The 461,373-nt window shown below is 48.0% G+C and carries 404 protein-coding genes, 11 tRNA genes, 1 other RNA gene, 2 pseudogenes and 1 riboswitch (2 of these 419 only partly in view); of the genes and pseudogenes, 275 read left to right on the plus strand and 143 right to left on the minus strand.

Annotated elements, in window-relative coordinates; genetic code table 11:
- The 8 genes from D0Y50_RS03890 to D0Y50_RS03925 all read left to right on the plus strand — a co-directional run.
- Positions 1 to 319, plus strand: partial view of a LytTR family DNA-binding domain-containing protein gene (locus D0Y50_RS03890; RefSeq protein ID WP_117315614.1) — the 3' end only. Its footprint begins 593 nt before the window's first position; 319 of the gene's 912 nt are visible here — the last part of the coding sequence; its start codon lies off the left edge, out of view; its stop codon occupies positions 317 to 319.
- A 73-nt stretch (positions 320 to 392) separates the two neighbouring features.
- The gene (locus D0Y50_RS03895; protein WP_108568192.1) at positions 393 to 770 is read left to right on the plus strand and encodes a CidA/LrgA family protein; all 378 of its coding nucleotides are present in this window, start codon (positions 393 to 395) and stop codon (positions 768 to 770) included.
- The gene (locus tag D0Y50_RS03900) at positions 760 to 1,500 is read left to right on the plus strand and encodes an LrgB family protein (RefSeq protein ID WP_232366450.1); all 741 of its coding nucleotides are present in this window, start codon (positions 760 to 762) and stop codon (positions 1,498 to 1,500) included. The genes D0Y50_RS03895 and D0Y50_RS03900 overlap by 11 nt, the downstream gene beginning before the upstream one ends.
- 165 nt (positions 1,501 to 1,665) lie before the next feature.
- On the plus strand, positions 1,666 to 2,661 hold the full coding sequence (locus tag D0Y50_RS03905) for a response regulator (protein ID WP_108568193.1): 996 nt from the start codon (positions 1,666 to 1,668) through the stop codon (positions 2,659 to 2,661).
- On the plus strand, positions 2,662 to 3,153 hold the full coding sequence (locus tag D0Y50_RS03910; protein ID WP_108568194.1) for a PAS domain-containing protein: 492 nt from the start codon (positions 2,662 to 2,664) through the stop codon (positions 3,151 to 3,153).
- 72 nt (positions 3,154 to 3,225) lie between these two features.
- The gene (locus tag D0Y50_RS03915) at positions 3,226 to 4,950 is read left to right on the plus strand and encodes an Lcl C-terminal domain-containing protein (RefSeq protein WP_117315616.1); all 1,725 of its coding nucleotides are present in this window, start codon (positions 3,226 to 3,228) and stop codon (positions 4,948 to 4,950) included.
- On the plus strand, positions 4,950 to 5,459 hold the full coding sequence (locus tag D0Y50_RS03920; protein WP_108568196.1) for an Lcl C-terminal domain-containing protein: 510 nt from the start codon (positions 4,950 to 4,952) through the stop codon (positions 5,457 to 5,459). The genes D0Y50_RS03915 and D0Y50_RS03920 overlap by 1 nt, the downstream gene beginning before the upstream one ends.
- 107 nt (positions 5,460 to 5,566) lie before the next feature.
- Positions 5,567 to 6,355, plus strand: a complete 789-nt coding sequence (locus D0Y50_RS03925) for a YggN family protein (protein ID WP_117315618.1) — start codon at positions 5,567 to 5,569, stop codon at positions 6,353 to 6,355.
- Here the strand turns inward: D0Y50_RS03925 and hemW are convergent.
- From hemW to D0Y50_RS03945, 4 genes are all read right to left on the minus strand, one after another.
- On the minus strand, positions 6,352 to 7,491 hold the full coding sequence (gene hemW, locus D0Y50_RS03930; protein WP_117315620.1) for a radical SAM family heme chaperone HemW: 1,140 nt from the start codon (positions 7,489 to 7,491) through the stop codon (positions 6,352 to 6,354). The genes D0Y50_RS03925 and hemW overlap by 4 nt on opposite strands.
- The gene (gene rdgB / locus D0Y50_RS03935; RefSeq protein WP_117315622.1) at positions 7,484 to 8,086 is read right to left on the minus strand and encodes an RdgB/HAM1 family non-canonical purine NTP pyrophosphatase; all 603 of its coding nucleotides are present in this window, start codon (positions 8,084 to 8,086) and stop codon (positions 7,484 to 7,486) included. Before rdgB ends, hemW begins: the two co-directional genes overlap by 8 nt.
- A complete protein-coding gene (gene srmB / locus D0Y50_RS03940; protein ID WP_117315625.1) occupies positions 8,087 to 9,325 on the minus strand; it encodes an ATP-dependent RNA helicase SrmB in 1,239 nt (412 codons plus the stop codon).
- 86 nt (positions 9,326 to 9,411) lie between these two features.
- The gene (locus D0Y50_RS03945; RefSeq protein ID WP_117315627.1) at positions 9,412 to 10,530 is read right to left on the minus strand and encodes a CCA tRNA nucleotidyltransferase; all 1,119 of its coding nucleotides are present in this window, start codon (positions 10,528 to 10,530) and stop codon (positions 9,412 to 9,414) included.
- A 139-nt stretch (positions 10,531 to 10,669) separates the two neighbouring features.
- Here D0Y50_RS03945 and D0Y50_RS03950 point away from each other — a divergent pair, with 139 nt between their 5' ends.
- A complete protein-coding gene (locus tag D0Y50_RS03950) occupies positions 10,670 to 11,581 on the plus strand; it encodes an ExeA family protein (protein WP_117315629.1) in 912 nt (303 codons plus the stop codon).
- On the plus strand, positions 11,574 to 12,806 hold the full coding sequence (locus D0Y50_RS03955) for a general secretion pathway protein GspB (RefSeq protein ID WP_117315631.1): 1,233 nt from the start codon (positions 11,574 to 11,576) through the stop codon (positions 12,804 to 12,806). The genes D0Y50_RS03950 and D0Y50_RS03955 overlap by 8 nt, the downstream gene beginning before the upstream one ends.
- Here the strand turns inward: D0Y50_RS03955 and D0Y50_RS03960 are convergent, their stop codons facing one another.
- The 9 genes from D0Y50_RS03960 to mutS form a co-directional block, all read right to left on the minus strand.
- Complete coding sequence (locus tag D0Y50_RS03960) at positions 12,807 to 13,964, minus strand: HD-GYP domain-containing protein (protein WP_117315633.1); 1,158 nt, start codon at positions 13,962 to 13,964, stop codon at positions 12,807 to 12,809. It abuts the gene before it with no gap.
- A gap of 181 nt (positions 13,965 to 14,145) precedes the next feature.
- Positions 14,146 to 14,754, minus strand: a complete 609-nt coding sequence (leuD, locus tag D0Y50_RS03965; RefSeq protein WP_108568204.1) for a 3-isopropylmalate dehydratase small subunit — start codon at positions 14,752 to 14,754, stop codon at positions 14,146 to 14,148.
- Positions 14,755 to 14,758: 4 nt separating this feature from the next.
- Positions 14,759 to 16,156: a 3-isopropylmalate dehydratase large subunit gene (gene leuC / locus D0Y50_RS03970; protein ID WP_108568205.1), complete on the minus strand. Its 1,398-nt coding sequence runs from the start codon at positions 16,154 to 16,156 to the stop codon at positions 14,759 to 14,761.
- Between the two features lie 8 nt (positions 16,157 to 16,164).
- Positions 16,165 to 17,262: a 3-isopropylmalate dehydrogenase gene (leuB, locus tag D0Y50_RS03975; RefSeq protein ID WP_108568206.1), complete on the minus strand. Its 1,098-nt coding sequence runs from the start codon at positions 17,260 to 17,262 to the stop codon at positions 16,165 to 16,167.
- Complete coding sequence (leuA, locus tag D0Y50_RS03980; protein ID WP_108568207.1) at positions 17,263 to 18,822, minus strand: 2-isopropylmalate synthase; 1,560 nt, start codon at positions 18,820 to 18,822, stop codon at positions 17,263 to 17,265.
- Positions 18,823 to 19,113: 291 nt separating this feature from the next.
- Complete coding sequence (locus D0Y50_RS03985) at positions 19,114 to 19,812, minus strand: hypothetical protein (RefSeq protein WP_147318223.1); 699 nt, start codon at positions 19,810 to 19,812, stop codon at positions 19,114 to 19,116.
- A 60-nt stretch (positions 19,813 to 19,872) separates the two neighbouring features.
- Positions 19,873 to 21,165: a phosphopyruvate hydratase gene (gene eno / locus D0Y50_RS03990; protein ID WP_117315637.1), complete on the minus strand. Its 1,293-nt coding sequence runs from the start codon at positions 21,163 to 21,165 to the stop codon at positions 19,873 to 19,875.
- Positions 21,166 to 21,228: 63 nt separating this feature from the next.
- A complete protein-coding gene (locus D0Y50_RS03995; protein ID WP_108568210.1) occupies positions 21,229 to 22,860 on the minus strand; it encodes a CTP synthase in 1,632 nt (543 codons plus the stop codon).
- 206 nt (positions 22,861 to 23,066) lie between these two features.
- The gene (gene mutS, locus D0Y50_RS04000; protein WP_117315639.1) at positions 23,067 to 25,628 is read right to left on the minus strand and encodes a DNA mismatch repair protein MutS; all 2,562 of its coding nucleotides are present in this window, start codon (positions 25,626 to 25,628) and stop codon (positions 23,067 to 23,069) included.
- 117 nt (positions 25,629 to 25,745) lie between these two features.
- On the opposite strand from mutS, the gene D0Y50_RS04005 reads away from it, so the two are divergent.
- From D0Y50_RS04005 to D0Y50_RS04015, 3 genes are all read left to right on the plus strand, one after another.
- A complete protein-coding gene (locus D0Y50_RS04005; RefSeq protein WP_108568222.1) occupies positions 25,746 to 26,276 on the plus strand; it encodes a CinA family protein in 531 nt (176 codons plus the stop codon).
- 149 nt (positions 26,277 to 26,425) lie between these two features.
- Positions 26,426 to 27,493, plus strand: a complete 1,068-nt coding sequence (recA, locus tag D0Y50_RS04010) for a recombinase RecA (RefSeq protein WP_108568212.1) — start codon at positions 26,426 to 26,428, stop codon at positions 27,491 to 27,493.
- A 1,318-nt stretch (positions 27,494 to 28,811) separates the two neighbouring features.
- Positions 28,812 to 29,564, plus strand: coding sequence for an SDR family NAD(P)-dependent oxidoreductase (locus D0Y50_RS04015; RefSeq protein WP_108567967.1), 753 nt, complete (start codon positions 28,812 to 28,814; stop codon positions 29,562 to 29,564).
- A 20-nt stretch (positions 29,565 to 29,584) separates the two neighbouring features.
- Here the strand turns inward: D0Y50_RS04015 and D0Y50_RS04020 are convergent, their stop codons facing one another.
- The gene (locus tag D0Y50_RS04020; RefSeq protein WP_108567968.1) at positions 29,585 to 30,160 is read right to left on the minus strand and encodes a TetR/AcrR family transcriptional regulator; all 576 of its coding nucleotides are present in this window, start codon (positions 30,158 to 30,160) and stop codon (positions 29,585 to 29,587) included.
- A 79-nt stretch (positions 30,161 to 30,239) separates the two neighbouring features.
- Here D0Y50_RS04020 and D0Y50_RS19695 point away from each other — a divergent pair, with 79 nt between their 5' ends.
- The 6 genes from D0Y50_RS19695 (at position 30,240) to D0Y50_RS04045 (ending at position 33,096) form a co-directional block, all read left to right on the plus strand.
- On the plus strand, positions 30,240 to 30,719 hold the full coding sequence (locus D0Y50_RS19695) for an alpha/beta hydrolase family protein (protein WP_232366451.1): 480 nt from the start codon (positions 30,240 to 30,242) through the stop codon (positions 30,717 to 30,719).
- Between the two features lie 30 nt (positions 30,720 to 30,749).
- On the plus strand, positions 30,750 to 31,109 hold the full coding sequence (locus D0Y50_RS19700; protein WP_232366452.1) for a hypothetical protein: 360 nt from the start codon (positions 30,750 to 30,752) through the stop codon (positions 31,107 to 31,109).
- A complete protein-coding gene (locus tag D0Y50_RS04030; RefSeq protein ID WP_108569058.1) occupies positions 31,087 to 31,524 on the plus strand; it encodes a hypothetical protein in 438 nt (145 codons plus the stop codon). Before D0Y50_RS19700 ends, D0Y50_RS04030 begins: the two co-directional genes overlap by 23 nt.
- Before the next feature lie 15 nt (positions 31,525 to 31,539).
- Positions 31,540 to 31,971, plus strand: a complete 432-nt coding sequence (locus D0Y50_RS04035; RefSeq protein WP_108569057.1) for a PaaI family thioesterase — start codon at positions 31,540 to 31,542, stop codon at positions 31,969 to 31,971.
- Positions 31,972 to 32,011: 40 nt separating this feature from the next.
- A complete protein-coding gene (locus D0Y50_RS04040) occupies positions 32,012 to 32,485 on the plus strand; it encodes a tautomerase family protein (RefSeq protein ID WP_108569056.1) in 474 nt (157 codons plus the stop codon).
- 287 nt (positions 32,486 to 32,772) lie between these two features.
- Positions 32,773 to 33,096 (plus strand): cytochrome d ubiquinol oxidase subunit II, encoded by a 324-nt coding sequence (locus D0Y50_RS04045; protein WP_232366453.1) that lies wholly within the window; start codon positions 32,773 to 32,775, stop codon positions 33,094 to 33,096.
- A 203-nt stretch (positions 33,097 to 33,299) separates the two neighbouring features.
- On the opposite strand, the gene gdhA is transcribed toward D0Y50_RS04045, so the two are convergent.
- The 3 genes from gdhA to hmpA all read right to left on the minus strand — a co-directional run bounded on the left by gdhA (position 33,300) and on the right by hmpA (position 36,674).
- Positions 33,300 to 34,652, minus strand: coding sequence for an NADP-specific glutamate dehydrogenase (gene gdhA / locus D0Y50_RS04050; RefSeq protein WP_117315641.1), 1,353 nt, complete (start codon positions 34,650 to 34,652; stop codon positions 33,300 to 33,302).
- 25 nt (positions 34,653 to 34,677) lie between these two features.
- Positions 34,678 to 35,079, minus strand: a complete 402-nt coding sequence (locus D0Y50_RS04055; protein ID WP_108569055.1) for a GreA/GreB family elongation factor — start codon at positions 35,077 to 35,079, stop codon at positions 34,678 to 34,680.
- Between the two features lie 404 nt (positions 35,080 to 35,483).
- Positions 35,484 to 36,674, minus strand: coding sequence for an NO-inducible flavohemoprotein (gene hmpA / locus D0Y50_RS04060; protein ID WP_108569054.1), 1,191 nt, complete (start codon positions 36,672 to 36,674; stop codon positions 35,484 to 35,486).
- 197 nt (positions 36,675 to 36,871) lie between these two features.
- Between hmpA and norR the strand changes: the two genes are divergently transcribed.
- On the plus strand, positions 36,872 to 38,452 hold the full coding sequence (gene norR, locus D0Y50_RS04065) for a nitric oxide reductase transcriptional regulator NorR (protein WP_108569059.1): 1,581 nt from the start codon (positions 36,872 to 36,874) through the stop codon (positions 38,450 to 38,452).
- A 67-nt stretch (positions 38,453 to 38,519) separates the two neighbouring features.
- Positions 38,520 to 39,425 (plus strand): HPP family protein, encoded by a 906-nt coding sequence (locus D0Y50_RS04070; RefSeq protein ID WP_117315643.1) that lies wholly within the window; start codon positions 38,520 to 38,522, stop codon positions 39,423 to 39,425.
- A 41-nt stretch (positions 39,426 to 39,466) separates the two neighbouring features.
- Here D0Y50_RS04070 and D0Y50_RS04075 read toward each other — a convergent pair.
- Positions 39,467 to 39,682 (minus strand): annotated as a pseudogene (locus tag D0Y50_RS04075) (IS3 family transposase); the annotation flags it as partial.
- Between the two features lie 271 nt (positions 39,683 to 39,953).
- On the opposite strand from D0Y50_RS04075, the gene D0Y50_RS04080 reads away from it, so the two are divergent.
- Positions 39,954 to 41,114 carry an IS30 family transposase gene (locus D0Y50_RS04080; RefSeq protein ID WP_108569053.1) on the plus strand — a complete coding sequence of 387 codons (1,161 nt, stop codon included), beginning with the start codon at positions 39,954 to 39,956 and terminating at the stop codon, positions 41,112 to 41,114.
- 366 nt (positions 41,115 to 41,480) lie between these two features.
- On the opposite strand, the gene D0Y50_RS04085 is transcribed toward D0Y50_RS04080, so the two are convergent.
- The 7 genes from D0Y50_RS04085 to D0Y50_RS04115 all read right to left on the minus strand — a co-directional run bounded on the left by D0Y50_RS04085 (position 41,481) and on the right by D0Y50_RS04115 (position 51,677).
- Positions 41,481 to 43,673: an AAA family ATPase gene (locus tag D0Y50_RS04085; protein ID WP_117315645.1), complete on the minus strand. Its 2,193-nt coding sequence runs from the start codon at positions 43,671 to 43,673 to the stop codon at positions 41,481 to 41,483.
- Positions 43,670 to 44,107: a VPA1267 family protein gene (locus D0Y50_RS04090; protein WP_108568215.1), complete on the minus strand. Its 438-nt coding sequence runs from the start codon at positions 44,105 to 44,107 to the stop codon at positions 43,670 to 43,672. The genes D0Y50_RS04085 and D0Y50_RS04090 overlap by 4 nt, the downstream gene beginning before the upstream one ends.
- Positions 44,107 to 44,784 carry a gamma-mobile-trio protein GmtX gene (gene gmtX, locus D0Y50_RS04095; RefSeq protein ID WP_108568214.1) on the minus strand — a complete coding sequence of 226 codons (678 nt, stop codon included), beginning with the start codon at positions 44,782 to 44,784 and terminating at the stop codon, positions 44,107 to 44,109. The genes D0Y50_RS04090 and gmtX overlap by 1 nt, the downstream gene beginning before the upstream one ends.
- Entirely contained in the window at positions 44,784 to 47,444 is a 2,661-nt protein-coding gene (gmtZ, locus tag D0Y50_RS20080; RefSeq protein WP_170145444.1) for a gamma-mobile-trio integrase GmtZ, read from the minus strand. The genes gmtX and gmtZ overlap by 1 nt, the downstream gene beginning before the upstream one ends.
- A complete protein-coding gene (gmtY, locus tag D0Y50_RS04105; RefSeq protein WP_108568213.1) occupies positions 47,444 to 48,901 on the minus strand; it encodes a gamma-mobile-trio recombinase GmtY in 1,458 nt (485 codons plus the stop codon). The genes gmtZ and gmtY overlap by 1 nt, the downstream gene beginning before the upstream one ends.
- Positions 48,902 to 49,356: 455 nt before the next feature.
- Positions 49,357 to 49,668, minus strand: a complete 312-nt coding sequence (locus D0Y50_RS04110) for an EscU/YscU/HrcU family type III secretion system export apparatus switch protein (RefSeq protein ID WP_117315649.1) — start codon at positions 49,666 to 49,668, stop codon at positions 49,357 to 49,359.
- Positions 49,665 to 51,677, minus strand: a complete 2,013-nt coding sequence (locus D0Y50_RS04115) for a flagellar hook-length control protein FliK (protein WP_108567965.1) — start codon at positions 51,675 to 51,677, stop codon at positions 49,665 to 49,667. The genes D0Y50_RS04110 and D0Y50_RS04115 overlap by 4 nt, the downstream gene beginning before the upstream one ends.
- Before the next feature lie 161 nt (positions 51,678 to 51,838).
- Here D0Y50_RS04115 and ccmA point away from each other — a divergent pair, with 161 nt between their 5' ends.
- The 10 genes from ccmA to D0Y50_RS04165 are packed head-to-tail and all read left to right on the plus strand — an operon-like array spanning position 51,839 to position 59,664.
- Positions 51,839 to 52,459, plus strand: a complete 621-nt coding sequence (gene ccmA / locus D0Y50_RS04120; protein WP_108567964.1) for a cytochrome c biogenesis heme-transporting ATPase CcmA — start codon at positions 51,839 to 51,841, stop codon at positions 52,457 to 52,459.
- Positions 52,456 to 53,124 (plus strand): heme exporter protein CcmB, encoded by a 669-nt coding sequence (gene ccmB, locus D0Y50_RS04125; protein ID WP_108567976.1) that lies wholly within the window; start codon positions 52,456 to 52,458, stop codon positions 53,122 to 53,124. The genes ccmA and ccmB overlap by 4 nt, the downstream gene beginning before the upstream one ends.
- Complete coding sequence (locus D0Y50_RS04130) at positions 53,124 to 53,879, plus strand: heme ABC transporter permease (RefSeq protein ID WP_108567963.1); 756 nt, start codon at positions 53,124 to 53,126, stop codon at positions 53,877 to 53,879. The genes ccmB and D0Y50_RS04130 overlap by 1 nt, the downstream gene beginning before the upstream one ends.
- Entirely contained in the window at positions 53,869 to 54,087 is a 219-nt protein-coding gene (ccmD, locus tag D0Y50_RS04135; protein WP_108567962.1) for a heme exporter protein CcmD, read from the plus strand. Before D0Y50_RS04130 ends, ccmD begins: the two co-directional genes overlap by 11 nt.
- Positions 54,084 to 54,557: a cytochrome c maturation protein CcmE gene (gene ccmE, locus D0Y50_RS04140; protein ID WP_108567961.1), complete on the plus strand. Its 474-nt coding sequence runs from the start codon at positions 54,084 to 54,086 to the stop codon at positions 54,555 to 54,557. The genes ccmD and ccmE overlap by 4 nt, the downstream gene beginning before the upstream one ends.
- Complete coding sequence (locus tag D0Y50_RS04145; protein WP_108567960.1) at positions 54,554 to 56,548, plus strand: heme lyase CcmF/NrfE family subunit; 1,995 nt, start codon at positions 54,554 to 54,556, stop codon at positions 56,546 to 56,548. Before ccmE ends, D0Y50_RS04145 begins: the two co-directional genes overlap by 4 nt.
- On the plus strand, positions 56,545 to 57,129 hold the full coding sequence (locus D0Y50_RS04150; protein ID WP_117315651.1) for a redoxin family protein: 585 nt from the start codon (positions 56,545 to 56,547) through the stop codon (positions 57,127 to 57,129). The genes D0Y50_RS04145 and D0Y50_RS04150 overlap by 4 nt, the downstream gene beginning before the upstream one ends.
- Complete coding sequence (locus tag D0Y50_RS04155; RefSeq protein ID WP_108567958.1) at positions 57,126 to 57,584, plus strand: cytochrome c-type biogenesis protein; 459 nt, start codon at positions 57,126 to 57,128, stop codon at positions 57,582 to 57,584. Before D0Y50_RS04150 ends, D0Y50_RS04155 begins: the two co-directional genes overlap by 4 nt.
- A complete protein-coding gene (gene ccmI / locus D0Y50_RS04160; protein WP_117315653.1) occupies positions 57,581 to 58,861 on the plus strand; it encodes a c-type cytochrome biogenesis protein CcmI in 1,281 nt (426 codons plus the stop codon). Before D0Y50_RS04155 ends, ccmI begins: the two co-directional genes overlap by 4 nt.
- 17 nt (positions 58,862 to 58,878) lie before the next feature.
- Positions 58,879 to 59,664, plus strand: coding sequence for an MlaA family lipoprotein (locus D0Y50_RS04165; protein ID WP_108567975.1), 786 nt, complete (start codon positions 58,879 to 58,881; stop codon positions 59,662 to 59,664).
- Between the two features lie 159 nt (positions 59,665 to 59,823).
- Here the strand turns inward: D0Y50_RS04165 and galE are convergent, their stop codons facing one another.
- From galE to D0Y50_RS04225, 12 genes are all read right to left on the minus strand, one after another.
- Positions 59,824 to 60,843, minus strand: a complete 1,020-nt coding sequence (galE, locus tag D0Y50_RS04170) for a UDP-glucose 4-epimerase GalE (RefSeq protein ID WP_117315655.1) — start codon at positions 60,841 to 60,843, stop codon at positions 59,824 to 59,826.
- Positions 60,844 to 60,845: 2 nt separating this feature from the next.
- Positions 60,846 to 61,148, minus strand: a complete 303-nt coding sequence (locus tag D0Y50_RS04175; RefSeq protein ID WP_108567955.1) for a DUF6170 family protein — start codon at positions 61,146 to 61,148, stop codon at positions 60,846 to 60,848.
- A gap of 87 nt (positions 61,149 to 61,235) precedes the next feature.
- The gene (locus D0Y50_RS04180) at positions 61,236 to 62,750 is read right to left on the minus strand and encodes a peptide MFS transporter (RefSeq protein ID WP_108567954.1); all 1,515 of its coding nucleotides are present in this window, start codon (positions 62,748 to 62,750) and stop codon (positions 61,236 to 61,238) included.
- A gap of 246 nt (positions 62,751 to 62,996) precedes the next feature.
- A complete protein-coding gene (rfbB, locus tag D0Y50_RS04185; protein ID WP_108567953.1) occupies positions 62,997 to 64,085 on the minus strand; it encodes a dTDP-glucose 4,6-dehydratase in 1,089 nt (362 codons plus the stop codon).
- Between the two features lies 1 nt (position 64,086).
- On the minus strand, positions 64,087 to 64,950 hold the full coding sequence (gene rfbD, locus D0Y50_RS04190; RefSeq protein ID WP_117315657.1) for a dTDP-4-dehydrorhamnose reductase: 864 nt from the start codon (positions 64,948 to 64,950) through the stop codon (positions 64,087 to 64,089).
- 9 nt (positions 64,951 to 64,959) lie between these two features.
- Positions 64,960 to 65,505 carry a dTDP-4-dehydrorhamnose 3,5-epimerase gene (rfbC, locus tag D0Y50_RS04195; protein ID WP_108567951.1) on the minus strand — a complete coding sequence of 182 codons (546 nt, stop codon included), beginning with the start codon at positions 65,503 to 65,505 and terminating at the stop codon, positions 64,960 to 64,962.
- Positions 65,506 to 65,507: 2 nt separating this feature from the next.
- Positions 65,508 to 66,392: a glucose-1-phosphate thymidylyltransferase RfbA gene (gene rfbA, locus D0Y50_RS04200; RefSeq protein WP_117315659.1), complete on the minus strand. Its 885-nt coding sequence runs from the start codon at positions 66,390 to 66,392 to the stop codon at positions 65,508 to 65,510.
- Positions 66,393 to 66,397: 5 nt separating this feature from the next.
- Positions 66,398 to 67,516 (minus strand): capsule biosynthesis protein, encoded by a 1,119-nt coding sequence (locus tag D0Y50_RS04205; protein WP_108567949.1) that lies wholly within the window; start codon positions 67,514 to 67,516, stop codon positions 66,398 to 66,400.
- Between the two features lie 4 nt (positions 67,517 to 67,520).
- Complete coding sequence (locus tag D0Y50_RS04210; RefSeq protein ID WP_117315661.1) at positions 67,521 to 68,192, minus strand: ABC transporter ATP-binding protein; 672 nt, start codon at positions 68,190 to 68,192, stop codon at positions 67,521 to 67,523.
- Positions 68,189 to 68,968, minus strand: a complete 780-nt coding sequence (locus tag D0Y50_RS04215) for an ABC transporter permease (RefSeq protein WP_117315663.1) — start codon at positions 68,966 to 68,968, stop codon at positions 68,189 to 68,191. The genes D0Y50_RS04210 and D0Y50_RS04215 overlap by 4 nt, the downstream gene beginning before the upstream one ends.
- Before the next feature lie 2 nt (positions 68,969 to 68,970).
- Positions 68,971 to 70,821 carry a polysaccharide biosynthesis/export family protein gene (locus D0Y50_RS04220; protein WP_117318634.1) on the minus strand — a complete coding sequence of 617 codons (1,851 nt, stop codon included), beginning with the start codon at positions 70,819 to 70,821 and terminating at the stop codon, positions 68,971 to 68,973.
- Positions 70,821 to 71,219: a hypothetical protein gene (locus D0Y50_RS04225; RefSeq protein ID WP_108567946.1), complete on the minus strand. Its 399-nt coding sequence runs from the start codon at positions 71,217 to 71,219 to the stop codon at positions 70,821 to 70,823. Before D0Y50_RS04225 ends, D0Y50_RS04220 begins: the two co-directional genes overlap by 1 nt.
- A gap of 342 nt (positions 71,220 to 71,561) precedes the next feature.
- On the opposite strand from D0Y50_RS04225, the gene wecA reads away from it, so the two are divergent.
- The 5 genes from wecA to galU all read left to right on the plus strand — a co-directional run bounded on the left by wecA (position 71,562) and on the right by galU (position 76,807).
- On the plus strand, positions 71,562 to 72,620 hold the full coding sequence (wecA, locus tag D0Y50_RS04230; RefSeq protein ID WP_108567945.1) for a UDP-N-acetylglucosamine--undecaprenyl-phosphate N-acetylglucosaminephosphotransferase: 1,059 nt from the start codon (positions 71,562 to 71,564) through the stop codon (positions 72,618 to 72,620).
- Between the two features lie 68 nt (positions 72,621 to 72,688).
- The gene (locus tag D0Y50_RS04235; RefSeq protein WP_332308379.1) at positions 72,689 to 73,591 is read left to right on the plus strand and encodes a glycosyltransferase; all 903 of its coding nucleotides are present in this window, start codon (positions 72,689 to 72,691) and stop codon (positions 73,589 to 73,591) included.
- The gene (locus D0Y50_RS04240) at positions 73,588 to 74,445 is read left to right on the plus strand and encodes a glycosyltransferase family 2 protein (RefSeq protein ID WP_170145445.1); all 858 of its coding nucleotides are present in this window, start codon (positions 73,588 to 73,590) and stop codon (positions 74,443 to 74,445) included. Before D0Y50_RS04235 ends, D0Y50_RS04240 begins: the two co-directional genes overlap by 4 nt.
- Before the next feature lie 125 nt (positions 74,446 to 74,570).
- Positions 74,571 to 75,914, plus strand: coding sequence for a UDP-glucose dehydrogenase family protein (locus D0Y50_RS04245; RefSeq protein ID WP_108567943.1), 1,344 nt, complete (start codon positions 74,571 to 74,573; stop codon positions 75,912 to 75,914).
- 2 nt (positions 75,915 to 75,916) lie between these two features.
- Positions 75,917 to 76,807, plus strand: a complete 891-nt coding sequence (gene galU, locus D0Y50_RS04250; RefSeq protein ID WP_108567942.1) for a UTP--glucose-1-phosphate uridylyltransferase GalU — start codon at positions 75,917 to 75,919, stop codon at positions 76,805 to 76,807.
- Positions 76,808 to 76,919: 112 nt separating this feature from the next.
- Here galU and D0Y50_RS04255 read toward each other — a convergent pair whose 3' ends face one another.
- From D0Y50_RS04255 to queF, 7 genes are all read right to left on the minus strand, one after another.
- Entirely contained in the window at positions 76,920 to 77,231 is a 312-nt protein-coding gene (locus D0Y50_RS04255; RefSeq protein WP_218023559.1) for a ComEA family DNA-binding protein, read from the minus strand.
- Between the two features lie 199 nt (positions 77,232 to 77,430).
- On the minus strand, positions 77,431 to 78,438 hold the full coding sequence (locus tag D0Y50_RS04260) for an isocitrate dehydrogenase (RefSeq protein ID WP_108567941.1): 1,008 nt from the start codon (positions 78,436 to 78,438) through the stop codon (positions 77,431 to 77,433).
- A 265-nt stretch (positions 78,439 to 78,703) separates the two neighbouring features.
- Positions 78,704 to 80,365: a hypothetical protein gene (locus D0Y50_RS04265; RefSeq protein WP_117315667.1), complete on the minus strand. Its 1,662-nt coding sequence runs from the start codon at positions 80,363 to 80,365 to the stop codon at positions 78,704 to 78,706.
- A gap of 8 nt (positions 80,366 to 80,373) precedes the next feature.
- Entirely contained in the window at positions 80,374 to 80,748 is a 375-nt protein-coding gene (locus D0Y50_RS04270) for a DUF3192 domain-containing protein (RefSeq protein WP_108567939.1), read from the minus strand.
- A gap of 86 nt (positions 80,749 to 80,834) precedes the next feature.
- Positions 80,835 to 82,199 (minus strand): nucleotide 5'-monophosphate nucleosidase PpnN, encoded by a 1,365-nt coding sequence (gene ppnN, locus D0Y50_RS04275; protein ID WP_117315669.1) that lies wholly within the window; start codon positions 82,197 to 82,199, stop codon positions 80,835 to 80,837.
- Complete coding sequence (locus D0Y50_RS04280) at positions 82,199 to 83,707, minus strand: GGDEF domain-containing protein (RefSeq protein WP_117315671.1); 1,509 nt, start codon at positions 83,705 to 83,707, stop codon at positions 82,199 to 82,201. The genes ppnN and D0Y50_RS04280 overlap by 1 nt, the downstream gene beginning before the upstream one ends.
- Before the next feature lie 70 nt (positions 83,708 to 83,777).
- Complete coding sequence (gene queF, locus D0Y50_RS04285; RefSeq protein WP_117315673.1) at positions 83,778 to 84,617, minus strand: NADPH-dependent 7-cyano-7-deazaguanine reductase QueF; 840 nt, start codon at positions 84,615 to 84,617, stop codon at positions 83,778 to 83,780.
- 101 nt (positions 84,618 to 84,718) lie between these two features.
- On the opposite strand from queF, the gene syd reads away from it, so the two are divergent.
- On the plus strand, positions 84,719 to 85,273 hold the full coding sequence (gene syd, locus D0Y50_RS04290; RefSeq protein ID WP_117315675.1) for a SecY-interacting protein: 555 nt from the start codon (positions 84,719 to 84,721) through the stop codon (positions 85,271 to 85,273).
- On the opposite strand, the gene D0Y50_RS04295 is transcribed toward syd, so the two are convergent.
- On the minus strand, positions 85,239 to 85,550 hold the full coding sequence (locus D0Y50_RS04295) for a hypothetical protein (RefSeq protein ID WP_176582447.1): 312 nt from the start codon (positions 85,548 to 85,550) through the stop codon (positions 85,239 to 85,241). The genes syd and D0Y50_RS04295 overlap by 35 nt on opposite strands.
- Before the next feature lie 222 nt (positions 85,551 to 85,772).
- On the opposite strand from D0Y50_RS04295, the gene D0Y50_RS04300 reads away from it, so the two are divergent.
- Together D0Y50_RS04300 and D0Y50_RS04305 are read left to right on the plus strand one after the other, a co-directional pair.
- On the plus strand, positions 85,773 to 86,132 hold the full coding sequence (locus tag D0Y50_RS04300; protein WP_108567934.1) for a DUF3192 domain-containing protein: 360 nt from the start codon (positions 85,773 to 85,775) through the stop codon (positions 86,130 to 86,132).
- A gap of 241 nt (positions 86,133 to 86,373) precedes the next feature.
- A complete protein-coding gene (locus tag D0Y50_RS04305) occupies positions 86,374 to 87,033 on the plus strand; it encodes a GNAT family N-acetyltransferase (protein WP_108567933.1) in 660 nt (219 codons plus the stop codon).
- Between the two features lie 753 nt (positions 87,034 to 87,786).
- On the opposite strand, the gene D0Y50_RS04315 is transcribed toward D0Y50_RS04305, so the two are convergent.
- Both D0Y50_RS04315 and D0Y50_RS04320 read right to left on the minus strand, forming a co-directional pair.
- Positions 87,787 to 88,092, minus strand: a complete 306-nt coding sequence (locus tag D0Y50_RS04315; RefSeq protein ID WP_108567931.1) for a DUF3301 domain-containing protein — start codon at positions 88,090 to 88,092, stop codon at positions 87,787 to 87,789.
- A gap of 1 nt (position 88,093) precedes the next feature.
- Complete coding sequence (locus D0Y50_RS04320) at positions 88,094 to 89,152, minus strand: DUF3549 family protein (RefSeq protein WP_117315677.1); 1,059 nt, start codon at positions 89,150 to 89,152, stop codon at positions 88,094 to 88,096.
- Positions 89,153 to 89,262: 110 nt separating this feature from the next.
- On the opposite strand from D0Y50_RS04320, the gene D0Y50_RS04325 reads away from it, so the two are divergent.
- The 3 genes from D0Y50_RS04325 to D0Y50_RS04335 are packed head-to-tail and all read left to right on the plus strand — an operon-like array spanning position 89,263 to position 90,790.
- Positions 89,263 to 89,589 carry a YqcC family protein gene (locus D0Y50_RS04325; protein ID WP_170145446.1) on the plus strand — a complete coding sequence of 109 codons (327 nt, stop codon included), beginning with the start codon at positions 89,263 to 89,265 and terminating at the stop codon, positions 89,587 to 89,589.
- Positions 89,582 to 90,325, plus strand: coding sequence for a pseudouridine synthase (locus D0Y50_RS04330; RefSeq protein ID WP_117315681.1), 744 nt, complete (start codon positions 89,582 to 89,584; stop codon positions 90,323 to 90,325). Before D0Y50_RS04325 ends, D0Y50_RS04330 begins: the two co-directional genes overlap by 8 nt.
- Before the next feature lie 15 nt (positions 90,326 to 90,340).
- Positions 90,341 to 90,790, plus strand: coding sequence for a flavodoxin (locus D0Y50_RS04335; RefSeq protein ID WP_108567927.1), 450 nt, complete (start codon positions 90,341 to 90,343; stop codon positions 90,788 to 90,790).
- A gap of 60 nt (positions 90,791 to 90,850) precedes the next feature.
- Here the strand turns inward: D0Y50_RS04335 and dapD are convergent, their stop codons facing one another.
- The 3 genes from dapD to map all read right to left on the minus strand — a co-directional run bounded on the left by dapD (position 90,851) and on the right by map (position 95,359).
- On the minus strand, positions 90,851 to 91,675 hold the full coding sequence (gene dapD / locus D0Y50_RS04340; protein ID WP_108567926.1) for a 2,3,4,5-tetrahydropyridine-2,6-dicarboxylate N-succinyltransferase: 825 nt from the start codon (positions 91,673 to 91,675) through the stop codon (positions 90,851 to 90,853).
- Positions 91,672 to 94,323, minus strand: a complete 2,652-nt coding sequence (gene glnD, locus D0Y50_RS04345) for a [protein-PII] uridylyltransferase (protein ID WP_117315683.1) — start codon at positions 94,321 to 94,323, stop codon at positions 91,672 to 91,674. The genes dapD and glnD overlap by 4 nt, the downstream gene beginning before the upstream one ends.
- A 241-nt stretch (positions 94,324 to 94,564) precedes the next feature.
- Positions 94,565 to 95,359, minus strand: a complete 795-nt coding sequence (gene map, locus D0Y50_RS04350; RefSeq protein WP_108567924.1) for a type I methionyl aminopeptidase — start codon at positions 95,357 to 95,359, stop codon at positions 94,565 to 94,567.
- Between the two features lie 360 nt (positions 95,360 to 95,719).
- Between map and rpsB the strand changes: the two genes are divergently transcribed.
- The 17 genes from rpsB (at position 95,720) to tilS (ending at position 115,429) form a co-directional block, all read left to right on the plus strand.
- Entirely contained in the window at positions 95,720 to 96,451 is a 732-nt protein-coding gene (gene rpsB, locus D0Y50_RS04355) for a 30S ribosomal protein S2 (RefSeq protein WP_108567971.1), read from the plus strand.
- 125 nt (positions 96,452 to 96,576) lie between these two features.
- Entirely contained in the window at positions 96,577 to 97,449 is an 873-nt protein-coding gene (gene tsf, locus D0Y50_RS04360; protein ID WP_108567923.1) for a translation elongation factor Ts, read from the plus strand.
- 184 nt (positions 97,450 to 97,633) lie between these two features.
- Entirely contained in the window at positions 97,634 to 98,371 is a 738-nt protein-coding gene (pyrH, locus tag D0Y50_RS04365) for a UMP kinase (protein WP_108567922.1), read from the plus strand.
- Positions 98,372 to 98,391: 20 nt separating this feature from the next.
- The gene (gene frr, locus D0Y50_RS04370) at positions 98,392 to 98,949 is read left to right on the plus strand and encodes a ribosome recycling factor (RefSeq protein WP_108567921.1); all 558 of its coding nucleotides are present in this window, start codon (positions 98,392 to 98,394) and stop codon (positions 98,947 to 98,949) included.
- An 8-nt stretch (positions 98,950 to 98,957) separates the two neighbouring features.
- On the plus strand, positions 98,958 to 99,737 hold the full coding sequence (gene uppS, locus D0Y50_RS04375; protein WP_108567920.1) for a polyprenyl diphosphate synthase: 780 nt from the start codon (positions 98,958 to 98,960) through the stop codon (positions 99,735 to 99,737).
- Positions 99,738 to 99,787: 50 nt separating this feature from the next.
- A complete protein-coding gene (locus D0Y50_RS04380; RefSeq protein ID WP_108567919.1) occupies positions 99,788 to 100,651 on the plus strand; it encodes a phosphatidate cytidylyltransferase in 864 nt (287 codons plus the stop codon).
- The gene (ispC, locus tag D0Y50_RS04385; protein ID WP_117315685.1) at positions 100,651 to 101,832 is read left to right on the plus strand and encodes a 1-deoxy-D-xylulose-5-phosphate reductoisomerase; all 1,182 of its coding nucleotides are present in this window, start codon (positions 100,651 to 100,653) and stop codon (positions 101,830 to 101,832) included. Before D0Y50_RS04380 ends, ispC begins: the two co-directional genes overlap by 1 nt.
- Positions 101,832 to 103,184 carry a sigma E protease regulator RseP gene (gene rseP / locus D0Y50_RS04390; RefSeq protein WP_117315687.1) on the plus strand — a complete coding sequence of 451 codons (1,353 nt, stop codon included), beginning with the start codon at positions 101,832 to 101,834 and terminating at the stop codon, positions 103,182 to 103,184. The genes ispC and rseP overlap by 1 nt, the downstream gene beginning before the upstream one ends.
- Positions 103,185 to 103,246: 62 nt before the next feature.
- Positions 103,247 to 105,718 carry an outer membrane protein assembly factor BamA gene (gene bamA, locus D0Y50_RS04395; RefSeq protein WP_117315689.1) on the plus strand — a complete coding sequence of 824 codons (2,472 nt, stop codon included), beginning with the start codon at positions 103,247 to 103,249 and terminating at the stop codon, positions 105,716 to 105,718.
- Between the two features lie 51 nt (positions 105,719 to 105,769).
- A complete protein-coding gene (locus D0Y50_RS04400; protein WP_108567915.1) occupies positions 105,770 to 106,285 on the plus strand; it encodes an OmpH family outer membrane protein in 516 nt (171 codons plus the stop codon).
- Between the two features lie 338 nt (positions 106,286 to 106,623).
- Positions 106,624 to 107,073 (plus strand): 3-hydroxyacyl-ACP dehydratase FabZ, encoded by a 450-nt coding sequence (fabZ, locus tag D0Y50_RS04405; RefSeq protein ID WP_108567914.1) that lies wholly within the window; start codon positions 106,624 to 106,626, stop codon positions 107,071 to 107,073.
- Between the two features lies 1 nt (position 107,074).
- A complete protein-coding gene (gene lpxA, locus D0Y50_RS04410; RefSeq protein ID WP_117315691.1) occupies positions 107,075 to 107,845 on the plus strand; it encodes an acyl-ACP--UDP-N-acetylglucosamine O-acyltransferase in 771 nt (256 codons plus the stop codon).
- A 4-nt stretch (positions 107,846 to 107,849) separates the two neighbouring features.
- Entirely contained in the window at positions 107,850 to 109,007 is a 1,158-nt protein-coding gene (lpxB, locus tag D0Y50_RS04415) for a lipid-A-disaccharide synthase (RefSeq protein WP_108567912.1), read from the plus strand.
- Entirely contained in the window at positions 109,000 to 109,569 is a 570-nt protein-coding gene (rnhB, locus tag D0Y50_RS04420; RefSeq protein WP_108567911.1) for a ribonuclease HII, read from the plus strand. The genes lpxB and rnhB overlap by 8 nt, the downstream gene beginning before the upstream one ends.
- Positions 109,570 to 109,592: 23 nt before the next feature.
- On the plus strand, positions 109,593 to 113,057 hold the full coding sequence (dnaE, locus tag D0Y50_RS04425; protein ID WP_117315693.1) for a DNA polymerase III subunit alpha: 3,465 nt from the start codon (positions 109,593 to 109,595) through the stop codon (positions 113,055 to 113,057).
- 87 nt (positions 113,058 to 113,144) lie between these two features.
- Positions 113,145 to 114,101 carry an acetyl-CoA carboxylase carboxyl transferase subunit alpha gene (accA, locus tag D0Y50_RS04430; RefSeq protein WP_108567909.1) on the plus strand — a complete coding sequence of 319 codons (957 nt, stop codon included), beginning with the start codon at positions 113,145 to 113,147 and terminating at the stop codon, positions 114,099 to 114,101.
- A 29-nt stretch (positions 114,102 to 114,130) separates the two neighbouring features.
- Complete coding sequence (gene tilS, locus D0Y50_RS04435; RefSeq protein WP_117315695.1) at positions 114,131 to 115,429, plus strand: tRNA lysidine(34) synthetase TilS; 1,299 nt, start codon at positions 114,131 to 114,133, stop codon at positions 115,427 to 115,429.
- A 309-nt stretch (positions 115,430 to 115,738) separates the two neighbouring features.
- Here the strand turns inward: tilS and D0Y50_RS04440 are convergent, their stop codons facing one another.
- The gene (locus tag D0Y50_RS04440; RefSeq protein ID WP_170145447.1) at positions 115,739 to 116,644 is read right to left on the minus strand and encodes a GGDEF domain-containing protein; all 906 of its coding nucleotides are present in this window, start codon (positions 116,642 to 116,644) and stop codon (positions 115,739 to 115,741) included.
- A gap of 149 nt (positions 116,645 to 116,793) precedes the next feature.
- Between D0Y50_RS04440 and D0Y50_RS04445 the strand changes: the two genes are divergently transcribed.
- Positions 116,794 to 118,764: a monovalent cation:proton antiporter family protein gene (locus tag D0Y50_RS04445; RefSeq protein ID WP_117315699.1), complete on the plus strand. Its 1,971-nt coding sequence runs from the start codon at positions 116,794 to 116,796 to the stop codon at positions 118,762 to 118,764.
- A gap of 305 nt (positions 118,765 to 119,069) precedes the next feature.
- On the opposite strand, the gene D0Y50_RS04450 is transcribed toward D0Y50_RS04445, so the two are convergent.
- Positions 119,070 to 119,306, minus strand: a complete 237-nt coding sequence (locus tag D0Y50_RS04450) for a hypothetical protein (RefSeq protein WP_108567905.1) — start codon at positions 119,304 to 119,306, stop codon at positions 119,070 to 119,072.
- 224 nt (positions 119,307 to 119,530) lie between these two features.
- Here D0Y50_RS04450 and tadA point away from each other — a divergent pair, with 224 nt between their 5' ends.
- Entirely contained in the window at positions 119,531 to 120,064 is a 534-nt protein-coding gene (gene tadA, locus D0Y50_RS04455) for a tRNA adenosine(34) deaminase TadA (RefSeq protein ID WP_108567904.1), read from the plus strand.
- On the opposite strand, the gene D0Y50_RS19855 is transcribed toward tadA, so the two are convergent.
- Positions 120,049 to 120,183 carry a hypothetical protein gene (locus tag D0Y50_RS19855; protein ID WP_269748307.1) on the minus strand — a complete coding sequence of 45 codons (135 nt, stop codon included), beginning with the start codon at positions 120,181 to 120,183 and terminating at the stop codon, positions 120,049 to 120,051. The genes tadA and D0Y50_RS19855 overlap by 16 nt on opposite strands.
- A gap of 211 nt (positions 120,184 to 120,394) precedes the next feature.
- Positions 120,395 to 121,840 (minus strand): membrane-bound lytic murein transglycosylase MltF, encoded by a 1,446-nt coding sequence (gene mltF / locus D0Y50_RS04460; protein WP_117315701.1) that lies wholly within the window; start codon positions 121,838 to 121,840, stop codon positions 120,395 to 120,397.
- A 147-nt stretch (positions 121,841 to 121,987) separates the two neighbouring features.
- Here mltF and purL point away from each other — a divergent pair, with 147 nt between their 5' ends.
- Positions 121,988 to 125,884, plus strand: a complete 3,897-nt coding sequence (gene purL / locus D0Y50_RS04465) for a phosphoribosylformylglycinamidine synthase (RefSeq protein WP_117315703.1) — start codon at positions 121,988 to 121,990, stop codon at positions 125,882 to 125,884.
- A 170-nt stretch (positions 125,885 to 126,054) separates the two neighbouring features.
- Positions 126,055 to 126,192: a hypothetical protein gene (locus D0Y50_RS19465; protein ID WP_170145448.1), complete on the plus strand. Its 138-nt coding sequence runs from the start codon at positions 126,055 to 126,057 to the stop codon at positions 126,190 to 126,192.
- A gap of 66 nt (positions 126,193 to 126,258) precedes the next feature.
- Here D0Y50_RS19465 and smrA read toward each other — a convergent pair whose 3' ends face one another.
- The 3 genes from smrA to D0Y50_RS04480 form a co-directional block, all read right to left on the minus strand.
- A complete protein-coding gene (gene smrA, locus D0Y50_RS04470; protein WP_108567901.1) occupies positions 126,259 to 126,843 on the minus strand; it encodes a DNA endonuclease SmrA in 585 nt (194 codons plus the stop codon).
- A gap of 240 nt (positions 126,844 to 127,083) precedes the next feature.
- Positions 127,084 to 127,159: transfer RNA gene (locus D0Y50_RS04475), tRNA-Arg, on the minus strand.
- A 42-nt stretch (positions 127,160 to 127,201) separates the two neighbouring features.
- The gene (locus D0Y50_RS04480) at positions 127,202 to 128,410 is read right to left on the minus strand and encodes a flagellar assembly protein T N-terminal domain-containing protein (protein WP_117315705.1); all 1,209 of its coding nucleotides are present in this window, start codon (positions 128,408 to 128,410) and stop codon (positions 127,202 to 127,204) included.
- A 280-nt stretch (positions 128,411 to 128,690) separates the two neighbouring features.
- Between D0Y50_RS04480 and D0Y50_RS04485 the strand changes: the two genes are divergently transcribed.
- Complete coding sequence (locus D0Y50_RS04485; RefSeq protein ID WP_108567899.1) at positions 128,691 to 129,161, plus strand: LPP20 family lipoprotein; 471 nt, start codon at positions 128,691 to 128,693, stop codon at positions 129,159 to 129,161.
- Between the two features lie 28 nt (positions 129,162 to 129,189).
- On the opposite strand, the gene flgN is transcribed toward D0Y50_RS04485, so the two are convergent.
- From flgN to flgA, 3 genes are all read right to left on the minus strand, one after another.
- On the minus strand, positions 129,190 to 129,618 hold the full coding sequence (flgN, locus tag D0Y50_RS04490) for a flagellar export chaperone FlgN (protein WP_108567898.1): 429 nt from the start codon (positions 129,616 to 129,618) through the stop codon (positions 129,190 to 129,192).
- A 9-nt stretch (positions 129,619 to 129,627) separates the two neighbouring features.
- Entirely contained in the window at positions 129,628 to 129,969 is a 342-nt protein-coding gene (gene flgM / locus D0Y50_RS04495; protein ID WP_108567897.1) for a flagellar biosynthesis anti-sigma factor FlgM, read from the minus strand.
- A 98-nt stretch (positions 129,970 to 130,067) separates the two neighbouring features.
- Positions 130,068 to 130,877 (minus strand): flagellar basal body P-ring formation chaperone FlgA, encoded by an 810-nt coding sequence (gene flgA / locus D0Y50_RS04500; RefSeq protein WP_232366455.1) that lies wholly within the window; start codon positions 130,875 to 130,877, stop codon positions 130,068 to 130,070.
- A 133-nt stretch (positions 130,878 to 131,010) separates the two neighbouring features.
- Between flgA and D0Y50_RS04505 the strand changes: the two genes are divergently transcribed.
- From D0Y50_RS04505 to D0Y50_RS04665, 33 genes are all read left to right on the plus strand, one after another.
- Positions 131,011 to 131,934 (plus strand): chemotaxis protein CheV, encoded by a 924-nt coding sequence (locus D0Y50_RS04505; protein WP_108567896.1) that lies wholly within the window; start codon positions 131,011 to 131,013, stop codon positions 131,932 to 131,934.
- A gap of 15 nt (positions 131,935 to 131,949) precedes the next feature.
- Positions 131,950 to 132,783, plus strand: a complete 834-nt coding sequence (locus D0Y50_RS04510; RefSeq protein WP_117315707.1) for a CheR family methyltransferase — start codon at positions 131,950 to 131,952, stop codon at positions 132,781 to 132,783.
- 81 nt (positions 132,784 to 132,864) lie between these two features.
- Entirely contained in the window at positions 132,865 to 133,269 is a 405-nt protein-coding gene (gene flgB / locus D0Y50_RS04515; RefSeq protein WP_108567894.1) for a flagellar basal body rod protein FlgB, read from the plus strand.
- Positions 133,269 to 133,691, plus strand: a complete 423-nt coding sequence (flgC, locus tag D0Y50_RS04520; RefSeq protein WP_108567893.1) for a flagellar basal body rod protein FlgC — start codon at positions 133,269 to 133,271, stop codon at positions 133,689 to 133,691. The genes flgB and flgC overlap by 1 nt, the downstream gene beginning before the upstream one ends.
- A gap of 21 nt (positions 133,692 to 133,712) precedes the next feature.
- Positions 133,713 to 134,399, plus strand: a complete 687-nt coding sequence (locus D0Y50_RS04525) for a flagellar hook assembly protein FlgD (RefSeq protein WP_108567892.1) — start codon at positions 133,713 to 133,715, stop codon at positions 134,397 to 134,399.
- A 15-nt stretch (positions 134,400 to 134,414) separates the two neighbouring features.
- Positions 134,415 to 135,800, plus strand: coding sequence for a flagellar hook protein FlgE (gene flgE / locus D0Y50_RS04530; RefSeq protein ID WP_108567891.1), 1,386 nt, complete (start codon positions 134,415 to 134,417; stop codon positions 135,798 to 135,800).
- Positions 135,801 to 135,972: 172 nt separating this feature from the next.
- Positions 135,973 to 136,716, plus strand: coding sequence for a flagellar basal body rod protein FlgF (locus D0Y50_RS04535; protein ID WP_117315709.1), 744 nt, complete (start codon positions 135,973 to 135,975; stop codon positions 136,714 to 136,716).
- Positions 136,717 to 136,760: 44 nt separating this feature from the next.
- Positions 136,761 to 137,549 carry a flagellar basal-body rod protein FlgG gene (flgG, locus tag D0Y50_RS04540; protein ID WP_108567889.1) on the plus strand — a complete coding sequence of 263 codons (789 nt, stop codon included), beginning with the start codon at positions 136,761 to 136,763 and terminating at the stop codon, positions 137,547 to 137,549.
- Between the two features lie 11 nt (positions 137,550 to 137,560).
- Positions 137,561 to 138,241, plus strand: a complete 681-nt coding sequence (flgH, locus tag D0Y50_RS04545; protein ID WP_108567888.1) for a flagellar basal body L-ring protein FlgH — start codon at positions 137,561 to 137,563, stop codon at positions 138,239 to 138,241.
- A 9-nt stretch (positions 138,242 to 138,250) separates the two neighbouring features.
- Positions 138,251 to 139,363, plus strand: a complete 1,113-nt coding sequence (locus D0Y50_RS04550) for a flagellar basal body P-ring protein FlgI (protein ID WP_108567887.1) — start codon at positions 138,251 to 138,253, stop codon at positions 139,361 to 139,363.
- A complete protein-coding gene (flgJ, locus tag D0Y50_RS04555; protein ID WP_108567886.1) occupies positions 139,363 to 140,316 on the plus strand; it encodes a flagellar assembly peptidoglycan hydrolase FlgJ in 954 nt (317 codons plus the stop codon). Before D0Y50_RS04550 ends, flgJ begins: the two co-directional genes overlap by 1 nt.
- A 23-nt stretch (positions 140,317 to 140,339) precedes the next feature.
- Complete coding sequence (gene flgK, locus D0Y50_RS04560; RefSeq protein ID WP_170145449.1) at positions 140,340 to 142,445, plus strand: flagellar hook-associated protein FlgK; 2,106 nt, start codon at positions 140,340 to 140,342, stop codon at positions 142,443 to 142,445.
- Between the two features lie 6 nt (positions 142,446 to 142,451).
- Complete coding sequence (gene flgL / locus D0Y50_RS04565; protein WP_108567885.1) at positions 142,452 to 143,675, plus strand: flagellar hook-associated protein FlgL; 1,224 nt, start codon at positions 142,452 to 142,454, stop codon at positions 143,673 to 143,675.
- A gap of 1,141 nt (positions 143,676 to 144,816) precedes the next feature.
- A complete protein-coding gene (locus D0Y50_RS04570; RefSeq protein ID WP_108567884.1) occupies positions 144,817 to 145,653 on the plus strand; it encodes a flagellin N-terminal helical domain-containing protein in 837 nt (278 codons plus the stop codon).
- 840 nt (positions 145,654 to 146,493) lie between these two features.
- Positions 146,494 to 147,324 (plus strand): flagellin N-terminal helical domain-containing protein, encoded by an 831-nt coding sequence (locus tag D0Y50_RS04575; protein WP_108567882.1) that lies wholly within the window; start codon positions 146,494 to 146,496, stop codon positions 147,322 to 147,324.
- 1,069 nt (positions 147,325 to 148,393) lie between these two features.
- Positions 148,394 to 149,218, plus strand: coding sequence for a flagellin N-terminal helical domain-containing protein (locus D0Y50_RS04580; protein ID WP_108567881.1), 825 nt, complete (start codon positions 148,394 to 148,396; stop codon positions 149,216 to 149,218).
- An 84-nt stretch (positions 149,219 to 149,302) separates the two neighbouring features.
- A complete protein-coding gene (locus tag D0Y50_RS04585) occupies positions 149,303 to 149,734 on the plus strand; it encodes a flagellar protein FlaG (protein WP_232366456.1) in 432 nt (143 codons plus the stop codon).
- Between the two features lie 12 nt (positions 149,735 to 149,746).
- The gene (gene fliD, locus D0Y50_RS04590; protein ID WP_117315713.1) at positions 149,747 to 151,198 is read left to right on the plus strand and encodes a flagellar filament capping protein FliD; all 1,452 of its coding nucleotides are present in this window, start codon (positions 149,747 to 149,749) and stop codon (positions 151,196 to 151,198) included.
- A gap of 16 nt (positions 151,199 to 151,214) precedes the next feature.
- Positions 151,215 to 151,643, plus strand: a complete 429-nt coding sequence (gene fliS / locus D0Y50_RS04595; protein ID WP_117315715.1) for a flagellar export chaperone FliS — start codon at positions 151,215 to 151,217, stop codon at positions 151,641 to 151,643.
- Complete coding sequence (locus D0Y50_RS04600; protein WP_117315718.1) at positions 151,640 to 151,960, plus strand: hypothetical protein; 321 nt, start codon at positions 151,640 to 151,642, stop codon at positions 151,958 to 151,960. The genes fliS and D0Y50_RS04600 overlap by 4 nt, the downstream gene beginning before the upstream one ends.
- 1 nt (position 151,961) lies before the next feature.
- Positions 151,962 to 155,441, plus strand: a complete 3,480-nt coding sequence (locus tag D0Y50_RS04605) for a 6-hydroxymethylpterin diphosphokinase MptE-like protein (protein WP_117315720.1) — start codon at positions 151,962 to 151,964, stop codon at positions 155,439 to 155,441.
- Between the two features lie 11 nt (positions 155,442 to 155,452).
- Positions 155,453 to 156,451 carry a UDP-N-acetylglucosamine 4,6-dehydratase (inverting) gene (gene pseB, locus D0Y50_RS04610; protein WP_117315722.1) on the plus strand — a complete coding sequence of 333 codons (999 nt, stop codon included), beginning with the start codon at positions 155,453 to 155,455 and terminating at the stop codon, positions 156,449 to 156,451.
- A complete protein-coding gene (pseC, locus tag D0Y50_RS04615) occupies positions 156,448 to 157,587 on the plus strand; it encodes a UDP-4-amino-4,6-dideoxy-N-acetyl-beta-L-altrosamine transaminase (protein ID WP_117315724.1) in 1,140 nt (379 codons plus the stop codon). Before pseB ends, pseC begins: the two co-directional genes overlap by 4 nt.
- A gap of 10 nt (positions 157,588 to 157,597) precedes the next feature.
- Positions 157,598 to 158,011 (plus strand): glycerol-3-phosphate cytidylyltransferase, encoded by a 414-nt coding sequence (tagD, locus tag D0Y50_RS04620; RefSeq protein WP_117315726.1) that lies wholly within the window; start codon positions 157,598 to 157,600, stop codon positions 158,009 to 158,011.
- A gap of 1 nt (position 158,012) precedes the next feature.
- A complete protein-coding gene (locus tag D0Y50_RS04625) occupies positions 158,013 to 159,029 on the plus strand; it encodes a glycosyltransferase family 2 protein (RefSeq protein WP_117315728.1) in 1,017 nt (338 codons plus the stop codon).
- A complete protein-coding gene (locus D0Y50_RS04630) occupies positions 159,029 to 160,078 on the plus strand; it encodes a glycosyltransferase family 2 protein (protein ID WP_117315730.1) in 1,050 nt (349 codons plus the stop codon). Before D0Y50_RS04625 ends, D0Y50_RS04630 begins: the two co-directional genes overlap by 1 nt.
- A 46-nt stretch (positions 160,079 to 160,124) precedes the next feature.
- A complete protein-coding gene (locus tag D0Y50_RS04635; protein WP_117315732.1) occupies positions 160,125 to 160,724 on the plus strand; it encodes a hypothetical protein in 600 nt (199 codons plus the stop codon).
- A 29-nt stretch (positions 160,725 to 160,753) separates the two neighbouring features.
- Entirely contained in the window at positions 160,754 to 161,362 is a 609-nt protein-coding gene (locus D0Y50_RS04640; RefSeq protein WP_117315734.1) for a class I SAM-dependent methyltransferase, read from the plus strand.
- Positions 161,363 to 161,368: 6 nt separating this feature from the next.
- Entirely contained in the window at positions 161,369 to 162,595 is a 1,227-nt protein-coding gene (locus tag D0Y50_RS04645; protein ID WP_117315736.1) for a sugar transferase, read from the plus strand.
- 30 nt (positions 162,596 to 162,625) lie between these two features.
- Positions 162,626 to 163,543: a hypothetical protein gene (locus D0Y50_RS04650; RefSeq protein ID WP_117315738.1), complete on the plus strand. Its 918-nt coding sequence runs from the start codon at positions 162,626 to 162,628 to the stop codon at positions 163,541 to 163,543.
- The gene (locus tag D0Y50_RS04655) at positions 163,544 to 164,638 is read left to right on the plus strand and encodes a DegT/DnrJ/EryC1/StrS family aminotransferase (RefSeq protein ID WP_117315740.1); all 1,095 of its coding nucleotides are present in this window, start codon (positions 163,544 to 163,546) and stop codon (positions 164,636 to 164,638) included. It abuts the gene before it with no gap.
- Entirely contained in the window at positions 164,635 to 165,360 is a 726-nt protein-coding gene (locus tag D0Y50_RS04660) for a formyltransferase family protein (RefSeq protein WP_117315741.1), read from the plus strand. Before D0Y50_RS04655 ends, D0Y50_RS04660 begins: the two co-directional genes overlap by 4 nt.
- Entirely contained in the window at positions 165,357 to 166,502 is a 1,146-nt protein-coding gene (locus D0Y50_RS04665; RefSeq protein WP_117315743.1) for a glycosyltransferase family 4 protein, read from the plus strand. Before D0Y50_RS04660 ends, D0Y50_RS04665 begins: the two co-directional genes overlap by 4 nt.
- A gap of 1 nt (position 166,503) precedes the next feature.
- Here the strand turns inward: D0Y50_RS04665 and D0Y50_RS04670 are convergent, their stop codons facing one another.
- The 6 genes from D0Y50_RS04670 to pseF are packed head-to-tail and all read right to left on the minus strand — an operon-like array spanning position 166,504 to position 171,827.
- A complete protein-coding gene (locus D0Y50_RS04670) occupies positions 166,504 to 167,157 on the minus strand; it encodes an HAD family hydrolase (RefSeq protein WP_117315745.1) in 654 nt (217 codons plus the stop codon).
- Positions 167,154 to 168,086 (minus strand): ATP-grasp domain-containing protein, encoded by a 933-nt coding sequence (locus D0Y50_RS04675; RefSeq protein ID WP_117315747.1) that lies wholly within the window; start codon positions 168,084 to 168,086, stop codon positions 167,154 to 167,156. The genes D0Y50_RS04670 and D0Y50_RS04675 overlap by 4 nt, the downstream gene beginning before the upstream one ends.
- Positions 168,080 to 168,994 carry a LicD family protein gene (locus D0Y50_RS04680; RefSeq protein ID WP_117315750.1) on the minus strand — a complete coding sequence of 305 codons (915 nt, stop codon included), beginning with the start codon at positions 168,992 to 168,994 and terminating at the stop codon, positions 168,080 to 168,082. Before D0Y50_RS04680 ends, D0Y50_RS04675 begins: the two co-directional genes overlap by 7 nt.
- 1 nt (position 168,995) lies before the next feature.
- On the minus strand, positions 168,996 to 170,045 hold the full coding sequence (gene pseI, locus D0Y50_RS04685) for a pseudaminic acid synthase (RefSeq protein ID WP_117315752.1): 1,050 nt from the start codon (positions 170,043 to 170,045) through the stop codon (positions 168,996 to 168,998).
- A complete protein-coding gene (gene pseG, locus D0Y50_RS04690) occupies positions 170,038 to 171,114 on the minus strand; it encodes a UDP-2,4-diacetamido-2,4,6-trideoxy-beta-L-altropyranose hydrolase (protein WP_117315754.1) in 1,077 nt (358 codons plus the stop codon). Before pseG ends, pseI begins: the two co-directional genes overlap by 8 nt.
- On the minus strand, positions 171,111 to 171,827 hold the full coding sequence (gene pseF / locus D0Y50_RS04695; RefSeq protein WP_117315756.1) for a pseudaminic acid cytidylyltransferase: 717 nt from the start codon (positions 171,825 to 171,827) through the stop codon (positions 171,111 to 171,113). The genes pseG and pseF overlap by 4 nt, the downstream gene beginning before the upstream one ends.
- Positions 171,828 to 172,091: 264 nt before the next feature.
- On the opposite strand from pseF, the gene D0Y50_RS04700 reads away from it, so the two are divergent.
- From D0Y50_RS04700 to D0Y50_RS04850, 31 genes are all read left to right on the plus strand, one after another.
- Complete coding sequence (locus tag D0Y50_RS04700) at positions 172,092 to 172,889, plus strand: flagellin N-terminal helical domain-containing protein (protein ID WP_108567856.1); 798 nt, start codon at positions 172,092 to 172,094, stop codon at positions 172,887 to 172,889.
- Positions 172,890 to 173,042: 153 nt separating this feature from the next.
- On the plus strand, positions 173,043 to 174,506 hold the full coding sequence (locus D0Y50_RS04705; protein ID WP_108567855.1) for a sigma-54 dependent transcriptional regulator: 1,464 nt from the start codon (positions 173,043 to 173,045) through the stop codon (positions 174,504 to 174,506).
- A gap of 119 nt (positions 174,507 to 174,625) precedes the next feature.
- On the plus strand, positions 174,626 to 175,756 hold the full coding sequence (locus tag D0Y50_RS04710) for a sensor histidine kinase (protein WP_117315758.1): 1,131 nt from the start codon (positions 174,626 to 174,628) through the stop codon (positions 175,754 to 175,756).
- Positions 175,753 to 177,096: a sigma-54-dependent transcriptional regulator gene (locus D0Y50_RS04715; protein WP_117315761.1), complete on the plus strand. Its 1,344-nt coding sequence runs from the start codon at positions 175,753 to 175,755 to the stop codon at positions 177,094 to 177,096. Before D0Y50_RS04710 ends, D0Y50_RS04715 begins: the two co-directional genes overlap by 4 nt.
- Before the next feature lie 269 nt (positions 177,097 to 177,365).
- Positions 177,366 to 177,695, plus strand: coding sequence for a flagellar hook-basal body complex protein FliE (gene fliE, locus D0Y50_RS04720; protein WP_108567852.1), 330 nt, complete (start codon positions 177,366 to 177,368; stop codon positions 177,693 to 177,695).
- A gap of 16 nt (positions 177,696 to 177,711) precedes the next feature.
- Positions 177,712 to 179,412, plus strand: a complete 1,701-nt coding sequence (fliF, locus tag D0Y50_RS04725) for a flagellar basal-body MS-ring/collar protein FliF (RefSeq protein WP_117315763.1) — start codon at positions 177,712 to 177,714, stop codon at positions 179,410 to 179,412.
- 14 nt (positions 179,413 to 179,426) lie between these two features.
- Complete coding sequence (gene fliG, locus D0Y50_RS04730; protein WP_108567850.1) at positions 179,427 to 180,467, plus strand: flagellar motor switch protein FliG; 1,041 nt, start codon at positions 179,427 to 179,429, stop codon at positions 180,465 to 180,467.
- 22 nt (positions 180,468 to 180,489) lie between these two features.
- Positions 180,490 to 181,269 (plus strand): flagellar assembly protein FliH, encoded by a 780-nt coding sequence (fliH, locus tag D0Y50_RS04735; protein ID WP_117315765.1) that lies wholly within the window; start codon positions 180,490 to 180,492, stop codon positions 181,267 to 181,269.
- Positions 181,262 to 182,596, plus strand: a complete 1,335-nt coding sequence (gene fliI / locus D0Y50_RS04740; protein ID WP_108567848.1) for a flagellar protein export ATPase FliI — start codon at positions 181,262 to 181,264, stop codon at positions 182,594 to 182,596. The genes fliH and fliI overlap by 8 nt, the downstream gene beginning before the upstream one ends.
- A gap of 22 nt (positions 182,597 to 182,618) precedes the next feature.
- The gene (fliJ, locus tag D0Y50_RS04745; RefSeq protein ID WP_108567847.1) at positions 182,619 to 183,065 is read left to right on the plus strand and encodes a flagellar export protein FliJ; all 447 of its coding nucleotides are present in this window, start codon (positions 182,619 to 182,621) and stop codon (positions 183,063 to 183,065) included.
- Positions 183,066 to 183,227: 162 nt separating this feature from the next.
- A complete protein-coding gene (locus tag D0Y50_RS04750; RefSeq protein ID WP_117315768.1) occupies positions 183,228 to 185,027 on the plus strand; it encodes a flagellar hook-length control protein FliK in 1,800 nt (599 codons plus the stop codon).
- A gap of 75 nt (positions 185,028 to 185,102) precedes the next feature.
- Positions 185,103 to 185,636: a flagellar basal body-associated protein FliL gene (fliL, locus tag D0Y50_RS04755; protein WP_117315770.1), complete on the plus strand. Its 534-nt coding sequence runs from the start codon at positions 185,103 to 185,105 to the stop codon at positions 185,634 to 185,636.
- Positions 185,637 to 185,649: 13 nt separating this feature from the next.
- Positions 185,650 to 186,708, plus strand: coding sequence for a flagellar motor switch protein FliM (gene fliM, locus D0Y50_RS04760; RefSeq protein ID WP_117315772.1), 1,059 nt, complete (start codon positions 185,650 to 185,652; stop codon positions 186,706 to 186,708).
- Between the two features lie 31 nt (positions 186,709 to 186,739).
- Positions 186,740 to 187,144 carry a flagellar motor switch protein FliN gene (fliN, locus tag D0Y50_RS04765; RefSeq protein WP_108567843.1) on the plus strand — a complete coding sequence of 135 codons (405 nt, stop codon included), beginning with the start codon at positions 186,740 to 186,742 and terminating at the stop codon, positions 187,142 to 187,144.
- 28 nt (positions 187,145 to 187,172) lie between these two features.
- Positions 187,173 to 187,589 carry a flagellar biosynthetic protein FliO gene (gene fliO, locus D0Y50_RS04770; protein WP_408640691.1) on the plus strand — a complete coding sequence of 139 codons (417 nt, stop codon included), beginning with the start codon at positions 187,173 to 187,175 and terminating at the stop codon, positions 187,587 to 187,589.
- Complete coding sequence (gene fliP, locus D0Y50_RS04775) at positions 187,579 to 188,337, plus strand: flagellar type III secretion system pore protein FliP (RefSeq protein ID WP_108567841.1); 759 nt, start codon at positions 187,579 to 187,581, stop codon at positions 188,335 to 188,337. Before fliO ends, fliP begins: the two co-directional genes overlap by 11 nt.
- A 9-nt stretch (positions 188,338 to 188,346) precedes the next feature.
- Complete coding sequence (gene fliQ / locus D0Y50_RS04780) at positions 188,347 to 188,616, plus strand: flagellar biosynthesis protein FliQ (RefSeq protein WP_117315774.1); 270 nt, start codon at positions 188,347 to 188,349, stop codon at positions 188,614 to 188,616.
- 2 nt (positions 188,617 to 188,618) lie between these two features.
- Complete coding sequence (gene fliR, locus D0Y50_RS04785) at positions 188,619 to 189,401, plus strand: flagellar biosynthetic protein FliR (protein ID WP_117315776.1); 783 nt, start codon at positions 188,619 to 188,621, stop codon at positions 189,399 to 189,401.
- A 12-nt stretch (positions 189,402 to 189,413) separates the two neighbouring features.
- Positions 189,414 to 190,541 carry a flagellar biosynthesis protein FlhB gene (gene flhB / locus D0Y50_RS04790; RefSeq protein WP_108567838.1) on the plus strand — a complete coding sequence of 376 codons (1,128 nt, stop codon included), beginning with the start codon at positions 189,414 to 189,416 and terminating at the stop codon, positions 190,539 to 190,541.
- Between the two features lie 95 nt (positions 190,542 to 190,636).
- On the plus strand, positions 190,637 to 192,736 hold the full coding sequence (gene flhA, locus D0Y50_RS04795) for a flagellar biosynthesis protein FlhA (protein ID WP_108567837.1): 2,100 nt from the start codon (positions 190,637 to 190,639) through the stop codon (positions 192,734 to 192,736).
- Positions 192,737 to 192,765: 29 nt separating this feature from the next.
- On the plus strand, positions 192,766 to 194,220 hold the full coding sequence (gene flhF / locus D0Y50_RS04800; protein ID WP_117315778.1) for a flagellar biosynthesis protein FlhF: 1,455 nt from the start codon (positions 192,766 to 192,768) through the stop codon (positions 194,218 to 194,220).
- Entirely contained in the window at positions 194,217 to 195,083 is an 867-nt protein-coding gene (locus tag D0Y50_RS04805) for a MinD/ParA family ATP-binding protein (protein WP_108567835.1), read from the plus strand. The genes flhF and D0Y50_RS04805 overlap by 4 nt, the downstream gene beginning before the upstream one ends.
- Complete coding sequence (locus D0Y50_RS04810) at positions 195,080 to 195,808, plus strand: RNA polymerase sigma factor FliA (protein ID WP_108567834.1); 729 nt, start codon at positions 195,080 to 195,082, stop codon at positions 195,806 to 195,808. The genes D0Y50_RS04805 and D0Y50_RS04810 overlap by 4 nt, the downstream gene beginning before the upstream one ends.
- A gap of 53 nt (positions 195,809 to 195,861) precedes the next feature.
- Entirely contained in the window at positions 195,862 to 196,245 is a 384-nt protein-coding gene (gene cheY, locus D0Y50_RS04815; RefSeq protein WP_108567833.1) for a chemotaxis response regulator CheY, read from the plus strand.
- Between the two features lie 36 nt (positions 196,246 to 196,281).
- Positions 196,282 to 197,031, plus strand: coding sequence for a protein phosphatase CheZ (locus D0Y50_RS04820; RefSeq protein ID WP_108567832.1), 750 nt, complete (start codon positions 196,282 to 196,284; stop codon positions 197,029 to 197,031).
- Between the two features lie 12 nt (positions 197,032 to 197,043).
- Positions 197,044 to 199,305, plus strand: a complete 2,262-nt coding sequence (locus D0Y50_RS04825) for a chemotaxis protein CheA (protein WP_117315780.1) — start codon at positions 197,044 to 197,046, stop codon at positions 199,303 to 199,305.
- A gap of 29 nt (positions 199,306 to 199,334) precedes the next feature.
- Positions 199,335 to 200,471 (plus strand): protein-glutamate methylesterase/protein-glutamine glutaminase, encoded by a 1,137-nt coding sequence (locus D0Y50_RS04830; RefSeq protein ID WP_117315782.1) that lies wholly within the window; start codon positions 199,335 to 199,337, stop codon positions 200,469 to 200,471.
- 27 nt (positions 200,472 to 200,498) lie between these two features.
- Positions 200,499 to 201,281 carry a ParA family protein gene (locus D0Y50_RS04835; RefSeq protein ID WP_108567829.1) on the plus strand — a complete coding sequence of 261 codons (783 nt, stop codon included), beginning with the start codon at positions 200,499 to 200,501 and terminating at the stop codon, positions 201,279 to 201,281.
- Positions 201,271 to 202,032, plus strand: a complete 762-nt coding sequence (locus D0Y50_RS04840; protein WP_108567828.1) for a chemotaxis protein CheW — start codon at positions 201,271 to 201,273, stop codon at positions 202,030 to 202,032. The genes D0Y50_RS04835 and D0Y50_RS04840 overlap by 11 nt, the downstream gene beginning before the upstream one ends.
- Positions 202,033 to 202,055: 23 nt before the next feature.
- Positions 202,056 to 202,547 (plus strand): chemotaxis protein CheW, encoded by a 492-nt coding sequence (locus tag D0Y50_RS04845; RefSeq protein WP_108567827.1) that lies wholly within the window; start codon positions 202,056 to 202,058, stop codon positions 202,545 to 202,547.
- Between the two features lie 114 nt (positions 202,548 to 202,661).
- Positions 202,662 to 203,087 (plus strand): DUF2802 domain-containing protein, encoded by a 426-nt coding sequence (locus tag D0Y50_RS04850; RefSeq protein WP_108567826.1) that lies wholly within the window; start codon positions 202,662 to 202,664, stop codon positions 203,085 to 203,087.
- A 119-nt stretch (positions 203,088 to 203,206) separates the two neighbouring features.
- Here D0Y50_RS04850 and D0Y50_RS20005 read toward each other — a convergent pair whose 3' ends face one another.
- Complete coding sequence (locus tag D0Y50_RS20005) at positions 203,207 to 203,587, minus strand: phage integrase N-terminal SAM-like domain-containing protein (RefSeq protein ID WP_218023560.1); 381 nt, start codon at positions 203,585 to 203,587, stop codon at positions 203,207 to 203,209.
- Between the two features lie 571 nt (positions 203,588 to 204,158).
- Between D0Y50_RS20005 and D0Y50_RS04860 the strand changes: the two genes are divergently transcribed.
- Positions 204,159 to 204,470, plus strand: coding sequence for a hypothetical protein (locus D0Y50_RS04860; RefSeq protein WP_117315784.1), 312 nt, complete (start codon positions 204,159 to 204,161; stop codon positions 204,468 to 204,470).
- Between the two features lie 66 nt (positions 204,471 to 204,536).
- Here the strand turns inward: D0Y50_RS04860 and D0Y50_RS04865 are convergent, their stop codons facing one another.
- Positions 204,537 to 204,818, minus strand: coding sequence for a type II toxin-antitoxin system RelE/ParE family toxin (locus tag D0Y50_RS04865; RefSeq protein ID WP_117315786.1), 282 nt, complete (start codon positions 204,816 to 204,818; stop codon positions 204,537 to 204,539).
- Complete coding sequence (locus D0Y50_RS04870; protein ID WP_117315788.1) at positions 204,815 to 205,099, minus strand: type II toxin-antitoxin system TacA family antitoxin; 285 nt, start codon at positions 205,097 to 205,099, stop codon at positions 204,815 to 204,817. Before D0Y50_RS04870 ends, D0Y50_RS04865 begins: the two co-directional genes overlap by 4 nt.
- A gap of 388 nt (positions 205,100 to 205,487) precedes the next feature.
- On the opposite strand from D0Y50_RS04870, the gene D0Y50_RS04875 reads away from it, so the two are divergent.
- The 6 genes from D0Y50_RS04875 (at position 205,488) to D0Y50_RS19865 (ending at position 211,971) form a co-directional block, all read left to right on the plus strand.
- Complete coding sequence (locus D0Y50_RS04875) at positions 205,488 to 206,861, plus strand: serine hydrolase domain-containing protein (RefSeq protein WP_108567820.1); 1,374 nt, start codon at positions 205,488 to 205,490, stop codon at positions 206,859 to 206,861.
- Positions 206,862 to 207,297: 436 nt separating this feature from the next.
- Complete coding sequence (locus tag D0Y50_RS04880) at positions 207,298 to 210,495, plus strand: hypothetical protein (protein WP_117315790.1); 3,198 nt, start codon at positions 207,298 to 207,300, stop codon at positions 210,493 to 210,495.
- 163 nt (positions 210,496 to 210,658) lie between these two features.
- Positions 210,659 to 211,042: a MerR family transcriptional regulator gene (locus D0Y50_RS04885; protein ID WP_108569078.1), complete on the plus strand. Its 384-nt coding sequence runs from the start codon at positions 210,659 to 210,661 to the stop codon at positions 211,040 to 211,042.
- A 77-nt stretch (positions 211,043 to 211,119) separates the two neighbouring features.
- On the plus strand, positions 211,120 to 211,464 hold the full coding sequence (locus D0Y50_RS04890; RefSeq protein ID WP_108569077.1) for a mercuric transporter MerT family protein: 345 nt from the start codon (positions 211,120 to 211,122) through the stop codon (positions 211,462 to 211,464).
- A 32-nt stretch (positions 211,465 to 211,496) separates the two neighbouring features.
- The gene (gene merP / locus D0Y50_RS04895; RefSeq protein ID WP_108569076.1) at positions 211,497 to 211,772 is read left to right on the plus strand and encodes a mercury resistance system periplasmic binding protein MerP; all 276 of its coding nucleotides are present in this window, start codon (positions 211,497 to 211,499) and stop codon (positions 211,770 to 211,772) included.
- Between the two features lie 115 nt (positions 211,773 to 211,887).
- Positions 211,888 to 211,971, plus strand: coding sequence for a hypothetical protein (locus D0Y50_RS19865; protein ID WP_269748328.1), 84 nt, complete (start codon positions 211,888 to 211,890; stop codon positions 211,969 to 211,971).
- A gap of 31 nt (positions 211,972 to 212,002) precedes the next feature.
- Here D0Y50_RS19865 and D0Y50_RS04900 read toward each other — a convergent pair whose 3' ends face one another.
- The gene (locus D0Y50_RS04900; RefSeq protein WP_117315792.1) at positions 212,003 to 213,043 is read right to left on the minus strand and encodes an IS481 family transposase; all 1,041 of its coding nucleotides are present in this window, start codon (positions 213,041 to 213,043) and stop codon (positions 212,003 to 212,005) included.
- Between the two features lie 305 nt (positions 213,044 to 213,348).
- Here D0Y50_RS04900 and istA point away from each other — a divergent pair, with 305 nt between their 5' ends.
- The 3 genes and pseudogenes from istA to D0Y50_RS20085 form a co-directional block, all read left to right on the plus strand.
- The gene (istA, locus tag D0Y50_RS04905) at positions 213,349 to 214,896 is read left to right on the plus strand and encodes an IS21 family transposase (protein WP_117315794.1); all 1,548 of its coding nucleotides are present in this window, start codon (positions 213,349 to 213,351) and stop codon (positions 214,894 to 214,896) included.
- 14 nt (positions 214,897 to 214,910) lie between these two features.
- Entirely contained in the window at positions 214,911 to 215,666 is a 756-nt protein-coding gene (gene istB, locus D0Y50_RS04910) for an IS21-like element helper ATPase IstB (protein WP_117315796.1), read from the plus strand.
- 30 nt (positions 215,667 to 215,696) lie between these two features.
- Positions 215,697 to 215,840 (plus strand): annotated as a pseudogene (locus D0Y50_RS20085) (GDCCVxC domain-containing (seleno)protein); the annotation flags it as partial.
- Positions 215,841 to 215,872: 32 nt separating this feature from the next.
- Here the strand turns inward: D0Y50_RS20085 and D0Y50_RS04915 are convergent.
- Positions 215,873 to 217,390 carry an ISNCY family transposase gene (locus D0Y50_RS04915; protein ID WP_108569074.1) on the minus strand — a complete coding sequence of 506 codons (1,518 nt, stop codon included), beginning with the start codon at positions 217,388 to 217,390 and terminating at the stop codon, positions 215,873 to 215,875.
- A 252-nt stretch (positions 217,391 to 217,642) separates the two neighbouring features.
- On the opposite strand from D0Y50_RS04915, the gene D0Y50_RS04920 reads away from it, so the two are divergent.
- The 7 genes from D0Y50_RS04920 to D0Y50_RS04950 all read left to right on the plus strand — a co-directional run bounded on the left by D0Y50_RS04920 (position 217,643) and on the right by D0Y50_RS04950 (position 227,212).
- On the plus strand, positions 217,643 to 218,683 hold the full coding sequence (locus tag D0Y50_RS04920) for an IS481 family transposase (RefSeq protein WP_117315792.1): 1,041 nt from the start codon (positions 217,643 to 217,645) through the stop codon (positions 218,681 to 218,683).
- A 63-nt stretch (positions 218,684 to 218,746) separates the two neighbouring features.
- Entirely contained in the window at positions 218,747 to 219,364 is a 618-nt protein-coding gene (locus D0Y50_RS04925) for a hypothetical protein (RefSeq protein ID WP_147318224.1), read from the plus strand.
- 394 nt (positions 219,365 to 219,758) lie between these two features.
- Positions 219,759 to 220,697, plus strand: coding sequence for a homoserine O-acetyltransferase MetA (metA, locus tag D0Y50_RS04930; RefSeq protein ID WP_108566397.1), 939 nt, complete (start codon positions 219,759 to 219,761; stop codon positions 220,695 to 220,697).
- A gap of 3 nt (positions 220,698 to 220,700) precedes the next feature.
- Positions 220,701 to 221,756 carry a homocysteine S-methyltransferase family protein gene (locus D0Y50_RS04935; RefSeq protein ID WP_114332866.1) on the plus strand — a complete coding sequence of 352 codons (1,056 nt, stop codon included), beginning with the start codon at positions 220,701 to 220,703 and terminating at the stop codon, positions 221,754 to 221,756.
- Positions 221,757 to 221,765: 9 nt separating this feature from the next.
- A complete protein-coding gene (gene metH, locus D0Y50_RS04940; RefSeq protein ID WP_117315800.1) occupies positions 221,766 to 224,390 on the plus strand; it encodes a methionine synthase in 2,625 nt (874 codons plus the stop codon).
- A complete protein-coding gene (locus D0Y50_RS04945; protein WP_117315802.1) occupies positions 224,383 to 224,976 on the plus strand; it encodes a DUF938 domain-containing protein in 594 nt (197 codons plus the stop codon). Before metH ends, D0Y50_RS04945 begins: the two co-directional genes overlap by 8 nt.
- Before the next feature lie 214 nt (positions 224,977 to 225,190).
- The gene (locus D0Y50_RS04950) at positions 225,191 to 227,212 is read left to right on the plus strand and encodes a methyl-accepting chemotaxis protein (protein WP_117315804.1); all 2,022 of its coding nucleotides are present in this window, start codon (positions 225,191 to 225,193) and stop codon (positions 227,210 to 227,212) included.
- Here the strand turns inward: D0Y50_RS04950 and D0Y50_RS04955 are convergent.
- Both D0Y50_RS04955 and D0Y50_RS04960 read right to left on the minus strand, forming a co-directional pair.
- Positions 227,193 to 228,107: a LysR family transcriptional regulator gene (locus D0Y50_RS04955; protein ID WP_108566401.1), complete on the minus strand. Its 915-nt coding sequence runs from the start codon at positions 228,105 to 228,107 to the stop codon at positions 227,193 to 227,195. The genes D0Y50_RS04950 and D0Y50_RS04955 overlap by 20 nt on opposite strands.
- A 677-nt stretch (positions 228,108 to 228,784) precedes the next feature.
- Positions 228,785 to 229,741 carry a hydrogen peroxide-inducible genes activator gene (locus D0Y50_RS04960; protein ID WP_108566621.1) on the minus strand — a complete coding sequence of 319 codons (957 nt, stop codon included), beginning with the start codon at positions 229,739 to 229,741 and terminating at the stop codon, positions 228,785 to 228,787.
- A 174-nt stretch (positions 229,742 to 229,915) separates the two neighbouring features.
- On the opposite strand from D0Y50_RS04960, the gene D0Y50_RS04965 reads away from it, so the two are divergent.
- From D0Y50_RS04965 to D0Y50_RS04980, 4 genes are all read left to right on the plus strand, one after another.
- A complete protein-coding gene (locus D0Y50_RS04965; protein WP_108566402.1) occupies positions 229,916 to 230,545 on the plus strand; it encodes a carbonic anhydrase in 630 nt (209 codons plus the stop codon).
- Between the two features lie 412 nt (positions 230,546 to 230,957).
- A complete protein-coding gene (locus D0Y50_RS04970; RefSeq protein WP_108566403.1) occupies positions 230,958 to 231,596 on the plus strand; it encodes a carbonic anhydrase in 639 nt (212 codons plus the stop codon).
- Between the two features lie 18 nt (positions 231,597 to 231,614).
- Positions 231,615 to 233,261, plus strand: coding sequence for a SulP family inorganic anion transporter (locus D0Y50_RS04975; RefSeq protein WP_108566404.1), 1,647 nt, complete (start codon positions 231,615 to 231,617; stop codon positions 233,259 to 233,261).
- 428 nt (positions 233,262 to 233,689) lie between these two features.
- Complete coding sequence (locus D0Y50_RS04980) at positions 233,690 to 234,793, plus strand: mechanosensitive ion channel family protein (RefSeq protein ID WP_232366457.1); 1,104 nt, start codon at positions 233,690 to 233,692, stop codon at positions 234,791 to 234,793.
- 228 nt (positions 234,794 to 235,021) lie between these two features.
- Here the strand turns inward: D0Y50_RS04980 and D0Y50_RS04990 are convergent, their stop codons facing one another.
- The 3 genes from D0Y50_RS04990 to D0Y50_RS05000 all read right to left on the minus strand — a co-directional run bounded on the left by D0Y50_RS04990 (position 235,022) and on the right by D0Y50_RS05000 (position 239,287).
- Complete coding sequence (locus D0Y50_RS04990) at positions 235,022 to 235,267, minus strand: DUF2164 domain-containing protein (protein ID WP_108566406.1); 246 nt, start codon at positions 235,265 to 235,267, stop codon at positions 235,022 to 235,024.
- A 716-nt stretch (positions 235,268 to 235,983) separates the two neighbouring features.
- Positions 235,984 to 238,056 carry a M13 family metallopeptidase gene (locus tag D0Y50_RS04995; protein WP_108566407.1) on the minus strand — a complete coding sequence of 691 codons (2,073 nt, stop codon included), beginning with the start codon at positions 238,054 to 238,056 and terminating at the stop codon, positions 235,984 to 235,986.
- Positions 238,046 to 239,287, minus strand: a complete 1,242-nt coding sequence (locus D0Y50_RS05000) for a GNAT family N-acetyltransferase (RefSeq protein WP_108566408.1) — start codon at positions 239,285 to 239,287, stop codon at positions 238,046 to 238,048. Before D0Y50_RS05000 ends, D0Y50_RS04995 begins: the two co-directional genes overlap by 11 nt.
- A 57-nt stretch (positions 239,288 to 239,344) precedes the next feature.
- On the opposite strand from D0Y50_RS05000, the gene D0Y50_RS05005 reads away from it, so the two are divergent.
- The 9 genes from D0Y50_RS05005 (at position 239,345) to D0Y50_RS05045 (ending at position 247,395) form a co-directional block, all read left to right on the plus strand.
- Positions 239,345 to 239,818, plus strand: coding sequence for a regulatory protein RecX (locus D0Y50_RS05005; RefSeq protein ID WP_232366458.1), 474 nt, complete (start codon positions 239,345 to 239,347; stop codon positions 239,816 to 239,818).
- A gap of 131 nt (positions 239,819 to 239,949) precedes the next feature.
- Positions 239,950 to 242,547, plus strand: a complete 2,598-nt coding sequence (alaS, locus tag D0Y50_RS05010; RefSeq protein ID WP_108566410.1) for an alanine--tRNA ligase — start codon at positions 239,950 to 239,952, stop codon at positions 242,545 to 242,547.
- Between the two features lie 135 nt (positions 242,548 to 242,682).
- Positions 242,683 to 242,880, plus strand: a complete 198-nt coding sequence (csrA, locus tag D0Y50_RS05015) for a carbon storage regulator CsrA (protein ID WP_108566411.1) — start codon at positions 242,683 to 242,685, stop codon at positions 242,878 to 242,880.
- Positions 242,881 to 243,359: 479 nt separating this feature from the next.
- Positions 243,360 to 243,450, plus strand: a tRNA-Ser gene (locus D0Y50_RS05020).
- A 38-nt stretch (positions 243,451 to 243,488) separates the two neighbouring features.
- Positions 243,489 to 243,565, plus strand: a tRNA-Arg gene (locus tag D0Y50_RS05025).
- A 51-nt stretch (positions 243,566 to 243,616) separates the two neighbouring features.
- Positions 243,617 to 243,693, plus strand: a tRNA-Arg gene (locus tag D0Y50_RS05030).
- 413 nt (positions 243,694 to 244,106) lie between these two features.
- A complete protein-coding gene (locus D0Y50_RS05035; RefSeq protein WP_232366459.1) occupies positions 244,107 to 244,409 on the plus strand; it encodes an OadG family protein in 303 nt (100 codons plus the stop codon).
- A gap of 16 nt (positions 244,410 to 244,425) precedes the next feature.
- Complete coding sequence (gene oadA / locus D0Y50_RS05040) at positions 244,426 to 246,261, plus strand: sodium-extruding oxaloacetate decarboxylase subunit alpha (protein WP_117315806.1); 1,836 nt, start codon at positions 244,426 to 244,428, stop codon at positions 246,259 to 246,261.
- A gap of 3 nt (positions 246,262 to 246,264) precedes the next feature.
- Positions 246,265 to 247,395 (plus strand): sodium ion-translocating decarboxylase subunit beta, encoded by a 1,131-nt coding sequence (locus D0Y50_RS05045; RefSeq protein ID WP_108566413.1) that lies wholly within the window; start codon positions 246,265 to 246,267, stop codon positions 247,393 to 247,395.
- A 13-nt stretch (positions 247,396 to 247,408) separates the two neighbouring features.
- On the opposite strand, the gene D0Y50_RS05050 is transcribed toward D0Y50_RS05045, so the two are convergent.
- From D0Y50_RS05050 to pspF, 6 genes are read right to left on the minus strand one after another with little or no spacing between them, the layout of a single operon-like run.
- Positions 247,409 to 248,215 (minus strand): ATP-binding cassette domain-containing protein, encoded by an 807-nt coding sequence (locus tag D0Y50_RS05050; protein WP_108566414.1) that lies wholly within the window; start codon positions 248,213 to 248,215, stop codon positions 247,409 to 247,411.
- Positions 248,212 to 249,207 (minus strand): oligopeptide/dipeptide ABC transporter ATP-binding protein, encoded by a 996-nt coding sequence (locus D0Y50_RS05055; RefSeq protein ID WP_108566415.1) that lies wholly within the window; start codon positions 249,205 to 249,207, stop codon positions 248,212 to 248,214. Before D0Y50_RS05055 ends, D0Y50_RS05050 begins: the two co-directional genes overlap by 4 nt.
- Positions 249,207 to 250,100 carry an ABC transporter permease subunit gene (locus tag D0Y50_RS05060; RefSeq protein ID WP_108566416.1) on the minus strand — a complete coding sequence of 298 codons (894 nt, stop codon included), beginning with the start codon at positions 250,098 to 250,100 and terminating at the stop codon, positions 249,207 to 249,209. Before D0Y50_RS05060 ends, D0Y50_RS05055 begins: the two co-directional genes overlap by 1 nt.
- Positions 250,087 to 251,118, minus strand: coding sequence for an ABC transporter permease (locus D0Y50_RS05065; RefSeq protein WP_170145450.1), 1,032 nt, complete (start codon positions 251,116 to 251,118; stop codon positions 250,087 to 250,089). The genes D0Y50_RS05060 and D0Y50_RS05065 overlap by 14 nt, the downstream gene beginning before the upstream one ends.
- Positions 251,115 to 252,731: an ABC transporter substrate-binding protein SapA gene (gene sapA / locus D0Y50_RS05070; protein ID WP_108566417.1), complete on the minus strand. Its 1,617-nt coding sequence runs from the start codon at positions 252,729 to 252,731 to the stop codon at positions 251,115 to 251,117. The genes D0Y50_RS05065 and sapA overlap by 4 nt, the downstream gene beginning before the upstream one ends.
- A gap of 8 nt (positions 252,732 to 252,739) precedes the next feature.
- Positions 252,740 to 253,846: a phage shock protein operon transcriptional activator gene (gene pspF / locus D0Y50_RS05075; protein WP_108566418.1), complete on the minus strand. Its 1,107-nt coding sequence runs from the start codon at positions 253,844 to 253,846 to the stop codon at positions 252,740 to 252,742.
- A 197-nt stretch (positions 253,847 to 254,043) separates the two neighbouring features.
- Between pspF and pspA the strand changes: the two genes are divergently transcribed.
- From pspA to maiA, 9 genes are all read left to right on the plus strand, one after another.
- The gene (pspA, locus tag D0Y50_RS05080) at positions 254,044 to 254,715 is read left to right on the plus strand and encodes a phage shock protein PspA (protein ID WP_108566419.1); all 672 of its coding nucleotides are present in this window, start codon (positions 254,044 to 254,046) and stop codon (positions 254,713 to 254,715) included.
- Between the two features lie 88 nt (positions 254,716 to 254,803).
- Positions 254,804 to 255,043: an envelope stress response membrane protein PspB gene (gene pspB, locus D0Y50_RS05085; protein WP_108566420.1), complete on the plus strand. Its 240-nt coding sequence runs from the start codon at positions 254,804 to 254,806 to the stop codon at positions 255,041 to 255,043.
- Entirely contained in the window at positions 255,040 to 255,489 is a 450-nt protein-coding gene (gene pspC / locus D0Y50_RS05090; RefSeq protein ID WP_108566421.1) for an envelope stress response membrane protein PspC, read from the plus strand. The genes pspB and pspC overlap by 4 nt, the downstream gene beginning before the upstream one ends.
- Positions 255,490 to 256,091: 602 nt before the next feature.
- Positions 256,092 to 256,901: a phenylalanine 4-monooxygenase gene (gene phhA, locus D0Y50_RS05095; protein ID WP_108566422.1), complete on the plus strand. Its 810-nt coding sequence runs from the start codon at positions 256,092 to 256,094 to the stop codon at positions 256,899 to 256,901.
- Positions 256,902 to 256,979: 78 nt separating this feature from the next.
- Positions 256,980 to 258,536, plus strand: a complete 1,557-nt coding sequence (tyrR, locus tag D0Y50_RS05100; RefSeq protein ID WP_108566423.1) for a transcriptional regulator TyrR — start codon at positions 256,980 to 256,982, stop codon at positions 258,534 to 258,536.
- A gap of 204 nt (positions 258,537 to 258,740) precedes the next feature.
- Entirely contained in the window at positions 258,741 to 259,859 is a 1,119-nt protein-coding gene (gene hppD / locus D0Y50_RS05105) for a 4-hydroxyphenylpyruvate dioxygenase (RefSeq protein ID WP_117315808.1), read from the plus strand.
- A complete protein-coding gene (locus D0Y50_RS05110) occupies positions 259,852 to 261,018 on the plus strand; it encodes a homogentisate 1,2-dioxygenase (protein WP_108566425.1) in 1,167 nt (388 codons plus the stop codon). The genes hppD and D0Y50_RS05110 overlap by 8 nt, the downstream gene beginning before the upstream one ends.
- Entirely contained in the window at positions 261,015 to 262,028 is a 1,014-nt protein-coding gene (locus tag D0Y50_RS05115) for a fumarylacetoacetate hydrolase family protein (protein WP_117315810.1), read from the plus strand. Before D0Y50_RS05110 ends, D0Y50_RS05115 begins: the two co-directional genes overlap by 4 nt.
- A 31-nt stretch (positions 262,029 to 262,059) precedes the next feature.
- Positions 262,060 to 262,719 (plus strand): maleylacetoacetate isomerase, encoded by a 660-nt coding sequence (gene maiA / locus D0Y50_RS05120; RefSeq protein ID WP_108566427.1) that lies wholly within the window; start codon positions 262,060 to 262,062, stop codon positions 262,717 to 262,719.
- A gap of 67 nt (positions 262,720 to 262,786) precedes the next feature.
- Here maiA and D0Y50_RS05125 read toward each other — a convergent pair whose 3' ends face one another.
- Positions 262,787 to 263,254: an Lrp/AsnC family transcriptional regulator gene (locus tag D0Y50_RS05125; protein WP_108566428.1), complete on the minus strand. Its 468-nt coding sequence runs from the start codon at positions 263,252 to 263,254 to the stop codon at positions 262,787 to 262,789.
- 191 nt (positions 263,255 to 263,445) lie between these two features.
- Between D0Y50_RS05125 and D0Y50_RS05130 the strand changes: the two genes are divergently transcribed.
- On the plus strand, positions 263,446 to 264,504 hold the full coding sequence (locus tag D0Y50_RS05130) for a Leu/Phe/Val dehydrogenase (protein ID WP_108566429.1): 1,059 nt from the start codon (positions 263,446 to 263,448) through the stop codon (positions 264,502 to 264,504).
- An 80-nt stretch (positions 264,505 to 264,584) separates the two neighbouring features.
- Positions 264,585 to 264,681, plus strand: an RNA gene (ffs, locus tag D0Y50_RS05135) — signal recognition particle sRNA small type.
- 17 nt (positions 264,682 to 264,698) lie between these two features.
- Here ffs and D0Y50_RS05140 read toward each other — a convergent pair.
- Positions 264,699 to 264,977 (minus strand): late competence development ComFB family protein, encoded by a 279-nt coding sequence (locus D0Y50_RS05140; RefSeq protein ID WP_108566430.1) that lies wholly within the window; start codon positions 264,975 to 264,977, stop codon positions 264,699 to 264,701.
- Positions 264,978 to 265,200: 223 nt separating this feature from the next.
- Here D0Y50_RS05140 and D0Y50_RS05145 point away from each other — a divergent pair, with 223 nt between their 5' ends.
- The 10 genes from D0Y50_RS05145 to D0Y50_RS05190 all read left to right on the plus strand — a co-directional run bounded on the left by D0Y50_RS05145 (position 265,201) and on the right by D0Y50_RS05190 (position 280,032).
- Complete coding sequence (locus D0Y50_RS05145) at positions 265,201 to 266,286, plus strand: tryptophan 2,3-dioxygenase family protein (RefSeq protein ID WP_108566431.1); 1,086 nt, start codon at positions 265,201 to 265,203, stop codon at positions 266,284 to 266,286.
- 185 nt (positions 266,287 to 266,471) lie between these two features.
- A complete protein-coding gene (locus tag D0Y50_RS05150; RefSeq protein ID WP_117315812.1) occupies positions 266,472 to 269,390 on the plus strand; it encodes a TonB-dependent receptor plug domain-containing protein in 2,919 nt (972 codons plus the stop codon).
- Between the two features lie 358 nt (positions 269,391 to 269,748).
- Positions 269,749 to 272,592 carry a TonB-dependent receptor gene (locus tag D0Y50_RS05155; RefSeq protein WP_117315814.1) on the plus strand — a complete coding sequence of 948 codons (2,844 nt, stop codon included), beginning with the start codon at positions 269,749 to 269,751 and terminating at the stop codon, positions 272,590 to 272,592.
- Positions 272,593 to 272,669: 77 nt separating this feature from the next.
- Positions 272,670 to 274,475: a tetratricopeptide repeat protein gene (locus tag D0Y50_RS05160; RefSeq protein WP_147318225.1), complete on the plus strand. Its 1,806-nt coding sequence runs from the start codon at positions 272,670 to 272,672 to the stop codon at positions 274,473 to 274,475.
- Between the two features lie 610 nt (positions 274,476 to 275,085).
- Positions 275,086 to 275,850 carry a DUF3450 domain-containing protein gene (locus tag D0Y50_RS05165; RefSeq protein WP_108566625.1) on the plus strand — a complete coding sequence of 255 codons (765 nt, stop codon included), beginning with the start codon at positions 275,086 to 275,088 and terminating at the stop codon, positions 275,848 to 275,850.
- Positions 275,851 to 275,856: 6 nt separating this feature from the next.
- Positions 275,857 to 277,215: a MotA/TolQ/ExbB proton channel family protein gene (locus D0Y50_RS05170; protein WP_117315818.1), complete on the plus strand. Its 1,359-nt coding sequence runs from the start codon at positions 275,857 to 275,859 to the stop codon at positions 277,213 to 277,215.
- Between the two features lies 1 nt (position 277,216).
- Positions 277,217 to 277,741, plus strand: coding sequence for a MotA/TolQ/ExbB proton channel family protein (locus D0Y50_RS05175; RefSeq protein WP_108566436.1), 525 nt, complete (start codon positions 277,217 to 277,219; stop codon positions 277,739 to 277,741).
- A gap of 11 nt (positions 277,742 to 277,752) precedes the next feature.
- Complete coding sequence (locus D0Y50_RS05180; RefSeq protein ID WP_108566437.1) at positions 277,753 to 278,151, plus strand: ExbD/TolR family protein; 399 nt, start codon at positions 277,753 to 277,755, stop codon at positions 278,149 to 278,151.
- 1 nt (position 278,152) lies between these two features.
- A complete protein-coding gene (locus D0Y50_RS05185) occupies positions 278,153 to 278,764 on the plus strand; it encodes an energy transducer TonB (RefSeq protein WP_108566438.1) in 612 nt (203 codons plus the stop codon).
- Positions 278,765 to 278,766: 2 nt separating this feature from the next.
- Positions 278,767 to 280,032, plus strand: a complete 1,266-nt coding sequence (locus tag D0Y50_RS05190; RefSeq protein WP_117318640.1) for a tetratricopeptide repeat protein — start codon at positions 278,767 to 278,769, stop codon at positions 280,030 to 280,032.
- 1,673 nt (positions 280,033 to 281,705) lie between these two features.
- Here the strand turns inward: D0Y50_RS05190 and D0Y50_RS05195 are convergent.
- On the minus strand, positions 281,706 to 283,796 hold the full coding sequence (locus tag D0Y50_RS05195) for a GNAT family N-acetyltransferase (protein ID WP_117315820.1): 2,091 nt from the start codon (positions 283,794 to 283,796) through the stop codon (positions 281,706 to 281,708).
- A 59-nt stretch (positions 283,797 to 283,855) separates the two neighbouring features.
- Here D0Y50_RS05195 and D0Y50_RS05200 point away from each other — a divergent pair, with 59 nt between their 5' ends.
- On the plus strand, positions 283,856 to 284,278 hold the full coding sequence (locus D0Y50_RS05200) for an acyl-CoA thioesterase (protein ID WP_108566440.1): 423 nt from the start codon (positions 283,856 to 283,858) through the stop codon (positions 284,276 to 284,278).
- Between the two features lie 6 nt (positions 284,279 to 284,284).
- Here D0Y50_RS05200 and D0Y50_RS05205 read toward each other — a convergent pair whose 3' ends face one another.
- The gene (locus tag D0Y50_RS05205) at positions 284,285 to 286,054 is read right to left on the minus strand and encodes a helix-turn-helix domain-containing protein (protein ID WP_170145451.1); all 1,770 of its coding nucleotides are present in this window, start codon (positions 286,052 to 286,054) and stop codon (positions 284,285 to 284,287) included.
- A gap of 253 nt (positions 286,055 to 286,307) precedes the next feature.
- Between D0Y50_RS05205 and D0Y50_RS05210 the strand changes: the two genes are divergently transcribed.
- The 17 genes from D0Y50_RS05210 (at position 286,308) to lysS (ending at position 305,237) form a co-directional block, all read left to right on the plus strand.
- On the plus strand, positions 286,308 to 286,943 hold the full coding sequence (locus D0Y50_RS05210; protein ID WP_117315824.1) for a hypothetical protein: 636 nt from the start codon (positions 286,308 to 286,310) through the stop codon (positions 286,941 to 286,943).
- Between the two features lie 125 nt (positions 286,944 to 287,068).
- Positions 287,069 to 287,168, plus strand: a riboswitch (TPP riboswitch).
- 56 nt (positions 287,169 to 287,224) lie between these two features.
- On the plus strand, positions 287,225 to 289,285 hold the full coding sequence (locus D0Y50_RS05215) for a TonB-dependent receptor (protein ID WP_117315826.1): 2,061 nt from the start codon (positions 287,225 to 287,227) through the stop codon (positions 289,283 to 289,285).
- Between the two features lie 11 nt (positions 289,286 to 289,296).
- Entirely contained in the window at positions 289,297 to 289,569 is a 273-nt protein-coding gene (locus D0Y50_RS05220; RefSeq protein WP_108566444.1) for a hypothetical protein, read from the plus strand.
- Positions 289,566 to 290,183 (plus strand): nicotinamide riboside transporter PnuC, encoded by a 618-nt coding sequence (gene pnuC / locus D0Y50_RS05225; protein WP_117315828.1) that lies wholly within the window; start codon positions 289,566 to 289,568, stop codon positions 290,181 to 290,183. The genes D0Y50_RS05220 and pnuC overlap by 4 nt, the downstream gene beginning before the upstream one ends.
- Positions 290,170 to 290,964, plus strand: coding sequence for a phosphotransferase (locus tag D0Y50_RS05230; RefSeq protein ID WP_170145452.1), 795 nt, complete (start codon positions 290,170 to 290,172; stop codon positions 290,962 to 290,964). Before pnuC ends, D0Y50_RS05230 begins: the two co-directional genes overlap by 14 nt.
- A gap of 94 nt (positions 290,965 to 291,058) precedes the next feature.
- Positions 291,059 to 291,135, plus strand: a tRNA-Trp gene (locus D0Y50_RS05235).
- A gap of 60 nt (positions 291,136 to 291,195) precedes the next feature.
- A complete protein-coding gene (locus D0Y50_RS05240; RefSeq protein ID WP_108566447.1) occupies positions 291,196 to 291,699 on the plus strand; it encodes a hypothetical protein in 504 nt (167 codons plus the stop codon).
- 3 nt (positions 291,700 to 291,702) lie between these two features.
- The gene (gene rimI / locus D0Y50_RS05245; RefSeq protein WP_117315833.1) at positions 291,703 to 292,161 is read left to right on the plus strand and encodes a ribosomal protein S18-alanine N-acetyltransferase; all 459 of its coding nucleotides are present in this window, start codon (positions 291,703 to 291,705) and stop codon (positions 292,159 to 292,161) included.
- Positions 292,162 to 292,400: 239 nt separating this feature from the next.
- Positions 292,401 to 294,350, plus strand: coding sequence for a hypothetical protein (locus tag D0Y50_RS05250; protein ID WP_147318226.1), 1,950 nt, complete (start codon positions 292,401 to 292,403; stop codon positions 294,348 to 294,350).
- A gap of 365 nt (positions 294,351 to 294,715) precedes the next feature.
- Positions 294,716 to 295,015, plus strand: coding sequence for a hypothetical protein (locus D0Y50_RS05255; RefSeq protein ID WP_108566451.1), 300 nt, complete (start codon positions 294,716 to 294,718; stop codon positions 295,013 to 295,015).
- Between the two features lie 285 nt (positions 295,016 to 295,300).
- On the plus strand, positions 295,301 to 297,160 hold the full coding sequence (locus D0Y50_RS05260; RefSeq protein WP_117315837.1) for a DUF294 nucleotidyltransferase-like domain-containing protein: 1,860 nt from the start codon (positions 295,301 to 295,303) through the stop codon (positions 297,158 to 297,160).
- Positions 297,157 to 297,873: an exonuclease domain-containing protein gene (locus D0Y50_RS05265; RefSeq protein ID WP_117315839.1), complete on the plus strand. Its 717-nt coding sequence runs from the start codon at positions 297,157 to 297,159 to the stop codon at positions 297,871 to 297,873. The genes D0Y50_RS05260 and D0Y50_RS05265 overlap by 4 nt, the downstream gene beginning before the upstream one ends.
- Before the next feature lie 526 nt (positions 297,874 to 298,399).
- Positions 298,400 to 299,989 (plus strand): peptide chain release factor 3, encoded by a 1,590-nt coding sequence (prfC, locus tag D0Y50_RS05270; RefSeq protein WP_117315841.1) that lies wholly within the window; start codon positions 298,400 to 298,402, stop codon positions 299,987 to 299,989.
- 9 nt (positions 299,990 to 299,998) lie between these two features.
- Complete coding sequence (gene argS, locus D0Y50_RS05275) at positions 299,999 to 301,732, plus strand: arginine--tRNA ligase (protein ID WP_117315843.1); 1,734 nt, start codon at positions 299,999 to 300,001, stop codon at positions 301,730 to 301,732.
- A gap of 87 nt (positions 301,733 to 301,819) precedes the next feature.
- Positions 301,820 to 302,395, plus strand: coding sequence for an NADPH-dependent FMN reductase (locus D0Y50_RS05280; RefSeq protein WP_108566456.1), 576 nt, complete (start codon positions 301,820 to 301,822; stop codon positions 302,393 to 302,395).
- Positions 302,396 to 302,577: 182 nt separating this feature from the next.
- Positions 302,578 to 303,676 (plus strand): peptide chain release factor 2 gene (prfB, locus tag D0Y50_RS05285; protein WP_108566457.1). Its coding sequence is split into 2 segments (ribosomal slippage): positions 302,578 to 302,652 and positions 302,654 to 303,676, totalling 1,098 coding nucleotides; the frame shifts between segments, so codons are not numbered across the junction.
- 19 nt (positions 303,677 to 303,695) lie between these two features.
- Positions 303,696 to 305,237 carry a lysine--tRNA ligase gene (gene lysS / locus D0Y50_RS05290; RefSeq protein WP_108566458.1) on the plus strand — a complete coding sequence of 514 codons (1,542 nt, stop codon included), beginning with the start codon at positions 303,696 to 303,698 and terminating at the stop codon, positions 305,235 to 305,237.
- On the opposite strand, the gene D0Y50_RS05295 is transcribed toward lysS, so the two are convergent.
- From D0Y50_RS05295 to D0Y50_RS05305, 3 genes are read right to left on the minus strand one after another with little or no spacing between them, the layout of a single operon-like run.
- A complete protein-coding gene (locus D0Y50_RS05295) occupies positions 305,228 to 306,151 on the minus strand; it encodes a ketopantoate reductase family protein (protein WP_117315845.1) in 924 nt (307 codons plus the stop codon). The genes lysS and D0Y50_RS05295 overlap by 10 nt on opposite strands.
- Before the next feature lie 21 nt (positions 306,152 to 306,172).
- Positions 306,173 to 306,856: a TIGR01621 family pseudouridine synthase gene (locus D0Y50_RS05300; RefSeq protein ID WP_117315847.1), complete on the minus strand. Its 684-nt coding sequence runs from the start codon at positions 306,854 to 306,856 to the stop codon at positions 306,173 to 306,175.
- Positions 306,857 to 306,867: 11 nt separating this feature from the next.
- A complete protein-coding gene (locus D0Y50_RS05305) occupies positions 306,868 to 307,410 on the minus strand; it encodes an Hpt domain-containing protein (protein WP_117315849.1) in 543 nt (180 codons plus the stop codon).
- A gap of 244 nt (positions 307,411 to 307,654) precedes the next feature.
- Here D0Y50_RS05305 and D0Y50_RS05310 point away from each other — a divergent pair, with 244 nt between their 5' ends.
- The 4 genes from D0Y50_RS05310 to D0Y50_RS05325 all read left to right on the plus strand — a co-directional run bounded on the left by D0Y50_RS05310 (position 307,655) and on the right by D0Y50_RS05325 (position 313,403).
- Positions 307,655 to 310,534, plus strand: coding sequence for a M16 family metallopeptidase (locus tag D0Y50_RS05310; RefSeq protein WP_117315851.1), 2,880 nt, complete (start codon positions 307,655 to 307,657; stop codon positions 310,532 to 310,534).
- Between the two features lie 93 nt (positions 310,535 to 310,627).
- Positions 310,628 to 312,226 carry a glutamate--cysteine ligase gene (gene gshA, locus D0Y50_RS05315; RefSeq protein WP_108566463.1) on the plus strand — a complete coding sequence of 533 codons (1,599 nt, stop codon included), beginning with the start codon at positions 310,628 to 310,630 and terminating at the stop codon, positions 312,224 to 312,226.
- Positions 312,227 to 312,294: 68 nt separating this feature from the next.
- On the plus strand, positions 312,295 to 312,930 hold the full coding sequence (locus tag D0Y50_RS05320) for a transglycosylase SLT domain-containing protein (protein WP_117315853.1): 636 nt from the start codon (positions 312,295 to 312,297) through the stop codon (positions 312,928 to 312,930).
- Between the two features lie 350 nt (positions 312,931 to 313,280).
- A complete protein-coding gene (locus D0Y50_RS05325; protein ID WP_114332867.1) occupies positions 313,281 to 313,403 on the plus strand; it encodes a DUF3149 domain-containing protein in 123 nt (40 codons plus the stop codon).
- 11 nt (positions 313,404 to 313,414) lie between these two features.
- Here the strand turns inward: D0Y50_RS05325 and smrB are convergent, their stop codons facing one another.
- Positions 313,415 to 313,978 (minus strand): endonuclease SmrB, encoded by a 564-nt coding sequence (gene smrB / locus D0Y50_RS05330; RefSeq protein WP_108566627.1) that lies wholly within the window; start codon positions 313,976 to 313,978, stop codon positions 313,415 to 313,417.
- Between the two features lie 152 nt (positions 313,979 to 314,130).
- On the opposite strand from smrB, the gene prmB reads away from it, so the two are divergent.
- The 4 genes from prmB to D0Y50_RS05350 are packed head-to-tail and all read left to right on the plus strand — an operon-like array spanning position 314,131 to position 318,343.
- A complete protein-coding gene (gene prmB / locus D0Y50_RS05335; RefSeq protein WP_108566465.1) occupies positions 314,131 to 315,066 on the plus strand; it encodes a 50S ribosomal protein L3 N(5)-glutamine methyltransferase in 936 nt (311 codons plus the stop codon).
- A gap of 9 nt (positions 315,067 to 315,075) precedes the next feature.
- On the plus strand, positions 315,076 to 316,176 hold the full coding sequence (aroC, locus tag D0Y50_RS05340; RefSeq protein ID WP_117315855.1) for a chorismate synthase: 1,101 nt from the start codon (positions 315,076 to 315,078) through the stop codon (positions 316,174 to 316,176).
- A 6-nt stretch (positions 316,177 to 316,182) separates the two neighbouring features.
- Positions 316,183 to 317,391, plus strand: a complete 1,209-nt coding sequence (locus D0Y50_RS05345) for an MFS transporter (protein ID WP_117315857.1) — start codon at positions 316,183 to 316,185, stop codon at positions 317,389 to 317,391.
- A gap of 19 nt (positions 317,392 to 317,410) precedes the next feature.
- Positions 317,411 to 318,343 carry a hypothetical protein gene (locus D0Y50_RS05350; RefSeq protein ID WP_117315859.1) on the plus strand — a complete coding sequence of 311 codons (933 nt, stop codon included), beginning with the start codon at positions 317,411 to 317,413 and terminating at the stop codon, positions 318,341 to 318,343.
- 323 nt (positions 318,344 to 318,666) lie between these two features.
- Here the strand turns inward: D0Y50_RS05350 and D0Y50_RS05355 are convergent, their stop codons facing one another.
- The 4 genes from D0Y50_RS05355 to sodB form a co-directional block, all read right to left on the minus strand.
- Positions 318,667 to 320,184, minus strand: a complete 1,518-nt coding sequence (locus D0Y50_RS05355; RefSeq protein ID WP_117315861.1) for a SpoVR family protein — start codon at positions 320,182 to 320,184, stop codon at positions 318,667 to 318,669.
- A gap of 2 nt (positions 320,185 to 320,186) precedes the next feature.
- Complete coding sequence (locus D0Y50_RS05360; RefSeq protein WP_117315863.1) at positions 320,187 to 321,473, minus strand: YeaH/YhbH family protein; 1,287 nt, start codon at positions 321,471 to 321,473, stop codon at positions 320,187 to 320,189.
- 35 nt (positions 321,474 to 321,508) lie between these two features.
- Positions 321,509 to 323,431 (minus strand): PrkA family serine protein kinase, encoded by a 1,923-nt coding sequence (locus D0Y50_RS05365; protein WP_117315866.1) that lies wholly within the window; start codon positions 323,429 to 323,431, stop codon positions 321,509 to 321,511.
- 224 nt (positions 323,432 to 323,655) lie between these two features.
- The gene (sodB, locus tag D0Y50_RS05370) at positions 323,656 to 324,240 is read right to left on the minus strand and encodes a superoxide dismutase [Fe] (protein WP_108566472.1); all 585 of its coding nucleotides are present in this window, start codon (positions 324,238 to 324,240) and stop codon (positions 323,656 to 323,658) included.
- Between the two features lie 394 nt (positions 324,241 to 324,634).
- Between sodB and D0Y50_RS05375 the strand changes: the two genes are divergently transcribed.
- The 5 genes from D0Y50_RS05375 (at position 324,635) to D0Y50_RS05395 (ending at position 332,980) form a co-directional block, all read left to right on the plus strand.
- Positions 324,635 to 324,985: a Grx4 family monothiol glutaredoxin gene (locus D0Y50_RS05375; RefSeq protein WP_108566473.1), complete on the plus strand. Its 351-nt coding sequence runs from the start codon at positions 324,635 to 324,637 to the stop codon at positions 324,983 to 324,985.
- A gap of 345 nt (positions 324,986 to 325,330) precedes the next feature.
- Positions 325,331 to 327,922: a TonB-dependent receptor plug domain-containing protein gene (locus D0Y50_RS05380; RefSeq protein ID WP_117315868.1), complete on the plus strand. Its 2,592-nt coding sequence runs from the start codon at positions 325,331 to 325,333 to the stop codon at positions 327,920 to 327,922.
- 274 nt (positions 327,923 to 328,196) lie between these two features.
- Positions 328,197 to 328,754 carry an RNA polymerase sigma factor gene (locus D0Y50_RS05385; RefSeq protein WP_108566475.1) on the plus strand — a complete coding sequence of 186 codons (558 nt, stop codon included), beginning with the start codon at positions 328,197 to 328,199 and terminating at the stop codon, positions 328,752 to 328,754.
- Positions 328,751 to 329,842, plus strand: a complete 1,092-nt coding sequence (locus D0Y50_RS05390) for a FecR family protein (RefSeq protein WP_108566476.1) — start codon at positions 328,751 to 328,753, stop codon at positions 329,840 to 329,842. The genes D0Y50_RS05385 and D0Y50_RS05390 overlap by 4 nt, the downstream gene beginning before the upstream one ends.
- 255 nt (positions 329,843 to 330,097) lie before the next feature.
- Positions 330,098 to 332,980, plus strand: a complete 2,883-nt coding sequence (locus tag D0Y50_RS05395) for a TonB-dependent receptor (protein ID WP_117315870.1) — start codon at positions 330,098 to 330,100, stop codon at positions 332,978 to 332,980.
- 225 nt (positions 332,981 to 333,205) lie between these two features.
- On the opposite strand, the gene D0Y50_RS05400 is transcribed toward D0Y50_RS05395, so the two are convergent.
- Both D0Y50_RS05400 and rnt read right to left on the minus strand, forming a co-directional pair.
- Complete coding sequence (locus tag D0Y50_RS05400; RefSeq protein ID WP_108566478.1) at positions 333,206 to 333,400, minus strand: (2Fe-2S)-binding protein; 195 nt, start codon at positions 333,398 to 333,400, stop codon at positions 333,206 to 333,208.
- Between the two features lie 566 nt (positions 333,401 to 333,966).
- Positions 333,967 to 334,611: a ribonuclease T gene (gene rnt / locus D0Y50_RS05405; RefSeq protein WP_117315872.1), complete on the minus strand. Its 645-nt coding sequence runs from the start codon at positions 334,609 to 334,611 to the stop codon at positions 333,967 to 333,969.
- 200 nt (positions 334,612 to 334,811) lie between these two features.
- On the opposite strand from rnt, the gene D0Y50_RS05410 reads away from it, so the two are divergent.
- On the plus strand, positions 334,812 to 335,684 hold the full coding sequence (locus D0Y50_RS05410) for a flagellar protein MotY (RefSeq protein ID WP_108566480.1): 873 nt from the start codon (positions 334,812 to 334,814) through the stop codon (positions 335,682 to 335,684).
- Between the two features lie 64 nt (positions 335,685 to 335,748).
- Here D0Y50_RS05410 and glpQ read toward each other — a convergent pair whose 3' ends face one another.
- From glpQ to D0Y50_RS05425, 3 genes are all read right to left on the minus strand, one after another.
- The gene (gene glpQ / locus D0Y50_RS05415) at positions 335,749 to 336,786 is read right to left on the minus strand and encodes a glycerophosphodiester phosphodiesterase (protein WP_108566481.1); all 1,038 of its coding nucleotides are present in this window, start codon (positions 336,784 to 336,786) and stop codon (positions 335,749 to 335,751) included.
- A 13-nt stretch (positions 336,787 to 336,799) separates the two neighbouring features.
- Positions 336,800 to 337,180, minus strand: a complete 381-nt coding sequence (gene gloA, locus D0Y50_RS05420; protein ID WP_108566482.1) for a lactoylglutathione lyase — start codon at positions 337,178 to 337,180, stop codon at positions 336,800 to 336,802.
- Positions 337,181 to 337,546: 366 nt separating this feature from the next.
- Entirely contained in the window at positions 337,547 to 338,257 is a 711-nt protein-coding gene (locus D0Y50_RS05425) for an SDR family oxidoreductase (RefSeq protein WP_108566483.1), read from the minus strand.
- 666 nt (positions 338,258 to 338,923) lie between these two features.
- On the opposite strand from D0Y50_RS05425, the gene D0Y50_RS05430 reads away from it, so the two are divergent.
- From D0Y50_RS05430 to D0Y50_RS05440, 3 genes are all read left to right on the plus strand, one after another.
- On the plus strand, positions 338,924 to 339,247 hold the full coding sequence (locus D0Y50_RS05430; protein WP_117315874.1) for a hypothetical protein: 324 nt from the start codon (positions 338,924 to 338,926) through the stop codon (positions 339,245 to 339,247).
- A gap of 145 nt (positions 339,248 to 339,392) precedes the next feature.
- A complete protein-coding gene (locus D0Y50_RS05435) occupies positions 339,393 to 340,121 on the plus strand; it encodes a class I SAM-dependent methyltransferase (RefSeq protein WP_117315876.1) in 729 nt (242 codons plus the stop codon).
- Positions 340,122 to 340,157: 36 nt separating this feature from the next.
- Positions 340,158 to 340,418, plus strand: a complete 261-nt coding sequence (locus D0Y50_RS05440) for a hypothetical protein (RefSeq protein WP_117315878.1) — start codon at positions 340,158 to 340,160, stop codon at positions 340,416 to 340,418.
- Between the two features lie 149 nt (positions 340,419 to 340,567).
- On the opposite strand, the gene D0Y50_RS05445 is transcribed toward D0Y50_RS05440, so the two are convergent.
- A complete protein-coding gene (locus tag D0Y50_RS05445; protein ID WP_117315880.1) occupies positions 340,568 to 341,257 on the minus strand; it encodes a VIT1/CCC1 transporter family protein in 690 nt (229 codons plus the stop codon).
- Positions 341,258 to 341,369: 112 nt separating this feature from the next.
- On the minus strand, positions 341,370 to 341,681 hold the full coding sequence (locus tag D0Y50_RS05450) for a Rossmann-fold NAD(P)-binding domain-containing protein (RefSeq protein ID WP_117315882.1): 312 nt from the start codon (positions 341,679 to 341,681) through the stop codon (positions 341,370 to 341,372).
- 403 nt (positions 341,682 to 342,084) lie between these two features.
- On the opposite strand from D0Y50_RS05450, the gene D0Y50_RS19705 reads away from it, so the two are divergent.
- The 4 genes from D0Y50_RS19705 to D0Y50_RS05465 are packed head-to-tail and all read left to right on the plus strand — an operon-like array spanning position 342,085 to position 346,421.
- Positions 342,085 to 342,558: a carboxypeptidase-like regulatory domain-containing protein gene (locus D0Y50_RS19705; RefSeq protein ID WP_232366460.1), complete on the plus strand. Its 474-nt coding sequence runs from the start codon at positions 342,085 to 342,087 to the stop codon at positions 342,556 to 342,558.
- Between the two features lie 48 nt (positions 342,559 to 342,606).
- A complete protein-coding gene (locus tag D0Y50_RS05455) occupies positions 342,607 to 344,469 on the plus strand; it encodes a TonB-dependent receptor plug domain-containing protein (protein WP_232366461.1) in 1,863 nt (620 codons plus the stop codon).
- Between the two features lie 15 nt (positions 344,470 to 344,484).
- On the plus strand, positions 344,485 to 345,189 hold the full coding sequence (locus D0Y50_RS05460) for a response regulator transcription factor (RefSeq protein WP_117315884.1): 705 nt from the start codon (positions 344,485 to 344,487) through the stop codon (positions 345,187 to 345,189).
- Positions 345,190 to 345,203: 14 nt separating this feature from the next.
- On the plus strand, positions 345,204 to 346,421 hold the full coding sequence (locus D0Y50_RS05465; RefSeq protein WP_232366462.1) for a sensor histidine kinase: 1,218 nt from the start codon (positions 345,204 to 345,206) through the stop codon (positions 346,419 to 346,421).
- Between the two features lie 331 nt (positions 346,422 to 346,752).
- Here the strand turns inward: D0Y50_RS05465 and nth are convergent, their stop codons facing one another.
- The 9 genes from nth to D0Y50_RS05510 all read right to left on the minus strand — a co-directional run bounded on the left by nth (position 346,753) and on the right by D0Y50_RS05510 (position 354,113).
- Positions 346,753 to 347,385 (minus strand): endonuclease III, encoded by a 633-nt coding sequence (gene nth, locus D0Y50_RS05470; protein WP_108566492.1) that lies wholly within the window; start codon positions 347,383 to 347,385, stop codon positions 346,753 to 346,755.
- Positions 347,386 to 347,394: 9 nt separating this feature from the next.
- On the minus strand, positions 347,395 to 348,087 hold the full coding sequence (locus tag D0Y50_RS05475; protein ID WP_108566493.1) for an electron transport complex subunit E: 693 nt from the start codon (positions 348,085 to 348,087) through the stop codon (positions 347,395 to 347,397).
- Between the two features lie 9 nt (positions 348,088 to 348,096).
- Positions 348,097 to 348,738, minus strand: a complete 642-nt coding sequence (rsxG, locus tag D0Y50_RS05480) for an electron transport complex subunit RsxG (protein WP_108566494.1) — start codon at positions 348,736 to 348,738, stop codon at positions 348,097 to 348,099.
- A 6-nt stretch (positions 348,739 to 348,744) separates the two neighbouring features.
- Entirely contained in the window at positions 348,745 to 349,833 is a 1,089-nt protein-coding gene (gene rsxD, locus D0Y50_RS05485) for an electron transport complex subunit RsxD (RefSeq protein WP_117315886.1), read from the minus strand.
- Entirely contained in the window at positions 349,834 to 352,518 is a 2,685-nt protein-coding gene (gene rsxC, locus D0Y50_RS05490; protein ID WP_117315888.1) for an electron transport complex subunit RsxC, read from the minus strand.
- Between the two features lie 2 nt (positions 352,519 to 352,520).
- A complete protein-coding gene (rsxB, locus tag D0Y50_RS05495) occupies positions 352,521 to 353,090 on the minus strand; it encodes an electron transport complex subunit RsxB (RefSeq protein ID WP_108566497.1) in 570 nt (189 codons plus the stop codon).
- Positions 353,090 to 353,671, minus strand: coding sequence for an electron transport complex subunit RsxA (gene rsxA / locus D0Y50_RS05500; protein WP_108566498.1), 582 nt, complete (start codon positions 353,669 to 353,671; stop codon positions 353,090 to 353,092). The genes rsxB and rsxA overlap by 1 nt, the downstream gene beginning before the upstream one ends.
- A 263-nt stretch (positions 353,672 to 353,934) precedes the next feature.
- Positions 353,935 to 354,011 (minus strand) — tRNA-Asn (locus D0Y50_RS05505).
- 25 nt (positions 354,012 to 354,036) lie between these two features.
- Positions 354,037 to 354,113 (minus strand) — tRNA-Asn (locus D0Y50_RS05510).
- A 367-nt stretch (positions 354,114 to 354,480) separates the two neighbouring features.
- Between D0Y50_RS05510 and D0Y50_RS19875 the strand changes: the two genes are divergently transcribed.
- The 4 genes from D0Y50_RS19875 to D0Y50_RS05525 all read left to right on the plus strand — a co-directional run bounded on the left by D0Y50_RS19875 (position 354,481) and on the right by D0Y50_RS05525 (position 359,656).
- Positions 354,481 to 354,603 carry a hypothetical protein gene (locus D0Y50_RS19875; protein WP_269748311.1) on the plus strand — a complete coding sequence of 41 codons (123 nt, stop codon included), beginning with the start codon at positions 354,481 to 354,483 and terminating at the stop codon, positions 354,601 to 354,603.
- Between the two features lie 544 nt (positions 354,604 to 355,147).
- Complete coding sequence (locus D0Y50_RS05515; RefSeq protein ID WP_408640677.1) at positions 355,148 to 356,512, plus strand: MATE family efflux transporter; 1,365 nt, start codon at positions 355,148 to 355,150, stop codon at positions 356,510 to 356,512.
- Between the two features lie 27 nt (positions 356,513 to 356,539).
- On the plus strand, positions 356,540 to 358,555 hold the full coding sequence (uvrB, locus tag D0Y50_RS05520) for an excinuclease ABC subunit UvrB (RefSeq protein WP_108566499.1): 2,016 nt from the start codon (positions 356,540 to 356,542) through the stop codon (positions 358,553 to 358,555).
- A 174-nt stretch (positions 358,556 to 358,729) separates the two neighbouring features.
- Entirely contained in the window at positions 358,730 to 359,656 is a 927-nt protein-coding gene (locus D0Y50_RS05525) for a LysR family transcriptional regulator (protein WP_108566500.1), read from the plus strand.
- Positions 359,657 to 359,752: 96 nt separating this feature from the next.
- Here D0Y50_RS05525 and queC read toward each other — a convergent pair whose 3' ends face one another.
- Positions 359,753 to 360,412, minus strand: coding sequence for a 7-cyano-7-deazaguanine synthase QueC (gene queC, locus D0Y50_RS05530; RefSeq protein ID WP_108566501.1), 660 nt, complete (start codon positions 360,410 to 360,412; stop codon positions 359,753 to 359,755).
- 84 nt (positions 360,413 to 360,496) lie between these two features.
- Here queC and queE point away from each other — a divergent pair, with 84 nt between their 5' ends.
- A complete protein-coding gene (gene queE, locus D0Y50_RS05535; protein WP_117315890.1) occupies positions 360,497 to 361,177 on the plus strand; it encodes a 7-carboxy-7-deazaguanine synthase QueE in 681 nt (226 codons plus the stop codon).
- A gap of 67 nt (positions 361,178 to 361,244) precedes the next feature.
- Positions 361,245 to 362,078, plus strand: a complete 834-nt coding sequence (locus D0Y50_RS05540; protein ID WP_108566503.1) for a type 2 periplasmic-binding domain-containing protein — start codon at positions 361,245 to 361,247, stop codon at positions 362,076 to 362,078.
- A gap of 277 nt (positions 362,079 to 362,355) precedes the next feature.
- Here D0Y50_RS05540 and D0Y50_RS05545 read toward each other — a convergent pair whose 3' ends face one another.
- The 3 genes from D0Y50_RS05545 to D0Y50_RS05555 all read right to left on the minus strand — a co-directional run bounded on the left by D0Y50_RS05545 (position 362,356) and on the right by D0Y50_RS05555 (position 368,656).
- The gene (locus D0Y50_RS05545; RefSeq protein WP_108566504.1) at positions 362,356 to 364,782 is read right to left on the minus strand and encodes a hypothetical protein; all 2,427 of its coding nucleotides are present in this window, start codon (positions 364,780 to 364,782) and stop codon (positions 362,356 to 362,358) included.
- Between the two features lie 229 nt (positions 364,783 to 365,011).
- Positions 365,012 to 366,685, minus strand: a complete 1,674-nt coding sequence (gene asnB / locus D0Y50_RS05550) for an asparagine synthase B (RefSeq protein ID WP_117315892.1) — start codon at positions 366,683 to 366,685, stop codon at positions 365,012 to 365,014.
- A gap of 309 nt (positions 366,686 to 366,994) precedes the next feature.
- Entirely contained in the window at positions 366,995 to 368,656 is a 1,662-nt protein-coding gene (locus D0Y50_RS05555) for a M28 family metallopeptidase (RefSeq protein WP_117315894.1), read from the minus strand.
- A gap of 70 nt (positions 368,657 to 368,726) precedes the next feature.
- Between D0Y50_RS05555 and D0Y50_RS05560 the strand changes: the two genes are divergently transcribed.
- Positions 368,727 to 369,590: a DUF3025 domain-containing protein gene (locus D0Y50_RS05560; RefSeq protein WP_117315896.1), complete on the plus strand. Its 864-nt coding sequence runs from the start codon at positions 368,727 to 368,729 to the stop codon at positions 369,588 to 369,590.
- Positions 369,591 to 369,606: 16 nt separating this feature from the next.
- Here the strand turns inward: D0Y50_RS05560 and D0Y50_RS05565 are convergent, their stop codons facing one another.
- Positions 369,607 to 370,311 carry a YIP1 family protein gene (locus tag D0Y50_RS05565; protein WP_108566508.1) on the minus strand — a complete coding sequence of 235 codons (705 nt, stop codon included), beginning with the start codon at positions 370,309 to 370,311 and terminating at the stop codon, positions 369,607 to 369,609.
- 168 nt (positions 370,312 to 370,479) lie between these two features.
- Between D0Y50_RS05565 and D0Y50_RS05570 the strand changes: the two genes are divergently transcribed.
- Both D0Y50_RS05570 and D0Y50_RS05575 read left to right on the plus strand, forming a co-directional pair.
- Positions 370,480 to 371,262, plus strand: coding sequence for an ABC transporter ATP-binding protein (locus D0Y50_RS05570; RefSeq protein WP_108566509.1), 783 nt, complete (start codon positions 370,480 to 370,482; stop codon positions 371,260 to 371,262).
- Positions 371,262 to 372,455 (plus strand): ABC transporter permease, encoded by a 1,194-nt coding sequence (locus tag D0Y50_RS05575; RefSeq protein WP_117315898.1) that lies wholly within the window; start codon positions 371,262 to 371,264, stop codon positions 372,453 to 372,455. Before D0Y50_RS05570 ends, D0Y50_RS05575 begins: the two co-directional genes overlap by 1 nt.
- A gap of 126 nt (positions 372,456 to 372,581) precedes the next feature.
- On the opposite strand, the gene D0Y50_RS05580 is transcribed toward D0Y50_RS05575, so the two are convergent.
- The 15 genes from D0Y50_RS05580 to D0Y50_RS05650 form a co-directional block, all read right to left on the minus strand.
- Complete coding sequence (locus tag D0Y50_RS05580) at positions 372,582 to 374,306, minus strand: SLC13 family permease (RefSeq protein WP_108566511.1); 1,725 nt, start codon at positions 374,304 to 374,306, stop codon at positions 372,582 to 372,584.
- Positions 374,307 to 374,325: 19 nt separating this feature from the next.
- Entirely contained in the window at positions 374,326 to 375,741 is a 1,416-nt protein-coding gene (gene cysN / locus D0Y50_RS05585; RefSeq protein WP_117315900.1) for a sulfate adenylyltransferase subunit CysN, read from the minus strand.
- Positions 375,742 to 375,743: 2 nt separating this feature from the next.
- Entirely contained in the window at positions 375,744 to 376,532 is a 789-nt protein-coding gene (gene cysQ / locus D0Y50_RS05590) for a 3'(2'),5'-bisphosphate nucleotidase CysQ (RefSeq protein WP_108566513.1), read from the minus strand.
- On the minus strand, positions 376,532 to 377,125 hold the full coding sequence (gene cysC, locus D0Y50_RS05595; RefSeq protein WP_108566514.1) for an adenylyl-sulfate kinase: 594 nt from the start codon (positions 377,123 to 377,125) through the stop codon (positions 376,532 to 376,534). Before cysC ends, cysQ begins: the two co-directional genes overlap by 1 nt.
- Positions 377,126 to 378,040 (minus strand): sulfate adenylyltransferase subunit CysD, encoded by a 915-nt coding sequence (gene cysD / locus D0Y50_RS05600; RefSeq protein WP_108566515.1) that lies wholly within the window; start codon positions 378,038 to 378,040, stop codon positions 377,126 to 377,128.
- A gap of 340 nt (positions 378,041 to 378,380) precedes the next feature.
- Positions 378,381 to 379,895, minus strand: a complete 1,515-nt coding sequence (gene putP / locus D0Y50_RS05605) for a sodium/proline symporter PutP (protein WP_108566516.1) — start codon at positions 379,893 to 379,895, stop codon at positions 378,381 to 378,383.
- Between the two features lie 145 nt (positions 379,896 to 380,040).
- Positions 380,041 to 380,748: a DUF3379 family protein gene (locus tag D0Y50_RS05610; protein WP_108566517.1), complete on the minus strand. Its 708-nt coding sequence runs from the start codon at positions 380,746 to 380,748 to the stop codon at positions 380,041 to 380,043.
- Entirely contained in the window at positions 380,741 to 381,298 is a 558-nt protein-coding gene (locus tag D0Y50_RS05615) for a sigma-70 family RNA polymerase sigma factor (RefSeq protein WP_108566629.1), read from the minus strand. The genes D0Y50_RS05610 and D0Y50_RS05615 overlap by 8 nt, the downstream gene beginning before the upstream one ends.
- Before the next feature lie 215 nt (positions 381,299 to 381,513).
- Positions 381,514 to 383,370, minus strand: a complete 1,857-nt coding sequence (locus D0Y50_RS05620; RefSeq protein ID WP_108566518.1) for a DUF885 domain-containing protein — start codon at positions 383,368 to 383,370, stop codon at positions 381,514 to 381,516.
- Positions 383,371 to 383,405: 35 nt separating this feature from the next.
- The gene (locus D0Y50_RS05625) at positions 383,406 to 385,097 is read right to left on the minus strand and encodes a BatD family protein (protein ID WP_232366463.1); all 1,692 of its coding nucleotides are present in this window, start codon (positions 385,095 to 385,097) and stop codon (positions 383,406 to 383,408) included.
- Positions 385,097 to 387,073 carry a VWA domain-containing protein gene (locus D0Y50_RS05630; protein ID WP_108566520.1) on the minus strand — a complete coding sequence of 659 codons (1,977 nt, stop codon included), beginning with the start codon at positions 387,071 to 387,073 and terminating at the stop codon, positions 385,097 to 385,099. The genes D0Y50_RS05625 and D0Y50_RS05630 overlap by 1 nt, the downstream gene beginning before the upstream one ends.
- A 2-nt stretch (positions 387,074 to 387,075) precedes the next feature.
- Positions 387,076 to 388,092, minus strand: a complete 1,017-nt coding sequence (locus D0Y50_RS05635) for a vWA domain-containing protein (RefSeq protein ID WP_108566521.1) — start codon at positions 388,090 to 388,092, stop codon at positions 387,076 to 387,078.
- Positions 388,085 to 388,612 (minus strand): DUF4381 domain-containing protein, encoded by a 528-nt coding sequence (locus D0Y50_RS05640; protein ID WP_108566522.1) that lies wholly within the window; start codon positions 388,610 to 388,612, stop codon positions 388,085 to 388,087. The genes D0Y50_RS05635 and D0Y50_RS05640 overlap by 8 nt, the downstream gene beginning before the upstream one ends.
- Positions 388,609 to 389,568, minus strand: a complete 960-nt coding sequence (locus tag D0Y50_RS05645) for a DUF58 domain-containing protein (protein WP_108566523.1) — start codon at positions 389,566 to 389,568, stop codon at positions 388,609 to 388,611. Before D0Y50_RS05645 ends, D0Y50_RS05640 begins: the two co-directional genes overlap by 4 nt.
- Positions 389,569 to 389,571: 3 nt before the next feature.
- Positions 389,572 to 390,528 (minus strand): AAA family ATPase, encoded by a 957-nt coding sequence (locus D0Y50_RS05650; protein ID WP_108566524.1) that lies wholly within the window; start codon positions 390,526 to 390,528, stop codon positions 389,572 to 389,574.
- A 391-nt stretch (positions 390,529 to 390,919) separates the two neighbouring features.
- Between D0Y50_RS05650 and fadI the strand changes: the two genes are divergently transcribed.
- The 3 genes from fadI (at position 390,920) to D0Y50_RS05665 (ending at position 394,945) form a co-directional block, all read left to right on the plus strand.
- Complete coding sequence (gene fadI, locus D0Y50_RS05655; protein ID WP_108566525.1) at positions 390,920 to 392,230, plus strand: acetyl-CoA C-acyltransferase FadI; 1,311 nt, start codon at positions 390,920 to 390,922, stop codon at positions 392,228 to 392,230.
- On the plus strand, positions 392,230 to 394,389 hold the full coding sequence (gene fadJ, locus D0Y50_RS05660; RefSeq protein ID WP_108566526.1) for a fatty acid oxidation complex subunit alpha FadJ: 2,160 nt from the start codon (positions 392,230 to 392,232) through the stop codon (positions 394,387 to 394,389). Before fadI ends, fadJ begins: the two co-directional genes overlap by 1 nt.
- A gap of 346 nt (positions 394,390 to 394,735) precedes the next feature.
- Positions 394,736 to 394,945 (plus strand): hypothetical protein, encoded by a 210-nt coding sequence (locus D0Y50_RS05665; RefSeq protein WP_117315902.1) that lies wholly within the window; start codon positions 394,736 to 394,738, stop codon positions 394,943 to 394,945.
- Between the two features lie 809 nt (positions 394,946 to 395,754).
- Here the strand turns inward: D0Y50_RS05665 and D0Y50_RS05670 are convergent.
- Positions 395,755 to 400,251, minus strand: a complete 4,497-nt coding sequence (locus tag D0Y50_RS05670; RefSeq protein ID WP_232366464.1) for an EAL domain-containing protein — start codon at positions 400,249 to 400,251, stop codon at positions 395,755 to 395,757.
- Positions 400,252 to 400,431: 180 nt separating this feature from the next.
- The gene (locus D0Y50_RS05675; RefSeq protein ID WP_232366465.1) at positions 400,432 to 403,176 is read right to left on the minus strand and encodes an insulinase family protein; all 2,745 of its coding nucleotides are present in this window, start codon (positions 403,174 to 403,176) and stop codon (positions 400,432 to 400,434) included.
- Positions 403,177 to 403,350: 174 nt separating this feature from the next.
- Between D0Y50_RS05675 and sixA the strand changes: the two genes are divergently transcribed.
- Positions 403,351 to 403,854, plus strand: a complete 504-nt coding sequence (sixA, locus tag D0Y50_RS05680; protein ID WP_108566530.1) for a phosphohistidine phosphatase SixA — start codon at positions 403,351 to 403,353, stop codon at positions 403,852 to 403,854.
- 215 nt (positions 403,855 to 404,069) lie between these two features.
- Positions 404,070 to 404,252, plus strand: coding sequence for a hypothetical protein (locus D0Y50_RS05685; RefSeq protein WP_108566531.1), 183 nt, complete (start codon positions 404,070 to 404,072; stop codon positions 404,250 to 404,252).
- Between the two features lie 214 nt (positions 404,253 to 404,466).
- Here the strand turns inward: D0Y50_RS05685 and D0Y50_RS05690 are convergent, their stop codons facing one another.
- Together D0Y50_RS05690 and D0Y50_RS05695 are read right to left on the minus strand one after the other, a co-directional pair.
- A complete protein-coding gene (locus D0Y50_RS05690) occupies positions 404,467 to 405,759 on the minus strand; it encodes an HlyC/CorC family transporter (protein WP_108566532.1) in 1,293 nt (430 codons plus the stop codon).
- Between the two features lie 99 nt (positions 405,760 to 405,858).
- Complete coding sequence (locus D0Y50_RS05695; RefSeq protein ID WP_117315907.1) at positions 405,859 to 406,653, minus strand: cytochrome C assembly family protein; 795 nt, start codon at positions 406,651 to 406,653, stop codon at positions 405,859 to 405,861.
- Positions 406,654 to 406,961: 308 nt separating this feature from the next.
- Here D0Y50_RS05695 and ffh point away from each other — a divergent pair, with 308 nt between their 5' ends.
- From ffh to D0Y50_RS05715, 4 genes are all read left to right on the plus strand, one after another.
- Positions 406,962 to 408,368, plus strand: coding sequence for a signal recognition particle protein (ffh, locus tag D0Y50_RS05700; protein ID WP_108566534.1), 1,407 nt, complete (start codon positions 406,962 to 406,964; stop codon positions 408,366 to 408,368).
- A 269-nt stretch (positions 408,369 to 408,637) separates the two neighbouring features.
- The gene (locus D0Y50_RS05705; RefSeq protein ID WP_117315908.1) at positions 408,638 to 412,324 is read left to right on the plus strand and encodes an ATP-binding protein; all 3,687 of its coding nucleotides are present in this window, start codon (positions 408,638 to 408,640) and stop codon (positions 412,322 to 412,324) included.
- Complete coding sequence (locus D0Y50_RS05710; RefSeq protein ID WP_108566536.1) at positions 412,321 to 412,956, plus strand: condensin complex protein MksE; 636 nt, start codon at positions 412,321 to 412,323, stop codon at positions 412,954 to 412,956. Before D0Y50_RS05705 ends, D0Y50_RS05710 begins: the two co-directional genes overlap by 4 nt.
- Entirely contained in the window at positions 412,953 to 414,173 is a 1,221-nt protein-coding gene (locus tag D0Y50_RS05715; protein WP_117315910.1) for a phosphoenolpyruvate carboxylase, read from the plus strand. The genes D0Y50_RS05710 and D0Y50_RS05715 overlap by 4 nt, the downstream gene beginning before the upstream one ends.
- Positions 414,174 to 414,360: 187 nt before the next feature.
- Here D0Y50_RS05715 and D0Y50_RS05720 read toward each other — a convergent pair whose 3' ends face one another.
- Positions 414,361 to 415,320 (minus strand): LysR family transcriptional regulator, encoded by a 960-nt coding sequence (locus tag D0Y50_RS05720; protein WP_117315912.1) that lies wholly within the window; start codon positions 415,318 to 415,320, stop codon positions 414,361 to 414,363.
- 166 nt (positions 415,321 to 415,486) lie between these two features.
- Between D0Y50_RS05720 and D0Y50_RS05725 the strand changes: the two genes are divergently transcribed.
- Together D0Y50_RS05725 and D0Y50_RS05730 are read left to right on the plus strand one after the other, a co-directional pair.
- Positions 415,487 to 416,308, plus strand: a complete 822-nt coding sequence (locus D0Y50_RS05725) for a DUF4437 domain-containing protein (protein ID WP_117315914.1) — start codon at positions 415,487 to 415,489, stop codon at positions 416,306 to 416,308.
- 747 nt (positions 416,309 to 417,055) lie between these two features.
- Entirely contained in the window at positions 417,056 to 417,463 is a 408-nt protein-coding gene (locus D0Y50_RS05730; RefSeq protein ID WP_117315916.1) for a tellurite resistance TerB family protein, read from the plus strand.
- A gap of 725 nt (positions 417,464 to 418,188) precedes the next feature.
- On the opposite strand, the gene D0Y50_RS05740 is transcribed toward D0Y50_RS05730, so the two are convergent.
- The 3 genes from D0Y50_RS05740 to D0Y50_RS05750 all read right to left on the minus strand — a co-directional run bounded on the left by D0Y50_RS05740 (position 418,189) and on the right by D0Y50_RS05750 (position 424,201).
- The gene (locus D0Y50_RS05740) at positions 418,189 to 421,296 is read right to left on the minus strand and encodes an efflux RND transporter permease subunit (RefSeq protein WP_117315920.1); all 3,108 of its coding nucleotides are present in this window, start codon (positions 421,294 to 421,296) and stop codon (positions 418,189 to 418,191) included.
- Positions 421,296 to 422,336 carry an efflux RND transporter periplasmic adaptor subunit gene (locus D0Y50_RS05745; protein WP_218023576.1) on the minus strand — a complete coding sequence of 347 codons (1,041 nt, stop codon included), beginning with the start codon at positions 422,334 to 422,336 and terminating at the stop codon, positions 421,296 to 421,298. Before D0Y50_RS05745 ends, D0Y50_RS05740 begins: the two co-directional genes overlap by 1 nt.
- Positions 422,337 to 422,485: 149 nt before the next feature.
- Positions 422,486 to 424,201, minus strand: coding sequence for an ABC transporter transmembrane domain-containing protein (locus D0Y50_RS05750; protein ID WP_332308381.1), 1,716 nt, complete (start codon positions 424,199 to 424,201; stop codon positions 422,486 to 422,488).
- Positions 424,202 to 424,503: 302 nt separating this feature from the next.
- Between D0Y50_RS05750 and rpsP the strand changes: the two genes are divergently transcribed.
- From rpsP to tyrA, 7 genes are all read left to right on the plus strand, one after another.
- Entirely contained in the window at positions 424,504 to 424,755 is a 252-nt protein-coding gene (gene rpsP, locus D0Y50_RS05755) for a 30S ribosomal protein S16 (RefSeq protein ID WP_108566545.1), read from the plus strand.
- Positions 424,756 to 424,777: 22 nt separating this feature from the next.
- Complete coding sequence (gene rimM, locus D0Y50_RS05760) at positions 424,778 to 425,299, plus strand: ribosome maturation factor RimM (protein ID WP_117315924.1); 522 nt, start codon at positions 424,778 to 424,780, stop codon at positions 425,297 to 425,299.
- Positions 425,300 to 426,061, plus strand: a complete 762-nt coding sequence (gene trmD, locus D0Y50_RS05765; RefSeq protein ID WP_108566547.1) for a tRNA (guanosine(37)-N1)-methyltransferase TrmD — start codon at positions 425,300 to 425,302, stop codon at positions 426,059 to 426,061. It begins immediately after the preceding gene.
- A gap of 18 nt (positions 426,062 to 426,079) precedes the next feature.
- On the plus strand, positions 426,080 to 426,439 hold the full coding sequence (rplS, locus tag D0Y50_RS05770) for a 50S ribosomal protein L19 (protein WP_108566548.1): 360 nt from the start codon (positions 426,080 to 426,082) through the stop codon (positions 426,437 to 426,439).
- An 83-nt stretch (positions 426,440 to 426,522) separates the two neighbouring features.
- The gene (locus D0Y50_RS05775) at positions 426,523 to 427,038 is read left to right on the plus strand and encodes a maltose acetyltransferase domain-containing protein (RefSeq protein ID WP_117315926.1); all 516 of its coding nucleotides are present in this window, start codon (positions 426,523 to 426,525) and stop codon (positions 427,036 to 427,038) included.
- A 209-nt stretch (positions 427,039 to 427,247) separates the two neighbouring features.
- Positions 427,248 to 428,336: a 3-deoxy-7-phosphoheptulonate synthase gene (locus D0Y50_RS05780; RefSeq protein WP_108566550.1), complete on the plus strand. Its 1,089-nt coding sequence runs from the start codon at positions 427,248 to 427,250 to the stop codon at positions 428,334 to 428,336.
- 28 nt (positions 428,337 to 428,364) lie between these two features.
- Positions 428,365 to 429,507 carry a bifunctional chorismate mutase/prephenate dehydrogenase gene (gene tyrA, locus D0Y50_RS05785; RefSeq protein WP_108566551.1) on the plus strand — a complete coding sequence of 381 codons (1,143 nt, stop codon included), beginning with the start codon at positions 428,365 to 428,367 and terminating at the stop codon, positions 429,505 to 429,507.
- Between the two features lie 374 nt (positions 429,508 to 429,881).
- Here the strand turns inward: tyrA and pheA are convergent, their stop codons facing one another.
- From pheA to yciH, 3 genes are all read right to left on the minus strand, one after another.
- Complete coding sequence (gene pheA / locus D0Y50_RS05790; protein WP_108566552.1) at positions 429,882 to 431,069, minus strand: prephenate dehydratase; 1,188 nt, start codon at positions 431,067 to 431,069, stop codon at positions 429,882 to 429,884.
- Between the two features lie 240 nt (positions 431,070 to 431,309).
- Positions 431,310 to 432,110, minus strand: coding sequence for a response regulator (locus D0Y50_RS05795; RefSeq protein ID WP_108566553.1), 801 nt, complete (start codon positions 432,108 to 432,110; stop codon positions 431,310 to 431,312).
- 69 nt (positions 432,111 to 432,179) lie between these two features.
- The gene (yciH, locus tag D0Y50_RS05800; protein ID WP_117315928.1) at positions 432,180 to 432,503 is read right to left on the minus strand and encodes a stress response translation initiation inhibitor YciH; all 324 of its coding nucleotides are present in this window, start codon (positions 432,501 to 432,503) and stop codon (positions 432,180 to 432,182) included.
- A 188-nt stretch (positions 432,504 to 432,691) separates the two neighbouring features.
- Here yciH and D0Y50_RS05805 point away from each other — a divergent pair, with 188 nt between their 5' ends.
- From D0Y50_RS05805 to D0Y50_RS05840, 8 genes are all read left to right on the plus strand, one after another.
- Complete coding sequence (locus D0Y50_RS05805; protein WP_117315930.1) at positions 432,692 to 432,997, plus strand: STAS domain-containing protein; 306 nt, start codon at positions 432,692 to 432,694, stop codon at positions 432,995 to 432,997.
- A gap of 14 nt (positions 432,998 to 433,011) precedes the next feature.
- Complete coding sequence (locus D0Y50_RS05810; protein WP_108566556.1) at positions 433,012 to 434,676, plus strand: fused response regulator/phosphatase; 1,665 nt, start codon at positions 433,012 to 433,014, stop codon at positions 434,674 to 434,676.
- A gap of 182 nt (positions 434,677 to 434,858) precedes the next feature.
- Positions 434,859 to 435,311, plus strand: coding sequence for a tellurite resistance TerB family protein (locus D0Y50_RS05815; RefSeq protein WP_108566557.1), 453 nt, complete (start codon positions 434,859 to 434,861; stop codon positions 435,309 to 435,311).
- Between the two features lie 45 nt (positions 435,312 to 435,356).
- Positions 435,357 to 437,453: a putative bifunctional diguanylate cyclase/phosphodiesterase gene (locus tag D0Y50_RS05820; RefSeq protein ID WP_117315932.1), complete on the plus strand. Its 2,097-nt coding sequence runs from the start codon at positions 435,357 to 435,359 to the stop codon at positions 437,451 to 437,453.
- 180 nt (positions 437,454 to 437,633) lie between these two features.
- Positions 437,634 to 437,897 carry an EF-hand domain-containing protein gene (locus D0Y50_RS05825; RefSeq protein WP_108566559.1) on the plus strand — a complete coding sequence of 88 codons (264 nt, stop codon included), beginning with the start codon at positions 437,634 to 437,636 and terminating at the stop codon, positions 437,895 to 437,897.
- A gap of 105 nt (positions 437,898 to 438,002) precedes the next feature.
- The gene (locus tag D0Y50_RS05830; protein WP_108566560.1) at positions 438,003 to 439,400 is read left to right on the plus strand and encodes a sensor histidine kinase; all 1,398 of its coding nucleotides are present in this window, start codon (positions 438,003 to 438,005) and stop codon (positions 439,398 to 439,400) included.
- Positions 439,400 to 439,990 (plus strand): YdgH/BhsA/McbA family protein, encoded by a 591-nt coding sequence (locus D0Y50_RS05835; protein WP_108566561.1) that lies wholly within the window; start codon positions 439,400 to 439,402, stop codon positions 439,988 to 439,990. The genes D0Y50_RS05830 and D0Y50_RS05835 overlap by 1 nt, the downstream gene beginning before the upstream one ends.
- Positions 439,987 to 441,339, plus strand: a complete 1,353-nt coding sequence (locus D0Y50_RS05840) for a sigma 54-interacting transcriptional regulator (protein WP_108566562.1) — start codon at positions 439,987 to 439,989, stop codon at positions 441,337 to 441,339. Before D0Y50_RS05835 ends, D0Y50_RS05840 begins: the two co-directional genes overlap by 4 nt.
- Here D0Y50_RS05840 and D0Y50_RS05845 read toward each other — a convergent pair.
- Entirely contained in the window at positions 441,331 to 442,227 is an 897-nt protein-coding gene (locus D0Y50_RS05845) for a DUF72 domain-containing protein (protein WP_108566563.1), read from the minus strand. The two genes, D0Y50_RS05840 and D0Y50_RS05845, sit on opposite strands and share 9 nt — an antisense overlap.
- A gap of 187 nt (positions 442,228 to 442,414) precedes the next feature.
- Here D0Y50_RS05845 and aspS point away from each other — a divergent pair, with 187 nt between their 5' ends.
- The 21 genes from aspS (at position 442,415) to D0Y50_RS05955 (ending at position 460,119) form a co-directional block, all read left to right on the plus strand.
- Positions 442,415 to 444,175, plus strand: a complete 1,761-nt coding sequence (gene aspS / locus D0Y50_RS05850) for an aspartate--tRNA ligase (RefSeq protein ID WP_117315934.1) — start codon at positions 442,415 to 442,417, stop codon at positions 444,173 to 444,175.
- A gap of 5 nt (positions 444,176 to 444,180) precedes the next feature.
- Entirely contained in the window at positions 444,181 to 444,621 is a 441-nt protein-coding gene (gene nudB / locus D0Y50_RS05855; RefSeq protein ID WP_117315936.1) for a dihydroneopterin triphosphate diphosphatase, read from the plus strand.
- Positions 444,621 to 445,139 (plus strand): crossover junction endodeoxyribonuclease RuvC, encoded by a 519-nt coding sequence (gene ruvC, locus D0Y50_RS05860; protein ID WP_108566566.1) that lies wholly within the window; start codon positions 444,621 to 444,623, stop codon positions 445,137 to 445,139. The genes nudB and ruvC overlap by 1 nt, the downstream gene beginning before the upstream one ends.
- 13 nt (positions 445,140 to 445,152) lie before the next feature.
- Positions 445,153 to 445,773: a Holliday junction branch migration protein RuvA gene (gene ruvA, locus D0Y50_RS05865; protein ID WP_108566567.1), complete on the plus strand. Its 621-nt coding sequence runs from the start codon at positions 445,153 to 445,155 to the stop codon at positions 445,771 to 445,773.
- Positions 445,774 to 445,785: 12 nt separating this feature from the next.
- Entirely contained in the window at positions 445,786 to 446,790 is a 1,005-nt protein-coding gene (gene ruvB, locus D0Y50_RS05870) for a Holliday junction branch migration DNA helicase RuvB (RefSeq protein WP_108566568.1), read from the plus strand.
- Positions 446,791 to 447,243: 453 nt separating this feature from the next.
- Positions 447,244 to 447,642 carry a tol-pal system-associated acyl-CoA thioesterase gene (ybgC, locus tag D0Y50_RS05875; RefSeq protein WP_108566569.1) on the plus strand — a complete coding sequence of 133 codons (399 nt, stop codon included), beginning with the start codon at positions 447,244 to 447,246 and terminating at the stop codon, positions 447,640 to 447,642.
- Positions 447,632 to 448,321 carry a protein TolQ gene (gene tolQ / locus D0Y50_RS05880; protein ID WP_108566570.1) on the plus strand — a complete coding sequence of 230 codons (690 nt, stop codon included), beginning with the start codon at positions 447,632 to 447,634 and terminating at the stop codon, positions 448,319 to 448,321. Before ybgC ends, tolQ begins: the two co-directional genes overlap by 11 nt.
- 30 nt (positions 448,322 to 448,351) lie before the next feature.
- A complete protein-coding gene (tolR, locus tag D0Y50_RS05885; RefSeq protein WP_108566571.1) occupies positions 448,352 to 448,771 on the plus strand; it encodes a protein TolR in 420 nt (139 codons plus the stop codon).
- Positions 448,772 to 448,779: 8 nt separating this feature from the next.
- Positions 448,780 to 449,625: a cell envelope integrity protein TolA gene (gene tolA, locus D0Y50_RS05890; protein ID WP_108566572.1), complete on the plus strand. Its 846-nt coding sequence runs from the start codon at positions 448,780 to 448,782 to the stop codon at positions 449,623 to 449,625.
- Positions 449,626 to 449,669: 44 nt separating this feature from the next.
- A complete protein-coding gene (gene tolB / locus D0Y50_RS05895) occupies positions 449,670 to 450,971 on the plus strand; it encodes a Tol-Pal system beta propeller repeat protein TolB (protein WP_218023561.1) in 1,302 nt (433 codons plus the stop codon).
- A 38-nt stretch (positions 450,972 to 451,009) separates the two neighbouring features.
- A complete protein-coding gene (gene pal, locus D0Y50_RS05900) occupies positions 451,010 to 451,576 on the plus strand; it encodes a peptidoglycan-associated lipoprotein Pal (RefSeq protein WP_108566573.1) in 567 nt (188 codons plus the stop codon).
- On the plus strand, positions 451,576 to 452,388 hold the full coding sequence (gene ybgF / locus D0Y50_RS05905; RefSeq protein WP_117315938.1) for a tol-pal system protein YbgF: 813 nt from the start codon (positions 451,576 to 451,578) through the stop codon (positions 452,386 to 452,388). Before pal ends, ybgF begins: the two co-directional genes overlap by 1 nt.
- A 334-nt stretch (positions 452,389 to 452,722) precedes the next feature.
- Positions 452,723 to 452,798 (plus strand) — tRNA-Lys (locus D0Y50_RS05910).
- Positions 452,799 to 452,832: 34 nt separating this feature from the next.
- Positions 452,833 to 452,908: transfer RNA gene (locus D0Y50_RS05915), tRNA-Lys, on the plus strand.
- A 70-nt stretch (positions 452,909 to 452,978) separates the two neighbouring features.
- Positions 452,979 to 453,054: transfer RNA gene (locus D0Y50_RS05920), tRNA-Lys, on the plus strand.
- Between the two features lie 892 nt (positions 453,055 to 453,946).
- Positions 453,947 to 455,008, plus strand: a complete 1,062-nt coding sequence (gene nadA / locus D0Y50_RS05925) for a quinolinate synthase NadA (RefSeq protein WP_108566575.1) — start codon at positions 453,947 to 453,949, stop codon at positions 455,006 to 455,008.
- A gap of 100 nt (positions 455,009 to 455,108) precedes the next feature.
- Positions 455,109 to 455,198 (plus strand) — tRNA-Ser (locus D0Y50_RS05930).
- Positions 455,199 to 456,825: 1,627 nt separating this feature from the next.
- Positions 456,826 to 457,578 (plus strand): aspartate/glutamate racemase family protein, encoded by a 753-nt coding sequence (locus tag D0Y50_RS05940; RefSeq protein ID WP_117315942.1) that lies wholly within the window; start codon positions 456,826 to 456,828, stop codon positions 457,576 to 457,578.
- A gap of 59 nt (positions 457,579 to 457,637) precedes the next feature.
- Positions 457,638 to 458,030 (plus strand): nuclear transport factor 2 family protein, encoded by a 393-nt coding sequence (locus D0Y50_RS05945; RefSeq protein ID WP_108566578.1) that lies wholly within the window; start codon positions 457,638 to 457,640, stop codon positions 458,028 to 458,030.
- Positions 458,031 to 458,134: 104 nt separating this feature from the next.
- Positions 458,135 to 459,148: a zinc-dependent alcohol dehydrogenase family protein gene (locus D0Y50_RS05950; RefSeq protein WP_117315944.1), complete on the plus strand. Its 1,014-nt coding sequence runs from the start codon at positions 458,135 to 458,137 to the stop codon at positions 459,146 to 459,148.
- 557 nt (positions 459,149 to 459,705) lie between these two features.
- The gene (locus D0Y50_RS05955) at positions 459,706 to 460,119 is read left to right on the plus strand and encodes an SRPBCC family protein (protein WP_170145454.1); all 414 of its coding nucleotides are present in this window, start codon (positions 459,706 to 459,708) and stop codon (positions 460,117 to 460,119) included.
- 523 nt (positions 460,120 to 460,642) lie between these two features.
- Here D0Y50_RS05955 and D0Y50_RS05965 read toward each other — a convergent pair.
- On the minus strand, positions 460,643 to 461,373 hold the end of the coding sequence (locus tag D0Y50_RS05965) for a M3 family metallopeptidase (RefSeq protein ID WP_117315948.1). Its footprint extends 1,408 nt past the window's final position; the window shows 731 of its 2,139 coding nt (coding positions 1,409–2,139); its start codon lies beyond the right edge, outside the window — the gene reads right to left on this strand; its stop codon occupies positions 460,643 to 460,645.

The raw sequence follows: 461,373 nt of genomic DNA on the forward strand, positions 1-461,373 counted from the left end.
TAAGGTTACATTTCGCAGTGTCAACGCCTGGCATTGTCTTGATTGTGAAAGCATATTATGGGTGCAGGCGGCGGGGGACTATATGTGTATTTATACGCATAACGAGAACTATATTGTCAGAATTACGTTGGCTGATTTACGGCGGCGCTTGTGCCCCAATCAGTTTGAACAGGTAAACCGCTCGGTACTGGTGAACCGGTCATTTGTTAAGCAGGTAGAACCCCAGGGTCCTCAGACCGCATGGCTGAGGTTGCTGGATGGCACCCGGCTCAAAATCAGTCGGCGTTATTTCACCACTTGCTGGCAACAACTGGGGTAATCATAACCTGGTAGTGGTCGATGTGGCTCTGCTCACGTAACATAGTGGCATGGCGCATTAAAAAGTACGGTCAATGGGCGGATTAATAAACAAACTTCTGGGATTTGTCGGGTTGCTGATATGTTACCTGGCAGGTGAGATGTTGGTGCTGTGTGCAAATTTACCGATCCCGGGCACATTAGCGGGACTGCTGTTATTACTAGGTTTTTTGCTAGTACGCCAACAAGCTCCTGCCGCCCTAAGCGCTGGAGCAGGTCCGCTGCTTAACCACATGACCGTATTATTTGTACCCGCTGTGACGGCAGTTGTACTGTTTTGGAACGATATCCAGGCGCACTGGGTGGGCATTGTAGCCGCTATTGTGGGAGCAACCCTTGGCGCATTGGCTATCTCAGCATGGTTAGCGAGTTATATTTTCACGCCAACCGGGAGGCAAGACGATGCCTCCTGAGAAGGCCCTAGGCCTGATTGCTGAGCGTTTAACCCTGGTGTTTACGAACACCCTGTCAATGGCGGCGGTAGGCTGGATAGTGGCCACTTTAAGCTTGTACGCAGGGGCGCTGGTTATGCATAAAAAAGTTAACGCCCACCCTGTACTCCATCCGATGCTGCTTACGCTGGGCGGTGTATTGAGTTTATTAGCGTTAACCGATACCCCCATAAAGCTGTATCAGCAGCACACTGCGGTAATTCACTGGTTACTGGGCCCGGCAACGGTGGCGTTGGCCCTGCCGATGTACGCGCAGTGGCATAAAGTTCAGCAGTTAGGCTGGCGCCTGGTGGTGGCGGTATTGGTAGCAGGCGTGGTGGCCCCGGTGCTGGCGTGGGGATGTTTGTGGATAACCAATGCCCCTTTGGCTGTACAGCTAACTATGTTGGCAAAATCTATCACCACCCCGCTGGCCATGGAAACCAGTCGCATTATCGGCGGTATCCCGGCCCTGGCAGCGGTGTTTGTTATCGTCACCGGTATTGTGGGGGCCATTGCCGGGCCCGCGACTTTTCGCTTGTTGCATATCACCAATCCCCAGGCCCAGGGAATTGCGCTGGGCGCGGTGACTCACGCTATTGGCACTGCGCGGGCGATAAAAATGGGCGAGGCCCAAGCTGCCATGGCCAGTCTCGGCCTATGCTTAAACGGCATTATGACCGCGTTAATATTGCCGCTGGTAATCCCCTAAAAGAAACGCTTAACCAAATAGATATTCACCTTATGTCCTATGGACTTTTAGCCGATAAGTGCTAATAGTTTAACAACAGTTTTTTAATCTGAAGCCGCAGTATGGTGCTTAGTCTCTATGCTTATCAATCACGGCTTCGGTATGTAGGGATGGTAGATAACCTCGATGTTCTCGGTTTTGGTATGTGACGATTCAATGGTAGCCCGTAAGCAGGTTGCCAAAAGCCTTCCACAGGATTGGCAGGTAGCAGTTCATTTCGCCAAACACGGTGGTGAAGCATTAGCGCTGTTACAGCAGGGCAAGGGAAATTTACTCTTGCTGGACCTTAATATGCCGGTGATGGATGGTTATGAAACCCTGACCGCCATTCAGCAGGCCGGCTTACCGGTAAAAACCATCGTTATTTCTGGCGATATCCAACCAGAAGCGCATCAGCGGGTTACATCTTTGGGGGCGTGTGACTTTATTCGCAAACCAGTGGATGCGCCGTCGCTAAAAGCCATTTTGGTTAAACATGGCATACTGGCGGGCGATAACCAGCACGAAACCGATGCGTCGGGGCTTGACCCGGATATACGCGACTGTTATCAGGAGATAACCAATATTGCCATGGGCCGGGCAGGCGATCATTTAGCACGCATTATGAATGTTTTCGTGCACCTACCTATCCCAAATGTAAACCTGATTGAAGTCTCTGAGCTGCATATGATGTTGTCGGATATTGACAGCCATGAAGAAGTAACCGCAGTGTGTCAGGGGTTCCTGGGGCCGGGGATTCGGGGGGAAGCCTTGTGTATTTTAAGCGATTCCAGCTTTGAGGATGTGGCTAAAATACTGGATGTACAGGGCCAGGTAGATGACCGGATACAGTTGGAGTTACTGATGGACGCTGCCAGCATTCTTATTGGTACTTGTCTGAGCGGGCTGGCCGAGCAACTGGATGTCAATTTTAGTCAGGGCCACCCGGTCGTACTTGGCCAGCATCGTAATATTACCGAGATTATCGCGGCCAATCAGTTGACCTGGCGTCGTACCCTTGCCATAGAGTTGAGTTATGGGCTAGAGGGGTACAATGTGCGCTGCGACCTGATTTTACTATTTACCGAAGACTCCATGGTTACTATGAACAACAAATTGGCCCATTTGTTGGAGGATATTTGAATGAGCGATTCTCTGGAAGAACTACAGGAATTTCACTGGATGATGGATATGTTGCAAACAGTGGATGTAGGTATAGTGGTATTGGATCGTCATTTTCAGATAAAAGTATGGAATGCTTTTATGGAAAGCCACAGTGGCTTGTTACCCAGCGAAGTCCGAGAAAAGTCACTATTTTCCTTATACCCGGATATTGACCCCAGCTGGTTTGGAAAGAAAGCCAAACCTGTATTTGAATTGAAAACCCGCGCATTTATGACGTGGGAACAACGCCCTTATTTATTCAAGTTTCCCAATTACCGGCCGATTACGGGTAATGAGCAGTACATGTACCAAAACATTACGCTGTCACCGCTGACCTCTGCTAACGGCACCGTCGAGAATATCAGTATGATGATTTACGACGTCACTGACATTGCAGGGGGCAAAAAGCAGCTTGAATCGTTGCAGGTTACCCAAAGTGAAATGCTGGAGCGCCAGCAGCGGATGAACTGACTCAATAGCCGGCACGCAGTAGCACACTGTGTTGCTAACTGAATTTTTCATACCAGCAGTTACGGTGTATCTATGATCAGAGTTCAATTCCTGCGCGGTTCAGCCTGCCGCTGGCCATTGTGTGTATTAGTCGGGTTAAGCATCATGCTTACGGCGTGTGGTGGAGGCGGCGGTGATAGCGGCGCAAGTTCAGATAGTACTTTTGCTGTCAATGCCGGCGCCGACGTTCAAACCAGCGAACAAACCACCGTATTTATGAGCGCACAGGTGTCAGGCGCGCAAGACTCGCTAACTTACCAGTGGCAGATTAGTCCTGCTTTAGACATCACTCAGGAAGATAACACCACTGCACAAGCTTCTGTCACCCTGCCGGTACTTGAACAGGATACGCAATACACTGTTCAGGTAAGCGTGACCAATAGCAGCGGCACAACGGTTACTGATGAGCTGATTATTACCGCGGTGGCGCAAAACGACCTGCCGGTAGCTGACATAGCCGTGCCCGATACTGCCGAAGATGATGGACGCTATCCCGCGGGCGTGGTCCTCACGCTAGACGGTTCGGCCAGTACCGATGCCGATGCCAGTGACCCGGACAGTCCAATATCCAGCTGGCAATGGACCCAGTTGGAAGGGGTAGATGTCACCAGCGATGTGGCGATGGACGGCCAAACTATTACGTTTACTACACCGGTGGCCAGTACTGAACAGTTACTGCGGATCCAACTTACGGTTGAAGATGAAGAGGGTGCTACAGGATCGACTACGGTTAGCTTACGGGTTATGGCTGATACCCAAACCAAGCCCACGGTAGACGCAGGATCTAACCAAGGTGTATTTAGCGCCGAACCGATCATCTTAGAAGGTATAGCCGACTCCACCGTGCCTTCTGCACTGCCGTTAACCTATGAGTGGGAAGTCTCGGACAACCAGCAAATTACTATCGAAAATACTGAAGCATTATCAACCTACGCCCGCGCGCCTTTGGTGGATACCGCACAATCCTTTTCTTTTACCCTTAATGTCACTGATGCCAATGGTAACCAGGTCAGCGATAACATTACGGTTCGTGTACGCCCCATGCCAGTAGCCTTATTGAATGATACCGGCGTGATCACCCAGGCAACCGAGTCAAGCCTGAGCAGTACCCAGCAAAATACTTACCCGGGCCAGGACGGGCAGCGCGGCGCAGATATTCTGGCTAGTGCCGGATTATTGGAAAAAGCCGGGCGGGGAGAGGCGGGTTTCGACTTCACCAAGCTCAACGACAACGGCGATGAACAGGATGCTGATGTCACGGATTTTAGTTGTGTACGTGATAACACCACCGGCCTGGTATGGGAGGTAAAAAGCGCGGACAGCGGGCTGCATGGTAGCGCCCATACCTATACCTGGTATCAGGCCGACAATAACGGTGGCACTGAAGGGGACGAAGGTACGCCCGCCACCTGTTCATTTGCAAGTAAGGGATGTAATACCGGCAATTTCGTTGAAGATGTCCGCGATGAGGGGTTGTGCGGGTTTTATGACTGGCGTTTACCAAGCCATCTGGAACTAATGAGTATTGTGCATTTTGGGCAGCAAAATAGGGCGATGGTTGATGCCCAGTATTTTCCCAATACCGGCACTATCAGTAACGGGCCTTTGTGGTACTGGACCTCACAACCTGGGGCGGATGGGGTCATCAGTGATGCGGCCCAGAATGCTTGGGCGGTAGATTACGCCTCGGGCGTGGATAATTTTTTGAATAAAAGTTCAGCAGCCAGAGTTCGGTTGGTCAGAGCGGGGAGAGAATAATGAAACGTTTACAGATTGCCTTACTGGCGTTATTCAGCCCATTTTGCGTCGCTCAGTACTGTCTTACCAGCGGCCTTGAAACCACCCCGGACGAAAATTTAAGCGCGCTGGATAGTGACAGCGTCTTGCATTCCACTACTAATCTGGTGTGGAAACGTTGTGCACAGGGCCAGACCTGGGACGGCACAACCTGCACCGGGGAGGCTAAAAAATACAGCTGGCAGGAAGCTTTGGTAGCAGCGCATAGCGCGAATGACGATAATCAGATGGGCTGGCGGGTGCCGAATATAAAGGAACTCGCTTCAATAACCGACCGCCTGTGTGTACGGCCAGCTATTAACGAAACATTTTTTCCGGCCACGCCGCCAGATGACTTTTGGACATCTACCCCGTCGCTGTCTGACCCACAACGCGCCTGGGTAGTGGCGTTTTTCAACTCGAGCCATTCGATAAAACAAAAAGACCGTTTTATCTATTTACGGCTGGTGCGTACATACACCGGATCTTAAGCGCCAGATTAATCATTTTAGCGGCAGGTTCAACCTGAATATTCGCAAGTTGGACTGATCGTGTCTTTTTATTTATAGTTCTGCCGTCCAAAATAATAATTATGATAATGCAGACATTTTTAAATATTACCCGCGCCGGTGTTCTGGCCCTTGTCTGTTGCCCGTTTAATGCGGCAGCAGAGTTTACCTGTGACATTGATTTTGCCTACGGCCTGGTCGTGAACGACCAACAACTACGGGTAATGGATAAATCCCGCACCGTTATACAAATAAACGAAAAAAATCAGCTTTTTGTTAATGGGCGCTGGCAGCAACTGAATGTCGAACAGCAGGCCTGGTTAGCGGATTATTCCGAAGGCTTACATTATGTGGTACCCAAAATGATTATTTTGGCTACCGAGGGCGTTGACCTTGCGGTAGACACCATCGACCATGTTTATCAGGGCCTGGTGGGCAGCGACCATGACAGCTATGAGCGCCTGCAAGCCGCAATGAGCCGGGTGAAGAACCGGGTAAAAGAAAAATTCAGACATGCTAGCAATCATTATTTTATCGGCCCTGGATCGCTGGAAAGTGTAGATGAATTTGTGGATACCGAGATTGAAGCCCAGCTGGAAGGGGCTATTTCCACCTCTATCGGCGGTATTTTATCGGCCATCAGTGGTATTAATGCCAATAGCAGTGAGGTTGATAGCCAGAAGGTTGCAGAGCTAACGCGCCAGCTTGAGGCGGTGGGAGAGCAGCTAGAGACCGATGTCGGCCCCAAAGCATTAACGCTAAAAAATAAAGCTCACTGGTTTTGTAGCAAACTTAAGCAGCTGGACCAAACCGAAGAAAAGCTGCGAGCTTCAGTGCCCGCCCTCGCACCTTACAATGTTATAACGTCAAATCACTAAACAAACGCTGATAACAAGCTGTTGAGATAACGGCGGCCCTGGTCGGTCACTTGCCAGTGGTTGGGTGTAATATTCAACAAGCCTTGCGTCTGAGCCAGCGCCAGACTGTCCTGCTGTTGCTGAGTTAACGTACTGCCGGTATAGGCTGTAAACTCTTCAATCGGACAGGGTTCCACCAGCCGAAACCGGTTCATAAAATACTCGAACGCCAGGTCCTCGGTGGCAACTGGCTGGGCAGTGTCCAAATACGGCCGGGTTAACTCCATGTAACCTCGGGGGTGCTTAACCTTTACAGTCCGTGTAATGGTTCCTTCAGTAGCTTGCGTAATTTTACCGTGGGCACCACAACCGATACCCAGATAATCACCAAAACGCCAATAATTAAGGTTATGTTGACAGGCATTACCGGGCTTACTGTAGCCCGAAATTTCATATTGGTGATAGCCAGCTTCCCGTAGCTTCTGGTGGCCTGCATCCTGAATATCCCACAAAATATCATCATCGGGCAAAGTGGGGGGCCGGGAATAAAACGGTGTATTGGGCTCTATGGTTAACTGATACCACGATAAATGCGCTGCATTGGCCGCTATAGCTTGTTCCAGATCAGACATTGCATTAGCTACACTTTGTTCCGGTAAGCCGTGCATTAAGTCCAGATTAAAGCTGTTAAGGCCAGCGTCATGGGCTTGCTGAATAGCCTGGTGCGCTTGCTCGGCGTCGTGAATACGCCCCAGCACCGACAGGTGCTTGGCGGCAAAGCTTTGGATACCCACAGAGATACGATTAACACCCGCTTCAACATACCCGCTAAAGCGGTTCGCTTCCAAGGTGCCGGGGTTAGCCTCCAGGGTAATTTCAGCGTGAGTGGCCAAATTAACCCGTTCTGCTACCCCGGCTAGTAACTGCTGTATTGCCTGCTCACTAAATAAGCTCGGGGTGCCGCCACCAATAAATATTGAGGTGACTTCCCGCTCGCCAATACGCTCAGCATCAATGGCTAAGTCGCTTAATAAGTGGGCGACATACTCTTTCTCCGGTAGGGCATCTTTTAACCCGTGTGAGTTAAAATCACAGTATGGGCATTTTTGTACACACCAGGGAATATGGATATACAAACTGAGCGGGGGGTTACGCAAACGCCTGCCTCATTTGTTGCAATAAAAAGGTCATAGCCTGGCCACGATGGCTCAGCGCGTTTTTGGCCTGGCTATCAAGCTCGGCGGCAGTACATTCCTGGGCGGGAACATAAAATACCGGATCGTAGCCGAAGCCGCCATGCCCGCTAACCTGATTGGTAATAAGGCCATGCCAGTGGCCCTGGCTTATCAGGGGGACCGGGTCTTCGGCATGGCGTAAATACACCAGGGTGCAAATAAAGTGCGCGCGCCGGTCAGCTTCGCCGCTCAATCGACTGAGCAATAGCTCGATATTATCAGCATCGCTGGCCCCAGCTCCGGCAAAGCGAGCTGAATAGATCCCCGGTGCGCCGCCCAGCGCGTTTACCACAATTCCTGAATCATCAGCAATGGCCGGCAGGCCAGTATGACGGGCTGCATGGCGAGCCTTAATAATGGCATTCTCAATAAAGGTAGTACCGGTTTCTGGTACTTCTTTTACGCCCAGTTCCTGCTGGCCCACAATAGTCACCTGTTGTTGTGAAAACAGGTTACCAAATTCTTTTAGTTTGCCGGCATTACCGGTAGCCAGCACAATCTTGTCTGGAAAAGCCATTTACTTCCCCCGGTTTTTACGTTTTTTGGCGGGTTTCTTGTTAGTGGTTTTTTTTACAGCCGCTTTCGGCTTTTTCTTTTTATGTGGCACTTTGGGTGTTTTATTGGCTGGGCGCAGGCTATCAATTACCCGGGCTTTTAATGGCTCTTCAGTATAGCGGCTTACCCGGCCAACCATATCAAAGTCATGGGCTTCAACCAATGATATGGCAATACCTTTTGCCCCCGCGCGGCCTGTCCGGCCGATGCGATGGACGTAAGTATCAGCTTTACGTGGCATATCATAATTGATGACATGCGTTACATTGGGTGCATCAATGCCGCGTGCTGCCACATCGGTGGCTAATAAAACCGGTAATTCGCCCGACTTAAAACGCGTTAAGGCTGCATTGCGCTTATCCTGGGGCATTTCACCCTGTAACCAGCACACATTAATGCCCTGACTGGCTAAATAGTCTTTAAGCATTTGCAACCGGTCACGGGTTTTCACAAATACAATGGCGTTATTGATGTCATTTTTCAGTATATGCACCAGTAATGCATTTTTGTGCTTGAGATCATCGGCGTGGTGAAACCATTGTAAAATCTTGGCTTTTTCTTTACGCGATGGGGTGGCCTCGATGACCGCAGGATCTTTGAGTAGTTCGTTGGCAAACGTTCTCACACCCTTACCTTCTAAGGTGGCGGAAAACAGCATATTTTGCTTGCGCCAGCGAGCCTCTGCCGCAATCTGATTAACGATAGTGGTAAAGCCCATGTCCAGCATGCGATCTGCTTCATCTAAAATCAGGCATTCTATGTCCCGGCAGTCGGCGGCTTCGTTTTGAATGTGTTCATACAAACGGCCGGGGGTAGCAACCAGAATATCCAGGCTTTGGCGCAATGTTTCATGGTCGGTGCCATAGTTGATACCGCCGGTAATCACGCCACAGACCAGATCGGTATGTGCTGTGATTGCTTTGGCGTGCTCAAACACCTGAATCGCCAGTTCGCGGGTAGGTGTAAGTATCAGTATCCGGGTAGCCCCAGGCTGGGTGCGTGGGTAGTCGAGCAAAAACTGACAGGCAGGTAACAAAAAGGCGGCGGTCTTGCCGGTGCCGGTAGGCGCGCTGGCCAATATGTCCTTACCATCCATAGCCTCTGGTATTACCATCGACTGAATAGAGGTAGGCTTGTCAAAGCCCATGTCTGCCACTGCGTGACAAAGGGCTTCGTCAAGTTCAAGATCCTGAAATGTCATAGTTCTGCTATTACCCAATACAAAAACGCTATTGTAGCATTCTGGTGGGCTGGGTGAAGCAGCATTCACGCGTTAATTGTGTTGAATCAGTGAAAAATGCGGGCAATTTCCTGTTCACGGGCAGCGTGCAGGGCGGTACGTATTTGGGGACCACGGTGACCGGCTGCAATTATCTGTTGCACGTCAACAGCCTGGGCATGTTGTAATGCCTGTAAAATGGCCTCGTGGGGCCATGTCTGGTGGGCTGTCTGGGCGCTATAAGCGACCACCTCCAATAGCTGATAAAAGCGTTCAGGACGCCGCCATACATCGCATTTATCAAACACTGTCAGTAACGGTGAAGCACCGTCAATCTGCAGCAATGATGTGGCATAACCGGCGCTCATGACGGCAAGGTCGGTAACCGGGTTAGGGCATTTTAGCCGAGTACATAAATGTTGACACTGCGCGACCGTAAGGTGCGGGGTTAAACAAGCGAAGCGCACTTCCACGGAACTATGCTCATCGCACGCGTGTTGCAGCGTTTCACGTTGTTCGGCAATAGCCTGGTCAGCTATTTTGCTGCCACTTAGCGTGAGCTCGGTAAACCAGTCCTGTAATCCGCCTACTTCCTGCAACACGTTAAAAAAAACCGGGGCGTGTGGCTCCATTAAGGCGCGACGGGTTTCCTGCCACACCCGCTCAGCCGTTAGCTCTTTTAGCATACCGCGCTGCGCCATATGTTGCATTAAAGCCATGGTTTCACTGGCTATCGAAAAACCCAGGTAGTGATAACGTGCGGCAAATCTGGCGACTCTGAAGATGCGCAAAGGATCTTCTCCAAAGGCTTCGCTAACATGCCGTAAAAGACGCGCCTCTAAGTCTTGCTGGCCATGATAAGGGTCGATAATCCGGCCCTGATCATCCTGCGCCATGGCATTGATGGTCAAATCGCGGCGCAGTAAATCTTCTTCCAGAGTCACCGCCGGGCCGGCATCGCACTCAAAGCCGGTATAGCCGGTGCCGGTTTTACGTTCAAGGCGGGCTAAGGCGTGTTCGTCTTTGGTGATGGGGTGCAGAAAGACCGGGAAATCTTTGCCCACCTGGGTATACCCTAACTTCAGCATTGTTGCCGCGGTTGCCCCGGTGACCACCCAGTCTTTTTCGGTTACCGGGCGGCCTAGTAGCTTGTCACGTACCGCGCCTCCCACCAGATAGGTTTTCATAGCGCTCCAGCATTATCTATTCAGAGCGTAAATTATGCCTGATACGCGAAAAAAAAGCCCGCCAGGTGCGTGATGTTTTGACATCTGGCCGGGCACTGGTTAGTTTTATCAGCGTTTTCTCATTCATTTAAGACACGGCATGTATCTGAATTACTTCGGGCTGAGCGATAATCCGTTCTCTATTGCCCCGAATCCCGACTATTTGTACATGAGCCCAAGGCATAAAGAAGCCCTGGCGCATCTGACATTTGGTTTACGCGAAAGCGGTGGCTTTGTAATGCTGACCGGCGAGGTGGGGACGGGTAAAACGACAGTCTCCAGAAAGTTGTTGCAGCAGCTACCGGATAACACGCAGGTCGCTATGATACTTAATCCAACGCTGTCAGCGCTGGAGTTACTGGCCACAGTGTGTGATGAACTGGGAATAGACTATGATACCAGCAAATCCAGTCTGAAATATTTCACCGATTGTTTATTAGCGAAGCTGGCGCAAAACCACCAGGCGGGCCTGAATACCGTACTATTGATTGATGAAGCCCAACATTTGATGCCCGAAGTACTGGAGCAGTTAAGGCTGTTAACCAACCTTGAAACCAACCGGGAAAAACTGCTTAAAGTGGTGTTAATTGGCCAACCGGAATTGCAACAGTTATTAAAGCGTAACGAATTACGCCAACTCGCCCAACGCATTACCGCCCGTTATCACCTACTGCCGCTTACAGCGCCAGAGGTCAGCGCCTATATCGCGCACCGGTTAAGTGTGGCAAATGGCGATATAAGTATTTTCAGCCCTTCCGCGCTACGTGCGGTACACCGGATAACCGGTGGCATACCACGGGTTATAAACCTGCTATGCGACCGAGCCCTGACGCTGTCTTTTACCCGCCAGCACAGTGTAGTGCGTAAGCGTATTTTTCTGGCCGGGGCCCAGCAAATTTTGGGTGAAGACGTGGTCGCACAACGTCTTGAAGGCCGCCAAAAGTGGTGGTTGTCACTGGCATTTGTAAGTGCGGTAGTCATTGGCGTCATGATAGGCAGGACACATGTCTGAAATAGTAACTGTTGATGCATTACAACCAGGTATGGTTATTGTACAGGTAACCCGTCAAAACGGCCCGGTAAGAATACGTAAGGCGGGCCTGGTCACCAGCACGGCAATGATTCAAGGCTTGGCTGAGATGGGGGTTCAGGAGGTGGCGATAGATCCGGCGCAAACGGTACATATCGATAACCCGGATGAAGTGCCCCTTACAGAAACGCCACCAGCCGTTGGCAGCACGCAGCCTGCTAGTCGACGTACCCATACGCAGCAGTTGCTGCGCGGAGAACACGACACCCGGGCCGGGTTTGATAGCCAGCTATCGGACCAATTCAACCGCAATTTATTTTTACCGACAGTGCAGGGCCTGCCCTCTGCGTGGCAGACGATCACCAAGCAGACCAGCAAGTATGTGCTGGTGGTATTAATAGGGCTTGGCCTGGGGGTGGCTGGGGGCAGTGCTCCTCGCTGGTGGCCGGCATGGCTGAATACCACATTGGTGGCAGGAGAGTCTGACAACACCGGCGCCCCGGCGGCCATATCAAACCCGGCTCCTGCGCCCTTGCTGGATAATGCGGCCACCGGGGGTGGCAATAAACAGGGCACGTCGGCAGCTGGTGATCTTCCGCTAGCGCTGCCTGCGGGTAGCCCTGCCGAGGCCACACCGGCCCAGCCGTTGGCAGCTACACCATCTACAGCCGGGCAGCCAGCGGCTGCCTCCCAGGACGTAATTACGCAGGCGGCAAACAATCAGTCCGGCACTACCCCGCCGCGTGCTACTGAGCAAACCGCTGGCGCAACCCAGCCCTCAGCGTCGCCCCGTACCCAGAATAGTGCGGAGTATGGGGGCAAGGTGCTCAATGCCCCGGCGCCCGTGCCAAAATCAGCGGTTTCCCAAGCCCTGTTGGATAAATTTAATCAGGCAGTGCAGGAGTTAGATGAGCCTGACGCTCAGGCGCGCAATAGCAGTGATGATATTGCGGTGAACGTAAGCGACGATATTCCCCGGGTAGATGAGTTACCGGTAAGGCTATTAACCCGACTACCCAGTATGAAATTCAGCGCGCATATGTATGCCAGCGACCCGGCTGAGCGCTGGGTGAGGGTGAATGGAAAACAGCGCGGAGAAGGAGACTGGATAGCCGATGAGGTACAAATTGTGAATATTGAAGGCCAACGGGTCATCTTAACTTTTCAGGGCGAAGTGTTTAGCATGGCGGCGCTAACCGACTGGTAGCTAAGCATCAGGCATCTGATGGATAAACACGTCGCGAAAAAAACGTGGTAAATTGATACCAAAGTCATCAGGGCGCACACTGGCCACGATGTCATCATTAGTTTTGGTTAAATCAAGGCGCTTAATTTCACTATAGCTGTCACTATTAATGCTATAAAAGGTCATAACCACCGGCTTTAACATATCTTCCTGGTTGGCCTGGGCCACAATAGCCAGCCGCCCGCTTTGCAGTTTGACCAGTGAGCCCACCGGGTGCACCCCGATACACCGGACGAACTGGCGTACTAATTGTTGGTCCAGCCCGGTTTGCGTCGATAGCCGTTTTAGCGCAACCGCAGGCGCCACGGCGCGCTGATGGGAGCGGTTAGATATCATCGCGTCATATGAATCGACAATAGCGGCCATGCGGGCAAATAGGCTGATACTGTTACCTTCAAGTTGTTCAGGATAACCGCTGCCATCTACCCGCTCGTGGTGTTGCGCTATAATCTGGCGGACATCCTTAGCAATACCCGCAAAGCCATCTACCAGCGCCAACCCTTTTGGTACATGTGACTGAATAACTTGCCACTCGTCGGTGGTTAGCGAGCCTTGCTTAAGGCGTATCAGCTCTGGTATCTGAGCCATTCCTACATCCATCAACAACGCGCCGGTACACAGTTCATCCACCGTTGCGCGATTGAAACTTAAGTGGGTGGCAAATATCGCCATCAGAATGCTGCAATTAATGGAATGCTCAAGCAGATACTCATCGGCGTTTTTAATCATGGCTAAACATGCCATGGCGTTCTGGTTTTCAAATACATTGTCGATAATGTGGCGAGCCAGTTCATCGGCACTATTTAAGTCGCGCGTGGCCCCATTTTTTAACTGCTCCAGCAGGTTTTTTTGCAGGCTAACCGCTTTTGTATAAAGCGCACTGGCTTTTAAAAAGGCGGCCCCGGTGGCCGGTGGTAATGCTTTGTGCTGCTTACTGGTAAGCTTGCTGCGCGCATAATCAATTTCTATACGTACAATACCTTTAGCCCGCAGTTGCTCAATTATTGCCTCGGATTTTACCAGGCCACCCGAGCGGACCCGCATGGAACCGGTTTGTTCCAATACCCGGCTCACGTACATTCCGGGCTGTAGTTCATCAATCGAAATGTCTTTAAGCATAGCAACTCCTTTAGCAATTCCACCTTCTTGGGGGCACCACCAATAATACATTGTCAGTGTGCAAGCCGCTTAATTTTAAGCGCAGAAGGTTACACGTTGGCACACAAAAAAATACCGCGATAGCCGCGGTATTGTGCACAGAAGAACCAGCCCACTGTCTGGCGGGCCGCTGCGACCAACATTACAACCAGGCTGGCTGCTGTTGCTCGTATTGTTCTATCTGCTGGCCCAGCTCCAAAGTCAGGCCAATCGCATCTAAACCTTTTAACAGATTATGTTTATGGTGCTCAGCAATATCAAACGAAAATTGCTGCTGCGCCAGGCTCACGGTCTGCTGGGTTAGATCGATAGTGATACGGGTATCGGGCCGGGCTTTTACCAGCTCGAATAATGTATCCATCTGCGAGCTGGATAACGCGACCGGCAACAATTGATTGTTAATACAATTACCGTAAAAAATGTCGGCAAAACTGGTGGCTATAATCACTTTAAAGCCAAAATCATCCAGTGCCCAGGGCGCGTGTTCCCGACTGGAGCCACAGCCAAAGTTCTCGCGCGACAACAATACACTGGCGCCCTGATATTCCGCCTTATTCAAGGCGAAATCGGGGTTAGGCTCTTGCTCGTGCAAATCCAGATAACGCCAGTCATGAAACAAATGTTTACCGTAGCCGGCCCGCGTTACGCCTGTCAGAAACTGCTTGGGAATGATTTGATCGGTATCGATATTGGCTTCATCTAATGGACATGCTGTACCCGTGTGGGTGGAAAAACCTTGTGGTGCAGTCATAATTTTACTCCTGAAAATCTCTAACATCGGCGAATTTACCGCGCAATGCAGCCGCCGCAGCCATTGCTGGGCTTACCAGATGGGTACGTGCTCCGCGCCCCTGACGGCCTTCGAAATTACGATTACTGGTAGATGCACAGCGATCGTTAGCCTGCAAAATATCATCGTTCATCCCTAAGCACATGGAGCAGCCTGGCAGGCGCCATTCGAAGCCCGCTTGGGTGAATACTTGGTCCAGCCCTTCTTCTTCAGCCAGCCGTTTTACTGCCCCGGAGCCAGGCACCACAATAGCGGTGACCCCAGAAGCAACTTTACCTTGTCGCGCTATATGGGCTGCGGCACGCAGGTCTTCTATACGGCCATTGGTGCAAGAGCCGATAAAGACATGGCTAATGGCGATGTCTGCCAATTTCTGCCCCGCATTTAACCCCATATACCCCAGGGCTTTACGCGCACTTTCCTGTTCCACAGCATCACTGAAGTCGGCCGGAGCAGGAATCGGGGTATCCACCCCAATGACTTGGCCAGGGTTAGTGCCCCAGGTAACCTGAGGCGCAATACTGGCAGCGTCCAGTTTAACCACGGTATCAAAGGAAGCCTCTGCATCACTGTGCAAACTCTGCCAGTATTCGACCGCCGCATCCCATTGCTGGGAAGGGGCAAATTCACGGCCTTTAAGATAAGCAAAAGTGGTTTCGTCGGGGGCTATCATGCCGGCTTTAGCACCGGCTTCGATGCTCATATTACAAATAGTCATGCGCTCTTCCATCGTCAGCGCACGGATGGCTTCACCCGCGTATTCAATAACATGACCGGTGGCACCAGCATGACCAATACGGCCAATGATCGCCAGGATGATATCTTTGGCGGTAATGCCTACCGGTAGCGTTCCGTCTACCTGAATAAGCATACTTTTCGCTTTGCTTTGTTTCAGCGTTTGGGTCGCCAGAACATGCTCAACCTGCGATGTGCCAATACCAAAGGCCAGGGCCCCAAACGCTCCGTGGGTAGCTGTATGAGAGTCGCCGCAGACTACCGTCATACCGGGCTGAATTAAGCCTAGTTCTGGCCCCATTACATGCACTATACCTTGCTTTTGGTGCCCTACCGGAAACAGGCGTATATTGTGCTGCTCGCAGTTCTCGGCCAGGGTGTTAAGCTGCAACGCATTTTGAGGGCCACAGGCGTCCAGTGCCAGTGAACGGGTGGAGATACTGTGATCCATTGTTGCTACTGTTCTATCCGGCCGCCGGACCTTACGCCCTTTGTCATTTAAGCCGGCAAACGCCTGCGGTGAGGTCACTTCATGAATCAGGTGACGATCGATGTACAGCAGGCTGTCGCCATCAACGGTTTCTACCACATGGGCATCGAATACTTTGTCATATAAGGTCTTGGCCATGGGGGGAGTTACTCCTGATTCAAAATGTGGCGAACAATCTCGTCGCCTACCTGGGCGGTGGTGGCAGCCCGTGAACGTTCATTGGCAGGCAATAGCTCGCCGGTTAATACACCCTTTTCCAAGGTGCTGACCACAGCCTGCTCAATAGCATCCGCAGCCTCAGGTAAGTTCAAGCTAAAGCGTAGCATCATCGCCGCCGACATAATCTGGGCTATGGGGTTAGCAATGCCCTGGCCAGCAATATCTGGCGCTGAGCCGCCCGCGGGCTCGTATAGCCCAAAGCCATCTTCATTCATGCTGGCAGACGGCAGTAAGCCCATAGAGCCAGTCATCATGGCGCATTCATCGGAAATAATATCGCCAAACAGGTTTGAACATAGCATTACGTCAAACTGGGCCGGATTTTTCATAACCTGCATCGTGGCGTTATCAATATAAATGTGCTCCAGCTCCACTGATGGATAATCCTGGGCCACTTCTTCGGTTATCTCACGCCATAACCGGCTGGTTACCAGCACGTTTGCTTTATCGACAGACGTTACTTTACCGCGGCGTTTTTGCGCAGCTTCAAAAGCAGCAACCGCAATGCGCCGAATTTCCCGCTTGCTGTAGCGCATGGTATCAAAAGCATATTCTTCTTCGCCCTCGCCATCACGGCCTTTGGGTTGCCCGAAATAAATACCACTGGTTAATTCGCGCACGACTAATACATCAACACCGCTGGCGGCAATATCTGCCCGTAAAGGAGAAAGGTGTTCCATACCCGGGTAAATGCGTGCCGGGCGCAGGTTACTAAATAAGTCAAAATGGCTGCGCAAAGTAAGTAAAGCCGCGCGTTCAGGGCGTTGTTCCAGGGGCAGGGTATCCCACTTGGGGCCCCCGATAGAACCAAACAATATGGCATCGGCATTTTCACAGCCCTGTAAGGTATTGGCAGGCAGCGCTTCACCTTCAGTATCGATAGCATAACCGCCTACCGCATACGCATTACGCGTAAAGCTAACAGCAAACCGTTGCGCAATGGCATCGAGTACTTTATTTGCTTCCTGCATAACTTCCGGGCCAATGCCGTCACCGGCCAGCACGGCTATATTGAACTGGTTCATTTATACTCCTGCTACTCGTTCTTGTTGATTCTTCTGCTGGTCTATCTGGTCAGCAATATGGGTATTATTTAATACAAAGATCAGAGCATTCACCCCGGCTTCTACAATGTCGGTAGCCAGCCCCAGTCCATGAAACCGGCGGCCGCGGTATTGCGCAATAACGCTCACTTGCGCCAGTGCGTCAGCCCCTTCACCCTTGGAGTCAAGTTTGAAGTCGACCACGTTGACATCCTGATGACCCAAAATCTGCATGATGGCTTCATAAGCGGCATCGACCGGTCCATTACCGATAGCGGTACGGGTAACTTCTGCCTCACCTACTTGTAATCTTACCGTGGCACTGGGAATAATTTCGTGGCCGCTATTGGCCTGTAAATAGGTCAGCTTATAATAAGCTTCTTCATGTTTTTGTTGATCAAAAAACAGCAATGCTTCCAAGTCGTAATCGTATACGGTGCCCTTGGTATCAGCCAATTGCAGGAATGACTTATAAATCGCTTCCAGGTCGTAATCTTCCGTTTTATAGCCCAGTTCAGTTAACCGATGTTTAATCACATGGCGGCCTGAACGCGAGGTCAAATTCAGATTATTTTTGTTGATACCAACACTTTCCGGGGTCATGATTTCATAGGTGTTTTGCGCTTTCAGCACACCGTCCTGATGTATACCAGAAGAGTGGCTGAAGGCATTCGCGCCCACAATGGCTTTGTTAGCTTGCACCGGCATGTTGCATAGCTGGCTAACCAGCTTGGAACTACGCGAAATTTCTGTCGAATTAATGTTAGTAGATAGCCCTAACATGGCCTGGCGGGTTTGCAGAATCATTGCAATTTCTTCCAGCGAACAGTTGCCGGCGCGCTCACCAATACCATTTAGGGTACATTCCACCTGGCGTGCACCGGCTTCTACGGCGGCCAGAGAGTTTGCTACCGCCAGCCCCAAATCGTTGTGGCAGTGTACTGATATAGTGGCTTTATCGATATTAGGAACGCGGTTGTACAAGTTAGTAATAATTCCGCCAAATTCGGTAGGCGTTGTGTAGCCCACAGTATCGGGAATATTGACGGTGGTAGCGCCGGCGTTTATGGCTGCCTCGACCATTTTACACAAGTAATCAATATGCGTGCGCCCCGCGTCTTCGCAAGAAAACTCTACATCATCGGTATATTGGCGGGCATGCTTAACCGCAGCCACGGCCATTTCAACCACCTCGTCCTGTGACTTGCGTAGCTTAGCGCCAACATGAATCTCGGAGGTGGCGATAAAAGTATGGATACGGAAGTGGTCGGCAACGCTTAACGCCTGGCCACAGGCGTCTATATCAGCTTTTACCGCGCGGGCCAGACCACATACGGTCGCATTTTTTATTTCCCGGGCAATCAACTGAACTGACTTAAAATCTCCCGGCGAGGAAACCGGAAATCCGGCTTCAATGATATCTACGCCCAGCCGTTCGAGAGCCAGAGCGATCTGTAGTTTTTCTTTGGCACTCAAGCTGGCGGGCAGGGCCTGTTCACCGTCTCGTAAGGTGGTATCAAAGATTTTTACCTGATTCGTCATGGCGTAGTCTCGTGGTTAAATAGTTAAAAAAAAACCCGTGCCTGGCACGGGTTTTTGTGAATGTCATTGCTGGTCGCAATCTACCCGTGCAGTCTGGCTGCCATAAGGAGTAGTAGAGTTAGACGACGTTGTTGCTGCATAAAAGTGATAACTTTTGCTAATTTGCTGACCAGTAGTAGCGGACAATGTAACCAGCATCGCCGGTGAGGTCAACCTTTCTTTACAACCGAGATTTAAAAATTCGCTGAAGGATGGTTGCATCCTGCGATATAAGATGGTTAGACCAGCTGGCTAGCTGGATAAATCTGTTTTATGCGGGTATCTGAACTGGCGCCAGTCCAAATTCGATGCCAGTAATATTTCACGCAGTGACAGGGGCCGGGGAGGGACGCGCCCTTTATGGTTCCACTGATGTCCACAGCAAGCCGCGGTAACCAATGCTTTAGTCGGTTTGCACACTCTGCGCGAAGCATATTGACTTTGTAACGCTGTTTCGGGTTGCCCGTCAAAACCAAACCAGCCATGTTTATTGGTATGTAGTGTGGCGGTGGTATCGACTACCCGATCGACGGAATCAAGCTCAATATGACTGCTTTCCAGTTCAGTCACCACCACACATACGACCAGACCATGGGTAGCATAGCGGGAAAACCACTGCTGGTTATCGACCGCCGTAATCTTACGCGCTGGATTCTGGATGGGTTGGCTGGCGGTCCAGGATGCATTATGGCTATCAATAGCTAAGGGCGTGTAGGGGCCTGACATAAAGTGTGCTGCACGTTTAACGTGGTGCGAAAGACCCTTTAACTTTTGTCTGAGTCTGGCAATATCATCCGGCGCGGTTGCCAGGGCCAGTAATTCTCGTTCGTACAGGGCGGTACAGATCTCTGCAAATTGGGGTGGGGCGGTATCAAGCTTATGTCTTTCGACGAAGAAATTTGTTTGGTTTTTGTCTAAGCCAGATGCCATAGCAGATAAAGGGTTAACCACCGGTAGGGTTAACCTAACAGGAAGTGTGGCCGGTAGCTATACTACCGGCCACAAAAAGTCTTATTGACCTTTAATTTCTGAACGTCCGCGGTAAGCCGCTGAGGAACCCAGAGCTTCTTCAATACGCAGCAGCTGGTTATATTTGGCAACCCGGTCAGAACGACACAGCGAGCCGGTTTTGATCTGGCCGGCTGCAGTACCTACCGCTAAATCCGCAATAGTTGCATCTTCAGTTTCGCCTGAACGGTGCGAGATAACCGCCGTAAAGCCAGCATCTTTAGCCATTTTGATCGCATTCAGGGTTTCGGTTAGTGAACCGATTTGGTTGAATTTAATCAAGATAGAGTTACCGATGCCATTATCGATACCACGCTGCAGAATTTTGGTGTTAGTGACAAACAGATCGTCGCCGACCAGTTGTACTTTGTCGCCAATTTTCTTCGTCAGGCTAGCCCAACCGTCCCAGTCACTTTCATCCAAACCGTCTTCAATTGATAGTATAGGATACTGGTTCGCCAGATCAGCAAGGTAGTCACCAAACGCTTCAGAATCAAAGCGCTTGTCTTCACCTGACAGTACATATTCGCCATCTTTGTAGAATTCAGATGCAGCGCAATCCAGAGCCAGGGTAATATCTTCATTCATTTTATAGCCGGCATTTTCGACGGCTTCAACAATAACAGCCAATGCTTCAGCATTTGAGCTAAGGTTCGGCGCAAACCCGCCTTCATCACCTACAGCTGTATTCAGGCCCTTAGCAGAAAGAACTTTTTTCAATGCATGGAAAATTTCTGCACCCATTCGCAGGGCTTCTTTAAAGCTTGCTGCGCCAACCGGTTGTACCATAAATTCCTGGATATCAACATTGTTGTCCGCATGCTCGCCACCATTGATGATGTTCATCATCGGCACTGGCATAGAATATTGGCCTGGGGTGCCATTTAAATCGGCAATGTGTTCATACAGCGCTACGCCTTTTTCAACCGCCGCCGCTTTGGCGACTGCCAGCGACACCGCCAAAATAGCATTAGCACCTAGCGTTTCTTTATTTTCAGTACCGTCAAGCTTCAACATGATGTTGTCGATATCGCTTTGTGCCAGTGGATCCTGGTCGATAAGCGCCGGGGCAATAACATCATTTACCGCAGCAACCGCTTTGGTCACGCCTTTACCCAGGTAACGGCCTTTATCGCCATCACGCAATTCCAGTGCTTCACGCGATCCGGTAGAGGCGCCAGATGGCGCGGCAGCGCGTCCCATAGCACCGCTATCCAGATAGACATCGGCTTCTACGGTGGGGTTACCACGAGAGTCCAGGATTTCGCGTCCAATAATGCGACTAATCTTCGCCATGTTTTTTCCTCAACGTTTAATGGGGCAACCCACGGGAGAGTAAAGCGCCCCTATTATTAGAAATTAATGATGTTCTTTCTGGTACTTGCCTGCCGCGGCTACAAAGCCGGTAAACAGCGGGTGCCCATCCCGGGGTGTCGATGTAAATTCAGGGTGGAACTGCCCGGCAACAAACCAAGGATGGTCGGGGATTTCGATGACTTCTACAAGGCGTTTATCAGTGGACAAACCACTTACCTTGAGCCCCGCCTGTTCAATTTGTTCACGTAAATTATTGTTCACTTCATAACGGTGACGGTGGCGCTCATAGATGGCCTCATCACCATACAGCTCATGCACTTTGGTACCGGGAATCAAATGACATAATTGACTACCCAGCCGCATGGTACCGCCTAAATCTGAGGCTTCAGTACGCACTTCTGTGCTACCGTCAGCATCCAGCCATTCAGTTATCAGGCCCACTACCGGATAAGGGCTTTGGGGGTCAAACTCGGTGCTGTTGGCGTCCGCCATGCCTGCCACATTGCGGGCAAACTCAATCAGAGCTACCTGCATGCCCAAGCATATGCCCAAGTAAGGCACATGGTTTTCACGCGCATAACGGGCAGCGGCAATTTTACCTTCGATACCGCGTTCGCCGAAACCACCCGGCACCAGGATAGCATCAAGATGCTCAAGAATATGCGCCCCCTTGGTTTCAATATCCTGCGAATCTATATGGTGGATATTAACGGTGAGACGATTTTTCAAGCCCGCGTGCTTTAATGCTTCGTTCACTGACTTATAGGCATCAGGCAGCTCAACATATTTACCCACCATACCTATATTTACTTCGGCAGTAGGGTTAGATTCTGCGTATAACACCTGTTCCCATTCGGTCAGGTCAGCTTCTTTGCATTGTAATCCAAAACGGTCTACCACCAGCTGATCCATTCCCTGTGCTTTTAACGCAGCAGGGATACGATAGATACTATCGACATCTTTCAGGGATATAACCGCTTTGTCGGCCACATTGGTAAACAAAGCAATCTTAGAGCGTTCAGTGGCGGGTAATGCGCCTACCGAACGACACACCAGAATATCCGGCTGAATACCAATAGAGCGAAGCTCTTTTACCGAATGCTGGGTGGGTTTGGTTTTAACTTCCCCAGAAGCAGGCATGTAAGGTACTAAGGTAAGGTGCATGTACATCGCCCGTTCCCGTCCCACTTCAGTGCCTAACTGCCGGATGGCTTCCAGGAACGGTTGTGATTCAATATCACCCACCGTACCGCCGACCTCGACAATAGCCACATCATGACCTTCGGCACCTTCAATTACCCGGCGTTTTATTTCATTAGTAATATGAGGAATGACCTGGATCGTTGCGCCCAGGTAGTCACCGCGGCGCTCGCGGCGTAATACTTCTTCGTACACCCGGCCGGTGGTAAAATTATTCCGTTTGGTCATACGGGTACGGATAAAGCGCTCGTAGTGCCCCAAATCCAGATCGGTCTCTGCCCCGTCATCGGTGACAAAAACCTCACCGTGCTGGATAGGACTCATAGTGCCTGGATCTACATTTATGTAGGGATCCAGCTTTAGCATTGTGACGGTAAGACCACGCGCTTCAAGAATTGCTGCCAATGATGCTGCAGCAATACCTTTACCTAGCGATGATACAACACCACCTGTGACGAAAATATAGTTTGTCATGCGAAACCTAAGGCGTTGGATTATATGGGTAATGAGTGCTGACGGCATTAAGGCTCATCCGCAACACTTGGACGGCGCAATAGTATACCTAAAGACCCCGTTTCAAACAATCTGTTTGCTTTTGCGGGGCGGCGGTATATTTCATTAAGCTTGCATTGTGCGGGTGGCAGGACCTGTGTAGGAGGCTCCGCCACCAACCAACCACGCTACTGCTGGCTAAGCCGCTTTAAGGTATAAATTAAATCGAGTGCTTGTCGGGGGGACAGTTCATCCGGACTAATGTTCGCCATGGCTTCCTGCAGGGCCTGACTGACTGGCTCAAGCGGAAGCTGCGCCTGACCGTTGCTATCAGCGGTAGAGATTGATGGCGACGTCTTTACAGGCGGTTTCGCGGCATCAGCTTTACTGGCTTCCAGTTCGGCCAGTTTTTGTCGGGCCGCCTGAATAACACTGCGCGGGACCCCCGCAAGCGCCGCCACCTGTAAACCATAACTTTGGCTGGCAGCGCCTTGCTCTACGCTATGCATAAAGCGAATGGTGTCCTCATGTTCAATAGCATCAAGATGCACGTTAACCACCCCGTCTTGTTGGTCTGGTAACTGAGTCAGTTCAAAATAATGGGTAGCAAATAAAGTATATGCCTTTAACTGACTGGCCAGGTAATGTGCACAGGCCCAGGCTAACGACAGTCCGTCATACGTACTGGTGCCACGGCCTATCTCATCCATCAGGACCAGCGAGTGCTCGGTTGCGTTATGCAGGATGTTAGCGGTCTCGGTCATCTCTACCATAAAGGTGGAGCGCCCAGAAGCGAGATCATCTGAAGCACCGATACGGGTAAAAATGCGATCAATTTTGCCAATGAAGGCGTTGTGGGCGGGGACAAAGCTACCAATATAGGCCATTAATACAATTAAGGCAGTCTGGCGCATGTATGTCGATTTACCGCCCATATTTGGCCCGGTTATTACCAGCATTCTGCGGCTATCATCTAGGCTAAGGGGATTGGCGATAAATGGCTGATCCATTACCTGCTCAACCACCGGATGGCGGCCTTCTTCGTAACTTATACCAGCGGCGTCGGTAAGGGCAGGCCGATGCAAATCCAGCGCTTCGGCACGTTCTGCCAAACATTGGATAACATCCAGTTTACCCAGCGCCGTGGCGGAGGCTATCAGCGCAGATAACGCCGGTAACATGGCATCAAATAATTGCTCATACAGTTGCTTTTCCAGTGCCAGCGCCCGGCTTTGACTGGTTAGCACTTTGTCTTCGTGTTCTTTGAGCTCAGGGGTAATATAGCGCTCGGTATTTTTAAGTGTCTGGCGACGGATATAGTCAGCCGGCGCTTGGGCGCTTTGAGCACGACTGATTTCGATGAAAAAACCATGCACCCGGTTGTAGCCCACTTTTAATGTACTGATGCCGGTGCGCTCACGTTCGCGTTGTTCCATCTGATCCAGGTAATCCGTGGCCCCTTGCGACAAAGCGCGTAACTCATCCAGCTCGGCATTGAAACCGGGGGCAATAACCCCACCATCCCGTATAACCACTGGCGGGTTATCTATGATGGCATCATTCAGTAATGTCTGTAACTCGGGATAAGTACCTATCTCACTTGCTAGAGAATTAAGTAGCGCGTTATTAAAAGGGGCAAGGGCATCTTGCAATGCGGGGAAACAGTTAAACGCATTGCGCAGACGGGCAAAGTCACGAGGGCGCGCAGAGCGTAACGCCAACCGGGCCATAATGCGTTCAATATCGCCGATTTGCTTCAGTAATTCTGTAACCGTATGCTCAGGCGATGCCATCAACGCAGCAATAGCATCCTGACGGCTAATGAGCTCATGGCGGTCGGTTATTGGTGCATGTAAATAGCGTTGTAGCATTCGGCTGCCCATCGCGGTCGCCGTGGTGTCCAGCACGCTAAATAGGGTATGTTCATGGTTGCCCCCCATATTTTGCGTGATCTCAAGGTTGCGGCGGGTGGCGGCATCTAATTGTACCCGGCTTTCCTGCACATCTTTTTGAATACTGTTTATGTGCGGCAATGCGGTGCGTTGGGTATCCTTTACATATTGTAAAACGCAGCCAGCACTTCCCAGTCCCAGGGTTAAATCCTGAACCCCAAAGCCATCCAGCGCGGTGGTTTGAAATTGCTTGGTCAGCAATTCCGTGGCGGTACTGTGTTCAAATTCCCATTCCGGACGGCGGCGGATGCCTTTACGTCGGTCGATCAAGGGCAGCGCGGTGAAACCTTCTGGGTACAATAACTCGGCAGGATTAATGCGCTGTAGCTCGGCCAGCAATGCTTCATCACCACAATACTCAGCCACCAGAAAACGGCCGCTACTGACATCCAACGTAGCCAGACCAAATTTTTCGACCGTACCACATACTGCGGCCAGCACATTGTCCTGACGTTCTTCTAATAATGCTTCATCCGTTACGGTGCCTGGGGTGACTATGCGTTTAACCTGGCGTTCCACCGGTCCTTTACTGGTGGCGGGGTCGCCTACCTGTTCACAAATCGCAATCGATTCACCCATTTTTACCAGCCTGGCCAGGTAACTTTCTACAGCATGGTATGGTACACCCGCCATTGGAATAGGATCGCCACCTGATTTACCGCGTGCGGTAAGCGAAATATCCAGTAACTGAGCCGCCCGGCGAGCATCATCGTAAAACAATTCATAGAAATCTCCCATCCGGTAAAACAGCAGGATATTAGGATGTTGCGCCTTTATATTCAGGTACTGGCGCATCATAGGGGTATGTGATTCCAAAAGAGCCTCGGTGTTGTTAGTTAGGGTAGTACCACGGATGTGTAATAGGCAATGAAATGGTACACTTCACGCAATCTTTATCAGCGACGTATTATTCCTATGAGTGAGCTTTTTTCAACGCTAAGTGACAGTGACGCCGATGCTGAGTTGAGCCGAATGATAACACGGATAGGCGCAGGATTAAGAGCCCAAAACGGCTCTGTTGCCTGTGCTGAATCCTGCACCGGTGGGGGCGTAGCATTTGCTCTAACAGCGGTGGCGGGCAGCTCTGATTGGTTTAATCAGTCGTTCGTCACGTATTCCAATCAGGCAAAGCAGCAGCTATTGGGTGTAAGCGAGCAAACACTAACTGAATATGGCGCAGTATCTTCACAATGTGTAGGGGAAATGGCTCAAGGAACCCGCCAACGGAGCCAGGCCACCATAGGCATCAGTACCAGTGGCATCGCTGGGCCAGGCGGTGGCAGTACTGCTAAACCGGTCGGTACCGTCTGGTTTGGCCTGGCTATGGATAATGACATCATCACCGTATGCCAGCAGTTCAAGGGCGACCGGGCCGCAGTACGTCACGCAGCAGTGCGGTTTGCTATTGAACTACTGCACAACAGACTAGTTGAAAAGGTAAGCTGAGGCTTATAGGTTAAGAAAAAAGTAACGCTGCTCTTGAAACTGTATAATTATACAGTATAAAATAGCATCATTGAATTTTGAGTTATAAAGCGTGGTCAGCGCATGGGCGCTGGGGAAATGCCACCGCTTCACTTCTAGAGGAAGTTTCTGTGGACGATAATAAAACGAAAGCGCTTACCGCGGCCCTTGGGCAAATAGAAAAGCAATTCGGTAAGGGTGCGATTATGCGCCTGGGCGACAACCAGGCAATGGATATCGAGGCTATTTCTACCGGCTCCCTGAGTATTGATATTGCATTGGGAATAGGGGGCTTGCCGTGTGGGCGTGTGGTTGAAATTTATGGCCCTGAATCATCAGGTAAAACTACCCTGACATTGCAGGTAATTGCCGAGGCCCAGAAAAAAGGCAAAACCTGTGCGTTCGTGGATGCTGAGCACGCGCTGGACCCTATCTACGCTGAAAAGCTGGGCGTGAATATTGATGACCTGCTGGTCTCTCAGCCTGATACCGGTGAACAGGCATTGGAAATTTGCGACATGCTCGTGCGTTCCGGCGCTGTAGATGTAGTTATTGTTGACTCGGTTGCCGCACTAACCCCCAAAGCGGAAATTGAAGGGGACATGGGAGATTCTCACGTAGGTTTGCAGGCACGCTTGATGTCTCAGGCATTGCGTAAGCTCACCGCCAACATTAAGCGCTCGAACACATTGTGTATTTTCATCAACCAGATTCGGATGAAAATTGGCGTAATGTTTGGTAACCCAGAAACCACTACCGGGGGGAATGCCCTGAAATTTTACTCTTCTGTACGTTTGGACATCCGTCGAATTGGTGCGGTGAAAGAAGGTGACGAAGTCGTGGGTAATGAAACCCGCGTAAAAGTGGTAAAAAACAAAGTCGCTCCTCCGTTCCGTCAGGCTGAATTCATGATCCGTTATGGTGAAGGTATTAGTAAGGAAGCTGAGCTAATTGACTTGGGTGTGAAACAGAAATTAGTGGATAAAGCCGGAGCCTGGTATAGCTATAAAGGCGATAGAATTGGCCAAGGTAAAGCCAACGTCATTAATTTCCTGAAAGAAAACCCTGCTATTGCCGCAGAAATTGAAAAGAAAATTCGCGAGGAACTGCTTTTACCTAAAAACGTAAAAGTAGAAAAAGAAGATAAAGCAGGTAAAGCGGGTAAAGCTGAGGCAGTAAAAGACGAAGCGCCCGAATAAAAACGGCTTAGCGCAGCATGTATGCTCGCTGTGGGTAGAGAGAAGGGGGGGCGCCGGGATACGTGCGCACCCTGGGGCAAGAATGAAGCTAGCGGCATACTGATATGCCACACTGGCGGCAGCCGCTCCCATACTATCCTCGGTAGCGTTGCAACAATAATGTTGTAAGGCCCCCTGTACCACGTTAAAAATGCCCGCATATTGGAGTAAAGAGGAAAAACCATGTACATTCGCGAGTGAGTGAGTGGCAGGTCTTGACTAATATAGCTTAAGACTTCTACTTTAAACGTACACACTATGTATAATAGTGTGTACGTTTTTTATATGATAGATGTGATTTCTTAAAAGCGTTTAGCAGGGATGGCTGTGGCGATAGTTGATGTAGCAAGAAATGATGATGCCGCATCAGCAATCTCAGATGGATAAACATCGAGGCGTGGTAACCGCTGCGGCGACTCCTTCCAGTCGTTCCTCGCTCCATGCGCTTCGCGCATCTTTTTCACTTCGATAGCAGATTCACCGCTGTCTAAAGCGTTACCACCAAATCAAGGTGTGGGATAGTAAACCTATCCTCATCTAGATTTCTGAGACAAAGAAGATTGCGTAGCAAAACCTCTACCTTGTCAATGCGTTGATTCGCTTCTAGTAGTTCACTTCTCAATTCATTACTGTCCATAGATGCCTCCAGTCAACTTTATTGCATTCTAACTAAAGCTCTCGGTAAAGCACCTGTGTAATGGTACTGTTTTTGCGGTAGTCGAATTAAAATACGCGCTTATATTCGCCCATTCCGTATTGAAGGTTGCCGGATAGGCATTCATTTTTCTCTATTACTTGCTAAGACAAGGGATGTACCAATAATAAGTTGGATTTGGCTAAACTCGATCGGATACTTATAAAAAGAGCCTTATCTGACCTGGCAAGCAGCTCTGTGACATTTCCTGTCGTTGACTCATAAGAGCTTGAACACCAGCTAAACCATTTAACCTATGTGTTGCATTCATCAATTGAATCCACAACGTGAAGCGGACGGTTAGTTACAGATAGTCACACTATTTTGAAGGTTGCAAAAAACTGATATCCAAGAAAAATGATAAAGCTACAAGAATGTTCCAGAGTGACAGAGAACCTTGCTGATTAACAGAAAAAATAGAATAAACCCAAAAAGAATTGGAAACTTATTTCATTATATTAAGGCCTTAACTAGATGAGAAATGGTGTTTTATGATAACCCTCTATAATTATAACAGTTGTTATATTTATCGCGGGGTGCAATACTAATAGGAGTGGTGCAATAAATACTTACTGGATTTTATACATGAATAATAAGCTCGCTTTAATAGTAGGCGTTGGATATAGAAACGGTGTTGGAGGAGCTTTGTGCGCGAGTTTGCTTCAGTCTGGTGTAAATGTAATTGCAGTAGGACGTTCTCAGGAAAAACTTGATAGCTTGTCACAGGATTTGGCTCAATTGGATTGTAAAGGGAAGTTTTTTACGTTGGTATCAGACGTTTCTAATGAAGAAAAAATAGAGGAGATATTTGAAGCTGTAGACGATAAAGATATGCTATGTGACTTGTTGGTTTATAATGCTGCCGAGCCAAATATTCCGAAAAACTTTCTGGAAATGAAGCCAGAATATCTTAGAAAAATGTGGCACACCAATTGGCTGACCGCTGCATTGGTCTCTCAACAAGCTATTTCAAGAATGCTGCCTAATAACCGCGGTACATTGATTTATACTGGCGCAACGGCTTCTACTCGCGGTAACGCCGGATATTCTGCGTTCGCTAGCAGTAAGTCAGGACTTCGTACTTTGTCACAATCGTTAGCCAAAGAATTCGGGCCTAAAGGGATTCATGTTGTTCACACGATTATCGACGGCATCATCAATGGAACACGTCTAGCAGAATATGGTGATGGAATAGGACAAAAACTATTAAACGAACGCGGACTGGATGGCTCGCTCTCTACCGATGCTATAGCTTCTGCCTATCTTTACTTGTATAACCAAGAAATGTCAACGTGGACTCATGAACTTGATCTGCGGCCATTCTCCGAAAAGTTTTAAAAATATCTCTTAAATAATTTTTAATCACTACTAATTATTAGAGGAAGTGTGTTGATAATAGCGTCGAAGGGCTCCATATTTTGATAACCTCGGCAGAGTATCACGGCCCCTTCTATACAGGAAATGGTTGTGAGAGCGAGCGACTTTGAATACTCTACAGTTTTACCTTGCGACAAGAAATGCTCAATAAGGATTTTCTGCCAACGTCCAAATACATCTGCTATAGCCGTTCTCACATGTTCTTCGTGTTCATTTTGTGAGGCTTCAATTGCCGCAGCAACAATAGGGCACCCTTGCCTAAACGCAGAAGAACGCACGCGTTCATACCATTGCTGAAGAAATAACAATAAACCATTTTTTGCGTCACTAGTCAGACAGTTTTTCATTGTGATGGCTGCCTGCTCACCTGCCCACTCTATCGCCTCGGTAACTATCTGCACTTTACCATCAGGAAAGTGGTGATAAGTAGAGCCAAGTGGAGCATTCGCTAATTTAGATACCTCACGGATACTTACTCCTTTTAATCCTCTCGTAGATAATATTGTTGCAGCAGTCTCAATGACGCGCTTCCTATTTTCAGCCGAATTCTTACTCATGAAAATCTCTCTTGTTATAACACTTGTTATAGGATAGCATCGAAAAACAATTAAGACACTCGTTATAATTTGGTGGGCAATGAAGGCAGTTCAATATGTTACTAGCGACAATTATCGACTCAAAGGTAATAAGTTTGAGGCTAAATGTAGTTTAAAAGGGAGGGTAATAGTTGCCGGAGCAACTGGTGTCCCTCAAGGGTTCTATCGTAGGTTTGCGAATTTTGCCAGTGATCGAGGATTTGAAACGATTACATTTGACTACCGAGGAATAGGCGAATCTAAACCCGATTCTTTAAAAGGCTTCAGAATGAATCTTCTTGATTGGGGTAAGCTTGATTTAGCGGCAGTAGTAGAAAGTGAAAGTCAAGATGATGTTCCTTTGTTTCTTGTTGGCCATTCTTATGGTGGGCATGCTTTTGGTCTACTCCCAAATCATAATAAAATCTCTGGTTTCTATGTATATGGAACAGGTGCTGGCTGGCACGGATATATGCCTCTTTCTGAAAAGCTGAAAGTGCTTACTATGTGGAATATCGTATTACCCATATTGACGTGGTGAAAAGGGTATTGTGCTTGGCAAATATTGGGTATGGGGGAAGATCTACCCCGCAATGTTTTTACCCAATGGAGGCACTGGTGCCGCTTTCCGCATTACTTCTTTGACGACCCGAAAATGGCTGGAATTGAAAAGTTATATGATTCTGTAAGAACGCCAATTGTTGCTGTCAATGCTCTGGATGACCTTTGGGCTTTGCCTCAATCTCGCGATGCGTTTGTAAGGTTCTATTCAAGCGCACCGGTTTCCCGTATTGATCTAAACCCAAATGTTCTTTCTGGCACTGTTGGTCACATGGGGTATTTCAGGAAGAGTGCAGAACCGCTATGGCAAGCTACGTTGGATTGGTTCACCGATATCGAGAGAAAAAATGAAAGTGCTATCCACCCATGATTCTGAATTAAGACTAACGATATTGTTTTGGATAATTATTCTCACCGTTCTGAGTAGTATTTTTCACTACATTGACAACATTGCTTTTTTCTCTGAATACCCTGAACCAACATGGATAAATACACGAATGGTCGATGCTTTTTGGTTCGTTATGACTCCTCTGGCACCAGTCGGCTATTACTTTATTAAAAGGGAAAGGTCTTATGTCGGCGGATCTGTACTCTTAGTTTATGGACTGTGCAATTTATTGACACTTGGACACTACAACTATTCCTCTTTTTTAGATATTTCCTTAAAAATCCATGTATTGATACTGATGGAGGCTTCACTTGGTATTTTATTGACTGTTTATGTTTTAGCTTTTTATATAACAGCCAGTGAACGTAACGAAAGCAAACAAAACCAAAATACTTAATTGAAAGGTAAAAAAATGAAATTAAGTGAAATGTCTGGGCTAGCTCACCTAGAAGCAATTGTCTCAGAAGCTATTCCAGCGCCAACAATTTTCAAAACAATGGGAATGTCCGAACTTAAGGTTCGTGAGGGAAGCGTAACGATAAACTGTCAAGCGACAAAACAACACTGTAATCCTATGGGAGGTGTGCATGGAGGCTTCGCTGCCACTGTACTGGATTCAGTAACAGGATGTGCAGTGCATAGTGAATTAGAGAAAGGAGTTAGTTACGGTACCGTGGATCTAACAGTTAAAATGATGAGGCCCGTTCCCTTGAATGAACCTCTTGTGGCTGAAGCCAGAGTCACTCATATTTCACGTTCTATAGGAATAGCTGAGGGAGTTTTGAAAAATAGTGATGGAAAACTGTTAGCCAGTGGCTACGCTACCTGTTTTATAAAGCGCTAAGCTTACCATTTTGATCACCCGATTTATTCGAGGTTCTATTATGACTATAATTACCGTCACTACTCCCAAAGGCCGCCTGTCATCAGAGCAGCGCAGCCTACTCTCAGAATCGCTCACTGATGCTGTATTGGTACCAGAAGTTGGTCGTTCAGAGCCTCGGGCACGTTTTGGTTTTCAAGTACATTTTAACGAACGTTCACTTGACCGCATAGCCATTGGCGGACGGTTGCTATCTGATTCTCTTGAAGTTCCTGATGTGGCTACTATCGACATCTGCGTAATGGATGCTGCGTGGCCCAACATAGTGCGAAAGCAGATAATTGAAAACGTGCTTTCAGCCATGGCTGACGCCTGTGATATGGAAGAGGCCTCTCCTACATGGTGGACTACATTTCGCGTTATTGAGGAAGGAAGTTGGGGAGCTCGGGGCAGTACACTATCGATCTTAGATCTTCTTGAAACTGGCATTTTTACGTCTGAACGGATTGAGAAAATTCGTGAAGCACTGACTTAAAAAGCAAAATAAAAAGAGGATTTACAAAAAATATTTGGATAGGTACATCGAATACTTAACAAGTTTCTCAGATACTCTCCAACTATGTAAGCTACCAGTGGAAGAGACTAATTCCTTACTGCCTAGCAACAGCAACATATTGAGCGTCCGCTGTTTGTCTTAAGCTGACTTCTATTCTATGAAAGGTGATATTGGCTGGGGGCATTATTGCCGTAAGTTTTTTAAATTTAACGCTGCACGCAGAAGTGCGGGCACTCTGGTTAGAAAGCCCCTTAGGCTTTTTGTTGATGGCTATACCTGTAACGTGTTTTGGTTTACTGGCTTTATGTGGTGTCGTGCTACAAAAGCTGCCGGAGGCGGACGGGAAAGGTGAATGGCTGCCTTTTGCGTTAGCTCTGCTTGTATTTCTGCTATGTTTTGCTGCGTTCGGGATAAGTTACTATCCCTATGTTGTACCGGGTAAGCTCACCATCATGGATGCGCTGGCAGACGCGAATTCTCTTCGTTTTTTGTTGGTAGGTACCGTTGTTGTCGTCCCTTGTATTCTTGCTTACACTGTTATGGTATACCGAATATTTGCCGGTAAATCGGAAAAACTATCTTATTATTAAGAACAGTAAACAGCCTGAACTTTTCAGGCTGTAGATTTGCCTCATCTGTATTTAATAGTAATTAAAGTGATGTTTATAAAAGTCAGCTGCAGTCCCGTCACCGTGACTAGATGATGATGAGGTTCTGATATTTATTTGTTTCTTGCATTCAGACTAGATTTGACATGAATTTCGAGGCGATCTGAATTCACTTTATGCGTTTTTTAAACTACACCTTGCTCAATCATTGCGTCTGCAACCCGACGAAAGGCAGCAATATTAGCTCCTAATACAAGGTTACCGGGCGCACCGAATTCTCTTGCAGTCTCACTGGCTCGTAGATAAATATCCTTCGTTATTTGTAGTAATTGACAATCGACTTGTTCGAAAGTCCATTTTTGCATACTGGCGTTTTGCGCCATTTCTAACTGACTTGTCGCTACTCCCCCGGCGTTAGCGGCCTTACCCGGACCATAAGAAATACCGGCTTTAAGAAAGTACTCTACCGCACCTTGTGAAGCAGCCATATTTGCACCTTCACTAACCAATTTGCATCCATTAGAAACCAGTGCTTCGGCATCACGAGTTGTTAACTCATTTTGGGTGGCACATGGAAACGCTAAGTCTGCCTTGTATCGCCAAATAGTATGTCCTCCTGAAGGATATTCACTGATCGGAATGAACTGTGCCCTGGGGTGAGAATTTAAGTAACGTAAAAGCGAAGTACGTTCTTTTTCTTTGAGTTCCTTAATAAGAGACAGATCCAACCCTTGCGCATGATATAGCGTACCGGTTGAGTCACTACAGGCAATAGGAGTAGCACCAAGTTGATAAAGCTTCTCCATTGCATAAATAGCGACATTTCCAGCACCGGACACGAGGCAACGTTGTCCCTGTAAGTTTTCGCCTCGTGCATTAAGCATGTGATCTGCGAAATATACTGTTCCATATCCTGTTGCCTCCTTTCGCGCGTACGAACCACCCCAAAGCAAACCTTTTCCGGTAAGCACGCCCTCATATTTCCCGGTCAGTCTTTTGTATTGACCGAACATGTAGCCTATTTCTCTGGCGCCTACACCAATATCACCGGCAGGCACATCAGTATTGGGTCCAATATGACGATAGAGTTCGTTCATGAATGACTGACAAAAACGCATTATTTCGGCATCGCTTCGTCCTTTTGGATCGAAATTTGCGCCTCCTTTGCCCCCCCCAATTGGCAGGCCAGTTAACGCATTTTTAAATATTTGTTCAAATCCTAAGAATTTTATAATACTGGCATTGACCGAAGGATGAAAACGAAGTCCTCCTTTGTACGGACCAAGTGCCGAATTAAATTCAATGCGGTATCCCTTATTAATCTGTATATTTCCGCTGTCATCTTGCCAGGGCACCCGAAACATAATTTGTCTTTCGGGTTCAACTAATCGCTGTATAATTGAATGCTTCGCATAATAGTTGTTTTTTTCCAGAACAGGTTCCAGAGTTCGCAGGACTTCCTCAACAGCCTGATAAAATTCAGTTTGTGCCGGACTGCTTTGTTTTAGCTGAGAAATAGTAGTACTTAAATAATTCATAAATCAACCTGTTAATGATTACCTTCTAATCACAGACGAGATAACGGACTTTTCTTTTTACTTCTAATATATCAATTTGTTGTTCGCCACTTTTAGTATTCCAGCTAATTTTTTGACCAGCTCTTAAACCTAGTAATGCCGAGCCAATTGGTGCGAAAATTGAAATGCCGTCTTCGTATTTATGCATATCCAATGGAAGGCAGAGTGTTTTAGTCAAGTATTTATCAAACTTACTTATTTTAAATGTAACCTGAGAACCTATTGCCACCACGTCTGGAGCAAGATCTTTAATGTTAACGACTTTGGCGCGAACTAATTCTTTTTCTAATTCGTCAAACCTTTCAGCCGGTAATTTAATTTTTCTTAGCTGTTCTTCAATATCACTCAAGTCTTCATATGAAATTGTGATGTTAGGTTTTCTTGACATGATAATCCTTCCTCTTTGAATTAAAAATCACCCGCAGGAGAGCCTTCCCTGTGAGGAAATAGAAATTTAATCTATAGCTTTAATTTATTCCGGTACGGAATTTCTGGTTTTAGATAAATAAGAGGCGGCCGAATGCAGAACTGCATCCGGCTTAATTGGGTAAGGTGAGTAAAATGCTCTTGTTGAGATTACAGTGCTTAGTCATGATTTCCTCATTGCTGTCACTGATATTAATACTTAATAAAAAAATAACAAGAACTTTTAAGATTATATCGCTCCGTATTTATGGAATTAGCAGTGAAAAGTTCTGAGTTTTTCGCCATGAGCAATATTTTATTCTTTAAGGTATTTTTTTGGCTGATTTATCAAAGAGTTTATTGGCGTCAATTATCGTTGAAACTTGATTAAACTTCTTGATGCGGTCCGAATAATTCATAATTGATTCGCGATTGACTGACGCCCAAGGCTAATAATTCATGCTTGATAGCAAGCATAAATTGCAAAGGTCCACAGAGATAAAACTCGCCCTCTTTCAGTGGTAAAGAACCTTTAACGTCTTCTATTTTCATTCTTCCGATAGTTTCATTTTGACCACTGCTAACGTCATTTTCATACCACGTGTGCGACTGCAGGTTCAGAGTATTCTTAACACTCTCAACATGTCCTTTGAAAGAATGCTGATTTCGATTTTTACATGCGTGAAGATAGGTCACCGGATGTGCGAAGTTCTCTTTTACTAAAGAATCTAACATCGCTTGCATAGGCGTCAGACCCACACCTGCAGAAATCAATATAACCGGAGTATCAAGTTGTTTTAGATAAAAGTCCCCGGCAGGGGGCATGACCAAGACTTCATCGCCAACATTTATTTTTAAATGAAGATAATTAGACATTACACCACACATTTCACCCAGGCCTTCCCGTTTAACACTAATGCGATAGGATTTTCCATTCGCGGCAGTTGATAGTGAATACTGCCTTATTTCATCATGCTCACTACCATGAGGATGCACCTTTATTCCTAAATACTGGCCCGGTTTATAATCGATAACACTACCGCCATCGACGGGCATTAAGGTAAAACTGGTTACGAGTTCGGATTCGGTCTCTTTTGAGACGACAGAAAAGGCTCTGAAGCCAGACCAGCCTCCTTTTACAGCAGCTCTTTGTTGATACAATTCACTTTCAACTTTAATGAAAATGTCTGCTAATTGACCATATGCAGCTGTCCATGCCTCTTCAACATCAGGAGTAAACGCGTCCGGAGCCAATTCTCTCAATGTCTCAATCAGATGATGTCCCACTATTGCGTACTGTTCAGGCTGGATATTAAAACTGGTATGCTTGTGTGCAATACGCATAACGGCATCTGTCAGTAGCTCTAACTGATCTATGTTGGCAGCGTATGCAGCTATCGCATTAAATAGAGCCGCTGGCTGACGACCTGTTTTCTGATGCGTCATGTTAAATATATTTTTAAGCTCAGGATTATGTAAGAACATTCGGGCGTAAAAATGTTCGGTAATTGCGGTTCCTCCCGAAGCAAGTAGTGGAATGGTCGCTTTGACAGTATCTATATGAGTTTGAGTAAGCATTAACATACCTTTAATGACGTTAAGTATTTGGTAGCTATGAGTAATGCGACTCGTGTGCCAAATTTTATTTCACTTAGTATCAATGTGTTACGAATAACTCTTTAAGCTATGTGTCAAAATGACTCATCACTTAATGGGCTAATTAGGATCGTTTGTGTCATAATGACCTATACTTCGTGTCAATACAAAATGGTCTCATGAGTAAAATATCTCAATTTAGTTTGGTTAACTTTGCCCTTGATCTGTCCGCCGCAGTTTCGATGAATTGTTTTTATGAAAGTTTGATTTCTGCCGTTTGTGCAACTATTAAAGCAGATGCTGTAGCACTATTGATTTTTCGACACGAGACACTTGTTCCCGTTGCGCAGAGAGGGTTGTCCGATGACGTCATGGGGCGACGGTTTATTCCAGAGCAACATCCACGTTTAAAAGCAATCTGTAGCACGAGGGCGGTCACTCGCTTTTCAGCTGATTCGCCGTTACCAGACCCCTATGATGGAATGATTGCAAGTCATAACCATAATATGAACGTACATTCCTGTATGGGAATTCCTTTATATAAAGATGAAACGTTGCTAGGTGTACTTACTCTCGATAGCCTGGAGCCTAATGAGTATGATGCGCTTGATGCCGCTTCAGTTGACACACTGTCCAGGCTGGCAGCCCGGCTTTTATATGCTGCTTTATATATCAGAGAGTTAAATAAACAGAAGACTCATACTCAGCATGTATTACGGGCAATGAATGAGAATAGCTCTGAGCATCATCAGGGTGAAGAAATAATAGGAAATAGTGTTGCGACAAAAAAATTAAAGCAGACCATTCGACTGGCAGCTTCGTCCGACCTCACAATTTTGGTGCAAGGTGAAACTGGTGTGGGCAAAGAACTTGTTGCCCGTGAGCTACATTATCAATCAAACCGGCGGAATAAAACGCTCGTATATGTAAATTGCGCTGCTATTCCTGTTCATCTGATAGAAAGTGAACTCTTCGGCCACGTGAAAGGTGCGTTTACCAGTGCCGCAAACGACCGCGATGGTAAGTTCTTACTTGCTGATGGCGGAACATTATTTCTGGACGAAATTGGAGAGCTTCCGCTTGAAATTCAGGGTACATTGCTGAGAGCAATACAGAATCAGGAAATTCAGGTCGTCGGTCAGGATAAGAGTCGAAAAGTGGACGTTAGAATTATTGCTGCTACGAATAGAGAGTTAGGGCATGAAGTTCAAAATAAACGCTTCCGGGCCGATCTTTATCATCGTCTCATAGTGTTTCCGATATATGTCCCGCCTCTTAGAGACAGACAAAGCGATGTTCCGCTTCTGGCTGGCTATTTTGCAGAGAAAATGCGGCGAAGTCTGGGACTGCAAAAGTTGATACTGGCTAAAGAAGCAATTTATAAACTGACAGTTTATCACTGGCCGGGAAATGTAAGAGAGTTAGAGCACGTAATATCACGCGCAGCACTTTATGCTCGAGAGAAGAATCCAACCGGAAATACAATAATTGAGCCATCTGACATTACCGGTTTAACCGTGTCTTCAGACTCTTTAACAAGTAAAGACACAGATTCGTCCACCGTATGTTTCGAGACCGATAGCCATACCGACTTACGGGAAGCAACAGATAAATTTCAACGTCAACTCATTATCAAGGCATTGCATCACGCAGAAAACAACTGGTCTAAGGCAGCCAGATCTCTGTCAATAGACCGTGCAAATCTTGTCAGACTGGCGAAGCGCCTTAATATCACCCTAGTGAAAAAGATAAGAACGTAGCTTTTCGTTCACAGAAATTATAGATATTGTCTATACGTTTCCTATATCTGACCTTACAAAGGAATATATGTTAAATACGCTAAAACGGTTTTGGGGTTTTCAAAACAACGTAGTTGTATCAGAAAAAGTCGTTGCCACTATCGGTGGAATGCTCGCTATATTCTTATGCTTTTTTCTTACAACATGGTTGCTAGGCACGGAGGGAGCAGCGGCAATTTTACCATCCATGGGAGCGTCAACGGTCCTTCTTTTTGCTGTTCCTCATGGCCAGCTATCGACGCCATGGGCATTCTTCGCTGGCAATATTCTTTCTGCTATTGTCGGCGTTACAAGTGCACAATACATTGAAAATCTCTTTATTGCCGCTCCGGTAGCAGTGTCGCTTTCGATATTTATTATGCACCTATCCCGCTCACTACATCCTCCAGGTGGTGCTACCGCTTTGGCAGCTGTAATTGGTGGGTCTGCGATAACGGATTTAAGTTATTGGTACGTGCTCACTCCAACTATTATCAACTGCATGATTCTGTTTGCTGTTGCGATACTGTTCAACAATCTTTTTCACTGGAGGCGTTACCCGCAAAGTCTTATGCGATATAAGGGGATAGGCTATAACCCTGACACGAGACGCATAAAAATGCGACATATCCATGAGGCAATCAACCGGTCAGAATTGGTTATTGATGCCAGTGACGAGCAAATTAAACATATCATTGACTTAGCTGATACGATTTTACACGAAGAATTAATAGCCGGTTTTGAGCTCGAAATGGGCGCATTCTACACAAATAACCAAACTGGGCGTTTATGGTCTGTTCGTCAGGTTGTAGACGAAAGAAAACATAATAGTAAGCATAAGTACTTGCTTATATATAGGGTGGTTGAAGGTGATGGGAAGGGATTCTCCGATTGCTGTACCTATCAAGAATTTGCCGAATGGGCAAAAATGAAAATGACGCCATCGCAAGTTTAGCATGCTGGTTAATAGTCAAACTGATACTTAGCTTGTAGTGGTCAAGTCATTTTGGCCACATCGTTGTAGCTATTCCAGTAACGTTTCTCCGATTCATTGGGCGTTAAACCACCGTTATATGAATGCGGTCTCAGTCGGCTGTAATAGCCATGAATGTAATCACCAATCTTCTGCTTTGCTTCAGTAAAGTTCCGGTAGCCAGTTGTTGGAATCCATTCGGTTTTAAGGCTTTTGAAGAAGCGTTCCATCGGGCTATTGACGCTCCTATGTCAAGGATGAAAGATCTGAAACAATCATGGGATATAATTCTCGCGCTAAATACCTCTTTAAACATCGCTGTATTTATCTGTCACTTTTTCCTTCTGAGCTGCGACGTTGAACATATTTTCGCGTCCTGACGCATAGGGGGGCTTGTGCCTCATTCTTCGCAAGCTTCTGCGCCGCTTATGAAGGCGTTGAACGTCCGCTCTTTGTCTTGAGTTCAATTGGTGAATGCAACGCTATCCTTATTTAAGGAGGAACGTTGCCATGAAACAAAGAAAGCGCATCTATTATTCACCTGAACAAAAAGCACTTATTTGGGACAGATATAAGCAAGGCGATTCGCTGCATGACATTGCCAGAATGTTTGACCGCTATCATTCTTCAATTATGCCCACCATTTATCAAACTGGTGGGTTTCGGCCACCAGAACGAAAAAGGCATCCACAATCTCTTTCGCTTGATGAAAGAGAAGAGATATCACGGTGCTTAGTCAGTAAACAATCCATTCGAGAAATTGCCAGACGTTTGTCCAGAGCGCCATCTACAATCAGTCGAGAGATAAAACGAAATGGCGGATTGGAGCGCTACCGTGCGGTTAAAGCAGAGCAACGAGCATGGGACGAAGCCCTAAGGCCTAAGCCATGTAAATTAATCGGCTCGCCAGAGTTGTGTAAACTGATAGCGGTTAAGCTTAAAAGAGCGTGGTCACCACAACAAATTGCGGGTTGGTTAAAGCGACTATATCCCGATAATCAGGAAATGTACGTGTCCCACGAAACCATCTATAAAACATTGTTCATTCAGACGCGAGGAGCGTGGAAGAAAGAGCTGCAACGGTGTTTGAGAACGGAAAGAGCTGTCCGAAAGTCTCGTGCATCAACGCTAAAAGGACGCGGCTTAGGCCAAATTCCAGATGCTTTATCAATCAGCGAGCGGCCAGCTTCCGTTGACGATAGAGCTGTTCCCGGGCACTGGGAAGGCGACCTCATATGCGGCTCAAAGAACAGTTATATTGCAACGCTTGTTGAACGCCATTCTCGTTACGTGATGCTCGCCAAAGTGGAAGATAGTAAGTCATCTACTGTTATCGCTGCACTGATTAAACAAGCCCAAAAGCTGCCAAGCGAATTGTATAAATCTCTCACGTGGGATAGAGGCAGGGAAATCAAAGACCACAGGAAGTTCACACTGGCAACTGACATCAAAGTATATCTGTGTGATCCCCATTCTCCTTGGCAACGCGGTTCAAATGAAAATACCAATAGACTGTTGAGACAGTATTTCCCCAAAAGCACTGACTTATCAGTACACAGTCAACAAAAGCTGAGTAGCATCGCAAGGCAACTTAACGAAAGGCCGAGAAAGACGCTAGACTATGAAACACCAGCTCAGAGATTTAACCGGTGTGTTGCAGCTATCAATTGAACTCAAGGTCTTCAGCGGACTTTACTTGGAAGGCAATTAAGCAACGACTCCTCGCGCCTAACTGACTGTAAGGTCGAGTCTGACTTTCTTAACAAAAGTGTCAGATCAAATATGAGTCGCTACAAATAAGTAATCAGTTGTGCCGCAATAGAGACAACTACAATGAATGCTTCATTCATCATTCCCCCTTATCAAACATTTTGTCGACTCTCTTCTTTTCCATCAGACTCTGATACGCTGCCTGAAAGCAAAGGTTACACAGTATAAAACGTATTTCTTGTTCACCAATTCTGCCAGCGAGCAGACATTCCTGGGATTCAACACCACATATACTGCATGATTTCTTGCTACCTTCTTCCACTATCGTTAAGACCTCAGCATTTCAGATAAAAAACTATGTCGCTTGTTCGAATTACTCTCGCTTATCACTGCAAGTTCGAAGTCTTGTCGAGAGCCAACAATGTGGATTTCCGCTTCGGCTCTGGTGATTGCGGTGTAGAGCCACGCTCTGTCTACGATCTTGCCGCTTCGCAGAGCAATGATAATCCTCGGGAATTGAGACCCTTGTGCTTTGTGAAGAGTGATTGCATAACCTAGCTCCATGCAATCGAGAACAGACTGTGTGATCTCAACCTTATCACCCGTATCTAACGTTACTTCACCATAATTTTCACTTGATGATTCAACGCTGGTTAGTACACCAAGGGAGCCATTTTGAATGCCTTTGTCGTAGTGGTTTTGCGTAAATAGAATCGCATCATTCAATCTGAGGTTTTGAAAGAATCTCTCACCGTGCATTTCGAACTCAAGTCTATTTCGATTAAGGTTGACGGCTTCTTGTGTTAGTTTATTAATGTCAGCAACGAGCGCTTTGGTCGGTGCCATAACACGACTGTTTTCAGGTGATTGCTGATACAAGTCGCAACAGACTTGAGCAATATTGTTCTTTGTCGTTTCGTGGAAATGAATAGCGCCCGTACTTAGCTTTTCAGGCACGATGCCTTGATTAATGAGCTTAGAGTATTCGGGAATTCCCGTTGAGCCGTCCTGACGTTTAACGATATCTAGCATGGTGTTGGCAATAGCTTTTGACAGAACGATATCAGCAAGCACCTTGCCGCAACCTATCGGTGGTAACTGGTCTGGATCGCCAGTAAAGATAATGCGAACCGATGGATGAATATGGTTGACCAAGCGATACATAGTTGGTAAGTCGATCATACTGGCTTCATCAATTACTAAAAGGTGCTTTGGTTGTTCTGAACTTGGCTCGATAGGATCTTCACGCAACAACTTAGCAATAGTTGAGGTGAATAATCCGATCGATTCGTGCAAGCGCATAGCGGCTCTACCACTCAACGCCACTGCATGTATTTCAAATCCCATTTGTTGATAAGCACGAAGAGCTGTTCTAAGTACCGTTGTTTTGCCTGTTCCAGCCCCGCCAGTGATGCAACTCACTGCATTATCTAAACATGTTGTTACTGCTTCAATCTGTTTCTTGGTTAGCTTGTATGGCAATTCATCAACCGCAAAGCAATATGCAGAATTTGCATATTCGTCAAAAAGATTGTCTTGATTAGCTAATACTTTAAGTCGTTTTGCAACGACATTTTCCATGAGCAACTGTGCCGTTGGATGATAGGTGCCAGTGACAGGATTAAGGATGTATTGCGCTCTATCGTGACCTGCTTTGAACGCTTGGATCACAAGCTCCTTATCGTTTAACAGTTTAGTTAAATAGGGTCGCAAACTTGCCTGTGTTGTATAAGTGTGACCTTTTTCGATTTCTTTTCGAATAGAAGTTTCAAGTGCCGAGCTTAATCTGCGATGATCACTTTTTGTGATCTTAAACTGGTCGAATTCGACCAGTTTATCGACATCCTTAAATGACATACCAAAGCCAATTAGGACGTAGGGGTTTTGTTTTATGGCCTCAATGGATTCTTCTCCATGATGCTTTAATAAACGTTGCTGAACACTTGCTGGTATCTTGTGCTCGGTCATCCAGTTACAGTAGGCCAGATTTTTATATTTGACGTAACCTTCAAATAGCGCGTTTATAGAACCTTCACTCAGGACGCTTCTAAGCCACTCTCTTGATTCAGGAGTATCTTTTCTAACTATCGAGTGAAAATCCTTACCAAGTAGCTCCCAGAGCGCCCTGGCTTTACTTTCGCCGATACCTTTGAAGTCAACCTCTCTGGCGATAAAGCGAATCAATTGCTCGCCCGTCTCTGGAAGGCTGCATTCGATATGCTCAGGAGATTCGTAGGTATGTTGTTGCATCACGAAATCACCCGTTTCCATTTCCTCTACTAAACGAGTGCCTTTAACTGACCAATGCTGCCCCAGAGCTGGTTGTGCAGGGATGGTATCGGGGTCAGCTTTAATGGTGACGTAATACTTACCGCTGTTGGTTTTGTATGAGTTTTTTGCCAGTGGCACACCACTGAATATCACCATATTGGTTGAGGTGTAAGGGATGCTGGTAACGCGCATTTGGTCTTGATGTAATTGGGCAACAGCTTGTTGCACAATTGGAGCTTGAGCATTCATCGTGGCATGAACCCCATTTCAGATAGGGTCTCAGACAATTCCCCAAATCGCTCTAACTTACTCTCCAACTCCTTAACTTTGGCTTTAAGCTCAATATTTTCAGCTTCTAAGGTAGATACTCGTTTAGAGTCGAGAAGCTTGCGATTTGCTGTGTTGTCGTATTGTTTTGGCTTGTCAGCATTATTCTGCGCTGACTCACTTAGTAGCGGCAACACCCCTTTTTCACGCAAGCTATCTTCTAGCGCCTTGAGCGCATTTCTAAGTGCAGGATTCTGGTTAAGGGCAGACTTGCCGCAACCCACACCTTTTGCCACTTCGATGCGATTGAGTTTGCCTTTAAAGGCGATTTGTTTAAAGTCATCATCAGTTTGAGTGGCTTGCCATACCTCAAATGCTTCAAGGTTTTGTTGTGCTTTTTGCTGCCCATTTGCCATTATTCATCTACCTCGCCTAACAACTTGCGTAGACCTGTCGCAAAGCCTCTAGGGAAGATTTCTGTGTTGTACTCCACGTCTTTTACTTGGCCTGCTTGTGTGGTTTGCCAGTTATGACTTTCCATACATTCATCCGAGATGGCGTAGGCTAAGGCTTTCTTTTCGGATTCTGTCAGGATACCCGATAACGGAGGCAATACTTCAACGCTCGGCTCTGCACTTGTATCAAACTGACGAACAGGACGTTTATCGATGGTGATATTCGCGTGCTGTTTAAGCAGATTGACCTCTTTGCGGTAGCGGTTACGCTCAGCAATGATTTGACCAAACAAAGCTCGCACCGCAGGATCTGGAATACGCTCTAAAAGCTTATTGTCTTGTGGAATAGACCTAGCTCGTGATGTTGCCAATAACGGCTTTTTGGTGGTTGTTTTACTCTTCGCTGCCCACGCCTCAATGAGTTTGCGGTAGTGTTCATTTTTCGTTGCGCGTAATGCCTCGTAACCTGGGCCGCCTTCTGCCGCCGATACTCGTCCCATTTGGGTAATGGAGAAATCACGCTGATCTGATTCTGCATAGGCTTTCAGGATATCGTTAAGCTTATCTAGGTTCTTTTGGGTTCTTGGCACTTTGCCGTCTTTTAGGTCAGCCAAGATCACATCGATATTAATGTCCATTAGCCCTCCAATAGCGTTGGTTGAGAATGGTTTTCTAGGTACAGCGCTTTATCGGTTAGCGCACTCATACCTGCATTAAATAGTTTATTTTCTTCAAGGTATTCACCCGCTTCAATGTAGTTGGCGACTTTGCGGTAGCCTTCTAATTTATCATCAGGGTCAGCGATTTTTGCCATTTGGCGTAGCATGGCATTGGCAGCAATGAGTTGCTGCTTTTCGTCCATTTCCAAGAAGATGGGTTCAAAGCCTTTTTTCATTAGCACGCGGCTGAGTTGCATGGAGCGCTTTTGAATGGCAGGTGTCTTACGAAGTTCGTCCTGTAGGTCAGGGTAGAATTCAGCATCGTCACACAATAACGACAGGTGCAATAGCTCTGATTCGGTTTCCACGAACTTTAAGGCGTAGCTGACATCTTGCTCCGCACCCACGGCAATCAGCTTATCCTTGGTATCACCATCTTTACGCGCTTCTTCAACATGAATGATTTTTTTAATGAGTTCAAAACAAGCAATCCAATCCTTTGTGTATTCGTCTGCTTCAACTTGCTGCTTCTCATAACGGCGGTGTAAGGCTTGTAGCTCACTGTACTTGGTAAAGGGGGTGCCTTGCTCTTCGCAAAAGAATTGCTCGTCCTTCAGCGCTTCTAGCTCAACTTCAACTTCAAGAGACAGGTTAGCGGCTTGATGCGCTTTGTAGCTGAGTTGATTGAAGTGGGCATTGAGTGCAGGTAAGTAGCGTGCCTCGGTAATATACCAGCGACAACGAATACAGTTTTCAGGGCCGTGCGGTACGGAGCCATAAATACGGTTTTGTGCGGCTTGTGCATCCTTAATCAACTCACCGCCGTTCCAACAGCCTCCAAGGGTGCCGATTTCATCTGATTTCACAGTATTGCCCCCCACCAAACAAAGCCCTGTAGCACGCTCTTCCCAACCAATCGGGTTGCGGTTGACTAATGCGGCTTGAACGCTCTCTTCTTTGTGATAGACCATCTTGCATTGGATTTGCTCCATAGATGCGTCTTTTAGAAAATTGCGTACCGATTGCCTGGATTTATCTTCTAGTTGTGCCTCCGCTTCGTTCATCTTTTTTGCCATCGCCGATGGGGTAATTTTGTTGTAATAGATGGTCATTAACAGGCGTGTATGCCCTGCTAATAGCTTTGAAATCACAGGTAGTGGCAATTGTGTATCCATTGTATAGGCTGTGATGAGTGAAACTCGCAGACTATGCAGCGGAAAGTGTGTAGCAACCCTTGTTCCTGCGGGCTTACATTCTGGATAATCCACGACCAGTTTCAAACGCTCGCCGTTATCCAGTGTGCTGCCTTGCTCTGCGAGTTGGTTTTCAAGCGTTAACAGGAGTTGATACCAGAAAGATTGTAATCGACTAAACAATATTGGCTTACATTTATCTTCCCCGCTTGCTGATGCGTCACGAAACAGAAAAGCAATCTCCCCCATGCTTTCTAGTTGCTTCTCCGATTTATTATTACCAGTGTGCTTTGTCAGTAATGTCTTGCAGTCTGCGGGTTTCGCAATTGGATTATACTTTTCTTGCCAATTGCGCAGTTTTTCCAGCCAATACAGCACTTCATCGTTTTGCCAAGGAATGATGTAGCCCCGCTCTAGTTCGTTTTTGTTTTGGTCGGCGGTTTTGTTGGTGTTGATATAAAGCCCCGTCGAATATTGGCCTGTCATGGTGTCGTGAATTCGGCGGAAGATGCCTTTTCCGAACGGGCGTTTTTCGCTGCCAAGTGCAAAATCATGCTGGGCGTTTACCGCCCACTGACCGCTTTCATAGCGCCATGTATCCGCTTCGCCGCTGTCTAGCATACGCACCTGATAGGTACGCAGCGGTAGGTGCAGTTTCATGAATATCGTCATCGCTTTAACGGGCGACCAGATTTGGTGAAGGGTGACTGTTTTACCTTTGCGAGTCACTTTTTTGGTGCGCCACACACAGTCAGGGTCGGATTTATCAATCAGTTCAGGCTCTACTTCAAACCAATCACCACTTTTGGTTTGTCCTTGCCCACTCTGCTGTTGCGCCCATGTCCAGTGTTTGAAGTGGCGATAGTGATAGGGAGACAATAACGTTTCACCGACCTTGAAGCTTTGCTCAATGATGGTGAGTTCGGTTCTATCAGGTAACGGGCATATTATTTGGCGTAAGTCTTGAATATAGCGATATGGCAAGGGGTTACGCACGGTTTCTGTCGCAACAGATTGCCGCTTGATTTTATTGAGCGGGTTTACGAATGCTGGCATCAAGTTGCCGTTATCGTCCTCGACTGAGGCGTGTTTTTCGATAACAAAGTCGATGAATTCGCAAGGGTAGTTCACACCCATTGAAACCGCAGCAGGATAATTGATGGTTTCTCTCAATGTTTTTTCCAACTCTTCACTAGAGCTAAGGTGCCCATTGAACCCCTTAAAAAACAATTCAATATTGCGTATGGCATAAGGCGCACATTCAGCAATATAAGACTCAAAGAAACGTGTTAGTGCATCGCGTTTATGCGAAATCCCTGTATGTTGGTCTGTCATCCATTCTGCTGCTAATTCTTGCCACTGATGCCATTCGGGGCCAAGCGTGGTAAGCATCCATGAGAACGTAAAATCCGTTGTGCGTTTATCTTGTGTTTTTTTCTTTGCCATCACTTACCTCTCAATTTGGGATGTGAACCTGTGAAATAACCTTGCGGGTCGATGTCATCAAAACCATGCTCAACAAGTTCTTTCCAATCGAGTGTTTTGACTTTAGATTCTGGATTTGCCAGTTGCAGTGTCGCTTGGGTCAGTTCATCAGAGATTTCTTGTTGCCCTTTGCCTGTGTAGGGAATTTGAGATTCAAGTGACTTGTGGTGCATACAGCGACGTATCACCAACGCGTTAAGCCCCGAACGCTCTAATCTTCTGCCATAGCTGTGGCGATGCCCGTGTGGGTCTAAACCTTCCGCTTTATTGGGTTCTAAGCCTATGCGTTTTAATCCATGTTCATAAATGTGGTGAAAAGCAGAAATTGTATAAGGGTTGCCCAAAGAGCTGTGATGAAATGCAATGAATGCATACGGGTGATGGCATTCTATGCTGGCTCGATACTTTTGGTAGTTCTTCCATAATGACATAAACACTTTGCCATAATCGGTTGGAAACCACTGAACCTGTATATAGTTATCGCGGTGGTCTACCACGCGACTTTTCCATCCAATGTGCGCTGTGTCTTTCATGCGGATACGAGGAATGCGAGCATATTCTTCTTTTAGATAAGCTTCTCTGGTTCTAACCCCTGAGCGGCTACGCCAACCATAAGGTGCTTTTCCGTCAACTTCGTTGTAAATTCGAACCACCGCTTTTTCGGGGTCATAAGGATCTTCAAGAACGTCTGTCACCCATAAAGTCAGCGCCTCACTCTCACGCAATCCACCACCGTGCATGAGCAGTAGGATCAACTTATCTCTGAGTGCCACACGCGGATCTTTTGCACCGCCGACACCTTCCTTGAAGAAAGCCTCCCAATGCTTATCAGGAAAGGCGATGGCATCATCTTCTGTTTTAGTTAAGGGGGTGCGCCCTTTAATCGTCCGAGCCTTTCGGATCGTCTTATTAACTGTTTTGTCTTCGATATGGCCGAGGAAGTCATTTTGATTTTTTCGATACCAAGCAGCGTAATTCAAACGCTGTTCATGGGGTGTAGCGTCGCGCAGTGGGTTTATTGGCTCTGTACCGTGCTTGTCAGCAAGCCAATCAGTGAATACCGTTAATCGATGGATATGCTTATTGACGGTATCAGTTGAGCTTGGGACCCAGTACAGTCCTGAAGGATCTAAGCCATCTTCCCCGATTGTGCCTGTATACAAGCGTTTAGCAAACGTCTGAAATAGTATATTAGGATCTGCAAACAATCCCTTATTTGCCTCCATGTAATCCAAAAGTAAAGAAGTGGCTTGTATAAACCCATTCATAACGGAATTACTCAAACCTTCCGCTTCCACCTTGAGCAAGTAATCGGTAACAGAGCCAACTTCACCTTGCTCGGTGATCAAGATAGGAAGCTGACTTTTGATGCCCGTATTATCTTCTACGATAGTTGCTTTTACTTTTACAGATGACAATCTGAAACTCCACTATACATATTATACACATAATATACTTTATATCTATTTGATAATTTATCAAATAAAAAGGCAGAAAAATCTGCCTTAATACACAATATACACCTTTTTAGTTACTCTATATAACCAAGTGCGGGCATTTTTGTAGGTAACGAAAAAAAATAACCTAACTTACACCGATGGCAGGGCAATAATGATATAGCCTGATCTTTGGAAAAACTCTGCCGATATATTGCTTACAGGCTAAAGCAGCAAGAGCTGAGCGCTACCTGCTGATGCAAAACGCTCCTGCGTTACTAAAATAATGAATACACACGGCTCGGGGGGAGGCGACATTCCATCCTGGGAGGTACAAAACAGATACCCTTAACTATACCAAACAAATAACCTGTTGAGGCCAGTAACCCGTTCGGGTAATTGTTGTGCAGTGGGACTTTGTTTTGCCCGGCGACAAGCTATATCAGGGTATCGAGATTATCGCCAAAAACATCCCAGCCGGCTGGCTTTTTACCCTGTAAAACATAAGAGTATGCAATGAGCTCAGCAATAACATAATACAATGACTCAGGTATTTCCTGGCCCAAGTCCAGCGTGTTTAAAATATCGCTAAGGTACGGGTCTTCATGCACCAGTATGCCAGATGCCTTCGCCAGCTCGATAATCTCCTGCGCAAGATCGCCATGACCTTTTGCCACTACCTTGGGCGCATCGGCTTTATTCTGACTGGCATATTTCAGCCCTATGGCTTTTTTCACTGGTTTTTTCATACGCGGGTCTCAAAAAGCTGGTAAGGCCGTTTGGCTAAGTGCTCGGGAATTTTGCCCCGTTGCACACTGCTTTTATCAACATGCAGGCCAAGGGTTTCCAACCGCTTGATTAGAAAGGGTAAGGTATCTGCAACCGTGCACAAAAGCACGTCTGTGGAGGTATATAAATTTATGGTCACGGTGTCATGGTGAATGGTTGATTTGGCCAGCAATTGGCCGCGCTCCGCGATATCCAGTTTCATGGTGAGCTGCCAGTTTCGCGTTTTACCCGCGTTGTCGGCCTCGTCCTGGGTGGGATCGTCTTCGCGTTTTATTAATACCTCTGGCGCCGTTTTGTTATGTGAAGCGAAGGGTAAGATAAAATAAAACTGTTCCTGCCCCTGTAAACGCGCTTCGGCATTGGTTAATTTAGTTACCTGATGGTTGGCCAGTAGTGTTTTTATTGCCTCAGAAAGCCCGCCCTGGCGATCGACACTGGCTAATTCCTGACCGGCTCTCATCGCTGCAGCGCTAAAGGCGGGGTTGGTCGAACCGGCTCCGCCAGTAGTACTGGCAGCCATTGCCTGGGCGGTTTCAGTTCTGACCACCGCAGCCTGGCTAGCAGCCTTACCGGTAAGGGTTAATTGCAACAAGCTAACTAACGCAGTAACAAAATTAGTGGGCGTGGACGATGCGCTAAGGCTGGCTGGTGTAACGGGCAGGCTGGTAGCGCTAAATAGCGCCTGTAACTGGTTTATTGAGGGTTGCGACTGCACAGAAGACGGCGAAGGCTGGCCCTTGCTATCCATTGCTGCAGTCGTGTCGGGCGACGTTTTTAGCAGTTGTTCATATTGGCTGAAAAGCTGCCTGGTTTGAATGTCGCTGCTGTTGGCTGGCCCCTTCAATAGGTTAAAAAGCTGATTTAACGCCTGATTGGTAGAGCCGGTATCAGCCAGAAGCCGTCTTGCTAATAGAGGAATTTGCTGTTGCAGCGTATTAGCCTGCTCTCGGGTCAGGTGCAGCCCTTGCAGGCGGGGCTCAGTAGCTAGCGCATCAGCCGTAGCCGTACCAGCGGTAGCGGTTTGACCCTGTTGTGCATGCAATGTGGGCAGTTGTTGTTCGAGCTGCTTGGAAATTGAGGTGGTGGGCAGGGCGGCGAAACTTCCCTCTGGGGTGCGTAATAAAGCGCTTGGTTGCCAACTCGGGTAGCTAACAGAAACCGTGTTATTCATTAAGGAGAGGCTCAGCGGCCCTTTGGCAATTGCCGCGCTCAGGCCGTGAAGCTGCTGTGTAAGCTGCTCGCTGAAGCGGGCAGTGGGCCGCTCGAAATGCATTGCGCTTGTTTTAAGGGTGTGGGCAACCAAGGCCTTATTGAGCATCGTATCGTTAGGGGCAACCTGCTTTACTGTAGCGGGTGTTGTTAGCGTTGGCTGGAATACCTCAAGCGTCTGCGCTTTACTGTTCCATTGAAGGGTGGCGGTGCCGTTATCTATGGCAGTCGGCTGGGCCAGGCTTAAGGTCGCCGGGCGAGCGAGGGTTTGTGCTGTTACGGTTAAAGAAGTCGCAGAATGTACCTGCACCGTCACTGGCAAGCTAAGAAGCGGCTTGGACGACGCTCCTGCAGCGTGGCTCATTTTGGTTAAAAAGTTATTTTTATCAATAGCATCTAAGATAACCGAAAAGCTGTGCGCCTTTACCGTAGAAACCAGCGCCTGATTGTCATTTAAACGGGTTATCAGGCTGTTATCTACGGTGAGCCCCCGCACGGCATTGGCGGTGAGGGTGGCTATACTCGTCTTAGTCTCATTGCCATTTTCCGGGAGGCTTAAAGAGGCCAGTGGTACAGATAATTGGTGTTTTACCCCGGCAATGGTCACTGCCAGCTGTTCGGCGCCAGTAGCAGTTATTCTGGCATTCGCAGGCTGCGCGCTGACCGGTAAAGTAGCCAATAGAGTGCTATTGCTCTCAGTGACCGGGACTGTAGCAAGATGAAGCTGGCCAGCAGAAGGCGTAATTGGCGGAGTATTCATGTCCGGTTATCGACCACAACTTCTGAATGCTTGAGCAATTGATGACAAAACATTAACCAATAAATTCCTTATACCCGGATTTCCCAGATAGTCACGCTGGGTTAATATTATGGTAGACTGACGTTAAATTATCGCTAAGTTACCAGAACGGAAGCGCTTTCTTGTCCCAATTAGTTGCCAGTGAGCTGTCTTGCATCAAACAGGACAGAGTATTATTTGATAATCTGTCTGTAACACTTAGCGCAGGACAACTGGTTCACCTGCGCGGGCCAAATGGGGCAGGCAAAACCAGTTTACTGCGTATTTTAGCTGGCCTGAGTGCTGCTGATTCAGGTCACATTAGCTGGCAGAATCAATCTCTAGGTTCGGACTATTTCACACAACTGGTTTACCTTGGCCATAAAAATGGCTTAAACCTGACCCTGAATGCGATAGAAAATCTATACTACTGGTGCGCTCAGCATGGCGTAAAAATCAGTTCGGCACAACTGTATGACCGTTTGGCTGCATTGGAATTGACCGGCCTGGAAACCTTGCCTGTAAAAGCCTTATCGGCTGGGCAACAACGCAAAGTTGCATTGGCTCGATTATGGTTAAAGCCTGCTATGGTTTGGCTGCTTGATGAGCCCTTTACAGCCTTGGATATCCGCACTATAGGTATGCTGGAAAACGCCTTAAATAATTTTGTTACACAGGGTGGGGCGGTTATGTTGACCTCGCATCATGTTATGACCTCGGCCGTAGGCAAAGTTCAGTCCTTGGATTTGGAGTATCGGTGGTGACAACGCTTTTTTATGGCGTGTTTAAACGGGACCTCGCCTTAGCATTCAGACAAAAAGCCGAGTTGGCCCAGCCTCTTTTATTTTTGCTGATTGTAATAACGTTATTTCCTATTGCGGTGGGCCCCGGGCCCGACATACTGCAGCGTATTGGCCCGGGCGTTATATGGGTAGCGGCTATCCTGGCCTCCTTATTGGGTATGGACCGGCTGTTTAAAGAGGATTTCAACGATGGCTCGCTGGAACAGATGATGTTAAGCGGCCACCCACTTTACCAACTGGTACTGGCTAAAATTACCGCGCACTGGCTAGTTTGCTTTATACCCGTGCTGTTGCTCACACCGCTATTTTCCATCTTACTCAATCAAACCCTAACGATGGCGGTGGCGCTGTTTTTGTCCCTGTTATTGGGTACCCCGCTGTTATCATTGATGGCAGCCATAGCCATGGGGCTGACCGTCGGGGTGCCCAAGGGTGGCCTGCTACCGTCCTTGTTGATGCTACCGGTTTTGATTCCGTTATTGATTTTTGCCACCTCTGCGGTAGAGTCAGCAGCAATGGGTTTGTCTTACACGCCACAACTGGCTGTCATAGGCGCGATGTTTCTGGTTGCGTTGGCACTGGCCCCGTTGGCGACCGTCTATGCATTGAAAGTGAGTCAACACTGATGTTTATGTGGTTACACCAATACGCTAAAACCGAAGCTGCTTATTCGTTGTGTAATCGGCTTATACCTTGGTTTGCTGCTATTAGTATGGGGTGTCTGGTTACCGGCACCGTATGGGGCTTGTTATTTGCACCCTCAGACTATCAGCAGGGCGATGCATTTCGCATTATCTACATTCATGTACCCGCGGCGATGCTAAGCATGAGTACCTATATAGCTATGGCCGTGGCCGCCTTGGTAGGCCTGGTATGGCAATGGCGTACGGCATTTATGGCTATGATAGCTATCGCCCCGGTGGGGGCGGCTGTCACATTTATAGCCTTATTTACCGGCGCCGCCTGGGGTAAACCTATGTGGGGGGCTTGGTGGGTTTGGGATGCGCGGTTAACCTCTGAATTGATTTTACTGTTTTTATATTGTGGCGTGATTGCGCTGTACTGTGCATTTGATGATAAACAACAGGCGGGCAAGGCGGCGGGGGTAATGGCGCTGGTGGGGGTGGTAAATGTTCCGGTGATACATTTTTCCGTGCAGTGGTGGAACACCTTACATCAGGGGGCCACAATTACCCGTCTTGATAAACCGGCCATTGCGACACAAATGCTCTGGCCATTGCTAATTAATATCGTGGGCATGGCGGCGTTTATTTTTACGATCTCTTGTGTGCGCCTTAAAAATGAAATCATCCGCCGCGAGCAGCGCCGGCCCTGGGTACAACAACTGGTACATTCCAACGAGGCGAAAAATGAACTTTGATTCCTTCGCCGAATTTATTGCCATGGGCGGCTATGGTCTGTATGTCTGGCTGTCTTTTGGGGTGTCGTTTAGTGTAATGTTGCTGTTGGTGATAGCCGGCTGGTATGAGCGTAAAATCCTTGATAAAGAGATCCGCCAGGAAGCTTATCGCCAACAACGCATTCAGGTGGCGCGCACGCAGGCCGCGCAGCGAAAGGATACCGTATGACTCCAAGAAGAAAGCAGCGTTTAACGATCATTGCGGCTATCGGCGGGCTGCTTAGTGCAGCGGTGGCTTTAATGCTATTTGCACTCAACGATAATATTGATTTGTTTTATACGCCCAGTGAAATTATTGAAGGTAAAGCCGGCACCAAACCTGCGGTTGGCCAGCGACTACGTATTGGCGGTATGGTGGTACCTGGCTCCGTATACCGCAATCCGCAAACGCTGGAAGTTACCTTCGATTTGATTGATACGGGGCCGCCAGTGACGGTGTCGTATAACGGCATATTACCGGATTTATTCCGTGAGGGTCAGGGTATTGTCGCCACCGGCGTTTTAACCAGTGCTAGCGCTATTGAGGCTCAAGAAGTGCTGGCTAAACACGATGAAGAATACATGCCTCCCGCGTTAGCCGAAAAAATGAAGGGCATTAAACATGTTAAACCGGCGGCCTCGTCAGGCGCGCCCTTATGATCCCTGAGTTAGGCAACATTGCGTTGCATTTAGCGTTAGTCAGTGCTGTATTACTGGCTGTTTACCCGATGGCCGGTGCTACCCGCCAACACCCACGGCTAATGGCCACCGCCCGCCCCTTAGCCGTATCAATGTTTTTGTTTACCGCTATCGCCTTTCTGTGTCTTTGCTACGCCTTTGCCACGGATGATTTTTCGGTGGCATATGTGGCATCGCATTCCAATAGCAAGCTTCCCTTACATTATAAAATCACTGCCGTATGGGGCGGCCACGAAGGCTCTTTTCTGTTATGGGTGTTGATGCTCAGTGTGTGGACGCTGGCGGTTGCCATGTTCAGCCGCAGTATACCGCAGGAGATGGTCGCCAGAGTGTTAGCGGTACTGGGTATTGTGGCGATAGGCTTTTATCTGTTTATGCTGCTGACGTCCAATCCGTTTGACAGTTTACTGCCCTTTTTCCCGGTCGATGGCCGGGATCTGAACCCGTTACTACAGGACTTTGGCATGATTATTCATCCGCCTATGCTGTACATGGGGTATGTTGGATTTGCCGTGGCGTTTGCGTTTGCTATAGCTGCGTTAATCAGTGGTCGGTTGGATTCTACCTGGGCACGCTGGTCAAGGCCATGGGTCATCGCCGCATGGTCGTTCCTGACCGTGGGAATATGTTTGGGAAGCTGGTGGGCATATTACGAGCTTGGCTGGGGAGGCTGGTGGTTTTGGGATCCGGTTGAAAATGCTTCTTTTATGCCTTGGTTAGTGGGCACCGCCCTGATGCATTCGCTAGCGGTTACAGAAAAGCGCAAAGTATTTAAATCCTGGACCGTATTACTGGCGATAGGGGCGTTCTCGTTAAGTCTGTTGGGTACATTTTTGGTGCGCTCCGGGGTGATTGTATCGGTGCACTCCTTTGCCAGCGACCCTACCCGGGGCCTGTTTATTTTAGGTATTTTAGTCCTGCTGAGCGGCGCCGCACTATTGCTTTATGCTATACGTGCCAGCGCTTTGACCAGCGTAGCGCGTTACCAGATGTGGTCTCGTGAAGTACTATTGATGGGCAACAATCTGTTTCTCTGTGCGGCAACTATTGTGGTCCTACTGGGGACCTTGTTACCGCTGGTACATAAAGAGATTGGTCTTGGCTCAATCTCTATAGGGGCGCCGTTTTTCAACAAAATGTTTGTTTATCTTATTGTACCGTTTGTGTTTACTTTGGGCCTTGGGCCACTGACACGCTGGAAAAGTCAGCCGGCGAAAGCAATGATCCGGCAGATGGTTATTGCATTTGGTTTAAGCCTGGCAGCCGCTTTGTTAGTAAATTTCTCTTATTCTCAACCGGCTTACATGGCCGTTCTGGGGATGCTACTGGCATTCTGGATTCTTATCTGTACGGTGCAGGAGGTCATGCAACGGGTTACCAGCCTGAATAAACAATTAAGCGTGACACAGCGGTTGCGGCTACTGACCCGTAGCCACTGGGCGATGGTATTAGGGCATGTTGGCTTTGCCGTCGCACTTATTGGTATTACGCTGGTAAGCAACTATGAACAGGAAAGAGACGTGCGAATGGCGCCCGGAGATTCCATCACGGTAGGCGATTATCGGTTTGTATTTGATAGCCATCGACAGCTTACCGGGCCAAATTATCTGGCTGATGTCGGTCAGTTCAGTGTGTTTGCCAATACGCAATTAATTACCCGTTTGCACCCCCAAAAACGCATATACACGGTGCAAAAAATGCCAATGACCGAAGCTGCTATTGATTCAGGGTTAACCCGCGACTTATTCATTGCGCTGGGCGAGCCATTAGGAGAGGGGGCCTGGGCTGTACGTATTTACATTAAACCGTTTGTAATATGGATTTGGGGCGGGGGCGGTATTATGGCGTTAGCCGGTATTCTGGCAATCAGCGATCGTCGCTACCGACTGACGGCTTCCTCAGGCGGTAAGTCAGGGGCAGCGCCGCGCCAACCACACGCGGAGCACTTATGAAAAGAACCTGGTTAGTAGCCTTGCCGTTGGTAATATTTGTCGCTGTGATAGTGTTTTTGTATCAGGGACTCTCTGCTGACCCCAGAGCACGGGATTCGCAAATTCTTAATCAGCCTTTACCGGAATTTAGTTTGCCCGATCTGATGCACGAGGAACGTCAGTACACGCCCGCCGACCTACAAAGCGAGGTTACCATTCTCAACGTATGGGGGGTGTGGTGTGTTACTTGTGCGGTCGAACTACCTTATTTAACCTATCTGGCAGATAACGAGCGGGTAAAATTTGTTGGCTTGTACTTTGATCAGGATATTGATCCTGATTTCGGCGGGAAAACCATTACTGCGGTACGTAAGGAGGTGCAAACTATGCTGAGCCAGTATGGTAATCCGTATGCCTTTAATATTTACGATGTATATCGAGATATGTCATTAGATTTAGGGGTTACCGGCGCGCCAGAACATTTTGTTATTGACCAGCACGGGGTCATCAGAATGCACCATATCGGCGATATAAACGAGCGGGTTTGGACGACTAAAGTTGGGCCCATGTACCATCAATTGGTCAAAGAGAATACGCCATGAAACTGGGTTTGTTGATAGGGCTGGTGTTACTGGCAATCGTAAGTAAGAGCAGTGTTGGCGCTACCGGCCAGGATAACTATCAATTTGCCAATGCGCAGCAGCGGGAAACGTTTCAAACGCTCACCAGTCAGCTCCGTTGCCCCATGTGCCAAAACCAGAATATTGCTGATTCCGACGCTATGATTGCCCGTGATATGCGGCGCAAGGTGTATCAGTTATTACAGGATGGGCAGTCTGCAGAAGACGTTATTGCTTATATGAAAGCCCGGTATGGCGACTTTGTTTACTACGAACCCCCGCTAACTGTAGCGACTATTTGGTTATGGTTATTACCGGTACTGTTTGCCGGTGCTGGCTTTTGGGTGTTATACCGGCGGCGTAAACCTGCCCCGGTGGAAGATATGGCGCAGCGGCTGGCCCAGGCTGAAAAGCTACTTAAACAGGATAAGCCATGAGCGCTTCCTGGTTTCATTTGGCCGTAAGTGGGCTGATCACCCTGCTATTGCTATTTGCCAGCTGGCCCTGGTTAATGCGTAAGCGACGCTCTGGCTATGAGGAACGAACAAGACTCCAAAACGAGTCAGCTACTGCTTATTCAGGCACTACTTCGAATATTGCTCTCATTCGCCAACGGTTGCTAGAGCTAGAGGAAGAGGCTCGGCAGGGGCTGATTACAGATCAAGACGCCCGTCAGGCCAGCGACGAGCTTAAGTTGGCGCTGGTAGATGAACATCGCGACAGTGCCGCACAGAGCACCCAATCTGCTACAGGCTGGATAGTGGCCGGGGCAATACTGGCGGTGGCGTGTGCAGGCCTTACCTATATTAAAGCTAATCATTTAGGTAAACTGGCCTATAGCGAGCAGGCAGTCGCCGCGTTGCCAGGATTATCCCGAAAGCTGACCGAAGGCAGTGCCCAAGACTTTACCCAGCAAGACCTGAACCAGCTAACTCTGGCTATCCGCCAACGTTTACGCTGGCAGACAGACGATGCCCAGGGCTGGATGTTTTTGGGCCGGATTTATGCGGCTGCCGGCCGTGAAGATGAAGCCAGGGAAGCGCTGAGTAAAGCCTATAATCTGGATAACACCAATGAGCAAATTGTAAGCAGTTACATCCAGGCATTGATGGCTGGCAGTCAAGCCGATAATGTCAGACATGCAAAGTCGTTGTTATCGACTCAGCTCAGTCGTTATCCGGGTAATAATAATTATGCGTTAATGATGGCAGTGGCTGCGGCGCAATTAGGTGATCTTGATACCACTGAGCGGTATTATGCCCAGGTTGAGTCCTTGCTTCCGCGGGATAGCCAGATTCGGCAAAGCTTACAAACGCGGATTGCTGAAATGGGCGGCCAGGTCACTGAGGAGCAAAGCCCGCTAAGTCTGACCATTACGGTTTCGCTGGGGCCGGATATTGATCCGGTACAGCTACCTGAGACAGGCTTTTTAATTGTTTTCGCGCAGCAACAAGATGGATCAAACCGGATGCCCGCAGCAGTCGTAAAACAACCTTTATCAGCGCTGCCGGTCACCGTTACGCTTACCGAAGCCGATGCAATGACGCCAGCTTTTACTCTCGCCCAGCTTAGCAAAGCTAAGTTAGTTGCACGAATTTCTGCTGATGAGGATGTGATGCCAGCCATAGGTGATTTTGAAGGGGTAAGTATGGTGGATCTAACGAGCCAGGGGCATTCTCAGCAATCTATTATGATCAATAAGGAACTTAAGTGAAGAATACCAAACGCGCCATGTTTTTCGGCCTGTTGATGACAGCTGGCATATTGTCTGGCTGCGCCTCCAACACTGCCCAGGAACAAGCCGAGCAGAACAATCCTGCTAATGTATCTGACCCCCGGGATCCGTTCGAGTCAGTTAACCGCGATATTTGGGATTTTAACTGGGAAATTCTGGATGCCTACATACTGCGCCCGGTTACGGTAGGTTATACCACTGTTATGCCTCAATTCGCCCGTACCGGGTTGCTTAATGCGGCAAATAACCTGGAAGAACCAGCTAATTTTTTAAATAATATGTTGCAAGGCGATTTTGACCACGGCATGGATAGCCTTGCACGGTTTTTAATAAATTCCACGGTTGGGCTGTTAGGCACGATTGATGTCGCCAGTAAAATAGGCGTAGAGCGCCAGCGTGAAAGTTTTGGTGAGGTATTGGCGGTATGGGGCGTCGACACCGGGCCATTTTTAATGTTGCCAGGTTTGGGTCCATCGGACCCCAGAAGTTTTACTGGTCGCGTAGCCGATGGGTATTACTATCCCATGTCGATATTAAACACTAACTTTTCTATCGCAACCTTTGTGGTCTCGCTGTTAGAAGGACGCGCGTCGCTTATTGACCAGGAACAACAGTTAGAGCAATCTTTCGATCAGTACTCTTTTGTTAAAAACGCATATTTTCAGAATCTGGAGTTTAGAGTGACGGACGGTGAAGTGGGCGAAAAGGCTATTGATCAAGAGCAGCAACAGGAAGATTTTTCTGACTTTGAAGCGTTACTGGAAGGCGATACTGAACAGTAGGCCATGACGCCCGGCTATCGAGCCGGGCGTATGTGACGAACTTCTTTCATGCTGGCGTAGTGCCAGAGCCTAACCGGGCGGTTTAGCTTTACCCCCTGCGCGGCTGAAGGCGTATAGAGTATGAATTGGCTACACAAAGTTTCATCCGTGCGCTATGTACTATTTTGCATACCCATTAGGGTTCTGTGACTGCCAGTTCCAGATATCTTTACACATATCATCCAGCCCTTTTTCAGCATTCCAGTTCAGCTCCTGGGCCGCTAATGTAGGGTCTGCATAACAGGCCGCAACATCCCCACTGCGGCGTGGGGCCAACTTATAGTTGATAGTCTGGCCCGAGGCGTTTTCGAATGCTTTGACCATCTCCAGTACAGAGTAACCCTGGCCTGTACCCAGGTTGTATTTATCTAGCCCCATATTAAGTGCGATACGATCTAACGCTTTTAAATGGCCATTTGCCAGATCTTCCACATGAATATAATCACGTACTCCGGTGCCATCAACGGTATCGTAGTCGTCACCGAACACACTTAGCTGGGCGAGCTTGCCAGTCGCTACTTGAGAGATATAAGGCATTAAATTGTTGGGAATGCCATTCGGATCCTCGCCTATCTGTCCAGACGAGTGCGCCCCAACCGGATTGAAATAGCGCAGTATGACGATATTCCACTGGTTATCGGATTGGTACAAATCGGTCAGCACATGCTCAACCATCAGTTTCGACATACCATACGGATTCGTCGGTTCCCCGGTGGCCATTTTCTCGTGCAGTGGCAGGGCTACGGGATCGCCGTAGACTGTCGCTGATGAACTGAAAACCAGGTTCTTAACGTTGTGCTGGCTCATCGCCTTACACAGGGTTAGCGTTCCATAGACATTGTTTTCGTAATAATCGAGGGGCTTCTCGACTGATTCGCCTACCGCTTTGAGGCCGGCAAAATGAATCACTGCATCAATATTGTGCTGGCTGAAAATATCATCCAGAACCGGGTAATCACGTATATCACCCTGGATAAACGTCACTGACTTACCGGTTAGACTTTCTACCCTGCGCAGTGACTCGGCGCTGGCATTGACCAGGTTATCCAGCACAATGACCTGTACGTCACGTTCTAGCAGCTGCAGCGTGGTATGACTACCAATATAGCCGGCACCGCCGGTGACAAGAATCGTTTTCATCATTACTCCTTGGATGGGTTCTCAGGCACGTTGATATATTTGGCGCTTAACGAGTACTGCAATGGTTTTACCACCAGTGGATACAATAAAAACACCAGCAATGCCCATAATAGCGATGTCCAGTCGGTAACGGTGCGTAAGATCAACGCAAAGACCGGCACTATCACCAGTAATTTAAGTACATTGAGTAGGGTCTTTTCCGGCGTCGTCAGCCGTTTGGCTGCTTGTTCCAGATAAGCCATACGCTCTGCCAGAGGCAGATGCTGTAAGCCCGGTATATGTCGGGTGGTAAGATAAAAAGCCATAGCCTCTCGAATATAATAGAACGCGGATAGTAATTAATACAAAGAAGCCGGTATTAAACCGGCTTCTTATCGCTTAATGTACCTGAATCAGGCGTGTTGCGCAGCTTTATCCTTGCCTCGGTCAGCAAGTTTTTCCCATTTACGGGTTTTTAATGAAAGCAGCAATACCACAATACCTATTGCAATACTGAACAAACTAATCTGCATAAACAAGTCAGGCATTGTATCAAGCCGCTCAGGATTAAAATTACCTGCCAGTAAGCCAGCAATAACATTACCGATAGAGTAGGTTAATACGAAAACGCCCATCATCTGGCCTGCAAAACGGCGTGGAGAGAGCTTACTGACCGCACTTAATGCCACCGGGCTTAAACATAACTCGCCCACGGTATGCAGGAAGTACGTCATCACCAGCCAGTATGGCGCGACCTTCATACCACTAGCAGCTAGCTGAGCAGCAAAGAACATCACAATAAAACCAGTAGCCATAATGACCAATCCAATAGCACACTTTGCGCCATAGGAAGGGTCAAGCATACGCTTGCCAAGGTTTACCCACAGTGCAGCGAAGAACGGTGAAAGGATAATAATGAAGATCGAGTTAGCTGATTGAAACCACGCAGGCGGGATAGAAAACGCGCCAACGATACGATCGGTATAATCCCGGCCAAACAGGTTAAGCGACGAACCAGCCTGTTCAAAGCCAGCCCAAAAACAAGCTGACGCGATACAGATGAGAAACAGGGCGCCCATTTGTTTTTTCTCGGCATCGTTTAAGTTGCCCAGGAAAAAGATACCACCAAAATACAGTAAAAATATTATCGTAAATGCAATCGCAACGTATTTTGCCAGCTCTACCGGGTTAATCACCAGTACACCCATAGTGGTTGCAGCGGTAACCCCAATCAAAACCAGTAAGAACAAAACAATGCCGGTCCAGCCGCGTTTACGAATGGACGGCGTCAGTTCTGCGGTGGGGCCATCACCGATATCACTTAGGCGATTAAGCGTTAATTTGTACTGAATCAGGCCGATAGCCATACCCACTGCGGCGGCACCAAAAGCCCAGTGATAGCCCATGTTAGGCGCTAGCCATCCGCATACACCGTAACCAATTAATGAGCCTAAATTAATCCCCATATAATAAATGGTATAGCCGCTGTCTCGCCGGGTATCATGGTCAGAGTACAAGCCTCCTACCAGCGCACTGATATTCGGCTTGAGTAAGCCTGTGCCAAGTACTACAAGGATAAGACCAATAAAGAAAGTATTGTGGCTGGGAATAGCCAGCACAATATGTCCTGACATTATGATCAGGCCGCCATACCAGATAGCGCGCTGGCTACCAATCAGGCGGTCGGCTATCCAGCCGCCGGGCAGGCCCATGAAATAAACCGCGCCGGTATACAGGCCATAAATGGCGGTAGCCGAAGCTACCGTAAAGGCGAGTCCTTCTTCTTGCAGCGTCGCGGTCATGAAGAGCACAAGCAGGGCGCGCATGCCGTAATAACTCATTCGCTCCCACATTTCGGTGAAAAAGAGTGTCTGCAGCCCCCCTGGATGGCCGAAGAAACGGGTGTCGTTAGATGATTTTGTCGTCACAATCAGATTCCGTATTATTTTATTTGTAAGATCGTTTTGGAAGTAGACAGCACTGCGTTGTAGCGTGACTTGGGTATATCTACAAGTTACGTCGTTATACTAGAGGAATTCAGCATACACAAGTAAAGAAAAGGTTAACAGCCTTAAGCTACACTTGCTGTAGCGCAGGCGATGACTGACATTCTACATATAAAAAAGCCCGGCTGCGGGCCGGGCATTTGGATTACTTGTATATAAAAAAGGCGGTTAAGCGGTTTTCTCTAACAACGGATACCACCATTGTTGATTATCTAAATACCAGTTCAGCGTTTTACGGATACCAGAATTAAACGATTCAAAAGGAGTATAGCCCAATACTTCCTGAGATTTAGTCGCATCAATAGCATAGCGACGATCATGGCCGGGCCGATCAGTCACAAAACTTATCAACGCTTCACAATTACCTTCGATAGCTTGCTTGGCGAGGGGGAAGCGCGCGGCTAATTCCGGCTCCTGAGCGAATTTATCGTTCATCAACTGACAAATCAGTTTCACAATATCTATATTCGCCCATTCATTATGGCCGCCAATATTGTAGTTCTCGCCAATTTCACCTTGTAGCAGTACTTTTTCAATACCTCGGGCATGATCTTCTACATACAACCAATCACGTATCTGCTGGCCATCCCCATAAACCGGCAACGGTTGGTCGTGCAAAATATTGGTAATAATTAGTGGAATCAGCTTTTCCGGGAAATGGAATGGCCCGTAATTATTAGAACAGTTACTGGTGGTTACTTCCAGCCCATAGGTATGATGATAAGCTCTTACCAAATGGTCGGAAGCGGCTTTGCTGGCAGAATAGGGGGAATTCGGCGCATAGGCAGTCAGCTCTGTGAAAGCGGGGTCTTCCGGGGTTAAGGTGCCATATACTTCATCAGTGGAGACATGGTGAAAACGATGAGTAAGCGCAGGCTTTTCCTGCGCGCGAGGCTCATCCAGCCAAACCATTTTAGCGGCCTTCAATAACGAATATGTACCCAGAATATTGGTTTCAATGAATGCATCTGGGCCGGTGATTGAGCGATCCACATGGGACTCTGCGGCAAAATGGACCAACGTATCAATATGATGATGACGTAACAAATCTACGACCAAATCGGTATCGCAAATATCGCCTTGAACAAAATGAAAATTAGCCCGGCTTTCCAACCCAGCCAGATTTTCCTTGTTGCCTGCATACGTTAGCGCATCAAGAACCACAACAGTATCTTCGCTATGCTGCGCTAACCAAAAGTGTACGAAATTCGCCCCGATAAAGCCTGCGCCACCGGTAACGAGTAATGATTTAGCCATGTTAATTCTCTATAGTAATATCGCTAAGCATAGCGGTTAGTCGGGTTTCCCAATGAAGCTGGGGGATATCAGCAAACGCCGTAGCTAATGAGGCTTTACACAACACACTGTATGCTGGCCGTCGGGCAGGCGTAGGGAAGTCTTCGGTGGTGATTGGCGCAATAGGAATGGCCTTTTCCAGAAGTCCTTTGTGCTGCGCTATACGTTGTATCGCCACCGCAAAATCAAACCAACTGGCCACCCCGGTATCCGTCCAGTGGTGAATCCCACTGATGCGATGCTGCGCGGCATGGACGGCCGCCTGTGCCAAACCCGCAGCACAGGTAGGGGTACCAATCTGGTCTGCTACGATCCCCAACGCTGGCTTTTGGGCCATCAGTTTGAGCATGGTATAAACAAAGTTATGGCCAAACCGGGAGTAGACCCAAGCCGTACGGATAATTGTGAAACTAAGCTTAGGGATTGCTTCTAGCGCGGCTTCACCGGCAGCTTTGCTGGCACCATACACCCCCAGCGGGGTGCGAGGCGTGGCCGGCGTGATAGGGCGATGGTATTGGCCGTTAAATACATAGTCGGTAGACACATGCACCAAATGCAGGTTGTGGGCAGCACAGTACTCGCCGAGCACCGCCACTGCTTCGTGGTTTAATTTATAGGCCGCCACTTCATCGCTTTGCGCCTTATCCACTGCCGTGTACGCCGCTGCATTAATGACGGCTGTAGGCTGGCAAGCAGCCAGCTTATTTGCGACATCTTGCGAATCCGTAATATCAATATCGTTGCGGCCCAAACAGCGTATATCTTCGCGATCAAGGGCCGCCAGTTCCTGCGCCAGTTGACCGCTTTTTCCTATAACAATGATCATACCGGGGGCCTAGAATGAGGGGGCATCAGCAAAGGCCAGGCCTTGCTGGTCTTTAGCTGACAAACTCGGTGCCAGGTCGTTAACCAGTGGCCAGTCAATCCCTACAGTAGGGTCGTCCCAGGCTAATGACACTTCTGATTCAGGATGATAATAGTCGGTACATTTATAGCTAAATTCAGCCGATTCGCTTGTAACATAGAAACCATGCGCGAACCCTGCGGGCACCCACAACATCCGCTTGTTCTGGGCGCTAAGAAGGGCGCCAACCCACTGGCCGTAGGTCTTGGAATGCTTTCGCATATCCACCGCAACATCGAACACAGCGCCATCGGTTACCGACACCAGCTTGCCCTGGGTTTGGCTGAGCTGGTAGTGCATGCCACGTAATATCCCCTGCTTTGAGCGGCTTCGGTTATCCTGTACAAACGTAACGTCTGCACAATTTTCCCGAAACCAGTTGTCTCTGAATGATTCCATAAAGTAGCCGCGTTCATCGCCGAATACTTTAGGCTCAATGATTTTGACATCATCGATAGAAGTAGTAATACATTGCATTATTAAAAAACATCTTCGTTCAAAATGTGGTGTAGATATTGTCCATAACCGCTTTTCACAAGCGGCGTAGCCAACTCTTGGAGTTGCGAAGCATTAATAAATCCCTTACGAAACGCAATCTCTTCCGGGCAGCATATTTTCAGGCCCTGGCGTTTCTCGATAGCCGCGATAAAGTTTGCCGCATCCATCAGGCTGTCAATAGTGCCGGTGTCTAACCACGCCGAGCCCCTGCCCATGACTTCAACATCAAGCCTCTCATGGTGTAAAAACACATTGTTGACATCAGTAATCTCTAACTCACCACGTGGTGAGGGGGCAATAGATTTGGCAATATCGACCACCTCCGGGGGATAAAAGTACAACCCGGTAACTGCATAGCTGGACTTCGCCCGCGCTGGTTTCTCTTCAATACTGAGCGCTTTGCCTGCTTTATCAAACTCAACCACGCCGTAGCGTTCTGGGTCGTGCACATGGTAACCGAACACGGTAGCCCGGTCGTGTTTCGCCGTGGCGCTTTGCAGTGACTTGACCATATCGTGACCATAAAAAATATTATCGCCCAATACCAATGCACTTGGTCGGCCGTTAATAAACTGCTCGCCCAGCACAAAGGCCTGGGCCAGGCCGTCAGGGGAGGGCTGGGCGATATACGATAAAGCTATCCCAAACTGGCTGCCATCCCCTAGCAAATCTTCAAACCGGGATTGCTCCTCAGGGGTGGTTATTATCAGGATTTCCGTAATACCCGCCAGCATCAGGGTAGAAAGCGGATAATAAATCATTGGTTTGTCGTAAACCGGCATAAGTTGTTTACTTACCACTTTCGTCAGGGGGTAAAGACGCGAGCCTGACCCGCCCGCAAGTATTATTCCTACGCGCTCGGCCATGAATTCTATAGCTCCTTAATAGTGGCAATTATGATTCGTCCTATGCCATATATTAAGAATAGGATCACGCCGAATAGCGTTAGATTGTAAAGTACTTCCGGGTATTTATTGCCTTCGGGAAGAGTGGACTGTTCTACAGTGACCAAGTGCTGAATTTTTTGATAGGTTTCTACCCGCGTATTTTCCAGCGTCATCAATGAGGAAGAGTAAGCCTGGATAGCAAGCTGCAGCTGAATTTGTAAATTACTATACTGAGCCATCAACTCAGTCATCGACATGTTCTCGCTACCTTCTACGGTAGCATTATTCAACTCACTCTTTTGGTTACTGACGGCTTGTTGTAAGGCGGTAATTTGGCGTTTTAAGTTACGCATTTCCGGGGCAATATCCGACATCATACCGGTCATGGTTTGTAACTCTGCTTTTTTCTGTGCCAGGGTCGCTTCTAAGGAAAAGGCAATCTGTTGGGATGCGGCGCCCTCTGCCGTAGGGTCCAGTACATTATACTTCGACTGAAACTCCAGCAGTTCTTGCTTTGCGCCTTGCAGCTTGCTTTCAACAATATCATGTTCACTTTTTGCAAAGGTCAGTTTGGATTTAGCAAGGTCCTTATTGATATTATTAATGAAGGTTTCAGCGTGGGCAATAATGGCGGCGTTTAGCTGGTTTGCATATTCAGGTGTAAATGCTTTGGTTTTCAGCGTGATCACTGCTGAACTGGAATCCACAGTTACATCAATATGTTCTAAATAGTAGTTGAACTTATCTTCTTTATTCGCTGAATCAGAAAGTCTGCTGAATAGGTCAGCATCGGCATTCTGGAAATGCAAATTCATTTTGTGGTGCTCGACCAGATGACGGTACATATCCTGCGACTTGATGAAAGCCTCTATTAATACACTATCTGTAGAAAGCGGCGCATCGGTCACAGAAGACATCAACAAAGAGGAGGCGTCAAAAGCACTGCCACCATCTGATTTTTTAATAATTAACTGGCTTTGGCTTTCAAATTGGGGAGAAGCCATCAGCACCAGGTAGAGTGCGTAGATACACCATATAGCGATAAAAGCCCGGCCTACATGCTTAGTCAGAACTTTGAGTTTTTGTTGGGTTTTCTTTAGCACGATATTATTTACCTTTTCCTTTGGACTCAGGATTGGTGTAAGCAGCTATACCTTCTTCAAGGTCCTTGAAATAGGTAAGTTTGCCATTGTTAATTAGTACTGCGGAATGGCAGTATTCGCGAATTTGGTCAAGCTCATGGCTGACCATAATGACGCCACTGGTCAGACTTTTTTCTTTGAGACTTTCTTTCGCTTTTTTACGAAACAACGGGTCACCCACTGATGTTGCTTCATCGATAAGATAAATATCAAAATCAATATTCATGCAACAGGCAAACACCAGTTTGGCACGCATACCTGACGAGTAAGTTCGAACCGGTAAATCAAACTTTTTATTTAGCTCGGCAAATGTTTGTACTTGCTGTTCATATTTACCAAGCGATTTCACATTGTTGATGCGGCCAATAAACCGGGTATTCTCGCGCCCGGTCATATGCGGATGTATACCGGTTTGTAAGGCTACAGGCCATGACATGGAGCGATTCGTGATGACCTGACCGCGGTCTGGATACTCACTTTTGGCTAATAACCGGAAGAGGGTAGACTTACCCGCGCCGTTTTTACCCAAAATAGCTACGTTTCGTTCTGTGGGGAACGCGAAATTAAGGTTCTTGAAAATATACTGGGGGCCGAGTTTACTGGGATAACTCTTCGTTAAATTTTTTATTTCAATCATCTGGATAAGACCTTTTTCCAGGTGAGGTGGTACAGGGCCAGGCCAAAGAACAGTAGTCCAATGGTGGTTGCAGCCGCATATTCGATACTGACGCCTTTGTGCCCGTAGGAGGTATAAAGCGCATAACGGGAAAGCTCAATAAAATGAACCATAGGGTTCCAGTTAAGATAATGCCAGTATTTTTCGGGGATATCCTGAAGGCTGAAAAAAGTACAGGAGATAAAAAACATCGGCCGCATGAACAAATTTTTTACTTTATTGATTTCCGGAACATAGGCGGTGGCAATACCAAACAGCAAACTGATGGCACCACAAAACGCCCATAGCATCAAATACATGGCTATTAATAATAGGGGGTTATCCACTTTATATTCAATTTGCAATAAATAAACGGTGACACACAATAAGAACAATGCGCCCAGCTTAATGGCAAATTCAAGGAGCAAAGCAGTAATCAAAGAAGCAATAGGCTGAACCTGCCTGAATGCATACAAAGGTTTATTCTTTTTTATGGAACCAGAAACGGAACCCAGACTGGTCATGAAAGATTGAATGGAAAGCATACCCACAATCATAAAAATTAAAATAGGCATGGAATGAACTTCCGATCCCGAAATAAAACTTCGGGCATAGGATAAGCCAAAAATAAATACAAACGGTTCAAAGAAAGCCCAGCCGAGCCCCAGCTTATCGTTGAATTTACTTTGCAGTTCACGCAAGAACAAGGCGAAGATCACTCTTCGCCATGCTGCAAGATGTTGGGAAAAGGTGACCATGTTTAATCTAGCGCGACATTGGCGGCCACTGCAATCTGGTACACAATTTGGGTTATATCTTTAATCGCCTGAAGCGATTTCATATCTATTGCAGGCAGGACAATAACCTGATCGCCCGGCTTAAGCTTGGCATTGCCTTCTCTGGCTGAGAAGTTGTAACCATCAATACTATCAAACTCTACAATACCGTTTTTGCGTACAATCAGAATACGTTCATCATCGGCGCGCTGAGTGAATCCGCCCGCCCAGGCAATATAATCAGCCGCGGTCGCATCTGGATTGAATACAATTGCTTGCGGAAGCATGACCTCGCCTCCCACTTGTACTAGGTCGGTAACTGCCGGTACCACCACAGTGTCATTGGGTTCTAATAATACGTTTGCTACTTGTTGATTTTCAGACACCACTACTTTACCCAGCGGTTCTACCTCTCGGGCGCGGGTAATGAAATCTGACACCAATTGCGCTTCCTGTGCGCGTATCGCCCCTTCACCGCTTGAGCTAATAGGGGCAGTAAATACACTGCGTTCTAATTGCTGTAATGAGCGTTCGATAATCTCTTTTTGCTTTAGTGCCACGCTGTCCCGCAACAGATAAATATTATCGACGTCTGAAAGTTCTGGGTTTATGCGTATGTAGTTAAGAACATCACGTAGCCGGGTTCCTTTGTCTACCATAACCTGTGAAGGACCGGTATGACTGCCCTGGATATTGATGCGATAAACCAGCTGCTCATGATCATCAACAAACTCCACGGTATCACCGGCGTTTAGCGAAAATTCGTTAAACTCATTAAGTTTTAGATAACGTGAAAACTGTTGGTTATTGCGCACGCCTGCAACAGAAACATGATTAATAAAATCACGCGGAGTGGCATATTTAGTCAATGTATCGCCAGATAGTTCCCCATCTTTAAATTCAAAGGTAAAACTGTTTCGAGCACCGGTTTGTACCACCACTGTAGCCCCTAATGGGCGAACCATTAGCACATCGCCGTCTTTGAAAGAGATGCCTGGCAACTCACCATTTCGCATAAATTCGTACAAATCGGCAGTGGCTATAATTTTTCCGTCACGTTTGATATCAATCTGACGAAAACTCCCGCGCTGAAAATCTATTCCGCCCGCCCGCTTAAGAAAATAAAGAATGCTATCGGACGCTTGCCCTGCGTACTGTCCAGGCCGTAATACCGGGCCACTGATATATACGGAAACCGGCGTGGACGTTAGCAGGTTGACGTAGACATTGACATCATTGGTATATACTTGCTTTATTTTGGAGGTCACAGTGCTGTTAACAGAGCCGGCCGGGGTATTGGCAATTTGAATAGGTCCGATATTCGGAATGAAAATATTGCCCTGATTATCCACTGTTACTACATCAGAGTAGTTTACCGCGCCCCACATCCAGATAGATATTTTGTCACCCTGCGCAACCAGATAATTGTCGTTTAAGCCATCCGCGCGTTCAGACTCAAACCCACCAATAAACAAATTGGCCGCATAGGGAGGATTTTCCATCGGCGCCTGCGCCGGGTATACGGTGTCTATTGTCGGTTCTCCGGGCAATACCTGGCCGCCCCGCGAGCTATTATAATATTGCCCCGTGGAACCCTCGCCATTATTCATACTTTGAATTGTCCGCGAAGAATTTAACTCAAATGCAGTTACCGAGCCCACCGAGGTATTTGAATTAGTGGTTTGGGTATTCGCACCCTGCCCACTTTGCGCTTGTTGAGCCTGCTGCTGAAGCTGCTGCAAGTCACTTAACGATTGCGCGTTAATATGGCAGCTCGCCAATACCAGCGTTAACAGAAAAGTATACTGAAGCGAACGAAAAAGGCGGAATTTCATCATTGGGCCATTCCTTTATTACCAGCGGGCTGGGTATTCAGTACCGCTGAGTAGCGGACCCACTGGCTATTTTTTTTACATAACAGCTGCTGAGCGCGGGAATAGGCAGGCGTATCAGCCGAGCCCTCAGCATGCACCAGGGGATGACAGCGTTGTTTTGCGGCAGAGTAATAGCCAGGGCCCACTGTCCATCGCTTATCATCAAGTGTAATGACATTACCTGGCGCAATCGATTCGCCAGGCATAATACTTGCACTCGAGCCTTCGATAGCCCCAGTATAATTGGCGTGTACCAAGGGGATATTAGCGACAACCGGGCTGGGGGCGGAAGCGCATCCTGCAAGCAAGCCGACAAAAGCTAAAAACGCAGGCCGAAGAATGTTGCTTTTCACTGACATGGGCTGGTTTAAAATCCTATGGAAAATTGGCCGACAGCATACCATATAAAACACGAATTTCACCTGTGAGGTAGATAACTGATGTTTAGCTGGCGAGAGTCTAATCAATCTTTTTGAAATGTTGACAGGGCATTTCAAAGAATATTTTATCGAAGGGGTGGTCAGTATGAAGAATGTTTATTATCATAATTTAACCAGAGCCTGCTTGTATTTACCGTGCGCTTATAATAATGAGCTCTGCAGAGAACAACAATAATGTTGTTAAAGGATTACCTAATGTTTCCGCGTTTCTCACAATGTGTGATGTATCCGGGCGCCTGCTAACAATGGATTTTTCATAGAATGTTTGATTACCTTCAACTGGTACCGCTGTTTACTGCGTTCTTTGTTGCTTTGATCCTATTAGTGGTTATGACGCCTTTGGCACATCAATTCGGTTTGGTAGACCAACCGAGTCTGCGCAAGCGTCATCATGGGATGGTGCCACTTACAGGTGGCGTCGCTATCTTTATGGCGGTATTGGTAGCCAGTATCGTTACCGACGTATGGATGAAAAACAACCCTCTATTTTTTACTGCCTCAGCATTTATCGTGCTGTTAGGAATGTTAGACGATCGCTTTGAATTAAGCGCCAAGGGCCGGCTGATGTGTCAGTTTGGCGTAGCCGCCATTATGGCGTGGAGTGCGCAAAACTATATTACCTCGCTAGGTAATATTATGGGCCTGGGTGATGTTAATCTGGGGCTGGCAGGCTACTTTTTTACCATCGTTTGCGTGGTGGGCGTTATTAATGCGTTTAATATGATTGACGGTATTGATGGGCTAGCAGGCGGAATGAGCTTGGTGGTGCTGTTGTTTGTAGTGGGCTTACTGGTAGCCAGTGGTAATGGGGGCGCCATAATGGAACCGTTAATTATCGCTGCGGCTATTGTGCCGTTTTTAGCGTTTAATCTGAGTTGGAAAGGGTTCAAAGGCAATAAGATATTTATGGGCGATGCCGGCAGCATGTTTGTTGGGTTAACCATTGTATGGCTATTGGTGGATCATGCTCAAGGTGTAGAAGCGGCATTTCGTCCTATTACCGCCGTATGGTTGATTGGCCTTCCTTTAATGGATATGGCGGCAATAATGTACCGCCGCGCACGCAAAGGTCAATCGATGCTGCGGCCGGACCGCAAACACTTACATAATATATTCATGCGCGCAGGTTTAAGTTCCAATCAGGCACTGCTGGCGATTCTGTTTATGGGTAGCTTGTACTGCATGATAGGCGTATTGGGCGAGCTATTTAACGTTCCTGAATGGTTAATGTTTTGGGGCTTTATTGCCTTGCTTACTGTCTATAGCTTCATTATTCAGAACATCTGGCGCTTCATCAGAAAGTTCAAACAAGTCGCATAGGCCTGATCTTTTCACTTTGTTGAATTGTCAGGTACTATTGCCCACCTTTTATTGATTTTCGGTATCAAGTGTCTGTAAAGAAGCCCTATACATTTCGTTTTATCGTGCCACCTGAAAAGAGCCTTAAGCAGCCTGTTCTGGTGGCGATGTCGACGTACCACAACGATAACGAACAATGGTTAGCACAGGCTATTGACAGTGTTCTGACACAAACCTTTACTGACTTTCAGTTTCTTATTATTGTCGATGGCCCGGTACCTGCTAGTACGACCTCTTTATTATTGACGTACGCCAAACAGGATTCTCGCATCATTGTTGCCCAAAACAATACCAATCTGGGTCTGGCGGCAAGTATGAATCAGGCAATAGCCTGGATGCGGGAAAGTGATGAATTCAGGTATTTTGTGCGGATGGATGCCGATGATATATGTCTGCCGCAGCGATTAGAAAAGCAACAACACTTTTTTGCAACTCACAGCAAAGTTTCTGTGTTGGGCACTGCGCTCACTGAAATCGACGAGCAAGGCAATAAGGTAGGCTCCAGAGTAATGCCAGCCTCTCATAGTGTGATTGTACGCATGTTACCTCGTCGCTGTACCCTCAACCATCCTACTGTAATGATTCGCCGTGAGGTGTTTGATGCAGGTTTTCGGTATGATAACGAGTTGATGAATACCCAGGACTACTTCTTGTGGATTGAGCTGGCTGCCGCCGGCTTTGAATTTAGAAACCTGCGGGAACGATTACTGGAGTTTCGCCGGGTTAATGATTTCTACAAAAGGCGGGGGCTGGTAAAATCTCTCAATGAGTTCAAAGCCCGCTTTAGTGCCATGCGTAAATTGCAGCGCTACACACCGTTTAACGTTATCTACGCCTGTATCGTTTTATTGCTGCGACTTATGCCTGCGCCAGTGGTAAAATGGGCTTACAAGCTGGATCGTGTGCTTTTAGAGAAGATCGGAAAACATTGAAAGTCGGCGCAGTTATCATCTTATACCATCCTACAATAGCGCATCTGGCCTCCATGCTGGAGGCTTTGCACGCGCTTCAATGGCCAGTAGTCCTGGTTGATAATTCCCCTGTACCGCTGGTGGGCCTGACTGATGAGCAGGCCGATTATATCCACTGTCCCTCCAATGTGGGTATCGCTCAAGCGCAAAACGTAGGTTTGGATAGGCTGGTTGAACAGGGGGCCGAGGCAGTATTGATTCTGGACCAAGACAGTCAGCTTAGTACTATTTTTCTACAGCAGTTGTATGACGCCTACGAATATGCGCTCGCCAAAATTGATAAGCTTGCCTGCGTGGGGCCTCAAATTGTATGCGAGTTTATTGAAAAGCCTGTGCAACCTAAGCTACACAGATCGCAACGTATGTGCGACCAGCTAGAGAGCGTCGCGCAAATCATTGCATCAGGAATGATTGTAAATGTTGAGGCTTATCATAGGGTTGGAAAAAAAGACAGTAACCTGTTTATTGATGGCGTAGATCATGAATGGTGTTGGCGTGCGCGGAGTCTCGGATTTCATGTTATAAAAGCGTGCAATGTGAAGATGCGCCACCGCCAAGGCGACGGCCGCCATCGTATTTTAGGACTGAACTTTAAGCGTGGTGCACCAGTAAGACTTTATTACCAGGTGCGCAATGTGCTTATTCTGTCTCGCCGGCGACATGTGCCACTTTACTGGAAATGTCGTCATCTTGTTGCTTTACCAGTTCGCTGGCTGGTTAATCGGTGGTGGTTTCCTGAAGGAAAGCTACGCGGTCATTATGTTCGCCGCGGTTTGATAGATGGTTTAAAAGGCCGAACCGGTAAACTGGACTGACGCTTGCAAGCGTCATCTTAACGTCATTCTTGCGGTGTAAATTTGTATCTTTTGAGATACACCGCGAAAGGCTGTCTTTTGAACTGAAAGTATTTTGTAAAACGGAAAATTTTTAAGGAAGGGTTGTGAAAGTCACAGTTTTTGGAATTGGATATGTTGGGTTAGTACAAGCAGCTGTGCTGGCAGAAGTAGGTCACGATGTGGTGTGCATTGACGTAGACCAAGCGAAAGTGGACAACCTTAAACAGGGTAAGATTCCTATTTATGAGCCAGGTCTTACACCGCTTGTCACCAGTAACTTTGAATCGGGTCGTCTGGTATTTAGTACCGATGCCGCGCAAGGTGTTAAGCATGGTGAATTGATCTTTATCGCGGTAGGCACGCCTCCTGACGAAGACGGTTCTGCAGATTTAAAATATGTGCTAGCGGTAGCGGAAACTATCGCTCAGCACATGGACAACCATAAAATTATTATCAACAAGTCGACGGTACCTGTAGGTACCGCAGATAAAGTTAAAGCCAAGGTGTCCGATACACTGGCCTCTATTAAGAAAGAGGTTAGCTTTGATGTGGTATCAAATCCTGAATTCTTAAAAGAAGGAGCTGCGGTTACTGATTGCATGCGCCCTGACCGAATTATTTTAGGCACAGATAGCAAAAAAGCGGAAGAAAAGTTACGTGAACTGTACTCACCGTTTAATCGCAACCACGACAAAGTCATTACCATGGACATTCGCAGCGCGGAGCTGACCAAATATGCGGCAAACTGTATGTTGGCCACAAAAATCAGCTTTATGAATGAAATTGCTAACCTGGCTGAATTGTTCGGCGCGGATATTGAACATGTCCGTCATGGTATCGGTTCTGATCCAAGAATCGGTTATCAGTTTATTTATCCTGGTTGTGGCTATGGGGGATCATGTTTCCCTAAAGATGTGCAAGCGCTCATCCGTAGTGCAACTAAAGTTGGTTATACCGCTCAGGTGCTTGAGTCTGTAGAAGCGGTTAACTACAAGCAAAAAGAGAAACTTTTTGAATACATCATGTCGCATTTTGACAATGATGTTAAAGGTAAAACCATCGCACTATGGGGCTTGTCATTCAAGCCAAATACTGATGATATGCGAGAAGCATCCAGCCGGGTGTTAATGGAAAAGCTATGGGATGCGGGCGCTATTGTGCAAGCATACGATCCTGAAGCCATGGAAGAAACCCAGCGTATCTACGGTGATAAAGACGAGTTACGCCTGATGGGGACCAAAGAATCAGCACTAAATGGTGCAGATTGTCTGGTTATTTGTACCGAGTGGCAGGTATTCCGTGCCCCGGACTTTGAATTGATTAAATCGAAATTAGCCCAGCCGTTAATTTTTGATGGTCGAAACCTATTTGAACCTAAGCGCATGGCAGAGTATGGATTTGATTACTATGCCATCGGACGCGGATTATCAGTAAAAGGAAATCAGTAATCATGAGTCAGGTAAAAAAAGCAGTTATCCCAGTAGCCGGTCTTGGCACACGCATGTTGCCAGCGACCAAAGCTATTCCAAAAGAGATGCTGCCAGTTGTAGATAGACCGCTAATTCAGTATGTAGTCAATGAATGTGTCGCAGCGGGAATTAAAGAAATTATATTGGTGACGCACGCCAGTAAAAACAGCATTGAAAACCATTTTGATACGTCGTTTGAGCTAGAAGCAACGTTGGAAAAGCGGGTTAAACGTCAGCTGTTGGAAGAAGTGCAGTCTATCTGTCCTAAAGATGTAACTATCATGCACGTGCGTCAAGGCCACGCCGCCGGTCTGGGCCATGCTATTCAATGTGCCCGTCCACTGGTAGGTGAGTCGCCTTTTGCTGTCGTTCTGCCTGATGTAATCATCGATGATGTTGCCAGCGACCCGAAAAAAGACAACCTTGCTGATATGGTAGCTAAATTCAATACCAGCCGGGTAAGTCAGGTAATGGTTGAACAGGTGCCGCGCGAAGAAATCACTAAATTTGGTATCGCAGATCTGGACGGTGAAGATATCGAGCCAGGTGATTCAGCCAAAATTCACCGTATGGTTGAAAAGCCTTCGTTGGAAGAAGCGCCATCTGACTTAGCGATTGTAGGCCGTTACGTGTTATCAGAAAAAATCTGGGATCTGCTAGAGTACACGCCACCGGGTGCCGGCGGTGAAGTACAGCTAACCGATGCCATTGACTCCCTGATGAAGATTGAGCAGGTAGATGCGTATTGCATGAAAGGCAAAAGCCATGATTGCGGTAGCAAGCTTGGCTATATGAAAGCCAATGTAGAATACGCATTGCGTCATCCGTCACTGGGTGAAGAGTTTAAAGAATATCTGGCTTCACTTAAGTAGCCGTCGATACCGATCGCAAAAGGCTCCTTTAGGAGCCTTTTTTGTTTCTGGCAGCCGCTCAATGTGGCGAAGCACCCACGAGCCGGCTACGCTAAGTTTCCAAAGTCAGTGGCTACTCTTCCACGAACAATCGAGCCTTGACCTTAGTAAGCATCTTTTCTCCGATACCTTTTACTTCAGTTAGCTGGTCTACTTCTAAAAAGCGGCCCATCTTCGTGCGGTAGTCGATAATGGCCTGAGCCTTACTTTGGCCGATACCGGGTAGTTGCATCAACTCCTCCTGGGTCGCCAGGTTCAGGTCCATTGGCGCGGATTGATTAAGCAACGTAGTGTCCTGGGTCTCTTGTGCACTCACGACGGCTGGGGTCATAGCACAAGTTAACGCTACAATTACAGCCGCTATAATGTATCTTATATTCTGCATGGTTATTTCCTTATCTGAATCGGGTTATTGCCAGCTGGCGAGATAAGCATAAACAACGCATGGCAGAAATACTGCTGCGCTATGGTGCAGGGTTTGGACAGGTTGCGTGCGATTATCCGCCGTGTGGTGGCAATGACGGAAAATGAAACAAAAAAAAGCACCGCTCAAGCGGTGCTTTATCGCATAATTATCGCGTGGCTTACAGACGCTCTAGCATCGCTTCGGTAAACTCGGTAGTGCCATTTTGACCACCTAAATCACGGGTAGTGCGATCGCCAGACTCAATAACGTCTTTTAACGCAGAACGAATCTTTTCTGCTTTATCGCCCATGTTTAAGTATTCGAGCATTTGAATAGCGGCCAGAATAACTGAGGTTGGGTTCGCCAGGTTTTTACCAGCAATGTCCGGCGCTGAGCCATGTACCGCTTCAAAAATAGCGCAATCGTGGCCAATATTCGCGCCTGGCGCCATGCCCAGACCGCCTACCAAACCGGCACATAGATCAGAGATAATGTCGCCAAACAGGTTGGTAGTCACAATCACGTCAAATTGATGCGGGTTCATTACCAATTGCATACACGTATTATCGACGATCATTTCGGCGCTTTCGATATCAGGGTAGCGCTCGCCCACTTCCCGCGCAACTTTCAAAAACAGCCCGGAGGTAGACTTCAGGATATTTGCTTTATGTACTGCTGTAACCTTTTTGCGCCCTTCGCGACGTGCTAGCTCGTACGCGAATACTACAATTTGCTCGGCACCTTCACGGGTGATCTTGCTCATTGCTTCGGCTTCGTTACCATCTTCGGACACTACCTGTCCCAAGCCAGAATACATACCCTGGGTGTTCTCGCGAACGGTAATGATATCAATGTCTTCATAACGGGCTTTGGTGCCTTTAAAAGACAATACCGGACGGATGTTGGCGTATAACTTAAACTGTTTACGCAAACTTACATTGATAGAGGTGAAGCCTTCACCAACTGGCGTAGTCAATGGCCCTTTCAATGAAACTTTATTTTTAGCGATCAGATCCAGCGTAGACTGCGGTAACAGTTCACCGTGGTTTTCTAGGGCGACCAAACCTGCGTCGGCATAATCATAGGCAAAGTTGCAACCCACTTTATCTAAAATTTTGGTGGTGGCATCAATGATATCTGGACCGATACCGTCGCCGCGAATGACTGTAATGCGTTGCTGAGTCATGGGGGATCCTCTGGTAATATTCGTTTTGTATAGAATTAGGTAACTTGGAAATAGCCAGTAAGGCTAAAATTATGGTGTATCGGTAGCTGTAATTTTATCGCGTCGTAGCGCTAATCATGCGCTGTGACACGCTACACCATAGGGCCAAAATCGCGCATATTTTATAGCAACGTGCAGCCTTCGCCTAGCATAGATTAGCGCAACAGCATTGAAAAAACATTATTATCGTTGAGTAAGACGCCCTGTATTAGCCAAATTCGGATAATTACAACCTATGGGTTATTGGTGTATATAGAGAACTACTAACCTGTGCCTGCAAATGGGCAATAAATTCCGGCTTCAGTTTAAGTATGTGAAGACATTGGCGTAGTGCCTCAATAGACGCTTCATCGAGTTGACCACTAACAAATAACCATTTTCGGCTAAGTAGTAAACTGAGCGAGATAACCGCAAATTCTTTTTGCAGGCCGGGGCTGGCTTGGGCTGGCATTTTACCAAACTGCCTTATAATAGCCTGATGAATTTTAGGCTGATGCCAGTTCGCGGCAAGTTCAGCCGCATAGGCCACGAATTCTTCACCGGTTTTCAGGCTAAGCAGTGCATTAACATCAAACAGTCGTTGCGCATTATGGGGAAAGCGGGCGAGTATCTTTAGGGCTGGCAAGGTAAACACCGGTGCTAGCGAAAACGTGCTCACTAAGGCCGCTGACTGCGCCGATAGGCGGCTGGGCACCTGAGCCGCGATCAGTGATGCCAGCGTTGCACTGGTAACCAGTAAATTCTTACAGCAAGCCCCTAGCGGAAAATAATGCTGCGTCAGTCGCTGCATCAATGCTTCGAGTACCAGCATATCGCCTACACGTTCAGTCCCATAGGTTAATACCGCTTGTTTTACCTCTTTCACGGGCAATTGTAACCGGTTATCCAGGGTGGCTGAATGTTTTAGCGCATCAGCAAAAGCCGGTTCCTGTTCCAGTTCAGCGGCTAACCGGCCAATATCAAGTTCACTGTCTTGCAACATATCGATAATGGTGATGATAGAGCGTGGCGGATGGCTGACCGGGTAGCGTCTTCCTTCAAACTTAAATGCCGCAATCTGTTGCGCGGCCTGGTGAGTTTTAGCGGTAAGCTCAGCCCATTTATTAAATCTTATATAATGGGAAGGCCGTAGCGCAATGTCGGTTTTCCACTCTATAGCCGGGGTCGGTGCAATAGAAGAGGGCAGCACACCATACTGGGAATCCGTTTTATACATTACCGTATGTTTGCCAGACTCTGTGGGAGCCTGAGCGCCAGGCCAGATATCCCCAGGATAGGTTAACCACTGACGTAATGTGGCTTCGTAGCGCACATTCCCCGACAGCGCTAACGGCCGTAATGCAGCATAAAAACTGAAGCTAAAACGAATGCTTAGATGACTACAACAAATTAACCACCATTGCGGGTAATTTATGGCCGGATTGGCCAGATACCGGTGAAAATTAGGTTGGGCTAATAATTTGCCTACCGAAAATACGGAACGCCACAAGGCGAGTTGTGGGCCCCCCAAATGCTTCTTTAAACCCGCCAGTACAGTAGGCTCAAAATGTAATATCTGGGTATCACGATGATACGACGCGGCGCTCAGTAGCGTAAACGTAGCACCGGTAAGGTGTTGCAGGTAATGATCATTTAACTGGCTGCGCAACCCCAGTATAGCCATGATCAGGGCAGCTTTTAACGGTAAAGGATAGGTAAGTGAAGATTCCTGACGAATGGCATTAACGGCTACCAGGGCGGCCTGCGGATGCTGGCGGGCAAATTCGACCACCTGCTTGCCCATAGCCAGCCCGGTATTAGGCACATTGAGCAGCTTTCCCTGGCGTACCAGCGCAGCGGTTGCGCGCTGACTTTGTTGAATAAGTGTCTGGTATGCCGATTCTACCAATTTAGTTCCTAACTTTTGAGGTAACTTTGATAAGCCCCTTCGCCCCAGGCGATAAGTTGTTCGTTTTCAAATAACAACGGAGTACATTCGTCCTGCGTGGTCAATCCATCTGCCCTGACATGCTGGGTGCGATAGAACATCACCTGAATAGCCACTGAGCTATCCATTTTGGCCTCAGTGATATCGGGCGAGCCCAGGCGTGCAAGAACCTCTTCTCGGGTAGTCCCCAGTCGAAGCTTGGTAATTTGCACTTTGTTATATTCTTCTCTGTCTTGCCAGTCCATGTTTTCTGGTTTGTCAGGATAAAACGAAATCACCAGAAATACGAACAGCACGTAAGCCGCGACGCCAAACAGAATCAGCCGGATAACCTTACTATTCATCCTTCTTCACTTGTTATTAAGGGAACACTGAACAGTTTACCTTAAAAGCGTGTAAAGAAGGAATGATAAAATCGTAAAGGAATGCGTCAATCCTGCGGGGAAATAGTGTAGCAGGGTATGTACTCGGAGCCCGGCAATTTCATTCTGCCTTGTGCTACAAACGATTCGAGAAGGGCGTCAATCCGCTGCATTAAATGAACATCTCCACGTAACTGGAATGGTCCCTTTTCTTTAATCTGGCGCACACCTTCTGCTTTAACGTTCCCCGCAACAATACCTGAAAAGGCCTGGCGCAATACCACGGCAAGGCTGGCTACATCTTGTTCCTGATGTAACGGTAATGCTGCCATGGAGTCGTGAGTCGGTATAAAGGGTACCTGAAACGGCTCATCAATTTTTAGCGACCAGTTGAAGCTGAACGAGTCGCCTACCGCCAGGCGATATTGCTCAATTTTTGCTTTGCTGTTGCATAGCGTACGGGCTACTTCTTCAGCATCGTCAATAATGATCTGGTATTTGCTTTGTGCCTGCGGCCCCAGTGTGGCGCCGACAAATTCATCAATAGCGGCGAAATACGCTTCCGCACCTTTCGGGCCCGTTAAAATAACCGGCAAAGGCTGTTGTGCATTGCGCTCGTTCATCAATATCCCCAGCAAATACAGCAACTCTTCTGCGGTGCCGACCCCGCCGGGGAATATCACCACGCCATGGGCAAAACGCACAAAGGCTTCCAGCCGTTTTTCGATGTCAGGCATGATGATGAGCTCATTAACGATGGCATTAGGCGGTTCGGCCGCGATAATACTGGGCTCAGAAATACCAATATAGCGGCCATTTTTATATCGCTGTTTAGCATGGCCTATCGTAGCGCCTTTCATTGGCCCTTTCATTGCACCTGGTCCGCAACCGGTACAAATGTTCATCTCTCTTAAGCCAAGCTGATAGCCGACCTCTTTGGTGTACTGGTATTCATGTTGTTTGATGGAGTGACCGCCCCAGCATACAATGGTATTTAGTTCGTCATTGCCTTCCAGAGCCTGGGCATGCCGCAACATATCAAATACCATGTCAGTAGTACTCAGGCTATCTACTGGCGCTGGTTTATGTACCAGGGCATGTTTGTTACCCATAAACAACATGTCGCGAAGTACGGCGAATAAATGTTCGTGTACGCCCCGTACCAGCTTGCCATCAACAAAGGCAACTTCAGGGGGATTTGTCAGTTCAATCTTAACGCCACGTTCCCGGCGTACCAGTTTAATATCAAAATCCTGATAAGGGGCAAACAACAACTCATAGTCGTCTTCATCAACACCACTGTTAAGTACTGCAAGACAACAATTTTTAAACACATCGAAAAGCTCACTATGTGTAGTGTCCTGCAATTGCGATACTTCTATCTGAGATAGCTGGCTCATCCAGCCAAGCGGATTCAACTGCACTTTTTTCATTAATATCTGTCCTGATCGATAACAACACAATTTCGTCCGGACCGCTTCGCTTCATAAAGCTTTTGGTCGGCTCTTTCAAATACCTGCTCGGCCGTTTCATCCGCAGTAAATGTCGCCCCGCCAAACGAGGCGGTAATGGTTAGTCGTTCCTGTTTGAACTTAAACGGTAATGCCATCAATCTGGTTCGCAATTTTTCCAGTTTCTCAGCCAGCGCGGTAGGTCCGGTATTCTCGTAAACCAAGACGAACTCTTCGCCCCCCCAGCGCGCAATAAACTCACCTTCGTTCAAGCCCTGGGCTAATTGATTAGCCACCACTTGCAGCGTTTTATCGCCCGCGGCATGGCCAAACCGATCATTAATGTTTTTAAAGTGGTCAATATCTAACACCGCCAGACTAAGCGGTTGTTGGCTGGCCTGCGCATGCTGCCAGGCACTGACGATTTTCTCATTATATGCCATACGGTTAGGTAATTGGGTGAGGGGGTCGGTGTGGCTGGCACAATGCTGCTGAGCGAGCTTTTTGCGATAATCGATAGTCTGCCGTTCTAGCGAATCAAGCTGGGTTTGCATACGGCTTAGCAAAGACATGATTTTTTGTTGTTCAGTGCGCTCACTTTCTTTGCGCTGCGCCAGTGTTGAAGCCATCTTTTTAAGATGATAGCGGGTTTGTTCTTTTAACCCGTCCAGGCCAGTATCCGCCGCCACCATGTCCTCAATATCATTGAGTTGCTGTTTAAATACTTCATCTGTTTTCTGGCGGCTGACAAACGCCTGATGGGTATGAACAATGCTTTTTTCCACATTTTTGTTTAATTTACCCAGGGCTTCATGCAAGCTCTGGATAACCTCACCCGACATTGCCGCCTCACCCATTGAGTCTTTGACTATCAGCCTTAAAATAACCAAACAGGCTTGTAACAGATCATCTTCATTGAGCCCCTCTAATAAGCGGTGGCGTAGGTTACCCAACTGTATATTGTCAGGTTGTAGCTGCGTGTAGCTGTCGAGTAAATGCTGTAATTCTTCTTGTAGTGAGCGCGTAATCGAAGGGTTAAGCGGGGCGGTTCGGACTTCTGGAGTCGCAGTATCACAAGGCGTAGGCAATTTTTGAATTAATGACAGGCTATTCAAACAGACTTTCAGCAGAGCCTGTAAGGAATCAGTGGGTTGGTTTGCCAATGTCAGCACACTGGCAGCATGGGTACGAAATTCTGTATCCTGGGCAAAGCGCTGTTGTAGCGTACGCACGCTTTGTTCGATAAGCGACAGACTGCTGGCGGTATAGCGACGTACGTTTTTAATGTCACCTTGAAACAGGTGGTCCAGTTTACCAATGCTTACACTGGCCAGGGAAAAATCCGGGGTGCCTGCCAGATGGCCGCGTAATGTCTGAAGCTCGTTGTCTATGTCGGCTGAATAACCTTCAAAAAACTTTGATAGACGAATGACGGATTGAGCAAGCATTTCATTATGTCGCTGCACTGACTGAAGCTGACTAGAATTCATTAAGTCGTTAATTCCCAATGGATTACGTATCTACACTTCATTGTGGCACAGGTCTGTGTTTTTTGCCCGACTATTGTCGGGCGTTACGTTGGTTGGGGTAGGGGGCTTCAAAGTTAGACCTGAACGGGTTGATATCCAGGCCGCCGCGCCGGGTATAGCGCGCCAGAACCGTCAGTTTATCAATGCCGGGCAACGCCTTTATATCGCAGAAAATACGCTCGACACATTGTTCATGAAACTCATTATGCTGCCGAAAGCCAATCAGGTATCTCAGTAACTGTTCATGATTTAAGGCCTGGCCTTCATACTTAATCAATACACTGGCCCAGTCGGGTTGGCTGGTTATCAGGCAGTTCGATTTCAGCAAATGGCTAACCAGCGTTTCTGATACCTGTTTGTGTTCCGTTCTTAGCAGGTTCGGGTCAGGGGAATACTGGTCTATTTCGATATCTATATCATCAATCACCACGCCTGCTAATTCTGCAGTAGCAAAGCGATTAAACTGATGGGGTAGAAATACAGCCACCGTCACCTGCTCCCCCGCGCAGCGTGACAAATCAGCTTGAAGTGTCCGTTTAACCGCGTCCAGGTCATCAAAATGGGTTTGGTTATAGCTGTTTAAATATAGCTTAAATGATTTTGACTCAATTAAATTGGCCGAGGTCACCGGCACGTGACACTCTACAATCCCTACCTGTGGTTTGCCTTTGGCATTAAGCCAGGACAGCTCATAGCCGGTCCAGGTATCAATGCCAGAAAAAGGCAGGTCCGGACCGCTGATATGCTGTGCGTCTCGGCTTATCGACCTGGCGACGCCCTGCAATAACTCAGGATTGTAGTGGGCGTCATACGCCACTTGCTGACCAAGGGTTAAATTATCCGGCAAATTTGATGAGGCATTGTTTGTCATAGCGACCACTTAAACCGTAAACTTAAAAAAGAAGCAAATGATACCGCGATTGCGTGGGGTTTGCGATTTCACTCAGGTAATACAATGAAAGGAATTTGGTTATGGCTAACCCGGTAGACGCCGCGCTGGACGATTTTATCGCGCGGTTATTAGGTTTAACACAGCAGCACAATTCACCATTAACGGTAACTTATGATAGTGCATGGCCATCCTCTTGCTACCTGGAACGGGTAGATAACGGTCAGCCGGTTACCTGGAAGCCCACCCCACAAGCGCCAGTATTGTCATTTGCAAAGCTGGAACAAGCATTGGAAATTCAGCTAAATACGCAATTTACGGCTTATTTTACCCGCTATTATTCGGAAAACTTGCCGGCAACTGCGGCGCAGGGGGAGTGTGATTTGCTGCAAGTGCTCAGTGCCGAAGATTTTGAGCGCCTACAGGAAAACCTGATCGGACATATTTTGATGAAGCGTCGCCTGCGCCAACCTGAAACGTTGTTTTTTGGGTTGACCAGCGACGACGATTATATCTTAACCATTGATAACAGTAGTGGTGCGGTACTGTTGGAGCAAGTGGGTAAAAAGTCTGACGACAAACTGGCAGATGATTTGGCCGGATTTATTCAGGCGCTGGCGCCCCGGCTTCCGGTATAACGCTGGATATACGTTGCTCAAGCACAGTGATGGCTGCTTCCAGTTCGGCAACCCGTTTTTCCAGTGACTGAATTTTTTGCGCCTCGGTGGGGGGCGAGCCTGCCTCTTTTAGAGCCGGTTTGGCGGCGCTATTGAATCGCTTTATGGCATCAATTGCCTGGGTAATACTGACTTTGCCCGGCGCTTTTGCCCGCAGTAACGCGATATTAGGCGTGGTGCCTTGCTGATAAAGCTGCTGGCATAACGCGAATAACTGGTCTGAATGTGGATTACTCATAAAAATGCTAACTGTGCTACCCAAAACCAGCAAATTACCATGGCGCGGCCTTAAAGCGTAGTTGTTAGTCTGACTAAATAATAGTGTGGTTTGTTAAATAGTGGTAGTTAATGCAATCGGATGTTTGGTTAAGTTATGTAAAATCAATAGGTTAAAGTTGGCCTTAGATTTGATATGTTCAGGTGTACACAACACTCATATAAAATAAAAAGGAATACGCTAATGAAATATTTACCTTTATTACTGGCATTAAGCGCCCCAGTCGTACTTTCGGGCTGTGTTATTTCCGTAGATGGAAATGACAGTAATCACGCCAGTGAGTGGGAAGAGCGGGAACAGAATAATCGAAAGCATATTAGCAACTTAGAGCAGGGAGCAGCGTTTGAGGCAATCGCCAGAAAAATGGGGGTGGCCGATTTTAGCGAAATGCATCAAAAAGATGACGGGGTTTACCGGGTGTTGTATTACCGCACACAGCGCACTATGGATGACGGCGTAACCACGAAAGATGAGTGTACCCCGCTGGTCTTTAAAAATGGTGCTTTAGTGGGCTGGGGAGATAGTGCCTACAGCGCGCTGTAATCATGGGAAAGAGTGCCTACAGCGCGCTGTAATGATGTGGAAGAGTGCCTACAGCGCTCTGTAATAATGTGGAAGAGTGTTTATAGCAATCTGCAGGCATGCGGAAGAGTGCATTTCAGCGCTGACAACCGACCTGGTTTAGTCGTTAACGCCACTCTGCGCTTTTCTTGCTTTACTTTTTAAGGCATGGTGTGGTTAAACTTTGTACATAGCAAATATTTTGCTGGGTTAAGGAGTTACCATGCCATCGTCTACGCCGGTCTCAGTCGATATCCACGCTGTACAAGCCACCTATTTACAAGCTGACGATCTCAACGTCGCCGCATCTATCGCGTATAACGCCTATCACAATGATGCCTTATTCGAGCATATCTTTCAGGCCGAGCGAGAAGGGTATGAGAGCCGCTTACGTCAGGCCATAAAACAAGAACTCACAGCTTGCTGGGACGCCGAACAAATACTGCTGGGCTTGTTTGAGGGAACGCGGTTGCTGGCGGTAACCTGCATTACGAAGCCAAATCAGGGTTTTGTGCCGGGGCGTATGTGGCATTGGCGATTAAAGATGATGCTCACAGCCGGGCTTTTCTCCACCCGCCAGTTTGTAGAAAAAGAAGAGCGGATTCGGGCGCTAATCCCTGCCGAATCCTTTCATATGATTTCGCTTATAGGCGTACATCCCGACTATCAACATATTGGTCTGGGCCACGTTCTCATGGGGGCCATTGATACTATTGTGGCGCAGAGCGAGGAAAGCCAGGGGGTAGGTGTATTTGCCACCGTGCCTGCCTATCGCTATTTTTTTGAAGATGGCGGTTATTCTAAGGTTACTTCGCTACAAATAGCCGGGGTAGAAGGGGACGTTTTGTATAAAAAGCGTTCAAGCGACATTCCTCTGCGATAAATTGCGTGAACTTTATGTCTTATAATCCGACATCCTGTGTAAGACATATCGTACATCTGCGTAAGTTTTAAGGTTATTTTATCTTCCTCGAAACTATACTTAAGTATAAACCTGATGTTTTTATTGAACTTTTTTAATGTTTGATAGCAGTGTCAAAAAACTGTCTTAAAATTTCTTCAAATTGCCTCTCGCAAAGCTTCTTCAAGCCAGTAATATATCAATCGTCACAGGGAAACACGACGAGTCAGGACGGCGCACGATCAGTATTGAAGGATTAAACGGACGAGCCATCTAACACGGATATGTTGCACAGGGATGTAGGAATAGGACAGTTCGAAGGAATCGAACAGTTAGGACATCTTCAGTGACGAAGAGACCACAAGGTGTGGAGTAAGGACAGGGACCCGGTGAATGATTCACCAGCAAACGGACAACATCAACGGATGATGATTTGCGTGACAGGATGTGCGTAAGCAAGGATAGCAGGTAAGGAACCCGGTCAGGAAGACCGCATGGACAACTTCATAGATGAAGAATGTTACACGAATGGGATGTGTAATAGTGTCAGGGAATCAAGGAAAGGGAACTACTTAAGGATAAGTAGCCTGCACAGGATGCGCAGGGCGAAAATGGAAAGGGCATACAGGGATTTGAAACAGGATGATTTCAACTGCAATGGATGGCTGAGAAGGATGCTCAAAATTTGAAAAAAGCGATGACCTTGAGGTTATCGCTTTTTTTGTATCTATCGCTTTAATTTACCCGATACGGCGGTAAATGGGTGCGCAACACCCGTTGTCCTATCAGCTCCATTTCGCCTACGTAACGGTCTTCACCATTTCCCGAAAACTCAAATACAAAAACAGAATGCCAGTCGATTTTCGCGTATTTAAACGATAATCGCGTTTTACGCCGGGCGACCGACAGTAATTGTAGCTGGTGGGTTTGACAATATTGTTGAATATGCAGATTCGCTCGTTCACTAATGCTGCGAATACGCCAAAACTGAAAACCAATCAATAGTAAGCATAAAAACAGGGTAAGTTCAGCCAGGGTCACATTAGTTTCCTCGGGTGGCAGAAAATAACGCGCCAATCGCCCGCGCCAGCGTTTCACTGCGTTCGGTAGAGCGTAGCAAACCAAGTACTTTGGTGCGTAGGATGGGGATGCTGACTAAGTCGGCAAAAAAGCCTTTAAACAGGGCCCCGTCAAACTGTTGTTGGGTGTCTAATTTGGCCGCATGCTCGAAAAACGCGAGTAATAAGGTGTCGTTCAACTGGTTAAAGTGACGAGCCGCAATAACCGATAATACATCCATATTCAGCTCAGAGGCAGCCAGAATAGCAGCCAGACGTTGTTGAATTTCGGGCATAACCTCATCACAACTTAGCGCTCTTAATACCGCTAGTGCTACAGCCGACTCTTCGCTGGTAATACCATGTTTATCCAGCCATGCCAGCAGATAGTTCTGCACAAGCTGGGGCAATGCAACATGTTCTAAAGCACTTAAGTAGGTTTGCTGAAAATCCGCCGCGTACAATGAAAAATGTTGGGTGAAAGGCTGGTCCAACTGGTTTTTCTCTATGTGGTAGGCGCAGTCGGCGATGGCCTGAATCGACAATGTTTGCCAGTCCATTACCGCAGGATGTCGGATATAGCGTTCGACATCGGCCGTGCCTGTTACCGCTGGCTTATTCAATACATGCCGAATGAGCGCATTAAAATGTGCCATTAGTGTTTGTGGCGGCACAAAATTGTAGGGATTGTCTGGCAGTGTTTCCCCTTGTTCGGTGTCGTCGGCCAGGCTGCTACCTAACGCATCCACAATAATTTGCAAAAAGTGATTACGGGTGGCCGTCACCACCAAACCTTGCTCATCAACCGGCAATTTCAAAAACCAGATGTATTCTTTAGCCTGGGTTTGGCTGGTATTCCAAAATACAATTGCGAACCAGGCGTGTTGCTGGCGGGGGCGCGGAACCAGTAATTTGCCGTTTTCCAAATCTAAAAAGGTTTGGGCGTCAATAGGTGTCAGCCCCCGCCCCATATCTACGACTTGAAAGTTTGTGCCTGCGTGAAGCAAAAATTCACTGATTGATTCAATTGTCTGTGCGCCCATTGTTGCCACCTGTACTGCCTTAAAACCTAAGCCGGGTAGTTTACCTGTCTGCCTTCATGTTGACCAGTCGTGGTATACTTGCGCTTTTTAACAAACCAACCACACAAGCTATGACGCACATTCAAAATATTGAAAATACGTTGCTGCAGATCCAGACGTATTTACAGCAATCAGGTTTATGGAGCGATTGCCCGCCGACTGCTCAGCAGTTAACTTCGCAAGCACCGTTCGCGATAGATACCCTGGCTTTTGAACAATGGTTACAGTTTATTTTCCTACCCCAGCTACGCCAATACCTGACCGAACATGGTAGCTTACCGCCTGCTATGGATGTCGCGCCTATGGCCCAACAGGTGTATGAGGGCGAGCATACTCCACTGGTTCATCAGCTTTTGGTATTAGACAATCTTAGTAAAGCTGAGCCGTTCCATGGATGACCGCGCGCCTCTACCAATTGTGTATCAGGATGACACTCTCGTTGCTATCAACAAACCTGCTGGTTTGTTAGTGCATCGTAGTCCAATCGACAAACGGGAAACCCGTTTTGCGGTACAACAACTAAGAGATCAAATTGGCCGGCATGTCTTTCCCGTGCACCGATTGGACCGTCCCACCAGTGGAATTTTGTTGTTTACCTTTGATGGCGTCAACGCCAGTATTCTGGGGCGACAGATGATGGCACGCCAAATTATTAAGCAATATACGGCTATTGTGCGTGGTTTTGTGCAGGCGCCGGGTATGGTTGATTACGCGTTAAAATTTAAAGCAGACAAATTTGCAGATAAAGATCGCGGCGATATTGCACCTCAACCAGCCTGTACGGTCTATCAACCTGAACGTTATTTTGAATTACCAATACAGTCAGACCGTTACCCCACATCTCGCTATACGTTGGTGCGTTTGTACCCGCATACAGGACGCAAGCATCAACTGCGACGGCACATGGTGCATTTGCGCCATCCTATCCTGGGTGACACCAGTCACGGCGATGGTAAACAAAATAAATTTTTACGTGAACGGTTTGATTTTAAGAATCTGGCCTTAAGTTGTACCAGACTTGGGTTTGAACATCCTGCTTCACAGCGCTGGCTGGAAATTACGTGTTCACCTGGGGCGTCAATCGAGCAGCTGCTAAAAGACTGGCAGGTCTATCAGGTTAAGCATAAAGCATAAGAGGTAATATTTACGATGGCAAAATTAGGGATATTCTGTGGCAGTGTATACGGCAACGCTCAGCATGTTGCGGAACAGGTAGAAGAAAGTTTGGCCTCGCAAGGGTACGACTGTGAGCTGTATGAAGATGCTGCGGTAGCTGATTTCACACAAAATGACGCTATTTTAGTGATTACCTCTACTACCGGGCAAGGGGATGTACCGCCTAATCTGGAATTTGTTTTTTCTGATTTGAAAGACGAATTTCCGCTGCTTAATCAAAAGCCTTTTGCTGTAGCAGGTTTGGGTGACAGCAGTTATGATAATTTCTGTGGAGGCGGCCGACATTTTTATGCGTTACTTACTGAGCTACAAGGTAAGCCGGTAGCTGATATGCTGGAAGTTGACGCGATTGAAACCATGGAGCCTGAAAAGGACGTAGTGGAATGGGTAAATGGCCTTAAAGATAAGCTGTTTGTAGAATAACCAGCCCCAACGCCATATAAAACGGCCTGCATTAGCAGGCCGTCGGGTTACCTGGAAAGGTTACTCAACCCCGCGTAATAACTCATTAATACCCACTTTAGCGCGGGTTTTTGCATCAACTTTCTTTACAATGATTGCTGCATAAAGGCTATGGTCGCCGTCTTTGGCAGGCAGGCTTCCGGCCACTACCACCGAGCCCGCAGGTACGCGACCGTAATGAATTTCGCCTGTCTCACGGTCATAGATACGAGTGCTTTGGCTGATATAAACACCCATAGAAATAACCGAGCCTTCTTCAACAATAACGCCTTCCACTACTTCTGAACGCGCACCGATAAAGCAATTGTCTTCGATAATGGTTGGGTTGGCTTGCAATGGTTCAAGCACTCCGCCAATACCTACGCCACCAGACAAATGTACATTTTTACCTATTTGTGCACATGAGCCTACCGTCGCCCAGGTATCCACCATGGTGCCTTCACCAACGTATGCCCCGATGTTGATATACGATGGCATAACCACCACGTTCTTACCTACAAACGAACCAGTACGGACCGCTGCAGGGGGTACGATACGCACACCATCGCTGGCAAATTGCTCTGCTGTGTAATGGCGATATTTCAATGGCACTTTATCAAAAAAGCGACTCTCCGCACCTTCAATCATTTCATTGTTGTGCAGGCGGAAAAACAAGAGTACCGCTTTTTTCAGCCATTGATGAACCACCCACTTACCATCAATTTTTTCTGCCACCCGGGCGGTGCCGGCATTAAGCATATCAATGGCCTGGCCCACTGCATCACGCACATCTTGTGGTGCTTCTGAAGGAGAAAGTGAGTCGCGGTTGTCAAACGCCTGTTCAATAATAATTTGTAGTTCAGTCATGGTATAGTGATATCTTCAAGTTGGTCGAGTTTGTACAGAATCCGTTTTTTCAGGCCCACCTGCTGGTCCTGAGTCAATGCCTTGCCTTCATCATTTGTCACAATAAACACATCTTCGGCACGCTCCCCAATGGTAGCGATTTTTGCCAGTTTAAGGGTGACATTTTTATCTACAAAGGCGTGGCCTACTTTAGCCAGAATACCGGGCGCATCCAACGCTTCAAGCTCAATCAGCGTATATTCGTCGGCGATATTGAAAAAACGTACTTTTGTAGGGACATCAAGCTGACGCATCTGGCGCGGCAACTTGCGTTTATTATCATGGGCAAAGCCCGGTTTATTCAGTTGACTTAAGATGGCTTCTTCCAGGCTGGTGGTACGGTCGATAGAAGATAAGCGAGAGCCATCATTCTCTAATACCAGCATACTGTCAAAGACATAGCCATCCCGGGTTACGGTGATATGAGCATCATGAATTGAACAATTCCGGCTATCTAATACGGAGGCCACCTGGGCGAACAGAGCGCGACGATCTTTACCGTATATCAAAATCTCCGTCCCCCCTTTGGCAATATTGTCATTCGCCCGAATCAGCAGGGTGTCAGGATCGTTCTTAAACAGATCATCTTCAGCCTGGATGATTTCCCGGGTATGCCAGGCGATTTGCGCAGGTTTAAAGCGCACAAAGTAATCATCATCCATCCGGGTCCACAGCACATCGACCTTGATCTGGTCTTCACCACTTTCGGTAAGCAACTGTTTAGCCAGCTGTTTGTGCATGGTAACCCGCTCATCAATGGTAGCCTGGCATTGAAGACCATTATCCAATGCCTTTTGGGTGATCAGGTACAACTCACGTAACAATGAGGCTTTCCAGTCATTCCACAAATTATCATTGGTGGCCCGAATGTCGGCCAACGTGAGGGCATATAATAAGTTTAAATGATTATGGCTACGCACCGCCGTGGCAAACTCATTGATAACGTCAGGATCGTAAATATCGCGGCGCTGAGCCACGACCGACATCAATAAATGATTTTCCACCAGCCAAGCAATGAGCCGGGCATCTTTATCATCAATATCGTGAGAGGCACAGAAGGTCATTACATCTTTTGCGCCCAACACCGAGTGATCGCCATTGCGGCCTTTAGCAATATCATGAAATATAGCTGCTATATAGAGCAATTCCGGTTTGTCGAGGTTACGCGCAATACGGCCGCAGCGCGGAAATTCGCGGTTCTGCGAGCTGAAATAATGGTTTACGTGCTTTACCAGCCGGTGGGTATGTTCATCTACCGTATAGGCATGAAACAGATCAAACTGCATCATACCAACTATTTTATCCCACTCTGGCAGGTACGACTGTAAAATGCCGTACTCGTGCATTATATCCCAGGCAAAGTCAAAAAAACTGGGATGCCGGAACAGCACCATTATCTTATCCCGACAGGCTTCGCGTTCTACAAAATAAACTTTTTCAAAGGCGCGACGGGTATTACGTAATTGCCTGATCGTATCTGTATCAAGGCCTTCAACAGCGGGGGTATCGGCGACTACTTTCAAAAAGTCCAGCACAGCTTCAGGCGAATTAATGACCTGCTCATGCCGTGGGGCAATCATGCCATCCAATAGCCAGTAATTGTCGTCAATAATGTGCTGCTGTTTGACATTTTGATTGAGCATGTCGTATCGGAACCGGTGAAGTAGCATCTTATTAAGCTCACTAACCCGGCGCACGGTGCGAAAAAAGTCCCGCATCATCCGCTCAACCGAAGCTTTGCCTTCCTCGCCGTACCCGAGCCGTGCAGCCACCTCGGGTTGATAGTCAAACAACAACCGGTTTTCACTGCGCCCTGCTGTTAGGTGCAGGGCAAACCGAAGACGCCATAAGTGCATACGACAGCGAATAAGCTCACTGTGTTCATCTTCAGTAAAATAGCCGTGGCCAACCAGATTCCAGCCGTCATATTCTTTAAAGTGCTTTTTAGCTACCCAGCCAATTGACTGAATGTCGCGTAAGCAACCTGGGTTTTCTTTAACATTCGGCTCAAGATTATATGAGGTGCCATTAAACTTCGCATGACGGGTTTTTTGCTCTTCATATTTGGCCACAAAAAACGCCTGACTAGTCCAGGTATTGCGGCCGTTTATCTCTTCGCGTAATGCTTCAAAGACATTTTCATTGCCAATTAATAAACGGCTTTCTACCAGATTGGTGGCAATGGAAATATCTTCTTTGGCTAACCTGACCGTTTCTTTTATAGTCCGAACAGACTGTCCCACATCCAGTTTAATATCCCATAACAGAGTGATAAAACGGCTGACTTTCTCTTGCGAGTCCGGGCTTAGCGTTTTGCGGCTTAAAATTAACAGGTCAATATCTGAATAGGGCTGTAAATGACCGCGGCCGTAGCCACCGACCGCACACAGGGCAATATCCGAAATCTCATCCAACCGCAGCAGATGCCATAAATGCAGTAGCAGGGCATCAGCAAAATGCGCGCGGCCAGTTACCAGCTGATTTACCGGAGAGGTGTCAAATGCTTTATCCAGCCAGCTATAGCTGTCTTTTACGCATTGCTTGATAGCAAGCAAATCCTCTACTGAGGAAATTTGCTCAACCTGAGCGATTAACTTTTGCAGACTCAAAAATGTATCCTCATCATTACGGTATTCAGACCTTAAGGAAGCGATCGTAACAAACGACCCTTACCGGCACACGCACCTTAGCATGAAAGCCTACACCTCGCAGCCGCAAATAAAGCATAAGTTGGAAGGAAAAATGAATAAATATATAGAAAAGTATATGTTCAAATAGCCGATGCCCCCGCCAATGCAACAACGCGCTTAAGCGCGCCCCGGCAAATTGACAAGGGCTCTGCATACGTAATTAGGCGTGGTTGATTACCCGCGGTAGGTCTTCTTCCTCACGCAAAGTAAGTACCTCAACACCGGTTTCCGTTACCAGCAGTGTATGTTCCCACTGCGCACTCAGGCTACGATCCTTAGTTACCACTGTCCATTGGTCGGGAAGCACTTTTGAATAGCGTTTACCGGCATTAACCATGGGTTCAATGGTAAAACACATACCCGGCACCAGTTCATCCCCGGTACCTGGACGGCCATAGTGTACTATTTGCGGTTCTTCGTGGAAGCCAGCCCCGATACCATGGCCACAATATTCCCGTACAATTGAATAGTTATGCGATTCTGCATGGGTTTGGCAAAGGTGACCGATATCCCCTAAACGCATGCCGGGTTTAACTTGTTCGATCGCCTTATATAAACACTCCTGGGTAACTTTCACCAGGCGCTCTGCCAGTATCGAAGGTTTCCCCACCATAAACATTTTTGAGGTGTCACCGTGATAACCGTCTTTGATTACGGTGACATCAATATTAAGAATATCGCCATCTTTGAGTTTCTTATCAGAAGGTATGCCGTGGCAGATACAGTGATTTACTGACGTACATACTGATTTGGGGAAAGGTGGATGACCATAATTGAGTGGCGCAGGCGTCGCCCCTTGTTCATTTACAATATAATCGTGGCAAATGCTGTTTAGCTCGTCTGTCGTTACGCCTTTTTTTACATAAGGTGTGATCATGGTTAAGACGTCAGAAGCCAGCTTGCCAGCCACGCGCATTTTCTCTATTTCTTCAGCGGTTTTGATAATAGCTGCCACCGGAACCCTCAATAGTTAATAGTCAAACTTACCTTGCTTAATATGGTTGCCTATAGCACATATCAAGCCTAATACCCTTTATGGTAACGGTTCCGCCGACTTCTGTATAGGTTGCCAGGCGATAATGACAGGCTATTTAGTGGATCAAATCGGGCGTTTAACTTGAGTTCAAAGTTTGCTCATGGTATAAAGCGCCCGCCTGTTTGTATGGTTGGGGCAAAAGCTGCTGCTGGCAATGCAAAACAAGGTACGAATATATTCATATAACACACATACACCGACACTTGATATCGGGGTGTCCGGGAGACCGGATCGATGCAAGGGGTGTATGGAGGCCTAACCCCATTAGAGGAAAAAATCATGGCTAATGTTTCAATGCGTGACATGCTAAAAGCTGGTGTTCACTTCGGTCACCAAACCCGTTACTGGAACCCTAAGATGAAACCTTACATCTTTGGTGCGCGTAACAAGGTTCATATCATCAACCTGGAAAAAACGGTTCCGCTTTTTAATGAAGCGATGAACTACCTTTCTGGCGTTGCTGCTAAAAAAGGTAAAATCCTTTTTGTTGGTACTAAGCGTGCAGCCGGTGAAGCGGTTAAAGACGCAGCGGTAAAATGTGATCAGTTCTATGTAAACAAGCGCTGGTTAGGCGGTATGTTGACTAACTGGAAAACAGTTCGTCAGTCTATCAAACGTCTGAAAGAGCTTGAGCAAAAAAGCCAGGATGGTACTTTCGAAAAGCTAACCAAAAAAGAAGCGTTGATGTTACAGCGTGAAATGGACAAGCTTGAGAACAGCCTGGGTGGTATCAAAGACATGGGCGGACTGCCTGATGCAATCTTTGTTATCGATGCTGACCACGAACACATCGCCGTAACAGAAGCGCGTAACCTGGGTATCCCGGTTGTTGGTGTGGTTGATACCAACTCTAACCCAGATGGCGTAGATTACGTTATCCCTGGTAACGATGACGCAATCCGTGCAATCCAGCTGTATCTGGAAGCTGCTGCAAGTGCTGTTAGCGCTGGTCGTAACAGCAACCTGGAAGCGCAAGCTGAGCAGGACGACTTCGTAGAAGCTGCTGAGTAATAGCATTCGGCACCAATGACAGCGTCATGCATTGACATGGTGCTGTCATAATACAAGATGAATATCTTTGAAGGGGCAGTGGCCCCTTTTACCATTAGAAAATATTAATGCTGAGGAATTGAAAAATGGCAGTGACTGCAGCACTAGTTAAAGAACTACGTGAGCGCACAGGCGCAGGCATGATGGACTGTAAAAAAGCACTGGTCGAGACTGACGGTGATATCGAACTGGCCATCGAAAATATGCGCAAGTCTGGACAGGCAAAAGCTGCGAAAAAAGCAGGTCGTATCGCCGCTGAAGGCGTTATCCTGACTAAAGTCAGTGGTAATCGCGCGACTATGCTTGAACTAAACTGTGAAACGGATTTCGTTGCTCGCGACGAAGGTTTCTTAAAGTTTGGTAACGAGATTCTAAATGTTGCCCACGAACAAAATATCAACGATATCGATGCGTTGAACGATGCTGAACTGAACGGTAAGAAAATCAGTGAAGTACGTGAAGACCTAATCACTAAAATCGGTGAGAACATTTCTCCTCGTCGCGTAGTTAACGTGGAAGGTGAAAACCTGGGTGCTTACGTACACGGCGGCCGTATCGGTGTGGTATCTATTCTTACTGGTGGCGAAGAAAGCCTGGCTAAAGACGTGTCTATGCACGTTGCTGCTGCGAGCCCGCAGTTTGTTAAGCCAGAAGATGTGCCAGAAGACGTTGTAGAGAAAGAAAAAAGCATCCAAATCGGCATTGCTATGCAGTCTGGCAAGCCAGCTGATATTGCCGAGAAAATGGTTGCCGGCCGGATGAAGAAATTCTCTGGTGAAATCAGCCTGACAGGTCAGCCTTTCGTAAAAGATCCTTCTAACACCGTAGGTGAGTTGCTTAAGAGCAACAACACCGACGTAATTAACTTCATTCGTTTTGAAGTTGGTGAAGGTATTGAGAAGAAAAGCGAAGATTTCGCGGCTGAAGTTGCTGCGCAAATGGAAGCAGCAAAGAAATAAATACTGCCTTCTACTTTTGCATGACGCAATAGTCAGATACACTACGGGCACCTCTTCGGAGGTGCTTTTTTATAAGTAAAATCACGGTAACGGGCACGCAACGCCCAATAGTTAAGTCGTTTTGTCCCATTTCTTGCATAGTGAGAAATATGACAAGCCGAGTTCATATAGGACAAATCAAACAATGAGCATCACACCAAAATCAGCCTATCGTCGTATTTTGTTAAAACTCAGTGGCGAAGCCCTGATGGGCGCCGAAGGTTTCGGCATCGACCCCAAAGTACTTGACAGAATGGCACAGGAAATTAAAGAGCTGGTCGAACTGGGTGTGCAGGTTGGTCTGGTTATTGGTGGCGGTAATCTGTTTCGTGGCGAAGGGCTGGCCAAGGCTGGCATGAACCGCGTGGTGGGCGACCATATGGGAATGCTGGCTACCGTAATGAATGGCCTGGCGATGCGCGATGCGCTTCATCGGGCATTTGTAAATGCGCGTATGATGTCTGCTATTCCTTTAAACGGGGTATGTGACGCGTACAACTGGGCCGAAGCTATTAGTTTGCTAAAATCTGGCCGCGTGGTTATTTTCTCTGCCGGTACCGGAAACCCTTTCTTTACTACCGATTCAGCCGCGTGTTTACGGGGTATTGAGATTGAAGCCGATGCGGTATTAAAAGCCACCAAAGTAGACGGTGTTTATAGTGATGACCCGGCTAAAAATCCTGATGCTCAGCTTTATTCGCAGCTTACTTACGATGAAGTGCTGGAAAAAGAACTCAAAGTAATGGATTTGTCTGCGTTTACGCTGGCGCGCGACCACGGTGTGCCTATTCGCGTGTTCAATATGAACAAGCCTGGTTGCCTGAAAAAAGTGGTAATGGGCGAGCCGGAAGGCACGCTGATTGACCGTGCTGACAAACTGTAAAAGAAAATAGGAACAAAATCGTGATTGATGAAATTGAATTAGATGCGCGTGAGCGTATGGATAAAAGCATCAGCGCACTGAAAAGTCAGTTAAGTAAAATCCGTACTGGCCGGGCGCACCCAAGCCTGCTGGATGGGATTCAGGTATCGTATTACGGTGCTGACACGCCGCTGAAGCAAATTGCTAATGTTATTGCCGAAGATAGCCGAACGCTGGCGCTGACCGTGTTTGACAAAAGCGCCACGCAAGCCGTCGAAAAGGCTATTATGCAGTCAGATTTGGGATTAAACCCAATGAGCGCCGGCACCACCATTCGCATTCCAATGCCTCCACTAACTGAAGAGCGCCGTAAAGATTTGATCAAAGTCGTTCGCGCGGAAGCCGAGCAGGGGCGGGTCGCTATTCGGAATATACGCCGCGACGCCAACAGCGATGTAAAAGAGCTACTTAAGGAAAAGGATATTAGCGAAGACGAAAGTCGCGCAGCAGAAGAAAATATCCAGACCCTGACCAACGACTTTATTAAGCAGGTGGACAGCATTCTGGCGGTTAAAGAAAAAGAACTAATGGAAGTCTAATAGCTGTCATGTTATCTAAGCGGTCACAACCCGCCCAAAAGACCGTGTCGGCCCCGCCTGAACAGGCCGGGCCACGTCATGTTGCCATTATTATGGATGGTAACGGTCGCTGGGCTCAGAAAAAAGGTAAGATTCGTACATTTGGCCATAAGGCGGGTGTAGAGTCGGTCCGGTCAGTGGTTCGGTTTGCTCGGCAAACCGGTATTCAGTCACTTACTCTGTTCGCATTTAGTAGTGAAAACTGGAAGCGCCCAGAGGAAGAAGTCAGCGTGCTAATGGAATTGTTTAATCTGGTATTAAACAGTGAAGTTAAGCGTCTGCACAAAAACGATGTCAGATTGAAAGTGATAGGCGATGTGTCCGCTTTCGACGACAAACTTAAAGCCAAAATTCGTAAAGCCGAAGAGATGACCGCCAATAACAGTGCACTGGTACTGAATATTGCGGCCAATTATGGTGGCCGTTGGGATATTGCCCACGCTGCCCAGACTCTGGCTAAACAGGTACAGGATAATCTACTTGCGCCTGAGCAAATCGACGAAGATAAGCTTGGTCAGTATATTTCTACCGCAGAGCTTCCCGAGCTGGATTTGTTAATTCGTACCGGCGGTGAACGTAGAATTAGTAATTTTTTACTATGGCAATGTGCCTATGCTGAACTGTACTTTACCGATGTGCTATGGCCTGATTTTACGGAACAAGTGTTCCAGGTAGCCGTAGACGATTACAATGTGCGTCAGCGCAGATTCGGCTTAACCGGTGAACAGGTAAGCGTGTCACAGCGCTAGCAGGCTAATCCTGCTAAGCCTGGCTGACAACGAGGAGCCGAAGAGCCGCTATGCTAAAACAACGTATAATAACCGCATTAATCCTGGCGCCATTGGCGCTGTTTGCCATTTTGTTTCTGCCAATCTGGTGGTTTGAAGTCGCCATAGCTGGGGTAATAGGCCTGGGCGCGTACGAATGGGCTAATATGTCTGGCATGACAGCCAGGCCGCAAAAAATTGCCTTAATGGTCGCGGCATTTGCCACTTGTATGGTGCTGTCGGCAATTGTTGATGTAGAAAGAATCTGGTATCAGGGTCAATTACATGGCTTGTACCATTTTATTCTCGGTGTGGCGGCCTTCTGGTGGTTAGTGTCGCTGGTTATGATCATCGCCTATCCCCGCTATTCAGCATTTTGGCGTACCAGTATCCCCATTCGCTGTATTTTCGGCGCGCTGACGTTGATTCCTACGTGGGTGGCGGTGGTAAGTTTGCGTACCAGTTTGCATGACGTTGACCCCTTTTACGGTTCATCCCTTATATTTTACGTCTTAGGCATTGTATGGGCCGCAGACATTGGCGCTTTCTTTGTCGGTGTAAAGTTTGGCCGACATAAGCTGCGACCAAACGTATCACCGGGCAAAACCCTTGAAGGCCTGTTAGGCGGGATAGCGGCTTCATTTGCTATTATTGCGTTTGCCGCTTTGCATTACCACGTCACCTTTTCCCGAATCTGGTTACACTTACTCATTGGTGGTATTACAGTTGCCGTCTCTGCACTGGGCGACCTTAACGAAAGTATGTTAAAGCGTTGCGCCGGCATCAAAGACAGTGGCAGATTATTACCCGGCCACGGTGGGGTGCTGGATCGGATTGACAGTCTGACAGCGGCGTTTCCGGTGTTCGCCTTTTGCTATGTAACCTGGATGGCATAATGCAGACCATTACCATTTTAGGTTCCACCGGCTCAATTGGCTGCAATACTCTGGATGTTGTTTCCCGCCACCCCGATAAATACCGGGTGTTTGCTATTACCGGCAACAGTCAGCTTGATTTATTAGTGCAACAGGCTCGCCAATGTGCGCCACGTTATGTGGTGGTGGCCGATGAGCAGCGCTACAATCAGGCCAGAGCGCTAATGCAGGAGCAGGGGATTGAAGCGGAATTATTGTGCGGGGCACAAGCCCTGGAAGATGTTTCAAGCGCCCCTGAAGTAGATGCTGTTATGGCCGCTATCGTAGGAGCCGCAGGTTTAATGCCTACCATGGCCGCGGTTAAAGCAGGTAAGCGGGTGTTACTGGCGAATAAAGAAGCCCTGGTAATGTCAGGTGATTTGTTTATTGATACGGCTCGTCAGTGTGGTGCCACGATTTTGCCCATCGATAGCGAACACAATGCAATCTTTCAGTGTTTACCGACCAACTTTGAATATGGCAATCTGGCGGCCTCCGGTATCCAGCACTTGCTATTAACCGGTTCGGGCGGACCATTTCGCCAGCGCGAGCTGGCCACGTTTAACGATATTACCGTAGCCCAGGCTTGTTCACATCCAAACTGGGATATGGGGCGTAAAATTACCGTTGACTCGGCCACCATGATGAACAAAGGGTTAGAATTTATCGAAGCCTGTCGTTTATTTGGTACCCGGGCTGACCAAATTACAGTCGTACTGCATCCCCAAAGCACCATCCACTCAATGGTTCAGTATACCGACGGTTCAGTGCTGGCCCAGATGGGACATCCTGACATGCGCACCCCTATTGCATACGGATTGGCTTATCCTGAGCGTATTGACGCCGGGGTAGCGCCGTTAAACTTTGCAACGCTGGCCGACCTGACATTTGATACGCCCTGTCGTGAACGTTATCCCAATCTGTATTTGGCTATTGAGGCGTGTCAGGAAGGACAGTGGGCCACCACCAGTTTGAATGCCGCTAACGAGATAGCGGTAGAAGCTTTTTTACAAGAACAAATTGGCTTTTGCGATATCGCCAGAGTAAATCAGGAAACCCTGAATAAATTGGAACCAATGCCCGTTTGTTCACTCCAACAAATTCTCGAGCAAGACAGAGTCGCGCGCGAGATGGCGACAAGTGTGATTAGAGGTTTGAGCTAGTGTTTTCATTTCTGTGGAGTCTGGGTGCATTTATCGTCGCGCTGGGGGTACTGGTTGCGGTACATGAATGGGGGCATTTTTATGTCGCTCGCTTATGCGGCGTACAGGTCGAACGATTCTCCATCGGTTTTGGCAAACCATTTTGGCGTCGAACTGACAAACATGGCACCGAATTTGTGTTAGCGGCCATCCCATTGGGCGGTTATGTCCGGATGCTTGATGAACGGGTAGATACCGTGGCCGATAATCTTAAGCACAAAGCGTTTAATAACAAGCCCGTAGGCCAGCGAATGGCGATCATTGCCGCAGGACCGGTAGTTAACTTTTTATTTGCTATTGTGGCACTGTTTGTAATGAACCTGGTGGGGTTGCAAACAGTAAAGCCGATAGTAGGGGAAGTGACCCCAGCTTCGGTCTCAGCGCAAGCCGGGCTGGAATCTGGTTCACTTATTACCGCAGTGGGTTCACGGGATACCGCTGACTGGGAAGCCGTGAACCTTGAACTGGTATCTTACATCGGCCAGTCGTCGATACCGATAACCGCCCAAACGGCAAATGGTGATAGTCGATCACTGGAGTTTGATACCAGTAACTGGAACTTTGACCCCGAAAAAGAGTCTGCACTAGACAGTTTGGGAATGCAGCCCTATCGGCCAGCCGCTAAGCTCGAGTTGTCGGTGGTAGCACCGGATAGTCCGGCCAGTAAAGCGGGCTTGCAGGTAGGCGATAACCTGCTCAGCCTAGATGGCGAACCTATCGAAAGCTGGGAAGGTTTAGTTGCTACCATAGGCGAGCGTCCTGGTGAAAAAGTGACATTTGAGGTAAGCCGGGATGGACAATCGAGTACGATCGATGCCACCATCGCCCGCCGGGATACTCAACAGGGACAGATTGGCTACCTGGGTGTAAGCCCTACCTTTGAGCCCTGGCCACAAGGATACGTGTTCGTTCATCAGTATGGCCCGGTAGAGGCACTGGTGAAGGCAGCGGATAAAACCTGGCGGCTGATGACCTTAAGTGTGTCGATGATTGGCAAACTGGTAACCGGCGATGTCTCGCTGAATAATTTAAGCGGACCCATATCAATAGCTCAGGGCGCGGGAGTTAGCGCTGGATACGGGTTGGTCTACTTTCTGAGCTTTTTAGCATTGATTAGTGTCAATCTTGGCATAATCAATTTACTGCCTCTTCCTATGCTTGATGGGGGACATTTAATGTACTTCACCATTGAATGGCTAACTGGGAAGCCTGTTTCTGAAGCAGTTCAGGAATGGGGATTTAGAATCGGCGGGGTAATACTTCTGATGTTTATGGGTATTGCCATCTTTAACGATATTAGCCGCATCGCCTGATAGGGTGCAGCGCTAAATAATCAAATATATTGAAATAACGCGGCGCAGGATAAAAAGAATAGATGAAGTTAAGACAGTTAGTAGCAGCCGGAGCTATTGTATCCAGTGCTAGCTTAGCCAACGCGGCTACATCACAGGAACAGTTCGTCGTAGAAGACATCCGGGTTGAAGGTTTGCAACGAGTTGCGCTGGGCGCAGCGTTGACCTACCTCCCCGTTGAAGTAGGTGACGAACTAAATTCATTTAGGGTGGCCCAGGCTATCCGTTCACTGTATTCATCCACCCATTTTGAAAATGTGGAGATGCTGCGAGATGGTAATACGTTGGTTATTAAAGTCGCCGAGCGGCCTACCATCAGTAATATTATCTTTGAAGGCAACGATGATATAAAAGATGAGCAGCTTCAGGAAAGTTTGGATGGAAACGGTGTGCGTTTGGGTGAACCGCTCGACAGAACAGTCCTTACCTCTATTGAAAATGGCTTGAAAGACTTCTTTTACAGTATCGGTAAATACAATGCTGACGTGTCTGCCATTATTACGCCCTTGCCGCGTAACCGGGTCGACCTAAAATTGTTATTTGAAGAAGGCGACGCCGCCGCCATCCAGCAAATCAATATTGTCGGTAACCAAATATTTTCCGACACAGAATTGATGGAAGATTTGGAGCTGCAATACGATACACCGTGGTGGGACTTTTTATCCGAAACCCGCTATCAGCAGCAAACCCTGCAAGGCGACATGGAAACCGTGCGCAACCATTATATGGACCGCGGCTACCTGCGTTTTAATATCGACTCTACCCAAGTCTCTATGACCCCGGAAAAAGACGGTATTTATATCGCCATGAATGTTTCTGAAGGTGAGCAATACACCATTTCGGGCGTTGAGCTAGTAGGTGATCTGCTGGGTAACGAAGAATATATCGGTAAAGTACTGCCGTTAACGGATGGCGAGCTGTATAACCAGGCAGAGGTCACGTATACCGAAGAGTTTATCTCTAAATACCTGGGCCGTTTTGGCTATGCTTACCCTAGTGTAACCACAGTACCGGAAATCAATGACGAAGAAAAAACCGTCAAACTGACGATTTCTGTAGATCCGGGCAAACGCATTTATGTGCGTCGTATCAACTTCAATGGTAACACTGTTACTGCCGATGATGTATTACGGCAAAATGTTAACCAGATGGAAGGTGCCTGGTTATCTAACAATCTGTTGGAATCTTCAAAGAATCAGCTTTCACGTTTAACCTACATGAAAAATGTCGAATTTGAGTCAACCCGTATCCCGGGCCAGGACGATAAAGTAGATGTCGATTTTAATGTAGAAGAACAGCCGTCCGGTTCGTTTAATGCCGGTATTGGTTATGGCGATCGTACGAAGTTAAGTTTGCAGGCGGGTATTCAGCAGGATAACTTCCTGGGTACTGGTAAGCGAGTAGGCTTAAACCTCAGTACGGTATCGTATCAGCGCTCGGCGCAGATTACCTATAATGATCCCTATTTCACTATTGATGGCATCAGTTTGGGTGGGTCACTGGGTTACAGCGAGTTTGATGGTTCAGACTTTAACGTTATCCAGTATAACTCTAAGCGGTGGTCGATAGGCGCTAACGTAGGCTATCCCATTGATGAGATAAACCGGATTAACTTCGGTATGACCTATTCAAATACCGAGCTGTATAACACCGGTTATTATGAACAGACCGAACAGTTTTATGACCAGTTCCGCGAAGAAGACCCCGAAGCCCCAATTAAATATGATAGCTACCTGGCCAGCGTTTCATGGAGCCGCAGCACATTAAACCGTGGTCTGTTTCCCACCGCCGGATCGTCACAGCGGGCAACATTTAGTATTACCACGCCAAACTCTGACGTAAATTACTTCAAAAGCGTGCTGGATACGAAGTTTTATTATCCGCTATCTCGTAATCAGCGTTGGTCGGTATTAGCCCGTCTGCGGTTAGGTTACGGCAATGGCTATGGGTCTAATAATGGTAATGAGCAAATTTTACCGTTTACCGAAAACTTCACCGCAGGTGGCGCGGATACATTACGGGGCTTTGAAAACAACACGGTAGGACCACGTGGGGTAATATTATCTGCCAACAGCGCAGCTACTGGCCCTGACGGTGAACAATATCCTGGCGACCCAGCAAAAAATTTGGTAGGGGTATCAACCCGTAGCTTGGGTGGTAACGCTATGGCATTAGGTGGTATCGAGCTTATCGTACCAACCCCATTTGTTGATGCGGAAATGGACAATTCAGTAAGAACAAGTCTGTTTGTTGATATAGGTAACGTATGGGATACTGAATTCGATTACGATAAGTATCGCAACTTGCAAGCGGTATCGGGAAGTGATGACGTGTTGGACTATTCCGACTGGACACAGTATCGTAGTTCCGCCGGTTTGTCTGTACAATGGATTTCACCGATGGGGCCGATGGTATTCAGCTTCTCCAGAACCATTAGAGACCGTGAAGGTGATGACGCGAAGTTCTTTACCTTTAATATCGGACAAACATTCTAAGAGTTAACTTTGACGACGACGTCTAATGAATAATTACAAAAGGAGTTCCCTTTGAAACAGTTGGCAAAACATATCGTTGCAACCGCGATGTTAGGTAGTGCGCTGGTAAGCGGTTCAGTTATGGCTGAACAGAAAATCGGTGTTGTAGATGTACAGAGCGTGTTTCAGGCTATGCCACAGGCCGCTGAAATCTCCAATAACATTCAGATGGAGTTTAAAGACCAAATTGATGAAGTTAACCAACTTCAAAAAGACGGTCAGTTCTTTGCGGAGCGTTTACAACGTGATGCGGCGACGATGAGCGAGCAGGAAAAGAAAGAACTGCAACAGAAAATTCAGGGTGTTCGTGAGCAACTGGCAGAAAAAGGTCAGCCGCTACAACAGAACATTCAACGCCGTAGCAATGAGGAAAGAAACAAATTGTTAGGCTTGATCAAACAAGCCATCGACAATGTTGCGAAAAAAGATGGGTATGATCTTATCCTTAGCGCAGGCGCGGTTTCGTATGCTACTGAGCAACATGATGTGTCTGAGCAAGTGCTTGAACAGGTTAAGAAAACTAACTAAAAATTCGTTGCCCTCCAGGCGATGATGAAAACCTGATATGCTGATAACACAGGTCAGACTAGCTCCAGAAGGGGTTGGTCTGACTTGTTTTTTACGTTAAAAAGCGTATGGTTGCCGCCGTTTAAAAATTCCAGCCTGTGTTTTTTCAATAAATATGGCGCCGTTCACGGCCATCACCTCAGGGTATGCAAAAGAACCCGCGGCAGGGTGAGTAATCCTGACCCGCATGAGCCATTGAACGAGCAACAATAATGTAACCACAGGTTGCTGGTGACAACGGCTTTACCGCTTGCCGAACAAACAGTCAGTTACAGCGGTTAGTGGCATAGGAGAGACTTTTGGCCAACTCACTAAACTCTATTGATATTCAGGAAATTCTGGAATTACTTCCACACCGTTATCCTTTTTTGCTGGTTGACCGGGTCACCGATTACACCATTGGCGAGTCTATCAAAGCGTATAAAAACATCACGATGAACGAGCCCTGTTTTACCGGGCACTTTCCAGGACGACCTATTTTCCCCGGTGTGCTGATTCTTGAAGCCATGGCCCAGGCTGCGGGTGTACTTGGTTTTAAAACCATGGGTAAGAGCGATAAATTATACTTGTACGCAGGGATTGACTGCGCACGTTTCAAACGCCCGGTAGTGCCCGGCGATAAATTGGAATTTGATGTAAGCTTACTCAAAGAACGTCGCGGAATATGGAAGTTCAAAGGTACCGCAAGCGTTGATGGCGATAGCGTTTGTAGTGCAGAGTTTATGTGTGCAATTAGAGAGATAGTCTAACGTGATCCATTCTACTGCGGTAATTTCAGAATCTGCCAAAATTGGTAAGAATGTCAAAATAGGCCCGTTTTGTGTAGTAGATGATAATGTTGAGATAGGCGACGGCTGCATACTGGAAAGTCATGTGGTCATTCGTGGTCCTTCTACTATTGGCAAAGATAACCGTTTCTTTCAGTTTTGCTCCATCGGAGAAGACTGTCAGGACAAAAAATATGCGGGCGAACCTACCCAACTGGTGATTGGCGATAACAATGTATTTCGTGAAGGCAGTACCGTACATCGCGGCACTGTGCAGGACGAAGGCATTACCCGGGTAGGCTCTAATAACCTGTTTATGATCAATGCTCACGTGGCACACGATTGTATTTTAGGCGATAACATTATTCTGGCAAATAATGTGTCGTTGGCGGGCCATGTCACCCTGGGCGACTATGTTATTTTCGGTGGCGGTGCGGCTATCCATCAGTTTGGTAAAGTTGGCGCCCACGCATTCGTTGGGGCCGGTGCTATCGTGCTACGAGATGTGCCGCCTTACATTATGGTCAATGGTCAAAAAAATGTGCCGGCGGGGATCAACTCCGAAGGCCTCAAACGCCGTGGTTTTTCTTCCGCAGCGGTGATGGCTATCAAACGCGCATATCGCACTATTTACCGCGCGAATAACACGGTAGAAGAAGCCGTGGCTCAGCTGAAGAGCGTGCAAGACACCCATCCAGAAGTAACGTTGATGGTGACCTTTTTGCAAGAAGCCGAACGCGGCATTATCCGTTGAGCCAATGAGCAGCCAGCCCTTACGCATTGGTGTTGTTGCCGGCGAGCCATCTGGCGATGTGCTGGCCGCCGGCATGATTGCTGAGCTCAAAAGGCAACATCCTGATGCTATTATCGAAGGTATCGGTGGTGACAATATGATTGCCGCCGGTTGCCATTCGTTGTTTGATATGGAAACACTGTCGGTGATGGGGCTGGTAGAAGTGCTATCGCACCTGCCTGCTATCCTCAAAGTCAAAAACGCCCTTATTGCTCACTTTGAAAAATATCCCCCGGATATCTTTATCGGTGTCGATGCGCCAGATTTTAATTTGCGGGTAGAAAAAGCGTTAAAACAAAAAGGGATTAAAACCGTTCATTACGTTAGCCCCACTATCTGGGCCTGGCGAGAGGGACGTATCCATAAAATTGCCCAGGCGACAGATTGCGTGTTGGGCTTATTCCCGTTTGAAGCTGAGGTTTACCAAAAGCATCAGGTTGCTTATCGCTTCGTGGGCCATACCCTGGCTGATGCGATTGCATTAGCGCCGCCCCAACAGCCAGCTCGCCAGGCGTTGGGTTTAGCCAGTAGCGACCCGGTAATGGCGGTGTTACCGGGAAGCCGTAATGGTGAAGTAAGCAAACTATTGCCGATATTTTTAGCCACTATTTATGAAGTGCTAAAACAAAAACCAGGCTGTAAATTTGTTATCCCTGCGGCCAACCAACATCGGTTCGACTTTATCGCCCAATTTCTTCAGGAGCATGCTACCCGTCTTTACGCCGAGGGCACCATCCTGCTTACCAAAGGCAATGCACGCGAAGCCATGATAGCCTCTGATGTTATTTTACTGGCCTCAGGTACTGCCACGCTCGAAGCGATGTTGTGTAAACGCCCGATGGTGGCAGCTTACAAACTTTCGGGCCTGACCTATAAAATCATGCAACGATTATACAAAGCGCCATTTTTTACGTTGCCGAATTTGCTGGCAAAGCGCAAAATAATTCCTGAATTATTGCAAGATGACGTGAACCCACAAATGTTGAGTCAGCAACTGCTTGGCTTTTTAAACAGTGATAATACCGCGTTAATTGAAACCTTCACGCAACTGCACAAAACCCTGGCGCAGGATGCTGATAAAGCGTCCGCAAAAGCGGTGTTGGATCTCATTAATCATGAATAGAAAAATTGCCGGAGTAGATGAAGTAGGCCGCGGCCCGCTGGTAGGGGATGTGGTTACCGCTGCGGTTATCCTTGACCCTAGCCGCCCCATTGCAGGGCTAACTGACTCAAAAAAGCTTAGTGCTAAAAAACGCGACTATTTTGCGCAGGTTATCAAAGAACAGGCTTTGTGTTGGTCCTTCGGGCGCGCGACCCCGCAGGAAATCGATACCCTTAATATATTACATGCCACTATGCTGGCGATGAAGCGGGCCGTAGAAGGGCTTTCGGTACAACCGGATTTTGTTTATGTGGATGGCAACAGACTTCCCGATTGGCACTATAATGCCGAAGCCATCGTCAAAGGTGATAGCCTGCACGCCCAGATCTCAGCGGCATCCATTCTAGCTAAGGTCGAGCGTGACAATGATATGATTGCGCTGGATAAAGAATTCCCCCACTATGGCTTTGCCGGACACAAAGGGTATCCCACCAAAGCACATTTTGCCGCATTGGCTGAGCATGGTGTATTGCCGTGCTACCGTACAAGCTTCAAGCCCGTCCGGGCATTGTTAGACCAATAAAACCGATAACGACAGTAGGTGTTATGACATCGCCCTTTATTCATCTTCGTGTACACAGCGATTATTCCATGATGGATGGCCTGAATAAGGTCAAGCCGATCTTAGAAAAGGTGTGCGAACACTCTATGCCAGCGGTAGCGCTGACCGATCAGATGAACATGTGTGGTCTGGTGAAGTTTTATTCGCAGTGCCACAGCATGGGTATCAAGCCCATTATCGGTACCGATTTCTGGGTAACCAATGACACATTTGGTGATGAACCCTTCAGGCTGACATTGTTGGCAATGAACAATGAAGGCTACAAAAATATCACAGTGCTTATCTCCAAAGCCTATCTACGCGGCCACATTGCCCACCGCGCTGTGATTGACCAGGCATGGCTGGCCGAGCATGCTGAAGGCATTATTGTGCTCTCAGGGGCATTACATGGGGATGTCGGCGTAGCCTTAACAAAAAACAATAATGCTTTGTTAAATGATGCACTGGACTTCTATCAAACCCATTTTGCGGATCGTTTTTATCTTGAATTGATACGGACCGGCCGGCCTGGCGAAGAAGACTACCTGCATCGCGCAGTAGCGTTAGCTGAACAGAGCGGGTTGCCGGTAGTGGCTACCAATGAAGTGTGTTTTGTTAATCAGGAAGGCTTTGATGCCCATGAAATCCGAGTGTCCATCCATGATGGGTATACGCTGGATGATGTGCGCCGGCCAAAAAAGTATAGCGAGCAACAATATCTGCGCTCAGGCCAGGAGATGGCGGAGCTGTTTAGCGATCTTCCCGAAGCAATAGAAAATACCGTTGAAATAGCCAAACGCTGTAATGTAACCGTGCGGCTTAATGAATACTTCCTGCCGCAATTTCCGACTGGCGGCATGACCACTGAAGACTTCCTGGTAAAGCGTTCTCAAGAAGGGTTAGAAGAGCGTCTGGCATTTTTGTTCCCCGATGAAGCCGAGCGGCAGGCAAAACGCCCCCCATACGATGAACGGCTGGAGATCGAGCTTGGCGTTATCAACCAAATGGGTTTTCCGGGCTACTTCCTGATTGTTATGGAGTTTATCCAGTGGAGTAAGGACAACGAAATTCCGGTCGGGCCAGGGCGCGGATCGGGTGCGGGTTCACTGGTTGCCTATGCCCTGCAGATCACTGATTTGGATCCCTTGGAATTTGATCTGCTGTTCGAGCGATTCCTTAATCCTGAGCGGGTATCAATGCCTGACTTTGACGTTGATTTTTGTATGGATCGCCGCGACGAGGTTATCGAACATGTTGCTGAATTATACGGCCGTCAGGCGGTTTCTCAGATCATAACCTTTGGTACCATGGCAGCTAAAGCGGTGGTGCGTGACGTGGGCAGGGTACTAGGCCATCCGTATGGCTTTGTTGACCGCATCTCTAAACTTATCCCCTCTGACCCAGGAATGACCCTGGGCAAAGCCTTCGACGTGGAACCGCGCCTGCCAGAACTATATCGCGACGATGAAGAGGTGAAAGACCTTATCGATATGGCGCGAATTCTGGAAGGGGTAACCCGGAATGCCGGTAAACACGCCGGCGGGGTAGTGATTGCACCAACTACCATTACGGATTTTGCGCCCTTGTATTGTGATGACGAGGGTAAACATCCGGTCACCCAATTCGATAAAAATGATGTGGAAACTGCCGGCCTGGTAAAATTTGACTTCCTGGGTCTTCGCACACTGACTATTATTCAGTGGGCTATTGATATGATTGAAATTGGGCATGGCACCAAAATTGATATCACAGCTATCCCACTGGTCGATCCCAAAAGTTTCCGCTCATTGCAAGCAGCCGAAACCACCGCCGTATTCCAGTTGGAATCGCGGGGTATGAAAGAACTTATCAAGCGGCTAAAACCTGATTGCTTTGAAGATATTATCGCACTGGTAGCCTTATTTCGGCCCGGCCCTTTGCAGTCAGGCATGGTAGATAACTTTATTGACCGAAAACACGGGCGTGAAGCTATCTCATATCCTGATGCCGACTATCAGCATGAGTGTTTGCAGGAAATCCTGGAGCCGACATACGGAATTATCCTGTATCAGGAACAGGTTATGCAGATTGCCCAGGAAATGGCAGGCTATTCCCTGGGCGGCGCCGATTTATTGCGGCGGGCTATGGGTAAGAAAAAGCCAGAAGAAATGGCCAAACAGCGGGCGGTATTTGCCGAAGGGGCCAAGGGAAATAACATTGACCCCGATCTGGCTATGAAAATTTTCGATCTGGTGGAAAAGTTCGCCGGCTACGGGTTTAACAAATCGCATTCTGCTGCCTATGCCCTGGTGTCGTATCAGACGTTATGGTTAAAGGTGCATTATCCGGCCGAATTTATGGCGGCGGTTATGTCCGCGGATATGGATAACACCGACAAAATCGTAACCCTGGTAGATGAAGTCCAACGAATGGGCCTGCAAATTTTGCCGCCTGATTTAAACACCGGCCGCCACAAATTTACCGTGGATGAGAAAGGTCGCATTGTCTATGGCATTGGTGCTATAAAAGGGGTGGGCGAAGGCCCTATAGAGGCAATTATTGAAGCCCGTGAAAATCAGGGCAAATTTACTGATTTGTTTGATTTTTGTGCTAAGGTAGACCTCAAACGTGTTAATAAGCGGGTGTTGGAAAAACTGGTACTGGCTGGGGCTTTAGACAACCTTGGACCGCATCGGGCAGCGCTAATGGCCACCTTACCCGAAGCGATGGCAGCAGCGGGGCAGCATGCTAAAGCCGAGTCGTTTGGGCAATCAGATATGTTCGGGCTGTTAAACAGTGAACCAGAAGCGGTGGAACAGGCTTTTGCCGATGTGCCCAAATGGCCGGAAAAAGTATGGCTTGACGGGGAAAAAGACACATTAGGCTTGTACCTCACCGGGCACCCGATAAACCAGTACGCAGCAGAAATCAGAAATTATGCCGATGGTCGGCTGGTGGATTTAAAACCCACCGGGAAAGAACAAATGGCCACTGCAGTGGGGTTGGTGCTGTCTGTTCGGGTAATGATGAACAAAAAAGGCCGTCGCTGGGCAATTGTGACACTGGATGATAAAAGTGCCAGAATGGATGTGCGGTTCTTTCCAGACGTATTCGAACAATTTGAAAGCATTTTAGAGTCAGACCGGATTTTATTGATTAAAGGACAGGTCAGCTTTGATGATTTCTCCGGGGGCAATACAATCACCGCCCGTGACGTAATGGACATTGTGCAGGCACGGGAGCGAAATGCCCGGGCGCTGCAATTAAAAATAGATACGCAGCAATGGCAACAAGATAAACTGTCTTCGCTACAGGCTATATTGCAACCCTTTACCGGCGGAAGTTGTCCGGTAGAATTGCACGTATTGCACCGGGATGCCGAAGCAATACTGACCTGTGGAGCCCAGTGGTATATCACCCCGGAAGACCAGTTGCTGCATGAATTAAAGCACTGCCTGGGAGAACGGTCCGTAACGCTAAGTTATCACTAGCCTTCTTAATTATAAAATGTGGTCACTAACAAGAAGCGCGAAAACGGTCACTACCTGGCGTGCGACGCAGTAAACATAGGACACAGAATGAGCATACAGTTTTTAGAATTTGAACAACCTATAGCTGAACTAGAAGCAAAAATTGAAGAGCTTAGGTTGGTAAATCAGGGCGGTGAGTTTGACGTCAGTATTGAAGAAGAAATCACCCGCTTACAAGCCAAAAGCGCGGAGCTGACCAAAAAGATATTTTCAGATCTGGGAGCGTGGCAGATTTCGCAACTTGCCCGCCATCCGTTGCGTCCTTATACCCTGGATTATATTGGCCGGGTATTTACCGACTTTGACGAGCTGGCCGGCGATCGGGCATTTGCCGATGATAAAGCCATTATTGGTGGCCCGGCTATGTTGGATGATCAAGCTGTTATGTTGATTGGCCATCAAAAAGGCCGCGATACGCATGAAAAAATCCGCCGTAATTTTGGAATGCCGAAGCCTGAAGGCTATCGTAAAGCTTTGCGTTTGATGAAAATGGCCGAACGTTTCAACATGCCGGTAATTACCTTAATTGACACCCCAGGGGCTTACCCGGGTGTCGGTGCCGAAGAACGTGGACAAAGCGAAGCTATAGCACGTAATCTGATGGAAATGGCGGAGCTGACAGTCCCGATTATCTGTACAGTTATCGGCGAGGGTGGTTCTGGCGGCGCCTTGGCAATCGGTGTAGGCGATCGGGTAAACATGCTGCAATATTCAACATATTCGGTGATCTCGCCTGAAGGCTGTGCTTCTATTTTATGGAAAAGTGCAGAAAAAGCCCCGTTAGCGGCCGAAGCCATGGGCGTTAGCGCCGGGCAGATCAAAGATCTGGGCCTTATCAATGCGATAGTTAACGAACCGTTAGGCGGCGCGCACCGCGATCATGATGGTATGGCTGCTAATCTTAAAGCTACACTGAAACAACAGCTAAGTCAGTTGATGACATTGGATAAAGCTACCCTGATGAGTGAGCGTTACGAGCGTTTGATGTCGTTTGGATACTGTTAATAGCTGATGTACTTTAAAGGGCTGTTATAGTGCATCCCATTGTCAAACAGATACAAACCTCGCTTACCGCGCTACTACAGGCCGGGCCGGATAACGGCCCGGCCTGTTCCGGTTCACTGGTCGTAGCGTTTAGCGGTGGTGTCGACTCTACACTGCTATTGTATGCCTTGTGCACTATACCGCAGGTTGACCCGGCAAAAGTTCATGGGGTGTATGTGCATCATGGCCTGAGCGTCAATGCAGATAACTGGCAAGACCATTGCGCCCGCGTGTGCGAAGCCCTTAAATGTCAGTTTTCAGCGCAGTCTATTAACGTCGCGCACGCTTCCAGAACCAGCATAGAAGCATCGGCTCGGGAGGGGCGCTACGCGGCTCTGTTACGCTATTGCCAGCAGGTAAAGGGCCACTTACTGGTGGGCCAGCATAGCGATGACCAGCTTGAAACCTTTTTACTGCAAGCCAAGCGCGGCGCTGGTCCCAAAGGGCTAGCCGCGATGCCGGTAAGGGTGAAGCGCGACGGCGTGTGGATAATTCGGCCTATGCTGGGTTTAACGCGAAGCGATATTGTTCGCGCCGCGGGTACCCTGGGATTGGATTGGATTGAGGATGAGTCGAATACCGATAGCCGGTTTGATCGCAACTTTCTACGCAATGATATTATTCCGGCACTTACCCAACGCTGGCCTTCTCTGGCTACCACGGTGGCCCGCAGTGCGCAGTTATGTGCCCAGCACAGTGCGTTACTAGATGAAGTGACTGACGAGCGTTTGAGTTCGCTTATCAGTAAGCAAGGTACGCTGTGTCTTCATGGACTGGCCGGGTATTCACTAAAGTGGCAGGCCCAGCTTGTTCGCCGCTGGCTTGAAACGTATCGGCAACCTATGCCGGGACAGGCTCAACTGGCGCAGATCCTACAAAGTATTGACGCCGCCGAAGATTCTCAACCTTGTATTAGTTTAGGCAATGTCGATATTCGACGCTATCAACACGCCTTACATATAGTCCCCCGGCTCCCAGCGCCCCCGCCTGGTGGGATAACCCTGGCATGTAAACAGGAATATGCGGCCAGTTGGTGTGAACCAGTATTTTATTGTAATGCAGAGGTAACCATTGTGGGCGGTATGCCCAAGGTGAGAATTCGCTTAGCTGGCGGCGGCGTTTCAAAAATGCTTAAAGACTGGCTCAAACAATGGCGGGTGCCTGCCTGGCGGCGCCAGCATATTCCATTGGTGTACCTTAACCAACAGCCTGTCGCGGTAATAGTTAATCATAAAGTGCATTATCTGGAACATTGCCCGCCGGATTTTTCCGTAACGCTGGTTAACTAGTAGAGTTTGATATGATGTTACCGGTTTTGCTAAGTGTATCACGGGCGATTGCGTAGTAGTCGCTCGATTCCGGTGAGAATTGTGTCATGCTGATGGGGTCGGTCATGAGACGGGAATCCGGTCGATTGTGGCAAACCGCTAGGGAATTACTGGCTGGTTCCTAGTTAATGTTAGATAGATGCAGCACTGCAGCAAAGTATTAACTATTAAAAGTAGCAAAGCGCGGCCAGCATGACAGGACGGTCAGCTAAGGAAAATAGGGCCAATGGCGGATTACCTGCGGCAAATTACTGCCGCATAACTACCTGATTACGCCGCTTTGAAGGCATTTTTCCCGCTGGTTTTTACCTGGTATAAGGCTTTATCAGCACGGTCAAACAAACTGTTAGTGTCATCTCCCTTACCATACACTGCGCCCCCGATGCTACAGGATATATTCAGCCCAAGCAGATACGGGTTACCTGAAATATGCCGCTGCAGCCGAGCGGCTACCTGGTCAATGCACCGCTGGTCTACACAGTCAAGCAGGCAACAAAACTCATCTCCACCAAACCTGAAAGCGGCATCTTCGCCCCGTAGCGTAGTACGTATTTCCTGGGCCACACACTCAAGCACCTTATCGCCTTCTTTGTGCCCCAGCGTATCGTTCACCTTTTTAAAGTTATCTAAGTCGATAATCAGTAAAGCAAAAAGCTCGTCATAGCGAATTGCCCGGCTCAATAACCGTGCGCAGGCCTCGTTAAAACCGTTTCGATTGCCCAGGCCGGTCAGCGTATCTTTTGTCGCCATTAATTTAAGTTGATTAAAAGCAATAGCTTGCGACAGCTGTTGGGTAAATATGGCATGCAGCTGTTCTAGTAGTTTTCGCTCGCCTCGCGTCACAGATCGTGTAAAGTAGTAGTTAGCATACTGTTCACTCATAGTGATGGATGCGCGATATAGCGGCAAACGGATACATTCTGCGGCAGTCTGTTGACCGTGCGCGGCGCCGAACACCAGCGCAGGCTGCACAGCGGTCAGCGCAAACGCAGATAGCGGGAAATAACACGCTAACTGGTGCTGATAGATAGCCCCTAAACCTGTGATATCCAGGGTAGATAGCAGTTTACTGACAAATGCCTGAAACTGGCTGGTGGTAAGTTCACTCCCACTAGACACCATCATATAAGGGGGACTATCTGGGGTGGTGTCATAATGTGTATTTAGCAAATCCATAACCAGGACCTTTAAAAGCGGCGCACCCAAAGAGCGGATGCAAAATAAACATATAAGGCTGTCAATATATTGCCGTTCAGCCCAATTTGTACAAAACATCAGCAAGAAGTATGCCCGGTTAAAAATATCAGCGTTTATTAGGAGTGATTATGCTGGAACACGGTTTTGTTCAAATCATAATCCTGATGGCTTTGGCGGTCGTCTGTGTGGCCTTTTTCAGGCGTTTTAACCTACCTGCCATTTTGGCCTACCTGGTGGCCGGCTTGCTAGCGGGTCCGGAGCTAACCGGCCTGTTTGATACTCCCCAAGATATGCATTTACTGGCTGAAATCGGTATTGTATTTCTGCTTTTTTCCCTGGGTTTAGAATTTTCTCTGCCTAAACTCATTGCTATGCGTAACCTGGTCTTTGGCGCAGGTGCGGCCCAAATGTGCCTGACGACCGGCCTGTTTAGTACGCTTGCCTGGTTAAGTGGGATAGCGGTGAGTACAGCGGTAATCATCGGTGGAATGTTGGCACTAAGCTCTACTGCAATTGTCATTAAGCAAATTAATGAACTGGGAATTGTGAACCACCAGCGCAGCCAGGTGGCTATTAGTGTGTTGTTATTCCAGGACCTGGCGGTCGTGCCATTTCTAATTGCGATCCCGCTATTATCTTATGACAGTGAGATGGGCCTGGGCCAAGTATTAGGGCTGGCGTTACTTAAAGGGATTGTGGTGGTGGCGTTTTTGTTATCCATAGGTAAATGGGTCCTGCCTTGGGTATTTCGCGAAGTTGCGCGCACCCGCACCGACGAATTATTTGTATTAACCACAATTTTAATTGCGCTGTTAGCAGGCGGTCTGACTTATGTGTTTGGACTATCCATGGCGCTGGGCGCTTTTCTGGCCGGGATGATGTTGGGAGAGAGCCAGTACAAATACCAGCTAGAAGCAGATATTCGACCCTTCAGAGATATTCTGATGGGGCTGTTCTTTGTGACGGTAGGGATGCAGTTGGATATAGCAGTACTGCTTAACGAACTGGGCCTGATTATTGGCGGCGTGGCCGCTATTATGGTTATGAAAGTGTTGATAATGCGAATTTCTGCTGGGTTAGCCGGATGCCCGCCACAGCATGCCTGGTCAGCTGGCTTAAAGCTTTGCCAGATTGGCGAATTTAGTTTTGTTATTGCCGCCCTGGCTACCACCCATGGTGTGTTGACTGCGCAGCAGTCCTCTGTGTTGATCAGTATGGGGATCATTAGCATGGCAATTACCCCCTACCTTATTGGTAAAAGTCAGCAGTTTGCTAACTATATGGGCCGACGCAGCGCATCCACCCCGGTGCCTGATGATAACCCCACCTTTGAAACAACGAGCGGCCATGTGGTAATTGCCGGGTTTGGTCGGGTAGGGCAGTCAGTGGCTAAACTATTAAGAATGGAAGGTATTCCTTTTGTCGTAATTGACGCCGATCCGGTGCGCGTTCACGAAAGCCGCAGCGCGGGTGAACCTATTATATTTGGTGACTGCCGTAGCAAGGATATCCTGGTATCAGCCGGTATCAATAAGGCCCGCCTGGTACTTATCAGTTTTGATAATCCTGGCGAGGTGGTAAAAATAATCAGCGCTACCCGCCAGATCAGCTCCACCCTTGATGTCATGGTACGTACAAAAAGAGACTATGAACTGGATAGTCTTTATCAGGCCGGGGCTTCTCAAGTGGTACCGGAATTACAAGAAGGCAACCTGATGCTGATTTCCCAGGTTCTGCACTATGCCGGGGTGCCCATGTCGAGAATACTTAAACGGGTAAGACAGGAGCGAAAGGGCCGCTACGATCATCTACATGGCTTTTACCCAGGGGAAACCACCGAAATAACCTATGGCACACAAGATAAACTGGAGTTTGTCCATGCGGTTATGCTGGGGCCACATGCTGCGTGCCTGGGCAAAACAATTGGCGATTTGAAACTCACCAAAATGCGCATAGCGGTAAAAGGCTTACGGCGGAATAATCGGGATATTGCGAATCCGGCTCATGATGCGGTGCTAACTGCGGGGGATATTTTAATTGTAGCCGGCAAACCACGCCGTGTAGAGCGCGCTGAGCGTTACTTGCTGGAAGGCAGTTGATGGTGTTTTAAAAGGAGATACCTGATGGTGCTGTTTAGTAAGGCGAGGTAGAGTTAACCAAACTTCACGCGGCGTTAGTTCGCTATTGGTTCCGCTAATGGGGCGTGGTGACTTTTTGGCATAATATCGCTAGCCCATCTATGCCCAACTATGCCCTGCGCCTAGGTTAGCTTTAGCCGCACGGTACAGCCAGTCCCGAGCCCGGACAAGTTGCAAAAGAAAACGGTTATCACGGGTCCTTCCAGACCCACCCATAACCCCCTTTAGGAGGCGGGAAGCGGCGATATCTTACCGGCTAATTTTTGCTAGGCGACCTTGTCGTTTTCTAAATCACGAAACTGCTTTTTTAAATCATAATTCTGGTCAGTAACAATTTTTTCCAACACTTCAACCCGCTCTTTAAGTTGCTCAATCTGCTGACGGTGTTCATCAAGGTTATTGTTGCTAGCCGCTTTTTTTTGCGAAATTCGTCCTATAGCTTTTATAATTTCAACGATAGACGCGGCGACTATAGCTACAATCGCAATGGCAGTTAAGTTCATAATATCCGTTCCTTTAACAAGTGTTACTGGTTTAGTGTAAAATGTTTGCTCGTAAAAAGCTTACTTTTTGTTCAATTATCTATGGGCGGAGTGTTTGCATACCTGCAACGCATCAGCAAACGTTATGACAGCAAAAAATATGCACATATACAAATTTTTATAAAAAACAGAGCGTTATGTTGTTATCAATGGCTGTAGTGAAATGTTAGATAGGTAAAGTGCTAATGAAATCGTCAAATTCGCCACTATCGGTAGCGGCCCAGTTCAGTGATGAGTATTGGATGGAAGCTGCTTTGGCCCGAGCAGCAACCGCACAATCATTGGGGGAAGTACCGGTTGGCGCAGTGGTGGTGGCTAACAACCAGATTATCGGGGAAGGCTGGAATACGCCAATACGCGACCATGACCCCAGCGCCCACGCAGAAATGCAAGCTATTCGAATGGCTGCACGGCATCAGCAAAATTATCGACTGGTCGGGGCTACCTTGTATGTCACCCTGGAGCCTTGCCCAATGTGCGCTGGGGCTATTGTTCATGCCCGCCTGGATCGTGTGGTGTATGGAGCGACCGACTTAAAAACCGGGGCCGCCGGTTCGGCGATGCAGTTGCTAAACCATGCGCAGCTTAACCATCAGCCAGCAATTACCGCTGGCATACTGCACAGCCAATGCTCACAAGTGGTATCGGCCTTTTTTGCCCAGCGCCGGGCGCAGATAAAAGCGGCCAAAAAAGCCCGTAAAGCTCACGGTGCAGATTGAACGGTGGCCAGTAAGTCGCTGGTGACAAACTGACGGCGGCGGTGCAGCATTCTTTGATGAGTGCGCTTAAACATCAATCGGCGATGATTGTTATTTCTTAATACTTTTCTGGTTTTCATTCCACGGTTTCTTTTCATTCACACTCTTACATTTTTACGGGTAAAAAGAGGAGCGACGTTAATTAAACGATTATTTAAAGGGTAAATTCAGGCTTAAAAAGGAAGACAGGGCCCCTGAACAGGGCAGCCATTATAAGTAACGCCACCAGTGTCGTGTAACGACATTTCCACTAAGGTTACAGGTAGGATATTAAGCCTATATGACAGTAATTCAAGTCCCTGAGGGCGTGTTTGGGGTTAATATTTCGGTATTGTTATCCAGGTAAATCAACGTGTCGTAATAACGCCGGATATTTTCTACATAGGCTTTTGCTTCCGTGCCCCGCGCAAAGCCATAGGTGGTTGTTTTATAAAACTGTTTTTGCTCGAGTAAAGGAAGTCTTCGTTTAACATCAACCCAAAGATCGGGGTTGCCTCCTTGCTGTTCTGTCAGCACGCGGGCATCTTCCAGGTGACCAAAGCCTATATTGTAGGCAGCCAGGGCCATCCAGGTCCGATCCGGAGAGCTGATTCGGGCCGGAACGCGTTTCAGTAAGCTGGTGAAATAACGTGCCCCGCCTTCAATGCTACTTTGCGCATCAAGCCGCGAGGCTATATTCAAATCGCTGGCGGTATCCAAAGTTAACATCATCATGCCTTGTACCCCCGTATAGGACACCGCATCGGGCTGCCAGTGACTTTCCTGATAACTCATAGCCGCAATTAAACGCCAATCAACGTCCAGCGCATATTGTTTGAACAGGGGGATAAACGGGGTTAGCTGGGTCGACGCGGCCTGAATAAACGCTCGGGTATCCACATAATTAAATTGTCTGACGTGGCCGAAATACTTGTCTTCCAGCGCTTTAAACACCCCCGACTGATGAATCTCGCCGAAATAGCTAATGACGGCACTGCGTAATGAATCATCTTGCTGGCGGTTCAACAGCCATGCAATACCTTTTGGCTCATCCAGGCCAAAGCCTATACTGAGTTGAGGGTATTGGCGTCGTTGTACCGACAGGGTATTGGTGTCGACCACGGTGTAGGCCAGCGCGCCTTGCGCCACATCGGTAAGTAATTCCCAGATATCTTTATTGTCAGTACTTTGCCATTGCAGGGCAGGCTCATCTTGTACCAGGGCATCGAGCATCTGTTCGGTACTGCTCCCTTTAACCACTAACAAAGGGGCGTCCAGGTCACTGGGCCGGCGCGGCCTCGGCTGACCTTGCTGAAACACCAGTTTATGGGAGACCTGTTGATAAACAGGCCCCACCTTGTACATTTGTTTGTTGTGCGCAGAGATAGCATCGCCCGCGGCCACCACATCAATCCTGCCCTGTTGCAGGTCTTGCATTAATGCGTGATAGGAATAGAACGGTAATAGCTGAAGTTTTACCTTTAACCGCTTGGCAAAGCCCTCGGCCAACTCGTACTCGAAGCCCTCAGGCCCGCTACTGCCATGGTAAAATGTGGTTCTGCCGTAAATGGTGCCGACTTTAAGCACGCCGGCTTGTTGGATCTCGTGTAATTTATTCGGCGGAGGCGCGGGCTGACAGCCGGATAGCAATAATATCCCTGCCCACAGCCATAGCAGCCAGCCTGGAGCCAACCGCAATACGCCCGTTTTAGGGTGGGGTTTCGAGCCAAATGGAGTGAAGTATTGTGTACCAGTCATGCTGCTAAAGGTAAAAAATCCTGCTTAATCATTCATCCGAGGTTATCAAGTAAGCTGATTTGCTCTATAATCCGCGCCGAAACCCGTCAATCAAAAGATAGCAACAATCTTCGACGTTGTTATCAGATAACCATCAGGTAAAGCGATATGTTGGTCCTTCGAGGCGCTCCCGCACTGTCTGAATTTAGACAAACTAAACTTATTGAACGGCTTGGTCAATCAGGCATCAGAATAAACCGAATATATGCAGAACATATTCATCTGGTGCAGACCGACGCAAAACTCAGCGACCAGGATTCAGCTGTACTGGACAAGCTGCTTACCTACGGCCCCAGGCAAACGCACGAATCACCCTCTGGCACACTGTTTTTTGTTACTCCCCGTCCCGGCACCATTTCCCCCTGGTCCACCAAAGCTACCGATATCGCTCACAATTGCGGCCTCACTTCCCTCCATCGAATTGAGCGCGGTTGTGCTTATTACGTGCAAACCGACAGCCCACTGAGCACAGAACAAGCTACCTTGGTGGCTAGCCTACTACATGATCGGATGACCGAATGTGTGTTTGCCGCCCTGGATGAGGCCTCAGCTTTATTTACTCATACCCAGGGCAGTAGCTTTGTTTCGGTGGATATTCTGGGCCAGGGCAAAGGGGCTCTGGAACAGGCAAACATAAGCCTGGGGCTAGCGCTGGCTGATGATGAAATTGACTATCTTTATACTAGCTTTAATCGTTTGGGGCGAAATCCCAATGATGTAGAACTGTATATGTTTGCCCAAGCGAATTCTGAGCACTGCCGGCATAAAATATTCAATGCCAGCTGGACTATTGATGGTGTCGAACAGCCCAAATCACTGTTCAAAATGATCAAAAATACCTTTGAGCTGCTGCCTGATCATGTGTTTTCGGCTTACAAAGATAATGCGGCGGTAATGGAAGGCTGGCCGGCAGGGCGCTTCTTTCCGAATCCTGACAGTCATTGCTACGAATATCATCATGAAGATATCGCCATCCTCATGAAGGTGGAAACGCATAACCACCCAACTGCTATTTCACCATTTGCCGGTGCGGCGACTGGGTCAGGCGGCGAAATACGAGATGAAGGCGCTACCGGGCGTGGTTCCAAACCAAAGGCCGGGCTGGTGGGTTTCAGTGTTTCTAACCTGAATCTTCCTGCGGCCCCGCAGCCCTGGGAGCAACCTTATGGTAAGCCGCAACGCATTGTCAGTGCGCTGGACATAATGCTGGAAGGCCCGCTGGGTGGCGCGGCCTTTAACAATGAATTTGGCCGACCGGCGCTGTTGGGCTATTTCAGAACCTACGAGCAACAGGTTAATAGTTTCAATGGCATGGAGGTGCGCGGTTATCATAAACCCGTCATGCTGGCGGGGGGGCTTGGCAATATCCGCCAGGATCATGTTGAAAAGGGCGAGATAACGGTTGGGGCGAAGCTTATCGTGCTGGGTGGCCCGGCCATGAATATTGGTTTGGGAGGCGGCGCAGCATCCTCGATGGCGTCAGGTCAGTCTAATGAAGACTTGGATTTTGCTTCAGTACAGCGGGACAATCCGGAAATGGAGCGCCGTTGTCAGGAGGTCATTGACGCGTGCTGGCAAATGGGTGAAGCGAATCCGATTCAGTTTATCCACGATGTTGGTGCGGGTGGCTTGTCCAATGCACTACCAGAGCTGGTTAATGATGCCGGCCGGGGGGGCCGTTTTGAGTTACGGCAAGTACTGACCGACGAACCTGGTATGACACCGTTAGAGATTTGGTGTAATGAATCGCAGGAGCGCTACGTACTTTCCGTCGCCCCTGCCGACCTGGCGACGTTCGATGCGATTTGTCGCCGCGAACGTGCGCCGTACGCGGTAGTGGGCGAAGCTACCGCAGAACAGCATTTACATCTACACGACGAGCAATTTGCTAATCAGCCGATCGATATGCCACTGGATGTATTGTTAGGCAAGCCGCCTAAAATGCACCGTGATGTACAGTCATTGATGGTTACCGGCACCGCGTTGGATACGTCTGCAATTAAAGTGGATGAAGCCGCGCAGCGCATCCTTTCATTGCCGGCGGTAGCGGAAAAGACATTCCTTATCACTATAGGCGACCGGTCAGTCACCGGCTTGGTTAACCGCGATCAAATGGTCGGGCCCTGGCAGGTACCGGTGGCCGATGTGGCAGTTACTGCTACAGCGTTTGATACATACCATGGCGAAGCAATGGCCATTGGCGAACGTACACCGGTGGCTTTGTTATCGCATGGTGCGTCTGCCCGGATGGCGGTAGGTGAAGCGCTAACTAATATTGCGGCGGCAAACATCGGTGATATCAAGCGAATTAAGCTATCTGCAAACTGGATGAGCGCAGCCGGACACCCGGGTGAAGATGCTGGCTTATACGAAGCGGTTAAAGCTGTGGGTGAAGAGCTATGCCCGGCATTGGGCCTGACCATCCCGGTGGGTAAAGATTCAATGTCGATGAAAACAGCCTGGCAGGACGCCCAGGGTAATGATAAAGCCGTTACATCACCCATGTCTTTGGTCATTTCGGCGTTTGGTGCGGTTAAAGATATTCGCAAAACCCTTACTCCGCAGCTTAATACGACCTCGGCTGATAGTCGCCTGATGCTAATTGATTTGGGTGCAGGCAAGAACCGGTTGGGCGGAAGTTGTTTAGCCCAGGTTTATGCGCAGCTTGGTGAGCATCCGGCCGATGTGGATAACGCCGAACAGTTGCTGGGGTTCTTTAACGCTATCCAGCAAGCCACTGAAGCGGGTTTGCTGATGGCCTACCACGACCGTTCAGATGGTGGTTTGCTAAGCACTGTCACCGAGATGGCGTTTGCCGGTAAAACCGGGGTATCTGTCAGCCTGGATACCTTGGGCGAGGATGATCTGGCGGTGCTGTTCAATGAAGAACTGGGTGCGGTAGTGCAAGTCGCCGGAACGGATGTGGCGGCGCTTAAGACTATTTTTGAAACCCACGGTATTGCCGCCCTGTGCCATGATATTGGTACGCTGAATGAACACGATCTGGTGGAGTTCACGCGGAATAAGCAAACCGTGTTCGCCGATAGCCGGGTGAACCTGCGCATGACGTGGGCGCAGACTACCTATCATATGCAAAAACTGCGTGACAACCCTATGTGCGCGGAACAAGAGCATATGGCTAAACAAGATGTAAACGATCCCGGTTTGCACGCAAAGCTTAGTTACGATGTTACCCAGGATATAGCCGCGCCGTTAATTGCTACCGGGGTGCGCCCTCAGGTTGCAATCCTGCGCGAGCAGGGGGTTAATTCTCATCACGAGATGGCTGCAGCTTTCACCCGTGCAGGCTTTGATGCGATAGATGTACATATGAGCGATATCCTCAGTGGTCGGGTTCAATTAGATCAATTTAAAGGCCTGGCCGCATGTGGTGGTTTCTCGTATGGGGATGTGCTGGGCGCCGGCGAAGGTTGGGCTAAATCTATTTTGTTCAACAGCCAGGCACGAGATCAGTTTGAAGCCTTTTTCACTCGCAACGATACGTTTAGTCTGGGAGTATGTAATGGCTGTCAGATGCTGTCTAATTTGAAATCACTTATCCCCGGCACGCAACACTGGCCGCACTTTGTGAAAAATTTATCGGAACGATTTGAAGCCAGGGTCGCCATGGTGGAAGTGACGGAATCTCCCTCTGTCCTGTTGCAGGGCATGGTCGGCTCGGTTATGCCGATTGCAGTATCGCACGGTGAAGGTCAGGCGGAGTTCGCCGCTGCAGATGACTTAAATCAGGTGCAACAGCAACAGCAGGTTGCCTTGCGCTATATCAACAATTACGGACAGGTAGCCAGCCATTACCCGGCAAATCCTAACGGATCACCACTAGGTATTACCGGATTAACGTCGGTAGATGGGCGTAGCACAATTATGATGCCCCATCCCGAACGGGTGTTTCGCACGGTGGCCAATTCATGGCATCCGAGTGATTGGCAGGAAGATGGCGCATGGATGAGAATATTCAGAAACGCGCGGGTATTTGTCGACTAATAGCATCATTTTTTGCAAAAAAGGCGTCATTTTATTGAATGGCGCCTTGTTATCTGCTAAGCACTGCTTTAAAGTTGTTAGCGCCAGGATGGCACAAGGAAAAAAAGGACGTCGGGGTAACCGATTATCGCCAGTGCGCGCGATAACTCGCAGGATAACAAGAGACGACTATGAATCGTTCATCACGAGGATTCGGATTAACGGGGGTAGCGTTAGCTGTAATATTCATGATCATTACAGCGGTGTTTAGTTCTTCGGCAAGTGCCGAAGCCATAACAGACCAGGCTATCAACCAATCCACCAAATAATATTAATTTCTTTTGCGTGCAGCTGGAGGCTTATTTGACGCTCCAGGTAGTCTGCACGCACTGAAATTATCTTCTGCGATTTCTTTCCCGATTAATCAGCTTTTGTTCAGGATGTTTTTTCAAAAGGACATAAGTAGCGCCACGACCACCGTGCGCGGGCTGTGCTGTATGGTAGGCAATAACCTCTTCAAGCTCTCCTAGCCAATGTTTTAGATAGCTTTTTTTAAGCGCCGGAAAGGGTTTGCTTTGTTCCCCGGTACCATGCTGAACTAAAATGGTTCTTACCCCTTTGCTATGACTTTTCACAATACACTGATACAACGCATCGCGTGACTGTTCAACAGTCAATCCTTTAAGCGATAACCGTGTTTCAATAGCGTATTTACCCATTCGCAAGCTTTTAAATACGCCATCCTGAATACCTGGCTGCTGATAACTTAAAAAATCATCCGGCGCCACCGGTTTGACGCCCTCCAAACTCAACGGATTAGTTATTTGGTTAAACGCAGGTCTGTTCGCCGCGCGCTGTTGTTTAGCGGCAAGGCGCTGGGCAGGAGAGTAACAATGGATTTTGTCGTCAGCCTGTAAGGGAGTGACATCGCCAATTTCATCCAGAAACACGTGCATGTCATCATTATCCTGGTACTGCATAATGGACCTCTCGAACGCTGGGAATACAACACCACAATACATAGTAAAGGTAGAACCGACTGTGGGTGCATTGTTTTTAACTATACGTGGCTCCGCGTTAACGGACATTCGCTATGTATACTACTTTGGCGCTAACCTTGTTTATTGTAGCGGCTGTGCTTAGCGGGTATACATTAAAAATAATTAAACGACTATGACATAGTGATAGAAGCTGCGATAGCAGCAATGGTTGATGATAAGTGGCGTCCCCACCGCGACTCGAACGCAGATCTAAAACTTAGGAGGTTCTTGTTTTATCCAGTTAAACTATGGGGACTGACCAGCGCATTATAACGAGTTCGCGCGTAAGGTGAAGCCCTTACCGCTTCGCAACGTAATCATTTGGCTGAATATTTATCAACAAACCATCATTAGCCGCCGTTACCGTCGCAGAATTAGCATAAGCGGCCGTCACCTTCACTTTAACCGGATAAAGATTGTATTGCACGTAGGATTGGCCGAAAGGGTCATTGACCTGGCTGGTCTGGTATAAAAATAATTCATCGCCTACCTGAAGGCCCTGGGCCCGGCCTAATGATACCTGTAACTGATTACCGGCTACCTGCAATACTCTGCCTGTGGCGGGCTGACAGGCCAGCGTGGCATCCACATCAGCCACAATGGCGGCCAGTTGGTTGTCGATAGCTGTACCATAGGCAGAGCGCCAGAAACGGTCACCGGCCACATCTAACTGCGCAACCCGGTCAAATTCCCATGGGGCCGTTATCTGGTAAACTTTATCCAATAACGCGCCACCGTGCATTCCATCCAGTAACGATATGGCCACAGAAAATTGCCGCGAAGCGCTACCATCCGACCAGAAGGCTAATGCAGATGCTGGTGTTCGCTCTACGCCTAAATCGATAATGGTGGCCCCTAAGACATACTGAGTATTGTGCTGGCGGGCTAGCGCGGGGGCTTGTTCAATCACCGTTTGTTGGTACCAGTTGGTACTATAAGGCGCAATGGCTTGAATACCCACGGTGGATGAGTGACGTGCAAAGTGCTGCTGTAAGTGGCGGGGCAAAACGTGGGTTAATTTTTGTAGTTGCCCGTCCAGTGCCTGTTGAGGATACTGGATAGGAAAATAGGTGGTAACCAGGGTTTTTTGAAACCCGGCCGCCGCACACTGCTCGGCCTGGGCAAATATGTCGGCCCTGATGCGCACAGTGACATAGTCTTCATGCCATATTTCATCAACTAATTCGAGCTGGTTTACTTCACCGTTAGCCTGAATGCTAAACTCTTGCGGTTGCAATAATCCATTTACCAAGGTTTGCACGCTATGGACGGAAGCGCCTGCAAACATCAACGCTTGTTTAAGCGCTTCTTCCGTTGCCAGGCGTCTGGCCTCGCTTCGTTCAACCCCGGCTACCAACGCCTGGCCTTGGGCTTCAAACCAAGCGGCATATGTTTGCCCCATTGGTATAATCAATAGCGCAGCCATGGCAATAGCCCACCGGGTACACGATAGCCGAAGCGGTTCTGCATTAAACGTATAACGTGTGAATGTGTTGAAAAAGCTCATAGGTATGCCCAATAGGTGTCAGATTATTGCCTCTCGCTGGCTACCTTGCACGTTTTGTTCCTATTTAGCGCATCCCATAACAATACACTGGACATATGAATAAATGGGCATGTTACTTGCTGGGTAACTTACCAGATAGCAGCGGTGAAACAGCAAACAGCGAACATTGCACGGCAATGGCTAGCAATGCGTCAAAAACGCGTCGTCCGGATAGCGATGAAACAAATCGGGCGGCATGCGCTAACCCTGTTTGGAACAAAAATTTACGTGGTAGATAATAATGAATATCAAACACAAGCTTACCCTGGCGGTATTATTAACCGCCGGCCTTGGTTCTGGCTGTACCTCTTTGTTTGACAAACATGTAGAGTGGGAAACCGTAGAACCTGCCAGTTACCCGGTGCTTAAAGCAGTAGGGTATGCCCCGGTAAACGCACAGGCTGGTGCAACCGAAACAGAGCGCACCTTGATGGCGATGAGAGCGTCTAAACTGGATGCTTACCGTGAGTTAACCGAGCAGGTTTACGGCCAGCGTATCAGTGGTGAACAGTCCGTTGCCAATATGGTGGTGGCGAACAGCCAGTTAAAAAGTTCGGTAGAAGGGGTGATTCGCGGGGCCAAAGTCGTCAAGGCTTATCCTGTAGGAGAAGATACGTACGTCACTGAGCTGGAGCTGGATATGCAGCGAGTATACGATATCTACCTGACTACGGCTAAACCTAAACGGGTTCGCGACGTAACCTACTATTGATGGTGGAGCCTATTGATGGCGAAACAGTTTATGCTTGAACACCCGTGCCGGAACGGCCGGAATTAGGTTTACCACTTTTATCGTAGGTTAGCGATTCTTTGGCTCTGACTTCCAGCATAAGATTGCGTAAATGGGTCAGTCTTAACTGGCCTTGTTCCACGGCACGCTGGTTTATCTGGGTTTGATACTGGCATTGTTCCAGCAGTTTTCGAGCTTGTTCAATTAATGGTGCGGCAGCAGCAGGGGCTGCATCGCCGACCATTTGAATCTGGTAGTTTTTCTGGAGGTGGCTATCCGTTTCCTGGATAAGTTCAAGGGTCTGTTCCTTATCACGCAATAATTTCATTAATGCTTCGGCATTGCGTGAACTTATCAGGTGCAGTTCTTTATCAAGCAGGCTGGCCAGCGTTTCCAAATGGGTAATCTGCTTTTCCAACACTGATTGAAGAGACTGCATATATTAATCCTATGATTTTAAGCCGAACACCTGTGATTCCAGCTGCGCAATTTTGCGCGCTAATGACTCAGGGTCAACGCGGTAATCACCGCTCTGCACAGCTTTTTTAAGTTTATCTACTTTTTCCTGATCAACAGGCGCTTCAGCACTTTTCTTTTGCACTTGAGATAACTGTTGGGCAGACTGTGTCAATGATACTGAATCCTGTCGTGGTGCAGTAGCAGCCTGAGTTTTAGCCGCCGCTTCGCGTTGCACCGCAGTTTGATTCTGCTGTTGCTGCTGCGTACCGATTTTTGTGTTGTCTAATGGCGGTTTATTAACCCCATTATTGTTTACATTGTTAAATGCCATAATTAAATTCCACTACCTTTATTACACCTCAATAGGGTTATCGGCAATCTATAAAGGTTCTTTAGCGGTATTTTACACAAAATTAGCCGGCGAGCCTATCAAAGTCTGACTATTACTTCATCAGTTCCAGCCACCTCCGCCACCACGGTTTTACGCGAGCTACTATTGGTCACTTTGATCGTTTCACCAATCACCCCATCTTGCTGTGCGATGCCTGAGGTTTTTACCTGCATTCCACCGACCTGGGCACGAATAGTGATGCGATCTCCCTTACAAATAAAGCATAGCATATTGGCCTGAATGGGCTGCCCCCGGCGGACCCGATGTTTCATTCGGGCTCCCAGTAATGCTTCCACGCTGTGATAAGCCGTATGGCGTAGCTGGTTCGTTTCAACCTGCGCTACCGATAAATTGTCTGCGCCTAATACCGTGCCGGGGCTGATCATACTCGCGGTCACCACCACCGGCTGGGTGCGCAATACTTTGGCATTAGCAAATAAATACCATTGATTGTTATTGCAACTTACCCGCACAGATATGTAGGACTGGCCCAGCGCTTGTTCGTCTGCATAGTAAGCAAAGCCGGCGGCGCAGTCAGGAATTCGGATTCGTTCGTCTATATCGGCCACTTCAATGGTTATTTGAGTTAGCGACGAAGCAGCATCAAATTGACTTTCAAGGTACTTTTGCACCCCGCGCTGGACAACCTGATGATTACTGCTATCTTTCTTTGCAGTTGTGTCAGGCCCGTTTTTTTCGGTTGGCGACGCTGCCTGCCAGGCAAACACATTAGTGCTTAACGTGCAGGCGATTAGCAAGGCGAACAGTTTCCTCAGCATCAAAAACGATCCGGGGCGATAAAAAGCGCCTGATATTGCGTACATATTTTCATGTTCGTTTGTGCTCATGTTGTCTATGCTTAGTAGAGTAGCGTATGCGGCGAAATACGGTGTCACTTTTTTGGCGATTTCAATCCGTGTTTCGTTGTGGCAGTCTAAACGCAATGTTCATGCCCGATTTTTATTTATTTTGAGGTGATGTATGTCTGGTATTCTCGATTCGGTCAACCAACGTACCCAGTTGGTAGGGCAAAACCGACTGGAGCTGTTGCTGTTTCGCTTAAATGGACGCCAACGTTTCGGGATCAATGTATTTAAAGTACGCGAAGTGCTGCAATGCCCGCCATTGACCTCTATTCCCAAACTTAACGCCTTGGTGCGCGGCGTAGCCCATATCCGCGGCCAGACGATTTCTGTTATCGATTTAAGTATGGCCACCGGTGGGCGTAAAATAGAGAACTTGGAAAACGCTTTCATTGTTATTGCAGAGTACAACCGCTCAGTACAGGGCTTTTTGGTAGGTGCGGTCGAACGCATTATCAATACTAACTGGGACGCCATTATGCCGCCCCCGCAAGGCACCGGCCGCGCCAGCTATCTGACAGCAGTGACGGAAATGGATAACGAGCTGATAGAAATTCTGGATGTCGAGAAAATCCTGAATGAAATTTCGCCACTAAACGCAGAGGTCAGCGCAGAGGTAGCCTCTTCATTGACCGTAACCGGTAGCGAAAATAAAATTATCTTTATCGCTGATGATTCGTCGGTTGCCCGTAGCCAGGTGAAAAAAGCGTTGACGACCCTGGGCCTTGAAATAGAAGTGGCAAAAAATGGCCTTGAGGCGCTCAAGCGGCTTAAAGAAATTGCAGCCGAGACAGGTGATGTTACCGATCGGGTAGGTGTTTTGGTTTCAGATATTGAGATGCCGGAAATGGATGGCTACACGCTGACCGCTGAAATTAAAAATACGCCGGAGCTACAAAAACTGCATGTGGTATTACATACCTCCTTAAGCGGCGTATTTAACCAGGCCATGGTGAAAAAAGTGGGGGCCGACGACTTTATCGCTAAGTTTCACCCTGACGAGCTGGCTACGGCGGTACAAAAATGGTTGGTGGAAGCGTAGTGGAGCCTGCTGCAGTTGAAAGTTAAAGACGTTTCGCCCCAGCGCTATCAGCAGTTCGGACAGTTTCTAGAGCAACAGTGCGGTATTGTGCTGGGCGACAACAAGCAATATCTGGTGCGTAGTCGATTGTCGCCTTTGCTATATCAGTACGAATACAATGCTATTGACGATTTGATTGCAGCCACTATCGCGAATAGTAATCGGGCGCTATTGCAAAGTGTCATTGATGCTATGACCACGAATGAGACGTTGTGGTTTCGGGATAGTTATCCGTTCGATATGCTCAAGCAATCCTTACTTCCCAGTTTGGCGACCAAAAATAAACGTATTCGTATCTGGAGTGCGGCTTGCTCGTCAGGCCAGGAGCCCTATTCCATTGCAATGTCGGTACTAGAGTATCAGCGGCAAAAACCTGGCGCCTTTGCGCAAGGGGTAGAAATAGTGGCCACCGATTTGTCGGCCAATATGCTAAGCCGCTGTGAATCCGGCTTATATGACGAACTATCTCTTGCCCGCGGGCTTTCTGCTGCGCGCCGAGAGCAGTTTTTTACGCCTCATTCTAGTGGTCAGATGCAGGTGATTGCCCCGGTCAGGCGTATGGTAAGTTTTCGCTCGCTCAATCTGTTACACAGCTATGCCGGTCAGGGCCGTCTGGACATTGTATTTTGTCGCAATGTGTTAATTTACTTCGCGCCGGAAATTAAACAGCGCATCCTGCAACAAATTGCCGCCCAGCTGCAACCCGGCGGCATTCTTTTCCTCGGCGCGTCAGAATCCATTGGGGCTGCCAGCGAGTTATTCACTATGGAAAAGTGCCCACCCGGGCTCTATTACCAACGAAAATCCTGAAAATTCAACACCTTCATTGACGTCAAAAAAACATTGGCACCTCATTTGCAGTATTCAGCCTGTAAATGAGGAGTGTCAAATATGGCCATCAATCTGAACAAGCTTGTCGGCTTTCATCATCAAGCGGTAAACATACGCGAAGATCGAATGGAAGTGATTGCCGGTAATCTGGCAAATGCTAATACGCCCGGCTACAAAGCAAAAGACATCGATTTCAAACAAGCCATGGCGTCAGCGCAGGGTAACCAGCAATCGTCAATGGTCCGCACCCACGATAAGCATATTGGTGGTACAGCCTCGGCCAGTCCGTTTGATTTGCAATTTCGTATTCCCAGCCAGCCGGATACCGGCGATGGCAATACGGTGGAAGTGCAAACCGAGCGTAACGCATTTTTGGAAAACGGTATGCGCTATCAGGCCTCCTTACAATTTTTAGACAGCAAGCTTAAAGGCATGAAGAAAGCATTAAGTGGAGGGCAGGGTTAATGAGTTTATTTAATGTCATGAATATTTCCAGCACCGGCATGGAAGCGGAAAACCTGCGCCTGAATACCACAGCCAGTAATATTGCCAATGCTAATACGGTCAGCAGTAGTGCTGGCGAAACGTATAAAGCCCGGTATCCGGTATTTTCAGCAGAATTACAAAAAGCCACTGACTACCAGAGCAAAGGGGTCGGGGTTGAAGTGAAAGGGGTGGTAGAGAGCGATGCGCCACTGAATGTGGAGTATGCCCCTAATAATCCCATGGCCGATAGAGACGGCTACATATATAAGCCCAATGTAAACATTGTCGAAGAGATGGCTAACATGCTATCCGCGTCGAAATCGTACGAGACCAATGTGCAAGTGGCAGATACCACCAAACAGCTGTACCGCCGGGTACTGCAGCTTGGTCAGGGCCAGTAGTAGGTTAACAAGGAACCGCACGTGAACACGATTAATAATAACGGGTTGATGACCGACCTTTACTGGCAGGAAGAAGAAGTCAAGGTAGCTGACGGCAGCGAGCAAAAACTGTCGCAGGAAGATTTCTTTTCGTTGCTGACAGAACAGCTGGCCCACCAGGATCCCACCAAACCGGTGGACAACGATCAGATGGTTGCCCAGATGACGTCATTCTCGATGGCGGAGGGGATAACCGATCTTAATGAACGGTTTGAAAACTTCGCCGCTTCAATGACATCCAACCAAGCGCTGCAGGCCTCCAGCTTAATAGGCCAGAATGTTTTAGTGGAAGGTAACGTAGGTTACATGGGCGCCGAGGGTGCGGGGTTTAGCGGTGTAGTGGTAAACGACCAAAGCGTACAAGATATGAAAATCACCATTTCAAACCAATATGGCGAGATAGTGAAAACCATTGACGCGGGTACGCAGCCTGCCGGTAACGTGCAGTTTGAATGGGACGGTAACGACGCCAATGGTAATCCCCTGGCCGCCGGTCAGTATGTGGTTAATGCCACGGGAAGCGCCAACGGCGAAGGGGTAGCCATTGCTACCGCGGTGAACCGTCATGTAGGTAGTGTCAGCCTGGCCGGAAGTGGGCAGGGCGTAATTTTAAATTTGGATGGTGATGTGAGTATCAGTCTTGATGACGTCATCCAGATCGGCAGTTAGCAGGAGAAGTGAAAAATGTCTTTTAACATTGCACTAAGTGGTGTTTCCGCCGCGCAAAAAGATTTGGATGTTACTGCAAACAACATCGCCAACGTTAACACAGTTGGATTTAAAGAGTCGCGGGCAGAGTTTGGTGATGTGTATGCATCGTCCTTATTAGCCGGTGGTAAAACCAAAGTGGGTGACGGGGTTTTGACTCAGGAAGTTGCCCAGCAGTTTTCCCAGGGTAGTTTGCAATTTACCAATACCGCACTGGATTTAGCGATTACCGGTAACGGTTTTTTTGCCACTGTACCTGAAATTACCTCGCGGGATTTCTCGTTTACCCGCGCGGGTCAGTTTAAGCTTGATGAAGATAATTTTGTGGTCAACAGTAATGGCGATAACCTGTTGGGTTTTCCGGTTAACAATGATGGCACCAGTGCCTCGGTTGCTCTGAGTACGACCGAGCCGGTACGCATTCCGGACTCGTCTGGCTCGCCGCAGCAAACCAGCGAAGTTGATCTTCGGATGAACTTGCCGGCCAGCGATACCGCGCTAGACCCTGCCGCCTTTGATCCAGATGATCCGCTGACTTATAACGCGGCAACCTCGGTGACTGTTTACGACTCACTGGGTGATAGCCATGTAATGACCTACTACTTTATCAAAGATAGCGATCCGGCAGTGGATAATGAATGGTATGTGGCAACATCAGTGGACGACAATCTGGTTGATATGACCAACTCAGACGGCACCGACTCAGATCCATCGTTAGCGCTGAACTCGGTAGGCGGGAATACCGGTAATCATGTTTCCGCGGCAAAACTAAAATTTAGCGCGGGGGGCGATTTTGAAGGAATTGAATCTCCAGATGGCGTACAACGCGCAGATTTTAAAATACAAACTGAAGCTTTAGGCGCCACTGTTTTGACAAATGGCTCGGATGACTCCCAGCAAATCACCATTGACTTCAATCTTGACCCAAATAACGCGACGCCTAATGAGCCTACGCAATTTGCATCTTCTTTTGAAGTAACGTCACTTGAGCAGGATGGCTTGCCAGTGGGACGATTGACTGGCATCGACATCGGGCCTGATGGTTTGGTGCGGGCTACCTTTTCCAACGGCACCTCTGAGCCGATTGTGCGGGTGGCACTGGTGCGCTTTGCCAATGAGCAGGGCTTAACTCAGGAAAGCAGTACGCAATGGAAAGAAAGTATTGAATCAGGCGAAGCGCTGGCGGGGGAGGCAACCACCGGCACCTTTGGAGAGATTAATTCGTCGGCGTTAGAGCAAGCCAACGTTAACCTGACCACAGAGCTTATTGACCTTATCATTGCCCAGCGTAATTTCCAGGCAAACTCTCGGGCGCTTGAGGTAAATAACCAGCTTAACCAAACCATTTTGAATATTCGATAATACGTCACACCACCGCCCTAGGGCCGCGTCATGCGGCCCTTTTATTATTTCCAGGCACTGGTTTTATCCTGCCATCCTTATACTTCTTTCTGTTATCTGATGTTTTTTAGCCTGTTGGCACTGCCCTTGCAATACCTAAGGTATTAGTCCAATAAAACGTCAAAAGTCAGTCATGGATAAACTTCTGTATATCGCTGCAAGCGGCGCCAAGCAAGACCTTCTTGCCACAGGTGTACGCGCCAATAATCTGGCTAATGCCCAGACTACTGGTTTTAAAGCTCAGCTTGAACAAGCCCGAAGTATGCCGGCCTACGGCGAAGGTTTGCCGACCCGGGTATTTTCAATGACCGAAAGTCCCTCAAACAATTATGAAGGTGGCGCCATGGTGCAAACCGGCCGGGCACTGGATGTAGCTGTTCAAGGGGATGGCTGGTTTGCCTTGCAGGATGTAAATGGTCAGGAAGCAATGTCGCGCGACGGCAGTTTTCAAATGGGCGCTGACGGGGTTTTGACGGATATGCATGGCAACACAGTGTTAGGTGATAACGGGCCAATTTATTTGCCCGTGCCATTGGATAATTTGAATATAGCTATGGACGGCACTATCTCGGTTCGCCCGGTAGGCGCCCCGGAAAATGTATCGCAGGAGATTGGCCGGCTCAAACTGGTTAATCCTTCTTTAGACAGCATTGAGCGCGGCAGCGATGGTCTGTTTCGCAGCAAAGACGGCAGCATTCCGTTTGCCGACCCCAACGTGCACGTCCGTTCAGGCATGGTAGAAGGCTCGAACGTCAACGCGGTGGATGAAATGGTGAATATGATCAGCTTGCAGCGTCACTACGAGATGCAAATTAAGTTGATGAAACAAGCTGACGAATTATCAACGCGCGGTAACGCGCTGCTGAGAATCCTTTAATTAAATAATACACCAGCCTTTGATTTAAGGTTGAGGAGTACGTTATGCACCCAGCATTATGGATAAGTAAAACCGGCCTGGATGCTGCCCAAACTGATGTGGCAGTTGTATCGAATAACCTGGCGAACGCCTCGACAGTAGGCTTTAAAAAAGATCGTGCGGTATTTGAAGATTTACTTTATCAAAATATTAACCAGCCGGGTGGTCGCTCTTCAGCCGATACTGAACGCCCTTCGGGCTTGATGCTGGGTGCAGGTTCCAAGGTGGTTGCCACGCAAAAGGCTCATACGCAGGGTAACTTGCTGACTACCGAAAACTCGCTGGATATGTCTATTCAGGGCAAAGGGTATTTTGAAATATTACAGCCCGACGGCTCTATCGCTTATACCCGTAATGGTCAGTTTACGCTAAACGATCAGGGCCAGATTGTCACCTCAGGGGCGGGCTTTTTATTACAGCCAGAGATAACCGTGCCAGAAGATGCCCAGCAAATCTCTATTTCCCAGGATGGCGAAGTCTCGGTAACTACTCGCGGGGAAGCCGAAAATCAGGTGCTGGGTCAGATTAATGTGTCCGATTTTATCAACCCTACCGGTTTGCAGCCGATTGGACAGAACTTGTTTGTTGAAACCGCTTCAAGTGGAACACCTATTCAGGGTATCCCTGGCTTACAGGGGCTAGGCACGCTCTCTCAAGGGACCCTGGAAACCTCGAATGTGAATGTCACCGAAGAACTGGTGAACCTGATTGAAAGTCAGCGTCTTTATGAGATGAATTCGAAAGTAATTTCATCGGTTGACCAAATGCTTGGTCAGGTTATTCAGCAGCTATAGCAGGTAACAGTATGCGTCGTCTCTTGTCCGTTTTATGTGTGGTATTGCTGGCTGGCTGTAATAGTACGCCGGCTCCTCCTGTGGAAGCCAACGATCCGTCTTTTGCTCCGGTAGTGCCAGATATTCCACGCGAACACATAGCTGAAGACGGCGCCCTGTTTCGTCCCTACATGGCGAATAGTTTGTATTCTGACGTCACTGCGCGCCGGGTGGGCGACATTATCACGGTGTCATTGGAAGAAAATACCAATGCCACTAAGTCTGCCGGCACCACCACTTCGAAAGAAACCGGTATAGAAGTTGCCCCGATTACCGGGCTGGGTGGGCAAGCGATTAATATTGGCGGGCAGTCTATTCAGTTAGGGGTTAATTCATCAAACGATTTCTCAGGCGATGCACAGGCTAACCAGCGCAACAGTTTAAGCGGGGCCATTTCAGTTACTGTAGTGGATGTGTTACCGAATCAAAATCTGGTTATTCGCGGCGAAAAGTGGCTGACATTAAATCAGGGTGATGAATATATCCGTCTTACCGGAATTATCCGGCCCGCCGATATCAGCCCGGAAAATGAAATTGTCTCGACCAAAGTAGCTAACGCACGCATTCAGTATAGCGGCACCGGGACGTTTGCCCGGGCCCAGGAAAAAGGCTGGTTGACCCAGTTCTTTGCCTCTTCACTGTGGCCGTTTTAAGGAACCCTCATGAAAGCGATAAAAGCAGTATTGCTTACCTTGTGTCTGACCATTACGAGCCAGCCACAAGCCCAGAGAATTAAAGATGTCGCCAGTATTCAGGGGGTGCGGGCCAATCAGTTAATTGGTTATGGTCTGGTAGTGGGGTTGCCCGGAACCGGCGAGCAAAGCCCGTTCACCGAACAAAGCTTTCGTACCATGCTAACCAATTTTGGGATTAGCCTGGACCCAAATACCAAACCGAAAATAAAAAACGTGGCAGCTGTAGCCGTTCACGCAGAGCTGCCTCCCTTTACCAAGCCCGGACAGCGCATCGATATCACCGTATCGTCGGTAGGAGAAGCGAGCAGCCTACAAGGTGGGACATTGTTGCAGACATTCCTTAAAGGGGTAGATGGCAACGTCTACGCTGTTGCTCAGGGAAGCCTGATAGTAAATGGTTTCGGCGCACAGGGGTTGGATGGTTCCAAAATTGTTATTAACACCCCCACCGTAGGCCGTATTCCTAATGGCGCTTTAGTTGAGCAGTCTGTGCCTTCTGGTTTCGCTAATGGTGATACCTTGACATTGAACTTACACTATCCTGATTTTTCTACCGCGAAACGTCTGGCGGATACCATCAATGAGCGCCTTGGTGCCCAGCCAGAAAAAGGGTATAGCATTGCCACCCCATTAGATGCAGCCTCAGTCCGGGTTTCAGCGCCACGTGATGTTGGCCAGCGTGTAGGCTTTTTGGCCACGCTGGAAAACTTTGAGTTTGAACCTGGTCAGGCCCCTGCCAGAGTCGTTATTAACAGCCGTACCGGGACAATTGTCATCGGCCAGGATGTACGCTTATTGCCGGCCGCCATCACCCATGGCGGGTTAACAGTAACCATTGCTGAAAACCAGCAGGTTTCCCAACCCAATGCATTAGGGCAGGGCGATACCGTTGTCACTACCCAGTCTATTGTGGATGTCGACCTGGCTGATAGCCGCATGTTTAAATTTGAACCTGGGGTCACGCTGGACCAACTGGTGCGTGCGGTAAACGAAGTGGGCGCAGCGCCCGGTGACTTAATGGCGATTTTAGAAGCACTACGTCAGGCGGGCGCCTTACGCGGCGAGTTGGTGGTGATCTAATGGATACAATGCAAACCCGCAGTCAGCTAGAAATGGCCAGAAATGCAAATGATTTGGGCAGTCTTAATTCATTGCGTGAAGCTATCGCCAATGGTGAAGATGAACAGGCACTGCAGGAAACCGCGCAACAGTTTGAAGCCATCTTTGTACAAATGATGCTTAAATCAATGCGTAAGGCGCAAGATGCTCTGGCTGATGAAAATAGCCCGTTTAATTCCGAGCAGGTTAAGTTTTATCGCGACATGCATGACCAGCAGTTGGCTGTGGATTTAACCTCCAACGGGGGGATGGGCCTAGCCGATATCATCGTCAAACAGTTGGGACAAAACAATCCGGATTATACTCCTGCCAGTGCCATTCGTGCTGACGGCAATCTGTCATCTATTAATCTGCAGGTAAAACAGCAGGTCGCCAGCGCACGAGAGTCTGTGCTTGCGTCAGCGAGCAAAGGTACACCATCAGCTTATAAAGCCCCGTTGTTCGAGTCTCGTGAAGCCTTTGTTGAAGCCCTTTACCCTCACGCAGAAAATGCCGCACGCGAGATTGGTGCTGATCCTAAAGCGATCATCGCCCAGGCTGCAGTGGAAACCGGCTGGGGGCAATATGTGATTCACGATGGAGAAGGTACGCCGTCGTACAATTTATTCGGCATAAAAGCGAACCACCAGTGGCAGGGCAAACAAGCTGTGGTGGATACCGTGGAATATAGCCAGGGTATTGCCAGCAAGCAGAAAGCAGGTTTTCGGGCCTACGATTCTATCGAAGCGTCAATCAACGACTATGTTGATTTTATTCGCTCGGGCGCGCGCTATCAGCAGGCGGTGGACAACAGCCATAACCCGCAGGCCTATTATCAGTCGCTGCAACAAGCAGGCTACGCCACTGATCCGGCATATGCTAACAAGCTAATGGCCGTTTATCAGGGGTCTACCCTGTCCCAGTACAACCCGTAGCGTGCGTTTGAAGGACTAAGCAAATGATTCGCAATGTTGATTTATTCTCTATCGCCAGTAGCGGGGTTAACGCTAGCAATAAGTTACTGCAAACTACCAGTAACAATATTGCTAATGTCAATACCGATGGATATGTACGGGAGCGCACGGTTTTTAGCAACTCGCTGCTTGAAGGCGTGGGGCAGGGGACCACTGAGCGGGTTATTGATGTTTTCGCGCAAAACCAATTGCGCCGCGACACCACCTCAGTAGGGGAGCTGGAAACCTTCACCCAGAAAACCAGCATGATTGACAATCTGCTGGCCAGCGAAGCCAATTCTATTTCGACTGGATTGAGTAAATTTTTTGCCTCGGTACAAACCGCTGCTGATGATCCAACAAATTTAGCGTCCCGGGAAAGTGTGTTGGGTGAAGCCGAAGCGTTGCTCCGGCGCATGGGCACCGTATCAGAATACATGGAGTCCATTGAGGACGAGCTTAACCTGGAATTTGATTCGCAGGTAAAGCAGGCAAACAGCCTGATAGCCAATATTGGGGAACTGAATAAGGCAATTCTGAAAAATCAGAATACTGCCCAGGGCGAACCCAGCGGCTTACTTAACCAGCGCGACAAAGCCATCAATGAACTGGCAGAGATGATGGCGATTGAAGTGCGGACCAACGCCAATGGTACGAAAGGGGTTAACCTGAGCAGTGGCGAATCTTTGGTTTTGGAAAATGGCGGCTTCAATCTGTTAGAACTTACTTCCGGTCCCGACACCACCGAAAAGCAGCTGGAACTGGGCTTTAATATTCAAAACGGTGTGCCACAAGCATCGGTACAGATCACTGAAGATAAGTTGGGTGGCAGCCTGGGTGGTTTATTCCGCTTTCGAAACGAAGTTCTGGGCGCGGCACAGCGAGACGTTGGACAGATGGCAGTGGCCATGGCGGATGCCGTTAATACCCAAAATAAACTGGGTATGGATTTAGACATGCAGCTGGGCGGTAATATCTTTACCCTGTCGGAGGTGCCGGGCATTGGTTACCCCGATAATAGCGATACTACGCTGGAGTTGAGTGCACAGTTTACCGAAGGCAAAGGAAATCAGGTTACCGATGCGGATTACCAGATAGCAGTAAACTCAGTGGATGCATCGGGCAACCCAGTGAGTATTACCCTGACTATGCTAAATAGCGACGGTACGCCTAAAAGCCTTGATAGTAGCGGAAATCCCGTAACCTCTGGGCCGATTACAGTAAATACGGCTGGCAATACCGCGTTGCCCGGTGGGATTGAGGTAAGCTTTGATAGTGCTGGCGGCTATGCCGCAGATGATTTATTTTTAGTTCAGCCAACCAAAACCATTGCAGCTGATATTACGCTGGCAACCAATCGGCCTGAAGACTTTGCCTTTGCCGCCCCGGTTAGAGCGCAAGCTGACAGCAGCAATCTAGGCGACGCCACGGTGAAGTCGGTCGCAATAAATGATACCGAAACCGGCCAAACACCCGCTACCACCGCGTTTGATGGAGCGGGTGGGCTAACTGCCACACCGGATGCAGTGTACAGCGCGCCGGTGCAGATCGTTTTTACCAGTGCCAGCGAGTTTGCAGTTTATGACGGGATAAATGCTGCCCCCATTGCGACTGTCACGGGTGTGACGGATTATAATAATTTGCTTGAGCAGGCGTCTGCGACGGTGGGCTGGCCGTTTCCGGCAGGTTCTGACTATCCAGGCTATGATATTAGTCTGGAAGGTTTACCGGTAGCCGGAGACAGCTTTGCTATTAGCTATAACACCGATGGTATTAATGATAATACTAACGCCAGAAAGTTGGCTGAACTACAACAGGCATCACTGGTACAATTAAGTAGCAATTCGACTAATCAGCAACGCACGCTACACGATTCTTTTTCGTCGCTGATTGGCCGGGTTGGTGAGAAGTCTGCCAATGCGGAAATATCATTACAGGCTGCTGAAGCGATGAAAGAGCAGTCCCAAAACTGGTTTGAGTCGGTATCTGGGGTAAGCCTGGATGAAGAAGCCGCGAACCTGATTCGATACCAACAGTCGTATGCCGCCGCGGCGCGGATTTTAAGTACCGCGCAGGAATTATTCGATACCATCTTGTCAGCAGCAAGGTAACATTACATGCGTATATCAACCAGTCAGCTTTACGATCAGAACATTCGCGCCATTATGGATAACCAGCGTGAAATGACAAAAACCCAGGAAGCTTTATCTTCGGGTAAGCAAATTAATCGTCCATCGGATGATCCCGTTGGGGCAGCCAAGGTGGTTAGATTGACCGAAGAGCTGGATAAGCTTACCCAGTATCAACGCAACAATGATTTGTTGACCAGTGGCTTGGAGCAGCAGGAGGCGGTGTTAGATAATATTAACGATACCGTGACCCGGGCTCGGACATTAATTGTACAAGCAGGTTCCGGGGTAATGGCTGACACCGACCGGCGCGCTATTGGCGTCGAACTTGCGCAAATTCGGGATGAAGTTTTGGGCTTAATGAACGCGCAAAATGCTAATGGCGACTATATTTTTGCTGGCTATCAGTCGCAAAATCAAGCTTTTACATTTAACGCCGCAGCCAGTGATAAAAATGTGACCTTTACCGGCGATGGTGGGCAGAATGAGGTTAAGCTATCAGATAGCGTGAGTGTCAGAAGTACCGCTAGCGGCCAGGAAGTGTTTGACAATGTTCTGGCTCGGCGTAATTTTTCAGTGAATCCTTCTGGGACGGCAACGGTAGCTTCAGCCAAAGTAGAGCAGCAGGGAACCTTTGATACCTTTAGTAAAGCCAATTACGATCCTGTCACCGCTGGCAATAATAATTATCAACTGGAAATCCTGGCCTCTGGCCAGGTTCAGCTAAGTAACACTGCCAGCGGTAGCGTGGTAGATACGGTTGACTTCACTGCTGATGAACCTTTTACCATCAAAGGCATGACATTTACTTTGGCGGGTGGCGCAGGCGATACGGTTGATTTTTCTCTCGATCCGCCGCAAAAAACCAGCCTGGCTGAAACGTTGCACGATATTTCTCGCTTGCTGATGGACTCTTCATCGAATAGTCAAAATATTGATGAAGCGATCAGCGATGCGCTGGTGGGCCTGGACAATGGCCTGGAAAAAGTGGCACTTGAGCGTTCATCGATAGGCGGGCGGTTAAATACTGCCGAATCGGTTTATGAAACTAATCTGGATTTGGAAATTGCCACAAAAAGTGCGCGCTCGGCAATAGAAGATACGGATTACGCCGAAGCGTCTGCTGAGTTTGCGAAGCAGGAAACGGCTCTTAACGCTGCGCTGGCGACCTTTCCTAAAGTCTCTAATTTATCATTGTTTAATTATATTTAGCCGCGCTGAACCATCGCCATCTGCCTTGCACTGAGTATATAGTTAGCGCAGGGCAGAGCCCTTAGCACATAAGAAGAGCCCTTTGCACATAAGAGCCCATAGCACATAAGAGCCCTCAGCGAATAAGAAGAGCCCTCAGCGCACGCGAAAAGCCCTCAGCTCATGAGAAAAGCCCTCAGCGCATAAAAAAAACCATTAGGACAGGGCACGTAACCGCTCATGGGATCCCTATCATACCTAGAGCGCATTGCCTTACACTTTCGCCCCGGACCTTATCCACAACAACGCCGTCCGTGTGATTTTCGGTAGTGCTCTATTACTAGCCAGCCGCTATTACCAGCCATCCCTTATTAGTAACTAACCCACGCGGCTATCCGCTTTATTCCGTGCACTGGCGGGTTATCTTTGAAACATCTTATTATTATTTATTGCGCATCCTGATGATGGTCTGCCTTGCCTGCTGACAGTGGGTCAAGTCATCCAAGCCAAGGCTTTTGTACCAAAGTGCCTTGTCCGGATGGCACATTATTATCCAACCTCAATTAACCCGCTTCCTTCAATATTATAGTGGACTTACAGGGAATCTATTAAAGCTCGGCATAAATAGCCGCCCCGCACCTGGTTCCCCGAGGAGCGCGCGAAAGTACAATATATTATTTATGGTATTAATTTGAATACCTATGTATAAGTGTTATGCGCGCTAACAAGTTCTGCGATTGTTTTATAAGATTATGTTTCTTAAAGACATTTTTTGTTTTTGTGGCCATCTTATGACTGAGGTAATGTCAATACGGATAAAACGCAAAATCACTCTCACGGTTTAATAAAATCTGGTTGAACACAGCGAATTCTTTTCAAAAACACCTCATTAACGGGCTTTTCAAAAATTATTTTCACTTTTTTTCTCCGTCAAAAAATGTATTGAAACTAATACTTTGCATTTAGGGGGGCGGCAATTATGTGCCGCCTACCGGCAAAATAATGATTTTTTTCTAAAGGGAAAGGGCCAAGGGTCGATAAAGTTACCGAGAGAGCCAGTTCATCAATTACCCCTCAGGTGCTTGGTGATTACTAAATTTTAATTTTCTGCCGGATTGTCCGGTCGCCAGCACCTGCTGGACTGAGAGTGTAGGAGAGACTTATGTCTATGTTCGTTAATACCAATGTGTCCGCATTAAATGCCCAGCGTCAGTTGTATGATGTGAGCAATTCTCTGAGCACGTCGTTTGAGCGTCTGTCTTCAGGATTTCGTATCAACAGTGCAAAAGACGATGCGGCCGGTCTGCAAATTTCTGACCGAATGACATCACAAATCGAAGGCCTGAACCAGGCTGTACGTAACGCCAATGACGCTATTTCACTGTCACAGACAGCAGAAGGCGCGTTAGACGAAACAACCACTTCATTACAACGTATCCGTCAGCTGGCTGTACAGTCACAAAACGGTATTAACTCTGATGCAGACCGGTTGGCTCTGCAAAAAGAAGTCTCTGCGTTAAAAACTGAAATCACTCGTATTTCTACTGACACTCAGTTCGGTGGCGAAAACCTGTTAACCGGTGACTACTCTGCCAAATTCCTGGTAGGCGCAAATGCGGGCCAAACCATTTCGGTAAACCTGCAATCCGCTAACCTAGATGGCTTGAACGGCTTTAGTGCCGGTGGTCTGGGTGTTGATGGATCAGTAGCAACTGCTGCGGGTGCGTCTTCACTACTAGCGGATGTAGACTCTGCTATCTCTGCCATCGGTGGCGTACGTGCGGATCTGGGTGCATTACAGAACCGTTTCCAGTCGACTATTCGTAACCTAAGTAACATCTCAGAAAACGTTTCAGCAGCGCGTTCACGTATTCGTGATACTGACTTTGCCACAGAAACGGCTAACCTGACGCGTAACCAGATTATCCAGCAGGCCAGTACTACTGTGCTTTCGCAGGCTAATCAGCGTCCCCAGTCTGCATTGTCACTACTGGGCTAAGCTATCATCCCTTTACGCGGGTTTGAGGCCAGGGGGTAGTGTACTTGTGATTCATCCAACGTAAATACGCCAAAATGGCATTTAAGGCCGGGCTCATGCCCCGGCCTTTCCCTTCAAATAGTGTTTTAACCCACTGAATCTATTGGGCTTTTGAAATTATTCAAAAAAAGCCTAAAGGTATTTCTGTACCCGGACGATACATTAAGTACAAGGCGCTGGGAACAACAATAAAAAGCCCGGTCCTGTAGCTGACAGCCAGTCAAAAATAATAAAAAGGCCGCAGCAAATCGGATTCCAAAAATAATAAATAATCCGAATTGATAAACCGTTAGGAAGCAATACCAGCATCGTTATCAGATACATCGGCAGTAAAATGCCAGTAACTATGCGGGTCGATTCAAGCAGGCGTTTGTTACGTTTTAGGATGTAAAGAATGCCACCCCGAATGTGCAAGTTTTAGTGCATTCAAACCGCTAACCCAGGTTAGCAAATTTACCGCAAGGGTAAATTTCACATCGCCTCAGGGCACTATAAAAGATGATTTCTCAACATGCTGAATTTATTGGCAGGGGATAGTCTTGCCTGAATAAAGAGGTTGCTGACTGGCAGGAATGAAGCCAGGAGGTAGTGAGAGGTATGAGGTCTGGAACAACAGACCTGCAGCCAGCATTCACCGGGTAGTGAGCCACGGTTCATTGCTCAAACCGGCGAAGCCGGAAGGAGCGTCAGAAATTTAACTCTGACACAAAGTTAAATGCACACAGTGTGCCAATAATTTAATTAATCTCAGCGCTGACAATAACAATAACAGGCGTTTTTTAAATCAGTTAGGAGAGACCCATGAGTCTATTTGTAAATACCAATGTTTCATCATTAAATGCACAACGACAGTTATTCAATTCTGGCAACGATCTGACTACAGCATTTGAACGTCTATCATCAGGCTTTCGAATCAACAGCGCTAAAGATGATGCCGCTGGTTTGCAGATATCTGACAGAATGACGTCACAAATCATGGGTCTGGACCAGGCCGTAAGAAATGCCAACGATGGTATTTCACTGGCGCAAACTGCAGAAGGGGCACTTTCTGAGTCCACCACTGCGTTGCAACGTATCCGTGTATTGGCGGTTCAATCGCAAAACGGTATCAACTCGGCTTCTGACCGTTTGGCACTGCAAAAAGAAGTTTCGGCGCTTAAAACTGAAATTGCCCGGGTGGCCACTACTACCCAGTTTGGTGGTGTGGATATTCTGGCTGGGGGCTATTCTGCGAAATTCTTAGTGGGTGCCAATGCTGGCCAAACTATCAGTGTTAATATGTCTCGGGCCAACGGCTTTAGTTTTGAAGGCTTGGCGGGCAGCAATACACTGGATATCACTACCGCAGCGGGAGCATCTAATGCCATGGCGGCGGTTGATGCGGCTATCTCGGTAATTGATGCTAAACGGGCTGACCTGGGTGCTATTCAAAACCGTTTTCAGTCTACTATTCGTAACCTTAGTAATATCTCTGAGAATGTATCAGCGGCAAGATCGCGCATCCGGGACACAGACTTTGCCACCGAAACGGCAAGTCTTACCCGCAACCAGATTCTACAGCAAGCGAGTACCACTGTACTGTCGCAGGCAAACCAGCGACCTCAGGCAGCGTTATCTCTGCTAGGTGGTTAATTAACGTAGTAAAGGTAAGTAAGGGACGGAGTTGAGAGGCCAGCCCTGAAGGGATGGCGGCCTAACCTAAAGGCCGCCCCTTCGAAGAAAACGCCGACTAACAGGACTGAGAGTGTAGAAGATGTGGTTGAGAGGCCAGTTATTTTCTACTAAATTTCCTGCCAGCCGACTAGAAACGATTTTGCTCTAACTCCTAACGTGAGCAGAATTGGCCGGGGTTCATTGCCTCGGCCTTTTTTATACTTGCCAGCATTGCCATGCTAACAAGTTGCCTACCTTAGTATTGCAATAATAGCCGATAAGGTTTGCATTTATCATCTAGCAATAATTTAAAAGCAAATTGGATGCCAAAAATAAAACGTCAATTTTGCTTATCTACTTTTATCTATCATTTCAAACCGCCCAATACCAATGTCAAACCCATACAGTAAGCGCCACCCACAGGCTTACGTCTTATCCAGCGCCATTGCCAATTATCTCATTTAGCGTACCCGGCTCTCTCTTTTGTAGGCGAGTTGCTGCTGTTGTCTCACACTTGTCAAATATCTGACACCTGTTACACCTGTCACCACATAGCAATCCAGATTCTATTGATATGCATTGTGCGTACTTACCCGCACCGTTTGTAAAACCAAAATTTTCTCGGTATCTATCCTATTTCCGGCTATCGACTGCCGCCCCACAAAAGTCCTAAAGCCAGGCTGGGACCAAAACATCGGGGGTACGTCGGTAAACAGGCTACGTCTAAGCCGGATTTATCGGCGCCATACGGCATGCATATAGTGGCCTGAGACGCCCCGAACACCCCCCTTTCTGATACTTTTTTGTTATAAATATCTATTTTCTTTCATTGACTTAGCGAATATTTATGATTTTTTTCAAATAAAAGCTAAAGGTTCTAAAGCTTTGGTCGATAACTATAGTTGAGGGGTAATTTAACTGATGGACAGCGAAGTGATTCGCAATGCCATTATGAGGTCGATTTGGCGGGAGTAGTGACCCAACAAATCAGAATTTTGGAAGGATTGGATTCTAGCATAAGCAGTTTCGAATCCCCAGGAGGTCAATAATGTCTTTATATGTAAATACTAACGTTTCTGCCTTGAACGCACAGCGTCAATTGTTTGATGTGGGTTCAAAATTAAGCACTTCATTTGAAAGACTTTCGTCGGGCTTTCGTATTAACAGCGCAGCTGATGATGCCGCCGGTCTACAAATTTCAGATCGCCTAACATCACAGGTACAAGGTCTGAATCAGGCTGTACGTAATGCGAATGATGCTATCTCGCTGACTCAGACATCAGAAGGTGCGCTTTCTGAGGTAACTACCAGTTTACAGCGAATTCGGCAGTTAGCAGTACAGTCGCAAAACGGTGTGAATAGCGATTCTGACCGTGCAGCACTGCAAAAAGAAGTGTCCGCGCTTAAAACTGAAATCACGCGTATTTCGTCTGATACCCAATTTGGTGGTGTAGAGCTATTAACCGGCTCGTTCTCGGCCAAATTTTTGGTTGGTGCTGATGCAGGCCAAACGATTGATGTAACATTGAAGAACAGCGGTGGTTTTAGCGCCGGTGGCTTAGGTGTTGATTCGGTCAATATCAGTACTGAAACTGGTGCCAGCACTGCATTAACCGATATTGATGCAGCGATTTCTACCATTGGTTCAGCCCGCGCTGACCTCGGTGCCTTGCAAAACCGTTTCCAATCAACTATTCGTAACCTGAGCAGTATTTCAGAAAACCTGTCATCAGCGCGTTCACGGATTCGCGATACAGATTTTGCCACCGAAACAGCAGAGCTTACCCGTAATCAGATTATCCAACAGGCTTCAGTTTCAGTATTGAGCCAGGCTAATCAGCGGCCACAGACAGCGTTGTCATTATTGGGTTAATTTCACCCGTTTTAATTTGATTCGCTAAGGCAGGCCGCTGGTTTTATATCAGGGCCTGCTTTTTTTGTTTTGTGCAGGGGAAAGATGATGGACATTACAAGTATACAAAGTGGTCAGAAATTTGCTGTATCCGATGCGCAGCCTATTACGGTGGAGCGGGTTAAACCCACCGCTGATGCAACGGCAAATACCGATGATAAATTGCTGCAACAGGTTCCACAAAATACTCAAGGTATGGCCGAACAGGCCGATAAAGTAAGCACAGAGGAGCGAGTTCAGAACATCGAACTTGCGGTGCAGGAAGTTGAAGCATTCTTACAGGTGCAAAACCGAAACCTGGCTTTTACCGTGGATGAGGGGACAGAACGTTCCGTTGTAACGGTAAAAGATAGTGAATCAGGTGACGTTATCCGGCAAATTCCTTCCGATGAGGTATTACAACTTGCCGAACGGATTAAAGATTTGCAGGAAGATATCGGTAGCAGTGTGGGTGTGCTGGTTAACAACAAAGTGTGATGAGGTAATTTCATGTCTATTCAATCACTGGGTGTAGGTTCCGGCCTGGCGCTGGACGACCTGGTAAACCAGTTGCTGGAGGCTGAACGTGCGCCTAAAACTGCGCGACTGGATGCCAGCGAAGAAAAGATAGAAGCGGAAATATCAGGCTTAGGCCAGATAAAGTCAAAGCTGTCTGAATTTCGCGATACGGTCGAGGAACTAAAAACCGACCGTGATCTGGGTGGACGTGAACCAACAATCACTAATCCTGACGAAGAAACCGAAATTTTTACCGCCGATGCGTCTAATTCTGCATTGACCGGCAGTTATAAAATTGCGGTAACCCAGTTAGCTTCAGGCAGTCGCATTGAAACTGCCGATGCCGCATCTGGCGGGTTTACTAAATCTACCGACAGTGTATTAAGCGCCGGTTCGGGATCGCTGACCTTTAAAGTTGGCAGTACAGGCGACAGCTTTTCGATAAATGTGACCGCAGGTATGACCCTGGCTGAGTTACGCGAAGCAATAAATAAGCATGATGATAATTTTGGCGTGAATGCCAATATTATTGATACAGGCACCGCAGGCGGTGGCGCCAAGTTGGTGTTCACCTCGGATATTACGGGGGCCGGTAACGATTTGTCGATTATCAATGATAACGACATCGCTGAACTGGACCGATTAGCGACCACAGATTCTGCCGAGACGGCGACCTATTTAACGCCCGTTAAAACAGCGGAAAACGCCAAGGCGACCATTGACGGTATTTTAGTTGAAAGCGACACCAATGAATTTGAAAATACAATTCAGAATGTTTCGTTTGAAGCACAGGAAGTGTCACCGCTTAATGCCAGTGGCGATCCTATCGCGTCAACACTGAAAATCGGCTATGACAAAGAAGGCCTGGAAGAAAAAATTCGTAAGTTCGTGGATGATTACAATAACATCATTGATGAAATTAAGAAGTTAACGAAATACGGTGAGTCCGATCTGGAAGACGATGGCGCCTTAGCGGGTGATTCCTTATTGCGTGGAATACAAACCGGTCTGGCCGGCATAGTGGGTGACAGCGTAGGCGCATCCAGCCTGGGCGGGCTGTTCCAACTAGGTATCGAAATAGACTCAGATGGTAAGATGGAAATCGGTACTTCGGACTTTGGTCTAGGTTCGGGTGAAGAACGCCTCGAAGATGCCCTGGATGACGCATTTGATGAAATATCAGCGTTATTCACCGATGAAACCGATGGTATAGCAGTACGTTTGTACGACTTCGTTGACCAATATTCTTCGTCAAGCGGTTTGATTAGCCTGCGAGAGCGGGCGGCAAAAGATAGCCGCGAAGAGATTTACGATGACCGCGAAACATTAGAGCTACGCATGATGAGCTATGAACAAATCCTGCGTGATAAATATTTGAATTTAGACCAAACCGTGGCCCAGCTTAATCAAACGGGTTCGGCGTTGCTGGCCTCATTAGGCTAGGTATTAGGAGTTAGTTATGGCACTTAAAGGCATTAATGCTTACCGCAAGGGAAACCTTAAAGAGGATATCGCCAATGCCGATCCTCATAAGCTTACACTGATGCTGATGCAGGGCGCGCTGGACCGTATAGCCTATGCAAAAGGCGCAATGGAGCGCAAAGATTATGTGGCTAAATCAGAGTTTTTATCGCGGGTGACCGCTATTTTGATTAACTTACGTGACACACTCGACCTGGACATTGGCGGCGAAGTAGCTGAAAACATGTTTGCATTGTATGACTATATGATTGAGCGTATCAGCGAAGGTCATGTGCGTAACAACTTGAATATGTTGGATGAAGTAATTGGTCTGCTTACTCCCATTCGAGACGCCTGGGTGCAAATACCGGAATCTGCAAAGCAGGAAGCCTATGCTGCCCAGCGTGAAAAACGTCAAGCTGTGTGAATACCTACCAATTTAGCCATTCATTAACGCCCACTGAGCTGGGCGAGCTTAACGAGCAGCTTGCCACGCTGCTCGTTAACACTGACATAGAAGAAGAGCAACGCTTCCAAATGTTTCTTCAACTTGTACGTCAGCGAGATTCTCTTATTCAACAACATCTGGGTGCTTTAGATACGGAGCCGCGCAAGCAATTTGCGGCCGCTGAACTGACCGTCAATAATCAGTTAAACGAACTGGCGCAGAGTTTGCTACACTCAGCTAAGAACGACATAAGTCACTTTATAAAAAGCCAGAGCGCAATAAAAAAGTACAAATAAAATGCTTAAAAACATACATTTGCATGTAGACGCAGTGGAAGAGCGTCAGCATGCATTGGAACAGCACGCAGCCGAGTTTATGGAGCTGCGCAAGCGTCAGAATATCAGCGCCTTCACGCGTTTTATGCCTGGTTTGCTCCAGTATGTGCAAATGCCTACCCATAGCAGTATATCGTTAATGTGTAACCAGCACGGTGAGCTGAATATTATCGACTATCAAACCGGGCGCGTGTTGTACAGCGACTACCCCAGAGCCGACGCCAGTTCGCAGGTCGATAATTTCGCCAACCATCCGTTGTATGTGGCAATCAACGAAGCAGCCATACCCGCGCCATCAGCCACTACCGATTTGCCCTTTTTAGCCGGGCTGGACAGCACGGTGGCGTTATCATATCGGCAAAGTCAGCCGTTGCCCCAAGTCATAGATGTGCTGGTAATACTCGGATTAGGTTTAGGTCATCATATTGAGCAACTTCTTAGTCGCTATCAGATTAACCATCTTATTGTGTATGAGCCGCACACCGACTACATGAAGTATTCCTTCAGTGTGACTGATTGGAAGTTCATTTTAGAGCGGGCCCAACAGCATGGAACGGGTATTTACCTGCAAGTGGCAAAAGATGCCACTGAACTGAGTGCGAATATTGAGGAATTGTCGCAGCATATCAGTGTCGGCGGGTTCTATGTGATGCAGCATTATTCACATCCAAGCTTTAACCAGGTTATTGAGATGCTGGCAAAGCATAGCTGGGATGAATTTAAACACTGGATACCCGGCTCTGCCCAACATGCCAGTAATGAAAATTACGACAGTATCTGGCAGTCTCCGGTGGATCGTACGCAATGGTCCAAAGACTATCTGGACCTTTCACTGTTTAATACGAATATCGAAGCCTTCAACCGCTATTTCCCTGCTATCGGTAAAGAATTTTCCGACTATACGCCCCAGCATTGGACACCCTTAGCTAATAGCGAGGGAAGGGTCAATGTGTTTCATCATGACACCCTCGCCAGTTTGTATGGCCCCAGCCCCCAAGCCGATTGCGCCCGTAGCCTGGATAATTTTGTCCAGCGGCCGAATAAAGATAATTTAGTGCTTGGGTACACCGGCCAGAAACTGCGTAGCTATTTGCACTATCAGTTAGTGGAAGAAGTACAAAGTGTCTTGAGCGAGCTGGAAGAAAGTAAAAGTGCGCTGCCGGATATTATCAAATCGATGATCATCTTTGGTATGGGGGTAGGATATCAGCTGCCCCGGCTTTATGCCGACTATCAGGTAGAGAAACTGTTTATCTGTGAACCCAATCGGGATTATTTTTTCGCGTCTCTGTATGCCATTAACTGGGCCGATATTTTACAGCAAGTTGATGATAATGACGGCCGTATATATTTAAACATTGGAGATGATGGTAGTCATCTGATTCACGACTTACTTCATCAGTTTCATTCTATTGGTCCCCATGTACTGGCGAACACGTATTTTTACCAGGGGTATTATAACGCCAGCCTGGCCACGTCAATTGTTCAGCTACGCGAGCAGTTGCAGGTGATTATTTCGATGGGCGATTACTTCGACCATTCCCGGTATGGTATCGCGCACACCCAGTGGGCGATAGACAACCAGATACCTTTTTTAAAGGCTGACGCCCCTCAGCAGCTATCGCAGGATACGCGAGAAACACCGGTCTTTATTGTGGGGAACGGCCCCTCACTGGACAGTTTGCTACCGCTGATAAAAGCACACCAGGATCAAGCTATTATTGTGTCGTGTGGCACCGCCTTACAAAGCTTACATCGCAACGGTATTACGCCGGACTTTCATGCGGAAATCGAAATTAATCGTGCTACCTACGATTGGGCGTGCCGGATAGGCGATTTTGAATACCTGAAGAATATTAGTTTAATCAGTTGTAATGGCATGCATCCGGATACCTGTTCACTTTATAAAGATGTCTTTTTGGCGTTCAAAGAAGGTGAATCTGCCACGGTCAGCATTACCGAGCTTTATCCACAGCATGGTTGGGCAACATTAGGTAAATCCTATCCTACGGTGACCAACTTTGCAGTAGATTTTATTACCCGGGCCGGCTTTGAACAGCTGTATCTGTGCGGGGTGGATATGGGGTTTGTGGATAAGGCGCACCATCATTCAAAATCCTCAGGTTATTATGAAAATGGCGAGCAGGTATACGATTATTCGCAGGTTAACAACACTAGTCTGGTCGTGGCGGGTAACTTTCGGCCGTGGGTAAATACCAAGTATGAGTTTAAAGTCTCTAAGTCGGTTCTTGAGCAAGCATTTACCAGCAACCGGGCAGAAGTGTATAACCTTAATGATGGCGCGAAAATAGCCGGCGCCATCGCATTGCAACCAAATGATTTACTTATTCTGGGCCAGCCCGCCGACGTGCAGCAGGCGATTAGCAGGGTGAAACAGCGTTGCTTTGTGACGCTGGATAGCACCGTGTATCAGCGCCGCTATAATGCACGTTACCGGCACGATGTATTGGCAGATGAACTGACGCAGTTTAAAACATTACTGGCGTCGGTACCCAATACTAAAGATGCCGCTGAACGGTGGGTAAATGAGCAACGGCAATTTATTGTAGATTCATTTAATACCCGTAAAAGTGCATTGTATTTTTACCTTACGGGAACCGTAAATTATATTAATAGCGCATTTATAAAAACGCTAAATGTCGACGATGAACAACAAAGCCTACAGGCCTTTAATACGATAGCCGCGACTTGGGCTGAAACGGTGTCACATATAGAATATGCATTACTAAACGGCCAGTATCATTATGATGCTATATCCAGTTACCCGACCCATCGAAGAATCGCATTATTTGCGCAACATTCTATACCGCTAGCCTTTACAGTCTTACCCCAGGAAAAAGCACACTTACAGAAATTCACCGGCCGCGGCCTTATTGGTCAGGGTAACCCAGTACCAGCGGCAACACCGCCAGCCAATATTTTGTTTATTGATGCTGTGGCGGCAGATGATACGCGTTTGGCAGAGCAAGCCGATTGTATCGTGGTACAGAGTTACTCCTGGCTTGAACGCTTATTTTCCGCTCACTATACGCAACCTGTGGTTTTTCTTCCCGGAGACTATTTAAACCCGAAGTGTTCTGTTGACTGTAATGACTTGCGTAGAATGATGTCGAGTGTCTACGCTTGTATTCAACAGTGGCAAAATAGCGTTATTATTCCAAAAATAGCGGTTCATCATTCCAGCGCATTTGTATCCGATAATTTTGTACTTCCTATTTTCGATAATTCATTTTTTTATACTGCAGCAGATTTTGTTTTAGTGTCTCGTTATAAGCTTTCGGATGACGCAATGGTCACTGCATTAGGCGATAGGTTAACGCATATTAAAACGTTGGATACCAATGATTTCATAGCTGAAAAAATCGACGAAGAAGCGTATTCAACGCGAATGCTTGTATATAAATCTCTATTAGAGAAGTGAAGATCATGTCTATGTTTACAGGAAAAGTAGTTCTCGTCACAGGCGGTACTGGCTCGTTTGGTCATCGCTTTGTTAAAAAAATGCTGGAAAACTCTCAGCCAAAAAAATTGATAATTTATTCACGAGATGAACTGAAACAGTTCGACATGCAACAAATATATAATGCGCCTTGTATGCGCTATTTTATCGGTGATGTGCGCGACAAAGCCCGATTAACCACCGCCATGAAAGATGTCGATTATGTGGTTCATGCGGCAGCGTTAAAACAGGTGCCAGCGGCTGAGTACAACCCTCAGGAATGCATTAAAACCAATATTGATGGTGCGCAGAATGTGATTGATGCTGCCATTGCTAACAATGTATCCCGGGTTATTGCGTTATCTACTGATAAAGCCGCTAACCCGGTTAATTTGTACGGCGCCACGAAGCTCGCCTCAGATAAACTATTTGTAGCAGCAAACAATATTTCAGGGGCAAAAGGCCCGCGCTTCTCCGTTGTAAGGTATGGCAATGTGGTAGGTTCGCGGGGTTCAGTGGTGCCATTTTTCAAGAAAAAAGTGGATGAGGGCGTGACCGTATTACCGGTTACTGACCCTAACATGACGCGCTTTTGGATTACCCTGGATAACGGTGTGGAATTTGTGTTCCAGAGCTTCCTGCGCATGCAGGGCGGCGAGATTTTTGTGCCAAAAATTCCTTCTATTCATATTCTTGATTTGGTCGAAGCTTTCACTGGCAGCCGTCAGTACGAGGAAATCGGTATTCGTCCCGGCGAGAAGATACATGAAATGATGGTGCCTGAAGAAGTGGCGCATCACAGTGTTGAGTTTGATGATCATTTTGTTATTCGCCCACCGATTAACTTTTTTGACCGCAATATAGACTATTTCAAGAATAAGTTAGGCGAGACCGGCCAGCCAGTTCAAAAGGGCTACGAATATCACTCGGGTACCAACCCACACTTTCTAACCGTGAACGAACTTAAGCAGTTAAACGAGAGCGCGTTATGATTCCTTACGGCAAGCACAGCGTGGGTGAAGCTGATATTGCTGCGGTGGTTGATGTATTGCAAAACCAGTTTTTGACGCAGGGCGAGCAGGTGCCTAAGTTTGAGCAGGCACTGGCTAACTACTGCCAGGCTGAATTTGCCGTAGCCGTGAATAGCGGTACCTCCGCGTTGCATGTCGCTTGCCTTGCCCTGGGGGTAGATGAAGGCGACATGGTATGGACCTCGCCAATCTCTTTTGTGGCCTCTGCCAATTGTGCTTTGTATTGTGGTGCGGATATCGATTTTGTTGATATCAGTCCGCAGAGTCGAAATATTTGTCCTGATAAGCTTGCACAAAAGCTGCAGGCAGCAGCGGCTCAGAACAGCTTACCTAAAGCGATAATAGTAGTACATTATGCCGGCGAAAGCTGCGATATGGAGACCATCAAACGTCTCACGCAGGCTTACGGGATTTGTATCATTGAAGATGCCAGCCACGCTCTGGGCGGCCAATATCAGGATAAACCAATAGGGTGTTGTGCTTATAGCGATATTGCGATTACCAGCTTTCACCCGGTTAAATCTATTACCAGCGCAGAGGGTGGGGCGTTATTAACCAACAGTGCACATTTGCATGAACAAGCGGTGTTATTTGCCAAACACGGCATTACCCGTAACGCTCAGCAAATGGAAGGACCTTCTGATGGGCCCTGGTACTACCAACAAATTGCGCTGGGCTACAATTACCGGTTAAGCGACCTGCACGCTGCATTGGGGTTTAGCCAGTTGCAACAAATCGATACCTTTATTGCCCAACGGCGCGCCATCGCGCAGCGATATAGCCAGGCATTGAAAGGGTTACCCCTGCAATTGCCGGTAGACAGCGGTAACAGCGCCTGGCATCTGTATAGTGTCCAACTGACTGCGCACCCACGAACGGCTGTTTTCACGCAGCTTCAGCAGGCTGGTATCGGCGTCAACGTCCACTACATACCAATTCATTTACAACCTTATTACCGAGCCATGGGGTTCAGCGTAGGCCAGTTCCCTGAGGCCGAGAGTTTTTACCAGCAGGCACTAACCCTACCTATTTTCCCGGGTTTAACTGAGCACGATCAAGACACTGTTATTGCTCACCTGACGGATATTTTACGCTAGCGGGGGGCTCATGAAGACAGTTATAACCTATGGCACATTCGATCTGTTTCACGTAGGGCACGTTAACTTGTTAAAACGCGCTCGAGCGCTAGGTGATAAGCTGATAGTGGGCGTATCAACGGATGCTTTTAATGAGTTAAAGGGCAAGCGTTCCTTAGTACCTTATGCGCACCGCTGTAGTGTATTGGCAAGTTGTCGCTATGTAGATGATGTCATCCCAGAAAATAGCTGGGCGCAAAAAAGCCAGGATATTGTTCGTCATAGTGTTGATACATTTGTGATGGGCGCTGATTGGGAAGGTAAATTTGATGATCTGAGTTGCGCGTGTGAAGTAGTGTATTTACCCCGTACAAAAGATGTATCGACAACTGCATTAAAGCAAGCACTGGCCGTATTATCACAGGTAAGTCAGGAGCTGGGATAAGATGTCGGCCAAGCTTACCGCATTAATGACAACCTATAATTGTGGGCGTTATATCAATGCCGCAATCGATAGTGTTCTGGCGCAAACCTTTACCGACTTCGAGCTTTTAATTATTGATGATGGGTCGTTAGACAATACGGTATCGCTCATTAACGCTTATGAGGACCCACGTATCACGCTTATAAACTATAGTGAGAATCAAGGCGTCGGGGCCAGGCTGGGGCAAGCATTACACCATATTAATACGCCCTATCTGGTGAAAACCGATGCAGACGACATCAGCAATCCACATCGCTTCGCGGAGCAGTTGGCTTATCTTCAATCCAGCGGCGCTGATATCGTAAAGTGCTATATAAATTATTTTAGTGATAGTCCTGATGTCGCCCGAAGCCCTCGTTTCACTTACTTCAAAACCATTAAAGAAAATCAGGTTAATGCAGTTAACACTTCACAAGGCATTCATCAGCAGTTGCCGCGGTGGTTATGCTTTCCGCACTGTTCTTATATGGCCAAAACGGCTCTTGTTAAGCAGGTTGGGTATCCGGCAAGCCGGATGTTTGAAGATTACGGATTATTTCTCAGATTATATAACGCCGGGGCAGTTTTCGATTGTATAAACGCGTCTCTGGTGAATATGCGCGTAAGTAATAGTTCCACCACCGCCACCGCGTCAACTGATGAACTGGACGAGGGGCTTGAGGTAATTGTGGCGGCAAAGCAGACTGGTATCAATACGCTCGGCATGCAAGGGCCTCTGTATATATTTGGTACGGGCGGATTGGCACAGGCTTTACAGCGGGTGTTGGCAGCGCGTTCAATTGCTATCGAGGGTTTTATCGAACGTGAACAGGGTATTACGTCGGCAAAGGTGAGTCCTGTGTTCTGTTTGCAGGAAATACTGAATAAGGAAGCATCAGCAAAAATACTTATTGCGGCGCAACCTGTCAGGGATGAAATTTGCACCTTATTAGCCGCCAATAATTTAACCGAATGGCAAGACTACATGGTAATTAATTAGTGAAAGTTTCGATTATAACCGCCACCTATAATAGCGCTGAAAGCATTGTTGCTTGCCTTGATAGTGTCGCTAACCAATCTGCCCTTGCTGACATCGAGCATATTGTAGTTGATGGGATATCGACAGATGACACTCTCCATTATGTTTCGGGCTTTACCCATATAAAACATATATTAAGCCAACGTGACAGAGGGATTTATCATGCGTTTAATAAAGGCGTTGGGCTGGCCACAGGGGACATTATTTACTTTCTGAACTCAGATGATGTGCTGGCTGACAATAACGTAATTGAAGAAGTGATTGCCGCTTTTACCAATGAGGCCATGTACTACTCGGGTAATGTGTTATGTCAAAGCCCCGGCACTGCTTACATCAACGCGGGTTTCAAGGGAATGGCTTCGTTCAACAACATATGCCATCAGGGCTTTTTCTGTAGAAGAGAAGCCTTTGATCTGATTGGCCCTTTTAATGAGTGCTTTGACATTGCTGCGGATAGCTACTTTATAAAAAAACTGGTTCGTAAGTATTCTGGGATCAGTAGTGACAGAGTTATTGCCCGCTTCAGCCTCGGTGGAATAAGCAGTAATGCCATAAGCAGAGCAAGAAAAGAAGAGCAGTTAAGTATAATTGATAGTTTATTGTTCGACAGTAATGAATACGAAAAAAAGCAGTATGAAAAGTTTGGCAGGTTATCGGAAAATAATGAACTACTAAAGCTACTGCTGCAAAAAACGCTATCTAATGAAATCGATATAAGCCGACTACAGGATAAAAGTATTGCTATTTTTGGTGTGAAAGAATTATCTCTTATTTTTTATAGCCTTTTTAGTAAAGCTAAACTCGACACTCACTGTTTTTTAGTCTCCAAAATATGTAATAAAATTGAAAATCTCTCTTTGCCATGTATTAGTTTAGAAGATAGCGACATTCCCCACGTGGATATTGTACTGAACTGTATTGAAGGGTTTCATGAAGAAACAGTGTGTAACAATGTAAAAAAAATCATGCCTGGAGTAAACGTAGTCAGTTGGCGCGAATTATGTCTCTAGTATTTTATAAAACAGCAGTGTTTGGTAGCGTAAAAGAGGATATATAATGTTACGAGTTTTACCTTGGCTTACCGATGGTGCTACTGACTTTATAGATAATTTTATAAATTTTAGATGTATTAACGGCCTATCAACGAAAGTGTTTGAATTTGGTAGCGGGAATTCTACACTTTATTTTCTATCTAAAGGCTGTGAGGTAACATCGGTAGAGCATGACTTTGATTGGGCAGAACGGGTCTATAAAAGTGCCTGTGCTTTTGATTATCAGCAAAAACTGAACCTTGTAAAGGCAGCGCAACCTTATTTTAATCAGTATGTAGATACTGGTTACGATATTACGGTTATAGACGGAAGAGATCGGGTAGCGTGCTTTGCTCAGGTACTTAAATCACTCAATAACAAAAAACAGTTGATTGTTTTCGATAATACAGAACGCTTGGACTATAGCTATCAAGACGCGTTAAGTTTAATTGAACAATATGGCTTAAAGTCTATGCATTTTGAGCAACACCAGCTAGAGCAGGACGGCAAGCGCTACACCACCCGAACCTATAGCCGAGACCGTGTAAGGCATCGTCATATAACCTCAGTTTTCTTTCTTGAAGGAATGTATACCACCGATGGTAAACCTTTGCTTCGGGGATGACAGGTAACCCAATACCGGAATAGTGCATAATGCTGAAAAATATAAAAAGAACTATCCGTATCGCCAAATTACGGCGTATCGCCGCCAGACAGTGGCAAGAACTAGCGCGAAAAAACACCATCAAACTAGAACTGGGTTCAGGCAAAAAGCATGGTGCAAACGGATGGACCTGTGTTGATATGTATGGGGCTGATATAAATTACGATCTGCGACGAGGTCTGCCGTTAAACGATGCCAGTGTCGATGTTATTTATACTTCCCACTTTCTGGAACATATTGACTATAAAAATTTGCTACTGTTTATTGATGAATGCCGAAGAGTGTTGAAACCGGGCGGCTTATTTTCCGTCTGCGTACCCGATATCCGGCCTTATATTGATGCCTATATTAACCAGCAGCACTTTCGTCCTATCGATACCCTCTATCAACCGGCGGTAGTAAGTACTAACTCCTTTCTCGACCAGGTAAACTATGTGGCATACATGGATGGACAGCATCGATTTATGTTCGACGAACAAACCTTGGTCAATCTATTAATAAAATGTCACTTCAATCAGGTTTCCTTACGGCAGTTTGATGCCACGATTGATATGGCCTCCCGGGATGAAGGCTCGATCTATGCGCAGGCATTTAAGTAGCCATCTATGAAACCATTAGCCCCTGTCGTACTTTTTGCATTTAATCGGTACGACCACTTACAGGTTACTTTACAAACACTGGCGCAGTGCGAGTTAGCTGAGCAATCATCAATACTGGTTTACCTAGATGGACCAAAAACATCAGCAGATGCAGCTATTCAAAGGCAGATCGTTGAGTATATCAATTCAGTAAACAGCTTTTTATCGGTGGAGATCGTCCACCGGGAAAGCAATATTGGTTTAGCTGATAATATTGTCAGCGGTTTAGATGAGGTAATGCGTCGTTACGGTAAGGCGATTGTTCTGGAAGATGATATCTTAGTTAGTTCATGTTTTTTAAGGTACATGAATGATGCGCTTGAGTATTATCAGGATGAACCCCGGGTATGGCATATATCTGGCTGGAATTTCCCCATTGAAAGCGAGGGCGTGCCACCTTTTTTTCTTTGGCATACCGTATTGGGGTGGGGATGGGCTACCTGGTCTGATCGCTGGAAATACTTTACACGCGAACCACAAAAGTGCCTCGAAAAATGGCGTAATCAGGATATTCAAAGATTCAATATTTATGGTACTTATGACTTTTGGGAGCAAGTACAACGCAATGCGACAGGCGAAATAAAAACCTGGGCAGTGTTTTGGGCTTGTACTGTATTTGAAAACAACGGCCTGTGCCTTAATCCAGCAAAATCGATGACCACTAATATTGGCTTTGACGGTTCTGGAACTCACTGTAAAGGCAACGAATTCGGTGTGAGCCCCGCATATTCGGGATATTCCACAGTACAGTGTCTACCGCAAAACCTGACGGTTGACTGCCAAGCCCTGGATGCGGTAATCGAGTATACCAAGGCTAAAAACGAGGCTCGACAGGACCAGCTAAAACACCTGTCTACAGCGCTCAAAAGGTTAATGCAACGATATGCTGAAAAGCGCTTGGCCATTTCCCGTTTAAGCGGCCGACGGGTCGCTATTTTTGGTACAGCCGATATTTCAACTATAATAGCCACTATACTAAAAAACCAGGGTGTGAATATTATTGCGTTTTTGGTTAGCGATGCGCAGGATATTTCAGCTATCAAAGGTTTGCCGGTAGTACCTATGACAGATTGGGCTGCGTATTTTCCTGAAATTATTATTAATTGTATTGAAGGAAAGCATTACTTAAGCGTTTCACAGACTATTAATAAGATATTGCCAGATGTTGATGTTGTATATTGGCAAGAGCTGTAGCGAACTAGCTCGAATGGTGAAAAAAGTATAATGAATAAAAAAAGTCCTATAGATACCGTTAGCGAGCTTCAGCGTCAGGTGAGTAATCTTAATCGCAAGCTTGAAATTAATAGTGCGTTGAGCAAGGTTCTACAAGGGAAATTGCTGGCAAAATTAAATAATTCATCCCAATTGTCTTTGCACGAAGCTGAGTTTCGTGTTTTTTCTCAGTTCGGTGATGATGGGATTATTCAGTACCTGATTAATCTGTTAAATATTCAGCAAAAGACCTTTATTGAATTTGGTGTGGCAAATTACAATGAGTCTAATACGCGCTTTTTACTCGAAAGTAATAATTGGCGGGGGCTGGTTATTGATGGTTCGACTGCTAATGTCGAATATATTAAAAAAACAGAAAATTACTGGCGGCATAATTTAACTGCTATAAATAGTTTTGTTACCACTGAAAATATCAATAAAATATTTAAAGCCGCGGGCTTTACCGGCGAAATAGGGCTGCTACATATTGATATTGATGGAAATGACTATTGGCTGTGGCAGGCTATTGAGGTGATAAATCCGCTCATTGTTATCGTTGAGTATAATAGTTTTTTCGGTAGGGAACGCACAATAACTATCCCTTATGATGCCGGGTTTCAACGTTACAATGCACATGCTAGCGGGCTATACGCCGGGGCTTCATTGCCTGCGCTTTGTCAGTTAGCCAGTAAGAAAGGGTACGGCTTCATTGGTTGCAATAGTGCAGGCAACAATGCATATTTTGTGCGTGATGATCATTTAGGTAGTTTAACCGCCCTTTCTGCGTCTGACGGTTATGTACCGGCAACTTTTCGTGAACATAGAGATGCTGATGGAATGCTCACCTTTTGCCCGCCGCAAGAGGCATTAAACAGCATTCTGGGCATGCCCGTTTATAATACACAAACTAACCTGGTTGAACCGCTCTAAATGAAAGCATCTATCCCTGTTTATCAACCTGAATTAACGGGTAACGAGAAATTATACGTTCAAGAGTGCCTCGATACTTCTTGGATATCCTCACGCGGTCGCTTTGTGTCCGAGTTTGAAACAGAATTCGCAAAAGCAGTAACCACTTCTTATGCGATTTCGGTGTCTAATGGTACCACGGCGTTGCATCTTGCGCTGGTAGCGCTTGATATCGGGCCAGGGGATGAGGTCATCGTTCCCTCTTTTACCTATATTGCGTCAGTAAACGCAATACATTACGTGGGGGCGACCCCGGTATTTGTAGACATCGAACCACAGAGCTGGCAAATGGACTGTGCCCAGGTCGAAAAGGCTATTACCAGTAAAACTCGGGCGATAATGGCGGTCCATATCTACGGACACCCTTGTGATTTGCCCACACTCGCGGCGCTCGCGAAACAGCATCAATTACGTTTGGTTGAAGATTGTGCAGAAGCTTTTGGCTCGTTAGTTGACAATCGGCATGTAGGCAATATTGCTGATATCGCTACGTACAGCTTTTTTGGCAATAAAACGATTACTACCGGCGAAGGCGGAATGGTAGTGACCAATAATGAGGGGCTGGCTACGCGCGTTCGACATTTAAAGGGCCAGGGCCTGATGGAAGGGCGGGAGTATTGGCATGATATTGTAGGTTACAATTATCGGATGACCAATATATGCGCCGCTATTGGTTTAGCTCAGCTTGAGCAGGCAGAGCAATTTTTGGCCAATAAAAAACGTATAGCAGCGTATTACAGAACTAACCTGGCGGCGGTGCCAGTGGCTTTTCAGCAAATACAAGATAACGTAGAACATAGCTGGTGGATGGTTTCTATCCTGGCCGAGACCGCCACGGTAAGAGACCATTTAAGGGAGCACCTTCAGCGAGCAGGCATTGAAACCCGGCCATTATTTAATCCTGTGCATCTGATGCCGATGTATTTTAACGAAGGACTTACTTTGCCGGTTAGTGAAACGCTAGCCCCGCGGGGTCTGAACTTACCCAGTTGGCCCGGTTTAAGTGAAGAACAGCTGCGCTATATTGTCCGCACTATTGAGCAATTCTTTAGATGAAGATTATATTATGCGGCTACCACTGGGCGGGCTGTAGGGCGCTGGACTTACTGTTGGAACAAGCTACAGAGCTATTTGTTTATACCCATGAAGCGCCTTATCATGTAGCTGATTTGATGGCCTTGGCGAATGCCCGTAATATCCGCTTTTCATGCGAAAAAATTAGCGTAAGTAACCTTCCGTTTGATCCGGATATACTGGTTAGTGTTTATTACCGGTATATTATTCCTGGCGATGTCATTAACGCCTGTCAGCAAAAAGCAATAAATTTACACCCATCATTATTACCGCGCTATCGCGGTTGCAGTAGCTTGACCTGGGCCATTATTAATGGTGAAAGCGAAGTAGGGTATAGCTACCATTATATTGATGAAACCATTGATACAGGCAATATCTTAGTCCAGCAGAATATACCGGTATACGATTGGGATACACAGGGGAGCTTGTATTATCGGGTGATGTTTGAAGCGCTAACTACGTTATTACCGGTGGTACAAAAGGTCCTTGCCGGAGAGCCCGGCGCGCCGCAGCAGGGCACCCCAAGTTATTACAAAAGAGGCGCCCCTTACGGTGGGGAGATAGCATCACAATGGCCATTGGAAAAGGTGGCCAGGTTTATTCGTGCTATGACCTTCCCACCTTATCCTGAAGCTACCTATCAGGGCGAGTCCGTACGCACATTGGACGATTTTAAACAGCTACTCGATAGGGATATACCATGAGTTACCGTGTTGCATTGTTACCTGAGCATTTCAAATGGGCCGGTGGGCTCGACTTTCTAAGGCATATTCTTAATGGCTTAATTGCCGTTAAAGCGTCTCACAATGTATCGGTGATCGTTGCGGTTGAGGTGTCATTTCTGGATACCGGGCTGTATCGGCAGTTTCAGGATTTTATTTCGCATACAGGTAATAACGGTATTGAGCAAATAACCTATCAAGCCTGGAATAGCGATTTAGCCGAAGTGTTGTTAGCCCATCAAATTGATATCATATTGCCGGTGAATGCTGACCTCGGTGCACATTTTCCTGTGCCGTGGGTGGCTTACATCCCCGACTTCCAACACAAATACTTGTTTAATAATTTTTCTGAACAGGAATGTTTTCAACGGGAAACCGCATTTGCGGCGCGGCTGCGTGACTGTACCGCCATGTTAGTTAATTCAGCAGCCGTAAAGAACGATATAACTACATTCTATCCTTGGATTAACGCAGAACGTGTATCAGCGTTACCCTATACGCCAGGACCAATGCCTGAATGGTTAGCACTGGAATCAAAACCTGTGCAGCAAAAGTTTGGTATTGATAAAGCCTATTTTATTATGTGCAATCAATTCTGGCTGCACAAAGAACATAAAACTGCCATTGAAGCTTTCGCTAAATTACACGATGCATCGCTAGAACTGGTGTGTACCGGCACGATGGAAGATTACCGGGACCCAGGTTATATAGATAGCATTAAGCAATTGGTGGCGACACTAAAAATTTCCACCAGGGTGAAATTTTTAGGGCATTTATCAAAGGCTGAGCAGATAGGTTTGTTGAAAGGCGCCAGAGCGCTAATTCAACCTACCTTGTTTGAAGGCGGCCCGGGAGGCGGTGCGGTATATGATGCTGTGGCTCTGGATGTACCGGTGATTATTTCAGATATTGCCGTTAACCAGGAAGTTAACGCCCGGCATCTGACCTTTTTTGAAGCCGGCAGCGTGACGGGCTTAGCTGACGCTATGCGCAATTATTCTCAGCCCACTGTCAGGCTAGATGATAAAGCATTGATTGAGACGGGCTATGCTAACCGTGAAAAACTAGGATTGGCGCTAATTGACATCATTGAGTATACCTTGTCCTGTTATCAAGCTACGTAAGCTACTTCAGGTAATTTTCAAGCTGGCAAATGTCGGTAATTTTTTGCTTTGCTTCGTAATGTTCTTCGGCTGTCACATCTTTATGCACCCCAGTTAACACTCGTACGGTATGCATACCCAGTTTATTCAGGTTAATAAAATCTTTCGCCGGATTATCACCGATGTACAGCATATCTTTCCATTCACACTTTTCAGCCTGCCGAATACGCTCAAAGCAATAGGTTGATGGCTTTGCATGCCTGACCCCAAAGCGATGGGTAATAAACACCCGCTTGAAATAGGGTTCTATGTTAAGGGCGGAAATTTTGTTAGCCTGCACCACCTTATTGCCATCGGTCACCAGGTACAATGGCTGGGGCAGCTTACGCAGTAAATCAAGGTGCTTTCGGGGCATCGTAATATCTGGCTTATGCAGCCGGTAGGTGGTTATACACTGCTTTATATTACTGCGGGTGGCTAATCCATAGGGGGCTAACCAGCGGTTAAATACTGCCCCACGGCCATACTTATCCAGCGTATCTATCATGGTATTAAATGAGGCGCTGCTAGTTAACTTCCAGTGCTGCTGGCCATACCTGGCCACCGCGCGAAAGCCGCTTTCCACATACTGACGCTCATCGTATAACGTATCGTCTAAATCAAAAATGTAAATCACAGATACAGATCTCTGGCTATACGAACCTGCCTTATCGGGCTGGGTGAAGGATAATAGGGATAGGCCGCTAAATCATCTCCAAGGCTTTGCGCCAGACTCCAGAACATGCTGTCTACACCCGCTTTAATACCCAGGGTGGACGCACCACCGAAACGACTATTGCATTCAATTATATGTAGCTGGTGTTGCTGGTCGATAATCGCCTGAAGTACTACCGGACCACACAGTCTAAGGGCAGATAACATGCTCTTTATCACACTATCAAACTGCGGCAGACTTACCGTTTGGGTTATCTGAGATTCTCCCTGTTTTACCACTTCGCGGTATCGATAACTATGCCCTTTTACCTGGTAGTTGCTATCCAGCCACGCATCAATACTGATTTCACGGCCCGCTATAAAGGGCTGAAAAATAGGCTGCGAAAGGGTTTTGGCGTGGGCAGTAGCCTGGGCTTTTGTAACCTTTAGCTGCAGGCTTTGGCTACCGGCGCCATAACGTTCTTTTACCACAAGCAGGGGCGCTTCCACCTGCTCTGCGTCCAGGTATGTGGGTATAACCAACCTTGATGTTGCGGCAAAAGCCAACTTGTCCAGACATACGCCAATAGCGTCCGCTGACGCACACAATACAGTTATGCCGTGGGTTATTAACTGTGACGACCACTGTGCCCAAAACAATAACTCACCGTCTCGGCTGGGGATAACGTGCGTAATTCCGCGGGCGATTAACTGCGCTAAAATAGCGTCTTTATGTGCATCAGTTGTGGCTGGCATCAACCAAAACTCATCAGCAACATATTGACTCACGGCATCAGGATCCATGTCTCCAGCAACCACTACTGCATCGGCAGCTAAACGCCGGGCTGCTCCGCGCACGGCTTCAAGCATAGGGACTTTGGCTCCGGCACTGCTAAGTAAAACTTTTAGCATGGCTTAGTCAGTACCCGCTTTTGTATTACTGGCTGAGCTTTACCGGGGGGAAGAGATGCGCGCCGGTTTTGGTACTCAGTTATCCGGGTGCCTTGTTGTGGAGTTTGCCAGTTACCATACATGAAGGTTAAAAAGGCTTCAGCAGCTTGTGGAATAGCAAATGTCTGGTTCAAAAAGACGGTTTCAGCGTAAGTGTCAAAATGCGCAGCGGGGGCAAAAAATAGCCCCGCCGACGAAACCAGCTCAGAATAACCGTTAATGCTTTGGCGCATTTGCAGGCTTAAGTCAAAGGGAATATAGGTGCTGGCAGGGGTGGGGGTAAATTCAATGTTGATGCAGCAGTCACGCCCATCCACTTTAAGTACAACAATATGCCAGCAGATACCGTCATAATGCGGTAATACACGGTATAAATTAGGCGCTATTTCAAGCAATTGAGCGAATTCTCGCTCATCTACTGCCATATCAATGTCGTCATCCCAGGGGATAAGCTGTTTATCACGAATCACGCCCAGCAATGTACCGGAGTCAAGACAGGCACTAAGCCCATGCTGCTGTAAAAAATGTGCCGTAGCGCACAGCAGCTCATGTGCCAGGGCCAAAGTAGGCGGATGGCGAAATGGTTCAGCGGCTTTTAACTGTTGTTTGGTGGGCACCTGAATTTTGTCCCGATCGATACCCAGTTCCTGGGTAAGCTGTTGGGTAATTGCGTCTACCCACTGACTGGTGATAATAAGGCGGTCAAACGTCATATTGGGCAGCGCTTGCGGAGCTATAATCCGCACCCCTTCCAATACGCCGCCCTGGCGCGATATATCGTTGTCAGCAATTGCCACAATATCCAGCTGAGGGTTTTGGGTAATAAAATACTCACCGGCTTTACTGGCCCCAAACAACACCGTGCGCATGCTAAATCAGCTCCCAGCTCATAGGCGTGCCTTTTACGACATCTTGCTTTACCGGTTTACCCAGTAATAGCGGTAAATATTTAGGTGGTAAGCCCAACCCGGGCCGTACCGAGCGTAAATTAGCCGCAGTTAATATTTCACCGGCTTTAATGTCCTGCGCAATATACAGTGAGCGCCGGTGAACCATGGAAGCCTGTTCCTTCGGCGTAGCCCCATACGTTACTTTACCCAGCGCTACCGCGGCGCGGGCCGTCTCTTCTACCAACAGTTTAACTTCGGCAGGTTCCAGTGAAAATTCAGCATCAACTTCGCCGCCATTCCGGTCCAGTACAAAATGCTTTTCAATGACGGTTGCTCCCAGAGCTACGGCAGCCACCGCCACCCCCACTCCCGGCGTATGGTCCGACAGGCCTACCTGACAATCAAACAACTCGGCCAGATGCGGGATGGTGCGCAGGTTGGCATCTACCGGCCTTGCCGGATAATTGCTGGTACATTTAAGTAAAATAAGGTCTTTGCACCCATTGTCCCGCAACACCTGGACCGATTCAGCCAGCTCAGCCTGCGTGGCCATACCGGTAGATACAATCACCGGTTTGCCGGTTTGGGCTACTGCCGCCAGCAGAGCATGATCAATGTTTTCAAAGGAGGCAATTTTATAACACGGTGGATTAAGGGTTTCTAAAAAGGCTACTGCGCTAAGGTCAAACGGTGTGCTAAACGCCAGCAAGCCCTGTTGCTCGGCATACTGAAATAATTCAGCATGCCACTCCCATGGGGTCATGGCTTCACGATAAAGATTGTACAGTGAATTCCCTTCCCACAAACTATTGGGGTCATTAATGAAAAATTCATTCTCATGGACATCAAGGGTAATGGTATCAGGCGTATAGGTTTGCAATTTTACCGCATGGGCGCCGGCATTAGCGGCAGCGTCAATCAGTGCTTTGGCTTTCTCGATAGACTGGCCGTGGTTGCCAGACATTTCGGCAATGATAAACGGCGCAGCGCCGGGGCCAATTGTGTACTGACCGATTGTTATGTTATCCATTGTGTCCTCTAATTAACGCTAGAATCTCGTCCACCACCCACGCTGTGCCGGCGCTTTTCGGGACTAAACGGCGCGCAGTATTACTCATATTATTATGCCTTAGGCTATCACCCTGCAGCGCTTCTATTGCAAGCTGGAGCTGGGATGGCTTTATTTGCTGATGATCACCAAGCCAGTTGCACGCACCTAGCATGTTTAAATGACGGGTGGTCGCTTGCTGGTTATCCGCTACGGTAATAATGATACCGGGAAGGCCCGTTATACAGCGTTCCCAGTGCGTCGTGCCACCGCTACCCACCATAATGCTCGCCTGTTGCATTAGCCTTGCCATATAGTTGCAATGAATATGCAGGGTAACCCACGGCAGCGTCGCTACACGTTCGCTAAGTGCGGTCGTCCACGGATAACTCTGGCCTACTACTATATCGACCTGAAGCGCTGATTCCTTTAACCGGAGTAAGGCGTCCAGAGTAAGGTTGGTTAAATTGTGCTCATCGGCGCCCCCAAAGCTGACCAATACACGGTTGGCCTGGCGAGGTAACGCAGGCTGGTAAAATTCGTCTCTTAGCAGCGCATATTGCGGGCCCAACAATTGCCGTGTGGCAGGCCCCACCAGCCCCTGATAACGGGTTGCCATATCAGCAAACAAATTCTGGTCCAGCAGTAAATCACAATCATGCTTACGGTTGGCCAAATCATCAATTACCATAATGTGGCTAACTTGTGCCCGCATGGCTTGGCTGAAAGTTTCGTCTAACGCATAGTGATCGATAATCAGCAAATCAGCGGGTAACGACTCGCCGAACGCTGCACAGGTAAGGGCTGCATCTTCCAACTGGTTGTTGATTGCCATGGCTGGTAGCAAATGGCAATCAAAGCCAGCCTGCTCGATAGTTGACTGCCAGTGTCCAGGTAAGGCCTGACACACAAAAGTGCAGGTAACGGGCACGCTTTTGTCCGGCTGTCCGCAAGCCGGGGCTTGTACTAAGGCTTTGGCCAATGTCAGACAGCGGGCCATATGGCCTGTGCCGATATGGGTTGAGGCATCAACCCGAAAAATTATGTTCACCCGGCGGCTTCCTGCTGCAAGAGTTTATAAAGTAACTCTGCCCGTACCCAATCTTGTGGGGTATCTATATCCTGAACCAGATGATCTGGCAGCACCAGCATTTTGGAATGTGCTCCAAAGATGTGGCGGCGGGAATCCAGCCAGGTGGTATGGTGGCCCCAGTAAAGCTGTCCTGCATCATGATAGGCTGGGGGCAGGTCCTGCGATCTTTTGGTAATACCGACAGAATCAAATGGTTCAACGCCGCCCGATGCTGTTTGTAATATGGCTCGTTGTATCGGAAACGAATAGCGCGCTGCAGTAAATACGTAGTCCCGCTTTGGCGCCTGCATTGATGCAGCTTCAAGCAAGCCGTAAGCCTCGGCTATCAGGCTGGCGCTTAATAACGGTGCGGTGGCGTAGATACAGGCACAATGGTCCAGTTCCCAGCCACGCTCTATTAGGGTGGCTATGGCGTGACGTACCACCGGCGAGGTGCCGGTATGATCATCAGCCAGTTCGACAGGGCGCATAAAGGGTACCTGGGCCCCATATTCGCGGGCCACCCGGGCTATCGCCTCGTCATCTGTTGAGACCACGACCTCATCTATCACGCCACTGGCCAGCGCTGATTCTATAGAGTAAGCCAGCATCGGTTTGCCGCAGAATGATTTAATGTTTTTGCCTGGTATGCGCTTGCTGCCACCGCGCGCCGGTATAATCGCAATATTCATCAAAAACTCTTACCTGGTCAGTATTTATCACCAGTATAACAAACCCAAAGCATGGCGCATTTATACTTTTTCTGGTTGCGTAAAAAAGCGGTTGGTAGGGCCGGTAAAGATAAAAAAGATATGACAATTCAATGGCTAAAGGAGTTTATTTAAAGGTAACTATGATCAACAGGGCGGGGTACCCACGTTATAAACACACATACCCATAATCTGCTGCAAAAATAGCCGGCTGTGCTACTATCTAACCAGCAACAGGAGCATCTTATGATTAATTTTAATTCAGAAGGCCCTTCGAGCCTGCTTCAGCAGGTTCAGGAAAAGAAAACCGATCTGATGGAAAAGCTGGCCAGCGGGAAGCAGGTGAATAATGCATCCGACGGTGCAGCAGCGCAGCAAATTATCGACCGTTTAACCTCTCAGGTTGAAGGTAACCGTCAGGCAGTCAGCAATGCTTATGATGGTATTTCGCTGGCCCAGGTCGCAGAGGGCGGACTGGCAAATATTAATGAAGATGTGGGCCGCATCAGAGAGTTAGCAGTACAAGCCGGTAATGGCATTTTGTCTGATAGCGACCGTGAAGCTATCCAATCAGAAATTTCGTCATTGCAGGACAACATTAGCCTGACTGCTGAGCAGACCAACTTTGCCGGTAAACCGTTGCTAAGTGGCGATGGGGCATTGCGTTTTCAGGTTGGGGCGAATACAGGCTCTAATGTCGATATACAGACCAATGATGTTATGCGTAACCTGACTGACGTATTAAGTATCGACATAACTTCAGGCGATGCGGATGCCGCACTGGAAGCGGCTGATGCCGCGCTGGAAACGGTAAACGGTTTTCGGGGCGATTTAGGCGCTACTCAGAACCAGTTAGCCAGTACCGCACGTAATCTTACTCAGTCTGATGTAAATACTTCTGCGGCCAGAAGCCGTATTCAGGACCTTGACTATGCGCAAGCGGTCACGCAAAGTGTCACCCAGGATGTGTTGAGCCAGGCAAGTACATCAGTACAGGCACAGGCAAATCAGCAACAGGGACAGGTGCTTTCGCTGTTAAGTTAACCTTGTCATTAAAAATTCTCTAAAAAGCAGGCTCGCCTGCTTTTTTTCTGACCAGAATTGCACGATCAACAGTTGCGCTAGATTCGTTTACCGCTAAAATCATATAGATGCGCTAAACTGTTAATAATAAGAACGCATCTTTTCGGGGATTTAATGAAGGATATTCTGCTCGTTAGCAATAACGGCGAACTGATTCATAAGCTAGAAACCATTGTTTCATTTATCGGTGAACCTTATTCCACTCGCACGTCAGCCTTAAGTGCGCAGTATCTTAGGGAAAACGAGGTAGATGCAGTACTACTGGATTTCGCAGCGCCTTCGGGGCAGGAACTCATTCTGCAGTTTCCGCATATTCCTTTTGTTGCTCTTGTTGAAGAAGATAGCCCGGTGGCCCCGGAACGTAATTTGGTTGGGGTAGTAACCTTGCCCATGACCTATCCGGTATTAACCCAGGCCATTCATCGTTGTCAGGAATACAACCGCCGCCGCCCGGGTTCTGATAAACCTTCGGGAGTAAAAACCCGTTTGTTTCGTTCATTGGTAGGTAAAAGTGAAGAGATTCAAACAGTAAGAAGACTGGTTGAACAGGTAGCTCCCACTGATGCGACGGTACTTATTCTGGGTGAGTCCGGTACGGGTAAAGAAGTTATTGCCCGTAATGTGCATTTCTTCTCCGATCGTAAAGATGGCCCTTTTATTCCGGTTAACTGCGGCGCTATTCCTGGTGAGTTGTTAGAAAGCGAATTATTTGGCCATGAAAAAGGTGCTTTTACCGGCGCCATCAGCGCCCGTAAAGGTCGTTTTGAACTGGCTGAAACCGGTACCTTGTTCCTGGATGAAATAGGCGATATGCCTTTGCAAATGCAGGTAAAACTATTACGTGTTTTGCAGGAACGCACCTTTGAAAGGGTAGGCGGTAATACGCCCATACGTTGTAATGTGCGTATTGTTGCTGCAACTCACCGTAACCTTGAAACCATGATCGCCGAAGATAAATTCCGTGAAGATTTGTATTATCGGTTAAATGTATTCCCTGTAGATAGCCCAGCCTTGCGCGAGCGCAAGGAAGATATCCCGTTACTATTACAGGAACTCATCAGCCGTATTCAGGGCGATGGTGTCGATGCGGTTAAATTCACCGAACTGGCTATTGCCTCTCTGATGGAACATCAATGGGCCGGAAATGTCCGTGAGTTATCAAACCTGGTGGAACGGCTCAGTATTCTTTATCCGGGCCAGATTGTGGATATTCCTGACTTACCGCCTAAATACCAGTACGGTGACGTACAGGCTTACCAACCTGATTATCCAGAAGAACTACTGGAGCGCGATGCCTTCAATGCCTTGTTTGCCGAATCTGCGGCACAAGAAGCGCAACAGCCCCCTGAAGAAGGCGGTGCGGATCTACCGGATCAATCTCAGTTACCTATTGATGGGGTGAACCTGAAAGAGTACTTGTCTGAACTGGAAATCAATTTGATTATTCAGGCTTTAGAACAGCAGGAGTGGGTGGTTGCGCGGGCTGCAGACAAACTGGGAATGCGTCGTACTACGCTGGTAGAGAAAATGCGAAAGTACAATATTCAACGTGAAGAACAGTGCTCGTCAGATAATTGACTGCCTGATTGCCCGCCAAAATTCAACTAACTTGTTGTAAATTAAGTTAAAAATATCTGGCACGCCAAATGCTAGGTAGTATGTCATAAATAACACGTCTGCTTTTTGACGAGGACGACATGACATACGACAGTAGCCATCACAGTGCAATAAGCGACGATGCTTATCTCTTTCGATCGTGCGAGCCATACGCTAGCGATACCGACGATTCCGCACAGGAATTGCATGCGTTGCGCCAGCAAGCAGACCGTCTTTCCCATTTATTGCAAGTGATGCCAGCTGGCGTGATCGTTCTAGACGGCCATGGGTGCGTACGCCAAGCCAATAAACAAGCCATGGACCTGCTGGGTGAACCTTTAGAAGGCGAAATATGGCGTACTATTATTGCCCGATCATTTAAGCCTCGTGCTGATGATGGTCATGAGGTATCACTGTTTGACGGCCGCCGGGTCAAACTGTCTATTACCCCTTTGCAAAACGAACCCGGCCAGCTCATCGTTATTACCGACTTGACCGAAACCCGAGAGCTGCAAGCCCGGGTCAGTCATATGCAGCGTCTGTCCGCACTGGGAAAAATGGTGGCATCGTTAGCCCATCAGATTCGTACGCCTCTGTCTGCTGCTATGTTATATGCAGCGAACCTTACCCGCCCAGAGCTGGCAAAACCGGCATCGGTAGACTTTGCCCAGAAGCTGGGCGCCAGATTGCACGAACTGGAGAGCCAGGTAAACGATATGCTGTTGTTTGCCAAATCCGGCGAAGATCAGGTGGTTTCCCGCCTTACGCTTAGCGATGTCAAAATGGCTGTGGCGCCCACCGCTTTAACTGTTACCGACAGCAAACAACAAACCCTGGTATTTGAAGGTTTTGAAGCGCCGGCGGTGGTGTTGGCAAATCAAACAGCATTGGCTGGTGCACTACTTAACCTTATCCACAATGCCAGCCAGGTCAGTGATAAACATGCACCAATCACAGTGCAGGCGCACGTTATTAAAGGCACGCTTAAACTAAATGTTACCGATACCGGACCTGGCGTGCCAGAAGCTATCAAAGCGAAAATTTTTGAACCCTTTTTTACCACAAAAACTCATGGCACCGGGCTGGGCTTAGCGGTGGTTAAATCTGTAGCCGCCGCTCACAAGGGCCAGCTTAGCGTGGCCGATGGTGCTACGGGTGGAGCCTGCTTTACGCTGACACTGCCCCTGGCTCACCCCACCGATACCGCACAAGATGCAGGAGAATACGCATGAACCACACCAGCATTTTAATTGTGGAAGATGATGCCGGCTTACGTGAAGCGCTGGTTGATACACTGAATCTGGCGCATTACCGGGTTATTTCAGCGTGCAGCGCCGAAGAAGCTATGCATTGTCTGGGGCAGTACGATATCGATCTGGTGGTCAGTGATATCCAAATGGCCAAAATGAGCGGTTTGGTATTGTTAAAACACATTAAAACACGGTTTCCCCAGTTACCCGTTTTGTTAATGACCGCCTATGCCACCATTGATGATGCGGTACAGGCCATGCGCGATGGCGCTACTGATTACTTGTCAAAACCGTTTGCCCCCCAGGTGCTGCTTAATTTGGTTGAGCGCTATGCACCGGCGCAAAAAATAGCATCTCGTACGCCGGTAGCTGCCGACCCGAGCAGTCTCGAGTTACTGGCGTTGTCTCGTAAAGTAGCGCGGTCAGACGCCACGGTAATGGTATTGGGCCCAAGCGGCTCCGGCAAAGAAGTGCTATCGCATTACATACATGACCAGTCGAACAGAGCTGGCTCGCCTTTTGTTGCTATCAATTGTGCCGCAATTCCGGAAAATATGTTGGAAGCCACCTTATTTGGTTATGAAAAAGGTGCATTTACCGGCGCTATTCAGGCTTGTCCCGGAAAGTTTGAGCAAGCCCAGGGCGGTACACTGCTACTAGATGAAATAACCGAAATGGACATGGCATTACAAGCTAAGTTGTTACGGGTGTTGCAGGAAAAAGAAGTCGAGCGGCTAGGCGGACGTAAAACCGTTCAGCTGGATGTCAGGGTCATTGCTACCAGTAACCGAGACTTGCGACAGGCAGTGGAATTAGGTCAGTTTCGTGAAGATTTGTTTTATCGGTTAAATGTATTTCCTATTGTATGGCAGCCATTGGTCAACCGCCCGGGCGATATTGTGCCGTTAGCTGAACATTTGATTGCTCGTCATGCACAGCAACAAGGCCAGACGATTGCTAAGCTTAGTGCTGCAGCGCGCAACAAGCTAACTCAGTATGAATGGCCGGGCAACGTCCGGGAGCTGGAAAATGTCATTCAGCGTGCACTTATTTTAAGCGATGGCGATACCATCGACGCCAGCGACTTAATGATTGACATGATGGCCTCCCTAGCCAGCCACGTGCCGGTTAGTGAACCTGAAGAAGACGCCAGCCGGTTGGGTAGCGAATTACGTTACCAGGAACATCAGATTATTTTAGATACGCTGCAAGCATGTAATGGTAAGCGCAAAGAGGTAGCAGAAAAACTAGGTATCAGCCCTCGTACGCTGCGTTATAAATTAGCCAGAATGCGAGAAGACGGTATCGAAGTGCCAGCCTGAATTGTTCACTTTCCTTAACCCCAGGGTGCACGCCATCATCGCATGCGCCCTGGTTTGTGCTTTTCATTCCTCACGCCTTATCGGCGTATACGCCTAACCTCTGCTCTCTTCGCCAAGCCGAAACCCCTACAGCCTGTCATTTTTTTGGCTTATCCAGCGTAACCTATTGAATGTAAAGTAATATAAAAGTTGGCCCGCAGGTTGCTTTAATCTTCATATAGTCGAATGTCAGACAAGCTTCTGACGGCAGTAAATTTTGGAGAAATACGATGGACATTAAAGCCGACAGTTTGTATCAGGAAATGCAGGCCATGATTGGGCAGGCACGACTGCAAACGAGCGCGACGCCCGAAGTCCAGATGAATCCAAATTCTGGTAGTGAATTTTCGACCATGCTTAAAGGCGCCCTGGAAGGGGTTAACTCAATGCAGATGGATTCAAAACAATTGCAGCACTCCTTTGAAATGGGCGATGCCTCGGTGAGTTTGGCCGATGTTATGGTCGCCAAAGAGAAAGCCGGCATTGCCTTTGAGGCCACGGTACAGGTACGTAACAAAGTGCTTGATGCCTATAAGCAAATTATGAACATGCCAGTATAGGCGGAGAAAAATAGTCATGGCTGATACTGGAACCAATTTAACTGTTTCTGATCCGGACGCCCTTAGCGGCGCGGCAGAGACAGAGAACAAGTCCGGCTTTATGGACACCCTGGGCAGTGCCGATATGATGCGGCAAATGGCACTGGTGGTGGTACTGGTTATTTGTGTTGCCATTGCTGTATTTATTATGATTTGGGCGCAGGAGCCGGATTATCGCCCGTTAGCAAAAATGGAAACCGAAGAGCTGATTGAAACACTCGACTATCTGGATGCCAACCAGATTGACTACAAGCTTGAAGGTAATACCGTTTTTGTCCGTAATGAAGACTTTCGCAATATTCGGCTGGGTATGACGCGCCAGGGGTTGGTGCGTAGTGAGGATGCCGGCACGGATATCATCATGCAGGATATGGGATTTGGTGTCAGCCAGCGGGTCGAAATGGAACGCTTGAAACATGCCCGGGAACAGCAAATTGCCGCCACCATTGAAGACATGTCAAGTATTCAAAAGGCACGCGTGTTACTGGCTCTTCCTAAAGAAAATGTATTTGCCCGGCACGAGAAAAAAGCCAGCGCCACCATCGTGTTAACCGCCAAGCGCGGCAAAGTAATTGCAGGAGAAGAAGTCGATTCGGTGGTCGATATTGTCGCTTCAGCTGTCCAGGGTATGGAACCGTCCAATGTCACGGTCACCGACAGCAATGGTCGTTTGCTTAACTCTGGCTCACAAGACTCAATAAGCTCACGGGCCCGTAAAGAATATGAAATTGAAAGCAAACGTGAAAAGCAGTACCTGCAAAAAATTGATGCTATTTTAATTCCGGTACTGGGGATTGGTAATTATACCGCGCAGGTTGATGTGGCTATGGACTTTACCGCCCGAGAGCAAACTCAACGCAGCTATAATCCGGATTTGCCCGCGGTGCGAAGTGAAATGATCACTGAGCATAACACGGTCGGTGCGGGTAGTGGCGGCATTCCTGGGGCGCTTAGCAACCAGCCGCCGTTAGATGCCAATATACCGGAAGATGCCACAAACGGCGGCAATGGGATGGCACCGGTACCTGGCAGTAACAGCAAAGAATCAACCCGTAATTACGAGTTGGATACCACTATCAGCCATACCAAAAAGCAAACCGGGGTAGTGCGCAGGCTTAGTGTCTCTGTGGCGGTAGACTATCTGTCTACTACCGCTGAGGATGGCACCGTGACCACGGCCCCGCGCAAGCAGGAAGAAGTGCTCAATATCCGCCGCTTGCTGCAAGGCGGACTGGGGTTTGATGTTACGCGGGGTGATTCTCTGGAAGTGGTTAGCGTGCCCTTCACCCGCATGGATGCCGGCGAGATTGAAGCGTTACCGATTTGGGAGCAACCTAAATTCCTGCCTATACTTAAGTTGGTAGTGGGCGGTCTGGTTATTATTGTGCTGATTATCTTTGTTATCCGGCCAATGCTGCGCAAACTGATTAACCCCGATGCTAGCCAGGATGCTGATGACTTTGACGCCGATGAAGGACTGGATTTGGGTGATGAAACTATTAGCATGCTCAATCAGGAATTTGACGAAGGTCAGGTAGGGTTCGCGCCTGATGGTTCATTAATGTTACCTGACCTGCATAAAGATGAAGATGTATTAAAAGCAGTCCGTGCCTTAGTGGCGAACGAGCCAGAGTTGTCTGCCCAGGTTGTTAAGGGCTGGCTGATGCAAGATGAATAGGAGCACCACCACCAATGGCTGAAGAAATCGCCAACGCCAACGAACCTAGCTATGACGTGGGTAAACTCGAAGGTGTAGAAAAAGCCGCAATTTTACTGCTCAGCTTATCCGAAGAAGACGCGGCACAAATTTTAAAGCACTTGGAGCCTAAGCAAGTGCAAAAGCTGGGTGCTGAGATGGCGAAGGTTGATGATATGACCCAAGCCAAAATAACTTCAGTGCACAAGCATTTTATCGATGAGATACAAAACTACAGTACCATCGGTTTCCAGAGCCAGGACTTTGTAAAACGAGCGCTTACCGCCGCTCTGGGCGAAGACAAAGCAGCCAATCTGATTGACCAGATATTAATGGGCAGCGGGGCTAAAGGTCTTGATTCCTTAAAATGGATGGACTCTAAGCAGGTCGCCTCAATTATCCGTAACGAGCATCCTCAGATTCAGACTATTGTATTGTCTTATTTAGAACCGGAGCAAAGCGCCGAGATTCTGGCGCAGTTCCCCGAAAAGGTCAGGTTGGATTTGCTGATGCGTATTGCGAATCTTGAAGAAGTTCAGCCAGCGGCCCTACAGGAGTTAAACGAGATTATGGAGAAACAATTTGCCGGCCAAGCAGGCACTCAGGCGGCGAAAATGGGCGGCCTGAAGTCTGCTGCTGATATCATGAACTATCTGGATACGTCGATTGAAGGTCAGTTGATGGATGCCATCCGTGAACAGGATGAGGAAATGAGCCAGCAAATCCAGGATCTCATGTTTGTTTTTGACAACCTGGTCGATGTTGACGATAAAGGCATTCAGGCTATTTTACGTGAAGTTCAGCAGGACGCCTTGCTTAAAGCCATCAAAGGTGCGGATGACGAACTGAAAGATAAAATTACCCGTAACATGTCTAAACGCGCGGCCGAAATGCTAACGGACGACCTTGAAGCAATGGGGCCGGTACGGATTTCAGAAGTAGAAACCGCGCAAAAAGAAATTCTGTCTGTAGCCCGCCGACTCGCCGATTCGGGCGAAATTATGTTAGGCGGCGGTGGCGGCGACGAATTCTTATAACCTATTTTAAATGGCAAACCAGATGTCTGACTACGACAACCCAAACACCCCGGATAACGATGCAAAGTTGTGGGATTTGCCATTTGTTGATGACCCACAACAGGCTAAACGTGACCGTACAACCAATGCCTTAAACCGGCGCAGCGATTGGGTCTATGAGCCGCCCGAAGAAGAAGAGCAGATTACCCTGCCTACGCTTGAAGAAATTGAAGCGATTCGCCAGGCGGCCCGGGATGAAGGCTATGCTGAAGGCAAGCAAGCTGGGTTTAAAGAAGGCCAGACGCAGGGCCTGGAACAAGGTCACGCGGAAGGGCTGAAAACAGGCCATGAAGAAGGCCTGGCCCAAGGCCTTGAAGAAGCCCGCGAGCAGGTTGAAACGCAAATACAGCAGTGGCAAAGTTTAACTGAAACTCTGCATGATCCGCTTTCCCAGCTTACCGTTGAGTCTCGCGAACAGCTGGCCCGGTTAGCGGTGGCGTTGGCCAGAGCAGTAATACGCAGCGAAGTGCAAACCACCGATACCGTTATTATGCAAGCGCTGAGCGAAGGTATTAAGGCCCTGCCGATCACAGAAAACCAGTATCAGATTCAGCTACACCCTGAAGATGTGGCGCTGGTCACCAGCCATTTTACCGAGCAAACTATTGCTGAAAAAGGCTGGAAACTGGTAGAGGTACCGGGCATGGCCCGCGGCGGGTGTGACATTATTACCAGCCAAAACGCCGTTGATGTGACCATAGAACGCCGCTGTCGCGATATCCTGGATAAATTTTTGTTGGAACAGGGGCTTAGCGGTGAGTGATCCGTTTAGTCATTATTTCAGCCAGCTCAGTGAGCAGGTTCCCAATCCCCCCATTGTGGCCGCGGGCAAACTGGTAAGAGGTATCGGACTTACCCTGGAAGCCGTGGGGTGCCAGTTGCCGGTCGGAAGCCAGTGTATGGTGCAAACCATTGAAGGTGAGATCGAAGCCGAAGTAGTGGGTTTTGGGGATGATATTACCTATCTGATGCCTACCGAAGCGGTCCGGGGCATTGTGCCCGGCTCACGGGTAATGCCCCTGAACCGGCAAAGCGGCTTACCGGTAGGGCCGGGTTTATTGGGCCGGGTACTGGACGGCAACGGACAGCCGCTTGACGGGTTGGGAGCGATCAGCGCCCATACCCGTGTGCCGACCACTCGCCCGCCGATGAACCCGCTAATAAGGATGCCTATCAAGCAGCCTATGGATGTCGGTGTGCGCTCTATCAATGCGCTCAATACCGTTGGTATTGGCCAGCGTATGGGACTATTTGCCGGCAGTGGGGTAGGTAAAAGTGTATTGCTGGGCATGATGACCCGCGGCAGTGAAGCCGACGTGGTAGTGGTGGGTCTGGTCGGCGAACGGGGCCGGGAAGTGAAAGAATTTATTCATGATATTCTTACCGAAGAAGAACGCCAGCGGGCGGTGATTGTGGCGGCACCCGCTGATACCTCACCCCTGATGCGCCTTAAGGCATGTGAAACAGCGGTGACGGTGGCGGAGTATTTTCGCGACCAGGGTAAAAATGTTTTGCTATTGGTCGACTCTTTGACTCGTTATGCCATGGCGCAACGTGAAATTGCGCTGGCGGTGGGCGAACCGCCCGCTACCAAAGGCTATCCACCTTCGGTTTTTGCGCGGTTACCCGCACTGGTGGAACGGGCCGGTAATGGCGCGCAGGGGCAGGGCTCTATTACGGCGTTTTATACAGTATTAACCGAAGGCGATGACTTACAGGATCCCATTGCCGATGCCGCGCGGGCGATCTTAGACGGTCATGTCGTGTTGTCGCGTAAACTGGCCGATAGTGGGCATTACCCAGCCATAGATATCGAAGCGTCAATCAGCCGGGTTATGCCAATGGTCGTCTCTGAAGAACATTTATTGCAGGCGCGGCGTATCCGGCAAGTCTATTCCACCTACAAGCAAAATCAGGATTTGATTGCGATAGGGGCGTATGCCCGTGGCTCAGATCCGCGAATTGATTTGGCTATACGCGCCGAACCCGCTATCAATGCCTTCTTGCAACAGGGGATGAAACAGGTGCTACCGTTTAGTGAATGCCATGAGGCTATGCAAGCACTTGCCACTGGCCTGGGGAATGGCTAATGGATATTAAAAGGAGCGCTAAATGGGCCAGTTAGATACGGTAATACGAGTAGAGCGAGACCGTGAAGACAAAGCAGCCCAGGCATTGCAGCTGGCTGAACATACCGTGCAGCAGCAAAAGCAAAAACTTAGCAGTCTGCAACAGTACCGCCTCGACTATGTACGCCAAATTCAGCAATCGGGCCGCCAGGGTGGGGTCGATGCCAGAGATTACCATCAACACCTGCAGTTTGTCGGTAAGCTTGATAAAGCTTGTCAGCAGCAAATGCAGATTATCTCCCAGGCTCGCATGGTTGTAGACCAACGTCGTCGCCAATGGCTGGAACAGCAAAAGCGCCGGAAAGCCGTCGACCTGCTTATTGAGAAAAAGCAGGCTGAAGCCGCGGTAATCGCTAACCGTCGGGAACAAGACATGCTGGATGAGTTTGCCAATCAACGATTTTTGCGTGCTAAAACAAATCGTTACTAAAACTGACCAACTTATATCTGACCTTTTTTAAAAGCTGGAACGCGACTTGCTCTATCCTCCTTTAATTAACAGTTTTGTGACGCTTTGGCGTCCGGTATGTACAGTGAATAGCCTGTTCTACATACCTTGCAGCAGGTTAGTAAACCTTGAGGAATACCGGTTATGATGCAACAAGTTGCCCCCAAGCGTCAGGATGTTGCCGCTTTACCTATAGATATCGGTGGCAGCCCGGCCCAGTCGTCGCCATCCACCGCTGACTCTGCCTTCAGTGAAGCTATGCAGCAGGCTAATCATGGCACGCCACGTAATACCAGCAATGCGCCCGCGCACAAGCAGATAAACCCGGATAATCAAGCGACGAATAAAGCACGTAGTGAAGCGGCTTCGGCGGCCTCACCTGCGGCAACAGAGCAGGCATCGCACAGTGCTGACAATGATGCAGCCGTAGCCGCGCCAGCCTCTGAAGATTTACCCGCCAACCCGGTCGCGGCCCAGCAGCAAGAAGATGACGCGATAGATTGGCTGGCATATGTTGACCGTATTCGCGGTCTTAAAGACGATGAAGCTCAGGCTAATAGCACCCACGTTGAGGCTGGGGAGGGAAAACCAGTACACAATACCGATTTGGTGGGGCTGCTGTCAGGCGAGCTTGACCGCCTTAATGAGCAATTACTTGAAGAGGCCGCTACCACGCCCGGCGCTGGTGACCAACAACACATTACGCCAATTCCTGTCTTAGTGGGCACTCTCTCTAAAGAAATAGTGAAGCAATTATCGGCGTTGGCAGAAGAGGGCAGTGATGACGGGGATGACAGTGGGCCAGATATTGAAGCACTGGCCGCCGCATTGCTTGAAGGGCTTGCGCAACAAAATAACGCTGACGGCAGCGAAACCGACAGTCAGCACCAAAGCCAGGATTTTATGGCGGAACTGGCGCGCTTACAGCAAAATAATGAGGCTACCGGTAACGCTGATGCCGAGCTGTTAGCCGCGCTACTGAAAACCGAAATTAATGCGTTAGCGCAGGGCAATGGCGCAGCTGATAATAGCGGGCAAGCCGGCGCTGCTTTAACTGCTGATAGTGAATTGCTGGAACAACTTGCCGGGCTGTCTCAAGCTGGCCAACAACAGCTGTCACAAGCTATTAGCGAGCGGGTAATCGATTTATTACCCTCGACTACCAGCGAGGCGCAAAAGGGACAGATTGCTGAATCAATTGCGGGCGGTTTACAGGAAATGCAGGATCAGCTTGCGCAGGGTCATCAACCCGGTTTTAGTATAAAAGATATGATTTCACAGGCAGTCAGTGAGGCCGAGGTAGCAATAACCTCGGTTATGCAACACAGCCTGGATCAACAGCTCAGTCAACTGGCCAGTGTATTAACCGCCACCCAAGCCAGTACCCAGGCTGCGGCTGCCCAGCTAACCCCCACCATGGCAGTGACTTCGGCTGATGCCATGCATATTGAACAGGCGCAGCTGCGCAATGAAACTGTGGTGAGTACCCGCCAGGCAGAAACCCAGGAGCAAGCCGTAAATATTGCCCAGCCCGATGGCCAGAAACAGTTAACTGAAAAAGTACGCTGGATGGTAAATAGTCGTAATATGATGGCAGAAATACGGTTGGATCCGCCGGAAATGGGGAGCATGCAGGTGCGCGTGAATGTTCAGGGGGACGCCGCCTCGGTCAGTTTTGTGGTGCAGTCCGCGCAAACCCGTGATGCGCTTAACGATGCCGAGCCGCGGTTGCGTGAAATGCTTGCTGAACAAGGTATTGAACTGGGACAATCATCGGTGGAACAGCAAGCCGGCAACAATGCCGGTGAGGACAACCAGGAAGGTAGCCGAAGTGCTAACGGCCGGGGAGGCAACGGGGCAACTGGCACGGACGATGAAACCCAAACTATTGCCGAGCAACCGTTAACACGGCGTGCACTTGGTGGTATAGATGACTATGCTTAATACACCCAATGCATAATTGCACTTTGTGACATAACTACCATAATACGCGCCTTGATATTGACGGAGAAGTAGCACGTGGCAGACGAAGAATTACAGATAGAAGAAGGCGGTAAAAAGAGTAAGTTACCCCTGATTATCATTATTGTGGTGGTGTTAGCAGCAGCGGGCGGGGCAGCCTGGTTCTTTTTGTTTTCAGGTAGCGATACGCCGGCCGCCGCGCAGTTAGAGGAAGGCGCTCAGGCGAACCAGCCAGTAGCAGAGGCGCCTTCTTCTTCATCAGCCTCCGTGGGTACCGCTTTGTATGTAGCCATGCCGCGACCGTTTGTTTTTAACGTACCGGGGAATGGCCGTGATCGGCTGGTGCAAATTAAAGTACAGCTGATGGTCCGTGGGGCCGACAACGAAGAAACCGCTAAAATGCACATTCCGCTTATAGAAGGCACGCTGTTACAGGTATTCAGTGCCAGTAACGCTGACGAATTGGTAACAGAAGCGGGCAAGGTGGCCTTACGTGATCAGGCCGTAACCGAAGTACAAAAAGTCATGCAGGACATGGCCGGCAGCCAGGTGGTTGAGCGGGTATTGTTCACCGGCTTTGTAATGCAATAAACAGGATAACACTGTGAGCGATTTATTATCTCAGGACGAAATCGATGCGTTGCTACATGGCGTAGACGATGTTGAAGAAGAAGATGTAGGCGGCGAGCCGTCAGATACTTCTGCGCTCGAGTATGACTTTTCCTCGCAGGACCGAATTGTGCGTGGGCGTATGCCCACCCTGGAAATTGTTAATGAGCGGTTTGCGCGGCATTTACGGGTAAGCTTGTTCAACATGATGCGACGTTCGGCTGAGGTCTCCATCAACGGTATTCAGATGATTAAGTTCGGTGAATACATTCATACGTTATTTGTACCAACCAGCCTGAATATGGTGCGCTTTCGGCCCCTCAAGGGTACCGGCCTGATTACCATGGAGGCGCGATTAGTCTTCATTCTGGTAGATAACTTTTTCGGCGGGGATGGACGCTATCACGCAAAAATCGAAGGGCGGGAATTTACGCCTACGGAACGACGCATTATTCAGATGTTGCTGAAGATTATCTTTGAAGATTACAAAGAAGCCTGGGCACCGGTGATGGATGTTTCATTTGAATATCTGGACTCTGAAGTTAATCCGGCGATGGCCAATATTGTCAGCCCGACAGAAGTGGTGGTTATAAGCTCGTTTCATATAGAACTGGACGGCGGCGGGGGCGATTTTCATGTGTCTTTACCGTACTCCATGCTGGAACCTATTCGCGAGTTGCTGGACGCCGGTGTACAAAGTGATAAAGAAGATACCGATTTGCGCTGGAGCAAAGCACTGCGTGATGAAATTATGGATGTTAAGGTTAATTTATCTACCCATATGCTGGATGTAGATGTGACCTTACAGCAAATTATGGATTTTAAAGCCGGGGATATTATTCCGGTTGAGATGCCTGAGCATATCACTGTGCTGGTTGAAGATTTACCCACTTTCAGAGCCAAACTGGGACGTTCCCGCGACAATCTGGCACTGAAAATTACGAACAAAATTGCCCGGCCCACCTCAGTGAAGTCGGAGCTACAACTATTAACCCGCGGTGGCCGCGTTATCGATAATGACGCTGAACTGCAAATACTCGAAGAAGACCTGTAACCCAGGGCTTTTAATGATATGAGGCATTCTTATGAGTGAAGAAGACGGTTTGGACGATTGGGCTGCGGCCATGGCAGAGCAGGCTGATTCGGAAGCTGAAGACGGCGCCGAAGACGGTGTGCAAACAGCTGAACTAGACGAATTTACGGATGACGCACCCATCAGTGCAGAAGAAAAGCGTAAGCTCGATACCATTTTGGATATCCCGGTGACCATTTCGATGGAAGTGGGGCGAAGCCAGATTAGTATCCGTAACCTGTTACAACTTAACCAGGGTTCCGTGGTTGAACTTGACCGGGTGGCGGGTGAACCGCTTGATGTGCTGGTAAATGGCACGTTGATTGCTCATGGTGAAGTAGTAGTGGTTAACGACAAATTTGGTATCCGGCTCACTGATGTTATTAGTCAAATTGAGAGAATTAAAAAACTCAGGTAAATTTACCTTTATTTCAAGGGGTTGCGCTCTGCTGCCCCTTTTCCTTTGCGCGACGGCGCGCGCCCAAAGTACCCAGTCCATCACTAACCCGGGTTCGGTACTGTCAATATTCCTATCACTTTTGCTGGTAGTGGCAATCATATTTGCCCTTGCCTATATTATGCGTCGGTTTAATGTCACCCATGCAGGTAGTGGACAAATGAAGGTTGTCGCCAGTATGGTAGCGGGCAGTAAAGAACGGATAATGGTTATTCAGGTGGGTGACGAACAGCATTTAATTGGGGTTACCAGCCATAATATTTCCCACCTAAGTAAATTAGAGACACCACTAGCGGTAAAAGGCCCGGGCGAGTCCGGCGGCGCGCAGTTTAAAGACAAACTGGTAAAAGCCATGGCGGGGAAGCTTAATCCAGCAATGAAGCAGGAGCAGCACAATGATCACTAAACACCGTATCTGGGGACTGCTATTGGCGTGCTTGTTGTGCAGCACGCCGGTAATGGCGCAACAGGGTATTTCCGCTGTCACGGTATCGACGAACCCGGATGGCACCCAGGACTATTCAATGACGCTGCAAGCGTTATTTATCATGACCGCGCTGAGTCTTATTCCCGCGTTTATTATGATGATGACCTCTTTCACCCGCATTATTGTTGTATTGTCTATTTTACGTCAGGCAATTGGTTTGCAGCAGTCGCCGTCCAACCAGATACTGATTGGCGTGAGCCTGTTCTTGTCGATGTTCATTATGGCGCCGGTCTTTGAACAGGTGAACGAACGCGCTTTACAGCCTTATCTGGATGAGCAAATGACTAGCAAAGAGGCGTTTGATCAGGCCAAAGAGCCCATGCGGGCGTTTATGCTCTCGCAAACCCGGGTTAAAGATTTGGAAACCTTTGTTCGCATTGCCGGTGATGAAGACAAATACGACGATCCTTCGCAGGTACCCTTAACTATTTTAATCCCTTCGTTTGTTACCAGCGAACTCAAAACGGCGTTTCAAATAGGCTTTATGTTATTTATTCCGTTTTTGATTATTGATTTGGTTGTTGCTTCTATACTGATGGCAATGGGTATGATGATGCTATCGCCGATGATTGTTTCGCTGCCATTCAAGCTAATGCTTTTTGTGTTGGTCGATGGCTGGAATCTGATTTTTGGTACCCTGGCCACTAGTTTCGGAATGGGCGTATAGGAGAGCACTATGTCACCTGAAGTATTTGTCGAAATTCTGCGCGAATCGTTATTTTTGGTTATTTTGCTGGTATCGGCGGTTATTGTACCAAGTATAATTGTCGGCTTAATTGTGGCAGTTTTTCAAGCGGCCACGTCAATCAACGAACAAACCATGAGCTTTTTACCTCGTTTGATCGTTACCTTATTGGCGCTTAGCTGGGGCGGAAACTGGCTGGTCTCAAAGCTGATGGATTTTACTTTTCATATGGTTGAGCGAATCCCGCAGGTAGTGGGCTAAGCATGCAGGTTGAGCTGGCTACCGTATCGCAATTTCTGGCTGACATGATGCTGCCGTTTATGCGCATCAGCGGTATGTTTGCTGCAATGATAGGGTTTAGCGCCAAGTCAATTCCTCCGCAAGTGCGCGCGTTATTAGCTATATTTATGACGCTGGTTATTATGCCCGTGGTGAAACCGGTTCCTATTACAGATCTGGTAAATGTAGGCACCTTCTTAGAAGTGATCCAGCAGCTAATCATTGGTGTGGCCATTGGGTTTATCTCAATGATGGTGCTTAACACGTTTGTGTTGGCAGGGCAGGTTATTGCGATGCAAACCGGCTTGGGCTTCGCCTCTATCGTGGATCCCGTCAATGGCATTAATGTACCGGCGGTCGGCCAGTTTTATCTGATTTTGGCCACCCTGTTGTTTTGGGGCATGGACGGTCATTTGTCGATGATTCAAATGATTGTGCTTAGCTTTGATGCGTTTCCCATAGGCGATAGCTGGTTCACTCCCGATCAGTTTCGCCAGATTGCCCACTGGGGCTCGTGGATGTTTGTATCGGCGTTGACGTTATCTTTAGCGCCGATTGTATCGTTACTGATTGTTAACCTGGCCTTCGGGGTGATGACCAAAGCCGCTCCGCAGCTGAATATCTTTAGCATTGGCTTTTCAATTGCGCAGATTACCGGCCTGATAGTTATCTGGATTACGATGGACAACTTTTCTACTCACTTTGCGGCCCAGTGGGCCAGGGCAGAGCAGTTCATGTGTGAGCTGCTGGCTATCTGTCCAACATAAGGAGGCGCAGCAATGGCGGATGACGCGCAGGAAAAAACAGAAGACCCCACGAGTAAAAAACTCGACGAAGCCCGCAAAAAAGGGCAGATAGCCCGTTCCCGTGAGCTATCGACGGCGCTGGTGCTGATTGTCAGTGGCCTGATGTTTATGCTGATTGGCGGAATGATAGCCAAGGCGGTATTTGGGGTAACCCAGCGTATGTTCAGTTTATCGCGCGACGAAACCTACGACCCTTCCCATATGTTTGTTGCGGGCGGGGAAGCCCTGATGACCGTGGCCGGGCCGGTATTGATTTACATGATTATTGCCATGGTAGCTGGTATCTATGGTTCAGTGGCCTTAGGCGGGTATAATTTTTCCTGGGAGTCGGCGGCCCCCAAAGCCAATAAAATTAATCCAATCAATGGGTTTAAGCGCATGTTCGGAATGAATGCGCTGGTGGAGTTACTTAAAGCGTTTGCGAAATTCGGCGTTATTGGCGGCTTAGCGATAGGCGCATTACTGTATTATAAAAATGAAGCGCTGCATTTGGATATGGAGCTATACCCGCTGAATATTTTCCATGCAATGGATATGCTGGAATGGGCGTTTTTACTGCTAACCCTGGGAATGATTCCGATAGCGGCGATAGATGTGCCTTATCAGATTTACAAGCACAACAAAGAAATGAAAATGAGTAAGCAGGAGATCAAGGACGAGCATAAAAATGCCGAAGGCGATCCCCAGGTGAAAGGCCGTATAAGACGCTTACAGTACCAGGCTGCGGCCAACCGGATGATGCAGGAAGTGCCTGAAGCTGATGTTATTGTGACTAACCCCACCCATTATTCAGTAGCACTGAAATATGAAGAGAATGGTAACCGTGCGCCGGTAGTTGTAGCGAAAGGCGTTGACGAGTTGGCCATGCACATTCGTAAAATTGCGACGGCGCATGACGTTCCGCTGGTGGCCTCGCCCATGTTAACCCGGGCAATTTATTACTCTACGGAAGTTGACCACGAGATTCCCCATAAACTGTTTATGGCGGTGGCCCAGATTCTGGCGTATGTATTCCAACTGCGCGCCTATAAAGCAGGTAAAGGTAAAAAGCCCAAGCCGGTTAAAAAAGACTTACCCATCCCCCCAGAGCTTAGACGATAAGTTAATCTGCCTTTAGCTAATTGTGGCATGGTAGTTGAACTAACAGAAAGTAATAGACGTTAAGTGTCAATTTTCTGATAGTGAGATAAAACGCGATGCAGTTAGCAGGCTTTATGCAGCGGTTTGATAAAAACCAGATGCAGCGAATTACCAGCGGGCTTGGGGCCCCAATCGTGTTATTGGCTATCATGGGCATGGTTATTTTGCCTATGCCGCCGTTTCTGCTGGATGTTCTGTTCAGCTTCAATATAGCCTTATCTCTGGTCATTATTTTGGTGGCGGTATTCACCGAGCGGCCAGTCGATTTTGGTATTTTCCCTTTGGTTTTGCTGATTGCCACGGTATTACGACTGGCCCTGAATGTAGCCTCTACCCGGGTAGTGCTACTTTACGGTCATGAGGGTGGTGATGCTGCCGGTAAAGTTATCGAGGCCTTTGGGGCCGTAGTAATTGGCGGAAACTACGCAGTGGGCGTGGTCGTTTTCGCTATTCTTCTGATTATTAACTTCAAAGTAGTAACAGCTGGGGCCGGACGTATTTCCGAGGTAAGCGCACGGTTTACCCTTGATGCTATGCCAGGTAAGCAAATGGCTATTGATGCTGACCTGAATGCTGGCTATATAGATCAGGACCAAGCGCGGGCGCGTCGTGAAGAAGTCACCGCGGAAGCCGACTTTTACGGTTCGATGGACGGTGCGTCAAAGTTCGTGAAGGGCGATGCAGTTGCAGGTTTGTTCATCATGTTGATTAACATTGTGGGGGGCCTGTTTATCGGCATGATTCAGCACGATCTTAGCTTTGGTAATGCGGTAGAGGTTTACACCATACTTACCATTGGTGACGGATTAGTGGCGCAAATCCCCTCGCTGTTGCTATCCGTGGCTACGGCCATCATTGTTACCCGGGAAAACGAAACCCAGGAAATGGGCCGTGAAATACGAAATCAGCTGGGTAACCCGCAAGCGTTATATATTGCCTCAGGCGTGCTGTTTGTAATGGGGATTATCCCTGGCATGCCGCATATTGCCTTTTTAGGTTTCTCAGCCATTGCTGGTGCCTATGCCTACTGGCAAACCAAACAAGCTAAACAAGCAGCCGAAGCACCGTTGCCAGCAACCAAGTCGGCTGAAGGTGAGATGGCAGCGCCAGAAGTTAAAGAGCTGGGTTGGGACGATGTTCAACAGGTAGATACCATCGGCCTGGAAGTAGGGTATCGGTTGATTCCGCTGGTCGACAAATCTCAGGGCGGTGAGCTGCTGACCCGGATTAAAGGGGTACGTAAAAAGCTATCCCAGGAACTGGGCTTTCTTATTCCGCCTGTTCATATTCGCGATAACCTGGATCTAGACCCTAATGCTTATACCATTGCCATGCTGGGGGTAAACATCGGTGAAGCCCAAATTAGCCATGATGAAGAACTGGCTATTAATCCGGGTCAGGTATTTGGCGAATTGCAGGGACGAGCGACCCAGGATCCGGCGTTTGGCTTGGATGCTGTATGGATTAAACCAGCACAGCGCGAGCACGCGCAAACCTTAGGCTATACCGTGGTTGACGCCGCGACGGTGGTAGCCACACACCTCTCCCAGCTACTTACTAACAACGCGTATCAGCTGCTGGGGCATGAAGAAACCCAGCACTTGCTGGATATGCTGGCCAAAAGTAGTCCTAAGCTGGTGGAAGGCCTGGTGCCGGATATTTTGCCGCTTAGTACGGTGGTAAAAGTATTACAAACGCTTTTATTTGAAGGTGTGCCGATTCGCGATATGCGCACTATTGTGCAGACCTTAAGCGAGTACGGAACGAAAAGCCAGGACCCGGATGTACTGGTCTCGGCGGTACGTATCTCACTTAAGCGGCTCATCTCGCAAGAGATATGTCAGGGGGGCCGGGAGATACCTGTCATAACCTTGGCGCCAGAGTTGGAACAAATGTTGCACCAGTCACTACAGGCAGGTGGGGAAGATGGCGCAGGCATCGAACCTGGGCTGGCAGACCGGATGCAAAAAACATTGCAGCAGGCATGTCAGCAACAGGAGCTTGCAGGCGAACCAGCAGTGTTATTAACCTCTGGGATGTTACGCCCCGTCCTTTCCCGCTTCTTTAAGTATTCGGTTGCCGGTCTTCATGTGTTGTCTTATCAGGAAGTACCGGATGACAAGCAGATAAAAATAGTCAGCTCGGTGGGTCAATAAACTGACGCCCACTGGGTAACGAGGTTGCGATGAAAATCAGACGTTTTTTTGGTAAAGACATGCGCGAAGCGCTAAATGCAGTAAAAGCAGAGCTTGGCAGCGATGCGGTGATCATGTCGAACCGTAAGGTATCCGATGGTATCGAGCTTGTCGCCGCGTATGACAAAGAGCCTGAGGCAAAATTGACGCCTAAGCCTAAAGCCGCCGCGCCGCGTGATGTAAACGGCAAAGCAATGCCCAGTTTAAGCGAAATCATTGGTGACGATGGCCCGGACAGTTTGCGCGCCCTGCTGGAAAAACAACAGCAAGCGCAAGCGAAGGCAGCAGAAGCTGCACGTCACCAGGCGCAGCCGGCTGCCGGCTATCAGCCGCCGCATGCAGGCGCCGCAAACCAAAGCCAAACCCGTGCGGCCCAACCGGCCCCAGCTCGGGCTGCGTATAATGCACCAGCCTATCAGGCTGCGGCGAGCGATTTCAGCTTTGATATTGATGAGCCAACGTTTAATGATTCGCCCACTCAGTTTACCGGCCAACCAGCAGCGGCTGCGCCAGCGCCACAAAGCGATCTTGATTCAATCAAAGAAGAACTGGCATCGCTGCGCAATGTGCTACAGTTTCAGGTAGCAGGATTAATGGAGTCGAAGCAGCGCCAGCACAATCCGGTACACAGCTATTTAATGAAATGTCTGTCAGGTATGGGACTAAGCCATTCTTTGGCCGAACAAATGGTGCATTACACGCCTAAGCAATATAACGAGCGCGAAGCCTGGGTGTACTTACTCAACCTTTTGGCTAATCGCATTAATGTAGCGGGCAATGATATTCTTCAGCAAACCGGCGCAGTGGCGCTGGTCGGACCAACCGGTACAGGAAAAACCACCACCTTGGCTAAACTGGCAGCGCGTTATGCCCAGAAATATGGCGCCGACCAGGTGGCGATGATTACCATTGATACCTACCGTATTGCGGCTTACGAGCAATTAGCAACCTACGGTAAAATCATTGGCTGTACCGTGCGTAAAGCGCAATCTACTGAAGAATTGGCAGAACTGTTATTCCAGTTACGGCATAAACGTATGGTATTAATTGATACTGCGGGCTTTAGTCAGCGTGATAGCCGACTGATAAAACAGTTATCTCAGTTTGATCGTGGTCAGATGCAACCGGTGAGAAAGTACTTGGTTACTCAGGCTAATACCCAATATCCGGCATTACAGCGTATCATCAGTGCATACGATGCAGTTAAACTGGATGGATGTATCTTTACCAAACTGGATGAGTGTTACAGTCTGGGTGAAGTATTAAGCGTGGCAATAGAACATGGCCTGCCGGTCAGCTATGTCACCGATGGCCAGCAAGTGCCTGAAGATATTAAAGTAGCTGACGCTAAATCTTTAGTATCCGTAGCGGCAAAGCTTTATAAAAAGTATGGTTTGAATCATACTACTGATAGTAACCTTGTTAAATCAGCACAGGCAGTATGATTGAAGATCAAGCGAGTAGCTTACGAAAGATGAATCAGTCACGATTAATCAAAGTTATCGCCGTAACAGGCGGTAAAGGTGGTGTAGGGAAGACCAACATTACGCTAAATACGGCCATTTCGATGGCTAAACAGGGCAAGCGGGTAATGGTACTTGACGCTGACCTGGGTTTGGCGAATGTCGATGTAATGCTTGGACTGCGTGTAGAACGTAATCTTTCGCATGTGTTGTCGGGTGAATGTACGTTAGATGAAGTACTGGTTACCGGGCCACATGGCATTAAAATCGCCCCTGCTACCTCTGGCACTCAGTCAATGACTGAGCTGACCCCAACCGAACATGCCGGGCTTATCCGCGCCTTCAGCGAGCTGCGTTCGCAGGTCGATGTACTGATAGTGGATACTGCTGCCGGGATCTCCGACATGGTGCTGAGCTTTTCCAAAGCGGCCCAGGATATCATGGTGGTGGTGTGCGATGAGCCTACATCATTGACCGATGCCTATGCACTGATCAAAATTCTTAACCGTGAACACGGGGTGTTCCGCTTCAAAATTGTGGCTAACATGGTTCGCGATACCCGCGAAGGTCATGAGTTATTCAGTAAATTATCTAAAGTCACGGGGCGGTTTTTAGATGTTGCCTTAGAGTTAGTAGCAACGGTGCCGTTTGATGAAAATATCCGTCGGGCAGTCCGTAAGCAAACCTCTATTGTCGATGCATATCCAGGCTCACCGGCCGCTGTGGCTATTTCACAACTGGCCACTAAAGCAATGCATTGGCCGGTACCCAGCCAGCCAGGTGGCCATCTGGAATTTTTCATTGAACAGCTGGTGTCACATAAAACCACAGGAACGCAACGTTGAATAGCAAAGCGGCTGCCTACCGACAGCAAAATGACAAAGCACAGTTGGTAGAGCGACACGCGTCCCTGGTTAAGCGGATAGCCCATCACTTAATGGCCCGCTTACCAGCGAGCGTATTGGTGGACGATCTTATACAGGCAGGCATGATTGGCCTGTTGGAAGCGGCCAAAAATTTCGATGGCTCGAAAGGAGCCAGTTTCGAAACGTTTGCGGGTATTCGTATCCGTGGTGCCATGCTCGACGAAATACGTAAAGGCGACTGGACACCCCGGTCGGTGCACAAAAACAGCCGGGCGATCACTGAAGCCATTGCTCAGGTTGAAAAAGATACAGGACGTGACGCGCGCGATGTGCAGATAGCTGCTAAGCTCAATGTCAGTCTTGATGATTACCACCAAATGCTCAACGAAGTGAACGCAGGCAAACTGGTGGGTATAGAAGATCTCGGTGTGTCAGAAGATGTGATTACCACCGAAGGTAATCAGGGTAATGATTCGCCACTGGAAGATTTAATGCAGGGCGCGTTTCAAAAAGCGTTAGCCCATGCAATCACGACCTTACCGGAGCGCGAAGCCATTGTTCTTTCACTGTATTACGATGAAGAACTTAACCTGCGGGAAATTGGCGAAGTATTGGATGTCAGTGAATCAAGGGTCAGTCAGATTCATAGTCAGGCGATGTTGAAATTAAAAGCTAAAATGCAGACCTGGCGTGCCGATAGTTAATACAACAATATCAATAGTAAAACATAATAATTTAATCCCCGGTGGAGGCCATTTTGGATAAAAATATGAAAATTCTCGTGGTAGATGACTTTTCTACTATGAGACGAATCATAAAGAACCTGTTGAAGGACTTGGGGTTTTCCAACATCCAGGAAGCTGATGATGGCAGCACGGCATTACCCATGTTGCAACAAGGCGATTTCGACTTTGTAGTAACAGATTGGAATATGCCGGGCATGCAGGGCATCGATTTGTTGCGGGCGATTCGAGCAGACGACAAACTTAAGCACCTGCCAGTGCTGATGGTAACTGCAGAAGCGAAAAAAGAACAAATTGTTGCTGCAGCTCAAGCTGGTGTTAACGGCTACGTGGTAAAACCTTTCACGGCTGCTACGCTAAAAGAAAAACTAGATAAAATCTTTGAACGTTTAGGTTAATCCAGACGATCTTACGGGATTTAAGAGGAATACTGGATGTCGACGAATGTCAATGTTCCTATCTCACTTGAAGAAGCACGTCAGTTGGTTGTTCATCTTGAACAGGGCGAAAACGCGGAAGCACGTGAATTGTTGGAAGCCATTTCAACAAAAGAGTCAATTGAGTTATTTGCCGAAGTGGGCAAACTAACCCGACAATTACATGATGCGTTAAATAATTTTCAGCTCGATGAACGCATTGCCGGCCTGGCCAACGATGATATACCGGATGCGCAAACCCGGTTGACCTACGTTATCGAAGAAACCGAAAAAGCCGCTAACACTACGATGGATGCAGTGGAAGCGAGCATGCCTATTGCTGAGGCTTTGACCCAGCGTATAGACACCATTATGCCAGAATGGAAAAAGCTGATGACCCGCCAGATAGAGTTAGGCGAGTTTAAAGCACTGTGTACGGATTTAGACGATTTGCTTAGTGATACATCCAGTGAATCAGCAAAATTAACCGGTCTGTTAACCGAAGTGCTTATGGCACAGGGCTATCAGGATTTAACCGGTCAGGTGATTCGGCGGGTTATTGAGCTGGTGAAAGAAGTCGAAGATAGCCTGGTGAACATGCTAACGGTGTTTGGCGAACCAGAATCTGGGGTTCAGCCACCACCGGATAATATAGAAATAACCAGCGGTGTCGAAGCTGAAGGGCCTATAGTTAATGCCGAAGAACGCGACGACGTTGTAAAGGGTCAGGATGATGTTGATGACCTTTTGTCGAGCTTAGGTTTTTAGGAGAGCAGGCGCATGTCGTTTGATGTAGACGAGGATATTTTACAGGACTTTCTGGTAGAAGCTGGTGAAATTCTGGAGCAGTTGCAGGAGCAACTGGTCGATCTGGAAAATAACCCGGAAGACAGTGATTTACTTAATGCTATTTTTCGAGGCTATCATACTGTTAAAGGTGGTGCCGGTTTTCTGTCGCTGACCGAATTGGTCGAGATATGTCATGGTGCGGAAAATGTATTTGACGTAATGCGTAATGGCCAGCGGACGCTGACCCCAGAGTTAATGGACGTAATATTGCAGGCCACCGATGTGGTGGTAGCGATGTTTGAAAAAGTAAAACAACGCGAGCCAATGGAACCGGCTGACGCAGCCCTTGTCGATATTCTGCATAAGTTAAGTCGACCCGAAACTCCCGATGAAAATATTTTCAACAGCGGCACCATAGCCGGTCATCAGGCCACCGATGATCTGAATATGGATGACGCTGCTCAGGCGATTGTGGAACCTGCCCCCACCGCACCAGAAATGGCCGCGATGCATGAAACCGCTGCCACACAAGGCGGTATTGAAGAAATTACTGAAGATGAATTTGAGAAGCTGCTGGATGAGCTGCATGGCAGTAATGCGCCAGGGCGGGCAGCGCCTGCCAGCGAGCCGGCTAAGCCTACTGCGGCGGTAACCGGCGATGATATTACCGACGATGAATTTGAGGCATTGCTGGACGAGCTGCATGGCAAAGGCCAGTTTTCTGCTGAAGACGCCGCACCTGCCGCCAGCACGCCTGCGCCGTCAGCCAGTTCACCAGCGCCTGGCGCTGGCGGTGACGAAATCACCGATGACGAATTTGAAGCATTGTTAGACCAGCTTCATGGCAAAGGACAGGCCCCCACGTTAAAAACTGACGAAAGTGCTGCGCCAAAATCTGAAAAGCCGCGGGTTAAAGTTGACGTAGATGCTACGGCGGCTATTACTCAGGCCAAACAGCAACAACAAGCTGCTACGCCTGCTGCGCCGAAAGCAACGCCCGCAAAACCAGCGGAACCGCAGGCCGCTAAACCGGCTGCCCCGGCAGCTAAACGCGAAGACAAAAAAGCCAGTGGTGGCGGGCAACAAACCGAAACGACGGTACGGGTAGATACTAAACGTTTAGACCAGATCATGAACATGGTGGGCGAGCTGGTATTAGTGCGCAACCGGCTGCTCAGTCTGGGAATAAATACCAGCGATGAAGCCATGTCTAAAGCTATAGCTAACCTGGACGTGGTAACGGGCGATCTGCAAGGCGCGGTGATGAAAACCCGCATGCAGCCTATCAAAAAAGTCTTTGGCCGCTTCCCCCGCGTAGTCCGCGACCTGGCGCGTAGTCTGAAAAAAGAGATTACGCTTGAGCTGGAAGGGGAAGAAACCGATTTAGATAAAAACCTGGTCGAGGCACTTGCCGATCCATTGGTGCATTTAGTGCGCAACTCTGTGGATCATGGGGTCGAAATGCCCGATGACCGACAAGCAGCCGGCAAGCCCAGAATGGGCACAGTCAAGTTGTCGGCTTCGCAAGAGGGCGATCATATCCTACTTACCATCGAAGATGATGGTAAGGGCATGGACCCGGAAAAGCTTAAAGAAATCGCGATTAATCGCGGCGTACTGGATGCCGACGCGGCCGCCCGAATGTCAGATGTAGAAGCCTTTAATCTGATTTTCGCGCCAGGCTTTTCGACCAAGACTGAAATTAGTGATATTTCTGGCCGTGGTGTGGGTATGGATGTGGTGAAAACCAAAATCAACCAGCTCAACGGTACGGTAAACATTGATTCGCAGCTGGGTAAAGGCACCCGTCTAGAAATTAAAGTTCCTCTGACCTTGGCTATCTTGCCTACCTTAATGATTATTGTAGGTAAACAGACCTTTGCGCTACCGTTAGGTGCGGTTAGCGAAATCATTAACATGGACATTAAGAAAACCAATACGGTAGACGGCCAGCTCACCTTGATAGTGCGGTCAAAAGCTATTCCCTTGTTCTTCCTTGGCGACTGGCTAATGCGTGGCCCTACCGATATTGACCGTGAAAAAGGCCATGTGGTGGTGGTACAGATTGGTACCCAGCAAGTTGGCTTTGTGGTTGATGCTTTAATTGGTCAGGAAGAGGTGGTGATTAAGCCTCTTGATGCATTGTTACAAGGCACGCCTGGAATGGCCGGTGCGACGATAACCTCGGATGGGGGGATAGCGCTTATTCTGGATATTCCAAGCCTGTTAAAACGCTACGCACGTCGGTCATAGCAGGGCGGCGTACAAGGATTAACACATAAATGGCTTTTAAAGTTCTGATTGTTGACGACTCAGCATTCTATCGTCGACGTGTTCGCGAGATTCTCAGCGAGGACAGGGAGCTGAACGTAGTAGGTGAAGCCCGAAACGGGCAGGAAGCATTAGAAATGTTGCTAACCTGTGCCCCGGATGTAGTAACCATGGATGTGGAAATGCCGGTTATGGACGGTATTTCCGCGGTCAAAGCGATCATGAATAAGCGCCCGGTGCCTATTTTGATGTTTTCATCATTAACCCACCAGGGTGCGCAGGCCACGCTTGATGCATTGGAAGCGGGCGCGTTGGACTTCTTACCGAAAAGATTTGAAGATATTGCCCAGGATCGAAAACAGGTTTCGGGTATCTTACAAACCAAGGTGCGCCTGCTCGCCCGGCGAGGGGTGGGCATCCGCCGTGCGGCAGCGCCGCGGCATGAACGGGCAGAAGTTGCAATGCCGGCAAATGCTCCCAGGCAAAGCTTTGTGCGCAGTTCGTCCATGTTAACTGGCCGTAGTAAAGTCGCCGCGCAACCTACAGTGTCGAGTGTGTCACGCTCAGGTAAGCGCTATAGTTGTTTGGCTATTGGCGCTTCTACTGGCGGGCCGGTTGCATTGCAAAAAGTTTTGACACCGCTACCCGCGAATTTCCCTTACCCTATTGTGCTGGTGCAACACATGCCCGGCACATTTACCCATGCGTTTGCGCAACGTTTAAATCACCACTGCAAAATTAATGTTAAAGAAGCTGCAGATGGTGATGAAATGAAAGCGGGCTGGGCTTATTTAGCTCCCGGCGGCAAGCAGATGCAGGTGGAACGCCGTGGTACTCGTAATTACTTGCGGATTGTGGAAGATAACAGCGATAAAGCAACGTATAAGCCCAGTGTGGATATTACCTTTACCAGCCTGGCCAAATTGTTTGGTGGGGATGTACTTGGGGTTATTTTGACCGGCATGGGCGCCGATGGTAAAGAGGGCTGCAAGTTATTACGCGATAAAGGCGCCAATATTTGGGCCCAGGACCAGGCCTCGTGTGTCGTTTATGGCATGCCTCAAGCGGTTGCCAAAGAAAATATATCCCAGAAAAATATCAGTATAGATAACATTGCCGGCTGTATTATTACTGAAATGGCGTTGTAATAAACATGTGCATCCAGGAGAGCTAGGATGAAGATCTGGACCATTGCCAACCAAAAGGGCGGCGTGGGAAAAACCACCACAACCGTAACGCTGGGTGGGCTGTTAGCGCAGCACAATCAGCGGGTTTTATTGGTGGATACCGATCCGCATGCTTCGTTAAGTTATTATTTTGGTATAGATGCTGAAGAACAATCCGCTTCGGTTTACGATATTTTTATTAATAAAGACCCTATTACCGCCGATAAAGTGCTTGATTGCTTGTGTCCTACAAAGGTAGATGGCTTGTTTGTATTGCCCGCTACCATGGCCCTGGCAACCCTTGACAGACAAATGGGCAGCGCTCCGGGCATGGGATTGATCCTAAAAAAAGCCCTGGCCTGCGTGGCCGATGAATTTGACTTCGTGCTGCTGGACTGCCCGCCGGTGTTAGGGGTGTTAATGGTGAATGCACTGGCTGCGTGTCATAAGGTGATTATACCGGTGCAAACCGAGTTTTTAGCACTTAAGGGATTAGACAGAATGGTTCATACGTTAACCATTATGGGACGTTCACTGAACAAAACCTTTGATACCATTATTGTGCCCACCATGTTTGACCGGCGTACGCGCGCCGCGTTGCAGGCACAGGCGAAGCTAATGACCGATTATACGGATAATGTGTGGCAAGGAATGATTCCGGTAGATACGCACTTCAGAGACGCCAGCCTGGGGCAATTGCCTGCTTCAGTATTGTATCCGCGCACCCGCGGCGTGGGCGCGTATCGTTTATTGCTTAAAACGTTGGGCGCAGGGGTAGGTGATGAACAATAAGCAAACTCCTTTTGCAAATGAAGACGTGGTAGAAGCCTATCTTGATGGGTTACTTAGCGAGCCGCAAAATCCAGCAGATATTACGGCCAACACCGCCCGTTTACTGGAAGAAGCAACCCGTCAGTTGCAGACCTCTCACGAGGTAGATACGCCCATAGCACCGCCGTTACCACGTGACGAAGCCGTTACTGCAGATTCACTAGAAGCGTTACCCCAGTTAAGCGGCGAAGCCGCCTTACTGGAACAGTTTGATCAGGTATTAGAACCGGTGCCGGCAGCACCGGCTACCCGGTTACAGGATCAACTGGACAATAAGTTTCAGGCACTGTTTTTTGAAGTGGCAGGCCTTACCCTGGCGGTGCCACTGATAACATTGGGTGGCATTCACCGTCTGGAAAAAACGGGGCCTCTGTTTGGTAAGCCCCCCTGGTTTAAAGGGGTAATGCTGCATCGTAAGCAAAAACTCAATGTGGTCGATACTGCAATATGGGTAATGCCCGAAAAATATGACCAAAACCTGGCTGAAAAGCTACACTATCAGTATCTTATCATGTTAGGTGATAGCCCCTGGGGTTTGGCCAGCGACAAACTGGTGAACACCGTCACCTTAACCAAAGATCAGGTTAAATGGCGGGAAGTCACAGGCAAACGTCCCTGGTTAGCAGGGATGGTAAAAGACAAAATGTGTGCATTAGTTAATGTATATCAGTTAATTTCAATGCTAAACCAAGGCCTGGGAAGTCAAGGTTAGTACCCGGCAATCGGAGCAGGTTCATGAATGAAGAAAGAATAACCAATAATACACCAGACAATAACGATCAGGTTTTGCAATGGGTGACCTATCGCCTTGGCGATGAAACCTATGGTATTAACGTGATGCAGGTACAAGAAGTACTGCGCTATACCGAGATTGCTCCCGTACCCGGCGCACCTGACTATGTTCTGGGGATCATCAATCTGCGTGGTAATGTGGTTACGGTAATTGATACCCGCGCCCGGTTCGGTTTACCTCCTACTGAAACTACCGATAATACACGTATTGTGATTATTGAGTCAGACGAGCAGGTGGTCGGTATTTTAGTCGATAGCGTAGCAGAAGTGGTCTATCTGAAATCATCCGAAATTGATAGTGCGCCGAATGTGGGCACGGAAGAAAGCGCTAAGTTTATTCAGGGCGTAAGCAACCGTGATGGTGAACTGCTGATTTTGGTCGACTTAAATAAACTACTTACCGATGATGAGTGGGACGAACTAACCAATATATAATAGGCTCGCTATCCGCAAGCTATAAGCAGGCATTCATGCCTGCTTTTTTATTTGATAGCATCTTCTGCGCTGGCTTGCTAATCTTTTGATATAAAAGCAGATTAAGGAATTTTTATGGCCGCATCCCAACTAGCAGTAATCGCAATAGTATTAGCTGCTATTGCCTTGGTACTGCTGATAGCGCTGGGTGTGCAATCAAGAAGTGCCCAACGGCGTACCGCGGTGTTGCTGGCAGAGTTTGAACAGCGTTTAACGCACTCGGACGAACAGCTTCGTAGCTTTGAACATCAGTTAGACGAAAAACAAAGCCGGTCGATGGTGCAGGGCCGCCACCTGCAGCAATTGCAAAGTGAATTAGAAGCATTGCAGAATCAGTTGCAGGAAGTGAAATTACAAGACCCCTCTATGCGTTTGTATCAACGCGCCGCAGAACTGGTGAAACAGGGGGCCAGTATCGATGAGGTTATCGAAGCCTGTGATATTCCCAGAGCAGAAGCTGAGCTGATGATGACGATACATCGAGGCCCCGCGCCGGAGTAACCCGCCGGCGCTCATCACCACACACTAAGCCGGCGTAGTAAGGCCTAAGCCCAGCAAAAAACCGCAAAAGCTCATCAGACAACCCAGAGCCGTCCAAAACAAGAGTAACCTTTCGCACACTACCACCTCATAGCATAAAAATATGAGTGGGTATGATTACGTTCAGCATTTATCCCCCTAAATTGATAAGCATTCTTAAAAATTCTAATGCCTGCTCTCAAAAAGCCTGATGGCATCACTTGAGAAAATTGCCAGTTAGCGAATTCGAAAGTTCGTTGAAATAGAGATCGCCAAAATATAGAAGGAGGATTTTGTCGCGTCGGTAGGTCCGGTAGTAATGGCAGTTCACGTTCAAAGACATGTTTATACATAAATACGATGGCGCAAAAGGCAAAGTTTTGTGTGGATGATGTCACATGACGCTTAACCGCTAAGTAGGTTAAAAACTCCGTTATCTCCTGCTCACCTCGCTCCTTAGGGGGGCGCTTCTGATTGAACATAATAAAACGCTTGATCCATAACAGGTAGCTTTCTCTGTTTGGATTGAGTAATGCTTATTGCGCATGATACTGCCAATTTGGTCAAAAAGGGGCTTTGACCCATGAGATACCCAATATACGACTGGGTGTAATTACTGAGAAGGCTCAGTAACACTCATCATAAAATTTGAATCATTCGCTCCTACCCTGAACAGTGGCTGGGGTTTGGTACAGTATATCGCCAAGAATTACTAAGAAGTCTCAGTAACACGCAACGCTTTTATACTAAAATGCGGCGTTAGCCCCCATTCCAACTGAAAATGGCTTATGATTTGATAATGCAATTAATACGTTGTCATAGTAACCCGCAAATCACGGCGCATGAAAAGGCTAACTGATTGACTTTACTGGGCTAGTCAACGAATCTTGTTTGTTATTACTATGCAGTCTCAGTAATACACTTATAAACCGGTGTTATTAAATCTGATTTCGTTTATAGAGTACTGATACTAAATATAAATATGGAGATTTGTAGCATGAAACCAGCGCGGTGTTACTGTGAATTCTTCATAATAAGATGTTATAAGCTCCTATGAAAATTAAAGTTATTCGTGAGGCGTGCTGTTCTCAAGATGACCAGGCAGGCCCTCTTTCTATCGAAGTAGACATTCCTGAGAAGGCAATGGTCTGGGAGCTGGCTAGGGAAATTGGAGAGGCTAATTTTCTTCAGTTCACTGGAACTCATAGAATCATTGATGTTTATTGTGCCGGAAAGCATCTATTCAGCATTCCGGCTGTTGGCATAGAGGGTGGTCGTGTTGAGTACATTGTTGACCGGAATGATCTAGCCAGCAATTATCTTCGAGAAAACAAGATTCAATGCATCTGGACCCCCGGCTTATAACAAGTGGCGGCAGGGAGACCAAATTTCCGCTCCTCCGTCGCTCCAATTTGCCTGCTGCGCCAGGCGTTAGTTACCTACAGGAAATTTTTGTTTTTGGTGTAAAACTCGGAGAATATTAATGATATCGTCTTTTATGAAATATGAAACAATCATAGAAACCTCAGGAATTATTAACAACCTTCCCGGTATTCTCTCTCTCTCAACTCCCATTAGAGGTTGTTGATTCAAGTTTTCGACTTTATTCGAAATTATTGCATCAGTTTTTTCTGCGGCTAATGGGTTAAATTCGTATAGAAACTCGAAAATAGCCTCACGGTCGTCCAGCGAACTTTTTTCCCAAACGGTCATTTTCTGGCTTTATTCCTAATTTTCATTTTTCGAGCTTCCATGTCCAAGTTCGCCTCTTCATGACTGACAAACTTACTTTTCCCACTTTCTAATTTATTAAAGGCAGCATTCACCTCTTCAGTAAGCCACTGATCATGAGTAATTATTTTGCGTTGCTGTTCAGCAAGTTCCTCCGTAAGCTCTCTACAAGCGTCACTTAAAGTGCGCCCTTGGCTTTCGGCCATTATCTGAGCTAGCCGTTTAGTTTCTTCATCTACTCTAAATTGTATGCGAGTATCCATGGTAAACTCCTTATGCAATGTGCGTACAAATGTTAGCACAGCTATTAAATTTACGGCCACTGACAAATGCATAAACGCAGTCGCTAGTGTTCTTCATACGTAAAGTAGTCGTTAGCCCACTAATTTCGTAATGGCACCAATGAGCAAGATGCGGAGATTTTCCAAATCGGAATTAAACGAGCGCAATACAGAATAAAGCGACTAAGGAGTGCACATCTGCTCGTGGTTACTTTGTAAAATAAGTAAATCCTTACTTAGGCAATCACACGTATTCCTACATCTATTTTGAGCTTTTGCTTTATGATTCTTGGTCGCTTTTTGACCATCATAGTATTATGATAAGAAACTTGGAAAACATTAATTTAGTTTACAGGATCAGGGAATTAAAATGGAAAGGAAGACAAAGTTAAAATTAATGGTAATTTGGGCGAAATTCGCAGCCATACTATTCACACTCCCCATTGCTGCGCAAAGTTTTGACCAGCATCAAGCCAAACTGGATACCTATCTCACCACCCTTAGTGACAACAATAAGATTATGACTGCGGTGTATGTTACAGATAGTGGTGTGCCACGCTATGAGCACTACGCGGGTCTGGCATCGGTTGAAGGCAATGTTCCTATTTCTGCCCAGACACGTTTTCGGATTGGCTCGGTGACTAAGACCTTCACAGCGGTACTGATAATGCAGCTTATCGAAAATAATAAGCTCAGTTTGGATACGAAGCTAAACCAGTTCTATCCTGCCATCCCCAACGCAGCACAAATCAATATTAAACATTTGTTGAGTCACCGTTCAGGAATATTTAACTATACCAATGACCCTGACTACATGAGTTTTATGACAACGCCGCAGACTGAAGAGCAGCTTATCTCGCGGATCCGAGGATATCAGCCCGAGTTTAGCCCGGGGAGTAAACATAAGTATTCCAACTCCAACTACGTACTTTTAGGCTTTATCATTGAGTCGCTTTACGGCCAGCCGCTGCAAGAAGTAATTGCTAGGAACATTACGCAACCGTTAAATCTGGATAGCACCTATTACGGCAATAGCATTGAAATTGAAGAAAATGAGGCCTCGTCGTATCGCTACAACGCGCATTGGGTCAAACACCCTGAAACGCATATGAGTGCGCCTCATGGCGCAGGGGCGATTGTTTCTAATGCAAAAGATACCAATGAGTTTTTTACTGCCTTGTTTGAAGGTAAACTGGTATCAAACGACTCGTTAAGTGCCATGATGAAGCTCGAGGATGGTTATGGTTTAGGTATGACTGCTGCCCCGTTTGGCGAGAAGCAATTTTACGGGCATTTTGGTGGCATCGACGGATTCGTCTCCGCAGCTGGTTATAATACGGAAGACGGGCTAAACATAACTGTGCTAAGCAATGCGGTAAACTATAACTTTAACGAGGTGTTGATTGCCGTTCTAAAAACCATGTACGGTCACTCAATTGATATTCCCGACTTTTCTGCAAAATCGATAACGCTAAGTGAAAAAGTTTTAAGTTCATTCGAAGGTCAATTTGCGAGCACTCAAATACCTATTAAAATTCGATTTTGGGTTGAAGATGGAAGGTTGATGAGCCAAGGAGAGGGACAAGGCGCTGTGCCACTGACAGCGTATTCAGAAACAAAGTTTCGTTTTGATCCTGCCGGTCTCGTTATCAACTTCGAAGAGCCTAATAGCTCATCAAATCGTTCAAATGGATTTGTTCTCAGCCAAGGTGGTGGTAAATATGAATTCAAACGCCAGCAATAGTATTTAAGTTAATTTTAGCGATTGATTGAGGTGAAAGTTCACTGCGGACTTATAATATCGCGATGGCAGACAAGCTCTGATTGACCATTATCAACCCTAAAGAGCCTGCCGATTCCAACAGGGTACTTTCCTCTGCTCAAAGTCAAATGTGGTAAATCACATTGTTATACGTTCGCTCTTTGTCTATTAAGGACCGTTAGTGTTCACTGTCGGGCAGCTTCGTATGTGAAGCGGACTTTAATTAATAGCTCTGATACATCGAGGGAGCTTATGAACGATACATTCTGTGCGATCTCAAGACAGTAACTTTTGCGCTCCTTTAACCCCCCCATTTTTCTCATAGGGTTAAAAGAAAGTATTGGTAATTCTAAGAACGATTATGAAATATACGGGCTATGGGGTTTACTAATAATAAATGTTTTATGGATTTTAAAAAATGATAGAAAAAGGATCGCCAATAGACATGGAAGAGTTCAGTGCATTATTTGCTGAGGGACTGCAATGGGCGAACCTCGCAGTAACGATTGAAGAGATTGCTGACGACAATAAGAGGTTAGTAAAGAAGCTAGCTAAGTTTGAAAGGAGATCTATTTTAACGTTGCTCGCAGGCCTTTTAACTCTGCCAGAGCTGCAATCGAATGGGATCCGAGTGGAAATTTTGGTCGCACTAGCTCTCGCTTACTGTAAAGGTAAAAAGAAGGCCGAGATAAATGACATTACCGGTCTGTTCAATAAAATCGGTAAATCTCGATCAGCTTCTGGAGAAGATCCTGCGGAAGATGTTTTCGTATCCTACATAAGTGACAAGCAAGGTGGATACCGAATCTTAGAAGGGGTATGGGAGGGGACAGGATTCTACACTCAAAGGATGTTGGACGTTGTTGAAACAATGCCTGAAGAGCAGGACTTTTTGGCTCTGAAGAAATGTACAAGGGCTGTGTTACGTTTATCGGATCTCGTCTGTGAAAAATCTCAGTTGAAACGTTACCAAATAGGATCAATTAGAACCAAAAGAAACATTTCCGCCAAAGATCTTCCATCTAAAAGAATCTTAACTAAACACGTAACTATCAAATTTGCCGAGCTTAAAGAAAAAGGAATTGAGCTATCTGACATCAGCCCCTTTTTTTTCAGAAACGAGATGCTAGAAAAGTTTATTAAGCAAGAAGTTGGCGGCTCTTTGCTAGACAGGAACCCGATAATTAAGCTTAGCGACGAAGAATTACTAGTTTTGCTTCCTTCTTCACTCTCGGTGGCATTGCGAAACTATCTAATTGAGTTTGTTTTTTCTAAACAGTTGGAAAGCTCGTTCGATAGTAATTTGGCAGCAGTTTATTCTGAATTAATTGCGGATACTCCTTTGCTAGGAGGACCTATCAATGCACCTGTTCAATGGAGGCCTTGTGGTGATGATAAAATTGCGAATTTTGTTCATAAGGTAGATCAAGGCCTTTATGCATCTTTTCATTTTTTCCTTCCGTCCATAAGGCGACATTCTGAGGGCGGCTTCAAAGATATTTTTGAGGACAAAGGCGAGCTATCTGACAGGTTGCAGTTGGAAGTAGACGGCGTCATAAGGCAGGTTAGCGAAGACCTTGATTTCGAAAAAGGACTTGTTTTCATCGTAGGGTGTGGCTGGGGGAAAGGGTATTCGACTAAGGCCATTGAAGTTAAGCATCCTAAGTGGCGTTTGCAAGGTTTGTCCGCAGCCGACATGGTTCGACTCAGTGCTTTGGATGGTGTATCACCAACTTATGTATGGCAAATACAAGACAGTCTTGAATTGCTTGAAAATCAAGGTGTGAGAGTTGCCAATGTAAATGGTCTACTTAATCTGGTGGGGTGGATTAGAGAGCATGGAGGCCATTTAGTCCCTCACAACCAACTGCCTCAGCAAAAAATATCTTTAGATAATCCGTTAATGATGCAAATTCCTTCTTATATGATGCGAGATGTTCGGGCTAATAGCGACAAAGGATATGACCGCCATAGCGTGATCGATAATACTGGGTATTGGCATGATGTAATGCACAAATCTTCAGCACCACTTTTTCCGAGTAAAAGCCTTAACAAGCTCTATGTATCAAAAAGCACACTAAAATCTCAGACTCTCAGCTCGGTCTACGAAGGTTCAAACACTCTTTGGTTGAGCACACATTTTCCAAACACAAAAGGAGGTGACCTGTCTTACAGGTTATGGGATATGACTCATGAGTGGTTACATCGTGTGGGTGAGGTAGTTGATGGTATATGTTCAGGCAGGTCGGTTAACACAGTTGCCAAAATCAATGTTTATTTTGAAGACGAAGATATGCCAGTCCATCAGACGGAAAAACCAAAAAAAGAGATACTGTCTTCGTTAATCTTACTAACAGAACCCAGAATAGATAATTCTTGCGATTTGTACCTGAGGAAAGGGTTTCTAAATGGTGCTAAGTGGGCTGAGAACGTGCTTGAAAGAATAGTAGTCGCTAATCTGACGCGTGGCTTTTTAAATCTGTTGGAGATCAAAAAGTCCGATCAAGAATTAGAGGATATTACTGATGCTATTGTAAAAAACGAGCATGCCCGAAGCTTCCATATATTCAATGCACAAGGGTTTCTAGATTATGTGCGCGGTTATCTTCCCAAGCACGTTGTAAAATTCAATGAGTTGGATGATGGGATTGCAAAATTAGGTTTAGGTTGGCAAGCATTAGGTGAGTCTAGCAGCGGTAAAATTATCGGGAAAGACGAATGCTGTGACTTTCTGCGAAAAGTAGTAGATTCTTTAATTGATGATATATGCATTGGACTTAGGAGATTTGAACGGAAGTCGACGTTAACGAAACTTGTGCTAAATGTGGAAAAAGCGTCAGCTGAAGAGGAGCATTGGAAACGAACTTCAGCGGCCGTTCTTGGGTTACACGGCACTAATGAGCAGACGTTGAACGCATTCACCAATGAATATTCGCAGTACGCAGGAGCAGCAATAGCAAGTCGAGTTTTAATTGAAATGGCGCTTTGTATTTCTCCAGAAAACTCCCAGTCATTAATGTCCAGTTACGAACTAACTAAGTTACTCGTAAAAGCATCTTTGGTAGTTCGATACGGCGGTTTATCAGATGCTATCTTTTTTAATACTCTTCCGCCTGAACTCCATGTTTCCGCCCTTGGCGATATTCTGTTTAAAGACGATTTTGGAGATATTGTTGTTCAGCCAATGTTACGGCGGCATTCGGGAGAGAGCTTTGTAAAAGCCGCCCCACATCAAAAAAGAAACTATGAAGAACCAACTTTTCACGTCTCAACCAAAGAGGCCATAGGAGATGAGTTTTGGGATATCTGGCAACAGGAGATGGGGTTCAATATTGATCAAGCAAGAGCCATTATCCAAGAACTAGAAGATCATTTTATTAGACAAAAGCAGGTGGTGGCTTCGATTCGTGAGAGTGAATTTTACTCGATCGTCTGTTCAAAAGGCATGCCTCGGGAAGTTGCAACTAGTTTCCTTGAACAGTTCGTGCTAAGGACAAGAAGAAGATGGGACAAAGTTCCTAACAAGTTTGATCTTGAGGATATATTTCCTTGGAAGTTTGGGCGAAGGCTGTCTTTTGTCTTAAGGCCGATATTGGCTTTAGATGAATTAGTGTGATTACCAAGGGATTATGTCGGTCTAATTACCGAGCGACTTTGTCGGAACTAAAGTAACAGTTGGTATTATCCACTTCAATAAATCTGTGAATATTTCTTTTAAGGCATGAGTTGACTGGAAGTTTTGTATATTATTGGATTAATCGGAATATTTAAAGTAGCCAATGTATACAATCAGTAAACTCGCCAAAAAGGCAAATGTTGGTGTAGAAACGATTCGTTTCTATGAACGCAAAGGCTTACTTGAACAACCCATCAAGCCAATACAGGGTTACAGGCAATATACAGAACAAGCACTTTCAAGAGTATTGTTCATAAAGCGTGCACAGTATTTAGGTTTTACGTTGGCGGAAATATCATCATTATTAATATTAAGTGCTAGTAATTGTGAAGATGTTCAGCAACTCGCTGAGCAAAAGCTTGCAGTAATTGAAGATAAGTTAAGTGACTTGCTTAACCTTAAAGAAAGCCTTGTTTCGCTCGTTTCAGACTGTAAAAATAATCCAAGTGATAAAGATTGCCCGATCATTCAGTCACTCCAACCATAAAATGACACATCACTTGACTCCGTACCCACATACGGAGTTTATACTATGCTTAAAAGAATAGTGTAATAAACCTAAATATGGCAAAAAGTAGTCAACTATCAATCTTAGGCGGGCTCGCCGCAGCAATCGGTGCCAGTGCCTGCTGTGCTGGGCCACTTATTTTGCTGTTATTGGGGATAAGTGGTTCATGGATTAGTCATTTAACACTCTTAGATCCTTATCGTCCTATTTTTATATTCGTGGTCGTAGTTTTATTTGGCTTTGCTGGGTGGAAGATACATCAGTCTGTTGAAAACTGTGCGGATGATGAGGTTTGTGCAGTCCCAAAAGTAAGAACACGACGAAAAGCAGTATTTTGGTTTACCACACTATTGGCGTTTGTTTTTGTTACCAGCAACTACTGGATCATATGGGTCGTGTAGGTGCTACCACCTAACTCTAATTGGAGAGAAAAATGAAGAAGTTATTGATAACAACTTTATTGTTGATAAGCAGCCCGGCGACGTTTGCAAAAGATGTAACTGTTACGTTAGAAGTTCCGTCGATGGATTGTGTAACGTGCCCGATAACAGTAGAAAAAGCACTTGAGCGCGTTAAAGGCGTAAAACAAGTGGAAGTGACATTTGAAAATAAACTTGCTGTTGTAACATTTGACGATGAGATAACAAATCCTGATGCACTAACAAAGGCTACAAAGAATGCTGGTTATCCTTCATTAGTGAAGTCGTAAGGCCGTCACTAGTTGAACGATATTGAAATCCTCGGAGGAACACAAAACTATGGCGAAAATAGAACTCTCATCGACGATCACTTGCCCACATTGCAATTACAGCCAGCAAGAAGAAATGCCAACCACTGCATGCCAATTTTTTTATGAATGCACCAAATGTAAATCACTGCTAAAGTGTACTAGCTCAGACCTGATCTGACAGTTACCCGTTTCACGGTGCCAGTGTCAGATTAGCTTTGAGCTAAGTTCTTCTCAGCCCAAATCTGCTTCCCATCGGTTAATGTTTCCATTGGCGTTCTGCCGCAGCACATTTTGCCCTGATGAGTCCTTCCATTGTTGTAGTATTCCAGCCACTCGTCCAGATCTTTCTGTAATGCTTCCAGCGAGTCATAGAGCTTTTTGCGGAAGGTGACCTGATAGAATTCATTCAGGATGGTTTTGTGGAATCGCTCACAGATCCCATTGGTTTGCGGATGTCGCGCCTTGGTTTTTGTGTGGTCGATATCGTTGATGGCTAAGTAGAGCTGATAATCATGCTGTTCCACTTTGCCACAATATTCTGTGCCCCTGTCTGTCAGAATCCGCAGCATGGGCAGCTCCTGAGCCTCAAAGAACGGCAACACTCTGTCGTTGAGGATGTCGGCCGAGGTGATTGGCGTTTTGGTCGTGTAGAGCTTGGCGAACGCAATTTTACTGTAGGTATCAACGAAGGTTTGCTGGTAAATGCGGCCGACACCTTTGAGGTTGCCGACGTAGAAGGTATCTTGCGAGCCTAGATAGCCGGGATGGTGTGTTTCAATCTCACCGCAGGCCTCATCATCCTGCTTTTTCTTCTCAAGCGCGGCAACCTGCTCATCGGTCAAAATGATGCCTTCGCTTTCAACTTTGGCTTCCAGTGCGGCAAGTCGCTTTTTGAAGTTTTCCAGATTATGTCTGAGCCATATCGAGCGAACACCGCTGCCTGAAACGAACACGCCTGCTTTACGCAGCTCATTACTTGTTCTGGCTTGACCGTGAGCGGGAAACTCAATGGCGTGAGCTATGACAGCTTGTTCGGTCTGCTCATCGACCCTGTTCTTGAGATTAGGTGTGCGTCTTGAACGGTTAATCAGCGAATCAACACCGCCTTCTTCAACCAACTCCTGATACCGATAAAACGTGTCACGAGACACGCCCATCACTTTGCAGGCCTTCGATACATTGCCCAGCTCTTCAGCCAGATTTAACAGTCCTGCTTTGTGTTTGATGATTGGATTGCTAGTATGCAACATGAGAGTTACCTATTTTGTTTTGATTAAAGATTCGACACCTTTATCAAAACGGGTAACTCTCATCTTTTCAAGAAGAAGTGTCAGATTAAGTCGAGACTAATTCAGCTAATGCATATTCTGGCTGATCATGAACACCCATTCTGGTCGATGGTGAACACTGATTCTGGCGCATCGTGAACACCTTTCTGGTCTGATGGTGAACAGTTTTGCCCTGACGCCAGAATCACTGTTCACGAACCAGAATAGATTTCCCGCATTGATATTTTTGACTGCTAACCTGTTGCCTTTTGCTTTAGGAAACAGGGATGCCAACCAAGAGATTATCAATGCGACAACTTCGAGAAATTCTTCGTCTGAAATTACAGGCAGACCTCAGTGTCCGGCAAATCCACCGTAGTTTACGAGTGAGCGTCGGAGCTGTTTCCAAAGTGCTAAGCAATGCCAGTGTAATGAAGCTCAGCTGGGCTGATATTGATGCGCTGGATGATGTGCAACTGGCGAACCGGTTTTATCCGCAAGCGGATACGCGCCAGTCGACTCAATTTGAAATGCCTGACTGGCGGGATGTACATCAGGAGCTTACTCATAAAGGCGTAACCAAGCACCTGTTGTGGGAAGAGTACACAGAACAATATCCCAACCGTTGTTACAGTTACCCGCAATATTGCCACCATTATCAGGTCTGGCAGAAGTCACAGCGCCGCTCAATGCGACAGACGCACAAGGCCGGAGAAAAACTGTTTGTGGACTATGCCGGGCAAACAGTACCAGTAGTCGGTGCAAGCACCGGTGAAGTTCGCCATGCCCAGGTCTTTGTAGCGGTGATGGGGGCATCCAATCACACCTTCGCGGAAGGCACCTGGACACAGAGTCTGCCGGACTGGCTGGGCAGCCATGCAAGAGCATTTAACTTCTTCGGCGGTGTCCCGCAATTAGTCATACCTGACAACTTAAAAAGTGGGGTGAGCAAGGCCTGCCGGTACGACCCGGATGTGACGCCAGCCTATCAGCAGTTAGCGGCTCACTATGGCTGCGCGATTGTTCCGGCGAGGCCTTATAAGCCGAAGGATAAAGCCAAAGCTGAAGTCGGTGTGCAAGTGATTGAACGCTGGATATTGGCCAGGTTACGCCATTACACCTTCTTCTCACTGACAGAGCTGAATACGTGTATTGCTGCGCTCCTTAAAGACGTGAATAACCGTTCCTTCAAGCAGCTCAATGGCAGCCGGCAGTCATGGTTCGAAAGCATTGATAAACCTGCACTCGCACCGTTACCCAAGCTGGCATATCAGTATACCGACATCAAAACGGTCAAGGTCAATATCGATTACCATATCCAGTATGATACCCACCTGTACTCCGTGCCTCACCATCTGGTCGGGGAACGTATTGACGTGCATGCCAGCAATACCTTAATTACGCTCTACTTCCACAATAAAGTGGTCGCCAGTCATGCCAGGCAATATCGCCATGGCATGAGCACCGTTGCGGCGCATATGCCAACCCGCCACCAGAAACATCAGAGCTGGACGCCCGGCAGACTCATGAACTGGGCGAAGGACATCGGGGATGAGGTACTGGTCTGGGTCAAATACCAACTGGCCAGCAAGTCACATCAGGAACAGGCATACCGTGTGTGCCTGGGTTTACTCAATCTCTCACGACAATACCCGTCGCAGCGTCTCAACAAAGCCTGCGCTATCGCCAATCAACAGCATCTGTACCGGCTTAAACAGGTGAAAGCCATCCTGACCTCGAATCAGGACAAGCTGTATCAGCACAACCAGGACGAATCGCAAAACCACCTACCTCAGACCCATGAAAACATCCGTGGCCCGCAGAGCTTCCACTAACGCAGGAATAGACAATGACTAACACAACCTTAATGCTGCTCAGACAATTAAACCTTACCGGCATGGCCGATGCGCTCACCATGCAACAGTCACAACCGAATAACTACGATAACTTAAGCTTCGAAGAGCGCTTGCAGTTACTGGTCGATGCTGAACATCTCGAACGGGGCCAGCGAAAACAACAGCGGCTGCTAAAGGCCGCAAAGCTCAAGTTGCATGCTACCGCCAGAGACATAGACTACACGCATCCGCGCAGTCTGAAACAGGCGCAAATGGCCAGCCTGCTGCAGTGTGACTGGGTGCATAAACACCAGAACCTGTTAATCACTGGCCCTTGCGGATGCGGCAAAACCTACCTGGCCTGCGCGGTAGCTCACACTGCCTGCATGAAAGGTTATAGCGTCCGGTACTACCGCTTATCCAGACTGATGCTCGAACTGAGCCAGGCAAAAGCCGATGGCACTTACAGCAAAATGCTACAACAGCTGGCCAAAATAGACATCCTCATCCTGGATGACTGGGGCCTGGAGCCACTTAAAGCGGCTCAGCGCAACGACCTGATGGAAATCATGGACGACAGAAACAACCACAGCTCAACCATTATCATCAGTCAACTACCCACCGACCAATGGTATCAATCCATCGGTGACAACACCCTGGCTGATGCCATCCTCGACCGTCTGATGCACAACGCACACCGGATGAAACTAAAAGGAGAATCAATGCGAAAAACACGCTCTGAGTTGACTGATGGTGAACACTTAGCGTAAAAATGGGCTTCGCCCAATGCGGGAGATCTTAGGTGTTCACGATGTACCAGAATCCGTGTTCACGTTCGGCAGAATACGCAGCTAAAGCCTTTGAGCGGCGACTGCTGCGTTTACTGCTCATATGGAACAGTGAAATGCCCTCCAATTCAAGAGGGCAACAGTTGTTGTAATTAAAAAGTAGTCAGTTGAACAACTGGCTATTTTCATTATGATTCATGCAAAGCTTGGGACCTAACAACCCTCAATGCAGTTGTATTCATATCATTCCTTAACCACATACTGCGCACGCCATTTGGGCTAACTTCAATCCCTAACGCTTTGGTTAGCTTCAATGCAACTTTCTGCTGCCCAAGGTGGGGATGTTCAAGAGAGAACTCGATTACCGCTTTCTCGATCTCCATATCGACACAGTTTTTATGCCTTATGTTAGGCGTTTCTTGTCGTTTTAAGGCATTAGGCCCGCCTTGCTCGACCAGTCTTAAGTGACGATATATCGTGTCTCGTGACACGCCACTTTGGCGCGATGCTTTGGAGACGTTGCCGAGCTTCTCGACCAAGGCGAGCACCTCTAATTTCTTTTGGATCTCTAAATCTTCACTTGCTAATTTGCTAGGCTCATTGACTTCGGATACAGCAAGTTTTCTTCCCGCGAAGTGAGCGGTAAACCCTTTTTTACTCGTATTCCTTATCTCGATTTTCTGATTGGCAATGGAGTGCTTGAGCGGTGAATCTATTAGGTAGAACTTGTTGCCATAACTGAAGGTATGGTCGTTACGTATTTTACGATGGTCTTTAATGACGCAGATATCATCAAGGTTGATGTGTTTCGACAGAGGCGTAAATTCAGGCGCTTGTTTCGATTTTACTTGGATTTTGGCTTGCCAGAACTGAGGAATAAACACATGTTTTAGGTAGGCATTGGCTGCCATAATATCACTGATATTGTTCAACCTAAGCTCGGGAACAAGACGGTCTTGGAAGGTATCGAATGCTCGCTCAATACGCCCTTTGCCTTGTGGTGAATTGGCAAAGATGATTTCAATGCCTAGCTCTTCGCAAGCCCTCTGCATTTGTGAGAAGTTGCAGCGTTTAGGGCCGCCGTAGATACCGGCTCTATCGACATAAAGCGTTTTAAACACGCCTTTCGCTTCAATACACTCTCGCATCACTTTCAAACAGCCAACCGTTGTCTCTGAGGGAAAGAACTCGGCGTAGACTTCACTGGTCGCATCATCAATCATGGCAATTAAACAATGTTTTTTATTCCCGAACCAGCGATGTGGGCTGCCATCCATTTGCATCATTAAGCCCGGTGCTACCATACGCTCTCTACGTTTACGTACATTGCTACGTCTGCGCTTAGCTCGTTTAACATGATGAATATCATGCGCCCAACCTCTCAGGGTTTCGCGCTTCACAACAATGTTTTCGTTTTCGGCCAACTGTTCAGCCAAATGCAACAAGTTCAAATCGAAATACTTATCTTTAATCAAAGCCTGCACTGCTTCCTTAATTGATACCGGCGTTTTGTTGGGTGGGGCTTTACCGCTGTTGCCATGAATAGCGAATTGAATACCGACTTGCTGATATCGTTTTACATAGCGCTCAATGGAGCGACGAGACTTGCTGAGTAACTTAGCAGCATTGGCAATTGTTATTCTGCCTTCAACAACCTTAGCAATAATATCAACACTGAGTTGAGCTTTTGAATCCATCACAATCATCCTCAACATGCCTTCTAGTATTCAAAAAACAAAACACTAACAGGCACATAAAAAAATGACCGACAAATTCCCTTGGTAATTAGCGATTACGACAGAATCGCTTGGTAATTAAGATACGACAAAGTCGCTTGGTGTTAACAGCTTTAGATGAATTAGTCTCGACTTAATCTGACACTTCTTCTTGAAAAGATGAGAGTTACCCGTTTTGATAAAGGTGTCGAATCTTTAATCAAAACAAAATAGGTAACTCTCATGTTGCATACTAGCAATCCAATCATCAAACACAAAGCAGGACTGTTAAATCTGGCTGAAGAGCTGGGCAATGTATCGAAGGCCTGCAAAGTGATGGGCGTGTCTCGTGACACGTTTTATCGGTATCAGGAGTTGGTTGAAGAAGGCGGTGTTGATTCGCTGATTAACCGTTCAAGACGCACACCTAATCTCAAGAACAGGGTCGATGAGCAGACCGAACAAGCTGTCATAGCTCACGCCATTGAGTTTCCCGCTCACGGTCAAGCCAGAACAAGTAATGAGCTGCGTAAAGCAGGCGTGTTCGTTTCAGGCAGCGGTGTTCGCTCGATATGGCTCAGACATAATCTGGAAAACTTCAAAAAGCGACTTGCCGCACTGGAAGCCAAAGTTGAAAGCGAAGGCATCATTTTGACCGATGAGCAGGTTGCCGCGCTTGAGAAGAAAAAGCAGGATGATGAGGCCTGCGGTGAGATTGAAACACACCATCCCGGCTATCTAGGCTCGCAAGATACCTTCTACGTCGGCAACCTCAAAGGTGTCGGCCGCATTTACCAGCAAACCTTCGTTGATACCTACAGTAAAATTGCGTTCGCCAAGCTCTACACGACCAAAACGCCAATCACCTCGGCCGACATCCTCAACGACAGAGTGTTGCCGTTCTTTGAGGCTCAGGAGCTGCCCATGCTGCGGATTCTGACAGACAGGGGCACAGAATATTGTGGCAAAGTGGAACAGCATGATTATCAGCTCTACTTAGCCATCAACGATATCGACCACACAAAAACCAAGGCGCGACATCCGCAAACCAATGGGATCTGTGAGCGATTCCACAAAACCATCCTGAATGAATTCTATCAGGTCACCTTCCGCAAAAAGCTCTATGACTCGCTGGAAGCATTACAGAAAGATCTGGACGAGTGGCTGGAATACTACAACAATGGAAGGACTCATCAGGGCAAAATGTGCTGCGGCAGAACGCCAATGGAAACATTAACCGATGGGAAGCAGATTTGGGCTGAGAAGAACTTAGCTCAAAGCTAATCTGACACTGGCACCGTGAAACGGGTAACTGTCAGATCAGGTCTGAGCTAGTACACTTTAGATTTGAAAGAAGATCCGACTCTACTAGTGGCACCTCATGCATTGCGTGAAGGGTTTATCTACTTGCTAGATGGCACAATGAATGGTCGACTAAAACAAAAGTTTTACACTACCCCAAAAATGAAAAACGAGTGGTGGGGCAAAGCCAGCGAAGGGCACACCTTCAATTCCGAAGTAGTTGATTTGCTGAGGGCACAGGGTTGGACTGTCGAAGAGGGAATTGGAATCCCGAAAATTATCAACAAGCCAACACCTATCAACTTTGGAGATATAGACGCTCTGGCTTGGAGAGAAGGTTCCAACGACCTCCTCGTCATTGAGTGCAAAGACTTGTCTTTTGCTCGAAATTACTCGGAAGCGGCCGCGCTCTTATCCACATTTCAGGGGCAAACTGATGAAAAAGGAAAACGAGACAAGCTTCGCTTGCATTTAGACCGTGTTGAGTTTGCAAGAGAAAACATCGTTTCGTTTAGGGACTTTACTGGTCGTAAGCAAGGTGAGGTAACTTCTTGTATCGTTTTTAGCGGTATTGTCCCTATGCAATTTGCACAAATTGATGCTCTTCAAGGCACGCTTGTTGGCTCGGTGGACGAAATACTAGAATCAATAGGGAAAAGTTAGGTTTCCCAGAGATTCTTACTGACAAAGTTCTGTTCTTACCAAAAATAAGACCTAGACAATAATATCGTTGAATGTCCGGATATTGTCTGTAGCGGACCACTAAGACTCAATTGAAGAAGGTCTGCTTAGCGCCCACAACAGATCTTCAATGATGATAGCCTGATTACAGTGTCATACACTCGTGACTGCATATAGAAGGGTGTTACTAAGTGTCTTAATGATAAGGCTTGCAGTCCGGTCTCTCAGTTGCCACCCATCTCTAATCTAACGCTCTTGTGCCTATAACAGAAAGCATCCGCTAAATAATTTCATTTAGACGTCTAGACGTAAAGATGTTGACCATCGGGTATGCATCAGACAAAATAGGCTCACTACCGTCAGCCTTGGAGCCATTATGCCGATTCGAATTCCCGAGCAACTCCCCGCCCAGGATGTCCTGCTAGGTGAGAATATCTTCACCATGGATAGCATGCGTGCAGCGAACCAGGACATTCGTCCGCTGGCCGTCGGTATACTGAATTTAATGCCGAATAAAATAGAGACCGAAGTTCAGCTGTTGCGATTGCTCTCCAACACGCCATTGCAGATTGATGTAGATTTAATCCGCATCGATAACCAGGCCCCGAAAAATACGCCGCAGTCGCATATGGACTCGTTTTATCATGACTTTTCCAGTATTGCTTCCAAGCGTTACGATGGACTGATAGTGACCGGCGCCCCCTTAGCGCATTTGGAATACAGTGAAGTAAAATACTGGGATACCATGGCGAAAATTCTTGACTGGTCGGAACGTCATGTCCAGTCAACCCTGTATTTGTGTTGGGCCGCGCATGCTGCCATGTATCACTTTTATCAGGTGGAACGGGTGCTGCGCCAGGAAAAAATATCGGGTGTGTTTGAACATGAAGTATTAGACCCGCACAACGAACTGATGCGCGGTTTTGACCCGTATTTTTATGCGCCGCACTCGCGCTATGGGCACATTACGGTGGATGAGTACAACCAGGTGCCGGGGTTAAGTGTTATTGCACGTTCAGCCGACGCCGGCGCCTATATCGTGTCATCCCAGGACAAGCGCAAAGTATTTGTTACCGGACATCCGGAATACGATCCTGAAACGCTTAACGACGAATATTGTCGGGATGTTGAGTCAGGACAAGCGCCACAAGTTCCGGTTAACTATTATCCTGATGATAATCCGGCGAAAAATCCGTTAGTGCGCTGGCGCTCGCATGGTAGCCTGCTGTTTACTAACTGGCTAAACTATTGTGTTTATCAAAATACGCCGTACGACTTAAATTTGCTCGCTAACGGCGCAAGCCCCAAGAGGTAATACGTGAATTCCACCCGCACTCAACAGCTGTACGAGATTGCTAAACAGCGTATCTTAATTCTTGATGGTGCCATGGGCACCATGATTCAGGAGCACAAGCTTGAAGAAGCTGATTACCGTGGTGATGCTTATGCTAATTGGCATTGCGATGTAAAAGGAAATAACGATTTACTGGCGGTTACGCAACCGGATCTTATTTTTGATATTCACTGTGCCTACCTTGAGGCGGGCGCCGATATTATAGAAACCAATACATTCAACGCCACTACCATTGCAATGGCAGATTACGATATGCAAGCCCATTCGCGCCAGATTAATCTTGACGCGGCACGGCTCGCCAAACGCGCTGCTGATCTTTACACGGCTAAAACACCTGATAAACCGCGCTATGTAGCCGGTGTGTTAGGGCCCACTAACCGAACAGCTTCTATATCGCCGGATGTTAACGATCCGGGAAAACGTAATGTCACGTTTGACCAGCTGGTCGAAGCCTACATCGAGTCGTGCGAAGCGCTAATTGAAGGCGGTTCGGATATTATTCTTATCGAAACTATTTTTGATACGCTAAACGCGAAAGCGGCAGTATTTGCAGTGGAAACGGTATTTGATAAGCAAGGCTACACTCTACCAGTAATGGTATCCGGCACCATCACCGATGCCTCGGGGCGCACGTTGTCTGGCCAGACCGCCGAAGCCTTTTACTATTCGCTGCGCCATGTCAGCCCGTTTTCGTTTGGCTTAAACTGCGCGCTGGGGCCGGATTTGCTCCGCCAATATGTGGTTGAAGTGGCGGCCGTGTCCGAATGCTTGGTGTCGGCTCACCCTAATGCCGGCTTGCCCAACGAGTTTGGCGAATACGACATGGACGCTGATGAAATGGCAGCGCATATTGGCGAGTGGGCGCAGGCCGGGCTGGTGAATATCGTCGGCGGTTGTTGCGGGAGTACGCCAGCCCACATACGAGCACTGGCCAAAGCAGTAGAGAACGCCGCGCCACGGGCGATTCCTGAGATTGAAGTAAAAATGCGTTTGTCGGGTTTAGAACCCTTCGTGCATTAAGGTGATGTTATGAGCGCAGATATTGCAACATTTATTAATATTGGTGAGCGTACGAATGTCACCGGCTCGGCCCGTTTTAAACGGTTGATTCTGGATGGTGAATACGAAACGGCGCTGGATGTGGCGCGTCAGCAGGTAGAAAACGGCGCGCAAATTATCGATATCAACATGGACGAAGCCATGTTGGATTCGGTAGAGGCAATGCGGACGTTTATTAACCTGATTGCTTCTGAGCCCGATATTAGCCGGGTGCCCATTATGATTGACTCATCAAAATGGGAAGTGATTGAAACCGGCTTAAAGTGTGTACAGGGTAAGGCGATTGTTAATTCAATTAGCCTGAAAGAAGGCGAAGAGCAATTTTTGCATCAGGCCAGGCTGATTAAACGCTATGGTGCGGCTACCGTGGTTATGGCCTTTGATGAAACCGGCCAGGCAGATACACAGACCCGAAAAATTGAAATTTGTCAGCGCAGCTATAAGTTGCTGACCGAGAAAATTGGTTTTGCCCCCGAAGACATTATCTTTGACCCTAACATCTTCGCTGTGGCCACCGGCATTGAAGAGCATAATAACTATGCGGTGGACTTCATCGAAGCCACGCGGGAGATCAAGCGTACCTGCCCGCATGTCCATATCTCGGGCGGCCTATCGAATATTTCGTTTTCTTTTCGGGGAAATAACCCGGTACGCGAGGCGATGCACTCGGTATTTTTATATTATGCTATTCGTGCCGGTATGAATATGGCGATTGTCAATGCCGGGCAGCTTGAAGTATATGATGCAATTCCCGATGAGCTACGCAACGCTGTAGAAGACGTTATTTTGAATCGTCGCGACGATGCGACTGAACGGCTGCTGGATATTGCACCAAAGTATCAGGGTGATGGTAAGGCCGCTGCACAGGAAGATTTGAGCTGGCGGGAAGCGCCGGTGACTAAACGTCTGGAATACGCGTTGGTAAAAGGTATCACCGATTATATTATTGATGATACCGAAGAGGCCAGGCTGGAAGCTGAACGCCCACTGCATGTTATTGAAGGCCCGTTGATGGACGGTATGAACGTAGTGGGGGATTTATTTGGTGAAGGCAAAATGTTTTTGCCTCAGGTGGTGAAGTCGGCGCGGGTAATGAAAAAAGCCGTGGCGCACTTACAGCCTTATATTGAAGCAGAGAAAGACGGCGTTAAAAGCAGTAACGGTAAAATACTCATGGCTACCGTAAAAGGCGATGTGCACGATATCGGTAAAAACATCGTGGGTGTGGTACTGCAATGTAATAACTTTGAAGTAATTGATATGGGCGTTATGGTACCGTGCGAGACCATATTGAAAACCGCCCGTGACGAAAACGTTGATATGATTGGCTTGTCCGGGCTTATCACGCCCTCATTGGATGAAATGGTCCACGTTGCCAAAGAAATGGAACGTCAGGGGTTTGATATGCCCCTACTGATTGGTGGTGCCACCACCTCTAAAGCCCATACTGCTGTAAAGATTGAACAAAATTACCATGGCCCGGTGGCTTATGTCCCCAATGCCAGCCGTGCCGTCGGCGTATGTCAAAAGCTGATCAGCGCCACAGCCAGGCCGATTTTCGCCCAGGCCCTGAGTGAAGAATATGAAACGGTGCGGGCTCAGCATGCACGCAAAAAACCTCGCAGTAAGCCAGTAACGCTGGAGCAGGCCAGGGCAAACGCTGCGCAGCCTGACTTTTCACAAGGTATTGTGGCGCCCCAACAGCTTGGCGTTACGCCAGTAAGCGCAGACTTATCAACACTACGTGAGTATATTGATTGGACGCCGTTCTTTTTGACCTGGTCGCTGGCCGGCAAATACCCCCGTATTTTAGATGACGAGGTCATTGGCGAACAGGCCCGCGAATTACTTAGTGACGCCAACGCCATGCTGGATAATGTTATTGCCAATTCCAGTCTGCAAGCGAAAGGAGTCATTGGTTTATTTGCTGCCAACCGGGTCAACGACGACATAGAAATCTACGCCGATACACAGCGCGAAGCGCTTTTAGGAACCGCCCATCATCTGCGTCAGCAAACATTAAAAGATAACCATCCTAATTACTGTCTGGCTGATTTTGTCGCACCAAAATCCTCTGGCATAGAAGATTACGTTGGTGCATTTGCCGTGACCGCCGGTATTGGCGAAGACGACCTGGCCGAGCAATTTATCCAGGCAGGCGACGATTACAATGCGATTATGGTAAAAGCCGTAGCCGACCGGTTAGCCGAAGCCTTTGCTGAGTACCTGCATGAACAGGTACGTAAAGAATACTGGGGATATGCGAAGGACGAAGCATTAAGTAATGAGGCGTTGATTCGCGAAAAGTATCAGGGTATTCGCCCGGCACCGGGCTATGCAGCATGTCCAGAGCATACCGAAAAGCAGCTAATCTGGGATTTGTTGGAAGTAGAAAAGCACACCGGTATGAAACTAACAGAGAGCTATGCGATGTGGCCTGGCGCGGCGGTATCTGGCTGGTATTTTGCCCACCCGCAGGCACGTTATTTCGCGGTGGCTAAAATTCAGCAAGACCAATTGGCGGACTACGCGCAACGTAAGCAGTGGGATATGGCGATGGCAACCAAGTGGCTGGCGCCGAACCTGCATGACTAAACCGTTTAGCCAGGCATGCGAAAATAACCGCCAGCCCATACTGGCGGTTTTACAGTACGCGTTTGCCCAAAGCCGGCGGGTACTGGAGATCGGCAGTGGCACCGGACAGCATGCAGTATATTTCGCTAAGCATTTACCCCACTTGCAGTGGCATACCAGCGATCAGGTGCAATATCATGCAGGCATCAATCAATGGCTTGAGGACGAACCAGCAAGCAACCTGCATCCTCCCATCATCTATCAGGTAGGCCAGGATGCCTTTCCCATAAGTACCGTTGATGCTGTATTTACCGCTAATACAGCACATATTATGCAACCGCAGGAAGTGGCGATGATGATGTGTCAGGTTGCACAGGCCTTACCCCAGCGCGGGGTGTTCTGCCAATATGGGCCGTTTATTCAGCAGGGCCAGTTCAGCAGCCAAAGCAATCATGACTTCCATCACAAACTAATAGCCCAAGGCTATGGCGGCTATCAGGACATCGCCACTTTGCAGCAATGGGCTCCCCATTTACGGTTACGAAACGTGCATACTATGCCGGCCAACAATTTATTGCTGGAATGGGTCAAGAGCTCGTTCAGTTAAATACACTACCGGGCTTGGCGATAAACACGCTGGCAGCCATCAACGTGGCTGCTCTCATCTTTAGGGTTTTTATGGTTTAACACAAAGTTAACAAAGAACGTGTTAAATCAAATACCTACGTGTCTTTAATACTGATTATGTCCTAGCGTAATTATACTAAAGTATGGCTTCTTACTGTCGTTAAAGTATCACGGAAGAAGTTGGGTATAATAATATGAAGTCACTATCCCTGCGCAAAAAGTTCATGCTGGTAATGGGTAGCAGTATTGCCGGAATCCTAATCCTTACCGCAATTGCTACCGTTAATTTTGTCGGTAATGCGGCGCGTCAAAGCGTAGAAAACGACCTGACCGGGCGGGTAATGTTAGAGGCTGAAAAAGTAGAAGGGTTTTTCGCCCGTTACGGTGAGGTAGCCCGAACCTTTTTGGCCAACCCGTTTGTAACCGACTTTTTCGCTGGTCATCGCGAGCGCGGGGCACCCGATGAAATGCTGCCCGATGCCCCGCGCATATATAAGATGTTTTCCGCTATCAGCCAGGCCGATAAGAATATTAAATCCGCCTTTTTCGGTTCCGCTGCCACGGGCGAATATTTTTATGAAGCAGGCCGGGTAGGGGTCGATACCACAGGGCCGGATGCAGGTAATCAAGCGCGCGGTTACTTTGCAGATAAGCGCCCCTGGTTTACCGATGCGGTTACTGCCGACACTCTGTATGTAACCAAGCCTGCAATCGACTCTCAGGATGGCAGCGTATCGGCGGTGGTGCAGTCGCCGGTTTATCAACAAGGTAAACTGCTAGGTGTGGGCGGTATCGATATTCTGATTAGTACATTAGGGGATGTCCTAGGTAGCGTGAAGTATCAAGGGCAGGGCACTGCGTTTTTACTTGATGCGGACCAAAACCTGGTGTATTTCCCGGCTACCGACAAGAGCTTAGCTTTGCATACCCCTCTGGCCCAGTTGGATAACGAGTTTTCTGACAGTGACGGCTTTACTGCTTTAGCGCGCACGATAGCCCGCCAGCCTGGTGGAATGCAGACTGTTACGTGGCGTTCTCAACCTTATATTGCGGTTTACAAACGGGTCTCGCCCGCCTCCTTGGAAATGGATTGGAGCATGGGTTTGCTAGTGCCTGCATCTTTGGTAACTGAGCCGGTTGAACAGACCTTAGTGGCGGCTATTGCCGTGGCAGTGTTGATCATAATCCTGGTGCTTATCATTACCTATGTCGCGGGTAGCGCCATTGTCTCGCCGATTGTAAAAATGAAAACCGCCATGGCTGATATAGCCCGGGGCGATGGTGACCTGACCCAACGACTTGAGGTCAACAACGATGACGAACTGGGCCAGCTGGCCGGCGAATTTAACCGTTTTACCGATAAGTTACGCGACCTGCTGCGCCAGACGGCAGCCAATACCGATGCGGTAGCTGCGGCCGCTCAGCAGTTAAAAGCGGTTTCTGAAGATACCAGTCAGGAAATAAGCCAGGAGCGCGATCAGGTGGATAACGTATCCTCGGCGGTGACCCAGATGGCCGCCACCGTAGCCGAGATATCTGCCAACGCAGCTCAGTCGAGTGCTGCGGCGACGGTCGCAGATGAGCAGGTACGCAGTGGTACAGCGCAAGCGCAGTTAACTATGAGCGAAATTGCTTCACTTGCCGGGGCTATTGATGAAGCGGTGAACATTGTCAAAGAACTTGCAGCAGAGTCGGATAATATTGGCGCCGTGATTGATGTGATTAACAGCATTGCAGAACAAACTAATTTACTGGCGTTGAACGCGGCGATTGAGGCTGCGCGCGCTGGCGATCAGGGCCGCGGGTTTGCAGTGGTGGCTGATGAAGTTCGCTCGTTGGCCAGTCGTACCCAACATTCTACAGATGACATACGGCGAATGGTGGAACGCTTGCAAAGTATGGCCGGGCAAACCGATACGGCTATGCGCGATGGCCAGGGCAGGTCGGAACGCAGTGTTGAAAAAACCGCGTCAGTGGTGGCCACTTTGGAACAAATCAGCCAGTCCATCAGTACGGTGCAGGCACAAAGCGGACACATCGCCCACGCGACAGAACAACAAACCGTGGTGGCTGAAGATATTAACCGGTCACTGGTAACCATTACCGGTTTAAGCGACCGAACCAGTCAACACGCCTTTGAGCTCGCCGCTCAGGCTACGCAATTAAATAACGTAGCTGAAGAATTACAGCAGGTGGTTAATCAGTTTCGGATTTAACCGCGCCGGTTCGCCCCAGAGACTCGGCCATATCAATAAACGCCTGAAAATAGCCGCCAGGCGTTTCTTCTTTGCGATAGCCAAGATGCAGTGCTTTATGGATGCCGCGAGCACCTAATTTAATTTGGCATAAGCCAAGAGCATCGGCGTATTCACTGACCAGCCAGTCGGGCAGGGCGGCTACGCCCCGGCCAGCGCTTACCATTTGCAACAAAATTTCCGTCGTTTCGATGGTTTTGTGGCGTTTAACCGACCCCCCCGCTGGCGTTAAAAACTGGTTGAAAATATCCAGTCGCGAAGGTTCAACCGGGTAGGTTATTAACACTTCATTGGCTAAGTCACCGGCCTCAATCATGGGTTTACCGGCCAAAGGATGATGCGATGCTACGGTAAGGACCTGTTCATAGTGGAACACTGGTATGTAAGTGAGTGCGTCTAAAAATAAAGGATCGGGGGTTAGCAGTAAGTCTATTTCGTAGCCGTGAAGGGCATGCAGCCCGCCAAATTTAAATGCTTGGCGAACATCGACATCGACCTGCGGGTAGGCCAGCAGGAACGGCTCAACCACTTTAAGTAGCCATTGATAACAAGGATGGCACTCCATTCCAATACGTAATACGCCCTGTTTCCCCTGGGCTATTTGATGAACCTGCATTTCGGTATGATCAAACTGGGGCAATACCCGCTGCGCCAGCGCTAACACTGCCTCGCCGGCTTGGGTGAGGCGCAGAGTACGGCCATTTTTTTGCCATAACTCGGTGCCTAGCTGGCTTTCCAGTCGTTTTATGGCGTGGCTAAGCGCCGACTGGGTTAAATGTAGCGCATCGGCGGCGCCGGTGAGGCTGCCATGGCGTTCAATTTGCATAATAATGCGTAAGTGTTGGCGTTCAATCATCTTTATGAGTTTTTGTCATGCTTTAACCTGAATATACCACCACCGTCTCATAGATGACATGGCAGCCAGGTGCTGAGGGCCATCAATTCGAGGCAGAAAGCTTAATTACATTATTTTGCGCTGTATTGACGCTGCTGTGCTTGCGAGAGAGCTGCCGATAGTGGCTGGCTGATTTCGCTGTTGCCCTTCGCCATTCATCCGGCAGGCCGCTCCACTCACCCGGGGGTTAGAATAGGGTATGCCGGTAATAGCACCCAGGATAAACAGCGCTATGGTTTGAGCCCCCGGGCCTGGAGATTATGCCTAGGCGGCGCCACTCCCATGTTAGCCAAGCGGTGGGGGCTGGCCGCTCTATACGTTGGTGGATGACTCAGTGACCGTTACCGCGTCGCTAAGACGCTGACGCATAATGTCGCACATAACAGCGGAAAGCTCGCGGGAAAAGGCGCGGGCCTGGAGATGATGCCAAGGCGGTGCCACTCCCATGTTAGCCACGCGGTGGGGGATGGCCGCTCTATACGTTGGTGGATGACTCAGTGACCGTTACCGCATCGCTAAGACGCTGGCGTATAATGTCGCGCATAACAGTGCAAAGCTCGCGGAAAAAGGCCCGGGCCTGGAGATTATGCCAAGGCGGCGCCACTCCCATGTTAGCCACGCGGTGGGGGATGGCCGCTCTATACATTGCTGGATGACTCAGTGACCGTTACCGCGTCGCTAAGACGCTGGCGTATAATGTCGCGCATAACAGCGGAAAGCTCGCGGAAAAAAGCCCGGGCCGGTGAGGTATTGCGCCAGGCCAGTACATGTTGCCTTACAATTGGCATGTCGGCTAGCTCACATACGTGTAGCGCCTCGGGCTTGTGTAACTCTGAATGAATATACAAGCCCGGAAGAAATGCTACGCCCATCCCCATAACCACCATCTGGCGCAACGTATCCAGGCTGGTTCCTTCATAATCCCGGGCTACATTTGCCCCCAGCCGCATACAAATTTCCTGTACCTGGTGGTGAAAGTGATGGCGGTCTTCCAGTGTCAGTACCTGTTCACCACGAATTTGTTCAGGGTCGATATAATCTTGATCTGCTAACGGGTGGTCAGAGGGTAAAACAAACTTGAGTGGTTCATAAAACAACGGCTGGCTTTGCACTTGCGAATTTGTTTGCGACATTGGCGATAGAATAAGGTCGTACTCGCCGGTGAGTAGTCCCTGAAATAGCTGATCCGGGGCTGCTTCACGCACATAAAATTTAAGACCAGGCTTTAGCGCATGAATATCCGGTAGAATATGCGGTAACAGATAAGGACCTAAAGTCGGTGGTATACCGAGGCGGTACATGGTGTTTTCACCATCGGATAAATTACGCGCAACTTCATGAAAGTGAAGATTGGCCTTCAGAACTTGCTCGGCGTAATGCAAAAGCGCATGGCCGTGAGCGCTGAGTAAGGTACCCGAGCGGGAACGTTCAAACAAGGTAAGGCCAAGGTGGTTTTCCAAGGCATTGATTTGCGTAGTCAGGGTAGGCTGACTAACCCCAAGGGCGTGGGCTGCCCGGCGAAAATTTAATTGCCGGGCCACCGTCACAAAATAACGTAACTGGTTCAGTGACGGGGTTTTTCCTTCAGACAGCATGGTTTTATGCTCCAGTTTGTTTATAGTCGCCATAACAGCAATAAAAGCCCTGATAGTTGTATGTTATCACTGGCGAAGGAAAAGCGCGATAAACCTATCAGATAGCGCTGGGATTACACCCTGAGTGTGGTTTCCGGCAACATTCCAGATTACTGTTATACTAAGAGGCAACTTATGAAACACCTGATCAAAGGCGTGGCAAAATTTCAAAGTGATGTGTACCCAGGCAAAAAGGCCGCGTTCCAGAAGCTGGCTAACGGACAGAACCCTGAAGTGCTGTTTATTACCTGTGCTGATTCACGTATAGATCCTAATCTGATTACGCAAACTGAGCCTGGTGAACTGTTTATTTGTCGCAATGCCGGCAATATTGTACCGCCTCACTCAAATCAAACCGGCGGCATGACGGCCTCAATCGAGTTTGCTGTGGCGGCGTTGGGTGTGGCCCACGTAGTCGTGTGTGGCCATACCGACTGCGGTGCAATGAAGGGCGCGCTGGCGCCAGAAAGCCTTAGTGAACTGCCCCATGTTAAAGAGTGGCTGGGCCACTGCCGCTGCGCAACTGAAGTAGTGCGCGAAAAATACGGTAAAGCAGATGAATCACGTTTAAAAGAAGTTACGGAAGAAAATGTATTACAGCAAATTCAACATTTAAAAACGCATCCTGCGGTGGCGGCCAAAATTGCTACCGGAGCGTTGCAGTTGCACGGCTGGGTATATCATATAGAAACGGGCGAAGTATTGTGCTGGAGTGATGAGCGCGAAGGCTTTGCACCAATGGAAGAAGTCTACCGGCAAGCATAGCCATACAATACGTTCTAGCAACCGCGCTGCGCCCATAAGCCTGTGAAATTTAGCGCGCTTTGCCGCAGGCTGAGTTTCACCAACAGCGGCAATAAGCGGCTGTCGTTAAAAATAAGTTAATAAATAAAAATTTGCGCACCACGCGCACCTAACGCTTCGGGTAGTGCCTCCTGCTACCCGGGCATCCCCGCCATTTTTAATGCTATCTATATGTTTATATAACAATATTTTTAAGTTTTGAGGTGCTGTGCGGTTACCCGTCGGCATAGCGTTAACTACGTCCCTGGCTTACTTCTGATAGTTAGGCGCTATCACGAGATAACGTATTATTCTATAAAGCTATCAAGTGACACTTCTGCTATAGCAAATTTAAACGTATTGTAAAGTAAACAACACTGACAGGAGTATTACTATGGATCATGTCATATCAGGCGTCGCGAAGTTCCAAAAGGAAGTATACCCCGGGAAGAAAGCCACATTTCAAAAACTGGCTAATGGTCAAAATCCTGAAGTTCTGTTTATCACCTGTTCGGACTCGCGTATCGATCCCAACCTCGTTACGCAAACCGGACCAGGTGAACTTTTTATCTGTCGCAATGCCGGCAATATTGTGCCACCTCATTCTAACCAGACTGGTGGTATGACCGCCTCTATCGAGTTTGCTGTTGCAGCGCTTGGGGTGACGCATATTGTGGTATGCGGACATACCGATTGTGGGGCAATGAAAGGCGCGCTTAACCCTGAAGGATTGGAAGGCCTGCCTCATGTAAAAGAATGGTTGGGTCACTGCCGCTGTGCCACCGAAGTGGTGAAAGAGCGTCATGGAAAAGTGGATTACGAGCATCTGGAAGAAGTTACCCAGGAAAATGTGGTGCAGCAATTACAACATTTACGCACGCATCCTTCAGTAGCTGCAAAACTGGCTACAGGACAAGTTAAATTACATGGCTGGGTTTACCACATTGGTTCGGGCGAAGTACTTTGTTATGACAGTGCTTCGGGCGAGTTTGAACGTATGAGCCAGGCCTACGCTGAAAAGCAACTGGCGTAAGCCAATAAGGTTTAATTAATGATTAAAATAAATACAACGAATATACGTGGAGACCTTACCGGTGGTTTAACCGCCGGTATTGTGGCGTTGCCGCTAGCCCTTGCGCTTGGCGTGGCGTCAGGTTTAGGGCCAATGGCCGGGCTATATGGTGCAATTGCGGTAGGCTTTTTCGCCTCTCTTTTTGGTGGCACACCATCACAAATTTCTGGCCCTACCGGCCCCATGGTGGTGGTACTGGCCGGGCTGTTTGCCAGCTTGTCAGGTGACGCCGAGCTTATCTTCACCGCCGTATTACTGGCCGGTATATTTCAGATACTTTTCGGCATACTTGGGGTAGGCCAGTATATTCGACTGGTACCCTATCCGGTGATCTCAGGCTTTATGTCCGGTATCGGGGCCATTATTATTATCCTGCAACTTGGCCGTCTGATGGGGCATGAGCCTCCGGGCGGTACCTTGGGTGCGCTAAGTTACTTACCTACAGCTCTGGCGGACATCAATTTCACTACGCTGGCGTTAGGTATTGGTACGCTGCTTATTGCCTATAAATGGCCAGCCGCGTTGGGTAAATTTGTACCAGGAGCGCTGGCCGCGCTCATTATTGGTACGCTGGCAAGCCTGATGCTGACCAATGTACCCATTCTTGGGGATATCCCGACTGGGTTGCCCAGCCTGCATATGCCTGTATTTGAGCAAGGCCAGATCTTCCTGGTGGTCGAAGCGGCATTTATCCTGGCGGTGCTAGGGGCGATTGATAGCCTGTTAACCTCTCTGGTGGCCGATAACATGACCCGTACCCGTCACGATAGCAATCGTGAGCTGGTAGGTCAGGGTATTGGTAACACCGTAGCGGGTTTAATTGGCGGTATAGCGGGCGCCGGTGCCACTATGCGTACAGTGGTGAACATTCGAAGTGGTGGTAAAGACCGTATCTCGGGCATGACCCACGCGTTGGTATTGTTGGCGATTGTACTTGGGCTTAGCCCTCTGGCGGCGCAAATACCGCATGCCGTCTTGGCGGGTATTCTGGTTAAGGTCGGTTTGGATATCATCGACTGGGGCTACTTACGCCGCGCACATACCGGGCCACGTTGGGATTTTGCCCTGATGGTATTGGTGCTGGGTCTGACGGTGTTTGTTGATTTGATTACCGCAGTAGGTGTTGGTGTAGTCTTGGCAGCCTTAGCCTATGTTCGCCAGGTTGCGCAATTGCAAATTGAAGAAGTTAATAAAATTCCAGAATACCTGGCTGACGAAGAAGAAAATGCGTTGCTGGAGCGGGCCCAGGGCAAAGTAAGTTTGTTTAGCTTTGGTGGTCCACTGAGCTTTGGTGCGGCAGCTGACCTGGGTCATCATGTTCGTGAAAAAGTAAAACCCGGTTCGCAAGTGCTTATTCTGGACTTTAGCCGAGTGCCAGTGGTAGATGTGTCAGCGGCAATGGCTGTAGAAACCATTACTGCTGATGCTACCGCAGGTGGCCGGGAACTGGTTATCAGCGGTGCTAGCCCAGCGGTAACCAAGGTACTGGACAATATTAACGTGCATCAACCTAACGTACGTATGTTTGCTACCAGGTTAGAAGCTCTTGATTGTGCGCTGCGCATTATTGAGGACAGAAAAAAGACTAACCCGGTAAGCGGTAACGGAAAACTGGCAGAAGCCTGACCTCCGGCCTGCCGCGACAGCGGCAACCGTTTACCTGTGATAAAACCCCTCCTGCGAGGGGTTTTTTATTGGCTGTTTACCAGCACGAAAGGCTAAACAAGTGGCTATTCACAGAAGCGTTCAGAGTAAGCCGGGGAGACGGCGTAGCGCTACATTGGTGCAATATTTACGTAATATTGCATTTCGTTTGTTCATAGGGGGCCCTTGAGTGGAGTATGAGGCGGGCTGGGAGCAGAGCAAAATTATATCGGCCGCGATTTGACCTAATCTCACACTATGGCAGGAACCCCAGAGTTCACGCCGGTCTTTGTGCTATTACAGGTTCTTCCGGAGATGTTTAACATAGTGTTTTAGGGGCAACAGGCTGATGTTGCACGTATTTTGCACTGATCCAGTTATTGTCAGGCTACCGATTAGAATAATTCCCCGTGCAATTAATCAGCACCCACCCTGCTATTACCCAACTATTGGATTTTTTACCGTTATGGAGCGCTATCGCCATACTGGCTGCCGCGGGTTTTACCGTACTGTGGATAGTAAAAACGATAGTTATATTGCTGTGGGTAAAAATATCCGCACGCACACCTTTCTTTTTAGATTCAGTGATACTTGATGCTGCCCGACGCCCGTTAAATCTGGTGGTATTGGTTGCCTCGCTGTGGGGCGCAGTATCTTATCTTGTGTATATTGAGCGGATTGACGAAACAGCCTTAAGTTGGCTTAATCATTTGTCGGTGGCCATCTTGGTATTTGCAGTTATTCTGTTTATAGATCGGCTTACCCGCATGACGTTAAACCATTATCAAGGCGCCTCGGTGGTGCTGAAAACCAGCGGACCGCTCATAAAGGGCACGATTCGTCTGTTTATTTTTGCGCTGGGTATCCTGGTTATCCTCAGTACCTTGGGCATATCGATAACCCCCGTAGTTGCATCGCTAGGTATTGGTTCGCTTGCTGTGGCTCTTGCCTTGCAGCCCACGCTTGAAAACTTTTTCTCCGGTTTACAGATATTGGCCGATAAACCCATCAGGGTGGGCGATTTTGTAGAATTAGAATCGGGGGAGCAGGGTTTTGTAGAGCAGATAGGCTGGCGTTCGGTATGGATAAAGATGCTGCCTAATAATATCGTTATTATGCCAAACAGTACGTTGGCAAAATCTAAGATTATTAACTATTACTATCCTGAAAAGCAGTTGTCGGTGCCGGTAGATTGTTCGGTTCATTACGATTCAGATCTTGAGCATGTGGAACGGGTCGCACTGGAAGTGGCGCGGGAAATTCTGGTGAGTCATAAATGGGGAATCGATGATTACGACACCTTTGTGGTGTTCACAGCGTTTGATAGTTCCAGCATCAACTTTACCGTTATGCTACGGGCAGAAGAATATTTTAATCGATTTTTTCTTAAATCAGCATTCATTAAAGCGCTACACAAACGCTTTAAACAAGAAGGCATTGTCATTCCTTATCCGATTAATGCTATCAATCTTACCCAGGAAAAAGCAGACACCACCCTTAAGCCGCCGCAGTAATAAGCGCATGATTAACGGCATGGCCAGGGCGGGCTTTTGAATAACGGCTTTGGCGCAAAAGCCTGGAACAAACCGCAAAAGCACCACCCGGGGGCAAGCCATCACAATAAACGGTGGTGGGCGGCGGCTAACCCTGCTTGCCGCCTTTGTTTCCTTTCTCTGTAATGGGGAGGCGGCTGGCCTATCGGGCGCCCTGGCAGATGTGTATGGCCTGGACACACTGCTGGTTTAGCGTGTTTCTTTTTCGATGGCGTAGATATCATCATCAATGGTATTGAGTCTTTCCTCAAAAATGGCTCTTGCATCATGCAGCCCACGATTGTAGTAATAAGCGCCTAACTCTGTGGCTACAAAGTCTAAAAGAAATTCGGTATCGAACTGCCCTATATCCAGCTCCAGTTCCTGTTCAAGATAAGTTTGCAGCTTTTGTACCATTGACTCTTTCTGTTGCGCAGTGAATTTGATGGTGGACATGGCGGGGAGTCTCCTTAGGCGTAACGCCTCGGCAGTGACGAAAATGTTATGCATTTAGCTACAAAGGCTACGGCCTGTAATTACGCGCGCCCTTGTAGGTTAGCGCTGCATAAGTCTTGGCTGGTTTAACCTCGCCATTCTTTAAATTAAGGTATGTTTATCAGCTTCCTGGCGGGCGGGATGAGTATACCCAGTTACCGGCTTTTACCCAATCAAGGTTTGAAAAATGCGGTTTTGTCCATTAAACAAAGCGTGCTAAACCTGGCGCGCTTGTGTCGAGCGCTGATATCTCACTTACCCTCTATACCCTCTATACCCTCTATACCCAAAGCAGTCCTAATCGTTATAAATTAAACGTAAGGAATAACAGTACCAGAAAATTAGCATAATCTGCGGGTAAAAGGATTGCCGCCTTCATGCTATTTGCTCTGCGTTCTGCGGCGGGCTATCCGGTTAGCTATGTGAAGAGCTATGCCAGGAGCTGTGCGGCAGTCTAAGCAATGTTATAAGGGGGGTTGCATGGACAGCGAAGGCAGCTATCGGGCATAAGCAATTTTGTACCATTTAGGTAGAGTTGACGTAGCATCCGGGTAGCCTTTGTCCGCTATCAACAGATAACTGGTTGGCAGCGCTTATTCGTTCCAACTGATACAAAAAAGCCCCAACAAAGTGGGGCTTTCTTTACCAGTAAAACGCAATATTCGGGCGTTAACTGATTACCAGATTTTTACCCGGTCTTCCGGGGCAAGATACAAGCTGTCTTCTGGTTTCACATCAAACGCTTTATACCAGGCATCCAGGTTGCGCGGCGCTTGGGTGCGGTAGCGGGCCGGAGAGTGGGGGTCTGAACGCAACTGGTTCATCAGGCTCTCTTCGGTACGTTTTTCACGCCATACCTGGGCCCATGCCAGGAAGAAGCGTTGGTCGCCGGTTAGCCCGTCGATTACGGGTGCTTCTTTACCATCCAGGCTGATTTTATAAGCTTCATAGGCCATTGACAGGCCGCCTACATCGCCAATATTTTCGCCCAGCGTAAGCCGTCCATTCACCGTATTGCCTTCGATAGGCTCGTACTGGCTGTATTGCTCATCAAGCTGGTCCACTTTGGCCGTAAACGCTTTCAGGTCTTCTTCAGTCCACCAGTTACGTTGGATTCCGTCGGCATCCGATTTTGCCCCCTGGTCATCAAAACCGTGGCCCATTTCATGGCCAATAACCGCGCCAATGGCACCGTAATTCACCGCAGGATCGGCATTCGGATCGAAAAAGGGAGGTTGTAAAATTGCTGCCGGAAAAACAATTTCGTTAAACGATGAATTGTAATAGGCATTTACGGTTTGGGGCGTCATACCCCAGCGTTCGCGGTCAGTGGCTTTAAGCTCATTGGCGACATCACGCTGCATAAAGAATTTACGCAGGTTACGAATATTGCCCACCAAATCATCAGTTTTAATGGTGACATTATCAAGCTTTATCCACTCATCCGGATAACCAATTTTAGGCCGGAATGCGGCGAGTTTTTGCTTCGCTGCCTGTTTGGTTTCTTCGCCCATCCAGTCAAGCTGTTCAATTCGCTTTTTAAGGGCAGCGCGCAGGTTTTCAACCAACTCGCTCATTTGCTCTTTGGAGCTTTCCGGGAAGTAATTATCGACATAGGTTTTACCAATAGCAAAACCCAGTGATTCAGTTCCCGACATTTGCGACAACGCACGCTTCCAGCGTGGCAGTGGCTCTTTCTGCCCATTTAGGGTAGTGCCGAAAAAGGTGAAGTTTGCATCGTAAATAGCTTGCGATAGATAACCCGCATTATTCGAGATAGTGTGATAGGCCAGGTAATCTTTCCAGGTTTGCAGGTCTTCACTGTTAATCAGTTGAATAACCTGTTTAACCGGCTCAGGCGTAGTAATGTTAAGTTCAGGCGCTTTCAGGCCACTTTGCTCAAAGTACAGATCCCAGTCAAACCCGTTATATTCATCAGACAATTCGGCGCGGGCGATCTGGTTAAGCGTAAGTTCGCGGTCACGGCGCTTTTCGCGCGGCCACTGAGCCTGCGCTATTTTTGTTTCCAGGGCCATAATAGCTTCAGCTTTTTGCGCGGCATTTGGCATGTCAGCGAAGTTAAGCATTTCTTCAATATGCTTCAGGTAAGCCGTGCGAATCTCTGTAAAACGTGGCTGATCGCTAAGGTAATAATCACGGTCCGGCAGGCCCAGACCATCAACGCCAATCGTCACCTGGTATTCGTTTGGATCCAACCGGTTGTACCATAGACCAGCGCTGATAGGAGAGGCGTTACCATATAGCCACGCGTTACCAAACAAGGCGGTAAGGTCTTGCTCATTGGCCGCAGCATCAATTTTTGCCAGTACATCGGCAATCGGTTCAAGACCCTTTTGATTGATCGTCTCTTCGTCCATATAGGCTTGGTAAAAATCATGTACCAATTGCTCTTCGGGCGTAAGGTCTTCTTTTGCCATAATGTCGTCAATTATGGTTTTAACCTGTTCCTGGCTACGGTCAAACAGGGCGGTGAATGCGCCAAAGCGAACTTTATCGGCAGGTAGTTCAAAATTGTCATACCAGGTGCCACTGGCGTAACGGAAAAAATCTTCGCCAGGCTTTACCGATTTATCCATCGCGCTAAGATCTACCCCAAAACTGCCTAACTCCGCCTGGCCCTGCTTTTGTTCTTGTTGGGTGTTAGCCTGTTCGCTTGATTGTTCTGGCTGGCCGCATCCGGCCAAACCCAGAGATGCTGCCACCATGGCGGCAAGTAAACTATATTTCATTGTCGTTTCTCTGTCTTATAGTGAGGATGTCCGAGGGGACATCGCTTGTTGTGGTTGTTTTAAGACGTGCAGTAAACGCGTCATTAAAAGGTAAAACTTCGGCTGCCTGACGATAATACTGGGTGATGGCGGGCGTTTCACGTTTTACAAAATCACCTACCGCAGCATGAAAGGCTGGCTCGTAAAGATAATGTGCCGATTGGCAGTATACTGGTTCAAACCCTCGCAGTATTTTATGCTCGCCCTGGGTGCCGGGGTTAAAAAATGCCAATTGTTGGCGAATCGCAAAATCAATTCCCTGAAAGTAACAACACTCAAAGTGCAGGCCATCAATTTCCTGCAACGCTCCCCAATATCGTCCATACAAACCTTCGCTGTCGAAAAAGAACAGCGCACTGGCACAAGGTTCATTGTGCTGGCTGGCGCTAACCAATAGTATCTGGTCGCGCATATGGGTAAAAATATGATTAAAAAACGCCGGATTTAGATAGCCAGTATGGCCGCTGCGCTTCAAATAAGTTTGCCGATAGCAGCGTATAAAAAACGCAATATCCGCAGCACTGATTTGCCCAGCCGTTTTCTGGGTTATTACCATACCTGCCTGGTCAAGCTGCTGGCGAGCTTTTCTAAACGAACGGCGCTTGCGCGACGTCAGAGCATTGAGAAAATCATCGAACTCCCGGTAGTGGTAATTATGCCACTGAAACTGCACGCTATAACGTTGGTGCCAGGCGGTTTGCGTGTCTGTGGCCGGATAAACTTTGGCAGGAAATAACATGTGCAGTGAGGATACCTGATGGCGCAATAAGTGAGTTATTTGCTGTAAAAAGTCACCTATCACCGTCGCTTCTTCGAGCTGATGTTCCTGCATATAGTCAGTATTGAGCAGCCAGCGAGGCCCGGTTACCGGCGTAAAAGGTATCGCACCGACCCATTTGGGATAATAGGCTAGCCCGTGCTGGTGATAGGCTTGCGCCCAGCCTTGGTCAAATACGTACTCACCGTAACTGTCAGTTTTGAAGTAACCGGGTATCACCGCCACCAATGTTGCGTCATCATATAAGGCGGCAAAGTGGGGAAGCCAACCGGTGTCCTCTCCCACGCACCCATTAACCTCCAGCGCATGCAGGAAGTTGTATTGCAAAAACGGGTTAGCCTGGGCCGCCAACTGATCCCATTGGCGGGCAGGAATTTGGCTTATGCTATTGAAAAATGAAGTTTGATATCCCATAAAGAAACGGCACGCCGCAGGATGTTAATTATCGTTATTGTAAACAGAGGATAGAATTTGTCCCCTAATAATCCCGACAACATGGCAGAACCAAGCCGAAAAATCATTATCGACGCGATTACCCGCATGTTGGCACGACGAGAACATAGCGTGGCAGAAATTATTAAAAAACTTGCCCAAAAGGACATCAGCGAAGCCTCTGCGCTGCCCATCATCGGTGAATTTAGCGAGGCGAATATACAAAGTGACGCCCGCTATACGGAAGCAAAAATTCGTTCCTGTATGGCCCGGGGTATCGGCCCTCGCAGAGTAAAGGCCGAATTAAGCCAACATGATATCAGTGAAGCTATGGTGGATAATGCTTTGCACGAGGTTGCCCCCGACTGGTTTACGCTGGCTCGCGAGGTTCGCGATAAAAAATACGGCCTAACGGCGCCAGAGGATTTTAAGCAACGACAAAAACAAATGCAGTTTTTACAGTATCGCGGTTTTTATCAAAGCCACATACAATACGCGATGGATGGCGATTAAGCCGTCCAAGTAGCTTAACAAAACCGCCCGTTCCATGGTATTGTTGCGCGAGCCCGGCGCCCGCCCTAATCGGCCTTATAGCGCTATTTTTAACGTCTGTTAACAGTTTTAGATAGGAAGTTTGGATCTCAATGACATTATCAACTGCCCAAATTCGCCAGAAGTTTATCGACTATTTTAAACGTCATGGTCATCAGCCGGTGGCCAGTAGCTCGTTAGTTCCGGCAGACGATCCGACGCTATTATTTACCAATGCGGGCATGAACCAGTTTAAAGATGTGTTCCTTGGCTCAGAAAAACGCAGTTACAGTCGGGCGGTGTCGTCGCAACGCTGTGTACGCGCCGGTGGTAAGCATAACGATTTGGAAAATGTCGGCTATACCGCCCGTCATCATACATTTTTTGAAATGATGGGTAACTTCAGTTTTGGCGATTACTTCAAACAACAGGCTATTGAATTTGCCTGGAAATTTTTGACCGAAGAGCTGGGGTTAGCAAAAGAAAAACTATTGGTTACCGTATATTCTGATGACGATGAAGCATTCGATATCTGGGAGAACCAGATAGGGGTACCAAAAGAAAAAATAATTCGTATCAGCACCTCCGACAACTTCTGGTCAATGGGCGATACCGGGCCATGTGGTCCATGTTCTGAAATTTTTTATGATCACGGTGAACATATTTGGGGTGGCCCTCCAGGCACGCCGGAAGAAGACGGCGACCGGTTTATTGAAATCTGGAACCTGGTTTTCATGCAATACAATAAACAGGCTGATGGTTCTATGGAGCCGCTGCCTAAGCCGTCAATTGACACCGGTATGGGGCTCGAGCGTATCTCGGCCATTATGCAAGATGTCCACAGCAACTATGAAATCGATCTGTTTCAACAGTTAATCAAAGCCGCCGCGCAGGTCGTAGGCAGCAACGATTTGCAAGATAAATCCCTGCGCGTTATCGCTGATCATATTCGCTCTTGCAGCTTCCTGATCTGCGATGGGGTGATGCCGGGTAATGAAGGCCGTGGCTATGTGCTACGCCGTATTATTCGCCGCGCGGTTCGCCACGGTTATAAATTGGGCGCCAAAGATATCTTCTTCTACAAGCTGGTTGCTGCGCTGACCACAGAAATGGGAGAGGCTTATCCAGAACTGGCCGATCAACGTCCGGTAATTGAGAAAGTCCTTAAGGTAGAAGAAGAACAGTTCAGCAAAACGTTATCGCGCGGCATGGCTATGCTAAGTGATGTATTAAACGAGCTGGATGGAGACACCGTACCGGGTGAAATTGTATTTAAACTGTATGACACCTATGGGTTTCCGGCTGATTTAACTGCCGATGTTGCCCGCGAACAAGATTATAAAATTGACGAAGCCGGCTTTGAGCAGGCCATGCAGCAGCAGCGTCAGCGCGCTCAGCAGGCCAGCAATTTTGGCATGAATTACAATGCCCAGCTGAAAGTAGAACATACCACCCAGTTCACCGGTTATACCGACGTAGACGGCGACGCTACTGTGCTTGAGGTTATTTACGACAATGCGTTATGTGATGCATTGGAAGATGGTCAGGAAGGCATAATTGTGTTGGATAACACCCCTTTTTACGCTGAAGCCGGCGGCCAAGCCGGAGATAAGGGTGTGCTCGAGGTCAGCGGTGGTGAATTTGTGGTAGCTGACACGAAGAAAATGGGTAACGCTTTTGCGCATTTTGGCCAAGTACATGGGGTGGTTAAAAAAGGCGACACCGCAACCGCCCGAATTGATGCTGACAACCGTGAAGCCGTTAAGAAAAACCACAGCGCCACGCATTTACTGCATGCCGCACTACGTGAAATTTTAGGCGAACACGTTACGCAGAAAGGTTCACTGGTAGAAGCACAGCGTATGCGTTTCGACTTTTCCCAGTTTGAAGCGATTAGCGCCGAGCAACTTGCGCACATTGAGCGCCGGGTGAATGAGGAAGTGCGCGCCAACCACCCGTTAACGACCGAGTTAATGGATTTAGAGGAGGCCAAAGCCTCTGGCGCCATGGCCCTGTTTGGTGAAAAGTACGATGAAAAAGTACGGGTAGTCAAAATGGGCCCGTTTTCAATTGAACTTTGTGGTGGTACACACGTCAACCAAACAGGAGATATCGGCCTGTTTAAAATAATCGGTGAAAGTGGTATCGCCTCAGGTGTGCGTCGTATCGAGGCGGTCACCGGTGCTGCGGCCATTGACCATGTACAGCGTCAGCAACAACTCCTGGCCGAAGTAGCCGGGTTGTTAAAAAGCGATGTAAGCGGAATAGCCGGGCGCATTGGGCAACTACAGACCCAGCAGAAAGAGTTAGAAAAAGCGCTTGGCGCAGCCAAGCAAAAACTGGCTAGTCAGCAAGGCGCTGATATGCTGGGGCAGGCGGTAGAGATTAACGGTGTGAAAGTACTTATATCGCAGCTGGATGGGGTTGAAGCCAAAGCATTACGCGGCATGGTGGATGACCTAAAAAACCGAATGGGCGAAGGTATCGTAGTACTAGGGGTAACGGCTGAAAATAAGGTAAATCTTATTGTTGGTGTTACCAAAGGGTTAACAGGAAAAGTTAAAGCAGGGGAGTTGGTTAACTTCCTGGCCGGTCAGGTTGGCGGTAAAGGTGGTGGCCGACCTGACATGGCGCAAGCCGGTGGAGATCAGCCCGAAAATCTGGGCGGTGCACTAGACTCTGTTAACGCTTGGCTGTCAGATAAGCTATAATCTGCTTTGTCTGGTAATCAGCGGGTTTTTGACAGTGACACAAAAACAGGGAATCGCTGCTACCTCTACCGGGTCGTGCCGGTGGTTGGTTAAAATGAAGGGAAATGCCCATAAGTAAGGAACAGGAGCAAGCGAATGCTTATTTTGACTCGTCGTGTAGGTGAAACATTGATGGTAGGTGATGAAGTCACTGTTACCGTTCTGGGTGTGAAAGGCAACCAGGTACGGATCGGTGTTAATGCGCCTAAAGAAGTATCGGTACATCGTGAAGAAATCTATATGCGGATTCAGGCTGAGAAAGGTGGTCAGTCGGACTCTGCTGATACAGAATAATCTGTATCAGGTTGATTGCACAAAAAAGGCTGGTGAAAACCGGCCTTTTTTGTGTCAGCTAGCTAGCAACTGGTTACCACTACACGGCGACGTTGGGTGAAATTTAGCCTGCCGGGCCGCCTAGGCTATTGCGCGAGGGGGCATTTTTCTTCGCAAAATGCTGCAAAGTTGAGCATAACGGTTAATTTTTGTGTAAACGGTTCAAAACTTTCATCTTATCGTTTTGCTTATGACGTATTTTTGCTATTATCCGTGCCGTTGACAAAGCGGACTCAAACCACCAATAATGTGATTACACAGTACAGTGAGGTTGATTCGCTTCGACATTTTGGACAGCGTAAGGCATTCGTTGACGGCAGAAATACCCGTTAGCCAGCGTTTTACTCACATGCTTGTTTAAAATGTCAGCGGGTATGCATTTTCTTTGAAAAAAGGTTTGACACCATCAGGTGAATCCGTAAAATGCAGCCCCACGTCACGGAGAGGTGGGTGAGTGGCTGAAACCAGTTCCCTGCTAAGGAACCATACCTATTACTGGTATCGAGGGTTCGAATCCCTCCCTCTCCGCCATTATTAAGGTTGGACGTGGCAACCAACAAAAGTTTTGCGCGTGTGTAGCTCAGCTGGATAGAGTACCTGGCTACGAACCAGGCGGTCGGAGGTTCGAATCCTTCCACACGCGCCATATTTTGCAAATGCCACCTTGTGTAGTAATATATACAAGTAAATGTTTTACGCGTGTGTAGCTCAGCTGGATAGAGTACCTGGCTACGAACCAGGCGGTCGGAGGTTCGAATCCTTCCACACGCGCCATACAATAGAAAAACCCACCTTATGGTGGGTTTTTTTATGTCTGTGTATTATATGTCTGTGGATAAATAGTCCCGCCCCCCATTTTGCCGGTTTTCAGCCACCGCCTTCGCAGCGGCGTGCGATGCTCCCCTCAGCACAATCAACTGGCAACTATAGCTATCATTGCTTGGTCCCCCGTTACCCTTGTTATCTATTGCCGTGCAAACTTCGGTCTTTCTGTTATATCGGCCTGCTAGCTGCCGCCGGCAGTTATCATTCCTACCTGTAACATCACCTATTCATCATCAGCCATGTAAAAATGAATAAGTATTGAAACTCCCTGCGAAAACGGGGGGAGGAATGTTTTATGTATGCAAATTAGATGCATAACTATAGAGAAAAGCACGCTGGATATTTGTTATTTTAAGATAATCATGATACTTAAAGCACACCACTTCAATATCGAGTTTGCGATGAACAGCGAAATATCAGCCCAATTGACCGAAGCTGCCACCTTGATGTTGGTAGGAATGGGCTTTGTGTTTGCGTTTCTTACCCTGCTAATTGGCGGGATAAAGGCTATCGAGTTATTTTGTTTGAAATTTCCTTCGGCGCAGACGGCGGCCCCAGCGCAAACGCGCAAAACCCTCCCAGGTAACCAGCCTCACAAGACCGATCCGGCCACTGTAGCGGCCATAAGTGCTGCTATCCATCTACACCGACAATCCACTAAATAAGATATCAGGAGAAAGCATGACTACACCTCTGGCGTTAACTGAACTTGTCTTGCGTGATGCCCATCAGTCTTTGTTGGCCACGCGGATGCGGCTTGAAGACATGCTACCTATCGCCAAAGAGCTGGACGATGCGGGGTTCTGGTCTGTTGAATCCTGGGGTGGCGCAACGTTTGATGCGTGTATTCGCTACCTGGGGGAAGATCCATGGGAACGTATCCGAGAGCTGAAAAAAGCCATGCCAAAAACCCGCCAGCAGATGTTACTGCGCGGGCAAAATCTACTTGGGTATCGTCATTATGCCGATGATGTAGTCACCCGCTTTGTGGAAAGGGCACATGACAACGGTGTAGATGTGTTTCGTATATTTGATGCGATGAACGATGTGCGCAATTTGCACACCGCGGTAAAAGCTGCCATTGACTGCGGCGCGCATGCCCAGGGCACCATATCCTATACGGTAAGCCCGGTACATACATTGGATACCTGGCTGACTATGGCCAAACAGCTTGAAGATATGGGGGTGCATTCAATCTGTATAAAAGATATGGCCGGGCTACTTAAACCCTACGAATGCGAAACGTTAATTACCTCACTTAAAGATACCGTTAACGTGCCCATCGCCATGCAATGTCATGCCACCACCGGGCTGTCGACCGCTACCTACCAAAAGGCGGTCGATGCCGGCATTGATATGCTGGATACGGCAATTTCCTCAATGAGCATGACCTATGGTCATACAGCCACCGAAACCATGGTGTCTATTGTTGAAGGTACCGCACGGGATACCGGCCTATCGTTACCACAGTTGGAACCTATCGCTGCTTATTTTCGCCAGGTGCGTAAAAAATATGCCCAGTTTGAAGGTAGCCTGAAAGGTGTAGATGCGCGAATTTTATTGGCGCAGGTACCGGGCGGCATGCTAACCAACATGGAAAGCCAGTTGAAGGAGCAGGGCGCGGAAGATAAATTTGATGAAGTATTAAAAGAAATTCCCAAAGTTAGAGAAGATCTGGGCTTTATTCCCCTGGTCACGCCCACCTCGCAAATTGTCGGCACGCAGTCTGTTTTAAATGTGCTAACCCAGGAACGTTATAAAAGCATTACCAAAGAAACTGCCGGGGTGCTAAAAGGGGAGTATGGGGCTACGGCAGCACCGGTCAATGAAACGCTGCAGAAGCGCGTACTGGACGGCCACAGCGCTATTACTTGTCGACCGGCAGATAACATAGCCCCGGAGCTGGAAAAGCTCACAGAGGAGCTTGCACAACTTGCGCAAACAAAACAGTTCTCACTGGCAAACGACAGCATAGATGATGTTTTAACCTACGCCTTATTTCCGCAAATTGGTCTGAAATTTCTGCAAAACCGCGGCAATCCAGCCGCTTTTGAACCTGCTCCGGAGGCTAATGCACAGCCCAGCCAGGCTGTTACTGCCAAAACTGAACAGGCATCAGCCGGTAAGGCAGCCCAACAGAGCGGCCCCACCGCTTATGATGTCAAGGTAGACGGCAAGGTATTTCATGTTGAAGTAGCCGCCAGCGGCGAAATAACGAATCTAACATCGGCCCCGTCAGGTAGTGCTGAGTCAGGTGAGCCCGCTGCCAATAAAAACGAACCATCGGCTCAAACTGACACTAACGCTCAGGCTATTGAAGCGCCTTTGTCGGGGAATGTGTTTAAGTTAATGGTCAGTGTAGGCGATGTAGTGCAAGACGGTGATGTCATCATGATTATGGAAGCCATGAAAATGGAAACCGAAATACGCAGTGCGTTTAACGGAACAGTAAGTCGGATTCTGGTCAAAGAAGGCGATGCGGTCGCCAGCGCCCAACCGCTAATTGAACTGGAATAATTCATGGAAAAGCTTGTTATATTGTGGGACAGCACAGCGCTGGCGCATTTTCATTACCAGCAGGTCATAATGATGGCCGTAGGGTTATTGTTACTCTATCTGGCTATTGTTAAAAAATTCGAACCATTATTGCTACTGCCGATTGGGTTTGGCGCAATTTTAACTAACATTCCGCTAGCGGGGTTTTCCGAAGCCCAAGGGTTGTTACATTATATCTATGCCGTAGGAATCGAAACCGGGGTGTTTCCCTTACTGATATTTATGGGGGTAGGCGCAATGACCGATTTCAGCGCACTTATTGCTAATCCCAGAATGTTGTTATTAGGGGCCGCTGCCCAATTTGGCATATTTGCCACCCTGTTTGGGGCTATTGCCTTAAACTTTGTGCCAGGCTTTGACTTTACCCTTAAAGATGCCAGCGCCATTGCAATTATCGGCGGCGCTGATGGTCCCACAGCGATATTTTTGGCCTCACGCCTGGCTCCAGATTTGCTGGGCGCTATTGCGGTAGCCGCGTATTCCTATATGGCGCTAGTTCCTATCATCCAGCCTCCTATTATGAAGGCACTGACCACCCCTGCCCAACGCGAGATAAAAATGGCTCAGTTGCGGCCAGTATCTGCCAAAGAGAAAATTATCTTTCCCCTGGCGGTATTGATGCTGACCATCTTATTTTTACCTTCAGCAACACCACTGGTGGGAATGTTCTGTTTCGGTAACCTGATGAAAGAGTGCGCCGTCGTCGAGCGACTAAGTAAAACAGCACAAAACGAATTAATTAATATCGTTACTATTTTTCTGGGGTTAGCGGTCGGTTCAAAGCTGTCGGCGGAAAAGTTTCTGAGTGTCGAAACCCTGGGTATATTAGGGCTTGGGGCTATTGCGTTTGCTATTGGCACGGCGACGGGCGTATTAATGGCTCGGCTGATGGGGCGGTTTTCGAAAACGCCTATCAACCCATTGATTGGGGCGGCAGGGGTTTCGGCTGTGCCGATGGCGGCCCGGGTGGTAAACAAAGTCGGCTTGCAGGCAAATCCGCATAATTTTTTGCTTATGCACGCGATGGGTCCGAACGTGGCCGGAGTACTGGGCTCAGCAGTGGCCGCCGGCGTATTGCTGGCTCTGGTGGGATAGCCTTGCGCCCGGGCTAGTTAAGCTTTTGCTGGGGCACTAATGACTGATAAGCCATGATCAGTTTTTTAGTCATGGCGTGCTGAGGCCATCGAAAGATGGTCTCGGTTTTTCCAGATTCTACAATCTGCCCGTTTTCCATCACAATCACTTTATCCGCTATATGCCTGACAATGCCCAGATTGTGCGAGATAAAAATAAACGACAACCCCAGTTCTTTTTGCAGGGTTAATAGCTGATTCACAGTTTGCGAACGTATCGAGGGGTCCAGCGCCGCAAATGGCTCGTCGGCTACCAATATTTTGGGCTGTAATACCAATGCTCTGGCCAGCGCCACACGCTGTTGCTGGCCATCGGACAACATATGCCGGTAGAAATATACATGGTCACGGAGTAATCCTACTTTACGTAAGGTTTCCTCTATGCGCGAGCGTCGCTCTTTTTCAGATAACCGGGTATTCAAGCGTAGCGGTTCGTCTAAAATCATACCCACGGTAATGCCGGGGTTCATTGCCTCGCTGCTATGCTGAAAAATCATTCTGATATCATTGCTGCTATTGTAGGACTTTGTCGATTTTCGTTTAGCCGCATTGTAACTAACGTTACTAAGATAAATCTCGCCTTCATCTGCGGCCACTGCCCCTACCAGCATTTTTGCTAACAACGATTTGCCCGCCCGGTTTTCCCCGATAATAGCGATGGTTTCGCCCCGGTTCACCGTCAGGTCGATAGGCCCGAGCGCAAATACCTCGGGCTTTTTTAACCAGCGCTTGGTGTCGCTATGGCGAAACAACAAGCCTTTTACCTGCATTAGCTCCTTCATAGCTTTTCCATATGCAGTGGAAAGTGACAGCTGTACGTATGGTCATGAATGCGGCGGACCGCCGGGGTGATTACACAGTCTTTTTGAGCCCGTGGGCACCGCGGGCCCAGGCGGCAGCCAATCGGCACATGTTTAAGTGATGGAATAATCCCATCCATATTTGGCAGAATACTTTTCGGCGGTAAATCTTTTCTAAAGCTGGGGGCGCTATCCAGCAATGCTTTGGTATAAGGATGAAGTGGGCGCTTACGTAGCATTTTCATTCGCCCAGACTCTACGCTTTGTCCGCAATACAATACCGTCATCGTATGCGCCATACTCGAGATAGCCAACAGGTCATGGCTGATAAACAATATCGATAAGGAGCGGGTCTGGTTTAACCGGGTCAGCAGTTTCAATACCTGCGTTTTGGTGGTGGTTTCCATTCCGCGCGTAGGGTCATCGGCAATCAACAGCTTTGGCTGGGAGATAAGTGCCATGGCTATCATGAACTTCTGTCCAATATCCGTAGGGATTTGGTGAGGATAGGCATTTAGATAATGGCGATGATGTTTTATACCCACTTTGTGTACGGTGGAAATTGCCGATTTACGTCGCGACTGCCGCCGTTGCCAGAACCATTTTCCTTTTACCAGTTCATCGGGAATGCTTTCTTCTAATTGTTCGCCGAGCGTGGCTGATGGGTCCATTGCGGTAATGGGGTTTTGAAAGACCACCGCGATATCTCGGCGCATGATTTCCCGTCGCTGCTCAGTAGACATACTTAACAGGCTTTCGCCGTTCCAGCTCATGCGGTCCGCGGTAATATGAAACTGGGGCGGCAGGGCACCCGAGATTGCCGACACAATTAAGCTTTTACCCGATCCAGACTCACCTACCAGCGCACGTATTTCGCCGCTGTTAACGGTTAAATCAACTTTATCCAGCGCTTTGACACGACTGGTGCCGTTGTCAATTTCCAGCGTCAGGTTTTTAATATCCAGCATTGGCATTAGTGACTTACCCTTTTTCGCAGCGCAGAGCGCAAGCCATCCCCAACCACATTGATGGCCAGCACAATCAAAAATATTGATAATCCTGGTAAGGCCACATTCCATGGCGCCAGGTAGGCAACATCAAGACCATCGGCCAAAATAGCGCCTAATTCGGGAAGTGGTGGCTGGGCGCCTAAATTCAAGAAGCCCAGCGCAGAAACATCGATCATCGCAATCGATAAGGCAACCGAACCTTGCACAACCAGCATTTCAATCATGTTAGGCAGAATAGAATGGGAAAACAGCTGCCAGGCATTCGCCCCGTCCAGGCGCGAAGCAAGAATATACTCTTTTTTCATTTCACTGCGCACAAAGGTGCGTGTGTAGTGAATGAACTGTGGCGTTAGCGCCAGGGTGATAGCCCACATACTGTTAACCAGGCCCGTGCCAAGTACTGCTACAATAATAATAGCAATCAGCAGAGTAGGGATGGCCATTAAAGCATCCAGCAAGTGGTTAACAATACTTGAACGTACACCGCTCATCATTCCCGCTACGGTGCCTATCGTAACGCCTAGCCCCATAGCAATAATCACCAGAAGCACACTGGTGCCGAAAGTAACCCGACAGCCATAAATAATCCGGGAAAAGACATCGCGGCCTAAGGCATCGGTGCCAAATAAATGGGTAATGGTTCCATTTAGTTCCCAGCTGGGCGGAATCAGCAGGGCATTGATATTTTGTTGCAAAGGATCAAAAGGGGCGACCAAAGGCGCAAAAAGAGCAAAAAAGAAAAATACGCCCAACACAATCAGCCCAACAAATGCGATATGACTGGCGCGAAATTCCCGCCAGGTACGTTGCCAGGGGGACGGATGGTGTTCTTCTTCGTAAAGGCTAAACTGTGGCACGTTCGTATTTTTCCCTGCTTGGGTCAATTAAACGATTAAAAAGGTCGATCAAAATGGTAAGTGTAATAACCATTGATGCTACGGCCAGCATACCCACACGTAAGGCGGGGTAATCCCGCTGATATATAGCCTGAATAAGCCAATTACCAATGCCTGGCCAGGAAAATAAGGTTTCTACTATCATCGCATTCGTAATCAAGGTGGTAATTTGAATCGCCATTAACGGCAAAATAGGCAATAGCGCATTACGTAAGATATGCCGGAAGAAAATTTGCCAGCGCGACAAGCCTCGTGAGCGTGCAGCAGCAATATAGGGCCGATTAAGCACATCAATCACCGAACGCCGGGTCAGCCTGATCATTGAGGCGGTGGTGATGGTGCTGATGGCTAATGTCGGCAACAGTAAATGCTGTAGTGCATCCTTGAACGCCAGGCTACGGTCAATATTATCGGCCAGCAGAATATCCAGCAGAATGAAACCGGTTTTATCCGGTATATCAAATAACAGGCTTATTCTGCCAGACAGGGGCACTATATTTAGCTCCAGGCTAAATACCAGTATAAATAATAACGCCAACCAGAATACCGGAAACGAATAGCCCACCATACTGGCAGAGTTAATACCGTAGTCCGCCGGTGTATAGCTGCGAAGGCCGGCATAACAACCCACCGGTATCCCAATCACAATGGCCAGCAGCATTGCGTAAGATGCCAGCTCTATTGTTGCCGGCAGCGCTAACCCAATTTCATCGCGCAGGGGCAGGCCAGAGATAAAACTATACCCCCAGTTCCCTGCAAACAGTTCGTTAAGATAATAGCCAAACTGCACCAGATAACCCGAGTCCAGCCTGAATTGCTTAATCAGGGCATTGCGCTGAATATCGTTTTGCGCGGTAATACCGGTTAAGTTGGTAAGGACATCGCCGGGGAACAAATAAGCCAGCGAAAACGACATGGCCGCCAGCACCAGCAGGGTCAGTACAAATAAAATAATATAGCGTGAAAGTATACGTATCACAGTTGTTTGGTTACCCCGCCAAAACGAACGCCACCATAAGGATTGATCTGCATGCCCTTTAGCTCCTTACGAAACGCTTGATAACGAAACGCATGCGCTATCGGTACTATGGGCAATTCTTTAAACAACAGGGAGTTAACTTGTTCATAGATAGCCTTACGCTGGAAAAGATCTTCAGTTTGCAGTGCTTCGTTTATGAGCGCGTCGTACTTCTTATTACACCACATTGCCCGATTGGTGCCTGACGGTATAGCGCCACAACTAAGCAGCGGGCGAAAAAAATTATCCGGATCACCGTTATCCGCTGACCAGCCAATCAGTACCGAGTCGTGTAAGCCTTCACGCAGGTGGCGGCGAAAGGTTGTCCAGTCGTAGGTCACAATAGTAACATTAACCCCTACATCAGCCAGATAGCCTTGTATAAGCTCAGCCATTTTAGCGGCATTAGGATTATAAGCTCGCTCTATGGGCATGGCCCAAATTGTCATGGTAAAGCCCGCTTCTACCCCGGCCTCTTTTAACAGCTTACGGGCCATTACCGGATTATATGCGGTGTCTTCGGCATCATTTTGATATGCCCAACTGGCTGCAGGCAGCAAATTACGCGCGCGCGTAGCGCTGTCAAAGTATACCGCTTCCAATAAGGTGTTTTTATCGATGGCGTACGCCAGGGCCCGGCGTACGTTAGGGTTGTCAAACGGCGGGCGCTGCGTGTTAAACGCCCAGAAGCCCACATTCAGGCCAGGCTTTTCGGCCAGCTCTAATTCTTCGCGGTTACGAATGATGTCCAGCTCGGTTTGCGCGGGGAAGGCAATGGCATCGCATTCTCCGGTAATAAGTTTAGCCAGTCGTAACGAGCTTTTGGGTGTAATATCGTAAATCAGGCGCTCGGCAAATTCAGTTTGCCCCCAATAATTATGGTGCGCCCGATACCGTATGTAATGGTCTTTTCGGTAGCTTTCAAACTGGAATGGGCCGGTGCCAATAGGATAGTGATCGAGCCGCTGGGGGGCCCCATCCTCCATCAGTTTATCGGCATATTCCTGGGACAAAATAACCGAAAAGTCGGTGGCCAGATTAGCCAGGAAAGAACTGTCTCGTTGGGTGAGCAAAATTTCAATGCGGTAGCCATTGATGCGGTTCACCTCGCGGATATTTTCAGCCAGCCCGAGGCTTTCAAAATACGGGTAGCGCCCGCCAGAAACCTGATGATAGGGGTGTTGAGGCAAGCGCCAGCGGTTGATACTGAAAATAACATCATCCGCGTTAAAGGTACGCTGCGGGGTAAAGTAGTCCGTGGTATGAAATGCCACTTCGCGGCGTAACTGAAAAGTATAGGTCAGACCGTCGTCAGACACACTCCAGCTAGTGGCCAGGCTGGGTACAATAGTGCCGGAGTCCGGGTCAAAGTCCAGTAGGCGGTCATATATCTGATGCGAGGTAGCATCCGAGGTGGTCGCCGAAGTATCCAGTTGAGGATTGAAGTTTACCGGATTACTTTCTGAGCAGTACATAATCCCGGTTTGGTAAAACCCATCCTTTTTTTGCTTGCTGCACGCGCTGATACCCACCAGGGTGGCCAGGCAAATTAGTAATACTGGTAGGCTGTTCATCAATCCGTTCACTGCGTATCGGCCGTCTCTGGTGCAGAGTCTAACAAATTGTATTTCTTTAGATAACCACGCAACTGATGATAGGTCAGGCTTAATTTCTCTGCGGTCTTTTTCTGGTTGAACTGACTGTCTTCCAGTGCTTGTCTTAGCATGTCTATTTCGTACTGGGCAGAACGTTCTTTGAGGTCAATAGGATAACCGGTAGTCGGGGCGGGGATTGCCTCTGTACTACCGGCTACAGCAGGTGGCGCCGCTGCGATATCCTCAGTCACTGCCACAGGTTCCGCTGCGCTGTTACTGCGGTCGCGGGTTTTAATCCGGGTTACCGGACGATAAGGCGAGGTGAACGGGTCCAACACAATTTCATGTACCGGTAAGTGAGGGTTGTTGCAGCGGTATACAGCACGCTCGACAACGTTTTTTAGCTCACGAATATTGCCTGGCCAAGGGTGCTCCAGCAGTGTACGTCGCGCCTTTTCGGTAAAGCCGCTGAACAGTTCCATTTCCATCTCACGGGCCATATTAATAGCAAAGTGTTCAGCCAACATCAGGATATCTTCACGGCGCTCGCGTAAAGGCGGGATAGTGATCACATCAAAGGCCAGCCGGTCTAGCAAGTCAGCCCGAAACTCGCCGGCCTGCGCTAGGGCGGGTAGATCTTCATTGGTGGCCGCCACCAGCCGTACGTCAGTTTTGATGGTTTTGCTACCACCTACCCGTTCAAACTCACCGTATTCAATTACCCTAAGCAACTTTTCCTGAATCAGGCCTGAAGTATTAGCCAGTTCATCTAAGAACAAAGTGCCGTTATGGGCCAGTTCAAAACGTCCTTCGCGGCGTTTTGCCGCGCCGGTAAATGCGCCGGCTTCATAACCAAACAGCTCGCTTTCCAACAAATTTTCATTTAAGGCCGCACAATTTAGCTTGACGTAGTTTTGATCCCAACGCTGCGATAAAAAGTGTAAGCGGGCGGCGACCAGTTCTTTTCCGGTACCGCGTTCACCTATAATTAAAACCGGCTTGTTCAGTGTGGCCAGTTGGGAAATTTGCTCTAGCACTTCTAAAAAACTGTTAGCCTGACCCAGCAAATTATCGGTTTGGCGAAATCTACTCATTTATTCCCTCAAAGTTAGCCATTTCGACCAATTAATAGTGTAGTTTAAAAGCGATACAGAAACGATGATTAATTATACAAATAAAATGACCATAAAACAGCAAGTTAGAAAACTGGCTTAGATGGCAAGCATATTGAATAGTGTTATACAGCATGTGCTACTTGCACAGTTTCCAACACGAGTCTGAGGTAAATTTTATGGGTATCTTCTCGCGTTTCACCGATATAGTGAACTCTAATATTAATGCGCTACTGGACAAAGCCGAAGATCCAGAAAAAATGGTTCGGCTGATTATACAGGAAATGGAAGACACACTGGTTGAAGTACGTTCAGCCTCTGCAAAAACGCTGGCCAGTAAAAAAGAAATTGCTGCGCAGGTGGCTAAGTACGAGGCTGACGCAAGTGACTGGGCGGCAAAAGCTGAACTGGCTCTAAGCAAGGATCGGGAAGATCTGGCCCGCGCTGCCTTGCAGGAACGCAAAAAATCTGCAGAAGCGGCTACTGCGCTAAACAAAGAGCTGAGTGCTGTTGATGAGCAAATCAGTAAGTTACAGGAAGAGATTGGGCAGCTACAGGAAAAGTTGGCTGATGCCAAAGCGCGCCAGAAAACGATTTTAATGCGCCAGAAAACAGTCAGTTCGCGGCTTGAAGTTAAGCGCACCCTGGACAGCGGTAAAGTCGATGCTGCCATGGGCCGTTTTGAGCAATACGAGCGCAAAATTGATGATTTAGAGTCTCAGGTAGATGCTTACGATTTAGGCAAAAAGACTTTGCAGGATGAGTTTGCTGAATTAGCCGCTGATGATAAGATTGATGAAGAATTAGCCGCTTTAAAAGCGAAGTTAAATAAAAATAAGCCAGCAGAATAAGCTGACACGCCGATGCTTGCTGCTAAGCTCACAGCAGCAAGCCGGGCTGATCTGGTGAGCAATTGTCACCTGATACGGAGAAATCAAGATGGACGAAGCAATTTTAGCGCTGTTAATAACACCTATCATATTATTTATGGTCCTGGTGGCGCCGATCTGGCTTATTTTGCACTACCGTAGCAAAAAGAACATTAGCCAGGGCCTAAGCAAGGAAGAACATGAAGCACTTGAAGGGCTAGCACAAAAGGCCGATACCATGGCCGAACGAATCAAAACACTGGAGGCGATTCTGGATAGCGAAGCGCCGCAGTGGAGGAACCGCGCATGAAAGTAAATAAGCACCTTTATCGGGATTCTGAAAATGGCCGTATAGCCGGCGTCTGTGCGGGGATTGCGGATTACTTTGGGTTAGAGCGCTGGTTGGTACGTATATTAGTGGTTACTGCGTTTTTCCTGCTGGCTGGTCCCTTTGTTTTTGTTGGCTACATTGCCTGCTGGTTTATTCTTGAAAAGAAACCACAGGGTTACGCCACTGACGCTTCTTCCTTTGATACTTATCAAAGCGAAGGTAAAGGCTGGCGCAATAGCGATGCCACTACCTCTAAGGACAGCGTAGAAGTGAAAACCAAAGTGTGGCAGGCGGGTCAGTCCCCGGGCCGCGTATTAGAGCGTTTAACTAAACGGTTTAATGATAATGAAACCCGCTTACGTAGTATGGAAAAGCATGTTACTTCACGTGAATTTCAACTTAACCGGGAAATTAACCGGCTATAGTATGCGGCTATAGCACGCGCTTACCGTAAGCGATACAAGGCCAAGCGCTATCTTGCTAAGGTAGCGTTTGCGCCGATCGGGTTTACGGCAAAACGACCAAATTCACGTAAGCTCCGCTTTATATTCCCCACTGTATATTCCCTCACTGTGCGAGGGTTTCCTTACCTGTCAGGCAATGTTTTGAACAAGCCTGTGTCATTAAGCCCACTCTAGGACGTTAACCTTCGGTTTGCGCAATGTTTATTATATTCCCCCGATGCTCGAAAGTTTCCTTACCTGCCAGGCAATGCCTTAAACAGCCCTGTGCCATTAAGGACACACTAGGCTGTTAACCCTCGTTTCGCGCTATGTTCTGTGTTTATTGCACCGCGTTAGCCATGTTTTTGCTGTTGTATGAAAGCTCGCCGCAGGCCGTAAAATATGCCGGTATGCAGTATCAGCTATAGGATGCGTGAAGTAGAGGATATAGGCCGCAATTAAATTTTGTAAAATAAATGTTACGCAATAACCGAAAGGCGTTATCGGCGAGGGTCTGTCGTAACTGTGGAATTTGGATAGACTACGAGCCAATAGCAGCAATCATGATTTCGAGGTTTTCAAGTATGGCTACGTCTACCGGTTACCAGTCAAAAGTGTCTGACGGGCAGGGTTATATTCAGTGGAGTGATGAAGAAAACCAGATCTGGTCGCAGCTGTATCAGCGCCAGACTGCGCTTATCCCTAACCGCGCCTGCCAGCAATACCATGATGGTTTAGCCTATCTGGGGCTTAGCGCTGATAAAATACCGCAATTACCAACGGTTAATGAACGGCTCTACCAGGCAACCGGCTGGCGTACGGCGCAGGTACCGGCGCTCATCAACTTTAGTGAATTCTTTCGGCTATTAGCCGACAAAGCGTTTCCTGTGGCCACCTTCATTCGTAGCCGGGAAGAGTTCGACTATCTACAGGAACCGGATATTTTTCACGAAGTATATGGCCATTGTCCGCTGTTGTGTAATCCGGCGTTTGCTCATTTTACCCATACCTATGGTAAGTTGGGTTTAAAAGCCAGCAAGGAAGATCGGGTATATTTGGCCCGTCTGTACTGGTTTACCGTAGAATTTGGTTTGGTAAATACGGCCGAGGGCTTACGCATTTACGGCGGGGGAATTTTATCTTCGCCCGGCGAGACCCTGTACTCACTGGAAAGCGATAAACCTGTGCGAAACGCGCTGGATCCTATCGATGCGCTACGAACGCCGTATCGTATCGATATTATGCAACCGCTTTACTATATACTGGCCGACTTTGATGACTTGTTTGCACTGGCGGAACAAGACATTATGGCGCTGCTGGCGATAGCCAAACAGCGGGGTTTGTTTGAACCTCTGTTTCCCCCTAAAAACAAACAGGTAAGCGGACAAAACTAAATCGCCTATTCATAAAACACTTCACATGTTACCAACTTGTGATACTCTGTAAAATATACTTTACAGATAGAGTGAGTTATGCGATTAGAGATAAGCTGTCAGGACAGACTGGGGATCACTCAGGATGTGCTGGATATACTGGTTGCCCATGAAATCGATTTGCGTGGTATTGAAATCGATGTGGGCGGCAAGATTTTTCTCAACTTCCCCAATATAGAATTCGCTGACTTCCAGCATCTTATGCCTAAAATTCGCCGTATCGATGGTATTGATGATGTCAAAACCACGCCTTTTATGCCGGCCGAACGTGAGCGTAATCAGCTTTCTGCTATTTTGCAGACATTGCCGGATCCGGTATTTTCTATTGATACCCGCAGTCAGATTTTAATGTGTAACGAAGCCGTTACCAGCGGGCTTGAGCTTAACCTGACAGATATCAAGCGCACTGAGCTGGACGAATGGGTGACCGGGTTTAATTTTCACCGTTGGTTAGATGCCGATGACATTCGTCCACAGTCCATCAAAGTGCAGTTTATTCAACAGGATTACCTGGCCGATATTTTACCGATTCATGTGCCGGACGGGGAAGATGGTACGATTATCGCCGGGGCCGTGGTGATGCTCAAATCAGAGATGCGTCTGGGCCAGCAATTCAGCGCGTTTCACCAAACCAACACTGATAGCTTCGATCATTTTGTAACGCACTCACCTGCCATGACTAAGGCTGTACGAGAAGCACGTAAAATTGCGGACCTGGATGCGCCAATTTTAATTTTTGGCGAAACCGGCACAGGTAAAGAGATGATTGCCAAAGCGTGTCATCAGGCCAGCCGGCGTAGTGAAGGTGAATTTCTCGCACTTAACTGTGCTTCGCTACCCGATAGTGTCGCCGAGACCGAGCTGTTTGGCTATGCCGCCGGGGCTTTTAACCAGCCAGAAGGTAAAGCGGGCTTATTGGAGCTGGCAGCAGGAGGTACCCTCCTGCTCGATGAAATTGCCGATATGTCTTCTCAGTTGCAGGCAAAACTGCTGCGGGTGATGGAACATGGTGAATTCCGACGGGTAGGAGACGATAAACCGGTAAGTATTGATGTCCGCTTTATTTGCACAACCTGCCGTGACTTGGGGCAATTAGTTGAAGAGGGACGCTTTCGCAAAGAGCTGTACTATCGGTTAAATGTATTGAGCCTGGTTATGCCATCCTTAAAAGAGCGACGGCCCGATATTGTGCCGTTGGCTGAAGCCTTTATTGTCCAGCATAGCTCGAAACTAGGCCGGCGCCCGGCCAAGCTGAGCAAATCCTGCGTAGAGTTTCTACAACAATATCCATGGCCCGGGAATGTTCGCCAGCTGCAAAATGCCTTATTTCGCGCATTGTCACTGCTGGATGGTAAGGAAATCACCAAAGAAGACATCCAATTACCTAGCTGTGCGCCCAGCATGACCTACATCGATGAAAACTTTGAAGGCACGTTAGATGAAGAGGTGAAAAAGTTTGAACGGGATATGTTGCGTCGGCTTTATCCGTCATATCCAAGTACCCGACAATTAGCCAAAAAGTTAGGATTAAGCCATACCGCCATAGCCAATAAGCTTCGCGAATACGGCATCAATAAAGCGACTGTAAAATTTTGATGACACTTTCGGCAGCATTGCTTTACACGTGATCCCCTACAACGGGCAATGCTGCTGACTTAAAACAAACGGACTATCAACTGGCACAAAAGCTGTACAGTCAATCAGCCTATGCCCCACTGACTATTACCATACCAAGGCTTCTCCCCTGCCGTCTTTTGCTGTTTAGTATGTAAAAACATTGTTAAACAAAGGGCGCATATCATGTCTCTATCGACCTCTACAACATCGACTTCACCCGATATATCCTATAACCCGCTGGGCACAGACGGATTCGAGTTTGTTGAATACACTGCGGCGGATACACAGGGCATTGACGCTCTTAAGCAGCTCTTTAGTTCACTAGGCTTTGCTGAAGTAGCCGTGCATAAATCAAAGCAGGTATGGCTGTATAAGCAAAACGATATCAATTTTATTATCAATGCAGAACCGGCTTCGCAGGCGGCAGAGTTTGCCCGGTTACGCGGGCCGAGTGTGTGTGGCATGGCCTTTCGGGTTAACAATGCCGCTAAAGCAATGGCCCACGCTTTAGCTCATGGCGCAAAACAGTTCGTTGGTAATCTGGGCCCCATGGAGCTTAATATTCCTGCGGTATACGGGATAGGTGAAAGTACATTGTACTTTGTTGACCGCTACGGCGATCGCAACATTTATGATGTTGATTTTGCCTTTCATGCTGACTGGCAAAACCGGATGAAGCAAGCGAATGCCGGGCTGACAGTGGTAGACCATCTTACCCATAATGTACGGCGGGGGAATATGTCGGTTTGGGCGAACTTCTATGAACGGTTAGGTAATTTCCGCGAAATTCGCTACTTTGACATTGAAGGCAAACTTACCGGGCTGGTCAGTAAGGCCATGACTTCCCCCTGTGGCAAAATACGCATTCCTATTAATGAATCTTCTGATGATAAATCGCAGATAGAAGAGTTCATCCGCGAATACAATGGCGAAGGTATACAGCACATCGCCATGACCAGTGATGATATATACCAAACCGTACTGGATTTAAAAAACCGGGGCATGAAATTTATGCATACGCCGGATACCTATTACGAGGCGGTAAATGAACGCGTGCAGGGCCATACTGAAGATTTAGCACGGCTGCAGGAACTCAAAATACTGATTGACGGCGCGCCAATGAAAGACGGTATTTTACTGCAAATTTTTACAGATACCGTTATTGGCCCGGTATTTTTTGAGATTATTCAGCGTAAAGGCAACGAGGGCTTCGGGGAAGGCAACTTTAAAGCCCTGTTTGAATCTATCGAAGAAGACCAAATTCGGCGCGGCGTGTTAGACCAAGAGCAGCAAAATGCGTAACTGGATTAGATTTCCCACCGCACAGGGCAGCCACTCGCGCCAGGCGCATGCCGACTTCCCCGAGGAAGCTATTTATGAGCGCGAGTTGGGCCGGAATGGGTTTTTTGGCCCGGCCACACATATGCATCACAAGCACGCCCCCACCGGATGGACACATTGGGAGGGCCCGCTACGCCCTCGCGCCTTTGATTTGAATCAATTGGCCAGGCACGGCTACAGCGTTGATGCCAAAAGCCCGTTTGACGCCCCGATACTGCTATCCAATGCCCATTGCCAATACCGTCTGTGGCAGTGTGATAAGCCGATGGCGCGATTAGCCCGAAATGCTGATGGGGATGAACTGTTGTTTGTCCACCAGGGGCGCGGCGAGCTGTTCTGCGATTATGGTTATATGCAGGTCACCGAAGGTGACTATATTGTTATTCCGCGCTCTACCATGTGGCGCATTACGCCACTTCAGCCGATGCAAATCTTGCTAATAGAAGCCACTAACGATGCGTACCAGTTACCCGAAAAAGGCATGGTGGGGGGGCACGCTATATTTGATCCTGCAGTCCTTGATACCCCCCAAATTAATCAGACGTTTATTGCCCAGCAAGATGAAAATGAGTGGCAGGTAGAAGTTAAACGACATCAGCAGCGTTCGCTCATCACCTTTCCTTATAATCCGCTGGATGCCTTGGGCTGGCATGGCGACTTAAGCGTAGTGCGCTTAAATTGGCGGGACATCCGGCCGTTAATGAGCCACCGTTATCATCTGCCTCCCTCGGCCCATACGACCTTTGTGGCCGCCCGCTTTGTAGTGTGTACTTTCGTGCCCCGGCCGATCGAGTCTGATCCCGGCGCCTTGAAAGTTCCTTTTTACCATAACAATGATGATTATGATGAAGTACTGTTTTATCACGCCGGAGATTTTTTCAGCCGCGATAATATTGAAAAAGGTATGGTGACGTTTCATCCGGCGGGTTTCACCCATGGTCCTCATCCCAAAGCGTTTGCGGCGGGCCGGGCGAATAAGAAAACCTTTACTGATGAGGTGGCGGTAATGTTGGATACCCGCGATGCGCTTGAAGTGGGGCCGGCGGCAATGGACGTAGAAAACCCCGACTATGTTTATAGCTGGCGCACTCAACCGGCCACTGATGGAGCACACAAATGAAATTGGCAACCTATAAAAATGATAGCCGTGATGGCCAGCTTATGATGGTTTCTCGTGATCTGGGTGTAGCCTGTGCCATACCAGATATCGCCCTGACCCTACAGTATGCGCTAGACCACTGGCAGGATTTGGAGCCCGCACTAAAGGCCCGGTATACGGCGCTCAATGAGCGTAAGGTTGAGCACGATACTTTTGACCAGACGCGTTGTGCCTCTCCGTTGCCTCGCGCCTATCAGTGGGCCGACGGCAGCGCTTATGTCAACCATGTCGAATTGGTCAGACGAGCACGGGGGGCCGAAATGCCCCAGAGTTTTTGGACCGATCCCCTGATGTACCAGGGCGGCAGTGATGATTTTATTGGGCCTAAGGACGATATTATATTACCCAGTGATGACTGGGGGGTGGATTTTGAAGCCGAAGTAGCGGTAGTGACAGATGATGTTCCTATGCAATGCAGTAGTGAAGATGCTGCTGCGCGCATCAGGCTAATAATGTTGGTAAACGATGTATCGCTGCGCGGGCTGATTCCAGGTGAGTTAGCCAAAGGTTTTGGCTTTTTTCAGGCTAAACCGGCTTCATCTTTTTCGCCGGTGGCAGTAACCCCGGATGAACTGGGTAGCGCCTGGCAGGATGGCAAAGTGCACCTACCGTTGCGCTCAACCTATAATGGTAAGTTGTTTGGCAAGCCTGAAGCCGGGGAGGATATGACATTCAGTTTTGCCCAATTAATAAGCCATGCCGCCAAAAGCCGTAACCTGGGTGCCGGCTGTATTATCGGGTCGGGAACCGTGTCAAATAAACAGGGAACCGAGCATGGTTCAGCGGTAGAAGAAGGCGGCGTGGGCTATTCCTGTCTGGCTGAACTGCGCATGATTGAAACTATCAGGGACGGCAAGCTGGCTACGCCCTTTATGCAGTTTGGCGATCGCATTCGTATTGAAATGTGCGACCCTGCTGGCACCACTATCTTTGGCGAAATTGACCAGCAATTGAAACCGTTTAAAACCTGATGAATACAACTTCACTAAAGATGACACCAGCATGGCGCTAAAACTGTACGGCTACTGGCGTTCTACCGCCAGCTATCGGGTGCGTATTGCGTTAAACCTGAAGCAGCTGGATTACGAGTATATCCCGGTACATCTCGTTGATGAGGGAGGGCAGCAGCATCAGCTCCCATACCGAACGCTAAACCCGGCCCGGTTAGTACCCACCCTGGTGGACGATGATGAAGATCTAATTCTGCATCAGTCGTTAAGTATTATTGAGTTTTTAGATGAAAAATACTCGCGAGGGGTAGCGCTGCTTCCCAGGCATTGTCTGGAGCGGGCTAGGGTACGCGCATTGGCCCAAGACCTGGCGTGCGATGTGCAGCCACTTGGAAACTTACGAGTGTTACAAGCGTTAAAAACTGACTTTGCTGCTACGCCGGCCCAGCAGCATGCATGGGCGGCGCATTGGATAGAGCGAGGGTTTAGCGCCCTTGAGCAACGGTTGTCCACCCAATCCGGAAAGTATTGTTTTGATTTTGATGTGACGATGGCTGATGTTTGTCTGGTGCCTCAGGCATACAATGCGCGCCGCTTTGGGATAGATATGTCACGGTTTCCGCTGATCAGTAAAATTGTGGATAACTGTGAACAACTGCCCGCGTTTGCCCAGGCGTGTCCCGAAAGCCAGCTCGATGCCCCGGCCTGTTGAGCCGGATTTACATTACGCCGAGGCAGATGGCGTAGCAACCATTAACCGAACCAAAAGTCGCTCGGTTTTACTGCTGCTTGATAGGAAGTTCAGTGGTATTTTTGACCTGCTTTAATGCGAACGTGGAACTGATGTGGTCAACTAAGGGTAAATGGGTCAGTTTTGATTTCAGCAAATATTCATACTCTTCAATACTCTCTACAACCACTTTGAGTAGATAATCTTTCTCGCCGCTGGTGGTATGGCATTCAACAATTTCATCCACCGACTGTACGGCTTTTTCAAAATCGGTCAAAGAATCGCCATCATGATTTTTTAACGTGACGAAGATGAACACAGACACGCCGAGATTCAGTTTCTTGCTGTTTAGAAGTGTCACCTTTCCCAGTATAATACCATCAGCTTCCATGCGTTTTACGCGACGCCAGCATGGAGTATGAGACAGGCCTACCTTTTGGCTGAGATCAGCCATCGACACGGTGGCGTCCTGTTGCAATACACGTAAAATTTCGCGGTCAAATTTGTCTAATTTCATTCCGGGCAGATCCTGAGCGGTTATGATGTATATTATATTATAAAAAAAATCCTAGGATATACGTCCTAGCAGATTTTAATTTAATAGAATGATTGTCTCACGATGTTAAATTCATTAACAAACATCGCAAGGCACATCCTCCCGATTTCTCGCTATGATTGCGTAAACTTAATTCTACATATAGAGGGGCTATGGCTGTTTTCGATCATCCTGAGTTTGATAACCACGAACACGTGGCGTTTTATCACGACGAAGAGGCGGGTTTAAGCGCAATTATTGCGGTGCACAATACTAACCTGGGCCCAGCACTGGGCGGTTGCCGGATGTGGCCATATATCAATAGCGCCGAGGCGCTTAATGATGTGCTGCGCCTGTCGAAAGGCATGAGTTATAAGGCTGCTATGGCTAACCTTAAACTGGGCGGCGGAAAATCAGTGATTATCGGCGACCCCCGTAAGGCCAAAACACCGCAAATGATGACCGCCATGGGTAAATTTGTGGATTCATTGGGCGGCAAATACTTTACCGCCGAAGATTCGGGTATTTCGGTGACCGATTTACAGCTTATGGCCGAGCAGTCAGATTATATCGCAGGCGTTAAGGCGCAGTATCATTTTGCTGGCGAACAGCCTGATGGTAATCCGGCCCCTTCTACTGCTTATGGTGTGTTTGTTGGTTTGCAGGCCGCCGTTAAGTATGCGTTGAACCGTGATTTAACCGGGGTGAAAGTCGCCATTCAAGGGATGGGGCATGTCGGTTTTAGGCTGGCAAAACACCTTAGCGATGCGGGTGCCCAATTGTTTGTTACCGACATCTATCCTGAAGGTGTTGAACGGGCAGTTAACGAACTGGGTGCTACTGCCGTCGCTCCACAGGATATCTATGCCCTGGATGTTGATGTTGTCGCCCCTTGCGCGATGGGGGCGTCAATTAATGATGAAACATTACCCACTATCAAAGCTAAGGTCATCGCTGGCGCGGCAAATAATCAGCTTGCGCGCGAAGAAATTGGCGATACGTTGCGTCAGCAGGGTATTTTATATGCGCCGGATTATGTCATTAATGCCGGTGGCGTTATCGATATTTACCATCAGCGTATGGAAACATCGACTAACGAAGCGTTACGCACCCATATTGAACAGATTGGCGAGACCTTAAACGAAATCTTTGAACGTGCGGATAAAGAGCACAAAGCGACCAATCGGGTTGCGAATGTTATCGCTGAAGAGCGATTTGCACACAAGGGTTGAAACTTGCTAAACAAGCGGTCATAATGCGCGCCGCTGGTTAAGAAGCAGCAAGCTTATTAACCAGCGTTTCAATGGTGGGCTTTTGGTCCTCTCGCAATGATACTCTGTGAATCCGGTCAGGCCTGGAAGGGAGCAGCCGCAGCAGACGACTCATGTGCCGAGATGTGGCTGGAGGCCCGCCACCCAACCTTTCTTTATTGTGACGCTTCGCGTTGCTGGCTTTTTTCTAAAAAGCTTACAGCCTTATTCACCGCGTGTTCTACATTCATCTCCATTTGCTTACGTTCGCTTAGCGGTAGATAAAAAGCCATATCCACTTCGTAACGAATATAGCGAGGCGGTACCTGATTCAATGCCAGACAGCATAAATCCGCTAAATAGTCGGCAGAGTTATTTTTATCCAGCCCCAGTTTTACAATATGCTCAGTGACCAGATGTTCATAATAATTGTGAATGTCATCGTGAAGTTTCATACCGCGCGTTCCCTGTGAGTGTAAATAGTGTGTCGGCCCATTCTCCGACGGTATACTATTGCATATCTATGGCGAAGAGTTTACCGCGCCATCTTCCCCTTACTGTACCAAAAACCTTCCTATCAGTTGCCCTTTTAAGATGTCTTAGTAAGCTTGGAAAACCTGTTTTGCAATGAATAAATGGTAGACTAACCTCACCTAAAAACAACAAGAAAACGCCCCTATGAAACGTAATACTACCCCTGTCTATTATGGTGACTATTTACAGCTGGATAAAATTCTTGGTGCTCAGAGCTTACAGAGTAAGCATTATGGTGATCCAGCCCATGATGAGATGCTGTTTATTATTGTGCATCAGGTTTATGAGCTGTGGTTTAAACAAATACTGCATGAGTTAAACGCAGTTATCAGTGTTTTCAACCAACGCCAGATACCCGATCAATCATTGATTGAGGTCGTTCATCGCTTACAGCGAATTAACCAAATTCAACAATTGCTTAATGATCAGATAAGCGTGATGGAAACAATGACGCCACAGCAGTTTTTATCTTTTCGCGATTATTTAGTTCCCGCATCGGGTTTTCAGTCTATTCAGTTTAAACGGCTCGAAATATCGCTTGGCTTGAAACGAGAGTTTAGAATTGATTTCGATAAACAGAGCTTCTACAACCGTTTAAGTCAGGATGATCGTGAATTATTAGAAGCATTAGAAAGCAAACCCAGTTTATTTGAATTGGTAGAACAGTGGCTGGCTCGCATGCCACTATTGATTAAAGACGAATTTGCTTTCTGGCAGCACTACAAGCAAGCCGCGGATGCCAGTCTACAGGCCGATCGAAAAATTATTTTAAGCAATGACACGCTGACAGCAAAAGAACAGCAACAGGAATTAAACGACTTAACCGCAACCGAAGAGAATTTTGCTGCGTTATTTGATAAAACTGCTTACCAAAAGCTCAATGATGAAGGAACGTTTCGTTTAGGGCACGAAGCAATGATGGCATTGTTGTTTATTAAGCAATATCCGGAAGAACCGATTTTTAATTTACCGTTCCAGCTTATTACGGCGCTGACCGATATTGATGAAAAACTCACTATATGGCGTTACCGTCACGCCATGATGGTGCAGCGGATGTTAGGAACAAAAATTGGTACCGGCGGTTCCTCTGGTCATCATTACCTCAAAAAGACAACAGAATCTAACCGTATTTTTACCGATTTCTTTAATGCAGCAAGCTTTTTATTGCCTAAGGATATGCTGCCCGCATTACCGAATTCCGTAAAACAGTATTTCGGATTTTATAAATAAGGTCATTTACGTTAGTAAATGTAAGTTGAATTGATGTAACGTCATGGTTACAACAATTAGCTGGTTTTTATCTTTAGTTTAATTGTCAAATTCGTTTCCCTGTGATTATTATTTATTCGGGTGCCACACACCCGATATTAAAATAATAAAACGCGCCACATGATTTGGCGCTCCAGGGAGACATGATGTTCAATAACACAAAAATCGCAAAATCCGTTAAATTAGCCTGTGCCATGGGTACCACAGTCGCATTTCTGTCTTCAGGAAATGCGCTGGCTCAACAAGCCACAGATTCCAACACTGATTCGGTCGAAAAAATCTCCGTAACCGGCTCTCGTATTGCCCGGCCGGAGCTTTCTACCCCCGCCCCCGTAGTGACTGTCGAAGCGGCTGAAATTCAGCGCTTTGGTGCACCTGATTTAGGTACCCTGCTAGCAGAGTTACCGGCCATAGGTGCCGGCAGTACACTTATCGGCAATAACGATGATAATGCCAATGCCGGCCTTAGCTCGCCTGACTTACGTTCGTTAGGCGATACGCGAACCCTAACCCTGGTTAATGGCAAACGCCATGTAGCCGGGTCGCCTTTTTCAAACGCAGTGGATACCGGGACTATTCCTACGGCGATGATTGAAAGAATTGAGATTATCACCGGGGGCGCATCGGCTATTTATGGCTCTGATGCGGTTGCCGGTGTTATCAACATTATTTTACGTGATGACTACGAAGGATTTGAAGCGCGCTATTCCACCACCTCAGATACCGAAGGGGTAGGAACAAACAACAATGCTATTAGCATATTAGCCGGTGCTACCTCTGATGATGGTAAAGGTAACATTACTTTCTTTGCCGAAAAAAGCACGGTCAAAGAGGTGTTGAGTCCGTCGTTACAGCAAACAGCAAATTGGGGTACGGTTATTAACCCGGACAATACCGGCGAAGATGATGGCATCCCCGATAAATTCAGAGCGCCTAATGTGGGTTCAGAATTTATTAACCCGTATGGCGTATTAAACCCGTTCGGTGGCGGGTCACGCATTACGTTCTCACCTGACGGAACAGGCATACCGCAAGTTCAGCGTGAACTGGACAACAGTTTTGCCTTCGGCAGTTTCGATCAAGCTTACGATACGGTATTTTTCACAGAACAGTATGAAAACTACATTCCTAAGCAGGACACCATTACACTGGCCAGTACCTTCCGCTATGATTTAACCGATAATGTCAGGTTTTATGGCGATATGAAGTATGTTGATAAGGACATTGAACAGCAGTTTCAGCCCTCTTTTCGGTTCGGTGGAATAAACATCAACGCTACTGATAACCCCTATCTGGATGAGGCTACCCGGCAACAATTGTTTGCTGAGGGGCAAACCGGGGAAGTAGAGATGGCGCGGTTCTTTGATGACATAGGCAACCGGTCAGCCGCCAATGATCGTAGAATGTATCGTATTATTTCTGGCTTTGAAGGCTTTTTCTCGTTGTCAGAAACGGATTTTGACTATGATGTGTATTACACCTACGGTGAAACATCGAACGTTCGTCGTACACTAAACGATTTGATTCCCTCCAACTTTAGCGCTGCGTTAGATGCCGTAATAGACCCGGCCACCGGGCAAGCCGCGTGCCGTAGTCAGGTGCCTTCTGCCCAGGGTGAAGGCTATGAAGACCCTGCACTGGTAAATGCAGACCAGTGTGTGCCTTTTAATCCTTTCGGTTTCGGTAATGCCAGCGCTGAAGCGTATGATTACATCTCTGGCGATGTGACCCGTGAAGACCAGCTTACGCAGGAAATGTTTGGTGCCACCGTATCTTTTGATACAGCCGAGCTGTTCGAATTACCCGGCGGTGCGATTGGTTTTGCATTGGGCTATGAAACCCGTAAAGAAAATGTCCGCACTACTACGGATGCTTTTACCAAAGCGGGCTTTTATACCGGCGCGGCTACGCCGGATTCAAATGGCGGCTACGATGTTGACGAGTTCTTTATTGAAACCCGAGTTCCTATTATAGCCGATGCGTTTTTGGCAAAAGAGCTAACCCTTGATGCTGCGTTTCGCTCGGCAGACTACTCCCACGCCGGCAGTGCTGATGCATGGCAGGTGGGTGTGATGTGGGCTCCTATTGAGCAGGTCCGCTTGCGCGGAACCATTGGTGAAGCCGTGCGTGCGCCGAATGTGGACGAGGCCTTTAGTCCACAATCGCCGGGTTTTGCCCGAGTATCTGACCCTTGTGATAACGATAATATCGATGAAGATGAAGATCGTCGCGCGAACTGTTTGGCGCTGGGTATACCGGCAGGTTTTGAAGCAAATGATAATGTCAGCGTCGATACGCTGTCAGGTGGTAATCCAAACCTGACCCCAGAAGAAAGTGAATCCAGAACCATTGGGATAGTGTGGGAACCAACCTTCGTAGAAAACCTTTCTGTAACGCTAGATTGGTATGACATTGAAATAACCGATGCTATTACTGAAGTCGAAGCTCAGGATATTGTCGACAACTGTGTTGACGCTACGGGCGGCCCGGATAGCGGCTTTTGTAGCCAGGTTGACCGGAATGAAAACTTTGACGTTGAGCTGGTACGTTCAGGCTTTATCAACGCATCGGCCATCAATACCTCAGGCTTAGAAATGCAGATTCGTTACAGCACTGATTTGTCTGCTTATGACTTGCCAGGTGAAATTAGAATAAATGTTCAGGCTAACCGGGTTAATGAGCTGGAAGAATTTGCTTTCCAGGACCGGCCGGATGAGATTGACGTAGAGGTAGGCGAAGAAGGTGACCCGCAACTTCAATTTAGAACCATTATTGAATACCGGCTTGATGACTGGAACTTTAACTATTCCAGCCGCTTTATTGATAGAAGTGCATTATTTGATGTATCGCCTGGTGGCGGTTCAGAAGAAGATAATGCGATAAGCTATATAGGTTCAATGTGGACGCATGATGTAGCGGTAAACTACTATTTCAATGATAATTTGGAAGTGTATGCCGGGTTACGCAATATGTTCAACAAAGTTCCTCCCGGTTACACGGTTGACCCTTTGTATGATCTGGTCGGCCGTCGGGTTAACGCTGGCGTGATTTATCGCTTCCAGTAAATTTACATAAACTCAACAACTGCCTGGCTTCTGCCGGGCAGTTTTGTTTACAAAGTGCATGTTTATGCGCTATTGGCTAGCCCGACAAAAAATATCTCATACGCAGCCTGTAACAATTCTATTACACCAAAATAGTCTTTTGTTTTCATTGCTTATAAGAAAATCTTCATACTTTACAAAATTTGTACGAAAAAAAATTGAACTTTCATCTCATCTCACTTCAATGACAGTTGACCGCATCTCAGCTATGTGGTTATTATCAACTCAAGGTCTTGCACCTTACCGAATAAAAAGTCGTTTTAACGATTTAAATAATAAACGCTAAATCACAAGTTTTAGTGGTCCAGGGAGACAATACATGTTTACAAACACAAAGCTGGCTAAGTCAGTAAAGCTGGCGTGCGCTTTCGGTGCCGCATCGGCTGCACTTTTCACTGCTAACGTTGCAATGGCGCAAGATGATGCCGCTGCAGAACCTGAAGTTGAAAAAATCTCGGTAACGGGTTCTCGCATTAAGAGAACAGACATAGAAACATCCAGCCCTATTTTGGCAATTGATGCTCAGGCTATCGAATCTACTGGTTTTACCCGTATTGAAGATGTCATGAACACCTTGCCTCAAATTGAAGCCGCTGAGACATCGTTTAGTGTTAACGGTGCAACCGGTGTGGCTAACCTCGATTTACGTGGTTTGGGCGCTGAGCGGACGCTGGTATTGGTTAACGGTCGTCGTTTACAGCCAGGTGGTGTATACAGTCAAGCGCCAGATGTTAACCAAATTCCTGCTTCACTCGTTAAGCGCGTTGACGTTCTAACGGGTGGTGCATCGACGGTATACGGTTCTGATGCGGTCGCCGGTGTGGTTAACTTCATTATGGATACTGACTTTACTGGCCTTGAAATTGAAGGTGGTGCGGCAGGTTACCAACACGATAACGACAATGCCTTTATGCAAGGCTTGATGGACGACTCTGGCTATGACTATCCATCAGGTAGTAATGGCATTGGTGGTGAATCCTACAACCTGAATATTACCGCGGGTGGTGATTTTGATAGTGGCCGTGGTCATATCACTGCATATGCTACCTGGCGACGTAACACCGAGATGCTTCAGGGCGAGCGCGATTACAGCTCTTGTGCATTGAACACCTCAGCTACAGCCTGTGGTGGTTCATCTACCGCTGATGTACCAAACTTTATCTTTTATCCGGTAGTGGGTGGTGAAGTAGACTACACTGACGAGCAATGGTTAAGTTTATTAGGCGACGGGGGTTTTGCACCACTGTCTGAAACTGGCAATCTGTACAACTACGCGCCGGTTAACCATTTCATGCGTCCTAACGAGCGCTTTACTTTAGGCTCTTTTGCAGAGTATGAAATCAACGATAAAGCACGTGTTTACGTTGAAACCTCTTTCATGCAAGACAGAACTTCAGGGCAGATTGCAGAATCTGGAACCTTCTACGGTGCTGAGTACCTGTTCGATTACGATAACCCTATCATGTCGGATGCTCAGAAATCACAGATCCAAGACCTTTTTGGCCAAACCGATGCCGACCAGTTTGTAACTTATATTGGTAAACGTAACACTGAAGGTGGTGCGCGTTCTAACAGCTTAGAACATAACTCTTTCCGTATCGTTACCGGTGTAGATGGTTGGATTAACGACACCTGGTCATACGATATTAACTATATGTATGCAGGTACATCGTCTTCTTCAGCATATCAAAACGATCTGTCGTTACCGACTATCGGCCCACGCGTAGGGGAAGTTGGTACAGAGTGTACTGACGAGTGTCTTTATTATGAAGTATTCACGCCCAATGGTGTGACCGCTGAAATGGCATCTCAGTTATCAGGTACTGCCATTCTAAACGGTAATACTTCACTTCAGGTATTCCAGGGTTATGTTGCTGGTGAGTTTGATTACGCACTGCCAAGCGCTGTTACGCCAATTGGAGCATCGTTTGGTTTTGAGCGTCGTGAAACTGACTTTGAACGTATTGCTGACTCTATCTATCAGGAAGGTTCTCTGGTAGGTCAAGGTGGTTCTACACCAAGCCTAATCGGTGAATTTGACGTTAACGATATCTTCGGTGAGCTAAGCATTCCCGTGCTTGAAGGCATGGAAGGTGTTGAAGCACTGGTTGTTGATTTAGGCTTCCGCTTCTCTGATTACTCTACATCTGGCCGTGCTAATACTTACAAGGTCGGCGTAGACTGGGCGGTTAATGATGATTGGAAAGTTCGTGCTAGTTTCAACCGTGCGATTCGCGCTCCAAACATCTCTGAACTGTTCGCAGTGCAAAATGTAGGGCTGTTCCAAGGTACTGATCCTTGTGCAGGTGATGAACCCGCGCTTACCGCTGAACAGTGTGCGGCAACCGGCCTGGCAACGGAATTGTATGGTAATGTAAGTGCTAACCCGGCTGACCAGTACAACGAATTTGCCGGTGGTAACCCAGAGCTAGAGCCAGAAGAAGCCGATACCTTTACCGTTGGTATTGTGGGTTCGCCGTATGAAGGCTTGAACTTCTCATTGGATTACTTCTCTATTGATATGGAAAAAGTAATTGCTGATGTAGGTGCTGAGCGAATCATCAACATCTGTGGTACAGCTGGCCTGTTCTGTGACAACATTCAACGTGCTGGTTCAGGTAGCCTATGGTTATCTCAGGATGCGTTTGTAACTAACTTGTCAGACAACATTGGTGGCCGGACCCTGCGTGGTATTGACGTAGATACCCGTTACTCTGTTGAAACTGGGGGCGGTACGCTAGGCTTGAGCCTGATTGGTTCTTACAACCTGGAAAAAACGTTTAAGCCTGTATCGGACAACTCTGCTTTGGATTACGACTGTTCAGGTGTAGTAAGTGTAGACTGTTTCGCTCAGCCTGAATGGCGTCACACGGTTTCTGCAAACTACAACGTGGGCGACTGGAGCGTGATTGGTCGCTGGAGATACTACGGCGAAGTTGATATTGAAGGTACTGAGAACCAAATCTCTGCGTTCAACTTCTTCGATCTATCTGGTAGCTACATCTTCAACGAACATTTACGTATCTCTGCTGGTGTAAACAACGTGCTGGATAAAGAGCCGCCATTAGTAGGTAGTGCACTTGCTACCAACGCTAACACCGTGGCTGGTTTCTACGATACATTAGGACGTTACTTGTTTACTACAGTAACACTGACTTACTAAGTTGAGTTAGCCTTATAGAAAACGATAAAGCCGACGCATTGCGTCGGTTTTTTTTTGCCCAAATAGTGCTTTATTATATGCAGTCATTATTATCAGAAAACCATATCAATACCTGCATTGCGTTATTCAATGCAAGAAAGTATGCACAAGCCAAGCAGGGGTTTGAAGAGGTATTGAACGTAAAACCAGAACACGCCCTGGCAAGCATGTATTATTGCCAGACGCTCGTTCATTTAAACCAACCAGACGTCGCTTATAACCATTTGACAAAACATTGTTCTGTATATGAACACCAAATGTGGTATTGGCAATGTGCAGTACTTATAAGCAATAGAATGGGCGACCATGAACAGGAATATAGAGCTACCCAGGCATGTATAAAACTTGGTAATAATTCTGCGGATATGCTGCGCCGATTCTTCGAATTATTATTGTTAACCAAAAGGTACAATCAGGCACAACAATACATCAGGCAGCAATCAGAACAACTCAACAGTAATGATGAAGCAGTAAATACACTTTGGCTTAAATATGCAAAATCCAGAGAGTATTACATAGAAGCTGTAGAGTTCGCTCAAAAGCTCGTCAATGCTAAGCCTGAAAGTCATTATTTTCTACATGAGTATGCGATAGCGTTAAGATTAAACGGCGCACCGGAAAAAGCGTTACCTATACTTAAACAATTACTTCAGAAAAAGCCGCATTTTGCGATTTATCATAATTTAGGTAATTGTTATTCGGATCTTGGAAATTATGCGCAAGCAATCGCGAACTATCGCCAGGCAATTACGCTTAATCCGTTATACAGTGATTCGCATATCAATCTCAATAAAATGTTATGGGAATCGGGTTTAAACAAAGATTACTTGGTGTCTTTTGAAACAGTGATAAAAGCGCATCCAAAAGCGTATCACTTACGTTTATCATTTGCCCATTTTCTGGTGGATGCAAAATTGTATGCTCGCGCGTTAACACTTTTAGATTCTGCTCCCTTGCCCGAACCCTTTGCGCAACAACAATTGCAATTACAAGGTTTGGCATTAAGGCTACAGGGCGATAGTGACAGGGCCATACAATATTTCAATACGTTACTCATTAAGCAACCGGATGCATTTGAAATAAAGCTAGAACATGCGATAGCGCAAATTTCTAACAGAGATTTCAGCCAGGCCCGCGCTGCGCTGGACATGCTTACCGAACAACAGCCGGCAAATCAAACCATAAAAGCTTATAGATATGCCGCTATGCGACTTGCCGATGAGCAACCCGCGCCTATTGCGCCACAAATACGGAGCATAAATTTGTGCGACAGGCTGCCTGCAGATTTTTGGCAACAACTAGCCACAGAACTACACCAAATACACAATGCTACAGCCCAGCCAATAGGGCAAACGCTTGTGAACGGTAGCCAGACTCGCGGTCATTTATTTAGTAGCCGCCACCCGTGCATCACCCGGTTAAAAAACGTTTTGAACGAGAAGCTGCTGGCGTATTGCCAGACCCACGAGGTACCACTTGAGTCCGTATTAGATACCCGGGACCACATAAATTATACCGGTTCATGGTCAGTAAGGCTTCGACAGGCTGGTTTTCACCATGATCATTTTCATTCGCGAGGAACGCTCTCGGGGGTAATTTATATCGCGCTACCTGCAGAGGTTACCGATCAACAAAACCGCGCTGGGTGGCTCAAGTTTGGTGCGCCATATCTGAACGAAACCCTGTCCTTACCCGCGGAATATTTTATTCAGCCAGCGGTGGGTACATGCGTTATATTCCCCTCGCATATATGGCACGGTACCACACCCATAGAAGCGAATGCAGAACGTCTCACGATAGCGTTCGATGTAGGACGGTACGGCCTGCCAGCGACAGATAGTTAACTTAACCTGAGCCCAGCTGGTTATTGCGGTATATCCCTGCTCTTGAAACGTTTTTACCGGAGGGCAAAAAAAGAATAAGTAGTAATAAAACAACAAGTCAGGGTAAGGTAGAAACTATGCAAATCGACGGCGACTTAAACGTATAAGTGAAAAATCACTATAATCAGAAAGTATGATTAAAAAGGTGTAGTTTGGCGCAACAATCGATTAACTATTGCCATTTTTTTTCGCTCTACAGGGGGGTAAGCCAATTGACAGCCCCTGCGTATTTATGCTGCATATGTTACCAGCAAAAAGGCCTTACTCAGGTGAAAGTGCAGGTCAGTGGGGTAGATAGCATTGATGTTTAATATTGTTATTTGCTTATTTATGCGAAAATCCTGAATGAATTGATTAGCAAATGTACAAAGCTCAATTAGCTTGCGGTGTTAAGACTGTGTTACTTGACTCTTTCAGGCATTCCGTGTGAGTATTAGAGATTCGTAGTGTTGGCGAAACCACGCCATCGACTACCTTCCGAAAACTATAATTGTAAAAGTTTATACGCCCCTTGCTGTGACACGCACAGCAAGGATTCAAATAAGAAATTTGGTTGGGAACTATGTCCAAGATGAGCAAGAGAACTCTTATTGCTTCTACTGTCATGGGTGCGTTTGCACTGTCAGGCAGTGCAGCCGTCTCTGCAGTTACTCTTAACGATCTTCATAAAGAAGAAGCTAAGATCCATTCGGCTGCAGCGAAATCTCAAGAAAAAATCAACACCCTATTCGAGCAGTCACAAGAGTTGTTGGTTGAATATCGTCAAACTGTTGACCAGACAGAGAACCTGAAAGTTTATAACGACTACATTGCGAGCCTGGTTGCTGACCAACAGCGCAGTATCGATTCATTGCAGCGTCAAATCGACAGCATTGAAGAGACTAAACAGGGTATCGTTCCTTTGATGTTCCGTATGATCGACAGCTTGGAAAAATTTGTTGAGCTGGATGTGCCGATTCATTTAGAAGAACGTCGTGAGCGTATACAGCGTTTGCGCGATGTTATGGCTAACTCTAACGTTACTGTTTCTGAACAGTTCCGTCAGGTAATTGAAGCCTATTTGGTTGAAGTTGAGTACGGTTCGAAGATGTCTTCTTACCAGGGCACTATTGATGACAACGGTACTGAAGTTACCGTCGATTTCTATAACCTTGGCCGTACCGCATTTATGGCATTGTCACTGGATCAATCTCACGCGTGGGTTTGGGACAACGATGCACGTGAATGGCAGCCGTTGGGTGATGAGTATCTGGGCTCTGTTGTTGAAGCTGTGAAAATGGCCAACGGCACCGTTACCCCAGATCTTATTAAGTTACCAATCAAAGCAGCGGAGTAAGTTTTAATGAAACTAGTATTTAAATCTCTAGTAGCCGCTGCAACTTTGGCGGTTATGGCGACCGGTGCTCAGGCGCAGGAAGCAGCAAGTCTTCAAGACCTGCTAGACCAAGTGAAAAACAACCGTGTATCTCAGGCACGTATCAATGAACAGCGTGAAGCTGAGTTCAGTTCTGACCGTGCTGACAAACAAGCCTTACTGCGCAAAGCGCAAGCAGACTTGAAAGCAGAGCAGGACCGTGGCGATCGTTTACAACAGCAGTTTTCTGATAATGAAACGTCATTGAATGAAAAATCAGATGAACTGGAACAAGCAACCGGTACATTGGGTGAAATGTTTGGGGTAGTACGTCAGGCAGCTTCTGAAGCTTACGGCCGTATCTCTACTTCAATCGTTAGTGCTCAGTATCCAGGCCGTGATGACTTCTTGGCGCAAATGTCAGAAGAATCAAAGGGTCTGCCTAACATCCAGGAACTGGAAGATTTATGGTTTGCGCTGCAAACTGAAATGACAGAATCTGGCCAGGTAGTTCGCTTTAATACAAAAGTTGTTTTGCTTGACGGTGGTAGCAGCGAGCAGGAAGTGGTTCGTGTAGGTACATTCAACCTGGTTAGCCAGGAAGGTTACCTGACGTACGATGCTGAAAATAAAGTTGTTCAGCCACTAGGCCGTCAGCCAGAAAGTCACTTACTTTCTTCAGCTGAAGATTTGGCCGGTGCCACATCTGGTCTGGTCCCGTTTTATGCTGATCCTTCACAAGGTGCGATTCTTGGCCTGCTGAAAGAAAAAGCAACTTGGAGCGAGCGTTATCACGCAGGTGGCGCGGTAGGTTATACCATCACGGTTATGCTTATCATTGGTCTGTTGATTGGTGTTTACAAGCTGGTAACGCTTGGAATGACCGGTAGCAAAATCAAGTCTCAGCTGAAAAACCCAGGTAATCCGTCAACCGGTAACCCTCTGGGCCGTATTCTGCAGGTATACCAGCAGAACAAACATGCTGACGCTGAAAACCTTGAACTGAAGCTGGATGAAGCGATTCTTAAAGAACTGCCTTCAATTGAAAGCGGTATCAATGTGATTAAGATTTTCGCGGCGATTGCACCTCTACTGGGTCTATTAGGTACAGTATTGGGTATGATTGCAACCTTCCAGACTATTACATTGTTTGGTACTGGTGACCCGCGTCTGATGGCAGGTAGTATTTCAATGGCGCTTGTTACTACAGCCCAGGGTATTATTGCTGCACTTCCATTGATTCTTACGCACAGCATTGTTGCTTCACGCAGCAAATCTATTGTTCACATTCTGGACGAGCAAACTGCAGGTATCATTGCAGCTCACACAGAGGCGGAGAAAGCGTAATATGAATAGCCTGATTGGATTATGGGAATCTGTCAGGGAATTTATCGCTACCGGCGGTGACGTACTGTATTTTGTTGCCGCCGCGCTCTTTCTTATGTGGGTATTAATGATTGAGCGCTACTGGTATATCACGGCGGTCTTTCCAAAGGTGAAAAAAGATATAATCGCCAAATGGGATGCCCGCGTTGATACTACCTCATGGTATGCGCATAGAATCCGTGAAGCTTGGATTTCCCAAGCGTCTGACGAATTAGACGCAAGGATGCTGATTATCCGAACGTTGGTGGCAATGTGTCCACTGATAGGACTACTGGGAACAGTAACCGGGATGATTAGTGTGTTCGAGACAATGGCAACGCAAGGCACCAGCAACGCACGCTTAATGGCATCTGGTATCTCGATGGCCACAATTCCGACTATGGCCGGAATGGTAGCAGCGCTGTCTGGACTGTTCATAAGTTCTCGTCTCGAAGCGAAAGCTAAGATGGCAAAAGAGGGCTTGGTTGACAGCCTGCCACATCATTAGAGAGAGAGATTATGGCGCGGAAAGTCAGAACCGAAGAGGAAGATGCGCAAATTGATATGACGCCAATGTTGGACGTTGTATTCATCATGCTAATTTTCTTCATCGTTACTACTGTTTTCGTAAAAGAAGCAGGTATTGAAGTTAACAAACCTGAAGCTAATCAGGCGTCACTTCATAAAAATGCCAATATCTTCATCGCCATTACCGACGATGGAAGTGTTTGGTTGGATAAACGCGAAGTGGCGGTTGAAAGTGTCAGAACTAATATAGAGCGATTATTGACAGAGCAGCCGACAGACTATGTCATTATCCAGGCTGACGTTAAAGCCAAGCATGGTGTTGTCGTTGAAGTGATGGACCAAATTAAAGCTGCAGGCGTTGATCGCATATCAGTAGCAGCAAGGGGATAAGATGGTTCGATTTATCGTTTCTATATTATTAGGTGCCGCGTTTGCCTTTGGTCTTTTCGTTCTTATGGCGAAATTGATTGAAAATTCGGGCAGACCGGCAGATGAAATTCCCGAAGCACCCGTTATTGATGTGGTAATGCAGGAGCCAGAAGCTGACACGCAAACTCGTCAGCGGACGCCTCCTCCGCCACCACCTCCGCCTCAGCAGCCGCCTAAAATGCAGCCTGTTGAGCCGGATGCTTCAGAAGTAGATGCTGATGGCTTTAGCCTTGCAGTACCTGCGGTTGATACCGGTGGTGTTGGGGTAAATATTGGTGCGGTAGGCGCAATGCAGCAAGATGGTGAAGCAACACCTATTGTACGTATTGATCCTAAGTATCCACCCCAAGCTGCACGTGACGGTAGAGAAGGCTGGGTTAAGCTATCCTTTACTATCAACGAACAAGGTGGCGTGGAAGACATCGAAGTTATCGATGCTGACCCTAAACGTATTTTTGACCGTGAAGCCCGTCGTGCGCTGAGCAAGTGGAAATACAAGCCAAAGATTGTTGAAGGTAAACGCGTTGTTCAACCTAACATGTTTGTTCAGCTAGACTTTAAACTGGAGCAGTGATGATGATGAAAACTACATTCAAAATGTCAGCCCTCGCTTTGGTCATGGGAGTTTCAGCTGTGATGTCTGCGCCAGCGATGGCGCAATCATCAGCCCCTGTGCAATGTCCTGGTTATGAAAAAGGCAAAACACAGTTGGTTGGCGAGCGTGCTGGTAAAAAAGTACAGAAGGCGTTTGAAGCATATAATGAGGATCGTGTAGAAGAAGCTTTGCAGATTCTTTACGATACTGATACTTCCGATGACTTTGATAAAGCGTATGTGAGCCGGTTCATTGGTAACTTGTTAGCCGCTAAAGATGATGAGGGCGACAATGCGCTTAAATATCTTACCAGCGCGGTTGAGCCAAAGGTACTTAATGACACCGAGCACTCGCAAACGCTAAAACTTTTGGGCGACCTTAGCCTACGTGAAGAAAACTACAAAGATGCTATTAAATGGTATCAGAGCTGGATGGACTTCACGTGTAAAGAAGATGCTGATGTTTATGTTCGTATGGCACAAGCTTATTTTGAAACCAAGCAATTGGACAAAGTCATTGAGCCTGCTGAAAAAGCGATAGCGCTTTATGAAAAGCCGAACAAAAACCCATATGTTTTACAGTTACAGTCTTATTATCAGCGCAAGATGTATCCTGAAACCGTAAAGGTTGCTGAAACCCTGGTGAATAAGTTCCCTGAAACACCGGCATGGTGGACACAGTTAGGCGTGTTTTACATGTTGGTAGAGAACTATTCTGACGCTTTAGCCACTATGGAAATTGCGTACAATGCTGGGTACCTGGAAAAAGAGTCGCAGTTTAAAAACTTAGCTCAGTTGTATTCCACCAATGGTATTCCGTATCAGGCAGCTAAGATACTCGAAAAACATGTCGATAAGGGTGACATCAAAAAAGATGCTCAGATGATGCGTAGCATTGCCAACTCTTATCACCAAGCGAAGAACTATGATATTGCTGCCAATTATTATGGTAAAGCAGGTCAGTTAAGTTCAGATCCGGATGACTTCCAAAAGCAGGGTACTTTGCTATTGGTTGCTGAGGATTATAAAGGGGCGATTTCTGCCCTGGATAAAGCTTTGGAACGTGGCGCGGATGAAGAAGGTAAAATCCATTTTTCTATGATGGAAGCCAACTTCTACCTGGGTAATTTCAAGAAAGCCTGGGATCACGTACAGCTTGCGAAGAAAGAGAAATCTATGCGTCGCAACGCCTTAGCTTGGGAACCTTATATCAAGGAAAAAGCTAAGAACCGTGGTATCAAGATTTAACACTGATAGCTCGCAAAAAGCCCCTATATGGGGCTTTTTTTATGGGCAACGATTAGGAGCCGTAGGGAATAACCCGTATGTTCCTATTCGTTACACATAGCCAATTTTGTCTCAAATTACGCTAAGGGTCGGGGGTATTTGTACCTGACGGTAAAATGGTTTCCCGCTAGGTAAAAGTTAATCGCCATACTGCTAGCCCCCTCCACCATGCCTAACTAGTAGTGGAAAATTCTTCTCCTATCCCAGTATTCAATTTCAGGTATTGCTTTGCTAACTGAGTCGCTACTTTAAGACTCTAGCATTCTTACGTGCTTACCAAAGGACGCCTTCAGGGGAAGGCTTAGATAGCGAAGATAGCTCCATTAGCCCAGCCCAGCTGTATAGTGCAGACAACCACACTCGCCGCATCACTGCTGTAATCTTTTATCAATAATGCCTATTGGGTAGCTTATAGCGCAAGCAAAATTACAATGGCTGATTAGGCGATAATCCATCTGCTTCTTTTATGATAGATAAAGTCATGCACGGCGAGCGCCAAAGTAGGCGTATGACTCCACCAAACCAACCTTTCTAAAACTCTGACACGGTGAAGTTAAAGTGCGTTGGAGTTCATTGGCTCAGCCAGCGCAGGCAAAATTACAATGGCTGGTTAGGCGATAATCCAACTGCTTCTTTTATGATAGATAAAGTCATGCACGGCGAGCGCCAAACTAGGCTTATGACTTCACCAAACCAACCTTTCTAAAACTCTGACACGGTGAAGTTACGGTGCGTTGGAGTTCATTGGCTCAGCCAGCGCAGGCAAAATTACAATGGCTGGTTAGGCGATAATCCAACTGCTTCTTTTATAATAGATAAAGTCATGCACGGCGAGCGCCAAACTAGGCGTATGACGCCACCAAACCAACCTTTCTAAAACTCTGACACGGTGAAGTTAAAGTGCGTTGGAGTTCATTGGCTCAGCCAGCACAGGCAAAATTACAATGGCTGGTTAGGCGATAATCCAACTGCTTCTTTTATAATAGATAAAGTCATGCACGGCGAGCGCCAAGGTAGGCGTACGACTTCACCAAACCAACCTTTCTAAAACTCTGACACGGTTAAGTTAGAGTGCGTTGGAGTTCATTGGCTCAGCCAGCGCAGGCAGAACAGATAGCCCAGCTCGGCGAGTTAATGAGGATAACTACACGCCCTGTGGTGATGCATTTGACCCGGAATACAATTGGCGCTGCATATTAAGCGGGCCAGCAACGCGATTCGCCAAACCGGATTCCGACGACTAATTCAACATAGAGACTATCGGTTACAAACATAGTAGAAGGCGTATTAAGCCGCTTAACAAAGGGAAACCGCCTATCCTGTGTGCTTCCCATTTCTGAACAAGTTTTGTTCGATATCAAGCTGACCAAAAATAAATGCCGCATATTTGTTAGTTTGCGTAACTTTTAAAGCCGGGAAGGCTTAGAAATCTGTGTGACGGGCGTTTCAGCAAGGTGGGACGCCGCGCGTGGCACTATCTTTCGGTGGCACTATCATCCTGCGTCACTATCAACATACGTCATTATCATCCTGCGGCACTATCATCCTGCGGCACTATCAACATACGTCATTATCATCCTGCGACACTATCACCCAATGGCACTATTAAACTAACATCCTATTGTGCTAGCGCACTAGGATGAGCATGGCTCAACCACTAATGCTGCTTCTAAAAGGGAAGATATACTCTGCAATTCTTTTAATAGTGCCGTTTCAAGCGCCTGCTTACCGGTTAAATTGAATTGCCTTATGAGTATATTCTCATTCGGTCTCGGCTGACGCGCCTGCCCAGCGTATAGCGCTGTAGTCATCGGCAGATGACGTAACTTGTCGCTCGGTATAGCGCTTAGCGCCACCGCCACCGCCCCGCCGACTAGCTGGCGACTTCTATAGCCTTGCAGATAGGCACTTATCCGGTGCCAAAGGCTCTGTTTTACTGCACTGTCCAAGGCAGATAAGGGGAACGGGAAGGCAGTTGGATAGCTACTATCGATGGCATACAGCATTTGGTACGTCGGTAACAATGTCACGGCAGGCCCCGATACTGCGAATACCGCTTGTGCGCTTACCTTACCACTGGCCTTATCAGCTCTGTTTCCCTGTTTAACCTGTACAAAATCATTGCTGTGCCAGAACTGCATTAGCTCATCGGTGTAACCAAATGAAGTTGTTAACCAATCTACATCTGCACTCGTGGCCCGTTGTTTGATCTCTAAAAGCAGTGAGCTGGCAAACCCCTGACGTCGATATGCTGTGTCTACCGCGATACGGCTAATGCGCCAGTACTGCTGGGTTGCTGCGCGGGGGCTGGCCGAAAAGCTTGCGATACTTTGCGCGCTTAAATGGCCACTCACCCGACGCGCGCCAGTGGCAACCTGTTCAGCCAGGGGCGTAAGCTGCGCCCCACCTTCATAATTAATCGCCGCAGCCGCAACTAAATTACTGTGTTGAAAAAGCATTGCAACTACGCCATCAGGCGCATCCAGCAAGCGCATGTAATCATCTGGAGTAGTTTGATAGTGCGCCTGGCTTAATAACGTAAATAGTGCGTGGCGATGATTTTCGTCGAGCTGTTTAACCTGACTAAATACCAGGCTATTGGCTATTTTAACTCTAGCCTCGCCAGGCCGTATGTTAAGCAAGCTGGCATTTAATATCGTTTCAAGTGGATCGTTGTCGAACCAGCGTAAGGGGGTAGGTAAACTATAATGCTGAGCGGTGCCCTGGGCCAACCGGGGCTTTAAAAACCGCTGTTCGAACCCAAGCCCCGAACCTTCAAATCCCATAATGGTCGTACTTAATACACAGCTTGGGTTATGTTCAACCAGCTTTTGCAGCACCGGTAGAGGCAGCGCAGCGGCTTCATCTATCAGCAGAATATCCGGTGGTTGTTGCACCAGTTCTGGATTATCTGTTGCTTTCCAAACAACCTCCGGCAGCGCCTTTCTGGACGTGCCAATTATGCCTTGCTGGTGCGTAAGTACGCTGAAAAAAACGGTTTGAGTCTGCTGCACAGGGCTGGTTAACCATACTGACTTACCCTGTGCCTGCCAGTGTGCCGCCAACAGCGCCAACAGGCTGGACTTCCCGCGCCCGCGGGCAGCGGTAATTACCGCCAGGCCCTGGCCTGCTGCCAACTGCGCCAATACCTGCTGGTAAACCTGTTGTTGCTCGATAGTTTTAAAGCGGCTATCTGTAGTAGGAGGTGAAGCAACTGCATTTGTCACAGGCAGTGTCGTCACCAAAGGCGAATACCACGCGACGCGTTCATCGCTAGACCACATCGACACCAATCGGGCGGTAAATTCACTCTGCGACAACTGCCAGCCGTAGGATAAAAAATGAGGTTGGCATACGCTTGCATGCAGCGGCCATTCGTTTACCAAAGGGGCTAACACAACCAGGGTGCCGCCTGCTTTCACGGTGCCGGCAAGGGCCAGCAGGGCATTGGGCCGTAATCCGTCGTAGGCGTTATAAACCGCAATATCGAACTCCTGACCCAACACTTGTTTGTACAAAGTTTGCGGGCGGTGGGTGGCTACCGCAACGGGTGCATACAAGGTGCCCAACCAACCTATATTTGAGTGATCATCCAACGTACTTAACGCCGCGCTGGTATGTTCTTCAACCCAGCAGGGGTCGCCGTTTATTATTAACAGCTGGCGATGGGCCAGCGGGTTGCGGGCACCACGTTTTAGCCAATGCTGCAGGTTTGCCAAAGCCATAATAAGAAAAATACCGTATAATGAAGTTGAAGTTTAAACATTTACCCTAAGGAATACGAATGCGTTTTCTATCACGCCGTTTAGTGATGCCAAATGATCTTAACTATGCTGACTCACTGTTTGGGGGCCGTGCCCTTGAATGGATTGACGAAGAATCTGCGATTTATGCTATTTGTCAGCTGGAAACAAATTGTCTGGTTACCAAACATATCGGCGAGATTAACTTTGAATCGCCTGCTATGCAGGGCGATATTGTCGAGTTTGGTTTAGCCACTAAAGCGGTGGGCCGTAGCTCAATTACCGTCAGTTGTTTGGTGCGCAACAAAGCCACCAAAAAAACCATCTGTCTGGCTGATGATATTGTTTTTGTAAAACTGGATCCGGTAACCCGCCAGCCTGCGCCCCACGGTAAAACACTGGAAAGCCTGGAAGCGCAAACCGAAATTGAATTACGTGCACTGAATTTGCTGGCTGAAAAGTAGCCAGTGTTACCCTTTCCACTGTTGTAATACGGTGCTCACCCTGGCAATCGCTGCCGGGGGCAGGGTAGCTAGTACTGCTTCGCTGTGTTGTTCAGACATGGCTGAAGCGGTAAAGCTAACATTTTGGGTCGTTAATATTTTGCCCGCCACGCCAGCTGACGCCGGTGCTTCAATAGCCTGACACAGTTTCCACAGCTGTTGATTAATACTGCTTTGAAATCCCCAGCGTAATAACATCAATGAGGTGGCACCGTACAAACATATACCAAACTCTTCGCTAACTTGCGCAACGAAGTGAGCAAAATCCTCGGCTTCATCCCACGTCCGCATTACCCCGTCGACAAACAGACACTTATCATGGAACACTAAAAACAGTGACAACGTGCTAAACAACATGATTTGACGAAGTTCCTCCGTTACCGCTAGCTGTGACGAATGTTCTGCTTCTATCGCATTGAACACCGGCAGACATAACAACATGGCATCAGTGAGTTTTTCGACATCATTATGGCGACATTGCGCAGTAAGTTGTTGTTGTGCAGCAAACAGTACCGCTAACTGTTTAATATTGCTTAAGCCTAGATTGCGGCCAATAGCCTGCTCCAGGTTTTCCGGCGCGCTGCCATAAATGGCTTTGCTGGCTTTGCTCATAACATGCGCCTGAAAAATAGGATCTTTACTGACCAATTTCACTACAGACTTCAAGGTCATGTTATCGTCATCCATTGCCACTAATGATTGAATGGTGGCTGGCAACGGCGGCAGGTTATCCACTATTTCCAGTAAGCTGTGATTGCCTTTATGAAAGCGTAGGCGGTTGCCCAACTGACGTAGCTGCCCAGCGCTGATTCCCGAAAACTCTTTAAAGCTGCGTTCAAAAGACCGACGGTCTGAAAAACCCAATTCGACTGCCGTGTCGTCTGTTTTGCTGCCGCCCAATAGCTTCTGACATGACTTATCATGAATGTATTCTTTTAACATCGCGCTAAACGCAATGTTGTGACTTCGCAATAGCCGACGTAAGCCCGACTCCGTCTGGCCCATTTGTTCAGCCACCCACTCGGCGCGAATGCGCGCAGGGGCCTCGGCTTTGGCAAACACATTGTGCAAGCTCTGCTTAATACTGGGCACTTCGGTTTGACTTAACGTGGGAGCCAAAAGCTTTTCGATAGCCTGGCTATGATAAAACGACGGGCGTAAACACCATTCACTGGCAAAACGCAAATGTATCTGAGTATCTTGCAGGCGCTTACTTTGTGATAGGGGCGCTAATAAAGAGCCTGCAGCGTCATGGGGTGACCCGATGGCCGAAAAGTCAAAATGCCGGCCCGCTAAATGGCGAAACAGTGCAAATAGGAAATAGATTTGTAAATCGTCAATCAGCGCTGAGTTACTCGCTTGCCATTGCAATGCAACCGTAGGTGCCTCGTCATCTTTGGTAAGCGCCACTTCGCTGTGAAAAAGCTGCTGCGCCCGAGGAACAAAGCACGCCATCGCCGCCTGGATATTACGCGTAGCCATGGCATATACGACCAGGTTGCCCATCTTATTAAAATCAAAATAGCCAATAAGTGAACGACCCAGAAGGTGACGATCTGCCGGGGGACAAAGCGCGGTCAAAAGCTGCTCCAGCTGGCTCTGTTGGGTTAATCCGGTTTCCAGCTCGTTTAGCGCTGCTAAGCCTGTCGTATCTGCGGCTTCTGCCTTACCCTGGTCGCGGCGTAAACTCAGTATGGCGCGGACCACCGCCGACCAAAACAAACCTTTATACTGCATAACATTCCTTGCAATTATCGGGAGAAGAAGAGTACCCGTTCTGAAATACATGGCGGGCAAAATAACCCATAACCGGCCGAAAGTGTCCTGTCATAGTTCAATCCCTTTTCTTACTATGAACGCATAAGCTGATGAAATCAGTTTAGGTCGTCCGGTTTTTCAACCTGCACTGGGCGAGACCGCCATCACGCTTAACAAGCGTCTGGCCTGTGCATGTGTTGCGCTTATCCGTACCGTTAAGAAGGAAAACCTGATGTCTATCAAACAGCAAATAATGCTACTGGCGCTTAGCTACTGCGCTGCCGTTTCGGCCCAGGCCGCTATAGTGGATGCGACTGCTTTGCGCTTTGACAATATCGCGTTCACTGGCAAAGCAGGCCAGAATACCGGCACATTTGCAACTACTGATAGCTCACTTACGTTATTCAACGATGCGTGGTTCGGTTTTAATCTTCAAGATACCTTTGGTTCGGCAATAAACCTTAATAATAACAACCAATTTATCATGAATTTTGACATTAATGTGGCTTCAGCAACAGCCACAATGCCGGAAATTACGGGTTTATGGTTTGCCGATTTTTCGTACAAAGAGAAAAACCACAATCCCCACCGCACTTTCACGTTAGGTGGCACCCAGAATTATGCAGGGATTACCGCGTATCAATATGCCGCGGTAAATACAACACAGTCTTTTTCAATAGACGTTAATGAGTTTATTAGCGGCATGGTAACCGACATAATTTTTATCAACGACTGCGATTCAGGACGTTGTGATGATGTCCAGGTAACCTTTTCCAATGTCAGTTTAACCGATGTTAGCGAGCCTACCGCCATTTCCATGCTGCTGCTTGGACTTGGGTATATAGGATGGCGCACTAGACGCCAGTAAAAAGGTCTTCGACGACCTGCTTAGAACGCCCGCGCCGTCACTATTAGCGGGCGTTTCTTTTTCTTATTGTGGTAAATCTTGACGATTTACCCACACTTGATAGACTCAGACCCCTAAAACAAGATTTACAGACCAAGGGGTGCCGTTATCGGCTGAGATCCACCACGTGGGAACCCTTTACCTGATCCGGATAATACCGGCGTAGGGATGGTGTTTACACTCAGCCAGATAACCTGCCGCAAAGCCGGATCTTTTTTCTCCTATAAGAATCGAGATCCCAAATGAAGAAAACTCCCATCGTATTAGCGTTCCTAGCCTGTGGTGCACACAGTGTGGAGACTGACAATACGGATATCGAAAGAATCGTCGTTACCTCAGACTTTCGCCAGGTCAGCCTTGCGCTGTTAAGTAGCAGTGCAACCGTGCTGGGTCAGGCCCGCTTACAGAGCCGCCAGGCAGAATATCTTGATGATGTACTAAACATTGCACCAAATGTGAACTTTGCCTCAGGGGCTTCCCGGGGGCGGTTTGTGCAAATTCGTGGTATTGGCGAACGGTCACAGTTTGCTGAGCCGATAAACCCTTCAGTGAGTTTCCTGGTCGATGATTTTGACTTTTCCGGGTTGGGCGCAGCAGGTGTGCTGTTTGATACCGAACAGGTAGAGGTATTCCGCGGCCCCCAGTCGACTTTATTCGGTACTGGTGCATTAGCCGGCGCAATAAAAATTGTAAGCGCCCAGCCTGATGAAGATCAGACTAGCCATGTTCAGCTACGCGCAAGCAATAAAAGTAGCTATCGGTTTGAAGGAGCTACCGGCCAAAGTCTGGCCGAGGGCGTACGCTATCGGGCGAGTCTTATGCACAACCGCAGTGATGGCTTCGTACACAACCAGTACCTAAACCGTGATGACACAAACAATATTGATGAAACTGCTGCACGTCTGGCGTTGCAGTGGGATGTTGATAGCCGTACCACCGCAGATGTTAGTTACCGCTGGTACGATATTGATAACGGTTATGATGGGTTCTCACTGGATAATAACCGTATTAGTTTGGCGGACGAGCCGGGGTTTGATACGCAGCAGACCCATGCTCTGAGTGTTAGCTTAACCACCGATTATACGGCGGGCCAGCTTAAATTAGTGCTGACTCACGCCAGCCATAATCTTGCCTATGGGTATGATGAAGACTGGACTTACACCGGCTTCCATCCTTTAGGTTACACGTCGTTTGATGCCTATTTCAGAGATATTGACACGCAAACAGCAGAAATACGGTTTACCTCGGCAGATTCCTTACGGTTATTTAACGATACCACCAGCTGGACAATCGGGGCTCACTTTAAGGGTTCGGAAGAGTCGCTGCTGCGTCAATACACTTATGATGTGACTGACTTTGCCAGTGAATACACGCCGACCACTAAAGCGCTGTATGGCGAAACCCACACCACGCTGACCGACGCTCTGACGTTGGTGTTAGGGCTTCGATTAGAAAATTACGACTTTGATTATGCGGATAATCAGGGGCTTAAGCAGAGCCACGATACCTCAATGGAGGGCGGCAAAGTGGCGTTGCAGTATAGTGCAGGGGAACATTTGTGGTATGCCAGTGTATCTCGTGGCTTCAAAGGGGCAGGGATTAATCCGGCGCAGCGGGTTACCAATGACAACCGCTTCTTTGATGCTGAATACAACTGGAACTACGAGCTTGGCGTAAAAGGGCCTTTACTGGTGCCTGAGGCGTCTGTTCGGGCCGCGGTATTTTATATGCGCCGGGACAACACACAGGTAAACGATTTTGATGTGTTGTTACGGGAGGACGGCACGCCGGACTTTATCGATATTATTGATAACGCTGATTTGGGCACCAACCGGGGCGCCGAAGCCGAAGTATCATGGCAAGCATCGGCCCAGTGGCAGTTACAGGCAAGTGTAGGGTATCTGGATGCCAGCTTCGAGCAATACACTAATGCCAAAGGAGAGTTTGTAGATGAACAGCAACAGGCTCAGGCCCCTCGCTGGACCGCCAATATATACAGTGATCTCATCCTGTCCGACACCCTTAGTTGGCGGTTAGATATAGATTTTAAAGACCGCTATCGCTTTTCTGACGGTCACGACGTAATGTCGCCTTCAACGACATTGGTTAATACCCAACTGGTGTGGCAACAAGGAAATTGGAATACGTCTTTGTGGGTAAACAACGCGTTTGACAAAACCTACTATGTACGCGGCTTCGGAGGATTCAGTAATGATCCCAGAGACGAATACGCGTTTGCAGAACCTTATTATCAACTGGCCGATGGGCGTCAGTACGGTGTAACCGTTAATTACCAGTTTTAGGAGAATATACAATGCAAGTAATGGTAGAAATTTCGCTGTATCCGTTAGCAAACCAATATATTGAACCAATTAAAGCGTTTATTGAACGTATCAACAGTTACCCGGACGTGACAATCGCTACTTGCTCTACGAGTACCCAAATATCGGGTGACTATGCGGTAGTGATGCAGATGTTGGGCACAGAAATGCAACGTACCCATCAGGCAGTCGGCCAGGCTATCTTTGTCGCGAAGTTTTTAAATTTCGATGCGATGCAGTCTAACCAGCCGCAATCAGCCCCATGATTCACACTTTTTTTGAGCAACTGGGGGCTACCTCTGCCCTGGAATGGGCTGCGGTAATTCTGGCCCTGGGCTATGTCTGGTTGGCGGCCCGCCAAAATAACTGGTGCTGGTTGTGCGCGTTTGTCAGTACGGCAATTTACACTTATCTGTTTTGGCAGGTCACGCTGCCATTTCAGTCGGTGCTTAATTTCTTTTACATGCTAATGGCAGTGTATGGGTATTATCAATGGCAACAAGGCACGGAGGAGGGCAATCAGGTGCGTTCCTGGCCATGGCTGTGGCATGCGTTATTGGTGCCGGTACTGTTATTGGTGGGCTGGGGATTGTCGCTGGTGGCAGAAGGCCAGTTTAATAACGAGTTCTTATGGTTGGATGCCTGTATACAGGTACTTAGTGTGGTGACCACTTTTATGGTGGCGCACAAGATCCTGCAAAACTGGGTGTACTGGTTTTTTATCAATCTAGCTTCTGCCTATTTGTACGGTCAATCAGGGCTGGTGCTATCGGCTTGTCTGTTCGCCGGTTATATCGGCTTTTCTGTTTACGGCTACGTGCAGTGGCATGCCCAGTATCGTCATCAACAGCAAGCGCAGGATATGCATGTCTATTCCTGAGTACCTTGCAGAGTCGTTGCAGCTGCAATCACCGGTAACCTGTGAACCTATCGCGGGAGGGGCGGTTAATCATATATATTCGCTTACCGACCGCGAGCATCACTACATTGTAAAGTGGTTAGGTAATGATAGCTTTAGCGGTATCGACAGGGCTGCCCAGTTTGCGATGCAAAAGCAACTGGCGGCACATTCTATAGCGCCGACGCCGGTATGGTTAAGTGAAGACCATAAGTGGTGGGTAGAGCAGTTTGTGACCGGCGATAGCCCCAACATTAGCGCAATACAGTTGGCTGGGGCGTTAAGTCAAATTCATCAACTGCCGGTTAGTGCGCCATCGTTAGATCTGGTGCAACGCTTGGTTCATTATCAAGCAGCCGGGAAAATTGCAGATACCGATGAACTTGCTATTGCAACGCGCCGCGTGATCACCGCGTTAAGCGCCCGTGAGAACACTCATAGCGGCCTCGAAGATGACACCGTTTTTTGTCATAATGATTTATCTGCCGGACATATAATGCGGCTCTCCCCGCTACTGATTATAGACTGGGAGTATGGCGCCCGGGCAAACCGCTATTTTGACCTGGCAGCATGCGCTTCTATTAACCAATTGGGTGCCAGCCAGTGCACCAGCTTGGTTTGTGCGTATGCTGAACACACCCATATTCCGGTGGAGCGGGTAGCCGCTGAATTTACCTTTTACCAGGAGGTCGTAACCGTGACCGAGGGCCTATGGACGGCGGCAGCAAAAAACAGTGTAAAATCCACCCAGGCTGAGCAATAAATGTGCATTATGGGTGAAAGGTAAGCGGTTGGCACACCAATGATGAAAAATGCTTTACCTTTTAAATCGCATACGTATAATGCGATACCGCGCTAGGGGTGTAGTTCGAATTGGTAGAACAGCGGTCTCCAAAACCGATGGTTGGGGGTTCGAGTCCCTCCACCCCTGCCACTTTCCTTTCTTTTTGTACCAACAAAAGCTACTGTAGTCTTACGTTAGCCTGAAGCAAAAATGTCCTTGTTAAATCAAACTCAAATTGCCGCTTTGCAACAAATGGGTCTGTGTGTATGGCAAACGCCTGCCAACACAGCGTCTGCGCCTATTGCAACCGCTACAACGGTGCCGGTAGCTAAAGATCGCGCGGGGCATCTGGCTGCGTTGCGTTCAACGTTGGCCAACAGCGCTACCGCCAAAACATCGCCAACCACGATAGCTTCCGAACAGCAAGCGCCTGAATCAGTGTTACCTGCCAGCCATGACCAGGCAAACAGTAAAGAGCGTCGGGCATCTGCGGCTACACCACTTACCCGGGAACAGCTGACTCGCTTTTGCGCTTTGGTTGAGGATATCGAGCAGGCAATCCAGCTGGTCACCGGTGATCTCTCGCCGGTAACCATTATGGTTGGTCAGCGACTACAGTTTACTCACCGTGAAGTTACTTTACCTGTATCACCGGAAGAGCTTACTGCTACACACAAACGGCAGCTATGGCAGTTGCTGGGGCAAACGGCATAATCAATGTCCGAGCTAATGGTGTGCAAGCCAGACCCGCAAGCGCTACAGGCAGCTTATCAAATTCATCAACAAGTGGTGCCGCAACCCTGGCGCTTTGACACCTTCATCGATTGTACCACCGCACCGTATAGTGCTCGTGTTGTCCTTCAGGGGCACCGGGTGATTGGCTATGCACTGCTGCTGATGGTAGTAGATGAAGCTACTTTGATGGATCTCGGTATAGTCGAGGATGCTCGGGGTATCGGTGCCGGTCAGCAGTTGCTGCAGGGCGTTATTGCGCACTGTAAAGCCAGCCATATGGCTAGCCTGTGGCTTGAGGTACGCAGCAGCAACCGGGTGGCCAGACAGCTCTATAGCAAAGCAGGTTTTATTATTCAGGAAGTTCGCAAGGGCTATTATCCGGCTACCGCGCACACCCCAACTGAAGACGCTGTCATTATGACAATGTCCTTAAACGCCTAAAATAAGCGTTTCTCAATTTATACCTTTCAAAAAAACACGCTGAATTAAGCGTTTTATCAAATTATATCCCTCTGAAAAATATAAATAAAAAATTGACTTTAGGTTTATTTCTGAACCCCTAAAATACTTGCGTATTGTCGCTTATACGCTGATTTTCCAGGGGGAGCGCTACTCTTACTGCATCTCGCTGTGGCACGTCGCTCCAGCGCCATCTGACTTTAACGAAGTGTGTTGCAGTTATGAAAAAATCAGTATTAGTAATGTCAATTGTTGCCTGTTCCTCGTTAATCACCGCTTGCGGTGGTTCTGGCGGTAGCAGCGAAACTTCTCCTACACAAAGCACGGCCTCGATAAGTCAGGCTCCGCCCCTCACTTCTGGGTCATCCAGCCAATTGCCGGTGAGCACTGCCGAGGATAACGCAGATTCTGAGGCCAATAGCGCACAGCCACAAGATACGTCAGTGGCGCTTAATATAAACCGCGAGCAGTTAAGCGAAACCGTTACTGCCGAGCCCTCGCTGTACCGGCTTGGCGCGCAGGTATCTAAGATCTCCAGCGATATGACTGCGTGGGCTTTTAGTGATGTATTTAAAACAGCCGGCCTGACCGGCCAGCCCCTGGCAGATAACCCACACGGATGGTTTTTTAGCAAAGCTGGAATTTGGTCTACCGCCCAAAGCCATAAAATTCAGATCGATAAAAATGGTTGGCCCACTAGCATGGCGCTATCAGACGGCACCCGCGCTGATACCATTTTTACCACCGTTATGAGTGCTGAAATTGACACCGCTTATGAAGCAGGTGAGTACACACTTACCTATGCCGGTGAAGGCGAATTTGAATTTACTAACGCCACGGTGGTAGAGCAGTCACCCGGTGAAATTATTTTACAGTATGCCGGTTATGGCGCACTGACCATTGCTATCACCACAACCGACCCGCAAGGCAGCGGCGACTATTTACGGAATATCCAGCTACTGCGGCCAGGTGCTTCAGCCGCTAACCTGTTTACTCAGTCGTATTTAAATTATTTGAAACCAGCCAAAGTCATCCGACCCACTAACTGGTTTAGCGATGCCGCTTTGTATAACCGGGTAAGTGACACCGCGTTTACTCGTTTTGACAGTCAGGGGTGGGCCGAGCGCGCTACTTTAAATAACAGTAACTGGGGGGCGGCAAAAGGGGCGCCCTACGAGTTGATGATTGAGCTGGCTAACCGTTCTGCCTCGCATTTATGGTTAAATGTACCGTTAACCGCGGACAATACATACATTGAGCAATTAGCCCGGTTACTCCATGACGGGCTGAACACTAACAAGGTGTTATACCTTGAATTAGGTAACGAATTAACCAAGCGTACGTATCCCCAGCGTTTGGGCCGCGAGTATGCGGTCGCCCAGGCTGAGCTACGCTGGCCCGAAGCGCGCAATACTGAACTAATGCAAGGCGGCTCAGCCTTAGAACAGGAAAATTTGTTAATCAGTAACTGGCAGGCCGCCCGGACCCTGGAAATTAAACAGCGCTTTGCGTCGATATGGGGAGACGATATGGCGCGTGTGGTTACCGTATTGGCGGGGACCGTACAAGACAGTGGGAATCTGACAACTTACAACCAAATGCTGCTAGAAGGCGCATTGCTAGCGGAATTTGAGGGAAGCCAGGCGCCAGGCGACTGGGCTGATACGTTGGCGGTAGATCCTATGGTGGTAAATACAGCCGGAACCCAGTTGAGTATTGATAGCGCTTCAGCCATGTTGGCCGATGCACAAAACTTTGTTGAAGGAACCGATCGCTTTTATGCTCAGGCCGATACTCCAGGGTTACGCTATGGTATCCGTCAGGCAGAAGAGCTGACCCGCCAGTATGGTATCGCACTGACAGCCTATGCCGGAGGTCATGATTTTAACGCCTCGTCTTACCTTAACTTTCAGGTGTTAAAAAGCGCCCAGATGTATGACCTGTATCAAGCAGTATTTGAAGTATGGGAAGAGGAAAACGGCGGTATGTTTATCGCAGGCAAAGGTATCACCAGCGCATCATTGCCAGCTTATTGTGCCAGCGCTACCTATGTGCGTGCTGACCAGGTTGCCAGCATCGGTTTAAAAGAAACCCAAATGCAGGACGAGCAGGATGCGCATATGTACCGTGCCTGGCGCGATCAAATGCGTAAAATTGGGCAGATAAAATAGCGCGACTTAAGCGTCACTGGCCGGCTCCACGCAACCAGAACCACCTCGGGGGCGCAGTAGCGCTACCATACTACCAAAAACACATCAGCCGGGATTGTCCCGGCTGATGTGTTTTCAGCAATCCGCCGGCTTTAGTCAGCTAAAGCGGCTGTTCATTTATCAATTTTCCGGTGCCAGTTGCGGTGCCAGATTGGCAAGAAATATTGCTTTGGCTTGCCGGGGCGAGTCGGTATGGTAGGACAAACGGGTTACAAAGCATAACCAAAATGTCTAGTCCAATGCTTTTCTTGCTTTTGCGGGTGTGCCAGTATCCTTGCCATCAATTTATCAATGCGCTTTGTGCGCTTGACAGCAGTGGATACTCTATGGGCAAAGTACGTAATCGGGCATTTTTCAGTAGCCGGCGATTTTCCGTAAATCTGGTAACCTATCCAGAAGGCCATCAGGTACTCAGGCACAATGACCCCATGGGCGGGGGGCGCTATTTCAAATTCAACATTGTGTTAAAGCAGCCCGCGCAAGGCGGTATATTCGCCGCTGATAGTGTCATCTTTAACTGGTTTAACCGCGTCATTTTATTTCGCCCGGATTTGCATTCACACAGTGTTAGCCGAATAGAGCAAGGCCAACGTAAGCTATTAAGTATGGCATTTCTGCTGCCATGAACTTCAGCGGTTCTGTGGTAGGGTAAACTGTAAAGGCGGAGCGGGGGAGATCGGCGTATCCGCCAGCTGAGTGTGTATTTTCGGTGTAAAATACGCCACACTGTAAATTCGGGTGCTAGCAATACACCATGCCTTTGCGCGGCGTAGCCTGGTTTATTTGATCCCCCTGGCATTGAGTTTACCCAGAGCGTTATCGACGTGCAGCGTAAGTCGCTACACACATACTTTATCATCGGGTGGCCAGCAAGACCGTGCCTCCGGTTTAATAATAAGACCCAGTGTTGTATGGAATCATCATTACTACCCAATATTGTCGCCTTTCTGGGGACGGTTGACCCATTTGATTTGCTGCGTGAAGAAGAACGTCATTCCCTGGCAGCCTCGGTGGATATTCTGTATCTGAAAAAGTCAGAAGCGTTACCGGGAGACCAAATAGTCGGGCAGGGGTTGTATATTGTTCGTACCGGGGCAGTGGAGCAGCGTCATCCCGATGGTAGCCTGCGCACCCGGCTGGCCGACAGTGATTTGTTCGGTTTCAGTCAGTTATACCGTTCGGGCGAATGTGGCTATTCGTTAAGTGCGATTGAAAATACCTTGCTTTATCGTATTCCAAAGCAGGTTATTCTGGATCTGATGGATAACAATCCTGGTATCCGTAATCACTTTTCTTCCCAGGAATCAGTAAGATTAGCGCATTCCTCGGTTCCTCCTGAAGGCGAAGAAGCTCAGTATTTACGTAATGTAAAAGAGGTGATGAACCGGCGCGTACCCAAAGTAAAGTGTGACACACCTATACGTGAAGTTGCACAGGTCATGACCGATATGCATCGTTCCAGCGCATTAGTATTTGAAGGGAGCGTACTGGCTGGAGTGGTAACCGACCGCGACCTGACCACCCGCGTACTGGCTACGGGAATGGATACTAGCCAGCCGGTCAGCGAGATAATGACAGAGCGCCCGCGTACGGTGCACCCTGAAGCGCCGCTGGCTCAAGCTATTGAAATTATGATGCAGCACAATGTGCGAAGTTTACCGGTAATGGAAGATGGTGAAGTGGTAGGCGTACTGACGGCTACCAGTTTGGTGGAAAACTCCCATGTGCAGGCAATTTATCTGATCAGCCAGGTATATCGGCAGAATTCTTTAAAGGATCTGATCAATCTGGTGCCGCGCCGCCAGGCTGTGTTTGAAGCGCTACAGGCAGCCCGCGTTGACGCCCGGGCAATTCAACAAATGGTCACCCTGATTGCCGATGCTTTTAACAAACGCATTTTACAGCTGGCAGAGGACAAGTTCGGGCCCGCCCCGATTCCTTACGCGTGGTTTTGTGCTGGCTCTCAGGCTCGTTTTGAAATGCACCTGGGATCTGATCAGGACAACGGCATTATTTTACAATGGGAACCTGATGCCCAGGAAGCCACTTACTTTAAAAACCTGGCCAATTACGTGTGCCAGGCCTTAGATGATTGTGGCTATCCATTGTGTAAAGGGGATGTGATGGCCAGTAATGACCGCTGGCGGGTACCTTTAGCCGTATGGCAGAATTATGTCAAACAATGGGTGGCCGAATCGGAAGCCCAAAACTTACTGGATATCACTGTATTTCTGGATCTGCGGTTTTTGTACGGCACCGAACATTTAGTGGCCGCGCTGAAGCAGTCGTTACTGGCCCGGGTGGAAGGACATCATCGGTTTTTTGCCATTATGGTAGCCAATTCCCTGCGGATTAGCCCACCCCTGGGGCTGTTTAGAAAATTTGTTCTGACCCGCGACGGCGACAACCGGCAGGTGCTTAATATTAAAAAGCAGGCGGTGAATCTGGTGGTCGATCTGGCCCGGGTCTACGCTTTGGCGGCGGGCAGTTCAGCTACCGAAACTACCCATCGGCTGCGCGATGCGGCGAACAAGAAAGTCATCAATCAAGTGCACCGGCAAGAGCTTACCGAGGCCTTTCAATTTATAAATCTTGTTCGGTTTAAACATCAAAGCGATGTGGCCAGCCACGGCGGCGTGCAAGACAACCTGATTGCGCCATCCAGCCTAACCCCTTTTGAACGCAATCATTTAAAAGATGCATTTCGGATTATTGCGCGCTATCAAGAAGCGGCGCAGCAACGATTTAACGCAGCGGGCATATTGCGATGAGCCAAGGGTTGCTGTCACGTTTTCATCCTTTACACCGAATGGAAAAACAGCGCTCCCGGGCTCTGCAAGAAGGCACTGTGCCAGCGTTGGCAAAGCCCCTGTTTGAAGCCGCCTTACCCTCGCCGGACTGCTTATTAAGTGAGGTGCAATGTGTTGTGCTGGACTTTGAAACCTCTGGCCTGGATTGTCCTAACGATGCCATTTTGTCGGTAGGAATGCTCAACCTTAATTATCCGATATTATCATTAGGCAGTGCCCAGCATTATTATGTTAAGGCGGGCCACAGTGTGGTGGCCGATACCGCGGTAATAAACCATATTGTACCTGAGACTCTGATGGGCGGTATGCCGCCTGAACAGGTCGCCGGGTTATTGGTTGACGCGTTGCAGGGGAAAGTGGTTATTGCCCATGGGGCCTGGATTGAAAAACAGTTTTTACACGCCTTGTTAGGGCTGGACGACAATACCAGTCTGCCGCTGGTGTTTTTAGATACCCTGGCCATAGAGCGCAGCATGATGGTCAATACCGGTATGGTTCGGCCTGATTTACGGCTGGCCAGTATCCGGGAGAACCGCAGCCTGCCCCCTTACCTGGCACATAACGCCTTTGCCGATGCAGTCGCTACCGGTGAATTACTGCTGGCGCAGGTGGCCGATATTTTCGGGTTGAAGCCACCCGTATTAGGGCCCTTGGTGCGCCGCTCTGCTAACTGACCCGTCCGGTCAGCCACCGGCGCTGAGCGGGTTTATAACGATCGCCCTGGGGCGGCGTTCTAAAGCAAAAAATCCTACTAACTTAGCGCGTTGATAAGCCCCGCTTTGCTCACAGACGTGTTATTATGGCGGCCATCTGCGCGCCGGCGAATGCGCCGCAGTTGAAGCAGGCATGTGAGGTTTGTAAAATAGGCAACATAGCCAATCCCAGATTATGCCTAGCTAAGCCAGATCAGGCGTAGCTGAGCCAGTTAAAAAAAACCGCAGGCTAATACTGGTATACGCCACCGTTTCGCCGGGGCGCGAGGCGGCTTAACTGAGTTGCCTGCAGCCTGACTCATACACTGCTTGGCTAACATGCCGGCAGATTACACAAACATATTACAGCGGGCCGGATGTAACCTACGCTGTTACAACCGGTTATGTTGCGCTTGTTGCACGCCTCAGTAGGCCATGGGCAATAGGACAACCGCATTAGTTACCCGCTCCGTGCGGGAACCTATTTTAGAAGAAGCAAAGAATATACATGGCAGAGAAGAATCACCTAAGCGATATCAGCAAGCGCCGCACGTTTGCCATCATCTCGCACCCGGATGCGGGTAAAACGACCATTACTGAAAAAGTCCTGTTGTTTGGCCGTGCGCTACAAAAAGCCGGTACCGTAAAAGGTAAAAAATCCGGTCAACATGCAAAGTCTGACTGGATGGAAATGGAAAAAGAGCGGGGCATCTCAGTAACCACGTCGGTCATGCAGTTTCCTTATGCCGACCACTTGGTCAATCTGCTGGATACACCAGGGCACGAAGACTTTTCAGAAGATACCTATCGTACCCTTACCGCGGTAGATTCGTGCTTGATGGTGATTGACGCGGCCAAAGGTGTTGAAGCCAGAACGCGCAAGCTGATGGAAGTGACCCGGCTACGGGATACGCCAATTATTACCTTCATGAACAAACTTGATCGGGATATTCGCGATCCGATGGAGCTACTTGACGAGGTGGAAACCGAGTTAAATATTGCCTGTGCACCCATCACCTGGCCGATTGGCAGTGGTAAAAGTTTTAAAGGCGTGTACCACCTGCATCGCGATGAAACCATCCTATATCAAAGCGGCCAGGGACACACTATTCAACCGGTGCGTATCATAAAAGGGTTGGATAACCCGGAACTGGACGGTGCGGTGGGCAGTGACCTGGCCCAGACATTACGCGATGAATTAGAGCTGGTAGTGGGCGCTTCCAATGAATTTGACCAGGAACTGTTTATGGCGGGGGAGATTACCCCGGTGTTCTTTGGTACTGCGCTGGGTAATTTCGGCGTCGACCATATGTTAGACGGTTTGGTCGAGTGGGCTCCCGCCCCCTTAGGGCGGGAAACCGAAGACGGCCGGATTGAAGCCGACGCCGCTGCGTTCAGTGGCTTTGTCTTTAAAATTCAGGCCAACATGGACCCCAAACACCGTGACCGAATCGCTTTTTGCCGGATTGTGTCAGGCAAATACGAAAAGGGTATGAAAATGAAGCATACCCGGATTGGTAAAGATGTACGCATTGCCGATGCATTGACGTTTCTGGCCGGCGACCGTGCGCTGCTTGAAGAAGCTTACGCCGGTGACATTATCGGTCTGCATAACCATGGCACTATTCGCATCGGCGACACCTTTACCGCTGGCGAGAATTTCCGGTTTACGGGTATCCCTAACTTTGCCCCGGAATTGTTCAAGCGAATTCGTCTCCGCGATCCACTTAAGCAAAAGCAGTTATTAAAAGGCCTGATTCAATTGTCAGAAGAAGGCGCGGTACAAGTCTTCAGGCCCTTGGTTAATAACGATCTGATAGTAGGTGCGGTAGGCGTACTACAGTTTGATGTGGTGGTGGCGCGTTTAAAGTCTGAATACAATGTTGAAGCTATTTATGAGCATATCAGCGTTAATACCGCACGCTGGGTGTACTCAGAGGATCCTCGTAAGCTGGACGAATTTCGACGTAAAGCCGAACACAACCTGGCCCTGGATGGCGGCGATAACCTAACGTATATCGCACCGACCATGGTAAATCTGCAATTGGCGCGCGAACGCTACCCCGACATTCAATTTACCCACACCCGGGAACATTAAGACAAGATTATGAATATACATGCATTATTGGTAAGCCGGTTTAAACAGGCTCTTGAAGCACTTGACGCAGGCGATGCGCCCATTCCGGTTTCCAGAAGTGCCCGGCCTGAATTTGGTGAATATCAGTTCAACGGCGCCATGGCTTTGGCGAAAAAGCTCAAGCAAAAACCGCGGGATATTGCCGAGCAAATTGTCGCCAAGGTAAAGCTTGATGATGTTGCCGAAAAGCTGGAAATCGCTGGCCCCGGGTTTATCAATATCCATTTAAGTGATCGCTGGTTGGCAAACCAGTGTGAGCTGGCGGTACACGACCCGCGTCTGGGCGTAGCTAAGCAGCCCACCCAGACCGTGGTAGTGGACTATTCATCCCCTAACCTGGCCAAAGAAATGCACGTGGGGCATCTACGTACCACCATTATTGGTGATAGCGTAGTAAAGCTGCTGGAATTTCTGGGTCATAAGGTTATTCGCCAAAACCACATGGGCGACTGGGGCACGCAGTTTGGTATGCTGTTGGCCCACCTCAATGATAAATTACAAAATAATCAAATGGCGGAAACCGCCTTATCTGATTTGGAAGATTTTTACCGGGAAGCCAAAGTCCGCTTTGATAATGAAACCGGTTTTGCTGACCGCGCCCGTGAATTTGTAGTGAAACTACAAGGCGGTGATGCAGCATGTCTGGCATTGTGGGATAAATTTATTGATGTATCTATTGCCCACAGCGAAGAAGTGTACGACAAGCTTAATGTCAGTCTTACCCGCGAGCACATCATGGGTGAATCTGCTTATAACCATGATCTGGCGAATGTGGTGGCTGAGCTTAAAGCCAAAGGGATTGCCGTAGAAGATCAAGGCGCGCAGGTGGTGTTTATTCCTGAGTTAGCTGATAAAGAAGGCAATCCAGCGGTCTACATCGTGCAAAAATCCGGTGGCGGTTATTTGTATGCCACCACCGATTTGGCGGCCATGCGCTACCGTAGTTCACAGCTCAATGCTGATCGTACCCTGATTTTGACTGACGCCCGGCAGGCCTTACATTTTAAACAAACCGAAATTGTCGGCCGCAAGGCGGGCTTTATGCAGCCTGAGCAAAGTTACGAACACTGCCCGTTCGGTATGATGTTAGGTAGTGACGGCAAACCCTTTAAAACGCGTACCGGTGGTACGGTGAAATTGGTTGAGTTACTTGATGAAGCGGTTGAGCGGGCGGGAAACCTGATTGCTCAGCGCGATAACGACCTAAGCGAGCAGGAGCTGGCCGAGGTGGCGCAGAAAGTGGGTATTGGCGCGGTGAAATATGCGGATTTAAGTAAGAACCGCACTACCGATTACGTATTCAACTGGGACACCATGCTCAGCTTCGAAGGCAATACCGCCCCCTACCTTCAATATGCCTTTACCCGGGTTAAGAGTATTTTCCGCAAGGCTGGTATCTCTCTTGCCGAACTACCGGTAGAGATTACCTTAGCCGCGCCCCAGGAACATGCGTTAGCGGTACAGTTGCTGCAATTTGAAGAAACCATCAACGTGGTGGCCCGTGAAGCCACACCGCATATTATGTGTACCTACCTTTATGATGTGGCCAGTGCCTTTATGCGCTTTTATGAAGCCTGCCCAATCTTGCGTGAAGACACTCCACCTGCGGTACGTAACAGTCGCTTAGCACTGGCAGCGCTGGTTTCCGGAACCATGGAACAGGGTCTGGCGTTGTTAGGTATCGAAACGCTGGAAAAAATGTAAACTGAACGCTTACAGTTTATTGTTTTCCAGTTAGTGGAATTACTAAGGGCTGTTGCTATCAACAGCCCTTTTTTATAGGGAGTGGTTATGCCATCTATTCTTGCTTTTGCGGGTAGCACCCGCCGCCAGTCGTTCAACCAGGCTATTGTCAATGTCGCTGCGCAGGGCGCGCGGGAGGCCGGGGCTGAGGTCACGGTGATTAACCTGGCTGATTATGCCATGCCGCTATTTAATGAAGACGAAGAAACTGAGCTGGGCATCCCGGAACGGGCCCAGGCGTTTAAAGAATTACTGATTCGCCACGATGGTTTTTTAATTGCCTCGCCAGAATATAACAGTAGCTATCCGGCATTGTTGAAAAATGCACTGGACTGGGCCTCGCGTAAAGGTGAGACAGAACAGGTTATGCAAGCGTATCGGGGCAAGGTTGCCGGTATTATGGCCGCTTCTTCAGGGGGCTTGGGCGGCCTGCGCGTACTGGTAACGCTACGTATGTTGTTAGAAAATATGGGCGTGCTGGTGCACCCCAATCAAAAAGCCATCGCCAAAGTGCACAGCCTGATAGGTGACGATGGCCAGATTAATGATGAAAAAACCCTGACCCAGCTTAAAAAGCTGGGCGCGGATACCGCACAGTTATGCGCTCAGGTAAACAGTAAATAAGGCGTGTAGGCCAGCCGAACAATGGCTGGCCTTACCTTAGGCTAGCTGGCGTCACCTTTAGCCGTACCGCTGGGGCCTTAAGGCGTAAATTTGTAAGCAAATTCTTTTCGCCCCGCGCTATTAAAATTTCCCCATTTTCGATACTATTCGCGGTCTTACTTTTAACCTGAATGTAGCGGATTATGTTTGAAATAAATCCTGTCCAAAACGCGATTAGTGATATCCGGGAACGCACAGAATCCCTTAGGGGGTATCTTTGACTTTGATGCAAAGTCGGAGCGTTTAGAAGAAGTTAACCGCGAGCTGGAAAGCCCGGATGTATGGAATGAGCCTGAGCGCGCCCAAGCGCTGGGGAAAGAAAAGGTGGCGCTTGAGCAGGTGGTCGACACCATCAAAAACCTTGACCAGGGCACCCAGGACGTTGAAGGCTTACTGGAGCTGGCAGTCGAAGCTGAAGACGAAGAAACCTTTGAAGAAACCAAAGTAGAGCTGGATGGCCTGATTCAGCAGCTTGAAACTCTCGAGTTTCGACGTATGTTCTCGGGGCCGAATGATGCTGCCGACTGCTATATTGATTTGCAGGCGGGCTCGGGCGGCACTGAAGCTCAGGACTGGGCTAATATGCTGTTGCGGATGTATTTGCGCTGGGGCGAAGCCCACGGTCTGAAAACGGAAATTATTGAGTTGTCTGAAGGCGAAGTGGCGGGCATAAAAAGTGCCACGGTACGCTTTGGCGGCGAGTACGCTTTTGGCTGGCTACGTACGGAAACCGGTGTTCACCGGTTGGTTCGAAAGTCACCCTTTGACTCGGGCAACCGCCGCCACACGTCGTTCTCTTCGGCCTTTGTTTATCCTGAAGTCGATGATGATATCGACATTGATATCAATCCGTCAGATCTGCGCATAGATACGTATCGCGCATCTGGTGCAGGTGGTCAGCACGTCAACCGAACAGACTCGGCCGTACGGATCACGCACGAACCTACCGGTATTGTGGTGCAGTGTCAAAATGACCGCTCGCAGCATAAAAACAAAGATCAGGCAATGAAGCAGCTTAAAGCCAAACTGCATGAATACGAGCTGCAAAAGCAAAATGCCGAAAAACAGGCGCTGGAAGACAGCAAGTCTGATATTGGCTGGGGCAGCCAGATTCGCTCCTATGTACTGGATGATTCGCGTATCAAAGATTTACGTACTGGTGTGGAAACACGCAATACGCAATCTGTATTGGACGGCGATTTAGACAAATTTATTGAAGCCAGCCTGAAGTCCGGGCTTTAACACTACAAGCGATTAGGTTATGACCGACCAACAAAACGATGAAAACCGATTAATTGCCGAGCGCCGGGCTAAACTGAGCGCAATTCGAGAAAACTGTGAATCTAATGGCTTTCCGAATAACTTTCGCCGTGAACACTATGCAGATGAACTGCAACAACAGTATGGCGAACAAGATAAAGAAACGCTGGCAGAGCAGCAGAATCAGGTCAGCATTGCTGGCCGGATAATGGCGAAACGTGGGCCATTTTTACTATTACAGGATATGAGTGGCCGGATTCAGTCCTATGCATCTAAAGATGCGCAAAAAGACATTAAGGCGCGCTATGGTTCGCTGGATATCGGAGACATTATTGGCGTATCCGGCGCGTTGCATAAATCGGGAAAAGGGGATTTGTACGTCGATATGGCAAACTATCAGCTCCTGACTAAGGCGCTGCGCCCATTGCCCGAAAAATTCCATGGCCTGAGCGATCAGGAAACCAAATATCGTCAACGTTATGTTGACTTGATTACCAGTGAAAAAACCCGTGAAACCTTTCGCATTCGTAGTGCCTTGATTAATGGTATCCGTAATTATCTGACCGAGCGCAACTTCATTGAGGTAGAAACCCCAATGTTGCAGGTGATCCCGGGCGGAGCAAGCGCTAAGCCATTTACCACGCATCATAATGCGATGGATATCGACATGTATTTGCGCATTGCGCCCGAGTTGTACCTTAAGCGCCTGGTGGTAGGTGGTTTCGAGCGGGTATTCGAGATAAACCGTAATTTCCGGAATGAAGGCTTGTCTACGCGCCATAACCCGGAATTTACCATGTTGGAATTTTATCAGGCTTATGCTGATTACCATGACCTGATGAATTTAACCGAAGACATGCTGCGCACGCTGGCGCAGGATATTTTGGGTAGCGCTAAGCTGGTGAATACCGTGCGTAATGCAGATGGTGAAGTGGTTGAAGAGAAGCATTACGACTTTGGTCAGCCCTTTGCGCGATTAAGTATGGGCGATGCCATACTTAAATACTGGCCAGACGCTAATGCCGAGGCCATCCGCGATCCGCAAAACCATTTACCAGAGCTAAAAGCGATGGCGAAGCAGTTGCATATTAAAGAGCCTGAGGTAGATGGTATTTGGGGGCCGGGTAAATACCTGTGCGAAATCTTTGAAGCCACGGCTGAAGAGCAACTGGAGCAACCTACCTTTATCACAGAGTACCCGTGGGAGGTTTCACCACTTGCGCGTCGTAATGATGCTAATCCGTTCATTACTGACCGGTTTGAGTTTTTTGTCGGCGGTCGAGAGCTGGCCAATGGCTTTAGCGAGTTAAATGATGCCGAAGACCAGGCTGAACGTTTCCGTAAGCAGGTCCAGGAAAAAGACGCTGGCGACGACGAAGCTATGCACTATGACGAAGATTATATCCGGGCCCTGGAGCACGGACTGCCTCCTACAGCAGGGCAGGGAATTGGTATCGATCGGCTGGCGATGTTGTTCACCGACAGCCCCACCATCAAGGATGTTATTTTATTTCCGCACATGAAGCCGGAAGTTCAGGAATAACGCGATTCCATTGACTTAACTTTGTTATAGAGAAAGGTATTGACGGGAACGTCGATACCTTTTTTTTCTGCCTGTTGCAGAATATAACCGTTAATTGCGGCTATTTCGGTGACCCGGTGATGCCAGATATCCTGGTGCATACTGGAATAGTTAGCGGCTGTCTTGCCTATCACCTGCTGCACATTTTCTTCAAGTAGTGCCGGGGGCAAATCCATACCACAAGCCTGTGCTACTGCCGCGGTTTCATGGCAAATATCGCTGATTTGGCCTTTAAAATTCGCCTTTTCCAGTTCACCGTTTTTCACATTGTGAATAGCGGTAAGCGGGTTAATAACAGCATTTACCGCCAGTTTTAACCATAAGCCTTTCATGATGTCCTGTTGCCAGGTAACCGGTTGCAAACATCGACTTAGCGTTTCCAATACCAGTTCACTTTGGCCGCTATGGCTATCTCGATTATCCGGTGCTTCACCCAGCACCGTACGCCCAAAACCAGTATGTTTCACCTCATGGTGATTAATTTTAATCGCGCCATGGCTGGTGGTAGCCAGATAAAGTGATTGCTTAGGCAACTCTTTACGTACGGCTTCAAACCCACCCATGCCGTTATGTATCAATAACACCGGCGTTTGTGGCGACAAGCGTGTCTGCCATTGCTTAGCAGCCTGTGCCAACTGATGTACTTTAACCGGAAGCACCAAAATATCGCGTGCGCCCAGTTGGTCGGCTACCGGCATATTGCCGCTAAGTAAAATACTTTGACCACTGTAGGTAATCAAACGTTGGGTAAGGCGCGCGGGATCGCGAGGACAAAGACTGTAGGGAATTCCATTGCGCTGAGCGTTGGCGGCCATCAATGAGCCTATGGCGCCACTACCGATTATTTGAATGCGGCTCGGTAAGGGTTGCGTCATGCATCTTTCCTGTTTAAATGTTTAGCGGGGTAGCTGGTACCCCGGCCAGTTAAGCTTTTCAACGGCGTCTATTTGTGCCAGCCATGGCATGAACCCTGGCTGATGCATAAATTCACTGGACGGAGGGCAACTTACACAAATCAGCTCATTACGGTAGGTAAACTGTAATTGCCAAGCGTGTAAATACATCCGTTCGGCGGCTGTACCCTTATACAGTACATCGCCTAGTATCGCGGTTCCAAGACTTTTTAACGCTACTCTAATCTGATGAGTTTTTCCGGTCAGCGGTTTAACCACAAAAGCGCGTAGGCCTGGCGCAATAGCCTGGCTAAAAAACTGAGTCACAGCAGGGTGTTGGGTGGAGGAAAGTAAAATGTGCTGGCCCTGACGCCGGTTTTTCATATCGCCGCTAATCGTGCCCTGTTTTTTTTTCGGTTTACCCGTAGCCAGCGCCACATAGAATTTCTGTATGCGGTGGGTGGCGAACAGTTTCCCCAAATAGGCTGCCGCAGCAGCATGCCGGGCCAGTAACAGACAGCCCGAGGTGCCATCGTCTAGCCGATGGCACAAATAGAGGGCGTCATCAGACACCAAGGGCAGAGTCCGGGCGATGATGCCAGCCTTACTGTCATGCATGGTTACCCCGGCGGGCTTATGAATAACATAAAAATCTGGGTGGGTATAAAGTAGGCTGACAGGTTCCATGGGGCCGCTATTTATTGTTCGATAATACTGATGGCTTCTTCATAATCCAATTCATCAATAGCCTCTCTCACAGCTTGTTGTTGTGGTTCGGCTAATGATAAGGCCGCCAGCCAAGTGTCCAGTTGATCCTGCAGGATAAACTCATGTTGACGTAATGCGCTAAGCAACGCTTGCTTACTGGTGTCATCAACAGGGACTGCAGGGCTTACCCGGGCAGGATCATGCTCGTCAATAAATGCAATTGTCTGCTGATGAGCCCGGGCAAACGACGCCATATTGTCTGGTTCAGCATGGTTGTTTTTTAGCTGATTTTCACATTCTCGGGCTTCTTCGAACAGCGCATTGCAACCAAGGTTGCCAGCGACGCCCTTTAACGTGTGTATCAAAATACGGGCCTGTTCCCAGTCATTTCGAGCAAAAGCATCATCAAGCTGAGACGGCAGTTGGCGGTATTCATTGGCAAATTTATGCAACAATTTAAATAGCAATTCACGGTTACCGCTCAACTGCGAAAGGCCAAAATCCAAATCAATAATTTGTGTCGTACTGTTCATGGTGGTTCCTTATACCGTGTGATCAAATTGTAGGGCAAGCCAAAGGCAATTGATACATATTAGGCCAGATGTACTTAGGTCATTTACCTGATATTCTGGTAGTCTGACGACAAGTATGGTCAAAATAGCCTTATTGCGATAAACATTAGGCTAAGCTGGCGGTATGGTTTGCTATCGCAGATAGCTGATAACCACCCAAAATAAGATTATAGATAATAGACAATAAATAATAAAAGGAAGTGTGATGTCAGTACGCCTCTTCGCCCAGGCCGTGGTGTCTATTGCCAGCATATTGCTGGTAAGCGCGTGTCAGCAATCGAATCCCTCAACTACCACGGGCGCAGATACTCAGCAATCCGCTGCCGAACAGACTGAACAGCTGGCCATCCCTTATGAAAAATATCAGCTTGAAAATGGCCTGACGGTTATTTTACATGAGGATAATTCAGATCCTCTGGTGCATGTAGATGTGACTTATCATGTAGGCTCAGCACGGGAAGATATTGGTAAATCAGGCTTTGCACACTTCTTCGAGCATATGATGTTTCAAGGCTCACAAAATGTTGCAGACGAACAACATTTTAAAATCATCACAGAGTCAGGCGGTAATTTAAACGGCTCAACGAATACCGATCGCACCAATTACTATGAAACAGTGCCAGCAAACCAACTTGAAAAAGTATTATGGCTGGAAGCTGACCGCATGGGTTTTTTGTTAGATGCGGTGGACCAAAAAAAGTTTGAAAACCAACGTGAAACCGTAAAAAACGAACGGGGCCAGCGTATTGATAACCAGCCTTATGGGTTGCGCGAAGAGCGCACCGCCGAAGCTCTGTATCCCCCCGGTCATCCTTATTCATGGCTGCCGATTGGCTATGTGGAAGATTTGGACCGGGTAAACGTGAACGACCTGAAAGCCTTTTTTAAACGGTGGTACGGGCCTAACAATGCAGTTCTGACCATCGGTGGTGATATAGATACAGCGGCCACCAAACGCTGGGTGGAAAAATATTTTGGCCCGATAGCCAAAGGACCGGCGGTAGCCGATCCACAGCCTGAGCCGGTTAGCCTTGAGCAAAACCGCTATATTACGCTGGAAGATAATATCCATCTGCCCTTACTACAAATTACCTTTCCCACTGTTTATGCACGCCATCCAGATGAAGCGCCACTTGATGTATTGGCTGATATTCTGGGCGGAGGTAAAACCTCTTTATTTTATAAAAATCTAGTTAAATCGGGTATGGCGGTCCAGGCATCAGTAGGGCATCCATGCCGCGAGCTGGCATGTGAATTTCAGCTATTGGCCTTAGCTAACCCTTCCAGTACCCAGTCATTAGCCCAGTTAGAGCAAGTGGTAAGCAAAACGTTGCGCGAATTTGAGGAGCGTGGCGTGATGCCTGATGATTTAAAACGTACCAAAGCCTCAATTGAAGCTTCTACGGTATTCGGCTTACAAAGTGTGGCGGGAAAAGTGTCGTCGCTGGCTGCCGGGCAAACATTTGAAAACCAACCGGATCTGGTAGGCGAAGATATTAAGCGTTACAACGGCGTAACGGCAAAAGATGTGATGCGGGTGTATACACGCTATATCAAACAGGGTCACGGGGTGTATCTAAGTATTGTTCCCCAGGGCAGGACCGAACAGGCGGTTAAACCCCAGGATTTTGAGTTTTCTGCACGGGTCATTCCGCAGGAACTGGATACAGTAGATGATAAGGTCACCGCGCCGGCGGTTAATGATACGTTTGATCGCGCCGTGGTGCCCCCTGCCGGTTCGGTACCTATTGTCGAAGTCCCTGATTACTGGCAAACCACATTGCCTGGTGATATTACCTTATTGGGGGTAACAAACGCCGAAACACCTACCGTTACATTTACGCTGAATATGGACGGCGGCATGCTGTTAGACCCAGCAGGTAAAGCTGGTACTGCCTATCTTACAGCGCTCATGATGAATGAGTCTACGGCGCACTTTACCAACGAACAAATTGCCAACGAACTGGCTAAATTAGGCAGTTCCGTGCGTTTTAATGCAAATGGTCGCTACACGCAAATTTATGTTTCAAGCCTGACTAAAAACCTTACCGCTACATTAGCGCTGCTCGAAGAAAAGCTGTTTCACCCGGCGTTCTCGCCGGCTGATTTTGACCGCATGAAAGAGCGGGTGATACAAAGTATGCAGCAGCAGCTAAAAAATCCCTCGGCGTTGGCTAGCCGCGCCCGGGATCTCATTTTATTTGGGTCAGAAAACCGTGTCAGTTATCCAGACGAAGGCACGCTTGACACCATCGCCAGGGTAACCTTGGAAGATGTAAAAGCATTTTATCAAGCCTATTATACGGCCAGTAAGGCGCACGCCGTTGTGGTGAGTGACCTTGATAGCCAGCAAGTAGTGCAAGCATTTTCGTTTTTAACCGACTTACCCCGTAAGGACTATAGCTTTAGCCCGTACGCAGAATTTCCGGACTACGCTGAGCAAAGCATTTTTCTGATTGATAATCCTGGCAGCGTACAAACGGCTGTGTATCTGGCCAAACGCGGTCCTAAATTTGACGCCACCGGAGAGTACTTTAAATCACGGTTAATGAACTTTCCGCTAGGCGGCGCGTTTAATAGCCGGATTAATTTAAACCTACGTGAAGACAAAGGCTATACCTACGGAGCATCCAGTGGTTTTGCTGGCGGTAAGACGCTGGGCTGGTTTGAGGTGAATGCCGATTTAAACTGGCAAAGTACGGCAGACGGTATCACTGAAATGCTTAAGGAAATTAAACAGTATAAAGCACAAGGTATTACCGATCAGGAACTGACTTTTATGCGTAATGCCTATACGCTTAGCGACGCGCTTGATTATGAGACGCCCGGCAGTAAGGTACGTTTTCTCAGCCAGCTACTGGCCTATGATTTGCCGAAAAATTACCGGCAAAAACAGCTGGATATTATTAAACATATCAGCGCAGAGGAAATCAATGCCCTGGCGGCCGCGCAATTGAATCCCGATGAGCTGCAAATTATTGTGGTTGGCGATAAACAAAAAATTCTGGAACAATTGGAAAGCCTGGGCCGCCCGGTAGTTGAGCTTTCCCTACAAGATGAAACGCGCCGCCAGTTAACACCTTAATTACCCGGTTCATCGTATAGTTCGATGAACCCTGATTGATTTATCAATGCCACGCCGCATGTAGGCAAAGCATTTTAATAAACGGATGATGATTTGACCGTGACTCAACACAATTTCGAGCAGCGTCTGGCTGCATTGCAAGCGCCTGAATTCGCCCAGAGTTTAACTCAGCTAAAACGCGGAGTAGAACGTGAAGGGTTGAGGATTAAAGGCAGTGGGGCACTGTCGCAGGCAGCTCACCCCCGCGCACTTGGTTCGGCTCTTACGCACGAAAGCATTACGACTGATTTTTCTGAGTCGCTGCTGGAATTTATTACCCCGCCGGCCGATACGTCAGAGACGACCGTAGAGCAACTAAACGACATCCACAAATTTGTTATGAGTCACATTGGTGATGAAATGTTGTGGCCCATGAGTATGCCCTGTTTTGTTGACGATGAGGACAGTATTCCCATTGCCAATTTTGGTAGCTCAAATGTAGGTAAAATGAAGCAGGTTTACCGAATCGGTTTGAAAAACCGTTACGGCAGCATGATGCAGGCTATCTCGGGTGTACATTTTAACTTCTCATTGCCGGACTCTTTCTGGCCGCTATGGGCAAAATTGCACAATAATACGCCTGGCCAAGATCAAATCAACGACGATTACTTGGCCTTGATACGCAATTACCGCCGCACCTGTTGGCTCATTCCATTCCTGTTTGGCGCATCGCCTGCGTTATGTAGCTCGTTTTTGAAAGGTAAGAAGCATCAACTGCCCTTTAAAAAAGTGGGTAAAGGCACTTTCTATTTACCTTACGCCACCTCGCTGCGCATGAGTGATTTGGGGTATACCAATGCAGAACAATCAGCGCTGCAAATTTGTTACAACAAATTAGATAACTATGTACGTTTACTGCGTGAAGCAATGCAAACGCCGTCTACCCGATTTTCCCGTTTCGCCGCGGGTGAAGATGGCCACTGGCAACAGTTAAGCAATAATATATTGCAGATAGAAAATGAGCTGTATTCACCCATACGGCCTAAACAACCCACCTTGCCAAAAGAAAAACCCAGTGATGCGCTTGTGCGCCGGGGTATCAGTTATATTGAGGTGCGGGCGTTAGATATTAACCCGTTTAGCGCTATTGGGATTGACGGCGAACAGATGGATTTTCTGGATGTATACCTGATGACCTGTTTGCTGATGCCCAGTGAAGAGTTAACTTTGTCATCCATTGAAACTGCCCGGGACAACATGAACAAGGTGGTACTAGAAGGCAGAAACCCTGATTTGATGCTGGATAACGAGGGCGTCGAGGTATCCATGCAGCAATGGGGCGCAGAACTGTTTGATAAGTTCGAACAGGTGGCTGCACTGTTAGATAAGGCAAATAAAACCGCCAAGTACAGTGACGCGGTGAACGCGCAGCGGGCTAAATTGAACGATCCTGCGCAAACGCCTTCGGGTAAAATAATGCAAATTCTGCTGGAAGATGATGCGGATAATTCTGCATTGGGTTTGCTATTGGCAAAAGAGTACGCGCAGTCGTATCAAAATCTGGCCTATACTCATCATAATGAAGCGGATTTCATTAAGATGGCAGAGCAGTCATTACAGGCTCAGCAAGAGATAGAAGCGGCGGATGATAAGGACTTTGAAACTTATATTCGTGATTATTATAACGAACCACCGGCGAAAAAAAACGCCTGACATCAGTCAGGCGTTGAAAGCGTTCCAGGGAAACACACATTTTGCTAGAACACTTATTTGGACACGAGATGTCAAGAAAGTTCAAACGAGTTTGCAGATTTTTAATCATAAGCGGCTTAGGGCCGTTTTTTATGATGGGCTGTGCTACTGCACCACCTAAAGATATCAGCAATATTTGTGAAATTTTTTACGAAAAGGATGACTGGTACGACGCTGCTGAGCAGTCACGGGAGAAATGGGGGGTGCCTATTCATGTGCCCATGGCGATGATGTATCAGGAAAGCTCATTTCGTCATAATGCCTTGCCGCCGCGCGATTATGTATTTTTTGGTTTAATTCCGTGGGGCAGAGTCAGTTCAGCTTATGGCTATTCCCAGGCTAAAACAGTAACCTGGAACGACTATGTGCGCGAAACCGGCAATAGCTGGGCAGACCGCGACGATTTTGATGATGCCATGGATTTTATGGGTTGGTTTATTTATAAAGCCTACCTGATAAATGGTACCTCAAAATGGGATGCTTATGGGCAATACCTGAATTACCACGAAGGGTGGGGCGGCTTTAAGCGCAAAAGTTACAACCGGAAACCCTGGCTTAAAAAAGTGGCGGCGAAGGTGAAATCGCGTTCATTACGTTATGCCACTCAGCTCAAAACGTGTGAAGAAGACCTACAAAAGAATTGGTTCTGGAAACTGTTTAGTTAAGCTGTTTACAGCAAGCCATTGCGAATAATACCGGTAAGGTTTATTGCTGACACTGAGGAAAAATGGTTGGGCAGGCGCACCACACACCTGCCCAACACCGACGCCAAGCCAAGACCGTTAAATCACCCAACGTCGAACAGGCAAAATCAGGTTAGTGCAAATGATAATGATTTGCAATAACATAATTGGATTAATCTGCTGTTTTTTTATCCCCTATTGCTTTTTAGTCAGTTTGCTGATGATTCATTGACCCAGATCACGTCGTTAATCTGGCATTCAGGCGATACTGTGGGCACGTCGATATTCCCATTAATGTTGTGGGAATAAGGAGCCAATGTCAGGGGAATAGTATGTTGATATCAATGCTGAACGATCCGGTAGTGTGGGGCTCGTTATTTGGCATAGCGCTGATTGTGGGACTAATGGGGTATTATGCCTGGCTGATAGTCCGCAATACGCAGCATAAGCGATGACCCGCCACGCGCTATTTAAAGCCGGTAGGCTCGGCAGTTTCCAGTAGCACCAATAACGCTCCTTGCCCGCCATATTCCAACGGAGCCTGATGAAACGCCATAACATGGGGGTGTTGCACTAATAAATGGGGTAACGTACCTTTTAGTATTCCTGAGCCAATACCATGCACCACACCCACACAGTCGATCAGTTGCTTATGGGCGGTATGTATCAGTGCGCTCAGTTCCAGCTTAGCGGTTTCGCGGGTCAGACCATGCAAGTCCAAGATAAGCTCTGGGTAATAGTTGCCCCGGCGAAGTTGCTTAAGATAATGCGTTGAGACATCTTCACGGCAATAACGTACGGGCCCTTCATCAGGCAACGCCGCCTGATAAATATCGGAAAATGCAAAACTGGCTGACGCTTGCTTGTGCTGTTGAGTGGCGGTGCGCTGCACGCGTTTTTTTTCATTCCGGCGGGCGTGTTTGTCGGGGCTTATTTTATCCTGCTGTAATGGCTTTACCGCACCCATGGTTTCTCTAAATAAGGCGAAATCGTCCTCCTGAGAAGCTTGCCCGGTATTTTTTTCAGCCATATCTACCTCTGTGCAGAGCGCCATTTACTGCAGGCGCTACCATTTTGTTCAGCTTCTTGCTGTGGGATGTGTGATGTCAAATTAGTCATGGGCGAGCCCGCTATCTTTGGGTATGATACCAGCTTTAATTTAGTGGATGTACCGGGTGCCTGATGACAGACAAAATTTATCTGGATGAAGCGATAAACGACCTGCATAGTATTTTGGATATGGTGCGCTGGTCGGTAAGCCGATTTAACGACGCGCAGTTGTATTTCGGCCATGGCACCGATAATGCGTGGGATGAAGCCGTCTCGCTGGTACTTTATGGTTTGCATTTACCGCAAGATATGGCGGCCCAAACGGGAGAAGGCTTGTTTAATGCCCGTCTTACCCGTAGCGAACGGGAAATGGTTGCTGAGCTGGTGCTAAAGCGGGTACAAACGCGCCTGCCATTACCTTATATCACCAATGAAGCCTGGTTTTGTGGGTTACCGTTTTATGTTGACGAACGGGTATTGATTCCCCGTTCGCCGTTTGCCGAACTTATCGAGACGCGATTTGCGCCGTTCGTGGAGCAAACGCCTTCAACTATTCTTGATATGTGTACCGGCGGGGGCTGTATTGCCATCGCGCTGGCTCACCAGTTTGAGCTGGCACATGTCGATGCGGTCGATATTAGCTCAGATGCCCTGGCGGTGGCCGATATGAACATTCAGGAGCATCAGTTAACAGATCGGGTTTACCCGATAGCCTCGGATTTATTTACCAGCCTGCAAGGCCAGAAATACGACCTGATAGTTTCGAATCCGCCTTATGTTGATGCTGAAGATATGGCAGACTTGCCTGCAGAATATCAACACGAGCCGGAGCTAGCGCTTGCCTCTGGCAATGACGGTCTTGATTTAGTCGAAATCATGCTTAAGCAAGCGGTAGATTATATGACGCAAGACGCCTGGTTATTTGTTGAGGTGGGAAATAGTGAGGTGCATATGCAACACCGCTTTCCTGGCCTTGAGGTACACTGGCTGACATTTGAAAATGGTGGTCACGGAATTTTTGCGGTCTCCAGACAGGTACTGGCGCAATACTGGAATACAGAGGATTAACAGCAAATTATGTCAGGAAACAGCATTGGCAAATTGTTCACCGTTACTACATTCGGTGAAAGTCATGGTATCGCGATCGGCGGGATTATCGATGGATGTCCCCCAGGTATGGCGCTTAGCGAAAGTGATCTCCAAGGCGATTTAGATCGGCGAAAACCCGGTACTTCACGCTATACCACCGCTCGACGTGAAGATGATGAAGTCCAGATTCTATCCGGGGTGTTTGAAGGGAAGACTACCGGTACCAGTATCGGTTTGCTGATTAAAAACAAAGATCAGCGAAGTCAGGATTATTCAGATATTAAAGATCGCTTTCGCCCCGGTCATGCAGATTACACGTATCAGCAAAAATATGGCGCCCGCGACTATCGCGGCGGTGGACGCTCCTCGGCACGGGAAACCGCCATTCGGGTGGCCGCAGGCGGAATTGCGAAAAAGTACCTAAAAGAACAGTTTGGTATTGAAATACATGGCTATATGTCGCAGCTTGGCCCGATTAAAATAGATAAAGTGGATCCGGCCGTCACCAATACAAACCCGTTCTTTTGTCCCGATGCTGACAAACTGGATGCGTTAGACAGCTATATGCGGGATTTGAAAAAATCCGGCGACTCTATCGGCGCGAAAGTGTCAGTGATCGCTAGCGGTGTACCCCTGGGCCTGGGCGAACCGGTATTCGACCGGCTCGATGCAGATATTGCCAGCGCCATGATGGGCATTAATGCCGTAAAAGGCGTGGAGATAGGCGATGGCTTTGCCGTGATCGAACAAAAAGGCAGTGAACATCGCGATGCGCTGACGCCCCAGGGGTTTGCCACTAATCATGCCGGCGGTATTTTAGGCGGTATCTCTTCTGGTCAGGATGTTATTGTGCATATGGCCTTAAAACCTACATCCAGTATCTCTGTGCCGGGTAAAACCATTGATGTTGATGGAAATGAAATCGACATTATTACCAAAGGCCGTCACGATCCTTGCGTGGGTATTCGTGCGGTACCTATTGCTGAAGCAATGCTGGCGATAACCCTGATGGATCACTGTCTGCGTCACCGGGCGCAAAATGCGCAGGTGCACAGCCAAACGCCAGACATAGCCGGGAAGGCAGAGTAACGGCTGATGAATAATGCGGTCCAGGGAAGGGCCCCAGCCCATCAAAAGGGTAACTTTATCCTATTGGCGCTTACCTATTGGCTCTATTTTGGCCAGTTGGGTGTGCTGGGACCTTATCTGGGGATTTTTCTAGATGGCCGGGGCTTTGATTCGGCTGCTATCGGTAACCTGTTTGCGATTATAACACTCTCGCGTATTGTGGGGCCTTCGCTGTGGGCTACGTTAGCCGATAAAACCGGTAAAGCGGTACAGGTGTTACGGCTCGGGTGTTTACTCAGCGCCGTATGTTTTATAGCCATTTTTTACGTGACCAGTTTCTGGGGCGTGGCGTTGGCATTTGGCATGATGATGATGTTCTGGACGGCGGTGCTACCGCAATTGGAAGTCATTACTATGCAGGCGGTGGCACCTACTACTACCAGCTACGGTAAAATTCGCTGCTGGGGAAGTATCGGTTTTATTGTACTTACGGTTGGGGTGGGCTGGGCGCTGGACAGTTACTCTACCGAAACCCCCGTTTACGTTAGCATGGCCTTACTTACAGCATTGTTTTTTGCTGGCCTGCTCATTGTGCAACCCCCGCTACAGCGCGCACATGCAGAAGGGCGGGGGTCGCTTTGGCATTATGCTGCGCAACGGCCCTTTGTAATATTTTTAATTAGCGCCACATTATTGCAAATTAGCTTTGGCCCTTATTATGGCTTTTTTGCTTTGTATATGCGGGACCTGGCGTATACCGGCCAACAAACTGGCTTGTTGATCGCGTTGGGTGTGGCGGCAGAAGTCGTCATATTTTTGTTGGCGCAGCGACTCATTCGTCGCTTTGGCGTATGGTGGTTGTTGATGGCGTGCATGCTGTTAACCGCTTTTCGCTGGTATGCTTTAGCCGCGTGGGCGGCTCAGCCCGAGATAGTCGTGGTGGTCCAGTTAATACACGCGCTCAGTTTTGGGTTAGCGCATGCTGCTTCAGTGCATTTTATTCACCATTTCTTACCCGCTCATTACCATAGCCGCGGACAGGCATTATATATTTCTGTAGCCTTTGGCTTTGGTGGCGCGCTGGGTAATTATGGTGCGGGGCAATTGTGGGATCAGGGAGCGAATGCGTACGGTGCCTTTGCTTTAGCTGCGGCATTTTGTTTGGCTGGTGGGATAGCGTTACTGTTCAGCCGCCCCGCCGTAATGGATAATAACGCCACGCCCATACACGAATAGACCATAACAAGGAATTACCATGCAACGCAGCATTATGCTGACAGCTCTTTTGTTATTCAGCTTTATGTGTCACGCGCAGTCAACCATCACCAATTTGTGGTTGTTTGATTTATCGTATGACAATGAACAGCCTCACATAGAGCATGCGCGCAAAATTACCGATACCCACGCTTATACCAATCAGCCCTATTTTTACGACGATAATCAGGCGTTGTATTATACCCAGAGCTTCCCGGCCGGTTCGGTCAGTCAAACCGATGTTATGAAATTCGATATCAGCCGTGGCTTTCACAGTAACCTGACACATACAGCAGATTCGGAATACTCGCCTACGCCGTTACCGCATAAAAAGGGTTTTTCGGCAATCCGCGTCGATAAACGTAAAAAACAGTGGCTGTGGTTGTATACCCATAAGCAAAACAATAAATTTAGCGCTCTTGAGCCTATTGGTTATCATGTATGGATGGGCGAGGATGAAGCACTGGCGTTTGTGCTGGGCGACACCCATACGTTACAACGAGTGCGCGCGGATCTGCCGCCCACCGTGGTAGATAGCAATATCGGCCCCAGTTTGTGGGCAATCCCGGATACCGGGTTATTTAGTTACACTAAGAATCCCGCACCAGATAAACAGCCCTGGACGCTGATGAGCTATGACCCAGCTACCGAGCGCACCAGCTTACTGGCAACGTTGCCCAAAGGCGCCTATTACATGGCGTGGAGTCCCGGCGCAAAAGCCTTAGCGGCGGTTGAGACACGTGTATATGCATGGGACTTTAAAGAGCCGGTCACCCCGCTTAATGAAACCTCCGCACCTGCCGATGAAAAAGTTCAGGGGCCCTGGCAGGTATGGCTGGAATTACAGGAATATTGCCCTGGAGGCGCCAGCCGCTTGCATATGAGCACTGATGGCCGGCAACTTGCCGCCGTATGCCACGAGGCTGACGGCTAGCCTTGAGCTGGGCTTTATAGCAGGGCTTTATAGCAGGGCCCATTGGGTTTGCGCACACTGCCAGCAGCACCTGCTGTGAGCAGGCACCCTTGTGGTTTGGTTAGCCGGCCGCTGGCTTTTGGTCTGGGCATTACAGCCTTGCGCGTAACCCTAGCCCGTAATACCGGCAAGCGGGGGCGCCGCTGACTGTATTACCCCCTCATCGTTTTTCCTTTCACTATGGTTTTTTCTCCATAGCGGCGCTTTTTCTTGTGCTGTTGTGCTACCTACGAGCCCTCTCACGCAACGGGGTATAATTGGGCGCGGGCGAGTGGGGTAGGTTATCAGGCAACTTTAGCAGCGCGCCGACACGCAGCAATCACTTCAATGCCACCATCTTCATGTTCCTGTTCAAGGCTGACATCAAATTTCCATAACCGGTGTAGGTGACGCATTACTTCTTCTTTTGAATTTGCCAATGGAATACCTTGTTGCGGAACGTAACGAAGCGTAAGTGAGCGGTCGCCTCTGATGTCTACATTGTATACCTGAATATTCGGCTCAAGGTTGCTCAGATTGTACTGGGCTGACAGTTTTTCACGAATGGTTCGGTAGCCGGCTTCATCATGAATAGCACTTACGCTGACATACGGGCGCGCGGCATCATCGTCCACAGCAAATAATTTAAAGTCTCGAATGAGCTTGGGCGACAAAAATTGGCTGATGAAGCTTTCATCTTTAAAGTTGTGCATAGCAAAGTGCACCGTTTCCAGCCAATTTTTGCCGGCCACATCAGGTAGATATTCGCGGTCTTCAGCAGTGGGATTCTGACACATTCGCTTTATATCCATAAACATGTTAAAGCCAAGTGCATAGGGGTTAATACCTGAATAATAAGGACTATTATAATCAGGCTGCATCACCACACTCGTGTGACTATGCAAAAACTCCATCATAAAGCGGTCGGTGACCAACCCTTCATCATAAAGTTGCGTAAGAATGTGATAATGCCAAAAACACGCCCATCCTTCATTCATTACCTGGGTTTGTTTTTGCGGGTAAAAGTACTGCGATACTTTGCGCACAATTCTTACCAGTTCACGTTGCCATGATTCCAATAACGGAGCGTTTTTCTCTATAAAATACAGTAGGTTTTCTTGTGGTTCATGAGGAAAACGCGAAGGTTGCGGGCGGTTACTTTCTTTCACCTGAGGTAAGGTGCGCCACAATTCGTTGACCTGAGATTGTAAATACTCTTCGCGCTGTTGTTGGCGGTTGATCTCCTCTTGAATAGAGATTTTTTGCGGACGTTTGTAGCGGTCTACACCGTAGTTCATTAATGCATGGCACGAATCTAAAATATCCTCGACTTCATTTTCGCCATATTTCTGCTCACATTTTGCAATGTAGTTTTTGGCGAAAACCAGATAATCGATAATTGAACTAGCGTCCGTCCAGGTTTCAAACAGGTAGTTACCTTTGAAAAATGAGTTGTGTCCGTAACAGGCGTGAGCCATCACCAGTGCCTGCATAGTAATAGTGTTTTCTTCCATTAAATACGCAATACAAGGGTTTGAGTTGATTACGATCTCGTAGGCCAAGCCCATTTGCCCCCGGCGGTATTGCTGTTCTGTCTGAATAAATTTTTTGCCAAATGACCAATGGCTGTAATTAATGGGCATACCAATACTGGCGTACGCGTCCATCATCTGTTCGCACGTAATGACTTCTATTTGATTGGGATAAGCATCCAACCGGAAGTTTTTAGCAATCCGGTCAATATGAAACTCATACTGTTCGAGTAATTCGAAAGTCCAGTCCGGGCCATCACTAAGGGGGGAGCGGGTCTTCGGTGATGCCATAATTAGCCTCCTGAAGTGGCAGCCTGCTCGTTACGGGCAAACAGCTCTCTGAATACCGGATAAATATCATTGACCGTTTGAATATGTTTGCACACAAAGTTGTCACTTAATGACGCGACCTGTTGGTATTCTCGCCACAAACTTTGGTGCTGACGCTCAGTGATTTCGATATACGCAAAATAGCGAGTGACCGGTAATACTTGGTTTAGCAGTAAATCCCGGCAGTAAGGGGAATCGTCAGCCCAGTTATCGCCATCCGACGCCTGGGCGGCATAGATATTCCAGTTTGCATCCGAATAGCGCGCTTTAACAATATCGTCCATCAGTTTGAGCGCGCTGGATACTATAGTACCGCCGGTTTCTTGCGAATAGAAAAACTCATGCTCGTCAACTTCTTTAGCCTGTGTATGATGTCGAATATAGACTACCTCTACATTTTCATAGGTTCTGGTTAAAAAAAGATACAGCAAAATATAAAATCGTTTGGCCATATCTTTCGTAACCTGATCCATCGAACCCGAAACGTCCATTAAGCAAAACATCACAGCTTTGCTGGTAGGCACAGGGCGTTTATCATAATTTTTAAAACGCAGGTCAAAGGTATCAATAAAAGGCACCCGGGCTATTTTTTTGCGTAAGACGTCAATTTCCTGTTCCAACGCTAAAATAGCCAACGTGTTGTCGTGTTTGTCCTCTTGCAGCGCAGCTAATGCTTCTTCCAGTTCTCGCAATTTTTTTCGCGAAGTGCCAGTAAGCGCAATACGCCTTGCTACTGAACCTTTTAACGAGCGCACAATGTCCAAATTGCTGGGTACGCCATCCGTTTGGTAGCCAGCCCGGTAAGTTTCGTATTCGACAACTTTATCAAACTGGCTTTTTTTCAGGTTGGGTAAGGCCAGATCGTCAAACAGCAGATCCAGGTATTCATCTTTAGAAATTGAAAACACAAATTCGTCTTCGCCTTCACCGCTATTGCTGGCATCTCCCTCGCCAGCACCGCCACCCTGTCCTTGTGGTGGACGCTCAATTCTATCGCCAGCAGTGAACTGATCATTACCAGGATGCACCACAGAACGTTTGCCGCCTTTGCCGGTATGAAACACCGGTTCACTAATATCCCGGGCGGGAATACTGATTTTCTCACCACTTTCTAAATCCGTTACCGAACGCTGGCCGATAGCATCCGATACCGCCCGTTTTATCTGCTGTTTATAGCGGCGAATAAAACGTTGTCGGTTAACGGTGCTCTTACCCTTACTGTTTAATCTTCTGTCAATAAAATGCGCCATAAGCACCTACTATGTGTCTGCTAATGGAAGGGTGTTTACGAGGCTTTTCTTACACGTAAGTACCATTCACACAGCAATCTGACTTGTTTTTGCGTATAGCCTTTTTCCGTCATACGGTTGACAAAATCATCGTGTTTTTTCTTATCTTCGGTAGAACCTTTGGTATTAAATGAAATGACCGGAAGCAAATCTTCGGTATTTGAGAACATTTTCTTCTCAATGACTGTGCGCAGTTTTTCATAGCTGGTCCAAGCCGGATTTTTGCCACCATTATGTGCGCGTGCGCGCAGTACAAAGTTGACAATTTCATTCCTAAAGTCTTTAGGGTTGGATATTCCGGCCGGCTTCTCGGTTTTTTCTAACTCTGCGTTTAACGATTCACGGTCAAATAATTGGCCGGTTTCCGGATCCCGGTATTCCTGATCCTGAATCCAGAAATCGGCATAGGTAACATAACGGTCAAACAGGTTTTGGCCGTACTCGGAATAGGACTCCAGATAAGCGGTTTGAATTTCCTTACCGATAAACTCTACATAGCGAGGAATTAAATAGCCTTTTAAAAACTCTTTGTAGCGGTCACCGGTGTCTTGCGGGAATTGTTCACGTTCAATTTGCCGTTCCAGTACATAAAACAGGTGCACCGGATTCGCAGCCACTTCCTGATGATCGAAATTAAAAACCCGGGATAGTATTTTAAAAGCAAAGCGGGTAGATAACCCTTCCATACCTTCATCCACGCCGGCGTAGTCGCGGTATTCCTGATACGACTTCGCTTTCGGGTCAGTGTCTTTCAGGCTTTCGCCGTCGTAAACCCGCATCTTTGAATACAGGCTGGAGTTTTCTGGCTCTTTGAGCCGCGACAGCACGGTAAACTGCGCCAGGCATTCGAGCGTGTCAGGAGCGCATGGGGCACCATTTAATTCACTACTATCCAGTAACTTACGATAAATCTTTATTTCCTCAGATAAGCGCAGACAGTAAGGGACTTTGACAATATATACCCGGTCCAAAAATGCTTCATTATTCTTGTTGTTTCTAAAAGTCTGCCATTCTGACTCGTTGGAATGGGCTAAAATGAGGCCATCGAAGGGGAGCGCAGAAAACCCTTCAGTAGGATTGTAATTTCCTTCTTGGGTAGCGGTTAGTAAGGGATGTAGCACCTTGATGGGTGCTTTGAACATTTCGACGAACTCCATTAACCCCTGGTTAGCTTTACATAGCGAACCCGAGTAGCTGTAGGCATCGGGATCGTTTTGGGCAAACTGTTCGAGACGGCGAATATCAACCTTACCTACCAGTGAAGAAATATCCTGATTATTTTCATCACCGGGTTCTGTTTTCGCGATCCCAATTTGATCCAGTATGGATGGATATACCCGCACCACCTTAAACTTGCTGATATCGCCACCAAACTCATGCAACCGTTTACGGGTCCAGGGTGACATAATGGTTTTAAGGTATCGCTTCGGAATACCGTATTCCTGTTCCAGGATATGCCCGTCTTCAGCCACATCAAATAAACAAAATGGATGGTCGTTGGTCGGGGAGCCTTTAAGCATGTAGATGGGCACTTTCTGCATAAGCTCTTTTAGCCGTTCGGCTAAAGATGACTTGCCGCCACCTACGGGCCCCAGTAAATACAAGATTTGCTTTTTCTCTTCCAGACCCTGCGCCGCATGCCGCAGATAAGATACGATTTGTTCAATGGCTTCTTCCATTCCGTAGAATTCATGGAAGGCAGGATAGCGGGCGATAACCCGATTAGAAAAGATTCGACTAAGCGCCGGGTCGTTTGATGTATCAATCATTTCTGGTTCGCCAATAGCCTGTAGAAGGCGTTCGGCGGAATTTGCGTAAGCTGTTGGGTCGCTTTTGCAAATCTCCAGAAACTCCTGGATGGTGAATTCTTCTTGCTGACGTTCCTCGTAGCGCTGCTGGTAGTGTTCGAAAATACTCATGAGTACCTCAAAGTCAGAAACCGGATCCCCGTAATTTCAGCTTAGTCGGTATTTTGAAAAGCGATACTTTTTTTAAACGATTTTTAGGAATAGGGTCAAAGTAAACGATCTATCGAAAAAGGGAACTTTTGACAGTTTTGCAGGTCGGTATTAATCACGTTATACGTGGCTATAATAAAAAGCCCGCAACAATGGCGGGCTTAATAATCGGGTGCTATAAAAACTTACTTAGCGAAGTTTTCTGCCGCAAATTCCCAGTTGATCAGTGCCCAGAAATTTTCCAGGTACTTAGGACGTGCGTTGCGGTAATCAATATAGTACGCATGCTCCCATACATCGCAGGTCAGGACTGGCGTGTATTCTTCGCCTGCAATTGGGGTGTCTGCATCATCAGTGTTGACGATGTCGACTGAGCCATCTGCTGTTTTTACCAGCCAGGTCCAGCCAGAACCGAAGTTGCCAGTGGCTTTGTCGTTAAATGCCGCTTGGAAGTCAGCAAATGAGCCCCACTTGGCATTAATCGCTTCAGCCAGTTCGCCAGTAGGTTCACCGCCACCATTTGGGCTAAGGCAATGCCAGTAAAAGGTATGGTTCCATACCTGTGCAGCATTGTTGAAAAGACCGCCTTTAGAAGACTTGATGATCTCCTCCAGGCTTTGGCTTTCCATATCAGTACCTTCCACCAAACCGTTCAGTTTAGATACATAGGTAGCATGATGTTTACCGTAGTGATATTCCAGCGTTTCTGCTGAGATATGAGGTTCCAGGGCATTCTTTTCATAAGGTAATGCTGGTAATTCAAAAGCCATTACGCGTCTCCATGTTGGTGATAATTTAGTGTTGTGCCGGTCGCCTTTAATCAATGGTGTAAAGGAAGAGCATCAACATCGGTCTCAACTATACAAAAATATATGGGCGTTTTTGTATAACCCAATGACAAATTTGTGAATTTACCTGTAAAAGCAGGTTATTCACCGTGGTGAGTTATCATTGGGCGTACGACATTACTGCTATTCTCATAGATCCTACCCTGCGCTTAAGATCACTCTTTTGGCAAAAACAGCCTGCGAATACTGTATTGATGTTTATATGGCGGTAGTGACATTGGGGTGCGCCCCTGTGGTATAATGTGACGACTTGAAATACGCGCAACCAGACCCTATATAACGGCTATCGATAGTTGCGACCACCAGTGAGGATGAGATGGAAAATACGACCCCAGAAGCAACCGTAGAAAAGATTAAAGAGCAGATAGCGGAAAACCCTATTCTTCTTTATATGAAAGGTTCTCCAAAACTACCTAGCTGTGGTTTTTCTGCCCAGGCTTCGCAAGCGTTGATGTCCTGTGGTGAACAGTTTGCTTTCGTTGATATTCTGCAAAATCCGGATATCCGTGCAGAACTACCTAAATATGCGAATTGGCCAACCTTTCCTCAATTATGGGTTGAAGGCGAACTAGTTGGCGGCTGTGACATTATTATTGAGATGTTTCAGCAAAATGAACTTCAGCCGTTGGTAAAAGAGGCGGCAGAGAAGCATAAAAGCGCTGAATAACGAACTGTTCTATGTATAAAAAACCCGGCAGAAGCCGGGTTTTTTTTATTGTCAGGGAAACAATAAATCAGCGTAAAACTGGCCCACTGCATTTCGCGTAAACCCCGCTGATAACCTTATAGACAAGTCAGTAGCGCAAATCCTCTACGCTGCAAAAATAAATAAATTTTTCGTCTCAAAACATTTGTTTTACCCGGTTTTACCTTTTATAACAAAGAGGTTGGGCAGTTCTTTTGCTGGTCAACACCTATAAGGTAAAAAGATATTTTACTGCGCCGAAATAATAATAAGAATTTGCCACCCACTGCGCAGTAAAGGCCATCATAAAAATCCGGGGAATCCATAATGAACACTATACTATCGTTACTAACAAAAAATGTACGAGCCGTACTGACTGCATCGGCGGCATTTTCTGTGCTGGCATTAAATACCGCTTCGGCACAGGAACAAACGAATCAGGCAGAGGCGCCTGAGGATGTTGAGCAAATAGCAATCGTAGGGACCCGCGGCGCTCCACGCTCGGTGGGCGAGTCGGCGGTACCGATTGATATTATTTCTGATGAAGAATTTAAAAACCAGGGTTCCACCGACATGGTGTCGATGTTACAAACCGTGGTGCCCTCCTTTAACGTAAACGACCAGCCCATCAATGATGCTTCCAGCTTGGTACGTCCGGCTAACCTGCGTGGTATGGCGTCTGATCATACCCTGGTGCTGGTCAATGGTAAGCGGCGTCATCGCTCGGCAGTTATCACCTTTTTAGGCGGTGGGTTATCTGATGGTGCGCAGGGCCCGGACATTTCGGTTATCCCGGCCACTGCCCTTAAGCAGGTGGAAGTGTTGCGTGATGGTGCAGCCGCGCAATATGGGTCTGATGCGATTGCTGGTGTTGTTAACTTTGTTCTAAAAGACAATAGTGAAGGCGGCGTAGTAGAAGCACGGTATGGCTCTTATTACGAAGGCGATGGTGACATGATGCAAATCTCCGGAAACGTAGGTTTGCCATTAAGTGATGATGGCTTTATTAATTTGACTGCCGAATACCGAACTGCGGATCCTACATCGCGTAGCGTCCAGCGCGATGATGCAGCGGCGCTGATTGCGGCGGGCAACACCTTTGTAGAAGATCCGGCGCAAATTTGGGGTAATCCCGAAATAAAAGATGACATTAAATTGTTTGCTAATCTTGGCCTGGATCTTAGTAATTCTGCGCAGGCATATATGTTCGGTAACTATGCAGAGCGCGAAGTTGAAGGCGGCTTTTACTACCGTAACCCGCATACCCGTGGCGGTGTATACGATGGTGGGGTAGATACCGATGGCACACCTTTGCTATTGGTAGGTGATTTGGACGGCCTGGATAATGGTATTAGCTGCCCGACGGTGCGTATCACCGATGGCAACGTGTTGGACAATGCTGACTATGGCCTTATTGCCGATAACAGCACCGCAGTAGGGGCCAACTGTTTTGCCTTTAATGAAATGTTCCCAGGTGGTTTTACTCCACGGTTTGGCGGCACGATTACCGACATGTCGTTGGTCTTTGGTACCCGCGGTGAGCTGGCTAACGAAGTAGGCTATGATGTTAGTGTTAACTTAGGACAAAACGAAGTTGACTTCGCTATCTCCAATACCCTGAACCCGTCTTTGGGGCCGCAAACCCCCACCTCCTTTAAACCTGGCAAATATACCCAGTCAGAACAGACTTTTGATTTTGATTTGCATAAGCCGTTTGATGTTGGTTTGGCAGAGCCCCTGTTTTTAGCTGGTGGTTTCCAGTATCGCCATGAAAGCTATGAAAGTTTAGCCGGTGATACTGCCTCATACGAAATTGGCCCATTAGCGGCACAGGGGTTTGGCATTGGTTCAAACGGTTTCCCTGGTTTGTCAGCGCGTAGCCAAAGTGATGCTTCGCGCCACAATATCGCGTTTTATCTGGATGCTGAGGTATTTCTGAGCGACGACTTTATGGTGGCTGGTGCAGTGCGTTATGAAGACTACTCAGACTTTGGTGATACCACCAAAGGTAAGATATCAGCTCGGTGGCAAGCCACTGACAGTATTGCCTTTCGTGGCGCGGTTTCCACAGGCTTTAAAGCCCCTACCATTGGCCAGTCTAATGTGCGTAACGTGACCACGGCGTTTGGTACTGATGGCGAGCTTATTGACCGGGCTACGTTGCCTCCTACTGATCCTATTTCAGTGCAAAAAGGCGGGTCAGTGTTGACCCCTGAAGAATCTACCAGCTATAGCCTGGGCATGGTGGCAGAGTTCGATAGTGGCCTGTTCCTAACGGTTGATTATTACAATATTGAAGTGACTGACCGTATCAGTACCACTTCTGGTATTAAGCTTACCGAAGAAGACATCGCCCAACTGCTGGCGCAGGGCGTGAGTGATGCCTCGAGCTTTACCGAAGTCAGTTTCTTCACCAACGACTTCGATACCACTACAGAAGGGGTTGATGTGGTAGCAAACTATAGCCAGGAAATGTTCGGAGGAGATACCAAATATTCTCTTGCCTATAACTGGACCTCGACGGTAGTGGATGAAGCATCGGACAATATTTCGGCAGAGCGTATCCGCATGTTGGAAGATAACCTGCCAGCGGTTCGCTGGAGTCTGACTGCCAATCATACGAATGGAGACTGGCGCGTATTGGGGCGTTTGAACTACTTCGGAAGTACTTATGAGGACCATCTGGATTCAGCCTTGCCCATCGATAATATCAGCAGTGAAATTACTGTCGACGTGGAAGTGGCTTACCACTTTACCGACGACCTGCAGTTAGTGGTAGGAGCGAAGAACGCGCTGGATGAATACCCAGACGAAAATACGCTGTATGATAATGAAATTGCTGGCGCTAAATACCCGGTCACCTCGCCTATGGGTATCAATGGTGGTTTCTATTACCTGCGCGGGATTTATACATTTTAATTTAACTAACAGGTAGTAAGAACAAGTACCTTTATTTTCATTGCAGGAGGCGACCAGGGTCGCTTCCTGTAGTGGATGTAGCAAAGCATTAACGTAGAGAGTGTTTTGCTACATTAACCTGTTTACCATTTGGTTTTACCTGTAGTGGGCCGCAGGCCCGGATTGGGTGGGTACAAACCGTATTGATAATCATAAAATAGAATGACAAGACGACCTGGCTGCTGCATTATTAGCCGGTTTGTAAAGTCCATGAGACACACCTTAGACGCTATCTATGACCCAGAAGTCGACAATAGCGGATACTTATATAAAGTACCGCTCAAAATTAATGCGCGCGATAAGCACTATTGTCAATAAAGACGATATTGAAGACATTGTGCAAGAAGCCTTCATTAAAAGTTACGAAGCGCAACTTAAACAAGAGATTCGCTACGAGCGCACCTATATGTTGCGTACAGTGAAAAACCTGGCGCTGAACCATGTTGCCAGTGCCGCGGTGCAATTAAATGATGCCGTCGAAAATATGGATGCATTACCCTACGATTTGGTTGGTCATAGCCTGGAAAAAAACGTCGAAAGCAAAGAGCGTTTTATTCATTTTTGCCGCGCCACCGATACACTATCAGCTGAGGTAAAGCGGGTGTTCCTGCTTAAAAAAGTGTACGACATGAAACAAAAAGACATCGCCGAGCTGGTTGGGCTTAGCGAAAGCACCGTAGAAAAGCATGTAGCAAAAGGTTTGCTGTTGTGTTCCCGTTATCTGGCTGAGCTGGCCGATGACACACCTTCTACGGGTTCATCAGCCAACAGCCAGGATGTACGCAGCCGATGAGTAATGTCAGTCAGTTTACCCCAAAACAGGATATCTACGAGCAAGCATCGTTATGGATAAGCCGGGTCGATCGAGGTTTAACTCACAGCGAAATTCAGCAGCTTGACCAATGGCTTGCCGCCAGCAGCGGGCATCGCCGTATTTTGTTTGAGTTGGCTAGCTTGTGGGACGATATGAGCGTAATGAATGAGCTCAGTGGGTTGTACCCGTTAAAATCTGCCCAAGCCACACTGTCCTCAGGCAAAGACCACGCCGCTAAATGGAAACGGCAGGCCCGCTATAGCAGTGCCGCCGCCGTGGCGATTGTCGTGCTGTTCCTGGGGTTTATCAGTGACTGGTCATGGCTGATGGGCACCGATAACACCACGGCTCAGGTAAGCCGACGGCTGGCTACGGCCATTGGCGAGCAGCGTACTGTTAAACTCGCTGATGGCAGTTATGTACAGCTCAATACTAATTCTATTATCAATATCGACTTCAGCGGCGGCGTACGCCGTATCGTGCTACAAAAAGGTGAAGCCCACTTTGCGGTTGCACATGATCATTACCGGCCGTTTGTAGTAGAAGCCGGCGCCAATACCGTTACCGCCATCGGCACCGCATTTAATATGCAACTGACCGATACCGATGCATTCGAGCTGGTCGTGACCGAAGGCAAGGTGTTAGTCCGGGATACCACAAGTGCCCAGGATGCCAGCGATGCCACAGCATTGATTAACCCTGACGCTACCGCCAGTGGTCAGCTGTTAACGGCGGGTGAAAAGGCCAACATCAGGGGGCAGGTTGACCAGCGGCAAAGTCTGACCAGCGATGCTATGCAGCAAGATTTAGCATGGCAACAGGGGATGATTGTATTTAAAGGTGAACCACTGGAAGATGCATTAAAGGAGATCGGTCGGTATACGCCAGTCACGTTTAAAATCGCCGATGAAAACCTTAAGCAGAAGCGAGTAGCGGGATACTTCAAAGTCGGTGATATCAGCGGCTTGCTGTTTGCATTAAAAAACAGTTTTAATATCGAGCATAAACGGGTAAGCGGCATGACCATAGAGCTGAAAGAAATTACCCCGCCGGTGTCAGCGGGTTAGCATCTAAAGCAAACAGGTCAGTGGCATGCCTGGCCTGCTAACTATTGTTTTTTGCTGCAACTTTGTGACAGTATTAATGAAATTCCTCAGGTGTTCGAACACGTTGCAATCTCGCGGTTTGTCTTTTATTACAGTATTTGCAGCCAGCAGCTTGGCGATAGACGGCATTAGCGGGTGGAACCCGGCTGGTGATAGTCTATTTACGTGGCCTGGTAGATGCCTTGGTGTATGCCCCAGCGTACCGGATATATAACCATGAAAGGCTATTCTTTTGTGGTGGCGGTGTGGTGCACGCTGGCTGGATGGGGATTTCCGGCTCTGGCCGCTGACAAAATTACTTTTTCAATTACTGCAAAGCGTGCAGATGAAGCGTTGACTGAATTTGCCCGCCAGGCCGATACCACTTTGTTGTTCTCCTATGATCTCGCCCAGCAGGTAACCGCAAATGCGCTGCGGGGTAGCTTTACGCTACAGGAAGGCCTGCAGGCCCTGTTAAAAGATACCGAACTGGCAGTAGAAGTGGATGCCAGCGGCATGCTTACCGTAAAGCATGTGAATGATATCGCCCCGGCGCCCGCTCCCCGCGTACCAAAACAAAAGAAATCCAGTGATACAGAAACCTTTTCATTAGAGCGTATTGCCATTGTCGGCTCCCGCAATACCGCACGTTCGGTGGTATCTTCAGCGGTGCCTTTGGATATCCTTTCTGAAGATGCCTTTAAAGCGCAGGGCAGTGCTGACTTACTGGGCATGCTGGCCGCTACCGTCCCCTCCCTTAATGTTAATGACCAACCTATTAATGATGCTACCAGCCTGGTACGGCCGGCCAACTTACGCGGGATGGCTTCAGACCACACGTTATTGTTACTTAATGGCAAACGGCGTCATCGTTCAGCAGTGATCACGTTTCTAGGCGGGGGGTTATCTGACGGTGCGCAGGGGCCGGATATCTCAGTTCTGCCTGCCAGCGCCATGCAGCAGGTTGAAGTGTTACGCGATGGCGCTGCGGCGCAATATGGTTCTGATGCTATCGCCGGGGTCATTAATTTTGTTCTTAAAGATGCTGATGAAGGCGGCAATATTGCGCTTAAAACCGGCTTGTATAGCGAGGGCGACGGGGAGTTAATTCAGTTTCAGGCAAACCTCGGGCTGCCGTTGTTAGACCGAGGCTTTGCTAACCTGTCTTTAGAGTTTCGCCAACAACAAGCCACCTCGCGCACGGTTCAGCGTGCTGATGCGATGGCTCTCACCCAGGCGGGCAATACCAGCGTGCCAAATCCGGCTCAGGTATGGGGCTCGCTAGAGGTTGATTACGATTATAAAACCGCCGGTAATTTTGGTTACCAGCTGGACGCTGACAGTGAACTATATGCATTTGCCAACCTGGCGAAACGAAAAACCGGGGGCGGTTTTTATTTTCGCCATCCGCACTTTCGCGATGGCGTATTCAGTAAGCCGACAGCCGCGGGGCGGGCGTTATTGATTGCCGACCTCGATGGGTTAGGCCAGGGAATTGCCTGTCCTGATATTATCATCAATAGTGACAACGTACTCCAGCAAGCTGATTACCAGCAGATTGCCGATAATAGTACGGCGCTAGGGGCAAACTGCTTTGCTTTTAATGAATGGTTCCCCGGCGGATTTACCCCCCGATTTGGTGGCACCATTGAAGATGCTTCCTTGTTTGGCGGTTGGCGTGGCCGCTGGGCAAATGATTGGCAGTACGATATGAGCATCGGCACTGGCTATTCAAATATAGTCTATCAGCTTGAGCAAACGGTGAATCCTTCTTTAGGGCCAATGTCACCTTTGTCCTTTTCGCCAGGCGGGGTGGCACAAATTGAGCGCACGGTGAATCTGGATTTTTCCGGGCCGTTGATGCTGGGCTTACCTAATCCGGTAAACCTGGGTGTGGGTATTGAATGGCGTCGGGAGTCTTATCACCAACGGGCGGGCGATAGCATGTCTTATGCGGCCGGGCCCTTCGCCTTCAATCAGGATACTCAACGTTCACAAGGTTTTAGTATCGGCTCTAACGGTTTCCCAGGCTATCAGCCGCAATCAGCGGGGCATTGGAGCCGCCATAACTGGGCATGGTACGCGGATGCTGAAACGCAGCTTACTTCTGCATTAAACGCCGGACTGGCTATCAGGATGGAGCATTTTTCAGATTTTGGCGGCACCTTTGACGGTAAATTTTTTGCCCGCTACCAGTTAAATCCTGTCTATGCTTTGCGTAGCTCTGTCAGCACGGGTTTTAAAGCTCCTACGGTAGGACAGAGTAATGTCATTAATGTGACGACTGCCTACTCGGCTCAAGGGCTGCAGGATCAGGCTACGTTACCACCTACACACCCGGTATCCCGTCAGTTAGGCGCCAGTGCCCTACGTCCGGAAGAGTCGGTGAATACCAGCTTTGGGGCGGTTGCCATGTTTAGCGATAAGCTATATATGACCATCGACTTTTTCGACATACGCTTACGTGATCGCATCAGTACCACCTCGGCGATTGCACTCACTGCCGCCGATATTGCTGTGCTGAACCAGCAAGGGGTAACAGAGGCGGCTGAATACGGGGCAGCCAAGTATTTTACCAACGACTTTGATACCCATACGCAAGGGCTGGATATTGTTTTTAATTATGGCTTTACTACAGGCACAATTTCCCACGAAATTACCGCAGCCTATAACTGGACCCATACCGAAGTAGACAGTATTCGGCTTTATCCCGTTACCAGTGGTAATACAGACGACCTGTTAGCACCTAACCTGACCACGTCCCGCATTCGAATGTTGGAAGATAATCTACCGGCCCACCGGGCCACATTCACGTTGAAGCAGTTTTGGGAGACGTTCTCTGTTATCTGGCGCGCCAGTTATTATGGAAGCTATTATGAAGATCATTTAGATGCTGCTGCCGGCCTGGATATTTATGGTAAACCGGTGACTGTGCTTGACGCTGAAATAAACTGGCTGAGTACTGAACAGCTTACTCTGGCAGTAGGAGCGAAAAACCTGTTGGATATTAAGCCTGAGGATAATCCGTACAGTGCGGAAGTGGGCGCGCGTTATCCTGCTACAGCCCCAAGCGGTATTAATGGTGGCTTTTATTACGCCGAAGCGCGCTTTACCTTTTAATGTCGGGGCTAAATAGCAGCAGTATGGATATAGCGCGCGGTCAAAAGCGCAAACAAAACAGGAGTAAGTAGGTACCGACAATCAGCTATAAAAAAAACAGCCTGGATTAAACCACGGGCAGATTGGAGAGGGTGTAAAGGGGTAGAAAGGAGCTTGCACGATGTGAAGTGGCTAATTAGCCGGGAAAGAGACGTAAAGCGATTTAATCAGATGCTACAGGTTCTGTTAGCACACTTCTTTAAATAGCGACTCATCGACAATGGTGGCATCGATAATTTGTTGCGTCATAGATATACATTTACCACACTGACTACCTATTTCTAATACTTCTCGTAGTTCACGAAGGTTACCTGCGCCATGGGCTTCAACTGCTTTTTTTATTGCTTTGTCTGTCACGCCGTAGCACATACATACGTACATAAAATAACCTCTTCACTATCGTTACAAATGATAATAATTGCCATTTACATAATTTGCAAGATACTTTGGATGAAAATCATTCTCGTTTAATCTAACGGTAGCCGCTGGAATTTTGAACCCAGCAGGGGAACCAATGCGAACCGTCTGTTTTTAACGCCTCTCTACCAGCGTATATGGCCTACTCAAGATTCAGCGTTTCCGCTGATAACGCAGACACCTATGTACTTATATCTACCTACTTATACCTACCTACTACAAAGGGCTATAAAAGGCTATACAAGGCTCTGGGAGCTTGTTTCACGCAGGTCCATAGCGACTGAACGCGCGTCTTCAGGTACAAAGCTTATAACCTACGGCTAAGTGGCAACAGTGTGTAGGCGGGCGGCGCGCTATTCAAAAAATAAAACAGTGGAAGGGGGAGGGTAAGGCTGAGCGGAACGCAAAGCTGGCTGTAAGCAGGCATGCGATCCCCGGCATTGCCTCACAGCATGCAGGCCAATGATGAATGTTAGCAGGCTGCCAATGCGCTAGCGAAGCCTGCTCTAAGGACTGTGCGCCAACACAGCCTATTCAGGCTTATCGGGCTGTGCTAAAGGCCACCCGCCAAGGGCTTTGTAGCGGTTAACCATAAAACAAAATAAGTCTGCGGTTCGGCTGGCATCATAAAGCGCGCTGTGGGCTTCGTTTTGGTCAAACGCAATACCCGCCGTCCGGCAGGCCTTAACCAACACCGTTTGGCCAAGCGCTAAGCCCGCTAGGCTGGTGGTATCAAACGATACAAATGGATGAAAGGGGGTACGCTTAATCCCGCTTCTTGCGATAGCTGCATTAACAAAGCTTTGGTCGAAAGTGGCGTTATGGGCCACAATTACTGAACGCTGACATCCTGCATTTTTCTGCGCTTTGCGAATGGTCTTACACAGTGCTTTCATCGCATCCGATTCTTCGATAGCGCCGCGCAAAGCGCAGTGAGGATCAATACCATTAAATTCCAGGGCAGCCGGCTCAAGGTTGGCGCCTTCAAACGGATTAACATGGGCGTGGAAGGTTTCATCAGGATACAGGTTACCAGCATCGTCCATTTGTACTGTCACCGCTGCAATTTCTAACAACGCGTCAGTACCCGCATTAAACCCCGCGGTTTCTACGTCAATGACTACCGGAAAGTAGCCGCGAAAGCGGGTGGACAAAGTAGGTTTTTGATCTGTCATAGGATCCGACATAGCTCCTGTTGGTGCTCAATAATGTATCGCGGCTGCGAATGAATAAAAATTATCTCAGTAATGAGCGGGTATATCCAGCTTTGCCCGGGTTAAGCAGCGTGTAAATACGGTAGTGGTGGAATTGTGTGCTAAACTTTTCTCTGATATGGACGATATCTAGACATACACAGTAGCATGGCGGAAATAGCATGAAATTCAGGCATACCCTGGTTATAGGGTTCAGTTTACTCTGCGCCCTGCCGGTGAGCGGGGCAATGCGGCAATACTCTGCATCGGTGGAAAGTTCTGACTGGGCGCTGGAAAGTGCCTCTCGTTTGCAGTGCGAACTAAGCCACCAGGTACCTGGGTATGGCGAAGCAAAATTTGTCAGTGTGGCATCAAAGCAGCTGAATATGGAATTTGACATGCAAATGTCTTTGTTACCAAAAAAATTCGCTATAGCGGCAGTGTATGCGGTGCCGCCGTCCTGGATGCCGGGTCAAGCCCCCCGCGAAATCGCGCAAATGCAGTTACGCAAGCAATATCATGGCGACTTACCAGAGGCCGCTGCCTGGACCATGCTAAGCGAACTGGAAAAGGGGTTCTGGCCAACTATTTATTATCAGGACTGGTATAACCGGCACGATAGTGTAGCCGTGGCCTTGAATGCCAGTAACTTCATGCCGCAGTACCAGGAATTTGTTAATTGTGTCTCTCAATTATTGCCATATAGCTTTGAAGATATCGCCTACACCGTGCTGTCTTATGAGAAAAACAGTACAGATTTAACCAAATACTCTGAACGTCGCTTACAGATGATTGGTGAATATTTAAAAGAAGACAGCAACCTTGAATTGGTGTTGTTGGATGGGTATACCGATAGCTATGGTGGGCGCTGGAATAACGAACAGCTATCGATTAAACGGGCTAACGAAATTAAAGGGTACCTGACTGCGCTAGGGGTAGCTGATGACCGCATTGAGGTTTCCGGGCACGGCGAAAAGCGCCATATTGCCCCCAATACAACCAGCGATACCCGGGCGCTTAACCGCCGCGTAGTGGTCAGGCTATCCAAAACCTAATGCGCACCGCAGTACTATTATAGCTCGCACTTGATGGCTAGACGCTCGTCTGGCCCTGGCACTATTAGCCCTCTGGGTTGGCGAGTAAGGCCTTAACCGGCGGCACCTGGTCGGTAAAAATACCATCTACCCGGGCTTCTTCCACCAAAAAGCGGATCAACGCAGGGGCCGTGACCCCCGCTGGCAACTCATCTGCGCGAAACGTATAAGGGTGGATGAGTAAGTTGTGCTTTTTGGCATTGGCTACCCACGGACTTAGCTGCCAGAGCACCCTTTCTGTACTGGTATCGGCAAGTTGAGGAATCCATGGACCTACGCCGTCGGCCACCTCCGCCACCGCTTCGAGACCCTCTTCGCTAAGCAGCCAGTCATAGTCAGTGTCGGATTCATGCCAACTGTTGTCGGCCACCAACTGAACCAACATACCCGTATATCCGAGTTCACGTCGAATTCGCTGAGTTTCTGTAAAATCAAAACACTGAATAACCAGCGGGATAGTTCCCTCAAGCAAATTAAGACGTTTCATTTCAGCCAATACAATGCGAGAGATATCGACGCCTTGGGCGCGGTGCCATGCTGGCGACTTGATTTCAGTGTAAAGACCAATCTGCTGGCGGGTTTGGCGGTTAAGCTGCGTGATTAACTCACTATGCTCTGCCAGGGTCGCTATACCAAACTGGGCCCGGTTACCTTGATAACGCTGAGGAAAAACCGCTTCCTGGCGGGCATTTTGTCGTTCGTGCACCCTAAGCTGACGTAATTCAGCCAGGGTAAAGTCGATAGCATAGTAGCGACCATCCTGGCGCGCTCTTTCCTTAAATAGCTGCTCGACATTGGTCACCGTTTCCAAATGGATATCATGCAGTACTACGGGAATGTTATCTTTGCTCAGTACGACGTCCTGCTCAATATAGTCAGGTTGCTGTGCATATGCCAGTGTGGTGGATTCCAGCGTATGTTCGGGTAAATAACCCGAGGCGCCGCGATGGGCAATGATCTCTACAGCATCGCTATAACTGCTAAATGCGATACCCAGTAGTGTTACAAGAGGAAGTACAAGTCGAAGGGCCAGCGAACGCGCTGATAAACCGGTGCCAAGCATGATAATAATCTCCTTAAGCCTGAATTAACTCAATAGCGTAACCGTCGGGGTCGCGCACAAATGCAATTACGGTTGACCCACCTTTTACCGGCCCGGGAGAACGATAAACATCGGCACCCAGCGTTTGTAACTTGGTGCAAAATGTATAAATATCCTCAACCGCAATGGCCACATGGCCATAGGCATTGCCCAATTCGTAATGCTCAACTCCCCAGTTGTAGGTCAATTCAAGTACAGCGTGGTCGGCTTCCGTACCATAGCCTACAAATGCCAGCGTATATTCATGGTCAATATTGTCAGACTGGCGAAGTAACGTCATGCCCATTTTGTTGATGTAAAAATCCAGCGATTGGGTAAGGTCAGTAACCCGCAACATCGTATGCAGCATTCGCATTTTGCTCTCCTGATAACGCCGTTACTGGCGAGATATATTGACTGTATATAATAATGATAACGAGACACTATCCAGAGTAAGCACGCCAGGGTAAATTAAATCCGGTGTGACACGAGGTTTTGCAATCATCGCCAACACATGGCCTACCATCACCCTGAAGCAACATCTCTAAGAAGTATCTTTAGCACCTCGTATCACTATAAGCGCTGACTATGAACAGATTGCGACAGGGGGCACGATAAATGAGTTTTACCATAGAGTCGCAAAGAGGGGAGGGCCGCCAAGGCGAAAACACGGCAAAGCCAGGGTTCAACAATACGGAACGCTGGCATACACAAAGTAGAAAAGCGGCTGTGTTAAACGTAATTAAAACCCCCACATACCGATGTTGTCAATTTTTAGCCGGCGTGGCTGCTGTAGTAAATATATCAGCATATCGGCCAAATCCTGGTTTTGAATCAGGCCGCTGTCCAGCGGTTCATCGGGAGTTTTTTGCGACTGAATCAACGCTGGGTTGAGTGAATGAACATGAATACCATATTCGCGAACCTCTTCTTGCAATGCTTTGCCCAGCCCCACCATGGCAAATTTCGACGCGCAGTACACGCCTGCGTTGGCATAGCCGTTTAAGGCGGCCTGCGAAGCGATATTCACGATAAAACCTTCACGCGAGTTTATCATGCCTGGGACCACCGCTTTGCTCATCAAAAACGCGCCTTTAACGTTGGTGTTCATTACCGCGTCCCAGTCGGCTTCAGTGGTTTCCCAAATAAGTGTTTCCTTGCCGAATCCGCTGTTATTCACTAGTACATGAATATCACCAAAGGTTGACCTTACCTTGTCGATGAAGCCGTTAACCTGTTCCGCTTGGCTGACATCGCATACAAAACCTGCAATTTTCCCCGGGTATTTGGCATTGAATGTTTCTACCGTGTGTTGAATAGGCGCGGCGGTTCGGCCACAGATAGCCACGCTCATGCCTTTGGCTAGCAAACTGGCGGTCAGGGTTTTACCCAACCCTTTGGCGCCGCCGGTAACGATAGCCACTTTATTTGTTAATGCATAATGTTCGCTCATGATTCTATCCCTACGGTAAAACAAGAAAGAGTAATCGATTCAGCGTTAAAGGCCTATCAACATACGTATGCGTAACAGATTATCAAAAGTGGCACCTCGCTGTGTAAAGGATAATGTCTTCGGTATTACCCTATGCGTGTTTGAAAATTGCCAGGTTCTTTTTGCCACCTTTGCCGCGAAATACAAAGTCGCGCTTAGCTGGGCAATCGATGTCTTGTATGCGCAGTTAGCCATCTAGCTTTTCTTAATCTCCTGCTACCCAGTAGCAAACAGCCCAGTCGGTATTTTTTGCTCCTATAGCTAATAATAGCCAATACTTTTTCGTAGGGCAGAACAATAGGTACTCGTTAAAGGGCGCTTGCTATTTCGGCGTCTGGTGACACTCTTAGCTATTGCTTAAACCCATACTTTTATATAAAAAAATTGCGCACAATGTCAGATTTTGCTTTGATAACGTTACATGGCGCTGCTGATTAACCAGAATGAATCGCTTAAGCCACAAAACATAGGTTATTTCATTTTGAATTGTGTAGTGCTTCGCTCCAAGCGCTTTTCTTGTTTTCTCTAAGAGGGGACTTTGAGCCATTTATTAACGCCCATAAGGTGATGTGTAACTACTGAGAGGGCTTTATAGTAAGGTGTTAGCCAATAAAAAAAGGACTTTTTATGGAAGCCAGCTTTTTAATACTTTCAATATCTTGCTTGAGTGGTTTTGTATATTTACTCATAGGCTATCTGCTTACCTTCAAGCAAAAAGCAGATGTGCTTAACGGCATCGATTTTTCTAAAATTGCCGACCTCCCTGCTTTCTGCAAATACGTAGGCAATAGCTTTTTATTATCAGGTGTAGTACTACTCTTAGCTGGGGCTTTGGTTTACTTAGCTTATTTAAACCTTTTACTGTTTATAGCTATTTTTGTTATCTTCTCGGTATTGCCTATTATCAATGTCGTCAGAGCTATGCGTAAGTTTCAAAAAAGTACTTCGTAAGCAAAGCGTGGCTAACAAGCCAATCAACACACTCACTGCGTTCGCTGGAAAATAACACATAGGCTCCTGTGCTTCGCTTGGTATTGTATCCCACAGTTTTGTGCGCCAAAGCTAGACGTTAGGCTGAAAAAACGTAGAGAACCGAATGCACCAAGACGACATTAAGACATTATTCGATAAACAGGCAGCCAACTACGATGCGCAGTGGGCGAAATCAGCACCGATTAATGATTGCCTCTACTTTCTTTTAGCGTCGCTGTTTACCCGCTTGCCTGCTGACGCTCGGATTCTCTGTGTCGGGGTGGGTACGGGGGCAGAGTTGGGTCACCTTGCCAAAGGCAACCCCAGCTGGCAATTTACGGTAGTAGAGCCTTCCGGATCAATGCTGGATATTTGTCGGCAACGGGCGAAAAGGGAAGGGTTTGCCTCGCGTTGCTATTTTCATGAAGGCTATCTCGATACACTCTCATCCGCCGCTCTGCATGATGCGGCCACTTGCTTTTTGGTGTCTCAATTCATCCTGGATCAACAAGCTCGGTCTGGATTCTTTCGAGAAATATCGGGCAATCTAAAACCAGAAGGAATCCTTGCCAGCTCTGATTTGGCTTCGGACGTAGAAACCGCCGAATATGAAATATTGCTGCATGCCTGGATGAATATGATGACGGCATCGGATGTTCCACCCGAGGGGATAGACCGCAAGCGTAAAGCCTATGCTAATGATGTGGGGGTTCTCCCTGCTAACAGGATTGCGGCAATAATTAAGTCAGGAGGTTTTGAACTTCCAGTGCTGTTTTTCCAGGCTGGTTTGCTTCACGCGTGGCTTTCAAAACGTGCCCCAGACGAGGGGTCCGTAAACAGCACTGCTGTTTGACAAATGTTCCGCAGAGCGCGGCGTTAGGTGTCTTAAATGCAGACGCGAAAGATTTTCGCAGAAAAAGTCAGGTTTTTGCTTCACTCTGCTAAGGAACGAAGTACTCCACAAGGTGTGCTGGTATGCGAAAAAACATTAAATGAGCTCGCCAGTGGCAAAGATAAAGAGTATCTGAATCAATTTCTATTGATGTTCAATAAGCCATGCATTGCTATTGAGGTTTACGGATATACAACCAGCGAAGAGTTTATCACTATAAATATATTGCGAGAATTAGCGAGAAAGACAACCACATAACAATACTCTGTTATCATTCCCTTCGTTCCGTTCATTCCCTTCGGTCAGCCGGACGCAAACACGTGAGCGCTTTGCGATTATCGCCCACACGCCATAGGTAAGGCACTATCTATACTCACCAACATGCCCCAACGTTAATAAAGCCGTTATTATGCAATCACATCAAATAATCCACCTACAACTGCTGTAAGTACCATTGCAAGCGCACCCCAAAATGCAACTCTGCTAGCACCCATAGTAATTGACGCGCCGCCTACACGCGCTGCAGCCCCTCCGAGAACGGCAAGAAACAGCAAAGACAACGCTGCGACAACCGGTATAAGTAACGTACCCGATACAAACCATGCCACCACTAATGGCAGTGCAGCACCTAGGGTAAAAGCGCCTGCCGAAGAGAACGCTGCTTGAATGGGCTGAGGGCTAACACGCTCTGAGATACCGATATCATCTCTGGCATGAGCGCCAAGAGCATCGTGAGCCATTAATTGCTCAGCAACCTGTTTCGCCAGTATCGGTTTAAGCCCTCTGCCTTCATATATTTTTGCAAGCTCCGCTGTTTCAGATTCAAAATTCTGCTCCAGCGATTTTTTCTCAATTGCAAGATCGGCATTTTCGGTATCTGATTGAGAACTAACCGAAACGTATTCACCAGCGGCCATAGACATCGCGCCGGCAGCTAAACCTGCAACGCCAGCGAGAAGTATGCCTTCATGTGCAGTGTTTGCAGCTGCAACGCCAATAATTAAGCTTGCCGTAGATACAATTCCGTCATTTGCACCAAGTACCGCTGCGCGTAACCACCCAACGCGGTGGGATCGATGTATTTCACTATGAATCATAGAGTTTCTCGCCGGTTCCGCTTACAGCTAACGCTCTCAGTTAGCGTGTGGATGAATTTATGGGCTTGTCAGGTCCCCTTCCTGGTAAGTAAAACTACATTTTCTGTGGCGATTAAAAAAGTGATTTTGCTTCCTGAAAATCTGTTGATACGGCCGGATCAGCTCGCTTTTTTAACTCTTCCATACGATTTTTTAGCGTATCACGAGACATTGAAAGCGCATCTGAACCGGCCACGAGACGGGCAGGGCGTTGACCAAGGACTGCAGTATTAACAATCAGTTGCGCTAACTTTTTGGGGCCATCAGGCTGAATATGGCTATAATTATTATATTGTGACTTATAGGTGGCGGCCGCATCCGCGTGCTCTAGAGCTAGAACCTTACCGTAGCCCACAGAAGACACGTCAATAAAGTCAGTTTGCAAGAAAACTCTACATTGGTGGCAGCAATTGCAAAATGTGCGACGTTCATTGCAAGACTTTCTGCGAACCCCTTACCCCATACTTTGTTGCACAATAGACGGCTGCTCCGTCAACCCGAGCCACCGATAGATGAAAAGTTAAGTATATAACCACATCCTCGCTTACGCATTTTTCGCAATACTGCTCATGTGACATACAAAAAACAGGGTTGTACTGCTGGTATATAAATGAGTTAAAGCTTTTTTGCGTCTTGGCCTGTCTATATCACTCCCATCGCGGTGACATTTTGGTCACATTGGTTTTGCTACTCTCCTATCGTTCAAATAAATTCAGTCAATGTGGGGGGAAGTAATATGGGTGTGCTATCGAGCGCAGTATCGCGGCAATTGTGCAAGGCAGGACAATATGAATAGGCTATCCGGACCGAGGCTATGGTTGGTTATATGGGCACTCTTGATTAGCCTTCCATTTATTACCCACGCAGCGGAAGCACCCGGCGCACTGAGTATCATAGTTAAAGATAGGCTCACTGAGCGGCCACTTTCCAACGTGCAAATCACCCTGAAGGAGCGTGAAACCTCGGCCGTCAAACAGTTAAACACTGACGCCCAAGGTCGAATTGTTGTTACGTCGCTTGATCCAGGTCTTTATTCGATAAGCGCGGTTAAAAGCGGGTTTGCCTCAGTAACTCAACCAAGTGTACGCGTAGTTACCCGAAAGAATATCAAGATAGTATTCCAGCTTGAGGAAGTCGAAGTTGAGAATATAGTAGTCCTGGGGAAGCAGGTAGATAGATTTGCATCAGCTTCGAGCACCTACCTCGACAGAGATGCGCTGCGTAGTGCGGTCGGAGGGGGCGCAGACCCACTACTTTCGTAAGATGGATTACCGGGCCTGGCATCTGCCAGTGAATTCGCTAGCTTTAGCGTGCGCGGCCGGGGGCCAAGAGATAACCTGCTACTGGTTGATGACTTTCCCTTTGATAAAGCGGTTCATTTTGACGCCACATTGGGCGAAGAGGAGGATGTTGGCGGAGGGGGACGTTTCTCTATTTTCGCGCCGAATGTTATCGGGGGAGCTGAATTCTCACCGGGGGGATGGGGCCCTGCGTATGGCGGCCGGGCTGCATCACTACTTAAATTGGACGTCGCTGAGGGTAATCCAAGTCCCTCTGCAAGTTTTCGTTACGACCTAGCCGGGTACGAAGTTGGGTACGATGGCCCTCTTGCTAACAGCGAAGATGCGACTTTACTTGTTTCTGCCCGGCGTCTGGACTTCGGCGCTTTGTTTGAAACGATTGAAGAACTGGATATAGGAGAGCCTGTTTTGCGGGATGTCATCGTAAAGTCGGTTATACCTGTCGATCAACGTAATACCTTTGAAGTTCTGCTAATGGATACGCACGAAGAATATACACGTGATGTTACTCATGTTTTCGAATCGCCCAATTTCGAAGATGCCGGGCTGCAAGATTCAGTTCAGGACAGCGACTTATATGGACTGACATTACGGTCTTTGGTTGGTGAATATAGTATCTGGACTAACAAGATTTACTACCGAAAAAGCGACAAGATAAGTTCTGAGGGTGAAGCTTTTCCGGATCTTGTACCTGCAGGTTCGCCGGCCTCAAGCTTTCCTGTACGCGAAGATATTCTGACTATTGGGGAGGGGGAGACCGAAATAGGATGGCGAAGTGACTTTGAAACCATGAATCGATGGGGACAGGTCTCCGGCGGGGTGAGGTTGACGCAAATTGAACTTGATTACCATACGGTATTACAGGGCAACTGGACCCGGTTTGTTTACGATAATGACGATTTAAGGCCAGACGCCGATCAGCAGTTTATTGTGCTTACCCCTGAATATATTAATGCGTCAATAAAGCAGAAAAAAATGAGTTATGCCGGCTATATAGATCAAGTTTTTGAAGTCGCTGATTGGGACTTTAGCACTGGCTTACGCGTGGAGCGGGATGGCTTTGCCGACGAAAGTTTCGCGTCGCCTCGGTTCAGTGTGAACTGGCAGCCAGGTAAGCAGGTTAAATATTTCGCCACCGCGGGCCTGTTCCATCAGTCGCCGCGGTATTTAGAGCTTGCCGCTAATGAGACAAACACCCTCAAAACAGAAAAAACCACCCATTTTAGTCTCGGTTTAAAATATTTTCCGAGCAATAAGTGGTCGGTGTTGACTGAGGCGTATTATCAAAATCTCGACGATTTGGTGGTAGACCTGGATAGGACAAATGGTACCTTTGCCAATAGTGGTGACGGCACCTCGTACGGTGTGGATATCGTAGCTAACGGCACAATACGTGAAGGCCTTTATGCTACGGTAACCTATTCTTATAATGATGCTGAAATTGACCGCCAAGACGGCCGCGGTTATATGGCGGCTGCGTTTAGTCGAGAACATGTCGCCACTCTAGGTTTGACTTGGGAAATCAGTGATCGCTGGAAGATCGCGGGACGCTATAAGTATCTGTCTGGCAGACCAGACGATGAATATATTATTCATGCAGATGTACTGGGGCCAGGCGAACCTTTGCGCTATTCCAAAGAGATTATTAAGCGTAATATCGGGCGTAAAAGTGGTTCCAGTTTGGTGAACGTCCGTGTTGACTATCGGCGCGCGTTTGGCCCCGTAGATATCACAGCCTTTCTCGATGTCATCAACGTCACGGCAGCATCATCAAGTGATGAGGCCGAATTTGATTACCGCCGAGGAGTTGAAGTGAAAGACGAAAGCGAGGCCGAGCCATTGATTGGACTGCGCCTGGATTATGCTTGGTAAGGAACCAACCCACAGATGATAGATGCTTTTGGTGCTATGCCGGTAAGCGCGCTGATTGTCGAAGACAATCGCGATATATGCGAAAACATTGCCGCCTACCTGGAAAAGTATAACTACATACTGGATTTCGCGTACGACGGTATTAGCGCTATGCATCTGGCTTCGACAAATTCGTACGATGTTATTGTATTGGATTTGATGCTTCCAAGGATGGATGGTCTATGTTTTTGCCAAAACTTGCGCACTGACGCGAGCATTCAAACACCTGTGCTTATGCTAACCGCAAGAGACACACTGGAGGATAAACTTAAGGGCTTTGAGGTGGGAGCCGATGACTATTTGGTCAAGCCATTTGCACTACAGGAGTTACATGCGCGTCTGCAAGCACTGTGTAAACGTAGTAACGGTAGCGCTAGCGCCCAGTTAACTGTGGGCGATCTAAGTTTTAACACGGCTACGCTGCAAGTTCATCGGGCGGGCCGGCACCTCGAACTCTCGCCTGCTTGTATGAAGCTGCTGCGACGACTGATGGAAAAGGCTCCCGCCGTGGTGTACCGCCATGATTTAGAGACGTTGTTATGGGCCGATGAGCACCCCGATGGTGACGCGCTGCGCTCCCATATGTATAAGCTCAGACAGGCTATAGATAAGCCATTTAAGCGTGCACTTATCCACACTGTACACCGCATAGGATACCGAATTGCAGAGGATGCACCCTAGTGTACCGGTACGGTTTGCGCACACGTGTTGCCATTGCGTTTGCGTTATGTGTTGCGGTACTTAGCGTCGCCTGGGGCGTGGCTTTCTTTGCTGCAATCCGGTTGAGCGAAGACCGGGTGATGATGCAACAGTTGCAAGTAGCCGCCGACAGCTACCCCTCTTTAACAACGAACCTGCGTGGCTATACTGAGATTAGTAGCTTACCTGAATCCCTGAGAGGGTGGGCGCAAACACACCCTGAGGAAGGAATGTATGAATTCAGTGCCGAAGAATTCCATGTCGCGGTAATACCCGCCGAAAATGAAATGCAGCGTGCCTATGTGGTCTTTGATGTAGCGGGTATTGAGGCCGCGTCTTCAGAAGATTGGTGGTTACTCTTGGTTATATCTGGGGTTGTCGGTACGTTAGGTTTTCTGGGCTTTGGGTTGGGCGTTTTTGTTATGCGCAGGGCTATCGCCCCGGTTGTGCAGCTTGCCAAAGCAGTGGCTGATATCGATCCGGAAAAACTTTCGGCGGAAGATCGAAAACGCATAGAGGCGAGTCGGTTCGGAGATGATGAAGTTGGTTTGCTGGCTGGAACAATTGAAGTGACTTTTGAACGCATTAGTGCGTTTGTCGAGAGAGAGCGGTATTTTACCAACTCCGCCAGTCATGAGTTACGAACGCCCATTACAGTCATTATGGGCGCCCTTGAGATCTTGGAACAAAGCGATTTATCGCTGGCTGATATAAAAGCGTTAAATCGGGTCGCACGGGCCACGCACGATATGAAAACGATGATTGAAATGTTTTTATGCCTAGCTCGTGAAACGGACGACGGTTGGTATGACGAACAATTTTTGGTTATACCCTTAGTAAGCAAAGCAATGGAGCAGCAACGCTATCTGCTTCGTGGTAAATACCTTGATGTCAATATTGACGAACTGGCCAATCCCACAGTTCGCGGACACCCACAGGCATTTTCAATTGCGGTCAATAACCTGGTGAGAAATGCGTTTGAGCATACGCTTGGTGGTCAGGGACCAATCTCAATACGTATCTACCCGCGCGAGTTGTTAGTTACTAATCAGTTGGGCGGCGACACTGTCGAGGACGTCTTCCAGCCAGATGTTACGCTATCTCATGGATATGGTTTGGGGTTGGGTATCGTGCAACGATTGTGCGAGCGAAATGGGTGGCTATTTTCGTTACATGTTGATGAAAAGCATGTCATTGCCCGCTTATCCTGGTAATTGAGATGGCTTTCCCCACAGCTCAAGAACACTAATTTCAATAATGTTTAAGATGCACTGAATAGCTATCATAAATAATGATAGCTATGGGCAGACGAAATAATACTCATGGTTAGTTGCACGTTATGGTATATCGCCCGTGTTTTTTATAGCCGAGATAGCTGATTTGGTCGGAGCGCATTCACAGTAGTCATACAATCGTGTCGCGCCGGGAAGGGGTCACAAGCTTAAACCACTGCTTGTAATGCAACTGATGTATTCATCGTCTTCGTGCTTTTAGGCGACTATGTGCAATACAATTAACGGCTTCGTGTTAAGTTGAGACAGGCGCTTAATCAGTTTTATCCTTAAACTCACACAAATCTTCAATAATACACGAACCACAACGGGGCTTGCGGGCGATGCAGGTATATCTGCCGTGTAAAATCAGCCAATGATGCACATCGACTTTAAATTCTTTGGGTACAACCTTAAGTAGCTTCTGTTCAACCTGGTCGACATTTTTACCAACTGCCAGTTTGGTGCGGTTGGAGACCCGAAAGATATGGGTGTCTACAGCAATCGTAGGCCAGCCGAAGGCGGTATTCAGTACCACATTAGCTGTCTTGCGGCCCACTCCAGGAAGTGCTTCAAGTGCTTCGCGGTTTTCCGGAACCTCGCCAGCATGTTGTTCAATAAGAATGGCGCACATTTTATGGACGTTTTCTGCCTTGGCATTGTATAAGCCGATAGTCTTAATATATTGCTTCAAACCCTCTACGCCCAACTCCCAGATAGCCTGCGGGGTATTTGCCACCGGGAATAATTTGTCGGTTGCCTTATTCACGCCGACATCGGTTGATTGCGCAGAAAGGGTTACTGCCACTAACAGTTCAAACGGGCTAGTGTAATTTAGCTCCGTTTTGGGGTGAGGATTAGCGGCTTGCAGGCGGCCCAATATTTCTCGGCGTTTTGTATTATTCATATCAGAGTATCAACTTTCAGCGGTAACCCGAATGCGGGTGACTTTTTCAGTAGCCGTAGCCTGTTTGGTAGCGGCTCGGTTATCCAGCATATTTTTGGCGGCAATGAGTAAGCCCATTCCTATAAAGGCGCCTGGCGGCAAAATGGCCAGCAGAAATGGTTGTTCAGCGCTAAATATCTGAATAGGCCAGTTAGTTGCCACCGGGCCGAATAATCTGTCGGCCCCTGCCAGTAAAGTACCGGAACCAAGTACTTCACGCATCCCACCTAGCAGCATCAACACAGCGGTAAATCCAGCGCCCATCATCAAACCATCGAAAGCGGCAGGTAATACCGAGTTTTTAGACGCAAAGGCTTCGGCGCGGCCAATAATTGCGCAATTGGTTACAATTAGGGGGATAAAAATGCCCAGCGCTAAATAAAGTTCATAGGTAAAAGCATTCATAAGCAACTGAATGATGGTAACAAAGGCGGCAATAATCATAACAAATACGGGGATACGAATTTCACTGCGCACGATATTGCGCACCAGCGACACCGTTATATTCGACCCAATAAGTACCGCGGTGGTAGCCAGGCCCAGTCCCAGGCCGTTAATAACCGTAGCGGTTACAGCCAACAGCGGGCATAAACCTAATAATTGCACCAGTGCCGGGTTATTTTTCCACATGCCTTCAAAGGCTAAATCCTGATATTGACTCATTATTACCTCTTAGCGCTGGTTTGCGCGAGTATAACAGTTTGCTTGCTGGCTGAATAAACGTTGCTGGTTTTGTTCTATATAGAGCAATGTTTGGCGCACCCGATCCACCACCGCCCGTGGGGTAATGGTAGCACCGGTAAACTGATCAAATTGGCCGCCATCCTTTTTAACCTGCCAGGCATTTTGTTGCGTGGTATCAAAGGACTTGCCAGAAAAAGATAGAATCCAATCACTCACTGCAAGCTCAATTTTATCGCCCAGCCCGGGGGTTTCTTTATGCTCTACGGCACGCACCCCCAACACAGTAAGATCGCTGGTCACTCCCACCACCAAGTTAATGTCGCCGCTATAGCCGTTTGGTGCGGTAGTTTGGATGGCAAGGGCTACCGGCTTATTATTTTGTCGCGCCCGGTATACGCGATGCGGCTGGGTATTTCCCAGGGCGGCGTCCTGTACCACTGCACAGTCCTTGTACAACGTATTGTTATAGTACGAGGCTGGTACCACCTCGTTTAGCACGCTCAATAACCGTTGGCGTTGTTGCTCTGCAATCCGGTCTTTCGTGCCAATAAAGGTCAGGCTTATAAGCGCTGTGGTAACCAGTGCAAAAACAGTTAGCATCAAACCATTTTTTGAAATTGTTTTAAACATAACAGGCTATCTCTTTTGGGCCTGAGACTTTTTACGCCCATGCCCATAGGTACGCGGGCGGGTATAGTAGTCAATTAACGGCACGGCCATGTTCATAATAATAACCGCAAAGGCCACCGCATCAGGATAACCACCAAATGTGCGAATGATCACTATCCAAAAGCCGATCGCGGCACCAAAAATAAGGCGGCCACGATTAGTGGTAGAAGCCGATACCGGATCGGTAGCGATAAAGAATGCGCCAATTAATACGCTACCGTTCACCAAATGAAAGAGCGGCGATGCATAGTAATCCATGTCACTTATGTGTAGCAGGCCGGGTACCAGAGCAACACTGGCTATCATTGCCACCGGTATATGCCAGTTAATAACCCGTAATGCCAGTAATCCCAGACCGCCAGCCAAATAGGCCAGACTTAACCATGCCCAGCCGGCGCCCGCACTAGAAGCAAATGCGCCAGTAAAAATATCTTGCGTCAGTGCTTCGGAATAAGTGCGCCCTTCAGCCAAACCGGTTTTCACCGCATCTAAAGGGGTCGCCATGGTGACGCCATCGCTGACACTTCTAATCTGGGTAATATCAAAACCGGCGCTGGTATAGCCGGTAAAAATAAGCCGCGCAGTATCGCTGAAGGTTAACGGGTCGGCCATCATCGCCACTGGCGGTAGCCACATAGTCATGGCTACCGGGAAAGAGATAAGTAGCACGACATAGCCAATCATGGCGGGATTAAACATATTAAAACCCAGACCACCATAAAGCTGTTTAGCGATAGCAATGGCACTGAAAGTACCGATAACTGTCATCCACCAGGGGAGGGTGGGAGGTAAGCTTACCGCCAATAGTAGCGCTGTCAGTACGGCGCTGAAATCAGCCAATGAGCGTTCAACACGTTTTTGTCTCAGTAAAAGTATGCCACCTTCTGTTAAGACTGCTGTCAATACCGCTATACCGGCCTGAAAGACTAACCCCCAGCCAAATAATACTATCTGCAAGATCATCGCCGGTAGCATGGCATAGATGACCAAACGCATAACCTGGCTGGTATCACGCTTAACGCGCTGATGGGGCGAGCTGCTTAAATATAATTTCATTTATTGATTATTCTCGTCGGGCGTATTGTCGCGAGCCGCTTTTTTCGCTTTTGCTTTTGCCACCGCCGCGGCGATACGCTGCTGCTTTTGCTGTTGAGCATCCAGTTTGGCTGTGTCAGCGTGGGGCGGCGCCGCTGGTGGTACTTCACCGGCATTGTCTTTCGCCGCTTTTTTCGCCTTCGCTTTCGCAATGGCTGCGGCGATACGCTGTTGTTTTTGTGTGGCGTTATCCGCTGCCCCATCCCCTGACGTGTGGTTATCATCTGCTGGAGCCTGGCTATCATCTGCAGGGGCGCTGGACGCCTCCTGCTGTTGCTCAACTGCCTGCGATGCGCCAGGCTCGGCGGCCGGTGTATTGTTATCCGGGGCGGGCGAAGCCGCTTGTTGCTGTGCGGCCTTTTTGGCTTTGGCCCGGGCCACGGCGGCGGCGACTTTGGCTTTTTTGTCGTCTACTGGCTGATTGCTATCACCGGCAGGGGCGTTTGAATTATCCGGCTGTTGGTTAACTGCCTGCGATGCGCCAGGCTCGGCGGCCGGTGTATTGTTATCCGGGGCGGGCGAAGCCGCTTGTTGCTGTGCGGCCTTTTTGGCTTTGGCCCGGGCCACGGCAGCGGCCACTTTGGCTTTTTTATCGTCTACTGGCTGATTGCTATCACCTGCAGGGGCGTTTGAATTATCCGGCTGTTGGTTAACTGTCTGCGACGCGCCAAGCTCGGCGGCCGGTGTATTGTTATCCGGGGCGGGCGAAGCCGCTTGTTGCAGCGCGGCCTTTTTGGCTTTAGCCCGGGCCACGGCGGCGGCGACTTTGGCTTTCTTGTCGTCCGTGGGGCCGTCCTCTGGCAGGTTGCTATCACCTGCAGCGTCGCTTATATCACCCTGCTGTGCGGCCTTTTTGGCTTTGGCCCGGGCCACGGCGGCGGCGACTTTGGCTTTTTTGTCGTCTACTGGCTGATTACTATCACCGGCAGGGGCGTTTGAATTATCCGGCTGTTGGTTAACTGCCTGCGACGCGCCAGGCTCCGCTGCTGGTGTATTGTTATCCGGGGCGGGCGAAGCCGCTTGTTGCTGCGCGGCCTTTTTGGCTTTAGCCCGCGCCAGGACGGCCGCCACGCGGTCTTTCGGAGCGCTATCGGTAGCCGCCGCGCTGTTGGCTTGGGTGGCGGCGCTAGCAGACGCGGTTGGCCTGGCAGAAGCTGATGACGAGGCTGCTGCCCGAGCTTCTTTTGCCTTGCGATGCTTTTCTTCGCGCTCCAACTTTTCTCGTTCCAAGCGCGCTTTTCGTGCTTCAAAACGCTCTTTGGCTTTTTCTGCTTTGGCTTTTTCGTCGCGTTCCAGGCGAATAGAGGACTTTGCTTGACGGTAATAATGAACTAATGGAATTTCACTCGGGCACACATAGGCACAGGCACCACATTCAATGCAGTCAAACAGGTCATATTCTTCGGCTTTTTCGTATTCGGCTGCTTTGGCATGCCAGTAGAGCTGTTGGGGTAATAAGCTGGCCGGGCAAGCGTCCGCACAGGCGCTACAACGAATACAGGCGCGCTCATCTTCCCCCTGGGTAAGCTCGCCATCGGCAGGCACTAGAATACAGTTGGTAATCTTCACTACCGGTACCTGGGCATCATTTAACGTAAAGCCCATCATCGGGCCGCCCATAATCACTTGAGGCAGTTGTTGTTTACGCGCGTTATAACCGGCATACCCGAGTAAATGATTTACCGGGGTGCCCACTAAAGCCCATACATTTTGCGGCGCGTCCAGTGCTTCACCAGTTAGGGTAACCACTCGTTCAATAAGAGGTTTTCCCTGGAAGACCGCATCAGCCACCGCATAACAGGTACCCACGTTGAACATCACAATACCAATATCGGCGGGTAAACCTTCACGAGGTACTTCCCGGCCCGTCAAAGTTTGAATGAGCTGTTTTTCGCCGCCAGCAGGGTACTTGGTTTCAACACTTACCACTTGAATACCGGGCTTGTCCTGACAGGCAATACGCAAAGCTTTTATGGCTTCGGGTTTATTATCTTCAACCGCCACCAACACCATTTTAGGAGCAATAAGATGTTGTAGTACATCAATCCCCTGGCGCACCTGCCACGCATGCTCGCGCATTAACCGATCATCGGCAGTAATATAGGGCTCGCATTCCGCCCCATTGATGATCATAAACTCAATGGTTTTTGAGCCAGCAGCCTTAATGTGGGTAGGAAAACCAGCACCACCCATACCGGAAATACCCGCATCACATAGCGCCTCCACCACCTGCGCCGGTGGCAAATCTTTGTATTGTGCCAGTGGCTGCAATGGGTACCAACTCTCCAACCCATCGGGGATCAGGGTGATGGTGAGTTCGCTTAACCCACTAGGATGAGCAACAACGCGGTCACTTATCGCCAGGATAGTGCCCGAAGTAGGCGCGTGTACCGGAATAGCAAAAGGATGAGCGCTACTGGTGAGGGGCTGACCTTTTTTTACATAGTCGCCTACCGCAATACTTAAACGGCCTTGTGTGCCTATATGCTGGCGAACTGGAACGATAAGCTCGTCGGGTAGGGCGGGGCGACTGATCGCAGACTGATTTGACAGTTGTTTACGATCTTGTGGGTGGACCCCACCAGGAAACAGATAACGCTTACCAGTTGCCAGTTTTTCTACAACCGTATCATAATCAGGATACATCACTACGACACCATTTTAATCGGGATATCGCCCTGTTCTGTCTGGGTAAAATCCCAGGTCCAGGAAGCGGGGGTAGGCTCGACCGGCACCATATCTATGCAGTCTACCGGGCAAGGGTCCACGCACAAATCACATCCAGTGCATTCTTCTACTATAACGGTGTGCATATGCTTTGCCGCACCTAAAATGGCATCTACCGGGCACGCCTGGATACACTTAGTACATCCAATACATTCGTCTTCCCGGATAAACGCCACTTTTTTAGTGTCTTCTTCACCGTGGGCAGCATCCAGGGGTTTGGGCTCAACCCCCATTAAGTCGGCCAGCTTTTTGATCGTCGACTCGCCGCCTGGCGGGCACTTATTAATTTCATCGCCATCAGCAATTGCCTGCGCATAGGGCCGGCAACCTGGATAGCCACACTGTCCGCACTGGGTTTGTGGCAATATCTCGTCAATTTGGTCTACCAGCGGGTCGCCTTCCACTTTGAAGCGAATACTCGCATAGCCAAGTACCAAACCAAAAATAAGGGCTAACAACCCGATAGCAATTAGCGCAACTGTCATACTCATTACATTTTCACCAATCCGCTGAACCCCATGAACGCTAACGACATTAGCCCAGCGGTTACCATTGCTATGGAAGCCCCTTTAAATGGCGCTGGCACATCGGCCGCGGCTAACCGTTCACGCATGGCGGCAAACAAGATAAGCACTAACGAAAATCCAACCGCGGCACCAAAACCGTAGATCAGACTTTGCATAAAATTATGTTGCTCAGTTAGGTTAAGCAAGGCCACCCCCAGCACCGCACAATTGGTGGTAATTAACGGTAAAAAGATGCCCAATAAACGATACAGGGTGGGGCTGGTTTTATGCACTACCATTTCGGTAAACTGCACTACCACGGCAATTACCAGAATAAAAGCCAGGGTCCGCAAATAGCCCAAACCAAGGGGCTGTAATATATAGGTTTCCACCAGGTAGCTGGACACCGAGGCAAGTGTAAGCACGAAGGTCGTCGCCATAGACATGCCAATAGCAGTTTCCAGCTTACTCGATACCCCCATAAACGGGCAGAGTCCCAGAAACTTTACCAGCACAAAATTATTTACCAGTACCGTACCTACCAGCAGAAGTAAAAAGTCGGTCATGTTATTTACTATCGCCCCGTGCTGTCGCTAAATCTGAATTATTCCAGTTAATAATGGACTGTGCTTTTTCGGCTATTCCGAAATGGGTACTATTATCGCTGTTTGCGCCGCGATTAACAACTTGATAAGACTAAGGTTATTCCCTGATAAACGGGTAACTTGATGAAAATAGTGAAAAATCGAAGAGAATTTAAAAACGGGTACTGAAGAATTACTGAGAAGAGTAAGGCAGATAGCCTATAAAATGCGAGTGTAAGACAAGTTGGCTCCCCCTCCCCGACTCGAACGGGGGACCTGCGGATTAACAGTCCGTCGCTCTAACCAACTGAGCTAAGGGGGAACACAAGTCTTAAACGGTGAAAAGTTGGCTCCCCCTCCCCGACTCGAACGGGGGACCTGCGGATTAACAGTCCGTCGCTCTAACCAACTGAGCTAAGGGGGAACAGCTTTTCAACGGAGGCGAATATTAAAGACCAACCTCTTGCCTGTCAACTAACTTAATAAAAAAAATTACCGATTGCTCAAAAAGTAACTTTTTTAGCGGTTTTAGTTCAAAATTGACTCAACCACCAGAAAATCATGCTTAATTTTTAAACGATAAAGCTAACGTATGATAGTCCTTTATTTTTTTTAACTGGTTTAAACAGTGAAAATAACAAAATGTATCCTTATAACCAAACGATGACTGTGGATAATAAAATACTATTAAAGAATGCTGGAATACTGTTATTATGTACAGTGTTTAATAAATGTGTAACCACTCTATGTAGGGTAAAAGGTTAGTCTTCACTTACCTAAAGGACGCAGGAATGGGAAATAAATCCCGCCAATACTGGTCTTTAGACAGTTATCCACTAAAACTGTGGATAACTATGTTGATAGACCGCCTGAATAACCGAGTAATCGCCGATCCACGCTTTGTCAATATTTAGTTGGGAAAATGGGATCTGAAAATTGGTTTTTTAAAATCAATAAGATACGCAAATAATATTGATCCTGGGAAAGATCGTCTTTTGATCTGTTGGACAATCTTTAGCTTGTGTGTTAATTCACCGCGCAATCTGTATACAACACGCAACTTTGCGGATTAAAGCGAGAATTTTTACATAAAGTTTACGTGTACGGTATAGTCAATAAGGTCATCTGCCATCACAAATTGAGCTTAACGCCGCGTTAAGCTGTGTCATTTGTTTGTCACTTCACTGTCATTTTTATGACTACTGAATAAGATTCCTTTCATTTACAAAAAATTGTGTTTTTATAACCAAATGTCGTTTGGAGCAAGGCTAAGTGAAATTATTACGACTTTCGCATGAGCGCCAGGAGGGGACCATGCTATTACGTGCAGCCAATCAAGGTAAAAATAAAAGTTTTAGTTTAAATGGCAGTTAAAAATAGGGCGCTTGCCGAATAGCGGTTTCAAACTTGTAATGAGTAGGGTGTAATAATGCCAGTTTTTCCAAACCTGAGAGCAAAGTGAATAAAGCTGCCGTACGTGTTCGAAATACCAACCTGACCCAGGGACCTATTGCCGAAACCTTACGCCGGATGACCATACCGATGATAGTAGGCATGGTGATGATGATGAGCTTCGGGCTAGTCGACACCCTGTTTGTGAGTATGCTGGGGACCGAACAGCTTGCAGCGATCAGTTTTACGTTTCCGGTGACGTTTACGGTAATCAGTCTAAATATAGGATTAGGGATAGGTACATCAGCCATTATTGGTAAATTGCAGGGGGCAGGCGCGGTTAATGATTCCAAACTGTATGCTACCGGCTCACTGATGTTATCGGTATTACTGGTGGGTTCTCTGGCGGCCCTGGGCTATGCCCTGATAGATCCTATTTTTCACTATTTAAATGCCAGCGATGCCTTGATGCCCTATATTCGTGACTATATGTCTGTGTGGTACTTATCAAGCGTATTTTTAAGCTTACCCATGGTGGGCAATAGTGTGCTGCGAGCCTGCGGCGATACCCGTACGCCCAGTATTATTATGGCGGGTGGTGGCGCGCTGAATGCGGCAATGGATCCTATTTTTATTTTCGGCTGGGGGCCCATCCCTGCGATGGGGATCCAGGGCGCGGCCGTGGCCACCTTTATTGCGTGGATATTCGGCGCGGCCTGGATAATCTGGTTACTGGCGGTGCGCCGTGAGTTAATGATTCCACGGTTGCTTAACCTTGCGGAATTTAAGCGTAGCGCCCGCGAAGTCATGCGAATTGGTCTGCCCGCCGCCGGGGCCAACATGTTAACGCCCATCGCCGGGGCGGTAATGACTGCGGTGGTAGCCACCTATGGTGCTGAAGCAGTAGCGGCCTGGGGCGTGGGTAATCGGCTCGAATCTATTGCCAGTATTGTAGTGTTGGCGCTATCAATGACGCTGCCACCCATTATCAGTCAAAATGTTGGGGCCAATTTATACGATCGGGTTGAGCAGGCGTATGCTGTAGCGCTTAAATTTATCCTTATTTGGCAAGTGGTGGTGTTTGCCGCCTTGTGGGCGGCTTCACATTGGATAGCGCAGGCCTTTGCGAATGAACAGGAAGTGGCCAAACTCATCAAACTGTTCTTGGCGGTGGTGCCATTAGGTTACGGCATGCAGGGGGTGATTATTTTAACTAACTCATCGCTTAATGCTATGCATCAGCCTATGACGGCATTGGTGCTCAGTATCATCCGTCTGTTTGTTTTGTTCGTACCAGTTTCTTACATAGGCAGTATACTGTTTGATTTGCCTGGTTTGTTCTGGGGAAATGTAGTGGCAAATGTGCTTATGGCCGCTGCTTCGTATCTGACCTTCAAGCATATGCTCAAAAAACACCGAAACACTTTGTAACGCGTTACGCGGGGGAATGTTTATACCATGAGTCGAGGTTTCGAATTAGTCTCAAAATACCAGCCATCCGGCGATCAGCCCAAAGCCATTGCCTCGTTAATTGATGGGCTGGATAGCGGACTCGTGGCGCAGACGCTGCTGGGAGTTACCGGATCTGGTAAAACCTTTACCATGGCAAATGTTATCGCCTCGGTACAACGGCCAACCTTGATTCTGGCTCACAACAAGACGCTGGCTGCCCAGTTATATGGCGAAATGAAGGAATTTTTCCCTAATAATGCGGTGGAATACTTTGTATCTTACTACGATTACTACCAGCCCGAGGCATATGTTCCGAGTACCGATACCTTTATTGAAAAGGATTCGTCGATTAATGAACATATAGAGCAAATGCGCTTATCGGCGACCAAAGCGCTGATGGAGCGACGAGATGTAGTTATCGTCGCCAGTGTATCGGCTATATACGGGCTGGGCGATCCTGAATCTTATATGAAAATGCTGTTGCATTTGCGTAAAGGCGACACGATGGACCAGCGAGATATATTGCGCCGGTTAGCTGAGTTGCAGTACAGCCGTAACGACATTGCTTTTGAGCGAGGCAACTTCCGGGTGCGTGGCGATGTCATCGATATTTTTCCTGCCGATTCTGAGAAACAGGCGGTACGGGTAGAATTATTTGACGATGAGATTGATAACATTAGCTTATTCGACCCGCTTACTGGCGAGGTGGAAAAACGCGTAGTGCGGGCCACGGTGTTTCCTAAAACTCACTATGTCACCCCCCGTGAAAAAATTCTTGATGCCATTGAAAAAATCAAAGAAGAACTGAAAGATCGCAAAGATCAGCTAAAAAGCGTCAACAAGTTACTCGAAGAACAGCGGATTTCTCAGCGCACGCAATTTGATGTGGAAATGATGCTGGAGTTAGGCTATTGCTCAGGTATCGAGAACTACTCGCGTTATCTGTCGGGCCGCGCGCCGGGCGAGCCGCCGCCAACCCTACTGGACTATTTTCCAGCCGATGGACTGATGTTTATTGATGAGTCTCACGTTACGGTGTCTCAAGTTGGCGCAATGTACAAGGGCGATCGATCGCGCAAAGAAACGTTAGTTGAATATGGTTTCCGGTTGCCTTCAGCGTTAGACAACCGGCCCTTGAAATTTGATGAGTTTGAGCAAATTTGCCCACAGACAGTATACGTTTCAGCTACGCCAGGTAACTATGAGCTACAAAAATGCGATAACGATATTGTCGAGCAGGTAGTTCGTCCCACGGGCTTGCTGGATCCGGAAATTGAGGTTCGCCCGGTCGCCACGCAGGTGGATGATGTATTATCCGAAATCCATAAACGGGTTGAAGTAGATGAGCGGGTGCTTATTACTACACTGACCAAGCGTATGGCAGAAGATTTAAGTGAATACCTCAACGAACACGGCGTGAAAGTGCGTTATCTGCATTCAGATATCGATACGGTAGAACGGATGGAAATTATCCGCGATTTGCGGTTGGGTAAATTCGATGTATTGGTCGGCATAAACCTATTACGTGAAGGTCTGGATATGCCGGAAGTTTCGCTGGTGGCGATTCTTGATGCAGATAAAGAAGGCTTCTTGCGTGCCGAGCGCTCTTTGATACAGACTATCGGACGTGCCGCGCGCCATCTAAACGGCAGAGCTATTTTGTATGGCGACACGATTACTAAATCAATGCAAAAAGCCATTGATGAAACCAACCGGCGCCGGGAAAAGCAAGAAGCGTACAATCTGGAGCATGGCGTAACCCCGCAAAGCCTGAACAAACCTATTACCGATATTATGGATCTTGGTGATAGTAAAAACAGCGATCCGGGCAGGGTACGTTTACGCAAAATGGGAGATAAGAAAAAAGGTCAGGATACGATCAATCCTACCGATCTTATGGCCCGTATAGCGGAATTAGAAAAACAGATGTTTGAGTCGGCCCGCGAGCTGGAATTTGAAAAAGCGGCCTCGATACGCGATGAGGTGGAAACCTTACGTAAACAGGTAGTAGCATTATCTTAGTAGCCTACTAAAAAATGCGCAGAACAGTATCGGCCGTAATACTTAAGTTTTGCGTGTTTTTTCTGGATTGGGGTAATGAATTAATCAAACTGCAAAGATCCCGTTGTAATCCCGCTAAGGGTTGCCTATTATGGCATTTAGAGTATCTATAACTATACCTAAAACGGTGCGTTCATGTTGAATCGATTACAAGAGTCGGACATTAAACTCTTACGTGTATTTTACGCAGTAGCTAGCTGTAATGGCTTTACCGCAGCAGAGCCGGTTTTGCGCATGCAGCGGCCTAATATCAGTGCTGCCATTAAGAAGCTTGAAGAGCGCCTTGATTTGGTACTGTGCCACCGCGGACGCGGCGGTTTTCAGATGACCAAAGAAGGCGAAGTCGTCTTTCAGGAAACCAAACGTATTTTTAATGCGTTCGATAACTTCGTGTTTAATCTGAAATCGCTGCATGACGACTATTCGGGCCACATCACCTTGGTACTGATGTCGGGTTTGCCACTGTCTATTCACCTGGCGGTGAGTAAAGCGGTAAAAAGTACCATGAAGAAATTCGATGACATTCACGTCAATATACAAACGCGGCTGTACAACGAAGTTGAGCATGTAGCGTTATCCGGCGAATGCCATTTGGTTATCTCCACCTACGACATGGTAAAACCTGAATCCGTAACTTTTCACCCAATCGGGGTGAAGTGTAAGGGCCGTTTGTATTGTTCGCCTACCCATACGTTGGCGCGTTACCGGGATACCGAACTGCCTGATGAGATAAAAATTGAAGATTATCCGGCTATTGGTTTGTCAGGATTGTCTTCAGCCAATTATATTGAAGATGATCACCGCTTAGCTATACAAACATTTTCAGACTCCTACGACGCGGCGATGTCGGCAGTTATGACAGGTGAATACATTGGCTTGTTGCCGGATTTTATGGCCAAAGAGCAAGGCGCAAGCTTGGGCTTGGTTCCTATCGCTAATGGTAGCCTGTTCAATTTTGAACATGAATTATTTGTGATGAACGGAAAGAACACCCGGCTTAATCCTGTTCTACGACACTGTATTAAAGAATTGTCTTACTTTATTGCAGAAAGCCAGAAGTAACAAAGGTATGGCCCCTATTAGTGATGGGGCCAGGCTTCCAAAGCAGCGTATTTGCGCTACGGTAACGCGGGGCGCAGTGCTATGGTTAAGGGCGTGCTACCCTTCATATTCCAACGGATCCTTCACCTTATTTTCGGCAAAAGCTTCCAGTCGCTCCTGGCAGGCGCCACATTGCCCACAGGCCTTTTCGCGGCCGTTATAGCAGGTCCAGGTTTGGCGATAATCCAGGCCCATTTTCAGACCATCGGTTAGAATCGCAATTTTACTTTCGTGCAGATACGGCGTAACAATTTCCACCGGTGTATAATTAGCGATGTGACATACCTGGTTCATTTTTTCTACAAACTCTGGGCGGCAATCAGGATAAATAGCATGATCGCCAGAATGTGCCCCGTAGTACACTTTGGTCGCGTCGAGAGATACCGCATAGCCTACTGCCAGTGACAGTAAAATCATGTTGCGGTTAGGTACCACCGTAGTTTGCATGCTGGGCTCTTCATAGTGGCCTTCAGGAACATCGATGTCACTGGTTAACGCTGATCCACCAACAATACTATTAATCGCTGAAATATCGACAATTTTATGTGGAACGTTTAGTTGCTTACACACACTGGCCGCATAATCGAGTTCCTTTTTATGGCGCTGGCCATAGTCGAAAGATAGTGCATAGGGCTGTTTGCCCTGAGCCAGCGCTTTGTGCAACACGGTGTATGAGTCCATACCACCGGAATAGATAACAACAACATTTTCAGTCATGGAAAATTTATCCTCAAATAATGCCCGCAACTTTGTCCGAATCTTGGTAAAATTCCACTCAGACTATGCAGTAAGGGGCTTGATTTGACCACACAACAGTTAAGCATTAACGAAGTATTTGAAACTATCCAGGGGGAAGGGTTTCATACTGGTGTTCCGGCTATATTTCTTCGCCTGCAGGGCTGCCCGGTAGGTTGCCCGTGGTGTGATACCAAGCATACCTGGACCCTGGACGATGCTTTTTTAACTACCGCAGAGGCGGTGGTAGAAAAACCACAGGAAAGTGAAGCCTATTTTGATGCAGACGAAAATGCTGTGCTGGCCTTGTTTGAACAGCTAAAGTATACCGCGAAACATGTTGTCATTACAGGCGGCGAGCCATGTATGTATGATTTGATTCCGCTAACCCGTTTGTTACATCAACATGGCTATTCCACCCAAATTGAAACCAGCGGTACTTATGAGGTGAAATGTGATGACGACACATGGGTTACGGTCTCACCGAAAGTTGATATGAAAGGGGGGATGCCGGTACTCACCAGCGCATTACAACGGGCGAATGAAATTAAACATCCGGTGGCAATGGAGCGCCATGTTGAAGAGCTTGATGCCTTGCTGGCGCGGTTGGGTGGTCAGTTACCTGCCCATATTTGCCTGCAACCTATTTCGCAGCAGCAACGTGCCACCGATTTGGTTATCAAAACATGTATTGAACGCAATTGGCGACTGTCGTTACAAACTCACAAATATATTGGTATTGAATAATAGTCGGGAAGGGAAGGGTATGTATCTGGGACGTAAGTTGACAACGGTTTTGGCAGGCGTGTTATTAATGTCGCTCAGCGGTGTGCATGTGAGTGCCGCTACCTGGACGATTACGTACCCACGGCCCCTGACTGATAACGATCTGCGCGCTGAATATCCGATTGCTTTACTTACCTTGGCACTGGAAAAAACCGGGGTTAAGTACACTTTATTACCCTCTGAGCGGATTTTGCTGCAAGGTAAGGCGTTACGGCAGCTAAAAGAGAATCGCGAAGTTAATGTGGTTTGGAGTATGACCGATGCCCAGCGCGAGAAAGAGCTGTTGCCAATTCGTATTCCCATTGCCAAAGGGCTAATAGGCTGGCGGGTTTTTCTTACGACGAAAAGCCAATTGGCCAGTTTTCGAGCCATTGATAGTAAACAGGCATTGTTGAGTAAAACGCCCGTACAGGGTGAAGAGTGGCCCGATACCAAGATATTACAAGCTAATGGGTTCAACGTATTTACCGTACCGGAATACCCTCAGGCGTTTAATATATTGGAAACCGGCCGCGCCAGCTTTTTTCCCCGGTCGGTCATTGAAATTCAAAACGAACTGGACAGCGGAGAGTTAAGCGCCGATATAGTGGTAGAGCCGAGATTAAGCCTGTACTACCCCACGGCAATGTATTTCTTTGTTAACCGTGGCAATGTTACCTTAGCCAGATTAATTGAAACAGGACTCCAACGGGCCATTGAAGACGGGTCATTTGATGCGCTGTTTAACTCTACTTACCAGGAAACGCTTAAAAATCTGGAATTACCCTCACGCACGGTATTTGAATTAGATAACCCGGCGATGCCCCAACATACACCGTTAGAAGATAGCCGATTGTGGTACAAACCCGCGAGTGTTAAATAGCTTAAGTCTGATGGTGTGAGTTAGTTGTCAGGCCCTAGATAAAAAACCTAGAGGTGAAGAATCGACCGTCGCTACGGTCATGCTGTGCGCAATGTCAGCAGGCTTTGGGGGGGACCTTTTTTGCGCGCCTATACCCTGACAGGCCATCACATAGCATAGCCCCTGGAAACAGCAAACGTGTTTTACCGACCGGCGGTATGGGTTGTAAATATTTATTTTTATTTTAAAAAAAAGGGTGGTCATAGGACCACCCTTTTTCTATTATTTTATTAACTGTTTAGGCTCTTTTCACCGTAAAACGGCGACGTAAACCTATCAGAGCCAACGATAATAAGCCCAATACTGAAAGCGAACCACCGCCTCCAGAATCGCCACCGCTGGTAGTACCGCCGCCGCTATCACCACCAGTGTCGCCGCCGCTATCACCACCGCTGTCGCCGCCGCTATCACCACCCGAGTCGCCGCCGCTATCGCCACCCGAGTCGCCGCCGCTATCACCACCAGCGTCACCGCCGCTGTCGCCACCTGAACCGGTATCGTCAGAAGCTACAAAACCTACGTTTTTATAGAGATAGTCGCTGCCGAAGCCCACTTTAAGCATTACTATCTGACTGTCTTTACCATCGAACAAATCTGCCGGGGCCGTCACAGTTACCGTCGATTCACCATTTGCCGATGCAACGTCAAATTCAGGCGTCCAGTCCGTAAAGCCTTCGGTTAGCACAGTAACAGAAACATCTTCAGCCGCGACGGTTTCCGTCACCGTCACCGCAACGTCACCGCCATTGCTGGTAGCCTTACCTACTAACTTTTCGCTATACGCACGTGGTACGGCATTAAACAAGCCGCGCATATCTAAGTGCAATGAATAGGTGTCGGTGGTACCGGCCAAATTCACATACATAGTAACCAATTGCGGCTGTAGCTCGGTAGCGTTAAGCGAAGCAATCCACTCCAAAGCGTTCCGATAATCACTATCAATATCAATAGTGAGGGTACGGTTGTTGCCAGAACCGGTAACCGTTGCCGTTAAGAATTTACGGATGTCGGCTGCCGCACTTGTATCGTCATAGGGCACATTGGTGTACTGAACATTGACCAATTTAGCAATATACAGATCCAGGTCAGCGTTGTTGACGTTAGCATCAGTTACATAAATTGGCACCGATGTAGATGCGCCTGGTACCGTTGAAACGTTGATATTATCCACATGAATCTGTGAATTACCGCGGTACTCTTGCATCGCCCGAATAATAGGTAGCGTATTGTCGTCAAACTGAACCCAGTTAATAACAATAAGACAACCATCTGTGTCCGGGTCTATCGACGCACTTGATGCTGTTGTATTGCCGTCAAACGGCACATTACTGTTCACGGTATAGGCGTCAATATCAGCCCGATACAAATTACAGTTATAGCTGGAATTGAAAATATCTTGTTCAATGTTGCCCGGTAACGGGGTCCAGCTCAATGTGACACTTGAATCGCTTATTTGCAAAGACGAGTCGCTTTTCAGGTTCGTCGAATTTGCCAGTATCGGCCCAGCTTTACGTAAAAACTGTGCGTTATCAGCGGTATCACTACCACTGTTTACACCAATCGTGACGCCTTCTGCAGTTTTGGACGGATCAGAAAACAGAGCCACACGTGTAGCGTCCTGATCATTGTCCGATGCCATCAAGGTGGCGACCACGCCATCTTCAACAAATGCATAAGGCAGCGCGCCGGCCACAACTTGTTCCAGTGAACTTCGTTCGTGGTTCAGGCCAAGGTTATGACCAAAAGCATGGGCCAGACTTGAGCTGCTAAAGGGCTTATAACGAAGGTGAGAATCTTTTGAGAAATATAAAAACTGACCTACACGGGATTCATCACTGTCGGTCACTACCAGCGAGTTCGCCCGACTAAATGTACCATCGTCAAAATCACTTAAATGTACCGTGTTAATAAAATCTGATTCGCCCGCGCCGTACTCAGATTTGGCCATAACATCGTCATCACCAAAGAAATCCCCGTCGTCATCTTCAATAAGATAAAAGTTAGTGGGGCTTAGTGAAAAAGAGGTTACGCCAGCCTCGACAAGCGCGTTGTTAAATACTTCCACATCCTGAGCTAATATAGCTAAGGGGCTGGTGTCAGTATCAGTATCGGCAGCAGTGGCTTCTGCTTCCACAAAGGATGCAGCCGAAATAAAGAACGTTGCACCGGTCGCATCTGTCGACTCAAAGCCATCTTCGGCATTGACACTGATGCTGTTAGCGGCTTGCGGACGCATGGAAACCCATGCCGGTGAGGCCGTAGTAGAAGCCACCATTGGGGTGACAGGCTCCGCGCCGGTCGCATGCAATTTATATTGCGTTAAGGTGGCAGAATTGCTGCTCACACTTAAGGTTTTTTGCACACCATTATCAAACAGTGTGGCATTAATTGTGTCGTTTTGTTGCCTTACCCACAACCTGTTACTGTTGCTGGTAGACGCATAGATGTAGGTGGTACCGAACCGGTCTGTTTTGCTGTTTTCAAATTGATAGGCTGTATCGTTAACAACAATGTCTGACTGATAGTTCAGCGCATTTTCCAGACTGCCGGCATCTACAGTATTAACTGTTTCGCTCTTGGTGCTGTAATCAGCATGTTCTGCGGCAAATCCGTTTTGAGCAAAAGCCATTGCGATGGCTAATGATAGTGTCGCCTGTTTAAGCATACTTTTCCTTTAAAATTGCCATCGATAAATCAGTAGCAACCCTTTTTTATTAATCTCGCGGTTTATATAGCACTTTGGTTCGCTCGGATCAGTCTCAACCTACAAAAATGGTATGGCTAATTGAAAAATATATGTTTTCTGTATGTTAAAAAAAAGCCCGCGGAATGCGAGCTTTTAGAATACCATAATCGCATTAATGCGAATACGGACACTTGATATCAACTTAGGGTCATTTGTTCGCGTTAGCGTGCACACCTTTCATCGACCGGCCAGACGGGTCAGCATTGTTTTTGAAGCTCTCGTCCCATTCCAGTGCTTCGGCGGTGCTACAGGCAATTGACTTACCTCCAGGTACACAGCGGGCGGCACTTTCCTGCGGAAAATAGCTTTCGAAAACGGTACGGTAGAAATAACCTTCTTTGGTATCTGGGGTATTCACCGGGAACCTGAATTCTGCCGTAGCCATTTGTTTATCGGAAACTTCTGTTTGAACATACTCGCGCAGAGAATCAATCCAGGAATAGCCTACGCCATCTCCAAACTGTTCTTTTTGGCGCCACAGCACTTCTTCTGGCAGGGTACTGCCATCATCGAAGGCTTTACGTAAAATCCATTTTTCCATTTTTCCATCGCCGCACATTTTATCTTTAGGATTCAACCGCATAGCGACATCGAGGAATTCTTTATCAAGGAATGGAACGCGTGCTTCCACGCCCCAGGCACAGGTGGCTTTATTGGCGCGGGCGCAGTCGAACATATGTAAGCGCTCAAGTTTTCTTACCGTTTCTTCATGAAATTCTTTGGCATTAGGGGCTTTGTGGAAATACAAATAACCACCAAAAATCTCATCGGCGCCCTCACCTGAAAGTACCATCTTAATACCCATTGCCTTTATCTGACGGCTCATCAGATACATAGGGGTAGCAGCCCGAATGGTGGTCACGTCATACGTTTCCAGCTTGTAAATGACATCCCGTAGCGCGTCCAGACCTTCCTGAATGGTAAAGTTTACCTCATGGTGCACCGTACCAATCATTTCCGCTACCTTTCTTGCAGCTACCAAATCAGGCGCGCCTTCCAGGCCCACTGCAAAGCTATGCAAACGAGGCCACCAGGCCTCAGTCTGATCTTCATCTTCAACACGCTTTGCAACATACTTTGCCGCTACTGCCGACACTAACGAAGAATCCAGTCCGCCAGAGAGCAATACAGCGTAAGGCACATCAGACATCAGATGTGACTTTACCGATTTTTCAAATGCGGCTTTCAAATCATCAAGGTTGGTTTCATTGTCTTTTACGTTATCAAAGCTCATCCAATCCCGCTGATAGTATTTAGTGAGCTTGCCATCTTTGCTCCATAAATAATGTCCAGGGGGGAATTCGCTAATGGTTTTACATACTGGTGCGAGGGCCTTCATCTCTGATGCAACATAGAAGTTGCCATGTTCATCGTAGCCGGTATACAAGGGAATAATTCCCATGTGGTCGCGGGCAATCAGGTAGGCGTCCTGCTCATCGTCATACAATACAAAGGCAAACATACCTTGCAGCTTATCGATAAACTCCAGGCCCTGTTGCTTAAATAACGGCAAAATAACTTCGCAATCTGAACGTGTTTTAAACGTATAAGGTGTATCGAGGTTTGCCGCCAGTTGCTTGTGATTGTAGATTTCGCCATTCACTGCCAGGATCTGTTGATTATCCTGGCTAATAAGCGGTTGTGCACCGGTGTCTACATCAACGATGGACAAACGCTCATGGCACAGGATGGTATTGTCATTATTCCAGACGCCAGACCAGTCAGGGCCGCGATGACGCAGCAGTTTTGCAAGATCCAGCGCTTGGGTTCTGAGTTCAGACGCATCGGTCTTAATATCCAGGATACCGAAAATACCACACATAAAACGGGTTCTCTCTTATCACAAGTTGAAATTAGGATTTATTTTTTCTGTCGGCTTTTAAAAAGCTAGAAGGCGGAGGGACGTATTATTATGAGTATGTTGCTACCGCGTGCTATTGAATGTGCCAGCCTGTGAGAAAATTGCAAGAAGATTCTCGGCATAAGTCATATTAATTGGCTAATTAACGCCGCCGTTGCATCCTGGGTTCAGGCTATTAACAAAACAACGCGCCACCCGGGTGGGCGGGGCGTTGTATTTGGTAAAAATGCACTATTTTACGCGCGACCAAAACGCGCGTATCCACGTGCCTTACTGGGCGCGCTGGAATTCACTTTGTTCCCGCCATTGTGGCCATTTGTCGGTGTTGGCTACCTGGGCACCGACATCAAACAGGAGCTGAGTATCTTGTGCAATACCGCTTAAATCCCAGTCATCACGGAACTCGTCGCACACCTGATGATAGCAGCCGGTCACAATCACATTCATGCGCTTACGGTATTTCGCCGTGGTTTCATCATAAGGTTCAGCACCGCCTTCAGCATACAACGCCGGCACGCCTTGTTTGGCGAAGCTAAAATGATCTGAGCGATAGTAAGATCCCGCTTCAGGGCGTTCTTCACCGGTTAAATAACGGCCCTGACGTTCAGCCGCTACTTTAAGGTAGTCTTCCAGTTCAGATTTTCCCTGGCCTACCACCGCCACATCTTTGGTTTTACCCAGTACATTCATGGCGTCCATATTGATATTGGCAACGGTGTTTTCAATAGCAATAACCGGATGGTCGGCATAGTACTTTGACCCCAACAGTCCTTGTTCCTCAGCGGTAACCACCAAGAAACTGACCGAGCGGGCCGGGCGGGGGGATAACTTGCTAAATGCTTCGGCCATGACCAGACTGGCCGCAGCGCCGGTGGCGTTATCATGAGCACCGTTATAGATGTTGTCGCCTTTTAAACTGTCATCTTTGCCCAGATGATCCCAGTGAGCGGTGTAAATAACATGCTCATCGGGCTCTTCACTGCCTGGCAAGGTGGCAATAACATTATAACTTTTCGACTTTTTAAATGTATTGTTTACAGTAACCGAAGCGGACAAATCCAGCGCCTGATGATACGGCCCCTTCAGCGCCTTTGCTTTTTGTTCTGCATAATCCAGCCCGGCGTCAGCAAACACTTTACTCGCGGCATCTCGAGTTAACCAACCTTCTACAGCTACCCGGCTAGCGCCCGCATCATTGCTAACCAGCCCATATTGCGGTCCGCTCCAGCTATTGGCGACCACTGACCAAGGGTAAGAGGCTGGGGCGGTTTCATGAACTATTAATGCACCCGCAGCACCCTGACGGCTGGCTTCCTCGTATTTGTAACTCCAGCGACCATAGTAAGTCATGGTTTTGCCCTGAAATTTATCGCCATCAGGGTTTTCAAATCCGGGGTCATTAACCAGTATAACTACGGTTTTTCCTTTTACATCCAGCCCTTCATAGTCATTCCAATCATACTCAGGAGCGTTCACGCCATAGCCTACAAACACCAGCTCTGATTCATTCAGCGATACCTTGTTTTGCTCTCGCTTAGAGGAAGCTACCATATCTTCTTTATAGCGAAAGGTATTACTGCCGATAGTCATTTGCATATCAGGATTAGCGGTAATTTCCATCAGATCAACTTGTTGTAGAAAGCTTCCCTTGTTACCCGGCTCAAACCCGGCCGCTTTGAAAGATGACACCAAAAAGTCGAGGGTTTTCTTTTCCCCTTCGGTGGTGGGAAGACGTCCTTCAAATGCATCTGAAGCCAGTGTTTTCAAGGGAGCTTCAATTTTGTCTGCATCGATGGCCGCGTAGACTTCATCAAAGTTTGAAGGTGCTGTTTGCGTCTGGTCTGTCGCCGTGGAAGCGGGATTCTGGCTATCAGAACAGCCATTCAGACCGATCAGGGCCGGTACCAGCGCGGATAAGAGAATTCTTTTCATTGTTAGTCTCTGTTTGTCTACAATAGCGCCCCAGTATAGAGAAACAATAACAGCGAACCAATAGCCATTTATGAATTCAAGTCAGCTACACTGGCAACCTGAGCAATTGCGTCACGTTGCCGCTGCGCCCGTCACTGCAACATTAGATTTGCTTGGTTTACTACCCAGCACTCGCTTCCCTGACGCTGAGGTATTAAATCACCTTGCCCAGCATCACAGACCGGGCGATTGGCAGGGACCTGCGTTTAAAGATCAGGGCGGTTATGCGACTAGTGAAACCCGCTATTACGAACAGATCATCGCACAGGATAAGACCATCCCTACTCGCGAACAAAGTTGGCACGATTTGTTTAACGCCTGTATATGGCTACAATTTCCCCTTACAAAGCGGTACCTGAATACTTTGCACATGCAGGACATCACCGCTCATGGGGTACATCCGCGTACCGCGCGGCGTAATCACATAACCCATTTTGACGAATGTGGTGTGGTACTAGCTGTGCCCGCGGGGCAGGTAGGGCAGGCGAATAACCTGTTAAACTTACTGGCCACTCACCAATGGGCACCAGCTTTTGCCGAAAATAGGCAAGCGTGGCAGAACACGCTGTTGCCTTTTGTTTTCGGGCACGCCAACCTGGAAATGATGTTACAGCCATTTGTAGGAATAACCGGCAAGTGGCTGGCGGTAGTGGTGGAAGATGATTTTGCTGGCTTACCGCCTTGGCAGCAGCGACAGCAATTAGATCAGGCATTACTCGCCCGTATTCAGCAGTTAGATAACTTCAAGCCGGCCCGCCTCATGCCCCCGCTGCCGTTATTAGGGGTACCTGGCTGGTACCCACTGCAAGACGCCGCTTTTTATGCCAACCAGGATTACTTTCGGCCATTGCCCCCGGGTAAAGGGCAGACCATACAGCTACCTTTAGGCAAATAATGGCGGTGCTACGGTTTTACCCCAGAATATTAATAAGGCTCCACACCCCATAAATAATAATATACGGCGCGGCGGCAATAATTAGCGCCTTTTTTGCACTATAACTGGTCCACTGGGTGATACCTACGGTGGTCAGATAAATTGTCCAAATCGTGATAAGCGAGACTGAGCCGGCAATACTTATCCAATCGGAAGCGGGTGAAACATCCAGTAAATAAGCCAACGACAGCGGTTGCATGATATTCGGACTGATTTGCGCCGAACTGGCGAGGGCGATGAGAATAGCCGACACCAGCGAAGACAGCAGTAGCGGCATACTGGTCCACCAGGTAAAACCATACCAGTCGGTGTATCCCTGTACATTTTGCTCATCAGCTTTGGTGGCAAGGTGAAGATAGAGCGCCACCAATAGTTGAAATATCGGTAAGCCGATTAACGGCCCAACCAGTGACATTATCACATACATTTCCCGCTGTTGATTCTGGCGAAATTGGTCTATTTCAGCCGGGCTGACGTCGCCTAACCCGGCGGTCAGTAAGTCTACATACCAGCTAAAGTCGACCGAAGAAAAATAAAGATAGCCGGGCAGGGTGGTAGCCAGCACAACCAGAATAAAGGGCACCCACGACCAGTTATTTTTATTGGTGAGGGTATAAAATACGCCGTTCGGCCGGAAAAATACTTCGTTACAAGCCTGAATCGGATTCGCGACAGTGTGCATCCAATGCTCCTTTTTCGTGGTTCGTCACTGTTAAGTGGTGTAAAGCATACCTTTTTTTGTTTGCTTGTGTACTGTACCTGACACACTTTGTAGCAAATCTTTACCGTGCTGTAATTTGAATAAATTAAGATAGACTACTGAAAAGTGTATAAGGGAGTATCCGATATAATGATAGAAATCACCCATCTGGCAAAAAAATTTGCAGTGGAAAACCCGAAAAAGCTCAGCGAGCAAGAACGTAAAGATCCCCGTTTACAAGGTAAGTATTTTCACTCGGTAAAAAATGTCTCGCTCACGTGTAAAAGCGGTGAAGTATTAGGTCTGCTAGGACCCAACGGGGCCGGCAAAACCACCACTTTACGGATGCTTTCTACGGCATTGAAGCCAGATAGTGGAGATATAAAGATTGCTGGCAAAAGCGTGGTTAAAACGCCATTAATTGCCCGCCGCAGTATAGGTTTCTTATCAGGCGCTACTGGCCTTTATGGGCGCTTAACCGGCCGTGAGAATATTGCCTATTTTGGTCAACTGCATGGAATGAGCGCCTCTGCTATTAAGCAAAGAATCTCAGCCTTGTCGTCATTATTGGAACTCGACACATTTTTAGACCGAAAATGTGATAACTATTCTACCGGCATGAAACAAAAAACAGCGATTGCCCGTGCGGTAGTCCATAGCCCTGAGCTGGTGGTATTGGACGAACCGACTACTGGCTTGGATATTATGGCGGCGCAAACTGTGCTGGCATTTATCGAAGGACTCAAACAACAAGGAATCCCCGTTATTTTTTCCACTCATCATCTGGATGAAGTTGCCCAACTATGTGACCGGGTATCGGTTATTCATCATGGCCAAACCGAATTTGACGATACGTTAACGCGTTTTAAAGCGCTTGCCCCTGGCTCGCTTCATCAAGCGTTTATGGCAGTGATCGCGACAGGAGATGCATAATGTGGATGGTTTTTATTAAAGAAATGAAAGAAGTGGTCAGAGACCGAAAAACCATGTTTTTCATGATTCTGTTACCCCTGTTAATCTTCCCGCTAATTATCGGGGCAGTAGCGTATTTTTCTACTAAAGCAGCGCAGGATGCCCAAAGTAAAACTCTGACCTATGCCATTGTTAATGCTGAAGCCGCCCCACACATAGATGCCGCGTTGGCCAAAGCTGATGGTTTCAAGCGGTTGAGTTTACCGGCCAATACCAGTATCGACAGCTGGGTGAAATCAGACGGCGCTGATTTTGTCTTAGCGGTGCCACCTGACTACGATGCAGACCCATTGCAGGCAGGTAATAATAACCTGGAGCTTTATTATAACGGGGCAGGATTTAATGCTATTGAAGCCAGACTAAATACACTTATAGACCCTATTGCTAAGGCAAACCAGCGCGCTGCCTTTGATAGGCTTGAGATTACCCCGGCGCAGCAGTCGGCTATTATGGCTCCTATTGTTATCAAAGATATTAATGTGGCTGATGAACGCGAGAATATCGGCGAGGTGCTGGGCGGTCTGGTGGCGTATGTCATATTTATTTTATGTCTGCAAGGGGCCATGATACCCGCCGCTGATTTAGGCGCTGGCGAGAAAGAACGGGGGACGCTGGAAACCTTGTTAATCTCACCTATTGATCGCCATAAAATCGTCTTGGGAAAATTTTTAACTATCGCTACCGCCGGCGTCACCACCGCGTTGATTAGTGTATTGAGTATGGCCGTGTGGGGGATCTTGGTGGGCCAAAGCATGGCAATTGAAGTGGTAACAAATTTTATGGGCGCTATCGGGCTGATAGACTTTCTGCTGATATTTTTAATGTTGATTCCGGTGGTGGCAATTTTTGCTGCCGTATTGCTCAGTTTATCGATTTATGCCAAAACATTTAAAGAAGCCCAGAGCTATATGGGGCCATTGGTGATGGTTATTATTGTGCCTATTGTTATGGCGACCCTTCCCGGTATTGAACTAAAAGGGATCTGGGCGTGGGTGCCGTTAACCAACGTCGCATTGGCTATGAAAGAGTTGATCAAAGGGACCATGGATTACTATCAGCTAATAGGTATCTTTGGCTCTACCGCCGTAATCGGCGGCGGCTTACTAGTGTTTTGCGTACACTGGTTTAATAAAGAAAAGGTGCTGTTTCGCTAACATGTAAATGGCTGGCACCCTTATTCCAGCCAAAAGTAAGCCTCGCTAAGCACGTGCTTTAATGGGTCGACCTATAAAAAAAGGGGCGTTCGTCAGAATGCCCCTTTTGGTTAGGTTTAGGTTTTTCTATAGGTAATACCAGTTAAGGGTAAGTAGCACGATTGTGGAATAGGTAATAGAGATTGGAATTCCAAATTTCACAAAGTGACTAAACCGATAATTGGTCGCACTGAACACTAATAGATTGGTCTGGTAACCGTAGGGCGAGATAAAACTGGCGCTAGCAGCAAAGGCCACGGCCAGAGCAAACGGCATTAACGGAGCACCAATGATGCCCACCAGCCCATAGGCAAATGGAAACATAAGCGCCGCTGCCGCATTATTCGTGACAAACTCGGTGAGTACCAGTGTCGACAAATAAACTACAATCAGGGCAACAAACCAGTCAGCGTCAGCCAGATAAGGTATGAGCTGCTCGGTACTTTTACTAATAACGCCGGAGTTTTCCAGCCCCGTAGCCAGGCTTAATGCTCCCACAATAACCACAATCAAGTTTAATGGCATATTGCGTTTAATTTCACCTTGGGATGTCACCTGTGAGCCAATCAAAATGGCAGCAAAGAACAACAGCCCCATTGCCAGCGACAAAATTTCTGAAGCCGATAAGGCGACTACCGTTAAGAAACCCCCAACCGTTATCCATTCCTGAAGATTGCTTAGCGGGCGCGAAATTTTCTGTTCGGAAAGCACAAAGAAATTTTTAGTCAGATTTTGTCTGGATTGAAAATCAGGCCCTGCCGCCAGCAGCAGGAAGTCACCTGCCTGCAGTTTTATTTCACCTAATTTTCCAGATAGCTGTTCTCCATCTCGTCGAATAGCCACCACCGCTGCATCAAATAATGCGCGGAACCCCAACGCTTTAATGGACTGGCCAATAATTTGTGCGCGGTTAGAAATAATGACTTCGGTAAGGTTTTCGCGCAATATGCCGTCGGCTTCGGCAAATGTTGTTAACCCCTTAATATGACTTAAGTTGTCTAGCTTTTGCACGTTACCGGAGAAAATTAATTTATCTGCGTCCATGATCACCAAATCAGGTGAGACAGGCGAGATAAGCTGACCATCCCGAATAACCTCAATCAGGAATAGTTCAGGCAGATTACGCAGGTGGTTTTCTTCCACCGTTTTACCAATAAGTTCAGAGTCAGACTCTACTTCGGCTTCTACCGTATAGGAATGGTAGTCACTTTTTTTATTGGCAATAGAAGGTAAAAGTGGGCTAAGGAAAAACATCAATACGCCGCACGCTAACCCCGCCGTGAGACCGAATATGGTAAAGTCCCAAAAGGCAAATCCCGGATGCCCATGTTCCTGCAAAAAGCTATCTACAATCAGGTTGGTCGAGGTACCAATTAAGGTCACTGTGCCACCTAAAATAGCCGCATAGGATAGGGGAATCAGCAGCCGTGAAGCCGGATGATATTGGTTTTGTTTCACCGGGCCAATCAAACTCGCCACAATAGCGGTATTGTTTAGAAGGGCCGAGGAGAAAAACGTCAGACCAAATAAACGCCAATAACTCGCGGTAAAACTGGCGGTAACCAGTTTTCTGCCTAAACGTTTGATCAGCGCGGTTTTATCAATGGCACTGCTTACCAGTAGTAGCAGTATCAGTGTGATCAACCCCTTGTTGGTCAGATTTTGTAAAATATCGTCGAAGCTAACTTGCTGTGTAACGAGTAGCCCCAGCATAGCCAGGGCAAAAATCGTTGCAGGTTGTCGATTGGTAAATATCAACGCAAAAATAGTGCTGAAGAAAGCCCCCAGCACTATAACCTGATTAACATCCATAAATTTTTAGGACCTGAACTTACAGCTTGCTGATATCAAGTGCATTCCAGTGTGGGAAATGCTTGCGAACCAGCTCGTTAAATTCCAGCTCGAAGGCAGAAAAATCAGGGGTCTGATGTTTCTTGTCGTCTGCCAGCTCGTCTATAATCATCCCTGCGCCTACCGTACCATTGGTCATGCGATCAATGACCACGAACGAGCCAGTACCAGGATTACGATCATAACCGTCACAGATAACCGGCTGGGTGAACTTAAGATCAACCACACCAATTTCATTCAGGTTAAGGTGCGCTGCGCCTTTATGCTCTAGTGAGTTCACATCAATCTGATATTCAACCTGCGCCACAGCACCGGTGGTCATCTTGGTAGCAAACTTAAAGCTATACTGTTTGTTTGGCATCATAGGCTCTTCAGCCATCCAGACCAGGTGCGCTTTAAACTGGCTTGATAACATGGGTAAATTGTCTGATTTTACAATCATATCGCCACGTGAAATATCAATTTCATCTTCCAGGGTCAGGGTTACCGCTTGCGGGGTATAAGCACGATCCTGTTCGCCTTCAAAGGTCACAATAGACTTCACCTTTGAGGTTTTCATCGAAGGCAGGGCGGTAACTTCATCGCCTGGCTTAACCTGGCCAGATACTACGGTGCCTGCAAAACCCCGAAAATCAAGGTTAGGACGGTTTACATATTGTACCGGGAAGCGGAAATCATCAACATTAACGTATTTACCCACTTCAATTGATTCAAGCAACTCCATCAAAGGCGTGCCCTTGAACCAAGGCGTATGCTCGCTACGGTTAACAATGTTATCACCATCTAACGCTGAGATAGGGATAAAGCGAATATCAGGAATATTCAGATCCGCAGCAAAATCCAGGTACTGTTGTTTGATTTCTTCATACTTTTCTTCGCTGTAATCAATCAAGTCCATCTTATTGATGGCCACGATTACATGCTTGATACCCAGCAAACTGGCTAGAAACGAGTGACGTTTGGTTTGCGTCTTCACGCCTGCACGGGCATCAACCATCAATATCGCCAGGTCGCAGGTAGACGCGCCCGTCACCATGTTACGGGTGTACTGCTCGTGTCCCGGCGTGTCAGCGATAATGAATTTACGCTTGTCAGTAGAGAAGTAACGGTAAGCCACATCAATGGTAATACCTTGCTCACGCTCAGACTGCAAACCATCAACCAATAGTGCCAGGTCAATTTTTTCGCCCGTGGTACCCATTTTTTTGCTGTCTTTGGTTACCGCGGCTAACTGATCTTCATAAATCATTTTTGAATCATGTAACAAGCGACCAATCAGGGTGCTTTTACCGTCATCTACGCTACCGCAGGTTAAAAAACGTAACAGATCTTTCTTTTCATGCTGTTCCAGATACGCCAGAACGTCTTCTTTCAATAAACTGCTTTCACTATTCATGCTTATGCGCTCACTAGGAAAAATGGGTTCAACACAGACTCTTTCTGATTGTAAGTAAGATTTTCTGCGTCAGAATTTAATGGATTTTGTGGGTCAAGAACGGTCACCTTTGCCCCCGCGGCGGTCGCCACAGCATGGGCAGCACCGGTGTCCCACTCAGACGTCGGGCCAAGCCGCGGATACAAATGCGCTTCACCGGTTGCAACTAAGCAAAGCTTCAGGGAACTACCCATCGCAACCAATTCAGTTTCACCTTCCAGCTGTGCCAGCAGGTTTTGTATCTCGGGACTCTGATGAGAGCGGCTACCCACAATTTTCCAGGTATCCCCGGCTTTATGTGGTTGTGCTGAGATGGGAGTTAGCTCTTCGCCTTCACCGCTCCAGGCACCTTTGCCGACAAGACCTACATAACTGATGCGCTTAGCTGGGGCGTAAACCACACCTAACACCGGTTCGCCGTTATCAATCAGGGCAATATTTACGGTGAATTCACCGTTCTTTTTAATAAACTCTTTGGTGCCGTCGAGCGGGTCAACCAGCCAGTAGCGTTGCCAGGTTTTGCGTTCATCCCAGGCTATATCGGCTGACTCTTCAGATAAAATCGGCAGATCAGAGATTTGTTCCAACTCGGCTACAATGCATTCATGCGCCGCTAAATCGGCTTCTGTCAGCGGACTGGTATCCTGCTTTTCATAAATGGCGAAATCTCTATCATAAATAGCCATTATTTTATCGCCAGCTTGTTTGGCAATGCGCAGAACCTGTTCTGCTAACGGGTCAGGTAAGGCCATTATACAAGTCCTTTTTCTACCAATAGGTGATATAACCGCTCAGCGGTATCTTCGGCACTTTCTTCCCGGTAGGTCAGATGCACTTCTGGTGCTGAAGGTGCTTCATACGTCGAGTCAATACCGGTGAAGTGCTTGATTTCGCCATTGCGGGCTTTTTTATACAAGCCTTTCGGATCGCGCTGTTCGCAAACCTCTAGCGGGGTATCAACAAACACTTCGATAAACTCGCCGTCGCCGAGCAACTTACGACAAAAGTCGCGGTCGGTCTGAAACGGAGAAATAAACGCCGTCAGTACCATGGTGCCAGCATCGACAAATAATTTTGCGACTTCGCTGATACGCCGGATATTTTCAATACGGTCTTTGTCAGAAAAGCCAAGGTCACCACACAAGCCATGGCGAACATTGTCACCATCCAGCAAATAGGTGTGCTTGCCCTGTTCAAACAGTTTCTTTTCCAGCAAGTTTGCCAAAGTAGACTTGCCTGAACCGCTTAAGCCGGTTAGCCAAAGTACCCGAGGCTGCTGTCCCAGGCGTGCGGCCCGGGTCTGCTTGTTAACTTCGTATTTGTGCCAGACAATATCCGTCGACATTTAGAAATACCCTTCCATTTTCTTTTTCTCCATCGAGCCAGCACTATCATGGTCGATAACACGGCCCTGGCGCTCAGACGTTTTCGTCAACAGCATTTCCTGAATAACATCAGGCAGGGTAGCAGCTTCTGACTCTACGGCGCCGGTAAGCGGGTAACATCCTAAGGTACGGAAACGCACAGAACGCATTTGCGGCTCTTCACCTGGTTCCATTGGCATTCTGTCATCATCTACCATGATCAATACACCGTCACGCTCCACTACCGGACGTGGTTTGGCCAGATACAATGATGGGATGTCGATATTTTCAAGATAGATGTATTGCCAGATATCCAGCTCTGTCCAGTTTGACATAGGGAATACGCGGATACTTTCGCCTTTATTCACTTGAGAATTATAGATATTCCATAATTCAGGACGCTGATTTTTTGGGTCCCAGCGGTGGTTGCTGTCGCGGAATGAATACACACGTTCCTTAGCACGTGACTTTTCTTCATCACGGCGTGCGCCACCAAAAGCCGCATCAAATTTATACTGATTAAGCGCTTGCTTAAGGGCTTGGGTTTTCATTACATCAGTATGCTTGGCACTGCCGTGAGTAAAGGGGCCAACGCCTTGTTCAACACCTTCTGGATTGCTATGAACCAGAAGATCGAAACCGTATTTCTCAGCTTGTTGGTCACGAAACTCAATCATTTCCTGGAATTTCCAGGTGGTGTCTACGTGCAACAATGGGAACGGAATTTTACCCGGAGCAAAGGCTTTGCGCGCCAGGTGTAACAATACCGAAGAATCCTTACCTACAGAGTACAGCATCACAGGGTTATCAAACTCTGCGGCTACTTCTCTGAAAATATGGATGCTCTCGGCTTCGAGTTGTTTCAAATGCGTAATAGACGGTATTTCTGAAGTCATTTTCGAGTCCGATAGTTAAGGTTATATACGAAACGATTATATGTATAGAACACTAGCATATTTAGATCATAAGAGCCTATGCGATTTTGCTATAGCAAATAGCACTTTTATGCCAGCGTTATAAAAGGCACATCCTTTAGGGTTATTCTATTTATCACCCAATTTGGGAAACCAGCTATATATGTATGCTTAAAATGAATATGCAAAAACAATGCTAAGCTGCACTAACCTTAGCAGTTAACCGGTAAAATAGGTCAAACTGATGAAAGTGAGCCAATTACCCAATAAAAAAGCCATCTTCAAAGAGATGGCTTTTTCGCTTATCAGTTAACTACACGGTTTAGCGTAGCTCTTCATCCATCTTAACTTGGAAGGCATCAAAGGTATCTTCCACACCGTCTCTTGGCTTGCCAAATTTCGACAATACTAAAATAGTGATACTGGCTAATACAAATCCAGGCACAATTTCGTACATCCAATCACTGAGCGGCTTACCATCAACGGTTAGCGGTGCATATATCCAGAACAGTACGGTAAGCGCACCAACCACCATTCCGCCCAAGGCGGCGCGACGGGTCATGTCACGTTTGAACAGGCTGAACAATACCAGCGGACCAAATGCCGCACCGAACCCGGCCCAGGCATTGCTGACCAGCGTTAAAATAGTACTGTCTCTATCGTACGCCAGGTAAATGGCTACCGCCGCCACTACCACTACTGAGGCGCGCCCTGCTATTACCAGTTCGGTGTCCGATGCGTCGCGACGTAAAAACGCTTGATAAAAGTCGCTGGTTAATGAGCTGGAGGTCACCAGAAGCTGTGAAGAGATAGTACTCATGATAGCGGCCAGAATAGCGGCTAACAGGAATCCACCAATTAACGGATGGAACAATATTTGTGACAGATAAATAAAGATAGTTTCAGGGTCAATACTGACACCATCTTGCGACGTTACATAGGCTAGCCCGAACAGGCCTGTAATCAGGGCGCCAATAATTGATACTACCATCCAAGTCATACCAATGTTGCGTGCGGTAGGGACATCTTTAACACTGCGAATTGCCATAAAGCGCACAATAATATGGGGTTGGCCAAAGTATCCCAGACCCCAGGCTAACATTGATATAATGCCCACAATAGTAAGATTTTCAGCCGTACTGGCATCGGCAAAGGCGTTAAGTAACGCCGGGTCGATGTCGCGAATCGCGGTCATCGCCTGACCAAAACCACCGAGCTCCATTACGGTAACAATGGGCACCATAATGAGCGAGATGAACATGATACAGCCTTGCACAAAATCGGTCATACTGACGGCCATAAAACCGCCCACCAGGGTGTAGGCAACTACTACAGCGGTGGTGACATACAGGCCGGTTTCATAAGAAAGGCCAAAAGAAGATTCAAACAGTTTTCCGCCTGCTACCACGCCCGATGAGGTATACAGAGTGAAGAAGACTACAATAACAACCGATGCGATGACACGCAGAACACGACTATTGTCATCGAATCGATTTTCAAAATAATCCGGCAGCGTAATGGCGTTATTTGCTAATTCGGTGTACACCCGTAAGCGAGGGGCGACCAGTAAATAGTTTGCCAACGCACCTAATACCAAGCCAATCGCTATCCAGCCTGCCGATAGACCAGATACATACATTGCGCCAGGTAAACCCATTAGCATCCAGCCGCTCATATCAGAAGCACCGGCCGAAAGAGCAGTAACCGCAGGGCCTAATTGACGCCCGCCAAGCATATAGCCCTCAACGTTTGTATCGGTTTGGCGATAGGCGAAAAGCCCAATACCAAGCATAACGAGAAAGTAAAGTCCCAGTGAAATTATCGTACCTGTTGCCATAAATCCTTCCTTATTTTTTTCGGCATGCTAACAGGAACTTACGTAAGTCTCCACGAATGGGGGCACTTTGAAATTAAAGAAAATTAAAGAAAATTTTATGTATACCTAAAAAAGCCACTATGAATAGTGGCTTGAAGGGAATTCATCAGGCGGAAAATTGTATGCTTTTTTTCACTTTTTCGGTTAGCGGAAGTAAATTTGCGCCCTTAGCGCCCACGACTAACACACTGGCTTTTTGTAAACCGAAGCCCGTTCCTTCAAACTGACTGTTACCAAATCGGTTAGGTAAATCGCCGGCCTTATCCTGGGGAATAACAAAAACTGACATTTTACCCTGGTCTGTATTTAAAATCAGATGCAGACTCCGAATGGTCTCCAGATGACAGAAATTTACCACCTCAACATCACCAATGGACGAGGCCAAATGGCCGCCAAAACTGGCTAGTTTGGCGTTTATCTGCGCTATATCCACTGCTACCGCGCTATGGGGCAGCTCTTTTTCCATATGCACTACATGGGCTAAGGCCTGGGTTTCAATATTGGCAGGCCGCTGCACAAACCAAAGTGTGCTGATTATCCCTACCATTAGCGCCACCGAGGCTGCCAAGGCGGTATACCAACGATGCTTTTTGCGTTGCTGAACAAAGTCATTGGTAGCCTGTTGCCAAATAAGTTTATGCGCCAGATCATCAGGAACCGGCATTTTTGCTGCCTGTTTTAATTCATTGTTCATACGGCGCATTTGATCGCGAAACGTCCGTTTTTCCGGGTCGTTTTCAGCGGCTTTCAGCACAGCCGGATCAGTGGTGTCAGGGTCAGCGTAAATACGCCGACGAAATTCTAACTCATCCATTGCGGTGACCTCGTACTTCAGTTTGTTTGCTCACTATATCTCTAAGCTGATTACGCGCCCTGAACAGGCGTGTCATTACAGTATTTTTATTTAAGTTAAGCTGCTGGGCGATTTCTTCTCCGCTATAGCCGAAGAGTAATTGCAAAACCAAGGGCTCCCGGTATTCCAGGGCCAGGCCGGCGAGTAGCTTCTGCATATCACTGTGGTGAACCGAGCTGTCGGCAAAACTTGTATCATCAGCAACGGTAGTTTCATCAAACTCGACAATATCTAGCTGCTTTTTCTCAAAACGGCGGGCATTTTCCCGGCGTACAATAGTAATGAGCCAGGCTTTTGCAGACTTTTCGTCCTTTAGTGCATCCAGCGATCGCCATGCCCGCAAGAAGGTTTCTTGTACGATATCTTCGGCGGTGCTTTTATCCCTTACCAAGTAATAGGCATAGCGATATATGTCAGCATGAAATGCGTGCACCAGGGCTTCATAACGTTGTTGTTTTTCTTTCATGTCGGATAAGACCCTGGCAGCATCTATTTTCTTTCGTGATCTGATCATTTTTTATTTCACGAAATAACGGGTAGCTCAAATATAGCGCAAATAGGCGTCGCCACCGGGAATAATCAAGGTGCGTTGCCATCGGTGCCCCGCGCGGCTATTTAACCGGCCCGTCAATCCAACACGGCTGGCGCTACCTATCAGACCTATTGCGACCCAAAAAAAAGCCCTGGTCAAATTGACCAGGGCTTAGTGGCATGGTGAGTAAACCGTTAAGATTGTTTTGTTTTAGCAATCCAGCGGTCGACTTTTTCGGTTAATACCGACAACGGCACCGGCCCGTCTTTTAGTACTTCGTCGTGAAACTCAGGATAACTGAATTTGTCTCCCAGCTCCTGTTGGGCTTTATCGCGCAGTTCCATAATCTTCAGCTTACCAATCATATACGCGGTAGCTTGTCCTGGCAGGGCGATATAGCGTTCAATAGCTTTTTGCGCATCGTATTTTGGGTTAGGTGTATTGACCACTAAATACTCAACCGCCTCTTCGCGAGACCATTGTTTAGCATGAATACCCGTATCAACGACTAAGCGGCAGGCCCGCCATAGCTCCATTGCTAGTCGTCCAAAATCGGCATAGGCATCTGCATAAAAGCCCATATCCTTGGCGAGCTCTTCGCTATAAAGTCCCCAGCCTTCTGTATAGGCGGTAGCACTTAAGAACTTCTGGAACATGGGAATGCCCTCCAGTTCCTGTGCAATAGCGCGCTGCATATGATGGCCGGGTATACCTTCATGGTAAGCCAAGGCTTCCATTTGATAGGTCGGCATGGCTGTCATGTCATACAGGTTGGCGTAGTAAATACCGGGCCGGCTGCCATCTTGGGCGGGACTTTGATAAAACGCTTTGCCAGCTGACTGCTCGCGAAAAGGCTCTACACGCTTCACTATCATGTCAGCTTCGGGCATCAGGCCGAAATACTCGGGTAGAGCCTCGCGCATCTTATCAATATGTTGTTTGGCTTCATCAAGATAGCGCTGGCGACCCTCATTGGAGTCTGCATAGTAAAACTGTTCATCGGTACGCATGAATTCAAAAAATTCCTGCAAGTTACCTTCAAATTTTACCTGCTGCATGATCTCTTGCATGTCGTTATGAATGCGTTTGACATTATCCAGCCCGATTTGATGGATTTCATCTGCACTCAGGTCAGTGGTGGTGTACCAGCTAAGCCGGTTGTCATACCATTCCTTACCTTCAGGCAGGCGCCATACCCCGTCACCTTCCGGCGTAAGTTTTTGTTGCTCACGCAGCTGCGCAATCATATCTTCGTAGGCTGGGCGAACTGCCGTCAACAATGCCGCTTTGGCTTCCGCCAGCAGGTTTTGTTTAACGGTATCCTCAACCTCAAGAGCCCGAATTTTTTTATCGATATCTTCCCACAGTGTGGACGGCGCCCCTTCGGTGTCAAAAGGTACACCGGTAACGACGTTTTGCGACGCCTGAATCATTTGATCATAGGCCCAGGCCGGGGGAAATACACCTGCTTCCTGGCGTAATTTCATTTGTTCGATGACTTGCGCAAAATATTCATCCACTTTATCTAAACGGCTGATGTAGGCGCGGGCGTCTTCTTCACTTTTTACCGTATGAATGTTTATCAAGAAGCTGGGCACCATGGTGTGGGGGCCTCGAAACTGATTAATCACATAGGTATGATGACGAAACTTGTCATTCTCAATAGCCCGTTCCAGCTGGTAGCGATACAGCTTAAGGCTTAGTTTTTCCTGTTCGTTGAGTTTTTCGGCATCAAAAGATTCTAACTCTTCAAGGCGGTTTTTAGTGGTGGCCATTTGTTGTTCAACGGCTTCTTCACTCACATCATCCCACTTGTCATAGTCCCACTTGTAGCCCAGATAGCTTTGCGACAACGGCGAACGCTTTAAGTCTTCTTCAAATGTGCGCTCAAAAAAAGCGTTAAGCCGCTGCGATTCGCTCTGGCTGGCAATTTCTTTGGTATTTTCTGACTGCGCTTGCGATGGCGTTTGCTCATTCGACGCTGGCGAACATGCCAGCAGGCCGCTAACCGCAATAGCTACAGCCCCGATACGAAATAGTGATGTGTTCATTCTGTCTCCCTGTAATGATAGCGACCGGTTAGCTGTTAAGAATACAGAGCCGGCAGCGGTTGTTGTTTTACTTGTTGGTTTTTAAGGTATTGCTCACGCACAATGGTCAGCGAATGTAGCAACGGCTGATTGTCCCAATGCGCTTGAGAAGTGGAATAGACACTCGCGAGCATGACATCAATATGAGGCTGCAGAGGCGCTGTCAGTGCATTATCGGCAGCGCGTTGAAGCGGTTGCCCTTCAACCTCTAGCTGGTGCAGCCATTGGGTTAGTGCTGGCTGAGTTTTTCCTATATCACGTGCTTTCACCGCCGCAAGCAAGTTGTGCCAGGCTTGAGGCTCCCGTTGGTGCTGCGAAATAGAGGCTGATGCCGGCGCTCCAGTTGGCCGACGACGGTAGTAAAGTATCACCGCTATTAACCCTATCAGCGTGACCAGCCATAGTGCGGTCACCACCCAAAGCCACATATTCGTTGCCGGGGCTGGCGTTGGCGCTTCTGGCGCTAGTGGTTCAGCTGGTTGCGGCGTTGGTGTTGCTGGTGCGGCACTGCTATTACCTACGGCGGCGGTTTGGCCGGTATCCGGCGCCACTTCAATACTGCGCGCAGGCAGGCTGGCGTATTCGGTCTCACCGGTTAACACATTAAACCAGGGGATAGTAATTTCCGGCAAAACGTAGCGCCCGGCTTTAGTGGGAATGACCGCCACCGACTCTACACGCTGAGCAATTAAGGTATTGTCCTTATCTACAGTAGCAGTGCGGCTTTGATCCGGATAAATCTTAAAGCCCGGTGGATAGTTTTGCGGAAAACTGGGCAGCTGTTCTTCTACTACACCCATAGCCGTTAGCGTGACCGTGCGGGTGACAGGCTCACCAACGGTGAAAGTGGCTGACTCTGGCCATTCCTCGTTAATATCGACAAACTCGCTGGGCAACCAATGATAGTCAAGATCCTGCGGCTGCGGTTTGACTGTCAGCGTGATGTCGGGGCCCAGCCGATTAACTGTTTGCGTACGGTTGAAAAAACCAAACCGTTGATTGGTATTGGGAGCCAGTACCTCACCGGTAAACACCGGGCCGCGCAATACAAACTCCCCGGAACGTTGGGGGACCACTGCGAAGTTGCGCTCGATCACCTGATAACGTTTACCATTAACAATTTCGGTGGTGCGTATGTCGTCACCTAACTGACTTATTTGGGCCTGCTTTAACTGCGGCGCCTGCAAGCTCCCGCGTTCAATATCGGTAGCCAAAAATAGCTTCACGGTGTAGCGAATTTGCTGATTCAGGTAAACCTCACTGGTATCGACGTGGGTGGTTACATAAAAATCCCGTGCTGGCTGGCTACCATCATCGTTTTTGACCACCGGGATGACCTGCACCTCAATAGGGCGGGTTTGCTGTCCTTCAATAGTAAATGGCGGAATCGTAAAGCGACCTTCCTGGCGGGGAAACAAGGTCGTTGTCCATGTCGTGGTTTCACTACGAGAGCCGTTTACAATACTGGTGCGGCTACTAATTGAGGTTCTTCCAACCACAAAATCATTTAACAGTGCGGAGCTATCGAAGGCGTCTCTGGAAGGATCGCCCGACGCGCTGACCGTTAAACGAATAGCTTCATCAACCATTACCGGGTTCTTGTCTATCTGGGCAATAACGCTATCGACATCTGCACTGGCGGACAGGCTTAGCCAACCGCCTATCATAAGCAACAACAACTGTCTCATTACCATTCACTCCGATTCGACGGCGGCCGCTGGTTGCGTCTTTGTTGGGCTTCCAGCTGCATTTTTCTTTTTAATAAATAAGCGGGATCATCAGGAATCCGTTTTTTCAGGTTTTCCAGCCGCTGCATATTCTCTTTGTCTTCTTCGCTTAGCTCACCTTCGCTGGCCTGCAGCGCTGATTGCGGGTCCGCAGGGTCAGACTGATCAGCCTCCCCAGCTTGCTGTGGCTGTGCATTAGGGTCTTCGGCTGGCTCATCTTGCTGCTGGCCGGGCTTTTGTTGCGCCTGCTCCGCCTGCTCATCGCGTTGAGAGGAGGGTGGCGCACCGTCAGACTGCTTCTCGTTAGACTCTGGTGTCGTGCTATTGGCACTATCATTGGAAGAAGGCTGCCCGTTCTGTTGGTCATCAGATGATGAACCTGATTCACCGTTGTTTTGCTGCGGCGAATCTGACGGTTGATTGCCTTGCTGGTCTTGCTGGCCTTTTTGGTCGCCAGCGTTTTCTTCGTTTTGTTGCTGCTCTTGCTCTTGTTGCTGGTCTTGTTCCTGTTGTTTTTTATCTTCCAGCAACTTTTCTACAATAGCTTTGTTATGCATGGCATCAGCATGTTCTGGAACTTGTTCCAGCACACTTTGATACGCTTCCAGAGCCTCTTTATATTGCCCCATCTGGGCTAATGTATTGGCCTTATTGTATAGCGCCTCAGGGCCCTCATCTTCTTTAAATAAACGTAGCGCCTGGGCAAAATTACCCGCTTTATATTGCGCCGAAGCCTGCCACGAAGGAGAATCGAACTGTTTAGCCGCCTGCTCAAACTCACCCGCCTCGTAGAGTTGTTGCCCCTGCTGGTCGGCATTCTTAAATACTTGATCAGCCCAGCTAAGTGGTGAAGTGGCCGCAGATTGTGTGGTGTTCTTACCGTCTGCGGCCTGCGCTGGTGCTGGCTGCAATAACGGCAAGCTCATGGCCATAAACAGCACGAATATTCCCCGGCGAAACAATAGCAGGGCAAGGGGCAGACAAGCGAGCACCAAATACGGGCCCATTTCCTGCCATTGGTCGCCGCTGTAATTGGTCTGATCATCTTGCGTGGCTATATCGCTGGCCAGCCGATCAGCTTGCGCCAGTGCTTTTATATCTGACTCGCTGGCACTGATGGTGGCAAATTTCCCTCCGGAGCGCTGAGTGAGAGAGCGTAATGGCCCGGGCTGCATCTGTGGCACAACAATTTGGCCGCTGGTATCTTTTAATAGCTCGCCGTTTACCTGCCGTATCGGAGCGCCTTCGGAAGTACCTATTGCTAATACATTGAGCCGAAAAGGCATGTCGTTTAAATAATCCTGTATTTCAGTGGTTTGTTCCCGGCTTATCCCGTCCGTTATCCAATAAATATCGCCCTGTTGATAGCCTGCATTAGTGAGTAATTCGCTGGCCAGCAATAAGCCGGATAAAGGATCGCTGCCGGTTACCGGCATTATTTCCGGACTGAGGCTGGGTAATAGGGCGGCTAAATTTTTATAGTCTGCAGTTAATGGGCTAATAACAAAGGCATCGCCGGCGTAGGCGACCAATCCTGTTTCGCCTTCACTAATCAGTTTGACTAAATCAATAGCCTTATATTTTGCACGCGTGAGGCGGTCAGGAGAAACATCGGTAGCGCGCATCGACAATGACATATCCATTACTACTACATGCCCGGCTTTTACCTGATACACAGGTTGGGGCAAACGCTGCCAGGTGGGCCCAGCCAAAGCGACAGTGGCCAAACTCCAGGCAAGCAGAATGACCACATACAAACCTTGCCCACGTTGTTGCTGGCGGCCAGCAACCATTTGCCGATATAGATGCGGGGCGATAACGCCCTGCCAGCCAGATTGCTGCTGGCGCCAATGCCTGAAACCGGCCAATATTACCAACAGTGCAGGCAAGGCAAGCAGCCACCACGGTCTTAAAAAATGAAAATCATCCCACGGCATTGTTATTGCTCTTCATATTGCGTGTTAACCAAAGTACCTCTGCGTCTTGCGCCTATCAGGGAAACCAGTAAAGGCAGGGCGCTGAGTAGTAGCGCTAACGCTAAGGGATAATAAAATAGCGCCGTTAGCGGGCGCAATTTCTGACTTTCTCCCTCTATGGGCTCCAGCTCATCCAGGCGGGTGTAAATCTGCTCCAGTTCTTGAGCATCACGTGCGCGAAAATATTTGCCGCCGGTGGCCACGGCGATATCGGTTAGCATGTCTTCATCCAGTTCCTGAGAAGGATTAACCTGACGGCTTCCAAAGAAGCTTTCGATCAGCATTTTATCTGCGCCAACGCCTATCGTATAAACGGTTACACCGCTATCTACTGCCAGTTCTTTTGCCTGGGCTGGCGTGATATTGCCAGCCGTATTTTGCCCGTCGGTAAGCAGTATCAGTACTTTATTGGTCTTTTCCCGGGCTTCTAAGCGCTTCACGGCTAAGCCAATAGCATCGCCAATGGCAGTTTGTTCACCCACCAGTCCAATCACGGATTCCTCAAGCAATTGCGCCACTGTTTTGCGATCGAACGTAAGGGGTGCTTGCAAGTACGCTGTATCGGCAAACAGAATTAACCCTAACCGGTCGGATACCCGACGCCGGATAAATTCTGCCATTACCGATTTAGTCATCGTTAACCGGTTAACCTGGCGGCCATTCAGGGTCATATCATCTATTTTCATACTGCCCGATAAGTCGACCGCTAACATCATTTCGCGGCCTTCATTGGGAATACTTACCGGCTCGCCTAGCCACTGGGGGCGGGCAGCGGCAAGTACCAAAGCAACCCAGATAAGCCACATCAGCCCATGACCGTAGGCAGAACGGGCGGGTTTACTTTGCACCGATGCCGCCCCAGCCAAACGTTGCGGCACCCGTAACGCCGCTTCCTGTGACGGTTCACGCGCGGGGAAAAAACGCATTAATAGCGGCAGCGGTAGGGCAAAAAGCAGCCACCACCAGGCAAACTCAAACATGGCTTACCTCAGTGTGAGTACTACCTCTGGTATGTGCTGCTTGCTGAAAGCGGGCCTTCTTCACCCAGCTAATGGCAGCTTCCTGACAGGGGTCGAAAGCCTGTTTATCGGGTTTGGCGGGTTGGTACTGCATTGCTTGTAAGTGCTCTAAGCGCGCAGCCATCGTTTGCTGCTGCCCGCGTTTTAGTTGCGCTAGCAAAAACTGGGTCCAGCGTTGTCCGTACAAACCCGATAGCGTAGCCGGTGGGTAATACACTAGCGCGGTACGTTTTAGAATCTGGTTTAATTGACTCGGCCAATTGTTATCACCAGAGGAAACCTGGCGCAGTTCATCCATGGCCTGGCGCCTGGCTGCATTAAATCGCCGATGCCGCCGCCATAAGATAACGGCGCCAACGAGCGCGGCTACCAGCACCGCAAGCAGTACCCACCAGCCCCAGGCGAGCGGCCAAAAGGCTGCGTCGGGCGGGGGGTGAATGCCTTTTAGCTGGGCCAGTAGCTGCTGTTGTTGTTCGTTCATTTTGTTCTATTGCCTTGCAGTTTCAGTTGCTCGTCAATTGGCATGGCAGCGCTGAGGTGCTGAAGCCTGACCCCTGCCAATTGAAGCTGATGTTCAATGTTACCGATTTGCTGCTCACGCTGTTGTCGGTATTGTGTCTGTTGCTGTTTGTCCCCCAATACCCAGCTCTGCCGAATAAAGCCATCTGTTACACTCACCTGACGAGTACCAGATACCTGGGGTAAAGCATGTTCAATAGGATCGGTAATACTCAATGCCTTCACTTCGCTATGGCGGGCGAGATGGGTAATGTGTTGACGGGCCGTATCATTCATATGGGTAAAGTCGGATATGACATACACCAGGCTACCGGGCCGGGCGAGCCGTCTGGCTCTGGCGCAGGCATCTAAGAATGAAGCCGGGGCGCTGGCTTGATCATTGCCACGGGTAGCGTGGGCTTGCAATCGTATAAGCTCGTGGCAGATAGTTAACACTGCACGCTGTCGTGATAGGGGTTTACACTCGCGGTGTTCTGTATCACTAAACAATAACGCGCCTACTTTGTCCCCGCGCTGGGCCGCAGACCAGGCAATAAGAGAGGTAACATGGGCGGCCTGGACACTTTTTAACAGTAACTGAGTACCAAACTGCATTGACCCCGTCAGGTCGCATAGAATGAATACCGGGCGTTCGCGTTCCTCCCGATAAACTTTGGTATGCGTTTTGCCAGTACGGGCAGTAACTCGCCAGTCAATGGCGCGTATATCATCGCCGGGCTGATAATGACGAGCTTCGTCAAACTCCATGCCGCGGCCTTTGTGTTTACTCAGGTAAGTACCGGACATCGCTGCTCGGTGCGGTTTGCCGGGCTGTAAATTAATCAGATGAGTCAGCTGCCGATATCTGAGAAGTTCGGGCACCGACAGGGTAATCCCATCTGTCTGGAGTAACCCGAGCCAGTTTTGCTCTTTGCTCATAACTTATGGCACAGCCACCTGTTGGACAATTCTGTCAAGAACCTGATTAGTTGTCACTCCTTGCGCTTCAGCTTGATACGATAAAATAATACGGTGTCGCAGAACATTGTGTACCACTGCTTGTATGTCGTCGGGCCCGACAAAGTCGCGACCGGCCAGCCAGGCATGCGCGCGGGCACAGCGGTCCAGCGCAATTGTAGCACGGGGGCTGACCCCAAACTCGATCCATTCGGCCAGTTCTTGGTCCAACTTTGCTGGTTCCCGGGTCGCAATTACCAATTCGACCAGATAACGTTCAAGCTCTGGCGCCATATGTAAAGCAAGTAGCGCTTTACGGGCGCTGAATATGTCCGCCTGACTTAGCTTAGTAGGCACCGCACCCGGGATATTTAACTCTTCATTACGGGTTAACTGTAAAATATCCAGTTCAGTCTGAGCGCCTGGGTAATCAATTTCCACATGCATCAGAAACCGGTCAAGCTGAGCTTCCGGTAAGGGGTAAGTACCTTCTTGTTCTAACGGGTTTTGCGTAGCCATAACCAAAAACAGAGAGGGCAGGGGGTAGGTCTTGTTACCAACGGTAATTTGGCGCTCAGCCATTGCCTCAAGCAATGCGGATTGCACTTTTGCCGGTGCCCGGTTGATTTCATCGGCCAGCACCAAATTATGAAACAGTGGGCCTTGCTGAAATACAAATTCGCCGGTTTCCGGGCGATATATATCTGTCCCAGTTAAGTCAGCAGGTAATAGATCCGGGGTGAACTGAACCCGATGGAAGTCAGCATCCATACCTTTCGCCAACGCATTAATGGCACGTGTTTTGGCTAATCCGGGGGGGCCTTCTACTAACAAATGTCCATCGGCCAGAAGCGCAACCAGTAAGCTGCGGGTAAGTTGGGTCTGGCCAATAATCTGTGAATCCAGGTAGGCGTGTAGTTGCTGAAACTGCTCTGCTGCCATAGCGGGTTAACTTCCTGATCAAATTGATGTGTAGCACACTACTACTAACTAAAACATAACGTATAGGGTTAACAGACTCTACGTTTCATATATGGTTCCCCAGCGATACTTCAAGCTTCGGGCGTAAAGTTTGAAGATTGAATAGTGATTAATCAACACTTGCGCTAATTGGGGGTTGGTTTATGGTGAACACTACGATTAAGACATATTTTGGCCGTGGGAACAATCCGCATGCTATGTGGCTATGAGTCCATAGCAGAAAAAACGGTGAACAACTGAAAACTGATGATAAACAGCTTCCTATGCGACTATTTGCTATTTCGTTGATTGTCTGTAAAATCGGAGTTAATACAGGTCAGACCACTTACGTGGCTAAAGATTCAGGTACATTATGGCGACTAAACAACAAGTAACTACACGCACCGGCGACCGCATTGCGATCGTCGCAGGGCTAAGAACGCCGTTTGCAAAGATGGCAACGTATTTTCACGGCGTCCCGGCAGTTGATTTGGGCAAAATGGTGGTTAACGAGTTATTAATTCGTAACGGCGTTACCCCCGATATGGTAGAGCAGGTGGTGTACGGGCAGGTCGTACAAATGCCGGAGGCACCAAACATCGCGCGCGAAATTGTATTGGGTACCGGCATGAGTGTGCATACCGATGCCTATAGTGTGTCACGAGCCTGTGCTACCAGCTTTCAGTCGACGGTGAATATTGCCGAAAGCATGATGGCTGGCAATATAGAAGTGGGTGTAGCGGGCGGTGCCGACTCCACCTCAGTATCACCTATCGGGGTGTCAAAAAACCTTGCGCGCGCATTGGTTGATTTACAAAAAACCAAAACCTTAGGTCAAAAACTGGGTGTACTAAGAAGATTGTCGTTTAAAGATCTTATGCCGGTACCGCCTGCGGTAGCTGAATATTCCACCGGCTTATCGATGGGACAAACCGCAGAGCAAATGGCGAAATCACACCATATTGCCCGCGCTGATCAAGACAAATTAGCCCATCGTTCGCATTCTTTGGCGGCCCAGAGTTGGGAAGCCGGTAAGCTAGATAACGAAGTGATGACCGCATATGCCGAACCCTATAAAGGCGCGCTGAGCCGTGACAATAACGTAAGGTTTGATTCTACCCTGGAAGGGTACGCGAAGTTGCGGCCGGTGTTTGACAAAAAGTATGGCTCGGTAACGGCGGCGAATGCCACCCCACTAACAGATGGCGCTTCGGCGGTGCTGATGATGACGGAAAGCCGGGCCAAGGCCTTGGGTTACACGCCTTTAGGCTATATTAAAAGCTACGCGTTTTCTGCCATCGATGTATGGGAAGACATGCTGATGGGGCCCTCTTACGCGACCCCTGTAGCGTTGGATCGTGCGGGTATGACACTTAACGATTTGACGTTAATTGAAATGCACGAAGCGTTTGCAGCGCAAACCCTGGCGAATATAAAAATGTTTGCCAGTGATAAGTTTGCACGCGAGAAGTTGGGACGCGACAAAGCGACCGGCGAAATTGATATGGATAAATTCAATGTCATGGGGAGCTCTATTGCATATGGCCACCCCTTTGCCGCAACAGGTACCCGAATGATTACTCAGATGCTTAACGAATTGAACCGCCGTGGCGGTGGTACGGGGCTGGTAACAGCATGTGCAGCCGGAGGCCTTGGCGCAGCAATGATTGTGGAGACCGAATAATGACAGATAATACACCAATTGCAGAGCCCGCTGTGCCCGCCGCAGACAGCGCCTTCACGCTTGAGAAAAAAGACAATGGCGTTGCGGTGCTGACCATGGATGTTCCCGGCGAGTCAATGAACACGCTTAAAGCGGAATTTGGTGCGCAAATTAATGCCATGCTGGACGAAATTGATGCGGATAAAAGCATTAAAGGCGTGGTGCTGGTCAGTGGTAAAGCAAAATCGTTTGTTGCCGGGGCGGATATTTCCATGCTGGCTGCCTGCAAAACCGTCGAAGATGCGCAGCGTCTGGCTACCGGCGGGCAAGACGTATTTAATCGTATAGAAAAAATGCGAGCAACCTTCGTCGCGGCTATTCACGGGCCAGCCTTAGGCGGCGGTTTAGAGTTGGCGTTGGCATGCCACTATCGCCTATGTACTGACGATAATGCCACGCAAGTAGGCTTGCCAGAGGTTCAGCTTGGTCTGTTACCCGGGAGTGGGGGGACTCAGCGATTACCCCGCCTGATCGGTATTCAGCAAGCCATGAAAATGATGTTGACCGGCGCGCCGGCCCGCGCAAAACAAGCTAAAAAATATGGCATAGTAGATGACGTGGTGCCAGCGAGTGTACTGCTTGAGGTAGCTGAAAAATTTGCGCTCAAGCGAAAGCCTGAACGCGCCGCGCCGCAAAAAGGCCTGATGAACAAATTGCTGGAACAAAACAGCATGGGCCGCGGCATGGTGTTCAAAAAAGGGCGTGAACAAACCTTTTCCAAAACCAAAGGTAATTACCCGGCTCCGGGTAAAATTATCGATGTTATTGAAACGGGTATGAATGAAGGGATGGCAGCGGGGCTACGGGCTGAGGCCAAAGCTTTTGGTGAACTGGTGATGACCCCGGAATCCTTCCAGCTGCGCCAAATATTTTTCGCTACCACGCAAATGAAAAAAGAACATGGTGTGGAAGGTGTAGCCCCGCGCAAGGTTAACAAAGCCGGTGTGTTAGGTGGCGGTTTAATGGGCGGCGGCATCGCTTTTGTTACTGCCACTAAGGCGGGCGTGCCGGTACGGATTAAAGATATCCAGCCTGAAGGCATAGCTCATGCAATGAAGTACAGTTACGACCTGCTGAATAAGAAGGTGAAAAAGCGCCATATTCGTAAAACCGAGATGCAAAAGCAAATGTCGTTACTTACGGGCACGCTGGACTATCGAGGTTATCAAGATGCTGACATTGTTATCGAGGCGGTATTTGAAGATGTAGAGCTTAAGCAAAAGATGGTGGCAGATGTTGAAGCTCATTGTCACAACCAGACTATTTTTGCGTCTAATACATCATCTATCCCCATTGGAGATATTGCCGCAAAGGCGGTCCGTAGTGAAAATGTTATTGGTCTGCACTATTTCTCTCCGGTCGATAAAATGCCGCTGGCAGAAGTTATTGCCCATGAGCAGACTAGCGACGAAACAATCTCTACCACCGTTGAATTTGCTCGTAAGCAAGGCAAAACCCCGATAGTGGTAAAAGATGGTGCTGGTTTCTATGTAAATCGGATTCTGGCCCCGTATATGAATGAAGCGGCTAATTTACTGTTAGCCGGGGAGCCTGTAGAGCATATCGATAAAGCGTTGGTGAAGTTCGGTTTCCCTGTGGGGCCGATTAAATTGCTTGATGAAGTGGGCATTGACGTAGGGACTAAAATTATCCCTATATTAGTCGATGCTTTCGGCGAACGTTTTACCGCTCCTGCGGCATTCGACAAAGTCCTGGCAGATGGCCGTAAAGGTAAGAAAAACCAAAAAGGGTTTTACCTTTACGAAGGGAAAAAGCCAGGTAAAGAAGTTGATGAGAGCATTTATCGCTTGCTTGACGTAACCCCATCATCCAGTCGTAGCGAAAAAGAAGTTGCTGAACGCTGTGTACTTATGATGCTTAATGAAGCAGCGCGGTGTTTGGATGAAGGCGTTATCCGTAATGCCCGCGATGGCGATATTGGCGCTATATTTGGTATTGGTTTTCCACCCTTTCATGGCGGCCCCTTTCGGTACATGGATGCCGTGGGTATTGACAGTATTGTGGAAAAGCTTAATCGGTACGCAGAAAAAGTATCCGATAAGTTTAGCCCATGCCCGCTATTGGTACAGATGCAACAGGATAACAAAACGTTTTACTGAGCCTCACGAGGTGTTTAACCTGCAAGCATACCGTTTACGGGCTTAAATGCATAAGGTGACGCTATTGGTTACGGGTGGCAATCCAAGCCCTGTAGCGTAACTAACATTTGTTCCAGAGCGACCGGCTGATACTGTATCAGCCGGTTTTTTTGTCTTAAAAATCTACATAGAAGAAGGCCTAACGCCGAATACTGGCGGTGGAGGCTAAAAAACATACTGGCTAAATGTGCTGTAAATCTGTACAATATGCGCCGGTTATCTAGGCTAGTGGGGCCTGTAATAACCTTTTGGTAAAACTAACAGCACCGGAAAATAGTGCAATTTTAAAGGGGTACATATAGTGTTTATGTCTTTGTGGCCCGTTGGCCTTGCAGTGCTTGCGTTACTTTTTGGTGGGTATTTTTATATCGAAGCTGCTAAAGCTGGAATGAAGTGTAAGCCGTGGGGAGTGGCCGGTTGTGTGTTTGGCCCAATGTTATTCCCCTTGTTTACAATCCATCGGTATATCCTGATGAAGCGCGATGCCGGGTACAAGAATATCTGGTTGGCGGCGTAAGGTGGCTGAAGAGGCGCAATGCCTCTTCAGTAGCAATTTTTACGTTTTAACGAACTATGCCGCAACGGCAAGAACTAGGCTTATAACCTTTCAGCTCTGAAGTGGTTTCAATTTTCTTTTCTAGTGGACGTACGCTTTCCTGAGTATCTGCGGTAACCGGAGCGCTGGTCGATAGTACTAGTGCAACTGCATATGCTTTCAACATTTTTCTTTTCCTTGAGCTAATAAGTTACTATTTTATTTTTATGAACAAACAAACCGTCAGCCATGCTGTCCGGCATAGAATAGTAATAGCGAGGAATGTGCCAACTTTTTAATTACAGAAAAAGCATTATATTTCAGCAATTTATTTGTCCCCGTCAAATATTTGACCAAAAATAATACAAAAAGCGTTGAATTTATTAATCCTAAAGTATGAGTGTTGGTTTCTTGACAATTACTGGTTCGTCGGCTTAATTCGCCTAGCACGGGGTATACAGCAAGCTAGCCTGGAAGCAAAAGGTGGCTAGAGGAGACTAGCGAGGACCGGCTGTAATTGATCTAAAAAGCGCCATCAACATTAAATCATCGCCAACAGAAGCGCTCCCCAATGCCACGGGGTACCTTGAACTTTTGTTCTGGTGGGGCGCTGGCTGTCAGCATGTTGGGCTGAGGCTCCTGGAATTATGTAGCGAGGCGGATGGCTGTAAATAGCCAATATTAGCGAACGGGGGAGGGGGCAATAGTAACCATGCTATTATCTCAAGGCAGCTTTACGAAATTACGTAAAAAGGGCAGTTAGGCGCTATGGGCAGGGAAGAGGCCTGGTATTATGAATTGCTATGGCTAATAAGGTTATGCAGTTTCTGGTTTTCTCTTAATAACTGTTCAAAACGCTCTGCGTTAATCGGTTTACTGTATAAAAAACCTTGCAGCATTTCACACTCATAACGCCGTAAAATAGTCAGTTGGCTTTCTTCCTCAACCCCTTCAGCGACCACTTTAAGGCCAAGGTTATGCGCTATATTGATGATAGCAGCCGCCATATGGCGATCGACACTGCTTTTCGCTATGTCATCAATAAAGGCTTTGTCTATTTTTAATGTGTTAAGGGGAAAGCGTTTCAGATAGGCAAGCGAAGAGTACCCTGTACCAAAATCGTCTAGCGCCAGATGAATGCCTTTTTCACGTAAGCGCTCCATCATTCTCAGGCCTTCTTCGGGATTTTCCATCAAGGTGCCTTCGGTTATTTCACATTCCAAATGCAACGGCGATAAGCCGATTTCACTGAGTATGCGAATGATCCGGTCATCCAGGTCTGGCAGTTCGAATTGTTTCGCTGAGATATTAACGGCTACCCGGCCGCTAAAAATACCTTCGCTTACCCATCGCTTAGTATCGCTAAGCGCCTTACGCAATACTTGTTCGCCAATTTCAATGATCTGGCCTGTTTGCTCGGCTAAGGGGATAAACTGTCCGGGGCTCACTATGCCTTTATTGGGATGTTCAAAGCGCACCAGGGCTTCCATGCTAACCAGGCGTCCAGTATTTATATCAACCTTAGGCTGATAAAACACACTGAATAAATCATCTTTGATGCCCTGGCGAATCAGGTTCTCGATTTGCAATTGACGTACCGCGTTCTGGTTCATTTCGCCACTGAAGAACTTATAGCTGTTGCCGCCATTATTTTTAGCGAAATACATAGCCGTATCTGCGTTTTTGAGCATTTCCTGAGGGGTATTACCGTCCTCCGGATAAAAAGCAATACCGATACTGGCGCCTAATACAAACTCTTGCTTATTAATAATAAACGGCCGCGACAACGTATCCAGAAGCCCCTGGGCATAGTGCGTTATCGTGTGTATATCTGATTTATCTTCTAACAACACACTAAATTCATCGCCTCCGAGACGATAGCAGGTGGCGGTTTTACCAATGGTCCGTTGAATACGTTTTGCAATTTGCTTTATCAATACATCACCGGTTTGATGCCCTAACGAATCGTTGATTTTTTTAAAGTTATCCATATCCAAGCAGAGTAGGGCGTGGTCACCCCCACGGCGCACCAGGTTTTGGTGGCTGGCCTGGAAAAATGAACGGTTGGGTAAGTCGGTCAGAGGATCAGTATTAGCCAGCTTAAGCAACTCTTTTTCCGTGCTTTTACGCGAAGTAATATCTGAAAAAACACCTACGAAATGGCTTATTCGGCCGTCTTCATTATGTACCGCATCGATATTCAACTCCATTTCAAACTTCTCGCCATTTACCCGCGCCGATTCCACCTCGCCAAACCAATTGCCCTTTGCTCTTAGGGTTTTTTTGATTTCTTCGGTAAACGGTTCGGGGTATTGGTGAAAGTACAAATACGACGCCAAAGCCTGATCGCGAGTTTCACCGGTATACTTACAATATGCGTTATTAACTGAAATGAACTTAAAGTTGGTATTAGAAATAAATACACCTTCTGAGATATTCTCAATAGAGCGTTTAAACAGATTAAGTTGCTCTTCGGCTTCTTTCAGGTGGTGTATATTTTTAAGCGTGCCTGTCATACGAATGGGTTGAGCATTGTGATCCCGCGATACCACTTTGCCGCGATCTAAAATCCAAATCCATTGGTTGCTAAAGGTTTTCGCTCTATAGGTAAGTTCATAGTATTCGGTATGCCCCTCAAGATGCGCCTTAAGCGCTTCTTGCACCCTTAGCAGGTCATTGGGATGAATGTTTGCATCATAGGCCGTAGAGGTGCGGATATTATCCTGAGGGAAGTCGAGTGTTCCCCAGGTATTTGAGCGAAATACCTGACCGCGATAAACATCCCAGTCCCATAACTCATCACCGCTACTCCATAGGGTTAATTTAAGACGCTCTTCAGATTCCTGAATAGCAAGTTGGTTTTGTTTGCGTAGTTGATATTGTCTTACGATAAACAGCAATAACCCGCTTAATATAGCGGCGTAAAAAACCAACGCAGCGGTATGTAACCATGGCGGTCTGCCAATGCTGATTTTCATTGTCGCTGCCGGTGACCACTGAGAGCCGGCCTCACGTGCCTGTACCTGAAACTCGTATTGGCCGAATGGGATATTATTGAACTGCGCAGTGCGAGATCCTTCTGTTTCCAGCCAGTTTTCATCGTAGCCTAAAAATCGATAACGGTATTCTACCAATTCAGGGTACTTAGGATTCGCCAGTAAAAAGGGCACACTAAAGCGTGATTCATCATACTGCAGCATAATGCCGTTGTTGTTTTCAGCTCTTAGTAGTTTCTGGCCGTCTTCTGACAAACTATTAGGGGAGTAACCAAACACTTTGGTAGGTAGAATTATTGGTGCGCGGGTAGTGGTTTCTCGAACCGCTGCCTCTTCAATCACAGCAGGGTTTATACGGTTAAAGCCTTCGTTGCCGGCAAATAATAGATTGCCGTTAGCCGTTCTTAAAGAAGCTCCCTCATTGAAGCTATTAAAACCAATTTGTTCAAGACTAAAAGAATCAACCTGGCTGAAATTAGATAAATCTATCCCGTAGATAGTATTACTAGTGGCAACCCATAACACATTTTCGAAGTTTTCGGCAGCCATCGCCATATTTTTATTTAATTCAATTTCGTGGTCTTTTTTTATCTCAAATGAGTTTTTATCCACTTGAAAAATTAAGTTTGTACTGGTAATGAACCAATATGAATTTCGCCATTTGAATATCGCAAGCGTCTTTGCATTCCCCGTCCATTGCGAGTCTATTTTATGGACAACTCTATCACTATATTTATCGTAAATAATTAATCCAGACTCTACCGAAATCCACAGCCTGTTCTTATCATCTACAAATTTTGGTATGAAAAATTCGGAGTTCGCATCTACTTTATGGGTGGATGTGATAGATTTTTTATCTGCTTGCGTAAGGTTCTCGGTGAAAGCATTTATATCTATGCTAATTAATTCATTATTTTCAATGGTAAATAGCAAGCTATCGTTGCTAAGAAACAAAGTATCTATAAAGTGACCTTTATAAAAAGTGTCTATGAATTTAAATTGTATACCGTTCTTTTTATAGACTTGGACACCGTCGGAAGTTGCTATCCAAAAGTAACCATTATTATCAATTTCCAAGTCCCAAAAGGTTTCTTCATGATCGGTAAGGTAATAATTCATGATCCCAGAATCAAAGCTGAATCTGCCGATACCTTCACTTTGAGTGGCAAACCAGATATTTTGCTCTTTATCTTCGGCAAGTGCCCATATTGAATTACCATCAGTTTTTTCTTGATATGGCTTCTTACTGGAATAGACTCTGGTTAAGCTATCTTCTTTGTTATATTTGTATAGGCCTTGATAACTTCCAATCCATACATTACCCGTCGAATCTTTAAAGCCTGACAAAAGATAACGCTGATTAAGACCGGTTAGATATGCGTTTTCAGGTGAAACGGAAAGTAACTCTTCTTCTCTGTAATTGTATATATATAATCCCGTATCGGTACCAAGCCATATATCGCCATTCACTTCAATACCATAAAATACATGAGGGGCGGCAAGACCTTTTTCCCGTTTTTGAGTATATAGTTCAGTGTATTGGCCATTTGCATTGATTGAATAGTAACCTTGGTCGGTCGCCATTCTATATTTACCATCAATAACTGAAATTTGGTTTATTCTTCGGGCAGTTATATTGATTGACCAGGGATTAGCTTCTCGGGCTGAATAAATCTTCTTATCTATTTTATCGTAAAAATAGAGGCCGGCTCCTTGGGTGCCAATCCATAATCTGTTCTTTTCATCAAATAAAGAAATGATACTTTTTGTGATTTTCTTTGAGATTAAATACGGCTTAATCGACTCTTTATTTTCTGAAGTAATATACAGATCGGTGCCAGCAGCTAATAACAAATTATTATCTTCGACCTCTATTACTGCATTGATTATCTTATTATCAGATTGCAGTTTTTCTGTCTGGATAGTTTTGAATGAGTCCGTTTTGGGTTCATACCGCGCGAGACTGGTATTTATCCCAACCCATAATTGCCCTTGAGAATCAGTGAATAAGGCGTGAATAGAGCCAGCAGGGAGCGAACCTTCTGCATCAGAGGGGGTGTACTGTTTAATATCGTAGCCGGAATAGCGGTTGAGGCCAGTCAGGGTGGCTATCCAAATATAGCCATCTTTGTCTTCCGCTATATCCAGCACCGTTAAGTCAGACAAACCATCGCGTAGGGTTAATTCTTTAAAATAGATGTCAGTGATCGATACCGCATAGCTATGGGGGGAAATTAAGCTACCGCACAGTAATATCAGACACACTAGTAAGCGAGCGATGGTCGAGCGCACCAAAAAAACACCTTTACTTGGCTTTAATAGCCTTATCATTATTAGTTAATGTTATTTATCGGCAACTATCCTGCAAACCGAAGTACCAATATGCCCAAATCGCGCATCCTCTACAAGAGATTTTTGTGAGATTACAAAGACTAGCATAAAGTTTGTACAGTTGGGGAAACCCCTGCTGCATTAAAAGCAGGGGGTTAAGTTTTTAAAGGTGGCTATATCGTCAACGCGTTGACCTTTTGAACAGTCTAATTCATCAAATTTTCCCGCCGCAAATAATACCAATTCACCAAACAGGGTTCGCTCAGCTATCTGATTTGCATATGTTTTTATTTCATTAAAAGACAAACCACGGACACATTCCGCGAGCTGCTTATTGCGATTAAATTCGTAATCAGCTGTTCCCAGGCTAATCCACAACCGTTGGGATTTCATGGATAAAGACAGGTCTCGCTCTTCAAGTTGCTTCAACAGGTTGTGTTGGATGGTTTCCCAATACGCGCGGTAAAAATCCACTTCCTGCATTTGCTCAAACAAAAAGCCGGTAATTTCGCTTAAGATATGATCAGGTGAGTGATTCGGGCTTTGAATATAAAACGACATACCCGGGTGCTGATTATGGGGAACGTAACCCGTTCCAACCACATAGCCAAGTTGCTTTTGGGTGCGTAGCGTATTAAAAAAGGGTGCCGATAATATCTGTTCCAGCACCAGACACATTACGGTATCCATTAAGCTACTGCTGGGCGCTTGCAAATATAGCACAACAGCACAGTCTTCATGTTCGCTTGGCACTTTATGGTACAAGGTAGTGCCGGCTGGCAGGCGTGAGACCTGGCGTGACAGCGGGCTACCAGAGGCATTAGGGTTAGCATGGGCCACGTCATCAGCAAACGCCGTGGCTTCAGCTGCCGTCCAGTTACCGTGTACAAAGCTCTCAAGATAATATTTATCTAACGCCTGTTGCGACACCATCAGCATATGCTCATAGCTGCATTTTTCTACCGCTTTGATCAAATCAATCGGCGCCTGGGTACTGCGCTGAATTAGCACACTCATTCGGGAAAACAAACGATTGGTAGGTTTGTTCAATAGCGAGTTCTGTAAGCTCTGGAGTTGCATGGCCTTGCGCAGTTCAAATTGCTCACGGCTAGGTTGCTCGGTATGCAACGCGCTTAACAATTGTGCTGCCAGTTTCATCTGTTGATTAGTAAACCCACGGGTGTGCAGGCTAAAACCAGCCTGGTGACCATACAAGCGGTAATGCAGCCCCGCTATTTCGGCGCGATAGTACTTTGCCTGCAAGGCATCGTTTAAGCAGGCCAACCAAATACGTTTGGCTGCAACAGCTTCCAGATTTTGGGTAAAGGCTTCAGCGTCAAATGAAAAATAAATATCACCTTTCGGGCTGTTAAACTGATGATCCTGAGCAAACCAACACGCCAGGCCATCCTGATGTTTGATTTTCTGGGGCAAGGCATAATCAGCTTCCTGTGCTACTAACTGATAATCGGTGCCGAGATAAGGATTGGGCGGGGGTAAATATAGGGCGCTATGTCGTTGCGGCTTATACAACGCAGCCTTTACGGTGTCAGGTAAGGGGTCGATGCCATAACAGGCATCATAGTGTTTACACTGCCGGTCAGTAGGCAAGCCCTGGGCGATAGTTTTAACCCGAATATTATCCGGGTTAAACAAGCTAAGCGCCTGTTCTAGCGTAGCTCTGTCGAAGCTGTCAGGTTCGCTACGTAACATTTTTATTTCATCGAAGGTAAATACAAACATATGCTGGGCATAATCACATGCCAGGGGCATCAGTTTTGGATTTTCCTCGTGCTGATAGGCCAGGCTATGGAGCTTGGCTTTTTCCTGGTAGCGCCACGGCTCATCCAGCGACTCACCAATAAGGCGCACATAGTCAAATAACGCTTCCAGTATTTCCAGGCGGTGATTAAGGCCATCTCCGGTAAGCTGAAAACTTACATTAAAGTCCTTATAGTCATCGCCTTCAATACCACTGCCGGCAATCAGATTCGTCACCCAGTTACGACCTTTTAAATAAGCCAGCAAAGAACCTTCACCCTCATCGCCTAACAGATGGCTGATGTAATCTAGCGGCTTTACTTTGAAGTCGTTATGCAGTGCCGGCAAGGGGAAAGTAACAATCATCCGGCGGGCAGACTGTAATGGCACAATGCTAATCTGAATACCTTTATGTTGATCCAGATAAAGCGGTGGCCAATTATCAGGAGCCGGTTTACCCGCCGGTACTGAACCAAAGGTATGGGCTATCAATTCTCGTAACGGTTCAAACGGCAGCGCCGAAAAAATACACAATGCCATATTGCTGGCGCAATAATACTGTTCGTGGTGTTGCTTAAGCGCTGCTTGCAAATCACTTAAAGGCATTTGCTCAAAGATACTGGCGTTACCCACGGAAAACTTGCTAAAGGGATGCTCGGGGTTACAGGTTTCTTTATGAATTTGATACAACCGCCGCAAGTCATCCTTGCGTTTAAACTGAAACTCAGCCTCTATCGACTGTATTTCTTTGCTAAGTGCTTCAACATTTAATAAGGGGGTTTGCAACATATCGGCAAACGCTGGAAGTAATGCCGGCAGGGCCACGTTGTGGCAATGAAAATGATAATTCGCGTATTCAGTTCCGGTCCAGGCGTTGATTGCGCCACCGTGGCGTTCGATAAGGTCATTGATGCTATTGGGTTGAGGTAATTGTTCACTACCTAAAAACAAACCATGCTCAAGTAAGTGGGCGAGCCCCTCACAGGATTTTGGGTCATAGAAGTGACCGGCTTTCACTGCCATCGAGACATAACTGGTTGAAGCGTCCTCAATAGGACAGTGCATGATCTTCAAACCATTTGGCAGGGTGAAAAAATGTGATTGAGCGAAGTTAAGTGTTGTCAAAATGCCCTCTGGTGATTGGAATTAACTGCATTTTATCTAAGGAATCGTCCCGCCTACTTATTCCCTGAATTAAACATTAGTATGAGTTACCAAAGAATTCGAACATTATCTCTAGGCTATAAATTACGGTTCTGCTATCGTTAAAGGGCAGTACTTCATCTTATTAGTAATGTTATGTCACGTCAAAGTAGCGATTCCATTTTACTATTCATCATGCGCCACGGAGAGGCAGAAGCCTTACGGCGGGACGATAAGTCGCGCAATCTCACGTCCTTTGGGTGTGCGCAAGCTGTGTCCACGTCTAAATGGCTGGTCAAATATACGCCTGCGCAGCAGATTGATTTGGCGCTGGTTTCTCCCTATCAACGTACCCGTCAGACATTTGATATGATGACAGTCGATAATAAGTTCAGTGACATGGAAGTTTGTGACGATATTGTACCTGATGGAGATGTGCATATAGCCCATGATTATATTGACGCTATTTTATCGCAAAGCCGGTACAAGGGGCTCGATAGCTTGCTGTTGGTTAGCCATATGCCCTTCGTGAGTTATTTTACTGATGAAGTCTGTCGCTCTCACCGTTCAGCATTGTTCGCTACCGGCTCGGTGGCCGTTATCCGGTACAATGTAAGGCGTCACCAAGGCGAATTAATAGAGCATTATCAGGGCCAGTGAGTGGTGCATGCGCCATAATCCAAATGGATATAGCCACCCGCGTCAACATATCAGCCCACCTTACCTAGCTACGATGTCCAGTAACAACCTCATGGCTTTTTGGTCAATTCTACTTTAGAAAACCCCATCGCGACCGATATAGAGAACAAGTGAGAGGCAGGCGGGAATATTTATGTAGTGGCATAGGTATTGTCGTTGAGGATGGGCAATGGGACATGACAACCAAATCAATCCCCGAGTTATTACAGCGATCGCTGGAAAGCCACATGGCTGAATCAGACTTGCGTGATGATGAGGAATTAAGACAGCTGCTAGGCAAACTAACTAATCTGTCAGAAAAAGTCGCCGCGGCAAAAGCACAGGCACTGGCGCGACGTAGTGCGGCTAAACTGAAATAATATAGCGCGCCAGCGTAGGGTACATCCTAGCGGCGAATTATCCGGGGCGGCCTCTTGCTGGTGCCCGGCAAAGCACAGTTAACCAACGATAGAATACCCAGCGTATAGCAGCGTATAGTTGTTTGAGGTAATGGTTTAAACCACCCCTGTGACAACCGTTCGAGTAAATCCGATATCCAACGAACTTGCTGCTATCAAATGGCTAACTGGCGATTTATTCTGATGAATTAACCTGCTGGGCTACAAAATAATCCGGCATAATGCGCACAGTTTTAATCATGTTTTCGCTAATATCGACAATTTCAATGGGGTAACCCGCCAGGCGAACGCTGACCCGGTGTTCAGGTATTTCTTCCAGATATTCCAAAATTAAACCATTAAGTGTTTTCGGCCCCTCGGTTGGCAGGTTCCAATCCATTTCTTTGTTCAGGTCGCGAATGTTCGCGCTGCCATCAACCAATACACTGCCATCCTGCTGCAAATGAGCTTCTTTGCTATGGTCTGGTACCATACTAGTAGTGAAGTCGCCGATTATTTCCTCAAGAATATCTTCCAGAGTTACCAGCCCCATAATATCGCCATATTCATCCACCACCAGCGCGATACGCTCTTTTTCGGTTTGAAACTTATACATAAGCGTGTGTAGCGGGGTGGACTCTGGCGTGTAGTAAATTTCGCGTACGGCGCGTAACAAACTGCTCTTAGTGAACTGATCTTTAGACAATAAGCGTAGGGCGTCCCGCACATGTACAAAGCCTACCGCGTCATCCACACTGTCGCGGTAAAGGAGTACCCGGGTATGCTGTGAACTGGTTAACTGTTTCTGTATTTTTTTCCAGTCGTCATTGATGTCAATAGCAAAAATTTCTGCTCGCGGCACCATGATGTCTTCGGCGGTCACGCTTTCCAAATCAAGTATGCTCACCAGCATGTCCTGGTGCTTTTTAGGAATCATAGCGCCAGCTTCATATACCACAGTGCGTAACTCCTCACGGCTGAGTGAGTCATCACTACCACTGGTAGGATTGATCCTTAGCAAATACAAAATACCATTGGTAATACTGTTTATCAGCGCCACAAACGGGTACATCACCGTTAGCATGGGCAGCAGAATAACCGAACTGGGAAAAGCAATTTTTTCGGGGTATAACGCCGCCAGTGTTTTCGGTGTTACTTCGGCAAAAATAAGCAGTATAAGGGTTAGGCCGAAGGTGGTGGCAAAGAAACCCCAGTAATCACCAAATAAGCGCGTGCAAATAATGGTGGCAATGGAAGACGCCGCTATATTTACCAGGTTGTTGCCTATCAGAATCAAACCGATAAGTCGATCCGGCCGGTCCAGCAGTTTCTGTACGCGTTTGGCTGAAGTATTGCCTTGATTATGCAGGTGTTTAAGCCGATATCGGTTAATCGACATCATGCCGGTTTCAGAACTGGAAAAGTACGCAGAGAATAAAATGAGCACCGCCAGAATAATAAACAGCGTGCTGGTTGAGATGTCGTCCAACTATTGGTTTCCTATGCCTTGGTGACTTTTAATGTAGTAGCTGGCAGCTATACCGGTGGCTGATTATTGCTAGCACTGTGTTCTGCCAGAAGCAATGAACTATAGCAATACCTCACGCACAAACCGGCTGCCAAAATAGGCGAGGGTCAGTAGAACAATCCCTATTACATTCATAACAATTAATTGGCGGCTGCGCCAGCCTCTGAGCTTTTGGCCTGCCAAGATAAAAATATACAGGATTAGCGCCAGGATAGATAACACTGTTTTGTGTGCATACAGGCGGTTGAACATATCCTCAAGGAAAATAAACCCGCTAAGCAACGAGATAACCAATAACGCGGTGCCAATTTGTAACAGGCGGAACATCATACCCTCTACCAGGGTTAGTGGCGGAAGTGCGGAGTGCAGTAATGAGGCGCCTTTTTGTTTCAGCCTGAACGTAATATAGGATACTTGCAGTGCATACAGGAAGGCTATAGCCAGGGTGCCGTAAGCAAACAGCGACAATGTAATATGTATAACCAGCCCGGGATGCAACTCAATGTGCATTATATGAGCCACCGGAATCAACGTTGACGCCAGTACTGTCAATGCCGAAAACACAAACACTACCGGCAGCATAATCCGGTTGGGCAGCACACTTACCGATACCAGCATAGCGGCAGTGATCAGCCAGGCAACTAACGACAGTACATTGGTGATACTCATATTCTGGCCTGGCGCCAGCATAATGGTATTAATCAGAAACGCCAGATGAGCTACCCCCGCCAGGCTGGCAAAAACAATCGGCGACACCGGACGCTGATGTTCCTGGTGATGGATAAAGTGACGCAACAGCAAAATAGCAGCCAGCGTATAGAACAAGACAGCCATAGAGGCGAAAAGCGAGGTCATTAAAAGTCCTGTAGTACCTGCAAGAGGGAAATTCGATAAACGGTTTATAGTGCCGAAAACAGGCATAATAATACCAAATGTGCTGGTATTGATACTGCAAGTCACAGTTAAATTCAACCATCACCTTGATTTTCCGTAACCTGAGCCGCCATATCATAGGCAATACGAGCCAGGCTTAACGGCAATCCCGGCCAGTTTAAACCATCAATTTTAAAAACAACCTTAAAACTTCGTCATCTGATGGTACGTTCGGTGGGCTATTTTCGTTATACTAGGCACATTCACCAAGACAAAGAAGATCCTTGTGTATGTTTGAGAATTTATCTGAACGCCTTGGCCAGACGCTGAAAAATGTCAGCGGGCGAGGGCGGCTGACCGACGACAACATTAAAGACACCCTGCGCGAAGTCCGTATGGCACTGCTTGAAGCCGATGTTGCCTTACCGGTAGTAAAAGAATTTGTGGCGCAGGTTAAAGAGCGTGCCGTAGGTACCGAGGTATCAAAAAGCCTTAAACCCGGCCAGGTCTTTATCAAAATAGTTCAGTCTGAACTTGAATCTGTGATGGGTGAGGCGAATGAAAAGCTGAACCTGGCGACACAGCCGCCGGCAGTAGTGTTAATGGCTGGTTTGCAAGGTGCGGGTAAAACCACCAGCGTTGGTAAGCTGGCAAAATATCTGACCGAGCGCGAAAAGAAAAAAGTAATGGTAGTGAGCGCCGATATTTATCGGCCAGCGGCGATTAAACAGCTGGAAACTCTGGCAAATGAAGTCAACGTCGGGTTTCACCCTTCTACTGTGTTACAACGGCCAGTAGATATAGTTGAAGACGCTATCGATGCCGCGCGTAAGCAGTTTTATGATGTGCTATTGGTGGATACCGCCGGACGCTTGCACGTAGATGCGGACATGATGGATGAAATCAAAGCCCTGCATAGCGCCGTCAAGCCGATAGAAACCCTGTTTGTGGTCGATGCCATGACCGGTCAGGATGCTGCGAACACGGCTAAGGCTTTTAACGATGCCCTGCCACTGACCGGCGTAATTCTGACCAAAGCTGACGGTGATGCGCGTGGCGGAGCGGCGCTTTCGGTACGTAAAATTACCGGCAAGCCCATTAAGTTTTTAGGTATGGGCGAAAAAGTCGATGCGCTTGAGCCGTTCCATCCCGAGCGTGTGGCATCGCGCATCCTGGGTATGGGCGATGTGCTTAGCCTTATCGAAGAAGTCGAACGCAAAGTAGACAAAGATAAAGCCCAGAAGCTGGCGAAAAAAGTTCAAAAAGGCAAAGGGTTTGACCTGCAGGACTTTAAAGAGCAGCTCGAGCAAATGAAAAACATGGGCGGCATGATGGGCATGATGGACAAATTGCCCGGCATGGGCGGTATGGCCGACAAAATAAAAGATCAGGCAAATGATAAGCAGTTCAACCAAATGGAAGCGATCATCAGTTCAATGACGCCGGGTGAACGGGCTAAACCTGAAATTATTAAAGGCTCACGTAAACGTCGTATCGCCGCTGGCTCAGGTACGCAGATTCAGGATGTTAACCGTCTGCTTAAGCAATTTACCCAAATGCAGAAGATGATGAAAAAGATGTCTGGCGGCGGCATGAAGAAGATGATGCGCCAGATGAAAGGGATGATGCCTCCAGGTGGCGGTGGCCCAGGTGGCGGCGGCCCGGGCGGCATGGGCGGTATGTTCCCCCCTCGGTAAGATATTACGCAGGTTTAGCGTTACAGGTGTTCGCCCGAACCCTGTAACGCTAGCTTCTTTGGGCTTATCGTCCTTCATCTACACGGTGGTATATACACCAACGTAATGGCGGCCGCGGGCCACCACCATATTAACTTTATTTGCAAGGCCGAGGCATAAGTCATCGGGCCTGCCAAACGCTACAAGGGGAATGTGGCATCCTTCGTCCTGCCTGTCCCTGAATAACAACAATAACAACGCGGTTATTGCCACAAAACAACAGGATTTTTATGGCTGGTTTAAAACGCATTATACTCATTGATACCCATCTGCCCGGTGTGGTTGAACTTAAGCTTGATGGTCACACCAATATTTGTGGTACCAATGCCTCCGGTAAAACCACCCTACAGCGGCTCATACCAGTGTTTTATGGGGAATATCCCAGCCGGGTGGTGCCCGCCACCCGCGATAGTTTTGAACGGTGGTATTTACCCCGGCCTTCCAGTTTTATTATTTATGAGTATACCCGTGCAGAAGGCGATCTGTGTCAGGCGGTGCTCAGTGCTTCAGGAAGTGGTGTAAATTACCGGTTTATCGGTAAGCCATTTGCGATTGAAGATTATCTGATTGAACAAAAAAGTGGTAAGCATATAAGCGTCAGTAGCGCTGAGTTAGCCCGGGCGATGAAACGCAACAATGTATTGGTAACCAGCCAGCTAAATACCAAAGATTTCCGGGCCATTTTGCAAAATGACCAAGGGGTGTTGAATCAAAGCAGCAATGCGCGGGAATTACTCGGTTACGCCCGCATTTTTAGTCTGTGCGCCCAGCAATATCATATCCGGCACATGGAAAAACTGGCCAAAGCGGTGCACTCCAAAGAAGGCAAGATGGAAACCATTAAAGCCATGATAGCGGCCATATTGGAAGAAGATGGGGTTCAGCCTCCCACTTCCGGACTAAGCCGCAATCGGGTGGATGACTGGATTCGTGAATGTCACCTGATTAAACAATTTGATCGTATCAGACCTGAATTTACCAAGCTCGAACAGGCCGATCTGGCCCTTACCGAAGCAGAAAAAACCCTGGCCGGCCTTAAACACAGTTTTGAGTTGGATAAAGCGCACCTTGCCGCGCGGGTAGAAACCACCACTTTGCAACTGCAAGACAATGAACACCAACGCAAGCGCGCAGATGCACAATGGCATGAACGGCGCGACGAATTAAACCAGACGCTTTCTGCAACGCGCGCAGACGTGGAAAAGTACACCAGCGATCTGGAGTCGGTGGAACAGGAATATGAGCAGTGGCAAACGCAGAATATCGATCAGCTTAAAGAGGATGTGGCCAACTTATCGCAATGGCAACATGAACTGGAAACCGTATCGGGCCGCTATGCTCTGCTTACTGAAAAACACCAGGATGTGGAGTCGGCTTATGCTCGCCGTGTGGCAGAGTTGGGGGAACGGTTGTCAGCAACCTTGGAGCAACTATCGTCACTACGCCAGGAGGTCGCGGAAAAGCGCGCGACGCAACAGCAGCAAGAGCGCGATGCACTGCATCGTATTAAGGAAGATTTCGCCAGCCAGCAGCAACGCTTACAGCAGGATTATCAGCAGCGCGCCGGTGAGCTCAATGTTTTGGCAGCGGAACTAAAAGCCGGGGTTAACAACGCTGGTTACAACGAATTCGAGCAATCCCAGTTAGACTTAATGGATGCCGCTATTAAAGAAGCCACGGTAAATGAAGACTCGGCCCGTGCTGCTTATCGCGACGCCCAGCATGTGCACAGTAAGGCGGCTCAGCTGCGCACCCAGGCGTCTGCAGCGCTAGATAAAGCTCGACAGCAGTATCATAAAGAACAAAAGAGCGTGGCCCAGATACACCAGTTGTTATATCCCGGCGAAGGGTCGCTATTAGAATACCTGCGTAAGCACAGCGATAACTGGGAGCTTACCCTGGGAAAAATTATACGTCCTGAACTGTTGGACCGTACCGACCTGGTGCCTCAACCCGCAAGCAGTGCTGACGGCGTGTATGGTATTACGCTGGCTACCGAGGTCTTACAAACTCCTGATTACGCACACTCTGAACAGCAACTTAAACAGCAGTTGCAACAGGCTGAAGCGCGTTTGGCGGAAGCACTGGAACAACAAAATAACGGTGAAGCTCAATTGGCGAAAGCGAATGAAGAGGTTCGCAATACTGAGCTGGCGCTTACGCAAAAAGATAACACCGTACGTAGTGCCGAAGCTACGCGTAAACGTGCCCAGCAAGACCGTGATACCTTAGCCAGTGAATACCAGCAGGCGCTTTCTACCCGTAAACAAAAAGCACGCACCAAGTTAGATGCCAATGTCCAGGCACAACAAAAATGTAAAGCGCAATTCGAGTTAGCCAGTGATGAACTAAAAGATCAGCTGCGTGAAGCGCAAACTGAACACAGTTTCCATTGGCAGCAATTGCTTGAAGACACAGAAGCAAGTATTGCCCAGTGTGATGCCGATATCCGCAAAGCGCGGGAACTGGCTGCCCAGGACCGTAAAGAGATGGATCACTGGCTGGAAAATGAATTAAATAACCGTGGCGTGGATGTTGATGAAATCGGTGCGCTGAAAAAGCGTCAAAAAACGCTTAAAGATAGCATTTATAAAACCGAAAACCAGCGTCATAAAGTGGCCGACTATGAACGTTGGTACCAAACGGTTTTCACTGGCCATAAAGTAAACTGGCAAGCGGCGCTGGCAAAGTCGCGTAAAATTCTGGCTGAAGCTGAAAGAGGGTTGGCAAGCGAGCAGGCGCAATATCGCGATCAACGTGAACAGCTTAAAGAGCAGCATAGTGTGCTCGAAGCACAATGTAAAACGGCCACCGAGCAGCGCGAACAAATTATTGCTCTTAGTAAAACGCTGGCAAAACTTACGCTACCTCACAGTAATGACACCAGCGGGGTAACCCATGATGATGCCACTATTAATCAGCGCTTATCGCAGGTGCAAAGCCTGCTGCAAGAGCGAGAAGAGTTATTGGCCAACGTTAAAAGTTATGTCGAACGCTTTGATCAGCTGATTGCCGCACAAGCCGGTACTGGGCTATCGGATACCTGGGAACGAGCCCGGGAAGAGTGCGCGGTAATCAATACGGCTGGGATAAAAAGCGTTGATCATCGTCGTATGGTTACCCATCTGGCCCAGTTACTAAATGTCATTGTGCCGCAAAAATTGCAGGGGTTGAAGGAGCAGGGACGTATATTTGGCGCGGACCTAACCCAGTATTATTATGTATTGGCTGACATCGACAAACGCATTGTCAGCCAGAGTCGTCGTATTACCAAAGAGGTAGACGGTGAGCTGTTTCTTGATGGGGTCTCCGATTCGGCAGTCAAAATTCGCTCGCGCATTAGCGAGCTGGAATTTTGGCCTGAGCTTGAGCAATTTCGCCAATACTATGACCAATGGATGGAAGGTGGCGCGACAGAATTACCTGATGATGATTACGCCCAGAGCATGCGAAAAGTCCTGGATATTCTGGGGCGTGCGGCACTAACCGGCGGTATTAGCAAATTGCTGGATATCGAATTACATCTTAAAGAAGGTAACAGCGAGCTGGTAATACGTACCGATCGGCAGCTCAATGAGTCCTCCAGTCATGGTATGGCCTACCTGATATTGTGTAAGTTCTTGCTAGCCTTTACGCGTTTATTGCGCGGCGACGCTGATGCTACCGTGCACTGGCCTATTGACGAGCTGGGAACACTGCATCAAAGCAATGTGAAAAAAATCTTTGATGCCTGTCAGAATAATAACATCAGTGTTGTAGGGGCTTTTCCCAATCCCGAATCTGATGTTCTCACTTTATTCGAAAACCGCTATTTAATAGACAAAGTGAGCCGTAAACTGCAGGTGGTACAGCCTAAAAGCAGTGCCATTGCTGACCGTATTCAATCACGCCGTGCCCAGCAGGAGGCCACCTTATGATGACCGAAGCAGGCCGTATACTAAGCCTTTTACTGGAAGGTAAATTTATTTGTCAGGTCACTGATGAAGATGCCTGGCGCTTTTTAAAAAGTCGGGATAACGCGCAGAAGCTTGAACCGCATTTAAATATGCTTAATCGTACCCTAGCCAGTGCCGCAGATGCCGAAGTGTTTTTTTCTGCCTATATGACCCTGGGGGATGCGGAGCGCAAAGTGCTGGCACAACAGTTCCAGGACACCGCTACCAACTTAGTGCCTCTGGTCGAATGGCTCATGCTGGTGCAGCAAGCCAGTGAGTCGGATGTGCCGGTGACCATGGGTACGGCTATCCGACTGAATGAATTACAGTCAGTCATTGAAGATACGCCGGCATATGCTGAGCAACTGGAAAAAATTTCTCGCTACCGATTATTTAATTCGGCCAGTGTGAATGTAGACGGACAAATAAAGCAGGTTTTTAAACGACTTACTGAAATGGGCTATTTATTCCGGCCTAATGCAGAAAAACAAATTTACCTGGCCACTGGCAAAATAGAACACCTCTATGAGGTGATAAAATTTATCGATGAAACAGAATCGTTGTCGTTGTCTGAACAAGCTGATGCCGCCATAAGTCAGGGAAGTTTATTATGAGCCAGGCATTAATTCAGGCCGGCTCGCGCCTGTTAAATGCATTGGGGCGACATAGTGAGCTTATTATGCAGGCCTACCTTAATGGTCATGTAGAAGAAAGCGCCCATAGCCGCAAAGTATTAGAGCAATTGGTGCAGCTGGGGGTGCTTTGGCGCCCGGACCCGCATAGTGCGCTACGCTTGAAAGCTGCGGTAAGAACCTTGCTGGAAGGTAGTCTGCAAGACGAGCGAAACCGTAATATTAATGCCAATATAGGCACGGCATTAGCCAGCCTGAAAACCCTTGCCGAACATTACAAAGAAGCGTTGTATTACAATCGGTACAGTGAAGCCCACGCCCATATGAGCGATTTAACCGAGCACGTTTACCAGTTGACGGAATCACTGGCCAATAGTGTTCGGGTAATGTTTAGCCGGATTAACAATGAATTTGGTTATGTGGCCTCGGTAGAGGCAAAGATCCGCGAAAACGAGCTGGCCCAAAGTCAGGTATCAGAATTATTACATCAGTTGGAATGCTTTCGGTTCGACGAACTTAGCGATATCGCTGCAAGTAATCGGGAATTACGCCATCTGCTGGTGGTCGCGTTACAGCAGAGCTTTGCCAAAGCGGCGCAGGAACTGTCGATAGCCCAGGCCCGGTTACTTGATTTGTTAGGTCGCTTCCGCGAATTTCAGGGCCGAACTCGCCTATTAAAAGGGTTTTTACTGCACATGGAGCAGCATCCTGATTTCGCGCCAGGCAACTACCCGGCGCTATCCCAGGTGCCGGTGCTATTCAACCAATCGGGAAATGTGTTGGCCAACGCGGCCCCTGATATGAACCAGGTTGACCATGAGCAGGATTATCAATATCTGATAGCCAACCTGACAGATATACATCGGCGCGCCGACCATGCCGATCACAGTGCTGCCGCGCCAGAGATAGACATTAGTGAACAAACCACAATCGAGCTGGAAAAGGATCCGATTCAGCACGCTGTAGAAAGCTATTTTTGTGAGGTAATTGACTCCGGACAGCCACGTACCGCGTTGCAGTACTACGCTGACCATGATTTAGCGTTTGATCCGGAAGTTTGGATTTATCAGGTTATTGGAGGATACCAGGCGCTGGACGAAACCGATAAGCAGTTTTTTGCGCTGGAGCCTACCGGAGAGCAACATAGGGTGTTTACCGGCAATTTTTATATTAACGACATTACGCTGGGATTGCGATGATCCCAGCGCGGGTGTTGGTCGCAATACCCCGCGCTTCAGTAGAACAATATTAGAGGCCACGCTACAAGCCTATTTGACCGGTAACCAAAAATGCCGCCAGGTAAGTGAACGCTGTAAATAAGCGCAGGATGCACTCGGTCATGCTACCTAGCTATCTTGGACCCTGGATTATGCAGTAAATCCAGGGTTAACCAGCGTTAAGCTCTGGCCACTCTTGGTTAGTCACAATACCCTGGGCTATCAATTGCTCGCGCAAATCTGCAATTGTTTGTATGAGTTCATCACGAATCAGCCGGATAGCGGGTGAAATAAACTGGCGGCTTGGTAATACTAACCACATTTGCGTCAACGCAAATGTGTATTGGGGCATCAGCCTGTGAAGGCTGCCGGCCAATAAATCTGGGCCAACATCAATCGCCGATTTTTTCGCGATACCTTCGCCGTCCTGACACCACCGCCTGACAATATCTCCATCATTGACCGCACGATCGCTGTTCATCTTAATTTTGTATTGCTGATTATTGCGATACAGCTCCCATCTGTCGTGCACAACATCATACAATTTATATAGTAGCGCGTTATGTTGGGGCAGGTCGGCGGGGGTTAACGGCTCGCCATGCTGTGTTAAATAGTGCGGGGAGGCGCATAGCACATGCGGGATATTGCTGATTTTAAAGCCGTACAAATTGAGATCTTTCGCCGCTTCCTGCGTCACTGCCCGTAATGCCACATCAACTCCATCACGGTAAAAATCGGCGCGGCTATCACTAACATGCAGACGTAAGGTAACTTCCCGATGGCGGCGCATTAGCTTATTAAGCAGAACGCGCATAAGATTGCGGCCCATTTCTGACGACACCGCTATACGTACTTCCCCGCTAATCGTGTGCTGTTCTTCGTGTATCAGCCGCTGGCCTTGTTGCAGCAGCGCCAGCGCTTGATGGCAAAGCGGTAGATAGCGTTCACCTTCAGATGTCAGGCGCAGTTGTCTGGTAGTGCGCACAAAAAGTTGGGCGCCAAGGGCTTGCTCAATGCGCTTTAACGCCACACTGGCTGCTGACGAACTCATATCTAACTGCTTAGCCGCAGCGGTAATAGAATTAAGCTCTGCCACTTTCAAAAGTACCTGTAAATCCGCTGTCTTCACTATTCGTTCCGGTTCTCGACGAGCAATATACTCGCAGGGGGATAAGCCCATTATTATCCACGTTTTAGCGAAAGTGTATTAAACATTTGCCTGTTTATCGAATGAATTGTAGAGCATAAGCTACGCTTACTAACTGAAACAGTACAAGCTTAACGGAGTGTTCTACATGAAAGTCTTATTCAACCTAACTACCATAGCCATTATTGCCACATTAGCTTCCTCGCCTGCGCTAGCCGATACTGGTACGCCCAACGTAGTACCAGTGGAGGATGTTCAATGGGGGTATCTGAATCCGCTACGCGGTGACCAAAGCCCCGGCGCTGCCGATCTCTGGGGCGATCGTACCCAAGATACGGCGAGTGGCATGTTGGTGCGCTTTAACAAAGGGTTCGCGTCGCCGGCGCATATTCACAATATTACCTATCGGGCAATTGTGATTGCAGGGCAGATGCATAACGACGATCCCAAAGCAGAAAGAATGTGGATGCCGACAGGCTCATTCTGGACCCAGCCTGCGGGGGAAAACCATACCACTGCGGCCAATTCGCCCAATAACTTAATTTATCTTGAGATTGACTCGGGCCCGTATTTAGTCGAACCCAGCGCAAACGAATTTGATAATGGCGAGCGGGCGATTAATTTACACCGCGATAATAGTGTCTGGCTAAACAATCGCGAGCTTGAGAATATTCATGTCGATGGTGTCGAGGCGACCTATCTTTGGGGCGATACTTCTAGCTTACACGGAACAATGATAAAACTGCCAGCTGGCTTTAGCGGACAAATAGTCACGCCTGCCAGTGAGTTTCGAGCGGTGGTAGTTGCCGGTACGGTGGTATACCAGGCTTCGACTAACCGTCCTTCCAAAACGCTACGCCCGGGGAGTTACCTGGAATCGGCAGGTGACGCTAGCCTTAACCTGAGCAACCCCAATGATACGGTGGCCACCGTTTACATTCGTACCAATGCTCACTACTTGGTTGAGTAAGCCGCTACGTTATTTAGTACTTCGGGTTAGGGCATTTCGACTTGTCCCGCCCGATGGGATGAAGTACTAACGTAAAACAATAAAAATTGCTCTCTCAGTGATCGTGTGAGTACCTTCCCAGGCAGGAAAAACCTCCTCAGGCTGACATATTTTTTTACGCAAGAACGCCTGTGGCTGGCCGCGAGGCTGCTGGCATTACTTCTGAATCCTCTTTGGTGGCAGGGCAGGGCGAAAGTCGTTGCCATCAGTGCCGCGAATTTGGCTAACCGCAGGCCCAGGTAAGGCAGCCCTCTATTTGTTCTTCTTGGCGGTATTGCTAACTTCAATAATAGGCTGCAAATTATCTGCCTATCAGCCCGGGTTGTAGGTTGAAATATCTGCTGTTCACGTCACCAATGCGGGCAGTTGTCATGGGTATCGCTTGGCGTATTACCAAATACAGTGTGTTGGACCTACGAATTACATTCCGGGTAAAACTTTATCCTTATTTTGGTCGCTAAACATTGGCTTTCTGATTTGAAGGCGTATAATTAACAGATTGTTAACAACATGCTGAAGCGCTTGTAGCGTATGCTTTACAGCTTGATTGCAGGTGCTTTTTTGACCGTTTGGCGGCGTGAACCTTTCATTGTGATAGCCCGTAACAGGCTTGTCATTTTTGTTTGTTAGTTTACGCCACCTTACCGGCAGAACCGGATGTTTTGCCAAATAAATTTCGCATTAAAAAAAGCGCGAATGGAGTGATATATGCAGTTATCCAGTCAACAATCCTTCAACCAGGCACTGATTCGTTTGTCAGTGCTTCTATATCAAATAGACAATAAGGTCACCCTTACTGAGCAGGACTATCTGGAAGAAGTTATTGATAGTCTTGACTGGCAAAGTCCTATTTGTCGTGAAGCCTTTTTCAATGATGTTATTTATCAAACTCGCCAGGCCCTGGATGCGGGCGATAGCGTGAGCTATCTGCGCTCATTCAAGGACGATTTGGTTTATGACGCGCAAAAAGCCATGGAAATTGCGATGGCGATGACTGGCGTGGACGGCGAAAGAAGCGATGAAGAAACCGAAATTCTTGCGCTACTAAGTCATAAGATGTTGGCCAAGGCCTTGGTAAGCAACGATAAACCGTTGGATGCCAGCCGCTTGAACTAAACCCCTGTGAGGTTACAGTCCGGCTCCATAAACGGCGCAATTAAACGCACAGGAATAAGGGTTTACTAACGATAACCCGGTAATGACCGCCAGTAGCCATAGCCAGTAATAAGCGCCAAGCTAAAAAAGCGGGTAACATTGGCCGGGTTCATAGGGGCGGCTATATTTAACTTCCGCCCCGCTTGGTAAAACAAATGCTGACAAGCACTACCTGATGCGCCGCGCGGGTGGTTGCTGTGCCCGGCTGAATTATAGTGGTCATTAACAGGCTGAGTGTTTGGCGTCCGCTGATTTGACGCCAGTAATATAACCCGCCCCAACACCCAGCACCGCAGCACATGATAATCATCCTTCACCCTGGTGTGAGCCCAGCAGAGCGTTTCAGCATCTGGGGTGAAACCGCAAGGCTTGCTAATGAAATAACCAGAGGTGAGCAAAACAGCGATGTGATTAGTTTTTTTGCTTCACTGGCATAGCTGCTAGATAAAGCAACCATGAGGCACGAAACTATGGCGTCAACGTAAGCCGTTACCGCCTGCCGCCAGTAAGATGTAACGGCATATTCAGGTTTTTAATTAAGTGGGCAAGGGAGGTGGCTAATACGCCCGTCGGCTGCTTTTGCGGCATAGCGGCTAATCACACTTATTCCTGTTCACACGGCAAGGGTAAAAACAAAAAGGCACCATGGGTGCCTTTTTGCTGTTTATCTCACGGAACGAAAATACCTACAAAGACTGATGATGCGCATCGTCCAGTTCGTTTTCCAAACGCTGACTTTCATCTGCCCGGGGTTTGGTAAAGCGAGCCAGGCCTAAATACAGCACAGGGGTTAAGTAAAGTGTAAATACCACTGCGATACCCAGTCCGCCAAATACCACCCAGCCTATAGCATTTCTAGCTTCAGCACCTGCTCCAGCAGACATAATTAGCGGTAAGCCACCTAATATAGTGGATACCAGCGTCATCATAATGGGCCGTAAGCGAACCTTACCGGCTTCAACAATGGCATCATAAACTTCGTAGCCGCGATCCCGTAGCTGATCGGCAAACTCAATCAGTAAGATGGCATTTTTGGCCAACAGCCCTATTAGCATGACCAGTCCTATCTGGGAATAGACATTGATAGTTGTGTTTGTCAGATATAATGCATATACCGCCGCGGCAATACCGAACGGCACCGTTAGCATTACCACTACTGCGCTGTTCACACTTTCAAACTGAGCGGCAAGTACCAGTAGCACAATAACAAATGCCAGGATATAGGTTAGGGCAACCTGCTGCGAGGTCTCCTCATATGTTTGTGCTTCACCTAAGAAAATCATACCTATGCCATCGGGCAGGGTATCTTGCAGTGCCCGAATTTTATCTACCGCTTCGTTAAGAGGTACATCTTCGGGCAACTCCATTTCCAGTTCTATGGCCCGGCGCTGGGCTTGACGCTCAAGCTCCGCAGCCACGCCTTCTTCGGTAATATAGGCCACGCTGGATAAGGGAATCAGGCTACCGGTATCTGATTTAACATACAGATTGGTTAAATCTGCAGGGTTGCTGGTGTTACGCTCACTGGATTGGAGCATAATTGGTATAGACTGATCGCCGACGTTCAAATCTGCGATATCATCACCATTTACTGCCGCCCGCAGGGTGCTGGCAATATCACTAAGCGGAACCCCAAGTTCATCAGCGCGGCGGCGATCAATATTGATGCGCATTTGCGGCTGGGTAGGCTCATAACTGATTCTGGGCGTGCCCAGCTCTGGTGCCGTTTCTTCTATTTTCTTCGCCAGATCCTGGGCAGCCTCATATATACGCTCATAACTGTCGCCGGTGAGGGCAATTTCCACACCACCACCCTGGCCGCGCAGGTCCAGGCTGTTACCGCCAAAAGCATTGGCTGGCGCGCCGGGGATGGCGGTTAAATCGGGTCGTATTTTTTCGACAATATCCTGTAACGATTCATTGCGGTCATCCCAATGCTTAAGGGGCGCCGTAATAAATACAATATTAGGATCCCACGAACCCACGATAGTATAGACCGACTCCACAGTACCATTATCGACATAAGGCATCAGAACTTCTTCCATGCGCTCTGCCTGCCGGTCCATAAAGTTCATCCCGGCGCCATCTGGCCCCCGGGCAAAAATTTTGATGGTACCGCGATCTTCACTTGGAAGCAGTTCGCTTTGTATATTTTGCGCCGTGAACCAGGCGCCTACCGCAGCCAGGATACACGCGGCTACCACTAGCCAGCCGTGCTTTAACGACCAGGCGAGCGTGGTATTATAAAAGCCCAGACAAGCATTACCGAAGCGGCCAAAGGTACGTTGAAAAATACCCGGGGAGGTGTTGGTTTTTACCGGTAATTTCGCGGTAAGAGCAGGAACCAAAGACAGCGCCACAAATGATGAGATAATTACCGCGCCAGCTAAAACGCCACCAAATTCGCGAAACAGTTTACCCGCCGTAGAGGGCAAAAAGGCAATGGGGATGAACACTGAAGCCAATACAGCAGTCGTGGCAACCACAGCAAAAAATACCTCTCGGGTACCCACTACTGCTGCGGCCCTGGCACCTAAACCAAGGCTGCGCCGCCGCTGAATATTCTCGGACACTACAATCGCATCATCTACAATCATGCCAGTGGCCAGCACCAGAGCCAGTAGCGTAAGAATATTTATTGAAAATCCGAGTAACCAAATTACCCCAAGCGCGCCGGCCAGGGAAACGGGTATCGACAATGCCGGAACAATCGTGGCCCGCCATGAACCAATAAATACCAGTAGGGTAAAAATAACCAGCAACACGGTCAGGCTAAGCGACTCAACCACTTCACTTACCGAGTCACGAATAAATTCAGCATCATCCGAGGTGATAACGATATCCATGTCGTTAAAGCGTTTATCAAGGCCCGCCACCATACTTTTAATTTCGTCAGAAATTTCGATCGTATTTGAACTGGCCTGACGTAATATTCCCAGCCCGATAACCGGTTTACCGTTTAAACGGACCATGCTGGTAGTATCGGCCGGGCCAAAATACACACTGGCTACATCACCAATGCGTACATCACCAGAGAGCACGATAGAGGCGACATCTTCAGCACTGACCGAGGTGGCATCGGCGCGCACTATCAGCGACTGGTCCTGGGACTGGATACTGCCGGTAGGAACATCAAACGGCGCTAAGCGTAGCGCTGCCGCCACATCGGTCATCGACAATCCAAAACTGGTAAGGCGTAGCGGATCGACCGAAACTTTAAGTGTGCGTTCGCGGTTACCGTCTAACACCACATCGGCTACACCGGGAATGCTTAAAAACATAGGGGCCAGGTCGGTATCGACCCGTTCGGTCAGGGTTTCCATGTCCAGAGTATCCGAAGAGACCGCCAGGCTAACCACTGGTTCAGCATCACTATCGGCACGCACTATCGAAACTTTTTCCACATCGTCTGGCAGCTGTTCCTGCACCCGGCTAACAGATTCACGGGTCTCATTCGCCGCGTCTTCAATGTTCACCCCTGGGCGGAATTCCACTCGGATACGTGCTGAGTTTTCTTCGCTTTGAGCCGAAATACTCTTTACGCCACTTACCCGGGCTACGGCGCCTTCAAGCCGACTGGTAAGCTCAGCGTCTACCGTCTCCGGCGAGCCGCCAGGCAGCTCCGCAGTAACGGTTAATTTGGGTGTATCTACATCAGGTAATTCGCGTACTTCCAGGCCATTGAGCGCCGCAAAACCGGCAATAACAATTAACAGGTTGAGCACCACAATCAGCACTGGACGGCGGATGGCGGTAGAAGGTAAATCCGTAGCTTTAGAGGTTAGCTGGCTCATTACAGACCGCTCCGCGCCAGCTCAGTGGTTACTTCCTGCCCATCGCGTAAACGCTGTACCCCTTCGGAAATCAGCAGGTCACCTTCTTGCAGGTCACCAGAGACTAATATAGTACCGCGCAGGCGTTGGTGCACCTCTACATTTACCCGTTTAGCTTTACCTTCTTCAGAAATCCACACATAGGCACCATTAGCACCCCAAAGTAATGCCGCTTCAGGAATGGCAGCGTAACGGTTGCCATTAATTGCCATATTCACCCGAAAGCTCATACCCGGGCGATAATTGTCATTGCTGTTATCCAGTAGCGCGCGTGCGCGCATGGTACGATCCGTTTCATTGATCCGCGAATCTACCTCGGCAATCTGCGCATCTATTTCCTGCTCTCGGTTGGTCCAGGGTTCCAGAGTGACGCGGGGCGCATTCATCATTATGGGTAACGCCGCTTCAGGGGCTTTAAAGTTGATATATAACTTGCTGCGATCATCGAGCGTGGTAATGGAGGTCTGCTCGGTAATGCGGTCGCCTTCTTCCACATCTGTTAAACCGACCACGCCACTAAACGGGGCTTCTACTGTGCGATCGTCTAAATTAGCCTGCGCTTCATCTAAGGTGACCCGTGCCAGATCGCGTTCGGTGCGGGCCAGGTCCAGCTCGCTCTTAGGAATAGCGCCTTTGGTATGACTTTCTTCCAGGCGGTCTAAGTTGCGCTGGGCTTCAGCCAGTTGTAGCTCAGCCCGCCGTAAAGCCACTTGTTGGCGACGGTCATCTAACCGTATCAGTACTTTACCTTTTTCAACATATTGGCCGGGCACAAAATTTACCTTTACTACCTCATCAGCCACAGCTGGATAGAGAGTTACCGAGCGCACAGCTTCAGCCGTGCCCACTGCTTCTACCTTTTGGGTGGCATGTTGAAAGGTCACCTTTTCAAGAACCACCAGCTTAGCTTGGCTATCACCAAAATACTGGGCCTGGACAGAGTGTCCCGACAGTGCGAAAAATAAACAAAACCCGAGCAAGGGGCTTTTCTTAACAAGCATTCTAAACATTATGATTCCATTGCGTAATAAAGTGTCGAACTTTGGCTGCCTGTTCGTGTGTTATTGAAACGGCGCATGCTGCTATAAGGTTCGAACGTTGCTTATTGTTAACGTTATGGCAACGTTCCTTTTATAGCACCATATGGGGGCTAGCTAAGCAATTGCAGTTCAGCGTATTCCCGATACAGTGTGTCGCTTTTCATCAACTCTTCGTGTCTGCCTTGAGCAACAATTTTTCCCTTATCCAGTACAATAATTCGGTCTGCATGCTGAACTGTGGCTAACCTGTGAGCGATCACTATCGTGGTACGTCCTTGCATAAGTGAGGATAGCGCTTGCTGTACCATTTTTTCCGAACGGGCATCCAATGCGCTGGTGGCTTCATCAAGGAGTAATACCGGCCGGTCAGCCAGAATCGCTCTGGCAATCGCAATACGCTGACGTTGGCCACCAGACAACCGGATTCCGCGCTCCCCTAATTGCGTAGCATAGCCAGACTCTAGCTGTTCAATAAACTCGTGGGCAAAAGCATTGCGGGCGGCTTCGATAACTTGTTCGTCTGTCGCCTCGGCTTTACCATACCGTATGTTTTCCATAACAGTCGTGGCGAAGACTACTGATTCCTGGGTTACAATCGCAATCTGGCTGCGCAATGCGCTAAGTTTGAGGGAGGCGATAGGCTGGTCTGCCAGACAAATATTGCCTTGCTGGGTGTCGTAAAAACGCAACAGAAGTTGGAACAACGTGGTTTTACCGGCGCCGCTAGCCCCTACCAGAGCTACCGTTTCGCCCGCCTCTACGCTAAGCGAAAAGTTCTCAAACAGGGGGGCTGAATCGGGGTAAGCAAAATGAATATTATTGATATGCAGGGCAGGGGCTTGGTTCAAGCTGGCCAGTTCCTGTTTGCCATCTGCAATATCCACGGGCGACGCCAGTAGCTCTAATAGCCGTTCTGAAGCGCCTACGCCCCGCTGCACTTCGCCGATGACTTCGCTAATGGTAGCGACACTTCCGCCAGCCATAATGGCGTAAAATAAAAATGCCGATAGCTCCCCAGGCGTCACACTGCCAGAGAACACCTGACGCGCGCCAATCCAGGCAATCAATAAAATAGCAGTCAGGCTCAAAACCATAATCAAGCCGATAAGTAACGAACGATAATGAATGCGCTGACGCGCCACTGCGAAGGCGTCTGCCACTCGTTGGTCAAAGTGCCGGGCTTCGCTGGATTGCGCATTGAAAGCTTGCACGGTAGCAATTTCATGCAGGCTTTGGTCAATATGAGCACCTAAGTCGGCAATTTTGTCTTGGCTCAGGCGGGCATATTTACGCACTTGCGGGGCTAATATCCGAATGGGCACCAACACGGCCGGTACCGCTAGTAGTACGCACAGGGTAAGCAGCGGGCTGGTCGTCGCCATTAGAATTAAGGCGCCGGTGAAGGTCACGGTCGAGCGCAGTGCCATAGATAAACTCATGCCCACCACTGTCTGCAAAATAGCCGTGTCGCTGGTAAAGCGCGAAATAACCTCACCGGTACGTACCTTCGAAAAAAACGATGGCGAGAGATGTAGCAGGTGTCCATAAAGCTGCATGCGAATATCTGCGCTAATGCGCTCGCCTAGCCAGGTCATCAGATAAAACCGGCAATATGTCGCTAAACTGGCCAATATACAGATAATCAGGACCGCCACCGCCGCCTGATTTAAAATACCTGGGTGATCGCCCATAAACCCTTTATCAATGGCGTATTTTACCCCTTGGCCTAATGCCAACCAGGCGCCCGAAGCAACGAACAATGCGACAACCGCGCCAGCGACCCGCCAGCGGTAGGGGCGCAGATGGCCGGCTAGCCAACGTAGCACTTGGCGTGTGTTTACCTGAGTAAGTTGCGTTGATGTAGCCAGAATAGCCTCCAGGATCGTTAAAAATGCGCGTATTTATTAGTGCAGGGTGGCCCGTACAAAAGGTAGCCACCATAGGTTTCAGGCGCCAATGATATACTAAACCCCCGGCGTCTCCCGCTTTAATTCTTTTTAAGGCGGGGTTTTCCTTGCATTCGTTCCCTATATCCGTATAATTCTGCGGCCTTCCAGCCTAGCTTAAACATAGCGAACGGCACGGGAAGGGAAGTTAACGGTAACGCTACAACGAGTTTGAGGCACCCATGGTTACTATTCGTTTACAGCGTGGCGGCGCGAAAAAGCGTCCATTTTATCAAGTTGTCGTGGCTGAAAGCAGCCGTGCACGAGACGGTCGTTTCATCGAAAACGTCGGTTTCTTCAACCCAACTGCACAAGGTCAGTCAGAGCGTCTTCGCTTAGATCTTGACCGTGTTGAATACTGGGTTGGTGTTGGCGCGAGCTTATCAGAGCGCGTTGACAGCCTGGTAAAAGAAGCAAAAAAATCAGCAGCGTAAGCTGCAACACTGGTAGGTATAAATGAGTCAAGCGTCTGACAATTTGGTTATTGGCAAAATCGGCGCGCCGCATGGCGTTAAAGGTTGGGTTAAAATCAACACTTATACTAACGTGCCAGAAGGTATTTTTGAGTATTTGCCCTGGATATTGGGCGAGGAACAAGAATACCGCGTTGATCAGTGGCGACCGCACGGTAAAGTACTGGTAGCAAAACTTGTGAATATTGAGACTCGTGACGATGCCGAGCGCATCAAGAATCTGGATATCCGCATTACTGCTGAACAGTTACCTGAACTTGATGAAGGTGAATTTTACTGGCGTGAGCTTACCGGCATGCAGGTTGTAACAACGCAAGGTTACGATCTGGGTGTGGTGAAAGATGTATTTAATACCGGTGCAAATGACGTTATTCAAGTCAAAGCAAACGCGAAAGATGCATTTGATCAAAAAGAAAGATTACTGCCGTTTGTTCTCGACGAAGTCGTACAAGCGGTGGATAAAGTCGGTAGGATCATTACCGTAGACTGGGATCCGGGGTTTTAAGTGACCGCGGATAAATGGTTTGGCATTGTCAGCCTTTTTCCGGAAATGTTTGCGCCATTCACTCAACAGGGTGTTATTGGCCGGGCAGTAAAGTCGGGAACGCTGGCGGTTGAGACATTCAATCCCAGAATCTACACCCATGATCGCCATCGTACTGTGGACGACCGCCCTTATGGCGGGGGTCCCGGAATGCTCATGATGGTTAAGCCACTAACTGACGCAATTTCGGCAGCAAAGCAGGCTGGCGGAGAAAACAGCAAGGTTATCTACTTATCTCCACAGGGTAAGAAACTTGACCAGGCCGGGGTTGCCCGGCTGGCAAATAATGACCGCATGATATTAATTTGTGGTCGTTATGAAGGAATCGACGAGCGGGTAATCGAAAGCCATGTTGACGAAGAAGTCTCTATTGGCGATTACGTGTTAAGCGGTGGTGAACTACCGGCTATGGTCCTGATGGACGCAGTAGCGCGGTTGGTTCCTGGCGTGCTGGGGCATAAAGCCTCGGCGGTTGAAGATTCTTTTACCGACGGGTTACTGGATTGTCCGCATTATACGCGGCCTGAAGTGCTCGACGGGCGGTCAGTTCCTTCTGTGTTGTTAAGCGGTGACCATGAAAAAATACGGCAGTGGCGACAAAAGCAAGCGCTGGGAAGAACCTGGCAGCGTCGCCCTGAATTGTTAAATCACCTAGCTCTGACTGAGGAGCAGCAGCGTCTACTTGAAGAATTCAAGTCGCAGTTGCAGCGAGATGACAGTTAACTAGGACGAGAGGATATGATGAGCAAAGTCAGTCAAGATATCATCAAGAAAATTGAGCAAGCACAGCTCAAATCTGATGTTCCTGCGTTTGGCCCAGGTGACACAGTTATAGTTAAAGTGCGAGTTACTGAAGGTGACAAAGAGCGTCTACAGGCATATGAAGGCGTTGTTATCGGTAAGCGTAACCGTGGTCTTCACTCGTCTTTTACCGTACGTAAAATTTCAAGTGGCGAAGGCGTAGAGCGTGTTTTCCAAACACACAGCCCGGCAATCTCTTCTATTGAAGTGAAACGTCGTGGTGCGGTTCGTCGTGCTAAGCTTTATTATCTTCGTGAGCGTTCAGGCAAATCTGCACGTATCAAAGAAAAGCTTAACTAAGATTACTAATCCTTGCGTTATTGTTAACTTTCTAAAAAAAGCCCGCAGCATGCGGGCTTTTTTTTGTCTGGAGTAAAGCCACCATGACCGCCAAATTACAGGCATCACAAATTTGGCAACAAATGCTATCTGGGCGTTGGTACCAAACCCATGCTAAACCACTAAGACGAGCCAGACAGCATGCCAAAGCGCAGTGCGATACCTTAAATACTGCACTAACAGAACAGCAGCGCTTGGCTGTAGCCGCGCAACTTATGCCTTTGATCCAGCTAAGTGCGATAGGTGCGGGTTTCTATTGCGACTACGGGTTGAATATCACTAGTGGCGAAGGCCTTAGCGTGGGGCGAAATGTGGTTATGCTGGACGCTGCAAAAATCATCTGCGGCCACCATGTTACCATTCACGATGGCGCAGTGATTGCTACAGTAAACCATGCTACCGATCCGCAAAGGCGGCAGGCGGGCTGGCAACAAGCAGTAGGTATCGTAATCGGTGACAATGTCACCATAGAAAGCGGTGCGACCGTGTTACCTGGGGCAATAATACCCAGCAATACCCGGCTCCCTGCCCATTCAGTCTTTACCAAAACGAACCCATAAGTCCGCCAAATTGCCGGAACATCCCTTATTTTGGGCTTTTTAGCAAATGTAGGTTGCGGCCTTAATGATATCTTGGTAAAAAGTCAATCAAGCTATAATATAAAATTATATTAGCAGTGTAAAAATAACCTTACACTTAAGTATGTGGTAGGAAGACGCCTATCGTCCTACACTTAGTTGTCAGCTTTCGTATTTTAAAGAGTGGTACCATGACGGACACAGTAAACAATATTCATATCAGCACCGAAGATGTGTTGATTACCCCTGATGCACTTAGTGCCGAACTTCCCGTATCCGATAAGGCGTTAAATGCCATTTCAGACGCTCGCAGCATTATTTCAGACATTATTCATGGTGAAGATCACCGGCTACTGGTCATTTGTGGTCCATGTTCTATCCATGATATTGATGCCGCCAAAGACTATGCCCTGCGTCTCAAAGAGTTACATGAGTCATGCAAGGATAGCCTATTTGTGGTCATGCGGGTTTACTTTGAAAAGCCCCGCACCACTACCGGCTGGAAAGGGTTAATAAACGACCCCCACCTGGATGGTTCATTTGACATTGAAACCGGCTTACGTAAAGCCCGCGAACTGCTGATTTGGCTAGCCGAGCTGGAGTTGCCGGTAGCTACCGAAGCGTTAGATCCTATCAGCCCGCAATACCTGGCTGAATTATTCAGCTGGAGTGCCATTGGCGCGCGTACATCTGAATCACAAACTCACCGTGAAATGGCCAGTGGCCTGTCGATGCCGGTAGGCTTCAAAAACGGCACGGATGGCAGCCTGGATATCGCTATTAATGCATTAAAATCGGCCGCTTCAGGGCACCGTTTTATGGGTATTAACAAGCAGGGCCAGGTAAGCATTATCGGTACCAAAGGGAACCCTGACGGTCATATCATTTTACGTGGTGGTAAGCAGCCTAATTATGATTCTGTCTGTGTGGCAGAATGTGAAATTGAAATGGCCGATGCCGGCCTGACTGCAGGCTTGATGGTAGATTGTAGCCATGCTAATTCCAGTAAAGATTACCGCCGTCAGCCCGCCGTGGCGAAAAATGTAGTGAACCAGATTCTGGAAGGCAACCAGTCGATCATCGGAGTGATGTTGGAAAGCCATATTAATGCGGGTAATCAGAAAGGTGATGGTAAATCGTTAGATGAACTGGATTACGGTATTTCTATTACTGATGGCTGTATTGACTGGGCCACCACTGAAGAGCTGATCACCCAAATGCGCGACCGCCTTATCACCGTATTGCCAATGCGCCGGGATAAGCGGTTCCAGGTAGCTTAAGTAACCACAGGGAGGGTGGCCACCCTTTATGACTGACTTGTCTAAGCGGTTAGAACAACTTCGGGACGGTATCGACGCGCTGGACTCCCAGCTAGTCGATTTGCTGGCAAAACGCGCACAATTGACCACCGAGGTGGGCCAGATTAAGGCTCAAACCGGTATGCCTATCTATGTGCCTGAACGGGAAAAAAGCCTGATTGCATCGCGCCGGGCCCAGGCAGAGACCGCCGGCGTAGCACCGGCTTTGGTAGAAGATTTACTTCGCCGTATTATGCGGGAGTCTTACCACACACAAAATAACCAGTATCTGTGTGTTAACCCTGACGCCGGTAAAGTGGTTGTAATTGGCGGCGAAGGCGCGCTGGGCGGTGTTTTTGTGGGGCTGTTTGAAAAAAGCGGTTACGATGTTGCCGTGGTGGAAAAAGCAGACTGGGAGTCGGGCCAGGCCGAAACCATTCTCAAGCAAGCCCGGCTTGCCATTGTTGCTGTTCCTATAAACATTACTGAGCAAGTGATAGCGCAGCTTAATGTATTGCCAGACGACTGTATTTTGGCGGATATAACCAGTGTAAAGCAACGCCCGTTACAAGCTATGTTGGATGTTCATCCGGGGCCGGTAGTGGGGCTTCATCCCATGTTTGGCCCAGATGCCCCGGGTATGATTAAGCAGGTAGTCGTGGTATGTGACGGTCGTCAGCGCGACGCTTATGCATGGTTGGTGGAACAGATGACTACCTGGGGGGCCACTATTCACCGAAGTGATGCCGGGGAGCATGATGAAGCTATGGCGTTCATTCAGGTGATGCGCCATTTTAATACATTTGTATATGGGGAACATTTGCGTGGCGAGGATCCGGATTTAGAGCAACTTACCGCATTTAGCTCGCCTATCTATCGGCTGGAGTTGGCAATGGTGGGCCGCTTATTTGCCCAGGCCCCGGCGCTATATGCAGATATTATTTTTAATAACCCCGACAATTATGCGCTATTGCGACGGTTTCATGAACGGTTCGGACACGCTTTAAGCTTGCTTGAAGCGGGCAATAAGCAAGCATTTATGGCCCAGTTTTCTAAGGTAGGCGAGTGGTTTGGTGATTACGCCAAACGCTGTTTAACCGACAGTAAACAGTTACTATTGAAAGCGGACGATGGGCATCTGTTAAGAAAGTAAATAACCAGGTAAAACCGGTGATATAGCTATACACATTGAACCGTGGTTTATCTAATGTAAAAAAGGCAGTCCAACGACTGCCTTTTTTCATGTTTGGAGGAATTAACCAGCCATTTTTACGCCACACAGCCTAAGGGGTCAATATGCAAAGGCTCTATGCCTAAGCACTTAAGCCTAAGCACTTAAGCCTAAGCACTTAAGCCTAAGCACTTAAGCCTAAATACTTAGGCCTGAGTACCCGAACCCAAATACTTAAATCAACAACACTTAGCACATCAGCGCTGAACAATCCGCTACCTAACCTCAAGGATTACCGTAGATGGGGGCGACTGAAAGGGCAGAGTAATTGCCCCCGTCACCCAGCACCACCGGCTTTACTGCTCTTGGGCCAATGCACTGGCCGCAGCCACTTTGGTGGGGCTGATTTCTTCGCTGGGGTAGCAGCCCAGCACTTTGATATAGCGGGTAATACCCCGTAACGCTTCCAATGCCTTTTGCACGGGGCCGTCCTGTACATTGCCCTGTACATCCAGATAAAACATTTCTTCCCAAGGGTTACCGTTGATGGGGCGAGATTCCAGCTTAGTCATATTGATATTATTATCTCGCAACACCAATAGGGCTTCGACGAGCGCGCCGGGCTTTTGAACCGTAGACATTACCAGGGTGGTTTTCGCCGGTATTTGTAACGGTACGACTACCGGGTTTCGCGCCACCACTATAAAGCGGCTATGGTTTTCTTTCTGGTTTGCCAGATTGGATTTTATAGCCATTAAACCATACAGACTTCCGCCAGCTTCACTGCCAATGGCGGCCACATCGTCACGTTGCATTTCGCTTACCGTGAGCATTGCAGAAGATGTACTATCAATGGTTTTTACTTCCACATTGCCAAGCTCAGCTAAGAAGTGGCTACATTGCGTAAACACCTGAGGATGAGCATACAGTGTTTTGATTTTATCCAGGCTGGTCGAGGTGGCAACTAACAAAGAGTGACGAATAGGGTGGGTTAACTCGCCGATGATACTAAGCTGTGTATGCTGAAGCTGGTCGTATACTTCATTAATACTACCAGACGTAGTGTTTTCAATTGGCAGCACCGCATAGTCAGCTTCGGCATGTTCTACCTTTTGAACTATTTCGGCAAAGCTTTGGCAACCCATTTCCAATAGTTCGCCAGGCCGGCGTGAAAAATACTTCTGGGTAGCTAAATAAGAGTAGGAGCCTTTATCGCCTAAAAATGCGACCCGATTAAGCGGTAAGTCTGATCCCGGGTTCGCCCGCGCCGCAAGCATCGCCTGCTGATTCAACACTGAATCTTCAATAATGACATGAAAAATCTGGGTAACATAATGGGCATCTAAACCGCTGCGCTGGCCTTCTTTTATCAGCCGTACCAATAGCTGCTCTTCACGTTTCACATCCCGTACCGGGATATGGTGCGCAATCTTGGTCTCCGCAACATCGTTGGTGAGTTTACGGCGTTCTGCCAGCAATTGTAAAAGCTGACTATCCAGTTCAGTAATCCGTGTTCTAATTGAATCCAAGGCTGTTTGTGACATTTGACTTCCCATCATTAAGCAAAAAAAAACCCCCCGTTGGCGGGAGGTTTTTACACACGGCGCATCCTCCCTCAGGCGAAGGTGGTAAAGCCAAAAAAGCGGGCGCTGGTGTGTTGTATCGTATTTTTCATAGTACTGACTTTATGGGGCGGGCTCGTTTGTGTCAACCCGTTTTTACACTTTGACGAATAACAATTTTTTGAAGCGCCTTTTCGACGCTTCAATAGTATGGTAGAGCCGCTATTCACCTAATAAGGCAGCCAGCATGGCGCGAACTTCGGTAGGCTCAAACGGCTTATCGCACAAAGCGTTAACACCGGTTTGCTGGATATTCGACATATGCACACTGTCGGCGGCTTCTGAAGTTACCATAATAATTGGTATATGAGAGGTTTCAGGGTTGAAACGGATAAATTCTGAAAGTTCCCGGCCGTCCATTTCAGGCATGTTGTAATCGGTAACCACCAAATCAAACGGTTCATCCTTTATCAAAGTCAGTGCTGTTGCACCATTTTCCGCTTCTTGGATTTTTTCCAACCCCATGCCTTCCAATACGCGGCGAATATGATTTCTGGCCAGCCGGCTATCATCTACTAACAATACCCGAACTTCACGCACATCAAATAAGTCGAGTTCCAGTTCATCATGGTTAATTAAATCCAGGCTGGCATTAAGCGCGCGAGATAGGTGCAATGGTTCAAATGGTTTTGGCAGAATAGCTGCCACACCAGCCTGTTTTAACTCTTCTAGTTTGCTTAGGCGATTTTCCGAGGAGACCAGCATGAAGGGGATACTGGAATATTGCGGATCCTCTTTTATAAACTTTAATAATTCCGACGCGGTACCGTCTTCAAAGTACATTGCACTGACGACCAAATCGGCACCATGAGAGCGCACAGCGGCGCGAGCTTCGGCTAGGGTAGATACCGAGTCTATCTCTTTCACCTTTTCTTTTAGCAATAAGGTGGTGATGATTTTTCTTTGGGTGTCAGATGGCTCAACCAACACAATGTGCAGGTCACTAATTAACAGCTTTTCCATCAGATTCTCTCACTATTACTTCTGTTATTATATGAGATCAGTGTAGCCAACTTTGTGAAGATCCGTGCATTAGCCGCCAGCGAGTTTTACTGTAAAACCTTTACCTTCTAGCAGCGTTTTCAGTTTATCACGGTCATCGGTCTGCACTTCAATCGTGCCTTCTTTCACAGCGCCGCCACACCCACATTTCTTTTTTAATTCAGTGCATAATGCTTTCAGCGCTGTTTCGTCCATACCCAGGCCGGTTACAATGGACACGCCTTTGCCTTTACGGCCTTTTGTTTCACGGGTAATCCGCACTACACCGTCTTTTGAAACCGACCGCGCTTGCGGTGTTTTGCTTTCACTGATTCGGCCTGTATCCGTACTGTATACTAATTTGGAGTCCTGCATAAATTGCCCTTTAGCCTAATTTTTCACAAAGCCAGTGTAGCGTTAATAGCCGGATGAGAAAATAGTCGCAAATATTTATAGCACAGTGCCGGGGCACTGCTATATTTATCAATAGCCAGGTACAACCGGCCTAACACGGACACTGCTGTGTATTCAACGCACCCCCCGTTGTAGTCAGGAGATTTAAAATGGGACTTACCACCGATATCACCTCAGATAATACGCATTTTACCATTGGTCTGGACGAAAAGTTTGACTTTGCCAAGGTGCACGACTTTAAAGAAGCTTACAGCGCGCTGCCACCAGATGTCCAAGTGGTTGAAGTCGATTTAGCCAAAACCGAGTATATGGATAGCTCCGCGCTGGGGATGCTATTAAATATGCAAAAAAGCCTCAGCGGACGCGATTTAACCTTCCAAATTACCCACTGCCGACCTCAGGTCGCACGAATTTTAAAAATATCGCGTTTCGATAAAAAGTTCGACATCAGTTAACCGGCAGTCTATCCATGCGCATTCTGATCGTCGACGATGAATCGTTAAATCGTTTTTTACTGATTCACATGCTTGAACAGGAAGGTTATAGCGAATGTTATGAAGCAACCAATGGCGATCAGGCACTTAGCGTGGCCCGCCAGGTAGATCCTGACCTGGTTTTACTGGACGTCGTTATGCCTGATATGAGCGGATATGAAGTGGCGCCCAAATTAAAGGCGTTATCGAAAACCAATTACCTGCCTATTATTTTTATTACCTCACTGGAAGATCGGGCCAGTTTGATACGCTGTCTGGAAGTAGGGGGCGACGACTTTGTAGCCAAACCTTTTGACCGCTTGGTGTTAGCTGCAAAAATTCGCGCTCATGGTCGGATTCGTAGCCTGAATACGCGTATTGAACAGCAAAATGCAATGCTGTTACAGCACCAGCAGGCAATGGATCGTGAACATGAAATTGTTGATCACATTTTTAAAAACGCCATTCGGCACACCCCCGAAATGGCGGCTTGTTTTGATTTTAAGCTAGCTCCTGCAGAGCAATTTAACGGTGATGTATTTTTAACAGAGAAAAGCCCCTCAGGGGGGGCGTATTATCTTATTGGTGATTTTACCGGTCATGGGTTGGCCTCGGCCATTGGCGTACTACCGGTGGCACGGGCGTTTCATATAATGGCTGAAAAGGGTCTGGGCGTGGCGGAAATGGCCCGTACTATCAATGCCACTTTATTGCATCTGCTACCTGCCAATATGTTTCTGGCCGCCATTATTGCTGAAATTAGTGATGATGGGTGTCAGCAGCAAATATGGCATGGTGGTATGCCCCAGATATTAGTGAAACGAGCTACAAACCAATGTATTGAAGCATTGCCGTCAGCTCATATGGCGTTGGGCATTTTGGCGCCCCAGGAATTTGAAAGCCATTGCATTACATTGGAATGCAATCGCGACGATCAGTTGTTGCTGTGTACCGACGGTTTGATTGAAATAACCAATAGCGAAGGTGTAATGCTTAATGAAGAAGGAGTGGAGCAATGGTTTGCTCAGCCAGATGCTACCGCCAGTGCTATCCATGCGCGGGCTAACCAGTATACAGGGTGTGCGCAGCAGCAAGACGATATGACCGTGGTGATTTATACTTGTCAGCCTTTTGCTTCAATCCTTACTAGCCCGCCAGATAAACCGGCGCTGCCGTTGACGGTGGCGATGACCTTAGCCGCACCGCAACTTAAAGATCCGGATATTATGACGCGGTTTGTCGATACGGTATGCCAGGACCCGGGGATGGCTGCTATTCGTAGCCGGCTGTTTACGGTATTAAGTGAATTATACAGCAATGCGTTAGAGCACGGTGTATTGCGGCTCGACTCCAACCTTAAACAGGCTGAAGATGGCTTTATCGCTTACTATGAAACCCGGGCCATCCGGTTGGCTGAACTTACTGCCGCCACTATTCATATTAAATATGTGTACGATCCTGACCGAGCCTGTATTACCCTGACCATCACCGATACCGGCGACGGTTTTGATCTTGAACAAGTTCAAAAGGTGGGTGATAGCGCTGCTTTCGGACGCGGCTTGCCGCTTATCTTTGAACTGTGCGATACCGTACAATACTCAAAGGGGGGCCGTGAAGCCACAGTAACGTTATTATTGCCCTGGGCGGCTGCATTGCACTAATCCTCGCGTCGATATGGGTAGGGGTCTGAATTGCATGGCTGGCTGGCGTGCCAAGTCTCGGTGTTTACCGGGGCTATCATCAAGCCAAGACCAACCAACCAGAATAAAAGCCAGTCTGGCGAACAAACTTTTACGTCTTGTGGTCGTAATGAGTATTACTCTATATAGTCAGGATATTAGGTATGTTAAAAGCAGTTCTTGATTTGTTCGATCGCTCCAGCGAAGACAAAGAAAATCCACAATACTCCGTTGAATTAGCGACGGCTGCCTTATTAAGCGAGATAATCCGCGCTGATAATAAAACCGACGAGCGCGAAAAAGCGGCCTATCGGGACATTCTAAAACGGCAGTTCACCCTTGATCAACAAGCATTGGATGCCCTTATTAGTGAAGGCAAAGAAACCGCGGAAGAGGCGGTAGATTTGGTTAATTTCACCAAGGTGATTAATCAAAAGTGTGATAATGAACAAAAAAAGAGTATCTTAACAAGCCTGTGGGAACTTGCTTATGCAGATGATAATCTGGCGCCTATGGAAGAGCATACAATTCGGCGCATTGCTGATTTATTGTATATTCCACACAGTCAGTTTATTAAAACCAAACTTTCGGTATCCGACGACGACAATCCCATCTAGGTTGGGCCGGCGGGGGGAAGTTAGCAGGGACAGGGTAGTTGCTCATTGTTTAAATCTATTAAAACCCCCATCGCCATCATGCTGGTATGCGCCGTATTAGTAATCTCGGCCATGGTCACCTGGTTTGCTGCTGACGAACATGAGCAGCTTTACACCGAATCAGTAAAAAGCGACTTGGCCGCACTTACCCGTAATCTGGCGGCAGATATTCTTCCATTGATGGAGTCAGGCTCTACTCAAACTCATGCTATTAGTGAGCGGTTGAAAAACTTATCGTCTTATCAACATATTCTGGTAGCGCGGGTGTATGACACCAACCAAACGGTATTGCATAGCCAACTTGGTGCTGCGGGTCGAAAATACGGGGTACCGGAAAAACTGCCGCTTGCTGATATAATAAACTCCCCATCAGGGGCCTACCTTATCGACAATCAGCTTATTGCCAGTAGCCGTATCGCTAGAAACGGTGTGACCTATGGCTATTTGCTAATTATGAACGATATCGAAACGCCGGTACGTAAGAGTTGGCAGGCTCTGTTGCTGCATGTCTCGCCATTGGTTTTTATCACCTTAATTATTACCATCGCCATCGGGCTGTATTGGTTGAATTTATTGTTGAATCCTCTGGCTCGCTTATCAGGTTTTACTCATCAACTTAGCCAGACTAAAGATTACACCCCCCGGTTTAAAACCCGCTTGCGGGGAGAAGTCTCGGTATTGGGCCATAATATCAATATGTTGCTAGATACCATTGAAGCTGAACTTACTATTAACGATGAGCAAAATCAGACGCTGATGGAACAGCAGCAGACGATGACCCGGTTAGCTAATTTTGACAGCCTGACCGGTTTGCCTAATCGCCAGTTTGTGATGGACAATTTGCGCCTGGAACTGGCCCGCGCCCGTCGTTTAAATAACGACATCGCAATGATGTTTTTTGACCTGGATGGTTTTAAGGGCATTAATGATTCGCTGGGCCATGAAACCGGCGATCTTATCTTGATAGAAGTGGCTGACCGGGTTTCCTCCATGTTGCGAGAAGGCGATCTGGTGGCCCGCTTAGGCGGAGATGAATTTATCATCGTACCGGACCGGGATGTGACCGATGTGTGCCTGCAAAACTTGGCCGACCGGGTGATTGCCGCGTTTTTAGAACCTTTCCACTTTCGTGGCCTGGCGCTTACTGTGGGCGTCAGTATCGGTATTGCTAAAGCGTCCGATGCGCATTTTGAATTGAGCCAGTTAATGAGTAATGCTGATCTGGCAATGTACCGCTCAAAAGCCAGGGGGCGTGGCACCTCTACGATTTTTACCAACGAGATGGTGGAGTCGCACAAGCGAAAGCTTTCTATTGCCAACAGTATTGACCAGGCACTGGCGAACAATGAGTTTACGCTGTATTACCAACCGAAGGTCGCGCGTGATGGCGAATTGGTCGGCTTTGAAGCATTAATGCGGTGGCAGCATCCTGATTTTGGCTTGGTTATGCCCGGTGAATTTATCCCCATTGCAGAACAAAGCGGTAAAATTTCCAGCCTTACGCGGTGGGCCATTGAACGGGCTTGTATTGATTTACCATTACTTCAATCGGTTTTCTTCAATAAATTCAGAGTGGCGATTAATTTGTCCGGCCATGATTTACGTCATTCGGGTATGTTCGATCTCATCCACCAAATTTTTACCCAGCAGCAGGTTAACCCTGAGTATATTGAATTTGAAGTGACGGAGTCGGCGTATCTGGAAAACTTCGCGTTTGCTAATAAATTTTTCAGGCGGCTAAGCAACATGGGCTGTGCTATTTCCCTGGACGATTTTGGCACTGGTTATTCGTCGTTAAGTTACCTTACGCAGATTACTATCGACACACTGAAAATTGACCGACAGTTTGTCCGTGAACTGAATACTTCACACCGCAGTCGACTGGTAACCGGTTCAATCATTGATTTAGCTAAGCGCTTGTCTTTAACCGTATGTGCTGAAGGCATAGAAGAGCTAAGTCAGTGGGATTACCTGTTAAATCATGGCTGCGATCACGTTCAGGGTTATTTGTTCAGCCAACCTTTACCATTAGAAGATGTGGCGTTACTGCCTGCCCGATTCGAATTCGGGCCAGACCATGTCAGCCGTTTATCAGGTCAGTAAGTTCCACCCACTTGCTGTCTTTTTTGTGCAACACTTCTGTTACATGTGTATCTCGCTTTATCGCTAAGTAGCTAATAAATAAGTGCTAAACCGAATTGGCACAGTTTTAGCTAATTCGATATTAAGACACTAAGTTGTTAGTGCCAATTTTCAGCTCTCAGGCTGAACCAGGAGAACACCATGAAACGCGTCGAAAAAGTATTTCTTATTTTACTGACTCTTATCGCCGTGCAGTCTGTGGCGGTGGTAAATGCCAATGCAGCTGAAGCCACTATCGCTCGTTTAGACGTCGATCAGGATGGGCAGGTTTCACTTAAAGAGGCAGTAAGTGACACTGAACTCTTGCGCCGCTTTGGTCGTCTGGATGATAATAAGGACGGCAAACTCAGCGAGCAGGAACTTTCTGCCGACGAGCTTGTTGTCAAGGCGACCGCTAAATCATAAAAGCCGATAGGTATAAGATGCGATAATGAGCTGTATGTCTCTGACTTGCTAGCAGTTTAGGGGTGTGCCATTCTGATTGACCGTTTTTCTTTCAGTGAGCAAGCAGTGCGACTCGGTTCCTTAAGACAATTGACCCTAGCCAGTTTCGTACTGGCCCTTGTACCTCTTATTGCGTTGTTGTGGCAAAGCCAGAACGATTTAGCAAAAGTGGGCAAGATGACGCACGTAGAGACCCGCTACGTGGTCGATGTAGTGGGCCTGATGCAACAGCTCGATGGTGCAGCTATCGATCTGGAGCGGGCTCTTCGCCAATATGCCATTATCCGTAATGAAACGGTTGCCACATTAACTGATAACGCAATCATTCAGTTTATTGAAGCGCTTCGCCAGCTCTGCGATACGCTGCCCGATAGTGCTACCTGCGACACCATTAAAAAAGATATCACGCAGTTAAAAACCTTCCGTAATATTGATGATACCTTGCTGCTTAACGCTTACCTTAATTCGCTAAGTAATAATGTGGCATTGATGAGAAAAGATGTCGATATTGCTATTCAGCAACGACTGGAAGTACAAAAAGAAGATTTAAATGCCATGCAGGCCAAGCAGGCCTGGTCAACAGCCATGCTGGTAAGTGTGTCGCTGTTATTGATTTTGCTCGGCAGCCAGCTAATTGTGAATCCGGTCAAGAAACTTAAGCAGATAATCCGTATACTGGCGCAAGAACAGGGCGAATTGCCACCATTGTCGACGAAGGCCCCCACTGAACTGATTGGGGTGGAAAAAGATTTGCACTGGTTGGCTGACCGGCTAGGGCAACTGGAACATATCCGCACTGCCTTATTGCGGCACGCCGCGCATGAGTTAAAAACGCCGCTGGCAAGTATCAAGGAAGGTTGCAGTCTGCTGTCTGAGCATGTGGTGGGGGAACTTAACACCCAGCAGACAGAAGTGTTGTCATTATTGACATCAAGCACCCAGCGTTTAAATACCCTGGTAGAAAAGTTATTGGACTACAACCTGTTGTTACAGCAGGCACAGCCCACATTTACCGAAGTCAATCCTAACCAGATGGTTAAAGATTGCCTGGAAGATTATGCCCTTGCTTTACAGGAACGTGAAGTTACCGTAGATATCCGGGTTGCCCGTATCTGGGTAGATGAAGAATTGTATCGGCGTATTTTGGATAACCTTATTTCCAATGCTGTGGCCCACGGGGCCATTGGTCGGCCGATAAATCTGGCTATTTATGAAAAAGGGCAGCAAGTACTACTGGATGTAGCTAATCGGGGTAAGCGTATTGCGCCCGATGCCGTTAAGCGTTTGTTTGAACCCTTCACCCGCGGCGACGACCCCCGTAACGACAATGTCATTGGAACGGGGTTAGGTCTGTCAATTGTGTCAGATTGTGCCAAGCTTATGCACGGTGATGTGGAAGTGGTAGATGTAGACTACGCAGACGTTTGTTTTAGAGTGACTATCCCGCAAGAGGAAAGACAATAATGAGAAAGGTGTTAGTGCTGTCATTGATAGCTGTTCTGACAGGCTGTGCGGGTCTTCAACCTACACCTACGCCCGAGCCCGAAACTAATTCGCCGCCGCCGGTGACTATTATCAAGGATAGTGACGATTTGTGCCTGGTATCAGAAGATACCGCAGAGTTTGACCATCAGTGTGACTTACTGTACTGGGTGAACCTTTGGATACAGGCTGACGGTACTCCCTGGCCCCAACGTAAGGCGGCAATTGATAAACTGGGTGATACCTTACCGCAAACTATCGAACGCGTTATTTTGTCGCTACCCGTAGACACGCCTTACCAGGCCCGTTTACGGGCTCACCATTGGCTTAACAATGTGAAAGCACAACTGGCACCGGAAATGATGCCGCTAATTGAGACTTTAGTGGCTGCGCCCAATAATGAAATGCTGGAGCTGGAATCTGCATTGGTTATTTTAAATAAAGTCAATGCTGAGCAAGCGCAAGCCAGTGAAGCGTTGGAAGAAGAGTTAGAAACCCAGCGTAAAAAGCTGGAAGAACTGCTAGAAATTGAAGCGACCTTGATGGACAAAAACAGGAGTAACCAGCAATGAGTCAGTCCGGAACCAATAATCCGCAGTTGTTGCTGGTGGATGATGATAAAAGTTTATTACGCCTGCTTACCATCCGTTTGGAAGGTGAAGGCTATAGTGTAACCGCGGTAGAAGATGGCCAGTCAGCATTAAAGAAAATTCGTAATGATGAATTTGACGTGGTACTGAGCGACCTGCGTATGCCGGGCCTGGACGGGCTTAGCTTGTTTGAAGAAATTATGGGTATTCGCAAGGATATTCCAGTTATTTTAATGACCGCGCACGGCACTATTTCTGATGCAGTAGCCGCTACTCAGCGTGGGGTTTTTGGTTTCTTACCAAAACCGGTTGATCACGAAGAGCTTCGGGCGCTGCTTAAAAAAGCCCTAAGCCAGTCGCAAGCATCGCAACCTGGAGAATGGTGTCAGGATATTATTACCCGCTCACCAGAGATGACCAGTGTGCTTGATCAAGCGTACCGGATTGCCCAGCGTGAAGTTAGCGTATTAATCACCGGGGCCAGCGGTACTGGTAAAGAATTACTAGCCAACGCCATACATCGCGCCAGTACGCGTAACGATAAGCCGTTTGTGGCAATTAACTGCGGAGCCTTACCGGAAAACCTGTTGGAATCAGAGCTGTTTGGCCATGCCAAAGGGGCTTTCACCGGCGCTGTACAGGCTGCCCCGGGGTTGTTTCGTGAGGCCAACGGCGGCACGTTATTCCTAGATGAAATTGGCGATATGCCAATGACCCTGCAAGTGAAATTACTACGGGCCCTGCAAGAGCGGCAAATTCGTCCGGTGGGCAGCAGTAAACATGTAGATATTGATGTTCGGGTTATTTCTGCCACCCATAAAGATTTGCACAAAGAAATGGAAGAGGGCACCTTCCGTGAAGATTTATACTATCGGTTGAACGTGGTTAACCTTAAATTGCCTTCGCTTAAAGAACGTAGCGAAGATATTCCGTTACTGGCACGAACGCTATTACAGCAAAGCGGTCAACGACACAAAGTGAATGTGACGCAGTTTTCTGATGACGCAATGCAAATTTTAGTAAAATCAGATTGGCCCGGCAACGTGCGCCAGTTAGTGAATGTGGTAGAGCAGTGTGTGGCGTTAACCCAAACGCCAAATATTCCGTTACACCTGGTAGAGCAGGCGTTATCGGCCACTAAGCAAAGCTGGCCAACCCTTACCGAAGCCCGGGATGCTTTTGAACAGCAGTATTTATTTAAACTGCTGAAAATGACTGATGGTAATGTTACCCGCGCAGCTGAACTGGCCGGGCGTAACCGGACTGACATGCACAAGTTGATGAAAAAACATGAACTTGACGCTGCTGATTTTCGCAATATTTCAGAATAAACGTTCCTGTGTAGAGCCAGGTTTAACTGGCTCTGGTAGTGCGCTGTCAGGATATGCCTGGTTGTACAGTTGCACAAATAATTGCGCCAGCCACGGCGCATCTTTATTATCAGGCCGGTGTAAAAACAGGTAAGGGGTTTTACCTTGCTGGCGCCATTGGTGGCATTTGTGTACCCAGGGCTGCAACTTACTTCGGTTTGTTTGTTCATCATTTGATCCCACAAAGCGCACCACCGGATGTTCTGCGGTAGCAATAACATTAACCGGAACCCGCGGCTTTTTAAGCCGTACCTCACCGGTCAGAGGGGAATCACTGGGGCCACTAAACAGGGCCCTGGTGTCCATTATCATTCGGTTAGCCCCAGCCTCCAACAGTAGCCGGTTAAGTTGTTGTTCCTCGCGTCCTTTAGCAAAAAAGGCCGGATGGCGCACTTCTACGGCTATCGGCCAGCGATCGTTCAGATAGTCCAGTAACCGCCCAAGTTGACTAAGCTGAGAAGGATCAAATTGGGCAGGAAGCTGCAATAGCACAGCCCCAAGTTTATGTTCCAGTAGTGAAAATAGTGCAATCTGTCGGTCTAACAGTGGCAGGTCGGCGCCCGGTATCGCAGTATGACTAATGGCTTGGTGCAACTTAAAGGTAAAACGGAAGTGGTCTGGCACTTTGTCCCGCCAACCACATACGGTAGCGGGCTCGGGAAGCGAATAAAAGGTAGTGTTGCCTTCAATACTGGAAAGCTGACGGGCGTAGTAAGTTAGGTTTTGCTGCCGGGCGGCGGGCTCGCAGAACCAGCGGCTAGCCCAGCTACTATGTTGCCATACGGGTAAGCCAATGTGGATTGGGGCTAATGCTGGTAAATCTGTCGCTGCTAAAAGCGTATTTGCCATTGGGGTTTATACCGCATTTGTTTATACTATGCGGCCATATTTTGTCACAAAGACATCGGCCGCCGCGCATTTTTTTCGTCAGTTGGGTACCGGGTGGGTGCTTTTTAAGCAACATCACCGCAGTTACTGGCGTTGACGACTGTGCTGGCCGCAACGATTATCAAAGAACTATCAGGGGTCAAAGACCATGCGCACAGATTACTGTGGGAATATTGATTCATCTTACATCGGACAGGAAGTTACCCTGTGCGGTTGGGTAAACAAACGTCGCGACCTTGGCGGCCTTATTTTTATTGACCTGCGAGACCGTGAAGGCTTGGTACAGGTGGTGTTCGATCCTGATTTGCCTGACGTTCTTGAAGAAGCGAACAAACTTCGTAGTGAATTTTGTATCAGACTGACGGGTAAGGTTCGTGCCCGCCCAGAAGGGCAGGTTAATGACGGTATGCGCACTGGCCAGATTGAGATTCTGGGTACCGGGTTAGAAATTTATAACAAATCCGCTGTCCTGCCACTTGACTGGAACCAGGAAAATTCAGAAGAACAACGTCTACGTTATCGTTACCTGGACTTGCGTCGTCCGTTGATGAGCCAACGTTTAAAGTTTCGTGCTCAGGTAACCGCAGCGGTTCGCCGCTACCTTGAAGACGATGGCTTCTTAGATATTGAAACACCTATTTTAACTAAAGCTACACCAGAAGGCGCGCGGGATTACCTCGTACCAAGCCGCACCCATAAAGGTGAATTTTTTGCATTGCCACAGTCGCCCCAATTGTTTAAGCAATTGTTGATGATGTCGGGGATGGACCGCTATTACCAGATTGTAAAATGTTTTCGCGACGAAGACTTACGCGCTGATCGTCAGCCAGAGTTTACCCAGATAGACTTGGAAACGACTTTTCTGGGTGCCGCAGGCGTAATGCAAATCACCGAAGGCATGATTCGCGATCTGTTCCAAAAAATGCTGGATGTTGATTTAGGTGAATTCCCCCAGATAACTTACGCTGAAGCTATGCGTCGCTATGGGTCGGATAAACCGGATCTGCGTAACCCGCTAGAGTTGGTAGATGTAGCAGACTTGCTTCAGTCAGTAGAATTTAAAGTATTTAGTGGCCCGGCTAACGATCCGAATGGCCGCGTATCAGTGATTCGGGTGCCAGGCGGGGCAAGCTTGTCGCGCAAACAGATAGACGACTACACCAAGTTCGTGGGCATCTATGGTGCGAAAGGTTTAGCCTGGATGAAGGTGAACGAGTTAGCCCCAGGCCAGGAAGGGCTGCAGTCGCCGGTACTTAAGTTTCTTAGTGAAGACATTACCGATGCGCTATTGCAACGTACTAACGCACAAGCGGGCGATATTTTGCTGTTTGGTGCAGACAACGCTACCGTGGTTACAGAAGCACTGGGCGCATTGCGTCTCAAACTTGGCGAAGACTTTGACTTACTGGAAGGGGAATGGCGCCCACTATGGGTCGTTGACTTCCCGATGTTTGAAGAAGCTGACGGTCAGATGCATGCGCTTCACCATCCGTTTACCGCTCCGCGCGGACTATCCGTGGAGGCGCTTAAGAGCAACCCTGCAGAAGCCTTGTCAGATGCTTACGACATGGTGCTCAATGGCGTAGAATTAGGTGGTGGGTCGGTGCGTATTCACGACCAGCAAATGCAGTCGGCGGTATTTACTATTCTGGGTATAAGTGAAGAAGAAGCGCAAACCAAGTTTGGCTTTTTACTGGATGCCTTACAATATGGTGCGCCGCCCCATGCTGGCCTGGCGTTTGGTCTTGATCGGTTGGTTATGCTAATGACGGGAGCCACCTCGATTCGTGATGTTATGGCGTTTCCAAAAACGACCACCGCAGCGTGCCCGCTAACAGACGCGCCTAGCCCGGCAAATCCTCAGCAATTAGCAGATTTGGCTATTGAAGTGGTCAAGAAAAACGCTTGATAGCAATGGGCTATAAAAGACCTGAGTCTGTCCTGGTGGTGCTGTATGATCAGTACCACCGGGTGTTATTACTACAACGTGAAGATGATCCTGACTTCTGGCAATCTGTTACCGGGACCATTGAGACCGGTGAGCAGCCTTTACAAACAGCCTATCGGGAAGTTGCTGAAGAAACCGGTTTGCACCTGGACACCGCCCGGCAGGCTATAGTCGATCGTCGGCAAACCAACCAGTACAAAATTCGTTCCCGTTGGTTATACCGTTATCCCCCCGGCACCCTCTATAATACGGAACACGTGTTTACTGCTCAGGTGAGCAGCGATATTGCACTGACGTTAACTGAACACCTTGCTTACGAATGGGTGCCCAAAGCAGCCGCGTTGGCGCGCTTGTGGTCACCAAGTAACCGCACCGCAGTAGATACATTTGTTCCCGGAGCAAAATAATGATTATACTGGGTATAGATCCAGGTTCCCGAATTACCGGCTACGGTTTGGTAGCCCGACAACAGGGTAAACTGGTCTACGTTGCCAGTGGTTGTGTTCGCCTTTCAACTGATGCGCTGCCTGAGCGCTTATCGCAAATATTTTCCAGCGTTGGAGAAATAATACGGCAGTATGCGCCCGAGCAGTTTGCTATTGAACAGGTCTTTATGGCGAAAAACCCTGATTCTGCGCTAAAGCTTGGGCAGGCCAGAGGGGCGGCCATTGTCGCGGCCACCCAGGCCAGTCTGCCGGTAGCGGAATATTCTGCGCGGCAAATAAAGCAGGCCGTGGTAGGCAAGGGCGGGGCCGATAAAACCCAGGTTCAGCATATGGTAAAGCATTTATTATCATTGCCGGGTACGCCGCAAGCCGATGCCGCAGATGCCCTGGCCGTAGCATTATGCCATGCACACACTGAGCAAAGTCTGATTAAACTAGCCGGCCAGGCACGCAAAACTGTGCGCCGGCGGTTGCGATAAAAAGAGCATATAAATGATAGGTCGTATTCGAGGAACATTAGTAGAAAAACAACCGCCGGAAATCCTGGTAGATGTGGCGGGCGTGGGGTATGAGATCCAAATGCCGATGACCAGCTTCTATCAATTGCCTGCGCCAGGCGATGAGGTGGTGGTATATACCCATTTTGTGGTGCGTGAAGATGCCCAGCTGTTATTTGGTTTTGCTGACAAAATGGAACGGGGCCTGTTTCGTGAGTTGATTAAAGCGAACGGGGTCGGCCCCAAACTTGGCTTAACCATATTATCCGGCATGTCTGCCAGCCAGTTTTTGGTGTGTGTACAAAACGAAGATGTGTCGTCGCTGGTCGCGATGCCGGGGATTGGTAAAAAAACGGCTGAACGGCTGGTGGTGGAACTTAAAGACCGCTTAGCCAAATTCGGTAACATTCAGGATGTGAATTTACCTCACTTACCTATGGAAGGCGCGACCGGTAATGCGGTTGTACCGCTAAATGATACCCGGGAAGAGGCCGCCAGCGCGCTGGTGTCGCTGGGCTACAAACCCGCTCAGGCCAGTAAAATGGTTAGCGGAGTGTACGAGCAGGGAATGAACAGCGAAACCGTAATTCGCGAGGCCTTAAAGGCCGCATTATAAGGCAATGTAGTAATGATTGAAGCAGATCGTCTGATTGGCGGCGCCGCGACCCACGAAGATGAAGTGATAGACCGGGCTATCCGGCCTAAGATGCTCAGTGACTATACTGGTCAGGCGCATGTTTGCGAGCAAATGGAGATATTCATTCAGGCCGCGCGTAACCGGGAAGATGCATTAGATCATCTGCTCATTTTTGGGCCTCCCGGCTTGGGTAAAACGACGCTGGCTAATATTGTGGCCAATGAAATGGGCGTGAACATCAAAACCACTTCCGGCCCGGTGCTTGAAAAAGCCGGCGACCTGGCTGCGTTGTTGACCAATCTTGAGCGCAACGATGTTCTGTTTATCGACGAGATTCATCGCCTAAGCCCGGTGGTGGAGGAAATACTGTATCCGGCCATGGAAGACTATCAGCTGGATATCATGATTGGCGAAGGGCCGGCGGCTCGCTCAATCAAACTTGATTTACCCCCCTTCACGTTAATCGGCGCTACGACCCGCGCCGGCTCGCTGACCTCGCCTCTGCGTGACCGCTTTGGAATTGTTCAACGCCTGGAATTTTACTCGGTGGCCGACCTGACTACTATTATCTCGCGCAGTGCCAATTACCTGAATTTAAATATGGATGAACAAGGCGCGTTTGAGGTAGCAAAACGCTCGCGGGGCACCCCACGTATCGCCAACCGCCTATTGCGACGGGTTCGGGATTATGCGGAAATTAAAGCCAATGGCGAGGTAACCAGTGCGGTAGCGGCAAGCGCGTTGGATATGCTGGATGTGGATAAGCAAGGTTTTGATTATATGGACCGCAAGTTGTTGCTGGCTATTATCGAGAAGTTTGATGGAGGGCCGGTGGGGCTCGACAATTTGGCAGCGGCAATTGGCGAGGAAAAAGAAACTATAGAAGATGTTATTGAGCCATTCTTAATTCAACAAGGTTTCTTGCAGCGCACACCGCGCGGGCGTATCGTCCAGCAGCGCGCCTATCTTCACTTTGGTTTTCAGCCCGACCAGTAATTTTTATTCGAAAAAGGGTGGCTGCGCTTAGCGTTGCTGCCCGCCGGAGCGGTGCCAATATATCAGCAATAGGTCCCATTCGGCGCTAACTGGCAGGCATAAAAAAAGCCCGCTCAAAATGAGCGGGCTAAAACAACAAGTGTTGAAGGAAATAAATCCAGGGAACTCATGTCCAACAGGGAGAAAAAATCTCGTTCATCCCGGCCAGGCCGTGATGTCTGTGTGACAGATGCAGCGCATTATAAAGAAGAATAGATGACGCACAATTGAGGAAAATTTTATTTTTGTGTTAGAAAATCTAATCCGTTAATGTAATGTAAATTGTTGATAGATTTACGTTTAAAAGTGTTGTTTAAAAGGGTTTGTCGCGATATTTTCTATACGTGAACAGCGCAACGGATATTGCCGGATAACCTTGAGCAGATTAATTATATTAAGGTAGGAAGCATAACTATGCATAAATGGCCTGTGCGCATTTATTATGAAGATACTGATGCTGGCGGTATTGTCTATTATGCGAATTATCTTAAATTTATGGAGCGGGCAAGGACTGAATGGTTACGTGCTTTAGGCTACGATCAGGACGTGCTGTTGGAACAATCCATTGGTTTTGTCGTCAAACGCGTTGAGATGCATAACTATGCGCCTGCACGGTTTAATCAACTGTTGAGTATTGAATCACAGATTGTAGAATTGAAGGGCGCTAGTATGGTGTTTCAACAAAAAATTAATAATGAAAGTGGCGAACTGTTAGTCGCCGCAGATATTCAGGTTGTGTGCGTGGATCAGGCAAAAATGCAAGCCCGTAAAATTCCACGCACCTTATTAGGGGATTTATCGCGTGGAATCTGATTTAACATTTATCGGACTGTTCCTACAGGCCAGCTTTGTAGTGCAACTGGTCATGTTATTGTTGCTAAGTGTTTCGGTAGCATCCTGGACCTTTATTTTTCAGCGTACCAAAGCACTGAAAGCCGCTGAAACCGAAATGCGCCAGTTTGAAGATAAGTTTTGGTCAGGTGCGGACCTGAACAAGCTGTACCAAGAACTTTCCGCGCGGGCTAATGTCCGGGGTATCTCGGGCATCTTCTGTTCTGGTTTCAAAGAATTTGTTCGTTTACGTAAAGGCAATACTGCGGTAAACGGAATTGTAGATGGTACATACCGGGCTATGCGCGTCACTATGTCCCGGGAAGTTGAAGAGCTCGAAAGTCGTTTACCGTTTCTGGCTACAGCTGGCTCTATCAGCCCGTATATTGGTTTATTTGGTACGGTATGGGGCATTATGAATGCGTTTATTGCATTGGGTGAGGTTCAGCAAGCTACCCTGGCGATGGTTGCGCCCGGTATTGCTGAAGCGTTGATTGCTACCGCAATAGGCTTGTTTGCTGCTATTCCGGCGGTTATTGCGTACAACCGGTTTAGCCATAAGGTTGAAAAGCTGGAAAACAATTACGCCAACTTTATGGAAGAGTTTTCTGCAATATTGCACCGCCAGGCGATAGCTGCACAACAGCATCAGACGCCGTAGTGCAGGCTGTTATAACCTCAGGAGTCTGTAATGTATACGCGTAAACGTCGCCGCCCAGTGTCAGAGATAAATGTTGTTCCCTATATTGATGTCATGCTGGTATTGCTGATTATCTTTATGGTGACAGCCCCTTTAATATCCCAGGGCGTAAAGGTTGATCTGCCCAAAGCCAGTGCCCAGCCGATTGAACAGGAAGATATCCCTCCGTTGATTGCCTCAGTGGATGTACGCGGCAAGTATTTTTTAAATGTGGGTGACGATCAGGAAGCTGAAATTACCGCTGATGAATTGGCCGCTCTGGTGCAGGCCCAGTTGCAAAAACAGCCCGACACCCCGGTGGTGGTGAAAGGGGATGGTCAGGTGGCCTACAATAAAGTAATCCAGCTGATGGTATTGTTGCAAAATGCAGGCGTGCCTTCAGTCGGCCTCATGACGGATCCGGAAGAGTAACCCTGCCTATGCCGAAGCCCAAATTATGGCGTAAGGTGAAAGCCACGGATGAACAAATCGCCATCTACAAATCCCTTGGTGTGCATGTATTGATCGCCTTGGTGTTGCTGATTAGTGTCAGTTTCTCTCCCGATCCTTTACCTACGCCAGCGACTAGCCAGCCGGTTATCAAAGCAACTTTTATTGATGCCCAGGCCATAGCGGATAAACAAAAAGCGGAAGCTGAAGCGCAAGCTAAGGCAGCCGCGCAGGAAGCCGCCAAACGTAAAGCTGCTGAAGCTGCGAAGCAAGCAGCGGCTGAGCGTCAGCGTAGAATCAATGCCGAGCAGGCGCGTCAGCGGGCTGAACAAAAGCAAGCCGAAGAGCAGCGCAAAGCGCAGGAAGCGGAAGCGCGTCGGCAGGAGGAGCTTAAACAAGTAGCGGCGCAAAAGGCCAAAGAACGGAAGGAACGCGAAGCCAGAGAAAAGGCCGAGGCCGAACGAAAACGTAAAGAAGCTCAGGAACAAGCAGAAATGGAAAGAATGTTGCAGGAGCAGGCAGAAGCTGAACGCGCAGCCCAGCAACAACGCCGGCAGCGGCAGGTGCTGTCTGAAGTAGACAGGTACAAGGCGCTAATACAACAAAAAATTATGCAGGGCCTGTTTGAAGATGCCTCTTTTAAAGGTAAAAAGTGTCGATTAAATGTGAAGCTGGCAACAACCGGCTATGTCATTGAGGTGCGAACCCTTAGCGGCGATGCGGCTTTATGCAGGGCTGCGGAAGCTGCGGTTCGCCGCCCCGACAAATTGCCGATGTCAGATGAGGCGGACGTTTATCAGGAACTTAAAGACATTAATCTAACGGTGGAACTGTAGTGAGAATAAATAAATTTGGAATATGGTGTAGCACAGTATTGTTGATGTTCAGCACGCTTGCGCAGGCCTCGCTGGAAATTGTGATTACTGAAGGAGTAGATGGCGCCCGTCCCATCGGAATTGTGCCATTCACCTGGAAAGGAAATGGCAGCTTGCCAGGGGACATCGCTAAAGTGGTACGCGACGATTTAACCCGCAGCGGCAAATTTAACCCTACCGCGCCGGATGCCATGCCCCAATATCCTACCACGGATACCGAAATTAACTATTCGGCCTGGGCGGCCAAAGGCGTTGATACTGTCCTGGTAGGAACGGTAGAGCAGCAAGGTGACGATAAGTACAAGATAGCGTACGAACTTATCGATGTGCTACGTGGTCAAGCCACAGGCGGCAAATCGAAGGGCATGAGTAGCAGTAGCGATCATATCATCGACAAACGCCAGGCGGTTATTAAAGGGCAGGATTTTCGTCAGTATGGGCATCGCATTTCAGATGTTGTATACGAAAAGCTCACTGGCACCCGCGGGGCGTTTTTAACCCGTATTGCTTATGTGGTAGTGCGCGATCGTAACAGCACAAATGTACCCTACCAACTGGCGATTGCAGATTATGACGGCGAAAATGAAACCCGCTTGTTGTCTTCTCCTGAGCCGTTGATGTCACCGAACTGGTCGCCTGATGGAGAAAGGCTGGCGTATGTAAGTTTTGAAAACAAACGCCCGCAAATTTTCATTCAAGATATTTATACAATGAAACGCGAGCAGATTACTGACTTTCCAGGTATCAATGGTAGCCCGGTATTCTCCCCGGACGGCAAGCAGCTGGCCATGGTGTTATCTAAAGATGGTAACCCGGAAGTCTATGTAATGGATATTGCCACACGTAATTTACGCCGGATTACCCGTAATCGGGCTATCGATACGGAGCCTTCATGGGCACCAGATGGTAAGAGTCTGATATTTAGCTCAGAACGGGGTGGTAAACCCCAGATTTATCGCGTAAATTTAGCATCAGGGAAAGTGAGACGGCAGACGTTTGACGGCGAACAGAACCTTGGCGCGACCATTACGCCAGATGGCAAGGAAATGGTGTTAGTTAACCGCACTAAAGGCGACTACCGCATTGCCAGACAGGGGTTGCAGGACGGTGCTATTCAGGTATTGACAAAAACATACCTGGACGAGTCGCCCAGTATTGCGCCCAATGGAAGTATGATTATTTACAGCACCTTGCACAATGGTACTCAGGTATTATCCTTAGTGTCATTAGATGGTCGCTTTAAGGCAAGGTTACCAGCCACTAACGGACAAGTTAAGTCACCGAGTTGGTCACCGTTTTTGTTTTAACGAAACAGTTGGTTATTAAAACTATAAGGAATAAGAGGATGCAACTTAATAAAGTAATGAAAAGCTTCGTTATCGCCTTACCCGTGGTGACAATGATGGCATGTTCATCAGGTCCAAGCGAAGAGGAATTGGCGGCAGAGCGTAACCGTGTAGCTCAGGAACAGGCTGAAGCAGAACGTCAGGCCCGTGAATCTGAAGAAGCCCGGGTGCAGGCAGAAGCTGCCCAGCGCATGAACCGCCAGCAAGAAATGGCGCAAGAACAACTCGAATCTTTGAAAAAAGAACAAACCGTATATTTTGACTTCGATCGTGCAACGATAAAAGCAGAGTTTCAGGAAGTGTTAAATAAACACGCTGAGTTCCTGGTACAAAACCCGGATCAAAAAGTTGTGGTTGAAGGTCATACTGATAGCCGTGGTACGCCAGAGTATAATATCGCGCTGGGCGAACGTCGTGCACAATCAGTTGAAACTTACCTGATGAATGCCGGTGTAAGCAGCGATCAGTTGTCTACGGTATCTTACGGCGAAGAAAAACCAGCTGTGATGGGGTCTACTGAGTACGCTCAGGCGCAAAACCGTCGCGGTGTGGTTGTTTACCAGTAATGGTTAATTATGTACGTCACCGTACCTTCAAAGGCGTCGCGTTAAGCGTCGCCTTTGCTGTTTCGGCTGCAGCTCAGGCTCAGGCACCGGTTTACGATGTTAACAACCCGCAGGGAAGTGATCTGGAAAAACGGATCACCGTGCTGGAGCGAATGGTTGATAGCCGTACGCAAATGCAGCATCGTTTGCAACAACAGCTTGATACCATGCAGGGCGAAATCGATAATTTACGTGGCGCTGTTGAGGTGCATACTAATCAATTAGAAAAAGTATTACAGCGCCAGCGTGAGTTGTACCTTGAGATAGATAAGCGGGTAGAAGCGCTTAAGCAGTCGGTAGGAGAGAGTGACGCCACGCAAACTAACCTTTCTGCGAACCGTCCTGACAATACAACTGCTGGCAATAGTTCATCTTCAAGCAGCAATCGCGCATCGCAGGCAGGCGAAGAAGAAGCCTACGATAACGCGGTTAACCTTATTTTAGAATCCAGAGAATACGACAAAGCGATTCCTGCTTTTCAGTCGTTTATCAGCGATTTCCCGAATAGTCAGTATGCCGCTAATGCGCATTATTGGTTGGGTCAGCTTTTGTTTAATAAACAAAACTGGCAACAAGCTAAAGCGCAATTTTCTGAAGTGGCCGATCGATTCAAAAAGTCCAGTAAACGTGCCGAAGCATTATTAAAACTGGGAGTTATTGAACAGCGGTTGGGCAACACAGAGCAAGCAAAAAACTATCTTAACGCTGTGATCTCTGAATATCCTAACTCATCAGCCAGGAAACTGGCAGAGTCGAGGTTGAGCTCGCTGTAAGGCAGAAAACCTCTGCTAGCAGAGGTTTTTCATTTAATGGGCTTGCTGTACGTTGTTATAGCCCTCAAAAAACGTCTATTTTTACCTACTTTGTAGTAAAAAAATGCGTTTTCTATTGTTATCAAAGATACCGGCTGCGGGTTATAATTCGTTGTCTGTATCGTTTTTGCTTGTAACCAAATGCAGAAACTTTGCACGTATTGTTGTGATTTTGACCGTTTGGTACGCATTTTCTTAAAAAAAGAAAATAAAAAGCGATTTAGGGTTGCACGCCCTCAGGAAATGGGTAATATATGCCGCCGTTGCCACCGACAGGCAACAACAGGAAAGAAATGGGTCGTTAGCTCAGTTGGTAGAGCAGTTGACTTTTAATCAATTGGTCGCTGGTTCGAATCCAGCACGACCCACCATTTATTCTAAATGTTTTCTTTTCGGCTATGCAAAGGGTCGTTAGCTCAGTTGGTAGAGCAGTTGACTTTTAATCAATTGGTCGCTGGTTCGAATCCAGCACGACCCACCATTGCATAGAAATCCGATAAGCCGCCAAAGCTTATCAGCCAGTAACTAATGGTTACTGAACACCATAAGATGGGTCGTTAGCTCAGTTGGTAGAGCAGTTGACTTTTAATCAATTGGTCGCTGGTTCGAATCCAGCACGACCCACCATCTTATTGAAATCCCGCCCATACCAAATTCTATAAAAGCTTTAATACCCGCGCAGGATGTGAACCAGCGAAGCGGCTCAACACCAAGCGACGTGCAGGTGAATGTGCTTTAGCACGGCCCACAGCGCGCAGAGTGCGTTAGCACCAAGTAATCCAGCACGACCCACCATCTTATTGAAATACCCCCATACCAATTTTAGAAAAGCTTTAATGCCCGCACCGGATTAGAACCAGCGAAGCGGTTCGACACCAAGCGCACCGCGTATTGGATTAAAACTCTCGTAAAATAAATAAAACGCTTTGGCTGGTTTGTTATCTCTGCTGTTCGGTATCCAGGCTATATAGGCCTAATTATTCGCGAGCCCAATAACCGTGCCCCCAATAGGAAAGCGCCGGGATAATTTTTACCGGATGCTTATTTAAGTAGTGCCGGAAGTTGGTCACCACGGTACATGCCATGCCACCAGGCGGTACAATTGCGGGGCTGTCTGGTATAGGCTCGCTGCAGGAGCATTTGGTTGCGGGCATGGCGCATTAAAAAAAATATTTAAGGAGCAGAGAGGCTTATAGCGCCGTTCGACACGGTACGCTTGTGACCTCCTATCCGGCGGTTGGTTCATCGTATCGCGTTGCGCGACTCTCCATTGGAGCTCCGATCCGGCCGCGTAATTACCCAGCCGAGCAGTTATCCTGCAGCGCAATGAATAAGTCCTGGCTCGCATTCACCATTCCATTTAACAGCATGTTTTATTTTTAGGCTAAAGGGCTTTGCCCCTTGAAACACAAAAATTTAATCATACCTAACAGTCTACTCTTCAAAACAGTGAAATTTATATGACAGTCGGGTATAATTTGTGCCCATTTTAGCTGTCGTCAATTCAGGTCAGTATGCTATGACAGTCGCATTTCGCGTAGAACAAGTTGATTATCCTTTTCCTGCTATGCCTGAGCCACTCACTGCGGCTCGAAAAAGCGAATTGCGGGACGAGATTAAACAGTTACTTAAAGACAAGAACGCTGTGCTGGTGGCACATTACTACACTGATCCCGAAATTCAGGCACTGGCCGAGGAAACTGGCGGTTGTGTTGCGGATTCCCTGGAAATGGCACGCTTTGGCCGGGATGCCGATCAGCAAACCCTGATTGTGGCGGGTGTCCGGTTTATGGGGGAAACCGCTAAAATTCTGAGCCCGGAAAAAACAGTGCTTATGCCTACGCTCGAAGCAACATGCTCGCTGGACATAGGCTGCCCGGCAAAGGAATTTACTGAATTTTGTGATGCGCATCCCGACCATACGGTGGTGGTGTACGCTAATACATCAGCCGCTGTTAAAGCGCGTGCAGATTGGGTGGTCACTTCGAGTATCGCTTTAGAAATCGTAGAGCACCTGGACCAACAGGGTAAACAGATTATCTGGGGGCCTGATCGCCATCTGGGTGCTTATATTGCTAAGCAAACCGGTGCAGATATGCTGATGTGGCAGGGCGAATGTATCGTGCATGACGAGTTTTCAGCACAAAAGCTGCGCGATATGAAAGCAATTTACCCGGACGCCGCGGTGTTGGTTCATCCTGAGTCGCCTGCCAGCGTAGTAGAGCTGGCTGATGCTGTAGGTTCTACCAGCCAGCTTATTAAGGCGTCTCAGGAGCTGCCTAACGAGACTTTTATTGTGGCTACTGATAAGGGTATCTTTTACAAGATGCAACAGCAGGCGCCGCATAAGAACTTTATAGAGGCACCTACAGGTGGCAACGGGGCCACGTGCAAAAGCTGTGCGCATTGTCCGTGGATGGCAATGAATGGCATGCAGGCGATCCACAATGCGCTATCGGGTAACGGTAAGGGGCATGAAATCTCAGTCGATGATCAGTTGCGTCAAAAGGCATTGGTACCATTAGACCGCATGCTTGGTTTTGCTGAAGATATGAAAGCCAAAAAGGCTGTAAATGCTTAATAAAACGGCGATTGGTGAGTTTTTTGCGACTGGTTCTTGATTCATTGCGTAAGTTTACCTACTATACGCGCGCTGCATCCAACAAGCAGTGTAAAAATTCGGAGAGGTGGCTGAGTGGCTGAAGGCGCACGCCTGGAAAGTGTGTTTAGGGTTAAACCTAACGAGGGTTCGAATCCCTCTCTCTCCGCCATATATAAACAGTAAAGCCCCGCCTTGTGCGGGGCTTTACTGTTTGTGGCGGTGTGCAAAGGTATGAGAACCCAGGGGTTCGACAAAACGGCAGCAAAGCCGTTTTGCACAGCTAGCAGCTGCCCGCAGGGCGAGCGCCAGGGACGGCACGAGTGAATCCCTCTCTGGGCCATATACAAACAGTAAAGCCCCGCCTTGTGCGGGGCTTTACTGTTTGTGGCCGGTTGAAAAAGGATGAGACCCCTCGGGTTCGACAAAACGGCAGGAGAGCCGTTTTGCACAGCTAGCAGCTGCCCGTAGGGCGAGCGCCAGGGGCGGCGCGAGTGAATCCCTCTCTGGGCCATATACAAACAGTAAAGCCCTGCCTTGTGCGGGGCTTTACTGTTTGTGGCGTTCTGCAAAGGTATGAGAACCCAGGGGTTCGACAAAACGGCAGGAGACCCGTTTTGCACAGCCAGCAGCTGCCCGCAGGGCGAGCGCCAGGGACGGCGCGAGCGAATCCCTCTCTGGGCCATATACAAACAGTAAACCCCTGCCTTATGCGGGGCTTTGCTGTTTGTGGCGGTGTGCAAAGGTATGAGACCCCGGGGTTCGACAAAACGGCAGGAGAGCTGTTTTGCACAGCCAGCAGCTGTCCGGAGGGCGAGCGCCAGGGACGGTACGAGTGAATCCCTCTCTGGGCCATATATAAACAGTAAAGCCCTGTCTTGTGCGGGGCTTTTGTATATCTGCGTTAACGAGAAAATGAGGTCACTACAAATCTTTAGATAGTGCAGGGATAAATGAGCAAAATGGTTTGTTCCGCTGAGGATAAAAGTACGGCGTATAGCAACTTCTTGGGGAACGCGTTGCCCGGTCACTGTGCTTCTGCAAGACCACCGTCTGATGATGCATTGAGCCCAGGGGGGCACATCACCCTGGCCTGGCGCCTGCTGAAAACAATACTGGTTTAATGAATTGCAGCAATATAAAAGCTAATGCTTGCGGGGGAAAAGGTAATTATCCATACCGAGAAGAATTATCACCTGAAAGCTAAAATATATAGCTTGATAGGAGTATTAGTGACTATTTTATCGGGAACATTCTTATTCTTGAAGGTGATTAAAGTGGCGTTATTAACGGGCCAAAAAGCGATGGCTCGTGCACAGCAATCAGGGAACACAGTACGATGGTACAGATTATCTGGCGTTCATGATGTAAAACATCCTCAGGCTAATCATGAGCAGATAGTAATAGCTGTCGCGGTAATATGGTTGTGCAAAGCGTTTTCGCCAGGCTTAAAAACGGTTACACAGAAGTAGATGTATGGCGCCCGCAGTGAAGCCAGATCAGAGTTAGCTAATTTATTGAGATGTTTTACAAACACGAAAATAGCCCTTTCAAACAGGGTATGTCTCACCTGCACAATTCCAAAAGCGCCTGATTCACGAAAAAATAGATAACTACCGAGTCAAAGCTGGGAAGTTCAAATCTATCTCAAATGGAAATGATCTTTTTCAACCTGAAATTGTCGGATACGGATAACCCCCTTTAATTTTTAATCAAAGCTTTGAAAATACTAGCTATTTTCATGTGGCCCTGAACTTGCTCTTCAATAGATACGCTAATGATAATAAGGAGAGCAATGCATGGGATACAAAATCAAAGTCATTATTCCTATCCCGGTAGATGATGCTGGCGTGCAGGCACGCGCTGCACAACTGCCACCGGGGTTATTGTCTGATGATTGTACGGTTGAATTTGAAGCAGTAAAGGCAGGGGCTGCATTAGGTGATAGTTATCACGATACCTTGTTAATGGACGTGTCGGTGGTAGAAGCAGGTTTGCTGGCCGAGAAGCAAGGGTTTGATGCGGTATGTATAGACACAGTCAGTGACTCGGGCATGGCGGCTTTGCGCTCTTGCTTGACTATCCCGGTCGTGGCGCCCGGTATTTCCAGCATGTTAATGGCCTGTAATCTGGGTAAAAAATTCTCCATTATCACTATGTGGGATGAGTGGTTTGCATTGTATGACAAAGTGCTCACTGAGCATCATTTGTGGGACCATCTGGCATCAATGCGCTCTATTAATACCCGCCCTGACCTGGCCGAATTACTGGCAGGGAAAGAGGAAGTGGTATTCAACAAGCTACTAAAGGAAGCTGAGCTAGCGATAAGCCATGACAAGGCTGACGTTATTATCTTAGGTTCAACCACTATGCACCAGTCTCACGCCTTTCTGGCACAGCGACTTAGTGTACCGGTACTCAACCCTGGTCAAATCGCTTTTAAAACGTGCCAAACCTTACTCGAGCTCGGCTTGTCACACAGCAAAAAAGCTTATCCCGCGCCCGAACTGCCCCGTTTTGATGTTTACCACCGAATTGGCAAGTCAGCATAACCTGATGACGATGTGCTGATTCATCCTTTTTTAGCGATAAAATTAAATAGAAGAAGACTATGACAACATTATCACGCGATGAACTTATAAAAATGGCCACCATGGACTACTTTGCCAATGTAGATAAAAAGAATATGGCTGGGGTGCTGGCTAACTTCCATGAAGATGCGGTTTTTACCATTCCTACCGATCCTATTGTGCATGAAGGCCGAGACCAGGGAATACGAACCATGTTTCAGACCTTGTTTGATTCATATGTGGATGTATGGCATGGCGATTTTGAGTGTACAGCAGATGAACAAACCCAAAGTATTGCAGCCCGTTTCAATGTTTACTTGAAAACCGAAGAGGGTACTGAAATAAAGCTTACTAACTGTAATTTTTGGTATGTCGAAGAAGGCAAGTTTTCGCGGGTGTTTGTATTTATGAGTGGGCCCAACGTACTTAAATAAATGGCGTAACGTTCAATGGTACCCAGCCCGCGATAAAGCGCCGATCTTAATTCGGCGTTTTATCGGTATTAACTGCCAACGTTTTACCCACCACCGGAGGCCACATGCAGCAGGTACGAATAGGTACGTCCTACCGTATAGATGCACTCAGTTTACACCAAGCCGATACCCCCCAACCTGGCCCCTACGAGGTGCTGATCAAAGTAAAAGCGGCATCGCTTAATTATCGAGACTGGGAAGTCATCAACGGCCAGTATCATACAAATTATCCTGCGGGTTTAGTGCCATTGTCTGACGGCGCCGGAGAGGTGGTAGCAGTAGGCGCTGAAGTCTCTGGATTTACGCAGGGCGACAGAGTAGCTTCAAGTTTTTGGCAAGGATGGAACGCCGGAGAGCTGGGGCTGTCACCTTTTGCCCGAACGCTAGGCGGCCCGATCAACGGTATGCTAAGTGAATACCAGGTGTTACCCGCACACGGCGTGGTCAGACTGCCCGCCAGCCTTAGTTATGCTCAGGGCGCTACGCTACCTTGTGCGGCGGTCACCGCTTGGCAATCTTTGGTAACTAAAGGCAATATCAGCAGTGGCGACTGGGTATTGATTCAGGGCACCGGTGGGGTGTCTATGTTCGCGCTGCAAATTGCCCGTATGCACGGGGCCCGGGCAATCGTATTATCCTCCAGCGACGAAAAGTTAGCTATTGCATCAAAGCTCGGCGCTACGGCCACTATCAACTATACTGCTAACCCAGAATGGGCAGAACAGGTGCGTCTGATTACGGAGCAACAAGGGGTCAATCATGTGGTAGAAGTCGGTGGGCCTACTACCTTCCATCAATCATTACAATGTGTAGCTGTTGGCGGCCAGGTTAATGTGGTTGGCTATGTGGGAGGTAAGGAAGGTAACCTGAACCCATTGCAAATTTCGCAATCGCATGCCACTGTTCGAGGCATCGCGGCAGGGCCCGCCAGTACCTTGCGTGCCCTGTGCCAGGCGATAGAAGCAAACCAGCTGCAGCCAGTGATTGATAGTACCTATCATTGGCACGAGTATAAGCAGGCGCTCAATCATCTGGCGGCGGGTAAACATGTGGGGAAGATTGTCCTGGATTTCGACTAATTCAGGGGGATCTGCGTGTTAGACGGCCAGTACCGGCCAGACATTATCTTTTGCCTCGCAATACAACAACACGACGGGCAGCAAAGCACCATGCTTAGATAACCTTGCCGCGCAGGGTAAGATAACGCGCGCCTATCTGCGGCGGTCAATCCGCTCCTGCAGCTGGCTTTCGTGGCTTTTTAGGTGTCGGCTATTACCAGTTTGTTGATTGTTTTTACCTATAAGTGCATGGTTTCAGTCAATCCTAAGACGCTACGGCATCCTCTTTACTCCCCGCCTGCGCTACCGATAGCCCAGGCCGCGTCGAATACAGCAGCGGGGAAGCTTATTTTACGTGATGCGCATTGCATTAATTGACCTGGGCGCTGCCCTCAACCTCCAATGAGAAAGCGACGGGCTACGCGATACAGTTAAAAGTAAAAAAGCCCGCGCAGAACTCACCTCAAAATGCTCCCGGCTGTTTATTTTTTGTTCGACATATCTTTATTGGTATTCGCCTGCTATTACTTTTATAAGCTGTTTTGCAGTTCTGGCCATCAGATCACTGGAGACACATCGTGGCAACAACCCTCAACCTGACTGTAAATGCATCACCCGAAGCGGTTTGGCATAGTCTTACTCAGCCTGAAGCGATAAAACGCTGGGTAACAAACCCCGGCCGGTGGCGATGTACTGACTGTCATAGTGACTTTCTGGAAGGTGGGTACTTCACCTTGCAGTTAATTGGCGAGTCAGGAGGATGGAGCGCCAGTGTTAAAGGTCATTTCGGGCAAATAAAGCCCTACCAGAGCGTTACCTTCAGTATTGATGGCGGGCAGCGCGCTGCCATCATGATGCAAGTTGCCGGCAGCCAGGTTGCATGTCAATGTACCCTAAGCGGCGCCACGCAATTAGCCAGCGGCCATAGTCATAATGTATTGATGCAGCGGTTTAAAGATTACACCGAAAAACGGTTTGCTCAGCAGCAGTAGCAGCATTGCACAGTGTTCTTGAGGGCATAATATAACGAGTTGAAAGAAGGAAACTGCGTCTACATGGGTGGTTATTCAGCTTTTTATTCAGCTACCTCAGTAGCATCGTATAACCGGTTTGTGGCCTGTTTTGCGGGGGGCGGTGAAGTGGCACCAGGGGGTAATCTCGTCCGCCATACTGGCATTGTTAACGTAGCGGCAACAGCCTGTGAAAAATAACGGTGCTGTAGCATTTTCGCTATGGCTTCTGGGGCTATTGCAGGTACTGCTTACGGGGTTATTATTGACCCTGCTTATATGGATTTTGCTTAGGGTTGTAGGCGGCAATAATCCGGCCGTTACTATCTTTGGTTTGATTGCTATCGGGGTTTTAGGTATAGGAAGTAGAATAAACAAAAAACCCGGCAGAATTACGTTTCGGCCGGGTAAGGCAGGCTGCTGAGCAGCCTGACGTTAGGTTTTTTGGGTAAACCTTAATGAGCAGAAAGCTTACATAGCAGGCTGCAGCTCTCTAACCGTTAGGTTATTGGTCAAGGCCTCGGCGTTCAAGTAAGGCGTCAACTTCCGGTTTCTGGCCGCGAAAATCTACGTAATTTTGCATCAAATCTTCGCTATTGCCTTTCGAAAGGATCTCCTCACGGAACTGAGAGCCGTTATCCTGTGTCAGCCCACCATTGTCTTGCATATAGGCAAAGGCATCGGCGGCCAGAACTTCGGTCCACAGATAAGCATAATAGCCGGCTGAATAGCCACCAGCAAAGGTATGGCTAAAGTAAGCCGATTTATACCGGGGAGGTATGGGGGCATACGCTATGCCGTGTTTGGCCAAGGCCTGTTGTTCAAAACGTTCTACGTCGGCAACCTTGGTATCGGTGTCAATCATATGCCATTCCATATCCAACAAGGCAGAGGCCAGATATTCTGTCGTATCATAGCCCTGATTGAATTTAACCGCTTTAAGCACTTTGTCTAATAACGGTTTTGGGATAGGAGCACCGGTTTCGTAGTGTTTTGCGTAGTTTGCTAATACGCTGGGTTCAATAGCCCAATCCTCATGAAATTGCGAAGGAAATTCTACAAAATCACGGGCGGTAGCGGTACCGGCCAGGCTCGGATATTTAACCTGCGAAAAGAGCCCATGCGCCGCATGGCCGAACTCATGGAATAAAGTGGTTACTTCATCAAAGCTTAGAAGAGTAGGCTCGCCTTCGGCTGGCTTTACAATGTTCAGCTCGTTGAATACAACCGGTTTAG

The sequence above is a fragment of the Salinimonas sediminis genome (assembly GCF_003429285.1).
GTDB lineage: Bacteria > Pseudomonadota > Gammaproteobacteria > Enterobacterales > Alteromonadaceae > Alteromonas > Alteromonas indica.

Coding starts and splice junctions, on each gene's coding strand:
- purL (WP_117315703.1), top strand. CDS start 121,988: ATGTTGGTCCTTCGAGGCGCTCCCGCACTGTCTGAATTTAGACAAACT.
- D0Y50_RS05575 (WP_117315898.1), top strand. CDS start 371,262: ATGTGGATGGTTTTTATTAAAGAAATGAAAGAAGTGGTCAGAGACCGA.
- leuB (WP_108568206.1), bottom strand. CDS start 17,262: ATGAACCAGTTCAATATAGCCGTGCTGGCCGGTGACGGCATTGGCCCG.
- D0Y50_RS04865 (WP_117315786.1), bottom strand. CDS start 204,818: ATGACCGTTTGGGAAAAAAGTTCGCTGGACGACCGTGAGGCTATTTTC.
- D0Y50_RS05205 (WP_170145451.1), bottom strand. CDS start 286,054: ATGCAGTATAAAGGTTTGTTTTGGTCGGCGGTGGTCCGCGCCATACTG.
- D0Y50_RS05115 (WP_117315810.1), top strand. CDS start 261,015: ATGAAATTGGCAACCTATAAAAATGATAGCCGTGATGGCCAGCTTATG.
- D0Y50_RS04325 (WP_170145446.1), top strand. CDS start 89,263: ATGACGCACATTCAAAATATTGAAAATACGTTGCTGCAGATCCAGACG.
- cysD (WP_108566515.1), bottom strand. CDS start 378,040: ATGACTTCAGAAATACCGTCTATTACGCATTTGAAACAACTCGAAGCC.
- pseC (WP_117315724.1), top strand. CDS start 156,448: ATGATTCCTTACGGCAAGCACAGCGTGGGTGAAGCTGATATTGCTGCG.
- D0Y50_RS04150 (WP_117315651.1), top strand. CDS start 56,545: ATGAAAAGAACCTGGTTAGTAGCCTTGCCGTTGGTAATATTTGTCGCT.
- D0Y50_RS04110 (WP_117315649.1), bottom strand. CDS start 49,668: ATGAAAAAACCAGTGAAAAAAGCCATAGGGCTGAAATATGCCAGTCAG.
- tolA (WP_108566572.1), top strand. CDS start 448,780: ATGCCGAAGCCCAAATTATGGCGTAAGGTGAAAGCCACGGATGAACAA.
- flgH (WP_108567888.1), top strand. CDS start 137,561: ATGCGTCGTCTCTTGTCCGTTTTATGTGTGGTATTGCTGGCTGGCTGT.
- D0Y50_RS04585 (WP_232366456.1), top strand. CDS start 149,303: ATGATGGACATTACAAGTATACAAAGTGGTCAGAAATTTGCTGTATCC.
- D0Y50_RS05620 (WP_108566518.1), bottom strand. CDS start 383,370: ATGAACACATCACTATTTCGTATCGGGGCTGTAGCTATTGCGGTTAGC.
- D0Y50_RS04660 (WP_117315741.1), top strand. CDS start 164,635: ATGAAGATTATATTATGCGGCTACCACTGGGCGGGCTGTAGGGCGCTG.
- putP (WP_108566516.1), bottom strand. CDS start 379,895: ATGGCAACAGGTACGATAATTTCACTGGGACTTTACTTTCTCGTTATG.
- D0Y50_RS05380 (WP_117315868.1), top strand. CDS start 325,331: ATGAACACTATACTATCGTTACTAACAAAAAATGTACGAGCCGTACTG.
- D0Y50_RS05570 (WP_108566509.1), top strand. CDS start 370,480: ATGATAGAAATCACCCATCTGGCAAAAAAATTTGCAGTGGAAAACCCG.
- gmtZ (WP_170145444.1), bottom strand. CDS start 47,444: ATGGCAAAGAAAAAAACACAAGATAAACGCACAACGGATTTTACGTTC.
- D0Y50_RS04965 (WP_108566402.1), top strand. CDS start 229,916: ATGAAACACCTGATCAAAGGCGTGGCAAAATTTCAAAGTGATGTGTAC.
- fliF (WP_117315763.1), top strand. CDS start 177,712: ATGGCTGATACTGGAACCAATTTAACTGTTTCTGATCCGGACGCCCTT.
- D0Y50_RS03945 (WP_117315627.1), bottom strand. CDS start 10,530: ATGAAAACCTATCTGGTGGGAGGCGCGGTACGTGACAAGCTACTAGGC.
- nudB (WP_117315936.1), top strand. CDS start 444,181: ATGGGCTATAAAAGACCTGAGTCTGTCCTGGTGGTGCTGTATGATCAG.
- D0Y50_RS04820 (WP_108567832.1), top strand. CDS start 196,282: ATGTCGACGAATGTCAATGTTCCTATCTCACTTGAAGAAGCACGTCAG.
- D0Y50_RS19855 (WP_269748307.1), bottom strand. CDS start 120,183: ATGAAAACCAGAAAAGTATTAAGAAATAACAATCATCGCCGATTGATG.
- D0Y50_RS04030 (WP_108569058.1), top strand. CDS start 31,087: ATGAAAGTGCTATCCACCCATGATTCTGAATTAAGACTAACGATATTG.
- D0Y50_RS05710 (WP_108566536.1), top strand. CDS start 412,321: ATGATGACCGAAGCAGGCCGTATACTAAGCCTTTTACTGGAAGGTAAA.
- D0Y50_RS04750 (WP_117315768.1), top strand. CDS start 183,228: ATGATGCAACAAGTTGCCCCCAAGCGTCAGGATGTTGCCGCTTTACCT.
- ccmE (WP_108567961.1), top strand. CDS start 54,084: ATGACTCCAAGAAGAAAGCAGCGTTTAACGATCATTGCGGCTATCGGC.
- D0Y50_RS05685 (WP_108566531.1), top strand. CDS start 404,070: ATGACAACCAAATCAATCCCCGAGTTATTACAGCGATCGCTGGAAAGC.
- D0Y50_RS04280 (WP_117315671.1), bottom strand. CDS start 83,707: ATGAATTCTAGTCAGCTTCAGTCAGTGCAGCGACATAATGAAATGCTT.
- wecA (WP_108567945.1), top strand. CDS start 71,562: ATGTTTGATTACCTTCAACTGGTACCGCTGTTTACTGCGTTCTTTGTT.
- D0Y50_RS05945 (WP_108566578.1), top strand. CDS start 457,638: ATGACAACATTATCACGCGATGAACTTATAAAAATGGCCACCATGGAC.
- D0Y50_RS05445 (WP_117315880.1), bottom strand. CDS start 341,257: ATGATTCATAGTGAAATACATCGATCCCACCGCGTTGGGTGGTTACGC.
- fliE (WP_108567852.1), top strand. CDS start 177,366: ATGGACATTAAAGCCGACAGTTTGTATCAGGAAATGCAGGCCATGATT.
- D0Y50_RS04885 (WP_108569078.1), top strand. CDS start 210,659: ATGTATACAATCAGTAAACTCGCCAAAAAGGCAAATGTTGGTGTAGAA.
- prfC (WP_117315841.1), top strand. CDS start 298,400: ATGGCAGAGAAGAATCACCTAAGCGATATCAGCAAGCGCCGCACGTTT.
- D0Y50_RS05460 (WP_117315884.1), top strand. CDS start 344,485: ATGATAGATGCTTTTGGTGCTATGCCGGTAAGCGCGCTGATTGTCGAA.
- D0Y50_RS04085 (WP_117315645.1), bottom strand. CDS start 43,673: ATGAATGCTCAAGCTCCAATTGTGCAACAAGCTGTTGCCCAATTACAT.
- rfbD (WP_117315657.1), bottom strand. CDS start 64,950: ATGATCATTGTTATAGGAAAAAGCGGTCAACTGGCGCAGGAACTGGCG.
- D0Y50_RS04485 (WP_108567899.1), top strand. CDS start 128,691: ATGAATATCAAACACAAGCTTACCCTGGCGGTATTATTAACCGCCGGC.
- D0Y50_RS03960 (WP_117315633.1), bottom strand. CDS start 13,964: ATGCTTAAAGACATTTCGATTGATGAACTACAGCCCGGAATGTACGTG.
- D0Y50_RS04045 (WP_232366453.1), top strand. CDS start 32,773: ATGGCTATACCTGTAACGTGTTTTGGTTTACTGGCTTTATGTGGTGTC.
- rsxC (WP_117315888.1), bottom strand. CDS start 352,518: ATGTATCCTGATTATGATACGGTTGTAGAAAAACTGGCAACTGGTAAG.
- D0Y50_RS04055 (WP_108569055.1), bottom strand. CDS start 35,079: ATGTCAAGAAAACCTAACATCACAATTTCATATGAAGACTTGAGTGAT.
- tagD (WP_117315726.1), top strand. CDS start 157,598: ATGAAGACAGTTATAACCTATGGCACATTCGATCTGTTTCACGTAGGG.
- rpsP (WP_108566545.1), top strand. CDS start 424,504: ATGGTTACTATTCGTTTACAGCGTGGCGGCGCGAAAAAGCGTCCATTT.
- D0Y50_RS04970 (WP_108566403.1), top strand. CDS start 230,958: ATGGATCATGTCATATCAGGCGTCGCGAAGTTCCAAAAGGAAGTATAC.
- D0Y50_RS04080 (WP_108569053.1), top strand. CDS start 39,954: ATGAAACAAAGAAAGCGCATCTATTATTCACCTGAACAAAAAGCACTT.
- rdgB (WP_117315622.1), bottom strand. CDS start 8,086: ATGGCTTTTCCAGACAAGATTGTGCTGGCTACCGGTAATGCCGGCAAA.
- D0Y50_RS04255 (WP_218023559.1), bottom strand. CDS start 77,231: ATGCAGAATATAAGATACATTATAGCGGCTGTAATTGTAGCGTTAACT.
- D0Y50_RS05230 (WP_170145452.1), top strand. CDS start 290,170: ATGTCTATTCCTGAGTACCTTGCAGAGTCGTTGCAGCTGCAATCACCG.
- queC (WP_108566501.1), bottom strand. CDS start 360,412: ATGACTGAAAATGTTGTTGTTATCTATTCCGGTGGTATGGACTCATAC.
- D0Y50_RS05170 (WP_117315818.1), top strand. CDS start 275,857: ATGAAACTAGTATTTAAATCTCTAGTAGCCGCTGCAACTTTGGCGGTT.
- D0Y50_RS04880 (WP_117315790.1), top strand. CDS start 207,298: ATGATAGAAAAAGGATCGCCAATAGACATGGAAGAGTTCAGTGCATTA.
- glpQ (WP_108566481.1), bottom strand. CDS start 336,786: ATGCTTGGCACCGGTTTATCAGCGCGTTCGCTGGCCCTTCGACTTGTA.
- pspC (WP_108566421.1), top strand. CDS start 255,040: ATGAAAGTAAATAAGCACCTTTATCGGGATTCTGAAAATGGCCGTATA.
- D0Y50_RS05180 (WP_108566437.1), top strand. CDS start 277,753: ATGGCGCGGAAAGTCAGAACCGAAGAGGAAGATGCGCAAATTGATATG.
- D0Y50_RS04505 (WP_108567896.1), top strand. CDS start 131,011: ATGTCTGGTATTCTCGATTCGGTCAACCAACGTACCCAGTTGGTAGGG.
- ccmI (WP_117315653.1), top strand. CDS start 57,581: ATGAGCGCTTCCTGGTTTCATTTGGCCGTAAGTGGGCTGATCACCCTG.
- flgL (WP_108567885.1), top strand. CDS start 142,452: ATGCGTATATCAACCAGTCAGCTTTACGATCAGAACATTCGCGCCATT.
- pyrH (WP_108567922.1), top strand. CDS start 97,634: ATGAGCATCACACCAAAATCAGCCTATCGTCGTATTTTGTTAAAACTC.
- ruvA (WP_108566567.1), top strand. CDS start 445,153: ATGATAGGTCGTATTCGAGGAACATTAGTAGAAAAACAACCGCCGGAA.
- gloA (WP_108566482.1), bottom strand. CDS start 337,180: ATGCGAATGCTGCATACGATGTTGCGGGTTACTGACCTTACCCAATCG.
- D0Y50_RS04040 (WP_108569056.1), top strand. CDS start 32,012: ATGACTATAATTACCGTCACTACTCCCAAAGGCCGCCTGTCATCAGAG.
- D0Y50_RS03900 (WP_232366450.1), top strand. CDS start 760: ATGCCTCCTGAGAAGGCCCTAGGCCTGATTGCTGAGCGTTTAACCCTG.
- rsxD (WP_117315886.1), bottom strand. CDS start 349,833: ATGAAATTATATTTAAGCAGCTCGCCCCATCAGCGCGTTAAGCGTGAT.
- D0Y50_RS05375 (WP_108566473.1), top strand. CDS start 324,635: ATGGAAAATACGACCCCAGAAGCAACCGTAGAAAAGATTAAAGAGCAG.
- D0Y50_RS04165 (WP_108567975.1), top strand. CDS start 58,879: ATGTTTTTCGGCCTGTTGATGACAGCTGGCATATTGTCTGGCTGCGCC.
- nth (WP_108566492.1), bottom strand. CDS start 347,385: ATGAATAATACAAAACGCCGAGAAATATTGGGCCGCCTGCAAGCCGCT.
- D0Y50_RS05430 (WP_117315874.1), top strand. CDS start 338,924: ATGGAAGCCAGCTTTTTAATACTTTCAATATCTTGCTTGAGTGGTTTT.
- D0Y50_RS04960 (WP_108566621.1), bottom strand. CDS start 229,741: ATGCTGTCTGAAGGAAAAACCCCGTCACTGAACCAGTTACGTTATTTT.
- D0Y50_RS04715 (WP_117315761.1), top strand. CDS start 175,753: ATGAACCACACCAGCATTTTAATTGTGGAAGATGATGCCGGCTTACGT.
- D0Y50_RS05475 (WP_108566493.1), bottom strand. CDS start 348,087: ATGAGTCAATATCAGGATTTAGCCTTTGAAGGCATGTGGAAAAATAAC.
- tolR (WP_108566571.1), top strand. CDS start 448,352: ATGTATACGCGTAAACGTCGCCGCCCAGTGTCAGAGATAAATGTTGTT.
- D0Y50_RS05715 (WP_117315910.1), top strand. CDS start 412,953: ATGAGCCAGGCATTAATTCAGGCCGGCTCGCGCCTGTTAAATGCATTG.
- D0Y50_RS19695 (WP_232366451.1), top strand. CDS start 30,240: ATGAAGGCAGTTCAATATGTTACTAGCGACAATTATCGACTCAAAGGT.
- csrA (WP_108566411.1), top strand. CDS start 242,683: ATGCTTATTTTGACTCGTCGTGTAGGTGAAACATTGATGGTAGGTGAT.
- D0Y50_RS05645 (WP_108566523.1), bottom strand. CDS start 389,568: ATGAGCAAAGAGCAAAACTGGCTCGGGTTACTCCAGACAGATGGGATT.
- argS (WP_117315843.1), top strand. CDS start 299,999: ATGAATATACATGCATTATTGGTAAGCCGGTTTAAACAGGCTCTTGAA.
- D0Y50_RS05630 (WP_108566520.1), bottom strand. CDS start 387,073: ATGCCGTGGGATGATTTTCATTTTTTAAGACCGTGGTGGCTGCTTGCC.
- D0Y50_RS04035 (WP_108569057.1), top strand. CDS start 31,540: ATGAAATTAAGTGAAATGTCTGGGCTAGCTCACCTAGAAGCAATTGTC.
- flhF (WP_117315778.1), top strand. CDS start 192,766: ATGAAAATCAGACGTTTTTTTGGTAAAGACATGCGCGAAGCGCTAAAT.
- D0Y50_RS05150 (WP_117315812.1), top strand. CDS start 266,472: ATGTTCAATAACACAAAAATCGCAAAATCCGTTAAATTAGCCTGTGCC.
- syd (WP_117315675.1), top strand. CDS start 84,719: ATGGCTAACCCGGTAGACGCCGCGCTGGACGATTTTATCGCGCGGTTA.
- D0Y50_RS05300 (WP_117315847.1), bottom strand. CDS start 306,856: ATGGAACCTGTCAGCCTACTTTATACCCACCCAGATTTTTATGTTATT.
- D0Y50_RS05825 (WP_108566559.1), top strand. CDS start 437,634: ATGAAACGCGTCGAAAAAGTATTTCTTATTTTACTGACTCTTATCGCC.
- D0Y50_RS05185 (WP_108566438.1), top strand. CDS start 278,153: ATGGTTCGATTTATCGTTTCTATATTATTAGGTGCCGCGTTTGCCTTT.
- D0Y50_RS04380 (WP_108567919.1), top strand. CDS start 99,788: ATGCTAAAACAACGTATAATAACCGCATTAATCCTGGCGCCATTGGCG.
- D0Y50_RS05950 (WP_117315944.1), top strand. CDS start 458,135: ATGCAGCAGGTACGAATAGGTACGTCCTACCGTATAGATGCACTCAGT.
- D0Y50_RS04640 (WP_117315734.1), top strand. CDS start 160,754: ATGCTGAAAAATATAAAAAGAACTATCCGTATCGCCAAATTACGGCGT.
- D0Y50_RS05665 (WP_117315902.1), top strand. CDS start 394,736: ATGTCTTTGTGGCCCGTTGGCCTTGCAGTGCTTGCGTTACTTTTTGGT.
- eno (WP_117315637.1), bottom strand. CDS start 21,165: ATGGCGAAGATTAGTCGCATTATTGGACGCGAAATCCTGGACTCTCGT.
- D0Y50_RS04645 (WP_117315736.1), top strand. CDS start 161,369: ATGAAACCATTAGCCCCTGTCGTACTTTTTGCATTTAATCGGTACGAC.
- queF (WP_117315673.1), bottom strand. CDS start 84,617: ATGACAAACAATGCCTCATCAAATTTGCCGGATAATTTAACCCTTGGT.
- D0Y50_RS04635 (WP_117315732.1), top strand. CDS start 160,125: ATGTTACGAGTTTTACCTTGGCTTACCGATGGTGCTACTGACTTTATA.
- D0Y50_RS04130 (WP_108567963.1), top strand. CDS start 53,124: ATGTTTATGTGGTTACACCAATACGCTAAAACCGAAGCTGCTTATTCG.
- flgG (WP_108567889.1), top strand. CDS start 136,761: ATGCACCCAGCATTATGGATAAGTAAAACCGGCCTGGATGCTGCCCAA.
- pseI (WP_117315752.1), bottom strand. CDS start 170,045: ATGGATAACATAACAATCGGTCAGTACACAATTGGCCCCGGCGCTGCG.
- tyrA (WP_108566551.1), top strand. CDS start 428,365: ATGACTGACTTGTCTAAGCGGTTAGAACAACTTCGGGACGGTATCGAC.
- D0Y50_RS05840 (WP_108566562.1), top strand. CDS start 439,987: ATGAGTCAGTCCGGAACCAATAATCCGCAGTTGTTGCTGGTGGATGAT.
- nadA (WP_108566575.1), top strand. CDS start 453,947: ATGACAGTCGCATTTCGCGTAGAACAAGTTGATTATCCTTTTCCTGCT.
- yciH (WP_117315928.1), bottom strand. CDS start 432,503: ATGCAGGACTCCAAATTAGTATACAGTACGGATACAGGCCGAATCAGT.
- D0Y50_RS05035 (WP_232366459.1), top strand. CDS start 244,107: ATGATACTTAAAGCACACCACTTCAATATCGAGTTTGCGATGAACAGC.
- D0Y50_RS04705 (WP_108567855.1), top strand. CDS start 173,043: ATGAAGGATATTCTGCTCGTTAGCAATAACGGCGAACTGATTCATAAG.
- D0Y50_RS05055 (WP_108566415.1), bottom strand. CDS start 249,207: ATGCCAATGCTGGATATTAAAAACCTGACGCTGGAAATTGACAACGGC.
- D0Y50_RS04260 (WP_108567941.1), bottom strand. CDS start 78,438: ATGACTCAGCAACGCATTACAGTCATTCGCGGCGACGGTATCGGTCCA.
- lysS (WP_108566458.1), top strand. CDS start 303,696: ATGACCGACCAACAAAACGATGAAAACCGATTAATTGCCGAGCGCCGG.
- D0Y50_RS05155 (WP_117315814.1), top strand. CDS start 269,749: ATGTTTACAAACACAAAGCTGGCTAAGTCAGTAAAGCTGGCGTGCGCT.
- D0Y50_RS03905 (WP_108568193.1), top strand. CDS start 1,666: ATGTTCTCGGTTTTGGTATGTGACGATTCAATGGTAGCCCGTAAGCAG.
- D0Y50_RS03955 (WP_117315631.1), top strand. CDS start 11,574: ATGTCTGAAATAGTAACTGTTGATGCATTACAACCAGGTATGGTTATT.
- pspF (WP_108566418.1), bottom strand. CDS start 253,846: ATGAGTAGATTTCGCCAAACCGATAATTTGCTGGGTCAGGCTAACAGT.
- D0Y50_RS04005 (WP_108568222.1), top strand. CDS start 25,746: ATGAGTGAGCTTTTTTCAACGCTAAGTGACAGTGACGCCGATGCTGAG.
- D0Y50_RS05625 (WP_232366463.1), bottom strand. CDS start 385,097: ATGAGACAGTTGTTGTTGCTTATGATAGGCGGTTGGCTAAGCCTGTCC.
- D0Y50_RS04990 (WP_108566406.1), bottom strand. CDS start 235,267: ATGTCCACCATCAAATTCACTGCGCAACAGAAAGAGTCAATGGTACAA.
- smrA (WP_108567901.1), bottom strand. CDS start 126,843: ATGCAGTACCAGGATAATGATGACATGCACGTGTTTCTGGATGAAATT.
- ruvB (WP_108566568.1), top strand. CDS start 445,786: ATGATTGAAGCAGATCGTCTGATTGGCGGCGCCGCGACCCACGAAGAT.
- fliP (WP_108567841.1), top strand. CDS start 187,579: ATGATCACTAAACACCGTATCTGGGGACTGCTATTGGCGTGCTTGTTG.
- D0Y50_RS04655 (WP_117315740.1), top strand. CDS start 163,544: ATGAAAGCATCTATCCCTGTTTATCAACCTGAATTAACGGGTAACGAG.
- D0Y50_RS05305 (WP_117315849.1), bottom strand. CDS start 307,410: ATGAACAGTACGACACAAATTATTGATTTGGATTTTGGCCTTTCGCAG.
- D0Y50_RS04950 (WP_117315804.1), top strand. CDS start 225,191: ATGAAGTCACTATCCCTGCGCAAAAAGTTCATGCTGGTAATGGGTAGC.
- D0Y50_RS04440 (WP_170145447.1), bottom strand. CDS start 116,644: ATGGATTTGCTAAATACACATTATGACACCACCCCAGATAGTCCCCCT.
- gdhA (WP_117315641.1), bottom strand. CDS start 34,652: ATGAATTATTTAAGTACTACTATTTCTCAGCTAAAACAAAGCAGTCCG.
- D0Y50_RS05940 (WP_117315942.1), top strand. CDS start 456,826: ATGGGATACAAAATCAAAGTCATTATTCCTATCCCGGTAGATGATGCT.
- D0Y50_RS05635 (WP_108566521.1), bottom strand. CDS start 388,092: ATGTTTGAGTTTGCCTGGTGGTGGCTGCTTTTTGCCCTACCGCTGCCG.
- rimM (WP_117315924.1), top strand. CDS start 424,778: ATGAGTCAAGCGTCTGACAATTTGGTTATTGGCAAAATCGGCGCGCCG.
- D0Y50_RS04335 (WP_108567927.1), top strand. CDS start 90,341: ATGGCAAAATTAGGGATATTCTGTGGCAGTGTATACGGCAACGCTCAG.
- D0Y50_RS05000 (WP_108566408.1), bottom strand. CDS start 239,287: ATGGGATATCAAACTTCATTTTTCAATAGCATAAGCCAAATTCCTGCC.
- D0Y50_RS04605 (WP_117315720.1), top strand. CDS start 151,962: ATGCTTAAAAACATACATTTGCATGTAGACGCAGTGGAAGAGCGTCAG.
- D0Y50_RS04915 (WP_108569074.1), bottom strand. CDS start 217,390: ATGATTGTGATGGATTCAAAAGCTCAACTCAGTGTTGATATTATTGCT.
- istB (WP_117315796.1), top strand. CDS start 214,911: ATGACTAACACAACCTTAATGCTGCTCAGACAATTAAACCTTACCGGC.
- D0Y50_RS05390 (WP_108566476.1), top strand. CDS start 328,751: ATGAGTAATGTCAGTCAGTTTACCCCAAAACAGGATATCTACGAGCAA.
- prmB (WP_108566465.1), top strand. CDS start 314,131: ATGACAGACAAAATTTATCTGGATGAAGCGATAAACGACCTGCATAGT.
- pspB (WP_108566420.1), top strand. CDS start 254,804: ATGGACGAAGCAATTTTAGCGCTGTTAATAACACCTATCATATTATTT.
- D0Y50_RS03920 (WP_108568196.1), top strand. CDS start 4,950: ATGAAACGTTTACAGATTGCCTTACTGGCGTTATTCAGCCCATTTTGC.
- flgE (WP_108567891.1), top strand. CDS start 134,415: ATGTCTTTTAACATTGCACTAAGTGGTGTTTCCGCCGCGCAAAAAGAT.
- D0Y50_RS05580 (WP_108566511.1), bottom strand. CDS start 374,306: ATGGATGTTAATCAGGTTATAGTGCTGGGGGCTTTCTTCAGCACTATT.
- rfbA (WP_117315659.1), bottom strand. CDS start 66,392: ATGGCCGAGCGCGTAGGAATAATACTTGCGGGCGGGTCAGGCTCGCGT.
- D0Y50_RS05220 (WP_108566444.1), top strand. CDS start 289,297: ATGCAAGTAATGGTAGAAATTTCGCTGTATCCGTTAGCAAACCAATAT.
- D0Y50_RS05125 (WP_108566428.1), bottom strand. CDS start 263,254: ATGAAATTAGACAAATTTGACCGCGAAATTTTACGTGTATTGCAACAG.
- pal (WP_108566573.1), top strand. CDS start 451,010: ATGCAACTTAATAAAGTAATGAAAAGCTTCGTTATCGCCTTACCCGTG.
- D0Y50_RS05610 (WP_108566517.1), bottom strand. CDS start 380,748: ATGGATGAGTTAGAATTTCGTCGGCGTATTTACGCTGACCCTGACACC.
- fliS (WP_117315715.1), top strand. CDS start 151,215: ATGGCACTTAAAGGCATTAATGCTTACCGCAAGGGAAACCTTAAAGAG.
- D0Y50_RS04020 (WP_108567968.1), bottom strand. CDS start 30,160: ATGAGTAAGAATTCGGCTGAAAATAGGAAGCGCGTCATTGAGACTGCT.
- pspA (WP_108566419.1), top strand. CDS start 254,044: ATGGGTATCTTCTCGCGTTTCACCGATATAGTGAACTCTAATATTAAT.
- D0Y50_RS05780 (WP_108566550.1), top strand. CDS start 427,248: ATGACGGACACAGTAAACAATATTCATATCAGCACCGAAGATGTGTTG.
- D0Y50_RS03950 (WP_117315629.1), top strand. CDS start 10,670: ATGTATCTGAATTACTTCGGGCTGAGCGATAATCCGTTCTCTATTGCC.
- D0Y50_RS19465 (WP_170145448.1), top strand. CDS start 126,055: ATGAATCGTTCATCACGAGGATTCGGATTAACGGGGGTAGCGTTAGCT.
- D0Y50_RS05400 (WP_108566478.1), bottom strand. CDS start 333,400: ATGTACGTATGTATGTGCTACGGCGTGACAGACAAAGCAATAAAAAAA.
- flgM (WP_108567897.1), bottom strand. CDS start 129,969: ATGGCATTTAACAATGTAAACAATAATGGGGTTAATAAACCGCCATTA.
- norR (WP_108569059.1), top strand. CDS start 36,872: ATGAGTAAAATATCTCAATTTAGTTTGGTTAACTTTGCCCTTGATCTG.
- D0Y50_RS04175 (WP_108567955.1), bottom strand. CDS start 61,148: ATGGCTTTTTATCTTACCACCCGACATATACCGGGCTTACAGCATCTG.
- D0Y50_RS04015 (WP_108567967.1), top strand. CDS start 28,812: ATGAATAATAAGCTCGCTTTAATAGTAGGCGTTGGATATAGAAACGGT.
- D0Y50_RS04625 (WP_117315728.1), top strand. CDS start 158,013: ATGTCGGCCAAGCTTACCGCATTAATGACAACCTATAATTGTGGGCGT.
- smrB (WP_108566627.1), bottom strand. CDS start 313,978: ATGGCTGAAAAAAATACCGGGCAAGCTTCTCAGGAGGACGATTTCGCC.
- flhA (WP_108567837.1), top strand. CDS start 190,637: ATGCAGTTAGCAGGCTTTATGCAGCGGTTTGATAAAAACCAGATGCAG.
- oadA (WP_117315806.1), top strand. CDS start 244,426: ATGACTACACCTCTGGCGTTAACTGAACTTGTCTTGCGTGATGCCCAT.
- D0Y50_RS05745 (WP_218023576.1), bottom strand. CDS start 422,336: ATGCTTGTTAAGAAAAGCCCCTTGCTCGGGTTTTGTTTATTTTTCGCA.
- cysN (WP_117315900.1), bottom strand. CDS start 375,741: ATGAATAGTGAAAGCAGTTTATTGAAAGAAGACGTTCTGGCGTATCTG.
- D0Y50_RS05435 (WP_117315876.1), top strand. CDS start 339,393: ATGCACCAAGACGACATTAAGACATTATTCGATAAACAGGCAGCCAAC.
- aspS (WP_117315934.1), top strand. CDS start 442,415: ATGCGCACAGATTACTGTGGGAATATTGATTCATCTTACATCGGACAG.
- rsxB (WP_108566497.1), bottom strand. CDS start 353,090: ATGAGTATGACAGTTGCGCTAATTGCTATCGGGTTGTTAGCCCTTATT.
- D0Y50_RS04870 (WP_117315788.1), bottom strand. CDS start 205,099: ATGGATACTCGCATACAATTTAGAGTAGATGAAGAAACTAAACGGCTA.
- D0Y50_RS05260 (WP_117315837.1), top strand. CDS start 295,301: ATGGAATCATCATTACTACCCAATATTGTCGCCTTTCTGGGGACGGTT.
- rfbC (WP_108567951.1), bottom strand. CDS start 65,505: ATGCAATGTATTACTACTTCTATCGATGATGTCAAAATCATTGAGCCT.
- D0Y50_RS05210 (WP_117315824.1), top strand. CDS start 286,308: ATGTCTATCAAACAGCAAATAATGCTACTGGCGCTTAGCTACTGCGCT.
- D0Y50_RS20005 (WP_218023560.1), bottom strand. CDS start 203,587: ATGTTCAATCAGAAGCGCCCCCCTAAGGAGCGAGGTGAGCAGGAGATA.
- D0Y50_RS04445 (WP_117315699.1), top strand. CDS start 116,794: ATGCTGGAACACGGTTTTGTTCAAATCATAATCCTGATGGCTTTGGCG.
- D0Y50_RS05145 (WP_108566431.1), top strand. CDS start 265,201: ATGAAACGTAATACTACCCCTGTCTATTATGGTGACTATTTACAGCTG.
- D0Y50_RS04900 (WP_117315792.1), bottom strand. CDS start 213,043: ATGTTGCATACTAGCAATCCAATCATCAAACACAAAGCAGGACTGTTA.
- D0Y50_RS04570 (WP_108567884.1), top strand. CDS start 144,817: ATGTCTATGTTCGTTAATACCAATGTGTCCGCATTAAATGCCCAGCGT.
- D0Y50_RS05215 (WP_117315826.1), top strand. CDS start 287,225: ATGAAGAAAACTCCCATCGTATTAGCGTTCCTAGCCTGTGGTGCACAC.
- D0Y50_RS04835 (WP_108567829.1), top strand. CDS start 200,499: ATGAAGATCTGGACCATTGCCAACCAAAAGGGCGGCGTGGGAAAAACC.
- tadA (WP_108567904.1), top strand. CDS start 119,531: ATGAAATCGTCAAATTCGCCACTATCGGTAGCGGCCCAGTTCAGTGAT.
- D0Y50_RS19705 (WP_232366460.1), top strand. CDS start 342,085: ATGAATAGGCTATCCGGACCGAGGCTATGGTTGGTTATATGGGCACTC.
- dnaE (WP_117315693.1), top strand. CDS start 109,593: ATGACATCGCCCTTTATTCATCTTCGTGTACACAGCGATTATTCCATG.
- ffh (WP_108566534.1), top strand. CDS start 406,962: ATGTTTGAGAATTTATCTGAACGCCTTGGCCAGACGCTGAAAAATGTC.
- D0Y50_RS05200 (WP_108566440.1), top strand. CDS start 283,856: ATGCGTTTTCTATCACGCCGTTTAGTGATGCCAAATGATCTTAACTAT.
- rpsB (WP_108567971.1), top strand. CDS start 95,720: ATGGCTAATGTTTCAATGCGTGACATGCTAAAAGCTGGTGTTCACTTC.
- ppnN (WP_117315669.1), bottom strand. CDS start 82,199: ATGAAAAAAGTGCAGTTGAATCCGCTTGGCTGGATGAGCCAGCTATCT.
- fadJ (WP_108566526.1), top strand. CDS start 392,230: ATGACAGATAATACACCAATTGCAGAGCCCGCTGTGCCCGCCGCAGAC.
- galE (WP_117315655.1), bottom strand. CDS start 60,843: ATGAAAACGATTCTTGTCACCGGCGGTGCCGGCTATATTGGTAGTCAT.
- D0Y50_RS05050 (WP_108566414.1), bottom strand. CDS start 248,215: ATGAAGGAGCTAATGCAGGTAAAAGGCTTGTTGTTTCGCCATAGCGAC.
- D0Y50_RS04225 (WP_108567946.1), bottom strand. CDS start 71,219: ATGTCAGTGAAAAGCAACATTCTTCGGCCTGCGTTTTTAGCTTTTGTC.
- D0Y50_RS05190 (WP_117318640.1), top strand. CDS start 278,767: ATGATGAAAACTACATTCAAAATGTCAGCCCTCGCTTTGGTCATGGGA.
- tyrR (WP_108566423.1), top strand. CDS start 256,980: ATGCGATTAGAGATAAGCTGTCAGGACAGACTGGGGATCACTCAGGAT.
- flgC (WP_108567893.1), top strand. CDS start 133,269: ATGAGTTTATTTAATGTCATGAATATTTCCAGCACCGGCATGGAAGCG.
- D0Y50_RS05775 (WP_117315926.1), top strand. CDS start 426,523: ATGACCGCCAAATTACAGGCATCACAAATTTGGCAACAAATGCTATCT.
- pheA (WP_108566552.1), bottom strand. CDS start 431,069: ATGTCACAAACAGCCTTGGATTCAATTAGAACACGGATTACTGAACTG.
- hmpA (WP_108569054.1), bottom strand. CDS start 36,674: ATGCTTACTCAAACTCATATAGATACTGTCAAAGCGACCATTCCACTA.
- D0Y50_RS04220 (WP_117318634.1), bottom strand. CDS start 70,821: ATGAAATTCCGCCTTTTTCGTTCGCTTCAGTATACTTTTCTGTTAACG.
- D0Y50_RS04070 (WP_117315643.1), top strand. CDS start 38,520: ATGTTAAATACGCTAAAACGGTTTTGGGGTTTTCAAAACAACGTAGTT.
- D0Y50_RS04305 (WP_108567933.1), top strand. CDS start 86,374: ATGCCATCGTCTACGCCGGTCTCAGTCGATATCCACGCTGTACAAGCC.
- cysQ (WP_108566513.1), bottom strand. CDS start 376,532: ATGGCCTTACCTGACCCGTTAGCAGAACAGGTTCTGCGCATTGCCAAA.
- sapA (WP_108566417.1), bottom strand. CDS start 252,731: ATGAACAGCCTACCAGTATTACTAATTTGCCTGGCCACCCTGGTGGGT.
- fliQ (WP_117315774.1), top strand. CDS start 188,347: ATGTCACCTGAAGTATTTGTCGAAATTCTGCGCGAATCGTTATTTTTG.
- D0Y50_RS05425 (WP_108566483.1), bottom strand. CDS start 338,257: ATGAGCGAACATTATGCATTAACAAATAAAGTGGCTATCGTTACCGGC.
- D0Y50_RS05385 (WP_108566475.1), top strand. CDS start 328,197: ATGACCCAGAAGTCGACAATAGCGGATACTTATATAAAGTACCGCTCA.
- cysC (WP_108566514.1), bottom strand. CDS start 377,125: ATGTCGACGGATATTGTCTGGCACAAATACGAAGTTAACAAGCAGACC.
- D0Y50_RS05280 (WP_108566456.1), top strand. CDS start 301,820: ATGCCATCTATTCTTGCTTTTGCGGGTAGCACCCGCCGCCAGTCGTTC.
- fliD (WP_117315713.1), top strand. CDS start 149,747: ATGTCTATTCAATCACTGGGTGTAGGTTCCGGCCTGGCGCTGGACGAC.
- pseF (WP_117315756.1), bottom strand. CDS start 171,827: ATGAATATTGCGATTATACCGGCGCGCGGTGGCAGCAAGCGCATACCA.
- fliR (WP_117315776.1), top strand. CDS start 188,619: ATGCAGGTTGAGCTGGCTACCGTATCGCAATTTCTGGCTGACATGATG.
- ybgF (WP_117315938.1), top strand. CDS start 451,576: ATGGTTAATTATGTACGTCACCGTACCTTCAAAGGCGTCGCGTTAAGC.
- D0Y50_RS05695 (WP_117315907.1), bottom strand. CDS start 406,653: ATGACCTCGCTTTTCGCCTCTATGGCTGTCTTGTTCTATACGCTGGCT.
- rimI (WP_117315833.1), top strand. CDS start 291,703: ATGTCCGAGCTAATGGTGTGCAAGCCAGACCCGCAAGCGCTACAGGCA.
- pnuC (WP_117315828.1), top strand. CDS start 289,566: ATGATTCACACTTTTTTTGAGCAACTGGGGGCTACCTCTGCCCTGGAA.
- D0Y50_RS04300 (WP_108567934.1), top strand. CDS start 85,773: ATGAAATATTTACCTTTATTACTGGCATTAAGCGCCCCAGTCGTACTT.
- maiA (WP_108566427.1), top strand. CDS start 262,060: ATGGCGCTAAAACTGTACGGCTACTGGCGTTCTACCGCCAGCTATCGG.
- D0Y50_RS04215 (WP_117315663.1), bottom strand. CDS start 68,968: ATGGTCACCTTTTCCCAACATCTTGCAGCATGGCGAAGAGTGATCTTC.
- D0Y50_RS04320 (WP_117315677.1), bottom strand. CDS start 89,152: ATGGGCGCACAGACAATTGAATCAATCAGTGAATTTTTGCTTCACGCA.
- aroC (WP_117315855.1), top strand. CDS start 315,076: ATGTCAGGAAACAGCATTGGCAAATTGTTCACCGTTACTACATTCGGT.
- D0Y50_RS05540 (WP_108566503.1), top strand. CDS start 361,245: ATGTCGCTCAGCGGTGTGCATGTGAGTGCCGCTACCTGGACGATTACG.
- D0Y50_RS03910 (WP_108568194.1), top strand. CDS start 2,662: ATGAGCGATTCTCTGGAAGAACTACAGGAATTTCACTGGATGATGGAT.
- phhA (WP_108566422.1), top strand. CDS start 256,092: ATGGCTACGTCTACCGGTTACCAGTCAAAAGTGTCTGACGGGCAGGGT.
- D0Y50_RS05310 (WP_117315851.1), top strand. CDS start 307,655: ATGTCAGTACGCCTCTTCGCCCAGGCCGTGGTGTCTATTGCCAGCATA.
- D0Y50_RS05725 (WP_117315914.1), top strand. CDS start 415,487: ATGAAAGTCTTATTCAACCTAACTACCATAGCCATTATTGCCACATTA.
- D0Y50_RS05325 (WP_114332867.1), top strand. CDS start 313,281: ATGTTGATATCAATGCTGAACGATCCGGTAGTGTGGGGCTCGTTATTT.
- D0Y50_RS04480 (WP_117315705.1), bottom strand. CDS start 128,410: ATGAGCTTTTTCAACACATTCACACGTTATACGTTTAATGCAGAACCG.
- D0Y50_RS05160 (WP_147318225.1), top strand. CDS start 272,670: ATGCAGTCATTATTATCAGAAAACCATATCAATACCTGCATTGCGTTA.
- metH (WP_117315800.1), top strand. CDS start 221,766: ATGAGCGCAGATATTGCAACATTTATTAATATTGGTGAGCGTACGAAT.
- D0Y50_RS04850 (WP_108567826.1), top strand. CDS start 202,662: ATGGCCGCATCCCAACTAGCAGTAATCGCAATAGTATTAGCTGCTATT.
- ybgC (WP_108566569.1), top strand. CDS start 447,244: ATGCATAAATGGCCTGTGCGCATTTATTATGAAGATACTGATGCTGGC.
- D0Y50_RS04945 (WP_117315802.1), top strand. CDS start 224,383: ATGACTAAACCGTTTAGCCAGGCATGCGAAAATAACCGCCAGCCCATA.
- D0Y50_RS05740 (WP_117315920.1), bottom strand. CDS start 421,296: ATGAGCCAGCTAACCTCTAAAGCTACGGATTTACCTTCTACCGCCATC.
- D0Y50_RS05730 (WP_117315916.1), top strand. CDS start 417,056: ATGCAGTTATCCAGTCAACAATCCTTCAACCAGGCACTGATTCGTTTG.
- D0Y50_RS05410 (WP_108566480.1), top strand. CDS start 334,812: ATGAAATTCAGGCATACCCTGGTTATAGGGTTCAGTTTACTCTGCGCC.
- D0Y50_RS05395 (WP_117315870.1), top strand. CDS start 330,098: ATGAAAGGCTATTCTTTTGTGGTGGCGGTGTGGTGCACGCTGGCTGGA.
- D0Y50_RS05320 (WP_117315853.1), top strand. CDS start 312,295: ATGTCAAGAAAGTTCAAACGAGTTTGCAGATTTTTAATCATAAGCGGC.
- D0Y50_RS04825 (WP_117315780.1), top strand. CDS start 197,044: ATGTCGTTTGATGTAGACGAGGATATTTTACAGGACTTTCTGGTAGAA.
- rsxA (WP_108566498.1), bottom strand. CDS start 353,671: ATGACCGACTTTTTACTTCTGCTGGTAGGTACGGTACTGGTAAATAAT.
- srmB (WP_117315625.1), bottom strand. CDS start 9,325: ATGACATTTCAGGATCTTGAACTTGACGAAGCCCTTTGTCACGCAGTG.
- istA (WP_117315794.1), top strand. CDS start 213,349: ATGCCAACCAAGAGATTATCAATGCGACAACTTCGAGAAATTCTTCGT.
- D0Y50_RS04665 (WP_117315743.1), top strand. CDS start 165,357: ATGAGTTACCGTGTTGCATTGTTACCTGAGCATTTCAAATGGGCCGGT.
- D0Y50_RS05545 (WP_108566504.1), bottom strand. CDS start 364,782: ATGCTTAAACAGGCGACACTATCATTAGCCATCGCAATGGCTTTTGCT.
- D0Y50_RS05565 (WP_108566508.1), bottom strand. CDS start 370,311: ATGCACACTGTCGCGAATCCGATTCAGGCTTGTAACGAAGTATTTTTC.
- rfbB (WP_108567953.1), bottom strand. CDS start 64,085: ATGGCTAAATCATTACTCGTTACCGGTGGCGCAGGCTTTATCGGGGCG.
- alaS (WP_108566410.1), top strand. CDS start 239,950: ATGACATTATCAACTGCCCAAATTCGCCAGAAGTTTATCGACTATTTT.
- gmtX (WP_108568214.1), bottom strand. CDS start 44,784: ATGGACATTAATATCGATGTGATCTTGGCTGACCTAAAAGACGGCAAA.
- fliJ (WP_108567847.1), top strand. CDS start 182,619: ATGGGCCAGTTAGATACGGTAATACGAGTAGAGCGAGACCGTGAAGAC.
- D0Y50_RS04995 (WP_108566407.1), bottom strand. CDS start 238,056: ATGAAATATAGTTTACTTGCCGCCATGGTGGCAGCATCTCTGGGTTTG.
- D0Y50_RS05705 (WP_117315908.1), top strand. CDS start 408,638: ATGGCTGGTTTAAAACGCATTATACTCATTGATACCCATCTGCCCGGT.
- leuA (WP_108568207.1), bottom strand. CDS start 18,822: ATGACGAATCAGGTAAAAATCTTTGATACCACCTTACGAGACGGTGAA.
- flhB (WP_108567838.1), top strand. CDS start 189,414: ATGGCGGATGACGCGCAGGAAAAAACAGAAGACCCCACGAGTAAAAAA.
- D0Y50_RS04890 (WP_108569077.1), top strand. CDS start 211,120: ATGGCAAAAAGTAGTCAACTATCAATCTTAGGCGGGCTCGCCGCAGCA.
- D0Y50_RS05365 (WP_117315866.1), bottom strand. CDS start 323,431: ATGAGTATTTTCGAACACTACCAGCAGCGCTACGAGGAACGTCAGCAA.
- D0Y50_RS05650 (WP_108566524.1), bottom strand. CDS start 390,528: ATGGCAGCAGAGCAGTTTCAGCAACTACACGCCTACCTGGATTCACAG.
- D0Y50_RS04710 (WP_117315758.1), top strand. CDS start 174,626: ATGACATACGACAGTAGCCATCACAGTGCAATAAGCGACGATGCTTAT.
- flgB (WP_108567894.1), top strand. CDS start 132,865: ATGGCCATCAATCTGAACAAGCTTGTCGGCTTTCATCATCAAGCGGTA.
- D0Y50_RS04805 (WP_108567835.1), top strand. CDS start 194,217: ATGATTGAAGATCAAGCGAGTAGCTTACGAAAGATGAATCAGTCACGA.
- D0Y50_RS04575 (WP_108567882.1), top strand. CDS start 146,494: ATGAGTCTATTTGTAAATACCAATGTTTCATCATTAAATGCACAACGA.
- D0Y50_RS04535 (WP_117315709.1), top strand. CDS start 135,973: ATGGATAAACTTCTGTATATCGCTGCAAGCGGCGCCAAGCAAGACCTT.
- D0Y50_RS04145 (WP_108567960.1), top strand. CDS start 54,554: ATGATCCCTGAGTTAGGCAACATTGCGTTGCATTTAGCGTTAGTCAGT.
- rsxG (WP_108566494.1), bottom strand. CDS start 348,738: ATGTTTAAAACAATTTCAAAAAATGGTTTGATGCTAACTGTTTTTGCA.
- D0Y50_RS05250 (WP_147318226.1), top strand. CDS start 292,401: ATGAAAAAATCAGTATTAGTAATGTCAATTGTTGCCTGTTCCTCGTTA.
- rnt (WP_117315872.1), bottom strand. CDS start 334,611: ATGACAGATCAAAAACCTACTTTGTCCACCCGCTTTCGCGGCTACTTT.
- D0Y50_RS04580 (WP_108567881.1), top strand. CDS start 148,394: ATGTCTTTATATGTAAATACTAACGTTTCTGCCTTGAACGCACAGCGT.
- D0Y50_RS04115 (WP_108567965.1), bottom strand. CDS start 51,677: ATGAATACTCCGCCAATTACGCCTTCTGCTGGCCAGCTTCATCTTGCT.
- D0Y50_RS05175 (WP_108566436.1), top strand. CDS start 277,217: ATGAATAGCCTGATTGGATTATGGGAATCTGTCAGGGAATTTATCGCT.
- D0Y50_RS04210 (WP_117315661.1), bottom strand. CDS start 68,192: ATGATTGAAATAAAAAATTTAACGAAGAGTTATCCCAGTAAACTCGGC.
- ruvC (WP_108566566.1), top strand. CDS start 444,621: ATGATTATACTGGGTATAGATCCAGGTTCCCGAATTACCGGCTACGGT.
- galU (WP_108567942.1), top strand. CDS start 75,917: ATGAGTCAGGTAAAAAAAGCAGTTATCCCAGTAGCCGGTCTTGGCACA.
- D0Y50_RS05795 (WP_108566553.1), bottom strand. CDS start 432,110: ATGGAAAAGCTGTTAATTAGTGACCTGCACATTGTGTTGGTTGAGCCA.
- D0Y50_RS05815 (WP_108566557.1), top strand. CDS start 434,859: ATGTTAAAAGCAGTTCTTGATTTGTTCGATCGCTCCAGCGAAGACAAA.
- D0Y50_RS04675 (WP_117315747.1), bottom strand. CDS start 168,086: ATGCTAAAAGTTTTACTTAGCAGTGCCGGAGCCAAAGTCCCTATGCTT.
- ccmD (WP_108567962.1), top strand. CDS start 53,869: ATGAACTTTGATTCCTTCGCCGAATTTATTGCCATGGGCGGCTATGGT.
- tolB (WP_218023561.1), top strand. CDS start 449,670: ATGTTCAGCACGCTTGCGCAGGCCTCGCTGGAAATTGTGATTACTGAA.
- D0Y50_RS04975 (WP_108566404.1), top strand. CDS start 231,615: ATGATTAAAATAAATACAACGAATATACGTGGAGACCTTACCGGTGGT.
- D0Y50_RS04860 (WP_117315784.1), top strand. CDS start 204,159: ATGAAAATTAAAGTTATTCGTGAGGCGTGCTGTTCTCAAGATGACCAG.
- D0Y50_RS05350 (WP_117315859.1), top strand. CDS start 317,411: ATGCAACGCAGCATTATGCTGACAGCTCTTTTGTTATTCAGCTTTATG.
- rnhB (WP_108567911.1), top strand. CDS start 109,000: ATGAATAGAAAAATTGCCGGAGTAGATGAAGTAGGCCGCGGCCCGCTG.
- D0Y50_RS05355 (WP_117315861.1), bottom strand. CDS start 320,184: ATGGCATCACCGAAGACCCGCTCCCCCCTTAGTGATGGCCCGGACTGG.
- D0Y50_RS04450 (WP_108567905.1), bottom strand. CDS start 119,306: ATGAACTTAACTGCCATTGCGATTGTAGCTATAGTCGCCGCGTCTATC.
- D0Y50_RS05555 (WP_117315894.1), bottom strand. CDS start 368,656: ATGAAAAGAATTCTCTTATCCGCGCTGGTACCGGCCCTGATCGGTCTG.
- D0Y50_RS04295 (WP_176582447.1), bottom strand. CDS start 85,550: ATGAGTAATCCACATTCAGACCAGTTATTCGCGTTATGCCAGCAGCTT.
- D0Y50_RS05440 (WP_117315878.1), top strand. CDS start 340,158: ATGCAGACGCGAAAGATTTTCGCAGAAAAAGTCAGGTTTTTGCTTCAC.
- D0Y50_RS04680 (WP_117315750.1), bottom strand. CDS start 168,994: ATGCGCACGGTGTTGTTTGGGGCCAGTAAAGCCGGTGAGTATTTTATT.
- D0Y50_RS03995 (WP_108568210.1), bottom strand. CDS start 22,860: ATGACAAACTATATTTTCGTCACAGGTGGTGTTGTATCATCGCTAGGT.
- D0Y50_RS04270 (WP_108567939.1), bottom strand. CDS start 80,748: ATGAATAGTAAGGTTATCCGGCTGATTCTGTTTGGCGTCGCGGCTTAC.
- D0Y50_RS04830 (WP_117315782.1), top strand. CDS start 199,335: ATGGCTTTTAAAGTTCTGATTGTTGACGACTCAGCATTCTATCGTCGA.
- D0Y50_RS05265 (WP_117315839.1), top strand. CDS start 297,157: ATGAGCCAAGGGTTGCTGTCACGTTTTCATCCTTTACACCGAATGGAA.
- flgJ (WP_108567886.1), top strand. CDS start 139,363: ATGGATACAATGCAAACCCGCAGTCAGCTAGAAATGGCCAGAAATGCA.
- sixA (WP_108566530.1), top strand. CDS start 403,351: ATGTCACGTCAAAGTAGCGATTCCATTTTACTATTCATCATGCGCCAC.
- D0Y50_RS19875 (WP_269748311.1), top strand. CDS start 354,481: ATGGGAAATAAATCCCGCCAATACTGGTCTTTAGACAGTTATCCACTA.
- merP (WP_108569076.1), top strand. CDS start 211,497: ATGAAGAAGTTATTGATAACAACTTTATTGTTGATAAGCAGCCCGGCG.
- mutS (WP_117315639.1), bottom strand. CDS start 25,628: ATGATGCGCCAGTACCTGAATATAAAGGCGCAACATCCTAATATCCTG.
- D0Y50_RS04920 (WP_117315792.1), top strand. CDS start 217,643: ATGTTGCATACTAGCAATCCAATCATCAAACACAAAGCAGGACTGTTA.
- D0Y50_RS05560 (WP_117315896.1), top strand. CDS start 368,727: ATGAATTCAAGTCAGCTACACTGGCAACCTGAGCAATTGCGTCACGTT.
- D0Y50_RS04155 (WP_108567958.1), top strand. CDS start 57,126: ATGAAACTGGGTTTGTTGATAGGGCTGGTGTTACTGGCAATCGTAAGT.
- metA (WP_108566397.1), top strand. CDS start 219,759: ATGCCGATTCGAATTCCCGAGCAACTCCCCGCCCAGGATGTCCTGCTA.
- D0Y50_RS05140 (WP_108566430.1), bottom strand. CDS start 264,977: ATGAAACTTCACGATGACATTCACAATTATTATGAACATCTGGTCACT.
- dapD (WP_108567926.1), bottom strand. CDS start 91,675: ATGACTGAACTACAAATTATTATTGAACAGGCGTTTGACAACCGCGAC.
- D0Y50_RS04700 (WP_108567856.1), top strand. CDS start 172,092: ATGATTAATTTTAATTCAGAAGGCCCTTCGAGCCTGCTTCAGCAGGTT.
- accA (WP_108567909.1), top strand. CDS start 113,145: ATGAGCATACAGTTTTTAGAATTTGAACAACCTATAGCTGAACTAGAA.
- D0Y50_RS04650 (WP_117315738.1), top strand. CDS start 162,626: ATGAATAAAAAAAGTCCTATAGATACCGTTAGCGAGCTTCAGCGTCAG.
- uvrB (WP_108566499.1), top strand. CDS start 356,540: ATGAGTCGAGGTTTCGAATTAGTCTCAAAATACCAGCCATCCGGCGAT.
- D0Y50_RS05345 (WP_117315857.1), top strand. CDS start 316,183: ATGAATAATGCGGTCCAGGGAAGGGCCCCAGCCCATCAAAAGGGTAAC.
- pseB (WP_117315722.1), top strand. CDS start 155,453: ATGTTTACAGGAAAAGTAGTTCTCGTCACAGGCGGTACTGGCTCGTTT.
- fliH (WP_117315765.1), top strand. CDS start 180,490: ATGTCTGACTACGACAACCCAAACACCCCGGATAACGATGCAAAGTTG.
- D0Y50_RS03895 (WP_108568192.1), top strand. CDS start 393: ATGGGCGGATTAATAAACAAACTTCTGGGATTTGTCGGGTTGCTGATA.
- D0Y50_RS05255 (WP_108566451.1), top strand. CDS start 294,716: ATGGGCAAAGTACGTAATCGGGCATTTTTCAGTAGCCGGCGATTTTCC.
- fliN (WP_108567843.1), top strand. CDS start 186,740: ATGAGTGAAGAAGACGGTTTGGACGATTGGGCTGCGGCCATGGCAGAG.
- leuD (WP_108568204.1), bottom strand. CDS start 14,754: ATGACTGCACCACAAGGTTTTTCCACCCACACGGGTACAGCATGTCCA.
- D0Y50_RS04875 (WP_108567820.1), top strand. CDS start 205,488: ATGGAAAGGAAGACAAAGTTAAAATTAATGGTAATTTGGGCGAAATTC.
- D0Y50_RS05360 (WP_117315863.1), bottom strand. CDS start 321,473: ATGGCGCATTTTATTGACAGAAGATTAAACAGTAAGGGTAAGAGCACC.
- ispC (WP_117315685.1), top strand. CDS start 100,651: ATGCAGACCATTACCATTTTAGGTTCCACCGGCTCAATTGGCTGCAAT.
- D0Y50_RS04845 (WP_108567827.1), top strand. CDS start 202,056: ATGAATGAAGAAAGAATAACCAATAATACACCAGACAATAACGATCAG.
- D0Y50_RS05110 (WP_108566425.1), top strand. CDS start 259,852: ATGCGTAACTGGATTAGATTTCCCACCGCACAGGGCAGCCACTCGCGC.
- D0Y50_RS05640 (WP_108566522.1), bottom strand. CDS start 388,612: ATGAACGAACAACAACAGCAGCTACTGGCCCAGCTAAAAGGCATTCAC.
- sodB (WP_108566472.1), bottom strand. CDS start 324,240: ATGGCTTTTGAATTACCAGCATTACCTTATGAAAAGAATGCCCTGGAA.
- hppD (WP_117315808.1), top strand. CDS start 258,741: ATGTCTCTATCGACCTCTACAACATCGACTTCACCCGATATATCCTAT.
- D0Y50_RS04550 (WP_108567887.1), top strand. CDS start 138,251: ATGAAAGCGATAAAAGCAGTATTGCTTACCTTGTGTCTGACCATTACG.
- lpxB (WP_108567912.1), top strand. CDS start 107,850: ATGAGCAGCCAGCCCTTACGCATTGGTGTTGTTGCCGGCGAGCCATCT.
- flgA (WP_232366455.1), bottom strand. CDS start 130,877: ATGAGCACAAACGAACATGAAAATATGTACGCAATATCAGGCGCTTTT.
- D0Y50_RS05805 (WP_117315930.1), top strand. CDS start 432,692: ATGGGACTTACCACCGATATCACCTCAGATAATACGCATTTTACCATT.
- D0Y50_RS19700 (WP_232366452.1), top strand. CDS start 30,750: ATGGGGGAAGATCTACCCCGCAATGTTTTTACCCAATGGAGGCACTGG.
- D0Y50_RS05810 (WP_108566556.1), top strand. CDS start 433,012: ATGCGCATTCTGATCGTCGACGATGAATCGTTAAATCGTTTTTTACTG.
- flgK (WP_170145449.1), top strand. CDS start 140,340: ATGATTCGCAATGTTGATTTATTCTCTATCGCCAGTAGCGGGGTTAAC.
- D0Y50_RS03925 (WP_117315618.1), top strand. CDS start 5,567: ATGCAGACATTTTTAAATATTACCCGCGCCGGTGTTCTGGCCCTTGTC.
- D0Y50_RS05045 (WP_108566413.1), top strand. CDS start 246,265: ATGGAAAAGCTTGTTATATTGTGGGACAGCACAGCGCTGGCGCATTTT.
- D0Y50_RS05835 (WP_108566561.1), top strand. CDS start 439,400: ATGAGAAAGGTGTTAGTGCTGTCATTGATAGCTGTTCTGACAGGCTGT.
- uppS (WP_108567920.1), top strand. CDS start 98,958: ATGTTATCTAAGCGGTCACAACCCGCCCAAAAGACCGTGTCGGCCCCG.
- D0Y50_RS05240 (WP_108566447.1), top strand. CDS start 291,196: ATGTCCTTGTTAAATCAAACTCAAATTGCCGCTTTGCAACAAATGGGT.
- tsf (WP_108567923.1), top strand. CDS start 96,577: ATGGCAGTGACTGCAGCACTAGTTAAAGAACTACGTGAGCGCACAGGC.
- fliG (WP_108567850.1), top strand. CDS start 179,427: ATGGCTGAAGAAATCGCCAACGCCAACGAACCTAGCTATGACGTGGGT.
- D0Y50_RS05195 (WP_117315820.1), bottom strand. CDS start 283,796: ATGGCTTTGGCAAACCTGCAGCATTGGCTAAAACGTGGTGCCCGCAAC.
- D0Y50_RS03915 (WP_117315616.1), top strand. CDS start 3,226: ATGATCAGAGTTCAATTCCTGCGCGGTTCAGCCTGCCGCTGGCCATTG.
- D0Y50_RS04090 (WP_108568215.1), bottom strand. CDS start 44,107: ATGGCAAATGGGCAGCAAAAAGCACAACAAAACCTTGAAGCATTTGAG.
- rplS (WP_108566548.1), top strand. CDS start 426,080: ATGAGCAAAGTCAGTCAAGATATCATCAAGAAAATTGAGCAAGCACAG.
- D0Y50_RS04330 (WP_117315681.1), top strand. CDS start 89,582: ATGGATGACCGCGCGCCTCTACCAATTGTGTATCAGGATGACACTCTC.
- D0Y50_RS05525 (WP_108566500.1), top strand. CDS start 358,730: ATGTTGAATCGATTACAAGAGTCGGACATTAAACTCTTACGTGTATTT.
- D0Y50_RS04840 (WP_108567828.1), top strand. CDS start 201,271: ATGAACAATAAGCAAACTCCTTTTGCAAATGAAGACGTGGTAGAAGCC.
- D0Y50_RS04955 (WP_108566401.1), bottom strand. CDS start 228,107: ATGATTGAACGCCAACACTTACGCATTATTATGCAAATTGAACGCCAT.
- D0Y50_RS05130 (WP_108566429.1), top strand. CDS start 263,446: ATGGCTGTTTTCGATCATCCTGAGTTTGATAACCACGAACACGTGGCG.
- D0Y50_RS05845 (WP_108566563.1), bottom strand. CDS start 442,227: ATGGCAAATACGCTTTTAGCAGCGACAGATTTACCAGCATTAGCCCCA.
- flgN (WP_108567898.1), bottom strand. CDS start 129,618: ATGCAGTCTCTTCAATCAGTGTTGGAAAAGCAGATTACCCATTTGGAA.
- bamA (WP_117315689.1), top strand. CDS start 103,247: ATGAAGTTAAGACAGTTAGTAGCAGCCGGAGCTATTGTATCCAGTGCT.
- leuC (WP_108568205.1), bottom strand. CDS start 16,156: ATGGCCAAGACCTTATATGACAAAGTATTCGATGCCCATGTGGTAGAA.
- D0Y50_RS05295 (WP_117315845.1), bottom strand. CDS start 306,151: ATGACGCAACCCTTACCGAGCCGCATTCAAATAATCGGTAGTGGCGCC.
- asnB (WP_117315892.1), bottom strand. CDS start 366,685: ATGTGTGGTATTTTCGGTATCCTGGATATTAAGACCGATGCGTCTGAA.
- D0Y50_RS05165 (WP_108566625.1), top strand. CDS start 275,086: ATGAGCAAGAGAACTCTTATTGCTTCTACTGTCATGGGTGCGTTTGCA.
- mltF (WP_117315701.1), bottom strand. CDS start 121,840: ATGACTGGTACACAATACTTCACTCCATTTGGCTCGAAACCCCACCCT.
- fadI (WP_108566525.1), top strand. CDS start 390,920: ATGGCGACTAAACAACAAGTAACTACACGCACCGGCGACCGCATTGCG.
- D0Y50_RS19865 (WP_269748328.1), top strand. CDS start 211,888: ATGCCAACCACTGCATGCCAATTTTTTTATGAATGCACCAAATGTAAA.